The following is a 456,222-nucleotide window of genomic DNA, read 5'->3' as shown; positions in this document are numbered from 1 at the left end:
GACGCCGGCCGCCTTGAACGCCGCGGACAGGTACTTGCGGTCGGCGGTCTCCCAGCGCGCCGAGGACTTGCTGTCGGGCAGGATGACCCCGATGCGCGGCCGGTCGCCGGTGCCGGTCACGTGCTCGGTGCACGCGGCGAGGCCGCCGGCGGCCACAAAGCTCGCCGCCAGCAGGGACAGGATCCCTCTGCGCATTGGCACCGATCCTTTCGATCCGGGCGGGGGGTTTGTGTCGGGGAACGTATTGCGCAGCGTCCGTGCGCACAAGCCCGCCGCCGACGCACGAACGGTAGCGGCCCGTAACGATTCCGCAAAGCGCGGTCAGGACCGGTGCGGCCAGGCGCCCGGCGCCGTTGGCGATGCGCGATCCGGCGGCCCGGCCGAGGGCGGCGCGGCACGGCGGCGGGTCGCCGCCCGGCGGGCTGACGCAGCCCTGGTACAGGAGGGCGCCGCGCGGCCGCTCACCCGTCCCCGGCCGGCGCGTGCGCGGTCAGCGCCGCCGTCGTCGCGCCCGGGGTCGCCGGCTCGGCGAGGAGCGGCTGGGTGGTCGTGGCGGCACGATGCCCAGTATCCACCGCATGATCGCCAGATCCGGCACAAATCCGGCAAAAATGGCCGCGCGATGCCGGGCGTCTCCTGGCTGCCCGGCAGGCCCGGACGACCTGGTGCAGGTGTCCTATATGGACTTCGACCGGTCGTGCCCGGGCGCCGTGCCGCCGCCGGCCGGGGCGTCCTATCTGGACAGACAGGCGGGGCTGCCCGGGGATGATGCTGATGGGTGACCCGGTCGTGAAGGCCTTCGCCACCGAGGGCTTCACATGGGCCGGCCCGCGGCTCACCGACACGGATTACCGCGGCACTCCGGGAAAATCGCATAGTTCTCGGTTGCTGTACCGCCGAATGGAGGAACCCGGACCCCGGCATCGACCCCATACTGTGCCAATGCCACGTGTGGTTCTGTTCCGGGTGTTCATCGCGGGGCTGCTGGTGCTCATCGTCGGCGGCATCGCGACGACCGCGTACGCGCTGCGCAACGCCGACGGCAAGCCGCAGCCGCCCGCCGGGGCGAAGTCCACCGCGGCCGTCGCCGGCCCGCCGTCGTCCCCGGCCGCGGCGCCGCCGTTCGCCGGCTGGTCCGACCCGGCGCTGGTCGGCAAGCCGTACGGCACCAAGGTCGAGGGCCTGCTGACGTTCCGTGGCAACCCGACCCGCACGTACTACGGCCAGGGCCCGGTGCCGCGCACGACCCCGGTGCACAAGTGGCAGTTCCCGGCCGACGGCGGCCTGTGCTCGATGTCGACGGACAAGGGCAAGACGTCGGAGTGGTGCGGCAACGGCTGGACCGGCCAGCCCGCCGTCTTCGAGCGCGGGGGCCGCACCTGGGTCGTGTTCGGCGCGTACGACCGCAGCCTGCACTTCCTCGACGCGCCGACCGGGCAGCGCATCATGCCCGACTTCAAGACCGGCGACATCATCAAGGGCAGCGTCACGGTCGACCCCGACGGGTTCCCGCTGCTGTACTCCGGCTCCCGCGACAACTACTTCCGGGTCATCGCCCTGGACCGCGGCAACCCGACGGAGCTGTGGAAGCTCTCGGCCGACGCGGTGAAGCCGACGATGTGGAACGACGACTGGGACGGCTCGGCCCTCGTCATCGACGACTACCTGCTCGAGGGCGGGGAGAACAGCCAGTTCCACATCGTGAAGCTCAACCGCGGCTACGGCCCGGACGGCAAGGTGACGGTCAACCCGCAGCTGGTGTTCCACACGCCCAGCTGGGACGACCAGCTGCTCAAGGACTTCGGCAGCACCGCCATGTCGATCGAGAACTCGGTCGCCGTCTACAAGGACACGGTGTACTTCGCCAACTCCGCCGGCCTGGTCCAGGGCTGGGATCTGTCGGGCCTCAAGCAGGGCCGGGCGCCGACGCGGACGCTGCGGTTCTGGACCGGCGACGACACCGACGCGTCGATCGTCGTGGACCAGGAGGGCTTCCTGTACGTCGGGTCGGAGTTCGAGACCGGCAACGCCCGCTCGCGGGCGGTCGGCCAGATGCTGAAACTGGACCCGACGAAGCCGGACAACCCGGTCGTGTGGTCGGTGAAGGACCAGGGTTCGAAGCCCGCCGGGATCTGGGGTACGCCGGCGCTGTACAAGGACATCGCGGTCTACGACACGACGGGCGGCGACGTGCTCGGCATCGACCGCGCGACCGGCGAGGTCCGGTGGCGCTTCCACCTGCCCGGCGGCGAGACGTGGCAGTCCCCGGTGGTCGTCGACGACACGCTGTTCGTCGGCGACTGCGCCGGCACGATGCACGCGTACGACGTGGCGAACACCCACGCGGACCCTCGGCTGCTGTGGGAGGTCAAGATCGGCGGCTGCATCGAGTCGACCCCCGCGGTCTGGAGGGGCGGCCTGTACTTCGGCACGCGGGCCGGCGCCATCCACGCCCTCACGGTCTCCTAACCTAGCTTCCTAGGACGCCAGAGGCGCGGTGGCCGTCGTCAAGGCAGCTCACGCTCCCACGGCCCGGCAGCTGCAAGCGACCGGCCTTTGGTAGCGCGGGAGTCAGGCACGGCTCGCCTAGGGCGTTGTGCTCACCGCACTGGCCGAGGGCGTTGGTTGTCCGACCGGCGACGCGGCCGGCCACGACCAGGCGGGCGTGTCGCGGCATATGCGTTCGGCGACCCGGCGCTTGGCAGCCGAGCGCGAGCAGGACGGATCGCCAGCAGGCGAATTCGGCGGGCCAACACGGCTCGAGGCGGGGCCGGGCCCGGCACCCTCCATCGGCCGCGCGGCCCCCGAGCCCCGAGGCGGGCCGAGTCGCTGTCCGGCGGCGGCCGGCTCGTGCTCGAAGGTCCTGTCCTAGCATCCTAGGACGCCATAGAGGACGTGGCTTCGCCACGTCTGCAAAGAGCATTCAAGCCGCTGCGCGGCAGATTTTCGTTTTCCGGCCCGCGCTCGACGGCTACGTCGAGGTGGGAGCGGGGGATGGCTGGGCCTGGCAGGCGACGACGGCGTCGAGGTACCAGCCGGCGGTCCGGTCGGTGCGGAAGGTCAGCACGGCGACGGTCCGGGCCTGGCGGTCGAAGCCGATGTCGACGCGGTCGCCGGAGTCGAAGAGGCGGCGCTGCCCGGCGGTGAGGCCGGGCGCGCGGGCGTCGGCCCAGGCGGCGGCGAGCTGGTCCGGGGTGCGGGTCTCGCGGGTGGTGGGAGCGGCCGTGGCCTGGGCGCCGGCGATGCGGGTGCCGCCGTTGCAGTGCAGGTGGGCGGCGGGGTCGAAGCGGGCGGCGTCGCGGTCGCCGGCCCAGTTGACGTACAGGATGAGCGCCGCGGCGGCGATGGAGAGGCCGAGCAGGCGGATGATGGTGCGGCGCACCTACTCAGCGTGCTCTTTCCGCCACCAGTCGGCGCCGGTTTTGGGCAAGGTGTCGATGGGGTCGTAGTAGGGGTAGGTGCGGTCGAGCTGGGTGTCGTCGTCTTCGATGCTGGTGCGGTAGTTCTTGGTCCAGTAGCTGATGCCGCGTTCGCGGTCGTATTCGGTGACCATGTGGACCCAGCGTTTGCCGACGTAGGGGACGTCGCAGACGATGCGGGGGGTGGCGTAGCCGGGCAGGTAGCCCATGATGTCGTGCTGGAGTTGCTGGGCCTGCCAGACGGGGACGCGCCAGTGTTCGGCGTTGGGGATCATGTCGCACATGTAGAAGTAGTAGGGGAGGATGCCGGCCTCGCCCTGGAGTGCGAAGCAGAGGTCGAGGAGGGCTTCTGCGGTGGCGTTGACGCCGCGCATGAGGACGCCCTGGTTGCGTACGTCGCGGACGCCGACTTCGAGGGCGGTGTGGGCGGCCTTGGCGACGAGGGGGGTGAGGGATTGGGCGTGGTTGACGTGGGTGTGGATGGCGAGGTTGACGCCGCGGCGGGCGGCGGTGCGGGCGACGCGTTCGAGGCCTTCGACGACGGTGGGCTGCAGCCAGTGCTGGGGGAGGCCCATGAGGGCTTTGGTGGCGAGGCGGATGTCGCGGATGGTGTCGATGGCGAGCAGCTGCATGAGGAATGACTCGAGCTGGTGCCAGGGGAGGTTGGCGACGTCGCCGCCGGAGACGACGACGTCGCGGACGCCGGGGTGGGCGCGCAGGTAGGTGAGCATGGCTTCGTGGCGGTCGGCGGGTTTGCTGACGAGCTTGAGTTTGGTGACGGTGGGGGTGTTGTTGCCGACGAGGTCCATGCGGGTGCAGTGGCCGCAGTACTGGGGGCAGGTGGAGAGGAGCTCGGCGAGGACTTTGGTGGGGTAGCGGTGGGTGAGGCCTTCGGCGACCCACATGTCGTGTTCGTGGAGTGAGTCGCGGGTGGCGTAGGGGTGGGAGGGCCATTCGGTGAGGCGGTCGCCGGCGACGGGGAGCATGTAGCGGCGGATGGGGTCGGCGCGCAGGGTGTCGTCGGTGGGGGCGGCGCCGGGGACCATGGTGTTGATCATCTGTGGGGGGATGAGCATCGACATGGTGGCGTGGTGGGCCTGGTCGGCGGCGAGGTCGTCGTAGAAGGTGTCGGTGACGAGGTCGCCGAGGACGGCGCGGAGCTGGGCGATGTTCTTGACGCAGTGGGCGCGTTGCCATTGGGCGGATTCCCATTGGTCGCGGGTGACGTCGGCCCAGCCGGGGAAGCGTCGCCAGTCGGGTTCGGTGAGCGCGTGGCGCTCGTAGACGTATGGCTGCACGATGCGCTCCCTGAGTTTTTCCGTCTTATCGGCAGCGTAGCGGGAAATCTTCCGTTGTGCGATCCCTGAGGCGGAAGGTTTACTGTCTGTCGCCTGGTTGGGCGGGATTCGGCGGCCGGTGGGCGGACGGGCGGCGCAAGATCGCGCACATAGCGTGGCGGGGCACCCTGCCCGCACCCGTTGCGCAACCGAGGTCCGATGAAACGACGCTGGTCCGTCCGCGCCAAGATCACCGCGATGATGGCCGTTCCGCTGGTCATGCTCGTGGCGTTGTGGCTGTTCGCGGTGAGTATCACGCTGCCGTCCGCGCTCGACCTGCGCGGCGCGTCGACGATCGCCGACCGGGTCGGTGAGCCGGCCGAGGCGATGGTGACGGCGCTGCAGTCCGAGCGGCAGCTCACCGGCGCCTTTCTGGCCTCGGGGCGTACGAGCGGGCAGGGGGTGATGCTGGAGGCGCGGAAGAAGACCGACGAGGCGGTCGCGGCGTTCCAGCGGCTGTCGTCGAGCGGGCCGGCGAGGTCGGCGTCGTCGGATGAGCTGCTGCTGGCGCTGGACCAGGCGAACCGGGCCCTGGCCGGGGTGGCGGCGATCCGGTCGGCGGCCGATGCCGGCGGTGAGCCCGACGTTGCCCGTAACGGGTTCAACCAGATTGTGAACGTCACGTACGGGGTGTTCCAGGCGGCGTCGACGCACCGGGATGCGGCGGTGGAGCAGGAGGCCCGCGGGGTGTTCGTGCTGTCGCTGGCGCGTGAGCTGCTGGCGGAGGAGGACACGCTGGTCGGTGACTTCACCACGGAGGGCGACTACACGGTCGAGGACTATGCGCAGATCGCGACGCTGGTCGGGCAGTCGCGGCTGATCCTGGGCGCAGGAGCTGGCGGAGCGGCGGTTGCCGTCGGTGGTGGCGAAGCTGCGCCGGGGTGCGGCGGTGGACGTGGCGGCGGAGGCGCCGCCGTTGCGGCTGGGCGCGGACGAGATCGGGCAGGTGGCGGAGGCGTTCAACTCGGTGCAGCGCACGGCGGTCGCGTCGGCGGTCGAGGAGGCGTCGGTGCGGCAGGGGATGAACGAGGTGTTCCTGAACATTGCGCGGCGCAGCCAGACGCTGCTGCACCGGCAGCTGTCGCTGCTGGACGGCATGGAGCGGCGTACGAGTGAGCCGGACGACCTGGCGGACCTGTTCCGGGTCGATCATCTGGCGACGCGGATGCGCCGTCACGCGGAGGATCTGGTGATTCTTGCGGGTGCGACGCCGGGGCGGGGGTGGCGTAACCCGGTGCCGGTGATCGACGTGGTGCGGGGTGCGGTGTCGGAGGTTGAGGACTATGCGCGGGTGCAGGTGCTGCCGGTCGGTGAGGGTGCGGTGGTGGGCCGGGCGGTCGGTGACGTGATCCATCTGCTGGCCGAGCTCCTGGAGAACGCGACGGCGTATTCGCCGCCGCACACCCGGGTGCAGGTGACGGGGCAGTCGGTGCCGAACGGGTTCGTGGTGGAGGTTGAGGATCGCGGGCTGGGGATGGCGGCGGAGGCGATCGAGGCGGCGAATCGGCGGCTGGCGCAGCCGCCGGAGTTCGACCCGGCCAGCAGTGCGCAGCTGGGGCTGTTCGTGGTGGCGCAGCTGGCGGCGCGGCACCGGGTGCGGGTGATGCTGCGGCCGTCGCCGTATGGGGGTGTGACGGCGGTGGTGTTGCTGCCGATGGAGCTGGTGGTGGCGCAGTCGGCGGCGTTGCCGGTGGGGGCGGGGCAGGGCCTGCGTGGCACGCATGAGGTGGCGGTGGTGGCGAAGGAGCCGGCGGCGCGGCCGGCGTTGTCGGTGGTGCCGGAGCCCGGGCCGCCGCCGCAGCCTGAGCCGGTGGCGCGGGCGGTGCCGCGGCCGGGGCGGGAGCCGGCGGAGGTGGCGGATCCGGCGACGCAGGGTGGGTTGCCGAAGCGGGTGCGGCAGCAGAGCCTGGCGCCGCAGCTGCAGACGGATCAGACGGTGGTGATCGACCCAGAGGAGGTGGATCTGCCGGCGGCGACGCGGTCGCCGGAGCAGTTGCGGCGGATGATGTCGTCGTTCCAGGCGGGTACGGCGCGGGGCCGGCACGCGTCGCGGTCCGGTGAGGGTGCGGGTAGCGACACGGACGGGGTTTCGCGATGACGTCGGCGCAGGGGAACAACAGTGGCCTGAACTGGCTGCTCGACGACCTGGTGGATCGGGTGCCGTCGGTGCAGCGGTCGGTGGTGTTGTCGGTGGACGGGCTGATGATGGGCGCGTCGAAGGGGTTGTCGCAGGAGGATGCGGAGCATCTGTCGGCGGTCGCGGCCGGGTTTCAGAGCCTGGCGCGGGGTGCGGGGCGGCATTTCGGGGGCGGGCCGGTGCGGCAGACGATCATCGAGATGGAGTCGGCGTTTCTGTTCGTGACGGCGGCGGGCCGGGGTGCGTGCCTGGCGGTCCTGGCGGATGCGGATGCGGACATCGGGTTGATCGCCTATGAGATGGCGATGTTGGTGCAGCGGGTCGGGCAGAACCTGTCGACGTCGGCGCGTGGGCAGTGACGGATCCGCCGGGCCGGCATGCCGCGTCGCCGCACTGGGACGGGTTTGAGCCGGGCAGCTTCGAGTATGTGCCGGCGGGGTACGAGCCGGAGCCGCCGCCGCAGCCGGTGTATTCGTGGCCGGAGCCGCCGCGGGAGGACCTGCGGGCGCAGCCGTGGACGGACTATGCGTGGGTGGACCGTGACGCGGGTCCGGTGGTGCGGCCGTATGCGATGACGGGTGGCCGGGTGGTGCCGGCGTCGGACAGGTTCGACGTGGTGGCGATGGTGGTGGCGAACCGGGCGGCGGTGGCCGAGGCCGGGTACGGGCTGCAGCCGGAGCATCGGGCGATGCTGGCCTGTGCGCGGGAGCCGTTGGCGGTGGCGGAGCTGGCGTCGCGTCTGGATCTTGCGCTGGGTGTGGTGCGGGTGCTGCTGGGTGACCTGCTGGGGCAGGGGCTGATCGAGCTGTTCGAGCCGCCGGCGGCGGGCGGGTTGCCGAGTGAGGGCGTGTTGAGGGCGGTGATCAATGGACTCCGGGCGCTCTGAGCGGGCTGTGCCGACGGCGGTCAAGATTCTGGTCGCGGGTGGGTTCGGTGCGGGTAAGACGACCCTTGTGGGGGCGGTGAGTGAGATCCGGCCGTTGCAGACGGAGGAGTCGCTGACGGAGGCCGGGATCGGCACCGATGATCTGACGGGGGTGGAGCGGAAGTCGACGACGACGGTGGCGATGGATTTCGGGCGGATCACGATCGGGTCGGAGGTTGTGCTGTACCTGTTCGGGACGCCGGGGCAGGACCGGTTCTGGTTTCTGTGGGACGAGCTGGCGCTGGGTGCGCTGGGTGCGGTGGTGCTGGCGGATACGCGGCGGCTGGCGGACTGCTTCCCGTCGATCGACTACTTCGAGCGGCGGGGTACGCCGTTCGTGGTGGCGGTGAACTGTTTCGACGATGCGGTGTCGTATTCGGAGGCGGAGGTGCGGGAGGCGCTGGATCTGGATGGGCATGTGCCGTTGATGTTGTGTGATGCGCGGGACCGGGAGTCGTCGAAGGCGGTGCTGATCGGTCTGGTGGGGCATGTGCTGACGTTGTCGGGTGCGCGTACCCCCTAGCCAGCGCTTGAAAAATATCCTGTGATCGCGTTAGTGTGCCGGAAAATCTTCGGCACACTTGGAGTGGTGCGGGAAATGAGTTCGCCGATCGGGTTGCATCGTGTCGTTGAACCCGCCGGGGTGCTGCCCCAGGCGGCGCTTCGCCTCGACCCGTCCCCGGCGATCGCCGCGGACGAGGTCCGCATCCGGGTGCAGCGGCTCAACCTCGACGCGGCCAGCTACCGGCAGCTCGCCGACGCCCACCACGGCGACGGTGAGCGGATCCGCGCCGCCGTCATGGGCATCATCGAAAGCCGCGGGAAGATGCACAACCCGGTCACCGGGTCCGGCGGGATGCTCATCGGCGTCGTCGAGGAGGCCGGCCCGGACTCGCCGCTCGGCCTGCGGGCCGGGGACCGGGTCGCGACCCTCGTCTCCCTCACCCTCACGCCCCTCGCCGTCACCGACGGGCTCAAGGACTGGGACGGCCTCGGTGAGCAGGTGCCGTGCGACGGGCACGCCATCCTGTTCGCCCGGTCCATCGCCGCCGTGCTGCCCGGCGACGTCGACCCGCAGCTCGCCCTCGCCGTCCTCGACGTGTGCGGCGCCCCGGCGCTCGTGGCCCGCTGCCTGCGGGAACGGCCGGCGGCCCGGGTCGCGGTCCTCGGCGCCGCCGGGAAGTCCGGCAGCCTCGCCCTCGCCGCGGCGAAGGGCACGGTGCGGGTCGGGGTCGTGCGCGACGACACCGAACGGGCCCGCCTGGCGGGGACCGGGCTGGCCGAGCACGTCGTCGTCGCCGACGCCCGCGACGCCGTCGGCCTCGCCGCCGCCCTCGACGCCGTAGGCGGGCCCGCGGACCTGACCGTGGTGTGTGTCGACGTGCCCGGCTGCGAGCACGCCGCGATTCTGGCCACCGCGCCCGGCGGGACCGTCGTGTTCTTCTCCATGGCCACGTCGTTCCCGGCCGCGGCGCTCGGCGCCGAAGGGCTCGCCGCGGACGTGACGATGCTCATCGGCAACGGGTACGTGCCCGGCCACGCCGAGTACGCCCTCGGGCTGCTGCGATCCGACAGTGCCGTCCGGCGGCTGCTGCAGGCGCGCCTGGAACCGCGATTGGCAGACTGGGCGACATGAGAACCCTGTACCGCGGTGGCCGCGTCCACACCCCGGCCGATCCCTCCGCGACCGCGCTGCTCGCCGACGGTGACCGCATCGCCTGGCTCGGCCCCGACGCCGACGCCCCGGCCGGCGCGGACCGGGTCGTCGACCTCGACGGTGCCCTCGTCACCCCGGCGTTCGTCGACGCGCACGTGCACACCACCGCGACCGGGCTCACCCGCACCGGCCTCGACCTCGCCGGCACCCGCAGCGGCGGCGAGGTCCTGGCCGCCGTCGCCGCCCACGCCGCGACGCTGCCCGCCGACGCCGTCGTCATCGGCCACGGCTGGGACGAGTCCGGGTGGGCCGACCAGGCCACCCCGAGCGCCGCGCAGCTGGACCGGGCCGGCGGCGGCCGGCCCGTGTACCTGTCCCGGACCTGCGTGCACGCCGCGCTCGTGTCCACGGCCCTGCTGACGGAGCCGGCGCGGGCCGCGGCCGGCTACGACGACGGCGGCTGGCTGCGCCGCGACGCCCACCACGTCGTGCGGGAGGCCGCGTACGCGTCGATCACCGCGGCGCAGATCGGCGACGCGCAGCGGGCGGCGCTGCGCCACGCCGCCGCGCTCGGCATCGCCTGCGTCCACGAGTGCGGCGGCCCCGGCACGTCCGGGGAGGCCGACTTCACCACGGCCCTGTCCCACGGCCCCGGATACCCGCTCGTCATCGGGTTGTGGGGTGAGGCCGGCGCCGCGGCGAAGGCGAAGGAGCTCGGCGCGCACGGCGCCGCCGGGGACCTGTATGCCGACGGGGCCCTCGGCGCCCGCACCGCGCACCTGCGTGACGGCTACCGCGACGAACCCGGCTCCTGCGGCCACGGCTACCTCACCGCCGAGCAGGTCACCGAGCATCTCGTCGGCTGCGCCCGGCACCGGGTGCAGGGCGGCTTCCACGCCATCGGCGACGAGGCGATCGGCACCGTCCTTGCCGGGTTCGCCGGCGCCGCCGCGGTCGTCGGGGTCGAGGCGATCCGGGCCGGGCGGCACCGCATCGAACACGCCGAGCTGCTGGACAAGGCGGCGATCGCCCGGTTCGTCGAGTACGGCATCGTCGCGTCGGTCCAGCCGGCGTTCGACCGGCTGTGGGGCGGCGAGCACGGCATGTATGCGCAGCGTCTCGGGGTGGCCAGGTCGCTGGCGGCGAACCCGTTCGGGTCCCTGGCGGGGGTCGGGGTGACGCTCGCGTTCGGGTCGGACAGCCCGGTCACGCCGCTGGACCCGTGGGGGAGCTGCCGGGCGGCGATGCGCCACCACAACCCGGTGCAGTCGATCGGCGCCAAGGCGGCGTTCGCGGCGCACACCCGCGGCGGCTGGCGGGCCGCCGGCGTCGACGACGAAGGGGTCCTCAACCCCGGCGGGACGGCGACGTTCGCGGTGTGGGACACCACCGCCGACCTCGGTGCCGTCCTGCACGGCGACACCAGCCCCGCGGCCCGGATGACGGTGCTGCGCGGCGACACCATCCACACCACCTGACACGAAAGGGGGCGGCGGTGAGCGGGAAACTCGGCCTGGATGCCAGGACCGTGGCCCGGGCCCGGCGGCTGGCCGCCGCGGCCGGGAAACCGGTCGTCGACCTGGCGAAGACGCACACCACCGTCGCCGTGGAACGGGCCACGCTGCGCCTGGCCGGCATCACCGGCGCCGACCCGGACGGGATCCCGTGGGTCAACCGGCTCGTCGACGCCGTCGCCGCCGACATCGGCCTCGGCTACGGCGTCGCCGTCCCCGTCTACGAGGCGCTGCTGCGCGACGGGCACGCCGACCTGACCCTGCTGGCGCAGAAGGCCGCCGCGGGCAGCGTCCATTTCGACGTACCACATCCGGGACGTGACGGGCGGGCCCGGCGGGCGGCGACGGCGGCGGTGCGGCGCGGCCTGGCCCGCATCGACCAGCGGCGGCGGGAACGGGACCGGCTCATCGCCCGGCACGGCGACCCGGCGCAGCGGCCGTGGATCTACCTGATCGTCGCCACCGGCGACATCTACGAGGACATCCCGCAGGCGCAGGCCGCGGCCCGGGCCGGCGCCGACGTCATCGCCGTCATCCGCTCCACCGGCCAGTCGCTGCTGGACTACGTCCCCGAGGGCGCGACCCGGGAAGGGTTCGCGGGCACGTACGCGACGCAGGAGAACTTCCGGCTCATGCGGGCCGCGCTCGACGTCACGTCGAAGGAGGTCGGCCGGTACGTGCGGCTGACGAACTACGCGTCGGGGCTGTGCATGCCGGAGATCGCCGCCCTCGCCGGGCTCGAGCGGCTCGACATGATGCTCAACGACTCCATGTACGGGATCCTGTTCCGCGACATCAACCCGATCCGCACGTTCGTCGACCAGCGGTTCTCCCGGCAGATCCACGCCCGCGCCGGGATCATCATCAACACCGGTGAGGACAACTACCTCACCACCGCCGACGCCGTCGACGCCGCGCACACCGTCACCGTGTCGCAGCTGCTCAACGAGTACTTCGCCACCGAAGCGGGGCTGCAGACGTGGCAGCTGGGGCTCGGGCACGCGTTCGAGATCAACCCGGACCGGCCGGAGTCGTTCCGGCTCGAGCTCGCCCACGCCCTGCTGGCCCGGGAACTGTTCCCCGGGGCGCCGCTGAAATGGATGCCGCCGACGCGGCACATGACCGGCGACGTGTTCCGCGGCAACCTCCTCGACGGGTTCTTCAACCTCGCCGGGGCCCTCACCGGCCAGGGGATCCTGCTGGTCGGGATGATGACGGAGGCGGTCGTCACGCCGTGGCTGTCGGACCGGGACATCGCCCTGCAGAACGTGCAGTACGTGCTGCGGGCGGCGGGGAACCTCCACGAGGACTTCACGCCCGGCTCGTTCATCAAAGACCGGGCGGCGACGGTACTGCGGGAAGCGGTCGAGCTGCTCGAGCGCATCGTCGACGACGGGCTCCTCGAGGCGATCGCCGACGGCACGTTCGGGATCATGCGCCGCCCCGCCGACCGGGGCCGGGGCCTGGACGGGGTCTGGAAACGCGAGGAGCGCTACCACAACCCGGCCGAGGTGCTGCTGGAACAGGGGGCGCGGGCATGAGCGAGGTGGTGCGGCCGTACGGGGACACGACCGGCGACGGCATGGTCCAGGTGTCGTTCACGCTGCCGCTGCCGGCCGGGAAACGGGCCGAGGGGGCGGCGGTGCAACTGGCCGGGAAGATGGGCGTCGACCCCGCCATGGTCGTGCACGCCCGCCCGATCGGCGACGCCCACACGTTCTTCGTCGTCTACGGCCGCGTCAACCACCTCGTCGAACCGGCGAAGGTCGTCGTCGCCGAACGCGACTACCCGCTGCTGTCACCGAAGGACGTCAACGCCGCCGTCCGCGGCCGGCTGCGGCGCAAGCTCGTCGTCGTCGGCGCCTGCATCGGCACCGACGCCCACACCGTCGGCATCGACGCGATCCTGAACGTCAAAGGCATCGCCGGGGAGAAAGGCCTCGAGTACTACCGGGAGCTGCGGGTCGTGAACCTCGGCGCGCAGGTCGCGGTCGCCGACCTCGTCGCCGCCGCCACCGAGGAGAAAGCCGACGCGGTCCTCGTCTCCCAGGTCGTCACGCAGCGCGACGCGCACCTGCACAACACCCGCGCCATGTCCGCGGCGTTCCGGGAGGCGTTCCCGCCGGCCCGCCGGCCGCTGCTCGTCGTCGGCGGGCCCCGCTTCGACGAGCTGATGGCCGGCGAGCTCGGCGTCGACCGGATCTTCGGCCGCGGCACCACCCCCCGCGAGGTCGCCTCGTACCTCGCCCACGCCATCGCCGGAGGCCACCGATGATCGGCACGACCGTCGTGCACCGCCGCTACGTGCCCTACGCCCACGCCCACTACGGCGGGAACCTCGTCGACGGCGCCTACGCCCTGGCCCTGTTCGGTGACGCCGCGACCGAGCTGTGCATCCGCACCGACGGCGACGAGGGCCTCTTCGCCGGGTACGCCACCGTCGCGTTCCACGCCCCCGTCCGCGCCGGCGACGTCGTCGAGGTCACCGCGGTGCTGACCGGGCGCGGGAACCGGTCCCGGACCGTAGGGTTCACCTGCCACGTCACGTGCCGCGCCGACCCGGGCCGGGGCGCGTCCGCGGCGTCGGTGCTGGACCCGCCGCTGCTGGCGGTGTCGGCGACCGGGACCGTCGTGGTGCCGTGACCCGCGTCGCCTGCGTCGACGTCGGCTCCACCGACACGAAACTCGCCGTCGTCGACGTCGACACCGGCGACCTGGTCAGCACCGCCACCCACCCCACGACCCTCGCCACGGACGTCCTCGACGGCGTCGACGCGCTGCTCGGCGGGTGCGGGCCGGTGCAGGAGGTGTACTGCTGCTCCTCCGCCGGTGGCGGGCTGCGCCTGGCCGTCATCGGCTACGAGCAGCTCGTCTCCGCCGACGCCGCCCACCGCGTCGCCCTGTCCGCGGGGGCGCGGGTCGTGCACGTCGCCGCCGGGCCGCTCAGCGTCGCGCAGCTGGCGCAGGTGCGGGCCGCCCGGCCCGACGTGGTCCTGCTCGCCGGCGGCACCGACGGCGGCGACAGCGGCACCATCGTGCACAACGCCCGGCGGCTCGCCGCGGCCCGGTGGCGGGTCCCGGTCGTCGTGGCCGGCAACAACGAGACGACCGCCGGGATCGTGGAGCTGCTGCAGTCGCGGCGGCTGCCGGTCGTCGCCGCCGGCAACGTGCTGCCCCGCATCGGCGTCACCGAACCCGGCCCGGCCCGCGCCGCGATCCGGGACCTGTTCATCCGGCACGTCATCGGCGGGAAACGGCTCTCCCGCGGGCCCCGGTTCGCGCGGCTCGTCACCGCCGCCACCCCCGACGCCGTCCTCACCGGCGTCGGGGTCCTCGCCCGGCGCCTCGACGGTGACCTGCTCGTCGTCGACGTCGGCGGGGCCACCACCGACGTGTACAGCGCGCTGCAGCCCCGCGAGCGCGCACCCGACGCCGTCGCCGGGGTGTCGTGGCAGGCGCGGACCGTCGAAGGTGACCTCGGGGTGCGCTGGAACGTGCCCGGCATCACCGCCGCCGCCGGCCGGGAACGCGTCGGGGTCGGCGACGGGCCGCTCGGGCTGGCCGCGGCGGCGGCGACGGTCGCGGTGCGGCGGCACACCAGAGCGGGACGCGACCTGCGGCACGTCGTGTCGGTCGTGGCGTCCGGCGGCGTGTTCCGCCATGCTGAACCGGCCGCGGCGACCGCCGCCCTCCACCGGGTCCTGGGTGACCACGCCGGGGGGTGGGCGCTGCCGCGCAACCCCCGCGCCGGCGTCGACACCGCCTACGTCCTCGCCGCGGCCGGGCTCCTCGCCGGTGAGCACCCGGCGGCGGCCGCTCACCTGTGTGCACGGCTCGGGTGAGACCGGCGGGTGAACTCCCGGCGGAGGCCGCATGGCCGTCACGCAACGTCACCACCGTTTCGGCACGGACGGTGGGCGGGCCGATACGTGCGGGTGAACACCGGCCGACACGCGGACGCGACACGCCGCCGTGGCGAATTACATGCCACGCACCGGTTGACATCGACGGGGCGCGAACGCGTACCTTCTTTGGCGTCCTACTTCGGGAAGGATGACCGCGGTTCGCTACTCCCCACTGCCGGCTGGCCGGACGCCCGACGTCAACCGACGGGGCGCCCCAAGCTCAGGCGGCGGGGGTCGGCGGGGGCCGTGGACCGGGCATCCACCGGTGGCAGGCCAGGGGGGATCACGCGACCAGTAGACAACGACACGCCACGGCCAGCCAGGCTGTTGCGTGCCGGAACGAAGGCCGCGCACGAACGTCACTGCCGCACCGGCCGGACACGGGCCTGGGAGCGCGGGGCGCGACTTCGGTCGCGCCCCCATTTCAGTTGTGGCCCCCGACCAGGTCATAATTGGCGCCGCAACGTGAGGAACCGTCGGATCACCCCCGGGATGGCGCAGTGACGTTGGTCGAGGAACAGCCCACCACCGCAACCCCCGACGACCAGCCACCCGCCGCACCGCCCGGGCCGCCGCTGCCGGCCTGGGCCGCCATCCTCGCCGCCGCCGTCGCCGGCGGCGCCATGCTCGTCGCGTTCCCGCCGTACGGGCTGTGGTGGGCCGCGCCCGCCGCCGTCGCGCTGCTGGCGATCGCCACCCACCGGCGGCGGATACGCGCCGGGTTCGGGCTCGGCGTCCTCGCCGGGGCGCTGTTCTTCACGCCGCTGCTGTCATGGACGAACCTGCACACCGGCATGGTGCCGTGGCTGCTGCTGTCCGCGATGGAAGCCGTCTACCTCGGGCTGCTCGGCGCCGCCACCGCGTTCGTGTCGCCGCTGCTGGACCGCGGCCGCGGCATCTGGTGGCCCGGCGCCGTCGCCGCCCTGTGGACGGCGCAGGAGGCGCTGCGGGACCGCACACCGTTCGGCGGGTTCCCGTGGGGCCGCATCGCGTTCAGCCAGGACACGTCGCCGCTGCTGCGCCTCGCCGCCGCCGGCGGCGCGCCCCTGCTCACGTTCGCCGTCACGCTCATCGGCGGCCTCGCCGGGTACGCCGTGCTGCGCGGCGCCGGCGCCGGCAACGACACCCGCCGCGTCATCGCCCCCCTCGCCGCCGTCGCCGCCGCCGTCGCCGTGTTCGGCGCCGCCCAGGCCGTGCCGCTGACGAAGCCGTCGGGGAAGGCCGTGTACGTCGCCGTCGTGCAGGGCAACGTCCCCCGCCTCGGCCTGGACTTCAACGAACAGCGCCGCGCCGTCCTCGACAACCACGTCAACGCCACCCTCGCCCTCGCCGACCGGGTCAACGCCGGCACCGCCCGCCGCCCCGACCTCGTCGTATGGCCGGAGAACTCCAGCGACATCGACCCGCTGCGCAACCTCGACGCCGGCATCCTCATCGACCGCGCCGCCGACGCCATCGGCGCCCCCATCCTCGTCGGCGCCGTGCTGTACAGCCCGGAAACCGGCGTCGAGAACGCCGGCCTGGTGTTCAACCCCGGACGCGACACCGGCGACGCCGTACCGCAATATGTGAAACGGCATCCGGTGCCGTTCGCCGAACGGATCCCGCTGCGCGGCATCGCCCGGATCGTGTCCAAGGAGGTCGACCGGGTCTCGGACATGACGGCCGGCACCCGCCCCGGCATCCTGCCCGTCGGGCCGGCCACCGTCGGCGACGTCATCTGCTTCGAGGTCGCCTACGACGGGCTCGTCCGCGACACCGTCACCGGCGGCGGGCAGCTCATCGCCGTGCAGACCAACAACGCCACCTTCGACGAGTCCGAAGCCCGCCAGCAGCTGGCGATGGTGCGGCTGCGGGCCGTCGAACACGGCCGTGACGCGCTCATGGCCTCCACCGTCGGGATCTCCGCGTTCGCCGACGCCACCGGCGCCACCAGCGGCGAAACCGGGTTCAACACCCCCGCCGTCATCCTCGCCGAGCTGCACCTGTCCAACCGACGTACGCTTGCGACAAGGCTCGGCGCCGTCCCCGAGTACGTGATCGTGGCGCTGGCGCTGGCGGCGATCGGCGCCGTCGCGTGGCAGCGGCGCCGCCGCGACCTGCAGGAGGATGCGTGAGCGAATACCCCGGGGTCGGGCGGGTCCTCGTCATCATCCCCACCTACAACGAGGCCGACAACGTCCGCGTCATCGTCGAACGGGTCCGCCGCGCCACCCCCGGCGTCGACGTGCTCATCGCCGACGACAACAGCCCCGACGGCACCGGTACGATCGCCGACGAACTCGCCGCCGCCGACCCGCACGTGCACGTGCTGCACCGGGCCGGGAAACAGGGCCTCGGCGCCGCCTACATCGCCGGGTTCGGCTGGGGCGGCGAACGCGGCTACGACGCCGTCGTGGAAATGGACGCCGACGGCTCCCACGCCCCCGAGGAACTGCCGCGGCTGCTCGACGCCCTCGCCGACGCCGACGTCGTGCTCGGCTCCCGCTACGTCACCGGCGGCACGACCGTCAACTGGCCCGCGCACCGGCAGGCGATCTCCCGCATCGGCAACATGTACGTGCGGCTCGCCCTCGGCATGCCGCTGCGCGACGCGACCGGCGGCTACCGGGCGTACCGCACCCCGGTCCTGGGCAAGATGGACCTCGACACGATCGCGTCGCACGGCTACTGCTTCCAGGTCGACCTCGCCTGGCGCGCCCACAGCGACGGGTTCCGCGTCGTCGAGGTGCCGATCACGTTCACCGAACGCGAACGCGGCCAGTCGAAAATGAGCTCCGGCATCGTCCGCGAGGCATTGTGGAAGGTGACGGTGTGGGGCACCTCGGCCCGGTGGACCGCGCTGAAACGCGCCGTCGCGGGCAACGGCCCGGCGCGCACCTGAGCCGTTTGCGCCGCCCGCGTACGCTGGATCTTTCGCACTTTCCGGTGATATCCGGGTTGGAGGGTTGACCCCATGGCACGGCTCGGCTGGGCGACCGTCGGCGCGTTCCTGCTCATCATCGCCGAGATCACCGTGTTCATCGTCGTCGCCCACGCGATCGGCTGGTCCTGGGCGATCCTCGCCGGCCTCGCCCTCATGGCCGTCGGCGGCCTGCTCATCAAGCGCGAAGGCGTCCGCGCCTGGCGCCGCTTCCGCGCCGCCGTCACCGAGGGCCGCCCCGCCGGCGGCGAGGTGTCCGACGGCCTCACCGGCCTGCTCGGCGCCCTGCTGCTCATCGTCCCCGGCTTCATCACCGGCGCCGCCGGGCTGCTGCTGCTCCTGCCGCCCGTGCGGGCCCTGACCGGCCGGCAGGTCCGCCGCGTCGCCGAACGGCGCATCTCCCCGGCCGCCGCCGGCGACCTGTTCGGCCCCCGCGTCGTGCGCGCCGAACGGCCCCCGGCCACACCCGCCGCGACCACCTCCGCCGACCTCGGCGAGGTCGTCGAGGGCGAGATCATCGACCCCCACCCCCGGCAGCGGTGAAGGCCTCCCCGGTCACCGTCGCCGCCCTCGCCGCCGACCTCGCCGCCCGCGCCGCGGCCGCCGCCGGCCCCCACCCGGCCCGCGTCGCCGTCGACGGCGCCCCGACCGCCGGGACCGCCGACCTCGCCGCCGCCGTCACCGACGCGGTCGCCGGCCTCGGCACACCCGTGCTGCACATCCCCGCCGGCGGGTTCCTGCGCGCCGCGTCGCTGCGCCTCGAACGGGGCCGGACCAACCCCGACGCCTACTACGAGGACTGGCTCGACCTGCGCGCCCTCACCCGCGAAGTGCTCGGCCCGGCCGGGCCCGGCGGCACCGGGCGGGTCCTGCCGTCACTGTGGGACCCCGCCACCGACCGGGCCACCCGCGCCGCCTACGTCACCCTGCCCGCCCACGCCGTCGTTGTGGTCTCCGGCACGTTCCTGCTCGGCGCCGGCCTCGACTTCGACGTTGCCGTACACCTGATGCAAAGCGACGCCGCCCTCACCCGGCGCCTGCCCCCCGACCTCGCCTGGACCCTGCCCGCGTACGCCCGCTACCGCGACGAGGTCATGCCCGAATACCAGGCCGACGTCGTCGTCCGCGCCGACGACCCCCGCCACCCAGCCCTCGTCACAAGCCTCTGAACAGCGGTTTCGGCTGTACGCGGACGGGGCGGGCAAACACCGGCGCGCGGGCTAGGGTCGGAGTGGTGAAGACGTTCTGGCTGGACCGCGACCACGACCGCTACCACGCGCTCGTCCTCGCCGCCCAGCACGCCTTCGCCGACGCCCTCGGCGACATCGCCCCCGTCGAGTTCGCCTGCACCGCCTGGACCCTCGCCACCCCGCCCGCCCTCGACCCCGGCTACGTCCGCTGGCACCGCCGCGTCCTGAGCGCCGCCTGCACCCGCAACCCCTTCGACGGCGGCCTCACCGCCCGCGTCGAGCTCGTCTCGTCCCTGCCCGCCGAGCTCACCTCGACCCGCGCCTGGTGGCGCGACCGCGGCTGGCGCGGCTGGCCCGAGCTGTTCGGCCAGTTCGTCCAGCCCACCGACCGCGACGTCAGCCGCAACCCGCACCTGCGGGCCACCCTCCTCGTCGAGGCGCCCCTGCCGCTGGACGGCCTGCCCGCCGCCCCGGAACCGACCGCGTCACCCGAGGACGTCGCCGCGTCCGCGGAACGGGCCGTCACCGTCCTCGTCCGCGACCTGTCCGACCTGGTCGGCCCGCTGCTGCAGCAGCTGGACACGTCCCGCGCCGTCACCTGACCCCCCTCCGCGCCGATTCCCACTTGCCCCGGGCCGGGCGAATTGGGAAGGTTCTGCCGTGGAGGTACGCCCGCTCAGCCCCGACGAGTGGCAGCTCAAACGCGAGCTGCGGCTCGCGGCCCTCAAAGACAGCCCGGACGCGTTCGCCAGCACGTATGCGCGCGAGTCGCATCGCAGCGAAACCGACTGGCGGACCTGGCCGCCCGGCGGCGCGTTCTTCACCGCCTTCTCCGACGCCACTGCGCCTGGCTTGGGTGACGCCTCCGCGCCCGGCTTCGGTTTCGGCTCTGCGCCCGGGCTCGGTGCCGGCTCTGCGCCCGGGCTCGGTGCCGGCTCTGCGCCCGGGCTCGGTGCCGGCTCTGCGTCTGGGTTCGCTCCGGCGTCCGGTGAGCCGCTGGGGATCGCCGGGACGTGGGTCGCGGCCGCCGAGCCGCGCACCACGCACCTGATCAGCATGTGGGTCGCCCCCGTCGCCCGCGGCCGCGGCGTCGCCGCACTGCTCATCGACGCCGTCGTCGGCTGGGCCCGCGACCACGGCCACGACACCGTCGAACTCGAGGTCGCCCGCGGCAACACGCCCGCGATGAGCGCCTATCTGCGCTGCGGCTTCATCGCCACCGACCGTGAGCCGTTCACCACCGGCGGCACGGTCCTGGTCCGCCCCGTCAAGTAGCCACAATCGGACATTTCGCCTATAACGAGCCACGCGCTCCGGCGGTACCCCCTGGCCGCATGTCCTGCAGCATCTGGCTGAAAGGACGAGGCTTTTTGCGACATTTATGGCCTTTCGCTACATAGTGTAATCGCGTCATCACGACATGATGGGGGAGTCAAGATGCGCAACACACAACGAATCCTGGCGCTGGGCGCCATGACCCTGACCGCCGGCGCGGTCTTCGGCATGACGGCCACGGCCGCCTCCGCCGCCGCCACCACCCAGGACGGCAAGACCACCGTCGCCCAGAACAACCCGAAGCCCGACCCGAAGGGCAGCCCCAAGGGCGACCCGAAGGGCAACGGCAAGGGCGACCCGAAGTGGCACGGCGGCAACGACGGCAAGTGGGACGGCCGCGGCGGCAAGAACCACGACCGCAGCTGGATCGCCGGCTACTACAAGAACAAGAAGAGCTGCGAGATCCACAACTGGTGGGGCGAGCACACCGGCCAGTACGACTGGGGCGTCTGCGTCCCGGCCTTCAACCCGAAGAAGGGCTGGCTGCTGGTCGCCCACGACAACGGCCACCGCGGCCACCGCTAGCCGAGTCGCCAGCCGCCACCTTCGGCCGCGGACCACTGGTCAACAGGCGCCACTAGTCGACTGGCGCGGCTAGCCGGCAGCACGACTGGCTGACGGGCGCGACCAGCTGACGCCGGAGCCGGCCGGCCGGGACGGCTCGACGCGGCGCCACAGCTCGAAGCCAGCGGAACCCACAGCGGGCGGCGTCCCAGACCGGGACGCCGCCCGTCTCCGTCCGCTCTCCGGGTTGCGCCCGAGCCCGCTCGTCGCCGTCCGCCGCTCGGTCCGTCGCTCGCCGCCGCCGTCCGTCCGTCGCTCGCCGCCGCCGTCCGTCCGTCGCTCGCCGCCGCCGCCGTCCGTCGCTCGCCGCCGCCGTCCGTCGCTCGCCGTCGCTCACCGTCGCCGCTCCGCGAGGTCGAACCCGCGCCGGTCGCCGCCTCGTTCACGCAGCGTCACCCAATCGGGTATCGCCACCGCTGCGGAACGTGGCGATCACGAGCAGGATCGGGGTATGCATGTTGCAGTGACGAATCGTGAGGACGGCATCGCCCTCGTGTCCGTGCGCGGCGCCATCGACCTCTCCACGGCCCCCCGGCTCCGCGACGCGATGCACGCCCTCTTCGACACCGGCCAAACCCGAATCCTGGTCGACTTATCCGGCGTCGACTTCTGCGACTCCATCGGGTTAGGCACCTTCGCGTACGGCCACAACCACTGCGTCGCCGCCGGCGGCTTCCTCCGCCTGGTCGGCCCCGCCCCGTTCCTGGCCACCCTGCTGCGCACCGTCGGCCTCGCCGGCCCCGTCCCGGTCCACGACACCATCGAAGACGCCCTGCGCGTCGATCCTTCCACGGTGTGACCGGCCGCGTACGTACCGTCGACTCGAACGCTGATCGAGACCCACGTCGGCATCGACCACGCCCCGCCCATGGGGCACTCCGCATCGTGACCGGCAGTGGCCCCGGGGGATCGCACCGGCTTCCGCGTCCGCTGCTCGGCGATCTCGCGGGCGGCGCCCACGCCGGCCCGCCAAGTCCGCGGCGGCGACTGATCCGGCCCGCCAGGTCAACGGCGGCGCCGGCGCCGGCCGGTAGATCCACGGCGGCGACGGAGCCGGGGCATGTCGAGAATGCCGGGCCGGCTCCGTCCCGGAGGCAGCAACACCGCCACGGGCCACGATCGACCACGGCAACACGGAGGAACAGCCATGCAACCGGACGAAATCACCGAGATTCTGAACCGGCCGCTCAGCCGGGAACTACTGGCCCGCGATCTCACGCGGCTGGCCTACGTCGCCAAGGACGGCACACCCCGTACCATCCCGATCGCGTTCACCTGGAACGGCGCGCAGATCGTCATGTGCACGTCGAAGAATGCCCCGAAACTCCACGCCCTGCGCGTGAACCCGATGGTCGCCCTCACCATCGACACCGAGGTACACCCGCCCAAGATCCTGCTTATGCGCGGCCGCGCGGAACTGGATGTCGTCGACGGCATCCCGGAGGAGTTCCTCACGATGAACGGCACCTACCAGATGACGGCCGAGCAGCGGGTCGGGTGGGAGGCGGAGGTGCGTTCGCTGTACGACGGAATGGTCCGCATCGTGGTGACCCCGACATGGGCGAAACTGATCGACTTCGAGACGACGCTGCCGAGTGCGGTCGAGGAGCTGATCCAGCAGCGCGCCGAGCGTCAGCGCGCCTGAACGCCCCGCGGACCTCTCGAAAATCGGCCGGGAAAATTCGCGGCGAGCTGTCGAGATCCCCTTCGCGGCTGCGTCCCAGGGGTGAAGACGGCCAGAATGGGCCGCACCGCATCAAGGAGAAACACGATGGCCAAATACCTGCTGCTCAAGCACTACCGTGGCGCGCCGGCGGCGGTCAACGACGTACCGATGGAACAGTGGACGCCGGAGGAACTGACCGCCCACGTGCAGTACATGCAGGATTTCGCCGCGCGGCTCGAGGCCACCGGCGAGTTCGTCGAACATCAGGCGCTGTTGCCGGAGGGCGCGTTCGTCCGCTCCGACGGCCAGGGCCGGCCACCGGTCACCGACGGCCCGTTCGCGGAGACGAAGGACCTGATCGCCGGGTGGACGGTGATCGACGTCGACAGCTATGCGCGGGCGCTGGAGCTGGCGGGCGAGTTGTCCGCGGCGCCGGGCGCGGGCGGCAGGCCGATCCACGAGTGGCTCGAGGTGCGCCCGTTCATGACCGCGCCCCCGACCATCACCGAATGACCGCGATGGACGAGGCCCTGCTGCGGACCCTCACCCCCACGGTGATCGCCGTCCTCGTACGCCGCGGAGCAGACTTCGCGGCGGCCGAGGACGCCGTGCAGGAAGCCCTGATCGAAGCGGTACGGGTGTGGCCGCAGGACCCGCCGCGCGACCCCCAGGGCTGGCTGATCACCGTGGCGTGGCGCAAGTTCCTCGACGCCGCCCGCGCCGAAGCCTCCCGGCGGCAGCGTGAGGAGAACGTCCGCGCCGATCCCGCACCCGGGCCGGCCGCGTCGGTCGACGACACCCTGCAGCTGTACTTCCTGTGCGCGCACCCGTCCCTGACCCCGGCCTCGGCGGTCGCGCTCACCTTGCGCGCGGTCGGCGGCCTGACCACCCGCCAGATCGCGCAGGCCTATCTGGTACCCGAGGCGACGATGGCGCAGCGGATCAGCCGGGCCAAGCGGACCGTGTCAGGCATCCGGTTCAACCAGCCCGGTGACCTGGCCACGGTGCTGCGCGTGCTCTACCTGGTCTTCAACGAGGGGTACTCCGGCGAGGTCGACCTCGCCGCCGAGGCGATCCGGCTCACGCGCCAGCTGGCCGTCATGACCAAGCACGAGGAGGCGGCGGGCCTGCTGGCGCTGATGCTGCTGCACCACGCCCGCCGCCCGGCGCGTACCCGCCCCGACGGCAGCCTGGTGCCCCTCGCCGAGCAGGACCGCGGCCGGTGGGACACCCGCCTGATCGCCGAGGGCGTCGACGTACTGCAGGCGGCCCTCGCCCGCGACCGGCTGGGAGAGTTCCAGGCACAGGCCGCCATCGCCGCGCTGCACGCGGATTCCCGCACCGCCGAGGAGACCGACTGGGTCCAGATCGTCGAGTGGTACGACGAACTCGTACGCCTCACCGACAGCCCCGTGGCCCGGCTCAACCGGGCCGTCGCGGTCGGTGAGGCAGACGGCCCGCGGGCCGGTCTGGCGGCCCTGGCCGAACTCGATCCCGCACTGCCCCGCCATACCGCCGCCGCGGCATACCTGCACGAACGCGCCGGCGACCCGGTGACCGCCGCCCGGCTGTACGCCGACGCCGCCCGGACGGCGTCCAACCTCGCCGAACGCGACCATCTCACCCGTCAGGCCGCACGGCTCAACACACGGCTACGCGGGGTGAACGACCGCCCCAGCTTGCGGACCAGGCAGGGGTGACGGTTTGCAGCGGCCGGTTTCGTGCACGCCGCCGGCGTGTCCGGCCGCGGCTGGGCGGGTGAGCGACCGCGCGCGGGTCACGCGGGGTGACGGTCCGCAGCGGCGCCGGTTTCGTGCACGCCGCCGGCGTGTCCGGCCGCGGCTGGGCGGGTGAACGACCGCGCGCGGGTCACGCGGGGTGACGGTCCGCAGCGGCCCGGGTTCGTGCACGCCGCCGGCGAGTCCGGCCGCGTGTCGCCCGGTCGTGCCTGCCCAGGCTCGCGCGCAGCGCGGAAGCGGGCCGACGGCGCGCTACCTGCGATCGATGTCGTCGGCATAGGTCCCGGCGATGCGCTTGCGGCACAGTTTCATCGCACCCGATGTTCCGGGCTGCCGCAGCGGGGCATCGTCAGCGCCAGTGAGCCGGGCGGGTAAGCCGCGACGGCAGCTTCGTCGTCGCGTCGCCCGCGGCGGCGTCGAGCTGGGACTGAATCAGGAACAACGTCGTGCTCAGATCGGCACCGGCCAGGTTCGCGCCGCGCAGGTCCGCGCCGATGACGTCCGCGCCCCGCAGATCCGCGGACCGCAGATCGGCGCCGATCAGCAGCGCCCCACGCAGGTCGGCGCCGCGCAGATCGGCGCGGCGCAGCTTCGCACCGATGAGCTGCCGCCCGGGTGATGTTCCACGGGTGATACGAACCGCCGCACTGACTTCGCGCAGTAACGGCGCAATCCGCCCACGGTGACGTTCCGCCGCCACCGGCGTGAGCTCGTCGCCAGCATCGCGCAGTGCCCGCGTCGTCGACAGCGCGTCATCCAGCGCCTCATGGAAGGGCGTGGACTGGGGCAGGTCGCGGGCTTCGGTGAGGTACCACATCAGTTCATGCAGGATGCGGACCGCGGCGAACACCTCGAACATCCGCGGCGCGGACGCCGGATCGCGACGCCAGTCGCGGCCCGCGTAGACGGCCTGCGCGACATGCTGCCCGGCGCCGAAACAGTCATAGACGGTGCAGCCGGCGAACCCGCGCTGCCGCAGCCGGGTGTGGATGCCGCAGCCGAACGACTCGTCGAGGTTCGGGCAGGCGTGCCCGGCCGGCTTGTCGATCGCGAAGTCCGACGACCGCGCGAACGCGGGAGCCACGCAGCACAGCCCGAAACACTGTGAGCAGTCGGCACGTAGCTCCGGGTTCATGCTGCCTCCGTTCAGTGTGGCGGGCCCTGGGTCGATTCCGGCCGTAGCGGATCAACGACACCGCGTCGACGACAGCCTCGAACGTAGCCGTCGCCCGGGCGAGCTCGCGGCCCAGGGCCTCACCGGGCGCGGCAAAGACGGCCACGCTCGCGGCGCAAGCCGCGTTCGCCGCCGCCGCGGTTCAGGCGGCCCGGCTCGCCGCGCCTCAGCGGCCGGACTTGGGCAACCCGGTTTGGCGGCCCGGCTCATGCACCTCGGCTCGAGTGACTTGCCTGGAGCGGCTTGTCTTGGGCGCGTTGTGCGATCCGGACGGCGAAAAGCCCCGGCCGTGAAGGCCGGGGCTTTCGGCGACATCCGGGCTGTTACGCGGAACGACCGCGGCGCACGCGAACCTCTTCGAGGCGCTCGTTGAGAATGTCCTCGAGCTCGGCGATGGTGCGCCGCTCGAGCAGCATGTCCCAGTGGGTGCGCGGCGGCTTCGCCTTCTTCTGCTCGGGCTCGCTACCGTCGACCAGTCGCGCCACGCTGCCGTCGAACTTGCACTCCCAGGTCATCGGGACCTCGGCGTCGACAGCGAACGGAACCTCGAACTGATGCCCCTTGGCGCACAGGTATTCGCGGGTCTGACGCGGAGCCAGCTCGGTGTTGCGGTCGGACTCGTAGCTGACGGCTCCGAGACGGCTGCCGCGCAGCATGCGCTCGCCCATGGTTGGTCTTCCCCTTCGAATCGTGTTGCGCTTCGCTGTAACCAACGACGCCACGTGGTCTGACGATTCCCACCGCGGGCGGGCAGATTACACGACCTACCCGCGACGGCGGTAGGGTTGTCGCCGGGTCGGTACCCTGATTTTACGTTGGGTTTCAATGATCGACCAGTTGCATCATGGCGTGTCGCGGCTCACCCAAGGTAGTTTCGGCAGGTCACCCCGGAGGTTGACCGTTCTCACCCGCCGCCGGGTGAGCCCTACCCGCCGGCCGTCAACCGGGTGAGAGCGCCCGTGAGCTGCGTCACCTGATCGCGCAGATCGTCCGCCCAGTCGCGTGCCCGGTCCGCCTCGGCCCGCAGCCGGACCAGCTCCTCGCGTGCCGAGATCAGCGCCGCTTCCGCCGCCGCGGCGCGTGCACCCTCCGCGTCCAGCCGCCGCTGCAGCCGACTCTCCGTATCCGCTCCTTCACGCAGCGCCCGCTCGACCGCCGTGTGCGCAACGTCACGCTCCCGCAGCGCGCTGCCGGCGAGGTCGCGGGCGGCGTCGCGTTCGCGGTACGCCTCGGCCCGCAATGCCGCCTCCGTCGCCGCCTCCCGCCGGGCGGCGTCGCGCTCCGCGCCGATGGTGTCGAGCGATTCGCGGTACTGCGCTCGGGCCTCCTCCGCCGCGGCACGCACCGCGGCGACCGTCTCGTCCGCACTCGCCTGCGCCTGAGTGACCTTCCGATCACATTCAGCCCGCGTCTCCTCGACGGTCCGCTCGGCCGCCGCGCGCGCGTCGGTGAGTGCGCGTTCCATCGCGGAGCGTGTCTCTGCAACGGTCTCGGCCGCGGCGGCCTTCGCGTCCGCGATCGCCGCGTCCGCCCGCTTGTGCGCCTCGGCCACGGCCCGGTCGGCCTGTTCGCGGGCTTCGGTGACGGTCGCGGCGGCCGCCGCCTGCGCCTCGGCCACCCGCCGCTCGGCGAGCTGCTCCGCCGCGCTGATCCTGGCGGCGGCGTCCGCGGCCACCTGACGTGCATGGGCTTCGGATTCCGCAGCGGTACGCCGGGACCGCTCCTCCGCGGCATCCACCCGCTGCTGCGCCTCGGCGAGCCGGGCGATGCTCTCGCCGCGCACGTGCTCGGTCTCGTCGCGGGCCGCCTGCAGGTCCGCCTGCGCCTGGAACAAATCCCCGCGGGCCTGCATCGCCGTCGCATGCGACTCGTCCGCCTCGATGCGCTGCCGCGCCGCCTCGTGCTGCGCCAGCTGCATCGCCTCCCGCGCCTTGCGGGTCTCCTCACGGGCGTCGTCGCGTTCGGCGTGCGCGGCGACGACCGCCGCCGCAGCCTCCGCCCGCGCCTCGGCGACGCGCCGCTCGATCCCGGTCGTGGAGACCTCGGCGTGCAACGCCTCGACGAGATCGGTCAACGCCTGGTCGAGCCGCTCGGCGATCTCGAACGCCCGCGCCACCTGCCCCGGCAACCCCGGCGACGTGCGCTGCCGCATCCGCGCGTTGCGGGCGTTGCGCTGGCATTCGCCTTCGTTGTCGCGGCAGTACCGGAACGGCCGCCCGGCCGCGTTGCGCTGGGGGACGGGCCGCCCGCAGTACCCGCACGGCCGGTCGTCGCCGGCGTGGTCCTCGACGATCCACTCGCCGACCGGTGATCCATTGGCGTCGAGCCGCACGTCGATACGAGACTCAGTCACGGGGCACAGCGTAGGCGACCGCAACCTCGCCGGTCGCCACGCCGCGCCGAATTATCGAATTACTATTACCGGTAATTCGATAATTCCCGCCTCCGGCGCCCGGTTCGGCGTTCAACGGCCTTCGCGGGCGGTACACCATAATGACGGTTATGGTGTACGACGCCGCACAGCGTCGATCCCTGGCGCCGTACGGCGCCGCTCGATGGCGAGGGACGCGCCTCTCGCTCCCCGACTGAGGACCTGCTCGCTGCGGGCGCCCGGTGTCGCGCTGCGGGCCAAGGGCGAGACCGCGGACGCATCGGCGGCACCGGGTTCTGGCGCGCCACCTGTTGGCGATGATCGACCCGGTGGACGAGACGTACCGGCGTACCGTCATCCGCCAGCAGAACATCGTCGAATCCCGCCACGCCCTCGCCCGTAAGATCCTGCATGGAAACCGGGGCGAGATCTCCCAGGCGTACCGGGCCGGGCAGGAAGACGGGCTCGGCGCGCTCGGCCTGGTCCTGAACGCGATCGTGCTGTGGAACACCCGCTACATCGACCTGGCGGTCAACCTGCTCCGCGCCCAGGGCTACCCGGTACGCGACGAGGACGCCCGCCTGTCCCCGCTCGGCTATGCGCACATCAACATGCTGGGCCGCTACAGCTTCCCCAAGCCCGGCGACGGACCCCAAGTGCGCCCACCGCACGACCCCGGCAACCCGGAGACCTGATGCGCGTCGGCCCAGCCCACGTCACCCTGCGGGAATCTCGTCGATCCAGGTCGGGGTCAGTTGCCCGTCCGCGCCGGGCAGCATGAACCGGTTGCCGGTCGGGCAGGCGTCCACCTCGGCGCCGTCGATAGTGTCGATTAAAGCGTGGACACGCGGGAACGGCGCCTCACGAACCCGCGAGGCGATCTCGGACACCGCCATGATGGACAGCGCCCAGCCGGCCAGATTCGCCGCGCTCCTCGGGTTGAGCGCCGCGGCATGCGCCACCGGCTCCGACTCCATGATCAACGCTTCGTCGCCGACGACCTGGTAGACCACGTGCGCGCCGTCGCGCACGACCGGCACGCTGGTGCCCACCGACAGCTCGCCCGACATGGCTCCCCTCCGCGTTCGGGACGCAACTGAATGGACACATGAGACTCCCCCGGCCACTGACAAACCGGATATAGAAGAACAACGCCTGGGCCCTGCCGGAGTAAGTGGATCAGACTGACTGAAGTAAATACGGGTACCACGCGCTCGGCCGCCCCGTGGAACAGTGAATTGCGCGCGCAATTCGTTCACTCGCACGGGGAAGGGACTGTCTTGAACCGCAGGTCTTTGCTTTCTGCTGCAGCTCTCGGAGGTGCGACCGCCGCGCTTCCCGCGGCCGCGTTCGCCGCGCCGCCGAAGCCGGAGAACGGCGATGTCGCCACCGTCGCCGCGCTCGCCAAGGCGCACCTGGCCGACCGGGCCGGCCGCATCACTGCCGCCGGCGCCCTCGGCGGCATCCCGTCGACCACCGGGGCCGACTCCGCCCGCATGGCCGCGGCGGACCGGCTCGAGGGCGTCCGCAAGCAGCTCAACGCCCTGCACGGCGGCTACAGCCGGGCCACCACCACGGTGTCGGTCGCGGCGCTCACCCCGGCGCCAAGCCGGATCATCGCCCGGGTCGTGGAGGAGACCAGCCTGTACTACGCCCAGTACGCGACCGCCGACGCCGACCACACGACGTACTGGGCCGAGCACGAGGTCGAGCTGCAGCGCAGCGGCTCGCGGTGGGTGCTGGCAGGCGTGCGGTTCCTGCCGGTGAACGCCTTCTCCATCCCGGCCAACCAGTTCCTCGACGAGCTGCCGGACGAGCTGCGCGCGGTCGAGGGGGCGCGCGCCGCGAAGGCCGGGAAGGCCGTCCAGCCGGCCGGCAAGCCGTCCTCACCGAACACCGCCAAGCCGAGCGGCCCGGTCACGGCGAAGGGGGCCGCCACGAGCCTCGCCCTCGCCAGCTACGACTACACGGCCATGGTAAACTACGCCCGCGCCTGGGCGACCGGGCGTAACCCGGCCTACCCCAGCTACAGCGACGACTGCACCAACTTCGCCTCGCAGGTGATGCGCGCTGGCGGCTGGGCGACCGTCGGGTCCTGGCCGTTGAGCTCGCGCAGCAGCAACTCCAACTGGTGGTACGGCTCCTACGCCAGCACGTCGAGCTACACCTGGGGCGGCGCCGAGAACTGGTACTGGTTCGCAACCGGGTCCGGCCGCACGTACATCATCGACATGTGGAACATGGGCAACGGTGACGTGCTGCAGTACGACTACGACTTCGACGGCAACATCAGTCACACCCAGGTGTGCACCGGCCGCGATTCCACCGGTCCGCTCATGACCCAGCACGGGTCCGACTACCGCGACAAACGGCTCACCGAGATCATGGCGAGCTCTTCCAATTACAACGCCTGGAAGTATGCTCACCGGACATGAGGTGGAAGACGATTATCGGCTTGGCCGTAATCGGCGCACTCGCCATTGTGGGAGTGATCGTCTTCGTTCTGCAACGCGGACCTGACGGTGCCGCCAGCCCTGAGTCCGCCGTCTCCGACTACGTGGCGGCGCTCAAGGCGAATGATCGCGGACGGCTGGAGAACATCGCCGACCCCGACCACGACGCGAGCACCGAGATTCCGGCCCGGCTGCGGCAGTTGGGCGCTGGGCGTCTCGTGGTCACCGGCACGGCGATCGGGACGACCGAGTCCGACAGCCAGAGGCCGGTGGACATCACCGGCACTGTCGAGGGCTCCCCGTACAGCGACCGGCTCTGGCTCTATCGCCACGACGGCCGGTGGTTCATCGCACTGGGTCCGAACAGGAACGCCCACCCGAAGGGAACCTGACCTTGCCCAAGACCCTCCTGCGCCTCGGCCTGGCGGCCGCGGCGAGCATCATCGCTGCCGCACTCGGGCAGCCCGCCCAGGCCGCGCCCGTCACGCCGGCGAGCGACACGGCGGCGCCCGCGGCACCGGTGCTGAACGATCTCAATACCCCGGTCTCCGACCACCAGACCAGCGGCCGGGCCCTCCGGCTCTCCGCGACCCAGTACGCCGCCGACCGCCAGGCCGCCGGCAGCCCGCTCTCGGCGGCCGAGCAGGCCCGGCTGGCCGCCTCCCAGTGCTGGACCTGGACCCGCTCGCAGTGGAAGGACAACATCTACGGCGGCACCCTGTTCCGCATCAACGGCACCATCAACTGGTGCCAGGACGGGTCCTCGGTGTGGGGCGGCTCCTACAGCTGGTCGACCTACACGAACTTCGGCTGGTACTTCGACAGCTGGAGCAACTCGCCGACCGGCTACTACAACCCGGCGCACACACGGTACGACACCGTGGCCCAGGCGAAGTTCTGCATCACCTGGTGCGCGGGCTCCTCGTACCTCGGCCAGGACATGTGGGGCAACGCCAACGCGACCTACGGCTCAAGTAACCTGTAGCCCGCCTAACGTGTGCGGACCCGACCGGCCGGCCCGTCCGCGGGGCCGGTCGGCTCGGACCCGATCGCGCCGGACGCAGCTCCTCGACGGGGGAGCGGGCCGCTCACGTACCTCGACCTGCAGCCGGTCCCGCTCGCCCTCGTCGCCGCACCCACCCATCCACTCGCCGAGCGTGACCACCTCGTCACCGGCAACCTCGACGGCGAGCGGCTCCTCGTCAACGTGCCCGAATGCTCGTTCTGGCTCGCCGGCGACGGCGCCGGGCCCAAGCGCGTGCAGGCCGGCGGCGTACCGGTGATGCGGTCCTGGGCCGAACACGGCCTCGGCATCTCGCTGCTGCCCGAGTTCGCGGTCGCGGAGAGTGTCGACGCGGGCACACTGGCGCGGCTGAACCTGCCGGTGCCGGACCTGAGCCTGCGCCTCGTCTGGCGCGAGGACAACGAGGACCTCCCCGGCATGCGCGAGATCCTGTACGCCGCCGCCCGACCGTGAGCCCGGACAGACCAACGGTGACGGCGCCTCGACTGTATGGAGGCGCACCCGCGGCTGCCTGCGGGTGAGGACGTGGTCACCCACAGTTTCAGCAGGTCGTCGTGAACCCCTCGAGCAGGTTGTGGTCGTAGACGAAGATCGCGTACAGCGGGAAGTCGCGACGGGTCACCGGCGGGCCGTACTGGGCGAGGACGTCGGCCGCGGTGCCGTACATCGGGCGCTGCTTCTCCAGCAGCACGAACCGCGCATCGTGCTTGGACGCGTCGTACATGTCCTCGTGCGTCTGCCAGCACATGCCGACCAGTTTGCCGGGTCCGCTCAGCGTCGGCACGACGGTGACCTTGCGTGAGGTGCCGACGGTGATGTTGTTCGACACCCAGTACGAGCCGAGGCCGTACCGCAGGCCCTGCTGCTGCAGCCAGTCCGCCGCCTCCTGCCCCTCGACCGGCTCCGCCCGCGGCGGCGCGTACGCAACCAGGCTCACGAGCTGCACCGCGAGGACCGCGGCGAGCAGCACCTGCGCTCCCCGGACGAACCGCGGCGGGCCGCTCGGCGCCGAACGGCCGGTCCCGGATCCGGCTGGCTTCGGATCAGACTTCGGCTCAGCAGCGGAGGCCGCCGCTGATTGCGGCGCCGTCGCCGGATCCGGGACCCGGCTCGACGCCGAAGCAACGTTCTCACCGGGAGCAATCGCCGCTGGCGGGTCGGGCAGAGCACGATCCGCCCGTGCGTCGCCGGCGGACACGTCGTGGAGTTCTTGATCCGCTGCGGAGGGCGCCGAATCGGGCGGGAACAGCCAGCGCGTGGCCGTACGGCCGGCCAGGACGGCGGCCATCGGCAGCACCGGGGCGATCTCGCGCGTGGCGAGCAGGTCGATCGGCAGCGTCGAGACGATCTCCGCCGCCACGTCGCACACGACCGCGACCGCCAGGATGGCGTCGACCCGGTCAGCAGTACCGCATACGACCGCAACCGCGGTGAGTAGCAGTGCCACCGCGGCCAGGACCAGGCCCGGCGCGTGCACCACCTGCAGTGTCGCCTCCACCCAGCGTGACTGGACGGCGGGCCGGGACGTACCGAACAGGACTCCCGCCATCCGGCCCACGGTCCCGGCCCGGTCCGGCCACTGCGACACCGGCGACAACTCGATCGGCGGCCGCGGCGCGCGGAACCCGCCGAGCCCCTCAATCAGCCACAGCGTGACGTGGGACAGGACCACCGACGCCACGCCGGCGACCGCGAGCCGGGCATCGACGCCGCGGAAGTCGCGGGCGCGCAACGCCCGCCACGCCGCGACCACGATGAGCGGGACGGCACCCACGAACGTGATCATGGGGTCACCCATCGCGCCCCACGCGAGCACCGCGGCGACCACGTACGGCATCCACGCCCGGTCACCGGCCAGCGCGACGAGGAGCCAGGCGAGCAGCAGCGGTACCGCCGAACCGGTGTGGTTCGGCGAGGACAGCAGCGTCTGGTACCCCAGGCCCGGCGCCGGCACCAGCAGGATCGCCACCGCGACCGCCGCGCCGACCCAGCGGCGGCCGGGCGGGACCGAGTACGCGAGCCAGGCCGCAAGCGCGACGACCAGTAGCCACGTGAGTGCCGCGGTGACGTGGATCTGGTCAGTGGTGACGCCGATGACGAGCTGCACCAGTCCGTACTGGATCAGCTCCGTCGGGTAGAACGACACGTCCGACAGCGTCCAGCCGCGCAGCAGCGGGTTGCCGTGGAACAGGTCCCAGGCCTGCAGCGCGTTGCTGGCCCCGTCGCTGTTGACCGTCACCGCGCGGGCCATCCGCAGGTACGCCAGAAACAGACCCAGCGCGGCGAGTATGCAGGCGGACACGATGAGCAACCGTCGGCGGGGGGTCATGAAACGTCATTGTTCCGCACGCTCTGTGAGCCGCGGATCCGCCCGCCCTCGGCGACGAGCCACTCGCCGGTCTCCCCGTCGGTGCGCAGGCCGCGGCGATAGCAGAGATCAAGCCTGAGCTGCAACCGCTTCACGCGCGGCTCCGGAACAGGGCCGCCAAGTGGGCGGAGCACGCGCCGCACTCCAGGACGCGGCAGCCGAAGAACCCTGCCGGCATCAGCGTCGCGGGGCGCCGGTGGTCGGGCCGGCGCCGGGAACGCTCGGACACCGCAGCGTCATGCGGGGTGCACGACTCGTAGTAGCCGATCACGCTCGATACGGGAGTTGCCCGCCGGCAGGCGCCGAGGGTGCCTGGTGAGCCAATTTCAGCGCCGCCGGCGTCAGGCCCCGGTGCTCGAAGCGCAGGAACAGACGCCAGCACACCAGCAGTACCAATGCGAAGACCGGAAGCCAGAGCAGCCGTTCCGGCAGCCAGGACGCGTCCACCGGAGGGGTGTGCAGGCCCGGCAACGGTGCGGGCGACAGCAACGTCACGAGGATCAGGGCGGTCTGGTGCCACAGGAAGATCGTCATCGCGCTGAGGTTCACCGCGGCCACTACCAGCCACGGGCGGGGGCGTTGCATCACGCGGCGCAGCGCCGGCATCAGCAGCAACGCTGCGCCGCACTGGCCGATACCGAATGTCACGGCGGCGAGCGTCGGCGGGTTGAGGTTCGACACGCCCTCGCCGGGGACGCCGACCATCGACACCGGGTAGCCCGCGCCGAGGCAGAGGGCGGCCGTGGCGGCGAAACCGAGGGTGAACATGAGCCACGCCGTGGTCCGGGAGCGGAACGCGCCGCGGGTCCAGGACATGCCGAGGGAGAACGGGACCAGCCAGCCGGCGGCCAGGTTGACCCAGCCCAGCCAGGCGGGAGCGCCGAGCGCGAAGCGGGCCAGGTCGACGGCGGCGACCACCGCCAGCGGCCACACGGGATGCAGGCGACGCAGCAGCGGCGTCGCGGCGGTCAGGGCGGCGAACACCAGCAGGAACCACAGCGGGGACGCGACCAGCTTCAGCACCGTACGCGAGGCGAACGACGTGCCGGGCACGGCGAGTAGCAGCACGGTCCACACCGCCAGCAGCGCCGCGACCGGCCGGAACAGGCGCACCAGGCGAGCGCGCAGCCACGCACCGTAGCGGTCGATCGTCGAGCGGGCCGCGACCATGCCGCCGACGAAGAAGAACAGGGCCAGGGTCTGGAACAGCCACGACGCGGGCGCGAGCCACGGCACCGCCCGCAGCGGGCTGGCCACGCGGACCGTGCCGTCGCCCGGTACGACCACGGCCGTGACCAGCCAGTGGCCGAGGACCACGCCGAGGATCGCGATGGCGCGCAGGGCGTCGATGGCTCGATCACGTTCGGTCGTCATGGCGCGGACCGTACGGGCGCGGCCGGTGGTGTCACGTCACGCCACGGAGTGATCCACGCATAGCTCTCCGGTATTACTGAGGACCATGACGCGAATCCTGATTACCGGCGCGACCGGGTCCCTCGGCCGGCGGATCGTGGCGCGGGCGGTCGCGGACGGGCACACCGTGCTGGGAACCCACGTCAGGGCACTCGACGAAACGGCGGCGCCACTCGGCAATGCGCCGGTGCCGCCCGACGACGGCCACCCGGTGAATGCGGCGTCACCCGATGTGACGACGCTGCCCGGGGCGACAGCAGCATCGTCGCGCGACGAACCCTCGACCGCTCAGGACGCGCAGCGGCGCAGGCCGGACGAGCCGGCGACGACGGCGGGTGCGGCCTCGATGACCCAAGGTGGCGTCTCGATGGTGCGCATGGACATCCGTGATGTGGATGCGGTGCGTGCGGTGATCGGCACGTTCCGGCCCGAGATCGTCATCCACGCGGCCGCCGGGCGCGACCGCAACGACTGGCCGGCCACCGCCGACGGTGCCGCGAACGTCGCCGCAGCCAGCGCCGGCCGGGCGCGGCTCGTGCACGTGTCCAGCGACGCGATCTTCTCCGGCCGGGCCGGGCGCGAGTACACCGAGGACGACGACCCGGACCCGATCTACCCGTACGGCGCGGCGAAGGCGGCGGCCGAGACCGCCGTGCGCGCCATCGACCCCGGCGCGGCCGTCGTGCGGACGTCGCTCATCCTCGGCGACGGCAACGGCGCGCACGAGCGGCTCACCCACGACCTGGCCGCGGGGCGGGTCGACGGAGCGCTGTACACCGACGAGATCCGCAAGCCGATCCACGTCGACGACCTCGCGGCGGCGCTGCTCGAGCTCGGACTGGGGGAGTACCGCGGCGTGCTCAACGTCGCCGGCGCGGACGCCGTCAGCCGGTACGAGCTGGGCGTCCTCGTCGCGCGGCGCGACGGGCTCGACGTCGGCCGGTTACGCAGCGCGACCAGCGCGGGACGGCCCGGTGACCTCCGGCTCGACATCGGGCGGGCGGAGAAGATCCTGCACACGCGGTTGCGGGGCGCGCACGAATTCATGGCGGCGCCGTTAGGGTGATCACTCGTGAACGGTGTCCAGCTGCTGCTCATCATTGTCGGCGGCATCGCCGTCTCGGCGTTTGCGCACCGCAAGGGGATGCAGCCGGGGCTCGTGGTCGTCGTGCTCGCGGCGGGGGCGTCGTTCATTCCCGGGGTACCGCGGCTGGAACTGGACAGCGAGCTCATCCTCACCATCGTGGTGCCGCCGCTGCTGTACTCCGCGGCCCGCGCCGCGTCCGCGTCCGGGTTCTCGCAGAACCTCCGGCCGATCCTCACGCTCGGCGTGACGCTGGTCGTGCTCACCACCGGCGTGGCCGGGATCGTCGGCAGCTGGCTGATGCCGAGCATCGGCCTGCCGGCGGCGCTGCTGCTCGGCGCCGTCCTCGCGCCACCCGACACGACGACGACCGTTTCGCACGGTGACGAGATCGGGCTGACCCGGCGGGTCCAGGCGATCCTCACCGGAGAGAGTCTGGTCAATGACGCTACGGCGTTGACGCTGTTCGGGCTCGCGGCCGCGGCCGCCGGCGGCGAGGAGACGTTCCTCGACAACGCGTTCGCGCTGTTCGGGTACACCGTGGTCAGCGGGCTGGCGGTCGGCGGCGTGCTCTGCGCGATCGCCCTGTGGCTGCGGCCCCGGCTGCACAGCCCGGTGCTGGAGACGTCGCTGGCGCTGCTGCTGCCGTTCACCGCCTTCCTGCTGGCCGAGCAGATCCACGCCTCCGGCATCCTCGCCGTCGTCGTCGCCGCGATCACGTTCAGCGTCAACACCACCCTCGACCCGCAACACCAGTATCCGGGCGCCTACCGAACGCGACTGCAGGAGGACGCGATCTGGCCGGTCCTCGACTTCCTGCTCGAAACGTTCGTCTTCGCCTACATCGGGCTACAGCTGAAGTTCGTGATCGTGGACCTCAGCCACGCGGCGGCGAAGCCGGGGCTGGCGACAACCCTGATTGCCGCAGCGGTACTGCTGGTCACGGTCATCGCCTTCCGCCTCGGCGCCGTCTGGGCGCTCTTCGCCTGGTGGGGCCTGCGCCGCCGCGGAATCCAACGGCGCGTCGCCAACGACCCGCGCTTCCGCGCCCGCTACGAGCGGCGGATCGCCGCCCGGCTCAAGCGGCGCCGCCTCAACCAGGGCGCCGGCGAATGGCGCGGCCCCCTCGGCGAGCCCACGCAACGCGAGTCGCTGATCGTCGGCTGGACCGGCATGCGCGGCATCCTCACCCTGGCCGCCGCCGCGGCGATCCCGCACACCCTGCACAACGGCGAGGAGTTCCCCGGCCGGGACGCGATCCAGGCGATCGCCCTGTTCGTCACCCTCGGCACCCTGCTCATCCAGGGCACCACGATCCCCGCCCTGGTACGCCGGCTCAACATCGACACCGCCGCCGACCGGCGACGCGCCGACGCCCTGCTCGAGCGTGGCCGCGCGATCGCGGAGAGTGCGGTGACGCGCGACGGCCCGCCCACTCGGGCCGACTTCGACGCCATGCGTAACGCGGTCGTACACGGCGTGTTCAACGGCCAGCTCGACGACGACACCGCCCGCATCCTCGTCCACGACGTCGACCTCCGCGAGGCCGCCGAGACGCACCTGGAACGAAAAGAACACCAGACGTCGTGAAATGCCCGACAACGCTTGCGGCCCTGGATTGCCAGGACGCGGCACGGTCGCAGTCAGTGGGGCCGGAATAACCCAGAGGCATAAAGGTGGCGCCCGAAAGCGCCGGGCGTACTACGGTCCCGGGGCATGGACGTCCTGAGCATGCACGAAATCGCCGAGGCCGGGCACCGGATCCTCAATCCGTACACCGAGGAGAAGCTCATGCTCCTCGGTGAGCTCTGCCGCCTGCGGCCCGGACAGCGGATGCTCGACCTGGCCAGCGGCAAGGGGGAGATGCTCTGCCGCTGGGCCGACGCATTCGGCATCGAGGGCCACGGCGTCGACATCAGTACCGTGTTCGTGCCGCTCGCCGAGGCCCGCGCCGCGGAGCTCGGCGTCGCCGACCGTGTCACGTTCACGCTCGGTGAGGCCGCCGCTGCGGCGCCGAAGACGGGGGAGTACGACATCGTGTCGTGCATCGGCGCGACCTGGATCGGCGGCGGCCTCGCCGGCACCGCCGCACTCATGATCCCGGCGCTGCGCGGCAACGGCCTGATCCTCATCGGCGAGCCGTACTGGGCCGAGGACACGCCCGAGGAGGCGTACGCCGCGCTCGGCCTTCCGCGCGACGAGTTCACCACGCTCGACGGCACCCGGGAACGCCTCGAACAGGCGGGACTCCAGCTCGTCGAGATGGTGCTCGCCGACCGTGACGGCTGGGACCGCTACGTCGCCAGCCAATGGTGGACCGTCACGGAGTGGCTGCGCGACAACGCGGAGTCACCGGACGCGCCGGCGATGCGCGAGTACCTCGAAACGTGCCGGCGCACGCACCTGCAGTACCAGCGGAGGTATCTGGGTTGGGGGATCTTCGTGTGCCGGGTCGCTGGACGTTGACAAGAGCAGGCTAGGGGCGCGCCGCGGTCGCGTAGGACGCCAGGGCGAACCAGCCCGGCAGCGCCCGCCGCAGCGACTCCGGCCCGACGATCCGCAGCGCGCCGTCGCGCAGCCCCCGCTGCCACGACACGTCACCCCGCCAGATCTCCACCATCCGCCGCAACGTCCCCTGCACCGCCACCGTCACCGGGAACCCCGGATCGTCGTCGCACACGTCGGCCTGGCGCCCGGCGATCACCAGCCACCAGTACCGCGTCGCGGCACCGACGTCGGTGAACTCGAAGTGCACGACCGAGCGCCCGTCCGGCACGGCGTCGTGGTCGACGCGGCGGTGCATGTCCCACAGCAGCAGCTTGGGGTCGAGATCCGGATCGCCGAGCTCGCCGATCCAGCGGGCGCCCCACACCCCGATCGCCTCCAGGATCGGCCCGAGCTCGCGGCCCGCATCCGTCAGGACGTACAGGCCGCCGTCGACCCGCACCAGGCCCGCGACCGTGAGCTGATGCAGCCGCTTCGACAGCAACGCCGGCGACATCCGGGGCAGGCCCCGGCGCAGGTCGTTGAACCGCCGGCTGCCCATCAGCAGCTCGCGCAGCACCAGCATCGTCCAGCGCTCGTCGAGCAGCTCCATCGCCTTGGCGACGGGGCAGAACTGGTAATACGCTCCCATGCGACGCAGCGTAGGCCCGCGGGCACGCGCCGCCCTAGTACAGATCGTGTACTGGATAGCTCTCTTGCGCGCTACTTAGCGTCGAACGCATGACGACACCACTCAAGGACAAGCACCGCGCCGTCTGGGCGTCCGGTGACTACGCCGCCGTCGCGGCCGACATCATTCCCGAGCTCGGGGCGTTACTCGTCGAGGCCTGCGGGGTCACCGCCGGGCAGCGGGTCCTCGACGTCGCGGCCGGCACCGGCAACGCCGCCATCCCGGCCGCGCTCGCCGGCGCGCGGGTCACCGCCAGCGACCTCACGCCCCAGCTGCTGGAGACCGGGCAGAAGCTCGCCGAGGTGCGCGGCGCCGCGCTCGACTGGGTCGAGGCCGACGCCGAGAACCTGCCGTTCGACACCGGGCAGTACGACACCGTGCTCTCGTGCGTCGGCGTGATGTTCGCGCCGTTCCACCAGGCCGCCGCCGACGAGCTCGTCCGGGTCTGCCGGCCCGGCGGCACGATCGGCCTGCTGAGCTGGACGCCCGCCGGATTCGTCGGGCAGCTGTTCCAGACCATGAAGCCGTACAGCGCCCCGCCCCCGCCCGGCGCCCAGCCCCCGCCGCTGTGGGGCGACGAGGCACACGTCCGCTCCCTGCTCGGCGACCGCGTCACCAACGTGTCGGCGCGGACACAGACGGTAATGATCGACGCGTTCGCCGCGCCGTCGGCGTTCCGGGAGTACTTCAAGCACAACTACGGCCCCACCCTCGCCGTCTACCGTTCGCTGGCGAACGACCCCGACCGCACCGCCGCGCTCGACAGCGCCCTCGACGAGCTCGCGGCCCGATTCCGCGCCCCGGACGGCTCCATGGAATGGGAGTATCTGCTGCTGACCGCCACGCGCTCTGGTGTGTCGACCGGAGCCTAGTTACTCTTCAGTAGGTGAGCACTGAGGCTTTCGTTTTCGACGCCATCCGCACACCGCGCGGCCGGGGCAAGAGGAACGGTTCGCTGCATGGCGTAAAACCCATTTCGCTGGTCGTCGCGCTGATCGACGAGCTGCGCCGGCGCAACCCCGGACTCGATCCCGCGCGGATCGACGACGTGGTGCTCGGCGTCGTCTCGCCGATCGGCGACCAGGGTTCCGACATCGCGCGCATCGCCGCCATTGCCGCCGGGCTGGGGGAGACCGCCGCCGGGGTACAGCTGAATCGCTTCTGTGCATCCGGCCTGGAGGCGGTGAACATCGCCGCGCAGAAAGTCCGGGCCGGATGGGAAGATGTCATTCTGGCCGGCGGCGTCGAGTCCATGTCCCGGGTCGCCATGGGATCCGACGGCGGCGCATGGGCCATGGACCCGGAAACAAACCTCGCGACAAGTTTCGTGCCGCAGGGCGTGGGCGCCGACCTGATTGCGACGATGGACGGGTACACCCGCGAGGACGTCGACGCCTACGCCCTGGAATCGCAGACCCGCGCGGCGAAGGCGTGGGCCGGCGGCTACTTCTCCCGTTCGGTGGTGCCGGTTCGCGACCGCAACGGGCTCGTCGTGCTCGACCGCGACGAGCACATCCGGGCCTCGACGATGGAGGGCCTCGGCGCATTGCCCGCGTCGTTCGCCACGATCGGGGAATTGGCCGGCTTCGATGCGGTGGCGTTGCAGCGGTACCACTGGATCGAACGCATCGATCACGTGCACACGGCCGGCAACTCCTCCGGGATTGTCGACGGGGCGTCGCTGGTGCTCGTGGGCAGCGAGGCCGCCGGTGCGGAGTTCGGTTTGACGCCGCGGGCGCGGATCGTCTCGGCGGCCGTGAGCGGCGCCGACCCGCTCATCATGTTGACCGGTCCGGCGCCGGCCAGCCGCAAAGCCCTGGCCAAGGCGGGGCTGAGCGTGGATGACATTGCGCTGGTCGAGATGAATGAGGCGTTCGCGGCGGTGGTGCTGCATTTCGCCACAGACATGGGGTTCGACCTGGAGCAGGTCAACGTCAACGGCGGCGCGATCGCGATGGGACATCCGCTCGGCGCGACCGGCGGCATGCTGCTCGGCACGCTGGTCGACGAGCTGGAACGGCGCGGCGAACGGTACGGACTGGCCACCATGTGCGTCGGCGGCGGCATGGGCATCGCGACCATTGTGGAGCGGCTGTGAACATTATCCGGTATGAGCGCGGCGAGGACGGCGTCGTGCTGCTCACCATGGACGATCCGGCCCGTTCCGCCAACACCATGAATGCCGCGTTCACCGAGGCTTTCGAGGCCACGATCGAGCGGCTGTACGCCGAAAAGAACGACATCACCGGCGTCGTGCTTACCTCCGCGAAGAAGACATTCTTCGCCGGCGGCGACCTGGACCTGCTCGGCAGCATCGGCCCCGACCAGGCCGCCCAGGTCACGGCGTCCACCACCCACATCAAGGGCCTCCTGCGCCGCCTCGAAACCCTCGGCCGCCCGGTCGTCGCCGCCATCAACGGCTCCGCGCTCGGCGGCGGTCTCGAACTCGCCCTGGCCTGCCACCACCGCATCGTCGCCGACAACGCCCGCATCGAGATCGGCTTCCCCGAGGTCACGCTCGGCCTCCTGCCCGGCGCCGGCGGCGTCGTGCGCACCGTGCGCCTGCTCGGCATCACCGAGGCGCTCATGCAGGTCCTGCTGCGCGGCCAGCGCCACCGCCCGGCGAAGGCCCTCGAGGTCGGCCTGGTCCACGCCGTCGTCCCGGCCGGCGAGCTGCTGTCACGCGCCCGCGAGTGGATTGCCGGCAATGCCAATGCGGTCCAGCCGTGGGACGTCGCGGGATACAAAATCCCCGGTGGTACTCCGAGCAGCCCCGCCCTCGCCGCCAACCTGCCCGCATTCCCGGCGACCCTGCGCAAGGAGCTCAAGGGCGCACCGTACCCGGCCCCGCGCAACATCCTGTGCGCCGCCGTCGAGGGCGCCCAGGTCGACTTCGACACCGCGCTCGTCATCGAGGGCCGGTACTTCGTCGAGCTCGCCACCGGCCAGATCGCCAAGAACATGATCAAGGCGTTCTTCTTCGACCTGCAGGCCGCGAACTCCCGCGGCGCCGCGGACGCCACATTCACGAAGGTCGCCGTCCTCGGCGCCGGCATGATGGGCGCGGCGATCGCGTACGTGTGCGCGAAGGCCGGCCTCCAGGTCGTGCTCAAGGACGTCACGCTCGAGGCCGCGCAGCGCGGCAAGTCGTACGCCGAGACCCGCAAACGCGTCGACCAGGCCCTGCTCGACCGGATCACCCCGACCGCCGAGGTGTCCGACCTCGCCGGCGCCGACCTGGTCATCGAGGCCGTGTTCGAGGACCCGGGCCTGAAGCACAAGGTGTTCGCCGAGATCGAGGGCGTCGTCGCGCCGGACGCGCTGCTGTGCTCCAACACCTCGACGCTGCCGATCTCGCTGCTCGCCGAGGGCGTGCAACGCCGCGCCGACTTCGTCGGCCTGCACTTCTTCTCCCCGGTGGACAAGATGCCACTGGTCGAGGTGATCCGCGGCGCCGAAACGTCGGACACCACCCTGGACCGGGCATTGGCCGTGGTACGCCTACTGCGCAAAACCCCCATCGTGGTCAACGACAGCCGCGGCTTCTTCACCAGCCGCGTCATCGGCACGTTCACGTTGGAGGGCCTGCGCATGCTCGCCGAGGGCGTGCCCGCCCCGTCGATCGAGCAGGCCAGCCTTCAGGCCGGCTACCCCGCCCCGGTCCTGCAGCTCATGGACGAGCTCACGCTCACGCTGCCGCAGAAGATCCGCAACGCCACCGCGGCCGCGATCCGCGCCGCCGGCGGCACCTGGACGCCGAGCCCCGCCGACGAGCTCATCGACCGCATGGTCGACGAGTTCGGCCGCCCCGGCCGCTCGGGCGGCGCCGGCTTCTACAACTACGCCGACGGCAAACGCACCACGCTGTGGCCCGGCCTGCGCGAACACTTCCAGCGCGACACGGCCGGCGTCCCGTTCGCCGACATGCAGGAGCGGATGCTCTTCGCCGAGGCCCTGGAGTCGGTCAAGTGCCTGGACGAGGGCGTGCTGACCTCGGTCGCCGACGCGAACATCGGCTCCATCCTCGGCATCGGCTTCCCCGGCTGGACCGGGGGTGTCCTGCAGTACATCAACCAGTACGACGGAGGCCTGCCCGGCTTCATCGCCCGCGCCGAGGAGCTGGCCGAGCGCTACGGGGAGCGCTTCACGCCTCCTGAGCTGCTCCGTACGAAGGCGGCCAACGGCGAGACCTTCGTGTAACGCCGCGGTGCTTGCCGGCCTTGCGCCGGTTGCAGCGGCCCGTCCCCGGATTCGTGAGGTCCCGGGGCCGGGCCGCCGTGTAACGCCGCAGTGCTTGCCGGCCTTGCGCCGGTTGCAGCGGCCCGTCCCCGGATTCGTGAGGTCCCGGGGCCGGGCCGCCGTGTAACGCCGCAGTGCTTGCCGGCCTTGCGCCGGTTGCAGCGGCCCGTCCCCGGATTCGTGAGGTCCCGGGGCCGGGCCGCCGTGTAACGCCGCAGTGCTTGCCGGCCTTGCGCCGGTTGCAGCGGCCCGTCCCCGGATTCGTGAGGTCCCGGGGCCGGGCCGCTGTCGTCCGCGGTCACCGGCAGATCAGCCGCGGCCGCCATCCGGTCATGCGTCGGCGATCGCCAGGTTGCGAATGGCGATCGCCAATCCTCGTCCGTCGATCGGTTCCCCGGTGACGACGGCCTGCAGCATCGCCCCGTCGACGAGCGCACTGATGCTCCGGGCCGGCGCGTCCCCCACGACGGGCGCAAGCAGCGCATGTACCCCGTCGAGCCAGGCCCGCGCCAGGGGCCGAAGCGCCGGGCTTCGCGCCGCGGCCAGGTACAGCTCGTACTCCAGCAACGCCTTCGGCTGATCCGCGACGTACTCCGCCACCAGCCGGCTCAGCCGCGCGGCGAGCTCGTCGACGTTGCCGATTGCTGTTTCGGCCGTGCCGGTAGGGGGATGTACCGCCGCCCGCCAGGCCTCGAGCTCAGCGGCGACGGTTTCGCTGACCAGCGCCAGCCCGGCGGCGATGAGGTCATTGAGCGTCGGGAAGTAGTACGTCGTCGCGCCGAGCGGCACGCCGGCGCGGGCCGCGACCATGCGATGCGTGGCCCGGCCGACGCCGACCTCGGCGACCACTTCGACGACGGCCTGCGCGAGCGCCCGCTTGCGCCCTTCCGGATCCTGCCGCGCGCCCACTCCGCCCGCCCTCCGTCGCCTCCGTCGCCCGCCGGCCGTCAGTGTCGCCTTCGGGCGTGTCAGTTCAGCGCACCCCGCTTGCCGTAAGTCGCCCTGCTTTGGCGGCAGTTGCCTTCCGCGTGCAGTGAGTTCAGCGCGGCCCACGTGTTGGCAGTCCGATGCGCCCGCTCACTGACAGTTGCCTCCCGCTTGCCGTGAGTTCAGTGCGCCCCGCTTGCCGGCGGTCCGATGCGCCCGCTCACTGACAGTTGCACTCCGCCCGCCGTGAGTTCAGTGGGCCCCGCCGAGGTTGAGCACGACGACCCCGGCGATGACCAGCCCGACCCCGGTGACCTTGACCAGGCTGAGCGGCTCCCCGAGGAACACCGCACCGATGGCGACGATGGCGGCGGTCCCGAGCCCCGACCACATCGCGTACGCAACCCCGACCGGCACCTCCTTCACCGACTGTGCCATGAACACGAACGCCAGCGCGTACGCCACCAGCACCGCCGCCGTCGGCCAGAACCTCGTGAATCCGTCCGTCGCCTTGAGCAGGCTGGTCCCGACCACCTCGACGGCGATTGCCAACGCCAAAAACACGTACGCCACAGGCCCTCCCCGACTCGTGAACTTGTACGATCGTACAAGTTCACGAGTCGGGCCTCACAGCCCGCGAGGGTGACGATGGGGGTGATCAAGGCCCCGGCAATTACCGATTACCGAATTGCTGATAATCGGTAATCCATTAATCCGGTAATCCGCGGGCGGCTCGGCCGGTCCCGGTTCACGTCTGGGCGTTCGCCCCGGTGTCCGACGCTGAGGTACCTTTCGCGCCCGGCCGGGAGCGCTGCCGGGCCGGCTTGGCCGAACCGGGCTTTTGCGCCGGCGCCACCGGCCGAGTCTCCTGCGAGTCCGACCCTAGCGCCACGGTCTCCTGATCCGACGCCTCGGACTCGGCATCGTCCGCGGGGGCCGGTCCGGGCTGCAGTGCAGACCCCGGCGGCACCCCGACCGACGCCGGCTTCTCCGGCCGGTTCGTCTCGGCGCCCGCGGCGGCCTCGGCACCGGCCTCCGTCGCGTCCCGCCCGGTCGGCGCGGACTTCTGCGGCTGGTTCGTCTCGGCGCCCGCGGCGGCCTCGGCACCGGCCTCCGTCGCGTCCCGCCCGGTCGGCGCGGACTTCTGCGGCTGGTTCGTCTCGGCGCCTGCCTCGGCTTCCACCTTGCCCTGCGTCGCGTCCGGCTTCAGCGGCCGCATCGTCTCGGCGCCCGCGGCGGCCTCGGCACCGGCCTCCGTCGCGTCCGGCCCGGTCAACGCCGTGGAGCTCGAGCCGGGCCCCGACCCGGCGGGCCCGGCCGCCCCGGCCACGAGCAGCGCGCGCCGACGGCGTCGGGAGCGAACCACCGCCACCACCCCGACCGCGACCATCAGCACGCCCACCAGGCCGATGCCCATGACGATCCGGGTGATGTCGCGCAGCGACAGACTGTCCAGGAACGAGCGCTCGTTCGCCTTCGGTGCCTGCGCCTGGGGCGCCGCCGCGGCGGAGGGAGCTGCCGGTGGCTGATAGCGGGTGTACCGCAGAATCGGCGTCGCCTTCGGCTGATCCGAAACGGTCAGGAAGTCCTGGCCGTCCTCGGAGTAGGCGATCGCCTCGCCCTGCGGCTCGCTCGGCAGCGGCGTGATCCGCGGCGTGCCGGTCGTAATCGCAGCGATGACGTCACCGTCGGTGACGTCGAACTCGTACGCGTCCGACATCGTGCGCACGACCGCGCGGTTACCGTCCGGGCTCATCGCCGCACCGGTCACGACAGCCGTGCCGACGATGCCGTACGGGTTCGAGGTCCCGGTCGCCTGCGGCTTGAACGACCCGGCGCGGGTCAGCGCAGCCGGATTGGCGTTGTTGGCCGGCAGGGGTTCGTTGAGGGTGTACACCTCGCCGACCGGGTCCTTCGTGATGATGACCGGCCGCCCGTCGCCGTCGAGCAGCAGCGCCTCGGCGTCGCGGGCGCGGCCGTCCGGGTACGCCAGGCGGTGGATCACCGGCGTGTTCGCCCCCGGCGCGAGGCTCCACAGCGCGATCGACGAACGCCGGTTGCCCGAGCCGCCGGTCAGGGTCGTGTTGTCCCCGACGTCGGCGACCCACAGCGTGCCGTCCTTCGCGATCGCGAGGTCCTCCGGGTCGAAGGCGCTGCTCGGGTACGACACGCTGCGCGTCTGCTTGCACTGCTGGTCCAGGAAGAAGATCTTCTCGCGGGATCGCTCAACGTTGCTGTCGTTAATCACCACGTAGCCGTCGGCGGTGACGACCAGCCCGGACACCTCGGTCACCTGAGGGTCATTGATCGTGCACATTGCGATGCCGCTGACCGACGGCCCGAGGTTCGGGTTCGCGGACGCCGACGAACTGGGCCCTGGGCTCGGCGCCTTCGCCACCGCCGGCGACCCGAACGCCACCACGGCTGGTACCACCACCAACAACACGGACGCCCCGAATGCGCCCCCGACCCGCTGCAGCATGCGCGACAGTCTGGCAGACGTCGCTGAGAATTCGTTCGCTGGCCGCCCTGTTCCTAGATCGCCAACGCAACGCTCCGACGGCCCGGGTGCATGCGGGCGATGGCGCACCGACCGCTTCCCGGTTGCGGCGGCCGCATCGCCGTCCACCGCAACTACATCGCCGCTCAGCGCAGTGACATCGCTGACCGAGGCAACTGCATCGCCGCTCAACGCAGTGCCAGAGCTGAACGAGGCGACTGCATCGCCGTTCAAGGCAGTGACATCGCTGACCGAGGCAACTAACTGCATCGCCGTTCAACGCAGTGCCAGAGCTGAACGAGGCAACTGCATCGCCGTCCGAGACCGTTCGATCGACGTCGGCTCAGCGGCGCGCCGGCTCGGGCACCTCGGTCCGCCAGTCGATCGCGGTCACGAGGTCCGTCGGCTCGCGCGGCTCAGTCCCGCCGGTCGGTCACCGTCAGGAGGTCGGCCGACTCGGCGTTCGTGCCGGCCGTAGTGGCCGATTCACGGTGCGCACCGACTGGCCGGCCGGGCTCGGATGTGGTCGGGGCGGCTACCGGCGGTACCGCTGCGGTCGCGGAACGCAGCACGAACACCGCGCCGGCGATCGAGGCGGCCAGCAGGAGGGCGCCGATCGTGAACGCCAGGCGGTAGCCGTCGGTGAGAGCGGCCGCCTCGGCGGCGCCGGAGTGCAGGCGGGCGGTGGTGCGGGCGGAGGCCACTGTGGACAGTGCGGCCACACCGATCGCCATGCCGAGCTGCTGCGTCGTGTTGAACAGGCCCGACGCCAGGCCGGCGTCGTCGGGGCGGGCGCCGGACATGCCCAGGCCGGTGATCGCGGGCAGGACCAGGCCGCCGCCCGCGATGAGCACCATGACCGGGAGCAGGTCGGTTGCGTAGTGCGCGCCGACCGGCAGGCGGGTCACCCAGCCGAGCGCCACGGTCAGCAACGCCAGGCCGGCGACGAGTACGGCGCGTTCGCCGAAGCGGTGGATCAGCCGCGCGGACACGCCGAGTGACACCGCGGCGACCGCGAGTGCGGCGGGCAGCATGGCGAGGCCGGTCTGCAGTGCGGTGTAGTGCAGGACCCGCTGCATGTACAGGGCGATGAGGATCTGGAACGAGAACATCGCGCCGATCATCAGGATCTGCAGCGCGTTGGCGCCGGCGACCTGGCGCGAACGCAGGATCCGCAGCGGCATGAGCGGGGTTGTCGCGGTCGCCTGCCGGGCGACGAATCCGGCCAGGAGCGCCAGCGCGACGGCGGCGGTGATGAGGCGGTTACCGCTGGTCTGCACGACGGCGTAGATGCCGGTCATGAGCCCGGCGGTCACGAGGAGTGCGCCGAGCGCATCCGCTCCGGCGCGCAGGCCGAGGCCGCGGTCGGCCGGCAGGTACGGCACGGCGAGGGCGAGCGTGGCCACGCCGATCGGCACGTTGATCAGGAAGATCCAGTGCCAGCTCAGCGCGTCGGTGAGGACGCCGCCGAGGACCTGGCCGATGGAGGCGCCGGCGGCGCCGGTGAAGGAGAACACGCCGATCGCGCGGGCGCGGTCGCGCTGGTCCGGGAAGAGCGTGACGAGGATGCCGAGGCTGACGGCGCTGGCCATCGCGCTGCCCGCGCCCTGCAGGAAGCGCGCCGCGATCAGGGCGCCGGGGCTGGTCGACAGGCCGGCGAACACGGAGGCGCCGACGAACACCGCGGTCCCGGCCAGGAGCATGCGCTTGCGCCCGAGCAGGTCGCCGAGGCGGCCGGCGAGCAGCAGCAGGCTGCCGAACGCGATGAGATAGGCGTTGACGACCCAGGTGAGCCCCTCGGGCGTGAAGCCGAGGTCACGCTGCATCACGGGCATCGCGACGGTGACGATGCTGCCGTCGAGAATGACCATGAGCATGCCGGTAGCGAGCACAGCCAGGGCGAACCATCGGTTTTGCTTCATGGGTGTGACCGTAGCAGATCGTCTGCTACAGAACTATCTCTCACGGGATGGAGCATGGTGACGTTTCCCGAACCGACCGCGCCGGCGTCCGGCCGGCCCGAAGTCTTCCTGCGCTACCTGGACTTTTATCGCGAGACCGTGCTGGCCAAGGTCGCATCGCTGCCGCCCGGGGCGCGCGGCTCGAGCGCGCTGCCGTCGGGCTGGACGCCGCTGGAGCTGCTCAAGCATCTGCGGTACGTCGAGCTGCGCTGGCTCGTCTGGGGCTTCGAGGGAAAGGACGTCCCCGACCCGTGGGCCGACCGCCGCGGCGACCGCTGGTATGTGGCTCCCGGTGAGGACCTCGACACGCTGAGCGCCGATCTGCGCCGGCAGGGTGAGGTGACGAGGGCGATCGTGCTGGGTACTGCGCTCGACACGCTCGGTGCTCCCGGCCCGAGGTGGGAGGGTGCCGACCCGGCGTCGCTGGAGCGGATCCTGTTCCATCTGGTGCAGGAGTACGCGCGGCACGCGGGCCACATCGACATCGTCACCGAACTGGCCGGCGGCGCGCAGGGTGAGTAGCCGCCGGGGGCTCAGCGGGAGGCGCGCGGCGACTTCGGTGACGCAGCGGCGACGTCGGTGAGACGGCGACAACCAGCGAAGAACGCGAGGTGCGCCGCGGCGGACGTGGCGGAGACGGCGACAACCAGCGAAGAACGCGAGGTGCGCCGCGGCGGACGTGGCGGAGGCGGCGGCGCATAGCGAAGAACGCGAGGTGCGCCGCGGCGGACGTGGCGGAGGCGGCGGGCGAATAGCGAACAACGCGAGAGAGAGGTGCGCGCGGCGAACAGCGAATACGAGAGGTGCGGCGCGGAGGCCGGGCTACTGGCGGGCGCGGCGGACGCCCTGCGCCTCGACCGGGTTGGCCAAGTGGCCCTGGGTCAGCCTGGTCAGGGCGCGAATGAGGACGGCCCGCTCGTCGTCGGGCAGCGAGTCGAGCACCGCGGCGTGGACCGAGTCGGCGATCTCCTGGCTGCGCGCGGCCATCTCGGCGCCCTCCGGCGTGACGGCGATGATGCGGCAGCGCCGATCGGTGCTCGACGGGCGTCGCTGCGCGTAGCCGGCCTTCTCCAGCGCGTCGACGGTGACCACCATCGTCGTCTTGTCCATGCCGCCGATCTCGGCGAGCTGGATCTGCGTGCGCTCCTCGCCGAGTGCGTGCACGAGCACGCAGTGCATGCGTGGCGTCAGCCCGATCTCGGCCAGTGCGGCCGTCATCTGCGTGCGCAGCACGTGACTCGTGTGGTCCAGCAGGAACGACAGGTCCGGCGTGAGCGTTGCGGCCATGTCACCCAGCATAGATACCCGCCGTAGGTACCCCTTCCGGTCGACGCCCCGTCACCCTGCGACAACATAGGGTGCACATACGATCATTGTCGGGCGGGTCCGGACCTTTCGGCAGGAGGTCCGGACCCGCAGCCGCGCAAGAAGCGCAAAACCGGGACGGCAGCCCGAAAGGAGGGCAAACACCGGCCGGTCAGGGAGCCAGGAGCGATTCGCGCTTCAGGGCCGCCGCGGGCTATCGTTGAGCGTTCGGGCAACAAAAAAGACGCCTGAAGGCGTCCGACTGTTGTGAATGTTAGCCGACTGGAGACGGATTGTCAAACTCATCCGACACAGCCGACATCGTTGAGGAACAGGGGCACCTCGACACGCTGTACCGGCATCTTGACGCCCTGCGCGAGGAGGCTTCGGCGCAGCTGTCGAAGGCGCTGCTGCAGGGCGGCGGCACCCCCGCCGACCGGTCGCACCGCGATTCGACGACGGCGTTGTACAACGACCGGATCGCGCAGTACAGCGCCGTGGAGAACGGGCTCTGTTTCGGGCGCCTGGACTTCAAGCAAGACGGTGACAAGCCGGACGGTGAGACGCGGTACATCGGGCGTATCGGCATCTTCGACGAGGAGAACGACTACGAGCCGCTGCTCATCGACTGGCGCGCGCCCGCGAGCCGGCCGTTCTACCTCGCCACCGCGGCCGCGCCGGACGGGGTGAGGCGGCGGCGGCACATCCGGACCGAGCGGCGCTCGGTCACCGGGCTCGACGATGAGGTCCTGGACCTCAACGAGGCGCACGGCACGGGGCGGGGCGCGCACGACGGGGTCACCGGCGAGGCGGCGCTGCTGTCGGCGTTGACGGCTTCGCGTACCGGACGGATGCGCGACATCGTCGAGACCATCCAGGCCGAGCAGGACCACGTGATCCGGGCCGACCTCAACGGGGCGCTGGTCGTGCAGGGCGGGCCGGGGACCGGCAAGACGGCGGTGGCGCTGCACCGGGCCGCGTACCTGCTGTACACCCACCGGCAGATGCTGTCCTCGCGGGTCGTGCTCATCGTCGGGCCCAACGCGACCTTCCTGAAGTACATCGGCCAGGTCCTGCCCTCGCTGGCGGAGACCGGCGTGCTGCTGGGCACCATGGGGGACCTGTTCCCGGGGGTCGTGGCGCACCGGGAGGAGCCCGCCGACATCGCCGCGATCAAGGGGCGGGCGGAGATGGCCGAGGTGCTCGCGGCCGCCGTGCGGGACCGGCAGCGGGTGCCCGACGAGCCGATCCCGCTGCGGCTGGACCTGCTCGACGGCGCCGCGGTGATGCTCGAGCCCGAGGTGATCGAGGACGCGCGGGAGCGGGCGCGGCGGTCCGGGAAGCTGCACAACCTGGCCCGGCCGACGTTCGACACGGAAATCATCCACGCGCTGTCGCTGCTGGTGGCGGACACGATCGGCCTGGACCCGTACGCGGACGACCCCCTCGGCGGCGACGACGCGCCCGGCGAGGCGCAGCTGCTGGACGAGGCCGACCTGGCCGAGATCCGGCGGGAGCTGCGCGGCGAGGCGGAGGTCCTCGGCGCCCTGGACTGGCTGTGGCCGATCCTCACCCCGCAGCAGCTCGTGGCCGGGCTGTTCGCCTCCGACGCGCGCCTGGCGGCGGCCGGCGCCGACCCGCGGCTCAAGCGGCCGGTGCGGGAGGGCTGGACGCCGGCGGACGTGCCGCTGCTGGACGAGGCCGCCGAGCTGCTCGGCGAGGACGAGACCGTGCTGGAGATCATCGCGGAGCGGCGCCGGCGGCAGCAGATCGCCTACGCCGAGGGGGCGCTGGAGATCGCGTTCGGGTCGCGGTCGATCGACGTCGAGGACGAGGACGACCCGGAGCTGCTGTCGGTCACCGACCTGCTCGAGGCCGACCGGCTGGCCGAGCGGCACGACGAGGGTGAGGCCCTCAGCCCGGCCGAGCGGGCCGCCGCCGACCGCAAGTGGGCGTTCGGGCACGTCATCGTCGACGAGGCCCAGGAGCTCTCGGCGATGGCGTGGCGGCTGCTGATGCGCCGCTGCCCGAGCCGCTCGATGACCCTCGTCGGCGACGTCGCGCAGACCGGCGACCTGGCCGGCGCGTCGTCATGGTCGGACGTCCTCACCCCGTACGTCGGGGACCGCTGGCGGCTGCGCGAGCTCACCGTCAACTACCGCACGCCGGCCGAGATCATGTCGGTAGCGGCGGGCGTCCTGGCCGGGATCGACCCGGACATCCGGCCGCCGCGGTCGGTGCGCCAGGCGGGCGTCGAGCCGTGGGTGCGCGGCGTGGCGCCGGCCCGGCTGGCCGAGGCGCTGCGGGACGCGGTCGAGCGGGAGGCGGAGGCGGCCGGGGAGGGCCGCCTGGGCGTGCTGCTGCCGTCGGGTCTGTTCGAGGATCTGGTACCCCACGTGCAGAAGGCGGCCCCCGACGCCGCGCTCGGCGAGCAGCCGGACCTCACCGCGCGGGTCGTCGTGCTGACCGTCAAGCAGGCCAAGGGCCTGGAGTTCGACGGCGTCATCGTCGTGGACCCGGAGCGGATGGTGCAGGAGTCGCCGCGGGGCGCCAACGACCTGTACGTGGCGCTGACCCGCGCCACCCAGCGGCTCGGGATCCTGCACCCCGGTTCGCTGCCCGACTCCCTACATGCCGTCGTGGGAATATAAAGGGGTGGTGGCACCCTTTGACGTCCTGGCCGAGCCGACCCGCCGGCGCATCCTCGACGCGCTGCTGGACGGCCCGCAGCCCGTCGGGGCGCTGACCGACCGGCTCGGCCTGACCCAGCCCGGCACCTCGAAGCACCTGCGGGTGCTGCGGCGGGCCGGGCTGGTCCGCGTGCGCACCGAGGCGCAGCGCCGCTACTACGAGCTGAGCCCGGAGCCTTTGGCGGAGATCGATGCGTGGCTGGCACCGTATCGCCGCCTGTGGGCCCGTCACCTGGACCGTCTCGAGCAGGCGCTGGCGGAAGAGGAAAGCCGGGAGCGTGATGGGTCGGACTCCAGCACGCTCACCGAACCGACGTGAGCCTAGCAACCTCCTGGAGGTCGTCCGCCTGCAGGGCGCCGGCCAGCGCCAGCAGCTCGCCGGGCGCGTCCTCGCCCAGCACCCGGGCCGCGCCGCGCAGCATTGCGGCGACGTCTTCCGCCGGCAGCCGGGTCAGGTCCGCCAGCGGTTGCCGCAGCACAACATGCGCGAACTCGAGGCCGTGCAGCCGCTCGGCGCCGGTCAGCGCGGCGGCAGAATGAGCTCCGCGACGACGGCGCGGTGGTCGCTGCCGGGCGTGCGGCGGGTGCCGAACTCCCGCACGCCGACGCGCCGGTCGGCCAGGACGTGGTCGAGGGACACCGGCGGCGTCCAGAACGGCAGCGTCGCGGTCTTGTACGGCCACGTCGGCGACAGCCCCCGCCCGCGCACCGCCGCCGCGTCGCGGTAGCCCAGGCGCAGCAGCCGGCGCAGCGCCGCGTGGTCGAGGGTCGAGTTGAAGTCGCCGAGCAGCACCCGCGCCGGCCCGTGCGGGTCGGGCCCGCGCTGGTCGGCGAGGTTGCCCGCCCACACGCCGACGTGCCCGGGCCGCGGCGGATACGGGTGCGCGGACTCGACGACGACCGGCCGGGCGCCGGGCACGAGCACCGTCGCCGCGGTCTGCGCGAGGCGGACCGGCTCGAGGAACCGGATCGCCGGCCCGTCGATCGGGTGCCGGCTGAACAGCCCCGAACCGCCGCCGCCGGGCCCCGGGCTGACGACCCGGTGCGGCAGCAGCGCGTCGATCCCGGCCTCGTCGAGCGCCTCCAGGCCCTCCGCGGTCAGCTCCTGCACGGCGAGGACGTCGATGTCGTCGACCTTCACCTGCTCGGTGAACGCCGCGGTCGCCCCGGCGCCGAAGAGCAGGTTGGCGCTCATCACCCGCAGCCGCACCCCGCCGGCCGGGCGCCGGGCCGGGATGAGGCGCGGGGCGACGACGGCGGCGAGCAGCAGCCCGCAGGCCAGGCACACCAGGCCCGGCGCCACGCCGCCCGCCGAGACGATGATCCCGCCGGCGGCGAGCGCACCGATCGCGGCATACGGCGAATACGACACCAGCTGCACCAGCGGCGTGCCCCGCTCGGCGCCGAGGACCCGGACCGCGGTGAACGCCGCCGCGAGCGCCGCGACGGTCCAGAACAACGCCGTCACGGCGCCGCCTCGGGGTCGCGGGCCAGGCAGAACGGGTGGCCGGCGGGGTCGAGGAACACCGTCCAGCGCCCGTCGCCGGGCTGGGTGACCGCGCGGGTGGCGCCGAGGGCGAGCAGCCGGTCGCCCGCGGCGGCCGGGTCGGCGGCATACAGGTCGAGGTGGAACTGCTGGGGTGCGGCCGGGTCGGGCCACCGCGGCGGCCGGTAGTCGGCCACCCGCTGGAAGCACAGGTTGATCCCGCCGGGCTGGACGGGCGCGAGGGCCACCTGGTCCTCGCCGTCGTACTCCCGGCGCGCGCCGGTCACCGCCTGGTAGAAGTCCGCCAGTCCCCGTGGGTCGGCGCAGTCGAGGGTGACCGAGCCGACGCGTGCAACCACCGTCATGCGCCAGACGCTACCCAGGGGGTCTGACATTTCTCGGTCAGGACCCGGCGAGCTTGCGCTCCAGCGGCGCCCGGAACCGCGGGGTGACCCGCACGCCGTCGAGCCAGCCGTGCAGCTCGTCGGCGGCGCGGTCGACGGCGCGGCGGGTGGCGGCGGGGACGTCCTCCACAAGCTCGACGGCCACCTCACCCGTCGCCCGCTGCGCCCAGCCGCCGATGATGCGCCCGCCGGCCCAGACGGTGGGGCCGGCGTTTCCGGTGCGGTCGAAGAGGGCGGGGGCGTGCTTGCCGAGGTACCACATCCGGCTCTGAAATCCCATCACCGTGGGATCGAGGCTGGGCAGCAGGGCGACCCACGGCCCGGGGTCGGGCACCGGGTCGGTGTCGTCGGGGAGCACGAACCCGGTCTCGCCGCCGTCCAGGGTCACCTCCACCGCCTCCAGAGCGCGCAGGGCGGCGCGGGTCTGGGTCATCGTCCAGCCGGTCCACCACTTGAGGTCGGCGGCGGTGCCGGGGCCGAAGCGGGCCAGCCAGGCGCGGACGAGCTCGGTGCGGGCGTGCGCCGGGTCGAGGTCGGGCATCGGTTCGGCCAGCCACGTCTCGGCGCAGGACCAGGCGTACTGGCTGCTGATCCACGAGCCGAGCGGGCGGCCGCGCACGATGCGCCCGTCGGCGGCGAGCAGGAACAACAGGCGGCTGGTCACGTACTGGTTGCCCTGCGGGAACACCAGGACCGTGCGCAGGCGTGGTTCGTCCGCGGCGAGCTGGGCGGCGGTCGCGGTACCGCGGCGGCGTAACGCCTCGAACGTGGACTCCTCGACGTCGGCGAGCCAGGCCGCGTCGCCCGCACCGGCCTCGGCGAGGTGGCGCAGCAGCAGTCTGCGCTGCTCGGCGGCGACGGCCCGGGTGGCGCCGGCCTGGATGACGGGCGCGAACCCGGTCGGCACGACAAACATCGTGCGGCGCATGCCGAGCATCCGCAGCAGGCTCCGCCGCTCGTACAGCGCGTCCTCCACCGTCGCGATGAGGGGCTGGTGCAGGCGCGCGGCGACGGACAGGTGCACGGTCGCGGGGTCGGTGGCGTGCAGCGCGACGAGGTCGGCGGCGACGTCCTCGGGCGTCTTGCCGGGCGCCACGGGCCCGGCGAGGCCGTGCCGCCAGGCGAGCCGGGCCCGGCGCTGCTCGGTGTCGATGTGCAGGGTCACGTCGACAAGTATCGCGAGTGTACTGGGCGGTAACCTGTTGGGCATGACGCGATTCGTGCAGACCGGCCCGTCGCTGCGGGACCCGTACACGGCCGATCCGCAGCTGCGCGGCTGGCTCGACCGGCTGCTGGGCGAGGACGGGCACGCCGCCGCCAAACAGCGCCTGGCCGACCTGTCCGCCGAGGTCATCGGCCCGCTGCGGGCGGCGCACCACGACGCCGAGACGCACCCGCCGGCGCTGACCCGCTTCGACGCCTGGGGCCGGCGCATCGAGCGCGTCGAGACCTCCGCCGGCTGGCAGGCCCAGCGGGCCGCGGCCGCCCGCCACGCCGTCGTCGCCCTGCCGTACCTGCCCGACGCCCGGGCCGCGTGGGGGCCGGGCGCGCGGGTCGTACAGCACGCGCTGCTGCACCTGTGGGGCCCGGAGTCGGCGACGTTCTCCTGCCCGGTCGCGATGGCCGACGGCGCCGCCGCGCTGCTCACCCAGACCGGGGCGCAGCGGCAGTGGCTGGCCCGGCTCACCTCCACCGACCCGGCCGTCGCGGTCACCTCCGGGCAGTGGATGACCGAGTCGCAGGGCGGCTCCGACATCGCCCGCTCCACCACCACCGCCCGGCCCGACGGCGACGGCTGGCGCCTGACCGGCGACAAGTGGTTCTGCTCCGCGATCGACTCGGCGATGGCCGTCGCGCTGGCCCGGCCGGAGGGCGCCGGTCCCGGCAGCCGCAACCTGGTTCCTTATCTGGTACCCCGCTATGCCGCCGACGGCGTCTCGCCCGCCGACGGGGTGCAGGTGCTGCGCCTCAAGGACAAGCTGGGCACGCGCGCCGTCCCGACGGGGGAGGTCCGCCTCGACGGCGCCGAGGCGTTCCCGCTCGCCGACCCGGCCGCGCCCGGCCTGGCCACGATGATGACCCTGGTCGTCGTCACCCGCCTGCACAACGCCGCCGCGGCCGCCGGCGGGATGCGCCGCGGCCTCGAATACGCGCTCGGCTATGCGGCCGAGCGCACGGTCGCCGGCGGCATCCTGGCCGACAACCCGCTGCACCGCGCCACCCTCGGTGGCCTCGCCGTCGACGCGGCCGGCGCGTTCGCCCTCGCCATGCACGGGTTCGCGCTGCTGGGCCGGGCCGAGCACGGCGACGCCGCCGCGGCCGCCGAGCTGCGCCTCGCCGCGCCCCTGGCCAAGCTCGCGACCGGGCGGCTCGCGGTCGCCTCGGCCAGCGAGTACCTGGAGTGCTTCGGCGGCGCCGGCTACGTCGAGGACACCGGCATCCCGCGGCTGCTGCGCGACGCCCAGGTGCTGCCGATCTGGGAGGGCACCACCAACGTGCTCTCCGTCGACGTGCTGCGCGCCCTGTCCGGCGGCGACGGCGCGGCCCCGCTGCTGCACCGGCTCACCGCCGCCGCGGACGCCGCCACCCACCGGCTGCCGGGCGCCGCGGAGGCCCTCGCCGGCGCCACCGCCCGCCTCGCCGCCGACGCGGCGACCGCGGCCGCCGACCCGCGCAGCACCCGGGTCCTGGCCGGGGCGCGGGAGCTGGCGCTGCGGCTCGGGCACGCGCTGACCGCGGCGCTGCTGCTGGAGCACGCGGCGTGGGCGGCCGAGCGCGGCGACGAACGCCCGGCGCTGCTCGCCTCGCTGTGGATCCTGCGCCGCCTCGGCCAGGCCGACGTGTCCGCCGAGCTGCACGAGCACCTCGGTCAGCTGATGTAGCCTCTGGTACGCCGGGAACGCGCCGCGGCCAGCGTGTAGGCCGGGTCGCGGTCGAGGTTGTACCGGTCGCGGTCGTAGCGGCGGGTCGTCCTGGGGTCGGCGTGGCCCATCGCGTCCTGGACGTCTTCGAGGGGTACACCCTCGTCCCGGGCGGCGGTGGCGAACGCGTGGCGCAGCGAGTGCGGCGACAGCCGCTCCCAGGCCGGCACCCCCGCGTCGCGGGCCAGCCGGCGCACCAGCCGGAACACGGCGTGCCGGTCGACCCGCCCGCCGGTGGCGGTGGCGAACAGCGGCCCGGGCGCGTCGCCACGGGCCGGCAGGTACTCGTCCAGGGCCCGCCCCACCGCCGGCGTCAGCGCCCTCCGGCGGGCCTTGCCGCCCTTGCCGACGAACCGCACCGTGCGGTGGCCGCGCTCGGCGCCGAGGTCGTCGAGGTCGAGCCCGACGACCTCGCCGACGCGCAGCCCCAGGTCCGCCAGGAACGCGAGGATGGCCCGGTCCCGGGCGGCGGTCGGCCCGTCGAGGCGCGCCGCCGCCGCGAGCATCGCGTCGACCTCCCCGGCGGCCAGCCCGACGGTCGAGGACACGTCGCGCGCCACGCGGGGCCGGTCGGCGCCGCCGACCGGGTTGGCCTTCACGGCCTCGAGACGCAGCAGGAACGCGTACCAGCTCGACAGCGCCGAGAGCTTCCGCGCGACGCTGGCCGGCGCGAGGACCCGCCCGGTCCGGCCGTCCACAGTGGACTCAAGCTCGCGGGCGTACGCGTTGACGTGCAGGAACGACGCCCGCAGCGGCTCCAGGCCGCGCCCCTCACACCAGGCGAGGTACTGCTGCACGTCGCGGCGGTACGCGGCCCGCGTGTGCGCCGACAGCCGCCGGTTGGCCAGCCACCCGTCGGTGAAGTCGGCGAACTGCTCGGCCGTGACCGGCAGTCCGGCCGGCGGGATCGGCGCGGGCGTCGACATCTACGGGTTGACCGCCCACACCGTCGTACGCTTCACCGGCGTGTCCTCCAGGGTCTGCGGCACCGGCACCTGGTACTCGGCCAGCAGCGTCAGGTGCGCCGTCGGCAGGTACGCCCGCCCCGGGTCCCCGACCAGGACGGTCTTGCCCTGCTGGGCGGCCCGCTGCAGGTACGCCAGCATCCGCCGCGTCATCTCCCGGCTGTAGAACACGTCCCCGGCCAGCACGACCTCCGCGTCCGGGTCGGTCTCCAGGATGTCCTTGTTGAGCGCCGTCACGGGCACCCCGTTGGCCTCGGCGTTAATGCCGATCGCGGCGACGGCGAGGGCGTCGATCTCCACGGCGGTGGCCGCCGCGGCGCCGGCCCGCATCGCCGCGATCGCCACGAGGCCCGAACCGGCGGCCAGGTCGAGGACGTTGCGGCCGGCGACGATGGCCGGGCGGTCCAGGATGTGCCGCGCCAGAGCCTGCCCGCCGGCCCACGCGAACGCCCAGAAGGGCGGCGGCATCTGCCCGCCCTGATCGGACTCGGTCCGCTCCCACAGCTCGATGGCCTCGTCGGCGAGGTGCAGCCGGACCTCCGGCGTGAGCGGCACCGCGGCGAGCCGCGTGTTGGCCAGGACGAATTGGATGGTCATCGCGATGGACGCTACCAAGCCCGCTGTCACCCGTGCGTGCGACGCCCCGGCCGGGTCCTCTTCGGTACCGTCGCACCATGGCGGGCGATGCCGTTTTTGTCTGGATCTTCCTCGGCCTGGCCGTGGCCGTGCTGATCCTGATCGCCCTGTACGTCGACTCGTGGCGCCGCCGCAACGACGACGCCTGAGCGATCCGTCGCGGCGCCGGTCGGCTTGTTGCTCCGGAGCCGCTGCTCGGCGAGTTATCCACAGGCGCGGATTGCCTCTTCCGGTGGCTCCGGCGGCCGTGATGGGGTCGTTGTATGGCGCCTCCACCGAGCACCGAGACCATCGCCGCGGGCCTCGCGGCCCTTCGTGACGACGCGACCGCCTGGCTGTCCGCGGCCGCTGACCTCGCTCGGGCGGCTGCCGCCCCGCCGCCGCTGGACGCCGACGAGTTCGGGCTGGCCGGGGAGTGGTCCGGCCTGACCGCGGTCCACGCCGACCTGCGCCGCCAGGTCGCCGATCGCCTGGCCGAGGGCGCCCGCACCGGCACGGCGACGGCCGCCGCGCTGAACGAGGCCGCCGACGGGTACGAGCGCGACGAGCAGGCCGCGGTGCACGGCCTCCTGGGGATCTGGTGAGCGGCATGCCCGCGCTCTGCACTCGCCGGGCACGGCCGCGGCGCGGAGGGCGGTGAGGCGGCGTGGCTGAGCAGGAGTTCGGGCAGCTGCTGCGCGCGGTCGGGCGGCTGCTGGAGGACGTCGACGGCCACGCCCGGCGGGTCGTCGACGACTGCCGGCGCTGGCTGCGGCTGCTCGGCCCGGCCGGTGCCGCCCTCGACCGGCTCGCCGGCCAGGTGGAGCAGGCCGCCGGCGACGCCGCCAACCTGCTGGAGTCGCTGCTGCAGCGGCCCGGCGATCCGATCGCCCTGCACAAGGCCGCCGCGCGCTGGCGGGTCGGCGTCGCCGCCCCGGCCGGCGCCCGCGCGGCGACGTTCACCGCCGAGTTCGCCCGCGCCGACGACCACTGGCGCGGCCCGGCCGCCGACGCCTACCTCGCCACCCTGCCGCCGCAGCACCGCGCCCTCGCCGAGACCCACGAGATCGCCGCCGCGGCCGCGGACTCGCTGCAGGAGTCGGCGGCCGCATTGCTGGCGTTCTGGGCCGCGGCGGTGCCCGCGCTGACGTCGGTGTCGGCCGAGCTGGCCGCGGCCGCGGCCATGACCGCCGACCCGTTCACCGCGCCGGCCGGCGCCGCCCTCGCCCTCGCGGCGCTGGCGGAGGGCATCGCGGTCGTCAACGGCCTGACCCGGGCGCTGTCCGAGGTCCTCGACCGCGAGCGCCGCACGCAGGAGTCGCAGCTCGCCCGCCTGGCCGACGCCGCGGTGTTCCCGGGCGGTCGCTGGCCGGTCGCCGCCGCGGAGTCGCTGTCCGACGCGAGCCTCAGCGACGGCGACGGCACCGACTGGTCGCTGATCCGATGACCGTCCGCCTACGACGAGCAGGACGCGGGCCGGACTGGTTGCCGATCCGATGGACGTCCGCCGGCGACGGGCGGGATCCGCGTGGGGCCGGCCGCACCGCCCTCGGACCGATTGGTTGCTGATCCGATGACCGTCCGCCTGCACCTGTTCCGCCACGGCGAGCGGGACCCGCACGGACCCGGCCTCACCGCCCGCGGCCGGGACCAGGCCGAACGGCTGGGCCGACGGCTACGCGGCATCCCGTTCGGGGCGATCCATCACGGCGCGCTGCCCCGGGCGGCCGAGACCGCCGAGATCGTGGCCCGGCACCTGCCCGGCATTCCCCGCCACGCCTGCGAGCACGCCGCGGACCGCACCCCGTTCCCGTCGCCGGCCCTCCGCGCCGAGTACCCGGCCCGCTACCTGCCCTGGCTCGACACCGTCCCGGTGCAGGAGCGCGACCCGGACGCCGCGGCGCTGCGAGCGGCCGTCGAACACTTCGCGGCGCGGACGGGAGATGAGCTGGTCGTCACGCACAACTTCGTCATCGGCTGGTTCGTGCGGCATGTGCTCGACGCCCCGCATTGGCGCTGGATCGGGCTCAACCAGGCCAACTGCGGGCTGACGATCGTGGAGTGGGAGCCGGGGCGGCCGCCGGTGCTGGTCGCGTTCAACGACACCGGCCACTTGGAGCCGTGACCTGGGCGCATTCCATCCCAGCGGTGCGCGGCAGGGTTCGGGGCGGTCTGCGCGCTGCCTACCGTGCTTCCGCGGGGGACTCCAGGCGGTCGGGTGGGAGCGCCCGGTCCGGGGTGAGGGCGGTCCGCGAGTCGTAGCGGGTGAAGCCCGGCATCAGGGCCGTGCACGCGGCGACCGCGCCCACGCACAGCAGGCCGCCCGCGACGATCGCGGTCCGCAGGCCCGTGAAGCCGGCCATCACGCCGGAGCGCAGCTGCGCCGAGGTGGGGCCGATCGAGTACGACAGCAGCTCGATCCCGGCGAGGCGGCCCCGCAGGTGGTCGGGGACCGTCTGGTTCCAGATCGTGGAGCGGAACAGGCCGCTGACCATGTCCGCGGCGCCGGCCACGACCAGGAACGCGAGGGCGGTCCAGATGTCGCGGGCCAGGCCGAAACCGGTGATCGCGGCGCCCCACGCGGCGGCGGCGAGGAGCACCGCCAGGCCGTGGCGGTGCACGCGCGAGGCCCAGCCGCTGGTCAGCGACACCAGCATGGCGCCGGCCGGGAGGGCGGCGTAGAGCAGGCCGAGCGCCCACCGGGCGTGCAGCGCGTCGGCGACGAACGGGAACAGGGCCATGGGCATGGCCAGGAACATGGCGGTGAGGTCGACGAAGTACGTGCCGAGCAGCTCCGGGCGGGACCAGGCGAAGCGGGCGCCGCGGGCGATGCCGGCCAGGCTCGGGCGTTCCGCGTGCTCCGACGGCGGGACGGGGCGCAGGGCGAACAGCAGGGCGATGGACGCGACGAAGGTGAGGACGTCGATGGCGTACGCGACGGGAACGCCGGCCGCGACGACCAGCGCGCCGCCGACGGCGGGGCCCGCGATGGCGCCGATCTGGTAGCGCAGGCCCTGCAGGGCCGCGGCCGCGGTGAGCTCCTCGCGGGGGACCAGGCGGGGGATGAGCGCGTCGAGGGACGGGCGCTGCAGGCCGTCGAGGGCGGCGACGGCGGCGGCGACGAGGTACAGCGGCCAGACCGCCGGATGGGGCAGCAGCGCGTTGACGAGCAGCCCGCCGGTGCACACGGCCATGCCGGCCTCGCACCACAGGATCACCCGGCGGCGGTCGGCGGCGTCGGCGATCGCGCCGCCCCACAGGCCGCTGAGCACCATCGGGACGAGCTCGGCGACGCCGACGGCGCCGACCGCGACGTACGAGCCGGTGAGCTGCTTGACCTGGAACGGCACGGCGACGATCGTGATGAAGCTGCCGAACATGGTGATCACGCCGCTGGCCACGAGCAGCCGGAAGTCGCGGCGGCGCAGCGGCCGCCCGTCGACGCGCAGCTGCCGCAACCGGTCTGTCAGGCTCACGAACGCCGCAGCGTAGCGAGGCGCCCGCCGGTCGGCGACCGAATAACGCAGACGAGCGAACGCCGATAATTCAGACGAGGCGGAGCTGGCCGCCGGCCCGGGCGGCGGGGCCGAGGTCGCCGACGCGGTGGTGGCGGCGGCACAGCACCTGGTAGTGCACGTCGGCGGGCGGGGGCTCGCCGGCGCCGTCGGCGGCGGTGTCGCCGATGACGACCTGGTCGCCCTGCCGGGCGATGACGCCGTCGACGACGCGGGCGTTGAGCAGGCCGGGGCGCCCGCACCAGCACAGCACCTCGACCTGGACCTTGGTGACCTCGTCGGCGAGCTCGAAGAGCCGCTGCGCGGCCGGGAACAGGGCGGTGCGGAAGTCGGTGGCCAGGCCGAACGCGTAGACGTCGACGTCGGAGTTGTCGACGAGGTCGGCCAGCTGCTCGATCTGCTCGACGGTGTAGAAGCTGGCCTCGTCGCAGATGAGGTAGTCGACGCGGATGCCGCGGGCCCACCGGTCGCGGACCAGGGTGCGCAGGTCGAGGCCGGCGACGTCGACGGCGTCCTTGCCCAGGCCGATGCGGGTCGACAGCCGGCCGGGGCCGGCCCGGTCGATGGTGGTGAGGACCAGGCCGTGGCGGCCCTGGCGGGCGTGGTTGTAGTCCATCTGCAGCGCGAGGGTGGATTTGCCGCAGTCCATCGGGCCGTAGAAGAACTTCAGCCGGCCGCCGCGGCGCAGGCGGCTGTCGCCGGCCGCCACGCAGGCGTCGGGGTCGTCGTCGGTTGGCGTCACGGCGTGAGAGCCTACTTGCCCCCGGGGCCGTCGATGGCGCGCAGGCGCGCCGCCACCTGCTCGCGTTGTGTGGCGCCCATCGCTTCGTACAGCTCCAGCGCCGCCTGCAGCCGCTGCCGGGACAGCCGCGGGTCGTCGGTGCACAGGCCGAGGCCCTCGTAGGCGCGGGCCTGCTCGGCGCGGTAGCCGATGCGCAGCGCCCGCTCCAGCGCGCCGGCGTGGACCAGCTTGGCCTCGTCGAGCCGGCCGGTGGCGCGCAGCCCCTCGCCGAGGTTGTTGTCGATGAGGCAGCCGGTCGGCGGGTCCAGGTGTTCGGCCTCGCGCTGCGCCGCGCGCAGCAGCGCCAGGCCCTGCTCGGGGTCGCCGAGGGCGAGGGTGCTCAGCCCGAGCAGGCTGCGGGCCTCGCACACGGCGGCCGGGCCGACGTCCGAGGTCGGCGGGTGCTCGACGATCGAGCGCAGCAGCAGGGCGGCGACCCGGTGGTGGCCGAGCTGCTGGCGGGTGAACGCCAGTTGCAGGGCGCCGGCCGCGGCGAGCTGGCCGGGGCCGGCGGTGCGGCCGACGACCAGCAGCCGCTGCGCCACGCGCAGCGCCTCGTCGGTGCGCCCCACGGTGCGCAGCAGCGTCGCCAGGCACGTCCACTGGCTGCTGAACGGCGTCTCCACGGTCATCGACCGCTCGAGCATCGACAGCGCCTCGGCGGTGCGGCCGGTGGTCTGGTAGACGGCGGCGAGGTTGTTGGTGGCCATGTTGCGCCACGCCGGGTGCGCCATGCTGCTGTGCAGGTGCCGGATCGTGTCGTCGCCGCGCCCGGCCCGCACGTAGGCGGAGGCGAGGTAGTTGTGGGTCATGGCGATGAGGAACGCGTCGCCGAGCGCCTCGGCCGCGGCCAGGGCCCGCCGGTGCAGGTCGATGGACAGCTCGTTCATCGAGTTGCGGAACAGGAACGCCCACAGGGCCCGGGTGAGCAGGCAGGTGTACCGGTGCAGGCCGGAGCGCTCGGCCAGCCCGATGGCGCCGACGATGTTGCCGACCTCCGCCTCCAGCCAGCGCCGCCCGGCGACGTGGTCGGCGAAGCGCGGCACGGTCGGGCCGGGCGGGTCGTCGTCGACCGGGCCGCGGTGCCGGTTGTGCTCCCACGGGCGGGTCGCGGCCGCGGTCGCCTGCAGGTAGTAGCGGAGCATCCGCTCGGTCGCGGCGCCGCGTTCGGGGTCGGCGGCGGCGAGGCCGGCGGCGTACTCGCGCAGCAGGTCGTGCAGCCGGAACCGGCCGGCGACGGGCTCGATGAGCAGGTGGGCGTCGACGAGCCGGCCGAGCAGCTCGTCGGTGTCGCGCACGGGCGCGCCGGACAGGGCGGCGGCGACGCGGACGGTGAACTCGCCGGTCGGGTGCAGCCCGGCGAGGCGGAACAGGCGCCGGGCCGGCTCGTCCAGCTGGCGGTACGACAGGTCGAACGCCGCCTGCGTGGAGCGCCCGTCGACGGTGAGGTCCAGCGGGGCCGGGTTGGCCTGGCGGAGCCGTTCGGCGAGGTCGGCGACGGTCCACGAGGGCCGGTGGGCGAGCCGGGCGGCGGCGAGGCGCAGCGCGAGCGGCAGCCCGCCGCACAGCCGCACGACCTCGGCGGTGGCGCCGGGGTCGCGGGCGGCGCGGTCGCCGACGACGGTGGCGACGAGCCGGGCGGCGTCGCTGTCGTCGAGGACGTCGAGGGAGACGCTGGCGGCGCCGTCGAGGCCGCCGAGGCGCCGGCGGCTGGTGATGACGACGAGGCTGGCCGAGGAGCCGGGCAGCAGCGGGGTGATCTGGGCGACGTCGGCGGCGTTGTCGAGCACGACGAGCATGCGCCGCTGGGCGAGCTCGGTGCGCCAGCGGGCGATGCGCTCGTCGGGGTCGGCGGGGATGCGTTCGGCGTCGACGCCGAGGTGGCGCAGCAGTAGCCCGAGGGCGTCGTGCGGGGCGAGCGGGGGCCGTTCGCTGTGTGCGCGCAGGTCGACGAAGAGCCGCCCGTCGGGGTAGCGGTCGGCGACGAGGTGCGCGACGTGGACGGCGAGGCTGGTCTTGCCGACGCCGGCCATGCCGTCGACGGTGAGCACGACGGGGTGGCCGTCGCGGCCGGCGTGGGCGGCGGCGACGAGCCGGGCGACGACGTCGTCGCGGCCGGAGAAGTCGGCGACGTCGCGGGGCAGCGTCCACGGGGTCGGCACCGGCACGCGGGCCGGGTGCGGCAGCGCCGACAGCGGCGCCGGCCGGGGCGGGTGCTGCGCCGGGGACGGGGTCGTCGTGGGTTGCAGCAGCCCGCGGTACAACTCCTGCAGCGCGGCGGAGGGGGCCAGCCCCAGTTGTTCGTCGAGGGCCTCGGCGAGGCGCAGGTAGACGGCGATGGCGTCGGCGGTGCGCCCGACCCGGGCCAGGGCCGTCATGAGCTGGCCGTGGAGGCGTTCGCGCAGCGGGTGCTGCTCGGCGAGGCCGGTGAGCTGGCTGACGAGCTCGGCCTGCAGGCCCAGCTGCAGTTCGACGTCGATGCAGTCCTCGAGGGCGCTGTTGTGGCGTTCCTCGAGGGCGACGGCGGCGGCCTGGACGCCGGGGCTGTCGACGCCGGCCAGGGCGGGGCCGCGCCACAGCTCGAGGGCGTCGCGGAGGTGTTTGCGGGCGGCGTGCAGCTCCCCGGCGGCCAGGGATGCGCGGCCGTCGGCGACGAGCCGGGCGAAGACGAGGGTGTCGAGGTCGTCGTCGGCGACGGTGAGCCGGTAGCCGGCGGTGTCGGTGTGGATGGCGCCGGGCAGCTGCCGGCGCAGCCGGGACACGCACGTGTGCAGCTGGGCCCGGGCGGTGGCGGGGGCGGCGTCGCCCCAGACGGCGTCGACGAGCCGGGGCAGGGTGACGACCCGGCCGGGCTGCAGCAGCAGCATGACGAGCAGGATCCGGTCGCGGGCCGCGGAGATCTCCAGCCGGCGCCCGGCGACGTCGACCTCGAGCGGACCGAGCAGCCGGTATCGCACGAACCGAACCTTAACGCAGGGTGTTGTCCCGGCGACAGACGCCGTCAGAGCCGGGCCGGCGGGGTGTTGCCCGCCTGCTCGATCGCGCGGCGCATCGGGACGGCGGCGAGGGCGATGAACCCGGCGACGAAGAACACCAGCAGCGACACGATCGCGACCCGGTAGCTGCGGGTGGCGTCGTAGGCGAGGCCGAACAGCAGCGGCCCGAGCCAGCTGGTGCCCTTGTCGGAGATCTCGTAGATGCCGAAGTACTCGCCTTCCTTGCCCTTCGGGATCAGCTGCGAGAACAGCGACCGGGACAGGGCCTGGCTGCCGCCGAGGACGAGCCCGATGGCGCCGCCGAGCACGACGAACGGCACCGCCTGCTTCGCCGGCAGGAAGAACGCGACGAGGACGACGAGGGTCCACAGCACGAGGCTGACCAGGACGGTCTTCCAGGCGCCGATGGCGCGGGCGAGCCGGCCCAGCAGCAGCGCGCCGGCGAAGGCGAGGAACTGCACCATGAGGATCGTGGGCACCAGGACGCTGTCGGACAGCTGCAGCTCCTCGGTGCCGTACTGGCTGGCCAGGGAGATGACGGTCTGGATGCCGTCGTTGTAGATGAGGTAGGCGACGAGGAAGAACAGCGTCAGCGGGTACGCCTTGAGGCTTTTCAGCGTCGCCCACAGCTGCCGGAACCCGTCGAGGAGCACGTTGCGTTCCTCGACGTCGACGGCGGCCACGACGGGCCGGTTGCGCAGGCGCAGCAGCGGGATCGTGGTGAACCCGGCCCACCACACGCCGGCGGAGACGAGGCTGTAGCGGGCGACCTCGCCGGTGGTGAGCCCGAGCTTGCCCTTGAACAGCACCGCGGCGACGTTGAGCAGCAGCAGCAGGCCGCCGCCGAGGTACCCCCAGGCCCAGCCGAAGCTGGACACGCGGTCGCGGTCCTCTTCGTCGGCGATCTGGGGCAGGAAGGAGTTGTACACCACCACGGACGCGCCGAAGGAGATGTTCGCGAGCAGGAACAGCCCGGCGCCGAGCAGGTAGCGGTCGCCGGTGAGGAACAGCATCGCGATGGTGGCGCCGGCGCCGATGTAGGCGAACAGCGCCAGGAGCTCCTTCTTGCGCTCGGAGCGGTCGGCGATGGCGCCGACGACCGGCAGGACGAACACGGTCAGCAGCACCGACAGCGACACGGTGTAGGGGAACAGGGAGCCGGGGGCGATGGCGATGCCGAGCGGGTGGATGGTGGCGTTGTCGCAGGCGTCGCCGTCGCAGCCGGCGGCCTTCTCCGCGATGGAGGTCAGGTAGGGGCCGAGGAAGACGGTGATGACGGTGGTGGAGAACGCCGAGTTGGCCCAGTCGTAGAAGTACCAGCCGACCCGTTCACGACGAGTGCTGAGTTCCACTGTGGACCCTTCCTGGGCGGGTTACGGCCAGATGCCGCGTTGGACGTACACGTCGCGCAGCACCTCGATGTGATCGGTCATGATGCCATCAACGCCGAGGTCGAGGAAGTGGGAGATCTCCGCCGCGTCGTCGATCGTCCACAGATGCACCTGCAGCCCGGCCCGGTGGCAGTAGTCGACGAACTTCTTCGTGGCCAGCCTGATGCGGCCGTACCGCGGCGGGATCTGGACGGCCACGACGGTCTCGGCGGGGGTGTAGCGGTGCCCGACCTGGTAGGCCGCCCAGAGCCCGGCGACCTCGCGCATGCCCATGGAGGTGGCGACGGTGGGGCCGGCGAGGGCGCGCAGGCGCCGCAGCCGGGCGGAGGAGAACGAGGCGAGCAGGACGCGCTCGTGGGCCTTGAGCCGCTCGACGACCTCGACCGTCGGCCGTACGGCGTGTTCGGTCTTGGCGTCGATGTTGAACCTGATGCCGGGGTGGGCGTCGAGGACCTCGTCGAGGCGGGGCACCGCGGCGGCGCCGCCGACGCGTTCGGTGCGCAGGTCCGCCCACCGTAAGTCGATCATCCGACCCGGGCGCCCCAGGAGCCGCTTCAGCGTGTCATCGTGGAACACGACCGCGACCCCGTCGGCGGTGGCGTGCGTGTCGGTCTCGATGTACCTGTACCCGAGCTCGGCCGCACGGGCGAACGCCGCTGTCGTGTTCTCGTCACCGGCCGCCGCCCCGCCGCGGTGGGCGAAGCCCAGCGGTCCTGGCGCGTCGAGGTAGGGGACCTGCTCTCTCACGCGGCCAGTATGCAGGGGTCTAAGGTCAACTTCGCGCAACGGCGGGTTACGGCAGGCTTGACGGCCGACGCAGAGCGCGCAACGGCAAAGGTAGGGTGACGCACATGCGCGTGCTCGGCATCGACTTCGGCACGTCGAACACGGTCGCGATGGTCCGCACGGCTGACGCGCGGATGCGACCGCTGCTGTTCGACGGTTCCCCCTTGCTGCCCTCTGCCCTGTACTTCAACACCGACGGGAAGGTCCTCGTCGGCCGGGACGCCGAGCGTAACGCGCGGCTCGACCCGGCCCGGTTCGAACCGAACCCGAAGCGCCGCATCGACGACGGCGAGGTGTTCATCGGTGAGCATCCGATGCCCGTGCCGCGGCTGTTCGCGCACGTGCTGGCGCAGGTCAACCAGGAGGCGCGGCGGCAGCTGGGCGCGGCACCGGAGGAGGTGCGCCTGACGCACCCGGCCCGGTGGGGTGAGCGGCGCCGGTCGCTGCTGGTCGAGGCGACGCGGATCTCCGGGCTGGTGCCGAGCAACCAGACGCCGCGGCTGATCGCCGAGCCGGTCGGGGCCGCGTCGTACTTCACCGCCGTGCTCGGCTCGGCCGTGCCGGTCGGGCGCAGCCTGGCGATCTACGACCTGGGCGGCGGCACGTTCGACGCGACCGTGGTGCGCCGCACCCAGTCCGGGTTCGAGGTCCTCGCCGAGGACGGCCTGGCCGACGTCGGCGGCCTCGACTTCGACCACGCCATCATCGAGCACCTCGGCAAGACGTACTCCGAGAGCCACCCGGAGAAGTGGGCGTCGCTGGCCAACCCGACCGACGCCTCCGACCGGCGGCTGCGGCGGATGCTGTACGAGGACGTGCGCGGGGCGAAGGAGATGCTGTCGCGCACCGCGTCGACCGACATCCACATCCCGTCGATGGAGATCGACGCGCACCTGACCCGCGAGGAGCTGGAGACCCTCGTCCGGCCCTACCTGGAGCGGACGGTGGCGTGCCTGCGCCGGGCGATCGAGTCGGCGCGGCTGCAGCCCAAGGACATGGTCGGCATCTTCCTGGTCGGCGGCTCGTCGCGCATCCCGCTCGCGGCACACCTCATCCACACCGAGCTCGGGGTGGCGCCGACGACGCTGGAGCAGCCGGAGACGGTCGTGGTCGAGGGTGCGCTGTGCATCGGCGCCGCGGCCGCGCCGGTGCGCACGTCGGGCACGCCCCGGCAGGTGACCGCGCCGCCGCGGCCGGCGCCGCAGCCGCCCCGCCCGGTGCAGCCGGCGCCGGTGTCGGCGGCGCCGATGTCGGGCGTGCCGGTGTCCCCGGCCGTGCAGCAGCGCCCGCCGGTCGTCCAGCAGGTTCCGCGCCCGCCGGTGGCCCCGCCGCCGCAGCAGGTCGCGCCGCGCCCGGTCGTGCAGCAGCCGGTGGTGCCGCAGCAGCCGGTGTTCCGGCCCCAGCCGGCGCCGCAGCCGGCCCGGCCCGGCCCGTTCCCGCCCCAGGCGGCCCGGCAGGCGCCGGCGCAGCAGGGCGAGGCGGCCGAGCGCAACTGGATCGCCGTGATCGTGGTGGTCCTGGTGCTGGTGGCGGTCCTGTTCGTGATCCTGCTCTACACGGCCCTGAAGTAAGACCCTCCAAGAGCACAGACAGCGGCGGCGGTACTCCCGGGAGTACCGCCGCCGCAATGGTTTTGTGCTTCTGACTGGTTGCGTTTATGACTGGGGCAGCCAGAAGGTCGCCAGGCTGCTGGTGGCCGGGTCCTCGGAGCCCAGCAGCAGGCTCCACGGGTCGGCGCCGGGCGGCACGTCGACGCCGGCGTAGTCGGCCAGGCCGCCCGGTTCGGCCGGCCCGTGCTCGGCGGCGGCCGGGTCGAACGCGGCGGACAGGCTGTGGTCGCCGCCGCCGAGGACGTCGGCGTCGGTCCACGGGAACCCGTCGACCGGCTCCGGCGGGTCGCTCAGCTCGAGGTGCTCGGGGAACGGGACGTCGTGCCAGGCCGGGTCGTCCGCGCCGGCGTGGACGTCGGGGTCGGTGCCGAACGCGGCCTCGTGCCCCGGCTGCTCCTCGTCGTCGCGGCGCAGCGGGTCCTCGTGCGGCCCGTGCTCGTCGTGCGGCCCGTGCTCGTCGTGCGGCCCGTGCTCGTCGTGCGCTGCGGGGTCGTCGTGGTGCTCGCCGCCGCCGGACTCGTCGTAGCCGGGATCCGTGTCGTGGCCGTCGTGCAGGGCCTGGTCGTACTCGGCGGTGGCGTGCTCGGTGCCCAGCGGCTCCTCGAGGGAGTCGTGGTGCGCGTCGAGCCCGCCGCCGAGGTCGTGGTCCTCGGCGCCGCCGAAGTCGGCGTGCAGGTCGTGCCCGCCGTTGCCGAAGTCGCCGCCGTAGTCGGAGGAGAAGTCGGCGTGCAGGTCGTGGCCGCCGTCGCCGCCGAGGTCGGCGGTGTCGGCGTCGTCGCCGTCCGACCAGTCCCAGTGCCCGTCCATCGAACCTCGACCCCCTTACGCCTCGGCCGCCGCTTCGCCCGCGTCGCCAGGCGCGTTCGGGGTGAGCGCGCGGATGCGCACGAGCACCTCGTCGACCTGTTTGATGCGGGAGCGCAGGCCCTCTCGTTCGGTGTTCAGCACGGCCTTGCGCTTGGCGCGTTCGGCCTTGTCCTCGGCCAGTGACTTGTCGATGTTGGCGATGTGCGCGTCGAGCTGCTTGAGCCGCCGCTCGATCGCCTCGTCGAGGGCGAGGGTCAGCGCGTACTGCAGGTCGGTGAACCGGTGCATGATCTCGTCGGACAGGGCGGCGCGGGCCTCGCCCAGGACCTCCCGCAGCCAGGTGCGGGCCTGGACCTTGTCCGCCATGCTCTTCCGCTTGAAGATCATGTACGCGCCGGCGGCGAGGCCGAGGCCGATGCCGACGACCGGCAGGACGAGCCCGGCGCCGGCCAGGCCGACCGCGCCGAGCGCGCTGGCGCCGCCGAGCATGCCGGGCAGGCGGCCGGCCATCATCGCCATACCGGCCGAGGACATGACCACCATGGCGCCGTCGCCGGACTGCTCGCGCCGCGGCTTGGTGCCCAGGGCGTGGCGCAGCCGCGCGTTGAGCCCGCGCAGCACGTGCTGCAGCTCGTTGGGGCTGAACACCTGCGCCAGGACCCGCTCGCCGACCTTGCGGAAGCGGAACTCCAGGTCGTGGCTGAGCCGGACGCTGAGCGCATACAGCGCCTTGTCCAGCTCGGCGGGCAGCTCCTGCATGTCGCCGCGGCCGCCCTTGTCGATCTTCTCCATGAACTGTTCCTGCAGCTGCGTCACGTAGTTGCGCAGCCGCGTGGTGGCCTCGACCCGGGCCCGCTGCGTCTCCGTGGACAGGGCCAGGGACCACTGCCGGGACTCGGTGCGCTTGCGGGTGGCGACCTGGGCGCGTTCCTCCTTGGCCCGTTCGGCGTCGGCCGGGTCGGGGTCGGTGGCCTTCATCCGGTCGCCGAGCTCCTGGTCGACGCGGATGTACTCCGAACGCACCGAGCGCAGCACGTTGGCCTGCTGCAGCAGGTGGCCCTTGCCAGCCAGGTCGATGAGGGCGTGCTGCAGCTCGGCGATGCGCGACTCGCGGATGAGCTCGCCGGCGGACTCCTTCGGCATCTGCATCGCCAGCTCCGCCAGCCGGGCCGAGACCGGGAACCACGGCGCGGAGGCGAAGCGGGGCGCGTGGGTCTGCAGCTGGCCCTTGTTGTCGGCGAGGATGGTGCGCCAGCCGGGGTAGGCGTCGACCTTCGTCAGCGCGAACAGCACGAAGTTGACCTTCTTGCTGGCCTCGATGAGGAAGTTCATCTCCGGCTTGGAGAACGGCGAGGACGAGTCGACGACGAACAGCAGCGCGGTCGCCTTCTCCACGGCGTCCATGGCCACCTCGGCGTGCATCGAGTCCAGGCCGCCGGTGCCGGGGGTGTCGATGAGCGTGAGGTACTGCAGCAGCGGCGCCGAGTGGTGGATCTCGATCCGCCGCGGCGGGCGCATCCCGTCGGGCATGCGGCCCAGCACGGTGCCCCAGTCGCGCAGGTCGCCCAGCCCGATCGGGATCGGGTCCTCGCGGCCGGGCACGTAGGCGCGGGCGCCGTGCTGCGGGTTGTGCTGGAACTCCAGGTACGACGCGGTGGCCACGGCCGCGTCGACCGGCGACAGCCCGGGCACGCCCATGAGCATGTTCGTCAGGGAGCTCTTGCCGCGCTTGGTCTCGCCGACGACGACGATCCGGGGCCGCTGCACGTCGCGGCGGCGCTCCTGGTCGATGTCGGCGGCCGCGTCCGGGTCGATCTTGCGCAGGTAGGCGAGGCTGCCCTCGACGCCGGCCTTGAGCAGCTTGCCCAGCGCCGCGGTCGGGTCGGCCGGCTTCTTCGCCGCCTGCTGTCCGGCGGGCGGGTTGGAGGTCGAGGTCATCGTGGCTGCTCTCTGCGCGGCTGCTGCGTGGTGTGCTGGCCCGTGTGCGGGCCGGGGACGGTCGGGTGGGCGCCGGTGGTGCCGCCGGCGTTGCGGCCGGTGCTGAACACGGTGACGATCGGGGCCCGCAGGACCCGCCCGTCGCGGTCGACGTAGCCGGGGACCTCGACGCCGGAGATCTGCCCGGTCAGGGCCGGGTCGGTGGTCGGGGTGGTGCCCCCGGCCTCGTGGTGGGCCGGGTCGAACCGGACCCCGGTCGGTTCGAGGGTGGTGACGCCGGCCTCCTGCAGGGCGGCGCCGAGCCGGTCGCCGAGGGCCTTGCTGGTGACCCGGTCCCGCACGTAGATCGAGGCCTGCACGAGCGCGCGGCGGTCGGCGTCGGCCTGGCCGCTGCCGCGCCCGGCGGGGGGCGCCGACACGGGCGCGGCCGAGCCGGCGGGCCGGCGGGAGGCGAGCAGCAACAACAGCAGCAGGGCGGCGCCGACGAACAGGGTGCCGACGAACGCCACCAGGGCCGGCTCGACGCCGAAGGACTCCCGGGCGGTGCACGCCGGGGTCTTCACGGTCAGGGCCTCGTTCGTGCCGTGCTCGGCGGGCGGCCCGGTCTTCGTGCCGGCGTTCTTGCCCAGCTCGCTGGCCGCGTCGCTGCCGGTCGGCGTCGGCCCGCCGGCGGTGACCGTCCCGGCGGGACAGTCCGGGGCGCCGCTGATCAGGCCGGTCGCCGCGCCGGTGAGCACCGCGATGATCAGCGCGACGGCAACCGCGACGAGGCGCAGGCTGTTGGAGGACATCTTCGGCTCCTGGGGGTGGGGGCCTCGGCTATTTGCTGGGCTGGTGGTGGTCACGTTAGCGGGCATTGCCCTGCCCCCCGCCGCGGATGCGCTGGGACAGCAGGTAGAAACCACGGTGCGCGACGAGCGCAACCCGCGACTGCGAGGGCGACGCGCCGGCCACGGCGTAGGCGCGCCAGCGGGTGGCGGCGTCGAGCGCGGCCCGGACCATCTGGTCACGGTCGGAGCCGGCGAGGTTGAGGATCCAGCCCGGGTCGTTGGACAGCGCCAGCCGGGTCAGCTCGCCCTCCATCTGGTCGGGCAGGTCGACGGCGCCGGTGGTGACCAGCTGCGCCACCTCGAGCAGGCGCAGCCGGTGCGACTCGGGCTGCTGCAGAACCCGTTCGATGGCGTCGCGCAGCAGCTCCCGGTCGTGGGGCCGCTCGGCGTGGCTGGCGATCTTCTCCAGGCTCGACAGGGCCCAGCCGGCCTTGATCGCGTCGGTGCGCCACCGGAACGCGTGGTCGAGGGTCTGGCGCAGCCGCGGGAACCCGGACGCCTGGAACAGCATCCGCACGAGCTCGCCGGTGGCCAGGGTCGGCTTGGCGACCAGCTGGGCGATGGCGAAGCTGATGCCGTACAGGTCCAGCAGGCGCAGCAGCCGCTCCCGCGACTCGCGGGTGACGGGGCATTCGCGGGTGGTGAACAGGTCGACGGAGGCCAGCAGCACGGTCCGCTCGCCCTGCGGCAGCGCGGCGAGCTGGCGCAGCGCCTCGCAGTCGGCGGCGGTGAGCCGGCCCGCCTCGGTCGTCTCGGCGAGCAGCCCCACGACCGGCACCACGTCGGAGACGACCCGCCGCAGCACCTTCGACTGGTCGTTGGCCAGCGGCGCGACGATCGGCCAGGGGTCCTGCCCGCCGCCGGCGAGCTTGTCGACCTTGTTGAACAGGCCGAGGGAGTTGATCGGGTTGCTCGACAGCCGGGCCGAGATCGACCGGAACGCCTCCAGGGCCTGCACGTCGTCCTCGCGGACCGACTGCGTGAACACGTAGATGATCGCCTCGGCGCCGGACAGCGCCCCGGCGGAGTCGGAGTCGAGGTCGTCGTCGATCGGCGCCTCGGAGAACAGGAACCGGCGGGCCTGGTCGGACACGGACGTGTTGGCGCTGGACAGGCCGGGCGTGTCCACGACGGTCAGGTCGCGCAGGTGGTCGCTGGTGAGCGTGACGTCGACGTAGGCGACCTCGTGGCGGGCCACGCCGAGCCGCTGCGGGATCATGCCGGCCTCGTCGAGGGGGAGGCTGACCCGGGCGCCGTTGCGCTTGACGACGTCGACGCGGTCGGAGGTGCCGTAGCGGAACTGCGTGACGATGCGCGTGCACTCGCCGACCTCGGTCGGCGCGACCCGCCGCCCGATGAGGGCGTTGACCAGGGTCGACTTGCCGGACTTGAGCCGGCCGGCGATCGCGACCCGCAGCGGCTCGCCCAGCCGCCGCCGCACGTCGACCACCTGAGCCTGGGCGGCACCGCCGAGGCGGTTGCCGACCTCGCCGCACAGGTCGGCCACGCGGGAGCTCAGCGGTCCTGGAGCCACGGGGTCAGCTCCGCTTCGCCGGCGCGCACAGACTGATCACCGACTGCGCGAGGCCGGTGGGTTCAGCCACAATGCCGACGTACCCTCGGGTGTCCAAGGGGTGGACCTCGCTCATTATTCGCTCCTGGGTGCAATCAGTACCGTCATGTCACGCACGTACGGCACACACATTACGAATATCCTGCGCGCGCAGGATCCCATGTTCGTGCCAGGAATGGAGGCGACCCGTGCCTGAGGCACCGACTGATGAGCCCGCCGCAGCCTCGGCGGCCGGGTCGGCGGTGGTCGGCCGGGCGAGCGTTCCTGCCGGGGCGTGGCCGCCGCCCGAGCTGATCGCCGCGGCGGTGGACGCCCTGCACAACCCGGGTCTGGTGGTCATCGCCGGCGCTCCCGGGACGGGCCGTTCGAGCGTGCTCAAGCGCCTCGGCGAGTCGTTCCGCGGCGCGGTGTTCTCCGGCGGCGGCCTGGCGATGCTGCGCGGCGTGCCGGCACTGCCGTTGTCGCGGGCGGTCCGGGTGCGATTGCCGTCACACGAGGCGCCGCTGCTCGCCGAGGCGGTCCGCTCCCGCGTCCGTCACGGCCTGTTGCTCCTCGATGACCTGCAGTGGGCGGATCCGCTGACCATGGCCGCCCTCCCGGCCATCGCCGAACACTGTCGGATAGTTGTCAGCCTCCGCACGCCGCACCGCCTCCCGGGTGACGCCGAACGCGCGCTGCGCGCCGCCGCAACCGCCTGGCTGTCGGTACCCCCGATGCCCGCCGACGCCGCCACCGCCCTCGTGCGCCAGCTCGCCCCGTCGGCGTCCCCGGCCGTCGTCGCCGACCTCGTCCGCCGCGCCGGCGGCGTCCCCCTCGCCGTCGTCACCCTCGCCAAGCACGCCGCGCAGGGCGGGGCACCGGGCGACAGCCCGGACGCCGGCCTCGACAAGGGCCTCGCCTACGCCGTCGCCGGCGCCCTGGCCGACCTCACCCGCCCCGCCCGCACCGCGATGGCCGCCCTCGGCCTGCTCGGCCGGCCGGTCACCGCCACCGTCCTCGGCGAGGGCCTCACCGAGCTCGTCGAGACCGGCCTCGTCGAGCTCACCGACGGCGTCGCCGCCCCCGTCTCCCCGTACACCGCCGAGGTCGCCGCCGGCCTGCTCGACGCCGCCGAACGCGCCGCCCTGCACCGCCGCCTCGCCACCCTCGTCCCGCCCCGCGAAGCGGCCCGGCACCTCGCCGCGGCCGGCGCCGCCGCCGAGGCCTACCAGGTCGCCGTCACCGCGGCCGCGTCCGCCGAGTCCTCCGGCGACCGCGCCGAGCTGCTCCTGCTCGCCTGCGACCTGCCCGGCGTCGACGTCGAGACGTCCGTTCGCGTCGCCGCGGCCCGCGCCGCCCTGGCCGCCGGCCGCCCCGGCTCCACCCTGCGGGTCCTCGAGCCACGGTTCTTCCCCGGCGGCGTCGACCCGGCCGCCGCCGTCCTGCGCGGCGAGGCCCTGCTGCAGCAGGGCAGCCCCGTCGAGGCCGCCGCCGCGGTCGCGGCCGTCCCCGACGACGCGCCCGCCGAGACGCTCGGCGCCCGCGACCGCATCCGGCTGCTGTCCATGCTCACCACCGACGCCGGCGGCGCCCTCACCCGCGCCGAGGAGCTGCTCAAGGTCCACGGCGACGCGCCCGCCCACCCCGGCCTGCGCGCCGCGATCGCCGCCGTGCGGGCCGGCACCCGCCAGCCCGGCTGGGAGTACGGCCTCGCCTCCGCCGCCTCCGCGGCCGGCCAGGCCGGCGACGCCCTCGCCGCCCGCTGGTCGGCGTGGCTGCTCGTGGAGACCCTCACCGCCGACGCCCGCCTCGCCGAGGCCGCCCAGGCCGCCGCCGCGGCCGCCGCCGCCTGCGCCGGCGACCTCGCCTACAGCTGGCAGACCCGGTTCCTGGCCGCCCAGCTGTGGTGCGACGCCCTGCGCGGCGACGAGATCGACGAGGTCGTCCGCCGCGCCGGCGACCTCGCCGACCGCACCCTCCCGGCCCTCGCCCGCGGCTACGCCGTCGCCGCCGCCAGCCTCGCCGAGGCCGACGGCGGCCTGCTCGCCCCCGCCCGCGCCCGCCTGGAGGCGCTGCAGAACCGCCCCGCCTCCGCCGGCCCCGTCCTGGACTGGGTGTCCCGGGAGGCGGCGTGGCTCGACGGCCGCCCCGACCAGGCCACCGCCGCGGCGGACGCCGACACCGCCTCACCACTCGTCGACGGCCTGCGCCGCATCACCGCCCGCTGGGCCGCGTTCGACGCCGGCCTGGCCACCACCGACGCGTCCCTCGCCGACGGCTCCCTGCCACCCGTGCGGGCCACCCTCGAGGCGTGGAAGGCCCCCGACCGCTTCACCGCGGCCGCCGCCGCCTGGCACGAGCTCGCCCGCCGCGAGGAGGTCCGCTGCCTGCTCGCCGCCGGCGTCCTCGAGGACACCCCCGACCAGGCCGTCCCCCCGCTGCTGGAAGCCGAACGCCTCGCCGAGGAGGCCGGCCTCATCGTGCTGCTCGGCCGGGCCCGCCGCGCCCTGCGCCGCCACTCGATCCGCCGCGACACCCGCGGCCGCCGCGCCGGCGACGAGCTCACCGACCGCGAACGCGACGTGCTGCGCCTCGTCGCCAACGGCGAACCCACCCGCCGTATCGCCGGCCAGCTCGGCATCTCCCGCGAGACAGTGGAAACCCACATCCGCTCCGGCATGCGCAAGCTCGGCGCCCGCACCCGCACCGAGGCCGCCGCCCTGGCGATCGAGGAACTTGGATGAGCAAAGGTGTGCTCTTGCACGGGACGACCCCTTCATCGCATGGTGGGCGCATGTCCTCACCGATGGGCCGCTGATGGCGCACGACCCCGCACTCGCACCGCGGTACGTCGTGGCGACCGGCGCGGAGGCCACCGCCGTCCTGCGCCGCCTGGCCCGCGCCGGCTGGACCACCCGTGAGGGCTTCGCCCTGACCGACCAGGCCTGGGACGTCTCCGACGCCCGCCTCGCCCTGTTCGGCCGCGTCGCCGACGCCGACACCGCCGAGCTCGCCCTGCTCGCCGCGGCCCGCGGCGCCGGCATCGTCGCCATCAGCGACACCACCGTCGAGATCGGCCGCGCCCTGCTCGCCGACCTCGGCCGCATCGGCCCCGTCACCACCGACCCGGACGCCGAGCTCGGCACCGCCCCCGCCGAGGACGCCGGCGGCCCCGTCCTCGCCCCCGAGCAGCGCGCCCTGCTGGAGCGGCTCGCCGGCGGCGAGACCATCGCCGCGGCGGCCGCCGCCGAGTTCCTGTCGCTGCGCACCGCGAACCGCCGCATCGCCGAGGCCCGCGAGGTCCTCGGCGTCCGCACCACCCGCGAGGCGGTCCTGGCCTACCTGCGCATGCGCCGCGAGGGCGCCTGACCACTTCGGGTGGCCATTTCCGGGACCACCGCAGCGCCTCTTCGCGTGCGCTGACCCCGCACACGCCGCCCGGGCCCAAATGCCGCGGCTTTACCTCGGCACGCCGTCGAGCGTTGCGTGCGCCGGCGCGTCGCCGTGGACCAGCGCCTCGGTGGCCGCGTTTGGCGCGTAGCCGGCTGGGCTCAAGCGGCACTCGGTTCCGTTCCGGGCGGATGGTTCAGCTGGACGGCCGGTTCAGCTGGACGGGCGGTGGCGGCGCTGCACGCTCAACGGCCGTACCGGGTCGATGTAGCGGGGGAGCCGCGGCTCGTCGGCCCGCAACGGCCGCAGCTCGGCCGTGATCGCGTCGATGATCCGGTCGGTGGCCCGCTGCGCCGCCCCCGGCACCCCCGGTTCGATCCCGGACAGGTCCACCGCCGCCCCGAAATGCACCCGCACGACGGGCCGGCGTACCAGGGCCCGGCACAACGCCCGCACCGTCGGCCCGAACCCGCCCCACGCCGCCACCTCGTGCGCCCCCCACTGCGCCACCGCCACCACCGGCACCCCGGTCGCGAGCGCCACCCGCGCCATACCCGTCTTCCCGCGCTCCGGCCACATGCCGGGGTCCAGGGTGATGCGCCCCTCCGGGTACCCGAGCACGTGCGACCCCGCCGCCAGGGCCTCGGTCACGTCGTCGACGGCCGCGGCGACGTCGGCCTGCCGCCGGTTGATCCGGATGTGCCCCGCGGCGCGCATCACACCACCGACGACGGGCGCCCGGAACAGTCCGCCGGTCGCCATGAGCCGCGGCGCCAGCCGGATCACCCGGCACGCGGCCGTGATCGCGATCGGGTCGAACGGCCCGATGTGGTTGACCGCCAGGATGACCGGCCCGCCACGCAACTGCGCCGGCACGTCCCCGGTGACCCGCAGCCGCGCCACGGGGAAGACGACACCGCGCGCCACGGCGAGCAGCACCCGCCACGTCCGCGGCACCCGCCACCGCACAGCGCCACCACGAGCCGCATCCGCGCCCGCAGTGGCGGGGGAGAGGCCGACCTCATCGATGCCCCCGGCAGCAACAGCGGCAGCAGCAGCCTCGGCAGCGACCACAACGGCCGGCTCGTCCGCCAGGCGATCCGGCCCGGCGTCGGTGGACGCTTCCGCAACGCGCCCCGGCCCCGAACTGTCTTCGGCCGGCGAACGCTGCGGCGGCGGGCTCGGATGCCCTTCGACCACGGTGATGGATGCGTCGTCGGCGTGCTGCCCGCCGCCCGGCTCCCCGTCGCTCACGTACCGTTCCCGTCCTGGCCCTGCCGCGGCACCCGCCGGGCCGGCCACCCGGCCCGCCCGGATCGGCGCCGACTCACGACGGCCGGGACGTTCTCGACGCACACCGGACCGGCCGGCTCAGGCGAGCCGACCATGGGAACGGTAGCGTCACACTCCCGCGACGCAACCGTCCCGTCGGCTCGTCTTCACCAAACCGGCCCTACACCGCCATCCCGCCCACGCCCGGCAACCTAGGCGTGCGCCGCCCAAGCCGATGCCATGGGCGGCCCACCGTCGGCCGGGAAGCTGACCCGGTCGGCCATTCGTCGCGGACCCGCAGCGCCACCAGCCGGTCTTACGGAACCCGACCCGGTCGCCCGCACCTGCGCGGCGGGGTCCGGCCAGCCGTCGCCGGCGGAACCGCTACTCGGCCGAACGCAACTCCGCCGACCACGTGCGGCAAAGCCAACGCACGGCCGCACGCAACTTCGCCGGCCAAGCCCGGCAAAGCCGCCAAAGCCGCTCGCCCAAGCACGACCGGACTCGGCCAGCGGGAGCCGGCTCAGCCGGCGGAAGCCGCGAGGACCGGCGGAAGCCGCGAGGACCGGCGGAAGCCGCGAGGACCGGCGGAAGCCGCGAGGACCGGCGGAAGCCGCGAGGACCGGCGGAAGCCGCGAGGACCGGCGGAAGCCGCGAGGACCGGCGGAAGCCGCGAGGACCGGCGGAAGCCGCGAGGACCGGCGGAAGCCGCGAGGACCGGCGGAAGCCGCGAGGACCGGCGGGGCTGCTACTCGGCCTCGCGCAGTTCTGCCAAACGGGCCTCGATCTCCGCCAGCTCCGCCCGCAGCCGCTCCGCCTGCGTCTCCGCCTCCGCCCGGGCCGCGGCGACGATCTCCTCGACCGCCTCGTGCACGCCCGGCACGTCGAGCATCGCGACCATCTTCAATGCCTCGCCGGCCTTGATGACATACGGCTTCGCGAGGGCCTTCGCCCCCTGGTTCGCGGCCACCGTCCACTCACCGTCGGCGTAGGCCAGGGTCACTGTGAGACCAGCGGGGGCCTTCGGCTTCGGCGCGGCCTTCTTCGCCGGGGGCCGGCTCGACGACTTGGACTCGGTGTCGCCCTTGGCCGGCTCGCCCGCGGCGTCAGCCTCGGACGAAGCCGCGGCCGCGGCCGCAGCCGTCGCCGCAGGTGCCGGCGTCGCGGGGGCGGGGGAGGGAGGCGCGGCGGGGGAGTCGGACGCCGCCGGCGCGGCGTCGGCGGGCGAGGCGGTGACGGAAGGGGCTGGCACGGGACTCTCCTCACGAGGTGCGGGAACGGCGGGGGCGCGCTTGACCGGCGCGGTCTTCGGCGCGATCGCCAGGTCGGCGGGGGAGAAGGGCAGCTCGTCGCGGCCGAAGCGGACCACGACCCACTCGTCGGACAGCTCCGGGTCCGTCAACGCGACGACCTGGCCCAGCTGCCCGGCGATCTGTCCGGCCTGCTCCGTGAACACGACCTTCGGTTTCCGGCCGGCCGCGACGGTGTCCCGGATCTGCTCCAGATCCACCGTCGACAAGCCCTTGGCCGCGGTCCGCGCGGCAACCATCGCACCCTCCAACCCGCTGAATCGAACATGTGTCGGAACAGTCATACCAGCCACCTATGACATTTTCCGAGTCCGACACACCGTACGGCGGTCAGGGCAGCTCGTCGATCTCCGCCTGCGGGTCCAGGGTGCGCAGCATCTCCGCCCGGTCCGTCACAATTGCCCACCCGGGCCGCGCCTGCGCCCGCCGGACCACGTGCGCCGCCGCGACCAGCGCCGGGCCGCCCTCGCCGCCGAACAGCACACCGCTGTCCACGGCGTCGGCCGCGGTCAGGTCGTCGACGACCACCACCGGCAGCGCCAGCAGCACCTTCAGCACGTCGTAGTCCTTCGGCGACGTCTGCGCCCACGCCTCGGCCAGCGCCGCCGCCGGCACGGCCAGCACCACGCCCTGGTCGACGGCGTGCCACACGATCGCCGACGAGTACGGCTTGCCCGCCACGAACCCCAGGATCGCCGAGCTGTCCAGGATCCGGCCCCCGACCGCGGTCACGACACCGGCCCGCTGGCCGGCGCCACCCCCAGCACCTCACGCGCCCACGCGTGGTGCTCCGGGTCCAGCCGCACGCCCCGGGACGCGTACAGCTCGTTGAGCGTCAGCAGGGCCCGGTCCCGGGCCAGCCGGCCCCGCACCGCCTCGGCCACGTACGCCGACACCGATTCCGCCCCGCCCGCATCCACGAACCGCCGCACCGCCGCGGCGTCGTCGGCGGGCATGGTCACCGTGACCCGCTCCTTGCGCACCTCACGCATACGCACAGGGTAGCGGCCGCATACGCCGCTCACCTAGCGTCGTGTCACCCGGCCGGAGGACATTCGTCACGACCAGCGCCGTTCCGGCCCGGCTGTCCGAAGATCCGCAACCGAACTGTCCGTTGCCAACCAAAGCAACGTAGTTGATTCCGGCTGACCTGCGGTGCCTCAGATTGATCGGCAACGCAGGAGTTCGCTTTGCCAATCAATCTGAGGCAAGTCGCAGCGCAAGCAACGCAACCGGGCGCGGTCGCCGGTCCAGGTTCTCTGGTCACGCAGCGTATTGGCCCGTAGGGGTCGGGCCGCGCGTCGCATGCGGCATGAGCGTGCGCCGTGCTCGGTTGGTCCTGGCGTGACCAAGCGCGATATGAACGGCATGGAAGTCGTTTGAGCGGAGGCGATGATGGACGTGTTGCACTGGTCGGGTGGCCGGAACGTGCGGGACCTGGGTGGTCGGGCGTTGCGCGCCGGTGGCTGCACGGCGTTCGGGAAGGTGTTCCGTTCGGCGGCGCCAGAGCACCTGACCGATGCAGGGTGGGCTGCGGCGAAGGCGGCGGGCGTGCGCACGGTGGTGGACCTGCGCAACGCACCGGCTGAGACGCAGCGGCGAGCAGAGCATCCGATCATCAGCGCCGAGTCGCTGCAGGGCCTGGTCTTCGTGCCGGCGCCGACCGAAGACCCTGATGACACCGAGTTCCTCCGGGTCTGCGGGCCGTTCCTGGATCATCCGCGCTGCTGGGCCGACAATACCCGGCTTGCCCCCGACCGGATCTCCGCCGCGCTGCGCGCGGTCGCCCGGGCAGACGGGGCAGTGCTCGTGCACTGCGCGGGAGGCCGGGACCGCACCGGCATGATCTCCGCGATGCTGTTGCACATCGCCGGCGCGACGGACCACGCCATCATCGATGACTACGCGGCCGGGTGGCGTGGCGCAGCGGCGCATGCCGGGCACGCCTGGGTCTATGACCCCGGCCAGGGCAACTGGCGCGAGCACCAGCAGGAGCCGACAGCCGCGGAGGACGTGGAACGTCAGTTGACGGACAGGACGCCCGCTCTGCGCGAGTGGATCGCGACGTTCGACGCGACCGACCTGTTGGCTCCCGACGAGCTGCGCGCGATCAGAGCGCTGCTCACCCCTGCTGCTCCGTAGGCAGCGCACGGATGCCTCAACTCAAGTGGCAATGCCTCAGGAGTACCCCCGCGGATGTTCGATAATGCACATTATGTCAACTAGACCGGGTCGGCCTACATCGCCGGCCGGTAGAAGAAGGTGCGGCGGCGGGCGATCAGCCCGCCGCGGAACTCGAACCAGTCGGCGAAGATCTCGTTGAGCGGCACCCCGGCGTGGGACATGCCGGCGAAACGGCCCCAGCAGAACCCCTGCCCGCCGGCGGCGACGCACCGGTCGACGTGGTGGCGGCCGGCGGAGACGATGCAGCGGCGCCGGTAGAACGCGACGAACGCGTCGGCGCCCTCGATCGGCGGGCAGCCGGGCCGGTGGTAGACGACGTCGCCGGTCACCAGGCCGGCCAGGCCCGCCCAGTCCCGCCGGTCGATCACGGTCAGCAGGTCGGCCATCAGCCCCGGCTCGTCGCCCATGCTCCTATGACACGGCGCGCGGGGCGGCCGGTCAACGCCCAGCAGGTCGATGTTTACACCCGGAAACGGGACCGTAACCGGGCGCGGGCGCGGCAGACTGAGTGGACGGGTGGTGTGCGCCGGCCGTCGGCGTGCCGGCGCCCACCACCCTCCTCACGGCCTGGCCTGCGGGCGACGGACAGCTGCCGGCGTTCAGGCGGCCGTGTCGACGTGGCTGCGGTCGCCGGCGGCGGCCTGCTGCGTCTGCGCGGACTCCTCGGCGGGCTGGGCGGTGCGGGAGGCGGCGAACGCCATGATGAACGACCAGGGCGGCACGGCGCCGGTGGCGTTGGTGACGGCGCCGGTCGGTGACAGGTGGTAGCCGGTCGCGCCGGCGATGGCGGCGCGGTCGCCGGGGGTGAGCTTGCTCAGCACCTGCTGTGAGGCCGGTAGCCCGCCCTTCGGCGGGGGCTGGACGGCGTCGACCGCGGGGCTGTCGGCCTGTTTCGGCGGCGCCGCCGGCGGTTGCTGTGCCGGCGTGCTCGCCGACAGTTGTCGAATCTCCATGTACGGCCTCCCGAAGCGTCCGTGCTCCAAGCTGATCTTCGTCTACATGACAGCATTTGCGCAGGTGAACGGGCAGCCAGGTGGTTGGTGCGGACAATATCGGCCGTTCGGCGGACGCGGATCCCAGGCGTCGCAGCGGCCACCCTAGACTCGGCGGGTGGATGCGCCCGACATCGCCGGAACCCTGCGCGCGCTGCGTGAGCAGCGGCCGGATCTCGCCGCCGATTTCGCTGCGGCGGTACCGCGGGCCAGGGCCGCCGTCCTCACCCGTCTGTGGGGTGCGTTGTGGCGGGAGGGGATCGTCGATCCGGGCCGTCTCGGCGGTGCTCCCCCGCCGCTGTTCGGGCCGGTCGTGTCCCGGGTGGTGGCCGACGGTGCCGAGCACGACGACCCGGGCGGGCTCGCCGCCGCGCTCGGCCTGGGCGGGCCGCTGCGGGTGGAGCTCGACAACAGTGTCGCGAACCTGGCGCTGGCGTTGACCGCTCCCCCGTCGCCGGGGACGGGGCTGGCCGACGCGGAGCAGTCCATCGTGGACGGTCATCCGCTGCATCCGTGCTGCCGTACGCGGATCGGGATGTCGACGGCGGACGTGCTGGCGTACGCGCCGGAGCATCATCCGGTGGTGCCGCTGCGGGTGGTGGAGACCGACCCGCGGCGGTGGCGTACGGCGGGGGTGCCGGTGCCGCCGCGGTTCCCGGTGCATCCGTGGCAGCTGCCGCGGGCCCTGGCCTCGGGCCTGGTCGCGGACACGGGGGTGGAGGTGCCGGCGCGGCCGCTGATGTCGTTGCGGACCCTGGAGGTGCTCGGCGGGGAGTGGGCGGGCCGGCATGTGAAGACCGCGGTCGAGGTGCAGATGACCAGTGCGGTGCGGACGCTGTCGGAGCCGGCGATCGTGAACGGGCCGCCGGCGTCGCAGCTGGTGGCGGAGCTGTCCCGCGGTACACCCGGAATCCAGGTGCTGCGGGAACGTTCCGCCGGGACGGTGCTGTCCGCGGGTGGCGAGCCGCAGCGGGCGCTCGGCGCGGTCTGGCGCGACGCGCCGCCGGCGACGGCGGTGGTGCTGCCGGCGGCGCTGCTCCCCCACCGGCCGGACCTGCTCACCCCCGCGTTCTTCGCGGCGCTGGTGGAGGTGATGCTGCCGCCGCTGCTGGGGCTGCTGCGCGCCGGGGTGGCGCTGGAGGCGCACGGGCAGAACCTGCTGGTGGAGGTGGCCGGGGGCCGGCCGGTGGGGCTGTACTACCGGGACCTGGGCGGTATCCACGTCCACCCGGACCGGCTGCGGGCGGCGGGGCATGCGATGCCGGCGCTGATCGGGGCGCTGCCGACCCGCGACGACGACGCGCTGCGCACGAAGCTGCTCGCGTCGGCGTTCACGACCGTGCTGGGCAGTCTCGTCGCCGCCGTCGGCGACCCGGGGCTGTGGCGGCAGGTGGCGGCGGTCGTGCGGGACAGTGCCGGCGGGGCGGACCGGGCGGCGCTGTTCGGGGCGGCGTGGCCGGTGAAGGCGACGACGGCGATGCGGCTGGCCGCGGACCCGCTCACCGACCGGTGGTGTGCGGTACCGAATCCACTGCTCTTCTGATCTCGGCGATGACGGCCGGCCACAGCGGCCGCGGCGGGACCTCGTGTCCCATGCCGGGCAGCGGGACGAGGCGGGCGCCGGGGATGGCGGCGGCGAGGGCCCGGCCGTGTTCGAGGGGGAACAGCGGGTCTTCGGTGCCGTGCAGCACGACGGTGGGGGCGGTGATGTCGCCGGTGCGGCCGGTGAGGGGGCGGCCGTCGGCGACGGCGTAGTGGTTGGTGTGGGCGGCGGCGAGGTCGGTGGTGCGGTCGAAGACCCGCCGCGCGAGGTCGCGGACCTCGTCGGGTGCGGCGGTGACGGTACCGGCACAGGCGGCGATGTCGGCGGTGATGTGCTCGACGGCGGCGTCGCGGTCGTGCCAGTCCGGCGGCGGTGCGCTGAACCGGTCGCGGATGCGGTCGGTGGGCGGCGGGAGCCCGTCGGGTCCGCCGGCGGCGAAGGTGGTGTCGATGAGGGTGAGCGACGCGACCCGGCCGGGGTGTTCGATCGCGATCCGCTGTGCGATGGCGCCGCCCATGGACAGCCCGACGAGGTGCAGGGGGCCGTCGGCGAGGGTGAGGACGTCGTCGGCGAGGTCGGCGGCGGTGTAGCCGGGCCGGCCGGGCGGGCTGGACGGGGACTGCCCGGTGTCGCGGTGGTCGTAGCGGATCACGGTGGTGCGGGTGGCGGCGGCGAGGGCGGTGCAGAAGTCGGGGTGCCACCAGTCCATCGACGACGCGGCCCCGCCGATCAGCACGATCGGCGGGGCGCCGGGTGTTGCGGGCGTACCGTACGTTTCGCTGCACAGCATGCCCCGGTTGTACTACACCTTCCCGAAGATCGCCGTGAACAGCACTTCGTTGATGTCGAACGCGGTCTTCGACGTGTAGAGGGCGCCGCCGGAGGCGCGGGAGATGTCCTGCAGGGCGGCGAAGTCGGCGTCGTTGCCGTAGCCGACGGTGACGATCGGGACCTTCTTGTCGGTGCCGGCGTTCGCTTCGAGCTTGCCGCGCAGCTGCTCGAGGGTGAGCCCGCCGGTGGTGTCGTCGTTCTTGCCGTCGGTCATGAGCACGACGAGGTTGGTGGCGCCGGGCTTGTAGCTGTCGACGACGGCCTGCTGGGCGGCGGCGGCGGTGTCGTAGAGGCCGGTGTCGCCGATCGCGGTGAGCTTGTCGATCGCGGCGAGCATCTGGTCGCGGCGGGTCTTTCCCGACACCTGGTCGCCGACCCGGCCGACGGGTACGAGCTGCTTGTAGTCCTGGTTGCCGGCCTGTCTGGTGGAGAAGACCCACAGGCCGGCCTGGACGTCGGCGTCGAAGAGGGCGACGGCGGCGTGCGCGGCGTCCTTGGCCAGCTGCATGCGGGTCTTGCCGGTGCCGGGTACCTGCTCGTTCATGGAGCCGGACACGTCGAGGACCAGCAGTACGTTGGTGGGGCGGGTCAGCGCCGTCCAGGTGTCCATCGACTGTTTCACCGACTCGGGCAGCAGCACGGCCCGCGGGACGGTCTTGATCCGGGCGGAGAACGTGTTGCCGGCCAGGACTGGGCCGCCGACGCGGTTGGGGTCGCGGAACCCGGCGTCGAGGAACACCTTGCGGCCTTCGGGTCCGCGGATGTAGGCCAGGAACGCCTTGGCGACGTCCTGTTTGTCCTTCTTCGCCCACGGGGCCTCGAGGATGAGGTAGGGGTTGTCGGCGTCGGCGCTGCCGTTGGACGGGTACACGGCGACGAGCGGGGTGTGCGGGTTGGCCTTGTTGTAGGTCAGCACGTCCTGTTCGAGGGCGGGGAACGCGGACACGTACTGCAGTCCCTGGTCGGCGCCCTGCTTGTCGGCGTTGCCGAGGCCGGTGAGCAGCTGGGCGGTGGTGTCGGTGTACACGGCCCGTTCGGATTTGAGCTTGGCGAGGGTGGCCTGTTCGTCGGGGGTGACCTCGCCGTCGTCGTTGCCGTCGAGGATCGCCATGAGGGCGAGCAGGCCGGCGGTGGACTGCAGCGGGTCGCTCATCCCGAACTTGAACGTGCCCCATTCCGGTTTGTTGTACTTCGCCCAGCCCTGCGGGTCCGCCGCCACCTTGTTGATCATGTCTTGCCAGGAGATCTCGCCGTCGGGCCAGCCGAGGGCCTCGGCCATCGGCTTGGGCATGGCGAGCACGGACGGGGTGCGGGCGAGGCTGGGCTGCAGGTCGGGCATCATCCGCTCGGCGATCGCGGCGGTGGAGGCGCGGCGCACCCAGGCGGTGGAGTCCGGTACCCACACGTCCGGCGCGGTTCCGGTCTTGCTGTCCCATTCGCTGCCGAGGGCCTGGGCCATGACCGCGGTGTCGCGGGCGGAGACGGTGACGTGGGCGCACTGCCCCGCGACGGCCGGGTCGGTGCCGGACCACTTCGTCGCCAGCCCCTCCAGGAGGGTGGCGGTGGCCGGGGACGCGACGACGTTCGCGGTGATCGAGCCGCTGCAGGAGTTCGCGGTGAGGCGGTTCGCGGCGTAGGCGCCGCCGGCGCCGACGAGCACGACGGCGAGCCCGCCGATGATCCACGGGGTGAATCGGAAACGGCGCTGAGCTGGGCTGCGGCGGTGTGACCGCACATCTGCCCGGTCGGCCGGGTGGGCCATGGGTGTGCCTCCGGGGGTGGGAAGTCGGCACAGTTTAGGCCCTCGTCAAGTGGGGTCCACGCGGCCCCGGCATACCCTTTGACCCGTGACGATCCGACCCATCCGGATTCTTGGCGATCCGGTCCTGCGGACCCCGGCCGAGCCGGTGACCTCCTTCGATGCGCAGCTGCGCGGCCTGGTCCGCGACCTGCTCGACACGCTGACCGGGGAGCCGGGCCGGGCCGGGGTCGCCGCGCCGCAGATCGGTGTGCCGGCCCGGGTGTTCGTGTACGCCGCGGGCGGGGTCTCCGGGCATCTGGTCAACCCGCGCATCACCGCCCGCGCCGGCGTGCAGGACGGCGACGAGGGCTGCCTGTCGGTGCCCGGGCTGGCGTTCCCGACGCCGCGGGCGTGGGAGGTGAGCGCCGAGGGCTTCGACGAGCACGGCGAGCCGGTGACGGTCACCGGCACCGGGTTCCTCGCGCGGGCGTTGCAGCACGAGACCGACCATCTCGACGGCACCCTGTACTTCGACCATCTCACCGGCGAGGTGCGCCGCCAGGCGGTGCGGGCGATCCGCTCGACGTTCTCGCCCCGCTGACGGGTTCAGCCTCCCCCGCTCGGCGCGTTCAGCCGAGCACGGTGAACCGGGGGTGGTCGAGCTTGAGGAAGTCGTGGTGGGCGACCTCCCAGCCGTAGGCGCCGGTCCGCGCGAACAGCAGCACGTCGCCGGCGCGCAGCCGCTCGACGGGTTCGTCGCGGGCCAGCACGTCGCGGGGGTTGCACTGCTCCCCCGCGACCGTCACCGCCGCGTCCTCGACCCCGGGTCGTTCGTGCCCGTACGGCCAGTGCTCGACGGGCAGGACCGTGAACGGGTGGCTGTACCCCCAGGAGGCCGGCAGCCGGAAGTGGTGGGTGCCGCCGCGGATGACGGCGAACCATCGCCCGTGGCTGCGTTTGACGTCGGCGACCTCGGCCGCGTACCAGCCGGCCTCGGCGGCCACGAACCGGCCCGGCTCGACGATCAGCCGCCCGGGCGCGACCCTACGTTCGATCTTGAGAGCGGCGAGGTCGAACCGGGCGGCGCCGGTGACGTCCACGCCGAACCCGCCGCCGGCATTCACCCATGGCCGCGGTACCCCGAGTGCCTCCCCCGCCGCGTCCGCCCACGCGACGCAGTCGTCGATGTACGCCCCGTGCGCGGCGGCGTCGAGGTTGTTCGACACGGCGTGCAGGTGGAACCCTTCGACGGTGTGCCCGCGGCGGCGGGCGTCGGCGACGGCGCCGGCGAGGTCGTCCTCGGCGAGCCCGAACTGCGTCGGCTCCCCCGTCATCCGGTGCGTGCCCGGCAGCGCGGCGTGGGCCCGGTTGACCCGCAGGCAGATCCGCGCCGGCCCCGGGATCCGCGCCAGCTCGTGGCGGCTCTCGACGTTGATGACCGCCCCCGCCGCCACGGCCCGGCCCAGCGCGTCGTCGGACTTCGCCGGCCCGCTGAACAGCACCAGCTTGCCGGCCCGGGCCGCGTCCAGGTCGCCGCCGGAGGCGACCGCGAGCTCCCCGCCGGAGGCGACCTCGAGCCCGTCGCCGGCGTCGAGGGCGGCGGCGACGACCGCGGGGTGGCCGTTCGCCTTCATCGCGTACGCAATCCGGGTCCCCTCGGGCAGCGCCGCCCGCAGCGCGGCGATGCGTGCACGCACGACGCGCAGGTCGTAGACGTAGGCGGGCAGCGGCCCGTCCAGCGCCGCGGCGACGACACGTGGGCTCGGTGACACGGCACTTCCGTTCGAGGGTTCCGGCGACGCGCGTTAGGCTCACGGCGATGCGCCTCATCGACGCCCGCGACCCGATCGCGTTGTGGCAGTACGCGGAACGGTATCTCGGGGTCGGGACCCGCACGTACAGCCCCTACGCCGCGGACCTGGACATCGCCGACGAGTTCCACCCGCAGCGGGGCGCGGCGAGTTTCGAGCTCCCGACGTTCCGCGTCCCGGCCGGCGCCGGCCAGTACCGCCGCGCCGCGCCGCGCTCGCCGCTGCACGGGTTGTACTCTTCGCCGGACGGTTTCCTGCTGCCGGTGCACCCGAACACCCTGGACAGCCCGGACCTGTTCGGCGCCGCGCAGCTGCGCGACCTGGAGCCCGGACCGGCGCTGACGGTGGTCCCGTCCGCGAACGCCCGCACCGTGTTCGTCACCGCCGCCGACGGCACCCCGGTCGAGCCGCACTTCGTGAAGCTGCACTACCCGCGCCGCCTGTCCCGGTTCACCCGCCGCCTGCGCCGCCCGGTGATCGAGCTGCAGCTGTGGGTGTCCGACGAGCTGCTGCGCGTCGGCACGCCGATCCTGCCGGAGGTCGGCGGCGCCTGGTTCGACCCCGCCGGCGCCCTCGGCGAGGAGGCGTGGGGCTACCTGGTCCGCGCCGCCCGCCCGCTGTCGCCGGCCCCCGCGTGGACGGTGCCGCTGTTCGCCCTGTACGGCCACGACGTCCACGCCCCCGGCGACCCCCCGCTGCTGGTCCAGCTGGTCGAGTCGTCCGGCGAGGACCCCACCGACTACGTGGCACAGCGCATCGTGGCCCCGATGGTCGCCCTGTGGTCCTCGACGGCGAGGTCGACGGGCTGCCCGCTGGAGACCCACGGCCAGAACACCCTGTTCACGTTCGACGTGACCACGAACCGGACAAAAGTGATTTACCGGGACTGTGCGATCTACGTCGACAGCGCCGCCCGCGCCGCCGCGTCCCTGCCGGGCGGCCTCCCCCCGGCGAACGTCATCCCCCGCGACGTCCCGCTCGCCGCGGACGAGGTGTTCAGCCTGACGTACGACAGCTTCATGGGCCACCACGCCCTGTCGTACATCGCCGCGCTGGCCGCGGAGCGCTGGAACGTCCGCGAGGAGTCCCTGCACAAGGCCGCCCGGTCGGCGTTCACCACCCCGGACCTACTCCCACCGTCGGTCTTCTACTACGACAACGTCCTGCGCGACGACGGCGACTGGAAGCTCGTCGACACCGGCGAACCCCCGGTGTGGCGCTGACCCGTCGTCCTGGGCCGCCCGCTGGTGGCGCCGGTCGCGTCGGCGAACTGTGGCGCTGACCCCGCACCGTGTTCGTCACCGCGGCCGCCGGTGCCGCCTCCCCCGGATCGCGTGACGGGCGCAGTAGGGTCGTACCGGTGATCGTCGTGCACGGCCTGGTGACCGCGGACGGAAGGCTGGCCTGCTGGGCCGAGACCACCGACCACGCCGACACCCCTTCCACCCGCGACACCGCACCCACCCGTGACGTCCCGCCCGGCCCGGACGTCTCGTCCGGCTGGGACACCGCGGCCGCCGACGGCAGCTCGTCGGGCGCGGGCGCGGCCGGACGAGACACCGCGGCCGCCGACGGCGCCTCGTCCGGCGCGGACATCGCGCCCGGCGCGGGCGCGGTGGCGAGCCCGGGCCGCTCGGACCGCTCGGACGGCCCGGACGTGGGCGGCCACGTGGCCGGCGGGACGCCGTCGCCGCGGCACCCGTTCGCGGTGCTGCCGCCGCTGCCCGGCACGGTCGCCACGGCCGACCTGGTGCTCCCGTCGACCCCGGCCCGCCCGGCCGCCTCCCCCGAACTCGCCGAACACCTCCCGAAGCGCCCCGGTACCGCCGCCCGTCCGCAGCCCCGCCGCCAGTCCCGCTGGACGGTCCCGATCGTCATCCTCCCCCCGGCAATCGACCCGGAAACCCTGCTCTCCACCACCCCGGACGCCCGCCCGGGCTCGTCGATCGGCTACCTCGCCGACGTGACGATGTTCGCCACCTCCCTCGTCGACCGCGGCCGCGTCCTGCCGACCGTGACCACGCAGCCCCGTCCCCTCCGCGCCGCCCAACGCCCGGCGGCACCCACGCCCGCGGTGGCCGTGCCGGCGGCACGGTGGCGCCCGGCCCTGTGGGGCGCGGACGCCGCCACGTTCGACGCCCTGTGCCGCGCGATGCCCGGCGTGGCCGCGGCCGCCGGTTCGTGGTCGACGGCGGAGGCGACCACGGCCGCCGTGCACGCGGCGGTCGACGCCCTGGTACGGACCCGCCTGCGCCACCGCCCCGTGCTCCGGGAGGGTCAGGTCCGCCACGACACCGTCGTACGCTCCTGGCTCGCCGCCCTCACCACCTCCGACGCCCGCCTCCGCACCGCCCCGACCACCTCCACACCCGCCGCCATCGCCTGGCCCGAGCCACCCACCGACGGCCCGGCCACCGAGACCACCCGCCCGTCACGGGCCGGATCGTCGCCCGCAGCCCTCTCGGCCCCCGACGCCGCGGGACCCTGGGCCACCGAAACGCCCGACCTCGAGCCGCCCGGCAGCGCGAACGCCCCCGGCGCAGGCGACGAGTGCGCTGCCGCCGACCACCGCGCGCCCCGGCTCGAGCCCAAGGCGCAGCCGGCCGACCGCACGACTACTCACGGCGGAGGCGACGCCCCCGCTGCCGCCAGCGACCGCTCCGGGCTGCAGCCGCACGACAGCGATCGAGCGCGCGGCCCACATGGTGGGCCGGCCACCGCTGGCCACCGCACGATCCGCCCAGCCGCCGCCGCAATGCTCACCGGCGCGGCGTCCCCGACGACGCCCGACGCGACCGCGTTCCCCGGTGGCGCGGCGGCGAGCGACGGGTCGTTGCCGATCGCCGACGGGCCCGAGGTGGAGCGGCTGCGTGAGGTCGTCGAACGGTGGGCCGACAGCGGGCGGCCCGCGGCCGTGCGCACCTGCTTCCGCCTCACCTACATCGACGACCCCGACGACGACCAGGACGACGCCCCGGACGGCACCGGCACCGTCGCCGAGGCCGCCCAGGACGGCGCCGTCGCCCTCGCTGGTGCTTATGCCCGGACCGCTGCCGGTGCCCCCGACCGCGCCAACGGCGGAGAGGCCGACCGCGACGGGCGCGAGAGTGACGGCTGGGGCCAGAGTGACCGCTGGGGCGACGGCGACGAGCTGGAGGACGGCGGGCCGGACGGTGACGGCTACCGCGACGGAAGGGGCTACCGCGACCGGCCGGAAGGCGGCGGCCACCGTGACGGGCGTGGCGATGGCGACCGGCCGCAGGGTGGCGGCTACGGCGGCGCGGACAGCGATGGCGGGGGCTCGTGGCTTGTCGAGTTTCTGCTGCAGCCCGCCGACGAGCCGGGGCTGCTCGTCCCGGCCGCCGACGTGTGGCGCGATGGCAGCTCGCCGCTGTTTCGGTGGGTGGACTATCCGCAGGACGTGCTGCTGGCGGACCTGGGGCGGGCGAGCCGGCTGTGGCCGGATCTCGACGATGCGCTGCACGTGGCGCGGCCGGAGCTGGTGCGGCTGGACACGGCCGGCGCCTACCGGTTTCTGCAGCATGCGTCGCTGCTGCACGACGCCGGGTTCGGGGTGCTGCTGCCGGCGCAGTGGCAGCGGCGGCAGGAGCTCGGGCTGACGTTGACGGTGCGGGCGCGGCAGCCGGCGGCGCCGGTGCTGCGGGACACGACCACGAACCGCAACGCGATCTTCGCCTACCGGTGGGGGCTCGCGATCGGCGACGAGTTCCTGTCCAAGGCCGATTTGACGGCGCTGGCCCGGGCGAAGGTGCCGCTGGTGCGGCTGCGCGGGCGGTGGGTGCACCTGGACCGGGAACGGCTCGCGGCCGGGCTGGCGTTTCTGCGCCGGGGCGGCACCGGTGAGATCACCGCCGGTGAGGCGATCCGGCTGACCCGGCTCGTCCCGGACGGGGACCTGCCGTTGCCGGTCACCGGCGTCGACGGCTCCGGGTGGCTGGCCGACCTGCTCACCGGCCGGGCCGTGGAGCGCCTGGAGCTGCTGGACCCGCCCCGGTCCCTGACCGCGACGCTGCGGCCGTATCAGCGGCGGGGCCTGTCGTGGCTGGCGTTCCTGGACTCTCTCGGCGTCGGTGCGCTGCTCGCCGACGACATGGGGCTGGGCAAGACGGTGCAGCTGCTGGCGCTTGAGGCGCTGCTGCGGGAGCGGGGGAAGCGGCCGCCGACGCTGATCGTGTGCCCGCTGTCGGTGCTGGGCAACTGGCGCCGCGAGATCGAGCGGTTCACGCCCGGCCTGCGCGTCGTCGTCCACCACGGCAGCGCCCGGCCGGGCCGGGGAGGCACCGCGGACTTCGCCGGCGCTGACCTGGTGCTCACCACGTATCAGGTGGCGACCCGCGACGTCGACACGCTGGCCGGGGTCGGCTGGGACCGGGTGGTGCTCGACGAGGCGCAGCACGTGAAGAACGCGACCGGGGTCACCGCGCGGGCGGTGCGGCGGCTCCCGGCCCGGCACCGGGTCGCGCTGACCGGTACCCCGGTCGAGAACCGGCTCACCGAGCTGTGGTCGATCGCCGACTTCCTCAACCCGGGCCTGCTGGGCGAGGCGAGCATCTTCCGGGCCCGGTACTCTGTGCCGATCGAGCGGTGGGGCGACGCCGACGCGGCCCGCCGGCTGCGCCGGGTGACGCGGCCGTTCCTGCTGCGGCGGGTGAAGACCGACCGGGCGGTGATCGCGGACCTTCCGGAGAAGTTCGAACGCCGCCAGTGGTGCAACCTGACCCTGGAACAGGCGACGCTCTACAAGGCCGTCGTCAACGAGCTGTTCGTGAAGCTGCGTGAGGGCCGGGCCGGGCCGCAGCGCAAGGGCCTGGTGCTGTCGGCGATGACGAAGCTCAAGCAGGTGTGCAACCATCCGGCGCACCTGATGGGTGACGGCACCCCGCTGCCGGGCCGCTCCGGCAAGCTCGCCCGGCTCGAGGAGATCCTCGCCGCCGCCCGGGAGGCCGGCGACCGGGCGCTCGTCTTCACGCAGTTCGCCCGTTTCGGGCACCTGCTCGTCCCGCATCTGGCGGAGCGTCTGGCCACGCCGGTGGAGTTTCTGCACGGCGGTACACCCAAAGGCGCCCGCGACCGGATGGTCGAACGCTTCCAGTCCGGCGCCGGCCCGGGGGTGCTGCTGGTGTCGCTGAAGGCCGGGGGCACGGGCCTGAACCTGACCGCGGCGAACCACGTCGTGCACGTCGACCGGTGGTGGAACCCGGCCGCGGAGGCGCAGGCGACCGACCGCGCGTTCCGCATCGGGCAGCGTCGCGACGTGCAGGTCCACACGTTTGTGTGCATCGGCACGATCGAGGAGCGGGTCGAGCACATCATGGCCGGGAAACGGGGCCTGGCCGGGGTCGCGGTCGGCTCCGGCGAGGGCTGGCTGACCGGCCTGTCGACCGACGACCTGCTTGAGCTGATGTCGCTGTCGCCGGAGGCGGTCGAGGATGCCTGAACGCAGATGGTCGGACCAGTTCATCGTCATGCTGGAATCGTTGCGGATGGGTACGACATTTTCGCAGGGGCGCCGCTACGCCCGCGCCGGGCAGGTACGCTCCGTGACGATCTCCACCAGTATTGTGACGGCGTTGGTCGTGGACGACGACGGTGAGACGTACCGGGCTAGGATCGGCGTCAAGGCGTACACCGCCGCCGACTGGACCCGCATCGAACGTGCCCTGGCCGGCGAGGCGATCCACGCCGCGAAGCTGCTCGCCGGGCACCTGCCCGACGACCTCGACACGATCCTCGCCGGGTTCGGCCTGTCGCTGTTCCCGCAGAGCCTGTCCGACATCGTCCTGGACTGCACCTGCCCCGGCTGGCACAAGCCGTGCCGGCACCTCACCGCCGCCTGCTACGTCCTAGCGGAGGAGTTCGACGCCGACCCGTTCGCGATCCTCGCCTGGCGGGGCCGCGGCCGCGACGAGCTGCTGCACGCACTGCGCTCCCACCGCGTCTCCGCGCTGGGACACATCGCCCGCGACCAGCGCCCGGACCCGGCCGGAACCCCAAACCCCACAAGCGCCGGATCCGGTACCTTCTGGGCCGCCGGTCCACGCATCACCCCGCCCGACCCGTCGGTCCCCGGGTCCGTCCACCGCGGCGACGCGATCCTCGAGCAGCTCGACCCGCTCCCCCTCACCGTCGGCCGGTTCGACGTCACCGACCTGCTCCGTGGCGCCTATCACACGTTCACCGACAGCAACGGCGGGTTGCGGGGCGGCCGCGCCGGCCGCTAACGTCGATGGCAGCGGCATCACGAACGCCGTTGTCAGGGCCGAGAGGCGCTGCGACGGACCCGGCGCTTCCGCCACTTCCTTGTGGTCCAGCCGGATCCGCCACGCTCGGCCATCACTGACTTCCCTTGACCCAAGGGCGCCTCCTGTCACCGGGAGGTGACCTCAGGTATGTCCGACAACCGGTCCGACTCCACCGCACTGCGCCAGCACACCGCGGAAACGCACCCCTACCTGCAGCGACGCAACGGCATCGACTTCGCCGTCGCCGACCTGTCGCTCGCCGCGGCCGGCCGCACCCAGATCCGCCTCGCCGAACACGAGATGCCGGGCCTGATGGCGACCCGCCGCGAGTACGCCGCAGCCCAGCCGCTGCGCGGCGCCCGCATCGCCGGCAGCCTGCACATGACGGTGCAGACCGCGGTCCTCATCGAGACCCTCGTCGCGCTCGGCGCGCAGGTCCGCTGGGTGTCGTGCAACATCTTCTCCACCCAGGACGAGGCCGCCGCCGCGGTCGTCGTCGGCCCGCACGGCACCGCCGAGTCCCCGGCCGGCACCCCGGTGTTCGCCTGGAAGGGCGAGACGCTGCAGGAGTACTGGTGGTGCACCGACCAGCTGTTCCAGTTCCCCGGCGACAACGGCGAGATCCTCGGCCCGAACATGATCGTCGACGACGGCGGCGACGCCACCCTGCTCGTCCACAAGGGCGCCGAGTTCGAGACCACGGGCCGGGTGCCGCAGGCCGGCGAGGGCGACGACGCGGAGTACCGGATCATCCTGGAAACCCTCGCGGCGAGCCTGCAGCGGGATCCGCAGCGGTTCACCCGCATCGCCGCCGGCATCCGCGGCGTCACCGAGGAGACCACCAACGGCGTGAAGCGCCTCTACAAGCTCGCCGACGCCGGCGAGCTGCTGTTCCCGGCGATCAACGTCAACGATTCCGTGACGAAGTCGAAGTTCGACAACACGTACGGTATCCGGCACTCCCTCCTCGACGGCCTGAACCGGGCCACGGACGTCATGCTGGCCGGCAAGCTCGCCGTCGTCTGCGGCTACGGCGACGTCGGCAAGGGCGCCGCGGAGGCGCTGCGCGGCATGGGCGCCCGGGTCGTCGTCACCGAGATCGACCCGATCTGCGCGCTGCAGGCCGCGATGCACGGCCTGCCCGTCGTCCGCCTCGACGACGTCATCACCGACGGTGACGTCTTCATCACCACCACCGGGAACAAGGGGATCATCTCGGCCGAGCAGCTGGCACGGATGAAGCACAACGCGATCGTCGGCAACGTCGGCCACTTCGACAACGAGATCGACATGGCCGGCCTGGCCGCCATCCCCGGCATCACCAAGACCGAGGTCAAGCCGCAGGTCCACGAGTGGACGTTCGCCGACGGCCACGCGATCATCGTGCTGTCCGAGGGCCGCCTGCTCAACCTCGGCAACGCCACCGGCCACCCGAGCTTCGTCATGTCCAACTCGTTCACCAACCAGACGATCGCCCAGATCGAGCTGTACACGAAGCCCGACGCGTACGCCCGCCAGGTGTACCGACTGCCGAAACACCTCGACGAGAAGGTCGCCGCGCTGCACCTGGACGCGCTCGGCGTACGCCTGACCGAGCTCACGAAGGAACAGGCCGAGTACATCGGCGTCGACGTCGCCGGCCCCTACAAGCCGGAGCACTACCGCTACTGAGCGCAGCCACCGCGGCCGGCCCCGGGACGTCCCGGGGCCGGTTCCGCGCCTGGCGATGAATCCGGGGTCCGCCGCTCGTCACAGCACCGACGACTCCCCTGCGACGGAAGGTGCCCACCGATGGCGACCATCCTGTACTCGGCGACCATGTCCCTGGACGGCTTCATCGCCGGCCCCGGCGGCGACATGGGCTGGCTCACCCCGCACATCGCCCCCAACCAGCTCGTCGACGACCTGATCCCGCGGATCGGGGCGCTGATCGTCGGCAACCGCACGTACGGCGGCGACGACCCCCACAAGGGCACCGACCGCGCCGGCAAGCCGTTCGGCGGCGGCTGGGACGGCCCCCAGTTCGTCGTCACCCACCACCCTCGCCCGTCCGGCGACGGCATCACGTTCGTCCCGGACGTCCCCACGGCGCTGCGCGAGGCGACAGCCGCCGCCGGCGACGGCTACGTCAACGTCCTCGGCGCCGACATCGCCCGCCAGTGCCTGGAGGCCGGGGCGCTGGATGAGGTGCTCGCGCTGGTCGCGCCGGTGATGCTCGGCTCGGGCACGCCCCTGTTCGACCGGCCGTCAGGCCCGCCGGTGCGCATGGAACGCTTGCACGTGAGCCACACCGCGCTGGCGGTCAACATCTGGATGCGGATTATCAAATAACTGCAATCCGATAATCGTAATTCGATAATTCCGTGCCCCCGGCCACCGGTCGGCTGGCGGCCGCGCCTGCACACGTCCGCGCCGCCCGCTGCTCGCCGCCGCCGGTCGGGGCGCCCGTCGGCGGGTCTTCCGGCGCGGGCGATCGCGACGCGCTGGCGCTGCCCGCCGGACAGCTCGTGCGGGAACTGGTCGCCGGCGTCGCGCACCGCGGATGCCCAGATCGGCGGGCCTCTGGGCAGCGGGCGTCTTGGATGGTCCGGCGGCTGACGGTTCCCGGATTGTGCGCGGCGCCAATCTCGGCCGACCGACATGGACCTCAGGGCCGACGGCTTGCACGGCGCTGCCGGCCGCCGGGTAGCCGTCAGAGGCATGGCTGGCGTGGCTTCGGCGCGAGGCGTGACCAGATCCAGCCTGACTACTGTTGGTGATTGGACGTCCGACGCAGCGTAAACCGGTAGCTCGGCTCCGGCCGGGCGGCGTAGAAACTGCGGAGTGTTCAAGATCCTGCGCAAGCCGTACGCGGCCGGGTTGTCGGCCATGAACCTGCTCGTGCGGCTCGCGGGTGGAGCCGTCGCGCTCGCGCTCGTGCTGTTCACGCAGGAGACCCGCGGCTCGTTCGCGGCCGCGGGGCTCGTCGCCGGATGCTTCGCCGTCGGTACCGCCGGCGGCGCACCCGTCACCGGACGGCTCGTCGACCGGATCGGCGCCACCCGGGTCCTGCTCGGCACCGCCGGCGTCCACGCCGCGGCGCTGGGGACGATCGCCGCCCTGCCGCGCGCGCCGCTCGGCGTGGTCGCCGCCGTTGCCGTCCTCGCCGGACTGGCCCGGCCGCCGGTCGGGGCGTGGATGCGCGGGATCTGGGTGGCGATCCTCGAGGACGAGCGGGAGCGGCGGGCGTCGTACCGCTTCGAAAGCGCACTACTGGAAATCGGCTTCATCGCCGGGCCCCTGGTCGCCGGGCTTGTCGCGGCGCTCGGCCGGCCCGCCCTCGGCCTGGTCCTCACCGCCGCGGTCGCCGGCGCCGCCACGGTCGTCTTCGCACTCCTGCCGCCGGCTCGGACAGCCGCCCAAAGCGCTGGCCCAAACGCCAACCGGAGTGCCAGCCACAGCGCGGGCGCAGGTGCTGGCGGAAGCGTCGGCCGAAGCGCTGGCGGAAGCGCTGGCGGAAGCGCTGGCGGAAGCGCTGGCGGAAGCGCTGGCGGAAGCGCTGGCGGAAGCGTCGGCCGAAGCGCTGGCCGAATCGTCGGCCGGGCCGAGCGTGCAGGGGCCGGCACGGAGGGTCGAGCGCGGGTGGACGTGCTCGGGGCATTGCGAGCTCCGGCCATCCGGACACTCGTCGTGTCGCGGACCGCACTCGGGGTGACACTCGGGGCGCTGCAGGTTGCGGCTGCCGGGTACGCCGCCGCGCAGGGGCGGGCCGGGTTCGCCGGGGTGCTGCTCGGGGCGTGCGCGTTCGGGAGCCTGCTGGGCGCCGCAGTGCTGCGGCTGCGACCGCTCGTGCTCATCGGCGTGATGGGGGTGGCGCTGCTGCCGCTGTTGCTGCCGGTCGGGCTGTGGTGGCTGGCCGTGATGTTCGTGGTGGCGGGCACGCCCGTGGCGCCGTTGAACGCGGTCGCCTACGAGGTGACCGAGCGCGGGGCCCTCCCGGGGACGGTCACCGAGGCGCGGATGTGGACCAGCACGGCGACCATGGCCGGCAACGCCCTCGGTACCGCCGTCGCCGGCGTCGCGATCGAACACGGATCCGCCCGGGCCGCGGTCCTCGTCGGGATGCTTGGCGTCGCGGCCGCGTTCGTCGCCGACGCAGCCGGCAAGACCGACACGGCCGGCGACCACAATGCCGCCGGCAGCAACGTCGACACGGCCGGCAACGTCGACGCGGCCGGCAAGGCCGACACGGCCGGCGACCACAATGCCGCCGGCGGCAACGTCGACTCGACCGGCGACCAGAACGCCGCCGGCGGCCACAATGCCGCCGCTGACAAAGGTGCAGCCGACAACGCCGGCGACGCCGACCAGGACGTGGTCGTCGGCTCACGGGGGCCGGCGGTCAGCGGCGCTGCCACACCTCGGCGTCGGCCGTCCAACGCAGGGTGATGACGGCCTGCAGGACCAGGCCGCCGGACAGGGCCGGCGTCACGTACAGCTCGTCGGCGAGGGAGCGGATGATGTGCAGGCCCCGCCCGTGCTCGTCCAGGACCGCGTCGAGCAGCGGGTCGGCCGCCCCCATCGGGGTCCGGGCGGCAGGAACCGGCGACTCCGGCAGCGACCCGCCGGCCGTCGCCGCCTCCGCGGCCGACGGCACAGCACCGCCCGAGTCGCCGCCGCCAACTGCATCAGCAGCCCCAGCGGCCTCATCGGTCCCAGCGGTCCCACCAACCCCAGCAGCGCTATTACCCGCGGCGGGGTCACCAACCCAGGCGGCGCCACGAGAACCCGCGGCGTCGCCGACACCGGGGACGTCAACCATCCCGGCAGCGCCGCCGACGCCGGACGACACGCCTTCCGCGGGACGCGAATCGGACGACGGAAGCCGCGCCTCCGGCACGGGCGGCGAAGCCGCGGACAGCAGCGACGCCGCAGAAGACGCGACCGAGCGCCGCGCCGCCGGAGCGGGAGCCGGAGCCGGGCGGGCCGCCGACCCGGCGGGGACAAGACGCGACGCGTCGACGACCGGGCCGGCGTTGATCACGTGGATGACGCAACGCTCGCCGGAGACCTCGATCGTGATCTGGTAGTCGTCGATCTGCAGGGCGTGCTCGATGACGTTCGCACAGGCCTCCGTCAGGATCAGGCCGATGTCGTCGCGGCAGCCGCCGGCCACGCCCAGCGTGTGCAGGGCCTGGTCGAGCAGGCGGCGGACCAGCGGTACCGTCGCCGCGTCGCGCGGAAGGTGCAGCGCCAGGCGCAGCGCGATCGACAACGGGCCAACCCCAATCCGGAACATCCCTAACACACGGTCCCGCATCGGAACCTACCCGCAAACCGCCATCCTCATCCCAGGTGGGTGAGGGTCAGCGCCGAGCAAACGGGAAAGCCCACCAGCGTGCGCCGCACCGTGTGGATTCTCGCCTTCGCCGCCGGCTACGTCGACGGGCTCGCGCTGCTGTACCTCGGCGGCATCTTCGCCAGCGTCGTCACCGGCAACCTCGTCCTCATCGGCGTCGCGGCCGCCACCGACCCGCACCACCTCACCGGCGCCGCCGTCCGCGCGGCACTCGCCGTCGCCGTCTACACCGCCACGGTCATCCTCGCCCGCCGCATCCCACCCGCCCGCTGCCTCGTCGCCGAACTCGCCGCCCTGTGCACCCTCTGTGGCGGCTGGGTCATCGCCCGTCACGACCCGCACGGCGCCACCCAGCTGCCGCTGCTCGCCCTCGCCACCATCGCCACCGCGCTGCAGGCCGCAGCCCTGCGCGACACCGACACCCCCACCACGTACCTCACCGGCACCCTCACCCGCCTCGCCCAGGGCAAAGCCCGCCTCGCCACCGACGGGCCACCGCTCATCGCCATCCCCGCCGGAGCCGCCGGCGCCGCCGTCCTGCTCGACCACGTACCCTGGCTCGGGCCGCTGCCCGCCGTCGCCCTCACCGCCGCCGCCTGCGTCGTACACGCCGTACCCCCACGGCCACCCCGCCCACCGGCAACCGCCCCCCAGCCGGCAGCCGCCTACACCCCGTAGCATTACCCCAATGGGGATGGTGCACACCGTCGGGCTGGTCCTCCACCCACGCCGCGACTCCAAACCGGCCATCGACGCCATCATCGACTGGGCCAGAGCCCGCGAAGCCACCGTCCTCGGCCTGCCCGACGAGGTCGACCGCATCGACTGCACCGCCGTCGCCGTCAACGCCGACGAGCTCGTCGGCCGCGCCTCACTCGTCGTCAGCCTCGGCGGCGACGGCACCATGCTGCGCAGCATGCGCCTGCTGTCCGGCAAACCGACCCCCGTCCTCGGCGTCAACCTCGGCCGCCTCGGATTCCTCGCCGAAATCGGCGTCGACGAACTCCCCGAGGCCCTGTCCGCGATCGACGCCCACCGGTTCACCGTCGAACCCCGCATGGCCGTGCGCACCCAGCTGCCCGACGGCACCAACGTCACGGCGTTCAACGACATAGCCCTCGTCCGTACCCCGGGACACGGCCTCGCCGCCATCGCGATCTCGATGCAGGGCTACCCCTTCGTCCGGTACTCCGCCGACGCCCTCATCGTCGCCACCTCCACCGGCTCCACCGCCTACAGCTTCTCCGCCGGCGGCCCGATCGTCTCCCCCACCGTCGAAGGCATCCTCGTCGTCCCCGCCGCCGCCCACTCCGCGTTCAACCGCGCCCTCGTCCTGTCCCCCAACGAGGACCTCGACCTGGAGCTCCTGCCGGCCAGCGGCCGCCTCGTCGTCGAGGTCGACGGCGAGGTACTCGGCGAGCTCAACCCCGGCGACACCCTCACCGTCTCCGCCGCCCCCGCCGCCGCGAAGGTCGTCCGCCTCGGCTACACCACGTTCTACGAGCGCGCCCGCCGCAAGCTCCAGGTCAACGGCAGCCTCGAGGTCGAACTCCCGCTCAGCTGAAAACCCGGGCATAACCGAAAAATCCGATATATCCGCTCACGCAGTGGGCGGATATATCGGACGAACGCCGCGAAGCGCACCGTCCAGCGGCGCCGCGGATGAGCGCAGAGGCGGCCAGCAGACCACGAGCCACGCGGGCGGGTGCCGGTGGACACGCGCGGACAGCGTCGCAGCGCACCGCCGGCCCGCTTCCGCGCTCGGCGCTCCGCGCGTGCCAGGACAGGCACGACCGGGCGACAAGCGACCGGCGAGCAGCGGCCCGATCCAGGGTGCCGAGTCGAGCACGAGGGATTGGTGGCGAAGGACGGCTCGAAGACGCGAACTCGAGCCACCGCGCAAAGCCACGCCACCCCGCCAGCGACAAGGCCCCACGACAACCAGCACCGAACAGCGGCCGGCGCACAAACACGCCGGCCGCAGCACCACCAGACCGGCTAACTGTGGGAACGCTCCGGCAGACCAGGCACCCGCAGCAACGCCTCATCGGCGTAACACCACACCCAGTCCTCACCCGGCTCGAACGACTGCACCAGCGGATGACCCGCACCATGGAAATGCGCGGTCGCATGCTTCGCCGGCGACGAATCGCAGCAACCCACATGCCCACACGTCAGACACAACCGAAGATGCACCCAACGGCCACCGGCCGCCAGACAATCCTCACAACCATCCGCCGACGGCTCCACCGCCGCGATCTCATCAACATGCGCACACGCAATGCTCACAACACCACCGTACCCACAACCACATTCGGCGACCGCCCACCCGCGTGGTTGGATTAATACCATGGCCAAGCCAGCGATCTTGACCGTCGACGACGACCCCGCCGTCTCCCGCGCCGTCGCCCGCGACCTGCGCCGACAATACGGCGAGGACTACCGCATCGTCCGCGCGGACTCCGGCCACGAAGCCCTCGAAACCCTCAAAGAACTCAAACTCCGCGGCGAACAGGTCGCCGTCCTCCTCGCCGACTACCGCATGCCCGCCATGAACGGCCTGCAGTTCCTCGAAGCCGCCATGGACCTCTACCCCCGCGCCCGCCGCATCCTCCTCACCGCATACGCCGACACCGACGCCGCCATCCAGGCCATCAACATCGTCGACCTCGACCACTACCTCCTCAAACCCTGGCACCCACCAGAAGAGAAGCTCTACCCCGTCATCGACGCCATGCTCGACGCCTGGAAAGCCGCACCCGACCAACCCTCCGCCGACGTCAAAATCGTCGGCCACCGCTGGTCCGCACCATCGTTCAAAGTCCGCGACTTCCTCGCCCGCAACATGATCTCCTACCGCTGGTACACCACCGACGACGCCGAAGGCCAACGCCTCCTCACCGCCGCCGGCGTCAACCCCACCGAAGTACCCCTCGTCATCACCACCGAAGGCAAAGTCCTCGTCAACCCCACCGAAACCGAACTCGCCAACCACGTCGGCCTCACCACCACCCCCACCACCGACTTCTACGACCTCGTCGTCGTCGGCGGCGGACCCGCCGGCCTCGGCGCCGCCGTCTACGGCGCCAGCGAAGGACTCCGCACCGTCCTGCTCGAACAACGCGCCACCGGCGGCCAAGCCGGCCAATCCAGCCGCATCGAAAACTACCTAGGCTTCCCCGACGGCGTATCCGGCGCCCAACTCACCGACCGCGCCCGCCGCCAAGCCGTCAAATTCGGCGCCGAACTCCTCACCGCCTGCCGCGCCACCCGCCTCGACATCCAAGGCAACACCCGCGTCCTGCACTTCGAAGACGGCACCACCATCGCCGCACACGCCGTCATCCTCGCCACCGGCGTCTCCTACCGCCGCCTCACCGCACCCGGCCTCGCCGACCTCCACGGCCGCGGCGTCTACTACGGCAGCGCCGCCACCGAAGCCCCCAGCTGCACCGACCAGGACGTCTACATCGTCGGCGGCGCCAACTCCGCCGGCCAGGCCGCCATGTTCTTCTCCCGCTACGCCCGCAACGTCCACCTCGTCATCCGCGCCCCCAACCTCAACGCCTCCATGTCCCAATACCTCATCGACCAGATCGCCGCCGTCCCCACCATCACCATCCACCCCTGCACCGAAGTCGCCGCCGCCCACGGCGACGAACACCTCGAACACCTCGAACTACGCCCCGTCGACGGCGGACCCACCCGCACCGTCAACGCCTCCTGGCTGTTCATCTTCATCGGCGCCGAACCCCGCACCGACTGGCTCGACGGCACCGTCCAACGCGACCACCGCGGCTTCGTCCTCACCGGCCCCGACCTGCTCACCGGCGACGGCCCACCACCCGGCTGGCTCCTGCAACGCGACCCCTACCACCTCGAATCCTCCGTCCCCGGCGTCTTCGCCGCCGGCGACGTCCGCGCCGACTCCGTCAAACGCGTCGCCTCCGCCGTCGGCGAGGGCGCGATGGCCGTCTCACTAGTCCACCGCTACCTCGTGGAGCGCCAATGACCACCACCGAAACCGCCGGACGCCGCCTCAGCACAGACGAACTGCGCCAACTCTTCCTCTTCGAACAACTCGACGACACCCAGCTCGACTGGATCGCCACCCGCGGCTGGGCCGTCACCCGCCCCGCCGGCGACACCGTCTACACCGAAGGCGAACCCGCCACCTGCTTCGTCGTCCTGCTCTCCGGCACCATCTCCCTCAGCCGCAACATCCGCGGCGACGACGTCGAATTCTCCCGCACCGACCAGAAAGGCGTCTACGGCGGCGCCACCCAGGCCTACCTCGGCGACCAGGTCCCCCAGCTCTACAACAACACCATGCACGCCATCACCGACGCCGAGGTCTACGAACTACCCGCCGCCGAATTCGGCCCCACCATCCGCCAATGGTTCCCCATGGCCATGCACCTGCTCGAAGGCCTCTTCTTCGGCATGCGCAGCAGCAACAACGCCGTCGCCGAACGCGAACGCCTCCTCGCCCTCGGCTCCCTGTCCGCCGGCCTCACCCACGAACTCAACAACCCCGCCGCCGCCGCCGTACGCGCCACCGCCGTCCTCCGCGACAAGATCGCCGGCATGCGGCACAAGCTCGCGCTCATCGCCGACGGCCGCCTCAACGGCGAACAGCTCCACGGCCTCGTCGAGCTCCAGGAAGCCGCCGTCAAGAAGGCCGCCAACGCGCCCAAACGCACCGCCCTGGAAACCTCCGACGCCGAGGACGCCGTCGGCGACTGGCTCGACGACCACGACGTCAGCAGCGCCTGGGACCTCGCACCCACCCTCGTCGCCGGCGGCGTCGACACCGCCTGGCTGCAGGACATCGCCGACGGCATCGGCGACCTCGACCTCGAACCCGCCGTGCGCTGGCTGTCCTACACCATCGAAACCGAACTGCTCATGGGCGAGATCGACGACGCCGTCGCCCGCATCTCCGGCCTCGTCAGCGCCGCCAAGCAGTACTCCCAGCTCGACCGCGGCCCGTTCCAGATCGTCGACGTCCACGAGCTGCTCGACGCGACCCTCATCATGCTCAACGCCAAGATCCCGCAGGGCATCCGCGTCGTCACCCACTACGACCGCGACCTGCCGACCATCCCCGCCTACGCGGCCGAGCTCAACCAGGTGTGGACCAACCTCATCGACAACGCCGTCTCCGCCATGCAGGGCACCGGCACCCTCACCATCACCACGCGGCTCGACGACACCGACTGCCTGGCCGTCGACATCACCGACACCGGCACCGGCATCCCGCCCGAGGTCCGCCCCCGCATCTTCGAACCGTTCTTCACCACGAAGCCCGTCGGCGAAGGCACCGGCCTCGGCCTCGACATCAGCTACCGCATCGTCGTCAAGAAGCACCACGGCGACATCCGCGTGTCCTCCGAGCCCGGCAGCACCACCTTCACCGTCCTGCTCCCCCTTCACGAAGCCGTCTGAGCCGCTTTTGTAGGCGTAGTTCGGCGCGAAGCGCCGATCGTACTGGTGTTTGCGTGCCGTCAGGCACGCTGCCTAAGGCATCCTAGGATGCTAGGAAAACACTAGTCCGGCAGGAGCGGGACCGTCGGGCCCTGGCGGCGGCCGAGCATGGACGCGCGCGTGAGCGCCGCCGAGCCGAAGCGGTTGCGGACCTGGTCCATCGCCGAGTCCAGCTCCGCGCCGGACGTGACGTCGAACGGCAGCTCCAGCTGCCGCGAACCGTCGTCGTCGAGGTTCGCCACCGCGATGCCGACCAGGGTCAGGCCGCGGTTGGCGATGTCGGACACCGATGCGGCGTGCAGCCGGTGTACCGCATCCAGGAGCGTCTGCGTGTGCGACGTCGGCCGGGACAGGGTGTGCGAGCGGGTGGCCCGCGTGAAGTCGCCGAAGCGCAGCCGCAGCACCACGGTGCGGCCCGTGCGGCCGGCCGAGCGCATCCGGCGGGAGACGCGGTCGACGAGGTCGGCCAGGACCGCCTCGACGAACGGGCGCGGATGCGGGCCGCGGCCAAGGGCGCGCTGCGCGCCGATCGAGCGGCGCCGGCGGCCGACGACGACCTTGCGCGGGTCGCGGTTGTGGGCCAGCGCGTCGAGGTGGCGGCCCTGCCCCTCCCCGAGCATCGAGATCAGCGTGGCCTGGCCGAGGCGGGCGACCTGCCCGACGGTCGTGACCCGGTGCGCGTGCAGCTTCGCCGCGGTGACCGTCCCGACGCCCCACAGCCGCTCGACCGGCAGCCGGTGCAGGAACCGCAACTCCTCCTCCGGCGGCACGAGCAGCAGCCCGTCGGGCTTGGCGACGCCGCTGGCCACCTTCGCCAGGAACTTCGTGCGGGCCACGCCGACCGTGATGGCCAGGCCGACCTCGGCGCGGACCCGGGCCCGCAGCCGCTCGGCGATGCCGACCGGGGCGCCGGCGATGCGGTACAGCCCGCCCACGTCCAGGAACGCCTCGTCGATCGACAGGCCCTCCACGACCGGGGTCGTGTCGCGGAAGATCTCGAAGACGGCCTTCGACGCCGCCGAGTACGCCGACATCCGCGGCGGCACCACCACCGCCTCCGGGCACAGCGCCCGCGCCTGCCGGCCGCCCATCGCGGTGCGCACCCCGCGGCGCTTCGCCTCGTAGCTGCACGCCAGCACGACGCCCCCGCCCACGATGACCGGTCGGCCGCGCAGGCGGGGGTCGTCACGCTGCTCGACGGAGGCGTAGAACGCGTCGAGGTCAGCGTGCAGGATGTTGGCACCACCGCCCGGCACGAACATATGTTCGCATAGGGCGCGGTGAGCTGGGAATACTAGGCGCGCAACGAGCGGATCGTGTCGCGGTACCAGTGCGCCGAGCGCTTCGGGGTGCGCTCCTGCGTGTCGTAGTCGACCCGCACGATGCCGAAGCGCTTGTCGTAGCCGTACGCCCACTCGAAGTTGTCCATCAGCGACCACGCGAAGTAGCCGCGGATGTCGGCGCCCTGCTGGCGGGCCAGCGCGACGGCGCCGATGTGGGAGTCGAAGTACGCCACCCGGTTCTCGTCGTCGACGTAGCCCGTCTCGTCGGGCTCGTCGTCGAACGCCGAGCCGTTCTCGGTGACGTAGATCGGCAGGCGGTAGTCGTGGTACAGCCGCGTCAGCAGCTGCGTGAAGCCCTCGGGGACGATCTCCCAGCCCATCGCGGTGATCGGCCGGCCGGTCGGGATGACCCGGGTGACGGGCAGCCCGTCGCCGTCGGTGTCGTTGCCGTCCTCGTCGACGCCGGAGACCGTTTCGGAGAAGTAGTAGTTGACGCCGAGCACGTCCAGCGGGGTGCTGATGACCTCGAGGTCGCCGTCCTGCACGGGCAGCGTGATGCCGCGGCGGGCCAGGTCCTCGACGAGGTCCTGCGGGTAGCGGCCGTGCACGAGCGGGTCGAGGTAGATGCGGGTGCCCAGCGCGTCGGAGCGGCGGGCGGCGTCGCGGTCGGCGGCCGAGTCGGTCTGCGGGGTCGACACGCCCATGTTGAGGGTGATGCCGAACTCGTGCCGGGCCCGCCCTTCGGCGTCCTGGCTGGCCGCGCGCATCCGCTGGGTGGCCAGGCCGTGGCCGAGCAGCAGGTGGTGGACCGCGTGCATGCTGGCGGCGAAGTCGCGCCGGCCGGGGGCGTGGGCGCCGTAGGCGTAGCCGAGCATCGCCGAGCACCACGGCTCGTTGAGCGTCGTCCACGTCTTGATGCGGTCCTGCAGCGCGTCGAAGACCATCATGCTGTAGTCGGCGAAGCGGTAGGCGGTGTCGCGCGCCGGCCAGCCGCCGGCGTCCTCGAGCTCCTGGGGCAGGTCCCAGTGGTACAGCGTCACCCACGGCTCGATGCCGTTGGCGAGCAGCTCGTCGGTGAGGCGGTCGTAGAAGCCGATGCCCTCGGGGTTGACCGGGCCCCGGCCGCGCGGCTGCACGCGCGGCCAGGCCACGGAGAAGCGGTACAGGTCGACGCCGAGGTCCCGGATGAGCGCCACGTCCTGGGGCATGCGGTGGTAGTGGTCGCACGCGACCTCACCGGTGTCGCCCTTGTCGATGGCGTCGGGGACCTCGCAGAAGGTGTCCCAGATGGACCGGGTGCGCCCGCCCTCGTCGACCGCGCCCTCGATCTGGTAGGCCGAGGTCGCCACACCCCAGCGGAACGAGGGCGGGAGCGTGGCGATCGGGTTCGCAAGATCGAGGGGGGTCGCGGTCGTGTCCATGGTTCTCCTGGTGTGCGGTGATTGATGATGCGGCGGCGCGGGGCTATCCGGCGGTGACCGGATGCAGCCAGCACGCCACCGAACGGGCGGCGCCGACGTGGTCGTCGGGCTTGCCCAGGACCGGGATCTCCTTGTCGCACGGCTCGAAGCGCTTCGGGCAGCGCGGGTGGAACGCGCACCCGGACGGCATGCCGCGCAGGTCCGGCGGGGAGCCGGGGATGCCGGCCAGCTCTCGCCGGGCGCCGCGCAGCGCCGGGAACGAGCGCAGCAGGCCGACGCTGTACGGGTGCAGCGGGTCGCGGTAGATGTCGGCGGACGGGGCCTCCTCGACGATCCGCCCGCCGTACATGATCGCGATCCGGTCGCTGAACTCGACGAGCAGCGACAGGTCGTGGGTGATGAACAGCACCGAGAAGCCCAGCCGCTCGCGCAGCTCGACGAGCTGGCCGAGGATCTGGCGCTGCATGACGACGTCGAGCGCGGTCGTCGGCTCGTCCATGATGACCAGCTGCGGCTCCAGCGCCAGCGCCATGCCGATCATGACGCGCTGGCGCATGCCGCCGGAGAGCTGGTGCGGGTACGACTCGAGGCGGTCCTCGGCGATGCCGACCAGGCGCAGCATCTCCTTGGCCCGGTCGAGCCGGGCGGCCTTGGACAGGCCCGGCTCGTGCGCCTTGATCGCGTCCATCATCTGGATGTCGATCTTGTGTACCGGGTTGAGCGAGTTCATCGCGCCCTGGAACACGATCGACGTCTCCGCCCAGCGGAACTTGCGCAGTTCCGCGTGGGAGAGGCTGAGCACGTCGAACGGGTCGCCCGTCGGCGGGTGGTAGGTGACCTGGCCGCCGGCCACGACACCGGGCGGCGGCAGCAGCCGGGTGACGCCGTAGGCCAGGGTCGACTTGCCGCTGCCGCTCTCCCCGGCGAGGCCGACGACCTCGCCGCGGTGGATGGTGAGGTTCACGTCGCGCACCGCGTGGACCGCCTCGTCGCCGAGGCCGTAGTCGACGTTGAGGTTTTTGATCTCCAGCAGCGGCCTGGTGAGGACCTGGGTCATCGCTCGGCACCGTCTTTCATCTGGATGTTCCCGGTCGGCTCGACGGGCCGGATCACGGGGGTGAAGCCGACCTTCATCCGGACCCGCTCGCCGGTGCTGGTGCGCTTCGGGCCCTGCCCGGAGGTACGCAGCCGCGGGCTGACGAACTCGTCGATGCCGAAGTTCACCAGGCTCAGCGCGGTGCCGAGGATGGCGATGGCCAGGCCCGCGGGGACGAACCACCACCAGGCGCCCTGCGCGAGGGCCTGCTGGCCCTGCGCCCAGAACAGGATGGTGCCCCAGTTCCACGACGACACCGAGGAGATGCCGATGAACGCGAGCGTGATCTCCGACAGCACCGCGTAGATGACGGTGCCGATGAAGCCGGAGGCGATGATCGCGGTCAGGTTCGGCAGGATCTCGAAGAAGATGATCCGCCACGTCTTCTCGCCGGTGGCGCGGGCCGCGTCGACGTAGTCGCGGCGGCGCAGGGACAGTGTCTGCGCGCGCAGCACCCGTGACCCCCACGACCAGCTCGTCAACCCGATGACCAGGGCGACGGTGAGGTCGTTGACGTGCGGCAGCGACGTGCAGATGATGATGATCAGCAGCAGGCCGGGGATGACCAGGAACACGTTGGACAGCACGGAGAGGATCTCGTCGGCGATGCCGCCGAGGTAGCCGGCGGTGACACCGACGAGGACCGACAGGATCGTGGCGACGATCCCGGCGACCGCGCCGACGAACACGACGCTGCGGGTGCCGGCCAGCAGCTGGCTGAAGATGTCCTGGCCCAGGTGCGTGGTGCCGAACCAGTGCTTCGCCGACGGCGCCTGGATCACCTCCGAGGTGATCTTGTCCGGGTCGTATGGCGCGACCCACGGGCCGATGATCGCGAACAGCACGTAGATGGCGAGAATGACCAGCCCGGTGGCGGACTTGCCGTTGGCGATGAACCGGAACCGCTTGCGCTTGGCCTTCTTGCCCGCCGGCGCGGCGTCCGGCTGGGCCATCGCGCCCTGCCCGGGGATGACCTGCTCGATGCTCGAGGGGGTGGCGGTCATCGCTCAGCCTGCCTTTCGGGTGCGCGGGTCCAGCAGCGTGTAGGCCACGTCCGCGAGCAGGTTGGCGACCAGCACCGAGATGGTGATGACCAGGAAGATGCCCTGCATCAGCGGGTAGTCGTGGGCGCCGACGGCCTGGAAGAGCTGGTAGCCGACGCCGGGGTAGGAGAACACGATCTCCACCAGCAGGGTGCCGCCGACGATGAAGCCCAGCGAGAGCGCGAACGCGGAGATGTTGGGCAGCAGGGCGTTGCGGGCGGCGTAGCTGAAGGCGACGCGCCGCTCCGACAGGCCCTTGGCGTGGGCGACGGTGATGTAGTCCTCGGCCGACACCGTCACCATCATGTTGCGCATGCCGAGGATCCAGCCGCTCATCGACGACAGCAGGATCGTGCACGCCGGCAGCACGCTGTGGTTGATCGCCGAGCCGATGAAGGTGCCGTCCAGGTACGGCACCAGGCCCGGGGTGTAGCCGCCGGACGACGGGAAGAAGCTGCCCGGCCCGGTGAACACGGCGATGAAGACGAGGCCGAGCCAGAAGTACGGCACCGACGACAGGAACGTCGTGGCCGGCAGCAGGCCGTCGATCCAGGTGCCGCGCCGCCAGCCGGCGCCGATGCCCAGCGTCGTGCCGATCGCGAAGCTCAGCACGGTGGTGATGCCGACCAGGCCGATCGTCCACGGCAGGCTCGACTTGATGACCTCGCCGACCGTCGACGGGAAGAAGTTGAAGGACAGGCCGAGGTCGCCGTGCAGCAGCTGGTTCCAGTAGTCGAGGTACTGCTGCCAGAGGCTCTGTTCCTTGTCCATGCCGAACAGCACCCGCAGCGACTGGATCGCGTCGGAGGACACCGCGCCCTGGTTGCGGGCCAGGAACGAGCTGATCGGGTCGCCCGGGATCATCCGCGGGATGAAGAAGTTGATCGTGATCGCGGCCCAGGCCGTGAACAGGTAGAACGCGAGGCGTTGCAGAATGAACTTCATCGTGCCTCCTCCGGCAGGTGCAGCGCCGGCGGCGTGGGGATCGACGGGTCGGCGGCCGAGCCGACGCCTTCCTTGGCGACCGTCTCTGCGTCGTAGAGCCAGCAGGCCGCCCAGTGGCCGGGCTCGCCACCGACGTCCAGGCGCGGCGGGAGGTCGACGGTGCACCGCTTCATCGCGTGCGGGCAGCGGGGGTGGAACCGGCAGCCGGACGGGGGCCGGATCAGGCTCGGCGGCTCGCCGTTGCCCCGGTCCTTGGCCGACGCGTCGGCGATGCCGGCGATGCGGTCGGGGTCCGGCGCGGACTCGATGAGCAGCCGGGTGTAGGGGTGCGCGGGGTTCTGCGTGACCGACTCGCTGTCGCCGCCCTCGACCATGCGCCCGGCGTACATCACCATCGTCTCGTCGGCGAAGTACCGCGCCGAGGCGATGTCGTGCGTGATGTACAGGATGGCGAGGTTGAGCCGCTCCTTGAGGTCGCGCAGCAGGTTGAGGATGCCCAGGCGGATCGACACGTCGAGCATCGACACCGGCTCGTCGGCCAGCAGCGCCTCGGGGTCGGCGCCGAGGGCGCGGGCGATCGCCACGCGCTGGCGCTGCCCGCCGGACAGCTCGTGCGGGAACTTGTCGATGTAGCGCTCGGGCGGCGTCAGCGCCACCCGGGTCAGCAGCGCGGCGAGGGCGGCCTCGAGCTCCTCGGCCGACTTGCCGGCGTTGCCGTGGATCTTCAGCGCCCGGGTCAGGTGGTAGCGGACGGTGTGCACCGGGTTGAGCGAGCCGAACGGGTCCTGGAAGATGAGCTGGACGCGGCTGACGTACTCACGGAACCGGCGCCCGCCGTGAACCTTCGTCGTCTGACCGTGCAGGCGCAGGTCACCGCCGGTGCGGGGGTAGAGCTGCGCGAAGAGCCGGGCGACGGTCGACTTTCCGGAGCCGGACTCGCCCACCAGTGCGGTGACCCTGCCGCGGCGCAGGGTGAGGGAAACGTCGTCGACCGCGTGCACGACGGCTCGCTTGCCGGTGAAGATGTCGCTCAGCTTCCGCCGGACGGGGAAGTGCTTGGTCAGGCCCTCGGCCTCCAGCACCACCTCGCCGACCGGCGCCGCCGGGCTCTCGCTCAACGTCATTGCCGATGGTCCTGTCTCAAGGGTGTCGTGTCCTCATGGGGTACCGCTCCCCGGACGGCGGCGCAAGCGGCCGTCCGGGGAGCGGTGTCAGAACATTTCCGAGCCGGTCAGGAGCCGGACGGCTTGAGGTGCAGGATGACGTCCAGGGCGTTGGCCTGGGTCGGCTGGGCCGCGCCGTACGGGTTGGCGTCGTCCGGCCAGCCCGTCCAGTTCTTGGCGCTGTACGCGGCACCGATGTTGTCGGCACCGACCGGGATCATCGGGGCCTGCTCGACGAAGATCTTCTGCAGCGTGGCGAGCGCGGTCTTGCGGGCCGCGTCGTCCGTGGCGGCCGCGTAGGCGCGCAGCGCCGCGGTGGCCTCCTTGCTGTCGAAGCGGCCGAAGTTCGCGGCCGGGGAGGCGGTGCCGATCGGCTTGAGCTGGTCGCCGTCCATCACCGTGCGGTAGATGTCGTACGGGGTCGAGCCGCCGTCGGTCCAGCGGAACGCGGCGTCGAACTGGCCGGCCTCGACGTTCTTGAACCACGCGTCCTGGTTGGCCTTGTCGACCGTGGCCTGGATGCCGATCTGGGCCAGGTTGGCCTTCACGATCTCCAGCGAGGTCTGGTAGTCCGACCAACCGGCCGGGTCGGTGAGCGTCAGGGTGACCGCCTTGCCCGACGGGTCCTTGAGCGTGTTGCCGTCGAGCTTGTAGCCGGCGCCGGTGAGCAGGGCCTTCGCGCCCTCGACGTCGATCTTGTAGTCCTTGCCCTTGTACTCGTCGGAGACGTAGGCGTCACCGGCGGGCGAGGGCAGGCCCGTCACGCTCTTGACCAGCGGGTGGAAGTAGCCGGCCTCGGCGGTGTTGAAGATGTCGTCGCGGTTGATGACCATGCCCATCGCGACGCGCAGCTTCGGGTCGTTGAACGGGGCCTTGGTGGTGTTGATGTACAGGCCGTGGATGCCCAGGACCGGCGGCGCCCAGATCTTGTGGTTCGCGGCGTCCTTGTCGATGAAGACCGTCTTCACGTTGGGGATGAAGACGAAGCTCCACTCGCACTCGCCGTTGGCCAGGGCCGTGGTCTGCGCGTTGTTGTCGGCGTAGGACGTGTACCGCAGCTCCTTGACCTGCGGCAGCGTCTGCCAGTAGCCCTTGTCGCGGACCGTCAGGGTCGTGGTCTGCGGGGTGAAGGACTTCAGCGTGTACGGCCCGGAGCCGATCGGGTTCTTGTTGGCCTCGGTCTTGGGGTCGGCGACCTTCTCCCAGATGTGCTTGGGCACGATCGGGATCTGCGCGATGGCCTTCTGCTGGCTGACGAACTGCGGGGTCTTGAACGTGATGGTCACGTCCGAGCCGCTGACCGTCGCGTCGGCGATCGGCACGCCGCCGGAGTTGAGGGCCTCGTTGTCACGGACCAGCTTGTACGTGTACGCGACGTCGTCGGCGGTGACCTTCTCGCCGTCGGACCATGTGGCGTTGTCGCGGATGGAGACGACGACGGAGGTGTAGTCCTTGTTCCACTCCGCCTTGGTCGCCAGCCACGGCTTCATCGGGTCCGCCGGCTTGACCGGGTTCCACATCATGAGCGGCTCGTAGATCACCCAGCGGTAGCCGTCCTTGGCGCCCGCCGAGGTGGTGAGGAACGGGTTCTCGTTCTCGGTGAGCGGGCCGTTGGGCATGCCGACGGTCAGCACCGTCGTCTTGGCAGCACCATTGTCCTTGTTCTGGTTCGGCGAGTCGCCGCACGCAGCCAGGGTCGTCGACGTGGCCAGCAAACCGGCCATGCCGAGCAGAACGGAGCGTCTGGTCAACACGGGGGTGTCTCCTTTGGTACCTGCATCGAGAGGACGGTGCCTGCATCGATAGGTGGGGCGGACAGTTACACATCTCGGGTATGACGACGGGACCTTTGCGGCCGGTCCCGCCCAGTGGTGCGGCGTGACGAAACTTCAGGTGTTGCGCTCGGGCTGCGCCGGCACGGTCGAGCCGCGCACGACGAGCGTGGTGGACAGAATGTTCGGCTCCGCCGTGAGCGGCGTGCCGTCGAAATGGGCGATGAGCCGTCGGGCCGCCATCTCGCCCATCTGGCGCATGGGCTGGCGGACCGTGGTCAGCGGCGGCTCGGTGTGCGCCGACTGCAGGATGTCGTCGAAGCCCACCAGGGCCACGTCCTGCGGCACCGAGCGGCCCGCGATGCGCAGCGCCTGCAGGGCGCCGGCGGCGGACAGGTCGTTGTGCGCGAACACGGCGTCGAACTGCAGCCCGTCGTCCAGCGCCCGCTGGACGGAGACCGCGCCGCATTCGTAGGTGAAGTCCCCCTCGATGACGAGCCGGGGGTCGATCGGCGCGCCGGCCGCCGCGAACACGTCCGCGAAGCCGCCGAGCCGGTCCTGTGTGCAGCCGAACTTCTCGGAGCCGGTGATGACCAGGGGCCGCCGCCGGCCGATCTCCACGAGGTGCCGGGCGGCGAGCGAGCCGCCCGCCCGGTTGGTGGTCGCCACCGACGGCATCAGCGGCTTGTCGCCGCGATCGTCGATGAGCACCACCGGCAGCCCGCCGGCGTACAGATCGGCGAGATAGTCCAGCGTCCCCTCGGGCTCGATGGCCAGCAGGCCGTCGAACGCCTTGCCGGAGACCTGCGCGGAGAACTGCCGCATGGACTCGGCGCCGCGGTTGCACGTGAACAGCAGCAACCCGTATCCCTCCGACTCCACGACGTCCACCGCGCCCTGCACGACCTCACCCATCCATGGCCAGGTCAGCGACGGCACGAGCATCCCGATGACCCGGGTGTGCCCCCGGGCCAGGTTGACCGCCCGCGCGCTGGGCACGTAGCCCAGCTCGTCGATGACCGTGCGAACCCGTGCCGCGGTCGCCTCGTCGACCTCTCCTTTGCCGTTGAGCACCCGCGAGACGGTGGTCTTGCTGACCCCCGCTCGTGCCGCGACATCGGCGATGGTTATCGGCACGCCGCGATCCTTCCGGTGAGAGCGCTTTCTGGCAAGAGAGCGTGTTCTGGAACCGGTTCCGCAACCGGTTCCGGCACACTTAATCGGATCGCGGACAGTGGTGTCAATAACACGGATGTAACGAAACTTAACGACCCGGCAACCCTTGCCATCGCCCTGCGCCATGGTGTTTGCTCGGGATCACCGTCAATGCGCTTGCGGCCGCACCGGCGGCCCAAGCGTGACCATGGCGGTAGCGCTCCCATGGAGCGCTCTCACTGGTTTCAGGACAGCTTCAGTGAGCTGCTGGAACCGCCCACGAGCCCGGATCGCACCCGCAGCTCGGTGAACTTCAGCCCCGCCGGCACGTCGTAGACGAGCGTGCCCTGCACCGTCTCCCCCGGCCCGATGTCGTTGGCCAGCGGCCGGGTCTTGTCGTAGTACAGCAGCGACCACGCATCCGGGTCGTACTCCGTGCCGCCGGAGTCGCGCAGCTTCTGGTTGCCGATCCACAGCCGGCCCTTGCTGTCGCCGGTGTTCTCCACCTTCAGGTCGACCAGGCAGAACTGGCCGCCCTTCGGCTTCTGCATCAGCGGCCAGTCGCCGACCTCCTTCACCCCGCACGAGAACCTCACGACCGAGAAGCGCAGCTTCCCGTCGGTCACCGTCGGGCTCGGCTTCGGCGACGGCTTCGGCGGAGGCGACGACGCCGGCGCGGGCCGGTCGCCGGCCTGCGCGCCGCGGCCCGCGCTCTCGGCCAGCTTCAGCCCGCCCAGCAGGCAGGCCAGCAGCGCCGCCAAGGCCACGACGGTGGCGACGCCCCGCCCGACCCGGCGCGGGCGCCGCCGCGGCGGCGGTGGAGGCGGCGGCAACGGCGCCGGGTGCCGCCCGGCCGGGTCGACCCGTGTCCCCGGGACCGGGGCGGCGAAACGCTGCGTCGGCGGCGACACCGCCGCCGCACCCCTCGCGAACGATGCCGGCGCCCGGCCCACCGGACGCACCGTCGCGGCGACCTGCGCGGCCGCCGGATCGTCCTGGCCGACGAGGGCCAGCAGCACCTGACGGGCCGTGGGCCGGCGGTCCGGGTCCTCGTGCAGCGCCCGGCGCACGACCCCGGCCAGCGACGCGTCGAGGCCGTCGAGGCCGGTCGTGCCCTCCGGCACCGGCATGCGGCCCGTGCCCGCCCAGGCGACGAGCAGCCCCCACGCGTACACGTCGGTGGCCTGGCTCGGCGGCCACCCGCGCACCTGCTCCGGCGCCAGCCAGCCCGGCGTGCCGAAGTTCGGGCCGTGGCCCGCACCGCCCTGCCCGAGCAGCCGGGCCACCCCGAAGTCGACGACCTTCGGCCCGAACGGCGACAGCAGCACGTTACGGGGGCTCAGGTCGGCATGCACCAGCCCGACCGCGTGGATGGCCGTCAGCGCCGCCGCCACCCCGACCGCGACCGCCTCCACCTGACCGGCCAGCGGCCCGTTCGCGGTCGCGTAGTCGTGCAGCGACGGGCCCATCACGTACTCGGTGACCAGATGCGGCACCGGCCCGTCCAGGTCGACGTCCAGGACCCGCGCGGTGCAGAACCCGGCGACCCGCGACGCCGCGGCCGCCTCGGCGGCGAAGCGGTGCCGGAACATCGGGTCGCCGTGCAACGCCGGGTTGATGACCTTCAGCGCCACCCGGCGGCCGTCGGGCGCCTCCGCCAGATACACGGTGCCCATCCCGCCGACCCCGAGCACGCCGAGCAGCCGGTACGACCCGACCGCGGCCGGGTCGCCGGCGCGCAGCGGCGCGGGCGGGTCCCCCATGGATGCCATGGTGCCTCACCCGCGCACATGCGGCGAAATCACCCGCCGGCGACAACCCCCGCGTTGCGCGCGGCCAGCAGCGCCGCCCCGACGATCCCGGCGTTGTTCTGCAGCGCCGCCGGCACCACCTTCGTCGGCACGTCCACCAGATGCAGGTAGCGGTCCGCCTTCTTGCTGACCCCGCCACCGATGATGATCAGGTCCGGCCACAGCAGGGCGTGCAGATGCCGCAGGTACGTCTGCACCCGCTCCGCCCAGTCGGGCCAACTCAGGTCCTCGCTCTCGCGGATGCGGTCCGAGGCGTAGTCCTCCGCATCGCCGCCGTGCAGGTGCAGCCCGCTCATCTGCAGGTGCCCCAGCTCCGTGTTCGGCACCAGCCGCCCGTCGATGAACAGCGCCGAACCGATGCCGGTGCCGAACGTGACCATGACGACCAGGCCGTTCACGCCCTTGCCGGCGCCGTACTCCAGCTCCGCCACCCCGGCCGCGTCCGCGTCGTTGAGCACCGTCACCGGCCGCCCCAGCGCCTCGGCGAACAGCCGCTGCGCCGGCGCGTCCACCCACGACGCGTCAACGTTCGCGGCCGTCTTCGTCACCCCGTGCTGCACCACGGCCGGGAACGTGATGCCGACGCTCGCCGCCGGGTCGAACGACTTCGCCACCGCGGCCACCGTCCGCACCACACTGTCGACGTCGGCCGGCTGCGGCGTCTCGATACGCACCCGATCGGCCGTGAACTCGCCCGTGGCCAGGTCGACCGGCGCACCCTTGATCCCCGACCCACCGATGTCGATTCCCAGCACGACCACAGCAGCTCCTTCACGCCATGAGGCTCCACCTACTTGAAGCAACCCAATCATGGCGTGCAGGAGCGATGATCACCGGGGGAAGCGCTCAGCCCGGATACGCCCCGACCGCATCCCGGATCTCGGACCCGGCCGCCGCGTCCGCCGAACGGGCACAGTGCGCGCAGCAGTAGAACCGCCCCGACACCTCCGAGCCGTGCCCCACGATCCGCGTACCGCAGTGCTCACACACCGGCGCCAGCTTGTGGATCGCACACTCGAACGAGTCGAACGTGTGCGAACCGCCGCCGACGGTACGCACCTCGAACGCCATGTAGTAGTCGTTGCCGCAGGTCTCGCAGACCGCCATGTCAATCCCCCGTTGGTTGGCCTGCCCGAAGCCTCACCGCCCCGCCCGGCCGCCGCCACCGGATCAGCCCGAAATCCCCCGCCGGATCACCAGCAGCGCCACGTCGTCGTCGGTGTCCTCACCCAGCCCCGCCAGCAGCGCGTCGCACACCGCCTCGAGGTCCACCGCCCCCGCGTCCCGGGACATGCCCGCCACCAGCGCCGCCTGCAACCGCTCCAGACCCTGGTTGAAGGTGTACCCCCGCCGCTCGATCAGCCCGTCGGTCACCAGCACCAGCGACTCCCCCCGCCCCAGCACGAACTGCGTCTCCGCGTCGTGCGGCGTCGGCACCCCGAGCAGCGCCACCCGCCCCTCCACAAGGCGCACATCCGACCCGGCAACCAGCAGCGGCGGCGGATGGCCCGCGTTCGCCATCCGGATCGCACCGGTGGACAGCTCGATGCGCAGCAGGCACATCGTCACGATCTCCTCCGGCAGGAACCGCAGCATCATCCGGTTCAGCCGCTCCAGCGTCAGTCCCGGCGCGTGATCCTCCGCCAGATACGCCCGCAGCGCATGCCGCACCTCCGCCATGATCGTCGCCGCGCGCAGCGAATGCCCCGCCACGTCGCCGATCGCCGCCACGACATGCCCCTGCACCGCGACGATCTCGTAGAAGTCGCCGCCGACGTACGCGTGATCGCCCGCCGGCCGGTACCGCACCGCCACGTCATAACCCGGCACCGGCGGCAACGACGGCGGCAGCATGCTGCGCTGCAACGTCAGCGCCGTGCGCCGCTCCTCGTCGTAGCTGCGCAACGCCTCCACCGCCAGCGCCATCGCCTGCCCCAGCTGACGCAGCACGTCCGCGTCGTCGTCACCGAACCCCGCCGCCGGCACCACGATGTGCAACGGCTCCCGGCCCTGCTTCGCCCGCGCCACCACCCGGCACACCGGCGCGTCCCACCACGGCCCGCCGTCCTGCCCGAACAGCTCCGTCCCCGGCCGCCCGCCGAGCGGATCGACCTCGAACTCCACCCGGCTCGCCGGCCGCACCACCGGCAACGCCGCGACCGCATCGACCTGCACCGCCAGCGCACCGGTCTCCGGCGACGCCGCGGCCACCGCCGCCGGCCCGTCGAACACCCGCGCCGCCCCCGCCGCCCCCAGGCGCAGCAGCTGCGGCAGGCTCGTCGCCGCGTTGATCGCCGCCGTCGTCTCCACCAGGCGCGTCAGCCGCCCCGCCAGCCGCTCCGCGCGGTGCCTCGCCCGCGAGTACCGCAACAGCGCACCCACCGTCGCCAGCAGCTCGTCCGGGTCGATCGGCTCCGCCAGGTACGCATCGGCGCCCCGCGTCAGCCCCTGCGTGCGATCCACCGCATGCACCGCCGTCGCCGAGATGTGGATCACCGGCACCGCCGCCGTCCGCGGATCCTCCTTGATCCGCTCCGCCACCTCGAACCCGTCGATGTCCGGCAGCCGCACGTCCAGCACCACCAGCTCCGTCGGCGTCGCCGCATCGTGCAGCAACGCCAGCGCCTCCGCGCCCGTCGCCGCCTCGGTTACCCGATGCCCGTCCCGGCGCAGCCAACTCGTGATGACGTACCGCTTCGACGGGCTGTCGTCGACGACCAGGATGTCGGCGGCTCCGCTCACCGCGCGAGCCCGGCCACGAGATCGACGACCGCCTGCCGGGTCAACCCCTCCTTGCCCACCACCGCCCGCGCCCGCGCCAGCTCCTGCGGCCGCAACTGCGACACATCCGCGCCCGTCACCACGAACACCACCACGCCGTCCAGCGCCCGGTCCGCGGCCAGCCCCGCCAGCAGCTGCGTGCCGTCACCCCCCGGCATCCGCAGATCCAGGAAAATCACCGCCGGGCGCTGCCGCGCCGCGATCGCCAGCCCCGAGCGCACATCCGCGGCCTCGCTCACCTCGTCCGCGATCCCCGCCAGCAGCCGCCGCATCAGCTGCCGCGCCGCCGGGTCGTCATCGACGATCAGCGCCCGCTCCACATGCGGCAACGGCCCCGCCGGCTCCGCCGCCCCCTCCGGCCGCGGCGGGCGCAACGGCAGCTCCAGCGTGAACGTGCTGCCCTCCCCCGGCTCGCTGACCAGGCTCAGCGCCCCACCCAGCAACGCCGCCAACCGCCGCGCATACGGCAACCCCAGACCCGTCCCGCCCGCCTGCCGGGCACCACGCACCTGATGGAACTCCTCGAACACCCGGGCCTGCTCGGCGTACGGAATCCCGATGCCCGTGTCCGCGACCGCGATACGCAACCGCTCACCGTCCACCCAGCCACTCATGCCGACCGAACCGGCATCGGTGAACTTCAACGCATTCGTCAGCAGGTTCCGCAGGATCTGCGTCAGCAGCATCTCGTCGCTGACCAGGTCCGCCACCGGCGGCTCGGACACCTCCAGCTGCACGTCCGGCCGCGCCAGCGGCCGCAGCGTGCCCCGCAGCTGCCCGAACACCGCCGCCAGGTCGACCGGCCCCCACGCCGGCTCGATCCGCCCCGACTCCGCCTTCGCCAGATCCAGCAGGTCGTTCACCCGCGCCAGCAGATCCGCCGCCGAGCCCTGCACCAGCTCCAGCTGATGCGTCTGCTCACCGCTCAGCGGCTCCGAACGCGGATCCAGCAGCAGCCGCGTCAACCCGATGATCGCCGTCACCGGCGCCCGCAGCTCATGCGACACGTTCGCCAGGAACCGGCTCTTGGCCTCGTTGGCCTCCCGCAGCTGCGCCGAACGCTCATCCAGCTCCGCATACAGCGCCACCACACCCTGGTTGGTCTGCTCCAGCTCCTCCGACAGCTGGGTGTACAGCGCCATGACGCCCTTGTTCGTCTCCTCCAGCTCCGCATTGAGCTGCAGCAGCTCGTCCCGGTGCGCCTGCACCTGCTCCAGCGCCGCGACCAGCTGCCGGTTCTGCACACTGAGCTCGTCCAACGCCGTCGTCGGCACGCTCGCCGCCAACTCGTCGCGGACCCGATCGAGCCGCTCCGCGTCGGCCCGGCCGGCCAGGCGCCGCGTCAGCACGATCCGCTCGTCGTCCACCCGCACCTCATCCATCAGCCTCGCCGCCGCCGCGACACCGTCAGCGATCTCCATACCCAACCGCGTCGACGAGACAACAATGGCCAGGTGAGGGCGGGGCTCGACGGCCGCCGAGAACGTCACCACGGCGCCCGGCACCAGCCGCCCGATCTCGCTCAGCGCCGTCGCCACCCGCACCTGATCCTGGTACTCCATGCCCAGCGCGGCCGCCACCTCCCGACCCCGCTGGCGCAGCACGAACACGTCATGATCCTCGCTGAGAACCATCCGCAGCAGCGGCTCGGCGCTCACCCCGGCTCACCGCCGCCACGCGCAACCGCCACGCACGCATCGTCGCGACGCACCCCAGCGTCACGCAACAGGGTCGCCGCCACCAGCAGCGGGTCCCGCCGCGCGAGCCCCGGATGCTCACGCAGGCTCCACCGATCCGACACCCCGTCGGAGTGCAGCACCACGACCCCCTCGGCCGGCAGGTCGTACACGAACTCGCGCACGCCACGCGACTGGTGCCCGACGATCCCCGGCATGCTCACCATGCCCCGCCGCTCCCCATCGGGAAACGCGATCGTCCCGGCCACATTGCCCAGCCCCGCGAACACCACCGACCCGCCGCCCACCCGCGCCACCGACACCGCCGCCCCGCGCGTGTGCGACACCGACCGGTGCAGATGCTCGATCAACGCCCCCGGCGCCGACAACGACGAGGCCAGAAACGCGTCCACGACCGCCGCCGACGCCGCCGCCGCCAGCGGACCGTGCCCCAGCCCGTCGGCCACCAGCACCAGCAGCGACCCGTCCTCAACCACCGCCCGCGCCGCGAACCGGTCCCCGCACACCTTCTCCCCGGTGATCGGCCGCGACAGCCCCGCCACCGGCGGCAACCCGGCCGGCATCCGGTCATGCGGCCACAGCTGCGCCGCAAACACCGTGCCCCGGCCCGGCTCCGAATAGCCGCCCGCCCGATCCGACAGCCGCTGCACCGCGCCGAGACCGATGCCGAGGGTACCCGCCGTGGAATGCCCGTCCAGCGAGCTGAACGGCAGATCCACCATGCCGGGACCGCTGTCGACCGCGACGAGCTCGATACCGCCGACCTCACCGCGGCGCAGCAGCCGCACCGACAGCGCACCGGCGTCGGCGTGACGGTGCAGGTTCGACGCCAGCTCCGCCGCGACGATCGCCACCTCGCCGGCCCGCTGCTCGCTGAACCCGAGCCGGCGCGCGCCGTCGACCGCGACCCGCTTGGCGATCGCGGCGGCGCCGGCGTCGTCGACCGCGAGCCAGCCCAGCTCCTCGACCGTGGGGGGTGCGCCGACCGCGCTCACCGCGCCCACTTGGTTACCGACACGCGTGTACCGCCGCCGGGCTTCGTGTCGATCTCGAACTCGTCGACCAGCCGCCGCGACCCCGACAGGCCCAGACCCAGACCCGAGCCGGTGGTGTAGCCGTCCGTGAACGCCAGCCCCAGGTCCGCGATCCCCGGACCCTCGTCGACGAAGTCGGCCCGCACCCCGGCCCGCCGGCCGTTGTGGACGCCGGCCACCGTCGCATACCCGCCGCCGCCGTGGATCAGCGTGTTGCGGGCCAGCTCGCTGGCCGCGGTCACGAGTTTCGTCTGGTCGACCAGCGGGAGCTTCGCGGCCACGGCGGCGACGCGCACCGCCTGCCGGACCCGCACGACGTCCTTGTCGTCGGCGATCTCCAGCCGCTGCGCCGGGGTGTCGGCACCGAAGTCAGACAACGTCGTCCTCGGGCACGGACAGCAACCCGACGCCGTACACCTGCTTGGCCTCGGCCAGGATCTCCAGGGCCTTGTCGACGTTCAGCGCGGTGCGCACCCCGTTGAGCGACAGCCCCAGCTCCACCAGCGTGATCGCCACCGCCGGGCGCATCCCGACCACGACCGTCTCGGCGTCGAGGACCCGCGACACCGCCGCGATCGTCGACAGCATCCGCCCGATGAACGAGTCGACGATCTCCAGCGCCGAGATGTCGATGACCACGCCGTGCGCCCCGGTGGCCACGATCCGGTCGGACAGGTCCTCCTGCAGCTGCAGCGCCGTCTGGTCGTCGAGGTCGATCTGGATCGATACCAGCAGGATGTCGCCGATCTTGAGGACGGGCACCCGGTCCATCAGGCGCCCCGGCCGCGCTTGACGAACTCCACGCCGCCGGCCCGCAGCGCGTGCACGAGCGCGTCGGCGAGCGACGCCTTCGTCGCGATGTCACCGAACTCGATGCCCAGCGCCACCACGGTCTGCGCGATCTGCGGCCGGATGCCGGAGATGATGCACTCCGCACCCATCAGCCGCGCCGCCACCACGGTCTTGAGGATGTGCTGCGCCACCTGCGTGTCCACCGCCGGCACGCCGGTGATGTCGACGATCGCGTACCCCGACCCGGTGTCGACCAGCGTCTGCAGCAGCTTCTCCATCACCACCTGCGCCCGCGCCGAGTCCAGCGTCCCGACCAGCGGCACCGCCACGACGCCGTCCCACAGCTTCACCACCGGCGTGGACAGCTCCAGCAACTGCTCGGTCTGGTCGGCGATGATCGCCTCCCGGGCCTTCGCCCACGTCTCGAACGTGTACAGGCCCATCTCGTCCACGAGCAGCGACAGCACCAGGAAGTCGGCGGGGACCTGGTCGGCCGCCTCGGTCTCGGCCAGCCCGAGGACGACCTCCTTGATCGTGAACACGAGGTTGGCCGTCTCCGTGGGTGTGAAACCCTGCCGGGCCCACGACCGGGACAGCTCGCCGAGCGCGGCCCGCGACTCGCCGCCGTGCGACCCGGTGAGCTCGCCGTCCCCGTCACCGTCGAGCATGCCCAGCAGCGCGGAGTACACCTCGCGGATCTGGCGGTTCAGCTCAGCGTCGGTGAGCCGGCGCCGCAGCGTCCGCGCGGCGATCTGCAACCAGCGACTCAGGATGTCGTCCTCGTGGGAACGCAGCAACTCGCTGAGTCGCTGTTTGGCCTCGGCGTTCACCTTCACCCGCACATTCCCCCTACGAATTCGCACGATTCGCACTGGACGGTACCGCCCGCTCGCGGCCGTGGCGAACGCAGACACCTATTTGTCGTTATGCAACGGTCTCCTCTCTCCGGCGTGTGACCCGGGCGCCTTCGCGTCATGCGTCCTAGGAAGCTAGGCAGAAGCCTGGGACGGCGCGTTAAAGCGTTGCGAGCTTGTGCTCGCGCTGGGCAGACTCGATCGCCTCGCCGCGCGTGTCGCCCAGCCACACGACCGCGGAAGCGGGGGTGCCGACGCGGCTGAGCTGGCCGGTCTCGTCGGTCCAGGCGACCAGCGGCACCGGCTGCACGTGCTCGGTCTGCCACCCGATGACCCGGCCGGCCTGGATGTCCTCGTCCGCCTTCGTGGCCAGCCACAGCGGCGTGCTCTGCGCAATGATCGTCATGCCGGGGTGATGCCCCGGCAACGGAGGGTGCAATCATGGACGACCTCGAGGACCTGCTGGCCGAGGGCGCGCGCGTGCCGGTCGAGGGCTGGGACTTCTCCTGGTTCGACGGGCGCGCGACCGAGCAGCGGCCGCAGTGGGGCTACGCGCGACGCCTCGGCGAGCGGCTCACCACCGCGACCGGGGCGCTGGACGTGCAGACCGGCGGCGGTGAGGTGTTCCGCGAGGCCCTCGCCGCGGCGGCCGCGGCCGGCGGCGGGCCGGGACGGGTGGCGGCGACCGAGTCGTGGGCGCCGAACGCGGCGCTGGCCCGCGCGGCCCTCGCGCCGTTCCGCGGCGAGGTGGCCGAGGTCGCCGACGACGCGCCGCTGCCGTTCCCCGGCGGCACGTTCGACCTCGTGAGCAGCCGCCACCCGGTCGTCGTCGGCTGGGGCGAGATCGCGCGGGTGCTCAGGCCCGGCGGGACGTACTTCGCGCAGCACGTCGGCGTCGGCACCGCCGCCGAGGTGACCGACTTCATGATGGGGCCGCAGCCGGTCGGCGACGGGCGCAGCGTGCGCCGGGCCGTCGACGGCGCGCAAGAGGCAGGCCTCGAGGTCGTCGATGTGCGCGAGGCGCGCCTGCGGATGGAGTTCTTCGACGTCGCGGCGGTCGCGGTGTACCTGCGCAAGGTGATCTGGATCGTTCCCGGTTTCACTGTCCAGCGGTACCGCGACCGCCTGGCCGCCATGCACGAGCTCATCCGGCGGGATGGTTCGTTCGCCGCGACCACGGCCCGGTACCTGATCGAGTGCCGTAAGCCACACGGAGTGGACGGATGGTGAACGGCCGTTGGGGCGGCGGGGATAGTTTGAACCCGAAGAGCACACCCGCCGCTGCTGCAGGAGAAGTCTCATGAGCGACTCGTCCGTCAACGTCACCGTGACCGGCGCGGCCGGCCAGATCGGCTACGCGCTGCTGTTCCGCATCGCCTCCGGGCAGCTGCTCGGCGCGAACACGCGGGTCAAGCTGCGGCTGCTGGAGATCCCGCAGGCCGTGCGCGCCGCCGAGGGCACGGCCCTGGAGCTGCAGGACGGCGCGTTCCCGCTGCTGGCCGGCGTCGACGTGTTCGACGACCCGAAGACGGCGTTCTCGGGCGCCAACGTGGCGCTGCTCGTCGGCGCCCGCCCGCGGACCAAGGGCATGGAGCGCGGCGACCTGCTCGAGGCCAACGGTGGCATCTTCAAGCCGCAGGGCGAGGCGATCAACGCCGGCGCGGCCGACGACATCCGGGTCCTCGTCGTGGGCAACCCGGCCAACACCAACGCGCTCATCGCCCAGCGCAACGCGCCGGACGTGCCGGCCGAGCGGTTCACCGCGATGACCCGCCTCGACCACAACCGCGCCGTCGCGCAGCTCGCCGGCAAGCTCGGCGTCCCGGTCTCCGAGATCCACAAGATCACGATCTGGGGCAACCACTCGGCGACGCAGTACCCCGACATCCTGCACGCCGAGGTCGCCGGCAAGAACGCCGCCGAGGCCGTGGGCGACCAGGCGTGGATCGCCGACGAGTTCATCCCGCGGGTGGCCAAGCGCGGCGCCGAGATCATCGAGGTCCGCGGCGCGTCGTCGGCGGCCTCGGCCGCCTCCGCCGCGATCGACCACGTCTACGACTGGGTGAACGGCACCGCCGAGGGCGACTGGACGTCCGCCGCGATCGTGTCCGACGGCTCGTACGGCGTGCCGGCCGGCCTCATCTCCTCCTTCCCGGTCGCCTCGCGCGGCGGCCGCTGGGAGATCGTGCAGGGCCTCGACATCGACGAGTTCTCCCGGGCCCGCATCGACGCCTCGGTCGCCGAGCTCGACGAGGAGCGCCAGGCCGTCGAGCGCCTCGGCCTGATCTGAGGTCTCATCCGCGGCTGAGTTTCATCCGTGAGGGGCGGCGCCGGGCCGGGCGCCGCCCCTCACGCGTAATAGGCTTCGTCGGTGACGCCTCCCACCGCCGAGACCGACCGGGCCGCGCGCATCCGGCAGCTGCTCGCCGAGCAGTACCCCGACGTCCGCCTCGAGCTGGACTTCGCCTCGCCGCTGCAGCTGCTCGTGGCCGCGACCCTCGCCGCGCAGACCCTGGACGAGCGGGTCAACGCGGTCACGCCGGCGCTGTTCGAGCGGTACCCGACCGCCGCCGACCTCGCCGCCGCCGACCCCGCGGAGATGGAGCAGATCCTGGTCCCGGTCGGGTACTACCGCAAGAAGACGGCGAGCGTCATCAAGCTCGCCACCACGCTCGTCGAACGCCACGACGGCGAGGTGCCGGCCACCCTCGAGGAGCTCGTCGCGCTGCCGTCGGTCGGGCGCAAGACGGCGAACATGGTGCTGGGCAACGCGTTCGGCACGCCCGCCATCTCGGTCGACACGCACGTGTCCCGGGTCGCGCAGCGCCTGGGCTGGGTCGCCGGCAAGGACGTGCTGGCCGCGGAGACGGCGATCCAGCAGCTGTTCTCGCCGGAGGAGTGGGTGAGCATCAACCTGCTGCTCATCCTGCACGGCCGGCGGACCTGCGTCGCGAAGCGCCCGGCCTGCTCCAGCTGCCCGCTGGCGAAGGACTGCCCGTCGTACGAAACCCTGGTCAGCTGATCCGGCGGCGCTCCGCGTCGATGCCCTGCGCCGGCACGGCACCCTGCTCCTCGAACAGCGTCACGCCGTCGGCGTCCCACACGCCGGCGACCCGGCCGCGGTACGCGACGACGGCCGAGATCCAGCCGGCGGCGCGGCTGACCTGGGCCCGGCGCTGCTTCGGCAGGATGCGGGTGTCGGCCGTGCCGGGCCCGAGCACGAACTGGTCGAAGGGCGGCAGCAGGCGTACGTCGTCGAAGCGCTCGACGGCCTTGAGCGAGTCGAGGTCCTCCGCCCGCGCGTAGAGCCGCTCCCCCTCGACGTCGACCGTCGTCAGCACGCCGTCGTCCAGCAGCGCCTTGAACCAGCCCCGCAGCGCCGCCTTGTTCGACCGGCCGCGGATCAGCCACTGGTCGAACGTCTCCGGGGACGCCGGGCCGTACGCGCCGAGGTACGCCGGGATGATCGTGCCGGCCGCCTCCTGCGGCGCCGGCAGGCCCGGCCACCCCGGCAGATAGGTGTCCGGCCGGGTGAACGTGACACGGCTGTCGTCGCTGTTCGGCCCGTACGCGAGGATGCCCTGCCAGGCGAGGGGCTTCAGCACCGCGCCCCACCCGGACGACAGCGGCTCGGCCAGGGACTCGTCGCCGGCGTGCTCGACCACCGCGGCGGCCAGCTCCTCGCGGGTGAGCACCGCGCCGTCCAGCGCCTCGTACGCCGCCGCCGCGATCTTGTCCAGCTGCGCCACGGTCACGAACGTGCGCTGCCACGCCGCCTTCTCCCACGTGCGCGGCGCGGCCAGCAGCGCCAGCTGCGCCGGGGCCTGGCCGGCGTCGAGCAGGTGCAGCGTGCCGCGGGCCGCCCACGTCTTCACGAGCCGCTTGTCCTTGATCGCCGCCCGCACGCCGCCCGGGTCCGGCGTGCGCTGCCGGGCGGCGACGGCCTGCTCGGCGCACGAGGCGACCTGCGCCTGCACGCCCACGAGCGTCCGGGCCACCGTCACCGGATCGTCGGCCTCGGCGGGGCGGTGCAGCAGCTGCTGCCGGCACCGCCAGTGGAGCACGTCGTCCCAGGTCATCGCCAGCGTCACGCCGCCACGGTACAGCGGAAGGGACCCCCGCCCGGGGGCCCCTTCGATGATCGCCGTCCTCGATGTCGATCTGCTGCGCCGAACCCGCTGCCCCGGTCAGATGCCCGCGGGCACGTAGTCCGGGACCGCCGGGCCGTCGGCGCCGTCCGTGGCCGGGCGCAGCGCCAGCGCGAGCACGTCGGCGACGTCGGCCAGCGCGTGGACGGTCAGCTGAGCGCGGACCTCCTCGGGCAGGTCGTCCAGGTCGGGCTCGTTGCGCTTCGGGATGATGACCTCGGTGAGCCCCGCCCGGTGCGCCGCGAGCAGCTTCTGCTTCACCCCGCCGATCGGCAGGACCCGCCCGGCCAGCGTGACCTCGCCGGTCATCCCGAACTCCGGCCGGACCGGCCGCCCGGTGGCCAGCGACGCGAGCGCCGTCACCATCGTGATGCCCGCGCTCGGCCCGTCCTTGGGTACCGCGCCCGCCGGCACGTGCAGGTGGATGCGCCGCCCGGCGAGCTGGTTGGGGTCGATGCCGAGCCGTCGCCCGTTGGAGCGCAGGTACGACAGCGCGATGTGCGCCGACTCCTTCATGACGTCGCCGAGCTGCCCGGTGAGGGTCAGCCCCGGCTCGCCCTCCATGGACGTCGCCTCGATGAACAGCACGTCGCCGCCCGCGCCGGTCACCGCCAGCCCGGTCGCCACGCCCGGCACGGCCGTGCGCTCAGCCGACTCCGGCGTGAACCGGGCCCGCCCGAGGTACTTCGCGACCTCGTCCACGCCCACGTTCACCGGCGCCGGGTCGGTGGCCAGCGCGACCGCGACCTTGCGCAGGATCTTGGCGAGGGCCCGCTCGAGCTGCCGCACGCCCGCCTCCCGCGTGTGCTCCCCCGCGATCCGGGCGAGCGCCTCATCGTTGATCGTGAAGTCGGCCGTCTCCAGGCCGGCCCGTTCGAGCTGCCGCGGCAGCAGGTGGTCGCGGGCGATGGCGACCTTCTCCTGCTCGGTGTACCCGTCGAGGCTCACCAGCTCCATGCGGTCCAGCAGCGGCCCCGGGATGGTCTCCACCACGTTGGCCGTCGCCAGGAACAGCACGTCGGACAGGTCGAGGTCGACCTCGAGGTAGTGGTCGCGGAACGTGTGGTTCTGCGCCGGATCGAGGACCTCCAGCAGCGCGGCGGCCGGGTCGCCGGAGTATCCGGCGGCGAGCTTGTCGACCTCGTCGAGCAGCACGACGGGGTTCATCGAGCCGGCCTCACGCAGCGCGCGCACGATCCGGCCGGGCAGCGCCCCGACGTACGTGCGCCGGTGCCCCCGGATCTCCGCCTCGTCCCGCACGCCGCCGAGCGACACGCGGACGAACTTGCGCCCGAGCGCCCGCGCGACCGACTCGCCGAGGCTGGTCTTGCCGACCCCGGGCGGCCCGGCCAGCGCCAGCACGGCCCCGGAACCACGCCCGCCGACGACCTGCAGGTTCTTCTGCGCCCGCCGGTTGCGCACGGCGAGGTACTCGAGGATGCGGTCCTTCACGTCGTCCAGCCCCGCGTGGTCGGCGTCGAGCACCGCCCGCGCCGCGGCCAGGTCCGTGTTGTCCTCGGTCCGCTCGTTCCACGGCATCTCCAGCACCGTGTCGAGCCAGGTGCGGATCCACCCGGCCTCCGGCGACTGGTCGCTGGCCCGCTCGAGGCGCCCGACCTCGCGCAGCGCCGCCTCCTTCACCTTCTCCGGCAGCTCGGCGCTCTCCACCCGGGCCCGGTAGTCGGCCGACCCGTCGGGCTCGTCCTCCCCCAGCTCCTTGCGGATGGCCGCCAGCTGCTGGCGCAGCAGGAACTCGCGCTGGGTCTTCTCGAGCCCCTCGCGCACGTCATGGTTGATCTTCTCGTTGACCTGCTGCTCGGCCGCGTGCGCCCGGGCCCACTCGACGAGCAGCTCCAGCCGCGCCGTCACGTCGGCCGCCTCGAGCAGCTTGATCTTCTGCGCCAGCGTCAGCCACGGCGCGTACCCCGCGGAGTCCGCCAGCTCGGACGGGTCGGAGATCTTCTCGACGGTGTCGATGACCTGCCACGCGCCGCGTTCCTGCAGCACGCCGATCACCAGCGCCTTGTACTCACGGGCGAGCTCGCGCGCCTTGCCGGCCGGCGCGGGCTCGTCCAGCGGCGTGGCCTCGACCCACAGCGCCGCGCCCGGCCCGGGCACGCCGGCCCCGATGCGGGCCCGCTCGACGCCGCGGATCACGGCCGCCGGCTCGCCGCTGGGCAGCCGCCCAACCTTCTCGAGGACGGCGACGACCCCGAAGGAACCGTATGCGCCGTCGACCCGGGGAACCGCGAGGACCCGCTTGTCCCCCGCGGCCCGCGCGGCGTCGACCGCCGCCTGCGTGGACGCGTCCAGCGTCACGGGAATGACCATGCCGGGCAGCAGGACGTCGTCGTTGAGTGGAAGAACCGGGAGCGTTGCCATCAGGACACACCTGCCATCAGTAGGTTGAGCGTGTCAGGCTTAAGTTACAAATGGTTCCCCATGTTCCCTCCAGTGCCTCCTCTGTGACCCAGGCCACTCGACTCTCGCCACCACCACGCGGGACACCCCGCCGCGCGGCACGCAGCCACCGCCCGCGGGACACAGCCACCACGCGGGACACAGCCACCACGCGGAACACAGCCACCGCGCGGGACACCCCCACCGCGCGCGGGACACCTCCACCGGGCGGGACACAGCCACCACGCGGGACACAGCCACCGGGCGGGACACAGCCACCACGCGGGACACAGCCACCGCGCGGGACACCTCCACCGCGCGGGACACAGCCACCGCGCGGGACACCCCCACCGCGCGGCACGCAGCCACCGCCCGCGGGACACCCCCACCGCGCGGAACACAGCCGCCGCGCGGAACGCAACGGTCGCGCACAGCGCGGACCCGGGCCGGCGGTGCACTGGCGTGCCGGGCGAGGCCGTGGCCTGGGCGGCGAACTACGCCGTCATCTGCAGCGTCGGCACCGTCGGATCGGCGCCGACGCTGTGCGCGCCGCTGCCGCGGCTGGGGGGCGCATGGTCGGCCCAGCATCGTGTTCGCAACGACGTCAATCGCCGCGCCCACCGCCTTTGGCCGCCGGTTTATCGCCCGCCGCCTTGGCCGGCGATAAACCGACGACAACGCGGACACCACTGACCGGGACCCAAGGCCGGGCTCGGGCGCCACGGAGGCGGCCCCGACCACGACGATCGCCGACGCCACCACGGGCCTCCTGCCTGGAGGCGGCTTCGTGGAGGGGTTCAGGACGGCGAAGGTGGTGCTGCCGGGCTCGGACCGGGGACCGGACCGAGGGCCGGACGCCATCTCACCACAGGCCCCCTGCCTGGACCGAGGCCTGGGCCTGGGACTGGGACCGAACGCCATCTCGCCACAGGCACGCCGGCGACCGCAGCAGTCAGGGGCTCACCAGGGCCGGTAGCTCGTACGTGGGCAGCTCGAAGGCCGTCGCGGTCCTCGTCGCCAGGTACTTGAACAGGCGGCGGGCGGGCGGCACGTATCGGACGGTCCTGAAGAAGCGGTTGCGCTGGGCAATCTTCTTCTCCGTCGACGGCACCAGGAAGTCCGGGCTGCCGTCGGCCTGCTTCTGGCAGGTGGCCACGTAGGGCCGCATCAGGCGCTCATATCGCTCGAAGGCCGTGCGGTGATCCCCGCGGGCCGCGTCGAGCTCGCCGGCCAGCACGTGGGCGCCGACGACGGCCAGGCCGGTGCCGTTGCCGCCGGGGCCGCCCGCGTAGCCGGCGTCGCCGAGCAGCACCACCCGGCCGTGCGACCAGCGGTCCAGGCGGATCTGGGTCGTCGAGTCGAACCAGAAGTCATCCGCCCGCTCCATCGCCTCGAGCAGCTCCGGCGTGCGCCACCCCACGCGGGCGAAGCGCTCGGCGATGATCCGGCGCTGCTGGTCGACGTCGCGGTAGTCGAACCGCAGGCCGGGCTCCGCGAACGACATCGACACGATCTGGTCGCCGCCGTGCGGTGACATCACCGAGACGGCGCGGTTGGGTTCGTTGTACATGAACCCGGTGCGCTGCAGGCCCATCGTCCCCGGCATGGTGAAGATGCCGGCGTAGACGCCCAGCGGCTTCTTGTGCGCCGGGTCGTCGCCGAACACCAGGCGCCGCACGCCGGAGTGCACGCCGTCGGCACCCACCACCAGGTCGAACCGCTGCGGCGGGGCGGCCGCGAACGTCACGTCGACACCCCGCTCGTCCTGCGCGATCGCCGTGATCTGGTCGCCGAAGCAGTAGCGCACGCGGTCGCGGGTCGCCGCGTAGAGCACGTCGGCGAGGTCCCCCCGCAGGACCTCGAGGTCGCCGCTGAAGATGGCCGACGGCAGGGCCGAGACCTGCGTGCCCTCGCCGTCGACGATCGAGATGTCCCCCATGTGCGTGGCGCGCGCCTCGAGCCGGTCGCGCAGGCCCATGCGGGCCAGGGTCTCCATGTGCACGCGGCCCCGGAAGTCGACCGCATAGCCGCCGCCCCGCAGTGCGGGCGCCTTCTCCACGACGGTGACCTGGTGACCGTAACGCTGAAGCCACAACGCCAGGGAAGGACCGGCGACGCTGGCTCCCGAGATGAGGATGTCCATGGGAAGGACCATACACCCGTCCTACACGTTTGTATAGGACGTGCGTATAAAACGGCTGTATAGTAAGATCGTGAACCATGGGACATCGCGAGGACCTGCTCGAGGGCGCCGTCCGCTGCCTCTACGAGAAGGGCTACGCCCGGACCACGGCGCGCGACATCGTCGAGGCGTCGGGCACCAACCTGGGCTCGATCGGCTACCACTACGGCGGGATGGTCAACCTGCTCAACGCCGCCCTGGAGCGAGCCGTCGAGAACTGGGGCCTGGAGCTGGCCGAAGCGGTGCTGAACGCGGACGCCGCGGGCCTGACGGGCGCGGCGCGGTTCGAGGCCTACTGGCAGCGCATGATCGACACCACGATCGCCCACCGGCCGGTGCTCATGGCGACGTTCGACGCGTTCCTGCAGATGGACCACTCGCCGGACGTGCGCAACATGCTCGTCAACGGCATGCGCGACGCGCGCCGGCTGTGGGCCCAGGTGTTCCACGGCATCGACCCGGAGGCGGAGCCGGGCCGCGCGGACCAGATCGGGTCGCTCTACCAGGCGCTGGTCAGCGGCGTGCTGGTCCAGGTGCTGATCGACGCCGACGACGCGCCGACGCCACAGGATCTGACCGCGGCGCTGCGCGCGATCGCCGCGTCACTGTGACCGGCCACGGCGGATCCGACGGGCACGACCGCGCCGCCCCACGCGGCCGCGGCGGACCCGACGGGCACGACCGCGCCGCCCCACGCGGCCGCGGCGGACCCGACGAGCACGACCGCGCCGCCACGCCCGGCCGCGGCGGATCCGGCGAGCACGACTGCGCCCCCGCACGCGGTCGCGAGGACCCCGCGGCGAGACCCAGCGTTCCCGTGGGACCGGACAACCGCGCCGCGCACGTGGCGATGAGCCGGCACGGCGACCCTGCACAGGTCGGCGGAGGCGGCGCACGCGACCGGCCCGGACGTGGGGTGGGCCGGTCGGCGGGGCTGCTCGTGGCCGGGGTGCTGCTCATCGGGGCCGTCGGCCGGGCCCCGCTGACCTCCGTCGGACCGCTCGTCGCCGAGGTGCGGGCCGAGCTCGGGCTCTCGTCGGCCGCGACCGGGCTGCTCACCACGCTGCCGCTGCTCGCCTTCGGGCTGTTCTCCCTGCTCGCGCCGCGCATCGCCGGGCGGATCGGGCTTGAGCGCAGCCTCGGGCTCGCCCTCGCGGTGCTCGTCGCCGGCATCGTGGTGCGGTCGGTGCCGACGCAGCTGTGGACCGGCACCGTGGCCGTCGGCGCCGCCATCGCCTGCTTCAACGTACTGCTCCCGGGCGTCGTCAAGCGGGACTACCCGGATCGGGTCGCGCAGCTCACCGGCGGGTACAGCGCCACGCAGAGCGTCGTCGCGGCGATCGCCTCCGGCACCGCCGTGCCCCTGGCGGGGCTGCTCGGCGGGTGGCGGTTCGCGTTGAGCGCGTGGGTGCTGCTCGTGGTCGTCGCGGCCGCCGTCTGGGCGCCGCAGCTGCGTGGCGGGCCGGCTTCGGGGCGCCCATCCGTGGCGGGGGCGGCGCTGCCGTGGCGGCGGGCCCTCGCGTGGCAGGTCACGATGTTCATGGGGCTGCAGTCGCTGTGCTACTACGTGCTGATCGCCTGGCTGCCGACCCTCGAGCGCGACCACGGGATACCGGCCACGGTGGCGGGCTGGCACCTCTTCGCGTCCCTGACCGCGGGCGTCGTGGCCAACCTGACCGTTCCGGTCCTCGTGCGCCGGCTGCCCGACCAGCGGCTCGTCGGCCTGGCGTCCGCGGTGTGCATCGGCGGGGGCGTGGCCGGGCTGCAGTGGCTGCCGTGGACGGCGGCGTTTGCCCTGGCCTCGGTACTGCTGGCCGGCTTCGGCGCCGGCATGGCGATCGTGGTCGTGCTGTCGCTGTTCAGCCTGCGCACGGTGGACGAGAGCCAGACGGCGGCGTTGTCGGCGATGGCGCAGTCGGTCGGATACCTGCTCGCCGCGAGCGGGCCCGTCGTGATCGGGGCCCTGCGCGATGCGAGCGGCGGGTGGACGCTGCCGGCGATCGTGCTGTGCTCGCTCGCCGTTGCGATGGCCGTCTGTGCGGTGCTGGCCGGCCGCGATCGGACCATCCCCGCCGGCGAGCCGCCATAGCGCAGCACAAACCGCGCGTGCGGGGCGGGAACTGGCAGCGCTGGCCGGCCGCCATCGGAGCGCGGCACAAACCGCGAGGGCGGGGCGGGAAACCGGCAGCGCTGGCCGGCCGCCATCGGACCATGCCCGCCGGCGAGCCGCCATAGCGCGGGAGAGGCGCGGGCGGGGCACGAAAGCTGGCAGCGGCGGCGAGAGGTCCGTCGCGCGGCGAGGACAGGCTGCGCTGACGCGGACAGCGGCCGGGGTGGGGCAGGGCGAGGCTCGTGGTGTACCGGATCAGGCGACCTTGACCACGACGGCCGTGGCATTGTCGCGGCCGCCGGCCTCCAGGGACGCCGTGACCAGGGCCGAAGCCATCACGTCGGGGGGTGCGCCGGAGCTGAGGGTGCGCTCCATCGACTGGTACGGGACCTGTTCGGCGATGCCGTCGGTGCACAGGCAGTAGACGTCGCCGGGGAACATCGTCACGCTCAGGACGTCGGGCTCGGGAAGGCCGGGGTGGCCGATGAAGCGGTGCAGCTGGTAGCGGGCGGCGGCGGCCTGGGGGGAGTCGGCCGGATACCAGCCGTGGACGGCGCCGAGCCAGGCCGCGGTGTGGTCGACGGTGAGCAGTTCGAGGAGGCCGCCGCGCAGGCGGTACACGCGGGAGTCGCCGATCTGGGTCACCCACGCGCCGGTGGCGTCGGCCACCAGGGCGGTGAGGGTGCAGCCGGTGAGCTCGCGCAGCTCCTGGCCGGCGGCGCGGACGCGGCGCTGGGCGTCGGCGATCGCGGCGAACAGCGGGGTGGGCTCGAACGGGCCGCGGTGCTGCTGCACGGCGGAGGTGAAGACGTCGACGGCCATCCGGCCCGCGGTGCGGCTGCCCTCGCCCGCGCCCATGCCGTCCGCGACGACGGCGCACAGGCCCGGACGACGCTGCAGCTCGGCGGCGTGCAGCACGTCGAAGTTGGCCGGGTAGCGCCGGCCGACGTCCGTGGCGGCGCCGACGCTCAGCTGCCGTCCGGCGCCCTGGACCTCGATGGTCATCGTCATCGCAGCAAAGCGTAACCGGTGCGGAGACGTCCTTGCGGTCCCCCGTTCATCGTCCGTTCAGCGTTGATCAGTGACGTTCGTCGCTCCCTTGCAGCAGAGCAACAGTGCAGCACACGTACCGCGACGGGCGCGCGACGCGGCGTGAAAGCGCCACCGGAGGGGCGTCACGCCGTGCGGTACGCCCGGACCTCCCACGTCCCGTCGTCGCGGTGCAGCCAGCCGTCGATGTCGCCGCCGAGCTCGGCGAACATCACCACGCGGTCGTAGAGCCAGTCGGCGAAGTCGTCCTGCTCCTGTTCGGTGAGGCCGGTGCGTACCGCGGCGCCGAACGTGATCAGGCCCGTGCCCTCCAGCGGCGAGGCGCCCAGGACGCCGACGACGCGCTCGTCGTCGGGGGCGATGTCGTCGCGCTCCTCGACCTCGAGGTAGCCGCCGTCCGGCATCTCCACCAGGAACGCCACGGGCTCAGCGGGTCGCGGCGGCCAGGCCGTCGCGGACGCCGTCAGCGTCGCGGTCGGTCACGTACACCGGGGTGCCGGGCTCCTGGCGCCAGCTGTCGTCGAGCCCGCCGGCGTCGACCGGGTCGAAGCCGAGCTCGTCGACGAGCCCCATGACCAGGCGCTTGGCGGTGGCGTCGTCACCGGCGACGGGCAGCGCGATGCGGCGCTCGGCGCCCGGCGGGCGGCCCAGGCGGAGCAGATGGTCCGCCTGGATGTTGTTGAAGACCTTGACGAGCTGGGCGCCGGGCAGCCGGCCGGCGGTCCAGCGGGTGGAGGGCGTGCCGGCGTCGATCTCGGGGATCCGGCCGTCGCGGGACGGATAGTAGTTGTCGGCGTCGATGACGATGCGGCCCGCAAGGTCGGCGGCGGGCAGGTCGGGGACGGCCTTCAGCGGTACCGCCACAACCACCAGCTCGGCGTGGGCCGCCTCGGCCGCGGTGCCGGCGGCCGCCCCGGTCTCGGCGGCCAGGCCGGCGAGCGAGCCGGGGCCGCGGGAGTTGGCGACGGTGACGTCGTGGCCGAGCTCGCGAAGGCGGCGGGTGAGCGTGCCGCCGATGTTGCCGGACCCGATGATGCCGATCTTCATGCGTCTCCCCCAGTGCGCGGCGTGCGCCTCCAACGCTACCCGCGCCCGGTGTGACACGTGGCCGGTGGCCGTGTTGACGTACAGTCGCCGGATGGAACCCGCGGCGGGTGCGACGGCGACGCTCCCGGCCCCGCTCACGTCGCTGGTCGGCCGGGACGCCGAGGTGCGGGAGGCCGGGCGGCTGCTCGACAGCGGCGGGCGCCTCGTCTCGCTCGTCGGCCCCGCCGGCTGCGGCAAGACCCGCGTCGCGATCGCCGCCGGGGCCGCGGCGCCGGGGCCGGTGCGGTTCGTCGACCTGTCCACGATGGACGGGCAGGAGCCCGCCGGGTTTGTGCTCGACGCGTTCGGCGTCGCCCGCCGGCCCGACCTGGACGAGTTCGAGACGCTGCTCGAGGCGCTGTCCTCCGCCGCGCCCGACGGGGCACCGCTGCTGCTCGTGCTCGACAACTGCGAGCGCGCCGCCGCCGAGGTCGCCGGGCTGGCGGGGCGCCTGCTTGGGGTACACCCGAAGCTGCAGTTGCTTGTGACCAGCCGGCAGGCGCTCGGGGTGCCGGGCGAGGCGGTGCTCGCCGTCGACCCGCTCGACGGGGACACGGCGCTGCGGCTGTTCGAGACGCGCATGTTCGAACGCACCGGGCGGCCGCTGGCCGCCGGGCACCGCCCGGCCGCGGCGGCGATCTGCGCGGCGCTGGACGGCCTGCCGCTCGCCGTCGAGCTGGCCGCGGCGCGGGCGGCGCTGCTGTCGGTGCCGGAGGTACGCCGCCTGCTGGCCGACCGGTTCCGCGTCCTCGCCGACGCGAAGACGGAGGGCCCCGAGCACCATCGCACGCTGCGCGCCGCGCTGGACTGGAGCTACGAGCTGCTGTCGCCGGACAAGCAGGCGCTGCTGCGCCAGCTCGCCGTCTTCCACGGCGGGTGGGAGGCGCAGGCGGCGGCAATCCTGCCCGCGTACCGCCCGGAGCTCATCCCGGCCCTGGCGGATCGGTCGCTGCTGAGCTCGGACGGGTACCGCGGCCGGATGCTGCAGACGGTCGCCGCCTACGCCGCCGCGCGGCTGGCCGAGCACCCCCGCGAGGCCGGCGCCGCCCTCGACGCGCACGCGGCGTTCTACCTCGACCTGGCCGAGCGCGCCGCCGCCGGCATCCGCGGCCCCGAGCAGCGCACCTGGCTGCGCACGCTCACCCTGGAGCAGGACAACCTGCGCGCCGCCCTCGCCCGCCTCGCCGCGCGCCCGGGCCGCGGCGAGGACGCCGACCTGCGCATGGCCGCCGCCATGGCACCGTTCCAGCATTTCACCGGGGGGTACTTCCAGGGCCGCCACTGGCTGTCCGAAGCCCTCGAGCGCCGTCCCGACGCCCCCGCGCCCGCGCGTGTCGCCGCGTCCTCGGCCGCCGCGACCCTGGCGATGCTCGCCTGCGACTACCCGGCCGCGGCCGCGCTGGCCCACCAGGCCCTCCCCCTGGCCGCCGACCGCGGCCCGCTGCTCACGCTCCTCGGCAGCGTCGAGCGCGAACGGGCCCGCTACGCTCAGTCGCGGTCCCACCTCGAAGAGGCGCGGCAGTTGTACCGCAAAGCCGCCGACGCCTGGGGCGAGGGCCGCGTCACGCAGCTCGCCGGCGCGGCCGCCTGGCTGTCCGGCGACCTCGACGGCGCGGCCGCGCTGCTGGCGCAGAGCCTGACCGCGTTCCGTGACCTGGCCGATGCGGAGTCGGTGGCTTCGTCGCTGACCCACCTCGGCGCGGTGGCGCACTTTCGCGGTGACCAGCCGGCTGCGCGGCGTTACCTGGCGGATGCGCTCGATCGCTTCACCGAGCTCGAGTTCCCCGAGGGCGTGGCGTGGGCGCAGGATCTGCTGGGCCGAGTCGATCTCGCCGGCGGCGACCTGCCGTCGGCATCGTCCCGGCTTCGCGCGAGCCTCACGATCCATCGCCGGGTGGGCGACCGGTGGCGCAGCGCGAGCGTGCTCGAGGCCCTGGCCGAGTGCCGGCGGCGGGCGGGCGATCCGGCACATGCGGCCGCGCTGCTCGGGGCCGCCGATGTGGTACGGCGCGAGATCGCCGCTCCGACGCCCGCGTGCGAGCAGCCGGCTCGGGCCGCTACGGACGCCCGGGTGCGGGCGGCGTTGCCGGCGGCGGGGTTCGAGCGGGCGTACCGCTTCGGCGCCCGCACGCCGATCGAGACGCTCCTAAACCTGACCGGGGCGGCGGCGCTGACTCCGGCGACGACGGCCTGACCGGTTGCAGCCGGCCGCGCCGGCGGGCCGATTTCGACGCGATCACGTCTTGTGCTGGATCAGACTCATTGAGTGAGTACCGTCGGGGGGCCGGGCAGCGGCACCGACCCAGCCGGCCGTCGTAACGCTCCGTCGGCTCCTGCCACGCATGCCGCACCCGGCGATGGTGCGGCGGGCGTTCGCGGCGGCGCCCCGGCGGTTTCCGGCGGTGACCGTCGGGTGGGCGCCGCTCCCGAGGTGGCCGCATCGCCTGGGCCTGCCGGAGGGCCACTCGTCGACGGGCCCCGTCCCGGGGCGGTCTCCTCGACGGCGGCGCTGCAGCGGTTGCTGGGCAGCCTCGTCGCACGTTCTGACGCGGCGATGAACGCAGCTCTGGACCAGATTCTTGCGCGCCTGGCTACGTCGGGACCTGCCGTCCGGCGGGTCAGTCCTCCGGTCGTGGTGCCGTCACCCGTTGTCACGGCCGGTCCTGGCGGTGGCGAGCCACTGCCGGCTCCACCGTCCGATTCCCCTTCGTCACTTACAGTTATGGGAACGTCGCGGGCGTCGCCGGGTGTGTCGTCGCCGCCGCGGCCGGGGGCAGCGCCCGGCCCGACGCAGGGACCGTCTGCGCCCCCACCGTCGACTGCGCTGGCTCGGGGCCCGCTCGCACCGCCGAGCCGACTACCGATCGGCGCGCTCTCGCGACTCAGCGTGCCGTGGGAGGGCATCGGCTCGGACGACCCCGTTCCCCATGCACTCGGCGACGGGGAGAACCCGATCCGTCGCGACATCGCTGTCCACCCGCCCAGGGACCGAACGGGAACCGGCTCGATCGATCTCGTCACCAGGCCGGCACGAGGCTGGGAGGGCATCGCGGGCCTGGCCGAGCCGGGCGAGCGACAGGCCCTCGACGATCTGCAGGCGCTGCTGCCGAGCGATCCGGCCGCGCGCGGCGAGACGGTGCGTGAGGCCATCGCCTGGCTCTCGGCGAACCTCGGTGATCCGCGGCTCACGGCTTCACGGTGTGCGGACTTCGGGCCGACGATCGCGGGTCTCGGCGTGCCGCCGCAGCGCCTCGAGGCGCTCGCCATGCTGCTCGTGGACGCGTTGCGCGCCAACCCGCCGTCGCCGCCGCTGCGGGCCGACGAGGAGGCGGCGTTGCGCGACGCCGGGCGCCTCGTCGCGCGGTGGCTCGAGAGCGGCGCGGCCGGTGCGGCGCACGAGCCGACGCATTGGAGCGCCGTCGTCACGCAATGCCATCGCCGGCGGGTGGACTTGGCGGAGCTGACGCTGCGGACGTACCTGCCGTATCCGTGTCCGCCGGGTATGCGGGCCGTGGTCGAGGCGCCTCGCCTACCGGGCCGGTGGCGCGAGTGCTGGGTCGGCAGCCTCCCCGAGACCGACCGCACGGTACGGCTGCACGTCCCCCTGTACCGCGGCGACCCGATCGGCGCCGAGCTCGTCGAACGGACCGGGCCCGGCGACCGCCTCCGTCTGCGGGTTCCGGTCGGCGAGCCGGCGGATCTGTCAGGCGACGGGCCGCTGTTGTTCGTTGCGCACCGTGATGCGGTCGCACCCGTAGTCGCCGCGCTGACGGCCCTGCGCGCCTCCGCGCCGGAGCCGGCGCGGCGTGATGTGACGGTCTACTGGCCGACGCCGGTGGAGCGCGACGCGTACCGCCTGGCCGGCTTGGCGCCGCCCGGCACCCTCGTCATCCGGGACCGGTTCCCGGCCGACGGCGCCGACGCTGCGGCCGACGGCAGGGACTGGAGCGGTCACCGTGCGTTCGTCGCGGGGACGGCGGTCTCGACCGCCGACGACGCCGATCGCATTGCACGCGCGGGCGTCCCCGCCGCACGAACGGTCATCGCCGCGATCGGTTGACCCGCACAGCGGCCGGACACGACCCATCGGGCTCGACCGCCGACGACGCCGATCGCATTGCACGCGCGGGCGTCCCCGCCGCACGAACGGTCATCGCCGCGATCGGTTGACCCGCACAGCGGCCGGACACGACCCATCGGGCTCGACCGCCGACGACGCCGATCGCATTGCACGCGCGGGCGTCCCCGCCGCACGAACGGCCATCGCCGCGATCGGTTGACCCGCACAGCGGCCGGACACGACCCATCGGGCTCGACCGCCGACGACGCCGATCGCATTGCACGCGCGGGCCTCCCCGCCGCACGAACGGCCATCGCCGCGATCGATTGACCCACGCAGCGGCCGGACACGACCCATCGGGCCGGTTCAAACCCGTGTGATCAAGCGGCGACGGGGCGGACCGCACCGCCACCAAGACTGCTAATTGTGATCAGGAAAGTACTCATTGTCACTCTAACGGGTGAACCGTGCCGGCTGTCCGCGCTGTGACCGAGCGCGCCTTAGCGCATCAATGGTGCAGAACCCGATCTTTGCCGAGATTCCGGACGTAAAGCTGAGATTTGCTTAGTTTCAGACCATCTGCTCTACATCGTGGAGGTGAGATGGGATTCCGGAAGGGTGTCGCCGCGACGCTCGTCGCTGGTGCGGTAGCGGCGGGTGCGGCGGTTCACGCCGGGCCGGCCTTCGCGGCCGACTCCAGCGTGATCCGTGGGGTCATCGCCATCACCAACAGCGTGCGCGCGCGAGCCGGGTGCGGACCGGTCACGCCGAGCACGGGGCTGAACTACGCAGCGTGGGAGCACTCGCGGGACATGGCCGGCCGTGGCTACTTCTCGCACGGGTCACCCAGCGGTGGCTCTCCGGGGACCCGCGTGAGAGCTGCCGGATATCGCTGGTCCGCCTACGGCGAGAACATCGCCTGGGGCCAGCCTGACGCAGGAACCGTCATGAACGCGTGGATGAACAGCCCCGGCCACCGGGCCAACATTCTCAACTGCCGGTTCCGCAATGTCGGCGTGGCCGTGGCGTACGACTACCGCGGCGTGCCCTTCTGGACCCAGGACTTCGCCAGTCCCTGGTAGTTGCCGTTTCGCTCAACACGTCTTCCTGCAGGCACATCGACCCGGCTCCGTGGGCACAAAGCCATGGAGCCGGGTCGCTTTCGGGCGCGACCCGACAGATCCACACAGCGATCGACGCGGAAAATGCCGCAACATCACCCGGTCCGCGCCGGCCGGCGGCGGCTCGAACCAAAAGAAATGGCGCCCCTCCCGTCAGTTGACGTGTGTTGGAGCAGCCGGCGCGTAAGCCCGGGCCGCTCACCCCAGCAGCGCGGCGTGCAGCACCCGTCACGTGCGCACGCAACGCTTTGACGTCGCAGCGCAATTGAGAGGTGCACGCCATGGAAAACCCGCGGCGCGCTCACAGTGGACGCAGCGCGACGGCTGAAGTACCGAAGGCGATCCGGTCGACGCCGCCGCGCCGCCCGACTGCGAACTACCCGATGTCACGGCCACCACACACTTTGCCAGCAGCCGGTACAATCAAGGTGATCTAGCCGTACCGCCGTCGGACACCGTGCATTGCCGCCCGCCATTACCGCGCCGGCCGTCCGACCGGTCGCAGCAGCAGCGCGACCGCAGAAAACGTGTCATCAAGCGGCGAGAAATACCAATCAAAGACCGACATTCATCGATCTTGTACGGCAACCGGGGCTGATTCCGCACCATCAGCAAGTTCTGGCGCCGACGTTCGGGGCCCCGCAGAACCTGCGGACTTACAGCGGCCTCCCATCCAGAGTTCATCGTGCGTTGTCCTCCGGCGCTGGACAGAACGGCCCGCTGACCGCCTAATTGAATGCACCTCGCCCGGCACCCGCCGCCGGCCGGGCCCGCCGCTTCGCCATGCACCTGAACGATCACTTTTCCCAACCGCAACACCACCCTGGGTAGCACGCACCCTTGATCCGGGAGGCCGCCGTGAACGACACGACACCCGCCATCCTCCTTACCGAGGCCACCGCCTCCGCGTACGTCGCCGCCGCCGGGTTCCGGGTCGGGCCGGTGGGGCGGGTCGGGGTCGAGCTGGAGTACTGCGTGCGTGATCCTCGCCGGCCCATGCACCGCCCGGCGCCCGAGCTGCTGCTCGGGCTGCTGGCCCACCTGGGCAACCCGCTGCCGGGCGGCAGCGCCGTCACGATCGAGCCGGGCGGGCAGTTGGAGCTGTCCAGCGCCGTCGGCGCGTCGCTCACCGACTGCACGAGCGCCCTCGCGGGGGACCTGGCGCTCGTGCGGGGCGCGCTCGCCGAGCACGGGCTGTACCTGGACGGCACGGGCCTGGACAACGTCCGCCGGCCACGGTTGGTGACGGATCACCCGCGGTACGTGGCGCTGGCCGAGTACCACGACCGGTCGGGCGCGCGCGGACGCACCGTGATGACCAATTCCGCGTCGATCCAGGTCTGCCTTGACTCGGGTACCGACGAAAATGGCTCCGAAGGCGACGAATGGTCGCACTTCGCGCGGCGCTGGTGGCTCGCGGACGCCATCGGCCCGGTGCTGATGGCCGCGTTCGCGAACTCCCCGCACGTCACCCGGGCCGGCCGGCGGTGGGCCTCCTACCGCCAGGCGCTGCGCTTCGGCACCGACGCCAGCCGGACGCGGGCGCCGCGGCGCACCGCCGACCCCCGCACCGCTTGGGCCCGCTACGCGCTCGCGGCCAAGGTCGCGATGATCGCGCCGGGCGAGGACGAGCCGGTCGACGAGTTCGGCGACGGGCGCTGGCTGGTGCCGAGCGGCCTGACCATGCGTGACTGGCTGCGCGGGCACGGGCCACGGCCGGTGACGCTCACCGACCTCGAGCGCCACCTCGGCACGCTGGTACCACCGGTGCGACCCCGCGGTTACCTGGAGTTGCGGATGATGGACCAGCAGGCCGGCGACGACTGGATCGTGCCGGTCGCGGTGGTGACGTCGCTGCTGGACGACCCGGAGGGCGCCCAGGCCGCGGCCGACGCGACCGAGCACCTGCGCTCGCCGTTGCGGCGCCACCGCGACTGGGTCGGCGCCGCCCGTGACGGGCTGTCAGATCCCGCTCTCGCCGCGGCAGCACTTTCGTGCTTCACCACCGCCCAGTCGGTGCTCGCTCGCCGTGGCGCCCCGCTGCCGGTGCGTGATGCCGTCGCGCAGTTCCTCGACCGTTACGTCCTGCGGGGGCGCTGCCCGGCCGACGACGCGCCACAGCAGCGGGAGCGGCGGATGGGTGTGGTATCAACGGGATGACCAGACCCCGGCCCCGAGGAGTCACGTCCGTGCGCGACATTGCCGTGTTCAGTGGTAGCGCGCACCCCGAGCTCGCGGAGGAGATCTGCGCTCAGCTCGAGGTGCCGCTACAGCCCGTACGAGTGGACCGCTTCGCCAACGACTGCCTCGAGGTGCAACTGCAGGCGAACTGCCGCGAACGCGACGTGTTCCTGATCCAGCCGCTCGTCCCGCCGGTGCAGGAACACCTGGTCGAGCTGCTGCTCATGCTCGACGCGGCGCGCGGTGCGTCGGCGGCGCGGACGACCGTGGTCATGTCGCACTACGCGTACGCACGGTCGGATAAGAAGGACGAACCGCGCATCTCGATCGGTGGGCGCCTGGTCGCGGACCTGTTGACCGCGGCCGGCGCCAGCCGGGTGCTCACGCTGACGCTGCACTCGCCCCAGGTGCACGGGTTCTTCTCGGTGCCCGTCGATCACCTGCATGCGCTGCGTGAGCTGGCCGGCCACTTCCGCGGTCACGAACTGTCCAACAGCGTCGTCGTATCGCCGGACCTGGGCAACGCGAAACCGGCTTCGGCGTTTGCGCGCATGTTGTCGGTACCCGTGGCCGCCGGCGCCAAGCAACGGTTCTCCGACGACCGGGTCGTGATCGGTACCGTGATCGGCGACATCGAGGGCCGCGACGTGATCGTCCTGGACGACGAGATCGCGCGCGGCAGCACGGTGTTCGAGCTCATCGACCGGCTCCGGGAACGCGGCGTGGCCAGCATCCGGGTGGCGTGCACGCACGGTCTGTTCACCGGTGACGCTCTGCGCAGGCTGCAGGAGCAGGACGACGTGCTGGAGATCATCTGCACCAACAGCGTGCCGCTGCCGAAGGACAAGTGGGTGCCGAAGCTCCGCGTGCTGTCGATCGCGCCGGCGATGGCCGAGGCGATGCGGCGCATCCACAACGGCGAGTCGGTCAGCTCCCTGTTCCACTGAGCAAGGGCGTCACTCCGCTCGGTAACGGTGTCCGATCTGCGGCGGGTCGGTTGTTCGTGGCCGCTTGACATGGTCCGATGATGTTGACCTTGTCCGCCGGCCTCCGCGGTGCAGCACCCGACGGCCCCGATCCGACGTGAGTGAACGCGTGTTCGTGACCTGGCGTGAGTGATACAGCATCGGAGCGTGGCGCGGTTGCCGGCGCCGGGGCGACGGCCCCCGGCGCCGCACCGCGTCAGGAAGCGCTCACCGTTCGTGTCGACGTCCTCGGTCCGCTGCGGACCGAGATCGGCGGGACGGTCGTCGACGCCGGCGGGCCGCGGCAGCGGGCGGTCCTGGCCCGGCTGGTCGCGGCCGGCGGGCACGTCGTGCCGACCGACCGGTTCATCGACGATCTCTGGCAGGGCGAGCCGCCCCCGAAGGCCCTCGCCGCACTGCAGGTGTACGTCTCGAACCTGCGCCGCGCCCTCGAGCCGGGGCGGGTGCCCCGCACACCGGCCACGGTCGTCGTGTCGGTCGCGCCCGGGTACGCGCTGCGGCTGCCCGACGAGCAGGTCGACGCCTGGCGCTTCGAGGCGCTGCTGCGGCGCGGCAGCGAGGTCGCCGACGCCGACCCGCGGACCGCCGACACCCTGCTGCGGGCGGCACTGCAGACGTGGGCCGGGCCCGCGTACGCCGAGTTCGCCGACGAGCCGTGGGCCGCGCCCGAGGCCGCCCGCCTCGAGGAGCTGCGCCTCGTGTGCGTCGAGACGGCCGGCCGCGCGGCGCTGCGGCTCGGGCGCGCGGCGCTCGTGGTGCCGGAGCTCGACCGGCACGTGCAGGAGCACCCGCTGCGCGAGGAGGCGGTGCATCTGCTGGCGACCGCGCTGTACCGGGCAGGGCGGCAGGCCGACGCCCTCGCCGCGTTACGGCACGCGCGGCGGCGGCTGAGCGACGAACTCGGGGTCGATCCGGGGCCCGCGCTGCGGGCGCTCGAGGCCGACGTACTCGCACACGCCCCGCATCTGTCCACTGACGTACCGTTCGCCGATTCGGCTCCGGACGGCGGAACGAATTCGGTCACGGTGGGTGGCCCGCCCGCTACGTCTGGCGTGTTTCAAGCCCACGATCCCGATGCGCGTGGTTCCGCGGACGAAGTGCGCGGCGGAGCCGAACTTCGTGAACCCGGCGGGACGCGCGGCGGCGAGACGATCGGCGCGGCAGGCGGTGGCGGCGCGGCGGAGAACGGGGCGGCGTTCCCCGCCGTCGAGGCGGTCGGGCGAGACGCCGAGCTCGACGGGCTGAACGCCGTTGCCGGCGCCGTCGAACACGGCGGGCTGCGCATCGTCTGGATCGGCGGGGAGGCGGGCGCGGGCAAGACGACGCTGCTGCGGGCGTTCGCGGCGGCGATCACCCGGCGTGGGTGGCGGGTTGCCTGGGGCCGGTGTCCCGAGGTCGACGGGGCGCCGCCGGCCTGGGCCTGGACCGAGGTGCTGCGCGACCTCGCCGCCGGCGACGGTGGCGACGAACGGCTCCGGCCGCTGCTCGACGGACGCGGCGGCGAGCCGTACCTCGACGGCGGGGCCGGTGGCTCACACGTCGACAGGCGCAACGGCGGGCCGCAGCTCGACGGACTCGGCCGCGACCTCGGTGGCGAGCCCTACGTCGACGGACGCGGCGGCTGGCCGCTCGACGGACGCGGTCGCGAGCCGCAGGGCGACGGACGCGGCGGCGGCCGGCGGCTCGGCGGACGCGGTCGCGAGCCGCAGGGCGACGGACGGGATGGCGGGTCGGAGGTCGCCAGGCACAGCGGGGCGCCGCCGCTCGCCGGGCGGGGCGGTGGCGATCAGTTCCAGCTTGCCCAGGCCGTCGGTGAGCGGCTCGGGGCCGGCGGGCCGCTCCTCGTCGTGCTCGATGACGTACACCGTGCTGATGGCGAGACGCTGCAAGTCCTGCGGCATGTGGCGGTGGCACTGGCCGAACGGTCGGTGATGGTGGTGGCCACGTTCCGTGCCGGTGAGGCGCACCCGCAGCTCGGGTCGGCCCGCGCGGCGCTGGCCGGGCCGCGCTCGTCCGACGTCGCCCTCAGCGGGCTCGGGCCGGACGCCGCCGCCAAGGTCCTCGCCGGGCACCTCGGCGGGCCGCTCGACGCCGCAACGGCCGCGGTCGTGCACGAGCGCACCGGCGGCAACCCGCTGTTCCTCGCCGAGACCGCGCGGCTCATCTCCGCCGAAGGCGCCGGCAGCGCAGTACGGGCCATCCCCTCCGGCATCGGGCACGTCCTGCGGCGCCGGCTGGCGCGGCTGCCCGCGGCCGCTCAGACGGTACTGCGGCATGCGGCCATCCTCGGCCGTGACGTCGACATCGACGTGCTCACCGAGGCGTTCGCACAGGACGAGGACGCGGTGCTCGACGCGCTCGAGGCGGGCGTGCTGGCCGGTCTGCTCGAGGAGCCCGCGCCGGGGCGTGTGCGGTTCGGTCACGCGCTGCTGCGGGACGTGCTGTACGACGACATGCCGCAGCTTCGTCGCCGGCGGTTGCACGAACGCGTACTCGCCGTGCTGGAGCGCACCAGTCCCGGTGACGTGGCGGCGCTCGGTCACCACGCCCTGGCGGCGGTGACGCCGGCGACCGCCGATCGGGCTGCCGGGCACGCGGCCGCCGCGGCGCGGCAGGCGACGGCGCTGTTCGCGCACCGTGAGGCGGCGGTGCTGTACTCGGGCGCCCTGGACGCGCTGGCGCTGCAGCGGCCGCTGATCGGGCCGCCACGGCGGTCGGTGATGGGAGAGGCGGCGCTGCGTTCCGGGGCGCCGATGCCGCACGACGCAACCGCCACGGCCAGCGGGCAGGCACGGGGCGGACACGCAGAGTCGTGGGCGGTTGACGATCCGCGGCTGCGGGCGGCGACGGCGATGCAGTACCTGTCGAATGCGACCTCGCTGGCGCCGGTCGACGCGGCCACGCGGCTCGAGCTCCTGTGCGGCCTCGTGTCGGCGCGGGCCAACTCCGGCGACGCGGTCGGGGCAAGGGCGGCCCGCAACGAGGCGGCCGCGGTCGCCCACGCGCTGCCGGGGGCCGAGCCGATCGCGCGGGCCCTGGGCGCCTTCGACGCGCCGGTGGCCTGGACGATCCGCGTGACCCGGTACGCCGACGAGCAGCTGGTCCAGCTCATGGAGGAGACGCTCGCCCGGCCCGGCGTCCCGGCGGCGCTGCGCTGCCGGATCCTGGTCGCGCTCGTGTACGAGCTCGAGGGCACGGACCTACGGCGGTGCGACGAGGCGAGCGCGGAAGCGCTGCGGATCGCCGACGACGAGGGTGACCCCCTGCTGCTGTGCCAGGCGCTGAATGCGCGCTACTTCGCGGTACTGAACCCGGAGCGACGGCACGAGCTACCCAGCGTAGGCGAGCGGCTCCTTGAGGTGGCCGAGCGCGCCGGGTCACTCGGGTTTCAGGCGCAGGCACACCACGTGCTGTACCAGGTCGCGCTCGAGCGCAGCGACCTGCGGCTCGCGCAGGAGCATCTGGACCGCGCGCTCGAACGCTCCACGGCCGGCCAGCTCGGCGTGACGCTGCTGGTCATGGCGATGCTCGGCGCGATCGGGGCGCTGTTCGCCGGCGACTACGACGAGGCCGAGCGCCTGTACACCGACCTCGGCGAGCGCATCGAGGCGGCCGGGCAGCCGAACGCGAGCCTCGTCGGGCTCGGCGGCGTGTTCTTCGTGCGGCTGGCCCAGGGGCGCAGTCACACGATGCTGCCGGCCCTCGAGTCGGTACGCGCCTTCGCCCCCGACGACGTCGACGAGCTCATCGTGCGGGCCCTCGTCGACGGCGAGCGGATGGACGAGGCCCGGGCCCGGTGGCGGCCCGAGGCGCCGATCCGGGAGGACTACTACTGGCTCGGCTGGATGGGGGTGCGGGCCGGGAACGCCGCCGCGATCGGTGACGCCGCCGTCGCGGCCCGCTGCTACGAGGACCTGCTGCCGTGGGCGGGGCAGTTCGCCGGCCTGGCCAGCGGGTCGGTGACCGGCCCGCCCGTCGACGAGCTGCTGGGCCGCCTGGCGACGGCGCTCGGCCGGCCCGCCGACGAGCACTTCGCGGCGGCCCGCGAGCTGGCGGCCCGGACCGGCGCTACTCCCTGGATGTGAGTCGCGACCCCGTGCGAGCAGTCGAGGGCTGAGCGACCCGGCCGTCCAATCTCACGAAAGGTAACGGCGGGACGACCTTCCGCAATCTCGGTAATGGAGCGGCGACGGACGCCCTCGGCCGCTGGCCCCGGGGCGCCGCCCGCTGCCCTCGCGGACGGCGACTCCATGAACGCCTGCCGGAACCGCGACGCGACCGGCGAGCCGGCCCGCGAGGTCATGCGGTTCAGCCGAAGATCTGGCGCTCACGGCGGGCGAAACCAGGGCGGACCGCGGCGAGCATGAGCAGGAGCACGGGGCCGGCCACGCGGCGCAGCTCGACGAGCTCGTCCGCCGTGGCGTAGCGCTCGATCCGCGGCAGCTCGAAGCCGGGCTTGGATCCCTTGCGGACCGCGTTCTCGACTCGCTGCCATTGGTCGTGGTTGACGTACCGGCGAATGATCGGGAAGACCGTGCGCTCCTCGTCGTCGATGTGCTCGTCGAGCAGGTCACGCAGGGTGGCCAGGCTCTGCGACAGGCGGCCCGCGGCGTCGCGGTCGGCCGGGGCGGCGGCGAGCGCGGCGGCATCGGCGCGCACGCGGTCCAGCAGCGGGTCGAGCTGCTTGTGGTCGTCGGTCAGCTCGGCCAGGTCGACCTCGGCGCCGGCGGTCTCGCGCAGCACGGGCCACAGCACGTCATCCTCAGCCTGGTGATGGTGGTGGATGCCGGCGCAGAGGTTGGTGAGGTACTGCTGGATGGCCTTCGCGCGAGCGGGCGTACCCGGAAGGCTACCGTCCGCAATCGCGCGGGTGACGTCGGCGAAGCGGCGGGCGTCGCCGCGCATCGAGCGGTGGTTGATCGTGATGCCGAGCAGGTTCGGTTCGGTGTTCTTCATGGGGTACAGCAGACGCGACGACGATTGGCGTGCACTTAATGCCGGCTTGGCGGCCGCGCCACGCCGGGCCCGCAGCCGTGATCCTCACGGTGATATCGGGGAAAGCGCGGATTGGCTACCGTTGATGCGTGACGTCTCCGATGCTGTTCACGCAGGAGTTCTGGAACGACCCCCATCCCGTGTACGCGGCGTTACGGCAGGAGGCGCCGGTGCATCCGGTGACGCTGCCGAACGGCATGGAGATCTGGCTCATCACCCGATATACGGACTGTAAGGCCGCGCTTGCAGATCCACGGCTGTCGAAGCGCCAGGGGGCCGGCAACAACGCGCGCAACCTGTCACCGCAGGCCCGCAGCCCGCTGACGCACCACCTCCTGGCCGCGGACCCGCCCGACCACACGCGGCTGCGCCGGCTCGTGTCGAAGGTGTTCACGGCGCGGCGGGTCGAGGAGCTGCGGCCGCGGGTCGGGGAGCTCAGCGCGGCCCTGATCGAGCCGCTGCGGAGCAAGGACAGCGCGGACCTCGTCGAGGAGTACGCTGTTCACCTGCCGATCCAGGTCATCTGTGAGCTGCTCGGCGTGCCGATCGAGGACCAGGCGGACTTCCGGCACTGGACGTCGGTGATGGTGTCGGCGTCGGCCGGCGGGGCGGGGGTGCCCGAGGCGGCGGCCGCCTTCGTGGGGTACCTCCTGAAGCTCATCGAACGTAAGCGCGCGACCCCGGCGGGTGATCTGCTCAGCGCACTCATCGCGACCAGGGACGAGGGCGACCGGCTCAGCGAGGACGAGCTCACGTCGATGGCGTTCCTGCTGCTGCTCGCCGGGCACGAGACAACGGTGAATCTGATCGGCAACGGGATGTACACCCTGATGAGGCTGCCGGAGGAGCACCGGCGGCTGCGGAAGGATCCGTCGCTGATTCCGGCCGCGGTCGAGGAGTTCCTGCGGCTGGAGAGCCCGGTGGAGACGGCAACGTCACGGACCGCGATGGAGCCGGTCACGTACGGTGGCGTGACCATTCCGGCGGGGGCGATGGTCGCCGTGTCGCTGCTGTCGGCGGACCGGGACCCGGAGCGGTTCCCGGCGCCCGGCGAGTTCGATCTGAGCCGGCCGGAGAACCAGCACCTCGCGTTCGGGTTCGGCATCCACTACTGCCTCGGGGCGCCGCTGGCCCGGCTGGAGGCGCAGATCGCGTTCACGGACCTGCTCACGGCGTTCCCGGACATGCGGCTCGCGGTGCCGCCGTCCGAGGTTTCATGGCGGCCCGGCACGCTCATCCGCGGCACCGCCGCCCTCCCGGTGCTGCTCAGGTAGTCGGCGGGCAACGGCTCGCTGCCGACGATCGAGGCCGCCGTCGCGCTGGAGCCGCTAGCTTGTCGCACCTGCGGCACACGATCGATTACGCAGCGTGTGCTGGGGTACGCGTGCGGGCTTCAGGCGACTGCGGTCACGGACCGTAGTCGCCGCTCGGCGTTTCGGCGAACTGCTGGTGGCCGACGACCGAGAGCAGCGCGAGCTTCTCGGCCGCGTCGGTGCCGGGCGCCGGCGTCAGCACGATGAGCACCTGGCTGTGGTCCGGCGTCGTCAGGGTCTCGCAGTCGAGGTCCACCATGCCGACCTTCGGGTTGTACAGCCGCTTGCGGTCGGCGCGGCGGACCTTCACCTCGTGCTCGTCCCAGCGGCGGGCGAAGTCGGCGCTGACGGCCCGGAGGCGGGCGATGAGGCGCACCACGTCGGCGTCGCCGTGCCGGCGGGCGGCCGTCGCTCTCAGGTCGGCCACGATCACCCGCGAGTGATGCTCGATCTCGTCCGCCGGGCGGTGCGCCTCCCGGTCCGGTTCCGTGAACCAGCGGTACGCAAGGAATCGCGCATCGTCACGGAACTGGCGCTGGTCGCCGGCGAGCAGCGTCGACATGCGGTTCTGCGCCAGGGTCTCCCCCAGGTCCGACATGACGGTCGCCGGGGTGTCGCCGAGCAGGTCGAGCATGCGCAGCAGGCCAGCGCGGGCGTGGGCCTCGGCGCCGACCGACGGCGGCGGCTGGTGGCCGGCCAGGTGGAACAGGTGGTCCCGCTCGTCGTCGCCGAGGCGCAGCGCGCGGGCGAGCGCGGTCAGCATCTGAGCGGAGGGCTGGGCGCTGCGACCCTGCTCGAGGCGTACCACGTAGTCGGTCGACATCCCGGCCAGCATCGCGACCTCCTCGCGGCGCAGTCCCGCGGTGCGGCGGCGCCGGCCTTCGACGAGGCCGACGTCGGCGGGCTGGATGGCGAGGCGCCGGCGACGGAGGAAGTCGGCGAGGTCCTGACGCTGCATGCACCCATCGTCGCCGCCGCGGGGCGGTGACATCCAGGGAGCGGCGCTCCTACGAAGAGTGCTCCGCTGGAAAGGCACCGCGGGCGGCGGCAGGGTGGGCGGTGAAGGCACTCGACGTACAGGAGAAACCACAATGCGCAGCAGGAACCTCGGCGCCGCCGGTCCCGCCGTGTCGGCGCTCGGCCTCGGGGCGATGGCCATGTCCGGCTCGTACGGGCCCGCGGACCGCGACGAGAGCATCGCGACGATCCACGCCGCCCTGGACGCGGGCATCGACCTCATCGACACCGGCGACTTCTACGGGATGGGTCACAACGAGTTGCTGATCCGCGACGCGCTGCAGGCGGCGGGACGGGATCGGGTGCGGCTCAGCGTCAAGTTCGGAGCGTTGCGGGGCCCGGACACGGTGTGGGGCGGGATCGACAACCGGCCCGCGGCGGTGCGCAACTTCCTCGGGTACACGCTGACGAGGCTCGGCACCGACCACGTCGACATCTACCGGCCGGCCCGGCTCGACCCGGCGGTGCCGATCGAGGAGACGGTCGGCGCCCTTTCCGAATTGGTCAAGGCGGGATTCGTCCGGTACATCGGGCTGTCCGAGGTCGACGCCGAGACCATCCGGCGGGCGCACGCCGTGCACCCGATCGCGGACCTGCAGGTCGAGTACTCGCTGATCTCCCGCGAGCCGGAGAACGGGGTGCTTGCGACGCTGCGTGAGCTCGGGATCGGGATGACCGCGTACGAGGTGCTGTCGCGCGGGCTGCTCTCCGGGCACTGGTCGGCGCAGCACCGGTGGGAGGCCGGCGACTTCCGGGTCAACAGCCCACGGTTCTCGGCCGAACACGTTGCGCACAACGTGTCGCTGGCCGAGGCGCTGCGGCCGCTCGCCGAGGCGCGTGGGGCGACCGTCGCGCAGCTGGCGATCGCGTGGGTGCTGGCGCAGGGCGCTGATATCGTGCCGTTGGTCGGGGCGCGGACGCGTACCCGGCTGGTTGAGGCCCTTGGCTCCCTCGACCTCGAGCTCGGCGCCGATGACGTGGCCGAGATCGAGGGCGCGGTGCCCGTCGGGGCGGCCCGTGGTGAGCGTTACCCGGCGACGCTTCGCACCTCGCGCTGACGTCGGCTCGACGCCGATGACATGGCCGAGATCGAAGGCGCCGTGCCCGTCGGGGCGGCCCGTGGTGAGCGTTACCCGGCGACGCTTCGCACCTCGCGCTGACGTCGGCTCGACGCCGATGACATGGCCGAGATCGAAGGCGCCGTGCCCGTCGGGGCGGCCCGTGGTGAGCGTTACCCGGCGACGCTTCGCACCTCGCGCTGACGTCGGCTCGACGCCGATGACATGGCCGAGATCGAAGGCGCCGTGCCCGTCGGGGCGGCCCGTGGTGAGCGGTACCCGGCGCTTCGCACGTCGCGCTGACGTCGGCTCGGCTCCGGGGCCGGCGCGCGAAGCGCCGGCCTCCCGGGAATTATCGTCGGTGTATTGCAGATAATTCGTAATCCAGTAATTCGATAATTCGGCCCCGCGGGGCTCGCTAGTGATCATGGCGACGGCGCGGGCCGGCGGTCACCGGATGGCCGAGATGTACGACCGGGGACAGCTCGCGTACCGACCGTACATGCAGGTACGACGGTGCGGTGTCGCTGACGTGACGGTGGTTCGGCTGGTGACGGTGGTTCCGCATTCGTCGGGACGCGACCGATTTCGTCAGGACGCGACCGATGCGGCGGCACGGGCGGCCAGGCGTTCGGCGATCCACGGCGCGCCGAGGGCCTGCGGCGGATCGACGAGCGATGTCACGCGGATGAACGCGGCCGCGAGCTCTCCATCCTCGACCGCCGCCAGCTGCAGCCGGCGGATCATCTCGCCGGGGCCCGGCGCGGCGGCCGGTTGCGGGCCACCGGCGGCGGCCGGACCGGCGTCGAGTGCCGTGTCGGCGCCGACCGCGAGGGTCCATGGCGCCTCGTGGAGCTCGGCCTGGCGGGCGTGGAAGCGGACCGGGTCGTCGTCCTCGCGCAGCGTGACCGCGGACATCGCGGCCGTCGACATGCCCTGGCCGTACACCGGGTTGAACGCACAGGCGGCGTCGCCGATCACGATGATGCCGGATGGGAGTTCGGTACGTTCGTAGCGGCGGCGGACGTACGCCGGGAAGTGGAACGGGACCGCGTCGCCCAGCGGGGTGCCGGACCTGACGACGGTGGCGGTGTCCGGGACGGTCAGCGACTCGGCATAACCGGTAAAGCCCTCCAGATCGATCGGCGGGCGTTCGCCGTGGACGCCGGCCAGGGTCACCAGGACGCGGCCGCCCTCGAGGCGTTGCATCACCGAGCTGCGGCGCTGGCCGGGGTAGCGCGCGGTGATCACGACGCGGTCGTCGCCGAGCAGGTCGCCGGCGAAGACGCGGGAGGCGTAGCGCACGTCGATGGGCACCACGTCCTCGGGCGGGGGTGCGTAGCCGAGGTCCGCCAACCACTGCGGCATGCGGGAAGCACGGCCCGTGGCGTCGACGACGAGATCGGCGGGGATCACGCGCGAGCCGCCGCCGTTACGGCTGGTTATGCGGACGGTACGGTCCGCGGTCAGATCGACGATGTCGTGGCCGTCGGTGATGCGGACGTTGGGCAGTGCGCGGACCAGGGCGCGGATCGTGTGCTCGATCAGCGGGCGGCTCGCGGTGACCGCATCCAGGCCGATGGAGCTGCGGCGCAGCGGGAGGCCGTTCAGGTACCAGCGGGCGTTGCCCAGCACGTCGCCGGTCAACGCGCCGGCGGCCGTCAGGCGCGCGGTGAAACCGGGCAGGAGCGACTCGATGGCCTGCACGCCGCGGGGCAGGAGGGCGTGGACATGCTGGCCCTGCGGCGCGCCGCGGCGAGGGCGGGGGCCGCTGGGCAGGACGTCCCGTTCGACGATTTCGATCATCCGGTACCGCGGGGACAGCGCCGCGGCGGCCAGGAGCCCGGCGACGCTGCCGCCGAGGACGACTGCGTTCTGCTTCATGCACGTACGGTGAACGCTTCCCGGTCCGGCGTCTGCGTCCTTGTACGCGGTGGGCGCGGCACGAAGCGTCACAACCCCGACACCGCCGGACGGCAACAATCGGCGGGCCGTGACGGCGGTCCGAAGTTCGACGCTAGGCGTGACAGCGGCTTCAGAGCTCAACGCTGGGCCTGGACGGCGGGTCCAGCAACGCCAGCCGTGACGGCGGTCCGAAATTCGACGCTAGGCGTGGACGGCGGGTCCAAGGCTCGACGCTGGGCGTGATGGCGGGCCTGACGCCGAATGCCCCCGGGCGCGGAGTGCCAGGCCCGCCGGATGGTGGGGTGTGGCGGCCGGTCCAGTGGTGGGCGCTAGTCGGGCATGTGGCCCGAGACGCCGAGGATCAATGCGACCAGGCCGAGGACGCCGACGACCAGGCCGGCCAGCTTCGTGAAGCGGCCGGTCGGGTCGGAGACGGTGACGTTGAACCAGCCGCGCGGGTCCACGCGGACGCGGATCTTCTCGCCGACCTCGGGCTCGGCGTTGAGGAAGCGCAGGCGGCCGAGGTTTTCGCCGGTGGAGCGGTCGGCGACCTGGTACGCGGGGAGGCGCTCCTGCGAAACACCGCTCAGGCCGCGCACGACCTGCGTCACGACCGCGTCGGTGGGAATGCCCTCGCGCGACATGTAGACCGGCGGGACCAGCAGGGCGCCCAGCCAGGCGGCGAAGGTCAGGACCATCAGCATCACGATGCGGCTGCCGGCGCTGTGGTCGGGGGCGCCGATGCGGTACAGCAGGTAGCCGGGGACTGCGGCCAGCAGCGACAGGGCGGAGCCGATCGCCAGCCAGGTGAAGCGGGGGCCGCCGGCCAGGATGCCGGTGACGATGACGAATCCCGCCGTCACCGCGAGCGCGAGCAGTGTGCGCCAGATGCCCTTGAACAGCGCGCCCCACGGATAGTGCTTCACGAGTGGCCACCGTAGGCGATCTCGGTTCGATGCGCTGCCCCCGGGTGCCTTGATATTTCTGGTAATTCGATCAAGGCACGCATGGATATGGGAGCGTCGGGCGCACAGCGCGGACCGCCGGACGGACACGGGAGGGATGCGGCCACACGCCCGACGCGGCCATTCGACAGCGACGGGTGCGCGCGCATAGAGATCGCACGGGGCACGCCCATGCGATCTCTCAGCGGAAAAGAGCGCTACCGCCATCGCGGGCCGGCGAGCGACGCGGGATCGCGCCGGCGACGAGAAGGCGTCAGTGGGGGTTAGTCAGTGCCGGCTATTCGGCGTACCGCGGCCGAATAATCGGGGACGGACGACATCGCGGCGGCCAGGCGCAGGTAGGGCAGCGCGTCCTTCGGGCGGTTCTGGCGCTCCAAGGTGCGGCCCAGCAGGTGGCAGGCGTAGTGGTCGCTCGGGTCGCGGTCGACCAGCACGCGCAGGTGCTGCTCGGCGCGGTTGAGCTGGGCGGATGCGAAGTACGCGCGGGCCAGCCACAGGCGGACCTCGGCGTTGCCGGGCTCCTCGTCCAGGACCGTGGACAGGATCTTCGCGGCCTCGAGCGGGTCGCCGGCGTCGAAGTAGAGGACTCCCCTGCGGTACTCGGCGAGCATGTCGGTCATGGTCGACTGTAACGCCGCGGCACGGCGCGGATGTTCCCGGCGACGCTGCGTCAGTGGGACTTCAACCAATCGGTGAGGTCGTCGAGGACGCGATCCTGTTCGGGCTCGTTGTACACCTCGTGATGGAGGCCGTCGTACACGTGCAGGGTCAGGTCCTTGGAGCCGGCCCGATCGGCGATGAGGCGGCTGGACTCGGCGGCGACCAGGCCGTCCTCGGAGCCGTGCAGGACCAGCGTGGGCAGCGTCAGCTCGGGCAGGCGGCGCTGGAACTCGGCCATCTGCGTGAGCATCGCGCCGCCGAGGCCGGCGGGGACCTTGCCGTGGTAGACGAGCGGGTCGGCGTCGTACTTCGCGACGACCGCGGGGTCCTTCGAGATCAGGCTCGACGGCAGGGTCTGGACCGGCGTGCCGGGGGCGATGCGGCCGAGGACCTTCGCGACGGCGATCGCCGGCTTCGAGATGCCCTTGCCGGGCAGCACCGGCGTGCCCGACAGCACGAGGCCGCGCAGGGCGACCTGGTGATCGAGCGCGTACGCGAGGGCGATCATCGCGCCCATGCTGTGGCCGATCAGGAACGGCGTCTGGCCGGAGTGACGCGCGCGGACCTCGGTGAACAACAGATCGAGATCGTCCGTGTACTCCGAGATGCTGCGCGCCAGCAGGCGCTTGCCGCCCGAGCGTCCGTGCCCACGGTGATCGGGCGCGTACACGGCGAGGCCGAGCTCGCCCAGGCGCGCGATGACGTGGTCGTAGCGCCGGGCGTGCTCGCCCATGCCGTGGGAGAGCACGACGAAGCCGGATGCGCCCTGCTCGGGGAGCCAGGCGTCGTACACGATCCGGACGCCGCCACCGCCGGTGAGGGCGAGTTCATCGCGCTGCATGGCAGCATGGTGCGCCGCGCCCGCGCCGTCCGCAAGGAGGGACACGAGCGGTGGGCGACGGGCCGGCCACGCGGCGATCACCGAACGCGACGGCCGAACGCCGGACACGGCGGCCGGATGGGTCGCATCGGCCGCAATCAGGCGACAACAGAGCGTGATCGCGACGACGCGCCCAGCTGCTCGCAAACTGGCCGGATCGAGCGTGTTCGGGCGACGACAGACGGCAACGACGGCAGACCGCCGGCAACGCGACCGAGGCGTGACAGAAGCCGGCAACGCGACCGTTCAGCACCGTGGCCACGAACTGCGACACGACGCCGGCGCCGTGCACGATCGACGCGACGGCAGGCCGGCGACGCGACCTGGACCGGCCGGAAAGCGGCACGGCAGACGCCGGCAGGACGCGACGAGGACGTGGCGCAAAGCGGCAGTGCAGAACCGACAGGGGCGCGAGAGCGGCGAAAGCCACACCGGCCCGAGGCGGCCGACAGCGACCGCGACCGATGCGGCAAGATCAGCCCGTGCGTTCCGCCGCGCTGCGTTCCACGCAGAACTCGTTGCCCTCAGGGTCGGCGAGTACGGCCCAACCGGTACCGTCTGGACGTCTGAAATCACCGACGAGAGAGGCGCCCAGGGCAAGAATGCGATCGATCTCCGTGTCGCGGGTCGCGTCGAGCGGCTGCACGTCGAGGTGGACGCGGTTCTTCACGGCCTTGGGCTCGGGGACGCGGATGAACAGCAGGCCGGCGGAGCCGTCCGTGGCGAGGATGAGCGCCTCGTCATGAGTGGGCAGGTTCGGATCGTTGGGTTGCTCTTCGTAGCCGGTGACCGCGCTCCAGAAGAGGGACAAGCGGTACGGATCGGCGCAGTCGAACGTGATGTGCCTGATGCGGACAGTCATTGCGTCAAGGTATATGTGACAGCGGTGTTGCCGCCGAAGGGAGCCGAAGGTTGCTGACAGCTGGCCCGGCATGGACGGCCACGGCCGACAGCCCGCAGACGCCCGCCCCGCTGCTCGACGGCGCCGATGAGGTGCTCGTCCTCACCCACCAGTGTGATCTCGCCTTCGTCGAGGCCTGCCTGCGGCCGGCGCGGGCCGCGGGGGCCCGCGTCACGGTGCTCTACGACGCGACCGCCGACCGGCCGGAACCGGCAGTGACGGCCACGGGGGCGGTGCGTGACGTGCTGCCCGTGCCGGTGGTGTGCCGCTCCGGCGGCGCGTTCCGGGCACGCGTTGTCATCTCGGCGTCACCCACCGCCGCCGTCGTGTCGATCGGCTCCGGGGACGCCACGCCCGACGGCTGGCTGCGCAACACCGAGGCGTGGACGCACCTGCGCGCCGACGGGGCGAGCGTGCCGACGTTCATCACCGACCTCGCCGACTGGCTGCGGCGCCTGCCGGGGCAGCTGTGGATCGAGGCGGTCGGCGCCGAGCGGCTCGCCGCCGTCGCCGACCTGCTCACCGCGCGCCCGCACGCCGCCGAGCACGACGAGCCGATGCTGCTCACCAACGACGTGGTGCCGATCGTCGAGCAGCTGCCGTTCCCGTCGGGGGCGGACCGGCTCAGCATCGCCGCGCCCGAGTTCGACCCGGCCGGGCGCGCGCTCGGCGAGATCGCGCGCAGCGTCCGGGCGGCCCGCACGCGGCTGCTGCTGCCGGCCGGCGTGCGCTGCGACCCCGTCGGGCTGCTGGTCGCGCTGGACGACGCCGGCGAGTTCGACGTCCAGACGCCGGTTTCCCCGCGGTACCTGCACGCCGGCGCCATCGAATGGTGGACCGGCGGCGCGGGCGTCCTCGTCGGCGGCGGCCTCACCTGCACCCCGGAGGCGCTGCTGAGCACGAGCGCGGAGCCGGGCGGCAACTGCGAGCTGGGCCTGTTGCTGGAGGTGACGGAGTCACTACTTGATGCCGTCGAGGCGCGCGACATCGGGCTGGACGACGACGACCTCCGGCCGCTTCCACCGGCGGTGACGACGGCGGGACCGAGAGTGCTCGCGGTGCGCCGGCACGCGGACCGGATGGAGGCGGCCCTGGTCGCGGCCGGTGCGACGGCGCCCGACGGGCTCGTCGTGACCGTCGGCGAGGCGGCGGTGAAGCTGCCGTGGACCGGCGCCGAGGGGCGCCTCCACACGTACAGCGGAGAAGGCCCGAGCCTCGACGGGCGCAACGCGCAGGTGCGGGCCGCGGACGGCACCGCGCTGGGGAACGCGCCCGTCACGGACGTCGCCGGTGCGGTGACCCGGTTCAGCCACGCTTCCCCGCTCGAGACGCTGCCCCTGCCGGCGGTACTTCCCGACGCCGCCCTCGTCGAAGCGCTGTTCGCCGCCGTCGCCCAGCTGGCCGAAGGCCGCACGCCCCGCCACGGCGTGCCCGCCGCCGAGCGTCGCGCGAGCGAGGAGGAGCGGCTGCGCGCCGCGGTGGGGCCCGCCCTGCTCGACCTCGCGTTCGGCCGGGCGGCCATCCGCGCGGGCGACGACACGGACGACGACAGCGTGGCCGCCACGGTGGCCGGGCTCGACGCGCCGCAGCGGGACCGGCTGCGCCAGCTCGTGCTGCGCCTCGGCGGCGCGGCCGCGGGCTGGCCGCTGCCGGCGCGCCTGGCCGCGTTCCGCATCGTGCTCGTGCTCGCGGCCGGCGGGCTGTGGCCCGAGCCGCAGGACTGGACGCCGCTGGTCGCGGCCGGGCTGGACGCGCTCGTCGCGACGGACGACGAGGCGTTCGCCGGCGAGCAGGCGGCCCTGGCCACCGTGGGTCTCGCGGCGGTACACCATGGGCACCGCCTCGCCCCGCTGAGCGGCTTCGCGGATCTGCGCGCGGCGGTGCGGCTCGATCAGGCCCCGCCGGAGGACCTCGTGGCGCGGTACACCGAGGGCCTGGCCGGGCCGGTCCTCGGCGAGGCGTTCGGGGCCGAGGACGTCGCCGCCGACGCCGGGGACCTGCTCGTGCGCTCGGCGTTCGACGACGCGGTCGACGCCATCCCGGAGTCGATCGGCACGGTGCAGCGCACGGACGGCGGCGGGGTGCTCGTCGGCACCGGCAAAGACCCGCGGCGGACCACGCTGCTCGTGCTCGACCTGCTGCGGGACTTCCCCGACACGCACGTCACCGTCCGCGGTACCGCGGGAACCGAGACCCACGGCTGGTGGAACGGCCGGCGCCTGATCCTGCTCAGCCCGTTCGGCGGGCGGTGGCGCGGTTCGCTGTGGCCGGGCCTGATGACGGGCATCGCCACGTACGCGAAGGGCGCCTCTCCCCTGCCGGCGGCCGCCCGCACGTGGATCACCGAGGTCCCCGAGATGGGCGAAGGGTAGCGGAACCGGACTTAAGACCCGTCGGGGAATAAATCCGAAAAGTCGTGGCGCGCCAGCGCCCGACTTTTCGGGAAAGGGCCGGGCCCCGAGAGGCCCAGCCGTCAGAAGCCGCGGGCCAGGGCGCCGCCGACGGCGACGGCCGGGCCGCAAGAGGCCCGGCCGTCGGACAGCGTCAGAAGCCGCGGGCCAGCCGGTAGTAGGCCGCGTTCCAGCGGACCTCCTTCGCGAACTCCCGCGTCGTCGTCGACGAGTCGATGACCAGCAGCTCCGTCGACACCATCTCCGCCAGGTCCTGCAGCTCCTCCACCCCGACCGCCTGCGACAGCACGGTGTGGTGCGGGCCGCCCGCGGTCAGCCACGACTCGGCCGACGTCGACAGGTCGGGGGCCGGCTTCCAGACGGCCCGGGCCACCGGGAGCTTCGGCAGCGGCGCGGACGGCGCGACGACCTCGATCTCGTTCGCCACCAGGCGGAAGCGCTCGCCCAGGTCGGCCAGGCCGAGGACCACGGCCGGCCCCGGCGCGGCGTCGAAGACGAGCCGCACCGGGTCCTCCCGGCCGCCGATGCCGAGCGGGTGAATTTCGCACGACGGGGTGTCCGCCGCGATCGACGGGCACACCTCCAGCATGTGGGCGCCGAGGATGACCTCCTGGCCGGGCGTCAGGTCGTACGTGTAGTCCTCCATGAACGACGTCCCGCCCCCGGGAGCCATCGCCTTGAGCGTGCGCACGAGGACCGAGGTCTTCCAGTCGCCCTCGCCGCCGAAGCCGTAGCCGTCGGCCATCAGGCGCTGCACCGCGAGGCCGGGGAGCTGACGCAGGCCGCCCAGGTCCTCGAAGTTCGTGGTGAAGGCCTTGTACCCGCCGGCCTCCAGGAAGCCGCGCAGGCCCAGCTCGATGCGGGCGGCGTAGCGCAGCGAGTCGGCGCGCTCGCCCAGCAGGGCGGCCGAGACGCGGTACGTGTCGGCGTACTCCTTGACGAGCTTGTCGACGTCGGCGTCGAGCGCGGCGTCGACCGCGGCGACCAGGTCGTTGACGCCGAAGGTGTTGACCGACACGCCGAAGCGCAGCTGGGCCTCGACCTTGTCGCCCTCGGTCACGGCCACGTCGCGCATGTTGTCGCCGAAGCGGACCAGGCGCAGCGAGCGCATCGCCGCGTAGCCGGTGGCGGCGCGCGCCCAGGCGCCGATGCGCTGCAGGACCCGCGGGTCGCTCACGTGGCCGGCGACGGTCTTGCGGGCGACGCCGAGGCGGGACTGGATGTACCCGAACTCGCGGTCGCCGTGCGCGGCCTGGTTGAGGTTCATGAAGTCCATGTCGATGTCGGCCCAGGGCAGCGCGACGTTCGCCTGCGTGTGCAGGTGCAGCAGCGGGGTGCGCAGCGCGTCGAGGCCGGAGATCCACATCTTCGCCGGCGAGAACGTGTGCATCCACGCGATCACGCCGACCACGTTCGGGTCGTTGCCGGCCTCGAGGCACACCCGCAGGATGTCGGCCGCCGAGGTGAGCACGGGCTTCCACACGACGCGCGGGCCGACGTCCGGGGCCTCGTCCAGCGCGGCGGCGATCTCGCGCGACTGCGACGCCACCTGCTCCAGAGTCTCGGGCCCGTACAGACCCTGGCTGCCGGTCAGGAACCAAACCTCGTGCGTCATCGTGCGCCCTTCTGGCCGGGGTGATGCTGTCCATATACGTGCTGGTAGCGGTCGTGCAAGGAATCGACCGCCTGCGACGGCAGTCGTTCCACGGGGCCGAGCTGGCGGGCGAGGTGCATGGTGCGGGCCACGTCCTCACACATGACGGCCGCCTTGACGGCGGCCTTCGCGGTGGTGCCGATCGTGAACGGCCCGTGCTGGCGCATGAGCACCGCCGGCGAGCGGTGGCCGTTCAGGGTCTCGACGATGCCGCGGCCGATGGCGTCGGAGCCGATGAGCGCGAACGGTCCGACGGGGATGTCGCCGCCGAACTCGTCGGCCATCGCGGTGATCGAGCACGGGATCGGCTCGCCGCGGGCGGCCCAGGCCGTCGCGTATGGGCTGTGCGTGTGCACGACCCCGCCGATGTGCGGCATGTGCGCGTAGACGTAACCGTGGGCCTCGGTGTCCGACGACGGCGCATGGTGGCCGTCGACCAGGCGGCCGGCGAAGTCGGCGACGACCATCGCCTCCGGGCTCAGGTCCTCGTACGAGACCCCGGACGGCTTGATGACCAGCAGGTCCTCCCCCGGCACCCGCGCCGAGACGTTTCCCGCGGTCCAGGCGACCAGGCCCCACCGGATGAGCTCCCGGTGCAGATCGCAGACCTCCGCCCGAAGCTTGGCGATCACACTCACCGGGAGACCTCCTCGCGCAGCGCGCGCAACCGATGCAGCACGTCGTTCGCGCCGCGGCCGAAGTAGTCGTGCAGCGCCGAATATTCGGCGTACAGGCGGTCGTACACGTCGGCGGCCGCCGGGTCCGGGACGTAGACGTTCCGCTCGACCTTGCCCATGGCCTCGGCCGCCGCCCGGATGTCCGGGTAGGCGCCGGCGGCGACCGCGGCGTGCATGGCCGAGCCGAGGGCCGGGCCCTGCTCCGAGCCGATCACCGAGATCGGCCGGCGCAGGACGTCGGCGTACACCTGCATCAGGAAGCGGTTCCTGAGCAGCCCGCCCGCCGCGATGAACTCGACGACCGGAACGCCCGACGACTCCAGCGCGTCGACGATCGTGCGGGTGCCGAAGGCCGTCGCCTCGACGAGGGCGCGGTACACGTCCTCGGGGCGGGTGGCCAGGGTCTGGCCGACGATGACGCCCGACAGGCCGTGGTCGACGAGGACCGAGCGGTTGCCGTTGTGCCAGTCGAGGGCGACCAGGCCGTGCGCGCCCGGCTTCTGGGCGGCCGCGAGCTCGGTGAGCTCCTCGTGGGACCGGCCGCCGGAAAGCAGCGTCTCGACGTACCACCCGAAAATGTCGCCGACGCCGGACTGGCCGGCCTCGAAGCCCCACAGGCCCGGGATGATGCCGTCCTGCACCACGCCGCACATGCCGGGCACCTCGGCCTGCGACGCGCCGCTCATCACGTGGCAGGTCGAGGTGCCCATGATCGCGACGAGCTGGCCGGGCTCGACCGCCTTGGCCGCCGGGGCCGTCACGTGCGCGTCGACGTTGCCGACGGCGACCGCGATGCCCGCCGGCAGGCCGGTCCAGCTGGCCGCCTCCTCGGTCAGCGAGCCGGCCCGTCCGCCGAGCGGCGACAGCGGACCGTCCACCTTGGACACCCAGTCGCCGAACCCCTCGTCCAGAGCCGACAAGAAGTCCTTGGACGGGTAGGTGCCGTCCTGGAAGACGCCCTTGTACCCGGCCGTGCACGCGTTACGGGTCTCCACACCGGCCAGCTGCCAGACGATCCAGTCGGCCGCCTCGATGAACCGATCGGCGCGCGCGTAGACGTCCGGGGCCTCCTCGAGCACCTGCAACGCCTTCGCGAGCTGCCACTCCGAGGAGAGCTTCCCGCCGTACCGTTGCAGCCATGGCTCCTGGCGCTGCGCGGCGAGGGCGTTGATCCGGTCGGCCTGGCCCTGCGCCGCGTGGTGTTTCCACAGCTTGGGGTAGGCGTGCGGCACGTCCGGGAGCAGCTCGCACAGCGGCGTGCCGTCGGCCAGCACGGGCAGGAAGGTGCACGCGGTGAAGTCGGTGGCGATGCCGATCACCGAGCCGGGGTCGACGCCGGCCGCCGCGACCGCCGCCGGTACTGCATGCCGCAGTACGTCGACCCAGTCCTGCGGCATCTGCAGCGCCCAGTGCGGCGGCAGCACCTCGCCCGTGGCCGGCAGGGTGCGCTCGACGGCGCCGTGCCGGTACTCGTGGACGGCGGTGCCGAGTTCGGCGCCGTCGCCGACCCGCACCACCACCGCCCGGCCGGACAGGGTGCCGAAGTCGACACCGACTACGTATTGCGTCATGTGGTTCTCCGCGCGGTCTTTTTTCTGGTGACTGTGCGCTGCAGGACGATGAAGACGAACAGCAGTACGCCGATGAAAATCTTGGTCCACCAGGAGCTGAGGGTGCCTTGGAAGGTGATGATGGTTTGGATGAGGCCGAGGACGCCGACGCCGAGGACGGTGCCGAGGACGAAGCCGGAGCCGCCGGTGAGGACGGTGCCGCCGATGACGACGGCGGCGATGGCGTCGAGTTCCATGCCCAGGGCGTTGAGGCCGTAGCCGGACGGGGTGTAGAAGGTGAGCAGGACGCCGCCGAGGGCTGAGCAGATGCCGCTGATGGTGTAGACGGCGATTTTGGTGCGGCCGACGGGCAGGCCCATGAGCAGGGCTGACTGCTGGTTGCCGCCGAGGGCGTAGATGTTGCGGCCCAGCCTGGTGTACGCCAGCACGTAGGCGGCGGCGACGACGAGGGCGGCGGAGATGACGACGCTCCAGCCGATGTGGAAGCCGCCGAAGCGCAGTTTCGCGGAGGCGACGTCGTTCCACCACTGGTTGGTGATGGGGATCGAGTCGGTGCTGATGACGTAGCAGGTGCCGCGGGCCAGGAACATGCCGGCGAGGGTGGCGATGAACGGCTGGATGTCGAAGAAGTGGATGATGCAGCCCATGCCCAGGCCGATCACCGCGCCGACGGCCAGCACCACCACGAGTACCAGCCCCGGGTTGACGCCCTTCTCCAGCAGCGTGGCGGCGATCATCGTGGTCAGCGCCACGACCGCGCCGACCGACAGGTCGATACCCCCGGTCAGGATCACAAAGGTCATGCCGACCGCGACGACGAGCAGGAACGCGTTGTCGATGAAAATGTTCAACACGATCTGCGTGTCGTCGAACCCCGGGTAGCGCACGACGCCGACGCTGTACATGAGCAGCAGCAGGATGCCGGTGGCCATCGCGGGTTTGCGCAGCCAGTTGGCGGCGAGCGTCATGCGCGCACCTGCACCTTCTCATCGGCGGGCACCGCAGCCGTCACGGGCCGCTGCCGCTGGAACATGGCCCGGAACTTCGGCGACTGCGCCAGGCACAGCACGATCACCACGATCGCCTTGAACAGCAGCGTCACCTCCGGCGGGACACCGATGGTGTAGATCGTGATGTCCAAAGTCTTGATGATCACCGCGCCGAGGACCGTGCCGACGATCGAGAACCGGCCGCCCGACAGCGAGGTGCCGCCGAGCACGACGGCGAGGATCGCGTCGAGCTCGATGAGCAGACCGGCATTGTTCCCGTCGGCGCTGGACACGTTGGAGCTGATCATCAGCCCGGCGATGCCGGCGCAGACGGCCGCGAAGACGTACACGGCCAGGATCAGCCACCGCGACTTGATGCCGGCCAGCCGCGACGCCTCGGCGTTGCCGCCCACGGCCTCCAGCAGCATGCCCAGCGCCGAGCGGCGCACGAGCACCGCGGCGAGGGCCACCACCGCGCCGGCGATGAGCACGCACAGCGGCAGGCCGAGCCAGTAGCCGGCCCCGATCATCTTGTACGGCCCGGAGTTGACGGTGATGATCTGCCCGTCGGTGATGAGCTGGGCCAGGCCGCGCCCGGCGACCATGAGGATCAGGGTCGCGATGATCGGCTGGATGCCGATCGTGGCGACCAGGAACCCGTTCCACGCGCCGAGGACCAGCGACAGGCCGATGGCCAGGCCGACGGCGACGAGCACGCCGGTCACGCTGCCCTGATCGCCCAGGCCGCTGATGTGCAGGCAGGCCAGGGCGCCGGCGATGGCGACGACGGCGCCGACCGACAGGTCGATGCCGCCGGTGGCGATCACCAGGGTCATGCCGAGCGCCACCAGGGCCAGCGGGGCCGAGGCGCGCAGGATGTCCACAATGGACCCATAGAGGTGGCCGTCGCGCAGCTCGATGCTGAAGAAGGTGTGCGTGTGGATGACGTTGGTGATGAGCAGCGCGACGAGCACGCCGACGGGCCAGATGAAGCGCTTCACGCGGTACCGCCTCCCTCGGCGATGGCGGCCATGAGCCGGTCCGTGTCGACGTCGTCGGTGTTGGGCAGTTCGGCGACCATTCGGCGGTCGCGCAGTACCGCAATCTTGTGGCTCAGGCGGAGGACCTCTTCCAGTTCGGCGGAGATGAACAGCACCGCCATGCCGCCGTCGGAGAGTTCGGTGACCAGCCGCTGGATTTCGGCCTTGGCGCCGACGTCGATGCCGCGGGTGGGTTCGTCGAGGATGAGCAGCCGCGGCTCGGTGATGAGCCAGCGCGCCAGGAGCACCTTCTGCTGGTTGCCGCCGCTGAGGTTGCGCACCGGCAGCTCGGGGTTGGCCGGGCGGATGTCGAGGGCCTTGATGTACTTCTCGACGAGCTCGTCCTGGCGGCGGCGCGACAACGGCCGGGACCAGCCGCGGGCGGCCTGCAGGGCGAGCACAATGTTCTCCCGCACCGACAGCTCCTCGACGAGCCCCTCGGTGCGGCGGTTCTCCGAACAGAACGCGATGTCGTGCTGCATCGCGGTGCGCGGGCCGTGCATGGCGACCGGCCGGCCGTCGACGGTGAGCCGGCCGCTGTCGGCCTTGTCGGCGCCGAAGAAGAGCCGGGCCGCCTCGGTACGCCCACTGCCCAGCAGCCCCGCCATCCCGACGACCTCGCCCTTGTGGATGGTGAGGCTGAACGGGGCGATGGTGCCGCTGCGGCCGAGCTCCTCGGCCTGCACGACCGGTTCAGCGTTGTCGAGGCGCCGCTTGGGCTGGTCCTCGAGCCGCTCCAGCAGGGCCAGCTCCTTGCCGATCATGAGGCTGACCAGCTCCAGCTGCGGCAGGTCGGCGACGACGTGCTCACCGACGAGCCGGCCGTTACGCAGGATCGTCATCCGGTCGCAGATCTCATACACCTGGTCCAGGAAATGCGACACGAACAGGATCGCGATCCCCTGCTCCTTGAGCTGGCGCATGACCCGGAACAACTGGGCCACCTCACCCGCATCAAGGCTGGACGTCGGCTCGTCCAGGACCAGAACCTTCGCCTCGACATCGATCGCCCGGGCGATCGCCACCATCTGCTGCACCGCAATCGAATAGTCCGACAACGGCGCCGACACATCGAGGTCAAGCTCAAGACGGTGCAGCAGATCCGCCGCCCGCCGACGCATCTCGCGCCAGCGGATGTGCCCGAACGTACGCGGCTCCCGCCCGATGAACACATTCTCCGCGACCGAAAGGTTCGGGCAGAGGTTGACCTCCTGATAGACCGTGCTGATGCCGGCCTGGGTCGCCTGCAGCGGCCCGGAGAACCGCACCGGGGTCCCGTCGAGGACAATCTCGCCCGCGTCGTTGCTGTAGACACCCGTGAGCACCTTGATCAGAGTCGACTTCCCGGCGCCGTTCTCGCCCATGAGGGCGTGGACCTCACCTGGCAACAGGCGAAAGTCCACGTCCTGCAGGGCCATGACACCCGGGAACTGCTTGGTGATGCCGGTCATGGTCAGCATGGTTCAGATCTCTGTGTCAGGACTCGTCAGTACTTGCGGTCCGGAAGCGCGGCCTTCGCCTGCTCCGGCGTGAACTCGGTCTCCACCGTCAGAATCCGCGGCTCCACCGACTCCCCCGCCACGACCTTCTTCGCCAGATCCATCAGCTGAGGGCCGAGCAGCGGGCTGCACTCCACAATGTGGTTGATCTTCCCGGCAGCCAGCGCCGTCATGCCGTCCTTCACCGCATCCACCGAAATGATCTTGATGTCGGTGCCCGGCTTCTTCCCCGCCGCCTCGATCGCCTCGATCGCACCCAGCGCCATGTCATCGTTGTGCGCATACAACACATCGATCTTCGGGTTCGCCTTCAGGAAGGCCTCCATGACCTCCTTGCCCTTCGCCCGCGTGAAGTCACCCGTCTGCGACGCGATGATCTTCAAATTCGGGCTGCCCTTGATCGCATCAGCGAACCCCGCCTTACGGTCATTGGCCGGCGCCGAACCCGTCGTACCCTGCAACTCCACGATGTTCACCGGATCGGTCTTGCCCTGGTACTCCTTCACCAGCCAGTCCCCGGCCTTCTTCCCCTCCACCACAAAGTCCGACCCCAGGAACGTCTTGTACAGCGTGGTGTCCTTCGAGTCCACCGCACGGTCGGTCAGGATCACCGGGATCTTCGCGTCCTTGGCCTCCTTCAACACCGTGTCCCAGCCGGACTCCACGACCGGCGAGAACGCGATGACATCAACCTTCTGCGCGATATAACTCCGGATCGCCTTGATCTGGTTCTCCTGCTTCTGCTGCGCATCAGAGAACTTCAACTCGATACCCGCAGCAGCCGCAGCGTCCTGGATCGACTTCGTGTTCGCCGTCCGCCAGCCACTCTCAGCACCGACCTGCGCAAAACCCATGACAATCTTCTTGTCACCCTTGGGCGCGCTGCCGCTACCGGCGTCATCGCTCTTCTCCCCACCACACGCGCCGAGCGCGCCCGCGAGGAGTACGCCACCAAGGATGGCGGCGGACCATCGTTTCAGCACTGCATCTTTCCCTTCGCCCTAGCGTTAACGTTCACATCGACGAGCCGATGGCCACACGCCTGGGGTGTGTGGCGGTGACCTGGCCGCGCTTGTGGCCCGTTTGCATTGGCCATCGCGGTTGTATTTCGAGAGTGTTAGCGTTCTCATCCCGGGCGTCAAGTAGCGGCGGCCGAGATGTTGCCGGAAGGAGACACTCCGTGTCTGCAGTCATCGGACCGGACCGCGGTCGCCCCGGCCCGGTCGCGCACGCCGGCGGCGGGCCCGACCTGGACGCCGTCGAGCCACCGCTGCGCAAGGTCGGCATGCGCGACGTGGCCCGCCTCGCCGGCGTGTCACATCAGACGGTGTCCCGGGTCCTCAACGACCTGCCGAATGTGAGCGCGGCCACCCGCGAGCGCGTCCTGGACGCCGTGCGGGTGCTCAACTACCGCCGCAATCTGGCCGCCCGCACCCTGGTCACGGCCCGCTCGCGCACGATCGGCCTGATCGGCTTCGAGACCACGCTGGCCGGCCCGGCATCGATGATCTACGGCATCGAGAAGGCCGCACGCGAGGCCGGCTACTACGTCAGCATCGCCACGATCCGCTCGCTGGAGCGCCACGCCGTGCTGGACGCGGTCGAGCAGCTGTGCGCCCAGGCGGTCGAGGGCATCATCGCGATCGCCCCGAAAAACTCCGTCGCCGACGCCCTGACCCAGGTCCCGCCCGGCACCCCCGCCGTCGGCGTCGGCGGCGCGGACGACGGCTTCGTGCCGATGCTGCGCGTCGACAACGTCCGCGGCGCCTGCCTGGCGACCAGCCACCTGCTCGGCCTCGGCCACGAGACGGTCCACCACGTCCCGGGACCTGCCGACTGGCCCGAGGCCCGCGACCGCATCGACGGCTGGCGCCAGACCCTGCACGCCGCCGGCGCCCCGGTCCCCGCCATCGAGCCCGGCGACTGGAGCGCCCGCTCGGGCTACCTGCGCGGCCAGCGCCTGGCGTCGAACCCCCGCGTGACGGCCGTGTTCTGCGGCAACGACCACATCGCGCTCGGCGTGCTGCGCGCGTTCCACGAGGCCGGCCGCGCCGTCCCCACCCGCGTCAGCGTCGTCGGCTTCGACGACACGCCCGAGTCCGGGTACTTCCTGCCGCCGCTCACGACGATCCACCAGGACTTTGCGGAGCTGGGCCGCCGCAGCGTCGAACTGCTCGTGGCGCAGCTGGCCGGCACGCCCGCGCCGGACGTCGGCCCCGTGCATCTTTCACCGCACCTGGTCGTGCGCGCGTCCGCAAACTCCGCGCCGTAGCCCTTTCCGCCGTGGTCGCGCGTGGTCGTTGCGCTTCGCCGTGCGCGGTTGCGGGTCGGGCTTCACGCTACGGTGGCCCGCGTGACGCGGTACCTTCTCGTGCCCGGCCGTGGCATCCCGTTCCCCGGCCACTGGTCGCGGGCCTGGGTGCGCGACCACCCGGAGTTCCGTTGGGCGCCCGAGCCTCCCGGCCCGCCCTACGTCGCCGCCGACCGGGTCGCGGCCCTGCACGCGTCGATCAGCGCCACGGACGAGCCCGCGATCCTCGTCGCGCACAGCGCCGGATGCCTGACCGTCGCCGTCTGGGCCGCGCAGCACACCGGCCCCGTCCGCGCCGCCCTGCTGGTCACGCCGCCGTACCTCGACCCCGCCTGGGCCCCCGCCCCGGGCGAGACCGTCGACGTCTTCATCGACCAGGTGCCCCGCGGCGCGCTGCCGTTCCGCTCGATCGTGGTCGCGAGCCGCAACGACCCGATGACGACGTTCGAGCAGTTCGAGGCGTACGCGCGGGACTGGGGCCCGCAGCTGCACGACGCCGGCGCGGTCGGCCATCTGGACTCCAGGACCGGATTCGGCCCCTGGCCCGACGGCGAGCGCCTGGCCCGATCGCTGGCCTCGCCTGCACAGCCCTGACCGGAGCGCGCCAGCGACCGCACCACACCGCGGCGCGCCGAACACCGCGCCGAGCCGGGCCGTGGACGCGTGCGCCGGCGGGCGGGCGTGCGCGCGAGGCGACTTGCTGGCACCTTGCGAGCAGGCTGCGTCCGTGGCGGTCGAGTCACGGGCATCGGGCGGCGTCGAAGCGAAGCCAACCCCGTCGGCGGCCGCACCGTTCTCCCTCACGCTACCCCACGCCACCAAAACGGCGCCGGATCCGCTCACCCAGCGTGAAAAGGCGTCACGCGGAGCGAGGAGCCGCGGTGCTGCGGCGCAGGATCAGGGTCGGGGCCACGCGCGGGTCGGGCGACGGGCGGTCGGGGCCCTCGCGCAGGTCCGCCTCGATCAGGCGGAGCAGCGCGGCGATGCAGCGGCGGCCGACCTCGTCGAAGTCCTGGCGGATCGTGGTCAGGGGTGGCGACAGGAACTCGGCCTCCGGGATGTCGTCGAAGCCGACGATGCTCACGTCGTCGGGGACGCGGATGCCGCGCTCGTGGAAGGCGCGCATCATGCCCAGGGCCATCTGGTCGTTGCCGGCGAAGACCGCGGTGACGTCGTCGCGGGCGGCGAGCTCCAGGCCGGCGTCGTACCCCGAACGGGCGCTCCAGTCGCCGGTCATGATGGGCGGGGCGGGCAGGCCGGCCTCCTCCAGCGTGAGGCGCCAGCCCTCGATGCGGCCGTGGGTCTCGAGCCAGTCGCGGGGGCCCGAGAGGTGCCAGACCTTGCGGTGGCCCAGATCGAGCAGGTGCCGCACCGCCAGGCGGGCGCCGGTGACCTGGTCGACGGAGATGGCCGGGACCTCGCCGCCGGCGTCGGTCTCCACGGCGACCGCGGCCATGCCGAGCGGCATGTTGTGCAGGGCGGCGACGGCGGCGGTTTGCGGTGCGATGACGACGACGCCCGCGACGGACTGGTCGGCCAGGGCGGACAGCGCGGACACCATGCCGGCGTGGTCGACGCGCTCCAGGGTCACGATGCTGACGCCGTAGCCGGCGGCGCGGGCCGCGCGCTCGATGCCGAGCAGCGTGGAGGCGGGGCCGTAGAGGATGGTGTCGAAGGAGACGACGCCGACGACGCGCGAGCGGCGGCCGGCCAGGCCGCGGGCCATCGCGTTGGGGCGGTAGTTGAGCTGACGGACGGCCTCGAGCACGCGCTCGCGAGTCGCGGGGCTGACGCTCGGGTGGTCGTTGAGGACCCGGGACACCGTCTGGTGCGACACCCCGGCAAGCCGGGCCACGTCGTTCATGACGGCTGCCCGGTTGTGGCTGGTTGCGCGCATGTCCCTCCCCCCGCTGTTGATGTTAGCGCTGCCACGATAAGCCCGTACGCCTGGCATCACGTGGTGCCGGTCACGCAAAATGACCGTTCGGCTGACCTGATGCAGGAATCCCGACCCCACACTCAACGAAACACTACGGAATGCGACAGGGCCGCCGGGGGCGGGAAGCGGGCCGCTGGGAACGTTCCCAGCGATGGGTGTCCACAATGGAGCCCCGCGCCGGAGGTGTGGTGTCAGCCCGTCAGGCGCTCCAGTTCGCGCAGCACGGCCGCGGCGCCGTCCTCCTCGGCCAGGCGGGCGGCCAGGGCCTCGGCCCGGTGCCGGTACGCCGGCTCGCCCACCGCCTCCCGCAGCGCCGCCGCCAGCCGCCCGGCGCTGAGCCGGCGCCGCGGGATCGCGTCGGGCGCGACGCCCAGCAGTCGTAGGCGCTGCGCCCAGAACGGCTGGTCGACCAGGACCGGCACGGGCACCGCCGGCACTGCGGCGCGCAGCCCGGCCGCCGTCGTGCCGGCGCCGGCGTGATGTACCACCGCCGCCATCCGCGGGAAGAGCCACTCGTGCGGCACGTCGTCGACGCCGATGACGTCGTCGCCGGCGCCGGCGCTCAGGCCCGCCCAGCCGGCGCTCACCACGGCCCGCACGCCGGCCCGCCGCACCGCGGACACGAGCAGGGCCGACAGCGCGGCGCGGTGCCGGGCGGGCATGCTGCCGAACCCGATGTACACCGGCGGCGGGCCGGCGTCGAGGAAGTCCGCGAGCTCGGGCGCGGGCCGGAACTGCGGCTCGGGCGCCGGCCACCAGTAGCCGACGGGCCGGTGCCACGCCGGCCAGTCCGGCGGCGCGGGCAGCACCAGCGGGCTGTAGCCGTAGAGGATGGGCCAGCGCCGGGCCTGCTGGGCGGCCAGCCACGCCGACGGCGTCGTCGGCGGCAGTCCCAGCTGCGCGCGCAGCCCGGCGACGGCGTGGCGGAACGGCCGCTGCCCGACGTTGAGCAGCAGCGACGCCAGCCGGAAGTTGGCCGCGCGGCCGAGGGAGCGGGTGGCCAGCGTCGGCGGCGGGAACTCCCGCGTGGGCGAGAGCGGCTGCAGGTACACGCCGAGGCTGGCAATCCCGAGCCCCTCGGCGATGTGCACGCCGAACCAGCTGGTCGGGGTGACCAGCAGCACGTCGGCGCCGCGCGCGGCCTCCAGCATCGCCGTGGCCAGCGGCACCGCGTGCTCGGCGACGACCCGGTTGACGGCCATCGTCATCCGCACCAGCCCGCGGTCGGCGAAGCGCTTCTGCAGCTGCTCCTGGGCGTCCATCGGCAACAGGTGGAAGCCGAGCCCGTGCCGGCGCACGAGGGGCTCGAAGGCGGCGTGCGTGGCGATGGTGACCGGATGGCCGGCCTCCTGCAGCCGTACGCCGAGCCCGGTGTACGGCGCGACGTCGCCCCGGCTGCCGATCGCCATGATTGCCACTCGCGCCATGCGCCGATCATCCCTCCGCACACTGTGACCGCCCTGAGCGGTGCGGCGCGCGGGGGTCGACGGATGCCATACTCGGCTCATGCCGGACGCGGGGGCGCGATGGCCGGGCTATGCCGCGGCCGCGTGGGGTGTGCTGTTCGCCGTGCCGAGCCTGTTCTGGGCGCTCGGCAACGACTTCGGGGCCTCGACGACGGTGTCGCCGTCGCTGGTCGAGCTGGCGCAGGACGGGGTCGCCTGGTTCCTGGCGGTGCTGTGGGCCACGGTCGTGCTCAAGCTCGTCGCCGCCGCCATCGGCCTCGGGCTGACCCGCTCGTGGGGCCCGGCCGCCGGGCGGCTGCTGGTCTGCTGCGGCTGGGGCGCCGGCGTGCTGCTGGCCTGGCACGGCCTGCTGTTCATCGTCCAGGGCCTCCTGGTCGAGGCCGGCGCCGTCGCCATCGACCCGGCGCTGCGCGGCATCAGCCGGTGGTACCTCTACCTCTGGGGCCCCTGGTTCCTGCTGGGCGGCCTGGCCTTCGCCGCGGCGGCGCGGCGGTACGTGCGACGCTCCCCCGACGGCCGCGCCACCCGGATCGCGGGCCTGGTCGGCGCCGGGGGCGCGCTCGCGCTGTCCGCGGCCGCGCTCGTCTCCGGCCTCGGCTGACCCGTTACCGGGACGGTCCGTCAGGCGCCGCGGAAGTGCTCACGGGCCGCGTCGAGACCGTCGCCGGACCCGTTGTCGAAGACCCGGAAGAACTTCCACGTGTACCCGTACGGGTCGACGACCTCGGCGTACCGCTCGCCCCACGGGGCGTCGGCGGGCCCGGCGCCGACCACGCAGCCCGCCGCGGCGGCGCGCCGGGTCAGCTCGTCGACGTCGTCCGGTGCGTCCGCCGCGATGCCGATGACCACCCCGAGGCCACGCGGCCCGGCGACGGTGTGCCGCTCCCGCTCCGTGTCGGGGAACGGCAGCCCCTCGAGCGCGTCGACGAGCAGCTGCAGCGGGCCGCGGCGGGCGATCGCCATCACCGGGCGGCCGCCGGGGGCGGGCACGACGCCGACCGGGACGAAGCCGAAGCGCTCGTACAGCTCGAGGGCCGCGCCGACGTCATCGACCCGCAGCCCGATCCGCACCGGAGGTTCGCCGCCCACCCGGCGACGCTACCCCGGCGGTCCTCGCGTCGTCCGCCCACCGGGCCCGCAGCCGCTGCGCAACCGCGAACCCGGCACTGCCGAGCAGCAGCACACCCCCGCTGACGACCAGCAGCGCAGACCCGAGGTCGAACGGCACCAGCGCCACGGCGAGGAACCCGAGCGCGAACAGCAGCATCGCGGCCCGCCGCTCCAGCCAGGCCAGCGCGAGCAGCGCCAGCCCGATCACCCCGGTCGGATCGAGCACCCGGACCAGATACGGCACGAACGCCGCGCGGTCATCGGCCTGGCTCGGCCCGCCGAGCCCGCGGGCGGACGCCACGACGGTCACGGACAGCGCGGCGAACGCGACGCCGCCGAGCACGTACGGCAGCAGCCGAAACCCGCGACCTCGGCACGCCCGGGCGATCACCACGTACCCGAGCACCAGGCCGGCCCACCAACAGAACTGCACGGCCCGGCACGCAGGCCCGCAGCCGTCGACGACCGGCCGGTACACCGGAATCGCCCAGAGCGCCACCACCCCCAGCACCAGCAGCGGCAGCCAGGTCTCCCGATGCCCGGGCCGCCCCTGCCGCGTCTCCCCGCCGACGCCACCAGATCCTGAAGTCACGCCAATAGGTTTCCATAACAAACCTGTCTGCGCCAGTGCACGGCCGGTGTTCGAGGCGGGGCGCCCGACGCCCCTCAGGCCGATGCCAAGCGGGCCGCCACCAACCGGCGCAGCTCCGCAGCCACCTCCCGGTCCCGCATGGCCCGCTCGATCAACGCCACATCCGGGTCGCGCGAGCTCAGGTAGGCCAGCAGGGGCTCGTAGCGGTCCGGCCGATCGCGCACCAGTTCGGTCACCAGCCGCAGCTCCAGGCGCACCGCCGGGACCACATGGTGCGCCACCGGCAGCTCGACGAAGTGCTTCCAAGGCCCGGTGCCGGCGCACTCGAAGGTGTCGCCGGCGGCCGCATACTCGACCGTGCTCGCCTCCACCTTGAAGCCCTCGACCTCGAAGCTCGCGTAATACTGCGACGCCGCCGCAAGCCAGTTGGGCGGCACCAGGCAGCGGTGCGCGGACAGCGCGGTGGCGAAGCGGTCGACGTCCGGCCGCGTGGCCATCAGGATGTCGATGTCACCGGCCCGCAGCGGCACGCCCTGCGCCAGCGCCGCCGCGGTCCCCGCCAGGCGGTAGTCGCACCCGGCCGGCCCGGCGGTGCGCAGCAGATCGAGCACCAGCACCAGGATCCGGTGCAGGTCGGCCCGGTCGCGAAACGGCCTGGGTCCCCCGTTGTTCTCCTCCATGGCCGCATTCTGCACCGAAGGTACGACACTTTCCGGCGCCTGCGGAGCACCGCCATCGATGTAAGGTCGACCCGGGACAGACGACGGGGAGGGGTGCCGTGGGACTGCCGGAGTGGGTGCCGGACGGGGTCGACATCACCACGCCGAACGCGGCGCGGGTCTACGACTACACGCTCGGCGGGTTTCACAACTTCGAGGTGGATCGCGAGTTCGCCGAGGCGGCCCAGCGGGCGTGGCCCGGCATCTTCCAGCTCGCGCACGCCAACCGGGCCTATCTCGGCCGGGCCGTGCAGTGGCTGACCGACCAGGGCGTGCGGCAGTTCCTCGACATCGGCTCGGGCATCCCGACGCTGGGCAACGTGCACGAGGTGGCGCAGGCGACGGCGCCCGAGGCCCGGGTCATGTATGTCGACATCGACCCCGTCGCCGTCGCGCACAGCCGGCACATCCTGGCCGACAACCCGCGGGCCGGCGCGATCAGCGGCGACCTGCGCCGGCCCGACGAGATCCTGTCGCACCCCGAGGTGCTCGCGATGATCGACTTCTCGGAGCCGGTCGCGTTGCTGCTCATGGCCGTGCTGCACTTCGTGTCCGACGAGGACGCGCCCGGTGCGATGATCAAGCGGTTCGACGAGGCGACCGTCTCCGGCAGCCACGTCGCGCTCTCGCACGGGATTCCCGCCGAGGCCAAGTCCGAGCAGCAGGACCAGGTCCGCACGCTGTACCGGCGCACGCCCACCGCCGTGCACCTGCGCACCCCCGAGCAGGTGGCCGCGCTCATCGACGGATGGGACCTCGTTGCCCCGGGCCTGGTGCCGATCACCTCGTGGCACCCGGACCCCTACGAGGACGAGGCGCCGCAGCCGGCCGTCCTGGCCGCCGTCGCGCGCAAAGGGACGACACCGAGTCCGTGATAGCACGATAGGGCTGGATTTGCCGGAGGGCGGCCCGCAATAATCACTTGCTGGAGGCAAGCACTTCTCGTCTCCGGTTTAGTGCGTCATGTCCTGGAAAGGGTCGCCCACATGACGGAAACCGGCGCGGGCAGCGCGGACGAGCGGGTGGCGGCGTTCGCCGCGACCTGGGACCGCACACTGCCCGCCGGCACCAGCTTCGTGCGCGGCGGGCGGACCCGGCGCCGGCGGCTGCTCGAGGGTTTCACGCACCGTCTCGTCGCGGCGTTACGCGGCGCCGACTTCGACCGCGCGGACGGCTACCGGGTCGGGCACGACATGGTGTACGCCGCCCTCGCCGATCCCCGGGTCCTGCTGGCCAGCTCCCGGCTGCTGCGCGAGCAGCTGCTCGACGCGGTCGGGCTGCGCGACGCGCGGGCCGCGGGCCGGCTCACCGAACTGCTCGACGAGCTCGCGCACGGGTTCACCACGGCGATGCGGGCGCAGGTGTGGGCGGCCGCCGAGTCGCTCGGGCGCGGCGAGCGCGCGGCCTGGCGGGACCGGCAGCGCGACCTCGAGCGGCGGGTCAACCACGCGCTGATGCACGACCCGCTGACCGGGCTGCCCAACCGGGCCGGCCTGATCGCGCTGCTGCGCGACGGCGGGGCCGGGCGGCGGGCGGTGTGCCTGGTCAACCTGCGCCGGTTCGGCGCCGTCAACCAGCTGCTCGGGCACGAGGCCGGCGACCGGCTGCTGCGCGGCATCGCCGAGCGGCTCGGCGCGCTCGCCGCCGAGCGCGGGCACGACCTCGCCCACCTCGGCGGGGACACGTTCGTGCTCGTCGCGGCGGGCACGACCGGGGTCGACGACGCCGTCAAGATCGCCGATGCGGCCCTGCGCGCGGTGCCCGTCGCGTGGAAGGTCGACGGGCACGACGTGCCGGTCGCGGCGCGGGCCGGCGTGGTGGAGTGCGCGGCCGGGTCCGCCGGGCCGGACGAGCTGCTGCGCCAGGCGTCGATGGCCCTGGACTGGGCCCGTCACGACGGCACGGCCTGGGCCGTCTACGACGCCGGCCGCGCCACCGCGCACCTGCGCCGCCACGAGCGGGCCAACGCGCTGCCCGAGGCCCTGACCGCGGGGACGGTGACGGCGGCGTACCAGCCGATCGTCCGCCTCGAGGACCACGCCGTCGTGGGCATGCACGCGCTGCCGCGCTGGGTGCACCCGGCGACCGGTCCGGTGCCGGAGGCGGAGCTGCTGCGCCTGGCCGGCCAGAGCGGCCTGCTGCCCCGGCTCGGGCGGCGGCTGCTGGCCGGCGCGTGCGCCCGCGCCGCCCGCTGGCCCGACAACGCGCACGCGGGCCGCCTGCCGCGCCGGCTGCCCGGCGGGCCGCACGACGCCGGCCGGCACGACGGCCGGCCGCGCACCGAACGGCCGGCCCGCACGCCGGTCGGCGCGCCGTTCGTGAGCCTCGACGTGACCGTGGAACAGCTGCGCCACCCCGACTTCGCCGCTACGGTCGCCGGTGTACTGCGGGACACGGCGCTGCCGCCCGCCCGCCTGCACCTGGCCGTGCCCGAGCACGCCCTGCACGACCCGACCGACGCCGCCGCGTTCGCCCTCGACGGCCTCGACCGGGCCGGCGTGCGCATCGCGGTGGCGCAGGTCGGCATCGGCCACGCCAACCTGACCGCCACCCCGGTGCACAGCGTCCGGCTCGACCCGCAGCTCATCTCGGGCCTCGAACCGACCGAGCCGGGGCACCGCTCCAACCTGTCGATGACCCGCTGGCTCATCTCGATGTTCCACGACCTGGCCATCTCGGTGACCGCGACCGGCGTCGACCTGCGCGGGCAGATGACGGCGCTGCAGCTGCTCGAGTGCGACGCCGGCCTCGGCCGGGCGCTGGGCAAGCCGATGACCGCCGACGCCGCCGACGCGCTGTTCGGCCTGCCCCAGCTGCCGCCGGCGACCCGCAGCGACCAGTAGGGCCCGGTCGCCGCCGCTGCCGGGCACCGGGCGTTACGCGGCGGCGATCAGGTCCGCGCAGGCGCGCGGGTCGTCCGCGAAGGGAAGGTGGCCGCAGCCGGGCAGCCGGACGTGGCGGGCCGAGGGCAGCAGCGCCTGCGCGCGGCGGGCCTGGAACGCCGGCAGGATCAGGTCCCGCGTACCCCAGGCGATGGTGACCGGGATGTCCGGCAGCGGGCCGGCGAACCGGTGGTGGGCGAAGGCCGCGCGCGCCGCGGCGAACCCGGGCGCGGTGGCGAGGTGGCGGGCGTCGGCGACCCCGGCCCGCGGGTCGACGCGGCCCGGGTGGCCGAAGAACAGCCCGAACAGCGCAACGCGGCCGGCGGTCGTGCGGGACAGGGCCGGCAGCGCCGGGGCGAACCCGCGGGCGCAGATCTTCGCCGCGGTCACCGACGCCTGGCACCAGCGGCGCGAGACCGGGCCCCAGAAGCCGATCGGGGAGAACGCCGTCACCGAGCGGGCCGCGCCGCGCCGGCCGAGCTCCAGGGCCACCCCGCCGCCCATCGAGCTGCCCGCGACATGGAACGGCCCGTCGCCCGCGAGGCGCTGCACCTCGTCGGCGAGGTCGGGCACGCTCGCGCCGGCCAGGGTCGGGGCGAGCACGGCGAAGCGCTCCTCGAGCATCGGCAGGACCGGCGCCCATACCTGCCACCGGCTGCCGATGCCGTGCAGCAGCACCAGCGGCTCGCCCCGGCCGCCGCGGTGGGTGCAGAGCGCCACGGCCGAATCGTAGGTTGTTGACAGCCCGACAACAACCGGGCACCGTGCTGGCATGCCCGCGGCGGACGTCGACTACGACGTCATCATCATCGGCTCCGGCTTCGGCGGCAGCGTGTCCGCGCTGCGGCTGGCCGAGAAGGGGTACCGCGTCGGCGTCCTCGAGGCCGGCCGCCGCTTCGCCGACGAGGACTTCGCCCGCACCTCGTGGCGTGCCCGCCGCTCGGCTCGCCCTACGTGCGCCTGGAGGTGCCCCGTCATGACTGAGGTCGTCGCCGAGCGCGGCCGCCGCCTCGAGCCCGACGAGCGCCGCGAGCAGATCCTGTCGTGCGCCGTGAAGCTCTTCGGCCGCCGGCCCTACGCCGAAGTGTCCACAACGGACATCGCCGACGCCGCCGGCGTCGCCCGCGGGCTCATCAACCACTACTTCGGCACCAAGAAGGGCCTGTTCATCGAGGCCGTGCGGGTGCTCGTGACGATCCCGGCGGTCGCGGTCGAGCAGCTGCCGGAGGGCGACCTGGCCACCCGCGTCGACGCGAGCGTCACCTGGTTCCTCGACGTCGTGTCCCGGCACAGCACCTCGTGGCTGGCCGCGGTCGACGGCGGCGGCGTGGGCCGCGACCCGGACGTGCAGCGGGTGCTCGCCGAGGCCGACGACGTCGCCGCGGAGAGCATCCTCGTCGCCGTCGGGTTGGCGGATGCCGAGGAGCACCGCGAGCAGCTGCGGGCGATGATCCGCGCGTACTGCGGCCTGGCCAAGGCCACCGCCCGCGAGTGGCTCGAGCGGGGCGCCCTCGACCGGGCGCAGGTCCACGCGCTGCTGGCCACGACGCTCATCACCCTCGTGCGGGACGTGATCCCGGCCGCGATCGGGCGCCGGCCGTGACCCGCGTCGCCGTCGTCGGCGCCGGGTTCGGCGGCATCGCCGCGGCGCACCTGCTGCGGCGGGCCGGCTTCACCGACCTGACGATCTTCGAGCGGGCCGGCGACGTCGGCGGCGTGTGGCGGGACAACACCTATCCCGGGTGCGCCTGCGACATTCCCGCGCCGCTGTACTCCTACTCGTTCGCCCTCAACCCCGACTGGTCGCAGCGCTTCCCGCCGCGGGCGGAGATCCACGAGTACCTGCGCCGCTGCGTGCGCGACTTCGGCCTCGAGCCCCACCTGCGGCGCAACTCCGGCGTCGCCGAGGCGGCCTGGACCGGCCGCGCGTGGCGGCTGACCCTCGAGGACGGCCACGCCGAGGAGTTCGACGTGCTCGTCCCGGCCACCGGCCAGCTGTCGCGGCCGGTGATCCCGGCCATCCCGGGCGCCGAGGACTTCGCCGGGCGGGCCACGCACACCGCCGGCTGGGATCCGGCGATCGACGTGTCCGGCAGGCGCATCGGCGTGATCGGCACCGGCGCCAGCGCCGTCCAGTTCGTGCCCGCCGTCGCCGGCCGGGCCGCCCGCGTCACCGTGTTCCAGCGCAGCGCGCCCTGGACGCTGCCGAAGCCCAACCGGAGGTACGGCCGAATCCGCAGACGGCTCAACCACGCCTTCCCGTGGCTGATGCGCGCGGCCCGGGCCGGGACGTGGGCGCTGACCGTGGTGACCGGGCGGGCCGTCACCGGCCGCCCGCTGTCGCGCCGGCTCGTCCAGGCGATCTCGGCCGGGCAGCGGTTCGTCCAGGCGCGGCGGCTGCGGGGCCGGGTGACGCCGGACTACGCGATGGGGTGCAAGCGGGTGCTGTTCACCGGCGACTGGTACCGCACCCTGCGCTCCCCGCACGTCAACCTCGTCACCGACGACATCCTGCAGATCACCGGGGCCGGCGTGCACACCGCCGACGGCGCGGTGTACGACTGCGACCTGCTGGTGTACGCCACCGGCTTCGCCGCCACCGCGTTCCTGACGCCCATGCGCGTGACCGGCCGCGACGGCCTGGCCCTCGACGACGTGTGGGCGGGCGGGGCCTACGCGCACCTGGGTATCACGGTGCCGGGCTTCCCGAACATGTTCCTGATGTACGGGCCGAACACGAACACCGGCAACACCTCGGTGGTGTACTTCCTCGAGGCCCAGGCCCGCTACATCGTCCAGGCGGTGCGGGCGATCGCCGCGTCCGGGCCCCTTGAGGTGCGCGCCGACGTCGCGGCGGCGTTCGACGCGGAGATGCAGCGGCGGCTCGCCACCAGCGTCTGGACCGGCTGCTCGAGCTGGTACCGCACCGGCACCGGCCGGGTCGTCACGAACTGGCCGGGGATGGCTTCGGAGTATCGCGCCCGGACCGCGCGCCTTGACCGAACCGCATTCTGAAGTCGCCGGCCACCAGCGACAGGATCGGCCGGCGCCCGGCCAGGAAGGCCAGCGGGCCACCCGGTTCGATCGCCCAGCGGACCCGGGCCGGTCCGCAGCGGGCGGTGGCCCGCACCGGCGTGGTCTTCGCGGCGCCGGCCAGGGCCTGCACGACCCGGAACCCGATGGGCAGCCGGACGCCCGGCCGCCCGCGCAGGCCGACCCCGGCGATCCCGGCGGCGTCCGCGCGCTCGTCGGTCAGCTCGAACGTCGCCAGGTCCTTCGGGATGCCCCACAGCGCCCGGCCGCCGTCGCGGGATTCGACGCTGTCGACCCAGATGTGGGTGATCGTCACGCGCGGTCGCAGCCCGGCCCGCACCAGCACCGCGGCGAGGAGCTCGCGGTAGCTCAGGTCGCCGCCCGGCCGGTAGTCCACCCAGGCCGCCCCGATGACCGCGCGCCCGCCGATCCGCACCACCCGCACCGCGCCGGCCAGCTCCGCGGGCAGGGCCGGGACGGCGGCGGCGGGCAGCACGAACACCGAGACGTACATCCGGCCGCGCAGCGACCAGGGCTCCGCCGGATAGGCCATGCCCGGCACTGTACGCCTCTTGGCAGACTGCCAACAACGGTCGGCGTTCCCCGTCCACGCCGGCCGGATTTCTGCTAAGGCCGGGCGCGGGCGGGCCGATACAGCGCGCATGACGGCCGACCCCTATACGCCTTCGCGTCGCCTGCCGGAGCACGGCTCAGCGAATCCGTACGCCACCTACGTGGACCTCGAGGCGCCCCCGCCGGTCGCCCCGCCGCCGCCCGTGCCGGCCCATACCCCGCCCCCCGCCGCCTACCTCCCGCCGCCGGCGCACACCCGCCGCTCGCGCGGCGTCGGCAAGGTGCTGGCCGTCGTCGCCGTCCTGGTCGCCGCGGGCGGGGCCGGCGCCGGCTACGGCGTCAGCGCCGTCGCCAAGTCGAGGATCTGCGACCAGCTCGCCACCGTCACCGGCCCCGACTCGCCGCAGCCGCCGAACCTCGCCGACGTCGAACTGCCCGACACGTACGGGTACGCGATCGGCTACATGGGTCCCAAGATGCACCGGTCCGCCAACCGGCTGATCGTCCACCCCGCGCTGCGCAACGCCGTCGACAACCTCTACGACGACCTGATGCGGATGCTGGAGCTGAAGAAGTCCGGCGCGACCACCGCGAGCGACGAGGGCACGGTGCAGGAGGTCGTGCTCGTGGTGGGCAACATCGACGCCCACATGAAGGACGCCCAGCGGGCCTGCGGGCAGCCGGTCACCGGCATCCTCAAGAACTGACCCGGTAGCGGCGGCGCGCCCGGACGAACACGAACGCGGCGCCGCCGAGCAGGGCGACGCCGGCCCCGCCGAGCGCGAGGGCGGGACCCGTCCGCCCAGACGACGCCTTGGCCGCCGGGTCGCCGCTCGCCGCGACGGCGGGCGCGGCCGTGGCGGCGGCCGGCGACGGCTTGTGCAGCGCGGCCGCCTCCTCGGGCGTGACGAGCCGGCCGACGGCGCTGCCGGCCGGGCGCGCGAACCCCCAGTCGAGCAGCATCGTGCCCTGCTTCCAGGCGCGGGCGGGCACCACCTCGGCGCCCATGACGGTGACGACCAGCCGCCGGCCGTTGCGCTGGGCGGCGCCGACGTACGTGTGCCGGGCCTCGTCGGTGAAGCCGGTCTTGCCGCCGATCGCGCCCGCGTACTCGGTCAGCAGCTTGTTCTCGTTCTGGATCTGGAAGCCCTTCGGGTCCTTCGGCGGCTGGGCGGGCCACTGGAAGGTGGGCGCGGTGTCGTACTTCAGGAACTCCGGCCGGTCGAAGTCCTCACGGGCGATGAGCGCGAGGTCGTAGGCGCTGGTGAACTGCTCGGGCGCGTCGAGCCCGGAGGGGGTGACCGCGTGGGTGTCGTCGGCGCCCAGCCGGTGCGCCTCGGCGTTCATGGCGGCGACCGTCGCCGGCACCCCGCCGTCGCCGCCCGCGGTCCGCGCGAGGGCGTTGGCGGTGTCGTTGCCGGACTCGAGCAGCAGCCCGTACCAGAGCGTGGAGACCGGGTAGTGCCCGCCGGGGATCATCCCGACGGCGGAGCTGTCGGCCGGCAGGTCGAGGTCGGCGTCGGTGGCCTCGACGACCTGGTCGGGGCTGAGCTTGGGCAGGACGGTCGCGGCGAGCAGCAGCTTCTGCACGCTGGCCGGCCGCCGGCGCAGGTGCGGCGCGCACGCCCCGAGCACCTCGCCGGTGTCGAGGTCGGCGACCACCCACGACATCGCCGACAGCGTCGGCGGCGCGGGGGCCCCGTCGGGCACGGCGAGCCCCGCGGTCCCCATCCGTTCCCCGCCGACGACGGGCGCACCCGGATCGCGCTCGGGCGAGGCCGGCGTGGGCGGGATGGTGGGGATCGACGCATACGGGCACGGCACGGAGGCGGCCGGCGACGGCGCCTCGACCGGCACGGGAGCCAGCGCCAGGGCCGCGCTCAGCGCGGCGCTCAGCAGACGCCGGTCTCCCATGCCGGGCAGCCTACCGACCCGGGACCGATCAGGCCTCTCGGACGGCGATCCAGCCGAGCCGCTCCGCGTGCACGGTGAGGTCGTCGCGCCGCGGCAGCGCCTCGAGCAGTGCGTCGACCGCCTTGACGTCCTCCGGGGTGAGGTCGGCGTTCTCGCGGACCCGCTCGAACGAGGCCTGCGCGTAGCGGCGCGTCGCCTCCAGGGGCGGCTCGCTCAGGTCGGCGGTGAACCGCCGCTCGGCCCGGATCTCGAACCCGGCCGAGCGCAGCGCCGCGCCCCAGTCCCCGCCGAGGTGCGGCATGTCGACGGCCCGCCGCCGGGCGATGGCCGCGTGGATGCGCTCCTCCAGCTCGTCACCCGGCCCGAGAAACCGCGGAAAGCCTTCGATCTCCAGCAGCGCCAGCGCCCCGCCGGGCGCGAGGGCGTCGCGGATGCCGCGCAGCACGCGCACCGGGTCGGCCATGTGGTGCATGGAGTTGGTCGCCCACACCAGGTCCGGCGCCGGCAGCTCCCCCGGCCACCCGGCGTCGAGGTCGGCCAGCACGGTGCGCACCCGGTCGCTGTGCGCCTTGTGCTTGAGCCGGCGCAGCATCTCCTCGGAGCTGTCCACGGCCACGACGGTCGCCTGCGGGTACTGCGCCAGCAGCTCGAACGTCCCCGCCCCGGTCCCGGCTCCGATGTCGACGACGGTGCCCGGTGCGGGCACGTGCTCGCGCACCCAGGCGACGATCCCGGCGTGAAACTCGTGCAGCACAACGGCGTCGAGGTCGAGCATGTCGGCCAGGCCGTCGTGGTGGTGCTCGTGATGGTGGTGATCGTGAGGCATGCCCCAACGGTAGCCGCGCCTTGCCCTGATCGCATACTATCTTGCGTATGACGCAAGACGATGGCGAGCTGGACGCCCTGGTCCGCAAGCGCATCCGCGGCCTGCGGGCGGCCCTGGGCATGTCGCTGGACGACCTGGCCGCGGCCTGCTTCATGAGCCCGTCGACGCTGAGCCGCATCGAGACCGGCCACCGCCGCATCAGCCTGGACCAGCTGACCGCGATCGCCCGCGCCCTCGGCACCACGCTGGACTCCCTGGTGGAGTCCGCCGACGCCGACGTGGTGATCCGCCCGCGACACGAGCCCGAGCGCGGCGTGACGACGTGGACGCTGCGCCACGAGGCCGGCCCCGGCGGCACCACGGTGGCGAAGATGCGCATCGACCGCCCGGTCCCCGGCCCCGACCAGCTGCGCGCCCACCCCGGCTGGGAGTGGTTCACGGTCCTGTCCGGCACGATAGCGTTGCGCCTGGCCGAACGCCTGATCCTGGTGCAGTCCGGCGAGGCCGCGGAGTTCTCGACGATGGTCCCGCACGCCTTCGGCGCCCACGAGGGCCCGGCGGAGCTGCTCGGCATCTTCGACCACGACGGCCGCCGCACCCACCTGCGCCGTTTACCGTAGGCGACGCGATGTCACGGTGCGTGAGCGGAAACGGCGGGGATTTGGCTGGGTGGTGTAGCGTCGGGGAGAAAGCGGAAGCCGCCACGGCGAGCACGTCACGGCCGTTGACGATCCGCGATCCCGGCCCTCACGAGGGGCACCAGACCACGGCCAGCCGCCTCACTCACGCGCGCGCAACCCGAGGTCAGTCCAAGATCAAATCGCGTCCCACGGCACGGCCGCCTCGGCCCGCGCCAGGGCGTCCATGAGTTTCGTATCGACCTCGTAGGCCACGTCGTCGATGCGGCCCACCGCGGTGATGCCGATCGAGTTCGTGACGAACGCGGCCCGGAACGAGCCGAGGTCGCCCACCTCGACCCGCGCGGTCCGCGACGGCACCCCCGCCTCGGGCAGCCGCGCCGCCAACAACTGCATAGCGATGCCGGCCAGGTGCGCCGCCGTGGGCCAGGTGACCGTCTCCCGGTCGTAGAACCCGACGTTGTAGATCGACGCCTCCTCGACCGCGCCGGTGTGGTCGACCAGCAGCGCATCGTCGTAGCCGGCCGCCTGGGCCTGCGCGGCGTGGTAGCCCTGCCCGAACCCGCCGAGGTGCTTGATGTGCGCGGCCGGGCGCTCGTACCGCGCCGAGCGCAACGCCAGCGGACCCGCCGGCGGCGACGACGGCGGGCGGACGACGACCACGATCATGGGCCGGTCGAAGTGGTAGACCAGGACGCGCACCGCGGCGTCCGGGATGTCGCGGATCGCGTGGGCCACGCGGGCGCGGACCTCCGCCTCGTCCAGCTCGACCCGCCAGAGCTCGCGCGTGGCGGCGGACAGCCGGGCCAGGTGCAACGCCAGGCCGCGGACCCGCGACCCGCGGACCTGCATCGCCGTGAAGTGGCCGTAACCGGTCAGGAGCGGGAGGTAGAGGTCTTCGAGGTGCGGTTCGCGGCCGTCAACCTCGACCCGGATCGGCGCCGTCATCACGATCACCCACCATAGTGCGGGCGAAGGCGGCAGGGCCACGCCGCCGCCCAGCAGCGACGGCAGGCAGGCTGTTCGGCGGAGAGCCCGCCGCCTTGCGGCAACTCACCGGCCGAACGGGCTACGGTAGTGCGCGATGCGAGTCAATGACGCGTTCATGGCCCATTACAACCAACCCCGGCGCGCGCGGCTGCGGGGCCTCGCGCGCAATCCCGAGCTGCACGGCGAGCGGCTGCTGCGGGTCCTCGAACACCCCGAGAGGGTCCGCATCTCCGTGTTCTCCCGTCCACACTGGACGGAGGAGGCGTTCGCCACCCTCGCCGCCCATCCGGACCGCCAGGTGCGGGTCGACCTGGCCGAGGCCGGCAGCCTCCCGCCGCCGCTGCGGGCGCGGCTGGTCGACGACCCGGAGGCGTCGGTCCGCGCGGCGACGATCACCGGGCCGTCCTGGCGGCCGTACTGGGAGCGGCGGGAGCCGACGCTGCCGCACTGGGCGTACGAACGGCTGGCGGGCGATCCGAGCGAGCGCGTGCTCGAGACGCTGCGCTCGACGTACTCGGTGCCGGCGCAGTTCCGCGATCCGCCGGCGCCGCCGGCGGCCCAGGAGCTGGATCTCGAGGCGCTGGCGCGCTCGGAGGTCGCCGCCGAGCGGCTCGAGGCGGCGCGGGCGCCCGGGCTGCCGGCGGAGCTGGTTGCGCGGCTGGCCGCCGATCCCGTGCCGTCGATCCGGCTGGCGGTGTCGATGCGCCGCGAGCTGACCGAGCAACAGCGGGCCGCGATCGACTACGAGGTCCGCCCGGCCGACCGCATTCGTGCCGCGCGCTGGGCCGCGACCACCGACGATCCGGACGAGCTGCGCCGGTGCGTCGAGTCGGCGCACATCGGGCTGCGGCGCAGCGTGGCGTACAACCGGAACCTGAGCCCGGCGCAGATCGAGGTGCTCGCCGCCGATCCCGATTTTGCGGTACGCCTCCTGCTCTGCGAGAACCACCGCGAGGTGCCCGGCGACCTGGTGCTGGCCACGTACCTGGAGTCGCGGGTCATCACGGCGCCCGACATGCTGCGCCATCCGAGCTTCCCCCGCCGCGGCCTGGCCGCCCGGGCCGGCGACGAGAACCCGCGCATCCGGGCGCTGGTGCACCTCGACCCGGACGCCTCGCCGGCGCTGATCGACCGTCTCAGCCGCGACGAGCATCCGCAGGTGCGCGCCTGGAGCGCCGGCGACCCGCGCCTGACGGCCGCGCGGGTCCTGGAGCTGCTCGAGGACCCGGAGACGGCGAGCGGGGCGGCGTCCAACCCGAACCTGCCCGAGGCGGCCATGGACGCGATCATCGCGGAGGCCCACGACATCGTCGACGACTACGAGGGCACCCCGACGGTCATGCTCGGCCGGCCACCCGAGACCGACTGAACGGATGAGGACCGGCGCCGCCCCACAACACGGCGCCGGTCCGGATCATCAGCGCAGCGAGAAGGTCGACAGCCGGGCCGGGCCGCCGAAGACCAGGTAGACGTCGTGGCGGCCGCCCGTGCGCGGCAGCGCTGCCGTCACGTCGGCGTACGTGTAGGCGTCCGCCGTGGCCGGGACCGTCACCGTGGTCAGGAGGCGGCCGTTCACCGGGTCGTCCAGGCGGACCTGCACCGTCGCCGGGCCGGCCGGGCTCGCCAGCCGGGCCTTGAACGCCGCCGGGTTGCCGCGCAGGTCCGCGTCCGCGAAGCGCAGCCACTGGCCGGCCGCCGACGCCGACACCGCGGTGCCCGCGGCCTTCGACTCGTCGACCAGCGTGGTGCCCCGGTAGCCGTCGAAGTTCTCCGCGCGCACCGAGCGCAGGTCGCGGGGCGGGATCGTCTCGCCGCGCACCTGCACCTGGGCCGCGGCGCGGATGTCGGCGGACGACGCGCCGAGCAGGATGTCGTGCACGGCGTCCTCGACGACCCAGCGGCCGCGGGTGACGTCCCAGAAGCGCAGGTCCGACGCGGCGAGCGAGAACGTGACCCGCTTCGTCTCGCCCGGGGCCAGGTGGACCCGCTGGAAGCCGCGCAGCTGCTTGACCGGCTGCGGGACGCGGGACGTGCGCTGGTGGGTGTACAGCTGCACGACCTCGTCGCCGGCGCGGGCGCCGGTGTTCGTCACGTCGAGGGAGACCCGCACCGACCCGCGTTCGTCCATTGTGGACGCGGAGACGGAGACCCGGCCGTAACGGAAGGTGGTGTACGACAGGCCGTAGCCGAGCGGGTAGAGGGTGTCGCCGGTGTCGTACTGGTACGTGCGCTTCGAGCCGATGATGTCGTAGTCGGTGATCGGCGGCAGCCCGTCCGTGCCGCGGTACCACGTCTGGGTCAGCCGGCCCGACGGGTTCGCGTCGCCGTAGAGGACGTCGGCGAGGCCGTGGCCGGTCTCCTGGCCGCCGTGGCTCGTCCACAGCAGCGCCGGGGCGTTGGCCTGCTCCCAGTTCAGCGCCGTCGGGTAGCTGTTCTCGACGACCACGACCGTGTTCGGGTTGGCCGCCCGCACGGCGCGGACGATCGCCTCCTGGCCGGCGGCGAGGTCGAGGTCCGCGCGGTCGTGGTCCTCGCGGCCGTTGATGAACGGCATGCTGCCGACCACGACGACGGCGGCGCTCGCGCCCTTCGCCGCCGCGACCGCGCTGTCGACGCCGCTGGTCAGGGTCTCGCGGGCGAACTCGGTCGCCTCGGCGGCGGTGGCCGCGCCGAGGTTGAGGGTGCCGTCGGGCTGCACGACGACGTACGGCGTGCGGTACGACGGCGCCCAGTCGTACGCGGACTCGTAGCCGGCGTAGCGCAGCACCACGTTGCCGTCGGGGCGGGCCTCGAGGGCGAACTGCTGCTGGACGAACCAGCCGTTGGGCTGGGCCTGGTCGGCGGCGAAGCCGGACCAGTTGTAGCCGACGGTCCTGCCGTTGGCGACGTTGCGCAGGGTGACGATGCCGGAGCCCCAGTCGAAGACGTCGAACTGGGCGGCCGGGTCGGCGGCGGGCGCGGTCGCGGCGAGCAGCGCGCCCGCCGCGGTGACGTAGCGGCCGGTGCCGGCCTGCTTGAGGGCGATGCGGTCGACGCCCTCGCTGAACGAGACGCCGGACCGTTCGGCGATGCCCTGGCGCGGGGTCACCTTGTACGGCATGTTGCCGCCGTACCAGTCGCTGTACACGGTGTCGGCGAGCGGGCCGACGACGGCGACGGTGCCGCCGGGGCGCAGCGGCAGGACGCCGTCGTTCTTCAGCAGCACCGCCGACTCGGCCGCGGCCTGGCGGGCGAGGCGCTGGTCGGCGGCGAGATCGGCCTTGACGTTGCCGTAGGGGCCGCCGCCCGGGTCGAACTCGCCGAGGCGGAAGCGCAGCGACAGGTTCTGTTTCACCGCGTCGTCGATGTCGGCGACGCCGAGCAGGCCCCGGTCGAGCGCCGCGTGTACGGCGGCGGCGGTCGCGGCCGGGTCGGTGTTGTCCTGGGTGAAGCTGTTGAGGCCGGCCTTGATGGCGGCGGCGTCGGCCTCGGCCTGGGTGGCGTAGTACGCCTCGGACCCGGTGAGGTTGCCCGGTGCGAAGGCGTCGCTGGGGTTGAACAGCGGCTGGTTGCTCCACGCGCGGATCGCGTCGAGCTCGGGGCTGACGGTGTTGGGGCGGCCGTTGACGAGGTTGTACGACGGCATGACGCCGGTGGCGGCGCCGGCCTGCAGCGGGATGCGGAACGCGGTCTCGTCGTACTCGTGCAGCACCCTCGGCGGTACCGACGCGGACGTCGTGTCGCGGTGGACCTCGTTGTTGTACGCCAGGAAGTGCTTCAGCGTCGGCGCGGCCTTGAGGTAGGTCGGGTCCGGCCCGGCGATCCCGCCGGCGTAGGCGGTGACGAGCCGGCCGGTGAGCCACGGGTCCTCGCTGTAGCCCTCCTCGTTGCGGCCCCAGCGCGGGTCGCGCAGCGGGTTGACGACGGGCGCCCACAGGTTGAGCCCGAACACGTCGGGGTTGGCGGCGTGCTGGTCGCGGGCCTCGTCGCCGACGGCGGAGCCGATGCGGGTCAGCAGCGCCGGGTCCCAGGTGCTGGCCAGGCCGATCGCCTGCGGGTACTGCGTCGCCGTGGCGGTGACGACGTCGCCGTTGTGGTGGTAGTCGTTGGACCAGGCGATGCCGTGCAGCGCCTCGGTGCCGGCCTTGAACAGGCCGATGCCGAGGCGCGGGATCGCCGGCTGGTACTGGTGCAGCAGCGAGATCTTCTCGTCGAGGGTCAACCGGCTCACGAGGTCGTCGACCCGGACCCGCATCGGCAGCCGCGGGTTGCGGAAGTCCGGGGGTGGCGGGGCGGCGGAGACGGCGGAACCGGCGACGACAAGAGCGACGGTGGTGACGAGGATGCGCGCGTCCATGCGGTGCCTCCCGGTTCAGTGCAAGCGCACGATCACCTGCTCGGTGCCGGCGTCCGCCTCGATGAGGACGCCGGATGGGCCAACAACGGAGGAGTCCGCGGGAGCGAGCCGGCCGGCGTCGACGGCCGCCACCGTCGTGACGCCGGCCAGCTGCACCCGCCAGGGCGCCGCGCTCCCGCCGCGGCGCACCTCGACGACGGAACCGGCCCGGCGCACGGTGAACGTGGCGGCGGGCCGGCCCTGGGGGGTGGGGACCTCGACGACCGCGGCGAAGCCGTCCGCGGGTGCGTACAGGCGCAGGGTCACGCCGTCGGCGTAGTCGTAGTCGGGGCGGTCGTCGCGCGCCCCCAGTGCGATGACCGAGCCGGGCCGCACGAGCACCGGGAGGTCGCCGATGCCGTACCGGCGCCGCAACCAGCCCGGGCCGGTCAGCTCCTCCCCGCTGCGCAGGTCCGTCCAGGAGCCCGCCGGCAGGTAGAAGGTGGTGTCGCCGTCGGCGCTGAACACCGGGGCGACGAGGATGTTGTCGCCGAGCATGTACTGCCGGTCGAGGTGGGTGCAGGCCGGGTCGTCGGGGAACTCCAGCGCCATCGGGCGCATGACCGGCACGCCCTCGCGGTGGGCGGTGACCGCGGCGGCGTAGAGGTACGGCATGAGCCGCGCCTTGAGCCGGGTGAACTCGCCGAGCACGGCGACGGCGTCGTCGCCGAACAGCCACGGCACCCGGTAGGACTCGTTGCCGTGCAGCCGGCTGTGCGAGGACAGCAGCCCGAACGGGATCCACCGGGTGAACACCGCCGGGTCGGGGGTGCCCTCGAAGCCGCCGATGTCGTGGCTCCAGAACCCGAACCCGGACATCGCCAGGGACAGCCCGCCGCGCAGGCTCTCGGCCATCGACGGGAACGTCGACTCGCAGTCGCCGCCCCAGTGCACCGGGAACTGCTGGCCGCCGGCGGTCGCGGAGCGGGCGAAGAGCACCGCCTCGCCCTCGCCGCGGTGCTCGCGGAGGACCTCGAAGACGGCGTCGTTGTACAGGTGGGTGTAGTAGTTGTGCATCCGCAGCGGGTCGGAGCCGTCGGCCCACACCACGTCGACGGGGATGCGCTCGCCGAAGTCGGACTTGAACGCATCCACGCCGAGGTCCAGCAGCGCCCGCAGCTTGCCCTGGAACCAGGCGCGGGCGTCGGGGTCGGTGAAGTCGACGAGGCCCATCCCGGCCTGCCAGCGGTCCCACTGCCACACGTCGCCGTTGTCGTACCGCACCAGGTACCCGGCCGCGGCGGCCTCCGCGAACAGCTTCGAGCGCTGCGCGATGTACGGGTTGATCCACAGGCAGATGCGCAGCCCGCGGGCCTTGAGCCGGGCCAGCATGCCGGCCGGGTCCGGGAACGTCTGCGGGTCCCACTCGAAGTCGCACCAGTGGAACTCGCGCATCCAGAACGTGTCGAAGTGGAACACCGACAGCGGCAGGCCCCGCTGCGCCATGCCGTCCACGATGGACGTCACGGTCGCCTCGTCGTAGGAGGTGGTGAACGACGTGGACAGCCACAGCCCGAACGACCACGCGGGCGGCAGCGCGGGCCGGCCGGTCAGGGCGGTGTACTTGCGCAGCACGTCCTTCGGCGTCGGCCCGTACACCACGAGGTACGACAGGATCTGCCCCGGCACGCTGAACTGCACCCGCGACACCGTCTCCGAGCCGACCTCGAAGGAGACCGGGCCGGTGTCGTCGACGAAGACGCCGTAGCCGCCGCTGCTGACGTAGAAGGGCACGTTCTTGTACGCCTGCTCGCTGCTCGTGCCGCCGTCGGCGTTCCAGATGTCGACGACCTGGCCGTTCTTGACCAGCGGCCCGAAGCGCTCGCCGAGGCCGTAGACGCTCTCGCCGACCCCGAGCTCCAGCTGCTCGCGCAGGAAGTGCCCGTCGGGGGTGCGCAGCGCCGCCATCGCCTTGCGCGGGCTGCCGGTGAGCACGCGGCCGCCGGCGATGAAGTCCACCCGCCAGTCCTCGATCGCGAACCGGGCGGACAGCTCGCCGGAGGTGAACGTGACGTGGTCCTCGTCGCGGGTCACCTTGGGCGCGGCGGCCGGGTCGGCCTCGATGCGGAAGTGCGGGCCGCGGTCGACGCCGCCGGTGTAGCGGGCGATGCGCACGGCGATCACGTCCGGGGCCGGCGACGTGCACTGCACCGTGATGAGCGGGGTGTTGAGGGTGTCGCCGCGTTCGGCGACCCGCTTGCTCGGCGCGTACACGGTGAGCCGGTCGGCGCCGATCTCGACGTCGCGGACGTGCACGGGGTACAGCGGCTCCACGCCGGGGCGCAGCTGCCAGTACCCGTCGTTGAACTTCATGCGGGCTCCATCGTGTGGTGCTTACTTGACCGCACCCGCGGTGACGCCGCGGGTGAGGGTGCGCTGGAAGACGAGGAAGAACAGCACCGCGGGGGCGATGCCCAGCAGCGCCGACGCGCTGGTCGTGGTGGCGTCCATCATGCGTTCACCCTGCAGGACGCCGAGGGCGACGGGGACGGTCTGGTTGTCGTTGGAGATGAGGAAGATGAGCGGGATGAACAGCTCGTTCCACGTCCAGACGAAGAAGAACGTGAACAGCACGCCCAGCGTCGAGCGGCTGACCGGGGCAACGACGCGCAGCAGGGTGCGCAGCCGGCCGGCGCCGTCGATCGCGGCCGCGTCCAGCAGCTCCGGCGGGAACTCGGCGAGGACGCCGGAGAGCAGGAATGTGCCGAACGCGGACTGGATGGCGGTGAAGATGATGATGACCGCCAGCCGGGTGTCGTACAGGTCGAGCTGCTTGGCGATGTAGTACAGCGGGTAGATGAGCGCTTCCTGCGGTACCAGGTTGGCCAGCAGGAAGGCGCCGAGGAACCAGTTGCGGCCGCGGACCCGGCCGATGCCCAGCGCGTAGGCGTTGAACAGCGAGAAGAGCACGCCGAGGACGGCCACGCAGCCGGAGATCAGGGCGCTGTTGGCGAGCTTCTGGCCGAACGACACCCGCTGCCAGAACGCCGTGATCCCGTCGACCGTCAGGCGGTGGGGCCAGGCGAGCGGGCCGCCGGCGGCGTAGTCGGCGGGCGTCTTGACGGCGTTGAGCACGATCAGCGCGAACGGTGCGAGCACCAGCAGTACGACGACCAGCAGGGCGGCGAGGACGAACCAGCGTCTCATCGCGGCTGCACCCGGATGAAGACGTACGTCAGCGCCACGATGAGGACCGTCAGCACGCTGGACATCGCCGAGGCGTAGCCGACGTCGGCCCGCTCGAAGTAGTTCTGGTAGGCGAAGTAGGACGGCACGAGGGTCGCGTTGCCGGGCCCGCCGCGGGTCAGCACGAAGATCTGGGCGAAGACCTTCAGGGCGGCGATGGTCGTGGTGATGAGCACGACCGCGATCTCCGGGCGGATCTGGTGCACGGCGATGCGGGTGAAGCGCTGCCACCAGCCGGCCCCGTCGAGGGAGGCGGCCTCGTACAGCTCCGGGTCGACCCGGGCCAGCCCGGCCATGAACATCACGACCGGGTAGCCGATCTGCACCCACACCATGACGGCCATGACGGTGTAGAGGGCGTAGCGGTCGTCGCCGAGCCAGTTGCGGGCCAGCCCGCCGAGCCCGACCTTGGCCAGGACCGTGTTCAGCGCGCCGTAGCTCGGGTGCAGGATCCAGCCCCACACGATGCCGGTGACCGCCAGGGGCAGCACCTGCGGCAGGTAGAGGCCGGAGCGCAGCGCCCGGGCGGTGCGATCGCCCAGGCGCGGCGCCACGTAGTCGAACAGCACGGCGGCGAGGAACAGCCCCAGCAGGGTCGGCACCACCGCCATCGCGACGATCATCAGCACGATGTTGCGGAAGGACTTCCAGAAGTTCTCGTCGTGCATAAGCCGGTCGTAGTTGGCCAGGCCGGTCCAGCGCGGGGAACCCACGCCGGACCATTGCGTGAAGCTGGTGCCGACCGTCATGAGCAGCGGGACCGCCACGACGAGGACCACCAGGACGAGGCCGGGCAGCAGGAACGGCCAGTACCCTCTGCGGTTCATCATCCGCCGACGTTCGCCCGGTTGTCGTTGTACGGCTTGGCGATCTCGTCGAGGACGGCGTCGGGCTTGGCCGAGCCGTTGATGAGCTTCTGCACGCCGGCGACGAGGACGTCGTAGTAGCCGGGGGCCGGCCAGTCGGGGTAGAAGGCGATGCCGTCGTCCTTGGTGATGGCGTCGAAGTTGGCGATCAGCTCCTTGCTCTTCGCGTCGGTGATCTTCGAGGTGTCCGCGGCGACGGGGATGCCGCCGGAGTTGCCGAGCAGGTTCTGGATCTCGGGCTTCATGGTGATGTCGATGAAGTCGTACGCCAGGGACTTGTTCTTCGCCTTGGCCGGCACCACCCACAGGTTGCCGCTCGAGCCCGGGTGCAGCTTCGTGCCCGGGAACAGGAACGTGCCCCACTGGAAGTTGGCCTCCTTGACCATCCGGCCGTACCACCAGCTGCCGGAGATCATGATCGGGTACTTCTGCTGCTCCCAGGCCACGCCCATGTCCTCGGCCTTGATGCCGGCCGAGTTCTTGTCGATGTAGCCCTTCGACACCCAGTCGGCGAACGTGTTCGCCGCGTAGGTCAGCTCCGGGCCGTGGAAGTCGACCTTGTTCTTGTACAGCTGGTAGTCCTCGACCCACGCGCGGTCGGCCTTGCTCAGCGCGAGCAGGTAGAAGATCTGCTGGGCCGGGTACTCGGCGCCGCCGACGGACAGCGGCGTGACGCCGTTGCGCTTGAACGTGTCCATCGCCGCCTCGAGCTCGGCGACGCTGGCCGGGACCTGCACGTTGTACTTCGCGAACAGGTCCTTGTTGTAGTACGCCATCACGTACTCGGCGTAGTTGGGCACGCCGTACCACTTGCCGCTGCCCATGACGCCGCGCTGGTCGTAGCGGGCGGTCGTGGCCAGGCCGGGGGTGAGCGCCTTGGACCAGCCGCGCTTGTCGGCCTCGGCGGTCAGGTCGGTGAGCAGGCCCTGCTTGGACAGCAGCCCGGCGCTGGCGTTGCCCTTGTTGTACTCCATGACGTCCGGCGCGTCGTTGGAGTTGAGGATCATGTTGGCGCTCTGGCGGATCTGCTCGAAGCTCTTCTCCTCGAACGTCACCTTGACGCCCGGGTGCGAGGCCTCGAACTGCTTGATCGCCTCGTTCCAGGCGATGCCCATGGCGCTGGTCTCGCCCTCGTAGTGCCAGAGCTTGAGGGTCTTGCCGTCGCCGGTGTCCTGGTTGCCGTCGCCGCAGGCGGCGACGGCCGAGGCGAGGGTGAGTATGGCGGCCGCGGCGATGGCGACGCGGTGGATGCGCGTGAACACGTCTGCTCCTGGGGGTGGGGTGTTGGGAGCTTCCGAGGGGTTTGTTCAGATTCTTGTCGAAGCGCTTCGACCGCAGGTTACGGAAGCGCTTCGACAGCTGTCAACAGGCAATTTCGCCGCCCAGGTGAGGGCGGCGAGGCGCAGGAAACTTCCAGCCCGCCCGGGTGGGTCAGGCGGCGCCGAGGCGGGCGGCGACCGCGTCGCGCACGTCGGCCATCGACGGGGCCGGGCGCCCGGCCGCCGCGGCGATGCGGGCCAGCGACGTCATCGTGACGCCCGGCAGCCGGCAGGCGGTGAAGCGCTCGTACACGCCGAGGTCGGAGTCGACGTTGAGCGCGAAGCCGTGGCTGGTGACGCCGCCGCGGATGCGCATCCCGATCGACACGATCTTGTGGTGCTCCGGCGTCCACACGCCGACGAGGCTGTCCGCGCCCTTGGGGGTGTCCCGGCGTACCGCCGCGAAACCCAGATCGGCGAGAGCGTCGACCAGGGCGAGCTCGAGCCACCGCACGACGTCGCCGGGGCCGCGCTCGCGCAGGTTCATGACGAGGTAGCCGACGAGCTGCCCGGGCCCGTGGTAGGTGGCGTGGCCGCCGCGGTCGACCTCGACGACCTCGAGCGAGCCGTCCTGCGGCAGGTCGGCCGGCGGGGTGTGTCGGCCGTAGGTGACCACCGGCGGGTGCTCGAGCAGGAACAGCCGATCGGGCGCCGCCCCGGCCTGCCGCTCGCGCACCCAGCCGCGCATCGCCTCGGCCGCCTCGCCGTACCCGACCGTCCCGAGATCCACGCGCACCATGTCCGCCACGGGTCAATCCTCTTACCGTTCTCCGAGAAATCGCGGTTATGTTCGTCTCATGCGCCCAGCCGGCAAGCCCGCCCCGCCGTGGGCCGGGCCCGAGGTGACCGTGACCGTTGAGCCTCCACCGCAGGAGCCGGCGCCCGCTTCGTCCGCTTCGTCCGTCGCGCTGACCCGGCGGGACCTCGCCATCGGCGTCGGCGTCGTGGTGCTCGCCATCGTCGTCACCGCCGTGCTCGCGTTCCGGGCCGGCGGCGGCGCCGGCGCCCCGGCCGCCGGCGCGCGGCCCTCGGCCAAGGCCTCGCCCAGCGCCTCGGGGCCGCCGACGACCGCGCAGATCTACGCGGCCGTCGCGCCGTCCGTGGTGAGCATCGAGGCCGCCGAGGCCGGCGGCACCGCCAGCGGCACCGGCGTCGTGGTCGGCGCCGACGGCACCATCCTCACCGCGCTGCACGTGGTGAAGGGCTCGACCGCGGTCAAGGTGCGCTTCGCCGACGGCACCCAGTCCGCGGCCCAGGTGACCGGCACCGACCCGAAGACCGACACCGCGACGCTCGCCCCCGCGAGCCTGCCCGACGTGCTCGTCCCCGTCGTGCTGGGCAACCCCGGCCGGCTCGCCGTCGGCAACGACGTCGTGGCCATCGGCAACCAGCTCGGGCTGACCAGCAGCGCCACCGCCGGCGTCGTGTCCGGGCTCAACCGCAGCGCGGCCAACCCCGACGGCACCAAGCTCACCGGCCTCATCCAGTTCGACGCGGCGGTCAACCCGGGAAGCTCCGGCGGCCCGCTGGTCAACGGTCGCGGCGAGCTCGTCGGCATCGTCGTCGCGCTGGCCAACCCGACCCCGGCCGGCACCTTCGTCGGCGTCGGCTTCGCCGTGCCGATCACCGCCGCGGGCGGCGGCCTGCCCGGCGGACAGACCTGATTCGAACCGATCACGGCACCTATCCGGTAAGGAAGAGCATGGACGTACCGAACCCCGCCAACGCCGTCGAGCAGGTGCTCTACGAGGTCCGCAAGACGATCGTCGGGCAGGACGCGCTGCTGGAGCGGCTGATGGTGGCGCTGCTCTCGCGCGGGCACATCCTCGTCGAGGGCGTGCCGGGCCTGGCCAAGACCCTCGCCGTCAAGGCCCTCGCCGCGGCGATCGGCGGGCAGTTCCACCGGGTGCAGTTCACCCCGGACCTGGTGCCGGCCGACATCGTGGGCACGCGGGTGTACCACCAGCCCAGCGGCGAGTTCCAGGTGTCCCTCGGCCCGGTGTTCACCAACCTGCTGCTCGCCGACGAGATCAACCGGGCGCCGGCGAAGGTGCAGAGCGCCCTGCTGGAGACGATGCAGGAGCGGCAGGTGACCATCGGGCGGGAGACGCACCAGATCCCGCGCCCGTTCCTGGTCATGGCCACGCAGAACCCGATCGAGTCCGAGGGCGTCTACCCGCTGCCCGAGGCGCAGGTCGACCGGTTCATGATGAAGGTCCTCGTCGGCTACCCCAGCCCCACCGAGGAGTTCGTCGTCGTGGAGCGCTCGCTGCTGCCGGCGCCGGTCACCCAGGCCGTGGTCGACCCCGAGCGGCTGGTCGCCATGCAGGCGCAGGTCGACGACGTGTACGTCGACCCCTCTCTCATCGAGTACTCGGTGCGGCTCACCAACGCCACCCGCAACCCGGCCGACGTGGGGCTGGGCGACCTCACGCGGTACGTCACCTTCGGCGCCAGCCCCCGCGCCTCCATCAACCTCGTGCTCGCCGCCCGCGCCCTGGCGTTCATCCGCGGCCGCGACTACGTGGTGCCCGAGGACCTCGGCGAGCTCGCCGCGGACGTGCTGCGCCACCGGCTGGTGCTGTCCTACGAGGCGCTGTCCGACGACGTGAGCCCCGACATGATCGTGGCGCGGGTCCTCGCGGCCGTGTCGGTCCCGGCGCCCGCGCCGCAGCGCAGCGGAAGCCGCTGAGCCGGATGGCGACCGCCGCCGACCGCCTGTTACGCCGCCTGGAGTGGCAGGTCGTGCGCCGCCTCGACGGGCAGCTGCAGGGCTCGTACCGCACGCTGTTCCGCGGCGGCGGCATCGACTTCGCCGACCTGCGCGAGTACACCGCCGAGGACGACGTCCGGCACATCGACTGGAACGTGACGGCCCGCCTCGACGAGCCCTACGTGCGCCAGTACGCCGAGGACCGCGAGCTCACCGCCTGGCTGGTGCTGGACCTGTCCGCCTCGATGCGCTTCGGCGGCAAGGAATCGTCCATGACGGACCTCGCGGTGAGCCTGGCCCGGATGCTCACCCACGGCGGCAACCGCGTCGGCGCCGTCCTCTACGACGGTTCTGCCGGTTCCGGGCCCTACCGGTTCGTGCTGCCCCCGCGGGCCGGCCGGCTGCACGTGCTGCGGCTGGCCCACGAGATCGGCAAGGCGGCGGCCCGGCCGGCCCGGCCCGGCGCGACCGACGTCGACGGCATGCTCAAGCTCGCCGCGGCGACCGTCCGCCGGCGCAGCCTCATCTTCGTCGTGTCCGACTTCATCGGCGCCGGCGGCGTCGACTGGGAGTCCTCGCTGACCCGGCTCACGTTCCGGCACGAGGTCGTCGCGCTGCGCATCGTCGACCCCGTCGAGCTCGACCTGCCCGCCCTCGGGCTCGTCGTGGTCGAGGACGCCGAGACCGGCGAGCAGGTGCTCGTCGACACCGGCGACCCCCAGTTCCAGCAGCGGCTGCGGGCCGAGGTCGACGCGCGGGAGGCCGCCGTCGACACGGCGATGCGCCGCGCCGGGGTGGCCGCGCACTTCGTGGGCACCGACGAGGACCCGCTGCAGGCCCTCGTCACGATGGTGCGGGACGCCAAGCGCCGGCGGCGCCGGTGAGGTTCCAATACCCCCTCGTCGTCGCCGTCGCGGCCGTCGCCGCGCTGGTGCTGATCCTGCTGTACGTCAGCTCGGCCCGCCGGCGGTCCCGGCTGCTCGCCGGCGCGGGTCTGGCCACGACCCGCCCGCGCCGCGACGCGCTGCGCCGGCACCTGCCGCAGGCGCTGTTCCTCGTCGCCGCCACCCTGCTGCTGCTCGCCGTCGCCCGGCCCGAGGCGCCGCTGTCGCTGGCCCGCTCCAACGGCACCGTGGTCCTGGCCTTCGACGTCTCCAACAGCATGAAGGCCACCGACGTCGCCCCGAGCCGGCTCGCCGCCGCCCAGGCCGCGGCGAAGGACTTCGTCGACGCCCAGCCCGACGGCGTGAGCTTCGGCATCGTCGCGTTCGACGACGGCGCCCTGCTCACCCAGCAGCCGACCACCGACCACGCGGCGACGAACGCGGCCATCCAGCGGCTGCGGGTCAACGGCGGCACCTCGCTGAGCCAGGCCGTCCTCGCCTCGCTGACCGTCGTGGTCGGCAAGACGGTGACCCTGCCGCGCGAGGGCGAGCCGGCGCCGGACCTGGGGTACTTCGGCAACGCCACGATCGTGCTGCTCACCGACGGCGACGACAACACCGGCGGCGACAACGCCGTCACGGCGGCCGGCCTCGCGGCGAAGGCCGGCGTGCGCATCGAGACCGTCGGCGTCGGCACCGTCGACGGCGCCACCGTCGAGGTCGACGGCGTGCAGCGGGCCACCGCGCTCGACGAGGACCTGCTGACCCGGATCGCGCAGACCACGGCCGGCAACTACCACCGGGCGGACAGCGCCGACGCGCTGCACGACGTCTACCAGCACCTCGACCTGCGCCTGACCGTGCAGCGCAAGCCGTTGGAGCTGACCGGCGCGGCCGCCGCGCTCGCGGTGCTGCTGCTCACGGTCGGGGGCATACTGATGACCACCTGGTTCGGACGGATCCTCTGATGTCGCTGACCTGGCCCTGGGCCCTCTGCGCGCTGCTGGCCTTCCCGCTGCTGCTGGCCTACCGCTGGTGGAGCCGCCGCCGGCGCCGCAAGGTGGCCGTGCGCCTGCCCAGCGTCGCCCTCGTGCGCGCCGCCGTGCCCGGCCCGGCGTCGTGGCGGCGCCGGGTGCCGCTCGCGCTGCTGGCCGCCGGCCTCGTCGTGGCCACCACCGCCGCCGCCCGGCCGCAGGCCTCGGTCGTCGTGCCGGACAACACCGCGACGATCCTGCTGGCCATGGACGTGTCCGGGTCGATGTGCTCGACCGACGTCGACCCCAACCGGCTCACCGCCGCGCAGAAGGCGGCGAAGGCGTTCATCGCCGACCACTCCGGCGGGGCGAAGATCGGCCTGGTCACGTTCTCCGGCACCGCCGGCCTGCTCGTGCCGCCGACCACGGACAAGGACAAGCTCAACCAGGCCATCGACGGCCTGCGGACCTCCCGCGGCACGGCGATCGGCCTGGCCATCCTCGCCTCCATCGACGCGATCGCGCAGATCAACCCGGACGTGCCGCCGACCGGCGCCGAGGTCCCCGACAACGGCGGCACGGGCGGCGCGACCCCCGCCGGCGGCGACTACGAGCCCGACACGATCGTCGTGCTCACCGACGGCCGCAACACCGACGGCGTCGACCCGATCACCGCCGCCGAGCAGGCGGCGGCGCGGCGCCTGCGGGTGTACACCATCGGCTTCGGCACCGACCAGCCCTCCCCCATGGTCTGCAGCCGCGACCAGATCAGCGGCGACACCTTCCGCATCCCCGGCGGCAACTTCGGCTTCGGCGGGCGCGGCCGCTTCCAGGACATGGACGAGGAGACGCTGACCAAGGTCGCCGACCTGACCGGGGCCAAGTACTTCAAGGCCGACAACGCCAAGTCCCTCACCGACGTGCTGCGGGACCTGCCCAGCCAGATCACGCTGCAGAAGCAGAGGACGGAGCTGAGCTTCTACTTCACGCTCGTCGCCGCGCTGCTCGTGCTGGCCGCGGTCGGCCTGGCCCAGTGGTGGTCCCGCCCGCCGGTGCGTCAGCCGCCGGTGACCACGGACCAGCCGACGAAGACCAGCAGCAGGGCCGGCACCAGCAGCCCGTAGGCGGCCGGCCGGTCCAGCAGCGGCTTGCCCGGGTCGAGCGTGCGCTCGTTGCGCCCGCGCTCCGGCTCGGCCAGCCGCGCCACCTGCCCGCGGCGCGCCGCGTTGAGCACGAGCACGCCGGCCGCGGCGAACACGGAGAAGATCCCCCACCAGCCGCGCACGAGCGTCTGGGCGCTCATGTCGCGGTAGGCGGCCAGCCCGCAGTCCCGGCAGAACGGCCCGTCGACGCGGCTGAACCGCATGAGCACGACCATGCCCTGATGCCCGTGGAACCGGACGTTGGCGGCGGGCGCCCGGTGGCAGATGCGGCAGGAAATCTCGGACATGAGGCGCTTCTCCGGGTGATCATGGGCTCGGGGCGCGCAAATGCTAGCGGATCAGGCGGGTGCCGCGCTGTCCCGGTCCCGGCCCGGGCGACGTCGGCGCGGCCGCCCGACGCGGCGGCGGCGCTGGTCCCGGCGCCGCGCTACTCCCGGTCACGCCCGCGTCAGCGGTGCGCGATCCCGGTCAAGCGGGCGCCGCGCTGCTCTCGGCGCCGCACTCGTCCCGTCGGCGGTCGCGTCGGCAATGCGCTAGCTCGGTCAGGCGGCGCCGCGGTCGTCCCGTCGGCGCCGCGCTGGTCCCGGCCCCGGTCGCGTCGGCGGTGTGCAGGCTCGGTCAGGCGGGCGCCGCGCTGTCCCGGGCGACGAGCACCGGCGGCACGAGCGTGGCGGCCGGGACCGCGCGGCCGTCGAGCTTTGCCGCGACCAGCTCCACCGCCTGCCGGCCGATCTCCTCCGCCGGGATGGCGACCGAGGTCAGGCGGGGCTTGGCCCGCTCGGCGAGATCGTCGGGGCCGATGGCGACCACCGAGACGTCGCGCGGTACCTGGCGGCCGAGCGCGGCGAAGGCGTCGAGCAGCAGCGGTACCGCCGGCTCGTTGTGCACGACGACGCCGGTGAGGTCGGGGTGGCGGACCAGTAAACCCTCGACGGTGGCCAGCACCGCGTCCGGCGACGGCTCGCACGGCACCGTCGAGCCGGTCAGGCCGCGGCGGCGCAGCGCCTCGTCGAAGCCGGCGGCGGTGCGGCGGGCGAAGCCGAGCTCGCGCTCGTACACCTCGGGCGGCGAGCCGACGAGCGCGACGACCCGGTGGCCGAGGTCGGCGAGGTGGTCCACGCAGGCCGCGCCGGCCGCCGCGAAGTCCAGGTCGATGCAGGTCAGGCCGGAGCCGTCGGCCGGGAAGCCGATGAGCACCGACGGGCGGCCGAGAGTGCGCAGCCGGGGCAGGCGCGGGTCGTGCTCCTCGATGTCCATGACGATGAGGCCGTCGGCGAGGGAGCTGGCCGCCACCCGCTCGAGACCCTTCTCCCCCTCGTCCTGGGTCAGCAGCAGCACGTCGTGGTCGAAGCGGCGGGCCGCGGTGACGACGGAGATCACGAACTGCATGAGGATCGGCACGTACAGGCCGGTGTACAGCGGCATGATCAGCGCGATGACGTTGGAGCGGTTGCTGGCCAGGGCCCGGGCGCCCGCGTGCGGGTGGTAGCCGAGAACCTCGATCGCGGCGAGCACCCGCTGGCGGGTCTCCTCCGAGATGGTGCGCTTGCCGCTCAGGACATACGAGACGGTGCTTGGGGAGACTCCCGCCTGCTTCGCCACGTCACCGATCGTCGCCATGGCCGACACGGTAGCCGGTCAGGCCGGCGCCGTCCCGCACGGACGCGCACCAAGATCGCCGCGGGTGGCCCGGATTGGCGGAGTTTGGCCAGAGTACACCGGGTCTCGGACGGTCGGCCGGTTCGTGCCCGATTCGCGAACGTTGCATACGCAAACTGCTACAGAACGGCTCCTCTGTGTCGATGGCATGGCGAGAATCCGCATGCTTGAGGAGTAGTCGTGGGTGTCCTGTCCCGTTCGCGTGTGCCCCAGGCCGAGCAGCTGCCGATCCCGCAGGACGTCGAGAAGCTTGAGCAGCTCGTCACCGCGCTGTCCGCGGCCCGGGACGAGGCCGACACGTGGCGCATCACGGTCGACACGGTGACGCGCACCCACGACAACGACTACGGCGCCGTGTGGCTGCCGACCGGGCCCGGCGGGGCGCTCGAGGCCGGCTACGCCACCGGCCCCGCCGCCGCCAAGCTGCACGCGCGCAGCTCGCTGATCACCCGGGCCCAGCAGACCCGCACACCGATCTACGCCGCCGACCTGGCGAGCGAGCGCGACTGCCCGCGCTGTGCCGAGGCGGCCCGCGCCGGCCTGGTGTCGGCGATCGTCGTCCCGGTCGTGCACGACGGGCAGGTCGTGGCGGTGTTCGAGTACTACTCGCGGCACCGGCTGCACGTCGACGAGGCGCGCTCGCAGAAGTGGACGACGATTGCCCGCATCGCCGAGCTGGCCCGCAACCAGGCGGTCGCCGCCGCCGAGCTGCGGCAGGTCGCCGACGACCGGGCCGCGGTCACCGCCGTCGTCGCCGGGCTGGGCAAGGCCGCGGACAGCCAGACGGCGATCCGGGCCGCGCTGGACACCGTGCGCGCCGCGTTCGGCTGGGCGTACGGCTCGTACTGGGAGGTCGAGCAGCGCGACGGCGGACCGGTGCTGGTGTTCCGCCACGAGTCCGGCTCGGCCGGCCCGGAGTTTCGCGACGTGACGCTGTCGGCGACGTTCGCGGAGGGCGTCGGGCTGTCCGGCCGCGCGTGGAAGGCCCGCGACCTGGTCTTCGTCGCCGACCTGGCCGAGCTCACCGACTGCGTGCGGGCCCCGGCCGCCAGCCGCGCCGGCGTGCGCTCCGGGGTGTGCTTCCCCGTCATGTCGGGCGGCCGGGTCGTGGGCACGATGGACTTCTTCACCACCGACCGGATCACGCTGAGCGAGTCGCGGGCCTCGGCGCTGCGCAACGTACAGCAGCTCGTCTCGCAGCGGCTGGACATCGTGCGCTCCGGCGAGGCGGCCGAGCGCAACGGCCAGATGCTGCTCGACTCGATCTCCCGGCTGCGCGAGGCCAGCAACGACGCGACCGGCGTGGCCCAGGAGGCGGTCAGCCGGGCCAGCACCATGACCGGCGAGGTCGACGCCCTGGGCCGCGCCTCCGCCGCGATCGGCGACGTGATCAAGATCATCTCGTCGATCGCCGACCAGACGAACCTGCTGGCGCTCAACGCCACGATCGAGGCCGCCCGCGCCGGCGACGTCGGCAAGGGCTTCGCCGTGGTCGCCGGGGAGGTCAAGGACCTGGCCCGGGAGACCGCCGCGGCGACACAGAAGGTGGCCGAGCAGATTGCCGGTATTCAGGACAGCGCCCGCTCGGTGTCGTCGGGCATCCACACGACGAGCGACACCATCGGCCAGATGGACGCGGTGCAGTCACGCATCACCGCGATCCTGGAGGAGCAGGCCCACCTCGCCCGCCTGATCAACGCCCGCTGATCGGCCGCCGGGGTTTGCTCGATTACTGGATTACTGGATTATCGGCTCTGGTAATCCAGTAATCCGCTAGCTGCGCAAACACGTCCGCGGGCCGGATTACCGGCAAACCGGCGCCGCATGGCACCGCCCGCGGCCGCGTCCGGCCGGCTCACAGCCGCGGCGGCCGGCTCACAACGGCGGCGGTCGCCTCGCAGCCGCCGCAGTCGCCTCGCAGCCGTGCCGACTTTGGACCCCACGCGACGCATCGGCGTCGGCGCCGACGAGCTTAGTTGCGGTAGTAGTCGTGGTGGTGGCGGTCGTCGTCGGAGGAGAACGCACGGGCCAGCAGGGCCGCGATCGCCACGCCGACGACGGCGATGCCGACCTGGACGCCGATGACCAGCCAGTCGTACTCGTGGCCGCGCACGACCAGGTGCTTGTCGCTGTGCAGGTCCCACCTGTCGGCGGCCCACGTGCCCGCGACCGCCGCGCCCATCCCGATGAGGACCGTCAGGATGAGCCCGATCGGCTGCCGGCCGGGCAGGATGATCCGCGCCACGACGCCGATGATGGCGCCGAAGATGATCGCGGCCACGTAGTCCTGGATGTGCATCCGATGCCTCCGGAAACCTGAAGGGTGCCTCCCAGAAGCATTGTTCCGTGCCCGCGCAAGGCCGCAAGCGCCGCAAGACCGCAACCCGCGCGAGAACCCGGGACCGCAACCGGCGCCCGTGCGCAAGCCGCGGCCTGCGCGCGGCCGCAAGCCGCAAGCCGCGCAAGACCGCGAGCGGCGCAAGAACGCGGGATCGCCACCGGCGCCCGTGCGCAAGCCGCGGCCTGCGCACGGCGACAAGCCACACGCCGCGCACGGGCGCAAACCGCGCGTAGGCGCCAGACCCGCGATCTGCGCACGGCCTCAGACCGCGTACCGCGCACCGGCGCAAACCGCGCGAAGGTGCCAGACCCGCGATCTGCGCACGGCCGCAAGCGCGCGCCGCGGCAAGCCGCGCAACGTCGCAAGCCGCGCGTCGCCGGAGGCTCCGAAACCGTGCAGAGCGCGCGCGGACGTGGTTGGGTCAGGCGCCCACGTACGACGCCAGGTGCTCGCCGGTGAGGGTGGAACGGGCGGCGACCAGGTCGGCGGGGGTGCCATCGAAGACGATGGTCCCGCCGTCGTGGCCGGCGCCGGGGCCGAGGTCGATGATCCAGTCCGCGTGGGCCATCACCGACTGGTGGTGCTCGATCACGATGACCGACTTGCCGGCGTCGACGAGGCGGTCCAGGAGGGCCAGCAGCTGCTCGACGTCGGCCAGGTGCAGACCCGCGGTGGGCTCGTCGAGGACGTAGACGCCGCCCTTGTCGGCCATGTGCGTGGCCAGCTTCAGGCGCTGGCGCTCGCCGCCGGACAGGGTGGTCAGGGGCTGGCCGATGGTGAGGTAGCCGAGGCCGACGTCGGTGAGGCGCTGCAGGATGGCGTGCGCGGGCGGCAGCTTGGCCTCGCCGGCGCCGAAGAACGCCGTGGCCTCGCTCACCGGCATGGCCAGGACCTCGCTGATGTCGTACCCGCCGAGCTTGTACTGCAGTACCGACGCCTCGAAACGCTTGCCGTCGCACTCCTCGCACACCGAGGAGACGCCGGCCATCATCCCGAGGTCCATGTACACGACCCCGGCGCCGTTGCAGGTGGGGCAGGCGCCGTCGGAGTTGGCCGAGAACAGCGCCGGCTTGACGCCGTTGGCCTTGGCGAACGCCTTGCGGATCGGCTCGAGCAGGCCGGTGTAGGTGGCCGGGTTGCTGCGCCGCGAGCCGCGGATGGCGCCCTGGTCGACCGAGACCACGCCGGCCTCGGGCGGGATCGAGCCGTGCAGCAGGGAGGACTTGCCGGAGCCGGCGACGCCGGTGACGGCGACGAGCACGCCGAGCGGGATGTCGACGTCGACGTCGCGCAGGTTGTGGGTGCTCGCGCCGCGGATGGGCAGCTTCCCGGTGGGCGTGCGCACGGTGTCCTTGAGGGCGAACCGGTCGCCGAGGTGCCGGCCGGTCACGGTGTCGCTGGTCCGCAGCTGCTGCAGCGAGCCCTCGAAGCAGATCTGCCCGCCCCCGGTGCCGGCGCCCGGGCCGAGGTCGACGACGTGGTCGGCGATCGCGATCGTCTCCGGCTTGTGCTCGATGACCAGGACCGTGTTGCCCTTGTCGCGCAGCTGCCGCAGCAGGTCGTTCATGCGCGCGATGTCGTGCGGGTGCAGCCCGATGGTGGGCTCGTCGAACACGTACGTCACGTCGGTCAGCGACGAGCCCAGGTGCCGGACGAGCTTGACCCGCTGGGCCTCGCCGCCGGACAGGGTGCTCGCCGGGCGTTCCAGGGAGAGGTACCCGAGCCCGATCTCCACGAACGAGTCGAGGGCGTGGCGCAGCCCCTCGAGCAGCGGCGCGACCGACGGCTCGTCGAGGCCGCGGATCCACTCGGCGAGGTCGCTGATCTGCATCGCGCACGCGTCGGCGATGTTGAGGTCCTTGATCTTCGAGGAGCGGGCCGCCTCGGCCAGCCGCGTGCCGTCGCAGTCGGGGCAGGTCATGAACGTGACCGCCCGCTCGACGAACGCGCGCACGTGCGGCTGCAGGGCGTCGACGTCCTTGGACAGCATCGACTTCTGGATCTTCGGGATGAGCCCCTCGTACGTCAGGTTGATCCCGTCGACCTTGATCTTCGTCGGCTCCTTGTGCAGGAAGTCGTGCAGCTCCTGCTTCGTGAACTTCTTGATCGGCTTGTCCGGGTCGAAGAAGCCGCAGCCGCGGAAGATCCGGCCGTACCAGCCGTCCATGCTGTATCCGGGGACCGTGATCGCGCCCTCGCCGAGCGACTTGGTCTCGTCGTACAGCTGCGTGAGGTCCAGGTCGGTGACCGAGCCGCGGCCCTCGCAGCGCGGGCACATGCCGCCGAGGCGGGCGAACGTGCGCTTCTCGGTGGTCGTGTTGCCGCGCTCGACGGTGATCGCGCCGGCGCCGCGGACGCTCGGCACGTTGAACGAGAAGGCGTTCGGGCCGCCGATGTGCGGGTGGCCGAGCCGGCTGAAGAGGATCCGCAGCATCGCGTTGACGTCGGTGGCGGTGCCGACCGTGGAGCGCGGGTCGGTGCCGAGGCGCTGCTGGTCGACGACGATCGCGGTCGTCAGGCCCTCGAGCCGGTCGACCTCGGGCCGCGACAGCGTCGGCATGAAGCCCTGGACGAACGCGCTGTACGTCTCGTTGATCATCCGCTGCGACTCGGCGGCGATCGTGCCGAACACCAGCGAGCTCTTGCCCGAGCCGGAGACGCCGGTGAACACCGTGAGCCGGCGCTTCGGGATCTCGATGCTGACATCCTTGAGGTTGTTCTCGCGCGCGCCGTGCACGCGAATCATGTCGTGGGTGTCGGCGGGATGCGCCTGACTCATGGCGGGGGTCTCCTGGGGAAGTCGAATCGGGCAAAAGCGACGGCCGGGTCGGGACCCGGCCGTCATCCGCTCACGCGCTCGTGCCTACTGCGGGTCCTGAATCAGGCCGAGCACGTTGCCGTCGGGGTCGAGGACCGTGGCGACCAGGCGGCCGCCGCCCACGTCGCGCGGCTCGTCCTTGACGGTGCCGCCGGCCGCGGTGACATCGGCGATCTTCGCCGCGATGTCGGTCACGTGCCAGTGCGCCACCGGCGACGTCATGCCCATGGGGCCGCCGCCCGGCACGAGCCCGATCTGCTGGCCCGCGACCTCGTAGCCGACGTAGTACGGGCTGTCGGCCATCGGCTCCCGGCCGAGCAGGGCGGTGTACACCGCCTTGGCCTTCTCCAGGTCGGACACCGGGTGCAGCACGGTCTGAATGCCGAGAACCTCGCTCATGTTCACTCCAAGACTGTTCGTGTTCCGGTCGGGCGTGGCGGCCACGGCATTCACGCTAGCCGCGGGCGATGGCCCGTGCTTCTCGAATCCTGATCGGTCTTCTCACCCGGGTCGGCCGCCCGTGCAACGCGTACCGTACAAACGCAGCCAGGCAGACCGTCAGGGGGAAGAGTCATGCAGGAACGCAGCTTCGACGTCGTCGTGGTCGGGGCCGGTCCGGGCGGTGAGGTCGCGGCCGGCCGGCTCGCCGGCGGCGGGCTCGAGGTGGCCATCGTCGAGGACCGCAAGGTCGGCGGCGAATGCTCGTACTGGGCGTGCATCCCGTCGAAGGCGCTGCTGCGCCCCGGTGAGCTGCTCGCCGAGGCCCGCCGCGTCCCCGGGGCGGCGGAGGCGATCACCGGCCCGCTCGACGCCGCGGCCGTCCTGCGCCGCCGCGACGAGCTGATCAACGACCTCAACGACAGCGGCCAGCTCCCGTGGCTCGAGGAGCGCGGCGTCACCCTGTTCCGCGGTCGTGGCCGCCTCGACGGCGAGCGCCGGGTCGTGGTCGGCGACGAGGTCCTCGTGGCGCGCAAGGCGGTCATCCTGGCCGGCGGCAGCGCACCGGCCCTGCCTCCGATCGAGGGCCTGGCCGACGCCTCCCCCTGGACCAACCGCGAGGCGACCACCGCCAAGACGCTGCCCGGCCGCCTGGTCGTGCTCGGCGGCGGGGTCGTCGGGTCGGAGCTCAGCCAGGCGTACGCGTCGCTGGGCACCCGGGTGACCCTCATCGAGGGCGAGCGGCGCCTGCTGCCCCGCGAGGAGGAGTTCGCATGCGAGCAGGTCACCGCGTCGCTCACCGAGCTGGGCGTGGACATCCGCACCGCGCAGAAGGCCACCTCGGTCCGCCGCGAAGGCGACACCGTCGTGGTCACGCTCGGCGACGGCTCCACCGCCGTCGGCGACGAGCTGCTGGTGGCGACCGGCCGCGTGCCCGAGACGTCCGACCTGGGCCTGGCCACCGTCGGCATCCCCGAGAGCGGCTACATCAAGGTCGACGAGCACACACGGGTGCCGGGCAAGGACTGGCTGTACGTCGTGGGCGACCTCAACGGCCGGGCGCTGTTCACGCACATGGCGAAGTACCAGGCGGCGCTCGCCGCGGGCCACATCCTGGGCCGCCCGATGGCCGCCCAGCACCTCGCCGACGGCACCGGCGCCCCGCGGGTGATCTTCACCGACCCGCAGGTCGCCGCCGTCGGTCACACCACGGCGACGGCGGCCGCGGCCGGCATCTCGGTCCGCGTCGTCGACCTGCCGACGTCGGGCAACGCCGGCGGCTCCTACTACGGCAGCGGCGCCCGCGGCACCAGCCGCTTCCTCATCGACGAGGAGCGCCAGGTGCTCGTCGGCGCCACGATCACCGGCTCGGAGGTCGCCGACTTCCTGCACGCCGCGACGATCGCCGTCGTGGGCGAGGTGCCGCTGGGCCGCCTGCGCCACGCGGTCCCGTCGTTCCCGACGCGCAGTGAGATCTGGCTGTACCTCTTCAACGAACTCGGCCTGTGACGGCCCCGGTGAAAGCCTGGGTGAACCGGCGACCTTCCCCAGGGCGCGCCCACCCGTCGCACGGGATCGTTGCCGCGTGGATATGAAACTCGAGGTCATCGTGCTGCCCGTCGCCGATGCCGAGCGAGCCAAGGACTTCTACGGCGGGCTGGGCTTCCGCCTGGACGCCGACTTCGTGGCGCCCGACGGGCTGCGCGTGATCCAGTACACCCCGCCCGGCTCGGAGTGCTCGATCATCTTCGGCGAGCGGCTCACCACGGCGGCGCCGGGCTCGATGCAGGGGCTGCACCTCACGGTGTACGACATCGAGAAGGCCCGGGCGGACCTGCTCTCCCGCGGCGTGGACGTGAGCGAGCCGTTCCACGACGCGGGCGGCATCTTCCACCATGCGGGCACCGAGGCGCGGGTCGCCGGCCCGCACCCGGACCGCCTCGACTACGGCTCGTTCGCCTCCTTCACCGACCCCGACGGCAACGGCTGGGTGCTGCAGGAGATCAGGGTCAGGGCGCCGGGCCGGTGACCGAGCCCCTGGTCTTCACCTCCGCGGCGGATCTGGCGCGGGCGCTGCGGCGGGCCGCCGAGGCCCACGGCCGGCACGAGGAGGCCCTCGGGCACTACGACGAGGGCTGGCCGGAGTGGTACGCCGACTTCATGATGCGCGAGGAGCGCTCCGAATCCGTGACTCAGCCCCGGCCGCCCTGATCCGGCCGTCGGCGGCGGAGGGTGAGCCCAGGCGGTGCCCCCGGTGGGTACCGTATCGGCGTGGGAACCTGGGAGGTCCGGCACACCGACGGCGAGCCGGTCGCGGGCGGCGCCTTCGACGACCGCGTCGCCGCGCTCGCACACGCCCTGCGGCTGCGCGTCGACAACGGGCGCGAATACCGGGTCCACGGGCCCGACGAGCCGGCCTGCGCCACCAACCGCGAGCTGTACGTGCGGCTCGTCGACGCCGGCGCCGGCATCCGCGCCTCGGGCCGCGACCTGGCCGCGTTCCTGCGCGGCTGGCGGCTGGTCGGGGCGGCCCTGGCCGGCCGCGAGTGGCTCTCCCCCGACGAGGTCGCGGCGATGGTGATCGCCGCCGGCGAGGTCGACCCGGGGGTGGACGACCCGGCGTGGCGGACGGCCGAGTACGACTTCGTCGAGGAGCCGGCCACGTTCGCCGACTGGGAGGCGATCGTCCTGTCGCAGCTGGCCGACCTCGCCGACTTCGCCGCGCAGGGGCCACTGGACCCGTGGGCGTCGTTCGGCGTCGACACGCCCCGGGCCGCGGACTGCCGCCGCGCGACCGGCCGCAGGTGGTACAACTTCGATCCCCGCACCTATCTCGAGTGCGGCGTCGCCGGCACCCTCGGCGGGTGGGACGAGGAGGACGGCCTGCGCGTCCCCGTGCCCGGGCCGGCCGTGCTGCCGGCGCCGGAGCCGGAGCCCGGACACCGGGCGATCGGCGGCCTCGGCTGGGACGTGCTGGGCGAGCTGGCGCGGTGCGGCCAGGAGTACGAGTGAGCGTCCTCGTCGTCGGCGCCGTCAACCGCGACCTGGTCATCCGCGTGCCCCGCATCGCCGCGCCGGGCGAGACCGTCATCGCCGGCGGGTCCGGTGGCGGCGCCGGCGGCAAGGGCGGCAACCAGGCCGTCGCCGTCGCCCGCCTCGGCGGCCGGTGCGCGCTCGTCGCCCGCGTCGGCGCCGACTTCGACCCGGCGACGCTGCCCGGCGTCGACGCCGCCCGCGTGCGCCGCGACGCCACCGAGCCGACCGGGCTCGCCGTCGTCCTCGTCGACGACGCCGGCGAGAACGCCATCACCGTCGTGCCCGGCGCCAACGCCCGGCTCACGCCCGCCGACATCGGCCCGCTCGACGGCCCCGGCGTCGTCCTGGCCAGCCTCGAGGTACCCCTGGAGGCCGTCGCCGAGGCGGCCCGCCGGGCCCGGGCCGCCGGCCGCGTCTTCGTGCTCAACCCGGCCCCCGCGCGGGCGCTCCCGGCCGGCCTGCTCGCGCTCGTCGATGTCCTCGTCCCCAACCAGCACGAGCTCGCCGGCCTCGGCCCGCCCGCCGCCCTGCTCGACGCCGGCGTCGGCGCGGTCGTGGTCACGATGGGCGGCGCCGGCTGCCGCATCCACCGCCGCACCGGCACGCTCGACGTGCCCGGGTACCGCGTCGCGGCGCTCGACACCACCGGCGCCGGCGACGCCTTCTGCGGCGCCCTCGCCTGGGCCCTCGACGCCGGCCGGCCCCTCGACGACGCGGTCCGCCTCGCCGCCGCGGCCGGCGCCCTCGCCACCCGCGCGGTCGGGGCGCGGGCCGCGCTGCCGACCGCCGCCGAGATCGCCGCCCTGATGTCGCAATCCTGCGCAACGGCCCCGCCGGCGGGACATCCCGCCGAGCGCTCGGCGACGCTCGAGGCATGACGAACCAGGGGCGGCTCACCCCGCCCCGGTCACCCGTGCCAGCCGGCGCGCGGCAGCGCGCCCGGCGCGACCCCGCGCGGCCGGCCTTTCACGGGATCGGCACACGGCTACCCGATGCTCAGCGGCTCGTCGGTGACCGCCTCGATGTCGGCGGACGCCGTCATGAGCAGCCGGTGACCGAGGTCGGACAGCGCGCGGGCGGCGGCGAGCTCGTCGCCGATCTCCGGGATGTCCTCGTCGGCCGGGTTGAGCCGGGCGTCGCCGGTACCGGTGACGATCATGTCGTCCTCGGTGTTGAGGCGCGCCTCGGCGTGGGTCCGGCCGCCGTCCTCGCCGATGACAATGTCGACGTTCCAGTGTTTGGTAGGCATCACGATCCGCTCCCCCTTCTCGATGTCGCGCAAGGCCACCAGGGCGTCGCCCAGGTCGCGGCGGGACGCCTCGGCCAGGTCGCCGAGGTCGGCCAGGCCCGGCACCCCGGCGACGGACGGCCCGACCAACGCGAGGGCCCGCGCGGCGGAGCGGGCGAGCCGCCCCGCCTCGACGAGCTCGTCGGCGGCCAGCATCAGCCTGATCTCGCGGCCGAGGCCGGGCAGCGTCGCCCCGTCGGTGTCCGGCGCCAGCCGGCCGGCCACCCGCGCGGGCAGGCGCCCGCCGTCGCGCAGCCCGGCCAGCACGCCGTCCACGCGGCGCTGCCTGCCGTAGCGCTCCAGCAGGCCGATGAGCCCCAGGATGCGCACCACGAGGCGCGGCCGGCCCGGGAACCGGTCGAGCCAGTCGATCAGCCCCACGTCGCCGCCCTCGTACTGCATGATTCGGCCCAGCGCCCGGGCGATCCGGGTCGGCGGCGGCTCCGGCTGGGCGAGCAGCCGCGCGACCTGGCCGGCGAGCGCCGCCTGGCCGTCGTTGCCCAGGCGGCCGGCCAGCATCCGCTCGACGGCCCCGAGGTCGAGGTCGCCGGAGCGATGAGGTTCCGCCGGTGTCCTCACCGGCCAACCGCTACCCGCCGCGCGGGGTGGCAAACGCATCACTCGTTGGAATGACCGGCCCGGCGTATCGGCTGCACCCTCGCTCGCCGGCTGCTCTGCTGAGCGGCGATGGACATCTGGCCGATGATCCGGGCCGAGCGCGCCGCGCTCGCCGCCGAGCACCTGAGGCGCCGCATCGACGGCGTCGCCCTACGCGCCACCCACACCGCCTGGCGCCACGGCGACGGGCCGGAGGCGGCCGGGCCGATGGTCGCCCTGGTGCTCGCCATGACCGGACGGGCCGTCGCCCTCGACGACCTGACCGGCGAGGGCGTCGCCGTCCTGCGCGGCCGGGCGGGCTAGCCGGGCCGCCACCGCGACCACGTTGGTGCCCACCACGATCGCGATGCCAGCCCAGACGTGGGCGGCCGGGACCTGACCCAGGATCGCGGCGCCCGCGAGGGCCGCGAAGACCGGGTGGACGCTCTGCAGCAGGCCGAAGAAGCGCGTCGGGATGCGGCGCAGGGCGACGAGGTCGGCGGCGTACGGGACCACGGAGCACAGCACTCCGGCGCCGATCGCCCAGCCGACCGCGGCGAGCCCGAACCGGCCGTGCATCGCCATGATGACGGCGACCGGGACGTACATGGCGGCGGAGACGGCGGTGGCCGCGGCCGGCGCCTGCAGGCCGGGGAGGCGTTTGCCGACGAGCCGGTTCAGCAGGATGTACGCCGCCCAGCAGACCGCCGCCAGCAGCCCCATGCCCACGCCGAAGAAGTCGCTGCTCGGCCCCGGCAGCACCAGCACGTAGACCCCGGCCCCGGCGACCAGCGCCAGCCCGAGGTCGGCGCTGGTCCGCGAGCCGGCAAGCGCGACCGCGAGGGGGCCGAGAAACTCCAGCGTCACCGCGAGACCGAGCCCGATGCGGTCGACGGCGGTGTACAGGCTGAGGTTCATGGTCGCGAAGACCAGCCCGAGCAGCAGGGTCGGCCACCACTGGGCCCACGTGAAGCGGCGCAGGTTGGGCCGGGCCACCGGCAGCAGTACCGCGGCGGCGACGAACTGCCGCACGGCCACGACCCCGGCGGGCCCGATCGCCGGGAATGCGTGCGCGCCGAGCGCGGCGCCCGCCTGGTTGCCCGCGGCGGAGGCGGCCATCGTCGCCAGCGCGCCGCCCGTGGAAAGGTTCTGCCGGTTCACACGGCCCAGTGTGGGCGGGCCGGGCGGGCCGGAGAAATGCATGCGACGCGCCATTTATACGCTGTACGCATGGATGTCGAGCTGCGCCAGCTGCGCGCGTTCGTCGCCGTCGTCGACGCGGGCACGTTCACCGACGCCGCGACGGCGCTCGGCCTGTCGCAGGCGGCGGTGTCGCGCTCGGTCGCCGCGCTCGAGGCGGCCCTGGGCGTGCGGCTGCTGCACCGCACCACGCGGCAGGTGCGCCTGACGTCGGCCGGCGTGCAGGCGGTGGCCCGCGCGCGGGCGGCGCTCGACGAGGTGGCGCACCTGCGCCGGGCGGTGGAGCGCTCGCGCACCGAGCTGCGGGTCGGCTACGCGTGGGCGGCGATGGGCAAGCACACCCGCCGGCTGCAGCGGGCGTGGGCGGCCCGCCACCCCGGGCTGCCGCTCGTGTTCGCGTACTCCAACACGCCCGCCGCGGGCCTCGTCGACGGCAGCGCCGACGTCGCCGTGATCCGCCGCGCCCTGCCCGATCCGCGCTTCGACACGGCGCTCGTCGGCGTGGAGGCCCGCCACGCGGCGGTGTCGACCGACAACGCCCTGGCGCGGCGCCGGTCGGTGCGGTTGAGCGACCTCGTGCGGTACACGATGGCCATCGACGATCGCACCGGCACCACCACCATGGACCTGTGGCCGGCCGGCGCGGGCCCGGCGACGGTGCGCGCCACCCGCGGCGTGGACGAGTGGCTCACGCTCATCGCCGCCAACCAGGCCGTCGGCCTCACCTCGGAGGCGACGGCGAACCAGAACCCGCGGCCGGGTGTGGCGTACCGCCGCGTGCGTGACGCCCCGCCGATCCACGTCTGGCTGGCGTGGTGGCGCGACGACCCGCCCGCCGGCCTCGACGACCTCATCCGGCTGACGCGGGCGGCGTACGGTCCGGCGGCGCCGTTAGACTCGCCGCCATGAGTCTGCCGCACCGGCTGACGATCCTGGACGCCATGCAGCGCGAGGCCGAGGTCGGGGAGCAGACCCTCGCCCCGAACAGCTACCTCGTGCTGGTCGCGCCGGAGGATCATCCGCACCTGGCGCCGCTGGCCTCGGACCTGGCCCGCTCGCACGCCGGCTGGCTGGACGAGCAGGGCTGGCAGATCCGCGACGCGGTGGTCGTCGACATCGAGCCGGACGGCGACGTGCCGTCGGGCGAGGTGCGGGTGGTCGCCGACGTACGCCGCGCCCGCACCCTCCGCGGCGACGAGGCCGGCCGCGGCATCGGCCTGCTGGTGGCGGACGGCCGCCGCTACACGCTGCAGGCCGGCACGACGGTCATCGGCCGCGGCCGCGAGGCCGACCTGCGCATCCGCGACGAGGGCGTGTCCCGCCGCCACGCGTCGCTGCGCTACGACGGCCGCGCGCTGACGCTGTCCGACCTCGGCTCGACCAACGGCACGACGCTGAACGACCAGCCGGTGCTCGGCGGCCCGACCCCGGTCGCGCCGGGCGACACGATCGGCGTCGGCCCGGTTACACTCACGGTGGAGTCGTAGGGACGCTCAGCGATCGCCTTGAAGGTCAATTAGGCGGCGTGTTGTAGCGTGAAGAAATCGGCGTCGCTCACGGCGGTCTCTGTGCGCGATCGCGGTTGAGCAGCCTCGCTTCGCACGATGTGTGGAGCAGCCGGCACCAGAGCACCTCCGACGGTGATGCGCGCGCGTCACCGCGCGATCGTGGCACCGGTCCAGCGATGCGCGCGGCCGTCGCCCGGGGTTCCGGGGCTAGCCCGCGCCGCTCGTGCGCTATCGGCCGGGTTTGCTCAACGCACGACGTGCATTGCGCGGTGGCGTTTAGGCGCGGGGGTCGTTGCGCGGGCGTGGGTGCGCTTGGGCGTGGTGATCTGACGGGCCCGGGCGACGGCGAGCGTGCGCGTCCCGGGGCCCGCCAGCACGGGCCGCGTCACGGGCCGGGCAGGACCACCGTCCGGGCCGACGCCGAGCCGGCGGCCTGCGCGGCCCAGGCGGCCGGCGCGTCGTCCATCGGCACCGCGTCGAAGTCGACGCTCAGCCGGCCGGCGGCGGCGTGCGCCGCGATCGCCCGCAGGGTTTCGGCGCGTTCGGGCTTGCTCAGGGCGTTGTTCGTGTACCCGAGCAGCCGCAACGACCCGCTGCGCAGCGTCGCCGAGTCGATCGGTGCGGTCGGGCTCGCCGAGCCGCCGAGGTTCACCAGGCGGCCGCCCGGGCGCAGGGTGCGCAGCGCCGCGGCGGCCGGGACGCCGAACAGCGGGTCGAGGACGAGGTCGAGCGGGCCGTCCAGCGCGGCGCGCAGGCGGGCCGCGAGGGTGTCGACGTCGTCGTCGTCCAGCAGGGGTACCACGGCGTCGGCGCCGAGGCGCTCGGCGCGCTCGCGGGCCCGCGGCGAGCGGCAGGCGGCCACGACCCGGCCGGCGCCCAGCAGGCGGGCGATCTGGATCGCGGCCTGGCCGACGATGCCGCCGCCGCCGAGGACCAGGACCTGCTCACCGGGGCGCAGGTCGCCGCAGGTGGCCAGGGACTGCCAGGCGGCGACCGCGGACAGGCCCAGGGCGGCGACCAGGCGATGGTCGGCGCCGGAGGGCAGGGTGACGACGTCGGCGGCGGGGACCGTCGCGCGCTGGGCCAGGCTGCCGTCGCCGGGGCTCATCCCCGCGTCGGTGGCGAACCAGACCGGCGTGCCGTCGGCGAGGGTGCCGACGCCCTGGACGCCGGGGACGTACGGGACGGCGGGGGCGCCGAAGTACGAGGCGCCGGTGGCGCAGAGGACGTCGAGGGGGGTGATCGGCGCGGCGGTCACCGTGATCGACCGGGTGTCGGGGCCGGGCGGTGGCGGGTCGTCGTAGTCGGCGACCACCGGCGGGCGGCCGCACTGCAGGATGAGCGTGGCGCGCATGTCAGGTCGCGATGTCCGGGTACGGCAGCGAGAAGTGGCTCAGCAGCTCGCCGTAGCGCTTCTGGTACGCGAGCGGTTCGGGGTGGTCGCGTTCGAACATGGCGATGAACAGGGTCAGGGTCAGGAACGGGTGGGCGCCGAGGGCGAAGAGTGCGACGTGGTCGTGGGCGGTGAGGGCGCCGCGTTCTTCGTCGGTGAACGACAGCCAGGTGGTGGCTTCGCCGGTGTGGCAGTTCAAGAGCGTGGTGCCGAGCGTGGTTTCCCACCAGGCGACGGTGCCGGCGGGGTCGTTGCGGTAGCGCTCGACGAGGTCGGGGTCGCGGTCCACCGTGTACAGGAACTTGTTCAGCAGGTATTTGCTCATGCCGGTGCTCCGTTGGGGTACCAGGTGAAGTAGGCCTCCATGGTGTGGAACAGGTCGTAGGTGTCGACGTAGTCGGCTTTCCGGTCGGCGCCGGCGACGCCCATCATGAGCATGAAGTCCATGAAGCCGTGGGTGGCGTTGCCGGGTGCGTGCAGGCTGTCGAGGGTGACTTCGGCGAGGCATTGGTCGAGGTCGCCGGTCGCGATCCATTCCACGGCTTTGCGGTCGAATTCGGGGTCGGGGCCGTGCGGGCCGAACTGGCGGGGGCCGCCGAGTTCCAGCGACAGGTGGCCGGTGCCGATGACCGCGACGCGCAGGTCCGAGGGCCACGACTCGATCAGTTGCCGGATCGTCTGTCCCAGTTGGACGAACCGCTTGGGCTGGGGCAGGGGTGGGGCGAAGATGTTGGTGTAGATGGGCACGATCGGCAGGTCGGCGTCGGGGCGCAGGGTGATGATCGGGCAGGTGATGCTGTGGTCGATGCGCAGTTCGTTGCTGAAGGCCAGGTCGAAGCCGGCGTCGAGACCCTCCCGCAGGATGTACGCCGAGAGGTCCTCCTGCCCGCGCAGCAGCAGGCGCGGCAGGCCGAACTCGCGCTGTTCGTTGTACCAGTTGGCGTCGTACATCGGGGCTTTGCCGACGAGGAACTGTGGCATGTTGTCCAGCCACAGCTGGTGGAAGTGGTCGGAGCCGACCATGACGAGGACGTCGGGGCGGGCCTTGGTGAGCGTCTCGCGGAACCGCAGGATCTTGGCCACCCACTCGTCGGCGAACGGGGGGCGGTCCTCGCCGGTGGCGGTGCTGGCCTTGTAGTAGAAGGGATGGTGTGTCGAGGCGATCACCGCGACGATGCTGGCCACGGCTACTCCTTCCGGTACACGGCGTGACGGTCGACGGTGCGGTAGATCTCGAGCCCGAGGTTGGTGCGCTGTTCCTCGGCGAGGTGGCCGAGCAGCCCGGCGGCGCGGGCGAGCAGCGCGAAGCCGCGCAGCATCTGCACCGGCAGGCCCAGGTCGGCGAGGGCGGCGCCGCAGACGCCGGCGCCGTTGAGCGGCAGGGTGCGCCCGATGATCGCCGGGTGGACGCGGCCGATCGCCTCGAACAGCCGCAGATGCGGCCCGCGCAGCCCCTCCTCGTCGGCGATGCGGATCAGCACCGGGGTGCGGGGGTCCTGCACCTTGTGCACCGGATGCCCAAGGCCCGGAATGCGCTTCACGCCGGCAATTGCCGCACGAGCGAGCTCGTCCCAATCGGCGTCGCTGTCTGGAAATTTCGTGATATGTCCGAGTTGTGCGGCCAGGAAGCATCCCGCGTCTTCGGTTACGCCGAGAAAGCGTGAACCACCGCCGAGCAGACCGGCAGCCAGCGCGCCCTGCAGCGATTCAGGGGCTGAGGCGTAGGTGACGCGGGCGGCGATCGCCGTCGGTGTGAAGCCGTGGTCGGCCAGCGCGACCAGGACGGCCTCGAAGACGCGTGTCTCGCCAGGGGTCGGGCGGCGGCCGGCGACGAGCCAGAACGCCAGCTCGCCGAAGCCGACCTTGCCCATCAGGTCGTGGGCCAGGTCCTGACCGAGCAGCCGGATCTCGTCGGCCGACGACGTGCCGATACCCGTCGGGAAACTCAGCTCTTCAGCCACTGCCGGATCTCCTCGCCGTGCTCGTCAAGACCGGGCGGCGGCAGCTCGTACCGCGGCGCCGTCGCCGAAAACGTGATCGGGTTGCGCACGCCCGGCACCCCGCCCGATGACACCACCGGGTCGAGGCCGAGCGACGAGGCGAACGCGACCCCGCCGTCGATGGTGTTGATCGGCGCGCACGGCACCCCGGCCGCGGTCAGCTCCGCGAACCACTCGTCCTTGCCCTTGGCTGCGAGGGCCTCGACCAGCAGCGGGCGCAGCGCCTCGCGGTTGGCGGTGCGGTCCTGGTTGCGCCCGAAGCGCGGATCGTCCGGCAGGTCCGCCAGCCCCAGGACCGCGCACAGCTTGCGGAACTGCCCGTCGTTGCCCGCGATGACGATCAGCTCGCCGTCGGCGGTCGGCAGCGGCTCGTACGGGAACAGACTCGGATGCGCATTGCCCATACGGAACGGCACGGTACCCCCGGCGACGTACCCGCTGCTGTGATTGACCAGCCCCGACAGCGCCGAGGACAGCAGGTTCACCTCGATGTGCTGGCCACAGCCGGTGGCCGTGCGCTGGTGCAGCGCGGCCAGGATGCCGATGTTCGCGTGCATCCCGGCCATCACGTCGAAGACGGAGATCCCGGCCCGGTACGGCGTGCCGTCCGGGTCGCCGGTCAGGCTCATCAGGCCCGAGATCGCCTGCACCATCAGGTCGTAGCCGGGCAGCGACGCGCCGGCGCCCGAGCCGAAGCCGCTGATCGACGCGTAGACGACGCCCGCGTTGCCGGCCGACACCGTGTCGTAGTCGAGCCCGAAGCGGGCCAGGCCGCCCGGCTTGAAGTTCTCGATGAACACGTCAGCCCGCGCCGCCAGCTCGCGCGCGGCGGCCAGGTCCTCCGGGTCGCGCAGGTCCAGGGCGATGGAGCGCTTGTTGCGGTTGATACCGAGGTAGTACGTCGAGACGCCGTCACGCGTCGGCGGCATCCACGTGCGAGTGTCGTCGCCGCCGGGGCCCTCCACCTTGATCACGTCGGCGCCCAGGTCCGCCAGCAGCATCGTCGCGTAGGGGCCCGCGAGGATCCGCGAGAAGTCGGCCACCAGCAGCCCGTCGAGTGGACCCACGACACCTCCTGACCGTCCAGCGGACGAACGTCCGTTAGTCGTTGACACGGTACACCACCGGGCAGAGAATGCCAGGCACCTGACCAATCTGACCGCCTGGCGGACTGACGTCCGAGATTGGAGGCCGCGATGAGCGCCGTGCTCTTCCGCAATGGCCTGGTCCTCACCATGGACGACTCACACAACGTGATGCCCGGCGCCGACGTGCTGGTCGTCGACGACCGCATCGCCGAGATCGGCGTCGGCCTGACCGCCCCGCCGGGGGCCGTCGAGATCGACGCGACCGGCGGCATCGTCATGCCCGGCATGATCGATACTCACCGCCACATGTGGCAGACCGCCATGCGCGGCTACGGCGCCGACTGGACCCTCACGCAGTACTTCGTCTGGTACTACCTCGAGTCGGGCAAGCACTTCCGCCCCGAGGACATCCACGCCGGCAACGTGCTGGCCGCCTGGGAGGCCCTCGACGCCGGGGTCACCACCACCGTCGACTGGTCGCACGGCCTGCAGACCACGCAGCACGCCGACGCCGCCGTCGACGCCCTCGAGTCGGTGCCGGGCCGGTTCGTCCTCGCCTACGGCAACATCCAGCAGGGCCCGTGGGAGTGGTCGGCCGCCCCCGAGTTCCGCGACTTCGTCAACCGGCGCATCCGCGGCGGCGACATGCTCGGCTTCCAGATGGCCTTCGACGTCACCGGCGACCCAACGTTCCCGGAGAAGGCGGCGTTCGAGGTGGCGCGCGACCTCGGCGTGCCGGTCACCACGCACGCCGGCGTCTGGGGCGCCACCAACGACGACGGCATCCGGCTCATGCACGAGCACGGCTTCATGACCCCGCAGACGGTGTACGTCCACGCCGCCACGCTCACGCACGACTCCTACCACCGCATCGCCGCCACCGGCGGTTCCGTGTCGGTGTCGACGGAGAGCGAGCAGAGCGCCGGACAGGGGTACCCGCCCACCTGGCAGCTGCGCGACCACGGCATCCCCGTCTCCCTGTCGATGGACACCAGCGTCTGGTGGAGCGGCGACCTGTTCTCCGCCATGCGCACCACCCTCGGCGCCGACCGGTCCCGCGAGCACATGGCCGCGCACGAGCGCGCCGAGACCGTCACGCAGCTGCACCTGCGCGCCGAGCAGGTCGTGGACTGGGCGACCCGGGGCGGCAGCCGCGCCCTCGGCCTCGATGATCGCATCGGGAGCCTGGAGCCGGGCAAGAAGGCCGATGTCGTACTCCTGAAAAACGACAACTCGCCCGTGATGTTCCCGATCCTCAACCCGTACGGCCACGTCGCCTTCCAGGCCCAGCGCGCCGACGTGCACTCCGTCGTCGTCAACGGCCGCCTCGTCAAGCACGAGCACCGCCTGGTCGGCGCCGACCTGCCGAAGATCCGCGCCGACGTCGAGCGCACGGTGGAGTACCTCATCGCCACCATGGGCCCGGACGCGTGGGCCAAGGGCATGAACCCGGACATCCCGGAAACGAAGGTGATGGACAATCCGTACACCTACACCGAGTGGGACGCCGGATCCGCGCAGTGGAAACATGGAGCGTCCTGACCGGGGCATGAGAGGACACTGATGGCACGCGACGCGGGACCGGACTTCATCGAGGCTCTCGCCCGCGGTCTGGACGTGCTGCGCTGCTTCCGAGCGGGCCGGCCGGTGATGACGCTGAGCGAGATCGCCGCCGCCACCGGCCTGGCCCGCCCCACGGTCCGGCGCATCCTGCTCACGCTGGAGGAGCTGGGCTACGTGCGGGCCGCCGAGCGCGGCTTCGAGCTGACGCCGCGGGTGCTGGAGCTCGGCATGGCGTACGTCAGCGCCCTGAGCCTGTGGGACGTGGCCCGCCCCCACATGCGCCGCCTGGTCGAGCAGACCGGCGAGTCGACGTCGATGGCCCAGCTGGACGGCAGCGACATCGTCTACGTGGCCCGGGTGGCGGTGCCGAAGATCGTGACGCTGGCGGTCACGATCGGCACCCGCTTCCCGGCCCCCGCAACGTCGATGGGCAAGGTGCTGCTGGCCGCCCTCTCCCCCGACGACCTGACGAAGGTCCTGGCCGAGCCCGGCCGCTCGGGCATCACCCCGCGCTGGCAGCCGTCCCGCGACGAGCTCGACGCCGCGCTGCGCGAGGTCCGCGCGAAGGGCTGGGCCCTGGCCGACCAGGACCTGGCCCCGGGCATCCGCTCGATCGCCACGCCGGTCCGCGACGGCGACGGGCGGGTGGTGGCCGCCCTCAACGTCACCGTCCACGCCGCCGAGACCACGCTCGAGCACCTCATCGACCACCACCTCCCCCGGTTGCTGCGCGCCGCCGCCGACATCGGCCACGACTTCGCGCTGCTCGGCTCGGTCCCCCTGGAAGCGTGAGCGCCCCGCGCGTGGACCTGCTCGTCGTCGGCGGGAGCGGGCTGCTCGGGCGTGAGGTCGTGCGGCAGGCCCGGGCCGCGGGCCGCCGGGTGGCCGCGACCTTCCACCGCCGGCCCGCGCTCGCCGGCGGCGTGGCGTGGCACGGCCTCGACATCCGGCGGCGCGAGGACGTGACCGCGCTCCTGGCGCGGCTGCGGCCGGCCGTGGTCGTGAACGCCGCGTACCGGCAGGCGGACTGGGCGAGCACCGCCGACGGGGGCGCGCACGTCGCCGTGGCCGCCGTGGCCGTCCGGGCCCGGCTCGTGCACGTGTCCAGCGACGCGGTGTTCTCCGGCCGGGCCGTGCGCTACGACGAGGCGTGCCCGCCGGACCCCGTCACGCCGTACGGCGCGGCGAAGGCGGCCGCCGAGACCGCCGTCCGCGCGCTGGACCCCGGGGCCGTCATCGCGCGGACGTCGCTCATCGTCGGCGACGAAGGGGACTCGACGCACGAGGCGCGGGTGCGCGCGCTGGTCGCCGGGGAGGCGGACGGGGTCCTGTTCACCGACGACGTCCGCTGCCCGGTCCACGTCGCGGATCTGGCCGCGGCGCTGCTGGACCTGGCCGCCTCCGAGCACCGGGGCGTGCACCACGTGGCCGGCGCCGACGCCGTCAGCCGGCACGAGCTCGGCACGCTGATCGCCCGGCGCGACGGGCTCGACCCCGCGCGGCTGCCGGCCGCCCGGCGGGCCGGCACCGGCCTGCCGGGCGCGCTCGACGTCCGCCTCGACTGCGCGCTCACCCAGTCCCGGCTGACGACCCGGCTGCGGGGCGCCCGCGAATTTCTCTAGGCCCGTTGGTTGAGACGAATGCTTTGCATAGATGTCTTCTCATCGTGGCCGAGCCCCGCCTCCTGACCGATGCCGATGCCCTGAACGCCCTCGCGCACCCCCTGCGGCAGCGGATGCCGGCCCTCGCGGTGGCGGGCAGCCTCGCGCGTTCCCTGCGCGACCTGGGTGCTCAGCGCGTTCCCATGTGATGTCGTACGGCGGATACGGCCGCCACCACCCGATCCAGCTCGGTGCGCAGGGCCGCCAGCTCGGCCTCGGCGTCGCCGGGTAGCCCGGCGCGGGCGCGGGTCTCGAACTCGGCGCTGAGCCGGGCCAGGACCACGGCGCCGACGTTGCCGGCCGCGCCCGTGAGCGTGTGCGCGGCGCCCACGGCGGCGGGCGCGTCGCCGCCGGCGACGGCGCCGGCCAGCCGGCCCAGCGTGTCCGGGGCCTTGGTACGGAACGAGTCGAGCACCCGCCCGACCAGCTCCAGCTCCTGCGGTGAGGGATCGTCGTCGGTCAGCTCGCGCATCCGGGCCCGGATGTCGTCCTCGAGCCCGCCGGGTTCCGGCGCCACGGCAGACTCCGGCGCCGCGGCAGACTCCGGCGCCTCAGCGGGTTCCGGCACCGCGGCGGGCTCCGGCACCGCGGCGGGCTCCGGCGCGGCGGCGGCGCCGGGCACCGCGCGCAACGCGGCGGCCAGGTCGGCCGGGCGGACCGGCTTCGTGAGGTAGTCGTCCATGCCGGCCGCCTCGCACGCGGCGCGGTCCTCGATGAGGGCGCTCGCGGTCAGCGCGATCACGTGCGGCTGCCGCTCGGCGGGCACCTCCGCGCGGATGCGGCGGGTCGCGTCCAGGCCGTCGAGGACCGGCATCTGGACGTCCATGAGCACCACGTCGTAACGGGCCCGGCGCACCGCCTCGAGCGCCTCCGCGCCGTTGGCCGCCACGTCGGCGCGGTGGCCGAGCTTGGCCAGCATCATCGTGGCGACGGTCTGGTTCACCTGGTTGTCCTCGGCGACCAGGATGCGCAGGGGACGCTCATGCGGTACCGGCGCGGCATCATCAGCGGCGGGCACCGCAACCGGGCCGGGCGGGCCGGGCAGCACCCGCCCCAGGACCGCGTGCAGGGCGGCGGCGCGGGCGGGCTTGGTCAGCACCGCCGCGAAGCGCTGCGCCCGGTCGCGCTCGGCGTGCCCGTTGACGCTGCTGAGCAGCACGAGCGGGGTCTGCGCCGTCTGCGGTACCCCGCGAAGCCGCGCGGCCAGCTCCGCCCCGTCGATGTCGGGCATGTGCATGTCGAGCAGGCCCACGTCGAAGTGCTCGCCGGAGCCGGCCAGCGCGAGCGCCTCCTCGGCGGTGGCGGCCACGGCGCACGTCATGCCCCAGCCGGTGAGCTGCGCCTGCAGCACGCGGCGGTTCGCGGCGTTGTCGTCGACGACGAGCGCGGCGCGGCCGGTCAGGTCGGCCGCGCTCGGCGCCGCCGCGGGCGGTTCGCCGGAGACGCGCAGCACGGCGGTGGCGGTGAACGTGGAGCCGGCGCCGGGGCGGCTGGTCACGGTGATGTCACCGCCCATGGCCCGCGCGAGCCGCCGGCTGATGGCCAGGCCGAGTCCGGTGCCGCCGTACGTGCGGGTGGTCGACGTGTCGACCTGCGAGAACGAGCGGAACAGCCGGTCCATGCGCTCGGCCGGGATGCCGATGCCAGTGTCGGCGACCGCGAGGTACACCGGGATCCGCCCGCCCTCGGCCGGCCCGCTGCGCGCGGTGACGACGACCTCGCCGGACGCCGTGAACTTCACCGCGTTGGACAGCAGGTTCACCAGCACCTGCCGCAGCCGGGTCACGTCGCCGCACAGCGGCGGCCCGCCCGCGACGTCGGCCACGAGCTCGATCCCCTTCGCCGCCGCCGGCACCGCGACCAGGGCCAGGGCGCTCTCGACGCACTCGCGCAGGTCGAACACCGCGTCCTCGAGCTCGAGCTGCCCCGCCTCGATCTTGGAGAAGTCCAGGATGTCGTTGATGATCGCCAGCAGCGCCTCGCCGCTGTCGCGCACGGTCGTGGCCAGGTCGCGCTGGTCGTCGCTGAGGTCGGTGTCCAGCAGCAGCCCGGTCATGCCGATGACGGCGTTCATCGGGGTGCGGATCTCGTGGCTCATCGTGGCCAGGAACGCCGACTTCGCCTGCGTGGCGGCCATCGCCTCGTCGCGGGCGCGCAGCACGACCCGGGTCGCCTCGTCGACGGCGTCGGCCATCTCGGCCACCTCCGACGGCCCGCGCGCCTGGGGCCGCGACTCGCGCCCGGCCGGCTCGCCGGTCGCCACCCGCCGGGCCGCCGCGGTCACGGCGGCGATCGGCCGCGACACCGCCCGCGTCGCCCACCAGGCCCCGAGCGCGGACAGCAGCGCGGTGCCGAGCGTCACCGCGATCATCGCGCGCCGGGTGGCGGCGGCCGCCGCGGCGGTGCGGCGCTCGTCGTCGGCGAGCGTGGCCCGCTGCCGGTCGTGCATCTCGCTCAGGATGGACTCGATCTTGTCCATGTACCGCGCCCCGCGCCCGCCGTTCACCACCCGCTGGGCCGCTTCGAAGCCCTCGTCGCGCCGCAGCCGGATCGTCGTGGCGAGCTCGGCGAGCTTGTCGTCGACGGGCCCGCGCAGCCGGTAGGCGGCCCCGTTCTGGTCGGCGTCGCCGGCGGTGCGCTGCTGCAGGCGGGTCATCGTCCGGCCGATGCCCTCGACGGCCGCGGTGTAGGGCGCGAGGTACGCCGGGTCGCCCGTGATGACGTACCCGCGCTGCCCGCGCTCGGCGTCCTGGAGCTGGCCCCGCAGCAGGTTGATGTCGTCCATGACCGCGTGGTTGGCCTCGACCCGGGTTCGGTCGGCGAGCAGGACCCCGATCCGCTCGTGCGCGGCCGCCCCGACCAGCAGCAGCCCGCCGATGGCCAGCACGTACCCGGCGGCGAGCAGCCGCGCCACCGTCCATCCCCACGGCAGCCGCCGCGCGGGCCCGTCCACCGTGCCGGTTCCCTCCTGTCGAGGGCCCTATCGTCCGGTCCGGGCCCGACTTGAGTCAGAGGGGCGCCGCGGGCAGGCTCAGGCGCAGCAGCGCCCCGCCGGACGGGGAGGTCTCGACGGTCAGGGTGCCGTCGTGGGCGACGACGATGTCGCGGGCGATCGACAGGCCCAGGCCGGTGCCGCCGCCGGCGCGGGAGCGGTCGTCGCCGAGGCGGACGAACCGGTCGAAGACGCGCTGGCGCTCCGCCTCGGGGACGCCGGGCCCGTCGTCGGCGACGGCCAGCTCCGCCGTACCGTCGACGGCTCTGAGGCTCATCTCGACGTTGCCGCGGGCGTGCCGGGCGGCGTTGTCCAGCAGGTTGCGCAGGACGCGATGCAGGTGGTGGGCGTCGCCGGCGACGCGGACCGGGCTGACCCGCGCCGTCACGTGCAGGTCGGGGCGTTCGGCGGTCAGGCGGTCGCGTTCGGCGTACACCAGGTCGTCCAGGTCCACGTCCTCCCGCCGCAGCTGCAGGCCGCGCTCGTCGGCGCGGGCGAGCAGGAGCAGGTCGGCGATCAGGCGGGCCATGCGCTCGCTCTCCCGGTGCATGCGGGTGACCTGCGCGGTGGCCGGCCCGGGCAGGTCGGCCGCCTCGAGCAGGTCCAGGCCGGCGTGGATCGTCGCCAGCGGGCTGCGCAGCTCGTGCGAGGCGTCGGCGACGAAGCGGTGCTGGGCCGCGGTGGCCGCCTCGATGCGGTCCAGCATCGTGTTCATCGTGGTCGCCAGGGCGGCGATCTCGTCGGCCGTCGCCGGCACCGGCAGGCGGGTGTCCAGGCTGCGCCCGGTGATCGTCTCGGCCTGCCGGCGCATCGCGTCGACCGGGCGCAGGGTGCGCCCGACGAACAGGAACGTGGCGCCGCCGACGGTCAGGGTCAGCAGCGGCAGCCCGACGATGAGCGCGCCGACGGCCGCCGCGGTGCCGTCGTCGATCTCGTCGATCGACTGGGCCACGAGCACGGTCCGCGGCCCGTTCGCGGTGTCGACGCCGACCGCGGCGATGCGGAAGTACTCGTTGCGGGCCACCTCGAGCCGCCGCTGCTCGCGCTCCGTCTGCCCGGCGCCGGGCCGCAGCGCCGAGATCGGCCGGGCCCCGACGATGGCCGCCGAGGCCACCGTGACCTTGCCGCTGGGGTCGACGACCTGGACCACCGTGCGGTCGCGGGGCGTGGGCCGCATGACGGCGAGGAGGCTGGCGCGGTCGTTGTCGCCGAGCGCCCCGGCGACCTGGGCGGCCCGGTCGGTCAGGTCCTGGTCGACGTTGCGGGTGAGCAGGAACCGGGCCGCGACCACGAACGCGACCCCGGTCAGCATCGAGGCGACGGCCACGACCGCCGCGGCGGCCAGCGCCGAGCGCATCCGCACGCCGAGCCGCCGCCGTACCAGCGCCACAAGTCCCCTCATGCCGCTCGACGCTACCGCCGCGCCGAATACGGTCGCCGGGTGCCTTCGCCGACCCTCGGCCCGCAGGCCGCGGCTTCGACATGATCCGGCGTGATGGCGCCTGGCTGATGATCGCGACAAGTCGGGCACTCCGTGCCACGACTTGTCGGATTTATACCCCGACGGGGGTCAAACCGGTCAAACGGTCATGATGCCGCCGGTTCAGGAGGCAGTGGGGTCGCGGCGCTGCTCGCGGGGCAGCGGCGCGTTGGTCGGCACGGGCACGCCGATGCGCATCGCCAGGGCCGGGTTGCCGACGCCGCCGAGCAGCCCGCGCAGCGCATTGCGCACCGGGACGACCTCGATGACCTCGCTGATCGGCGAAGCCGCCAGCCCGTGGTCGGTCAGCCTCAGCCACACCTCGGACAGCGCCTCGCCGGCCGCCAGCCAGTCGCGGGGCTCGTCGCCGTCGGTGACGAAGATCGCGTACACGGTCCCCCGGTCGGTGCCGGGCCCCGGGTCCACGAGCGGCGCGGGGTCGATCCCGAAGTCCCGCGGCGCGATCGTACGACGCCCGGCCGCCACCACCGCGTGCGGCGCGATGCCGTCGCCGCCGGTGCGCGGGCGAGCGGTCCAGGTGTGGACGTCGTCGTGGAAGCGGGGGTCGGCCTGCTCGATCGCCCCGGCGTGCGCCACCGCCGCCGCGAACGCCGTCACCTGGTCCGGCCGGACGATGTGCAGGTGGACGCCGTGGCGCTCGGCCGCCGTACCCAACTCGTCCAGAACGGCGGCCGAGGGCCGCTCGTCCCCGAACGGCCGCCGGTCGGTGTGACGCCGGTGGATCGCGCGGGCCAGGCGCCCGTCGGCCACGCGCTCCTCGCCGGGGCGGATGCGGGCCACGAGGTCCGGGCGGCCGGGATCGGGCAGCCGCTCGACGTCGGCGTCGTACCCTTCGGCGTGCAGGGCGACGGCCGCGTGATGCAGCGCCGTACCGCAGCTGAGCAGCAGCAGCCGCCCGTCCGGGTCGAGCCCTTCGAGCCGGCGCGAGCGGTCGGCCCACAGCTCGCCGTACGAGCCGGCCAGCCGCCACCGCCACGGCTGCGTGTTCAGCACGGACGGCGCACGCAGCGCCGCGATCGAGGCCTCGGCGACCAGATCGATCTTGTCGCGCAGGTTGCGGGTCATGGCGGGCTCCTCTGCAGTACTTCCGAACGCCCTCCACCCTGGCCCAGCTCCGCCCCACCCGGCAGGGCCGTTGGTCACAACCCTTCCGGGACTCTGGGGCCGGGCAGCGTGACCACCTCCCCGACGTACCGCGCGACATCCGCCCGGTGGCTGATCAGCACCACGCTGCGCGAACCGGCCGCCGCCATGAGGTCGCGCAGCAGCTCCTCGGCCGTCTCCTCGTCGAGGTGCTCGGTCGGCTCGTCGAGCACCAGCACCGGAAAGTCCGCCAGCAGCGCCCGCGCCAGGGCCAGCCGCCGCCGCTGCCCGCCGGACACCGCGACGCCGTGCTCCCCCACGCACGTGCCGAGCCCGTCGGGCAGCCCGCGCACCCACTCCCCGATCCGCGCCGCGTCGAGGGCCGCCTCGATCTCCTCGGGCCGGGCATCCGGCCGCCCGATGCGCAGGTTCTCCTCGATCGTCGTGTCGAACAGGTACGCGTCGTCGCCCAGGTACCCCACCACCCGCCGCACGTCGTCCCCCGCAAGCTCGCGCAGGTCGACGCCGTCGAGCGTCACCCGCCCCCGCGTCGGGTCGAGCCACCGCACGAGCAGCGCCGCGACCGTGCTCTTGCCCGCACCGCTGGGCCCGACGATCGCGACCCGCGCCCCCGGCGGCACCGCGAACGAGACGTCCCGGACCACGTCCGGCCCGTCGCCCCACCCGGCCGAGACGCCCTCGACCCGCAGCTCCCCGGCCGCGGCGACCCGAGGCGCCGCCGGGTCCGGCGCCGGTTCGGCCCGGCCCGCGACCTCCGCCAGCCGCCGCAGCCCACCGCGGGCCGCGGCCAGGCTCTGCGCCGCCGCCGGTACGCCCCCGACCGTCTCGAACACCGCCAGCGGCGTCAGCACCACAACCGCCAGCAGCTCCCCCGGCATGCCACCGCCCCGCACCGCGACGGCCCCGGTGACCAGTCCCGCGAGGACGCTCAGCCCGGTGCACAGCGCGGTGACCGCCGCCGACACCCCGGCCGCCCCGCTGGACCGCCGGGTCGCCGCGAGCAGCTCGCGATCGACCCGGTCCAGCGCCTCGAGGGCGTCGCCCGCCGCCCCGTACGCGATCAGGTCCGGCATCCCCTGCACCAGGTCGACGACCCCGGCGGCGAGCGCCCCGCGCAACGCCGCGAGCCGGGCATCGGCCCGCCGCACAAGAGCGGACTGCAGCAGCGGTACCCCAACCCCGACCACCAGCAGCCCCACCGCCAGCGCAACCCCGGCGGCCGGCAGCAGCGCCCCGATGAGCAGGACGCTGGCCAGCCCCGTCACGGCGGCGACAGTGATCGGCAGCGCGACGCGCACCACGAGGTCGACCACCGCCTCGACGTCGTCGACCAGCCGCGCCGCGAGGTCCCCGCGCCGGAACCCGCCCAGCCCGGCCGGCGCCAGCCGCTCCAGCCGCCGGTACACCCGCACGCGCAGCTCCCCGAGCACTCGCAGCGCCGCGTCGTGCCCGGTGATGCGCTCGACGTACCGCAGCACGCCCCGCCCGATCCCGAACGCCCGCACGGCCACGATCGCGACCATGAGGTGCAGCACCGGCGGATGCATCGCGGCCCGCGAGATCAGCCACGCCGAGGTCGCCATGAGCCCCACGGCACATGCGGCCGCCGCAACCCCACCGAGCACGGACAGCACCAACCCGGCGGCCGCCGGCCGGACAATCCCCCACGCCTCCCGCACAAGCCCACGACCACGTTGCCCACCGCGCCGGTCGCTCGGCGCCTGACCGACATTTCGGATATGTCCGGACACGGAGTGTTCGGACATATCCGGCGCAGCCTCCACTGGATCTGTGGCCACGGCGCCCGAAGTCCGAGCCGCCGCAAACGACGACGCCACGGACGCCAGCGCGGCAGGCATGGCAGGAGCAGCCCCGGGCACCGCAGGCTCGGGGACTGCCTCGGCGGGCCATCCTGACATCCCCGACACCGCCGACACTGCTGAGGCCCCGGTCCCCTCCGACCCTGCCCCGGGCACCGCTTCCACCGCGGGCGGCAGGGGCACCTCGGACACGGCCACGGCATGCACATCGGGTGCGGGCCAGGCGGTCACCGCTTGCACGGCGCCCGGCGAGAGCGACTCGGACGCGAGCTCGGCCGACACGGACACCGCAGGCGCCCGCGCGGCCAACACTGGCGCGGACACGGGCGACGCGGGCACAGACGCAGGCGACGCGGGCACGGGCGACACGGGCACAGACGGCACGGGCACAGACGGCACGGGCGCAGGCAACGTGGGCGCAGGCAACGTGGGCGCGGGAGGGGCGGGGTGCGGTGGTCGGGGTGCGGTCGTGGAGGTCATGCCGGCACCGGGGCCCGGGTGAGGGCGATCTCGCGGTCCGCGATCGCGAGCAGTGACGGGCGGTGGGCGGCCATCACGACCGTGCGGCCGTGGGCGTGGGTGCGGATCGCGTGCAGGATGGACGATTCCGTGGCCGGGTCCAGGCCGGCCGTGGGCTCGTCGAGCAGGACCAGGTCGGCGTCGCGCAGGAAGAGGCGGGCGAGGGCGATGCGCTGCCGCTGGCCCGCCGACAGGCCGGCGCCGGCGTCGCCCAGGCGGGTTTGCAGGCCGTCGGGCAAGGCGTCGATGAATGGCAGGGCGCCGGCCGCCTGCGCTGCGCGGCGGATTGCGGGCTCGTCGGCGGACGGGGAGCCGAGGCGGATGTTGTCGGCGATCGTGCCGGCGCTCAGCCACGGGCGCTGCGGCAGCCAGGCCACGCGGCGGCGCCAGGCGTCCAGGTCCGCCGTGGACAGGTCGGCGCCGCCGGCCGTCACCGTGCCGGAGGACGGAGTGACGAAGCCCATGAGCACCGAGAGGATCGTGGACTTGCCGCAGCCGCTCGGGCCGGTCAGCGCGACCAGCTCGCCCGGCGCGATCGTGGCCGTGAACGGCGGCAGCGGCGGGCGCGACGGATACCGCACCACGACGGCGTCGAACCGCAGCGGTACCGCGGCCGGCGCGACCGTGGCCGTCAACGGCGGCAGCGGCGGACGCGGCGGGTGCTGCGCCACGATGGCGTCGACGTGTGGCGGGACCGCGGCCGTGGACGGCGGCAGCGACGAGTGCTGCACCACGACGGCGTCGACGGGCGGCGGGGGCGCGGCCGGCGGGACCGTGGCGCCGCGCGGTGGGGCGGGGAGGGCGAGGATCGCGAAGACGTCCGTCGCCGCCGCCAGGCCCTCGGCGCTCGCGTGGTAGTTGGCGCCGACCTGGCGCAGCGGCAGGTAGGCCTCGGGGGCCAGGATCAGCACCAGCAGCGCCGTGGTCAGCGGCAGCGCGCCGTCGACCAGGCGCAAGCCGATGCCCACGGCGACCAGCGCGACCGACAGCGTCGACAGCAGCTCCAGGACGAGCGAGGACAGCAGCGCGACGCGCAGGGTGCGCATCGTGACGCGGCGCTGGCGGGCGCTGATCTCGGCGATCGCCGACGCCTGGCGGCCGGCGCGGCCGAAGGCGCGCAGCGTTGGCAGGCCGGCCACGACGTCGAGGAAGTGGCGGGACAGGCGGGTCAGCAGGCGGAACTGGCGGCGGTTGGCGGCCTCGGTGTGCAGGCCGACGAGCGCCATGAACAGCGGGATGAGCGGCAGCGTCAGCGCGATCGTGGCCGCGGCCAGCGTGTCGGCCGGCGCGATGCGGAACAGGACGATGCACGGGATCAGCGCCGCCAGGACCAGCTGCGGCAGGTAGCGCGCGAAGTAGGCGTCCAGGGCGTCCAGGCCGCGGGTGGCGAGCGTGGCGACCTGGCCGCTCGGCGGGGCCGACGCCGGGCCGAGGCGGGTGACGTGAGCCAGGAGCCGGGCGCGCAGCTGGCGCTTGGCGGCGGCCGACGCGCGGGTGGCGCTGGCCTGCTGGGCCCACGCGACCGCGGCCCGCAGCGCGACGATGACGAGCAACCAGGCCAGCGCCGGCGTCAGGTCCGGCACGGAGGCGCCGTGCAGGTAGACGTCCGCGATCGCGTCGGCCAGCAGGGTCGCCTGGGCGACGATCAGGGCGGCCAGGGCCACGCCCAGGGCGACCGACAGCGCGAGGTAGGCGCGGGTCGCCCGGGCGTGACGCAGCAGCCGCGGGTCCAGGGGCCTCACGGGTGGCCCACCGGGATGTGCTCGACCCGCAGGCGCTTGCGGAAGACCCAGTAGGTCCAGCCCTGGTACATGAGCACGACCGGCGTGCAGAACGCCGCGACCCACGTCATGACGCGCAGCGTGTAGGGCGTCGAGGCGGCGTTGGTCACCGTGAGGCTCGCGCCGCCGGTCAGGGTGCTCGGCATGACGTCGGGGAAGAGCGTGACGAACAGCGCGGCGACGGCGAGGACGACCGTGGCGGCCGTGGCCAGGAACGCCCAGCCCTCGCGGCGGACCCGCGCGGCGACGGCGGCCCCGGCGAGGGCCGCCGCGGCGGCCGCGGAGAGGGTCCAGCCCCACGCGTCGTCGTGGGTGAGCTGGGTCCACAGCAGGAAGCCGCCGGCCACGACGATCGCGGGGACGCTGAGCCGGGCGGCCAGGCGGCCGGCGCGCTCGCGCATCTCGCCGTCGGTCTTCAGCGCCAGGAACACGGCGCCGTGCAGCAGGAACAGCGACAGCGTGGTCAGGCCGCCCAGCAGCGCGTAGGGGTTGAGCAGGTCGAGGAACGAGCCCGCATACTCGTGGTGGGCGTCCAGCCGCACCCCGCGCACGATGTTGCCGAAGGCCACGCCCCACAGCAGCGCGGGCACGAGGCTGCCGCCGATGATGGCGGCGTCCCACCGGCGCCTCCACTGTGGACTGTCGAGCTTGCCGCGATACTCGAACGCGAGGCCCCGCAGGATCAGCGCGACCAGGATGATGAGCAGCGGCAGGTAGAAGCCGGAGAAGAGCGTCGCATACCACTCGGGGAACGCGGCGAACGTGGCGCCGCCCGCGACGAGCAGCCACACCTCGTTGCCGTCCCAGACGGGGCCGATGGTGTTGATGAGCAGGCGCCGCTCGCGCTCGTCGCGGCCGAGCACGGGCAGCAGCATGCCGACGCCGAAGTCGAAGCCCTCCAGGAGGAAGTATCCGGCCCAGAGCACGGCGATGAGGACGAACCAGACGGTGGTGAGTGCCATGACTACTGCCTCCTCTCAGTACGCGAACTGCAGCGGGCGGTCGGCTTCATCTTCCTCAGGGGGTACGACAGTTTCGGGCGCGCCGAGCCGGGCGTAGCGCAGCATGAGGACGAGCTCGATGACCGCCAGCCCGCCGTACAGCAACGTCAGCACGATCACCGAGATCGCGGCCTGCGACGTGGCCACCGACGGCGAGACGCTCTGGGCGGTCTTGAACAGGCCGAAGACCGTCCACGGCTGGCGGCCGACCTCGGTGAAGATCCAGCCGAACGAGTTGGACAGCAGCGGCATCGCGATCGTGGACACCGCGGCGATCCACAGCCACCGCCGGCGCGGGAGCCGGCCCCGGCGCGTGCTCCACAGCGCCAGCGCCGCGACCGGCATGGCGAGGCCGCCGAAGCCGATCATCAGGCGGAACGACCAGTACGTGACCGGCACGTAGGGCACGTAGTCGCCGTCGCCGTACTGCTGGGAGTACCGCTGCTGCAGGTTGTTGATCCCTTCGACCTCGCCGTTCGGGTCGGCGGTCGCCATGAACGACAGCAGCGAGGGGATGCGCACGCTCGCGACCTCCGAACGGCCGTCCAGCGAGCCGATCGTGAAGACCGAGAAGGACGCCGGCCGGCTGGTGTCGTAGAGGGCCTCGGCCGCGGCCATCTTCATCGGCTGCTGCTCGGTCATCACGCGGGCCTGCAGGTCGCCGGTGACGAACACGCCGACGCCGGCGACGAGGATCACCCAGGCGCCGAGCTTGAGCCCGGGGCGGAAGACCTCGACCTGGTGGCCCCGGCGCAGGTGCCAGGCGCTGACGGCGAGCAGCAGCGCGCCGGCGGTGAGGAAGCAGGCGGTGATCGTGTGCGGGAACGTCACGAGCGCGGTGCTGTTGGTGAGCACGGCCCCGATGTCGGTGAGCTCGGCGCGGCCGCGCTCGGCGTTGACGGTGTACCCGACCGGGTGCTGCATCCACGAGTTGGCGGCCAGGATGAAGTACGCCGACAGCATCGTGCCGATCGATGCCAGCCAGATCGTGGCCAGGTGCACGCGCCGGGGCAGCCGCTCCCAGCCGAAGATCCACAGGCCGAGGAACGTCGACTCGAGGAAGAACGCGAGCAGCCCCTCGATGGCCAGCGGCGCGCCGAAGATGTCGCCGACGAAGCGCGAGTACGCGCTCCAGTTCATGCCGAACTGGAACTCCTGCACGATGCCGGTGACCACGCCCATCGCGAAGTTGATCAGAAACAGCTTGCCCCAGAACTTCGTCGCGCGCAGGTACTCGTCCCTGCCGGTGCGCACCCACGCGGTCTGCAGCCCGGCGACCAGCGCCGACAGGCCGATCGTGATCGGCACGAAGATGAAGTGGTAGACGGTGGTGATCGCGAACTGCCACCGGGCCAGGTCGAGCGTGTCCATGGCGCCGATTCTCGGCCCGCCGCGACGGGTGGATCAGGGCCGAAGGTCACGGGCCGGACGGGACCACCAGTCCCGTCCCGGCGTCGTAGCGGCGGTACGCCAGGTTCCCGCGCCCGCTGGCGGAGTCCGTGAAGAACAGGAACGGCAGCCACCCCTGCGCCATGTGCGCCGCCGCCTCCTCGGGCGTGAGCACCGGCGGGCGGCGCGGGTTGACGGTCGGCTCGGGGACGCCGCCGGGCGCGGGGTGCATGCTGCGCTGCCGGGTCAGCTGCAGCCCGCTCGGCCCGGCCCGGTGCAGCACCGCGTCCTCGCCCGTGTCGGCGTCGGTGAACAGGTACGCGTCGTAGTCCATGGCGGCCAGGCGCGCCGCGGCCTGGCAGACGCGCCCGCGGTACAGCCGCACGACCTTGACCCGCGTCAGGCCGGTCCGGCCCGGCACCGCGAGCGCGCGCCGCTCCGGGTCGGGCCACGGCCACGGCTCCCAGGCGGTGCGCAGCCGCCGGATCTGCCGGTCGAGGCGGGCGACGCCGGCCGCGAGCGCCTCCGCCGGGCCGCGGCCGGCGACCTGGATGCGCGCGGGCGCGCCGTGCACGCGCAGGTTGGCCTGCACCAGCAGCGGCCCGCCTTCGCAGGCGGCCCCGGTGAGCCGCAGCCGCAGGCCGCCGGGCAGGCCGTGGCGGGTCAGGACGGCGGAGAACAGTGCCTCCGCGGCCTCGCGTTCGTGGTCCCGCACGCCGCGGGCGGTGATGGCGATGGTCGGCACGCCGCCACCATCCGGCCCCGGCCGTACCCCGGACAGGGCCGAAAGTCCCGAAGTCGGGGCCCTCGGCCCTGGTGCGGCACCACAATGGCCGGGTAGGAAGGTAGACATGATCCGGGTGTTCCTGCTTGACGACCACGAGGTCGTCCGTTTCGGTCTGCGCGAGATGCTCGAGCGCGAGGGCGACATCGAGGTCGTCGGCGAGTCCGGCTCGGCGGTCGAGGCCGCGCACCGGATCCCGGCGCTGCGCCCGCACGTCGCCGTGCTCGACGGCCGGCTGCCCGACGGCAGCGGCATCGACGTGTGCCGCGAGGTGCGCTCCGTCGATCCGACCATCAACGCGCTGATCCTGACGTCGTACGACGACGACGAGGCCCTGTTCGCGGCGATCATGGCCGGCGCGTCGGGCTACGTCCTCAAGCAGATCCACGGCACCGACCTCGTCGACGCGGTGCGCCGGGTCGCGGCCGGGCAGTCGCTGCTCGACCCGGCGGTGACCGCGCGGGTGCTCGAGCGCATCCGCAACGGCCCGCAGCAGCCCGACGAGTTCAAGGACCTCACCGACCAGGAGCGCAAGATCCTGCTGCACGTGGCCGAGGGCCTCACCAACCGCGAGATCGCCGAGCGGATGTTCCTGGCCGAGAAGACGGTCAAGAACTACGTGTCGAGCCTGCTGGCCAAGCTCGGGCTGGAACGGCGGACGCAGGCGGCGGTCCTCGCGTCGAGGTTGCTACAAAAGAAGCCGTGACGTCCCCGCTGCCACTTCCGGAGCTGTCCCGCGTCGACCTCGACGCGCTGCTGCAAGAGCTGCTCGCCCGCGTGGGCGAGGTGATGACGAGCCGGGAGCGGCTGCGCGCGCTGCTCGACGCCGTCGTCGGGATCGGCTCGGACCTCGACCTGCACAGCACCCTCGAGCGCATCGTGCGGGCGGCCTGCCAGCTGGCCGACGCGCGCTACGGCGCGCTCGGCGTCATCGGCCACGACCGGATGCTCGTCGAGTTCATCAACCACGGCGTGTCCCCCGAGGAGCGCGCGGCGATCGGCGACCTGCCGCGCGGCCACGGCGTGCTGGGCCTGCTCATCGACGATCCGCGCCCGATCCGGCTGCCCGACATCACCGCGCACCCGCGCGCCTACGGCTTCCCGCCCAACCACCCGCCGATGCACAGCTTCCTCGGCGTGCCGGTCCGCATCCGCGACCAGGTGTTCGGCAACCTGTACCTGGCCGAGAAGCGCGGCGGCGAGCAGTTCACGCAGGACGACGAGGACCTGGTCGCGGCGCTGTCGGTGGCCGCCGGCGCGGCGATCGACAACGCCCGCCTCTACGCCCAGGCGGAGCGCCGGCAGCGCTGGCTGCTCGCCGCCGCGGAGATCACGTCGGTACTGCTGGGCGAGGTCCGCCGCACCGAGGCCCTCGAGCTCGTGGCGACCCGCGCCCGCGACGTCGCCGAGGCCGAACTGGCGATGGTCCTGCTGGCCGACGAGGCCGGCGAGCGGCTCACGGTCGAGGTCGCGGTCGGCGGCCCCCGCGCCGCGGCCGGCTGGTCGATCCCGGTCGCCGGCAGCGAGTTCGCCGACGTCCTGGCCGGCCTGCGGCTGGCCGTCATCACCGACCTCGGCGCCGCCGCCAACTGGCCGATCCTCCTGCCGACCGGCACGGCGCTGCTGGTGCCGCTCGCCGTCGGCGGCGTGGCGCTGGGCGCGCTCGTGGTGGCGTTCGGCAAGGACGGCAGGCCGATCACCGAGGGCATGGAGCTGGCGATGGTCGAGACGTTCGCCGGCCAGGCCGCCCTCGCGCTGGAGCGGGCCCGGGCCCAGGACGAGCGGGAGATGCTCGCCGTCGTCGGCGACCGCGAGCGCATCGCCCGCGACCTGCACGACGTGGTCATCCAGCGGCTGTTCGCGGCCGGCATGCAGCTGCAGGGCGCGGCGCACCGCAGCGGCCAGGACGACGTGCGCGAGCGGATCGGCCGGGTCACCGACGACCTCGACACCACGATCCGCGAGATCCGCGGGGCCATCTTCGAGCTGCGCGGCGCCGACCGGCACAGCCTGCGCAAGCAGCTGCGCGACCTGGTCGACGAGGCCGCGGCGGCGCTCGGCTTCCGGCCTACCCTGCGGGTGGACGGCCCGGTCGACACCGCGGTGCCCGAGGTGGCGCGGACGGCCCTTCTGGCGGTACTGCGGGAGTCGCTGAGCAACGTCGCCAGGCACGCCCGCGCCACCTCGGCCCGGGTCACGATCGCGGTCGGCGGCGGCCGCCTCGACCTGGCCGTCGAGGACGACGGGGCCGGCCCGGCCGCGGACGCCCCCGCGGACGGCGGCTCGACGGGGCACGGCGTGCCCAACATGCGCGCCCGCGCCGCCGACCTCGGCGGCGAGTGCACCGTCGGGCCGGCCGACGCGCACGGCACGCGGGTGACCTGGTCGGTGCCCGTCTGACGCGGCCGGACCCACGGGCCGATGCCGGGCGCGCGGTTCATGCCCGGCATCGTGCCATATGGGCGGTTCCGTACCGCCCGTTACGACGCGGTCGGCGTCGGCGCGGCCGTCGTCGGGGCCGGGGCGGGCGGGGTCGCCTTCGGCGGGCGCTGGACCGGGCCGGGTCCTCCCGGCCCGCGCCAGTCGCGCCGGTACTCGCCCGGGCCCGGGTGCTTGTCGTAGCGGGTGTCGTACCGGCCGTGTTCGCCGTGGTGGAACACCGCGCCGACGACGAGCGCGCCGCACGCGGTCACCGCGCCGCCGAGCAGGCAGCCCAGCAGCACGGCGACGATCAGCAGGCCCGGACCGCGACGGCCGCCCCAGTCCGCCGCCCGCCAGCCCCGGCGCGGCCCGTACGGCGGCGGCGGAGGTGGCGGCGGGGCCGCGGCCGGGGGCGGCGCCGGAGTCTCGGCCGCTTCAACCGGCGGGGTCTCGGGCGGAGTGGGCCGGGGTTCGGCTTCTTCGCTCATCATGGTCTCCAAGGGGTAAACGCGTGTTGCTGCAAGGTTCACGGTCCGCCGCCTCGATGAAGGAACGGGGCCGAGCATCCTAAGAATTGAATGAGAGACCGGCTCTTATCGAACTCTTAGTCTGCGATCATCACGCCTTTCACGGTCGTACCCCGTGATAGAGCTGTGGGCGTGCGGATACTCGTGGTCGACGACGACGCGGCGGTGCGGGACTCGCTGGCGCGGACGTTGCGGTTCGAGGGCTACCAGGTGGAGACGGCGAACGACGGGCGCCAGGCCCTCGACGCCGTGCGCGCCGGCGAGCCCGACACCGTCATCCTCGACGTGAGCATGCCCGTCCTCGACGGGCTGCAGGCCTGCCGGGAGCTGCGGGCCGAGGGCGTGCTCGTGCCGGTGCTCATGCTCACCGCCCGCGACAGCGTCGGCGACCGGGTCGCCGGCCTGGACGCCGGCGCCGACGACTATCTCGTCAAGCCGTTCGCGCTGCAGGAGCTCCTGGCCCGCGTCCGGGCCCTGCTGCGCCGGTCGATGATCACCGCGCCCGGCGCGCCGGCCGCCGCGAACGGCGGCCTGCGCTTCGCCGACCTGCGCCTCGACCCCCAGACCCGGGAGGTGTGGCGCGGCACCCGGCCGCTGCGGCTGACCCGCACCGAGTTCGCCATCCTTGAAGTGTTCCTGCGCCATCCCCGCCAGGTCCTCACCCGCGAGATGCTGTTCGAGCACGTGTGGGGGTACGACTTCGGGGAGACCTCCAACAGCATCCACGTGTACCTCGGCTACCTGCGCCGCAAGCTGGAGGCCGAGGGCGAGGGGCGCTTGCTGCACACCGTGCGCGGGGTCGGGTTCGCGCTGCGCGAGGAGCCCCTGTGATCGCGTGGTGGCACCGGCGCACGCTGCACGCCCGGCTCTCGCTGCTGGTGACCGGGGCGGTCGCGGTCGCCGTGCTGGCCGTCTCCGGGGTGGCGTTCGCGGCCGTGGCCGGGATCCAGCGCCGGCAGCTGCAGGCCCAGCTGACCGCCGACGCGCAGGCCATCGCGGCGCAGCCGGAGCAGTGGCGGGCCAGCACCGCGCAGCTGCCGGAGCCGCCGTACTTCGGCCCCGACCCGGACAGCGGCGGCCCGCCGGGCCCGGGCGGGTTCCACCACCGGCCCCGCGACCTCGGCACCCGCTGGCAAATCATCGGCGCCGACGGCAACGCGGTCAGCGACACCGCGTCGCTGCCCATCACCCAGTCGGTCCGCGACGTGCTCGCCGGGCGCCGCCGCTCCGCCCAGGAGCAGATCATGATCGCCGGCGACCGGTACCTCATGCTGACCATGCCGGCCAACGGCGGCGGCGTGGTCCAGGTCGCCCTCAACGAGGCCCCCGCCGCCCGGACCCTGGCCCAGCTCGGCGCCCTGCTCGCGGCCGGCAGCGCGATCGGGATCGCCGGCGCCGCGCTGCTGGGCCGGGCCGTGGCCCGCGCCGGGCTGCGGCCCGTGCAGCGGCTCACCGAGGCGGTCGAGGACGTCTCCGCCACGATGGATCTCACCCATCCGGTACCCGTACACGGCGCCGACGAGATCGCCCGCCTGGGCCGCTCGGTGAACACGATGCTCGGCGCCATCGACGCCTCCCGCCGCGCGCAGCGGACCCTCGTCGAGGACGCCGGCCACGAGCTGCGCACCCCGCTGACGAGCATCCGCACCAACGTCGAGCTGCTGCTCGCCGTCGAGCGGCGCCCGGAGCTCGCCCACCGCCTCCCGCCGGAGGAGCGGGCCAAGCTCCTGGCGGACCTCGAGGCGCAGGTCGGCGAGCTGGCCACCCTCACCACCGAGCTCGTCGAGCTGGCCCGCGCGGAGGCGACCCGCGGCGAGGCCGAACGCGTCGGGTTCGCCGACGTCGTCGCCGCCGCCATCGAGCGGGTGCGGATCCGGGCGCCGGGCCTCACCTTCGACGCGGCACTGGAACCGGTCACCGTCGACGGGCGCCCCGGGGAGCTGGAGCGGATGGTCGTGAACGTGCTCGACAACGCGGCGAAGTGGAGCCCGCCCGGCGGCACCGTCGCCGTCCGCCTGGACGCCGGCGGCGTGCTGACCGTCGCCGACACCGGGCCCGGCATCGACGAGGCCGACCGGCCGCACGTCTTCGACCGCTTCTACCGGGCCGCCGCCGCCCGCGGCCGCCCCGGCTCCGGGCTGGGCCTGGCGATCGTCGCGCAGACCGCCGCCCAGCACGGCGGCTCGGTCACCGCGGGGCCGAACAAACCGCACGGCACCGTCATCACCATCCGCCTCCCGGTCGCCGGCGGTGCGCGGTGAAGTCCCGCTGGTGGCGCTGGGCGCTGCTGGTCGTGGGCCTGGGCGTCGCCGCGGTGACGCTGCAGGGCCACCTGCCCTCCCCCGCGGACGCCTGGGCCGCGCTGCGCGGCGCGTCGCCGGCCTGGCTGCTGCTGGCCTGCGCGCTGTCGGCGCTGTCGATGGCCGCGTTCGCCGAGCAGCAGCGCCACCTGCTCTCGGCGTTCGGGGTGCGGATGACGGCCCCGGCGTCGCTGGCGCTGAGCTACGCCCGCTCGGCGATGGCCGCCTCCCTGCCGGCCGGCTCGGCGATCTCGGCCGGCTACGCGTTCCGCCAGTTCCGGGCCCGCGGCGCCGGCCCGGCCGCGGCGGGCGCGGTGATCCTGCTGTCGGGCGTGGCGTCGCTGGCCGGGCTGGCCCTGGTGTACATGGTGATCGAGGCCCGCTGGACCCTGTGGCTGCTCGCCGCCGTGGCCCTGCCGCTGGCCCGCATCTCGCGCCCGGCGGTGGACGTCGACGTGCCGCCGCGCTCCGGCGGCCGGCTCCGGCACGTGCTGCGCCTGGCCGCCGCGGTGCCGCCCCGCCGCTGGATCGGCGTGCTGGCCATCGCCGCGTTCAACTGGCTCACCGACCTCGCCTGCCTGCTCGCCGCGATGCAGGCGGTCGGCCTCGACGTGCCGTGGCAGAGCGCCGCGATCGGCTACCTGGTGGCCCAGCTGGTCCGCCAGATCCCGGCGACCCCCGGCGGCGTCGGGGTCATCGAGGCGGCCCTCGTCATCGCGCTCACGACGGCCGGCGCCACGGCCGCCCCGGCCGCCGCGGCGGTGCTCATCTACCGGGTGCTGTCCTGCTGGGGCGTCGTGCCGATCGGGCTGGCCTGCTGGACCGCGCTCAAGGCGCCCGCGCCGGCGCCGGCCTAGCCGCGCTGCTTCGGCTTGGCGACCGCCCAGCCGGACCGGGCCAGCAGGAAGAAGCCCAGGATGGCGACGGGCAGGCCGGTCAGCCACCACAGGGGCACCCCGCCCCAGCGCGCGACGTTCTCCACCCGCCCGACCCGGGACACGCTGTAGCCCTTGTCCCCGATGACGTACGCCTCGACGCTCTCCGGCACGGAGATCCCGGTCGGCAGCTCGACGTCGTGCCAGCCGATGACGACGGTGCCCTCGTGCTGTGCGCCGCCGAGCGCCCAGGTGGCGTGCTCGCAGACGATGTCGGCGTCCGCGCCCTTCGCGCCGCTGGTGTAGACGTGCGTGTCGTTCGCGCACTTGTCGGGCAGGCTCGCGGTCACCCTGGTCCCGTATGCGCCCGTGTAGTCGGCCGGGTCGATCCAGCGCACGGCCTGGCCGCCCAGCCCCGCCAGCCCGGCGGTCAGGGCCACGAACACCACCGGCAGCACCACGAAGCCCAGCAGCGCGACGCGGCGCCGCCGGCCGGGTGCCGGGTCGAAGAGGACGACGGCGATGCAGACCGCGACGACGGGGATGCCGAAGACCAGCAGCCCGATCCCGATGCCCGAGTGCCCGGGCCCGGCGCTGCCGCCGGTGCAGATGACCATGAAGAGCCCGACGATCAGGGCGATGACGACCGGCACGGCCAGCACGGTCGCGCACCCCGCCCCGATCGACTCCGCCGCGCCGGCCGTGGGCTTGGCGGCCCCGCCGTCGGCGCCGACCACCTCGCCTTCCAGCACCTCACCGCCGGTGCCCGCCGGGAATCGCTCCTCATCCATGGGTGACACCGTAGAGCACCCATCGCCGGGCCGTTGTCCGTCAGGCCCCGGTGCGTCAGGCCGCGGGGCGCGGGGCGGCGTCGCGAGCGGGGCGGCCGGTCAACACCTGCGGGCCGGAGGGCGTGACGGCGATGGTGTGCTCCGAATGGGCGGTGCGGGAGCCGTCGGCGGAGCGGATCGTCCAGCCGTCGTCGTCGTACTTGATCTTGTCGGTCGAGCGGCAGAACCAGGGCTCGATGGCGATGGTGAGGCCGGGGTCGAGCTTCAGGCCGCGGCGGGGGCGCCCGTTGTTGGACACGTGCGGGGCCTCGTGCATGGTGCGGCCGATGCCGTGGCCGCCGAACTCGCCGTTGACGCTGTAGCCGTAGGAGTGGGCGACCTCGCCGATCGCGGCGGAGATGTCGCCGAGGCGCCCGCCGGGCTGGGCGGCGGCGATGCCGGCGGCCAGTGCCACCTCGGTGGCCTCGATCAGCTTCAGGTCGGCCGGGTCGGGGGTGCCGACGATGACGGACAGCGCGGAGTCGGCGACCCAGCCGTCGATGCCGACGGCCATGTCGATGCTGAGCAGGTCGCCGTCGCGCAGGACATAGTCGTGCGGCAGGCCGTGCAGCACCGCGTCGTTGACCGACAGGCACAGCACGTTGCGGAACGGGCCGCGGCCGAACGAGGGGGCGTAGTCCCAGTAGCAGGAGTCGGCGCCGCGCTCCTTGATCCGGCGGCGGGCGTGGTGCTCGATGTCCATGAGGTTGACGCCGACCGCCGCGACCCCGCTCAGTTCGGCGAGCAGCTCGCCGACGAACTGGCCGGCCACCGCCATCCGGCCGATCTCCTCGGCGGACTTGAGCTCGATCACGACAGCCTCCCCCTCCGGGTGCAGTATTTCTATGCCGGTATTTTTATACCACGCCGGGTCGGGGGCCCTCGGCAAGATATACCCGGCCGGCCTGGTCGACCACCAGATGGCCCACCTCGACCCGCCCGGTTCCGCTAGCTGACGGCGAGTTCGTCCAGTGAGGTGATGACCTGGCCCGCGGGGCCGGACCGGGCGTCGCGGTCCAGGGTGACGGCCTGATAGCCGAGGGCCCTGGCCGCCGCCACCAGTTGCGGATCGTCGTCGACGAACAGGCACTCGTGCGGTTCGAGGCCGAGCAGGCGGCTGCCCTCGGCGTACATCCGCGGGTCCGGCTTGCGGCAGCCCAGCACCTCGGAGATCGCGAAGCCACGGAAGTAGTGCGCAATGTCCAGGCCGGCGAAGGTGGCCTCCAGGCCGGCCCAGTTGTCGGAGACGACCGACATGCGAATCCCCCGGCGGTGCAGGTCGGCGAGGACACGGCGCACGTCGGGGTACAGCTCGATGACCGGGCCCGCAGCGGGGGCCCGCAGCTGCCGCAGCAGGCGCTGCGACGGCTCGGCGATACCGAGGGCGGCCAGGATCGTCCGGTGGTAGTCGGTGCGGTCGGGCGTTGTGCTTGCGGCGTCCAGGAAGCGCTGACCCGACGCGATGGCGTCCGGGAACCGGTCCGGGCGCACCTGCGGGTGGTGGGCGGCGACAATGGCCTCGAAGTCGTACCGCGGGTTCCACCGGCCGCCGATCGGCCGCGTCAGGACGCCGCCGGCGTCGAACATCACGCCGCGGACGCTCATGCGGAGCCCGCCCGGGCGGACGGGCTCCTCGCGCACGGTCAACGGCGCCGGCTCTGGGACGGGTTGGGGTTTGGGTTCGTGGAGTTGCCCGGGCCCGGCGGCTGGCCGCTCTGCCCCGGGTTGGGGAAGTTGGGGTCGACCGGCAGGCTCGGCTGCGGCGACACGCCGTCGCCGACCTCCTTGTTGCCCGTGCCCTTCGGCGGCGGGAACTTGATCTTCGGCATGTTGACCTTGGTCAGGGCGGCGTCGAGGAAGTCGCGCCAGATCGGGCCGGGCAACTTGCCGCCGATGATGTTCTGGCCGTTCTTGAACTTGATCGCCTGTTCCTCGGCCTTGTTGCCGACCCACACCGCGGCCGCCAGGCCGGGGGACTTCTTGCCGGGGTCGTAGGGGACGAAGCCGCCCATCCAGGCGTGCGCGTTGCCCTTGGAGGTCGTGGCGCCGTACTGCCACGTGCCCGTCTTCCCGGCCAGTTCGTAGCCGTGCGGGGAGCGCAGCTGGTAGTGCTCGGGCACGCCCTTGAGGATGTCGGCCATGTCGTCGGCCATCTGGTCGGTGAAGCCCGGGATGCGCTGCGGCTTGATGACCTCCTGGTAGGTTTTCGTGCTGTCCTTCCACACCTCCTTGAGGAAGTGCGTCTTGACCGCCACGCCCTTGGCGGCGAACGTCGCCAGGCCGCCGGCGTGCTCCAGGACGGTGATCGGGTACTGCCCGAAGGCGACCTCCGTGTCGAAGTACTTCGGCGAGACGTCCTTGCCCGTCTGCTTCGTCAGGTCGATGCGCTGCGGCGCGTTCTGGCCCTGGACGGTCGCCCACATGTCGGTGATGCCGGCCGCGCGCGCCGTGTCGATCACCTTGGCCGCGCCGCCGAGCTCGTTGAACGTCATCGAGTAGAACGGCACGTTGAGCGACTGCACGGTGATCTCTTTGAGCGTGCACCAGTGCGGGTCGCCGGAGTCGCAGTCCGGGTTGACGCCCTCGGTCGCGTTCTTGACCTGGTTGTTGTTCTTCGCCGTCCGGTTGCCGATGTCGTGCGGCGCGCCGTCCCACATCGAGTCGGCCCGGTAGCCGGCCATGAGCGCGGTCGCCAGGGTGTACACCTTGAACGTCGAGCCCGGCGGGTGGCCGCCGCAGCAGCTGTCCTTGCCGGTGGTCAGGACCGGGTCGTTGTAGTAGCCGGCGTAGTCGTTGCCGTTGCCGTTGTCGCCGCCGTAGTACGCCTTCACGCCGCCCGTGCCCGGCTCGACCGCCACGAGGGCGGCCTGCAGGTTGGGCAGCTGGCCGTACATGTTGGAGTCCTTGCTCTGGCTGCTGCCCTCGCGCACGGCGATGGGCTGGATGTCCTTGTCGATCGTCGTGACGATCTTCAGGCCGCCGTTGAGGATCTTGTCGAAGTTCTTCTTGCCGTCGGAGTCCGTGCCCTCGTACAGCAGCCCGCCGGTCTTCGCGTCGGTGATCGCCGCGACCTCGCCCAGGACGTGGTGCATGATGAGGCCCTCGGGCTTGCTGAAGTTGGCCGCCTGCGAGGTGTTGGCGCGGGCCTCGGCCGGCGTGAGCACCTTGTCGGGGTACTTCATCTTGGTCGGCGCGTCGGCCTCCGAGCAGAAGTTCAGCTTGAGCATCTGCCCCTTGATGTAGTCGAACCGGTCGTGCGCCAGCTTCGCGTCGATGTTCGGGTCGAACGGGCTGCCCTTGCCGGCCGTGCCCTCCGGGTTCTTGATCAACCCGGCCAGCACCATGCCCTCGGCCATGCTCAGCTTCTCGGCCGGCTTGCCGAAGTACGCCTGCGCCGCCGCCTCGATCCCGTAGGCACCCCGGCCGAAATAGACGATGTTGAGGTACATCGCCATGATCTCGTCCTTGGAGTACTGCTGGTTCAGCTTCAACGCGATGACCGCCTCGCGCAGCTTCCGCGCGTAGGTGACGCCCTCCAGGTCCGCCCAGTGCCGCGCGTACTGCTGGCTGATCGTCGAGGCGCCCTGCCGGTCACCGCCGGTCACGTTGTTCCACGCCGCCCGGGCGACGCCCTTGTAGTCCACGCCGTCGTTCGTGTAGAAGCTGTTGTCCTCGGCCGCGACCACCGCGTGCTGCACATCCGGCGGGATCTTGTTCAGCGGCAGGACCGTGCGGTTCTCGCCGATGCGACCCATCGGCGTCACGCCGTCGGAGTAGTAGATCGTCGTCGACTGGTCCAGCGTGATGTCGTCGGGCAGCTCGACGTTGTCGAAGTAGTACGTGCCGGCGACGATGCCGATGCCGGCGATCATGATGAACGCGGCGATCGAGGCGATGATGATGTTGCGCCGGCGACGCTTCTTCGCCCGGGCGACCGACGACGGCCGGGCGGCCTTGTCCGGGTTGGGCCCGCCGTCGGCCGGCAGGTCCGGCGGGGCCCCGACCGAGGCCCGTCCGACGGTGGCGCGACCGACCGGGCCGGGCCGGTTCGGCACCGAGGCGGAACCGATGGGCACTGCGGCCGATCCCGTGGGCACGGCGGCCGACCCGGTGGGCACCGACGCGGATCCGACCGAGGCCCGGCCGGAGGCGCCGGGCCCGCCGACGGAGGCGCGACCCGACACGCTGGGTGGCGGCGGCACCGGGACTGACGCCCGGCCTGACGTCGGTCCGGCCTGGTCTCGGCGGCCGAAGGCGCCGAGGTCGTTCATGCCGTTGGCGTCGTTCTCCACGCTTCAGTGACCCCCATATGTCTATGCGGCGGCCTCAGGCTACGTGGTCGCGTCGAGCGGGGCGACCCCCGTCACTATTGGTGACGGTCGAATCAACGGATCGGCAGACCCGCGTAATTCTCGGCGAGGCCGGTCGCGCCGGCCGCGCTCGAGGTGACCCAGCGCAACTGCGACAGCTGCAGCTGGGCGTCGAACGGGTCGCCGGAGGCGTGCAGCATCGTCGTCATCCACCAGGAGAAGTGCGTGCAGCGCCAGACGCGGCGCAGGGCGTCGTCGGAGTACCGGTCGGCGAGGGTGGGATCGCCGCCGCGCAGCAGGGCGGTGAGCGCGTCGCCGAGGCGGGCCACGTCGGCGATGGCCAGGTTGAGGCCCTTGGCGCCGGTCGGGGGGACGATGTGGGCGGCGTCGCCGGCGAGGAACAGCCGGCCGTAGCGCATCGGGGTCTGCACGAAGCTGCGCATCGGCAGCACACTCTTGTCGGTGACCGGGCCGGGGGTCAGCGTCCAGCCGTCCCGGCCGTGGCCGAGCCGCTTGGCGAGCTCGTCCCAGATGCGCGCGTCGGGCCAGTCGGCGAGGTCGGTGCCGTTGGGGACCTGCAGGTACAGGCGGCTGACGGTCGGCGAGCGCATGGAGTGCAGCGCGAAGCCGTCGGGATGCCGGGCGTAGATGAGCTCGTCGGTCGACGGGGCGACGTCGGCGAGGATGCCGAGCCAGGAGTGCGGGTACACGCGCTCGAACGTCTGCCGGGCCGCCTCGGGCACGGCGGCGCGGCTGGGCCCGAACGACCCGTCGCAGCCCGCGATCACGGCCGCGTCGAGGCGGCGGGCGGCGCCGCCGGCGTCGGTGTAGGTGACGTACGGCCGGTCGGTGCCGACGTCGTGCAGCCGCGTGTCGGCGACGTCGTAGACGACCTCGGCGGCCCGCGCGGCGACGAGGTCCTTCTGCACCTCCGTCTGCCCGTACACCCACACGCTGCGCCCGGTGAGGTCCACGAAGTCGAGGTGGTGGCGCTCCCCCGGCCACTGCAGGTAGATCCCGCGGTGCTCGTGCCCCTCGGCCCGCAGCCGCTCGCCGAGCCCGGCGGCGGTGAGCAGCTCGACGCTGGAGTGCTCGAGGATGCCGGCCCGGATGCGCGAGGCCACGTACTCCTGCGACCGCGTCTCCAGCACCACCGACTCGATCCCGGCGCGCGCGAGCAGGTGGGACAGCAGCAGCCCGGCCGGGCCGGCGCCGACGATGGCGACCTCGGTTCGCATGCACCCAGCCGACCGGCTGCCGGCCGTGCGCGACAAGGGGCGCCTTCTGCTCAGTGGAAGATCGTCCGCCCGATGCCCTGGGCCGTGACCCGCAGCGCCGACACCAGGCGGGGCTGCTGGCGGCGCAGGTCGGGCACCACGAGGCCGAGCGCGGCGATCACCTCGCCGTCCGGGCCGCGCACCGGCGGCTCGCCGGCGAGCCGGTGCGCGGTCGCGAGCGGCAGCCCGGCCCGGCGCGCCAGGTCGCTCAGCGTCAGCCGCCGGTGCTCGCCGTCGAACGCGCCCAGCAGCGCCAGCGCCCGGGAGGTCACGCTCGCCCGACTGCTTTCCACCCAACGGAAGGTAACCGTCGCCTCCGGGCCCCGTCGCGCCTACCGTTCGGGACGTGACCAACTTGCCGTCGCAGGCCGACATCTCCGCCGAGATCGCCGCCGCCCGGGCCGAGCCCGGCGGGGCGCAGCCGCGGCTGGACTACGCGCCGTACCGCAGCAGCGTGCTCCGCCACCCGCGGCACCGCCCGCACCCGGTGGACCCGGAGGGCGTCGAGCTGTGGGCGCCGGTGTTCGGCCCGCAGGACGTCGCCGACGACGAGGCCGACCTCACCATCCAGCACCCCGGCGAGCCGATCGGCGAGCGGATCGTGGTGACGGGCCGGGTCCTCGACGGCGACGGCCGGCCGGTCGCCCACCAGCTCGTCGAGATCTGGCAGGCCAACGCCGCCGGGCGCTACCGGCACCAGCGCGACCGGCACCCGGCGCCGCTCGACCCGCACTTCACCGGCGCCGGCCGCTGCCTGACCGGCGCCGACGGCAGCTACCGGTTCACCACGATCAAGCCCGGCCCGTACCCGTGGCGCAACCACCACAACGCGTGGCGGCCCGCGCACATCCACTTCTCGCTGTTCGGCACGCAGTTGTCGCAGCGCCTGGTCACGCAGATGTACTTCCCGGGCGACCCCCTGTTCGCCCTGGACCCGATCTACCAGTCGATCACCGACCCCCTCGCCCGGCAGCGGCTGGTCGCCGCCTACGACCACGACCTGACCGCCCCCGAGCTCAGCCTCGGCTTCCGCTGGGACATCGTGCTGACCGGCGCCCGCCGGACCCCGTTCGAGGAGGGCGCGTGAACGCCACCCCGGGCCAGACGGTCGGCCCCTTCTTCCACCTCGGCCTGCCGTACACCGGCGGCAACGAGCTCGTCCCGGCCACCCATCGCGACGCGGTGCGCCTGCACGGGCGCGTCCTGGACGGCGCCGGCGACCCGGTGCCGGACGCCCTGATCGAGCTGTGGCAGGCCGCCCCCGACGGCCGGGTGCCCCGCGAGCCCGGCTCGCTGCGCCGCGACGGCTGGACGTTCACCGGCTGGGGCCGGGCCGGCACCGACCCGGCCGGCCGCTACTGGTTCTCCACGCTGCGGCCCGGCGCGCCGTTCTTCGCGCTCACCGTGTTCGCCCGCGGCCTCACCGACCGCCTGTTCACGCGGGCCTACCTGCCGGCCGCCCCGGACGTGCTGGCCGCCGACCCGCTGCTGGCGAGCCTGCCGCCGCAGCGCCGCCACACCCTCCTCGCGGTCCCCGACGAGCCCGGCCTGCGCTTCGACGTGCGCCTGCAGGGCGAGGACGAGACCGTCTTCCTGGAGCTGGCGCGGCGAGCCTCAAGCTTGCCGGATCTGCGCCGATGAGCGCGCTCGAGCTGGCCGCGACGCCCCTCGCCGGCGACCCCGGCCGACCGCTGCTGCTCGCCGGGCCCTCGCTCGGCACCTCGGCCGAGGCGCTGTGGACCGCCTGCGCCGAGCGGCTCGCCGACCGCTTCCACGTCGTGGGCTGGGACCTACCGGGCCACGGCCGCAGCGCCCCCACGGCGGTGCCGTTCGGGATCGCCGGGCTGGCCCGCGCGGTCATCGACCTGGCCGAGCGGATCCGCCCCGGGGAGCCGGTGTGGTACGCCGGGGACTCCATCGGCGGCGCGGTCGGCCTCCAGCTGCTGCTCGACGCCCCCGGCCGGGTCGGCGCCGCGGTGCTGCTGTGCACCGGCGCCCGCATCGGCGAGCCCGCCGCCTGGCACGAGCGCGCCGCCGCCGTGCGCGCCGGGGGCCTCGGCCCGCTGGCCGACGCCGCGCCCGCCCGCTGGTTCTCCCCCGGCTTCACCGGCCGCGACCCGGCGGCGGCCGCCGCGCTCGTCGCCGCCCTGCGCGCCGCCGACCCCGGCAGCTACGCTCTGGCGTGTGAGGCGCTCGCCGGCTTCGACGCGCGGCCCCGGCTGGCCGGGATCGCCGCGCCGGTCCTCGCCGTCGCCGGCGCCGACGACGCCGTGACCCCGCCCGAGGGCCTGTCGCTCATCGCCCGGGGCGTGCGCCGCGGCCGGCTGCACGTCCTGGACCGCGCCGCCCACCAGGCCCCGGCCGAGCGGCCCGGCGCCGTCGCCGCGCTCATCGCCGAGCACTTCGGGCGGGCCGCGCCGTGACCGCCCGGGTGTGCACCGCCGCCGAGGCCGTCTCGGCGGTCCGCGACGGCGACACCGTGCTCGTCGGCGGGTTCGGCCTCGCCGGCATGCCGGTCACGCTCATCGACGCGCTCATCGCGCACGGCGCGGGCGAGCTCACCGTCGTGTCCAACAACGCCGGCAACGGCGACACGGGCCTGGCCGCGCTGCTCGCCGCCGGCCGCGTGCGCAAGGTGATCTGCTCGTTCCCGCGGCAGTCCGACTCGTACGTCTTCGACGGGCTCTACCGCGCCGGCCGGATCGAGCTGGAGGTGGTACCGCAGGGCACTCTCGCCGAGCGCCTGCGCGCCGCCGGGGCCGGCATCGGGGCCTTCTACTGCCCGACCGGCGCCGGCACCCCGCTGGCCGAGGGCAAGGAAACCCGCCGCATCGACGGGCGTGACTACGTGCTCGAATACCCGATCCGTGGCGACGTCGCCCTGATCAAGGCGCACGCGGGCGATCGGATGGGCAACCTGGTGTACCGCAAGACCGCCCGCAACTTCGGCCCGGTCATGGCCACGGCCGCGGCCCTGACCGTCGCGGAGGTCGGCCGCGTCCTCGAGCCGGGCGGGCTCGACCCGGAGTCGGTCGTGACGCCGGGCATCTACGTGGACCGGCTCGTGGAGGTCGCCCGATGACGCTGACCCGCGACGAGATGGCCCGGATCGTGGCCCGCGACATCCCCGACGGCGCCTACGTCAACCTCGGCATCGGCCAGCCGACGACGGTGGCCGCGCACCTGGCACCGGAGCGCGGCATCGTGCTGCACACCGAGAACGGCATGCTCGGCATGGGCCCGCCGCCGGCGAGCGCCGCCGAGGAGGACCAGGACCTCATCAACGCCGGCAAGCAGCCGGTCACGGAGCTGCCCGGCGCCGCCTACTTCCACCACGCGGACTCGTTCGCCATGATGCGCGGCGGCCACCTCGACGTGTGCGTCCTCGGCGCCTTCCAGGTCTCCGCGGCCGGCGACCTGGCCAACTGGCACACCGGCGAGCCGGGCGCCGTCCCGGCCGTCGGCGGCGCGATGGATCTCGCGATCGGGGCGAAGCAGGTGTACGTCATGATGACCCTCTTCACGCGCGAGGGCGCCCCCAAGCTGGTCCCGGCGTGCACGTACCCGCTGACCGGCCTGGCCTGCGTCGCGCGCGTGTACACCGAGCACGCCGTCTTCCACATCACGCCCGGCGGCGTTCGGGTCGCCGAGACGTTCGGCACCTCACTCGACGAGCTGCGCGACCGCCTCGCCGTGCCGCTTGTCTAGAGGTACCGGACGCCGGTCAGTTCCTCGGCCGCCGCCCAGAGCCGCCGGCCGGCCGCCGGATCGGCCGCCTCCCGGCTGAGCCGCGCCTCGGCGACCGGCCCCCGCGTCTCCCCGAGCCGGGCCGGCCCGAAGAACTGCCCGCCCCGCACGCCGGGGTCGGTCGCCGCCCGCAGCTGCGGCAACGTGCCCTGCTCCAGCGACTGCGTGAACAGCAGGCCGAGCCACGCGATCACCCGCCCCGACCGGCCGCGGTCCTCCCACGCCCGCGGCGTCAGGTTGGTGCGGGTGATGCCCGGGTGGGCCAGCACGCTGACGACCGGCGACCCGGCGGCCCGCAGCCGGCGGTCCAGCTCCACGCCGAAGATCGTGGTGGCCAGCTTGGAGCGGCCGTAGGCGGCCGAGGCCCGGAAGTCGCGCTCGAACATGAGGTCGTCGAAGTCGAGATGCGCGCCACGGTGGGTGACCGAGCTGAGGCTGACCACCCGGGGCGCCGCGGCCGCGGCCAGCCGGTCCAGCAGCAGCCCGGTCAGCGCGAAGTGGCCGAGCATGTTGGTGGCCAGGTGCAGCTCGAAGCCGTCGGCGCAGACCCGTCGCCGGCCGAGCAGGACCGCGCCGGCGTTGTTGACGAGCAGGTCGATCGCGGGGAGGTCGGCGGCCAGCTTCGCGGCGAAGGCGCGTACCGAGTCCAGGGAGGCCAGGTCCAGCTCCCGCACCTCCACGTCCCCGCCGATCCGGCGGGCCGCCTCGGCGCCGGCCGCGGTGTTGCGCACGGCGAGCACCACGTGGGCGCCGTGGCGGGCCAGCTCGGTCGCGGTCACCAGGCCGAGGCCCGAGTTGGCGCCGGTCACCACGGCGGTACGGCCGCGCTGGTCCGGGATGTTCGCGGCGGTCCATCCGGTCATCTGCTGCTCCTGAGGGTCTCGGCTGCGCTTGGGCGCCGACGCTACGAGCGCCGCGAACCGGCTGGGTAGGTCCGCGGGGCCCACCCAGGCCGCGCCGGAACGCGGCACACTTGCGGCATGACCCATCCGTACGCCCGTGAGCTCGGCGACTTCCTGCGCGCCCGGCGCGGCCGGCTGCACCCGCGCGACGTCGGCCTGGAGCCGGGCGGCCGGCGCAAGGTCACCGGCCTGCGCCGCGACGAGCTGGCCCTGCTGGCCGGCCTGAGCACCGACTACTACCAGCGGATGGAGCAGGGCCGGGAGGTACACCCGTCGGACAACGTCCTGGACGCGCTCGCCGCCGCCCTCGCCCTGGACGCCGAGGAACGCCGCCACCTGTTCACCCTGGCCCACGCGGCCCGCCGCCCGATGCCGGCCCGGGTGGAGCGCGCCCCGGAGCGGGTCCCGGACAGCACCCGGCGGCTGCTGGCGGTGCTGGACACCCCCGCGGTCGTGCTCGGCCGCCACCTCGACGTGCTCGCCTGGAACCGGATGGCGGAGGTGCTGCTCGGCTCCCCGGCCGCGCACGCGCCCGACCGCCTCAACATGCTCCTGCTGATGTTCGACGACACGCTGACCCGCTCGCGGACCTGCCCGGACTGGGAGAGCCAGGCGCTGGACTACATCGGCATGATGCGCGCCGCCGTCGCCACCGACCCGACCCATCCGCGCGCCACCGCGATCGTCGGCGAGCTGAGCATCCGCAGCGCCGAGTTCCGCCGGCTGTGGGCCCGGCACGACGTGCGCGCGACGGTCAGCGGCACGAAGACGTTCCGCATCCCCGAGGTCGGCGACATCGACCTGGACTGGGACACGTACCCCCTGCCCGGCAACCCGGGCCCGGTCATGCTGGTCTTCACCGCCGAGCCCGGCTCCCCCGACGCGGACCGCCTGCAGCTGCTGGCGTCCCTGCACGCGACCGGCTGACGCGGGTCACGCCGGCGGCCCCACCAGCCGGCGGCTGGCCGGTGGACCGGTGCGCCGGCGCGGCGGGCCGCCGAGGCCGCCTACACGTGACCCGTTCCGCCGCCTCCGCGGCGGGCTGGTGGCCGCGATGGAGATCCGCGGGCCGGTGTAACGGTTCTGGGCCACAAATCGCTCCGGGCGGCGCCATTGCAGCCGTCGATCAATTGTTTAGGCTTGTTTCCTAATCGATGGTCGTGCGGCCGAGGGAGTCCTCCGATGCGCCGAATCCTTGCTGCGCTTGCCCTGTTCGCCGCCGTCCTCGTCGCGCCCGCCGGTCCGGCGGCCGCCGCGGTGACCCCGATGCAGATCTATGGCGCCTGGCACTGCAGTAACGACGCCTGCACCTGGGGCGCCACGCGGACGGTGGCCGACTTCGACTCCCAGAACCACTGGCTGGTGGACCGCGGCGACGGCCGGCCGTCCGTCAACGTCGTCGTGCTGAGCTTCGTGGAGCCCCTCAAGCTGCTGCACCTGAGCAACGACGCGACCACCGTCGCGGGCGTCCCGCGGGGCATGACGCCGGACATCGTCGGCTACTTCACCGGCCGCGGCGTCCGCGTGATGCTCTCGATCGGCGGCATCACCTACACCGACGCCTGGAACTCCGCCCTCGCCGAGAACGCCGCGCAGCTCGGCCGCAACGCCGCCGCCGTCGCGCAGCGGCTGGGCGTCGGCATCGAGATCGACTACGAGGAGAACACCAGCCCGAACCTCACCGGGCTGCAGGCGTTCATCGACGCGTACCGCGCGGCGCTGCCCTACGACGCGACCGGCGCCAACCCCGCGGCGCGGCTGACCATCGACGTGGCCGCCGGCGACCGCTACCTCATCGCCCTCAACCGCAAGGCCACCGCCGACTGGCTGCGCACCGACCGGCCGGTCCTGGACTACGCCAACGCGATGGTGCCGGCGCGGCAGCCGTCGGCCAGCGCGGCGACCGCGAGCTGGCAGGAGCACATCGACGGCAAGTCGTCGTACGCGCCGCCGGTGCCGCCGCTGGCCCCGGCCAAGTTCACCGCCGGGCTGTACGTCGCCAGCGGCAGCAAGGTCCTGCCGGAGTGCAACGCCTTCGCCTCGTCGCTGCAGCGCTCCACCGGCACGTTCGTGCAGTCCGCGGCGCCCAACGGCGCGGGCACCACGGCCGGGCTGCTCGGCTACATGTTCTGGGCGGCCGAACGGCCCTCCACGCGCGGCATCGGCACCGTCCCGCCGAACACCTGCGAGGGCGGCATGGGCGCCGGCGCCACCGCCTACCAGATCCCGATCCCGATGCCGGCGCTGCGGCAGAGCTGACGGAGACCGGCAACGGCGGATTCGCCGTTCATGACGGGGGTTCCGGCAGCTCTCGACGACCGGGATGGTGAGGGTGGCCGGCGGGGGCGGCGCGAGCTCCCGCCGGTCCATGACGGCTACGACGGCGTGGGGCGGGACAGCCACTCGGTCAGCAGGGCGCGCTCGGCCGGGGTGATCATCGGCAGGGCCGGGGCCACCGCGAGGAAGGCGTTCACCGTCGACAGTGGATCGGCGGCGGGCAGCGGCGGGGCGTCGGCCAGGATCGTGCGCTGCACCGAGTCCCACATCGCGTCCGGCAGGCCCGGGTCGCGCTCGGCCGGCGGCGAGGACAGCAGCGTCAGCACCGTGCCGATGCCGGCGGCGTGGATGACGGCCACCGCGCGCGGCTCCGGCACCCGCAGGCGGCCGGTCGCGGCCACCCGGTGCACCCGCGCGCGCAGCACCTGCAGGCCGGCGTCCGCGGCCGGCGAGCGGCCGCCCCGGGCCGGGTCGGTGAGCAGGCCGAACAGCGCCGCGTTGGCCAGGCCGAACGCGATGTGCGCCGCCCAGCCGGCGCGCAGGTCGGCGACCGGGTCGTCGACCGGCTCCGTGCCCGCCTTCTGCGTCACGTAGGTCGCTAGGACGTGCTCGGCCACCGCGTCGAGCAGGGCGTCCTTGTCCTCGAAGAAGCGGTAGATGGTCGGGGCCTGCATGCCGGCCGCCTGCGCGACCGCGCGCGTGGTCACCGCCGCCGCGCCCTGCTCGCGCAGCAGCCGCGCGGCCACCTCGACGATGCTCGACCGGGTCCGCTCGCGCCGCTCCTCCGCCACGCTTCCAACGATAACGCAGGGGTGCTACCGTTGTTGCTAACGACGTTAATAACAGCGGTACGAGGAGTGGTCATGATCATCGTTTCCGGCGGGACCGGGCAGCTCGGGCGGCAGGTCGTCGAGAAGCTGCTCGAGCTGGTGCCGGCCGAGCGGGTCGGGGTCAGCGTGCGCGACCCCGGCAAGGCGGGCGACCTCGCGGCGCGCGGGGTGCGGGTGCGGCGCGGGGACTTCGCGGAGCCCGAGACGCTGGCCGAGGCGTTCGACGGGGCCGAGCGCGTGCTCGTCGTCTCCGTCGACCAGATCGGCGAGGCCGCCGTCGCGCGGCACGCCGCCGCCATCGACGCGGCCGCCAAGGCGGGGGCGGGGCGCATCCTGTACACCAGTCATCAGGCGGCCAACCCGGCATCCGCGTTCGCGCCGATGCCCGACCACGCGGCGACCGAGCGGCACCTGCAGAGCACCGGCGTCCCGTACGTCGCGCTGCGCAACGGCTTCTACGCCAGCACCGTCCCGCACCTGATCGGCGGGGCGCTGCAGACCGGCGAGCTCCTCGCGCCGGCCGACGGGCCCGTGTCCTGGACGACGCACGCCGACCTCGCCGAGGCGGCGGCCCGCGTGCTGGCCGACGACGACGCCGCCGGGTTCGACGGGCCGACGCCGCCGCTGACCGCGGCCGAGGCGCTCGACCTGACCACCGTCGCGGCGCTGCTCAGCGTCCGCACCGGGCGGCCGATCCGGCGCGTGGTCGCCGGCGACGAGGAGTGGGTGGCCGCGACGATCGCGCACGGCGTGCCCGCCGAGCAGGCGAACATGCTGCTCGGGATGTTCGTCGCCGCCCGCAACGGCGAGTTCGCGGTCATCGACCCGGCCCTCGACCGGCTGCTCGGCCGCCGGCCCGCCACGGTGGGTACCGTCATGGAGGGCGTTGCGGGGTTGCTCTGACGTTGCGCTCAGGATGCCGTCCGGGCTGCCGATCAGCCCGGCGTGAGCCGAGCCCCAGTCTCCGTCGTCGTCGTCGCGAGCGGCACCGCCGACATCTTCCGCGACTGCCTGGATTCGCTGCGGGTCAGCCGCGATCAGCGTGACGAGGTCGCCTGCGTCGTGCCGGGCGACCGGCCGGACCTGCTCACCGTGGCCGAGCCCGAGCAGTGGCTCACGATCGTGCCGCACGACACGGGCCGGGCGGCCGACGCCTGGACCGCCGGGCTCGACGCGACCAGGCACCCGGTCGTCGTGCTGCTCGACGGCGACGTCCTGCTCACCCCGCACTGGCTCGACCCGATCGCCGAGGTGTTCGGCGACGCCGAGGTGGTCGCGGCCGGGCCGCGGTGCGACCGCACGTTCGGGCCGCAGGAGGCGCACCTGCCGTCCCACGCGCTGCGTACCCGCGACGCGCTCAAGGAGTTTGCGCGGCACTGGCGCCACCAGCACCGGGGGCGGGTCAGCGCCGTCGAGCGGCTCGGCGCGGTCTGCGTCGCCGTACGCCGGGAAGCCCTGGCAACCGCCGGCGGCCCCGACGCCGAGCTGCCGTTTGCGCGGCTCGCCGAGCGGGGCCGCATCGTCGTGGCGCACGAGTCGCTGGTGGCGCACCTGCGCTCCCCGCGCTGCACGGTGCACGCGCTCGCCGCCCGCCACGGCCCGTTCCTCTCCGCGGTCGTGCTCACGCGCGACGACGAGGCCACGATCGAGGGCTGTCTGCGGTCGGTACAGCCCTTCGCCGACGAAATCCTGGTGTACGACCTCGGATCGTCCGACCGCACCCGCGAACGCGCCGAGGCGCTGGGCGCCACCGTGGTCGCGGGGCGGTTCGACGGCGACTTCGGCGCCGCGCGCACCCGGGCGCTGACCGCGGCGACCGGCGAGTGGGCGCTCTGCATCGACCCGGACGAGACCGCCGCCGGCGACCCGATGGCGGTGCGCGGCCGGCTGCTGTTCACCAACACCGAGGCGATCCTGCTGCCGGTCCGCGCCGAGGAGCGGGCCGCCGCCGTACCCGCGTTCGCGCTGCGCCTCTTCAAGCGGCAGCGGGTGCGGTACACCGGCCGCCGCCACGAACTGGCCGTGGACCGCGTCAGCGGGGAGCCGGTCTCCACCTCGGCCGTCCTGGACCTGCTGGAGATGCTCCACCCGGGCGGCGCACCGGCCGGGAACCTGCGCAACGCCGGGCGGTCGGCCGCCGAGCTCGACGCCGTCGCCGCCACCCAGCTCGACCGCGCCCACGCGGCCATCGCCGCCGGCAACTACCCGGCCGCGGCGCGCCTGTGCCGCGAGATCATCGACGGCGACCTGCGCGGCGGGGTGTACGAGCTGGCGCTGAAATCACTCATGAACGCCCTCATCCCGATGGGGCAGCTCGACGAGGCCAACCGGGTGCTCGGCGAGCTGCGGCTGCGCTCGGCGACGCCCTTCGGCCCCGACGAGTGGGAGGCGCGGATCCGCTTCGCCGAGGGTGACTTCCCGGCGGCCATCGACGCGGTACACCGGCTGCCGGCGCGGCCGCTGCCCGGCGGGCCTCCGTCCGCGTACCGCGACCAGCTCGCCGAGATCGAGATCAAGAGCCTGTTCCTGCTGGAACGGCCGGCAGAGGCGGCCGCCAGGCTGCGCGAGTGCCTGCGCGCCGGGCTGCTGCCGCTGACCCTCGCCGAGACGGCCGAGGCGCTGTCCGCCGACGGATCCGGCCTGGCCGAGGTCGTCGAGCTGGTGCCGGCCGAGCGGCGGCGGGCGCTGTACCAGCTCATCGGCGCGGCCCCGGCCGACCTCGCCGACGAGATGCTCGAGGCCCTGTGGGCCATCCCCGACGAGGCGGCCGGCGTCCTCGGCGCGGCCGCGCAGATCGGCGGCCTGCTGCCGCTGCACCGCGCGCACGCATGGTCGGTGCGGCTGCGCAGCGCCAATCCTTTCGGGCGTGGCATGAACCGGCACTGCGCCCTGCTGCGCATCGCCGAGCACCCCGACCGCACGCCGCGCGACCGGGCGCTGGCCGCGGCGGTGGCGATGGAGCGCTTCGGCACGGTCGAGGCGCTGCCGCTGCTGTCCGAGGCCCTCGGCGCGATGCCCGACGAGCAGGAGGCGCAGGTGCTCGAGGAGCTGCGCGAGATCGCCCCCGGGGTGGTCGCCCTGACAACCACAACGCATGGAGGTGGGTCGTGATCGACCTGGTAACCGTGGTACCCACCCGGGACCGCCCGCAGACCGCGCACGAGCTGGTGGAGGCGTTCACCGCGACCTGCACCGCCGACACGCTGCTCGCGATCGTCGTCGACGACAGCGACCCGTCCGGGGCCCGCTACGCCGAGCCGCTCGGCCTCGAGGTCGTCAGCGCCGTCCACGCCCCCGCGGGCGCCTGGGACGCGTTCCGGGAGCGCACGTACGGCGTCTTCAGCACCCCCAGCCGCACCATGGTCGAGGCGCTGAACCTGGCCGCCACCGCGATGCTCGAGCACGTCAACCCGTTCGCGATCGGGTTCATGGGCGACGACCACCGGCCGCGCACCCCGGGCTGGGACCGCCGCTACGTCGACGAGCTGCGCGACCTGGGCTCCGGCATCGTGTACGGCGACGACCTGCTGCAGGGCCAGAAGCTGCCCACCCAGGCCGCGATGAGCGCCGACATCGTGCGGGAGCTGGGCTACATGGCCCCGCCGAAGCTGGTGCACCTGTACGTCGACAACTTCTGGCGCGACCTCGGCACCCGGGCCGGCTGCCTGCGGTACGTGCCGGACGCCGTCGTCGAGCACCTCCACCCCCTCGCGGGCAAGGGCAACGTCGACGAAGGGTACCGCCGCGTCAACGCCCCGGCCGTCTACAACGCCGACGAGGTGACCTACAAGGCGTACCAGGCGGAGCACTTCGCCGCCGACGTCGAGCGGGTCCGCGCGCTGCGGGAGGTGCGGGTATGAAGCGCGCGCTGGTCACGGGCTCGGCGGGCTTCGTCGGCCGGCACATGGTGCGCGAGCTGGAACACCGCGGCTACGAGGTCGACGGCTGGGACCTCGCCACCGGCCGCGACGCGCTGGAGCTGTTCCGCGACGACGACGCCCCGCGCTACGACCTGGTGGTGCACTGCGCCTACCACGTCGGCGGCCGCGCCGCGATCGACGGCGAGCCCCGGCTGCTGGCCAAGAACCTGGAGCTGGACGCCGGCATGTTCGACTGGGCGTACCGCACGGGCCAGCGCCGGGTCCTCTACTTCTCCTCCAGCGCCGCGTACCCCATCGGCCTGCAGGACGGCGGCCCGGACAGCCGGCTGCTCGCCGAGGACGACATCTCCTTCGGCGGCGTGACGCTCGGGCGCCCCGACTCCCGCTACGGCTGGGCCAAAATCACCGGGGAGCACCTGGCCCGCGCCGCCGCCGACGTCGGCGTGCCGGTCCACGTGTTCCGCCCCATGTCCGGCTACGGCGAGGACCAGGACGAGACGTACCCGTTCCGCGCCATCCTGGAGCGCGCCCGCCGCCGCGAGGACCCGTTCGTCGTGTGGGGCCCGGGCACGCAGGTGCGAGACTGGATCCACATCGACGACGTCATCGCCGGCATCTTCGCCGTCGTCGAGGCCGACGAGCGCCGCCCGGTCAACCTGTGCACCGGCCGCGGGCTGTCGATGCTGGAGCTGGCGGCGCTGGCGTGCGAGGCGTCCGGGTACCGCCCGACGTTCGAGCCCCGCCCGGACAAGCCGACCGGCGTGATGTACCGCGTGGGCGACCCGACGCGCCTGAACCTGTACCACCGCACGGCGGTCACCATCGAGGAGGGCGTCGAGCGCGCGGTCGCCACGCACGCCTACGCCTGACAACGCCCGGATGGCCTCGGGCCCGGCGCTGCTCACCGCGACCGTCGTCAGCGGCGCGGTGTGCGCACTGCTGTGGGCCGCGCTGCGCAGCGTCGCCGACCGCGTCGCGTGATTCAGTCCGCGGCCGCGGCCTAGGTGGGCCGGGGCGCGAAGAAGCGGACGATGTCGTCGGCCGCGGTCGGGGACAGCATCATTGCCTGGACTCGTGCGGACATTTCGGCGATCGGCCGGATCCTGGTGAACATCGCCTCCTCGTACGCCCGGATCGCCGAGCCGGGGTCGGCGGGGTCGGCGGCGAGTTGCGCGGCGAGCTCGGCGGCGTCGAGCATGGCCTGGTTGGCGCCCTCGCCCACCGGCGGCATGAGGTGCGCGGCGTCGCCGATGAGCGTGATGCCCGGCCGGTGGGCCCAGCGTGTGCCGGTGGGCATCGCCTCGATCCGGCGCGCGGACGGCGGGCCGTCGCCGGCTTCGATGAGTGCGGTGAGGCCGGGGTCCCAGCCGTCGAACATGTCCAGCAGCGCGCGCTTGCTGCGGTAGGTGTCCAGGCGGCGGTCGTCCGCGGGTAGGGAGATCCCGACCCGGATGCTGCCGTCGCCGAGGCGTTGCGCGGCCAGGATCCGGCGCACGCCGATGCACCAGAGGTTTCCGGGGCCGACCAGCTCGGCGACATCCGGGTGGCGCCGGTCGGCGTCGCCGATGCTGAGCTCGACCAAGGTGGCCACGCCGGACAGTGGCGCGTCGGTCAGCAGCGGCCGGACGACCGAGCGGGCGCGGTCCGCGCCGATGAGGACGTCGCAGTCGCCGCTGTGGCCGCCGTCGAACGTCAGCCCGAAGCCTCCGCCGGCTCGTGGCGTCGCCGCGACGAGCCGGTGCTGCCACACCACGGTGCCGGCGGGAAGCGAGTCGAGCAGCAGGTCACGCAGCGCGCTGCGGTCGATCTCGGGGCGTCCGGAGAATGAGCCGGGTTGTGGCCTGTGGTGCACGAGGGTGCGCCCGGCCGGGTCGAGGATGCGATGTTCCTCGCTCTCCGGCCGCGCCTCGGACCGGAACTCGCCGGCGAGGCCCGCATCGGCCAGGGCCCGCTGCCCGGACTCCGGATGCAGGTCGAGCGATCCGCCCTGTGATCGCGCGGATCGGCTCGCCTCGCGTTCGTACACCACCGCGGCGATGCCGTGCCGGTGCAGGATCCGGGCCAGCGTCAGGCCGCCGAGGCCACCACCGGCGATCGCAATTCGCATCATCATCTCCGTTACCGTACGCTGTATCGTATGGATACGCTGTACGGTAGCGCACCCCTGCCCGTCTGGGAACGGCCCGAGCCTCAGCCGCGGGCGGCGCCGGTGCCGCTGAGCCGCGCGAAGATCGCCGCCACGGCGATCCGGCTCGCCGACGCGGACGGCCTCGACGGGCTGTCGGTCCGCAAGCTCGCCAAGGAGCTCGGCGTCGGCCCGATGCGGCTCTACGACTACGTGACCAACCGGTCCGAACTGCTCGATCTGATGGTCGACGCCGTGTATGCCCGGATCGCCGAGGCCGGCGAGCACTCCGAGTGGCGCGCCACGGTGCTGGCCATCGTCCACCGGACCCGCGAGGCCGCTCTTGATCATGAGTGGTTCGCCGACCTGCTCGGCGCCAGGCCGCACCTGGGACCGCACGCGCTCGCCGTGGGCGAGTCGACCGCGGCGGCGCTCAGCCAGGCTCCCGGCGTGCGCGGCATCGACGATCTCCAGCGGGCCCTGGGCGCTCTCAACGCGTTCATCGTCGGAGCACTCCGCAGGGAGATCACCGAGCGGCGCACGGCCCGTGCAACCGGCACCGACGTGTCCGCCTGGCAGGCCGCCCTCGGCCCCTACCTGACACGCATGCTCGAGACGGGCCGCTACCCCACCATCGCCCGGCTCGTCATCGACGGCGCCCACCTCAACGCCGAGGAGACCTTCCACCACAACCTGGTCACCATCCTGGACGGCATCACCGGCCATCCCCGCGCGTGACCTCCGGCGTACCCCGGGCCGGGAAGTCGCGCAGCGTGCGGGCCTCGGTGGCGAGCAGGGGCAGGGGGGCGATGACGTAGAGGACGGCGAGCGCCCACATGGCCGGCCGGATCCCGAGCGCCGAGGCCAGCAGGCCGGCGGTCGCCGCACCGAACGGGACGGTACCGAACACGAAGATCCGCGATGCCGCGGTGACCCGGCCGAGCAGGTGCGCGGGAACGAAGCTGCCGCGGAACGTCATGGTCATCACGTTCGACATCGTGGCCCCGGCCAGCGCGATGCAGGAGCCCGCCGCGAACAGCGCCAGGCGCCAGCCGTGGCCGCCGAGCGGCAGCAACAGCACGAACGGGGCGGCCGCGACGTTCGCCACCAGATAGGTGCGGGCGCTGCCGAAGCGCCGGGATGCGCGCGCGGCGAGTGCGGCGCCGAGGATGGCGCCGAGGCTGCCCACGCCGATCACCAGGCCCGCGGTTCCCGGCGCGGTGCCTTCGGCACGCACCAGAAAGACAACCCGCAGTGCCGTGATGCCCAGCAGCGCGAAGTTGGTCACCGCCGCCACCACCAACATGGCCTGCAGCAGGCGTCCGCGCATGATGAAACCGATGCCCTCGGCGATCTGGCGCAGCATGCCCGGGCGATCGCCCGCGGACGGGTGCGGCTCCGGCTGGCAGCGCAGGCCGAGCAGGCAGGCCGCCGACACCAGGAAGGTGCAGGCGTCGATGAGGATCCCGCTGACCGCGCCGGCCGCCTGGGCCAGCAGCCCGCCGAGGCCGGGCCCGACGACCAGGGCGACCGATGCGCTGGTCTGGAGCCTGGCGTTGCCTTCCATGAGGTGCTCCGCGCCGACGAGACGGGGCAGGAACGCGTTGAACGCCACGTTGGCGAAGACACCGGCGACCCCGGCCAGCAGCGCGGCCGCCAGCAGCAATGTCATGGTCAGCGCGCCGGCCCAGGCCGCGACCGGGACGGCGACGAGCACCGCCGCGGAGGCGATGTCGGCGATCAGCAGCGTGCGCCGGCGCGGCCATCGGTCGACCCAGACACCGACCGGCAGCCCGATCAGCAGCCACGGCAGCCAGGTGGCGGCCGTGAGCAGGGCGACCATGGCCGGACCGGCATGCAGGGTCGAGACGGCCACCAGCGGGAGCGCCACCGTCGAGATCGCGGAGCCGACCGCGCTGGTGCTCTGCCCGACCCACAACAGGGCGAAGTTCCGCGTCCGCAGCAGCCCGCCCACAGGCCTGTGCCGTGATGCGGGTCTGCCGTCGATCATCCGGGCAGGATCACACGACAGGCCCGCAACGTCGATTGATTTGCGCTCCTCGGCGTGCATGATGTGGGCATGACCTATCCTCCTCCGCTGTACCACGGCAACGAGGGCGAGATCAGCGCAACCTACCGCCCGGACGGCACCGCTGCGGAGCTCGTCTATCCGAACGGCACCCGGGTGCACTACCTGTCGACCGGCGCGTCGACCGGCGGCCTGTTCGGCCTGTACCGCTGGGAGTGCGGCCCCGATGTGACCGGGCCGGACCCGCACTTCCACCGCTCGATCACGGAGTCCTTCTACATCCTGTCCGGCACCATGCGAATCTTTGACGGCGGGCGCTGGATCGACGCCGAGCCAGGGGACTACGTGCACGTCCCGGCGGGCGGTATCCACGGGTTCAAGAACGAGTCCGGAGCGCCGGTGTCGATGCTGCTGCACTTCTCGCCGGGCGCGCCCCGCGAGGGCTACTTCGAAGGGCTGGTCCGGGTCGCGCAGATGGGCGAGGAGGAACGCGCCGCGTTCTACCGCGAACACGACAACATCTGGCTGACCTGATCCCGGCCGCGGCCGTCACCGGGTGGCGATCGCCAGGGCAGTGGACGCAGCGGCCAGCGCGAACACGACGAGTCCGATCGCGGCCGCGATGCCGAGTGGACGCGGGCCCAGCAGCCCGAGCAGCAGCCCGGCCGCTCCGGCGCCGTCGGCACCTTCCGCAACGTGGAGCGAAACCGCGGGCCGCTGCCGGCGACGGCCCGCGCAGCGGCCCCCGAGATGGGCTCAGGTCAGCGTGTGCAGCCGGACGACGTCCAGGAAGGCCGGCCGATCAGCCGGTGGGGGCGGCGGATGGCGGCTCCGTGAAGTAGTCGCGCAGCATGGCGATCCGGCCGTCGCGGAGGCGGAAGATCTGCAGGAGTGACATCGTCGTGCGCCGCCCGTCGGGCTGGTCGAAGGCGACGTCGATCTCGGCCATGAACACGTCGGGATCCGTGGTGTCGTGCAGGACGTAGGCGGACCGTTCCAGGTTCATCGTGCCCTGGGAGGACGGCTGGGACTGCTGGTGGTACAGCGCGGTCCCGGTCCGGATCGCGTCGCGGCCCACGAGATGGTGCAGCGGATGACCGTCGGGAACCAGCGGCGAGTCGTACACGCCGTCGTCGGTGAACATCGCGGCGATCGCGTCCGGGTTGCGGGTGATCGCGCCGGCGTACATGTACCGCTCGAAGATTTCCTTATGCGAAAGAGCCACTCTCCAGCCTAGCTCCCGCCGGCCTCGAGGCGCAGGAGCGAAGCCGGCCCGCTGCAGCGGCCTGAGCGACCTCACGTTGTCGCCGGCGGCGCGGGCGTACAGCGGCCGGACGGGAACCGCCTCCAGGAGCAGTGTGAGCGCTCGTCCGGCGACACCTTGCCCGCAGAAGGATCTGCCGATCCAGTACGTGATCTCGGTGTCGCCTAAGAGCTGCGCTTGCGGGCGCGGTAGGCGGCGGCGTTCGTGCGGTTGCCGCAGCCGCTCTCGCAGAAGCGGCGCGAGCGGTTCTTCGACAGGTCGATCACGACGTCGTTGCAGTCGTCGGCGGCGCAGAAGCGCAGGCGGTCCAGCTCCTTCTGGCGGATCACGTCCAGCATGGCCATCGCGAACTCGACCTGCATGCGGATGTGCAGGTCCGCGTCCGGTGGGGTGGCGTGCATGTGGTAGTCCCAGCCGTCGTGCTTCACCAGCTGCGGCAGGGCGGCGGACTCGCGCAGCATGGCGTTCACCAGGTCGACCGCCTCGTCCTCCGAGGCGGACCAGACCGCGCGCAGGCGGGGGCGCAGCGAGCGGACGCCGGCCAGCTCCTCCTCGTCGTGGGTGCGCTTGCCCGTCCACGTCCACGGGGACAGGAACCGCTCCAGGGCGGGCACGTCGAGGAGGTGGTCGCCGTCGGAGCCCAGCGTGTTGACCAATGCGGCCGCCGCGACCAGGGACAGCTCGGTGTCATGAGCAAAAAGCATCTTGACTCCTTATCTCGCGGGGCAGTACCGTCGCCGTCATGAGCATAACGCGGTTTGGTGATGACGGGCGGCCCGGGGTCCTTGGGATCGGGCTGGCGCTGCTGTCCGCGTTGACGTTCGGGACCGCCGGGACGTTCGGGGGGTCGCTCATGGCCGCCGGGTGGACGCCGGGGGCCGTGGTCACGCTGCGGATCGGGATCGCCGCGCTCGTGCTCACCATTCCCGCGCTCGTCGCGCTGCGGCGCATGGAACGCAGGGCGCTGCGCCGAGGGATCGGCGAGGTTCTCGCGTTCGGGCTGGTCGCGATCGCGATCGCGCAGCTGACCTTCTTCAACGCCGTCAAGCGGCTCGACGTCGGCGTGGCGCTGCTGCTGGAGTACGGCGGCATCCTGCTCGTCGTCGGCTGGATGTGGCTGCGGCACAAGCAGCGGCCCCGGCGGCTCACGGTCATCGGCGGCGTCGCGGCCCTCGCCGGGCTGGCGCTCGTGCTCGACCCGGCGGGCGGCCGGCTCGACCTCGTCGGCGTGCTGTGGGCGTCGCTGGCCGGGGTGTGCCTCGCCGTGTACTTCACCATGGCCGGCCGCGCCGAAAGCGCCGTGCCGCCGCTGGTCCTCGCGTGGGCGGGCATGGCCGTGGGGGCCATCGCGCTCGGGGTCGCGGCGGCGGCCGGGGTGCTGCCGTTCCGCACGAGCGGCGCGCCGGTGACGCTGCTGGACATGCACGTGAGCTGGGTCGTGCCGGTCGGCGGGCTGGCGCTGGTCGCGGGCGCGTTCGCGTACGCCTCCGGGATCGCCGCCTCGCGCGTGCTCGGGGCGAAGGTGGCCTCGTTCGCGGGGCTGACCGAGGTGCTGTTCGCCGTCCTGATCGCGTGGGCGCTGCTGGGCCAGTCCCCCGGGCCGTGGCAGCTGACCGGCGGACTCGTGGTACTCCTGGGTATCGCGCTGGTCCGGGCCGACGAGCAGCAAGGCGACCGTCTCGCCGACCAGAGCGAAGCGCCGGCCCCTGCGGCCTCGGTCAGCGCCGAGAACGCGGTCAGCGCTGCGGCAGCATCGTGACGGGGAAGTCGACGTGGCGGAACGGGTTGGGCAGGCCGTGCGACGCGGCCAGCTCCGGGTCGTCGACCAGCGCGAAGGGCAGCACCAGGCTCTCCTTGACCCCGAACACGGCGTCGGAGTCCAGGTACGGCGAGCCCTCCACGAACACGTGCGTCGTCAGCGTGCGCCGGCCCGGGGCGGACACCTCGACGTGGATGTGAGCGGCGCGGTACGGGTGGCGGCCGGTCGCCGACAGCAGCCGGCCCACCGGGCCGTCGGTCGGGATCGGGTAGTAGCGCGGGACCACCGTGCGGAACCGGAATCGGCCCTCGTCGTCGGCGGTGAAGAGGCCGCGGAGGTTCTGGTGCGGTACGACACCGGGGCGCTGCACGTCGTAGAAGCCGTCGGCGTCGGCCTGCCACACGTCGACCCGGGCGCCGGGCACGGCGGCGCCGCCCGGGTCGCGGACCTGCCCGGTGACCAGGCAGGGCTCGCCGTTGCCGGTGAGGTCGATGCTGTCGCCGAGCGCGCGGGGCGGGGACGCGACGAGGTGGAACGGGCCCTCGACCGTTGACTCGGTGCCGTCGCCGCCGGCGCGGTAGTGCAGCGTCTCGACCAGCATCGACACGCCGAGGACGTCGGAGAGCAGGATGAACTCCTGGCGGACGTCGTCGCACTGCCGGCCGGTCTCGGTGAGGAACCGGATGCCGGCGGCCCACTCCTCGGGGGTCAGCTCGACGTCCTTGACGAACGCGTGCAGGTGCCGGACCAGCGACGTCATCACCCGCCGGACCCGCTCGTCGGGCGCGGCGGCGAAGCTCTCCGCGACGACGTCGGCCGACCGCTCCTCGTCGAACATCCGCCGAGTCTACGACCGCTCGCCGGCCTCGGCGGGGCCGCATCGGATGAGCCGGACGTCTAGGCTCCCGCGTTGTGCACACGTGGGAGCAGCGCGACGCCGATGACATCCTGGCCTGGGCCGAGCAGGTGACCTCGCTGCCGTGGGGCGAGCCGTTCCCGGTGGGGCTCGCCGCGCAGCGGTTCGGCTGGGCCGCCGACAAGGCGTTCGGGGCCAACCACTTCCTCAGGCGCGCGAGCGTCGCCGAGCCGTGGCAGGTGGTCCGGGCCACCGTCCCGGACGAGACCGTGACCGAGCTGTACCTGCACGTCGACCGCTGGACGCCCGAGCCGGGCCGGCGCAGCACGGAGGCCTCGCCGGCCTGGCTGCGCTCCGACTGCCTGCGCCGGGTCGCGGCGCTGCTCGCCGAGCGGTTCGGGCCGGCCGACGACGTCCTGGAGGACCGGCCGCTGGCCGAGGGGCGGTACTGGTACCGCGGCGACCACACCCTCGTCGTGCACGCCGACGGCACATCGGTGCGCCTGCTGTGCGCCGCCGGGAAGGTGGCGCATGCGCCGCGGGAGACAGCGCCGGTGCCGGCGAGCTGGGCCGAGCTCGGCGAGCGGATCTCGGCCGCGCTGCCGGGACTGCCGTCGAGCTTCTTCCTGCAGATCAACGACCGGGACGACGAACGGGTCGGCGCCTACTACCAGGCGTGGGCCGGCGGCTGGGAGCAGATGACCGAGACGTACGGCGGCGGCCGCATCCTCGGCATGTGGCAGTGGCCGCGCGACGACGCCGCCATCCGGCTCGCCCGCGTCACGGCCGGCCTCGAGGCGCTCGGCGCGGCCGGCGTCCCCGGGCCGCAGCGGCTGCACTACCGCGCGCGGGTCCAGCACCTGCCCGGCGTGACGCGCCTGGCCCGGCTCGGCCTGCCGTGGCGGCCCCCGCCCGAGTCGCTGTGGCTGGAGCACGGGACCGGCGCGCCGCTGCCGGTGCGCCCGTCCGGGCCGGACGGCGGCGTGGAGGTGCTGTTCGGCCAGCCCGCCTTCGACGTGGCGCCCGTCGCGTTCGAGGACTGGCCGGAGCCGGGGCCGCTGGAGGAGACCGACCCGGCGCAGCGCATCGTCGCGGTCGACCGGATCACCGCCGAGCGGGTGGCGCTCGCGCTCACCGGGCGGCCGCTGCCCTACTGACCGGCCGGGGCGGTGCTGCCGCGCACGACCAGGCGGGTCGGGACGAGGTCGGTGCCCGGGCCGGCCGGCTCGTCGCGGATCTGCGCGAGCAGCGCCTGCACGCACCGGCGGCCGACCTCGGCGAAGTCCTGGTGGACCGTGGTCAGCGGGGGCAGGTAGGAGCCGGCGTCGGGGATGTCGTCGAAGCCGACGACGCTGACGCCCGACGGGACCGGGCGGCCGCGCTCGTGCAGGGCGCGCAGGACGCCCAGGGCCATCTGGTCGTTGGCGGCGAACACCGCGGTGCAGTCAGGGCGCTCGGCCAGGCGCAGCCCGGCCCGGTACCCGGACTCCGCCGACCAGTCGCCGCGCTCGATCGGCGGGACCGGCCGGCCGGCCGCCTCGAGGACCGCGCGCCAGGCGCCCGCGCGGCGCTCGGCGGCGTAGGACTCGGCGGGGCCGGCGACGTGGAAGACCGTCCCGTGGCCGAGGTCGAGCAGGTGGCGGACCGCCTGGCGGGCGCCGTCGGCCTGGTCGGTGTCGACGACCGGGTAGCGGTCGCCCGCGTCGGAGTCCACGACGATGACGTGCACGCCGGGCGGCAGCGCGACGGTGCTGGCGTCGAGGAGGTGCACCTCGATGATGACCACGACGCCGTCGACGGCCAGCTCGCCCATGCGCGTGAAGGCGCCGAGGACGTTGTCCTGGGTGGGCACGCCGACCGGGATGAGCGTGATCGCGTAGCCCTCGGCCGCGGCGTGGGTCGCGATCGCCTCGACGGTGCGGCTGTTGCCGGTCGAGGACAGGCCGAACAGGATCACGCCGATGGTGTTGAACTGCCCGTAGCGCAGGGCCCGGGCGGCGCTGTTGGGGCGGTACCCCAGCTCGCGCATCGTGGCGAGGACCTCCCGGCGGGTGGACTCCACGACGCCGGGGTGGCCGTTGGAGACCCGCGAGACGGTCTGCGACGACACCCCGGCGAGCCGGGCCACGTCGGCCATCGACACGCGTTGCTTGCGCCGCTCCCCCGGCACGCCGGATTCAAGGCCGGCAGCGGCGTGCCCGACGTGGCGCAGATCGAGTACTACGCGCTGCCGCAGTTCGCGCTGGCCAAGTCGCTGACCGACCTCGGCGGGTTCGGCTCGGCCAGGCTCGACGGCACGTTCACGCCCGGCCCGTGGAACGCCGTGCACTCCGGCGGGGTCCTCTACGGGCTGCCGATGGACTCCGGCCCGATGGCGCTGTTCTACAACAAGGAGGTCTTCGACAAGCACGGCGTCGCCGCCCCGGCCACCTGGGACGACTACTACGCCGCCGCCCAGAAGCTGCACGCCGCGGATCCCAAGGTGTACATCACCAGCGACACCGGCGACGCGGGCTTCACCACCAGCATGATCTGGCAGGCCGGCGGGCGGCCGTACAAGGTGGACGGCACGAGCGTCGGCATCGACTTCGCCGACGCCGGGACGAAGAAGTTCACGGCCCTGTGGCAGAAGCTCATCGACGGCAAGCTGCTGTCGCCGGTGAACGGGTGGAGCGACGGCTGGTACAAGGGCCTCGGCGACGGCACGATCGCGTCGCTGGTCATCGGCGCCTGGATGCCGGCCAACCTCGAGTCCGGCGTCAAGGCGGCCGACGGCAAGTGGCGGGTCGCGCCGATGCCGCAGTGGGAGGCCGGCGGCAAGGTCACGTCGGAGAACGGCGGCAGCTCCCTCGCGCTGCCCGCGGCCGGGGGCAACAAGAACCTGGCGTGGGCCTTCACGAAGTACGCCACCGTCGACGCCGGGGCGCAGTCGCGGGCCGACAACGGCGCGTTCCCGGCGACCACCGCGCAGCTGAGCGCCCCGTCGTTCCGGGACAAGGAGTTCCCGTACTTCGGCGGCCAGAAGGTCAACCAGGTGCTCGCCGACGCCGCCGCCCAGGTCGCGGGCGGCTGGTCGTACCTGCCGTTCCAGGTGTACGCCAACAGCATCTTCGGCGACACCGCCGGCAAGGCCTACGTCTCCTCGACCCCGCTGCAGGACGCCTTGAAGTCCTGGCAGGACGCATCCGTGAAGTACGGCAAGGACCAGGGCTTCACCGTCAAGTAGGAGTAACCGAAGTGCATCGATGGCTGCGCTGGCCGACCGATCCGCACCGCCCGCGGCTCGGCTTCGGCGCCGACTACAACCCCGAGCAGTGGCCGCGCCACGTCTGGCGCGACGACGCCCGGGCGATGCGGACGGCCGGGGTCAACATCGTCTCGCTGGCGATCTTCTCGTGGGCCCGCATCCAGCCCGGCGCGGACACCTGGGACTTCGCCTGGCTCGACGAGGTGATGGACCTGCTGCACGCGCACGACATCGCGGTGGACCTGGCCACGGCGACGGCCTCGCCGCCGCCGTGGCTGACCGCCGCGCACCCGGAGATCCTCCCCGTGGACCGCGACGGGCGCACCGTCTGGCCCGGCGCCCGCCAGCACTGGCGGCCGACCTCGCCCGTCTTCCGCGAGCACGCCCTGATCCTCGTGCGGGCCATGGCCGAGCGGTATGGCGACCACCCGGCCCTGGCCGCCTGGCACATCAGCAACGAGCTCGGCTGCCACAACGTGTACGACTACTCCGACGACGCCGCGGCGGCGTTCCGCCGCTGGCTGCAGGACCGCTACGGCACCGTCGAGGAGCTCAACCGGGCGTGGGCCACGACGTTCTGGTCGCAGCGCTACGGCGACTGGGACCAGATCCTGCCGCCGCGGCGCACCGGGGCCAGCTCCTACCCGAACCCGACGCAGCAGCTGGACTTCAAGCGGTTCTCCTCCGACGCCCTGCGCGAACACCTGCGGGCCGAGCGAGCCGTGCTGCTGGAGCTCACCCCGGACGTCCCCGTCACCACGAACTTCATGGTGATGGGCGAGACCCGCGGCATGGACTACGCAAGCTGGGCGGCGGAGCTCGACTTCGTCGCCAACGACCACTACGTCGTGCCCGGCCCGCAGGGCCCCGACGAGCAGTCGTTCTCGGCGAACCTGGTCGGGAACCTGGCCGGGGGCCTTCCGTGGTACCTCATGGAGCACTCCACCAGCGCGGTCAACTGGCAGCCGGTGAACGTGGCGAAGGCACCGGGCGAGCTGGCCCGCGACTCGCTGACGCACGTGGCCCACGGCGCCGACGCGGTGTGCTTCTTCCAGTGGCGGCAGTCGGCGGGCGGCGCCGAGAAGTACCACTCGGCGATGCTCCCCCACGCCGGCGAGGACAGCGCCGTCTTCCGCGACGTGTGCTCGCTGGGCGCGACCCTGCGCGACCTCTCCGCCGTCGCCGGCACGCCGCGCACCCCGGCCCGGGCGGCGATCGTCTTCGACTGGGACTCGTGGTGGGCGTCGGAGCAGGACTCGCACCCGACCGACCGGCTGCGCTACCGCCAGGAGGCCCTCGACTGGTACACGGCGTTCCTGGAGCTGGGCATCCGCGCCGACGTCGTGCCGGCCGGCGGCGTGTGGGAGGGCTACGAGCTGCTCGTCGCGCCGATCCTGTACGTCGTGCCGGCCGGCCTGGCCGAGCGCCTGACGCAGTACGTGGCGGCCGGCGGCCACCTCGTCACCACCTACTTCTCCGGCATCGTCGACGAGCACGAGCACGTGTGGCTCGGCGGCTACCCGGGCGCGCTGCGCGAGCTGCTCGGCATCCGCATCGAGGAGTTCGCGCCGCTGCTCGACGACGAGCGGGCCGAGCTGGACAACGGCGCCACCGGCACGCTGTGGACCGACCGCATCGACGTCACCGACCCGGGCGCCGAGATCCTGGCCCGGTACAAGACGGGCGCCCAGGCCGGCCGGCCCGCCATCACCCGCCGGTCGCACGGCCCCGGCTCGGCCGCCTACGTCTCGACCCGCCTCGGCCCCGCCGCCCTGCAACCGGTCCTCGCCGAGCTCGCCGCGCGGGCCGGCGTGACCAGCGAGCTGCCGCCCGACCTGCGCGGCCGCGTGGAGCTGGCCGTGCGCGGCCCGCACCGCTTCCTCATCAACCGCACCGGCCGCACCGTGGACGTCTCGGCCGTGGCCGGCCCCGGCGCGCTGCTGGCGCCGCGCGGGGTGCTGGTCGCCTCTCAGGGAGGTACACCATGATCCAGGAACTGGCGGCCGCCCCACCGGACGAGATCGCCGAGCTGCGCCACCGCCTGTCCCGCGTCCTGGAGGCCGGCGACCTGCAGGTCCTGCAGCGCCTGCGCGGCCGATGATGCGCCAGCCGGGCGTCGACGTCGATGCGGCGCGACCGCCGCGACCCGGACCGGTGTCACAGTGCGAGCGCGGCACGCAGTACCGAGGCGCCCCGCGGCGTGTGCAGCACGTGCGCGGACAGCTTCGGGCCGTCCCGGCGGTCCGCGGCGACCATCAGTGCTCTGGCCCGGTCCTCGCCGGACCGGTCGGAGCAGACAGCGATCCGCGTCCCGTCGATCCCCTCGCCGGCCCCCTGTTCGGCGGCCCAGGCCGCGGCGGCGTAGTCCTCCTCCAACGCGACCGGTACGCGGGCCGTCGGTGCCAGCGAGTAGTCCACGAGGATCACGGCCGCCTGCACGTCCTGCGCAAGGCGGGACGCCCGCCGCTGCGTGCCCGGGTCGCCGAACGCCGCGTCGGCGCCGTGGACGTACAGCACCGCCGGCAGCGGCCCGCGGGCGCCGGGCGGCCGGAAGACCCGGAGCCAGGTGCGCCCCAGCGGGCCGCCGGGCACGGTGAGATCCCGCGTGCCGGGCAGTGTGTCCAGGTGGCGCTGCACGCTCCTGCGGCGCTGCGCCAAGACCCGGCACGTCCCGGTCGGTGGCTGCGGCGTGCCCGGGGCGCAGGCCCGGGCGGCGCCCTGCGGCTGCGGTGCGGCAGAGCCGGTCGTCATCTTCGTCATCTGTGCTCCTGATCCTTCGTCGGCCGGACAATCGTTCGCGCCGGGTGATCAGCGTTCGATCACGATGTCAAGTCTCGGGCCGCCGCCCCGGTCGGGCATGGGTCATGTGACGGTATTGGCCGCCTCCTCGACGATGCCGGACCGGTACGCACCGCGCAGCCGTGGCTCAGCCCTCCGGGTCCGGCCGTCCGTGCGGTGTCGTGGTCTCCAGTGCGCCGCGCAGCGCGGCGCGTGAGGTGATGCCCAGCTTCGGAAACAGCCGGTGCAGGTGGGCCCCGACCGTGCGGGGCGACAGGAACAGCCGTTCGCCGATCTGCTTGTTGGTCAGTCCGGTGGCGGCGAGGGCGGCGATGCGCCGTTCCTGCGGGGTGAGCGCGGCATCGGCGGCGTCACGCCGGCGCGCGGTGGCGACGCCGGCGGCCCGCAGCTCATTGCCGGCCCGGACCGCCCATGACCGGGCACCCAGGCGGTCCAGGCTCTCCAGCGCCTCCCGCAGGTGCCGGCGGGCCCGGGCGGTGTCCCGGTTCCGGCGCAGCCATTGGCCGTAGGCGAGCTGGATCCGCGCCCGCTCGAACGGCCACTGGTCCGCGTCGGGCAGCGACAGGGCCGACTCGAACAGCTCCCGCGCCTCGGCGTCGGGGGCCGAGAGCGCCGCGGCGCCCGTGGTGAGCAGCATCGTGCGCGGGGAGATGCGGGCGATACCGGCCCGCCGGGCGGCGGCGACATGCTCGCGCGCCAGATCGAGGCGCCCGACGCGGACGGCCGCCTCGACCACATCCAGCACCATCCAGCGGCCCGGAACGCCGGCCCCTGTGGCGCCTGACGGGCAGATCCGGGTCGCCTCGGCGAAGGCGTCCTCGTAGTCGCCCCGCCCCAGGGCGGCCGTGACCCGCGCCTGCCGGAGCAGCCCCTGGACCAGCCCGACCCCGCGGGGCGTCGCCCAGCCGCCGACCTCGTCGGTCATCGCGCGGGCGCGGTCCGTGTTGCCGCGGCATGCCTCGATGAGCGCCAGCCGGCACCGGGCGTGCCCCTGCAGCAGCTGGTAGCCGTCGGTCACGGCCAGCTCCAGCGCCTCCCGGGCCAGCCGCTCACCCTCGTCCCAGCGCCCGTGCCCGATGGAGTCGGCGCTGAGCATCAGCAGCCCGGCAATGACCACGGTGGCCACGCCGCCGTCGCGCTCCCGGTCGATGACGTACTGGCACAGGTGCCGGTACTCGCCCAGGGCATCGACCTGCAGCGCCGCCCAGGCCACCGGAATGAAACCCCACAGTGGCGCACCGGCCGTGAACGCCTCGAAGTCCTTGGCGATGCGCTGCCGCACGGGACGGTCCGTCCGGGCGGGATCGGCGTAGGCGTCGTAACACAACTGCAGCGGCGTCACGGCATCGGGATCGAACCGCGACAGCGCGGCGCCCAGCAGCCCCCACGACTCAGGACTGTCGCTGTAGATGCTGACGAACAGCAGCGAGTGGAGAATGCCGTACGAGTCCCGGCCCTGCCGCGCTGTCCCGTCGACCTCGTCGAGCGCCTGGGTCAGCAGGCGGCGAGCCGCATCGACGTCGCCCTCGCCGTTGGTGAGCAGGTGCGCCGCCGCGGCGAAGACGAGTCCGGTCGGGTTGTCCGGCGCCTGCCCGGCATCGACCAGCAGCTGCGGTACCTGATCGAGCTGGCCGGTCACGTTCGCCAGGAACGCGGCGTCGACGAGCCGGCGCGCGCGCAGGCTCGGCTCCGTGCTGAGCTCACCGGCGCGAACGAGTGCGCCGACCGCCCACGCGGCGCTGCTGCGCGGCCGGTTCGAGCCGCCGCGCCAGCCGGCCAGCGCCGCGTCGTCGAGCGCCCGCGCGAGCGTCTCATCCGGCCCCGTCGCCGTCGCGGCCAGGTGCCAGGCACGACGGTCCGGCTCGCCGGCGAGCGCCTCGGCCAGAGCGGCGTGCGCCGCGCGCCGCTCGTCCGCGGATGCCAGCTGGACGACCGCGGCGCGGACGAGGGGGTGGCGGAAGACCGGGCGGTCATCGGCCGCGTCCAGCCGGACGAGGCCGGCCCGCCGTGCCGCCGACAGGTTGTCGATCGGTCCGCAGCGCTGGGCGGCGGCCCGGATCACGGGCATGCCGGCTTCCGCGTCCAGCGCCGCCAGCAGCAGAAGCCGCCGCACCGGTGCGGTCAGGTCCGCCAGCCCGGCCCCGAACGTCGTCTCCAGCCGCGCGTTCAGCGGCAGGAACGCCGGCAGGCGGGAACGGCCCGATCGTTGCCGATCCGTCAGCCCGGACGGGAGCTCCACCAGGGCGAGAGGGTTGCCGGCCGCATCGGCGAGCAGCCGCCGCCGCACAATGCCGGGAAGCCCCGGATGCCGGTTGTCCAACAGCGTCGCCGCCTCGTCGGGAGCGAGCGGGCCGATCGTCCGCTCCGGCAGCCGTACCTCGTCGAACACGCTCGCCGCCCCGCAGCGGACGGAAGCCACGAGCCTCACCGGCGTGTCGGCGATGCGCCGGGCGAGGAACCCGAGGACGGCCGCGCTGCCGTCGTCGATGCACTGCAGGTCGTCGACCAGCACGAGCAGCGGCCGGTCGGCGGCGACCGCGTTGAGCAGCTCGAGCACGGCCGTCGCCGTCACCAGCGGCCCCGCGGGAGGTCCGGCCCGCTGGCCGAAGACGTCGGCGAGGGCGTCGCGCTGGCCGCCGGGTAGCCGTTGCGCGGTTTCCCGGACCGGGTACAGCATCTGGTGCAGCGCCGAGAACCTCATCCGGGCCTCGAACGGCGCGCAGCTCGCGCGCAACACGCGCGCGCCCGCGGCCGCGGCGCGGACCTCCGCCGCGTCCAGCAGGGCGGTCCGGCCCACTCCGGGCTCACCGCGCAGCAGCAGGCCTCCGCCGGCCCGACCGGCCAGCAGCGCATCGATCGCCTCCAGCTCCGCCGAGCGGCCGAGCAGATCAACCCCGTGCGGCGGAGCCGGAGACGGCCGGCCGGAAGGTCCTGCGACGGTCACCGTGCACCTCAGCGCCAGTGGGCGAACAACCGGTCAACGGTATCCCGGGATGAGGTCATTCGACCCATGCCCGGCGCCGCCACCGCAAGCAGCATTGAGCGCTACCAACCGATCCGCCGTGGACAACGCGAGGAGATGACCATGCGGCTGCTGACGATCGCGCCACCCGGAGCCGGAAAGGGCACCCAGGGCTCCCGCATCGCCGCCCATTTCGGCGTACCGCACATTGCCACCGGCACGCTGCTGCGAAGCCACGTCGCCCGCGGCACGGATCTCGGCCGCGCCGTCCGCGGGTATCTCGACCGCGGGCACCTGGTGCCGGACCCGATCGTGCTGGAGATGGCCCACCGGGCGCTGCAGACCTCGAAGACCGCCGGTGTCGGCTACGTCCTCGACGGCTACCCGCGGACACCGGCGCAGGCCTGGGCGATCTACCAGGTCGCGGTGGAGCTCAGGAGACCGCCGAGGTTGCATTGCACCTGCGGGCCGACGACGAGGAGGTGATCCGGCGGCTCCTGGCGCGAGCCGCCGTCGAGCACCGCGACGATGACACCGAACCGGTCATACAGCGGCGCCTGTCGCTGTACCACGACGTGACCAGCCCGGTGCTCGACTGGTACGCGCGGCGCGGCATCCTGCTCTCCGTCGACGGGATGCGCACCGCCGATGAGGTCACCGCCGACGTCATCGGCAGGCTCGAGGCGCTTGCGGCGGACCGGCCACGCGCCTCGTGGGCGAGCTAGCGGTAGATGGTGGCCTCGTGGGAGGTCTGGCGGATGCCGTCCGGGCCGTCGAAGGCGCGGCGGCCCCACCACGTCAGGGCGGCCGGGTTGAACTGCCTCGCCATGTCGAGGTTGGCCACGTCGCCCGTGTTGCCGCTCCACGACCAGGCCAGGTAGCCGATCGCGTCCTTCTGGGTCTCCGACATGATGGCGTCCTCGTCCACGTCGCCGTCCTGGTGGGTGTAGGAGAACTCCGTCACCGCGACGGGCAGCCGGGCCCACAGGTAGTGGTTCAGGTAGGCGTGGGCGTTCGTGGTGCGGCAGAAGGCGCCGTACATGTGGATCGAGAACATCGTGTTGTGCTGTGGGTCCGCCGCGAAGACCTCGGCGGCGTGGTCGCGCATCGTGAAGGAGAGGTCCTGGCCCCAGTCGGGGGCGTCGACCATCAGGGTGTGGCGCAGGCCGGCGCGGCGCAGGCGGCGGATCGAGTCCGTCGTGTCGGCCGGCCAGGTGCGGAAGTTGTCCAGGACGTACGGCTCGTTGGCGACGTCGAGGATGGCGTAGCGCTCCTGGCCCTTCAGGGCGCGGCGGATCGAGATCCAGTAGTCCACCGCCCGGGCCTGCGGGATCGCGGCCGGGCGGTAGCCCCAGCCGGTGGTGTCGGACACGACCAGGACGCAGATCAGGCGGTTGCGGCGGCACAGGCCGATCACGTGGGCGACGTCCGCGACGTCGTTGCGGCGGGCCGTCACGCCCGTCGACAGCTCCACGCGGACCGTGTTGGCGCCCAGCGCCTTCACGTCGCTGAGCACCTGCGCCGTCTTCTCCGGGTACGCGGCGTGGTTGACGCCGACGCCGCGCATCACGAACTCGTGGCCGGCGGCGTCATAGAGGCGGCCCTGCTCGACGTGGAATCCGGGGTGCAGGCGGTGACCCGCGACCAGCGGCGCCAGCAGCACCGCCATGAGCGACGTGGCCGCGACCGCGGTGCGCATGCTCATAGTCCTGAGCACTTCCCCGGCCGGGACGGGTCAACGACTACGGCATAGGATCATCCACGATGTCCTTCCGACTGCGCATCGCCGGTCTTGGCATCCTCGTCGCCGTGATCGGCAACGGGCTGGCCGACCTCGTCGCCTACCTGGCGCTGCGCTCCGCCGGCGGGCCGCTCGGGTGCGGGCCCGCCACCGACACCGGTGAGCGGTTCGGGGTGCTGGTCGCGCTCGTCGTGTCGTACGCGATCGCCCAGCTGGTCCTCGGCGGCGTGGCGGCCGGCCTGTCGGCGCTGGCCAAGCCGCGCGAACCCTACTGGGCGGCGCTCGGCGGGGGCTGGGCGATCCTGACGGTGCTGTCGATCCTGTCCGTGTGCTACCCGGGCTGCTGATCGGCCAGGCGGCGCTGCTCCCGGCGGACCTCGGCGAACGACTCGCGCTCACGGACCAGCCACGGCGGCGGGTCGGCGGCCAGCTCGGCGATCTGCGCCGTGGTCAGGGCCTCGGTGATGCCGCCGCGGGCCAGGCCGCTGTTGGACACCCGCAGGCGGGCGGCGACCACGTTGCGCGGGTGCGGGCCGTCGCGGCGCAGGTCGACCAGCCACTGCGGCGGGTTGCGCTGCAGCTCGTCGAGCTCGTCGCGGGACACCAGGCTTTCCTGGAACTCCCGCGGGGTGGCCGGCAGGTAGACGTCGAGCTTCTGCGCGGCCGTGGCGGGCTTCATCACCTGGGGCTTCTTCGACTTGCTCACCGGGTCAGCGTAGTGGGCGACCGGCGGCTAGGCTGGCGCGGGAGGTTCGGTGACCAACAACCAGGCGTTTCGCCTCATCGTCGTGCCGGGTGTCGTCATCGACCGGTGGGCGCGCACCTGGGCCGAGCGCCGGCCGGGCAACCGCCTCGAGCTGGTGCCGGCCGAGGCCGCCGACGCGGCCGGGCTCATGCCGGGCGAGGCCGATGCCGGGCTCGTGCGGCTGCCGGTGGACCGGGACGTGTTCCACGCCATCCCGCTCTACACCGAAGCCTCCGTCGTGATCATCCCCCGCGACCACGTGCTCAACGCCGCCGAGGAGGTCACCCTCGCCGAGGCCGGTGAGCTCGGCGACGCGTTCCTGCGGCCCCTCGACGACGTCCTCGAATGGGACGCGCCGCCGGCCGGCGGGCTGGAGCGGCCGGCGACGACCGCCGAGGCCGTCGAGTGGGTGGCGGCCGGGGTCGGGCTGCTCGTGGCGCCGCAGTCGCTGGCCCGCCTGCACCACCGGCGCGACCTGAAGTACCGCACCGTCACCGACGCCCCGCAGTCCTCCGTCGTCCTGGCCTGGCCCCGCGACGCGCACAGCGACCTCGTCGAGGAGATGATCGGCATCGTGCGCGGGCGCACCGTCAACAGCACCCGGGGCCGGCCGGGACGCTGACGTCCGCGACGCTCTGACCAGCCTCCTGACCGGCTCGCCCGAGGGCGGCTCACCCGCGGGTGGTGTGGGAGGCGACAGCCGCCGCGGCGACGATTGGAGCCTGGAGGGCCGCGGAAGGGGTGCCGCCGGAATGAGGTTCGACGTCCTGCCGCTGGACCCCGCGGACACGGCGGTCGGCGTCGCGCTCGGGCTGTTCGTTGCCGCGGTGGCGATTGCGGTCGTCGTCACGTACCTCATCCGCGTGTTCGTCCAGCCGATGCGGCGCACCGCCGCGATCGCCGAGCAGCTGACCTGCGGGCGGCTCGACCCGCGGCTGGTCCACACGGGCCTCGGCGAGATCAGCCGCCTCGGCCGGTCCGTGAACATCGTCGGCACATCGATCGGGCGCTGCCTCGGCGACCTGGCCCAGCTCCTCGAGGCGCAGACGGCCCTGCGGCGGGTGGCCACCCTCGTCGCCCGCGGCGCGCCGCAGGACGAGGTGATGGACGCGGTCACCGGCGAGCTCGGGCGGCTCATCTGCGCGGACGGGGCCGACATCGTGCGGTACGAGCCCGACGGGACCGGCACCATCGTCGCCACATGGGGCTGGCCGGGCGACCTGCTGCCGGTCGGCAGCCGGCTGTCGCTGGAGGGGCCGAGCGTTTCGGCGGCGGTACGCCGGACCGGCCGGGCCGCCCGCATGGACAGCTACGAGCACCCCGAGGACCCGGCCCCGCTCGCCACCTTCCTGCGCGACCACGGCATCCGCAGCGCCGTCGGCGCCCCGATCAACGTCGAGGGCCGGCTCTGGGGCGTCGTCACCGCGTCGATGGTCCGCGACGAGCCGCTGCCGAAGGACGCCGAGGCCCGCCTCGCCGACTGCACCGACCTCGTCGCGACCGCGATCGCCAACGCCCAGGCGCGCACCGAGCTCGTCGCCTCCCGCGCCCGGGTCGTGCTCGCCACCGACCAGGCGCGCCGGCGCATCGAGCGCGACCTGCACGACGGCGTCCAGCAGCGGCTGCTCTCGCTCGGCCTGCAGCTGCGCGCCGCCCAGGACGCCGTCCCCGAGCCGCTCGACGCGCTGCGGGACCGCCTGACCGGCGTCGCCACCGGGCTCGCCGGCAGCATCGAGGACCTGCGCGAGATCTGCCGCGGCATCCACCCGACGATCCTCACCGACCGCGGCCTGGCCTCGGCGCTCAAGGGCCTGGCGCGCCGCTCGGGGGTGGCGGTCGAGGTCGACGTGCACCTCGACGGCCGGCTGCCGGAGTCGGTGGAGGCGGCCGCCTACTACGTGGTCGCCGAGGCCCTGGCCAACGCCGCCAAGCACGCCCGCGCCAGCGTGGTGCATATTTCGGTACACCGGGAAGGCGACGCCCTGCGCATGTCCCTGCGCGACGACGGCGTCGGCGGCGCCGACCCCGCCCGCGGCTCGGGCCTGGCCGGCATCGTCGACCGCGTCGAGGCGCTCGGCGGCCATCTCACGCTGTCCAGTCCCCCGGGCGCCGGCACGACCCTCGACGTGCGACTGCCCGTCCTGGATTGACGGCGTGCCGCGCTGCCGGTCCGGCTGCTCGCGAAGGGCTTCGCGGTCCGGGCCGCCGCGCCGGCGGCGCAGCGGCCCGAACCGTCGCCCTACGGGGTGTAGATCTTCGGCAGTGCGGGCGTGCTCATGCCGTCGCCGAGGAGAAGCTCGGGTGCGGCGGCTGGTTGTACGCCGTGTTCTGCCAGGCCACGCCCTCGCGGTACTGCAGGTCGTGCATCAGCGGGTGTACACCCCGCCGCCCGCCGGCGCCGTGGCCGCCTCCGACGGCCAGACCGACACCGCGAGCACGACGCCGGGGACCGCCACCGCGGCGGCGATCCCGGCCGCTCTGATTCGCCTCCTGCTGATGTTGTTGTGCTCGCCCATCACGTTCCACGACACCGTGAAGTTGGTCGTGTCCTTGCGGGAGTCGATGTATCCCGACCGTGGTGCCGCCGGCGCCGCCCGTGGTCCCCTGCGCGAACCCGTCGGCGGTGTTCGACCAGGTGCGGCCGGTCCCCGTGGTGCCGCCACTCGTGGCGTTGAACGTCCACAGCTGGTTGGTCTTCGTACCGTCGCCGCAGCCGTACTGCTGCAGCTGCGTCCCCGACGTCGTCGTGGAACCGGGCACGTCGATGCACCGGCCGCTGTTGCCGTTGACGAGGTTGAACTGCCGTTGGCGCGGGCGGTGGCCGTCCACTGCTGGTCCGTCGCCGCCGCGTTGCAGCCGACCTGGACCAGCGGCGCGCTGTTGTCCGCCGACGCGCCGGCGACGTCGATGCACTTGCCGCTGGCGCCGGAGGCCATCGCGTACACGCCGTTGCCGACCGGCGTGGTGGCGGCCTCGGACGGCCAGACCGTCACCGCCAGCGCGGCGACGGGCACCGCGGCGGTGACGGCCGCCGCGGCGATGACTCTGGTTCTTCGAAGGGACATGCCCCCGTAGATGACGACCGGCGGGCGGGCATAACGAAAACTTCCGGCCTTCGTGAACAGCGTCTTGGTGACCAGCGTCGGCGCGGCCGCGGTCCTGAGCGCGTCGAGGGCCAGGATCGGCACCGGCAGCGCGGCGATGCCGGGCAGCAGCTTCTCCGGCGCGAGCAGGTCCGCGCTCAGCGCCCCGCACCGCGCGCAGCCGCGCACGTGCCGGGTGAGGCGCTTGCGCCACAGGGCGTCGGCGGCGCCGTCCCACGACGTGACCGCCTCGGCGAGCTCGGGGCAGCGCGGCGCCGGCACCAGCCCGCGGGCCGCGTCCAGTTGCGCCCGCATCCGCTGTACGCGTACCGCCGCATGGGTCGTCCTGAGCCCGAGCGCGGCGGCGAGCTCCGCGCGGGTGAGCTCCCCCGCGGCCTCCTGCCACCACAGCGCCAGCAGGTGCCGGTCGGCGTCGTCCAGCCAGCGCGTCGCCTCGGCGAGCTCGCGCCGCTGCCCGGTGAGCATGAGCCCGGTGATGCTGCGCTCGACGAAGTCCCCGCCCGGATCGGCGAGGTCCTCGGGCACCTCGCGGGCCGGCGGGTGCCGCTTCGTCGCGCCGCGCCGGTGCATCTGGATCTGCCGGTAGGCGATGGCGACGACCCAGGAGCGGAACCGCGCCGGCTCACGCAGGCCGGGCAGCCCGCGCACGACCTGGATCATCGTCTCCTGGACGAGGTCGTCGACGCCGGCGTGCCGGTTGAGGGCCCGGCCGACGACGTTGTACACCAGCGGAAGATGCCCCGAGATCAGCTCGTCGAGGGCCTGCTCGTCGCCGCGCTGCGCGGCCCCCACGAGCTCGGCCGTCGTGTCGCGATCGGGCGCGCTCTCACCCTGCGTCACCGTCGTTCCCCTCCGCAAGCCCCGGCAGTGCGCTGGCGGCCGCCCTGCCGGGCCCGCATGTTGGCACAGCTGAAGCGGGCGTGTAAAAGCGCTTCGACTTTTGTGTTATCGCTCCCGTCGCCGGTGCATCTACACAGTGGGCGCTTCATGCTCAACCACGGAGGGTGACGTCCGAGCGGCCGGGCCGGCTCGCGATCAGGCGTGCCAGCGGGTCGGCGCGTCGCCCTCGGGCGTGGCGTACTGCCGCAGGTGGGCCAGCGTCTCGGCGAGGGCCATGCGGCGCATCAGGTCGCGCAGCGCCGCCCACCCGCGCGACCACGTCAGCCGGGTGGCGATGTCCCAGGCGGTCGCCGGCCCGAGGGTCGCGATGACGGCGAGGATCTCGCGGCCGCGCTCGTCGTGGTGGCGCATGAGCTCGGCGGCGCGGGCGTCGATGCCCCGGAACCGGTACTCGTGCGCCGGCAACGCCTCGTCGGCCGCGAACTTGGCGGTCTGCTCGAGCGAGGCGAGGTAGGCGCCCAGCGGGTTGCCGTCGGTGGCCGCGTGCACGCCGATGTTGGGGCTGATGCGGGGCAGCAGGTGGTCGCCGGTGAGCAGGACGCCGGCGGTGGCCTCGTGCAGGCACAGGTGGCCGGGGGTGTGCCCGGGCGTCCAGACGGCCCGCAGCTCGTGGCGGCGCAGCGGCAGCAGGTCGCCGTCCTCGACGGCCCGGTCCGGCTCGGGCATGCCCATCAGGTCGCTGAGGCGCTCCGGGTCGATGGCCAGGGCGCCGGCGTCCTCGTCGGGCACGCCGTGGCGGCGCAGCCAGGCGCGGTCGGCCGCCGGGTCGCGGTCCTTCCACATCCGGGCGGGCAGCGCCCGGGCCTCCAGCGGGTGCATGCCGATCCAGGCGCCGCTGCGCTCCCGCAGCCAGCCGCTCAGCCCGTGGTGGTCGGGGTGGACGTGGGTGGCGACGATCCCGGTGACGTCGGCGAGCCGGGCGCCGGCGCGGTGCAGGCCGGCCTCCAGCGCCGCCCGGCCCTCGGCGCTGTCCCAGCCGGGGTCGACCACGACGACGCCGGGGTCGTCGACGAAGACATAGCTCAGGGTGTACCGCAACGGGCTGTCCGGGATCGGCACGGGAACCGACCACACGCCGGGCCGCACGTGCTCGACCGGGGGCAGGACGCGCCGCTGCCACGCGTCGCGCTGGGCGGCGCCGGTGGCGATCATGCGCCTCCGCCCGCGGGGGCGGCGACGGCGTGCAGCAGGAACTCCACCAGCCGCCGGGCGTGGCCGGCGGTGTCCGCGGCCAGCGCCGCCCGCTTGTGCGGCGGCGTGCTCAGCGCGCGCATCATCGCCCCGCCGACCAGGGTGTCCAGCAGCAGGCTCACGGAGGCGGTGGCGGGCAGCTCGCCGCGCTCGATGCCGCGGCGCACGATGGCGCGGGCGGCCATGATCTGGGCGGCCTGCATCGCCTCGTAGCGCTCGGCGACGCCGGGAATCGTGCCGGCCTCCAGGTTCAGGCGCAGGGCGGCGCGGCTGGCCGGCCCGGCGTACAGTTCGAGCATCTGCGTGGCGAGCTCGACCAGGTCGCCGTGCAGGGTGCCGGTGTCGACGTCGCTGATGCGCACCAGGCCGGTGCTCAGCGCGTCGGCCAGCAGCGCCTCCTTGGTGCTCCAGCGCAGGTACAGCGAGGCCTTGCCGACGCCGGCGCGGCGCGCGACGGTCTCCATCGCAAACCCGGCCCAGCCGCCGTCGCCGAACGCGTCGAGGGCGGCCCGGATGATCCGGCGGTCCACCTCGGGATCGCGGGGCCGGCCCGGCGCCGCGGCGGTCGCGCTCATCGCAGCCCCCTCCTTATTGCTGAACGTTCAGCGTCAGAATACACCCCTCATAAGTGAACGATGCGCGTTCAGTATCGGAGGCGGCCCGGGCGGCCCGGAATCGGGCCGTCCGTTCGGTGCGCCGCGGGCGCCGATCATTCGCACCTCCCGGCCGCGGCGGCCGAATGCGTCGCGAAACGCCGACCGTCCGTGACGCCGGTGCGATGCTGAGCGGCGACCCAGCGGGTGGGGAGGTACGCCGATGAACGGCAGCACCGAAGCGAGGGCAAGGTCCGACGCGCACTACGCCGTCGTCGTCGGCATCAACCGGTACCCGGGCCTGGGTGACCTGCACGGCCCGGTCGACGACGCGGGCCGGTTCCACGAGTGGCTCGTCGACCCGGACGGCGGCGGCCTGCCGGAGCGGAACGTGTGGCTCGTCCCGGCCTCGTCCGACGCCGAGGACCGCCTCACCACGGGCACCGCCCGGCCCGCGCTCGGCGACATCAACGACGCCCTGCGCGACGTCAACGCCGTCGTGCGGCGGCGGGCGGCGGTCGAGCCGACGCTGTGGGACCGCACGCGGCTGTACCTCTTCGTCGCCGGCCACGGGCTGCTGCCCGGCGACGGCGAGGGGGCCCTGCTCGCCGCGAACGCGAGCGGCGAGGAGCCCGGCTACAACCTGGACCTGCGGCTCTACAAGGAGTGGTACCGCCGCTGCGGGCTCTTCCGAGAGCTCGTCGTCTTCGCCGACTGCTGCCGCAACGACTTCCCGGGCGCGACGTCCTACGGGCCTCCGTTCCTGCAGTGCTCGACGGTCGAGCGCGACGTGCGCCTCGCGATCGGCTACGGCGCCGCGTTCGGCGGCCGCGCCTACGAGGGCGTGATCGACGGCGAGTCCCTCTCCCCGTCCGACCGGCGCGGGCTGTTCACCACCGCGCTGCTGCGGGCCCTGCGCCGCCACCGCCGCTGGGACGAGGTGCGCGCGCTGGTCAACCAGACGCTCGCCCAGCTCGCCGAGGAGCGCCGGCGCGACCAGCGCGCGGAGATGGCCGGCGACGACGACATCGTCTTCGGCCGGCCGGGCGCCCCGCCGCCGGACGACGTCTACCAGGTCACGATCGTCTTCCCGGCCGGCGCGCCGGAGGCCGTCGAGGTGTGCGACGGGAGGCTCGCGGTGATCGGCTCGTGGGACACGCGGCAGGGACCGTGGCGGCGGGGGCTGCCGCCCGGCCTGTACTACGTCCGCGGCCGCGACGGCGGGGCGGCCGTCGGCGCGCCGTTCGTGGTGGCGGGGGCGGATGTCGATGTCAAGCTCTGAGGTCTCCGGCCGGATCCGGCTCGCGGCGGCGCAGCCCGGGCTCGAGTTCGTGGTCCGCGACGGCCTGCTCGCCACGGTCGCCGCCGGCACGCAGCGCCTCGACGTGACGGTCGAGCCCGGGCTGTACCAGATCGAGCGCCGCGCCGGCGACGCCACCTCGACCGACGTGGTGCTGGTCCCGCCCGGCGGCGAGCACCGCGAGGACGGCGTGCGGCTGGCGCTGCCGTGCGTGGCACCGGTGTCGGCCGCGGACGGCGCCCGCCCCGAGTTCCGCGCCGCCGCCGAAGCGGCCAGCGCGGCCGTCGCGGACCTCGTCGCCGCCGTCGACGTCACCGGCGTCATGGCCATCGCCGCCGGCCCGCGGCCGCCGGCCGGCACGGGCGCGCTCGTGGTGGCGATGTGCCAGGATGCGCCGCTCGGCGAGCACCCGCACCACCGCGACGTCGAGCTGCTCGACTCGAGGGGCCGGCCGGTGCCGGCGTGGCGGATCGGGTGGCGCCTGGCCGAGCCCGGCATCGCCGCGTGGGGCTCGGTCCTGCCGCCCGGCGGCTATTCGCTGCGCGCGCGCCCGGCGGGGGCGGACGCCGCCACGAACCTGCCGGTGTACGTGGCGGGCGGCTGGCAGACCGTCGTGTTCTGCCTGCACGGCGACCGGCTCGACCGCAAGCGGATGTCGGTGAACATGACGCCGCTGGACGTGCCGTGGCGGGCCGGCGCGCCCTCGCACACGGCCGCGGAGGCGGCGCTGGCCGGGCTGCGCCGCGGCCGGCCGGTCTTCGGCGCCGACGTGACCTCGCACTGGCTCGCCGGTGCGGACCCGATCGACCCGATGGTCGGCATCCTCACCGCGCACGCGCTGCGCGTCGCGGGCGAGGCCGGCGGCGGCGCGTACGACGGCATCGTCGGGCGCCTGCGGGAGCTCCTGCCGGACCATCCGGACGTGACGGCGCTGGCCATGCTGCGCGACGGCCGGATCGACCCCGGTGAGCTGTCGGTCTCGTGGCCGCCGATGCTGCTGGCCTCCTACCGCGACCTGATCCTGCCGGCCGACCTGGTCAGCCCGTCCGCCATCATCGACGGCTCGGCGGCCGAGCGGATCGCCGGCCGCCTGGTCCCCCACGGTCCCTGGCTGGCCTGGTCGGAACCGCCCTCGACGCTGCACGAGCCCCTTTCGCTGGCCGTCGAGACGCTCGCCGGCCGGCTGCTGCCGGATCCGGTGGCGTCCGCGCGGGTGACGCGGTTCCTGGGGCAGGTCGCCGGGTTCGAGGGGACCACGGCCGCCGACGTGCGGACCCGCTGGAGCGCGACCGACATCGCGCGGGCCACCGAGCTGCCGACCCGCGCGGTCAGCGACGTCCTCAGCGGGCCGCCGTCCGGCGGGGCGATGCGCGGGTGGGGGTTGGACCACCCGCGCATCGCCCGGCTGCCGACCTCAGAGGAGGTCGAATGACTCCCACGAGCCGATCGCGGTGCGGTTGGCGATGAGCGACGCGGCGCCGGCGTTCTCGGCGCAGACGTACCTGCCGTTGACGGTCGCGCGCAGGGACACGCTGCCGTCGGGGTTGTGGATCAGGTCGAACGTCTCCCACGAGCCGACCGCGGTGGCGCTTGCGATGAGCGGGTTGGCGCCCGCGTTCGCGGCGCTGACGTACTTGTTGTTGGCGTGTGCGCGCAGCGAGACGCGGCCGCCGCCGAGGTCGGCCAGGTCGAACTGCTCCCACGGGCCGACCGCGGTGCGGTTGGCGATCAGCGCCGCGGCGCCGGCGTTCTCCGCGGTGACCAGCTTGCCGTTGGCGTGGGCGCGGAAGGTGACGACGCGGGTGGCGGGCGGCGTGGACGTACCGAAGAGGGAAAGATCGACGGCGTTGGCGATGGCCTGCAGGCCGGCCTCGTTCGGGTGCAGGTGGTCGCCGGTCTCCAGCGACGCCTGGAACCACGTCGGCCGGGCCGGGTCGTGGGTCGCGGTGTCCATGTCGACGACGCCGTCGCAGCCGCTGCCGGCGCCCCGCACGAACGCGTTGAACGCCTGCCGGCCGTTCTCGCCGGCCTGAGTCCAGTAGCCGGCGCCCTGGAAGGGCGTCAGGGTGGCGCACAGGAACTTCACCCCGGCCGCGTGGGCGCGGCTGATGAGCTGGCGGGTGGCCGCGATGAGCTGGTCGCCGGTGATCGACCCGGCGCTGTTGCCGAGGTCGTTGATCGGGTCGTCGGCGAAGACGACCCACTTCACGCCGGACTGCGACAGCACGTCGCGGTCGAAGCGGTTGGCCGCGCTCTGCCCGGCCCCGTCGGCGAGCAGGCGGTTGCCGCTGATGCCCTGGTTGAGCACGCCGATGGTGCGCCCGGCCTGGCTGAGGCGCACGGCGAGGTCGTTGGGCCAGCGCCGGTTGGCGTCGCCGCCGGACCCGACGCCGTCGGTGATGGACGCGCCGAGCGCCACCACGGCCCCCTCCGACGCCGTGTTCTGCACGTCGAGGTTGGTCAGGAAGAAGTAGTTGCCGCGGGTCTGCGGGCTGGACAGCGTCGCGTTGCCGGCGACGTTGCCGGCGGCGACGTAGTTGGTCTGGTTGCCGAAGTCGTGCACGGTGGCGTTGCCGGTGCTGGACGGCAGGTAGAAGCTGACGGCCACGTCCGACAGCGCGTCGACGGTGAACGCGACCTGGTCGCTGGTGACGCTGCCGCCGACCGGGATCGTCGTCTGCGCGGCACCGCCGAAGGTGACCGCGCGGTCCGAGCCCGCGTCGACGGAGGATCCGCTGGTACGCCGGGCGATGTGCACGTTGGCGACGGTGACCGCCTGGTTGCCGAAGGCGTTGGACAGCCGGATCCGGGCGGCCGTGCCGCCGATGCTGGTGCGCACGATCTGGCGGATCGTCTGCTGGTTGAAGGTGGTGCCGCTGGACTGGGGCGACACGCCCCAGGTGCCGGTCCAGGCGGGCGCGGCCGCGGCCTGCGCGGAGGTGGCCTTGGCGGTGTCCCCGAAGGCGGGCCGCCAGACCCCGGCGGCGACGATGGCGAGCGCCGCGACGAGCGCGGCGGTGGCGAGCTTCCGTGTGCCCATGGCTCCGTTTCCTGCATAACGGTACGGGCGGGAAGCACGATTCGCCGCAATCGTGATAGGCGAACCATAGCCCATGCTCAATGGGATGGCACGCGCGCGCCGCAAACCCCGGGCTCCCTCCCGCGGGAGCGGGTCACCGTGGCGGGTTGACGGCGGCGTCGAGAATCTGCTCCAGGTGCGCGAGGGGGTCCGGCAGGTCGTCGCGGAAGTAGTCCTCGTACCACACCCGGAAGGCCGCGACCGAGCACGCCACCAGCAGGCGGCGGCGCCACTGCAGAGGGGCGCCCCCGCCGCGCGTGGCCAGCTCGGCGGCCAGGTCGGCCTCCTGGTCGGGGCGCACGCCGGGGTAGGTGGCGCGCAGGTGGCTCGACTGCAGCGCCACCGTGCGCAGCCCGGTCAGCAGCTCGCGGTTGTCCACGACGAACCGGCCGACGGCCAGCAGCGCCCGGCGCATCACCTCGGCGTCCGGGGCGTCCGGCGGGGCGGCGGCGATCCGCTCGAAGGCGATCGCGGTCATCCGGCGCACGGGCTCGGCGACGACGTCGTCCTTGCTGGCGAAGTACCGGTGGAAGGTCCGGGGGGCGATGTCCGCCGCGGCGCAGATGTCGTGCACCGTCACGTGGTCGTAGCCGCGCTCGATGAACAGCCGCCACGCCGCCTCGACGGTGGCGGCGCGGTTCTGCTCCCGCTTGCGCTCCCTGAGGCTCTCGATCGCCCCGCTCCTTTCGTTCGTGTGACCGGGGTCTCAACTATCCCTGGGGCCACCTTCCGGCAACAATTCCGTGGCAGGCTCTGCCTCGTGGCACATTGTGCCACGAAACCCCGGAACCCCTGGAGCCTGATCATGACAAACACCGCCGAGGTGACGGCGGCGACCAAGAGCGCGGCGCCCGAACGCGGGGCGTGGACCGCCGGCCAGATCGTCGTCGTGCTGGTCATCGGCACCGCGGCGCTCATGGTGTCGCTGACCCAGTCGCTGCTCGTCCCGGTTCTGTCCAAGATCGCCGTCGACCTCAACGCCGGCGGGGACGGGATCGCCTGGGTGCTCACCTCGACCCTGCTCGTCGGGGCCGTCGCGGTGCCCGCGTTCGGGCGGCTCGGCGACCTGTTCGGCACCCGGCGCATGGTCCTGGTGACCCTGGCCGCGCTCATCGCCGGGTCCCTGATCTGCGCCCTCGCGACCAACCTCACCACCATGATCATCGGGCGGGCGGTCGTGGGGCTCTCGGTGGCCGCGGTACCGCTGAGCATCAGCCTCATCGGGGTCACGCTGCCCAAGGCGCACGCGCCGGCCGGCATCGCCCTCATCAGCGCCATGCTCGGCGTCGGCGGCGCCCTCGGCCTGCCGCTGGCCGGGCTCGTCGCCGAGTACGCCGACTACCACGTGCTGTTCTGGATCTGCGTCGCCGGCGGCGTCCTGGCCGTGCCCGGCATCGTCCTGCTGGTCCGCGAGCCGGCCCGCGTCGCCAAGGGCCGCATGGACCTCGTCGGCACCGCCCTGCTCGGCGCCGCGATGCTCGCCCTGCTGCTGCCCCTGGCCCAGGGCGACTCGTGGGGCTGGACCGACCCGCTCACGATCGGCCTGCTGATCGCCGCCGTGGTACTCCTCGTGCTCTTCGTCGCCGTCGAGCTGCGCCTGCGCTCGCCGCTCGTCGACGTGCGCGCGACCGCCCGGCCGTCCCTGCTGCTGACGAACGTCGCCTCGCTGTGCGTCGGATTCGCGCTGTTCGCCACGCTCATCGGCACCGCCTCCTACGTGCAGGCGCCCGCCGCCACCGGCTACGGCTTCGGCAAGTCGGTCCTCGCCGGCGGCCTGTGCATGCTGCCCGGCGGCATCGCGATGCTGCTGCTCTCGCCGCTGTCGGCGAAGCTGCGCCCGCGCACCGCGCTCGTCATCGGCTCGCTCATCATCGCCGCCGGGTTCGCCACCCGGATCGTGCTGACCGGCAGCCTGTGGCAGGTGGTCCTCGGCGCGACGATCGCCGGCGCGGGCACCGGCATCGCCTACGCCGCCATGCCCGGCCTCATCATCCACGCCGCGCCGCGCTCCGAGCTCGCCGCCGCGAACGGCCTCAACGCCCTGTTCCGCAGCGTCGGCAGCTCGCTGGCCAGCGCGATCGGCGGCGCGATCCTGGCGTCGCAGACCGTCATGCTGGCCGGGCACGCGCTGCCGTCCCTGGCCGGGTACCGCACCCTGTTCGCCATCTGCGCCGGCGCCGCCGTCCTGGCCGCGCTCCTGGCGCTGTTCATCCCGCGGCACGCCAGCGCCGCGGACGCCGCCCTGCCCGAGGAGTAGATCCGTTAGGGTCTCCGGGTGACGATCGAGGTACACGACTACGATCCGGCCTGGCCCGCGCTCGCGGCCGTCGCCATCGACGACGTCCGCGCCGCGATGCCGGGCCGGATCGGCGTCATCGAACACGTCGGCAGCACCGCGGTGCCCGGGCTCGCCGCGAAGCCGGTGATCGACCTGATGGCCGCGACCGAGGACCTCGGCGACTTCGCGGCCCACGAGGCGCCGGTGCTCGCGCTGGGGTACCAGCGGCTGGAGACCGGCATGCGCGAGCGCCTCTTCTACCGCCGCGACGGCTACCACCTGCACGTGGTGGGCGCGCAGTCCTGGCCGACGCGCAACGAGCGGCTGCTGCGCGACCACCTCCTCGCCGACCCGGCCGCCCGCGAGGAGTACGCCGGGCTCAAGCGGTCGCTGGCCGGGCTCGACGGCGACACGTACACCCGTAGCAAGACCGAGCTGATCCAGCGGCTGGTCGACGCCGCCCGCACGGCCCGCGGCCTGCCGCTCGTCGACGTCTGGGAGGACTAGCTCAGCCCGGCCGCTGCGAGCGCTCGCCCAGGACGGCGCTGAACAGCGCCTCGCGCAACGCCAGCTCGCGCGGGTCGTCCCACAGGTGGAAGCCGGAGCGGTTCATGGCGTAGGCGAAGCCGACGCCGGTCTCCGGGTCGGCGAAGCCGAAGGAGCCGCCGGCGCCCGGCGTGCCGAAGGCCTGGTCGCCGGCGGCGCCGAAGCGCAGGCTGGGGAACGGCTTCACGTACCCCAGCGAGAAGACGGTCGGCACCCGCAGTACCACATCCAGGAGCCCTTGGGATGGCGGCTCGGCGGGGCGGGTCAGCGCCCGCAGCGTCCCGGGGGTCAGCCCGAGCCCGGCGCCGCCGGTCGCCGCCTCGCCGTAGGCCCGGGCGATCGCGCGGGCCTCGCCGGTGCCGTTCGCGGCCGGCAGCTCCAGGCGGCGCACGTCCGCGCGGTTGTAGTTGCCGGTCTGGTTGAGCACCTTCGGGTTGGCGAACGAGCGCGCCGTGACGCTGCGCGGGTTGAGGAAGCCCAGCACGAACGCGCGCGGCATGGTGCCCATGTGCAGCAGCAGCTCGGCCGGCTTGAAGCCGTGGATCGTGGCGATCCGCTCCGGGTCCACGGTGCCGGGCAGGCCGATGTGGAACTCGAGGCCGAGCGGCGCGGCGATCGCCTCGGCGAAGAACCGGCCGAGCGAGCGGCGCTGCGGGTCGACGCGGCGCAGGAGTTCGCCTTCGTACCACCCGAGCGAGATCGCGTGGTAGCCGTGCCGCGTCCCGGGCGTCCAGGCGGGGCGCTGCTCGGCGAGGGCCGACGCGACGATGTCGAGGTCGGCGAGGTCGGTGATGCTCAGCGGGCGGTCGACGGCGGCCAGCCCGGCCTGGTGGGCCAGCAGCTGCCGCACGGTTACCGCCTCCTTGCCGGCCTGGGCGAACTCCGGCCAGTAGCGCGCGACCGGGACGTCGTGGTCGATCCAGCCGCGCGCGTGGGCGAGGGCCAGCGCCAGCCCGGAGACGCCCTTCGTGGTGGAGAAGACGGTGACCATGGTGTCCTCGCGCCAGGGGGCAGGATTTCGGCACCGAGGGTGCAATAACCCGAACGGTCAGCGGCGGCGCAGCGCCGGGTCCAGCAGCGCCGGCGGCTGGAAGACCTGGTCGAGGGCGCCCACGTCGGTGCCCGGCGGCACGATCTCGTCGATGCGGTCGAGGATGTCGGCGCCGAGCGTCACCTTGGTCCCGGCCAGGAGGTCGTCCAGCTGCTCCTCGCTGCGGGCCCCGAGCAGCGCGCTGGTCACGCCGGGGTGCGACACGGTGAACGCCATCGCGAGGTGCGTCATCGGGATGCCCGCCTCGTCGGCGACGCCGATGAGGCGCTCGACGACGTCGAGGCGGCGCTCGTCGTTGAGGTGCTTGAAGAAGCGGGCGCGGCTCAGGTCGTTCTCCCCGCCCTTGCGGACCCGGCCGGTGAGCAGCCCCTGGCCGAGCGGGCCCCAGACCATGACGCCCAGGCCGTAGCGCTGCGCGACCGGCAGCACCTCGCGCTCGATGCCGCGGTTGAGCATGGAGTACACCGGCTGCTCGGTCCGGAACCGCTCCAGGCCGCGCCGCTCGGCGACCCACTGGGCCTCGACGATGTCGGAGGCCGGCAGCCCGGAGGTGCCGATCGCCCGGACCTTGCCGCTGCGGACCAGGTCGGTCAGCGCCGACAGCGTCTCCTCGAGGTCGGTCGCCGGGTCGGGCCGGTGCAGCTGGTACACGTCAATCCGGTCGGTCTGCAGCCGGCGCAGCGAGTCCTCGACCGCGGTCATGATCCAGCGCCGGGAGGCGCCCTGCCGGTTGGGGTCCTCGCCCATCGGGCGGCCGAACTTGGTGGCGAGCACGACCTCGTCGCGGCGGCCCTTCAGGGCGCGGCCGACGACCTCCTCCGAGTCGCCGTAGGCGTCGGCGGTGTCGATGAAGTTGATGCCGGCGTCCAGCGCCTTGTGCAGCACGCGGGCGGAGTCGGCGGGGTCGGCGTTGCCGACGGAGGTGGCGAACATCAGCGTGCCCAGCGCGTAGGGGCTGACCTTGATCCCGGTCCGGCCCAGGGTGCGGTACTGCATGACGGGTCTCTCCTGCCGTATCGTGGAGCGAAACGGAACGCTATTCCGCAACTATACGGAAAGCCGTTCCGTTTTGCCAGGAGAGGAGTCCCGTGGCCCGCGCGGACGCGCAGCGCAACCTGAACGCCCTGCTCGAGGCGGCGAAGGCGGTGTTCGCCACGTCCGGGGTGGACGCGCCGGCGAAGGAGATCACCGACCGGGCCGGGGTCGGGGTGGGCACGCTCTACCGGCACTTCCCGCAGCGCTCGGACCTGGTCATCGCCGTGCTGGAGCGCGAGATCGACGCGTGCGCCGACGCGGGGCCGGCGCTGAGTGCCACCAACCCCCCATCGGTGGCGCTCGCCAAGTGGATCCGGCGGTACACGGAGTTCGTCCTGACCAAGGTCGGGCTCGCCTCCGCCCTGCACTCGGCGGAGGGGCTGCGCGCCTACTTCTACGAGCGCATGAGCCCGGTCGTCGAGGCGCTGCTGGCGGCCGCGGCCGGCGAGGTCCGCACCGACGTCCGCGCCCGCGACGTGCTGCACGCGGTGGCCCTGCTGTGCCACGAGGTGCCCGGCGAGGACCCCGGCTACGGCCGCCGGCTCGTCGACGTGTTCATCGACGGCCTGCTGGTGCGCTAGAAGACCTCGCCGAGGAACGCCGTCAGCTCGCGCCAGCTGCGGGCGTCGGCCGCCGGGTGGTACGCGCCGCCGGGCAGGGTGAAGCCGTGCTCGGCGCCGGAGTACGTGGTGACCTGCCAGTCCAGGTCGGGGCGGGTGCGCAGCTCGTCCTGGAACGCCGCGACCGCCGCGTCGGGCACCACCGGGTCGGCGCCGCCGGTGCAGATCAGCACGGAGCCGGTGATCGCGGCGACGTCGGCCGGCTCGTGGGCCACCAGGCGGGCGTGGAACGCGACCGTGCCGGCCAGCGGCGCCCCGGTGCGGGCGAACTCCAGCGCCGCCGAGCCGCCGAAGCAGTACCCGATGACGACGATCCGGCTCGCGTCGGCCTCCGGGTCGTTCGCCACGACGTCGTACGCGGCGCGGACCCGGGCGCGCATCAGCGCGAGGTCACCGTAGTACTTCCCGGCCTCGGCCGCCGCGCTCTGGTGGTCCTCGAAGCGCCGGCCGGTGCCGTAGAGGTCGGCGGCGAAGGCGTAGTAGCCGAGGCGCGCGAGCATCTGGGCGCGGGCCTTGGGGTACTCCCGCAGCCCCGTCCAGTCGTGGACGATGATCACGGCGGGCTTCGGCCCGGCGACCGCGGCGTCGTGCGCGCGGTAGCCCTCCATGGGCTGCCCGCCGTGGTCGTAGGCCACCGTCGCCTCGGCGATCCGCGCGCCCGGGCGCTCGGCGACGGCGTCGATGAGCCGCCGGTGCTCGGCGGAGAAGTCGGTCATGACCCCGACTCTACGAGGCCGACCAGCCCGTCCACCGGGCGACGTCGATCGCGATCATCAAGCCCCGGATCCGGTACTGCGGGTAGCGCGCCACCAGCCGCCCCAGCGCCCGGCGGCCCTCCTCACCCGCCGGGTCGACCTCGCGGGCGATGCCGTCGGCGCGGACCCACCACAGCGCGGACCAGTCCTCGTCGTAGTGGTCGGCGAGCACGGCGGCGCGCGGCTCGGCGGCCAGGTTGGCCAGCCGCTGCAGGGCGGTGTGCCGCTTCGGCTTGGCGTCCACGCCGTGGTACACCGTGTCGCCCTCGAGGGCGAACACGATGGGCACGGCGTGGGGAGAGCCGTCCGGGGCGACGGTGGCCAGCCGGGCCACGCGCGCCGCCCCGAACCGCCGCCGGCACTCGTCCGGCGTCACGCGCCTTCGCCGGCGAAGTCGGCGATGGCCCGCTCCCACTGCTCGAGGCCCCGCTCGACGACCGAGCGCTTGCCGGAGGGGATCCACCGGCTGGCGCGCTGGACGCCGGCCTCGTGGAGGCGCTGCAGTACCGCGGGATCGGCCGGCGCCGAGAGCACCTGCACGTCGATCGGGCGCTCGGCCCGGGACCGCAGCTCGCCGATGCGCTCGACGACGCCCTCGCCGTAGTTGGGGAACCAGGCGTCGCCGAACGCCAGCACGCGGTCCAGCACGCCCGGGCCCGTGCCGCCGACGAGGATCGGCGGGTGAGGGCGCTGCGCCGGCTTCGGGAAGGACCAGATCCGTTCGAAGTCGACGTACTTGCCGTGGTACGACGCCTCAACCTTGGCCCAGATCGCCTTCATCGCCTCGACCCGCTCGCGCAGCACGGCCATGCGCACCCGCGGGTCGGTGCCGTGGTTGCGCATCTCCTCGCGGTTCCACCCGGCGCCGACGCCGAACTCGAAGCGGCCGCCGGAGAGGTGGTCGAGCGAGGCGACCTCCTTCGCGGTGATGATGGGGTCGCGCTCGATGACGAGGCAGATCCCGCTGCCGATGCGCAGCCGGCTGGTGGCCGCCGCGGCCGCGGTCAGCGCGACGAAGAGGTCGTAGGTGTGCCAGTACTTCTGCGGCAGCTCCTGCCCGTCCTGGTACGGCGTGTCGCGGCTGGCCGGGATGTGGGTGTGCTCGGCGAAGAACACGGCGGACTGCCCGCGCTCCTCGGCCAGCCGCGCCAGGTCCCCAGGGGCCATGGCGTTGTGGGTGGGGAAATATCCGATTCCGAAGTCCATGGCTGCATCTCTACCCCACCGGCGACGCTTCGACCGGCACAGTGTGCTCGCGCAGCCACCGGCTCAGATCCGCGCCCGGCATCGGCTTGGCGTAGTGGTAGCCCTGGGCGATGTCGCAGCCGAGGTCCTGCAGGGCGGCGGCGTGCGCGGTACCCTCCACGCCCTCGGCGACCACCGTCATGCCGAGGTTGTGGCCGAGCTCGATCGCGCCGCGGACCAGGATCGCGTCGTCGGGGTCGGTGTCCATGTGCTGCACGAACGTGCGGTCGACCTTGAGCTCGTCGACCGGGAGCTGCTTGAGGTACGCCATCGAGGAGTAGCCCGTGCCGTAGTCGTCGATCGACAGGTGGATGCCGAGGTCGTGCAGCTCCGACAGGGTGGCCGTGGCCTGCGCCGGGTTGGCCATGACGGCCGACTCGGTGACCTCCAGGCGCAGCAGCGCGGGCGGCACCCCGAACTCGGCCAGCATCCCGGTCACCCGCCGGACCAGCTCGGCGTCGAGCAGGCAGCGCGGCGAGAGGTTGACGGCGACCGGGATCACCATGCCGGCGTCGTGCCACTCGCGGGCCTGGCGCAGGGCGAGGCGCAGCACGTACAGCGTGAGGCGGTTGATGAGCCCGGTGGTCTCGGCGACCGGGATGAACTCGGCCGGCGAGATCGGGCCGCGGACCGGGTGCTGCCAGCGCACGAGGGCCTCGACGCCGCTCAGCCCGCCGTCGTTGAGGCGCACCTTCGGCTGGTAGTGCAGGGTGAGCTGGTCGGTCGCGTCCAGCGCCCGGCGCAGGTCGCCGAGCAGCAGCAGGCGGCTGCTGTCGTCGGTGTGCATGCTCGCCCGGTAGACGGCGACGCCGTTCTTGGCCTCCTTGGCCGCGTACATCGCGATGTCGGCGGCGCGCAGCAGCGCCTCGGCGCTGTCGCCGTGCCCGGGCGCACCGGCCACGCCGATGCTCGCCTCGACGTCTACCGTCACGTCGCCGAGGGTGAAGCTGCGGTGCAGGTCGTGCTGCAGCCGCTCGGCCAGGCGGACGGCGGCCTCCGGCGACGAGCCGGGCAGCAGGACGGCGAACTCGTCGCCGGCCAGCCGGGCCACGGTGTCGTCGGCCCGCAGCGCCGCGGTGGTGCGCTCGGCGACCTGGCGCAGCAGCTCGTCGCCGTAGTGGTGCCCGAGGGTGTCGTTGACCTCCTTGAACCGGTCGAGGTCGAGCATGAGCACCGACAGGTCGGGCGGACCGCCGGCCCGGGCCGCCTCCAGCGCGGCGTCGGTGCGGCGGGTAAACAGCAGCCGGCTGGGCAGGCCCGTGAGCGCGTCGTGCTGCGCCTGGAACTCGCTGGCCGCCGCCTGCCGCACGAGCCGGCGCTGGTAGCCGGCGGCGAGCAGGGCGAACCCGGCGACGAGGGCCAGGCCGGTCGCGGTGCCGGCGACGGTCGTGGTGAACACCATCGACTCGACCCGGCGCAGGTCGCGCACCGCGCCGGCGGCCGTCGCGGCGCGGGCGTCGGTGACGTCGCGGACCATGGCCGTGAGCGCCTGGAAGGTCGGCTCCGTCTCGGTCTCCTCGATCACCTCGACCTCGTCGGGGCGGCCGTCGTCGACGGCGGCGAAGAGGCGGCGCATCGCGTCGAGGTACCGCTCGTGCAGCGCGTCGATCCGCGGCACTATGGCCCGGTCCTCGCGGGTGCCGACCCGCCGCACCTCGGCGAGGGCGGCCCGCAGGGTGGCGGCGGCCGCGGCGTGGGCGGCGCGCACGTCCTCGCCGGGCTCGAGGCGGTAGTGCTGCTCGCTGAGCTCCTCCGCGGCGACGGCGTCGTGGGCGCGCTCGTAGGCCGCGGCGAGGGCGGCCGAGCGGGTGACGTCGTCCGCGGCGCGGCGGGTGCGGACCACGCCGACGAGACTGAGCGCGGCCAGGGCGAGCACGATCACGGCCAGGCCGGCCGCGGCCGCCTGCCGTACGCGGTGCGGGCGCTGGGTCGCCACCATCCGGTCTCCTCACCGTGCGCGGTCGCGTCAACGGCTCATCGGCAGGATCCGGTCGGAGTTGACCCGTGCTCCAGGCTCATCGGAGGTTCTACGCATTTCGGCCTTCCAAACGTTTTGCAACCGAGGCCTCCGCCGCCTATGTCGCATATGTCGCCGGTGTCCGCCGGGCCGCTCGCGCTGCCGGATGAGCGACAGTCTCCGACCCGCGCGCGACGGTCTTTGCGCTGGTAGCGTGCACGAGCCTAGGTAAGGAGGTCGTCCATGGCCGACGACGGCATACGAGGCCGTTTCAAGGGGGTTCCGAACACGCCGCCCCCGCAGCCGATGCCCATGCATCCGGGACCGATGGACGGTCCCCCCGGTGGCCACGCCGCACCCAATGCGGCCAACGCCCAGCGCGACGCCCTCGTCGTGCTGACCATGGCCCAGCGCACCGCCGACGAGCACGTGGCGAACGCGCACCAGGAGGCCGACCGGATCATCAACGACGCCCGGGCGGCCGCCGACCACATCGTCCAGCAGGCCGAGGCCCACGCCGAGGACATGCGCGCGGACGCCGACGACGTGCTGGGCCAGGCCCGCGCCGACGCCAGCCGCATCGTGCAGGAGGCCCGCGCCCACGCCGACAAGACCGAGCAGGCCGCCGACGACCTGCTCGCCGACGCCCGCGCGCGGGCCGCCGAGATCGTGAAGATCGCCACTCAGCGCGCCGACGACATGAAGCACCAGGCCGAGATGCGCTACCAGGACGTGGTCGGCAGCCTGGCCGCCAAGCGCGAGGGCCTGCAGCAGCAGATCGAGTCGCTGGAGCGGTTCGACCGGGAGTACCGTTCGCGCCTGACGTCGTTCATGCAGACGCAGCTGCGCGCCCTGTGGGTCGACCAGCCCCAGGTCGACCCGGACATCGAGGGCACCGCCGAGCCCCACGACGACCCCCGGCCGGCCAGCGCGATCCCCACCCAGCGCAGCATCGAGGCCGGCACCCTGGACCCGGCCCACTAGGGCCGTGCCCGTGTTGTGACCACCGCTCCCGCCGGGCTGGAGCGGTGGTTGTCCTCCGCCGCAGCGGCGCCGTAGGACATCGACCGGGTTCGCTGTCACCGGGCATCGCGGCGGGGCGCGGTCCCGTATGGTCTGCCCCGTGCGTCGATCTTGGCTCCCCCTCGTCTTGTCCGCGGTCCTGCTGACCGCCGCGTGCACCGAGAGCAAACCGCAACCCGCGGCCGGCGGTAGCGCCGCGCCCGGCGTCTCCGCCGGCCCGGCCGGGCCCGACTACAGCGTGTGGGCGGCGGGCCGTTCCACGCCGGTCGCCGATCCGATGTACGCCAACTACGGCAACCCCGGCGTCGACGTCCTGCACTACGGGCTCGAGCTGGCGTGGCAGCCGGACAGCAAGACGCTGAACGGGGTGGCGACGCTGCAACTGCGCGCCGCGGCCGATCTCAGCGAGGTGAAGCTCGACTTCTCGAAGGCCTACGCGATCGACGGCGTGACGCTGAACGGGGCGGCCACCAGCGGTACCGTCGCCGGCACGAAGCTCACCGTGGCCGCAGCTGTGGCCAAGGACGCGTTCGCGACGCTCGTGGTGAAGTATCACGGGACGCCGGCGACGGTGCCGATGCCGTCGCACCGCGACGACGTCGAGCCGCTCGGGCTGACCGTCACCAAGGACGGCGGGCTGTGGACGATGCAGGAGCCGTACGGTGCGGGCACCTGGTATCCGGCGAACGACCAGCCGTCGGACAAGGCGCTGTACGACATCGCGGTGACCGTGCCGGAGGGCTGGTCGGCGATCGCGAACGGCACGCTGAAGAGCCAGGACGGCAACACGTTCAAGTACTCCGCGACGGAGCCGGTGGCGAGCTACCTGACGACCCTGGCCGTCGGCAAGTACCAGAAGGAGACGGCGACCGGGCCGCACGGGATCCCGCTCACCTACTGGTACCGGCAGGGCCCCGACGACAAGGCGCTGCCGTACCTGCGCAAGTCGCCGCAGTACCTGGAGTGGCTGGAGAAGCACTTCGGCCCGTATCCGTTCGACAGCGCGGGCGTGCTCATGGTGCCGTCGGTCTCGGGTATGGAGACGCAGCAGATGATCACCATGGGGCTGCCCGACTACGGCAGCGACGCCAACTTCAAGTCCGGCTTCGAAGCCGACCTGCTGCACGAGTACTCCCACCAGTGGTTCGGCGACGCGGTCACCCCGACGAACTGGAACGACCTCTGGCTCAACGAGGGCTGGGCCAGCTATGCGCAGCACCTGTACACCAACGAGCGCGACAAGGTCACGGCCAAGCAGTGGGAGGACTGGGCCCGCGGCGTCGACGCCCGGCTGCGCAAGAACCTCGGGCCGCCCGGCAAGCCCAGGGCGGACAGCTTCGCGGAGAGCAACGTCTACATGTGCCCGGCCCTCATGCTGCACCAGATCCACAAGCAGATCGGCGACGCCGCGTTCTTCTCGCTGGCGACCGACTGGGCACAGAAGAACCGCGGCACGACCCAGGACCGGGCGTCGTTCATCGCGTTCGTCAACCAGCACACCGGCAAGGACTTCACGTCCCTCATCAACACCTGGCTCGACTCGCCGACCACGCCGAAGTAGCCGGTCTCATCCGGTGGCCCTGGGCCCGTGTTCCACCCGGTTCCATGAAGGGCCGCTGTGGCAGGATGGCCGCGTGTCCAAGCCCGTCGATCGGTACGGCCCGCAGCGCGCCCGGCGCCTCGAGGGCGTGGCGGCCCGGCTGCGCGAGCTCGGCATCGACGCGGCCTTCGGCGAGCTGGTGCCGTACTACGACCTCTACGGCTCGGTGCCCGAGGGGCTCACCGGCCTCGTCGTGCCCGAGGTGGGCGGCCCGGGCCGGATGCAGGTGACCGTCGTGGGCGCGCGGCCGACGCTGCCGCCCGGCGAGGGCGGGTTCTCCGCCGACGGGCGCATGTGGGTGCGCGACGTCGACCTCGAGTACGACGACCTCGCCGGGCACCTCGTCTTCGAGGTGACCACGCTCGACGCCGCCGGCGCCGGGCCGATGTGGGCGCCGCGCCGCCACGTCGCCACCGAGGAGGGGGTCCTCGACGCGATCCGGCTCTGGCACGGGTACCGCGAAACCCTCCGCAGCACGCCCCCGCGCCCCGACCCGAGGCGCCGCGCGGTCCTCGCGCGGCAGGCGAAGGCCCGCCGCGCCGGCAAGGCCCGGGTCCGCATCGAGGCCGACGCCGAGCGGGTCCCCGCCGACCTCGACGCCGAGCTGCTCTGCTACCACTTCCCGCGCGACCGCAACGGCCGCTACGGCCGCACCGCCGTCGTCGCGCTCGAGGGCGACGGCACGGCGCTGAGCAGGCGCGGGCCGTGGCTGGCCGCGCGGGCCGACGGCGACGCGCTCGTCGTGCGCGTGGAAGGGCTCATCGGGGCGAACCAGGACCACCGCTGGGACCGGCTGCCGTGGCTGTGGCGCGCCGGCGAGCGCGACGCCCCGCCGGCGCGGCGCTGGCAGGCCCCGGACGCGGCCGCCGTCGCCCCGATCGCCGAGCTGCTCGACCGGCACGAGGTCCTCGACGCGCTGACCCTGTGCGGGGTCGAGGTCGACGCGCACATCGGCGCGCTGCTGGCCGGCTACCCGGTCGACTACTCGCACGCGCGCTACACCGAGACGTGGGTGCGCACGCTGTACGCCCAGCTGCCCGGCTGCGCGCCCTGGCGCCTGGCCGCCGCGTACCGGTCCTGGCAGGACGAGCGGCGATCGGCCCGCCGCCCGGCCGGCGAGCCGATCGCGCTCTTCGGGCTCAAGGGCCTCAACCAGCAGTCCCGGCCGATGGTCGGGCTCGACGCGCCCGCGGGCCCGCCGCGGCTGACGATGCTGTGGACGGCGAGCAACGCCCGCCTCCCCCGCGCCCTGTGGGACCGCCCGGCCGACCTGACCGCCGAGCTGCTGGACCGGTAACCACGAAATTCCGGGCCAGCCGGTCGTACCCCTCGTCACGACCGGCCGCGGCCCGTCACCCGACCGTAGACGGGCCGCGCAACCCGGCCGCGGGTTAGCATCGCCGGGTGAAGCGACCGACGATCGCCGACATCGCCCGCGAGGCCGGGGTGTCCAAGGGCGCGGTCTCGTATGCGCTGAACGGGCGCCCCGGCGTGTCCCCGGCGACGCGGGAGCGCATCCTGGCGGTCGCCGACCGGCTCAACTTCCACGCCGACAGCAACGCCCGCGCCCTCGCCGGGGCCAAGGCCCGGGTCGTCGGGCTGACGCTGCAGCGCTCGCCGAGCACGCTGGGCGTCGAGCCCTTCTTCATGGAGCTCATCAGCGGCCTCGAGCAGGAGCTGTCCCGCCAGTCGTACGCGTTGTTGCTGCAGATGGCCACCGGGCGCGACGAGGAGCTGGCGTACCACCGCCGCTGGTTCAGCGAGGGCCGCGTCGACGGGGTGCTCGTCTGCGACGTGCGCACCGGCGACCCGCGGGTGCCCGCCCTGGAGGAGCTCGGCGTGCCGGCCATCGTCATCGGGCCGCCGGACGCCAGCGGCGCGCTGCCCAGCGTGTGGTCCGACGACGCGCAGTCGATGGTGGAGGCGGTGGAGTACCTGGCGGCGCTGGGCCACCGGCGCATCGCCCGCGTCGGCGGCATCGCCGAGTTCGCCCACACCGCGATCCGCACCGCCGCGTTCGACGAGGTCGCCGCCCGCCTCGGCCTGACCGGCGCGGCGACGGTGCCGGCCGACTACACCGGCGAGTCCGGCGCGCGGGCCACCCGGCGGCTGCTCACCGGACCCGACCGCCCGACCGCGATCATCTACGACAACGACATCATGGCCGTGGCCGGCCTGACCGTCGCCAAGGAGCTCGGCATCGCCGTGCCCGCCGAGCTGTCGATCGTCGCCTGGGACGACTCCCCGGTCTGCCGCCTGCTGCACCCGCCGCTGACCGCGCTGAGCCGCGACATCGGCGAGTACGGGGTGCGCGCCGCCCGCCTGCTGCTCGCCGCGATCGCCGGGGAGCCGGTGGCCAGCACGCTCGGCGCGCCCGCCCACCTGAGCCCGCGCGGCAGTACCGCCCGCCTGCACTGAACCGGTTACGCTGTCCGGATGGCGGGGGCGCGGCGACCGACGATGAGCGACATCGCGCGGCGCGTCGGCGTGTCCCGGGTCGCCGTGTCGTACGCGCTCAACGGCCGCCCCGGCGTCTCCGACGACCTGCGCGAGCGCGTCCGCGAGGTCGCCGAGGAGCTCGGCTTCACCGCCCACCGCGCCGCGGTCGCGCTGCACGGCGCCGCCGCCGACGTCGCGGGCCTGGTCCTGCGCCGCACGCCGCCGCAGCTGCGCAGCGAGGTCTTCCGCCGCCAGTTCATCGCCGGCCTGCAGATGGAGTTGTACGCGCGCAGCTACGGCCTCGCGCTGCAGTTCGTCGAGGACCTCGCCGAGGAGATCGCCATCTACCGCCGCTGGCACGCCGAGCGCCGCGTCGACGGCGTCATCCTCGGCGACCTGCACACCGACGACCCGCGCCTGCCCGCCCTGCTGGACCTCGGCCTGCCCGCGGTCGTCGCCGGCGGCTCGGGCGAGCTGCCCGGCCTGGCCAACCTGTCGACCGACGAGCACGCCGGCGCCGGCAAGATCGCCGGCTACCTGGCCGCCCTGGGCCACCGCCGCATCGCCCGCGTGAGCGGCCCGCCGGCCCTGGCCCACACCGCCGCCCGCACCGCCGCCCTGGCCGCGGCGACGACCCAACTGGAGGTCGCGACGGTCCCGGCCGACTACACGGGCGAGGCCGCGGCCCAGGCGACGCGCCGCATCCTCAGCGCCCCGGCCCGCCCGACGGCCATCGTCTACGACAACGACCTCATGGCCCTGGCCGGCCTGGGCGTGGCGGCGGAGATGCACATCACCGTGCCGCACGACCTGTCGATCCTGGCCTGGGAGGACTCACCCCTGTGCCAGCTGGTCCACCCGGCCCTGACGGTCCTGCAGCGCAACATCACCGACTACGGCATGCGCACGGCCCGCCTGCTGTTCGAACTGCTGGACGGCCACCCGCCACGCAGCGTCCGCTACGGCAACGCCGTCCTGGTCGTCCGCGACAGCACCGCCCACGCTCCGTCGTAGCCGCTGCGCAGGTCATGGTTGCCTACGCGGGGGTCAGGCTCCGGGTGAGGGCGTCGTCGATCGTGGCGGCCGGGGACGGGCGGCCCAGCAGGTAGCCCTGGCCGCGGTCGCAGCCCAGGCTGCGCAGCAGTTCCGCGTGCTCGGGCGTCTCGACGCCCTCGGCGACCGTGGTCAGGCTCAGGCTGCGGGCCAGGTCGACGATCGCGCGGACCAGGGCCGTCTGGCCGGGCACGTCGTCGCAGCGGTGGGGCAGGAACGAGCGGTCGATCTTCAGGATGTCGATGGGCAGGTCGCGCAGGTACGCCAGCGACGAGTATCCCGTGCCGAAGTCGTCGATCGCCACCCGGACGCCGATCGCGCGCAGGGCCGTCAGGTGGGCGATCGTCTGCTCGGCCTGGGGGCCCGCGCCGACCAGGACGCCCTCGGTGATCTCCAGCGTCAGCGCGGGGCCGGGCAGGCCCGAGGACGCCAGGGCCCGATGGACGCGGGCGACGAAGTCCGGCTCGGCCAGCTGGCGCGGGGAGACGTTGACGCTCACGCCGGCGCCGGTGCGGGCGTGCCACGAGGCGGCGTCGCGGCAGGCGCGGGCCAGGACCCAGTCGCCCAGGGCGACGATCAGGCCGCTCGCCTCGGCCACCGGGATGAAGCGGTCCGGGCCGATCGGGGCGCCGCCGGGCGGGTACCAGCGCACGAGGGCCTCGACGCCGACGATGCGCTGGCCGTCGAGGGCGACGATGGGCTGGTAGTGCACGGCCAGCTCGTCGGCGGCCAGGGCCGCGCGCAGCAGCTCGGCGGTGCGGCTGCGCTGCAGCTGCTCGTCGCGCAGCTGCTCGTCGAAGGGCAGGACGCGGTCCTTGCCGGCGGCCTTGGCGGCGTACAGGGCGACGTCGGCGTCGCTGAGCACCGTCGTGGCGCCGGTCGCGGCGGTGAAGTGGCGGGCGCCGGCCGTGGCCGAGACGAACAGCTCGGCGCCGCCGACCTCGACCGGCCGGCGCAGGGCGACGAGCATGCGTTCGCCGCGCTCGAGCAGCTCGGCGGCGTCCGCGCGCGGGCACAGCAGCGCGAACTCGTCGCCGCCGAGGCGGGCCAGGGTGTCGCCCGGGTCGAGGAGGGCCTCCAGGCGGCGGGCGACCGCGACGAGCAGGGCGTCGCCGGTCGGGTGGCCGAAGCGGTCGTTGACGTCCTTGAAGCCGTCGAGGTCGAACAGGACCAGGCCGCCGCCGTCGCCCTCGGCGACGCCGCGGCGGCGCGGGTCCGCGCCCGGACGCAGCATGTCGGTGAGGCGGTCGTCGAGCAGGCGGCGGTTGGGCAGGCCGGTGAGCGCGTCGTGCAGCGCGTGGTGGCGCAGCAGGGCCTGCATCTGCGACTGCTGGTGCAGCGCGTCCTGCAGGTCGAGGGAGCGGCGCAGCTCGGCGCGGCCGGCGTGGCCGAGGCGGACGACGAGCAGCACCGCCGTCACCGCGGCGGGGGCCAGCGGGACGATGACGTCGAGCGAGTCGAAGCCGCCCCGGTGCACCTGCAGCAGCAGCGAGTAGACGGCCGCTGCGGGGCCGATGAGCACGACGATGGCGTACACCACCGTCATCCACATCGACGAGGACGGCCGCGCGGGGGCGGGCGGCGCGGCGGCCGACGGGTGCAGCACCGACGCGCCGACGAAGAAGTAGGTGATGGTCCAGCAGAAGACCGAGAAGCCGGGGCCGGCCCAGGAGCCGCCGAGGGCGTTGGACACGAAGTACGACACGTCGGCGGTGAGCAGGCTCGCCGTACCGGCGAGGAGGAGCAGGTGGGTGCCGCGCAGGGTGCCGGTCGCGACCACCATGCGCACGGCGGTGGCCAGGATGAGCAGGTCCAGCGGGGGGTACAGCGTGATGTTCAGGCTGACCGTGTGCCCCGGCTGGTCGCGGATGAAGGGGTCGTACAGCAGCACCCACGTGACCACGACGGCGGTGCACAGCGCGATGCCCGCCTCGGTGAACCCGGCGAGCTTGGAGCCGTACCGGTTCGTCGCCGGCAGGCTGAGCAGCCCGGCGGCGATGACGGGGTACATCGCGAAGTACATGGCCTCGACGGGCACCATCCCGGCGCCCGGGCCGCCGAGGGCGACGTCGACGGCCCAGCAGATGTTCGCCACCGTGGCGCAGCCCATCGCGCCCGCCAGCAGCATCCAGGTGCGCCGCCGGGTCGCCCGGCCGCGCCGCAGCGCGCGCACGACCATGACGATCGCGGAACCGGCGCCGGCGATGTACGACAGCTCCTGGCCGGCGGCCGGCAGCCGCGGGGCGAGCAGCGCCAGCGGCACGCCGGCGAGCAGGTACCACCACCAGGCGTGCGCCCGGGCCGGCCCTGCGCTCACCATCGTTGCGGACGCCCTCACGAAGTCCAGCGTCGCCGGGCGGGGGTGCAGCGCGGGTGCGGCGGCGGTTGGGGGCCGGTTTCAGGCGGATCGCGTGAGTTCCATGATCCAGTTCGGCTCCCAGGTCTCGCCCCCGTCGGCGGAGAACTCCTGCTCCCAGCGGGCCGAGTCGGTGGTGATCGCGGACCAGACGAAGTGCGCCCGGATCGGGCGGCCCTCGTGGGTGTCGTCGCCGTAGAAGTCGCCGCGGCCGTCGCTGAACGTGCCGACCACCGGCGGGTACAGCAGCCCGGTGCGGCTGGAGGCCCAGTAGATCGACCACTCCTTGCGCTCGACGTCGAACAGCCGCAGCGTGAGCCCGCTGCTGCCGAGCGTGGGGAACTCGATCTCGTCGATGTTGCCGCCCCCGTCGAGGATCTGCCGGCAGGTGGCGACGCCGGGGAAGGCGTACCAGTCGTCGCTGCCCGCGAACAGGGTGCGCAACCGGCGGTTGGCGACGTTCCACCGGCCGATCAGGAAGTCGAAGTCGTTCATGCCGCACACCCTGAGGCGGTACCCCTGACATCTATTGTCAGGGGGTGCGCGCGAGCCGGCTGGTCTCCCTGCTGCTGTTGCTGCAGAACCGCGGCCGGCTGAGCGCCGCCCGGCTCGCCGAGGAGCTCGGGGTGACGCCCCGCACCGTGTACCGCGACGTCGAGGCGCTCGCCGCGGCCGGCGTGCCGATCTACGCCGAGCCCGGCCCGACCGGCGGCTACCAGCTCATGGACGGCTACCGCACCCGGCTGACCGGCCTGACCGCGGACGAGGCCGAGTCGCTGTTCCTCACCGGCCTGCCGCAGCCCGCCGCCGAGCTCGGCCTGGGCGCGCAGGTCGCCGCGGCGGAGCTCAAGCTGATGGCGGCGCTGCCCACGCCGTACCGCGACGCCTCCCGCCGCATCCGCCAGCGCTTCCACCTCGATGCGCCCGGGTGGTACCGCGAGCCGGACGCCGTGCCGCACCTGCTGCCCATCGCCGAGGCGCTCTGGCAGGACCGGTGGATCGAGATCCGGTACCGCCGCTGGGCCCCCGAGCCGGGCGAGGTCACCCGCCGCCTGCGCCCGCTGGGCCTGGTCCTCAAGGCCGGCGTCTGGTACCTCATCGCCGCCCGCGACGCCGACCCGCGCACCTACCGCGTCTCGGCCGTCCTGGCGGTCGAGACGCTGCCGGAGCGTTTCGCCCGCCCCGACGCCTTCGACCTGGCGCAGTTCTGGCGGGCGCACGTGGAGCGGTACGAGAGCGCCGAGGAGGCCCGGGTCGCGACCGTGCGCCTCTCCCCCGCCGGCCTCGCCGCACTCCCGGAGGTCCTCGGCCCGCGGGCCACCCGCCTGGCCCGCTCGACGCTGGGCCCGCCGGACCCCGACGGCTGGCGCCAGGCGACGGTGCCGCTCGAGAGCGTCCCGCACGCGGCCGCCGGCCTGCTGCGCCTCGGCGCCGACGCGCAGGTCGTGTCCCCGCCGGAGCTGGTGGCGTACATGGGCGCCACAATCCGGCAAATGGTACGCCTCTACCCCGACCCTGAGCGCAACTTCTTGCAGTGACAGCGTCGGTTCTTGCGCCTAGGATGAGGCCCGTGGCGACGAGGCTCTCCGAGGTGGCGAAGTACGCCGGATACAGCGAGGCGACCGTCAGCCGCGTCCTGCGCGACGTCCCCGGCATCGGCGAGGACACCCGCAACGCGGTGCTGACCGCGCTCGACGTGCTCGGCTACCAGCGCCCGACCCGCCACCGCCGCGAGCTGGGCAGCCTCGTCGGCATGGTCCTGCCCGACCTGCACAACCCGATCTTCCCCGCCTACGCCGAGGCGATGGCCGGCGCCCTGGTGCGCCGCCAGCTCATCCCGGTCCTGTGCACCCGCACCGCGGACGGCGTGTCGGAGGCCCACTACATCGAGATGCTCCTGGCCCGCAAGGTCGCCGGCATCATCTTCGTCGGCGCCAGCTACGCCGACGCCGGCCCCGAGCAGACCAAGGCCCTGCGGGCCCGCAAGCTGCCGATCGTGCTGATCAACGAGGCCGACGTGAACCTCGGCGTGCCCCGCGTGGCGGTCGACGACGCGGTCGCGGTGGACCTCGCCCTGACCCACCTGCGCGAGCTCGGCCACCGCCGGATCGGCCTCATCGTCGGCCCGCGCGGCCACGTCCCGTCGGAGCGCAAGCTGGCCGAGTTCCGCCGCCTGGTCGACGGCCCCGACCGCCAGCGCCTGGTCGCCCACACGATGTTCTCGATCGCCGGCGGCCAGACCGCGATCGCCCCACTGCTGGCGGCCGGCGCGACGGCCGCGGTCTGCGCCAGCGACACCCTGGCCCTGGGCGCCATCCGCGGCGCCCGCAAGCAGGGCCTGCGCGTGCCGGAGCAGCTGTCGGTGGTCGGCTTCGACGACTCGGTGTACATGCCGATGATGGACCCGCCACTGACCACGGTCCGCCAGCCGATCGCCGCGATCGGCGTGGCCGCGGTGAACTCCCTGGTCGCACAGATCGAACGGCGGCCGGTTACGCTCGAGGAGGAGCTCTTCGAGCCGGAACTGATCGTCCGCGACTCGACGGCCGCCTGCCCCGCCTAGCGCTCGCGGAGCGCGGCTTGCGAAGACTTGCGCGCCCGGCCACGGTTCTTGCACAACCGTGGCCGGGCGCGCTGGGACGGGACTAGAGAGCGAGCCAGGCGCAGGCGTCGGGCGGCAGGAAGCCGCCGGTGACCGGAGCGCTCGCCAGCAGCACCGAGGTGTGGTCCGGGAGCCGGGACGGGGCCGTCGAGAGGTTCAGCACGCAGGCGAAGCCGTCGCCGCGGCGGAACGCCAGGACGCCGTCGTCCGTCGTGAGCCACGTGAGGTCCGGCGGCAGGGATACGAGCGCGGAACGGCGAAGGGCGAGTGCCGTGCGGTACAGCTGCAGCATTGAAGCGGGATCGGGCTCCTGGGCGGCCACCGACAGGGCCGACCACGACGCCGGCTGCGGCAGCCACGGCTCCGCGGACGCCGGCGAGGGCGAGAAGCCGAACGGCGCGGCGGACGAGGTCCACGGTAGCGGGACGCGGCAGCCGTCGCGGCCGCGGTCCGTGTGCTCCGAGCGCTCCCACGTCGGGTCCTGGATCCGCTCCAGCGGAATGTCCTCGACCTCCTCCAGGCCGAGCTCGTCGCCCTGGTAGACGTACACGCCGCCGGGCAGGGCGAGGGTGAGCAGGGCCGCGGCGCGGGCGCGGTGGCGGCCCAGCGACAGGTCCGTGGGGCTGCCGTGGCGGCGGTTGCCCAGGTCGAAGGTGGTGTCCTCGCGGCCGTACCGCGTGACGTGCCGGATCGTGTCGTGGTTGGACAGCACCCAGGTGGGCGGCGCGTCGACGAGGCGGTGCGTGTCGAGGGTGTCGTCGATGGTCTTGCGCAGCGCGTTGGGCTCCCAGGCGCAGCACAGGAACTCGAAGTTGAACGCGGAGTGCAGCTCGTCGGGGCGGAGATACCGGATGAACTGCGCCGTCGTCGGCAACCACACCTCCCCGACGAAGACGCGCGGGTCCGCGTAGGAGTCGGCGATGCGGCGCCAGGCGCGGTAGATCTCGTGGACGTCGTCGTGGTCCTGGTACGGCAGGTCCGCCGGGTCCGGGGAGGCGCCGACGTCCGGCAGGCCCGGCGTCTTCATGAGGCCGTGGGCGACGTCGATGCGGAAGCCGTCGACGCCGCGGTCGAACCAGAAGCGCAGCACGTCCTCGAACTCGGCCCGGACCTCGGGGTGCTCCCAGTTCAGGTCCGGCTGCTGGGGGGCGAACATGTGCAGGTACCACTCGCCGTCGGCGACGCGGGTCCACGCGGGGCCGCCGAAGTACGAGCGCCAGTCGTTCGGCGGCAGCGAGCCGCCGGGGCCGCGGCCGGGGCGGAACCAGAACCGCTGCCGGGCCGGGGAACCGGGAGGCGCGGCGAGCGCCTCCCGGAACCACGGGTGCCGGTCGGAGCAGTGGTTGGGCACGAGGTCGACGAGGACCCGCAGGCCGTAGCCGTGCGCCTCGGCGACGAACGCCTCGGCGTCGGCCAGGGTGCCGAACAGCGGGTCGATGTCGCGGTAGTCGGCCACGTCGTAGCCGCCGTCGGCCATCGGGGAGACGTTCCACGGCGTCAGCCAGAGCGCGTCCACGCCCAGGTCCCGCAGGTACGGCAGCCGCGCCCGGAGGCCGGCGAGGTCGCCGACGCCGTCCCCGTCGCCGTCGGCGAAGCTGCGGATGTAGATCTGGTAGATGGCGGCGGTGCGCCACCAGCCGTTCGCACGCATGGAACTGATCTCCAATGGTTAAAGGGTTACCAGCCGGAGTTGCCCGGGCCGCGGGTGATGGTGAAGCCGCCGGGGTTGTTGAGCCCGGCGGTGCCGGTCGCGGTGACGTAGTTGGCCGTCGCCGCACCGGTCACGTTGTTGACGTCGATGGCCCACGTGCCGGCCCCGGCGATGCTCACGTGGTCGAGCAGCAGGTTGCCGATGCGGTGGCCGTAGCTGAGCAGCACCGCCTGGTAGGTGCTGTCCACGATGGACAGATTCGAGACGTTCACCGGGGTGGTGATGTCGGACTGGTCGGCGTACACCCACAGCGCCCCGAGGTTCGTCTGCCAGTTCGGCTCGTAACCGCCGGTGCGGGTCAGCGTGTTGCGCGCGACCGTGGTCGGTCCGCTGAACGGGATGCCGAAGCGGCTGCTCACCGCGATGCCGGCGGCGCCGGTCACGGTGTCGGACAGCAGGCTGTCGGCGACCGTGTTGTTGTTGCCGCCGTAGATGCCGACCGCGTTGGCCAGCAGCGGCGAGGACACCGTGTCGAACGTGAACGAGCAGCCGGTGACGGCGGTGCCATCGGAGAACATGGCCAGGGCGTCGTCGCCGGTGTTGCGCACCGTCGACTGGTCGACCCGGGTGTTCTGGACGTTGGCGTGCAGGTTCACGCCGTCGGCGAACGTGTTCGCGATGCGGACCCCGGCGGCGTACAGCCCGTTGGTGCCCGAGTCGATCCACATGCCGACCTTGGTGTGCTCGATGCGCACGTCGTAGATGATCGAGCCGGTGCCGAAGTTGCCCTCGATGCCGGTGTCGAAGTTGGCGTCGTCGCGGTAGGTGACGTCGCCGGCGATGGTCAGGTCGGCGATGGTGACGCCCGAGCCGGTGGCGAACAGCCCGCCCTTGCCGTTGTTGCCCTTCACGGTGGTGTACCACTGGCCGGCGCCCCGCACCGCGACGCCCGCGAGGTTGATGCGGGAGGAGATGTTGAACGTGCCGGCCGCCAGCCACACCCCCTTGCCGGCCGAGCGGGCCGACGAGACGGCGGCGTTGATCGCGTTCGTGTCGTCGCCGCCCGAGCTCGTCACGGAGACGAAGTTCGCCGGCATGGTGTAGGCGGCCGCGACCTGCTCGGCGTCGACGACGTCGATGGTGTACGACGAGGCGGTGGAGGAGGCGTCCTTCTGCAGCTTCAGCACCGTCCCGGCCGGCCAGTTGCCGATCAGGGCCCGGGTCTCGTCGAAGAAGTGGTGTGCGGAGCCCTGGCCCGGCACGTTGGTGTACGGGTACGCGCCGTAGACCCACGAGTAGCGCGACGTCAGGCTGATGTCCTGGACGCGGGACCCGTTGGCGTAGAGGGCGATGGGCGCGGTGATCCCCGCCCCGTCGGCGCTGTCCGGAATCGAGTAACGGATCGTGAGCGCGTTGGCCGGCTTGGTGAGCGTGAACTGCACGTACTGCCCGGTCGAGGTGAGCTGGACGGCCTGGCGCCCGGTCGCCTCGCCGGCCATCGTCAGGTACGCGCGGCTGGCGGCGAGCCTGGCGCCGTTGGTGGCGAAGTCGCGGTATTCCGTGTAGGGCACGGTGGCGCCCCGCGCGGCGAGCGCCACTCCCCCGGTCACGGTGACGCCGCTGACGGACACGCCGCCCGTGTCGCCGGCGTCGGCCTGCCAGCCGACGAGGTTCAGCCCGGCCCGCAGCGCGACGGTCCGCGACGCGGTGAGGGTCCCCGATCCGGCGGCCAGGCTGACCTGGGCGCTCTTGATGCCGTTGACGTACTGGGAAAGGGTCCGCGCCGACCCCGTCGTGTTGGTGTAGCGGACGCCGACGGCGTAGTTCCCGGCGGCCGGCACGCTGACGCTGTAGATGGTCCGCCCACCGGAGCTGAAGCCGTTGTCGTAGAGCTGCCCGTCGACGGGCGGGGGCGTCCCGCCGGCGGTGAGGTTGTCGAGGTTGACGTTGCCGGAGTCGGTGCTGTCGAAGCGGTAGGCGACCGTGTTGCTGGAACCGGTGAGCGAGACGGCCTCGGTCTCCGTCGCCCAGGTGTCCCAGTTGGCGGTGGCGGGCAGCTGGATCTGGCGGAGCTTGGTGCCGTTGACATACAGGGACAGCGTCATGGTGGAGCCGGTGCCGTTGGCGTAGCGCAGGTCGAGCTGCGCCGCCGTCCCGACCGTGAACGTGGTCGCGGCGCTGCCCTTGTTCGCGTCGGTGTAGCCGGCGACGAACCCGGACCCGGTGTATCCACTGTGGTCGGTGGCGACGACGGCGCCGCCGGACAGCGCCGCCGACTCCGCCTCCAGGCCGCTGGAGGTGACCGAGGACGCCGTCAGGCTGTCGAGGTTGACGTTGCCGGAGTCGGTGCTGTCGAAGCGGTACGCGACCGTGTTGCCGGCGGCGGTCAGCGACACCGGCTCGGTCTCGGTCGCCCAGGTGTCCCAGTTGGCGGTGGCGGGCAGCTGGATCTGGCGGAGCTTGGTGCCGTTGACATACAGGGACAGCGTCATGGTGGAGCCGGTGCCGTTGGCGTAGCGCAGGTCCAGCCGCGACGCCACGCCGACCGTGAACGTGGTGGCGGCCGTGCCCTTGTGCGAGTCGGTGTATCCGGCGACGAATCCGGAGCCGGTATAGCCGGCGTGGTCGGTGGCGACGGCGGCGCCGCCCGACAGGGTGGCCGACTCGGCCTGCAGGATGGACGTGGCGGCGTCCGCGGGCAGGGTGACGAGGGCGGCGGCGGTGGCCAGCATCGCCGCGGCGGCGGCGATCAGGCGTCTGCGGTGCATGGGGTGTCCTCCGTTCAGAAGGTTCAGTGCGCGTAGACCTCGAGCTCGGACAGCTGCGCCGCCGGCCAGCCGGTGTTGCCGGTGAAGGTCAGCGTGAGGGTGCGCACCGTGGTCGCCGGGAACGCAATCGTGACGGCGTTGCCGGTGTCGGGGTTGAGCTCGTAGTCGGCGGCGGGGACGAGGGCGGCCCCGTCGGCGGCGACGGCGATGGTCTCGGCGCGGCCGCCCCAGTTGGCCGGCAGGCGCAGGACGATCCGGTCGACGGACCGGGCGGCGCCGAGGTCGAGCGTGACGGTCTGCGGGAAGGCGTTGTTGGCGCTCTCGAAGTACGTGCCGGGGTCGCCGTCGACGAGGTTGGCCGGGCCGAGCCACGACAGCGCCTGGGAGCTGGACGTGATCTGCTGGCCCAGCGCCAGGTTGCCGTCGGGGTCGAAGCCGACGCCGTGCAGCGCGACGACGTACGGGCCGGCGGGTGAGGTGCTGTCGATCGTCAGCTTGCCGTTGTAGACGCCGGCGCGGGCCGGGGCGAACGCGACCGGCACGGTGCAGGAGCCGCCGACCGGGATCGTGGCGCAGAAGCCGCCGACGGTGTACCCGTCCGTGGCCCGCACCGCGCGGATCGTGATCGGGTCGGGGCCGGGGTTGGCGATCGTCAGCTGCTGCGAACCGGTCGCGTGCAGGGCCTGCTGGCCGAAGTCGAGCGTGCCGGCGCTCAGCCGCAGCGCGCCGGCCGGCGGGAAGCCGCACCGGGTGGACGACCAGCCGGCATCGCCGGGGCCGCGCACGACGTTGAAGCCGCTCGCGCAGTCGTAGCGGCCCGCGGCGCCGACCCCCGTGGCGACGACCGCGGTGAACTTCGCCGAGCCGGGCGCCTGCAGCTGTACCGCGAACGTGCCGGCCTTCACGATGGCGACCCGCTCGAGGGTGACGTTGCTGATCGCCTTGCCGTAGAACTGCACGGCCGAGAACGGGCTGTCCACGATGGACACGTCGTGCACGTCGATCGCGCCGGTCATCGGGGCGTCGGCGGCGTAGAACCACAGCGCGCCGATCTCCTCGGGCGCGTTGGGCACGAGGTTGCCGTCGCGCAGCAGCACGTTGCGGGCGATGGTGGTGGTGCCGGACAGCGGTACCGCGCCGAACCGGTTGCCGACGTGGATCCCGCCGCCCTGGGTGACCGCGTCGCTGGCCACGCTGTCGGTGACCGCGTTGTCGCGGCCGCCGTAGACGGCGAACCCGTTGGCCAGCAGCGGCACGGCGACGGTGTCGTGGACGAAGGCGTTGTCGTGGTCGGCGTTGGCGTCGGACCACATGGCCATGCCGTCGTCGCCGGTGTTGCGCACGAACGTGTCGCGGATCGTGGTGTGGCTGACGCCGTTGTGCAGGTTGATGCCGTCGGCCATGGTGTCCTGGACGCGGGCGTGGCTGACCGTGAGCCCATCCACCGGCCCGTCGAACCACATGCCGACTTTCGTGTGCTCGATCCACACGTTGTCGACGGTGGAGCCGCCGCCGAGCGAGCCGCCGAGGCCGCTGTCGGAGGTCGAGTCGTCGCGGACGGTGGTGTCGCCGGCGATGGCGAAGTCGGCCAGGTGCACGTCGCTGCTCGGCGTGGGCGCGAACCGGCCGAAGACGCCGACGCCGGAGCCGCGCAGCACGGTGTACCACGGGCCGGCGCCCTTGACCGTGACCTTGTCCACGACGAGCTGCCGATGCACCTGGTACGTCCCGGCCGGCAGCCACACGCCGCGGCCCTGGGCGGCGCCGGCGTCGATCGCCGCCTGGATGGCCGGGCCGGAGTCGGCGGCGCCGGTCGGGTCGGCGCCGAAGCCGGCCGCGCTCAGGTAGCCCGCCGGCATCTCGCGGGCGGGGCCGGCCTGCTCGAAGTCGGCGAGGTCGACGACGACGGGCGCGGTGGCGGTGAACCGGACCCGGGTGCCGGCCGGCAGGGTGCGGCCGAGCAGGGCGTGGACGTCGTTGAAGTAGTGGTGCTCGCCGCCGTCCGCGGGGTCGTTGGTGTACGGGTAGTTGCCGTAGACGTGCGAGTAGCGCGCGGTCAGCGTCAGGTCGGTGAGCGAGCGGCCGCCCGCGGACACGTGCAGCGGCGCGTCGGGGCTGCCGTCGGCGACGGAGTAGCGCACGTTGACGGCGTCGGCGCGCTCGGCGAGGGTGAACTCGACGTACTGGCCGGCCTTGAGGGCGACCGCCCGCCGGCCCGAGGCTTCGGCCTCGATGCGGGTGAAGGCGTTGCCGGGGCCGATGCGGGCGCCGTTGGTGGCGGCCGACTCGGCCTCGTAGGTGGTGAATGGCACGTCGGCGCCGGGCGGCGCGGGGCGCGCGTCGGCGGTGCTCGGCACGAGGACGGCGGCACCGACTGCGGCCACCGTGAAAAGGGCACGCGGCATCGCGGAATGAGCCATGAGAAGAGTCCCAACTAGCCTTTGAGGCTGCCAGTGGTGAGGCCGGACATGATGTTCTTCTGGAAGATGAGGAAGAACACGACGGTGGGCACGGCGGCGATGACGGCGCCGGCGATCACCACGTTCTGGGTGAGGCCCTGCGAGAAGGCGTAGATGCCCACGTTGACGGTGCGGTTGTCGGCCGAGGGCTCCACCAGCAGCGGCCACAGGAAGTCCTTCCAGATGGCCGTCAGCGAGAAGATGGACACGACGCCGAGGATCGGCCGGGAGATCGGCAGCACCACGGACCACAGCGTGCGCATCGGGCCGGCGCCGTCGATCGCCGCCGCCGACATGAGGTCCTGCGGAATCGAGTCGAAGAACCGCTTGAGCAGGAAGATGTTGAAGGCGTTGGTGACCGCGGGCAGCCAGATCGCCCACGGCGAGTCGAGCATGTTCCAGTGCACCAGCGGCAGGTCGATGACGGTGACGTACTGCGGGATCACCAGCACCGTCGATGGGATCATCAGCGTGGCGAGCATCAGGCCGAGCAGCGCGTTGCCGAACGCCGGGCGCAGCTTCGAGAACGCGTACGCGGCGGCGACGTCGAAGACCAGCTGGAAGGCGAGGGCCCCGAAGGCGTACCACATCGTGTTGAGCAGCAGCCGGCCCAGGCTGAGCGCCGTCCAGGCCTCCCCGTAGTTGCCCGGCTGCGGGTGCTGCGGGTACAGCGTGGGCGGGACCTGGGCGACCTCGGGGCCGGACTTCAGCGCGCCGGTGATCATCCAGTACAGCGGCCCGGTGAACACGACGGTGAACAGCACGACGACGAGCACGACGATCGTCCAGTAGGCGCGGCGGGCGGCCGGGCGGCGCAGCCGGGCCGGCGAGATCAGGGTGCGGGCGGCGGTGTCGATGGCGGTGTCTCTGGGCATGGGCTGGGCCCCCTAGTCCTGCTTCGGGCTCAGCCGCGCGTAGGCGACCGAGAAGCCGGCGAGGACGACCATCAGCATGACGCCGAGCGCGGCGGCGCCGTTGAGGTCGTTCTGCTTGAACGCGTGCTGGTACATCAGGTAGACCACCGACGTCGCCGAGTCCTCCACGCCGGCCCCGCCGGCCAGGATCAGCGGCTCGATGAACACCTGCATCGTCGCGACGACCTGCAGCAGGAACATCAGCGACAGGATGAGCCGGGTCTGCGGCACCGTGACGTGCCACAGCCGGCGCAGGATGCCGGCCCCGTCGAGCTCGGCGGCCTCGTAGAGCTCGCCGGGGATGTTCTGCAGCGCGGCGAGGTACACCAGGATCGAGCTGCCGACGTTCATCCACGTCGAGGCGATGACCAGCGACGGCTGGGTCATGCTCGTCGACTGCACCCACTGCGACGTCGGCAGGTGCGCCGCGTGCAGCAGGTAGTTGAAGATGCCGGCCTGGCCCGGGTCGTAGGCGTAGCGGAACAGCAGCAGCGCCGAGGCGGGCGGGAGCATGACCGGCAGGTACACCACCGCCCGCAGGTACCCGCGGGCGTGGCGCAGCTCGTTGAGCAGGACGGCGATGAGGAACGGCAGGGCGTACCCGATGAGCAGCGCCAGCAGCGTGAACGTCAGCGTGTTGCGCCACGCGGCGGCGAAGCTCGGGTCGTGCCACAGCCGCACGTAGTTGTGCCAGCCGACCCAGGTGGTCTCGCCGCGCCGGGTGCGCTGGAAGCTCATGACGATCTCGCGCACCATGGGGTACCACGAGAAGACCGCGAAGCACACCACCGCGCCGATCAGGAAGCCGTGCCCGGTCAGGTTGTGCACCAGGCGGCGCTGCCGCAGGCTTTGGGTCTTCGGGAGGGCGCGGGCCGGCCGCACCGCGCTGTCGAGCCGGACCGCGCCGTCCACTCAGGACTCCTGGGAGAGGATCGTGTTGACCTTCTGCTCGGCCGTGCCCAGCAGCGCGTTGATGTCGGCGCCCGGCTGGGTCAGCACGGCGGACATCGCGGCGTCGAGCACGGCGTAGATCGCCTGCGCCCGCGGCGGCTCGGCCTTGATGGTGACCGGGCTGGCGGCGTAGGGCGCGTAGTCGGCCAGGTTGAGGTTGCTGCTGGCCTTCTTGAGCTGGTCGTCCTGCTGCTGCACGTCGCTGCCGGGCTTCCAGATCAGCGGCTCCGGAAGGCCGACCGGCACGCCCATGTCCTTCTGGGCCGAGTAGTTGAACTGGCCCTGGCCCGGCGTGAACTCCTCGAACGCGAGCCACTGCAGGCCGGCCTTGATCTGCGCGGGGCTCAGGCCCTTCTTGAAGAAGTAGCCGCTGCCGCCGCCGAGGGTCGCCTTGGCCGGGCCGTTGTCGCCGGGCATCGGGCCGATCGCCCAGTCCTCGTACTTGCCCTTGAACTGGGTGACGATGGCCTTGATGGTGTCGGGGGCGCCGACGTACATGCCGACCTTGCCGGCGCCGGCGTTGGTGAGCAGGTCCGCCCACTGCAGCAGCTGCTTGTCGCCGACGCTGTTGTCGGTGAAGCGCATGTCGTGCAGGTTCTGCAGTACCGCCTTGCCCATGTCGTTGTTGAACGCGGCCTTCTTGCCGTCGTCGCTCACGACCGAGCCGCCGCGGGAGTACAGGGCGGCGGAGAAGTGCCAGCCGCCGGTGTTGCCCGCGCTGTACTCCTGGTAGCCGGCGATGCCGTTGCCCAGCGCGCTGATCTTCTTGGCCGCCGCGGCGACCTCCTGCCACGTGGCCGGGGGCTTGCTCGGGTCGAGGCCGGCCTGCTTGAACAGGTTCTTGTTGACGACGAGGCCGAGGCCGTAGCCGGCGTAGCCGATGCCGTAGGTCTTGCCGTTCTCGACGAACGGGTCCTTGATGGCCGGCAGCACCTTGTCCCAGTTGGGGATCGTCTCCGGGGTGATGTACTTCGTGATGTCCTCGGCGGCGCCGGCGTCGAGCACCTGGTCGAGGTCGGTCATGTACCCGTAGAAGATGTCGGCCTGGGTGCCGCCCTGCAGGCGGGCGGTGAAGTCCGGCGGGTTGTCGCACTGGCTGCCGACGGACACGGTCTTGATGGTGACGCCCGGGTGCGCCTTCTGGAACGCGGCGACGTCGGCGTTCCACAGCTCCAGCGACTTGCCGTTGTTGTCGGTCTTCTGCGGCGGGCAGTCAACCGTGATCGTCGCGCTGCCGTCGCCGGACGCGGCGTCGTCCTTGCTGTCACCGCAGGCGGCGAGGCCGGCGGCGAGCCCGACCGCCAGCGCGACGCGCAGCAGTTTTATCGACATCGATCAATCCCTTCGGGTAGACCGGTTTCGGGAGGGGTGTGTTTGGTTTTCGCATTGATTGCGTGTCGCAGACAGTACGACCGCCCGCGCCAGAAGTCCAGAGTTTGTTGCAAAAACTCGACGGCTTTCGGGAAGCCGTTTACCGGCACGACTGGCCGCTTACGGGGCGTTTTGGCTGGCCGTCCGCCGCGGCCGGCCGCCGGGCCGTACGATTTCGCCGTCAATTCCGGGAATGGGTTGCTGCAATTTCTGCTACCAAGATCGCAAGCATTTGCAGACGAAAAAGGCCCCGGCCGGAGCCGGGGCCATTCTTCTCGCGGTACTTGTTACAGCTGCGTGCCGGGGCCCGGCTTCGGGCCGGGGTACGGCTGGTTGGAACCGGGCTGCGAGCCGGGGTAGGCCTGCGTGCCGGAGCCGGGCTGCGTGCCGGAGCCGGGCTGCGTGCCGGAGCCGGGCTGCGTGCCGGAACCCGGCTGGGTGCCGGTGCTCGGCCGTTCGTAACCCGACGGGGTGCCGGTGCCGGTGCCCGGCTCGGTGCCGGGACCCGGCACGTCACCGCGCCACCCGCCCGTAGCCTCGCCGCGCTGCTCGACGAACTCCTTGAAGCGCTTCGTGTCGGCCTTCACCTGCATGGTGTCGAGGCCGATCGCGCTGCCGGCCTTCTCGGTCAGGTTCTGCGGCTGCCAGTCCAGCTGCACCGTCACTCGCGTGTCGGTGTCGCCGAGGCGGTGGAAGGTGACGACGCCCGCGTGCGGGGTGTCACCGTCGGTGCTCTTCCACGCGATGCGCTCGTCCGGGTGCTGCTCGGTGATCTCGGCGTCGAACTCGCGCCGGACGCCGCCGATCTTCGTCACCCAATGCGTGTGCCGGGCGTCGATCTGCCGGATCGACTCGACCCCGCTCATGAACTGCGGGAACGACTCGAACTGGGTCCACTGGTCGTAGGCGGTGTGCACCGGGACGTGCACGTCGACGGACTCGGTGACCGTACTCATATGGCAAACCTCCTTGCGGTGTCTCTATTCGGGTGCCCCCGAGAACGCGCCGGAAACGTGCCCGCGGTCACGAGTTGCGGCCATCGGGCGACGTGCGGCACAGCGCGGAGGGCGGTCATCGGCTCGCGGCGGCGCTCCGGACGGAGATCACCCAGGCGGTCGGTCCGCCCAATGCCTCAAGGTGGGGGCGGCGCCGCCGATGAGACGATCGGGCCCACGCTGAACAGGACGTTGATGGACGAAGCGAACGCCGGCACCGGCGAACACCTCACGCCGGAGCAGCTGCACGGCCTCATCTGGCAGGTGTGGACGGCCTACCTCGGGGTGGGGCCGCAGATCGGGGCGGCGCCCGACCGGGACCCCAACCACGCGGAGATCACCGCGAGCGTCTGCATCGCCGGGGCGTGGCTCGGCCACGTCGTGCTGCGCAGCGGGCTGGGCGCGGCCGCCGGGATCGCCGCGGCCATGCTCGACCTGGACCCCGACGGCGTGAAGCCCGACGACATCCAGGACGCCACCGGCGAGCTGACGAACATCATGGCGGGCAACGTGAAGAGCCTGCTGCCGCAGCCCAGCCACCTCGCGCTGCCGCAGGTCGTGGTGGGCCGCGCGTCGATCCTGTGGCCGGGCACGCGCCTGCTGGGCCGGGCCGAGGTCGCCTGGAACGACCACACCGTGACGATCGAGGTCCTGCACGGCGACACGCCGCGCCTGTAGCGCCGCTGTTTTCCGTTCCGGCATGCGGTGCGGTACTCCTGACGGGTGACCTTGCCGGACGAACGCGAACTGCGGGCCTCGACCGTCCCGACCGGCCAGCGACGGACGCTGTCGGTCAGCGTCCGGGACGGTTCGCCGCCGCCCCGGCTGATGTTCATCGAGAAGTACACCGGCGACGGCACCGGCTGGCTGGGCCGGTTCACCTCGTTCCGGGCCGAGGCGCTGCTCGACGGCGATCCCGAGCCGCTCATCGCGGCCATCGCGGAGCTGGCCGGCGCCGGCAAGCTGGACCGGCCGCCGATGGGCGCCCGCGAGCGCGTCGCCGACCTCCTCGAGGCGGCCGGGCTCGTGGTGCGGCGCGAGAGCACCGTCCCGTGGCTGCATCTGGGCCGGCGCGGCACACTGGGCGTCGCGCCCGACGGCCGCCGGGCGGGCATCACCTTCACCCAGAGCGCCGCCGGCGAGGCCCGGTTCCAGGTCGTCGCCGCCTACGACGACCTCGACGCCGTCGCCGCCCACCTCGCGCTGTCGTCCACTGTGGACGTCGCGCCGGCCGACCGCCTCGGCCGCTTCTTCGCGCTGTTCGAGGCGTTCGCGGACGGCGAGGTCAACGCCGAGCGCGTCCAGCGGATGCTGCGCGACGCCGGCGTCGAGTCCGAGCGGCGCGACGAGCGCCGCTACCGCCTCCTGCACGTCGACCGCGAGCACACGGACTGCATCTTCACGCTGACGCTGCTCGTCTCGGCCATCGAGGACAAGATCACGTTCACCGAGTTCTACGACTACCTGCCCCGCTCGGGCGACGCCGGCCGCGAGTACGGCTACGGCGCGACCACCCCGCACGCCTCCCTCCCCCAGCTCACCGCCCACTTCGCGGCCCGCCTCGGCCGCGAGCCCGCCGCCGGCCCCGACGGCCTGGCCGCGTGCTTCCGCGAGCTCGTCGACCGCGGCGTGCTCGGCGAGCACCAGGCCATCGAGAGCAACCGCAACCTCGTCGCCGGCTGGTTCACCGACGCCGGCGTACCCTGGCGCCCCGACGACTGGGTGTGGTTCAACAGCGACTAGGTTACGGTGCGTGGCTGGACGATCCCGCGTCGTTCGCCGAGCGATCCGGGCCCTGGTAGCGGTGTGTCACACGGAGGCGGGGCCGTGGCGCCGCAACGGTTCTGGCACACTGCCCGAATGCAACGACCGGCGATGCGCCTGACCGTCGGGCCGCACCCACCCACCGTCTACTGGCGCCGCCGCGCGTTCGTCGCGGCCGGCCTGCTCGTGCTGGTCCTGCTCGGGTGGTTCGCGATCCGCGGCGGCGGCAGCGACAAGCCGGCCGCCGTGACCAGCGCCCCCGCGGCCGGCACCGGCCAACCGGCCGCCCCCGGCCCGTCGGGCACCCAGGCCGCACCGCGGCCCACGGACCTCGCCTCCCCGTCGTTCGTCCCCGCCAGCCCGGAGCCGACCACGGCCGCCGCGCCTCCGCGCAGCCCCGCCCCGGCCAACGTCGCCCCCTGCACCGACGACCAGATCACCGTGACGGTCACCACAACCCCGTCACCGGGCGTGCTGGGCGGCACGTTCACGTTCAACATCGCGATCGCGTCGAAGGCGGCCGACTGGTGCTCGCGGGACCTGGGCGCCGGGGCCCAGGAGATCCGGATCATGCACGACGGCGCCCTGCTGTTCTCCTCGGACGTCTGCAACACCTCCCACGCCACCGACGTGCGCGCCTTCGCCGCCGGCGACGCGGTCCGGTACACCTTCACCTGGAGCAGCTACCGCGCCAACCCGCACGCGTGCGACACGACCGCGGCACCGGCGCCCGTCGGCAGGTACCAGGTCATCGCGCGGATCGGCACCAAGGAGAGCGCCCCGACGGAGTTCACCATCAACCGCTGACCCCCCGCCGCACGCCCACGGCGAGCGCGGCCAGCGCCAGCCCGCAGGCGACGATCAGCCCGAACCCGCCGGCGGCCCCGCCCGCCTGCACGGCGGCGCCGCCGAGCGGGCCGGCGAGGGCGATCCCGCCCGCACTGAGCGCGGACATGAGGGCGAAGGCCTCGGTGAGCCGCCCCGGCGCGGCCCGCCGCTCGACGAGCGTGCCGGTGACGACGATGATCGGCCCCACCCCGAGCCCGACGACGAACAGCGCCGCGAACCCGCCGCCCGTCTGCCCGAAGGCCACGAGCCCGGCGCCCCCGGCGGCCACGAGCAGCCCGGCGCCGAGGAACCGCCACCAGGCCGGCCGGCGCCGGCGGAGCAGCCCGTATGCGGCGGCGGCGAGCAGGCTGCCGAGGCTCAACGTCAGGTAGTACAGCCCGGCGAGCCCGGCCGCCCCGCGCTCCCGGGCCAGGGCGGCCACGGCGAGCTGGGCGGTGCCGAACAGCAGCCCGAGCACGAGGTTGGCCAGCCCGACCCCGCCCAGCCCGCTCCCGGCCCGCCACCGCGCCCGCCGCGCCGGCCGGTCCTGCACCGGCCGGTCCTGCACCGGCCGGTCCTGCGCGGGCCGGTCCTGCGCGGGCCGGTCCTGCGCGGGCCGAGGCTGCGCCGGCGGCATCGTCCGCCGCTGCCGGGCCAGCGCCACGGACGCCGCGACCGCGAGCGCGCAGGCGAGCGCCGCCGACGCCGGCGCCCCCGCCAGCGACACCGCGCCGGAGACGGCGAGCGGGCCGGCGATGAACGCGACGTCGTTGGCGACCGACTCCAGGGCCATCGCCGTCTCGAAGCGCGGGTCGCCGCGCAGCAGGTGGCTCCAGCGGGCCGCGGCGAGCGCCCCGAGCTGGGGCACGCTCGCCCCCGCGGCGGCGGCGCACGCGGCGGCAACGCCGGCCGGGGCCGCCGCGAGGAGGGCCAGCGCCAGCAGCGCCGCCGCGGTCAGGTGGACGGCCGCGACGGCGGGCAGGGTGCGATGCTGGCCGAGACGGTCGGCGAGGCGTCCGGTGACGGGCCCGCCCACCGCCTCGGCGGCCGCGAACGCGCCGCCGACGATGCCCGCGCGCACGTAGTCGCCGTAGACGGCGGCCGCCGTGAGGATGAGACTCAGCCCGTACATGGCGATGCCGAGCCGGCCGAGCGCCGTCGTCGCGAAGAATCCGGCCGCGCCCGAGGTGCGCAGCAGCCGAACGTAGGACATCCGAGCGCCTTCCCGCCCGCAGGTGCGGCGGGAGCCTGATCTCAGCCTACGCCGCCCGGCGTGCTGGTGCCGACCAGGATGCCGCGGGCCAGGGTGTGCGGGACCATCGCGACGTGCAGCATGGCCAGGCTCGCGTCCGGGGCCAGGGGCAGCGTCTGGACCGACAGCGCGGTCACGCACACGAACAGGCGGTGGGTGCCGGTGCCCGGCGGGGGCTTCACGCCCGTGTACTCGCGCCGGCCCAGGTCGTTGGCCAGCGTGACGCCGGGCGCGGCGGCGGCGTGCTCGAGCCCGCCGGCCGACGCCGGGACGTCGTTGACCGCCCAGTATCACGGCGGCCGGCCGCCGGGCGCTCAACGAGGAGCGGCACAACCGCGCCTCGATCATCGCCCGCGCGCTGGACGCCGACCTCGACGACGAGGAGCGCGAGATCGTGCGCCGCCTCCCCGCTATCCTGCGCAAGCTGCGGACCTAGGCGCTGCCCTGCCGATCACGCCGGCCTGCGCCGGGCCCAGATCTCGCCTGCGCGCACCCGCGAAAGCCGGGTTACAACACCGGTAGCCGTCGCCGGGGCGGTGGCGCCTCTCGGTCGGTGCCGTGTGGCTCCAGGCAATGCCCCTCACCCGTTGCGGACCGGAATCACCCACGCACCTAACCCCGGCAGAGACAGTCGCATTCCGCGGCTGGTCCCGCGTGATGTGTCGCCGCACCGGTGCCGGGTAGCCGGGGTGCATGCGCAGATTCCTAGTCCGACCGCTCCCGGCCGCCATCGGTCTGGCCGCTGTAGGAGCCGGCGCGATCGCCGGCGTCGCCATGGTCGCCAGGCGGCGCCGGGCCGCCGAACCCGACCGTTGGCATACGGTCACCATCAACTGCTCGCCCGGGCAACTCGATCCGCTGCCGCCGCCGCTGAACGAGCTTGATTTCCCGGTGGAGGTCCGCATACAGCCGGCGCCGGGAGACCGGGGCACGGAGCTGGCGGCCCGGGTCGCGCCCGGCGCCGATCGCAAGCGCGTGCGGCGGCTGCGAGCGGCGCTGCGCGAGGCGCGGTCACTTGCCGAGGTCGGTGAGGTGCTGCTGCCGGACGCGCCGGCGACCACGAAGCCGACGCTCAGATCCGCTCCGCTGGCGTACGCGACGAAGCACGGACGTGAGGAGGGCCGGCTGTGAGGGCATTGGTGTGGCAGGGCGTGAACAAGGTAGGCATGGAGACGGTCCCGGATCCGCGGATTCGCAACAGCGGCGACATCATCGTGAAGGTCGCACGGACGGTGACGTGCGGCTCGGACCTGCACCTGCTGGGCGGGTACATCCCGTTCATGCGCCGCGGTGACGTCCTCGGCCATGAGTTCCTCGGCGAGGTCGTCGAGGTCGGGCCGGGCGTGCGCAGGCACAGCGTCGGCGACCGGGTCGTCGTGTCGTCGTTCATCGCGTGCGGGCAGTGCTGGCACTGCCGCCGCGAGGAGTACTCGCTGTGCGACAACGGCAACACGAACCCGGACATCACCGAATTTCTGTGGGGCGCGGCACCGGGCGGCTGCTTCGGGTACTCCCACGCGATGGGCGGCAACGCCGGCAGCCACGCCGAGTACATCCGGGTGCCGTTCGCCGACGTCGGGGCGTTTTCCGTACCCGATTCGGTCAGTGACGAGCGGGCCCTGTTCGCGTCCGACTCAGCCGCGACCGGCTGGATGGGCGCGGATCTCGGCGGCGTACGCCCGGGCGACGTGGTCGCGGTGTGGGGGGCCGGTGCCGTCGGGCAGATGGCCGCCCGGGCCGCGATGCTGCTGGGCGCGGAGCGGGTCGTATGCATCGACCGGTTCGACTACCGCCTCGACATGGTCCGCCGGCACATCGGCGCCGAGACGATCGACTACACCGCCGCCGATGTCGGGGCCGAACTGCTCGAGCGCACCGGCGGCCGCGGCCCGGACGTGTGCATCGAGGCGGTCGGCATGGAGGCTCACGCAGTCGGCCCGCAGAACGTGTACGACAAGACGAAGCAGCAGCTGCGACTCGAAACCGACCGCCCGGCCGCGGTGCGTTCGGCGATCTACAACTGCCGCAAGGGCGGCAGCGTCTTCGTGCTCGGCGTGTTCGCCGGATTCGTGGACAAGTTCCCGCTCGGTGCGCTGATGAACAAGGGCCTGACGGTGCGGGGAGCGCAGATGCATGGTCAGCGGTACATCCCCATGCTCCTGGATCGCATGGCGAAGGACGAGCTCAAGACCGAGCACCTGGCGACCCACACCATGCCGCTGGAACAGGGCCAGACCGGCTACGACATCTTCAAGAAGAAGGAGGACGGCTGCGTCCGGACCGTCTTCGTACCGTGAGCGGTCAGGCGGGACGGCGCGTGCACGGCGCCCCCGGTGCCGTGCACGCGCAGCCTCCGGTTGAACCGCACACCCGGCAGAACCTTTGCTACCGGCCGGCCGCCGGGATCGAGACCGGCACGGCCGGGCCCTGGCCGCCGCTGTCCGGCGCCGCGGGCAGGCCCCCGGCCGCGGAGGCGACCGGGGCCGCCGCGGCGGGGGGCACGGCGCGCCAGACCCGGATCGACCGGTCGTCGCTGCCCGTCGCGAGCAGGGTGCCGTCCATGTTGTACGCCAGGCTCTCCACCTTCTTCGTGTGCCTGTCCAGCGTCGCGGTCACGGCGCCGGTCGACGGGTCGTAGATGCGGGCCCCATTGCCGGTGGCGGCCGCGATGTGGTGGGCGTCCGGGCTGTACCGGACGACCTCGAACGTCGTCGTGGGCTCGAGCGTGGCCCGCGCGAGCGCGCCGGTGGCGACGTTCCAGAACTCGATGCCGCCGGTGTTGCCGTAGCCGGCCGCGGCCAGGGTCCGGCCGTCCGGGGCGTACGCGACGGCGTTGACCCCGGTCCAACCGGTCTCCAGCGTCCGCTGCGTCCTGCCGGACGCGACGTCCCACAGCCGGATCGTGCCGTCGGCCGACGCGGTGGCGACGGTGCGGCCGTCGGGGGCGAACGCCGCGTCGTAGACGGCCTCGGTATGGCCCTGCAGCGTGGCCTTGAGCTTCCCCGTCGGTACGTCCCAGAGCCGGGCGGTGTTGTCGAACGACCCGGTGACGAGGGTCTTGCCGTCGGGGCTGAACGCGACCGTGCGGACCCACTGGTCATGGCCGGTGAGCGTCGCGGTGTTCTCGCCGCGGACGCTCCACAGCCGGGCGGTGTGGTCGGAGTTGCCGCCGGTGGCGATGACCGTGGCGTCGGGGCTGACGGCGACGCAGTAGCCGCCGTGGCCGGACGTGAACGGCCCTTCGCTCGTGCCGGCGGGCATGTTCCACACCCGCATCGTGCCGTCGTTGGAGCTGCTGACCAGGTGCGCGCGGTCGTGCAGGAACGCCAGGCCGGTGACGTCGCCGGTGTGCCCGGTCAAGGTGAACACCAATGGCGAAGTCTCGGCCTTCGCCGCGCCGCCGCCGTAGCCGCTGTTGCTGCCGTAGCCGCTGCTGCTGGCGGCGGAGCCGCGGTCGCGGTTGCTCCAGAGCACGGCGGTGACGGTCACCGCGCCGGCGGCCACGACGCCGGCGAGCACGCCGGCGAGCAGCAGCCGGGAGCGGCGCCGCGGGGCGGCTGGGACGGCCGGCGGAAGCGGGGCGGGCTCGGCGGCGGCCTCGGTGACCGCGGCGACGGGCCCGGGCGGGGCGGACACGACGATCGGGGCGACGGGCGCGGGCGGGGCGGACACGACGATCGGGGCGGGCGCGACCTCGGCGGTGACCGACGGGCTCGCGAGGAGGCTGCCCTCGGCCACGACCAGCTCGGGGCGCTCGACCACCATCGGCGCCACCCCGAGGCGGCGGTGCAGCAGCGTCGCGGCCAGGGGCATGCGCGAGGCGCCGCCGACCATGAAGACGCCGGCCAGGTCGCCCGGGCCGAGGCCGGACTCGCGCAGCGCGGTCTGCGTGGCGCGCATGGTGCGCTCCAGGATCGGCAGCGCCAGCTGCTCGAGCTGCACCCGGGTGAGCAGCGCGTCGTCGTCGAAGATCGGCACGTGCAGCAGCGTCGAGGCGCTGCGCGAGAGCATCTCCTTGCCGATGCGCACGTCCTCGCGGAACGCGTGCGCGGCCCGGCGGTCGGCCGGGGTCTCCGGGCGGGTCAGGCGCTGCCAGGCGGCGGCGTCGCGCTGGGCGTACACCGCGCCGAGGTGCCCGGCGACCGCCGCGTCGATGTCGAGGCCGCCGGCGTCGGGCAGGCCGTGCTCGGCGAGCACCTCGAACCCGTCGCCGCCGGCCCGGACCACCGACGCGTCGAACGTGCCGGCGCCCAGGTCGTAGACGAGCAGCCGGGCGCCCTGCGGGGCCGCGCCGGCCAGGCCCGCGAACGAGCAGGCCGCGGCGACCGGCTCGGCCAGCAGGCGCGGGCGGGGCAGGCCGGCCTGGACCGCGGCGCCGGCGAGGACGGCCTGGCGGCGCGCGCCCCAGCCGGCCGGGCAGGTGAGGACCGCGCCGGGCACCTTGCCGCCGGCGGCGCGCTCGGCCTCGTCGGCGACCCGGCGCAGTACCGCCGAAAAGACGTCCGCGACCGCGAACTCCCGGCCGCCGAGCAGCAGCGTGCCGTCGTCGACGCTGCGCTTGGGGTGCGGCTCGTAGCCGCCGGGGTACGCGCGGGCCGCGTGCACCGCGTCGCGCCCGACGAGCAGGGTGCCGGCCTCGTCGGCGCACACCGCCGAGGGCAGCAGCTCCGTGCCGTCGAAGACGAGCGGGCGCGGCCGCCCGTCGGGGCCGGACAGGACCGCGACCGTGGTCGACGTGCCGAAGTCGACGCCGAGTTGGAGGGTGCTCATCGGGTCTGCATCACCGCGAGCGCCAGCACCGCCGCGACGGCGAGGAACACGACGAAGAAGATGAGCGTGAAGATGCCGTTGAGGACCTTCCGGGCGGGCGAGGGCCGGTAGCCGGACCGCCGGCGCCGTTCGGCGAGCCGCCGGGAGTCCTCCGCCATCTGCATGAAGCGCCGGCCGGCGTCGAAGTTCGGGTTGCTCACGGTCGTCTCCCCATCATGGTGACCGATTCCGGACTACAGCGAGTCGACGATCCCGCGACGGACGGGAGTACGGCATCGTGGTACCCACCGAGAGAATTTCCCTCAGCGGACGTGGACGGGATGCTGATCGAGCGGGAGCGGGACCTGGCGGCGCTCGAGGCGCGGCTGGAACGGGCGGCCGGCGGGCAGGGCGGGACCGTGGTCGTGGAGGGCGCGCCGGGCATCGGCAAGACCGCGCTGCTCGCCGAGGTACGCGCCCGCGCGGCCGGCCGGGGCCTGCGGGTGCTCGCGGCGGCCGGCGGTGAGGTGGAGCAGGATTTGCCCTTCGGGGTGGTGCGCCAGCTGTTCGAGCCGGCGCTGCGCGCGGCGGGCGAGGCCGGGCGGGCGGACCTGATGGCCGGCGCGGCGAGCCTGGCCGCGCCGGTGTTCGGCCCGGCGCCCGGCATCGCGGGCGAGGTCGAGCAGGGCGGGGTGGTGCACGGGCTGTACTGGCTGTGCTGCAACCTCGCCGAGCGCCCCCTGCTGCTCGTCGTCGACGACGCGCACTGGGCCGACGCGGCGTCCCTGCGGTTCGTGTCCCACCTGGCCCGCCGCCTCGGCGACGTCGGGGCGCTGCTGGTGCTGGCCACCCGGCCCCGCCCCGGCGGCGATGACGCGCTGAGCCGGGCGCTGTCCGGGGTACCGCCGCAGACGCTCTTCCCGGAGCCCCTCAGCGAGGCCGGGGTCGGCCGGGTGGTCCGCCACGAGCTCGGCGCCGAGGCCGACGACGAGTTCTGCCGGGCGTGCGCGCGGGCCACCGGCGGCAACCCGTTCCTGCTGACCGAGGCCCTGGCCAGCCTGCGCGAGGACAAGGTCCGCCCGGTCGCCGCGCAGGCCGCGCGGGTGGCCCGGGTGCGGCCGGACACCGTCAGCCGCGCGGTGCTGGCCCGCCTGGCCCGGCTCGGGCCGCCGGCCGCCGCGGTCGCCCGGGCGGTCGCGGTCCTCGGCGCGGCGGCGGCCCCCCGCCGGGTCGCGGCGCTGGCCGGGCTGCCGGTCGCGCGGGTGGCGGAGCTGGCCGCGGCGCTCGTCGCCGAGGCGATCCTGGCGCCCGGCCGGCCGCTGCGGTTCGCGCACCCGCTCGTGCGCACCGCCGTGTACGCCGACGACGCCGGCCTGCGCCGCGCCGCCGACCACAAGCGGGCCGCGCTCATGCTGCGCGACGACGGCGCCGGCCCCGAGGAGCTGGCCGGGCACCTGCTGCTGTCCGAGCCCGACGACGACCCGTGGGTGGTCGGCGCGCTGCGCGAGGCCGCGGCCGGCGCGGTGGCCCGCAACGCGCCCGAGCCGGCGGTGGCGTTCCTGCGCCGGGCCCTGGAGGAGCCGCCGGCCGCTGCGCTGCGGGCCCCGCTGCACGCCGAGCTGGGCCGGGCGCTGGGCATGGCGAACCGCCCCGACGAGGCCGGCGCGGCGCTGCACCGGGCGATCGAGCTGACCGAGTCCGCGCCGCAGCGCACCACCCTGGCGATGGACCTCGGCTGGCTGATGCTGCAGACCGGGCGCAGCCGGGCGGCGATCGAGGCCATGGAGTACGCCCGCGGCCTGTTCGTGACCCACGACGGCGCCCGGCCGCTGGAGCTCGAGGCCCAGTTCGCGATGCTCGACATCATCACGATCCGGCCGCCCGCCGTGTGGCTCGCCCGGCTCGACCCGCTCCTGCCGTCCCTCGGCGGCACCACCGACATCGAGCGGATGCTGCTGTCGATCGCCGCGTTCGGCTCGGCCACGACCGGCGACCGCCCGGCCGCCGACGTCGCCGCCCTCGCGCGCCGCTCGTGCGCGGGCCCGCTGCCGGCCCGCGACAAGTGGATCCTCGTCAACATGGCCTCCGCGGCGCTCGGCGTGGCCGACGACCTGACCGCGGCGCTGGAGCTGCTCGACCGGGGCATCGACGCGGCGGTACGCCTGGGCAACGCCGCCGAGTTCCGCTACCTGGCCGTGCTGCGCTCCCACAGCGCCCTCTACGCCGGCCACCTCGTCGACGCCGAGGGCGACGGCCGGGCGGCGATCGAGCTGCAGGAGGACACCCGCCCGCAGGACCTGCCCCTCGCCGCGGCCGTCCTCATCGACGCCCTGGTGGCCCGCGGCGACCTCGCCGAGGCCGAGCGGATCGTGCGCGACGGCGACCTGGCCGGCGAGCAGCCGATGAACACCCTCATCGCCCACTTCCTGCTCCTGGCCCGCGGCCGCCTGCGCCTGGCCCAGGGCCGCCCCGCCGAGGCCGTCGACGACCTCGAGGCCTGCGGGCGGCTGCTCGGCGACGGCGGGTACGCGAACCCGAACTTCGCCCACTGGCGCACCGCGGCGGCGCAGGCCCGCTTCGCACTGGGGCATCTCGCCGAGGCCGCCGGCCTGGCCGCCGAGGACCTCGCGCTGTCGCGCCGCTTCGGCGCCCCGACCGCGATCGCCCGCGCGCTGCGCGTCGCCGCCCGGGTCGACCCCGGCCGCGACGCCCTCGCCCGGCTCGAGGAGGCGGTCGCGCTGACCGAGGGCCGCGACGCCCTGCTCGAGCGCGCCCTGGCGCTGGTCGACTACGGCGCGGCCCTGCGCCGCACGGGCCGGCGGGCCGACGCCGTGGCCCCCCTGCGCCAGGGCCTGGACCTGGCCGCCCGCTGCGCCGCCGCCCCGCTGGCGGCCCGGGCCGGGGAGGAGCTGGCCGCGGCCGGCGCCCGCCCCCGCCGCGCCCGGCTCACCGGCCGGGAGGCGTTGACGGCCGGCGAGCTGCGCGTCGCCCGGCTGGCCGCGTCGGGCGCCACGAACCGCGAGATCGCCCAGGCGCTCTTCCTGAGCGTGCGCACCGTCGAGATCCACCTGACGAACACGTACCGCAAGCTGGCGATCGGCAGCCGCCAGCAGCTGGCCGACGCGCTGTCCGCCTGACGTTTGCCCCGGCCGTCGCGGGAAACAGGTTTGCGTGATGGGCGACATCAAGGTTGGTACGGCGTCGTGGACCGACCGGACGCTGCTGGAGTCGGGCTGGTACCCGCCGTCGGTCACGACTCCCGAGCAGCGGCTGGGCTACTACGCGCGGCAGTTTCCCCTGGTCGAGGTCGACTCGACCTACTACGCCCCGCCGAACGAGCAGACCACCCGCCTGTGGGCGGCCCGGACCCCGCCCGGCTTCACGTTCAACATCAAGGCGTTCAGCCTGCTGACCGGCCATCCCACGAAGGTGAGCGCGTCCCCCGCGACCTGCGCCCTGACACGGACAAGGCGAACGTGTACCCGCGTGACCTGGCACCCTGCGTCATCGACGAGGTCTGGGCGCGTTTCCTGGCCGCCCTCGAGCCGCTCACCGGCAAGATCGGGTCGCTGCTGTTCCAGTTCCCGCCGTGGTTCACGATCCGCCGCTCCAACAAGCAGACCCTGCTCGAGGCCGCGGCGCGCTGCAAGCCCCTGCGCGCCGCCGTCGAGTTCCGCCACGCATCCTGGTTCGACGGCGACAACGAGCGCGAGACGCTCGACTTCCTGCGCGCGCACGACCTGCCGTACGTGGTGGTCGACATGCCGCAGGGCCACCGCTCGTCGGTCCCCCCGGTCGTCGCGGCCACGTCGGACCTGGCGGTCGTGCGGTTCCACGGCCACAGCGAGCACTGGACGAGCAAGGACATCCACGAGAAGTTCGGCTACCTGTACTCGGACGCGGAGCTGTCGGCCTGGGCCCCGCGCCTGCGCACGCTGGCCGCGGACGCCGCCGAGACCCACGTGCTGATGAACAACTGCTACAGCGACTTCGCCCAGCGCAACGCCGGCGAGCTGGTGGACCTTCTGCACAGTTGAACGCGAACCCGATCCTCGGCACCGAGTACGACTACGTGAACGGCTCGGTGCTCGTGCGGATCACCGGTAAGGTGAAGCCGTCGGTCGCCAAGACCTTCGAGTCGGCGGTGGCCGCGCTGACGCCCCGGTCGGTGTCGCCCTGAGCGTCAGTCGCAGGGCTCCCACATGTTGGTGATCTCGCTGACGTTGCCGGAGCCGTTCTCCTGGGAGCCCATCCAGAAGGTGTTCGGGGCCTTGGGAGTCTGCAGGAGGTACACCTGGAAAGGATCCTGCCACTCCCCCTTGGCACCCGGAATCTTCGTGAGCGCCTGCCGCACCGGCGTGGACGTGGTCACGCCGTAGGGCAGGGTGACGTTGGCGGGCAGCGTGCCGGAGCGCACGGTCCAGCCGACCAGCGTCGCCTTGGAGCTGCCCGGGTCGGCCACGACGACGTCCAGCGCTCCCCACACGAAGTGCCGCCGCGGTACGGCCGGCAGTCCGCTCAGCGAGCACCCCTCCTTGGCGTCCTCGGTGCGGGCGGGCGCGCCGAGTGCGTCGCGCAGCCTCCGTTCGACCTCCTGGCCTGAGCCTCCCGTGGCGACGCCGGCGACGGAGGCGTCGGCGAGCACCACGCTCGACAGGACGGTCACCTTGATCCGGTAGCTGCGCCAGTAGATGAGGTTGTCCAGGGCCGCCTGCACGCCGTTGATCACCAGGCGGAGGCCGTCGACGAGCCACAGACCGATCTTGATCAGGAAGGTGCCGACGGCGCCCTTGAAGCCGTACGCGATCTCCCAGGCCTTCTCGAGGCAGCCGATCGCGTACTTCGTGGCGTCGCGGAACAGGACGCCGGCGGAGTGGCCGTCCGTCACCTCGTTGCGGATCAGGCCGTCGAACGACGAGAAGCAGTCCTTCGCGTCGAAGGCCAGCTTCAGGGCCTTCGCCGACGTCGACAGGTCGGGCTTCGGGCCCCACGGCAGCCTGCCCAACGTCATGGTGAGGGTGTCCAGGCCGTACATCAGGGCATCCATGAGGTACGCCGGGCTGCTCGGGCGGGTCTCGGCCTGGCCCGAGCTGCCGGGCGGGACCGTGAACTGCACCGTGTGGCCGCCCGGCACGATCACGGCCTTCGTGCCGGACGGCGTCGTCGTGAGCAGGCTCGACACGTAGTTGACCGCCTGGTCGACGACCGGGTCGGCGTCGCCGAGGCGGCGGAGCGCCCAACCGGCCGGGTAGTCGATCTCGACGCTGTACTGGCGGTTGTCGGCGACCTGCAGTACCGCCGCGCCCTGGTCGTCGACGCCGGCGCACCACTTGACGAGGTTGCCGCTGTCAGACGCGACGGTGATGCCGTGCGCGGTGGCCTGGTCCTGGTGCGGGCAGGCCGGCTGCTGCGCCTTCTCGGTGGCGCCGAAGAAGCCCTTGAGCAGGTCGCCGGCGCCGTCCAGGAGCTTGCTGGCGTCGACGCGGAACGCGGCCCAGACCGACAGGTGCGGGCTGCTCCCGGCGACGGCGTGGGCGCCGGGGTCGTACTGCGCCTCGGCCGGCTGCCACGCGTTGGACGCCGGGTCGAAGTACGCGAGCACGGCGATGTCCGGGCCCTGGTCGCCGCTCGGGACGGCGGCCGGCAGGGACACGGTGACCGGCGCGGTGAGCGTGGCGCCGTCGAGGTGGAAGTCGAAGACCTGGCCGTCGAACGCCAGGCCGTCGGGGGCGGGCGGCGGGCTGCTCACCACGCTGCCGGTCAGGCGGCCGTTCCCGCTGACCGCGGCGGCCGGCACGTCGACGCGGGCGCCGCCGGGCAGGACGAGCGCCGCCGCCTTGCCCGGCGCGACGTCGACCGTGGCGGTGACGGGGGCGGGCTTGTGCGACGAGCACCCGGTCACGGCCAGGGGCGCGAGCAGCAGCAGGACGAGCGGCCGAGCCAGCATCGCCCGACCGTAACGGCTGCGGACCCGGACTCCGCCCGGCCGATCAGACAGCGTCCGATCCGCCGGGCGGAGCACTCACGTTCAGGCAGCCCCGACGTACTCGGCGAGGTGGCGGCCGGTCAGCGTCGAGCGCGCCTCGACCAGGGCCGCGGGGGTGCCCTCGAAGACGATCTGGCCGCCGTCGTGGCCGGCGCCCGGGCCGAGGTCGATGATCCAGTCCGCGTACGCCATGACGGCCAGATGATGCTCGATCACGATCACCGACTTGCCCGCGTCGACGAGGCGGTCGAGCAGGCCCAGCAGCTGCTCCACGTCGGCCAGGTGCAGGCCCGTGGTCGGCTCGTCCAGGACGTAGACGCCGCCCTTCTCGGCCATGTGGATGGCGAGCTTCAGGCGCTGCCGCTCGCCCCCGGACAGGGTGGTCAGGGGCTGGCCGAGGCTGATGTACCCCAGGCCGACGTCGGCCAGGCGGTCCAGGATCGTGTGCGCGGCCGGCACCTTGGACGGGCCGGCGCCGAAGAACTCCCGCGCCTGCGTGACCGGCATCGCCAGGACCTCGCTGATGTCGCGGCCGCCGAGCTTGTACTCCAGCACCGACGCCTGAAACCGCTTGCCCTCGCACTCCTCGCACACGGTGGCGACGCCGGCCATCATGGCGAGGTCGGTGTAGATGACGCCGTTGCCGTTGCAGTTGGGGCAGGCGCCGGCCGAGTTGGCGCTGAACAGCGCCGGCTTGACCTTGTTGGCCTTCGCGAACGCGGCGCGGATCGGGTCGAGCAGTCCGGTGTACGTCGCCGGGTTGCTGCGCCGCGACCCGCGGATCGCGCCCTGGTCCACGGAGACGACCCCGGCGCCCTTCGGGATCGAGCCGTGGATGAGCGAGCTCTTGCCGGAGCCGGCGACGCCGGTCACCACGGTGAGGACGCCGAGCGGCACGTCGACGCTCACGTCGCGCAGGTTGTGCCGGGTGGCGCCGCGGATCTCCAGCTTGCCCGACGGCCGGCGGACCTCCGGCTTGAGCGCGGCCCGGTAGTCGAGGTGGCGGCCGGTCAGCGTGCCGCTGCGGCGCAGCCCGTCGACGGTGCCCTCGAAGCAGACCGTGCCGCCCGCGCCGCCGGCGCCCGGGCCGAGGTCGACGACGTGGTCGGCGATCGCGATCGTCTCCGGCTTGTGCTCCACGACCAGGACCGTGTTGCCCTTGTCGCGCAGCCGCAGCAGCAGCGAGTTCATCCGCTGGATATCGTGCGGGTGCAGCCCGACGGTCGGCTCGTCGAACACGTACGTGACGTCGGTGAGCGACGAGCCGAGGTGCCGGATCATCTTGGTGCGCTGCGCCTCGCCGCCGGACAGCGTGCCGGAGGGCCGGTCCAGCGAGAGGTACCCCAGCCCGATCTCCACGAACGAGTCCAGCGTGCGCTGCAGCGTGCCGAGCAGCGGCGCCACCGAGTGGTCCTCGACGCCGCGCACCCACTCGGCGAGGTCGCTGATCTGCATCGCGCACGCGTCGGCGATGTTCACCCCGCCGATGCGCGAGCCCAGCGCCGCCTGGTTGAGGCGCGTCCCGCCGCACTCGGGGCAGGCGGTGAACGTGACCGCCCGCTCGACGAACGCCCGGATGTGCGGCTGCATCGCCTCCTTGTCCTTCTGCAGGAACGCCTTCTGCACGCGGGGCACGAGCCCCTCGTACGTCATGTTGATGGTCTCGACCTTGACCTTGGTCGGCTCCTTGTACAGGAAGTCGTGCAGCTCCCGCTCGTCGTAGTCGCGGATCGGCTTGTCCGCGTCCACGAAGCCGGAGGCCGCGAAGATGCGCACGAGCCAGCCGTCCGTGGTGTACCCCGGGATGGTGATCGCGCCCTCGTTGAGCGACTTGTCCCGGTCGAAGAGCTCGTCGAGGTCGATGTCGCTGATGGTGCCCATCCCCTCGCAGCGCGGGCAGGCGCCGGCCGGGGTGTTGAAGCTGTAGTGGAACGCGGGCCCGGCGCTGGGCTCCCCCAGCCGGCTGAAGACGATGCGCAGCATGGCGTTGGCGTCGGTCGCCGTGCCCACGGTGGAGCGGGAGTTCGCCCCCATCCGCTCCTGGTCGACGATGATCGCCGTGGTCAGCCCCTCGAGCAGGTCGACGTCGGGCCGCCCCAGACTGGGCATGAACCCCTGCACGAAGGCGCTGTACGTCTCGTTGATGAGCCGCTGCGACTCGGCGGCGATCGTGCCGAACACCAGCGAGCTCTTGCCCGACCCGGACACACCGGTGAACACGCTCAGCCGGCGCTTGGGGATCTCGACGCTCACGTTCTTGAGGTTATTCTCGCGGGCTCCGTGGACCTGGATGAGGTCGTGGCTGTCGGCGACATGCATCGGGCCACCGTAACCGAACATCCGGGCCGAGCGGGTCATCCGGCGCACCTCAGCCTCGCCCCTCGGCGCGGTCGCGGCGCGCGTCCATCATCTCCTCGAGCAGCCGCCTCGACTCGGCCCACCGGCCCTGCCGGACGAGCAGCTGACCGAGGGCGCGCACCGCCTGCGCGTGCCCGTCGGCGGCGGCGAGGCGCAGCCACCGCTCGGCCTCCGCGGCCCGCATCCCCCGGCCGAGCAGCTCGCCGAGCCGTGCCATCGCCTCGACGTGCCCGGCCCGCGCCGCCCGGCGCAACCAGGCGCTCGCCTCCGGCAACCGGCCCTCCTCCTGCAGCAGCCGGCCGAGCCGCCAGGCCGCGTCCGTGTCGCCCTGCTCCGCGGCTTGCCGGAGCTGCCGCTCGGCCTGCGCCGGGGCGTCGGTCGCCTCGGCCCCGTCTGCGTTCTCCTCCAGCAGTCCCCACAGCCAGGCCGCGGCGGCGGTGCGCCGTCCCTCAATCGACGGCTCGAGCAGCTCCCGGCGGTCGCGGAGGCGAACCAGCCGCCCGTCGATCTCCTGCACCGCGGTACCGGCGATCGACGACCCGGCCTTCGCCCGGTGGCGCAGCAGGCGCTCCGCCCTCGCGCTGGGATGCCGGCGATGGATCGCCGCCAGCGTCGCGTCGGCGATGTCGAGCCGCGGCTGCAGGACACCACGATGCTGGCCCGTGCGCGGCTCCACAACACCGATCAGCTCCTCCACCGCGGCGATCGCCTCGGCCCAGCGCCGGAGGGCCACGCGGGCGACGGCGAGGTTCGACAGCGCGGCGGCGAGGCCCGCGGCCACCGCATCGGGCTCGTCCGCCGCCGCCGGCCGCAACAGCGACACGGCATCCTCGAAGGCGCCCACGGCCTCATCCCAGCGTTTCGACTCCGCGAGCACCGCGCCGACGTTGCTCAGCGAGCGCCCGTGATCGGCGCCGAACGCTTCCGGCATCCCGTCGGCGAGGCGCGCGTAGAGCCGTTCGCTCTCCCTCGCCATCGCCAGCGCTTCGTCGAGCCGGCGCACCGCGACGAGCGGCCCGCAGGCGTTCAGCAGGGCCCGGGCAAGGAACGGGTGGTACGCCGCCGGCCACCCCAGGGCGAGGCGCCGGTAAATCCCGATCGCGTCGGCGCCGGTGGCGACGGCCTCCTGCGGCGCACCGGACTCGTGCTGGCGCAGCGCAAGGTTCTCCAGCGCCGCGGCGAAGGTCCCCTCGAACGCGGGGTTGACGGCGGCGGCCCGGCCGACCATGTCGGTCGCCCGCACGACCGCGTCCAGGGCCTTCGCGTACTGCCCGACGCCGGCGCGATGAATCGCGAGGTTGTTCAGCGCCTCGGCGTAGCGCTGCGTGAAGGACTCCGGATCCGTGCCGGCGAGCCGTTCGTACAGCGCCACGGCCTCCTCGGTCGCCGCCAGCGCCGCCACGTGCTGTCCCATCTCCGATCGATGGATTCCGAGGTTGTACAGCGTTGCCGCCAGCTGGTGCTCGAACAACTCGGGTCGATGCCGGGCAAGCTCCCGGTAGGTCGCCGCCGCGAGGGCGGCGGCCTTGATGCCTTCCTCGCGGCGGCCGACGAGGTGCAGCAGGCCGGCATGCTGCGCGACCGCCTCCGCCATGACCGGCAGGGTGATCGCCGTGTCCGCGGTGAATCGGCCGAGGATGCCGAGCACTTCCTGCATGACCGCCAACGCGTCGCCGGCCCGGCCGACCGCTTGGAGTCGCTGCGCATATACGCTCAGCACCGCCGCGACCCGCGCGGTGGCGCCCGGGTCGCGATCGTCGCGAGGCAGGCCTCGGATGAGCTCGGCCCCGCGTTCGACCGCGGCCAGCGCGGCGTCCAGATCACCGGCGTTGGCCAGCCGCAGGCCCAGGTTGAGGTGCACACCGACGCGTTCATGCGGGTCCTCGCTCCTCGCGAGGCGGTGCTCGGCCACGCGAGCGCTGACGGCGGCGAACCCGACGTCCAGGTCGAGCCGTGGGCCGTCCGGAAACGCCGCCTCGACGGCCTCCAGCGCCTCCAGGTCGACGCCGGGCCGGGCCGCGAGCGCGCTGAGCAGCGCCGAGGATGTCGCGAGGGCGAGATCGGGCCGGGCCCGCAGCAGCGGGTACAGCTGGGTCGTGGCCAGATGCGGCCAGCGGCCCGCCGCCTCCACCAGGAGCGTGACGAGCCGGCCCCCCGCAACGGAGGGGCCTTCGAGGGCGGGCAGCGCCGCGAGCTGGTCGACGGCCGTCGCGGCCCACGGGTCGGCCGGGTAGCCCGCGTCGTGTCCGGGCGACATGAGCGCGACGAAGTCCTCTGCGACCCGGTCGGGCCGCAGTGGCTCGAGCTGCGCCGCCGCGTCGGCCGGCGGATAGCACGAGCGGTGGTCGCGCAGTGCCGCGCCGGCCTCGACGGCGGTAATGCCCCGTTCGGCGATCCCCGCGATGCTCACCGCATCGTCGTGTGAGGCCGGTCCGACCAGGACGGCGAGGTACACCAGCCGCGCCATGATGTGAGCCGGCGTCCGGTGGCCATGGGCGCGGGTCTCGAAGAGGCTCTGCCAGTGCTCCTGCTCCCGGCCGAGCAGATACGCCGACAGTCCCGCCCGGTCGCGCGGCACGGCGGTGTGCCGACGCGCCGCGTCGACGGTCACCAGGGCGGCCATGTGCAGCGTGAGCACGCTGTCGTACCCGTCCGCGTCAAGGTCGGGCGCCACCGGCTCGCCGGCCGGTTGTGCCGGCAGCAGCCGCGCGAACTCGTCGCGGGCGCGCCGGAACACGGCCGCCCGGTCGGCCGGGCTGCGCGCCAGCGGCGGCAGCGGGAGATGCATCACGTCGTCGATGTCGACCTTGGATGCCTGGTGGCGCAGCTGATGCCACCAGCCGGCGGGCCGCGAGAGCAGCAGGATGCGCACGGCACCCCCGGCCGCGACGCGGTGCTGGGCCAGCAGCGTCATCAGGTCATGCAGAGGCCATCGCTCGGCGTAGTCGACGACGAGCAGCACGCCGCCGCCGGACACGACGATCTGATCCGCCGCGGCGCCGGCGGCGGGCTCGCTGCGGTGCCGCACCTCCGCGGCCGCCCAGCCGGCGTCGGCGGACTCGGCGGCGAACTGGATGGCCAGGCGGGTCTTGCCCTGGCCGCCGGGGCCGGTCAGCAACAGGACCGACACCGGCGGTCCCGGCGCGTCGCGCCAGGTGCGGAGACGGTCGAGCTCGGCCTCGCGGCCGGTGAAGGGCACGACCTGGTGGGCGGCGGACAGCAGCCGGCTCGGCGCGGCCGCGATCAGCTCGTCGGCCAGCGGGCGACGGGCCGCGAACGGGCGCATCCGATACGGGGTCGCGTCGCCGTACTGGTAGACGTACTGATTGCCGTGCTGCACCGCATAGACCACGCCGTGGTCCGTTGCATTGATGAACTGGCTGTAGGTCATCCCGAACCATCATGACGCCGGTTTCGAAATTTTCATGAGGTGACGCGTAACAACGCCTGCACGGTTTTTACGTTTCGCTTTACCGCTGTTCAAGGGCCGTTTCGTCCGCTTTTCGGGGCCTAGAGTCGCCGCCGTGGATCTCGGGTCTCTGTCGCGGCGGCCGCGGGTGGTCGCTGCCGTCATCGCCGGTGTTGTGGCGGCGCTGGCCGCCGTCGCGCTGGTGCGCGGCACGGCGGCCGAGGAGCCGCAGGGCGGTCGGGCGGCGCTCCAGGCGGCCGCGGCCGAGGAGCCGGCCGCCGGCGCGGCGCCGTCCGGGAGCGCGTCCGCGTCGCCGTCGGCGAAGACGGCGGGGGCGTGCGGGCGGCCGGTCGGGCAGGTCCGCCTCGAGCATTTCACGACCGGGGCGTCGGACTCGACCGTGCGGACCGGCGCGAGCGCCGCCCATCCGCACCTGGTGACCTACGGCGCGGGGCGGATGCTGCTGGCCTGGGAGTCCGGGTCGTCGATGGCGGCGCAGGTGTACGACTCCGGGACCGGCAAGGCCGTCGGCGCCAGGTTCACGATCGGCGTCAAGGACCACAACTACCAGGCGTTCAAGGCGTACGCCGACGGCAGCGCCGCCTACCCGGCCGCCGGGGCCGGCGGCACGTCGATCCGGATCGCCAGGGTGCTCCCCCAGGGCTAGTTAGCGCTAACAGTCATCTTGCTAAATATCGGGCGAGACGGCAAAGTGAGCGCTCACAAAGGGAGGACCACCGCCATGCCTCAACCCCAGTTCAGCCGCCGCCGGCTGCTGCAGACCTCCGGTGCCGTCGCCGTGGCCGCCGCCGCGGCGCCGCTGGCCGGCGCGCCGGCCGCCGGTGCCGTCGTGGCACCCGCCCGCGCAGACACCGGCGTCTCCGCGTACGCGTTCGACCTCGGGCAGGTGAAACTGACCGCCGGGCGGCTCATGGACAACCAGAACCGGACGCTGTCGTACCTGAAGTTCCTCGACGTCGACCGCATGCTGTACAACTTCCGGGCCAACCACCGGCTCTCGACCGGCGGCGCGGCGGCGACGGGCGGGTGGGACGCCCCGACGTTCCCGTTCCGCACCCACATGCAGGGGCACCTGCTCACTGCCTGGGCCCAGGCCTACGCCGTGCTCGGCGACACCACCTGCCGGGACAAGGCCAACGCGATGGTCGCCGGGCTCGCCGCCTGCCAGGCGAACAACGCCGCCGCCGGGTTCAGCGCCGGGTACCTGTCCGGCTTCCCCGAGTCCGACTTCACCAGCCTCGAGGCGGGAACCCTCGGCAACGGCAACGTTCCGTGGTACTGCATCCACAAGACCCTCGCGGGGCTGCTCGACGTGTGGCGGTACATCGGCAGCACCCAGGCCCGCGACGTGCTCCTCGCGCTCGCCGGCTGGGCCGACTGGCGCACCGGCCGGCTCACCGCCGCGCAGATGCAGAGCGTGCTGGGCACCGAGTTCGGCGGCATGAACGCCGTGCTGACCGACGTGTACCAGCAGACCGGCGACGCCCGCTGGCTCACCGCGGCGCAGCGCTTCGACCACGCCGCCGTCTTCAACCCGCTCGCCGCCAACACCGACCAGCTGGGCGGGCTGCACGCCAACACCCAGGTGCCGAAGTGGGTCGGCGCCGCGCGGGAGTTCAAGGCCACGGGCACCACCCGCTACCGCGACATCGCCGTCAACGCCTGGAACATCACCGTCGGCGCGCACACGTACGCCATCGGCGGCAACAGCCAGGCCGAGCACTTCCGCGCGCCGAACGCCATCGCGGCGTACCTCACCAACGACACCTGCGAACACTGCAACAGCTACAACATGCTCAAGCTCACCCGCGAGCTCTGGCTGATGTACCCGGACAACACGGCCTACTTCGACTTCTACGAACGCGCCCTGTACAACCACCTCGTCGGCGCGCAGAACCCGGCCGACGCGCACGGGCACATCACCTACTTCACCCCGCTCAACCCCGGCGGCCGCCGCGGTGTCGGCCCGGCCTGGGGCGGCGGCACGTGGAGCACGGACTACAACTCGTTCTGGTGCTGCCAGGGCACCGGCGTGGAGGTGAACACGAAGCTCGCCGACTCCATCTACTTCTACAACGGCACCACCCTGACCATGAACCTGTTCACGCCGTCGGTGCTCACCTGGACCCAGCGGGGCATCACCGTCACGCAGGCCACCACGTATCCGGTCAGCGACACCACCACCCTCACGGTCACCGGCACCGCCGGCTCATGGACCATGCGCATCCGCATCCCGGCGTGGACCACCGGCGCCACCGTCAGCGTCAACGGCGTCGCCCAGTCGATCGCCACCACCCCGGGCACGTATGCGAGCCTGACCCGCTCGTGGGCCTCGGGCGACACGGTCACCGTCAAGCTGCCCATGGCCGTGGCGGTCCGCGCCGCCAACGACAACGCCGCCGTCGCCGCCCTCATGTACGGGCCGGTCGTGCTGGCCGGCAACTACGGCAACACCGCCCTGACCGCGCCGCCCTCCCTGGCGACGTCGACGGTCACCCGCACCAGCACCACGTCGCTGGCCTTCACCGCCACCGCCGACGGCGCGACCGTCAACCTGGGCCCGTTCCACGACGCCCAGGGCTTCAACTACGCCGTGTACTGGAACACCGGCGGCACCGGCTTCCGCCTGGCGAACGCGGCCAGCGGCCTGGTGCTGGGCGTGCAGAACATGTCGGCGGCGGACGGCGGCCTCGCCCTGCAGTGGACCGACAACGGCACGGCCGACCACAACTGGGAGCCGGTCGTCGACGGTACGGCGATCCGCCTGCGCAACCTCAACTCCGGCAAGGTGCTGGGCGTGCAGGGCATGTCCACCGCCGACAACGCGGTCGTGCTGCAGTGGGCGGACAACGGCACCGCCGACCACCGCTGGACGGTCCTCGACAACGGCGACGGCACCCACAAGCTGCGCAACGTCAACAGCGGCAAGGTCCTCGGCATCGCCGGCAACGCCACCGCCAACGGCGCGCAGGCCGTGCAGGCGCCGGACGACGGCAGCGCGGACAACCTGTGGCGGTTCGTCCCCAACGGCCCGCACCGCATCCAGAACCTCGGCAGCGGCCTGCTGCTCGGCGTGACGAACATGTCCACCGCCGACGGCGCCCTCGTCATCCAGTGGGCCGACAACGGCACCGCCGACCACCTGTGGACCGCCGTCGTCGACTCGGGCGGCTACCTGCGGCTGCGCAACGCCAACAGCGGCAAGGTCCTCGGCGTCGAGGGCAACGGCACGGCCAACGGCGCCCGCGCGGTGCAGCTGCCGGACACCGGCTCCGACGACCGGCGGTGGCGGCTGCGGTACGGCGGCAACGGCTACTTCCGCATCCAGTCCGCGGGCGGCGGCCGGGTCCTCGGCGTGAGCGGCGCCTCGACGGCCCAGGGCGCGCAGGTCCTCATCTGGGACGACAACGGCACCAACGACCACCTCTGGCGCTTCGTCTAGGCGTCGACGGCGACGAACTCGGCGCCGGCCGCCTCGGCGAGCGACGGGCCGAACAGGGCGCCCGGGGTGTACGCCCCGGGCCGCCCCTCGCCGCGGGCCAGCCGGGCCGCGACCTCGGCGGCGGCCGCCACGGTGAAGTCCATGCCGTCGCCGGCCCGCAGCCAGCCGGTCCGCACGCGGCCGCCCGCCCACTCGACCCGGGCGCGGGCCCACGAGTGCGGCCGCGCCGGCTCGTTCGCCTTCACCTCGACGGCGGCGAGGCGCCGCACCGCGAACCGCCGCAGCGCCGGGACCGACAGCAGCGCGGCGGCGGCCGGCAGCACCGCCCGGATCGCGCGCCCGGTCGGCACGTGCACGTTCGCGGCCACCACGAACGGCGCCCCGCTGACCCGCCGGGCCGCCTCGAGCTCGCCCGACGGCCCGCCCGCGGTCGCCGCGGTCGTGCCCTCCGGCAGCGTGAACCGCTCCACGTCGCCGGCGAGCCGGACGCGCACGAGCCGGCCGTGCTCGTACCGCCGGCCGCCCCCGGCGAGGGCCCCGACCAGGGAGGCGGCGAGCGCCTCGCCGAGGACGCCGGGCTCGTTGCGCACGGAGGCGAGGGCGTCGACCCGCACCCGCAGCGGCGCGGGCTCCCCCGCGCACAGCCGCAGCACGACGCTCTCGGTCGCGAGCACCCCGAAGCCGGCGCCCGGCACGACGGTGCGCCCCTCGGGGTGCAGGTCGAGCAGGCCCGCGATCGAGGGCAGCTCGTTGGACAGATCCAGGTAGTGCGTCCCCGGCGGGCAGGCGCCGGCGACGACGGGCCCGGTCTCGGTGAACGGCCCGATCGTGTTGACCACCACGCCCGGCGCCGCGGCCGCCAGCGCCGCGCCGGCGGCGCCGACGTCGGCCGCCACGACGATGCCCGGGTCGCCCCCGACGGTCGCGGCCGCCTGCCGCAGCCTGGTCGCGTCGCGTCCGACGAGTACCACGGGCACGCCCGCCGACGTCAGCCGCGCGGCGATCGCGCGCCCGGTCCGGCCCGTACCGCCCAAAACCCATGCCGATCGAATCACCCGCTCATCGTCGGCCGGGGCGGCACCCGGCGTCCAAGACCTGGTTCGCACGGCCCGATGCGGTTCGGGCATCGGCCGCGCTACCGTGCGGGGGTGGACCTGGACCTGCGGCTGGTGCGCTACTTCGCCGCCGTCGCCGAGCATCGCCACTTCGGCCGGGCCGCCGCCGCGCTGCACGTCGCCCAGCCGTCGCTGAGCCGCCAGATCCGGTCCCTCGAGGAGCTGATCGGCGCGCCCCTGTTCGACCGCACGCCGCGCGGCGTCGAGCTCACCGACGCCGGCCGGGCGTTCCTGGCGCCGGCCCGGGCGCTGCTGCGGTCGGCCGCCGACGCCGTCGCGCAGGCCCGGGAGAGCGCCGAGCCGAGCCGGATCACCATCGGGTACATCCCGGGCACGATCATCACCGGCGCCGTGCGCGAGCTGCGCCGCCGCCACCCGTCGGCCGACATCCGCACCCGGCACCTGGCCTGGCACGAGCCCCGCGAGGCCCTCCTGGAGCACCGCGTCGACGCCGCCCTGCTGCGGCTGCCGGCGCGCACGGAGGGGCTGAGCGTGACGGCGCTGTACGAGGAGCCCCGGGTCGTGGTGCTGCCCGCCGGTCACCGGCTGGCCGGCAAGGAGTCGCTGACCCTGGACGACATCGCCGACGAGCCCATGCCGCGCCTGCCGGCCGGCGACCCGGCGTGGACGGCGTTCTGGCGGGCCGAGCCCCGCCCCGGCGGCCGGCCGGTCCCCGACGGCCCGGAGATGGCCGCGGTCGAGGACAAGTTCGAGCTCGTCGCGGCCGGCGAGGCCGTCGCGATCCTGCCGCCCGGGTTCGCGGCCATCCGCCGGGACCTCACGGAGGTGCCGCTGCACGGCGTCGAACCGTGCACGATCGCGCTGGCCACGCGCCCCGCCGGCGGCGGCCGCCTGCTCGCCGACTTCCGGGCGATCGCGCGCCGCTTCGCCCGTTACCCGGATTGACATCGTGCCTGGTGGTGACCACCCTGGGCGAGCATGAACTACCGACGGTGGCTGCGCGCCCTCGCGGTCGGCGCCGCCACCCTGGCCTGGCTCGGCCCGCCCGCGCCGGCCGGGATCGCCGCGCCCCGGCTCGCCCCCGGCGACGCGGGCGACGTGCTGTTCGTCGGCAACAGCCTGCTCGGTACCGTCAACCAGGGCAGCCACGAGGACACGCCGAAGCTGGTCCGCCACCTGGCCGAGGCCGCCGGGCGCACGATCAACGTGACCGAGGTCATCCACTCCGGCTACACGCTGCGCCAGACCTGGGACGACGGCCTGGTCGCGGCCGCGCTCGCGGGCGGCCGGCAGTACGACTGCATCGTGCTGCAGGAGTACAGCACCCTGGTCGCCACCGACCCGTCGGCCGCGCGCGCCACGCTGCTGCACACCTACGCCCCGGCGCTGGCCCGCGCGCTGCGGCCGGGCGGCCGGGTGGTGCTGTTCAAGAACTGGGCCCTCGCCGACCCGAGGCCGTTCCCGACCCGGGCCGCCGCGAAGGCGGCGATCGACGCGAACTACGCCGCATTGTCGGCGGCGCTCACCGTGCCCCACGTGCTCGCCCCGATCGGCGACGAGTTCGAGACGATCATCGCCGACCGGGGGCTGTCGTGGCTCATCGCGCCGGACGGCAAGCATCCGAACGACACGGCCATCTATCTCGACGCGGTCACGCTGTACGGCATCCTGTTCCGCGAGTCGCCCCGCGACCTCGCCGACCTCTACCTGGACCCGGCGGTGGCGGCCGAGCTGCGCTCGGTGGCGGCCGCTACCCGGTGAAGCGCGGCGTCGGCCGGCCCCGCGGCCCGTCCGGGTCGACCAGCAGCACCTGGCCGGACAGCGGCGCCGCCGCGAGTTCGGCCTCGCCGAGCCCCATCCGGGCGCTCGTGACGGCCAGCAGCGTCAGGTCGGGGCCGACGAACGCGCAGCGCGTCGGGCGCGGCACGGGCAGGTGGAGCACCCGGTCGACGGTGCCGTCGGGGGCGTAGCGGACGATCCGCCCGCCGGCCCACTTGCAGTTCCACACGTAGCCGTCGGCGTCGACGGTGACGCCGTCGGGGTACCAGCCGGTGCCGGTGTCGTCGACGAAGACGCGGCCCGGGCCGACCGCGCCGGTCACCGGGTCGAAGTCGTGGGCGCGGACGACCTGCCGGGTCGAGTCGACGTGGTACAGCGTGCGGCCGTCGGGGCTCCACGCCGGGCCGTTGGAGCAGATGACCCCGGCGAACGCCCGGGTGAGCGCGCCGCCCGGGCGCAGGCAGTAGAACGCGCCCGTCGGGTCGGTCTCGGCGAGGTCCATGGTGCCGAACCAGAACCGGCCGGCCGGGTCGACCGCCCCGTCGTTGCAGCGGTTGCCGGGCCGGTCGGCCTCGACCGGGGCGAGGATCTCGAACGCGCCGGCGTCCGGGTCGACGTAGGCGACGGCGTGCCGGAACGCCGCCACGAGCCCGCCGGCCTCGCGCAGGGCGACGGAGCCGACCAGGTCGCCGAGCTCGAGGGTGCGGGTGGGGCCGCCGGCCCAGTCGAGGGTGTACACCCGCCCGGCGGTGATGTCGACCCAGTGCAGCCGGCCGAGCCGGTCGTCCCAGACGGCGCTCTCGCCCAGGTGGCAGGGCACGGCGCTGAGCACCGTCCACGGCGTGTCAGTCATCGGCGCGCTCCCGGCCGTAGGTGAACAGGATGGCCAGGATGACCAGGCCGTAGATGATGTCGCGGCCGTACTCCGGCACCCGCTGCGCCTGCAGCAGCGTCACGATCGCGACGAGGGTGACGCTGCCGGCGACCACGCCGGCGTAGTGGCCGCGGCCGCCGAGGATCGACACGCCGCCGACGACGACCGCGGCGATCGACTCGAACAGGTAGGGGTCGCCGAGGCCGAGCGACGGCTGGCCGCCGTAGCCGGCCAGCGCGATGCCGGCGAGCGCGGCGAAGACGCCGGAGAGGGTGTACAGCGCGACGGTGACGGCCCGCACCGGCACCCCGGCGAGGAAGGCGGCGCGCGGGTTGTTGCCGACGGCGTACACCCGCCGGCCGAACGTCGTCAGGCTCAGCAGCACGGTCACGGCCAGCGCGACGCCGATCCACACCAGCAGCTGGGTCGGCACGCCGAGCACCCGGCCCACGACGAGGCGGCGCAGCGGCTCGGGCGCGTAGGACGCGCACGACGCGCAGGTCAGGCCCTTCGACAGGCCGAGCGACAGGCCCTGCAGCACGCCGTTCATGCCGAGCGTCATGACGACCGCGGGCACGCCGAGCCAGGCGACGCCGAGGCCGTTGGCGAGCCCGACGGCGGCCCCGGTGGCCAGTGCGGCCAGCAGCGCGAGCGGCAGCCGGGAGGACTGCCCGAGGCTGGTCGTGGTGAGCACGATCGCGGCGCCGTTGAGCACCCACGGCATGGACAGGTCGATGCCGCCGACGAGGACGACGAGCATCTGCCCGGCGGCGACGAGCCCGATGAAGCTCGCCACCACGAGCATTGCCCGCAGGCTGGTCCACCCGGCGAAGCCCGGGTGCAGCACCGTGCCCGCCACCAGGATGAGCGCGGCGGCGCCGAAGGCGTAGACGAGCCGCTGCACGCTCGGCGTCAAAGCGGTCATGAGGCCGCCTCCCGGCGCCGGCGCGCGAGCAGGGCGCCGGCGCTGCCCAGCAGCACGGCCACGACCAGGAACAGGCCCTGGAACAGCGACTGGTACAGCGGGTCGATCCCGGCGAAGAACAGCACGTCGATGACGAGGGTGAGCGCGAACGCCCCGGCGACGGCGCCGAGCGCGCTGCCCCGCCCGCCGCTGAACGCGATCCCGCCCACGACGACGGCGGCGATCGACGTCAGGATGTAGGGCGCGCCCGCGTTCGGGTCGCCGGACGTCGTCGTGGACACGTAGAAGATCGCGGCGAGGGCGGCGCAGAGGCCGGAGAGGGCGTAGACGGCGACCTTGACCCGGGCCGCCGGCACGCCGACCGCGCGGGCGCTCGCCTCGTCGGAGCCGATGGCGTACACCCGCATGCCGAAACGCGTCCGGCGCAGCCCGAGCCAGCCGGCGACGGCCAGGGCGAGCCAGATCAGGGCGGTCGGGGCGTCCGGGTCGGTGAGCGCGGTGCGCACCGCCGGGTCGACCGAGCCGCCGGGCACGGGCAGCACGCGCAGCGCCAGTCCACTGTAGACGCTCAGGGTGGCGAGCGTGGTGAGGATCGGCGCGATGCGGCCCTTGGCGACGACGAGGCCGTTGACGGTACCGCAGAGCACGCCCACGGCCAGCACGAGCAGCAGCCAGGCGGGCGAGCCGCCGGTCGCGGCGGTGATGGCGACGCCCAGGCTGACGGTGCCGCCGACGGACAGGTCGATGCCGCCGGTGAGCACGACGAGGCTCTGGCCGATGGCGACGAACACGAGCGGCAGGGAGGTGTTGAGCAGCGACAGGTAGTCGAACGCGGTCGGCAGGTGGCCGAGGCTGGTGGTGTACACGGTCAGGTACGCGGCGAAGGTCGCGCCGAGCACCAGCAGTCCCAGGCGCAGGTCACGCATGGTGTACCACATCCTCCTTCATGGCGGCGGCGACGATGCGTTCCGCGTCGCCGACCGGGCCCGGCAGCTCGGCGGTGATCCGGCCCTCCCGCAGGACCAGGACGCGGTGGCAGAGGTGGGCGATCTCCTCGGTCTCGCTGGAGTACAGCAGCACCGCCTTGCCCGCCGCCGCGAGCCGGGCCACGAGGGCGTAGAAGTCGTGTTTGGTGGCGGCGTCGACGCCGCGGGTGACGTCGAACAGCAGCAGGACGTCGGCCTCGGTGAGCAGCCACCGGCCCATGAGGACCTTCTGCTGGTTGCCGCCCGACAGCGTGCCGACCGGCTGGGTCGCCGGCCGGGCGGTGCGGATCGACAGCTGGGCGACCATGCCGGCGACCGCCTCGCGTTCGGCGCGGCGGCGGACGAACCCGGCCGTCGAGACCCGGCCGAGGGTGGCGAGGGTCAGGTTGTCGCGGACCGACATCGGCAGCAGCAGCCCTTCGGCCTTGCGGTCCTCCGGGACGTACGCGATGCCGATCCCGGCCCGGATCGCGTCGGCCGGGCGGCGGATGCGCACCGGCCGGCCCGCGACGAAGACCTCGCCGGCCCGGGACCGCCGCGCGCCGAACAGCGCGAGGAACAGGTCCCGCTGCCCCTGGCCGGCGAGACCGCCCACGCCGAGGATCTCGCCCCGGCGCAGCTCGAAGCCGACGTCGCGCAGGGCCCCGCCGGTGAGGCCCGCAACGCGCAGCGCGGGGGCCGCGTCCGGCGCCGGCCGGTGCGCGGCGACGTCGGGGTAGCCGCCGGCGAGGGTGCGGCCGCTCATGAGCCGCACCGCTTCGGCCTCGGACAGCCGGTCGCGGGTGTCGACCCGGGTGCCGTTGCGAAACACGGTCACCCGGTCGGCGAGGTCCTCGATCTCGCGCCACCGGTGCGAGGTGAACACGACGCAGCCGCCCGCGTCGCGCAGCCGCCGCATGTGCCCGGCCAGCCACGCCACCTGCTGCTCGGCGAGGGCCGCGGTCGGCTCGTCGAGGATGAGCACCCGCGGCTCGGTGGCCAGGACCCGGGCCAGCTCGACGACCTGCCGCTGGGCGACGGTCAGATCCGCGGTGGTGGCCGCCGGGTCGATGTGCTCGACGCCGAGCCGTTCCAGCAGCGATTTCGCCGTCGGTACCAGGGATCGCCGCCGCACCAGGCCGAGGCGCCCGCGCGGCGGGTGCTGCAGCAGCAGGTTCTCGGCGACGGAGAGGTCGGGCAGCAGCGACAGCTCCTGGAACGCCGTCGCCAGGCCGAGCGCCTGGCGGGCGGCGGGCCCGGCGAGCCGGCCGACCGGCTCGCCGAGGATCTCCACGGTGCCGCGCTCGGCGCGCACGAGCCCGCACATGACCTTGATCATCGTGCTCTTGCCGGCGCCGTTCTCCCCGGCCAGGGCGTGGATCTCGCCGGGACGCGCCGCGAAGGACGCGTCCCGCAGCGCCTGGACCCCGCCGAAGGCGCGGTCGACCCCGTCGGCCCGGATGGCGTGCCCGTCCGGCGCGTCGTGGACGTCGCCGGGCGGGCGCTGCGGCCGCATCGACGTCGGAGTCCCCTCCATCTCAGCCCAGCTTCACGTTGAGGGTCGCGCCCGGGCAGGGCGTGCCGTCGGTGGCCGCCTCCTGGCACAGCACCAGCAGCGCATTCGGGCCGGAGTCGGTGAAGTCGGCGAAGAAGCTGTCCGGCAGGTCCGGGAACACGGTCTCGCCGGGCTTGATGCCGTCCGAGGTGGCCACCGGGAACGGGATGGTGATGCTCTGCTTCGGGTGCTCGCCCTTGATGACGGCCCGGGCCAGCTCGAGGGAGATGACCGACAGGAACGGCGGCTGGCCGATCGACATGCCGTTGACCTTCGGCTGGGAGATGCCGGCCATGTACTTGCGGAAGCCGTTCTCAGCCTCGCCGCCGACGACCGGCACGGGCTTGCCGGCCTCGGCGAAGGCCTTGATGACCCCGTCGGTGCCGCCGGAGACCCACACCCCGTCGACCTTCGGCAGGCTCGGCAGCTGCGCCGCCGTCTGTCGCTGGGCGGTCGCGGAGTCCCACTGGCCGCTGTACGTCGCGACGATCTTGATGCCGGGGTTGGCCGCGAAGACCTTCTTCGCCCCGGCGTTGCGGTCGTTGTCGGCGCCGGTGCCGGCCACGCCGGTCACCATGACCACGTTGCCCTGGCCCTTGAGCTGGTCGACGATGAACTGGGCGAGCTGCTCGCCGAACTTCACCTGGTCGGTGTTGACGGTCAGCCCGCACTTCTCGTCGACGGTGTTGTCGAACGACACGACGACGATCCCGCGGTCGCAGGCCTGCTTCACCACGCCGTTGAGGCCGCTCGTCGACGCGGCGTTGATGACGATGCCGTCGACGCCCTGCGCGATGAGGTTCGAGATCTGCCGGGTCTGCACCGCCACGTCGTTGCCGGCGTTGAACACCGTGCAGTCGACCTGGTCCTTGTACGGCGGCATGGCGCACGCCGCCTTGAACACGTTCTCCATCTCGACCCGCCACCCGTTGCCGATGAACGAGTTGGACAAGGCGATCTTGAGCTTGCCCTTCGCGGCGCCGGCGTCCTTGGCCGCCGGGCCGGAGCTGCAACCGGCCGCGACCAGCACGGCCACCGCGCCGGCCGCGAGCAGCCGGATATAGCGGGGTAGCATCATTCGCGCTCCACCTTCGGGTGTGTGGCGGTCCCGAGTTGCCGCTCGGGGCCTTCTGCTGCATTGGGATGTGCGGCGGTGCGGCCAGGGCCTCGCGGCTCTGGCCGTGCGATGTGCGCGTGTGTTTCCGGCGTTGCTGAGTCAGGCGGACGTGCCCGCGCCGAGCGGGAAGTTCGCCGAGTCGCGCAGGACGGCCGCGGCGGCGCCGACCACCACGACCACCTCCCCGTCGAGCCGGCCGGCGACCACTGGCGGGATCGCCTCGCCGGCGTGGATGGCCCGCCGCGCCATGGACTCGCGCAGCGGGTCGATGAGGATGGAGCCGGCCGGTGCCAGGTTGCCGCCCAGCACGATCAGCTCCGGATCCAGCAGGTTGTACATGTTGGCCATCGCGACGCCGATGTGCCGCCCGGCGTCGGCGAGGACCCGCCGGCACCCGGCGTCGCCCTCGTGGGCGAGCCGGATGACCTCGGCGATCGAGGGGTTGCCGGGGTGGGACTGCCACAGGTGAGACGTGATCGCGTCGGCGTTGGCCAGGGTGTTGAGGCACCCCCGGCCGCCGCACTCGCACACGAGGCCGTCCTCGTTGATGGTGGTGTGCCCGATCTCGCCGGCGGTGCCGTTGGCGCCGACGTAGAGCTCGCCGTCGAGGATGAACCCGGCGCCGATGCCGTTGGCGGTGTAGACGTAGGCGTAGTCCCGCAGCCCGCGGGCCACGCCCAGGGTGTGCTCGGCCAGCGCCGCCAGGTTGGCGTCGTTGCCGACGAGGACCGGCAGGCCGAGGATCTCGGTCGCCAGGGCGTGCGGGTTGACGCGCACCCACGGCTTGAGGGTCGTGGCCCGCCCGTTGAGCCCGGTGCGCCGCTGGATCGGCCCCGGCATGGCGATGCCGACCCCGAGCACGTGCTCGCGCCGGAACGCGGTGCGCTCCAGCAGCCGGTCGACGAGCTCCCCGGCCCGCCGCAGCGTCTGCGCCGGATCGGTGCGGTCGTCGACGACCTCGGCGTCGTGCACGAGCAGCTCCTGCGCGACGTTGCAGACCGCGGCCCGGACCGTGCCGTTGGCGATCTCGATGCCGACCGTCGCGCCGAGCCCGCCGTGCAGCCCCACGAGCGTGGGCGGCCGCCCGGTGACGGGCCGCCCGTTGCGGGCCGCGTCGGCGACCTCGACGACGGTGCCGGCGTCGAGCAGCTCGGCCACGACGCTGGCCACGGTGGAGCGGGACAGCCCGATCTCCGCGAGATCGGCCCGCGACATCGCACCGCGCCGCCGCAGCGCGTGCACCACGCGACTGCGGTTGGCGTTGCGCTGCGCGGAGCCCGCATCCATGTTCCGGAGTATTGACGTTCTCGCTGATCCAGTCAATACACTGCCCAGCAGAGCGTTTCCTGCGGCCTATTTTTGCCTGAACCAGTCAAAACGGAGGCGTTGATGGACACCGCCGACACCGCCATGCGCCACTGGATCGCCGGCGCCGCCACCGGCGACTGGTGCGCGCTCGTCGCGCTGCTCGCCCCGGCCGTCGAGTTCCACGTCCCGGTCTCCGGCTTCGCCGGCATCCAGCACGGCGTCGAGCCCGCCGAGCGCTTCTTCGCCGGCTTGACGGCACGGCTACGGGCGGAGCTGACCGTCATTGCCCGCCTGGACGGCGACGGCCGCACGGCGTTCGAGGTGAACGTGGCCGGGCTACTCTCGGGCCGCCCGTTCGAGCAGCGCCTGTGCCTGGTGTTCGTGATCGCGGACGGGAAGGTGCGCGAGTTCCGCGAGTACCTGGCCTTCCCGTCCGCAGCCCTATGACAGCAGCTACGACAGGGTCCAGGTGACCGTGTCCGTGACCGTCGAGCCGTTGATGACGGCGGTCGCCGTCACCGTGTTGGTGCCCGAGCGCAGCGTCACGCCGGTCCACGTGAAGATGTGGTCGGCGCTCGACTTCGCGCCCAGCGACGCGCCGTTGAGCGTCAGCGTGACGCTGGAGGCGTTGGAGTAGATCTTCACGTCGGTGGCCGCCGTCGTGCGCTGGGTCCAGCGGCGGCTCGTGATGTAGACCGTCGGGGCGGCCGACCAGTTGGCCTTGTACCAGTAGAACGCGTCCTTCTTCACCGCGCGGTCGCGGGTCACCAGGCCCTTGTCGTTGATGCCGGGCTGGGCGCCCTCGTTGCGGCCGTCGGAGGCGAAGTCGAACATGTTCCACACGAACTTGCCCCACACGTAGGGGCGGGCCTGCAGCTGCTTCCAGGACTGCTCGTGCAGCAGCGCCTGGTACTCCTCCGGGTGCCACTGGCCGCCGGCGCTGGGCTGGGCCGGGTTGAGCTCGTGCTGGGTGGTGTTCGCGCCGGCGCCGTACTCGCTGACGGCGATCGGGCGGCCGGGCAGCGCGGCGTGCAGCGAGTCGAGGTTGGGGCCGAGGCCGGAGGTGCTGCCGGTGTACCAGCCGTAGTACTTGTTGTAGCCGGTCGTCTCGGCGTGGGTCGGCACGGCGCCGGTGTCGCTGACGCAGCAGCTGGCGTACGTCGAGAGCCGGTCCGGGTCCTCGGTGTTGACGATGCCGGCGAGGTCGGCCAGCAGCGCGTTGGTGGCCGCGTTGTCCTGGCGCTGCTCGTTGCCGATGCTCCAGAACACGATCGAGGGGTGGTTGTAGTTCTGCCGGATCAGCTCGCGCAGCTGCTGCTCGGCGTTGGCGGTGAACGCCGAGGACGCCGTGGTGTCGTTGACGAGCGGGATCTCGGCCCAGACCACCAGGCCGGCGGCGTCGGCCAGGTTGTAGTCCTTCTGGTCGTGCTGGTAGTGGGCCATCCGCACGGCGGTGGCGCCGATCTCCTTGATGAGGTCGAAGTCCTGGGTGTGCTGGGCGTCGTTGACCGCCCAGCCGACGCCGGCGCGGTCCTGGTGCAGGTTGACCCCGTGCAGGTCGAGGTGGTGGCCGTTGAGGCTGAAGCCGGTGTTGGCGTCGATCGAGAACGAGCGCAGCCCGAGCGGCTCGGTGACCACGTCGGTGACCCGGCCGGTGGCGGTGTCGCGCAGCTCGACGTTGGCGTTGTACTGGTACGGGTCGGCGAGGCCGTCCCAGCGGTGCGGGTCGGCGATCGTGACGGTCTGCACGACGTCCTTGCCGGCGTGCGCGGCCACGCTGCCGGCGGCCAGGGTCTGGTCGGCGACGACGTTCCCGGCGGCGTCGGTGATGACGGTGCGCACGGAGACGTTGAGCGCGGCGCCGTTGTTGTTGAACAGCTTCGTGGTCACGTCGACGGTGGCCGCGGCGGCGGTGACGCTGCGCTGGCGCAGGTACACGCCCGGGCCGGCGTAGTCGAGCATCCGGATCTGCACCGGGTCGACGGCCCAGAAGCTCACGTTGCGGTAGATGCCGCCGTCGAAGGAGTAGTCGGCGGACTGCGGCGCGATGTTGTCGTTGTCGGCGTTGTTGACCTTCACCGCGATGACGTTGTCCTGGCCCACGCGGAAGGCGGCGGTCGCGTTGAAGCGGAACCGGGCGTAGCCGCCGGCGTGCTGGCCGAGGTACGTGCCGTTGACCCACACGTCGGCGACCTGGTTGGCCCCGGCGAACTGCAGGTAGAGCTGCTTGCCCGCGTAGGTGGCCGGCACGGTGTAGTGGCGGCGGTACCAGCCGGTGCCGCGGTAGTAGTTGCCGCCGCCGTCGGCGCCGTCGGCGGCGTTCCAGGTGTGCGGGGTGCTCACGCTCGACCAGGCGGCGTCGTTGAACCCGGGCTGCTCGGCGCCGGCGGCGTCGCCCTTGTTGAACTTCCAGCCGGTGTTGAGGTCGACGCGGTTGCGCAGGGTGGGCGGCGAGTAGGTGGCGGCGAAGGCGGATCGGGCCGGCACGAGCAGCGCGGCGACGAGGACCATGAGTGCGATGGCGGATCGCATGGCCTGTCCTTCCTAGGAGTCCGGTTCTTCCTTGACGCGGGCGACGAGCTGGGTGGGGTTGACGATGCGCAGGGCCAGCACGAGCAGCACCAGCATGGTGGCGGTGTAGACGACGGCCATGGCGTCGATCGACTGCTGGGCGCGGATGCCGGGCGAGGCCATCTCGGCGTACAGCTTGACGACCAATGTGGACGATTCCTCGTCGGCGGTCAGGAACGTCAGCTCGAACATGCCGATCGTGCGCACCAGCACCAGGATCGAGGCGGCCAGGATGCCCGGCACCAGCAGCGGGGCCAGGATCCGCAGGAACACCTGGCCGGTGCGGGCGCCGCACATGCGCGCGGCGCGCTCGATGGCCGGGTCGATCTGCTCGATGAACGGGGTCATCGTGAGGATGACGAACGGCACCGACGGCACCAGGTTGGCCAGGATGACCCCGGAGAGGTGGCCCGCGAGGTCGTACTTGTAGAGCACCGTCGCGAGCGGAATGCCGTACGTCATGGGTGGCATCAGGATCGGCAGCAGGAACAGCAGGTACAGCACCCGCTGCCCCGGGAATCGGCGCCGGGCCAGGACGTAGGCGGCCGGGACGCCGATGACGAGCGAGACCGCCACGACCGCCAGGGACACCTCCAGGGTCACCAGCAGCACGTGCAGCAGGTCGAACTCGTCCCAGGCCTGGGCGTACCACTGCGTCGTGAAGGCCTGCGGCAGCCAGGTGTCGAACCAGCTCGTGCCGAAGGAGCTGACCAGGACCGAGCCGACGACGCCGGCGAGGTTGAGCATGAAGAAGACGACGGCGCCCCACACGAGCCAGGCCGCGGGGCGCGCGACGATGCGCCGGTTCATCCCTTGCCTCCCGTCGGGCCGGTGTACAGCAGCGAGCGCCCGCCCAGCACGGCCCCGATGACGACGAGCTCGACCAGGCCCATGACGATGGCGATCGCCGAGCCCTGGGCGTAGTCGTAGTGCTGGTAGCGGGCCTGCCAGGCGGCGTAGGCGATGACCCGGGTCTCCCCCGCCGGGTCGCCGACGAGCACCGCCGACGGGAACACGCTGTAGGCGAGCACGAACGTCAGGCAGAACGTGGTCGCCAGGCCCGGCGCCAGCAGCGGCAGGGTGATGCGCCGGAACCGCGACCACCAGCCGGCGCCGAGGGTCGCCGCGGCCCGCTCGAGGCTCGGGTCGATGCCGGACAGGTAGGACAGCACGAGCAGGAACGCGAACGGGAAGCCGGTGATGACCAGCGACAGGAACACGCCCCACGAGTTGTGGATGAGCCGGATCGGCTCGTCGATGATCCCGGCGTCCAGCAGCGTGCGGTTGAGCCAGCCGGTCGGGCCGAGGTAGTTGAGCAGGCCCTGCGCGGTGAGCACGGTGCCGAGCGTGATGGGCACGACGAGCAGCGTGGTGACGGCCCGCTTGCCGCGGAACCGGCCGCGCATGCGGTAGGCGATCGGCACCGACGCGAGGACGTTGAACAGCGCGGCCGGCAGGGCGATGCGCAGGGTCGTCCAGATCGTGGCGCGCTCGTAGGCGTCGGCGAAGAAGCTGCGGTACGCCTCGAACGGGCCGCCCTTCTCCGGCTGGAACGACAGCCCGACGCCGTAGGCGAACGGGTAGATGAACAGCAGCACGACGAACGCGGCGGCCGGGGCCAGCAGCCACAGCTGCCGGTCGACGCCGCGCTCGGCGAGCCGGTGGCGCAGCGCTACGTCGGCCATGCGTCGTCCTTCGCCGGATACACGAGCAGGTTGGGCGCCGCGGCGGTCACGGTGATGGGGTCCTGGGGGGCCAGTCGCGTTGTGGTGCGCAGATGCAGCACGAGGCCGTCGCCGGTTCGCGCCTCGACGGCCATGTCCCGGCCCTGGTACTCGGCAACGTCCACGACGCACCGGATCCCCTCGTCCGACGGGACCAGGTGCTCGGGCCGGACGGCCGCGATGACATCGTCCCCGGGCCGGACATCGCCGACCGCGGTGCCGGTGAGCCGCACCCCCTCGACGTTCATCACCACGCTGTCGCCGGCGACCTTCTCGGCCTTCAGGTGCAGCAGGTTGCGGAAGCCCATGAAGTCGGCCACGTGCGGGTTGGCCGGCCGGGTGTGCAGCTCCTCGGGCGTGCCCACCTGCTGCACGCGCCCGGAGCGCAGCACCACCAGGCGGTCGGCGAGCGAGAGCGCCTCCTCCTGGTCGTGGGTGACGTAGACGGTGGTGAGGCCGAGGCTCTGGTGCAGCCGGCGGATCTCGGTGCGCATCTCCAGCCGCAGCTTGGCGTCCAGGTTGGACAGTGGCTCGTCCATGAGGACCAGCGACGGGGAGATGACCACGGCGCGGGCGATCGCGACCCGCTGCTGCTGGCCGCCGGAGAGCTGGCCGGGCAGCTTGCCCGCGTGCTCGGTCAGGCGGACCAGCTCGATGGCCTCATCGGTGCGGCGGCGCACCTCGGCCCGCGGCAGGCGGCGCATCTGCAGCCCGAAGGCGACGTTGCCGCGCACGCTCAGGTGCGGGAAGAGCGCGTAGTTCTGGAAGACCATGCCGAAGCCGCGCCGCTCGGGCGGCAGCGTGTCGAGGCGCCGCTCGTCCTGCCAGATGCTGCCGGCCGACAGCGGCAGCAGCCCGGCCAGGCAGTTCAGCGCGGTGGACTTGCCGCAGCCGGACGGGCCGAGCAGCGCGATGAACTCGCCGCGGCGGATGTCCAGCGTGAGCCCCGCCAGCGCGGCGTGCCCGGCGAAGCGCCGGGTCACGCCGTCGAGGCGGAGCGTTTCGAAGGGGGGCTGGGTCACTTCTTCACCTTCGCGCCGCCGATCTCGCGGTCCCAGCGGTCGAACGCGGCGACGAGGGCCTTGGCGTCCAGCGGTACCTCGAGCGGATTGTTGGCGATGAGCGCGTCGTACTCGGGCCGGCCGAAGTCGGCGATCGCCTTCTGGCTCTCGGCGGGCGCCATCGACAGCGGCACGTCCTTGATCGCCGGGCCGGGGTAGAAGTACCCCTTGTCGTACGCCTTCGCCTGCTGCTCCTTGGTCAGCATCGACTGCAGCAGCAACAGGATCGCCGACTGCTTGTCGGCCGACACGCCCTTGGGCACGACCACGTAGTGGGCGTCGGTGACCCAGTGGAAGCCGCTGAGCGAGCCGATCGCGGCCTCCTTCGGCACCTGGCCGAGCACGCGCGGGTTGATGTCCCAGCCGGTCGTCGAAGCGATGATCTTCGCCGAGCCGTTGGCGACGCTCTTCATCGTCTCGCTGGTCGCCGAGGGGTACAGCGTGACGTACTTGTTGAGCTCGGCGAGGTACGCCCACGTCTTCTCCCAGCCGTTGACCGGGTCCTTGGGGTCCTTGTCGCCGAGCAGGTACGGCAGGCCCATGAGGAACGTGCGGCCGGGGCCGGAGTTGGCCGGGCGGGCGTACTGCACGGCGCCGGGGTTGGCCTTGGCGTAGTCGAGCAGTTCCTGCGCGGTCTTGGGCGGGTTGGGCACCTTCGACGGCAGGTACTCGATGAGCGGCCCGGACGGGTAGTAGGTGACGGTGACGCCGTACTCCCCCGCGAGCTTCTGCATCGCCGCCGCGCCCGGCAGGTAGTCGTTCATGGCGGTGAGCCGGCTGGTGAACGGCTGGAACGACATCCACAGGTTCTGGTCGATGCCGGCGGCGAGGCCGTCGACGCCGGTGAGCACCACGTCGATGTCGACCCGGCCGGCGTCCTGCTGGGCCTTGACCTTGCCGGCGAGCTCGGGCGCGGTCGCCTTGGAGTAGGTGACCTTCGAGATGACGCCCGGGTTCTTCTGGACGTACTGGTCGATCATGCCCTGGGTCAGCTGGAGGTTGCCGGCCACGTCGAGGATGTTCAGCGAGACCGGGCCGGAGGGCTTGTCGGGCACGGTGCCGCCGGTCGGCCCGGACTCCCCGGCCGGCTTGTCGGGCGCGCCGCAGGCGGCGACCAGGGTGAGCGAGACGAGCAATGCGGCCGCGCCGAGGCGGCGGCGGGACACGAACATTGGCGGAATCCCTTCGCTAGGAGGAAGGTGCCGGGCCGGTGGAGTTGCGGACCATGAGCTGCGACTCGAGCTCCCGCCGGGGAAGCGTCCCCTCCGGGTCCGCGAGCAGTTGCAGGAGCAGGTCCACGCCGGCCCGGCCGGTCTGCTCCTTGGGCTGGGCGAGCGTGGTGAGCGAGGGGTTGACCATCTCGGACAGGACGATGTCGTCGAAGCCCATGACGCTGATCCGCTCGGGCACGGCGACGCCGCGCGCCGCGAACCGGCTCAGCATGCCGACCGCGACCAGGTCGTTGTAGCCGAGCACCGCGGTGACGCCGGAGGCGAGCACCTGGTCGGCCGCGGCGACGCCGCCGGCGAACTGCGGCGCGACGTTGCCGGTCTCGACCAGCTCGACGCCGGCCGCGGCGCAGCACTGCCGCAGCGCGCGCAGCCGCTCGCGGTTGGACCACGACAGCTTCGGGCCGGGCACGTAGGCGATACGGCGGTGGCCGAGCGCGGTCAGGTGGGCGACCGCCTGCCGGATGCCGTCGGCGCTGTTGACGGTGACCGACGGCATGCGCCCGACGCGCCGGTTGAGCATGACCATCGGCGTCTCGCCGGTCAGCGAGCGCAGCTCCTCCTCGCTCATGCGGGGCGAGCACAGGATGATCCCGTCGACCTGCTTGCTGAGGTTGCGCACGACGTCGGCCTCGGCGGTCGGGTCCTCGTCGGTGTCGGCGAGGAAGACCGCGTAGTCGAACTCGCGGGCCCGGGTCTGCACGCCCTTGACCACGCCGGGGAAGAACGGGTTGGTGAGGTCGGGGACGATGAGACCCAGGTTGCCGGTGCGGCCGGTGATGAGGCCGCGGGCGGCCCGGTTGGGCTTGTACCCGAGCGCGTCGACCGCCTGCTGCACGCGCCGGCGGGTCTCGGCGTGCACCAGCTCGGGCGTGGCCAGCGTGCGGCTCACCGTCGCCGGCGAGACCCCGGCGGCGCGCGCCACATCCTTGATCGTCACTGGCACGTGCGGTCTCCCATCGATCACCGTCGAGTCTGCAAACCTTTTCACAAACTTGTCAAGGCTCAAGTCGACATCGATCGATCTTGGGTGCTGGAACCGAACTGAAACCGTTGTCAACCGTCCGGCTCTCCTGGCCGCCCCGAACCGGCCGACAGTTCTGTGTCAACGCTGCCCGCGGCTCGGAAGGGAGGGGCGGATGTCCTTCAAGAGGTTCGACACGCCGACCCTGGCCTCGGCCGGGGTGGCGCTGTTCGCCGTGCTGGTCTTCGTCGTGAACCTGCCGGGGCAGCACGGCCCGCTGCTGCTGCTGTGGCTCGCCGCGCCGCTGTCGGTCGTCGCGCCGGTGGTGGCGGTGGCCCGCATCAGCCGCACGCCGGGCTTCGCCGCGCCGACCCGGCGCTTCTGGCGGCACCTGGTCCTGACCCTGGCCTTCGTCGGCCTCGGCGCCCTGCTCAACACGTACGACGGCACCGCGCACGGCCCCAGCCCGGACATGTCGGCGGGGACGAGCGCGGCGTACGGCGGCGCGGTCCTGACGCTGCTGTGGGCCCTGTGGCGGCTGCCGCTGGGCGTGCAGGGCCCCGGCGACCGGCTGCGCATCGGCCTGGACGCGGGCACGGTGCTGCTCGCCGCCGCGGTGTTCATGTGGCACTACCAGACCCGGCCGCTGCTCGAGGTCGCCGACTACCGGCCCGGCCCCGTGCTCGCCGTCGGCGCCACGCTGGTGCTCGAGCTCGTCGCGGTGTTCGCCATCGCCAAGGTCGCGCTGTCCGGCGACGCCTTCGTCGCCCGCGGCTCCCTGCACCTCTTCGCCGGCGGCATGATCGCCGGCGCGGTGAGCGGCGTCCTGCAGCGCTTCATCGTGGACAAGCCGCACCTGAGCCTGCCGCAGGTCATCATCCCGCTCGTCATGGTGTGCGTGCCCGCCGCCGCGCACCGCCAGCGCCAGGCCCTCGACGCGCCGGAGCGGCGGCGGGCGGCCGGTGGGCGGCCGTTCAGCATCCTGCCGTACCTCGCCGTGGCCGCCGTCGACGTCCTGCTGCTCTTCGTGATCGCCGTCGGCGACGCCGACGCCCAGGTCGCCGCGATCGCCGCCGTGATGCTGACCGGCCTGGTCGTGTGGCGGCAGATCACCGCGTTCCAGGAGAACAGCCGCCTGGTCGCCCGCCTCGACCACCACGCCACCCACGACGCGCTCACCGGGCTGCCCAACCGGGTGCTGTTCAACGAGCGCCTCGCCGCCGCGCTCGCGGGCCTGGTGCCGCGGGATGCGGTGGGCACGGGCACGAAGACCGACCGCCCGGTCAGCGTCGCCCTCATCGACCTCAACGACTTCAAGCTCGTCAACGACACCCTCGGCCACGGCGCCGGCGACGCGCTGCTGGTCGCCGTCGCCCGGCGCCTGGTCGCCGCGGTCCGCCCGGCCGACCTGGTCGCCCGCCTCGGCGGCGACGAGTTCGTCGTCGTGCTCGACGGCGCCGGCCCGGCCGAGGCCGACCGCGCCGCCCAGCGCATGATCACCGCGCTCGCCGAGCCGGTCGTCGCCGACGGCCACGAGCTGCTCGTGCGGGCCAGCATCGGCCTCGCCGACGGCCGCCCCGGCGACGACGCCGGCGAACTGCTGCGCCGGGCCGACATCGCGATGTACGCCGCCAAGCACGAGGGCGGCGGCGGCTGCCAGCGCTACGCCCCCGGGATGGCCGGCGCCGTCGCCGGTTCGGCCGGCCTCGGCGCCGAGCTACGCCAGGCGATCACCAACGGGGAGCTGTTCCTGCAGTACCAGCCGATCGTGGCCCTCGGCGACGGCCGCCTGACCGGCGTCGAGGCCCTCGCCCGCTGGACCAGCCCGGCCCGCGGCGCGGTGCCGCCGGCGCAGTTCATCCCGATCGCCGAGCGCACCGGCCTCATCGTGCCGCTCGGCGCGTGGGTGCTGCGCGAGGCGTGCCGGCAGATGGCGGCCTGGTCCGCCGGGCACGGCCCGCTGGCGCCGGCCGTCATCCACGTCAACGTCGCCGCCCGCCAGCTCGCCGAGGAGTCCTTCGTCGACCTGGTGCGCTCGGCGCTGGCCGACGCCGGCCTCGAGCCGCACCGCCTCACGCTGGAGATCACCGAGCGCACCGCGGTCGCGCTCGGCGACGCGGTCGCCCACCTCGAGCAGCTGCGCCTGCTCGGCGTGCGCGTCGCCCTGGACGACTTCGGCACCGACCAGTCGTCGCTGGCCCTGCTGCGCGACCTGCCGGTCGACGAGCTCAAGCTCGACCGCTCCTTCGTCGACGCCGACACCACCGGCCGCCGCGGCGCCATGCCGGGCGCCGTGCTGGCCCTGGCCCGGGCCGTCGGCCTCGAGATCGTGGCCGAGGGCGTCGAGGACGGGGCGCAGGCGGACCGCCTGGCCGCGCTGGGGTACCGCAGCGCCCAGGGCTACCACTTCGCCCGCCCGATGGCGGCCGAGGGCATCGACCGGCTCATGACGGCCGTGCCCGCGTGAGACCTTGACGGCGGTCGCTATAGTGAGTTCATGCCGCACCGTTAGGTTCGCGTCTCGCGCCTCTACCTGGTGACCCGCGCCGATCTCCCGCCGGGCGCCCAGGCCTGTCAGGCGGCCCACGCCGCCCTCGACTACGCCTTCGCGCACCCCGGCCCAGCCGCGGGCTGGCACACCTCCTCCAACACGCTCGTGCTGCTCGCCGCCCGCGACGAGCTCGCCCTGCGGCTGCTGTGCGACGACGCGGCAGAGGCGGGCCACCGCCTGGTCCGCGTCCACGAGCCCGACCTCGGCGGCGCCCTCACGGCCGCCGCGCTGGAACCCGCCGCGCACCGGCTGGTCCGCCGCCTGCCCCTTCTCGGTGCGAGAGAGCGCGCGGCCGCGCGCGGGTGAACCATCATGAGTACCTCGGAGACCGTCCGCGCCGAGCTCGACGCCGCCATCGCGGACGCCGACCTCGAGCGGGCGACCCGCCGGCTGCAGCACAAGGTGCTGCGCCAGGCGGCCGCCCTGGACACACTCCACCGCCGCGTCGTGACGCAGCGGTTCGTGCTGCGCACGCTCGACGAGCTGGGCCGCTCGCTCAGCCCCGACGAGTACGCCGCGGCCCGCGCCCGCGTCGGCGACGACGCCCTGCCGGACCGCATTGACCCACCCCGGTAAGTTGGCTTCGATGGGTGCCCGGCCAGGCGCCGCCGACCACCCGCACGCCCCGGAGGCCCTACGGTTGGGCGGCCGCCTCTACAGCGGCGCGCAGCGGGTTCGACTCCCGCTCGGGGCGCTGTCAGCGTTACAGCTCATCCTGCAGTCGCAGACGCAGGACCCGACTCGCGCCGGAGGCACCCGGCCCCGCGAATACCTACCGTTGGTACCTGACACGGCCGAAAGAACGGGGAGGCATTCGATGACGACGAACGAGAACGCGTGGAGCGGGACCGTCGCGAAGAAGTCGCGCGCGCTGCTCGACGGGTCCAACCTGTACCGGCGCCTCGAGGTCCGCCTCGACGACGGCACGCACCTGGACGTCAAGGTGGACCGGGACCTGTGGAACCAGCTCGAGGTGGGCGACCGCCTCGAGCAGCAGGACGGCGAGAAGCCCCGCCGGGCCTGACCCCGAGCCCGCCCGCCACGGGGGGCCGCGCCTGGGCTAGGCGTCGTGGCGGGCGATCACATCCCAGACGTTGTTGAGCTCGATGCCGAGCACGCACGTCATCACGAGGTCGACGAGCGCGCGGTGGCTCACGTTGCCCAGGCGCGTCAAGGCCCGGGCCGCGCCCGAGCGCGGGTAGGCGACCAGCGCCAGCGCGAGCGCGCCGGGCGGGACCGGGGCGAGCTCGTAGGTCTCGGCCAGCGCCGCCGCCAGGCGCAGGCTGCGCCACAGCTCGGCGGTCAGCGGCACGCCGTCGGCGCCGGGCTCGCCGGTGTCGCCGGCCGGGTCGTCCGGCTCGAGGGCCACGCGGGTCTGGGCCAGGTCGCCGGTGTGCAGGAACAGCCGGCCCCATTCCGCCTCGGCGTCGACCGACGCCAGCGCGTTGAACAGGCGGCCGGTGGTCAGCGGGGCGGCGCCGCCGTAGGCGCGGGCGTGCCGGATCGCGCGGGCGGTGGTGTCGGTGGCCGGCAGCGCGCCGAGGGCGTCGATGGCCGCCGCGGCCCGCTCGCCGGCCGACGCGGACGCGTCCGTGGCCGGTGAGCCGGCGGCCGGATCGGACGCGTCAGGCGGCGGCTCGTCGGAGACGGGGCCGGTGGCGCGGTCGATGATGTCGGCCGCGTCGTGCGGCAGCTCCGCCTCGAACGCGAGCCGGGTCGCGTCCTCCAGCGTCATGCCGCCGCCCAGCGCCTCGCGGTGCAGCCGGGCGAAGAGGTCCATCGCCCACGCCGGCATCTCGCCGCCGCGCTCCCGGCGCAGCCACGCCGCCTGCTGCTCCAGCGGGTGCGCGTCCGCCGCCGGGGCACCGATGTAGACGTTGAACGGGGCGCGCTCGCCGGCGAAGTCACACTCGAGCATGATGCGTCTCACGCGTCGCTCCCGGCCGCAGTGGGCGATGTGCGCTCCACTGTACGCGGGCCGTTCGGGTGATTCGGCCGCCGTACGAATCGGGATGTCGCCGTCACGGTGTGCATCGGTAGCCTTGCCTCGTAGGAGTTCCGGCGGTTCCGCAGACCGAAATGGGCGGCATGACAGCGACGGTCCTCTTTGTACACGGCACCGGTGTCCGCACCGAGAGCTACCTGGCCCAGCTGGAGCGGGTCCGCGCCAACGTGGTGCGCCGCCGGCCCGACGTCGCGGTGCTGGACTGCGAGTGGGGCGACAAGCTGGGCGCCGCGATGCACGCCGAGGGCGCCTCCGTGCCGGCCTGGCCGGACGCGCGGCGGCTCAGCGACGAGCGGGCCGCCGAGCGCGACTGGCGCGAGTCGCAGTGGGCGCTGCTGAACGCCGACCCGCTGCACGAGCTGCGCCTCATCGCCTCGGGCGGCCCGGCCGGCGACGAGCAGGCGTTCGTGCTGCGCGCCGAGGCGCCCGGCGACCGGCTGACGGCCCGCGCGCGGGCGCTGCCGGAGGACCCGGCGCTACGGGCGGAGCTCGCCGACGTCGGCCTCGCCGTCGCGTTCGCGGCCGCGGTGCCCGACGTCCTCGATGCCGAGCCCACGCGGCAGGCCCTGGCCGCCGGCCGGCCGCGGGTCGTGGCCGGCGCGCTCGGCCGGGCGATCCTCGCCGAAGCGATCCGGCGGGCCGCCGAGCGGCCCGAGGGCCCGGTTCCGGTGATCGAGGCCCGCCGCGAACGGCTGCTGCTCCTGCTGCTCGAGGCGCTCGGCCACGCCGACCTCGGGTTCGGCTCCAACCTGGCGCGCACGGCCGCGGTGCTGGCCTGGCGCTGGGCCGGCGCCGGCTTCGTGCAGCGCCGCCGCGGCGCGATCACCGACGCGACGTCGCCGATGGCCGGGGACATCCTGCTGTACCTCAGCCGGGGCCAGCGGATCCGGGACTTCATCCGGGCCCGTTGCCGCGACGTCTCGCCCCCGGTCGTGCTGGTCGCGCACAGCCTCGGCGGCATCGCCTGCGTGGACCTGCTGGCCAGCGAGCCGGTGCCGGAGGTCGCGGCGCTGGTGACCGTCGGCTCGCAGGCGCCCTACCTCTACGAGCTCAACGCGCTGCCGTCGCTGACCTTCGGCGAACCGCTGCCGGACCAGGTCCCGCCGTGGACCAACTTCTACGACCCGCGCGACCTGCTCGCCTACGTCGGCGCCGGCATTTTCCCCGGCCGGGTCCGCGACGTCGCGGTACCCAGCGGCAACCCGTTCCCGTTCGCGCACAGCGACTACTTCGGCAACCCCACGTTCTACGACCGCCTCTGCGAGATCATCCCGTGACCGGCGGCGGGCGCGGCGCCCCGTTCGCCGACCCGCGGCGCACGCACGCCCTCGTCGTCGGCGTCGGCCGCTACGCCTCGCCGCATTTCGAGGACCGCCCGGCGCTGGCGCACACGGCCGACCGCTTCGCCGGCTGGCTCGGCGGCCGCGGCGTCCCGGCCGACAACATCGTCATGCTCGGCGGCGGCGCCGGGGACCGGGAGGCGACCAGCGCCAACGTGGGCCGGGCGATCGCCGAGGACATCCCGGACCGCTCGGGCGACCTGCTGTGGATCTTCTGGGCCGGGCACGGCGTGCTCGACGCCGAGCGGCGCCGCCGCCTGGTGCTCGCCGACGCCACCACCCGCAACGCGCAGACCGTCGACCTGGGCGAGCTGATCGCCCTCTACGGCTCGACGTTCCTGGCCGGTTTCGCCCGCCAGATCGTCGTCGTCGACGCGTGCCAGCTGCCGCTGCCGCCCGGCGTCGCGGCGCGCTGGCCGCGGCCGATCAGCCTGCCGCCGGCGTGGGACCTCGCCACCGGGCGCACGCAGCGGGTGTGGCTGGCCGCGAGCGCCGGGGAGGCGGCCGGCTACTCCGGCACCTACGAGCGGGCCTGGTTCAGCGACACGGTGCTCGACGACCTGGAGCGGCAGGACGAGCTGTACTGGGACCCCGACTACGACGACGTCCGCGACGCGCTGGCGGCCAAGCTGCGCCGGTACGTGCCGGACGGCGACTGGGAGCAGCACCCCGTCGCCCTCAGGTTCGCCGACGAGTCCGGCGCCGCCCGCGACGAGGTGCTGCGGCCCGAGCGGCGGGCCGAGCCGGGCGCGGCGCGCGAGGTGTTCTCCGCCGCCGATCCGGTCCTCGAGGCGTACCTGCGGTGGTTCGTCGCCACCCACGAGACCACCGGGGCCCAGATCGCCGGCGCGGAGCTCGGCGCGCCGCTGCGGGACGCGCCGTGGGGCGGCGACCTCGTCGACGACGGCTCCAACGAGCACGCCCGGCGCGGCGAGCTCGGCGACGCCGCGACCGGCCCGATGTCCGGCGAGGCCGAGGCGTGGGAGCTCACCGAGCAGTCCCTGCCGTCGTACCTCGGGGCGTCGGCCGACGCCGACCGGCTCGACCTGAGCGGGCTGACCGTCCACTCCGCCGCCGACCTGCTGCGCTCCACGTGGCGGTGCGTCGTGCTCGGCGACCCGGGCAGCGGCAAGACGACCCTGCTGCGCCGGCTCGCGCTGGCGCAGGCGGCCGCGTCCCGCTTCGACGACCCGCTGTGGCGGCTGCCGGTGCTGTGCACGGCCGCGGACCTCGTCACCCGGCTCGGGCCCGACCGGCCCGGCGCCGGGCGGCACGCACTGGCGATGGCCGCCGCCGAGGCCGGCTGGTCCGGCGTCGCGCCGGCCGACCCGAGCAGCCGCGACCGGTTGTCCGCCGCCGACCTGCACCGCCTGGTCGCCCGCGCCGCCGACGCCGACCGCCTCCTGCTCATGATCGACGGCCTCGACGAGGTGCCGACCCGCGAGCAGCGCACCGACCTGCTGGCCCGGCTCAACCGGATGGTCGACGGCGAGGGCGGCCGGCACCGGCTGCCGGCGGAGCTGCCCGGCAACCAGCTGGCGCTGTCCAGCCGCCTGGTCGGGTACCACCGCAACGACCTGACCGGCCACATCCACCAGCTGATCCTGCGGCCCATGCCGGAGGCGGCGGCGCTGGCGACGTGCGACTTCTGGCTGGGGCACTACTGCGCCGCGACCGGGCTCGGCCCGCGCCGGGCGGCGGAGCTGGGTGCCGAGGTCCGCGCGGCCGTCTCCGGCGCCGGCGGCATCGGGCAGCTGGCGAGCAACCCGTACCTGCTGCTGTCGCTGATCTCGGCGGTCGCCTCCGGCGGCTTCGCGCACCGGCGCCTGCGCGGCGGCTCGCTGTTGCGCAGCGACCTCTACCTGTTCATGGTCGACGACGCGCTCGAGCGGGCGGTCCGCAAACGGCCCGGCGTGCGGCCCGACATGCTCGTCGCGCTGCAGACCGCCGTCGCGTACGAGATCCACCGCGTGTCCCGGCGGCGGGTCATCCGCGCCGCCGACCTGGAGGCGTGCGCGCGCTCGGCGGCGGCGATGCTGCCGCCCGAGGTGGCCTGCGCGCCGGACGAGGGGCCGGAGTACGTCGCGGCGATGGGCCTCATCTCGGAGCGGGCGCCGCACGTGTTCGGGTTCCTGCACCTGACGCTGCAGGAGTACCTCGCCGGGCGCTGGCTGGTCGCCGACGGCGCGGCCGCGGCCGGGCGGATCGCCGGGCATCTGCGCGACCCCCGCTGGGCCGAGCCGATCCGGCTGGGGCTCGGGCACCTGAGCCGCGCCGACCCGGCCGGGCTCGAGGCGCTGCTGCCGGCGCTGCTGGCCGGGCCCGACGGCGAGTACGCGGCGCGCCTGCTCGCGGCCGGCCTCGGCGAGCTGGCCCGGGTCACCGCGGGGCCGGTGGAGCTGGCCGTGACCGCGTCGCTGGCCGCCGACGCGCGGCGCCTGCAGTCGGGCCGGCAGCGGCCGGGCGCCGCGGCCACCGTCGCGCCGCTGCTCGCCTCGGCGGTGACGCTGCCGACCGGCGAGCGCCCCGCGCAGGTCGCGGCGGCCGCGCTCGCCGCCGCCCTGACGTCGGGCTCGCCGTGGGAGATGGCCGCCGCGGCCGGCACCGTCGAGACGCTGCGCCTGTCGGACCGGCGGGTCACCGAGGCGCTGTTCGCCGCGCAGTACCGCGACTCGACGGAGCTGGGCTGGTCGACGCTGCGCGCGCTGCGGGCCGTCGTGGCCGCGGACCCGGGCGACCCGGCCGCGGGGACGGCGGGCGCGGCGACGCCCGGCGACGAGGAGCGGGCCGACCCGGGCCGGGTGTGGGCCGATCTGCTGGAGCGCGACCGGGTGCTGCTGCGGCGGGTCACCGCCACGGCGCCGCCCGCGGCCGAGGCGGCGCCCCGGCTGCCGCTGCCGCCGGCGCTCACGCCGTTCCGCAACCAGCTCAAGCCCTGGCTGGTGGCCCGGCTCGAGGCCGCGCCGCCCGCGCTGGTGCGCCTGGTCATCGGCCTCTATGACGTGGTGAGCTTCCGGGACACGCAGCGGCTGGTCACCGAGCGCAGCCGCCTGACGGCCGAGGCGGCGATGGACGACCTGCCCCCGCCGACCCGGCACGCCGCCGCGGTCCGGCTGGACACGGTGATCGTGCCGGCCCTGGACCAGAGCGACGCCGACCCGCTGCTGGCCCCCGAGCGCATCATCGTGGACTCGCCGCTGACCGCCCGCGTGATGCGCTGGATCGTCGACGAGACCGAGCCCGCCGGCATCGCCGCGGAGCTGGAGGCCCTCGCCCGCGACGCCGGCCAGGACGACGACACCCGCGGCGACGCGCTGGCCGCCTGGATCGCGCTCGGCGTCGGCGGCGCCGCCCGCCCGGTCGCCCTGGCCCAGGTGGCCGGGCCCGGCGTGCGGCGGCGGCTCGCGTGGCGGACGGACCGCACGGCCTTCCTGCTGCGCGACGCGGCGGCCCGGGTCCGGCTCGGGCCGTTCGTGAGCGCGTTCGAGGCCGCGGTGCGCGACGAGGAGACCGACCGCCAGGTCGTGCGGGCGTTCGGCCGCCGCGGCGAGGAGTTCCGCCGGGCCGCCCGCGACGCCCTGCGGCGGGTCACCGACGACGCCTACCTCGGCAGCGGCACCGGTCACCTGACGGTGAGCCTGCAGGAGTACCTCGTCGACGCCACCCGGCGCACGGACTCCCTGCGCCGGTACGAGCTCGCCGCCAGCCTCGACATCCACGGGTTCGCGATCACCCGGGACGGCCCGCTCGCGCTCGCGTACGCCGTCGCCACGGCCCACCAGGCGGCGGACCCGGACGGGCGCAGCACGGGCTGGCGCCTCGACCCGAACGCGCCCCGGGCCGCGCGGCCCGTGCCGGAGATGCTGACGTCGCTGGACGGCATCGCGGCCGAGTTCACGTTTCTGCGCTGCTGGGTGCTGGACCGCACGGCCGGCCTGCTGGCCGCCGACGGGTTCGCGGTGGAGGCCGCGTGCGTGGCGCTGGCCGCCCTGCCGCACGACGCCGAGTCGGTCACCCGCACGCTGGGCCGGCTGGCCGCGGCGATGGCGCAGGAGGACCCGGCGTTCGACCCGGCCACGCTGTCCGTCGGCCACCCGGGCCTGGTCGCCCGGCTGGCCGCCCGGGTGCCGCGCATCGCCGACCCGTACGCGCGGGCCCGCGCCGAGCTGCACCTGGCGCGCCTGGAGGGCCGCGCGCTCGACCCGGACGCCGTCCTTCGCCTCGCCCGGGACGTCGATGAGGCCGACGACCGGCTGCGCCTGCTCGAGCTGGCCGTGACGCTGGCCGTCGCCGACTGGTCGGCGCCGCTGCTGGCCGCCGCCGACGCGTACGCCGCCGCGATCGCGGATCCCCGGGAGCGCGACCTGGCCGCGGCGCGCGTCGCCGGCCACCGCGACGGCGGGCCGGTCCCGGCGGCCGGCCCGCGCGGGGCGGCCCACGCGGACCTGCTGGCCTTCGAGCCGCTGTTCGCCGGCGCGTCCCGCGAACTGCTGTTCAACTGGGCCACGCTCACCTGCGGGCACCTGGTCGCCGAGGCGCGCTCGGCGCTGCAGGCCGAGGACGCCGGCGCGCTGTGGGGCCGCCTCGCCGAGCCGGCGGGCGCCGAGGCCGCCGCCGGCGCGCTGCGCCGCCTCGGCCGGGAGCAGCGCCTGGTGCTGGACGCGGGCGCGTCCGCCGCCGTCGACGCGCTGCTGCGCCGCGACCGGCCCGACCTCGCCGCCGAGATGCTGGCCGTCGGCACGGCGCCGCCGGCGGCCGCGGCCCGCCGGTGGCGGCGCAACCCCGACCGGCGCGTCGCCGACCTGGCCGCCCTGCTGGTGGTCGAGGGCGGCCGGCTCGACGCCGCCGCGGCCGAGGCGCTGCCGCGGCTGCTCGCCGACCGCGACGAGCTCGTGCGGCTGCGCACGAGCGCCGCGCTCATCGACAGCGGCACGCCGCGGTTCACCGACACCGGCCTCGGCGCCGAGACGCTCGCCGCGCTGGTCCGCGTCGCCGACCGCTGCCGGCGCACCGCCCCGGCCGTGGCGACCGACCTGCGGTGGGCGCTGCACGACATCGTCCACGACTCGATCCTGGTGCTGGGCCGCGTCCTCGCCGACCTCGGCGACGCCGACCTGCAGCGCTCGTTCCTGCGCAGCATCGTGCGCGTCACCCCGGTCACCCTGGCCCATCTGGCCGGGCTGCTGCCGTCGCTGAGCGAAGCCAACCAGCTGGCGCTGCTGTACACCCTGCAGGGCACGGCCGTGCGTCCACTCCGCGCCGGGGTCGACCGGGCCGCGGTCGAGCGGGTCGCCGTCGCCGTCCGGGACGCGCGCGAGAACGTCAGCGACCGGGTGCTCGAGGAGCTGCTGTACCTCATCGGCGCCGCCGGCGCGCCGGAGGCGGCCAACCTGCGGCCGCTCGCCGCCGCGGTCGCCGCCGCCGCGGACGGCCGGCCGACGCCGGGCGCGGTCGGCGCCTGCCACGGGCTCGGCTTCCTGCTGGCGCGCTCCTTCGCCGGCGTGGACGCGCCGGCCGCGGCAGCGGCCCGCGAGGACCTGCGCCGGCTCGCCCGCGGCCCGGCGACCGACGAGGCCGAGGCGGCGGTCTCCGCGCTGAGCCGGCTCGACGAGCGGGCGTGGCTGCGGGAGGCGGTCGCCGCCGGCGACGTCGACCCGCTGACGATGTTCTGGGGCCTGGTCGGCGGGCTGGACGCGTTCCGGTGGAGCGACGACGAGCGGCGCCAGGTCGCCGACCTGTGCCGCTTCGTGCTCGCGCCGCCCGCCGGGTCGCCGGCCGACGCCGCCGCGCTGACCCGCTCGCTCGTCCGCGCGCTGGTCGCCGGCGCAAGCGAGCTGCTGGCCGTGCCCATCGAGGAACGCCGCCGCGCCTCGGCGGCGACCGCCATGGCCCGCGACAGCGGCAACATGCTCACCGTCCTGGCCGAGCTGGCGCGGCTGCGCCCGGCCCCGGTCCGCCGGCTCATCGACTCCGCCTTCCCGGCACTGCGCGGGCAGCTCGTGGCCGAGTTCGCCGACGGCGACTGGATGGCCCGGCAGGCCGTCGCCCGGCTCCTGGTCGTCCTGGGCCGGGCCGACGGCGCCGCCGTGGCGGCGATCCTGGACACCGCCGTCGGCACGACGATCGTGCGCCAGGGTTTGTTCGCCGACCTGGCCTGGTTCAACAAGCTGCGGCCCGACGGGCTGGCCGCCCTCCTCGCCGCGGTCGACGACCCCCTCATCCAGCGCTGCTACCTCGCGTTCCAGGTGCTCGCCTACCTGGTCGAGCGCGAGGCGCTGAGCGCCGCCGACCACGCCCGCGCGCTGGTCGCGGTGCAGCGGGTGCTCGCCCGGCCCGACCTCGAGCAGCCGATGTACCTGGAGGAGAGCGGCGAGGTCCGGCCGACCGGCACGTACGCGGACGCCTGCCGGCAGCGGCTCGGCGTCCTGGGCGGGCTGCGCCCACCACCCGGCGCCGAGCCGTCGGCCCGGTGCGTGCTCGTCGAGGCGCCCGACGCAGCGGGCCGGCCGATGCGGCTGCACCTGCCGCTGCACGGGCGGCGCGCCTTCGACCAGCTCGACTTCCAGCTCGCCTACTACGGCCAGGTCGAGCGGCGCGAGCCGGACCGTCCGCTCATCGATGCGCTGATCCGGGCCCAGAACGCCGCCTGGGAGGCGGGCCTGACGCTGCCGCAGCTGCTCGCGCACGCCGCGGCCGGCTAGCGCCTGTTGCATCTCTGAGGCGGGGCTGCGGCCGGCCCAGATTCGGCTGGCGGCGTCCCGCCTCAGTGATGAACCAGGCGCTAGTGACTAGCTAGGAGTACTCCTGCAGGAGGGCCCGCACGCGCGCGGCGTAGGCGGACTTGTCGCAGGCGGCGGCCCGCCCGCGCGGGCGCGGCGGGAGGTCGTAGTGCGGGCGGTTGTCGTCGATGGCCTCGTCGGGCAGCGCCTTCCAGAGGATGGTGGCGTAGTCGATGCGCTGGAACGCCCGCAGCGTCTCGTCGCGGCTGAAGTTCTCGAACATCGAGCCCTTCTGCCTGGCCAGCGAGGCGCGCGCGTAGAGCGCGACCTCCAGGAACGCCTCGGCGCCGGCCGCGTCGCCGGCGCGCTCGCGCTGCACGCCGGTGTGGTACAGCACCATCGCGGCGATCTGGAAGTCCAGGTACTTGCGGGCGATGTCGTCGATCGAGTCGCGCCACTCCTGCAGGGACATCGGCAACTCCGTCCGCCGTGCGGGTCCTGCGCACAGTCTGCCGCCGTCGCGGGCCGGCCGCCAGCACCGCGGCGGGCGGTCACCGTCGTGGACGTCGACGGTGCGCCGGGGATAGCCGAGGCACGGTCAACGTCCGCCGCCCGCTGCCAGGCCCACTGGGTGGCCGAACGGCGGTGACCCTCCAGCGCCGCAAGGCCGCGACACTGTCGCCGTGACACTGTCAGCAGCCAACGCCGCCTGGGCTTCCCCCCGGGATGTGGACACCGGGTTATGCCGCAATCTGTTGCAGGGTAGCGGATGTGAGGGTTCGTTCGTAGTCGGCGGGGCTGTGGTAGCCGAGGGCTGAGTGGCGTCGGCGGTGGTTGTAGAAGGCGATCCAGCGGAACACGTCGCGGCGGGCGTCGGCTTCGCATGCCCAGGTGCGGCGATCGACGTCGAGTTCGCGTTTCAGGGTGGCGAAGAACGCCTCGGCGAGGGCGTTGTCATACGAGGTGCCGGTCCGGCCGGTCGAGCGGCGCACCCCGTGGCGGTCGCAGACCGCGGCGAAGGCGGTGCTGCCGTACTGCGATCCCTTGTCCGTGTGGAAGATGACCCCGTCGACCTGGCCGCCGCGGGCGGCGACCGCGGCCTCGAGGGCGTCGATGACGAGACTGGTACGCATGTGGGTGTTGATCGACCAGCCGATGAGCCGGCGGGTGGCGATGTCGATAACCGTGGCCAGGAACAGCCAACCGGCCCCGACGCGCAGGTAGGTGATGTCGCCGCACCAGCGTTGATCCGGGGCGGTGGCGGTGAAGTCCCGGCGCAGCAGATCCGTGACCGGCGCGGCGGCCGGGTCCGGGATCGTCGTGCGCCGGCGGCGCCGTAGATGCTTCCCGGCGATGCCACGCTGGCGCATGACCCGCTCGACCCGCTTGCGGTTGACCCGCACGCCCTGAGCGTGCAGCTCGGCGGTGACCCGCGGCGATCCGTAGGTGCCACTGGACTCGGTGTGCACGGCGGCGATCTGGTCTGCGAGCTCGTCCTCGGCCTCGGCCCGGGCGCGACGGTCCGGTTCGGCGGCGATCCAGCGGTAGAACCCGGACCGGGACACCGCCAGCAGCCGGCACAGCCGCTTCACGCCGTAGACGGCACGGTGGGTGGAGATGAACTGGAAGCGGCTGGTCACCGATCCATCTCCTTGGCGAAATAGGCGGCTGCCTTGCGCAGGATCTCCTTCTCGACCCGCAGCTCAGCGACCTCGGCGCGGAGCCGGGCGATCTCGGCGTCCTTGTCCGCCACCGACAATCCGACACCCGCCGCCGCACCCTCCGGCCGCGCTGGCTGGTCCTGCCGCCGGACCCAGTTCCGCAACGTCTCGTGGCTCATGCCCAGTTCACGAGCGACCTCGTTGATCGGCCGGCCCGACGAGCGAACCAACTCGACCGCATCACGCCGGAACTCTTCCGTGTACTTCGATGGACGCCCCAACAGGGACACCCCTTCCTCTGGACCAACGTCCAGTCTCAGGGTGTCCACACCTCAGGGGGAAGCCCAGCCACACTGCCGACCCGACACTGTCAGCATCGGACGCCGCCGCACTGCCGACGCGACACTGTCAGCACCCAACGCCGCGAGACTGCCGACCCGACACTGTCAGCATCGGACGCCGCGACACTGCCGACCCGACACTGTCAGCACCCAACGCCGCCTCCGCCTGGGCTTCCCGGGGGGAAGCCCAGGCGCACTGTCACGATGACAGTGTCACGGCGGGCGGCGCCATGTTTGCGTCCGAGCTGGGCCGGGCAGCTTCTGGCCATGACGACAATCACCGCCGACGACATCCGCGCGCTCGCGCAGTGCAACGACGCCGATCCGGCGCTGGCCGCCGACGTTGACGGCGGCGTGCGCCTGGTACCGGAGGCCGCCGCCGCGGACGGGCACATCGTGTACACCCGCGCCGACCTGGTCCGCGACTACGGCGAGGAGATCACCGACGTGCAGGCCGAGGTGCTCGCGGCAGGGCTCACCGCGCAGGAGGCCTAGGCCTCCAGGGTCTTCAGGACCCCGGTGATCTCCACGCCCCGCCGCACCATGCCGGCCGGGTTCACGACCCGCACCGCGACGCCGCCGGCCCGCCCGATGGCGAGGAGATCACCGACGCGCAGGCCGAGGTGCCCGCGGCCGGCCTCACCGCGCAGGAGACCTAGGCCTCCAGGGTCTTCAGGACCCCGGTGATCTCCACGCCCCGCCGCACCATGCCGGCCGGGTTCACGACCCGCACCGCGACGCCGCCGGCCCGCCCGATGGCGAGGAGATCACCGACGCGCAGGCCGAGGTGCCCGCGGCCGGCCTCACCGCGCAGGAGACCTAGGCCTCCAGGGTCTTCAGGACCCCGGTGATCTCCACGCCCCGCCGCACCATGCCGGCCGGGTTCACGACCCGCACCGCGACGCCGCCGGCCCGCCCGATGGCGAGGAGATCACCGACGCGCAGGCCGAGGTGCCCGCGGCCGGGCTCACCGCGCAGGAGGCCTAGGCCTCCGGGGTCTTCAGGACCCCGGTGATCTCCACGACCCGCCGCACCATGCCGGCCGGGTTGACGACCCGCACCGCGACGCCGCCGGCCCGCCCGATGGCGAGGAGATCACCGACGTGCAGGCCGAGGTGCTCGCGGCAGAGCTCACCGCGCAGGAGGCCTAGGCCTCCGGGGTCTTCAGGACCCCGGTGATCTCCACGACCCGCCGCACCATGCCGGCCGGGTTCACGACCCGCACCGCGACGCCGCCGGCCCGCCCGATGGCGAGGAGATCACCGACGCGCAGGCCGAGGTGCCCGCGGCCGGCCTCACTGCGCAGGAGACCTAGGCCTCCAGGGTCTTCAGGACCCCGGTGATCTCCAGGACCCGCCGCACCATGCCGGCCGGGTTGACGACCCGCACCGCGACGCCGCCGGCCCGGCCGGTGCGGTAGGCGGCCAGCAGCGTCGCGATGCCGGTTGAGTCGAGCATGGTCAGCTCGGCGAGGTCGACGACGATCTCGGCGACGCCGGGCTCGGCCAGCGCGCGGTCCAGCGCCTCCTCGAGGACGGGCTGGGTGCCGAGGTCCACCAGGCCGCGCAGGCCGATGTGGACCTGGACCTGGTCGAGGGCGTCACGCTGGACGCTCCGGTCCACGACCAACTCGCTGCGCATGGCGCCCTCCATCCACCGCGATGTCCGAGGCGCCGACAATATACCGAAGGTTACTTGCCCGGAAGCAACTGTCCCCGGCCGATCGCGTCGAGCTCGGCGAGGGCGTCCGGCGGCAGCTGCAGGGCGGCGCCGGCGGCGTTCTCGCGCAGGTGCTCCACCGACGAGGTGCCGGCGATGATCAGCATGTTGGGCGAGCGGTGCAGCAGCCAGGCGAGGGCGAGCGACAGCGGCGTGCTGGCCAGGCGCCGGGCCGCGTCCTGCAGCTCGTCGGACTGCAGCGGGGAGAAGCCGCCGAGCGGGAAGTACGGCACGTAGGCGATCCCCTGCCGTGCGGTGAGGTCGACGAGGTCGTCGTCGCCGCGGCGGGCGATGTTGTACATGTTCTGCACGCACACCACCGGGGCGATCGCCTGCGCCTCGGCGAGCTGCTCGGCGTTGACGGTGCTGAGGCCGAGGTGGCGGATGAGGCCCTCGCGCTGCAGGTCGGCCAGGGCCCCGAACGGCTCGGCGATCGAGCCCGGCTCGGGTGAGTCGAAGCCGCCGACGCGCAGGTTGACCACGTCGAGGGCGTCGAGGCCGAGGTTGCGCAGGTTCTCGTGCACCTGCGTGCGCAGCTCCTGCGGGCTTCGTGCGTGCGGCCAGCCGCCCTGCTCGTCGCGGCGGGCGCCGACCTTGGTCACGATGTGCAGCTCGTCCGGGTACGGCGCCAGGGCCTCCCGGATGATCTCGTTGGTGACGTGGGGGCCGTAGAAGTCGGCGGTGTCGATGTGGGTGATGCCCATCGCCACGGCCTCGCGCAGCACGGCGACGGCGGCGGCGCGGTCCTTCGGCGGGCCGAAGACGCCGGGGCCGGCCAGCTGCATGGCGCCGTACCCGAAGCGGGTGAGCTCGAGGCCGGCGGTGCGGTAGACGCCCCCGGGCAGGTCATTCTTCGTCATGCCACCACCATGCCCCGGGCGGCCGGGCGCAGGCAGAGCCGTGGCCATCCTGGGGGTGGCAGGGCCAGGATGCCCCGCCGGGCGGGCCGTAGGGTGGAGCGGTGACCAGGTCGAACGCGCTGGGCGAGTACCTGCGGGCGCGCCGGGAGCTGGTGGACCCGGCCGACGCGGGGCTGCGCGTGGTCGGGGTGCGCCGCACGCCCGGGCTGCGCCGAGAGGAGGTCGCCACGCTCGCCGGGATCAGTGCCGACTACTACCTGCGCCTCGAGCAGGGCCGCGACCGCAACCCGTCGCCGCCGGTGCTCGAGGCCCTGGCGCGGGTGTTCGGGCTGGACGCGGAGGCGACGCAGTACCTCATGGGGCTGTCCGCGGCCCGCCCCCGCGCGCCGCGGCGGCCGCGCCGGGAGGTGGTGCCGGCCGGCACGCGCCAGCTGCTGGACGTGCTGGGGTTGCCGGCGTTCGTGGAGAGCCGCATGTTCGAGGTCCTGGCGGCCAACCGCCTGGCCACGGCGCTGTCGCCGCGGATCCTCCCGGGCACCAACCGGCTGCGAGACCTGCTGCTCGACCCGGACGAGCGCGACCTGTACCCGGACTGGGACCAGGCCATCGGCGGGATGATCGCCGCCTTCCGCACCTCGATCGGTGACGACGTCGACGACCCCCGCGTCGAGCGGCTCGTCGGCGAGCTCTCCCTGGCCAGTGAGGAGTTCCGCCGGCTGTGGGCCCGCCACGACGTGCGGCCCCTCGCGGGCGCGCCGACCAGGATGCGCCACCCGGAGGTCGGCCTGCTGGAGCTTCGCCGCGAGAAGCTGGCCATCGGCGACTCCGGCGGCCAGCTGCTGGTGATCTACCACGCCGAGCCGGGCTCGGACAGCGCCCGCGGGCTGGCGCTGCTCGGCTCGCTGGCCGCGACCGGCCCGGACGTCACAGCCACGGCTCGGCGTGCCGGCGGGTGATCGGCAGCCGGTGGAACGGGATGGGCCGGTCCGCCGACCATAGCGCGGCCGGGGCGGTGGTCAGCGACGCGAACTGCAGCAGGGTCGCCTCGTAGCGGGCCCGGAACATGACGAAGTCCCGCCAGCAGCGGTCCTGGTCGCGGCACAGCGGCGCGCCGGCCCGCCGCAGCCGGTCGAAGGCGCGGTCGAACTCCGACCGGCCGACCGCCACCGGGTCGCCCATGGCCGCGCCCGGATGCGCGGGCATGCGGAAGTAGTCGCCGACCCGGCGCAGGGCGAGCGTGCCGGCCCGCAGGCACAGGTCGGCGTGCGACGGGCGCACCTCACCCAGCGCGAACGACGAGCACACCAGGGCCGCCGCGTCGAGGACCGTGCCGGCGGCGGTCACCCAGTGCCGCTGCGGTGACGGGGACCGGAAGAACACCAGGATGGGATTCGAGGAGTGCGTCTCCTCGATTTCGTTGAACCAGCGGGTCCACTCGTGCCAGTACCCGTCGAGCAGCCCGATCCCGTCGGCCTCCAGCAGCCGCTCGAGCAGTCGCACGGCCGACGGCGGGGTGCCGGCCTCGGACTCCAGGGAGGTCACCAGGATCTCGCGGCGGGAGTAGGTCGCGTACAGCGCCGGCAGGTAGCTGATGACCAGCGCGAGCAGCAGCAGTCCGAGGGTGGCCTCGACGAGTTGCAGGCAGCCGGTGACGACCCCGACCGACTCGCGGAAGCCGAGGGTGAGCAGCGAGGAGCCGCTGTCCAGCAGTGCGTTCTGCCACGGCCGGACGCCGAGCGCCCAGTACAGCCCGGTGAACCCGAACAGGGTCAGCGCGAGCCATATGCCCGGTAGGGCCAGCATCGTCACCGGCCCGAACAGTACGAGGATCCGGTCGCGCTCGCCGTAGTTGCGGGCCCAGCGCAGCCGCAGGTCGAAGACGGCCCGCACGGCCGCCATCACCCACCGTGTGATGAGCACGGACGTTCCGCGCGGCACGACGACGGTGTGCGCCGCCGACAGCGCGGTGAGGACGATGACCGCCACGGACACCGCGCCGAGGATCGAATCGAGGGCGTCTTCGATCATGGCAACCGCTTCACACGGTACCCCCGGCTCAGACGCGGGCGGCGACCGTCCAGGCCGACGCGGCCACCTCGATCGGCTCGGGGAGCAGCTGCGCGCAGCGGTCCCGCAGCGCCGCGACGCGCTCGGGGCCGAGCGTCCGGACGTAGTCGCCGGCCGGCCCGACACCCAGCGTGAACGGCTCCCACCAGGTCTCGAAGTCGCCGACGGCGACCCGGACGGTGAGCGTCGTGGACTCGATGTGCCGCAGGCCGGCCGCCGTGAAGAGCTCGGCCAGGTGGCCCTCCCGCGCGCCGGCCAGCCCGGACTCGTCGGGGGCGGCCGGGTCGAGCTCGAGGGCCGCCCGCCAGAACGCGGAGAGCGGGCCGGTGCCGCCGGCGTGGTCCCACACGCAGGCGGCCACCACGCCGCCGGGCCGGGTCACGCGGGCCATTTCGCGCAGCCCGGCGACCGGGTCGGCCATGAAGTGCACGACGAGCTGGGCCAGCGCCGTGTCGAACGTGTCGTCGGGGAACGGCAGCCGCTCGGCCGGCGCGAGGCGGATGTCGACGCCGGGGAGCCGCTCGCGGGCGGCGGCGACGAACGCCTCGGACGGGTCGACCGCGGACACGGCGGCCGCGCCGGCGCGGGCGACCAGCTCGGCGGTCAGCGCGCCGCCGCCGCAGCCGACGTCGAGCACGCGCGGCCCCTCGGCGAGGTCGGCGAAGCGCCTCGCCAGGGGTTCGGAGTATCGGCCCATGAAGCGCCCGTAGGCGTCGGCGCTGACCTCGAAGCTCATGCGCCGATCCTAGGCCGGCCGGGCCGGGAAGTTTCATGTGCCACCTGGACGTTCGCGGTCCGGCACGCCGGTTTCGGGTGCCCGGCCGGCGGCCGCACCTACCCTCGCCGCATGCGCCTGCGCCGCTCGATCATGACCGCACTGGTCCTCGCCGCCGCGGGGGTCGCGGCGGTACCGCCCGCCGCCCACGCCGGCGCGCCGCGCCACCCGGCCCGGCCCACCAACGGCTTCTCGCCGCGCGGCCTGTGGAACACGCGGCTGCCCCGTAACGTGCCGCTCGCGCCGAACTCGGCCGCGATCGTCGAGAACATCCGCCTGGACAAGGTGAACAACTACGGGTCGTGGGCGGTCAACACCGACGAGTACTCCACGCCGATCTACACCGTTGACCGGCACACGCCGACGCAGCGCTGGACGTTCTCGGACTGCCTCGGCAAGCCCGAGCTCGGCCCGGTCATCGCCGGCAGCCTGGCCGCCGTGCCGACCCCGGCGAACCTGACGCCGTCGAAGGGCACCGACGGCGCGGTCACGATCTACCGGCCCGACACCGACGAGTACTGGGACTTCTGGCGCGCCGAGCAGGCGCCGGACGGCCACTGGTCGGCGTGCTGGGGAGGCCGGATCGAGCACTACTCGCGCAACCCGGGCATCTTCACCAACCCGCTCGGCGCCACCGCGACCGGGCTGCCGATGGGCGCGTTCGTGATCCGCATCGACGAGCTGCGCCGCGGTTACATCGACCACGCGGTCAACATCGCCACCGTGCGCACCCGGGCGAACTGCCACTCGTGGCCGGCGACCCGCGACGACGGCAACACCGAGGGCGCCGACATCCCGTGCGAGGGGCAGCGGTTCCGGCTCGACCCGGCGTTCGACATCAGCACGGTGCGCAGCCCGGTGGCGCGGATCATCGCGCGGGCCATGCAGGAGTACGGCCTGATCATGACCGACAAGGCGGGCGCCCTGGTGACCCAGGCCGAGGATCCGCGGCCCTACATGCTCGCCACCGGGCGGCCCGACCCGTACCCGGCGCTCATGGATCCCGACGACGTCGTGCCGGACGGCGTGGAGAGGTATGTGATTCTGGGCGACATCCCGGTCGAGCGCCTGCAGGCCCTGCACGGTCGACTTTTGCTTGAGTTAGCGAAAGTTTTGCCAGATTCATCGATACATCTGGACACATTGATAATAACCCCATAGTGTTGCCCGCACAGCTCTGAGAGCGCTCTCTCGAAGATCCGTTCGGCGACGGGTCGTCAACGCACTCGGCTGCGGCGCGGCGGCGCGCGCCCTGCCTGGCAAATGTGGTCAGGAAGGGAAAGCAAGTGACCCGACATCACCCCACCCGGCGATGGCGGCCAATGGCGGCCGCCCTCACCCTCCTCGCGCCGGGGCTCGGCGTGCTCGCCACCCCGGCGACGCCGGCCGCGGCGGCCATCAACCCGGCCGACTTCCAGCAGGTCACGCTGGCCAAGGGCGTCGCCGAGACCGGCGAGCCGATGACCCTGTCGGTGCTGCCGGACCGCTCGGTGCTGCACACCGCCCGGGACGGCACACTGCGGCGCACGGACGCGGCCGGCAACACGTCCGTCATCGCGAAGATCCCGGTGTACACCCACGACGAAGAGGGCCTGCAGGGCGTCGCCGCGGACCCGAACTTCGCCACCAACCGCTACATCTACCTGTACTACGCCCCGCCGCTGAGCACCCCCGCGGGCGACGCGCCGGCCAACGGCACGGCCGCGCAGTTCGCCCCGTTCAACGGCGTCAACCGGCTGTCGCGGTTCACGCTCGGCACCAACTTCACGCTCAGCGGCGAAGCCACGATCCTCGAGGTCGCCACGAACCGCGGGATGTGCTGCCACGTGGGCGGCGACATCGACTTCGACGCGGCCGGCAACCTCTACCTGTCCACGGGCGACGACTCCAACCCGTTCGAGTCGTCCGGGTACTCCCCGCTGGACGAGCGCACCGACCGCAACCCCGTCTACGACGCCCAGCGCTCCGCCGGCAACACGAACGACCTGCGCGGCAAGGTGCTGCGGATCAAGCCGAACGCGACCGGCGGCGGATACACCATCCCGGCCGGCAACCTCTTCGCGCCGGGGACCGCCAACACCCGGCCCGAGATCTACGCCATGGGCTTCCGCAACCCGTTCCGGATGACCGTGGACAAGGCGACCGGCGTCGTCTACCTCGGCGACTACGGGCCGGACGCGGGCACGACCGACGCGAACCGCGGGCCGTCGGGTCAGGTGGAGTTCGACCGGATCACCGGGCCGGGCAACTACGGGTGGCCGTACTGCACCGGCACGAACACCACGACCGAGACGTACAACGAGTGGAACTTCGCGACCAACAGCACCGGCCCGAAGTACAACTGCGCCGGCGGCCCGACGAACAACTCGTTCCGCAACACCGGCCTGACCACCCTGCCCCCGGCGAAGCCGGCCTGGATCCGCTACGCCGGCGACGCCGGCTCCCCGCCGGAGTTCGGCGGCGGCTCCGAGTCGCCGATGGCCGGGCCCGTCTACCGGTACAACGCGAGCAACCCGTCGACGACGAAGTTCCCGGCGTCGCTGGACGGGCAGTTCTTCGCCGGTGAGTTCGGCCGCGGCTGGATCAAGCCGATCGTCGTCAACGCCGACGGCTCCCGCGGCGCGATCGACAGCTTCCCGTGGAACGGCAAGCAGGTCATGGACATGCAGTTCGGCCCCGACGGGTCGCTGTACGTCCTGGACTACGGCACCGGCTACTTCAACGGCGACGCGAACTCGGCGCTGTACCGCTACGACTACGTCGGCTCGGGCGGCAACCGCGCGCCGACGGCCGTGGCCGGCGCCAACAAGACGTCGGGCGCGGCGCCCCTGGCGGTGACGTTCTCGTCGGCCGGGTCGTCCGACCCGGAGGGCGGCGCGCTGACCTACTCGTGGGCGTTCGGCGACGGTGGTACCTCCACCGCCGCGAACCCGGCCCACACGTACACGGCCAACGGCAACTACGTCGCCACCCTCACGGTGCGCGACCCGCAGGGCGCCACCGGCACGGCCAGCGTGCCGATCAGCGTCGGCAACACCGCACCGACGGTCGTCGTCAACAGCCCGGCCTCCGGGCAGCTGGCCCAGTTCGGCGAGTCGGTGCCGTGGAGCGTCACGGTCACCGATCCCGAGGACGGCACCATCGACTGCAGCAAGGTCACGATGAACTACGTGCTCGGCCACGACCAGCACGCGCACCAGATCACGTCGCAGACCGGGTGCTCGGGCACGATCACGATCCCGGTCGACGGCGAGCACGACGACGCGTCGAACATCTTCCCGATCTTCGACGCGCAGTACACCGACAAGGGCGGCCTGACCACGCACGCGCAGAACATCCTGGCGCCCAAGCACCGGCAGGCCGAGTTCTACAAGACCTCGTCGGGCGTCACCAAGTACAGCAAGACCACGGCCGAGGGCGGCGTGGACGTCGGCGACATCAACAACGGCGACTGGATCGAGTTCGACCCGTACAAGCTGAACAACGCCACCTCGTTCACCGCCCGGGTCTCCTCCGCCGGTACCGGAGGGACGCTGCAGCTGCGCACCGGATCCCCGACCGGCACGATCATCGGCTCGGCGGCCGTCACCCCGACCGGCTCGTGGGAGACGTTCACGACCGTCAGCGGCACGATCAGCGGCGCGCCCGCGGGCACCACGTCGCTGTACGTGACGTTCGCCGGGACCGGCACGGCGGCGCTGTTCGACCTGGACAGCTTCACGTTCGTCACCGGCACCACCACCCCGCCGCAGACCGACCTGGCGCTGAACCGGCCGGCGACGGCGTCGAGCACCGAGTCCGCGGCGTACCCGGCCTCGGCCGCGGTCGACGGCTCGGCCACGACCCGGTGGTCCAGCGCGTTCTCCGACCCGCAGTGGATCCAGGTCGACCTGGGCGCCACGCACACGGTCAACCGGGTCCGGCTGCTGTGGGAGGCGGCGTACGGGTCGGCGTACCAGATCCAGACCTCGGCCGACGGCACCACCTGGAGCACCGCCCGCTCCGTCACCGGTGGCAACGGCGGCGAGGACGACAACACCGGCCTCAACGTGCAGGCCCGCTACGTGCGCATCTACGGCACGACCCGGGCCACCCAGTGGGGCTATTCACTCTTCAGCCTGGAGGTGTACGGCACATGATGAAGACGCTTCGCAGATTGGCCTTCGGCCTCGCCGTCGTCGTGGCCGGGCTCGGCCTGACCGCGGTGCCCGCCCACGCCGCGCCGGACTTCTCGGTGCTGGTGTTCAGCAAGACCGCCGGCTTCCGCCACGACTCCATCCCCACCGGCATCACCGCCATCCAGCAGCTCGGCGCGGCGAACAACTTCAGCGTCGAGGCGACCGAGGACGCCAACCAGTTCACCGCGGCCAACCTGGCCCGGTTCAAGGCCGTCATCTGGCTGTCGACGACCGGCGACGTGCTCAACGCGACCCAGCAGACCGCGTTCGAGAACTACGTCCGGGCCGGCGGCGGCTACGTCGGTGTGCACGCGGCCGCGGACACCGAGTACGACTGGGCCTGGTACGGCGGCCTCGTCGGCGCCTACTTCCTCAGCCACCCGGCGATCCAGACCGCGACGGTCCGCGTCGCCGACCCCAGCCACCCGGCCACCCAGGGCCTGCCGGCCGCCTGGTCGCGCAGCGACGAGTGGTACAACTACCGCACCAACCCCCGCGGCTCGGTGCACGTCCTGACGACGCTGGACGAGTCGACGTACAGCGGCGGCACCATGGGCGCCGACCACCCCAACACCTGGTGCCGGGCCTACGACGGCGGCCGCTCGTTCTACACCGGCATGGGCCACACCCAGGCCAGCTACTCCGAGACCGGGTTCCGCAACCTGCTGCTCGGCGGCATCCGCTACGCCGCCCAGGGCATCGGCGACTGCTCCGTCGGCACCACCCCGCCGCCGCCGTCCGACCTGGCCCTGAACCACCCGGCGACGGCGTCGAGCACCGAGAACGCCTCGTACCCGGCGTCCAACGCGGTCGACGCATCCACCACGACCCGCTGGTCGAGCCAGTTCTCCGACCCGCAGTGGATCCAGGTCGACCTCGGCGGCACCCACACCGTCAACCGGGTCCGCCTGGTGTGGGAGGCGGCGTACGGCCGCGACTACCAGATCCAGACCTCGCCCAACGGCACGACCTGGACGACGGTGCGCACGGTGACCGGCGGCAACGGCGGCGAGGACGACAACACCGGCCTCAACGCCTCCACCCGCTACGTGCGCATCTACGGCACGGCCCGCGGCACCCAGTGGGGCTACTCCCTGTTCACCTTCCAGGTGTACGGGACCTGACGGCGGGTAGCCGCCGGGCATGCCGACCTTTTTCGGGCAGCCGCAGGTCCTCGCCAACCTCTTCGGGGTTGAGCTCTGGGAGCGGTTCTCGTTCTACGGCATGCAGGGCATCCTGCTGATCTACCTGTACTACGAAGGCTCCCGCGGTGGCCTCGGCATCGACGAGGCCACCGCGACGAGCATCGTCGGGGCGTACGGCGGGTTCGTCTACCTGTCCACCATCGGCGGCGCGTGGCTGGCCGACCGGGTCGCCGGCGCCGAGCGGGTCCTGTTCGGCAGCGCCGTGCTGGTGATGGCCGGTCACGTCTTCCTCGCCGCCGTACCGGGCCTGCCCGGCGTCGGTCTCGGCCTGGTCTGCGTCGCGCTCGGCAGCGGCGGGGTGAAGGCCAACGCCACCTCGCTCGTCGGGTCCCTCTACGCCGCCGGCGACCCGCGCCGCGACGCCGGCTTCTCGCTGTTCTACCTCGGCGTCAACGTCGGCGCGCTGGCCGGGCCGCTGCTGACCGGCCTCGCGCAGACCGGGCTCGGGTTCCACTACGGCTTCGGGCTGGCGGCGGCCGGCATGGCGATCGGGCTCACGCAGTACACCCTGGGACGCAAACGGCTCCCGGACTCCGCCAACGACGTCCCGCACCCCCTGCCCCCGGCCCGGATCCCGCTCGTGGCCGGGCTCGTCGCGGCCGCGGTGGCGCTGGTGGCGGTGCTCGCCGCGACCGGGGTGCTCGCCGCCCGGCGGCTCGCGACGATCGTCGTGGTGCTCAGCGCCGTCGCCGCCGTGACGTACTTTGTCGTCATCCTCGCCGGCCGGTCCCTCGAGCGCACCGAGCGGGACCGGGTGCTCGCGTTCATCCCGCTGTTCATCGCGAGCGCCGGGTTCTGGTCGCTGTACCAGCAGCAGTTCACGGTCCTGACCGTCTACGCCGATCAGCGCCTCGACCGTGACCTCTTCGGCTGGACGATGCCCGTGTCGTGGGTACAGTCGATCAACCCGGTCTTCATCATCGTGCTCTCCGGCGTCTTCGCCGCGCTGTGGACCCGCCTCGGCGAGCGCCAGCCGTCGACCCCGGTCAAGTTCGCCGCCGGCACGGTCATCATGGGCGTCGCGTTCCTGCTGTTCCTGCCGATGGCCGGCACCGGCCCGGGCGGCGCGCCGCTGCTCGGCCTCATCGGCGTGATCTTCGTGCTGAGCGTCGCCGAGCTGCTGCTGTCGCCGGTCGGGCTGTCGCTGTCGACGAAGCTCGCCCCGGCCGCGTTCCACACCCAGATGGTGGCGCTGTTCTTCCTGTCCGTGGCGCTGGGCACGGCCGCCGCCGGGGCCCTCGCGACCAACTACTCCCCCGCGCGCGAGGTGCCGTACTTCGCCGTCCTCGGCGGCGCCGCCATCGTCCTCGGCGCCGTCATCGCCGCGCTGACGCCGTGGATCCGCGCCCGTATGCACGGGGTTCGCTGAGGGACACTGAGGCGTGACGACTGCGGAGGCGATGCGCAGGGAGGCGGCCGGGCTGTTGCGGGCCGCGCCCGAGCGCGTGCAGGTACCGTTCGACGACGAGCAGCGGCGGCGGTGGATCGAGTACCGGCCCACGCCGTACCGGCCCGGGGTCGGGCTGGGCGAGCTCGGCGACGACGGGCGCAAGGCCGCGCACCGGCTGCTGGCCACCGGGCTCGCCCCGCACGCGTTCGCGCAGGCGATGGCGATCGTGGCGCTCGAGGAGGTGCTGGACCGGGCCGAAGGCTACCGGCGCGGGCGGCACAGCGCCGACTACTGGGTCGCCGTGTTCGGCACACCGGCGCCCGGCACGCGCTGGGGGTGGCGCTTCGAGGGCCACCACCTGTCGGTGACGATGACGCTCGACGGCGACGCGGTGCACCCGACGCCGGTGTTCCTCGGCGCCAACCCGCTCGTCACCGCCTACCGGGGCCGGCCGGTGCTGGCGCCGCTCGCCCCGGAGGCGGACCTCGGCTGGGCGGTGCTGGATGCGGTACCGCGCAACATGCTCCCGCGCGTGGTGCGGACCGCGACGGCCCCGCCCGACATCCTCAGCGGGCCCCGGGCCGACGTCTCGCCCCCGCCGCCCGGGTTCGCGGCCGGGGAGCTGCCCGACGCGGCGCGCGGCCGCCTCGACGAGCTCGTCGCCGTCTACCTCGACCGGGCTGCCCGCCGACATCGCCCCCCGGGTGGACCGCGACCGGCTGGAGTTCACCTGGCACGGCCCCGCCGAGCGCGGCGGGCGCCACTACTACCGGGTGCAGGGCCCCGATCTGCTCATCGAGTACGACAACACGGCCGAGGACGGCAACCACGCCCACACCGTGCTGCGCCGCCCCGCGTCCGACTTCGGCGGCGACGTGCTGCGCGCGCACCGGGCGGCCCGCCCGCACTGACGTCACCGGAACCGCAGCTGCACCTGGCGGATCTCGCCGACCAGGACCGCCAGCGGCCCGCGGGCGTCACTGTCCGGTGGCAGCCGCCGCTCGAGCCGCTCCGCGTCGGTGCGCAGCCCGGCGATCGAGGCGCGGAACACGCCGGACTCGACGTACGTCATCCGCGCCTCGTTGTGGATGCGGCACGTGGCGTCGAAGCGTGAGCGCAGCGCGGCCACCTCGGCCCGCCAGAACGCGGCGGTGACCCGCTGCTGCAGCTCCTCGATCGCCCGCGCCTCGGCCGCGCACTCGGCGCGCTCGTCCGGGTCCTCGGCGGCCCGGTGCAGCCAGCCGCGGGCCGCGGTCAGGTGGTTGTGCATCTTGCGCAGCTGGGCGGAGCCGTCGTCGAGGGCGTCGCCGACCCGCCGGCGCAGCGCGGTCGCCCGCAGCCGGGCCAGGCGCGACCCGCGGTCGTCGACCCGGGAGGCGGCGTCGCAGGCGTGCAGCGCATCGGTGTAGCGCCGCTGCCCCAGCGCCCGCTCGGCGGCGTCGAGCTCCCGGCGGGTGAGCCACCGCACCACCCGCTCGTGCTCGGCGAGCGTCAGGTGCGGGTCGCCGCCGAGGTGTTTGCGGGTGTACGCCCGGACGCTGCGACACAGCGCATCGTTCCCGGCGCCGTCGAGGGCCTCGATCGCGTCGTCGTAGGCGTGCCGGCGCAGCAGCACGCGGGCCAGCTCCAGGTGCGCCAGCCGCAGCCGCGGCGCGAGCAGCCCGCCGTCGTGCCGGCCGGCGGCGTCGAGCAGCTCGCGGCACGTCTTCGGCCGGTCCAGCGCGAGCATGCAGATCGCCTTGGCCAGGTAGGTTTCGGCGTCGTCGCCCCGCACCGACAGGGCCTCGTCCAGCCGCGCGACGGCGGCGTGGTAGTCCGGCGGCCGGCGCCGCATGGCCGCGTACGCCTGCCGGACCAGCGTCTCCGGTTCGCTCTGCACGTGCATGTTGGGCGCCTCCGCCCGCGGTCAACCCCCGTGATCCATTGATGGCCGTCCGGATTCTAACGGGAATATGAACAACGCGTTACGCCATTCGTCACGCCGGATGGTGCCGCGAACTGCCGCCGGTTGCTGCCGGTTGCTGCCGGATTCTGCCGGTGCCGCCGGCGCCGGCGCCCTGACCAGGGGCGGGCGGCTGGATGCGGCCTCAAGTCGACGTTCAGCGATGGAGCACACCGTCCCCCGTACCGTGCGCTGCAGAGGCGGCACCGGTCGAACGGGGGAACGGTGGACTACGTCGCAATCGGCTGCTCTGTGCTGGTCAGCGTGGTGTTCGCGGCCGCCGTGGGGGGCAAGGCGCGCAGCGGCGCGGCGCTGCGCGCGTTCGCCGACACGCTCGTCACCGGCCGGCTGGTGGCCCGCCGCCGGCGGATCCCGGTGGCGGTGGCGCTGACCGCGGCGGAGGCCGGCATCGCGGTGCTCGCCGCCGTGCCGGGCACCGCGCCGTACGGGCTGGCCGCGGCGGCCGTCCTCGCCACCGGGTTCGCGGCCGGCATCCAGGTGACCCTGGCGCGCGGCGCACCCATACCGTGCGTGTGCTTCGGCACCGGATCGGACCGGCCGATGGGCCGGGGATACCAGGTCCGCAACCTCCTGCTCGCCGGGGTCGCCGTCCTCGGCGCCCTCGCCGCCGGCCGCCCCGGCCCGCACGACCTGCGCACGGACGGCGTGGTCGTGGCGGTCGCCGCGGGTGCGCTGCTGGCCGCCCTGGTGGTACGCGGCGACGACGTCGCGTACCTGTTCCGCACCGCCCTGCGCGACCCCTGACCGTTCCCTTCCGGGACCGGAAGACCACTACGACGGGAGCCTCAATCATGGTGTATCTGACCGCCGCCCTGGTGCTTGTCGGCGCCGTGTCGGCCGTGAACCTCGTGTTGGTGATGGGCATCCTCCAGCGCCTGCGGCAGACGGCCGCCGCGCCGCGGCCCCGCGGCCAGCAGTCGCCGCCGACGCTGTTGCCGGCCGGGAAGATGCCCGCACCGTTCGACGCGGTCACCGATGAGGGCGAACCGGTCAGCCGGGAGTCGGTCCTGGGCGGCCTGGTCGGCTTCTTCACGCCGCAGTGCGGGGCCTGCCGCGAGCGGATGCCCGACTTCCTCGCCTACGCGGTGCGCGGCGGGTTCGACCGCAGCCAGGTGCTCGCCGTCCTCATCGGCGAGCCGGACGAGGTGACCGAGATGCGTGCCGAGCTGGCGCCGGTCGCCCGCATCGTCCGGGAGCCGCACGGGGGCGCCGCGGTGCACAAGGCGTTCGAGGTGTACGGGCTGCCGGCCTACTGCCTGCTCGACCGCGACGGCGCGGTGGTCGCGTCCGGGTCCGAAATGATCGACTTTCCGGCGCTGGAGGGCAGCGGGACCGGGAGGGGCCGGTGACGTCGGCGCGCCGCGGCCCGGCCGGGCCGGCGCCGCTGGGCGTCCGCGTGGCGCTGGGCCACGCGCGGGCCGCGTTCGCGCTCGCCTGGCGGGCCGCGCCGGGGTGCGTGCTGACGCTGGTGGCGCTGACCGCCGCCGGTGCGGCGGCGCCGGTGGCCACCGCCTGGCTGACCAAGGTCGTCCTGGACCGGCTGGCCGCGACGGGGTCGGCCTGGCCGGCGCTGCTGCCCTTCGCCGCCGGGCTCGCGGTGGCCGGCCTGGTGACCGGGGTGCTGCCGCACGCGGCCCGCTACGCCTCGGCGGAACTGGAACGGCGCGCCGGCGTCGACGCGCTGGCCCGCCTGTACGCCGCGGTCAACGCCCTGCCCGGACTCGCCCGGCTGGAGAGCTCCCGCTTCCAGGACCGGCTGCTGCTGGCCGAGCGGGCCTGCAAGGGCGGCCCCGGCATGCTGGTGACCAACGCGCTGGTCATGGTGCAGGCGCTGCTCACCGCGGCCGGCCTGCTCGCGGCGCTGGCCGCGCTCACCCCGCTCATCGCCGCGGTGGTGCTCGCCTCCGCGGTGCCGGTGGTGTGGGTGCAGCTGTCGCTCAGCGCCGAGCAGGCGGCGCTGATGTGGCGGGTCGGCCACGGCCAGCGGCGGGAGTTCTTCTACGCCCGGCTGCTCAGCACGCCGAACGTGGCCATGGAGGTACGGCTGTTCGGCCTCGGCGACTTCTTCGGCGCGCGCATGCTGGCCGAGCTGTCCGCGGTCAACGCCGCCAACCGCGCGCTGGGCCGGCGGCAGCTGCGCCGCCAGGGCGCCCTGGCCCTGCTGGGCGCGGCGGTCAGCGCGGGCGGCCTCGGGTGGATGCTCGTCCGGGCGGCGGGCGGCGGCAGCACGGTCGGCGACGTGTCGATGTTCGTCGCCGCCGTGGCCGGGGTGCAGGGCAGCCTGTCCGGCGCGGTGCAGAGCGCGACCGGGATGCACCAGGCGCTGTCGCTGTTCGACCATCTCCGGGCGGTGCTCGCCACCCGGTCCGGCCCGGCGCTGCCGGCGTCTCCCCCGCCGGTGCCGCCGCTGCGGCACGGCATCGAGCTGCGCGACGTCTGGTTCCGCTACGACGCCGACCAGCCGTGGGTGCTGCGCGGGGTGAGCGTGTTCATCCCCTGTGGACAGACGCTCGCCCTGGTCGGGCTCAACGGCGCCGGCAAGTCCACGCTGGTGAAGCTGCTGTGCCGGTTCTACGACCCGGACCGGGGATCGATCCGGTGGGACGGCACCGACCTGCGCGAGCTGGACCCGGCCGGGCTGCGCGAGCGCATCGGCGCGGTGTTCCAGAACTTCGCCGAGTACGACCTCAGCGCCGCGGAGAACGTCGCGGTCGGCGATCTCGGCTCGCTCGACGACCGCGCGCGCATCGAGGCGGCCGCCCGCCGCGCCGGCGTCCACGACGTGCTCGACCGCCTGCCGCTGGGCTACGACACGCTGCTCACCCGGATCTTCATGCGCGGCGCCCCGGGCGACGACCCGCAGGACGGGGTGCTGTTGTCGGGCGGCCAGTGGCAACGCGTGGCCCTGGCCCGGGCGCTGCTGCGGGACACCCGCGACCTCATGATCCTGGACGAGCCGAGCGCCGGGCTCGACGCCCGCGCCGAGCACGAGGTGCACACCACCCTGCGGGCGCGGCGCACCGGGCGTACCACGCTGCTCATCTCGCACCGGCTGAGCACGGTCCGCGACGCCGACCGCATCGTGGTCCTGGCCGACGGCGCGGTGATCGAGGACGGCCGCCACGCGGACCTGGTGGCGCGGCGGGGCCGGTACGCCGAACTGTTCGAGCTCCAGGCCCGCGGGTATGCCGAGCAGCCGGCCCCCGCCGGGGCGCCGTCATGACGGCCGCCGCCCTCGGCGCGCTGGGCGGGGTCGCCGGCCTGCTGGCCGTGACCGTACTGCTGCGCCGCCGGCTGCTGTTCGTCACGGTCGCCGGCCTGAGCATGCAGCCCACCCTGGACCACGGCGACCGGGTCCTCGTCCGGCGGGTGCCGCTCGACGCCGTTCGCGCCGGCCAGCTGGTCGTGCTCGCCGAGCCGGTCGACGGCGATCCCGGCGGCGGCACGGGCGCGTTGATGGTCAAGCGCGCCGTCGCCGTACCCGGGGATCCGGCGCCCCGCGCGACGTTCGCCGCGCTGGCCGCGACGGCCGACCCGGTCGTGCCGGCCGGTCGCCTCGTCGTGAAGGGCGACAACGCCCGGCTCAGCCGCGACTCGCGGCACCTGGGCTACCTGCCGGGCACCGCCCTGGTGGGCGTGGTCGTCCGGCGATGGCCACTCAGATCTCCCGCGGCGCCCGTCGCCGCGGGGCAGCCGCCGGCAGGGCGCCGGCGGATCGCGTCGGAAGGAGGCACGGGATGATCAAGGCCATGGAGCGGATGGGTGAGCGCATGCTCAGCCGGCTGCTGCCGAACGCCACCGCGCAGGCGTTCTGCCGGCCGTGGTGGGAGTGCGTGTACTGCGGGAGCGGCTGCTACAAAGAGGTGTACCACGCCGCCGACTGCTCGACGCAGTACTACGCCTGCTGCGACCACTCCAGCCACTGCTGACCGGCTGAGCGGGGTGGCCGGAGGCATCGGCCACCCCGCGACCGGTGGCGGCGGCGGTGTGCTACACCATGTGGGCGTGCAGACGACCACCATCGTGATCGACCCCGCGTTCCGCATCGGCGAGGCCGACCGCCGCCTCTTCGGCTCGTTCGTGGAACACCTGGGCCGCTGCGTCTACGGCGGCGTGTTCGAGCCCGGCCACCCGGCCGCCGACGCCACCGGCCTGCGCGGCGACGTCCTGGCCCTGACCCGCGAGCTGGGCGTGACGGTGGTGCGCTACCCGGGCGGCAACTTCGTGTCGGGCTACCGCTGGGAGGACGGCGTCGGCCCGGTCGCCGAGCGCCCCCGCCGCCTGGACCTGGCGTGGAAGACCATCGAGACGAACGCGTTCGGCCTGGACGAATTCATGACGTGGGCCAGGCTGGCCGGCGTGGAGCCGATGATGGCCGTCAACCTCGGCACCCGGGGCGTGCAGGAGGCGTGCGACCTGCTCGAGTACGCCAACCACCCCGGCGGCACCGCGCTGTCGGACCGCCGGGGCGGCGACCCGTACGGCATCCGCCTGTGGTGCCTGGGCAACGAGATGGACGGCCCCTGGCAGATCGGCCACAAGACCGCCGCCGAGTACGGGCGCCTGGCGGCGGAGACGGCCCGCGCGATGAAGCTGATCGACCCCTCGGTGAGCCTCGTGGCGTGCGGCAGCTCCGGCCGCGGCATGCCGACCTTCGCGGCGTGGGAGGCCACGGTCCTGGAACACACCTACGAGCACGTCGACTACATCTCGGCCCACGCCTACTACGACCCGACCGACGGCGACCGCCCGAGCCTGCTCGCCTCGGCGGTCGACATGGACCTGTTCATCACCGACGTCGCCGCAACCGCCGACCACGTGGCGGCCCGCCTGCGCATCCCGCGCCGCCTGAAGATCGCCTTCGACGAGTGGAACGTGTGGTACATGTCCAGGCCCGCCGACCCCGACCGCCCCGGCTGGACGACGGCCCCGCCGCTGCTGGAGGACGACTACACGGCCACGGACGCCGTCGTCGTCGGCGACCTGCTCATCACGCTGCTGCGCCACGCCGACCGCGTCGGCGTCGCCTGCCAGGCCCAGCTGGCCAACGTGATCGCCCCGATCCGCACCGCACCCGGCGGCGGCCCGGCCTGGCGCCAGACCATCTTCCACCCGTTCGCCCTGACCGCGGCGCACGCCCGCGGCACGGTCCTGCGCGTCGAGCCCACGGGCCCGTCCCACGACACCCGCCGCTACGGCGAGGTCCCGTCGCTGTCCGCGGTCGCCGTCCACGACGAGGAACGGGGAGAACTGACCCTCTTCGCGGTGAACCGCTCCGACACCGACCTGCCCGTCGACGTCGACCTGCGCGGTCTGCCCGCGATGCGCGCCGTCGAGCACCTGACCATCGCCGCCGGCGACGCCGTCAACACCGCCGACTCCCCCGAGGCGGTGACGCCCACGAGCCGCCCGGCCCCACCGACGGACGCCGGCCGCTGCACACTGCACCTGCCCGGCCCGTCCTGGAACGTCATCCGCTGGAGCATGGAGAAGATGTGAGCCGGGCCGTGACCGTAGTGAGGTTCGGAGCGTCGGCCGAGCCCCGGCCGTTGCGCTGGTTCGTCCTCATCTGTGCGCCGTTCGTCCTGATCCCGTACGTCTTCGGCATCCAGCTGGCCGTCGGCGACCTCGAACGCGGGCCGAGCGCGCAGTCCTGGTGGCTGATGGGGACCGGGGCCGGGTTCGCGCTGCTCGGGACGGCTCTGGTGGCGGTGGAGGCGCACCACCGGCGCGGCCGTTACGCCGGCCCGGACGGCGTGGTCATGCTCGGGCGGACGATGCCCTGGTCCGACATCAGCCGGATCAGCCTGCACGCGGGCGCCGGCGGGCGTGAACTGGTGGCGGTGTGGCGGTCGGGCGCGACGGCGCCGGTATGGCTCGGCGCCGCCAACCACGCGAACGTGCCCCGCGACGAGGCGTTGGCGCTGATCGAGCAGTGGTCCGGGCGACGGATCGACGACTGATGTCCGCTCCACGTCGGCCTGGTAGCGCGCCGGCCTACGCTCCTGAGCCGGCGGCGCGGGCCAGTTCACCGCCGGACAGGCGCTGCTGCTCCTGCGCCACGATCATCCGCGCCAGCTGTACCTCGGAGATGTCCACGGCGCCGGGTGCGGCCTGGGCGATGGTGCTGTGCCGCACGTACGCGTCGAACAGCTGCGCCTTCGAGCCGAGCAGCTCGATCATCCGCTCGTCGACCGAGTCGGCGATGAGCAGGCGGTGCACCTGGACCGTGCGGACCTGGCCCATCCGGTGGGCGCGGGCGATCGCCTGGGCCTCGATCGACGGCTTGACCTGCGGCTCGCACAGGATGACGACCGACGCGGCCTGGATGTTCACGCCGACGCCGGCGGCCTCGATCTGGCAGACCAGGACGGCGGGCTTCGACGCGGCGGTGAACTCGTCCACGACGCGCTGGCGGTCGGCGACCGGCGTGGAGCCGGTGATCGGGCCGCGGGCCGCGGCGCCGAGCGCGTCGCAGACCGTGCCGAGCACGTCGCGGAAGTACGAGAAGACCACGACCTTGCGCCCGTTGGCCATCGCCTCCCGGGACAGCTCCAGCAGGCGGGTCAGCTTCGCCGAGTCGCGCGGGCGGGCCACGGCGAAGGCGGCCCGGCGCATGGCCATGAAGTTGCCCTCCTGCACCGCGGCCCGGTAGGCGGCCCCGTCCTCGGCGCCGAACTCCTCCCACTCGTCGACCTGGACCAGCTCCGGCAGCTCGGTGAGCACGTCGGGCTGGTTGCGGCGCAGGTACACCGGCGCCGCCGCCCGCCGGAACGCCTCGACGCTGATCGCGGCGTGCTCGGGGCCCATGCCGGCGGCGATCTCCGGGCGCAGGTGCTCGATGAGGTTGCGGAACTCGTCGATGCGGTTCTCCATCGGCGTACCGGTGAGGAACAGCACCCGCTCGGCCTGCGCGGCGACCCGGTTGACGGCCTGGGACCGCAGCGCGGCGGGGTTCTTCACGTAGTGGGCCTCGTCGACGACGAGCAGCGCGGGCGTGGGCGGGGGCAGCTTGAGCGCGCCGAGCGAGCCGAACGTGACCACGCCGGCGCCGCCCTGGGCCCGCCACCGGGCGGCCGCTCGCGCCCGGCCGCTGCCGTGCAGGCTGACGACCGGGATCGTCGAGTGCCGGGCGATCTCGCGGGCCCAGTTGATCAGGACGCTGGCCGGGCAGACGACGAGGAAGTGGGTGGCGCCGCGGGCGGCCAGGTGGGCCATCGCCGCGATGGCCTGGACGGTCTTGCCCAGCCCCATCTCGTCGCCGAGCACGACCCGCCGCTGGACCAAGGCGAACCGGGCCCCGAACGACTGGTAGCCGCGCAGGCGCAGGCTGTCGTTGAGCCGCGACGTGTCCAGCTGCTGCGCGCCGACCCGCTCGACGATGTCGGCGGGCAGGAAGCCCTCGCTCGCCGCGACGTCCCCGCCGAGGCCGACGACCTGGCTGAGCAGCCCGTAGTAGTCGGCCGAGCGCAGCTCGAAGTCGCGCCAGATCCGCTTGTCGCCCGGCATGCGGACCGCGCGGGCCTCCCGGGCGGCGCGCACCAGGCCGCTCACCTCGGCCTCGTCGACCAGGACCCGCACCCGTGCCGCGGCGTCGTCGGCGGCGGCCCGGTCGGCCGCCCGCATGAACAGCCGCCGCAGCCGGCCCGCGCCGGTCGCGGCGACCGGCCGCTGCTCGGCCAGCTGCGGGGCGAGCTGCTTGGCGGGCTCCTCGTGCGCCCCGGCGGCGTGCCACACCGCGCCGAAGGTGGCCAGCGCGCGGACCAGCCGGGTCATGTCCGCGTCCTTGGGATCGAACTCGATGCGGAACTGCAGCGAGTCCCGCGCCGCCCGCTTGAGCTGCTCCGCGGCGTGGATGGTCTTGCGGGCCGTACCCTCGCCGATCCCCGGCACCCGGACCAGCCGCTGCGGGCCGGCCCGCAGCACGTCGGCCACCGAGCAGATGCCGTGCGCGGGCAGCTCGTCCAGCCGGGCCCGGCCGTCCACGGTGTCCTTGACCGTCTCGATCGACATCTTCTCGAGCGCGGTCCATACCTGCGGCTCGCTGGCCACCGCGTACGCCTCGACGACCTCCGCCCGGGCCGAGCCGACGATGTCGACGATCGCCTCGGCGGCGGCCTGCGCCTCGGCCGCCCGCGCCAGCAGTGCACGCGTCTCCCGCCCGGTCGGCGCCGTCGTTGTCATGCCCATGAACGTACCGACTGCCCCGCCCCGGCGCCCGTCGATAGTGGTCGACATCGACCGCCATCTCCGGCACAATCGTGGGCTGATGGAGCAACGGGGCGATTTACTCCGTCGGTATCGGCTGCGCGCGGGGATCGACCAGCAGGAGCTGGCCCGCCGGGCCGGCCTGAGCGTGCGCGCGCTGCGCGACATCGAGCACAACCGGGTCCGCCGGCCGCGCGCCGACTCGGTCGAGCGGCTCGCCGGCGCGCTGGGCCTCTCCGACGCCGAGCGGCACGCCCTGCGGTGCGCGCCGGCCGGCGAGGGTCCGTCCGCGCCGCCGCCGGTGCACGTCGGGGTGCTCGGCACCATGTCGGTGCGCCGCGGCGACGCGACGGTGGACGCCGGATCCCCGATGCTGCGGGGGCTGCTGGGCCTGCTGGCCATCCATCCGCGGCAGGCGGTCCCCCGCGACGAGATCGTCGACGTGCTGTGGGACAGTCCGCCGCGGACGTGCCACAACCTGATTCAGGTGTACATCGGGCAGCTGCGCCGGCTGCTGGAGCCCGGCCGCCGGCGGCGCGGCCCCGCGGGCACCGTCCGGCTGGCGCCGGGCGGTTACCTGCTCGACCTGGACGCCGCCGGGCTCGACGTGGCGCACTTCGAGGAGCTGCTGTCGCGGGCGCGCCGGGCCGGCGACCCCGGCGACGCGCAGGAGCACTTCGGCCGGGCGCTGGACTGCTGGCGCGGCCCGGTGCTCGCCGGCGCGGATCTGCGGCTGCGCCAGCACCGCACCGCCGTCGCGCTGAGCCGCCGGCGGGTGGATGCCGCGGTGGCGTACGCCGACCTCGCGCTCGCCGCCGGCGGCGACCCGGTCGCGGTGCAGCGGCTGCTGGCGATCGTGCCCGACGAGCCGCTGCACGAGGGCCTGCACGCCCGGCTGGCGCTGCTGCTGGCCGGCGGCGGCGAGCAGGCCGAGGCGCTGCGCGTGCTGGCCGGCGTCCGGGGCCGCCTGGCCGAGGACCTCGGCGTGGAACCCGGCGACGAGCTGCGCGCGGCCCACCTGCAGGTGCTGCGCCAGCAGCCGGGACCCGCCGTCGACGCGGGCCCGGACGCGGCGGCGGCCCGCGCCGCGCCCGCCAGCGCGAACGCGGGCGCGACCGTGCCCGGCCAACTCCTCGCGGACGTGCCCACCTTCACCGGCCGCGCGGCCGCACTGCGCCGCCTCGACGGCCTCCTCGGCGCCGACGGCGAGCCGCTGGGCGCGGCCGTGGTGGCGATCGCCGGCACCGCCGGGGTCGGCAAGACCGCGCTGGCGATGCACTGGGCGCACCGGGTCAAGGACCGGTTCCCCGACGGGCAGCTGTACGTCAACCTGCGCGGCTACGCCCAGGGCGCCCCGCTGCGGCCGATTGAGGCGCTCGCCCGGTTCCTGCACGCGCTCGGCACGCCCCCGGACGGGGTTCCGCTGGAGGTCGAGGAGGCCGCCGGGGTGTACCGCACCCTGCTGGCCGGCCGCCGGATCCTCGTCGTGCTCGACAACGCCCGCGACGCCGAGCAGGTGCGCCCGCTGCTGCCCGGCGGCGTGGGCTGTCTCGCCGTGGTGACCAGCCGTGACCAGCTCGCCGGCCTGGTCGCCCGGGAGGGCGCCCGGCCGCTCGTCCTCGACGTCCTGGCCGGGGACGAGGCGCGCGAGCTGCTCGGCCGGATCCTCGGCGCCGAACGGACGCGCGCCGAGCCGGCCGCCGCCGACGAGCTCGTCGGCCTCTGCGGCGCGCTGCCGCTCGCGCTGCGCATCGCCGCGGCCGACCTGCTGTGCCACCCGCACCAGAGCATCGCCGCGTACGTGGCGCGGCTGCGCGGCGGCGACCGGCTGACCGCGCTGCGCATCGAGGGCGACCTCGAGACCGCCGTGTCCGCCGCGCTCGACCTGTCCTACGCCGCCCTGCCGCCCGCCGCCCGGCGGATGTTCCGGCTGCTCGGGCTGGTGCCCGGCCCGGACTTCACGGCCGGGGCGGTCGCCGCGCTGGCCGGCGGCGACGCGACCGGCGTCGCCGAGGTGCTGCCGCAGCTGACCCGGGCCCACCTGGTGGAGGAGTCGGGCCCCGGCCGGTTCGCCTTCCACGACCTGCTGCGCCTCTACGCTCAGGCGCGCGGCGCCGCCGAGGACGCCGAGGCCGACCGCGACGCCGCCGCCCGGCGCCTGTTCGACCACTACCTGTTCGGCCTCGACGCCGCCGCCCGCCTGCTGTACCCCGAGAAGCTCCGCCTGCCGCTGCGGCGCGAACCCCCGCCCGGCCCGGCGCCGCAGTTCGCCGACCACGCGCAGGCTCTCGCCTGGGTCGACGCGGAGGAGCCGAACCTCGTCGCCGCCGTGCAGCACACCGCCCGGCACGGCCCGCGCCCGACCGCCTGGCTGCTCGCCGACGCCCTGCGCGGCTACTTCCACCTGCGCATGAACACGATCGACTGGCTCGGCGCCGCCCACACGAGCCTCGCGTGCGCGCGCGCCGCCGACGACCTCGCGGCCCAGGCGGTCAGCCACCTCAGCATCGCCGACGCCCACTGGCGGCGCAGCCGCCACGACCTCGCGATCGAGCACTTCACGCAGGCCCTCGCCGCGGCCCGGCGCACCGACTGGGCCCAGTGCCAGGCGAGCATCCTCGGCAACCTCGGCGCGGTGCACTGGCAGTCCGGCAACCTCAAGGTGGCCGGCGACCGCATCGCCGAGGCCCTCGACCTCAACCGGCGCATCGGCTGGCTCGCCGGCCTGGCCGTCAGCCTCGGCAACCTCGGGCTGGTCCGCATGCAGTCCGGGCAGCTGGAGCTGGCCGCCGGGCACTTCGCGGAGGCCCTCGGCCTCAGCCGCCGGATGGGCTCGCGCAGCAGCGAGGCCAACGTCCTGGGCAACCTCGGCGAGGCGTGCCAGCTGCTGGGCCGCCTCGACGAGGCGGTCGAGCACCTCACCCTGGCCCTGGCGCTGCATCGCGAGCTCGGCGGGCGCGGCAACGAGGCCGACATCCTGCGGACCCTGGCCGCCACGCACCGTGACGCCGGCCGGCTCGAGCGGGCCCGGGAGCTGGCGCAGGCCGCGCTGGACCGCGCCCGCGACACCGACATGCTGCGCCTGGAGATCGACGCGCTGAACGCGCTGGGCGCGGTGCTCGACGCGATGGGCCGGCACGCCGCGTCCGCCGACCGCCACGACCGGGCGCTGGCGATGGCCCGCGAGACCGGCGAGCGGCTGCCGGAGGCGGAGGCGCTCATCGGCGTCGCCGCGGCCCGCCGCCACCTCGGCGAGCTCGACCGGGCGCTGGCCGACACCATGCAGGCGGTGGCGCTCACCCAGCGGGCCGGGTTCCACCAGCACGAGGGGGCCGCGCTGACCGGCCTGGCCGCGATCCACCTGGCCCGCGGTGAGCCGTGGCGGGCCATCCACGCCGGGGAGCGGGCCGGCGCGGTGCACGAGAAGACGGGGTACCGCATCGGCCTGGCCCGGACCGAGGCGCTGCTGGGCGAGGCGTGGGCGGCCGCCGGGCGCCCCGACCTCGGCGCCGGTCACCGGGAGGCGGCGCGGGCGCTGTTCGCCGCCATCGGCACCGTGGACGCCCGGGCCCACGCGGCCGGCGAACCGGCCACGCGTCAGGGCACGGGGCGCAGGGCGTCGAGCCAGGCGTGACCCGGGTGCACCCGGGCCAGGAGCACCGCCAGCGTCGCGCGCTGCCGCGCCGTCAGCCGCGGCAGCGCGCCCTCGAAGTCGGCCTCGTCCTTCGGCCGGGCGTGCTTGGCCTTGAACAGCAGCACGAACTCGGGAGCCAGGTACGGGATGCCGTCCGCCGTGCGCCGGATGATCTCGGCGTACGGCCGCCGGATCGCCTCGTCGCGCCGGCAGATCCACGTGCCGCCGTCGTGCGGCTCACGGAACACGTCGAGCAGGTAGCGGCCGGTGGCCGGGTCGCGCAGCCAGGTCTGATGGGTGGCGCGCAGCACGTCCGGGCCCGCCGACTCCCAGATCCGCGATTCGCCGACGGCGTCGAACGCAAACCCGGCGAAGCGCTCACGCACCTGCGGGAACCGCCCGGCCGGCACGCCGATCTCGAGGTCGCCGTGCTCGCGCGTCTGCTCGCCGCGGAACAGGTCCAGCGCCCAGCCGGCGGCGACGAACCACGGCACGTCGATGCCGGCCAGGCGCCGGGCGACCTCGGGCGGCGTCCAGCACCCCGCCCACCGCGCCTCGATCGCCGGCAGGTCGCCGGGCGCCACGCTGATGCCCCCGCCGGGCGATTCGTCGCTCACCCGGGGCAGCCGGGGAACGCGGGGTCCGGCGGCTCCACCCGCCACTCCAGGCGCGCGAAGTCGTCCGGCGGCAGCTGGGCACGGGCGTGCGCGCGCAGCTTGTCGACCACGTCCGGCTCGGCGGCCACGACGCGCAGCCGGGCGTAGGGGCGGATCTGGTCCAGCTCGGCCCGCAGCTGGGTGAGCTGGGCGTCGAGCTTGGCGCGGGCGCGAGCGGCCCAGGCGACCGCCGTGTCGGACTTGTCGTCGTCGTCGGCGTAGACCAGCCGGCCGTCCGGGGCCACCCGGGCGCCCCACAGCAGCCAGGCGCTGCCCGGGGGCTTGGCCTCGAGCAGGATGTGCGCGCCGCCCTCGCGGCGGTAGCCGTCGAAGTCGCGGTTGCCCAGGTGGTAGCGGATGTCGAAGCGGACGCCGGTGACCTGTTCCTGGTACGCCGGCCCGCCCGTCTGCGGCGCGCGCCCGGCCGTGCGCCAGTGGCCGGGGCCGCCGTCGTCGCCGGCCGGGCGGGCGCACGCCGGCGGCGGGTCGCTCGGGGACGCCGCCGCGGCGGGCGGTTCACCGGCGACGGCCGCGGCGAGGCGGTGCACGTCGGCGCTCGTCAGGGCGCGGCTGCTGGTGCTGGCCCGGGCCCCGATCTCGTACGTGCCGCCGCCGGACGTGTGGTGGATCGTGTACGACGTGGTGCAGGTCGCCGTCGTGCGCCCGTTGGCCGGCATCGTGACCGTCGCGGTGCAGGTGTGCAGGGGCTTGTCGTCGAGGGTCAGCTCGATCGTGACCTCGACGTTGACCTGGGGCACCGGGTGGATGTACGGCGAGCGGAGGTTGACGTTGTTGCTGACGGTGACCGTCGCCACCACGCACGACGTCGGGGCGCACGCGCTGACCTTGATGTCGCCGTCGATGGCCGGGCGGACCTGCGAGTCGAGGGCGCGGTCGAGCTCGGCGACGCGCTGGGCGGCGGTGCGGCGGAAGTCGGCCAGGGACGCGCCGTCCAGCGGCTCCCAGTCGAGCGCGGGGGCGGCGCCGGTCGGCGACGGCGACCCGGGCGCCGGCGCGGGCTCGACGCGGACGATCCGGGGCCGCGGCGCGTTCGTGCTGATCCACACCGTGGCGCCGGCGGTGCGCACCTGGCGGGCCTCGACGCCGTCGATCGTGTCCGGGTCGCCGAGCCGGGGCAGGTCGGCCGGGTCGGGCGCGGCCTCGTCCTCGGCGGTGCGGGGCAGCAGGTCGGCGGCGAGGACCGGCGGGATGAGGGTGCGCGGATCGAAGCCGGCGGCGTCGAAGTCGACGCGGACCCAGCCGGTGCCGTAGGCGCCGACCGGGCCGGGTGCGCGCACGGCGGCCCAGAAGGCGGCGTCGCCGCGGGCGTAGGTGCCGTCGGCGCCGAGGTCGAGCAGGTCGCCGTGGCCGCCGCCGGCGTAGTCCACGGTGGACAGTGTGGTGCCGTCGCGGGTGACGCGCCCGTCGACGCGGGCCTCGCGGCCGCCGGTGGTGGTGACGGCGCCGTGGTAGTGCTGGCCGGGCGCCGCGCTCAGCGCGCCGGTGGCGGCGAGGAGCAGGTCATAGGCCTGGCGGCGGGCCGGGTCGTCGCCGGCCGTGACGGCGACCGGCCGCTCGCTGGCCGGGACGGCGGCGACGAGGTAGGCGGTGAGCCCGACGGCGATCGCGGCCAGCCCGGCCACCAGGGCGGGGAACGCGAGCACCTGGCGGCGGGGCCGGGCAGGCGGACCCGCCGGCGCGGGCCTGGGCTTCGGCGCCCAGGCCACCGGCTGCGAGGGCAGCCACTGCGGCGGTGGCGACGCGGGAGACGCCGGCAGCGACGCGGGTGGCGGTTGCCCGGGATCGTGCGGTGACGACATGCCGACCCTCCCCGTGTCTCGGCACGGGTTGATGTTATCGGATGTCGTCACCACCCCCGGGGTCCGATCACAGACAGCAATGCCCGTACGACGCCCCCGCCGCCGGCCGGCTATCCGGCGAGCTCGCGCTCCAGGGCCTTGTTCACCCCGCCGTGCCAGCCGCCGGCGAGCGGCCGCCGATCGCGGCGGACGCGGCCCGCACCTGCGCGACGTCGGTCACGTCGAGCGTCACCGGGGTCACCCGGCCGTCGGGGTGCTCGAACGGGCGGCGCGTCCCGGCGTACACCCGCCGCGCACCCTGATGAGGGCCTCCTGCACGAGGGCCCGCCCGATGCCGCGGTTGACCCCGGTCACGAGCAGCGTCCGGTCTTCGATGGTCGTCCCCGTCTCCTTCGCTGTGCGATTGGGGGATGCAGACCGGGCGCGCCGCCGGAACTGGCCGGGGTGTGCCGGGCATCACTTGTCGAAGTTCACGCCGGGCCACTCCAGCGACCGGCACGCCTCGCGGGCCTCGTTCCACTGCGGCCGGCCGGTCAGCGGGGCGGCGCCGGTCGGCAGGACGAAGTTGCCCTCGCCGTCCGGGTCGGGCACGTCCGGGATGCCGTGGCCGCGGATGCACTCGGCCCATGTGCGCCGCTGGGCGATCTGGTCGGCGCTGAGCGGCCGGCGCGGGTCGGTGCCCTTCGCGCCGCGGAACTTGTCCAGGCACTCGGGCGGCGGCGTGAGGTCCGAGGCGGGCGGCGGGATCACCCAGCGGCCCTCGGCCTGCACCGGGTCGGGAAAGTCCGCGAACCCGTGGTCGCGCATGCACTGCGCGGCCTCGACGAGCATGCCGTGATCCGCGCCGCCGCTCGGCGCCGCGGCCGGTGCGCCGCCGCCACACCCGGCCAGAGCCAGGGCCAGTGTGGCGGCGGCCCCCAGAAGCACCAGTCGCTGCATGCCGCCCACGGTGCCGCAGGGCGCCCGGCGGGCAATACCCCCGCGGGTGGGTGGCCGGTACCCCTCAATTGAGCCAGGCGTCGAGCTCCGCGACGTACTCGGCGACGAACCGCGGCTCCCACCGCAGGAAGTACACGGCCATCGAGAGCGCGTGGATGGCGTTGCCGAGCCGGACGCGGCCCGCCCAGCCCTCCGGGAGCGGGAACACCTCGTCGTAGGCGGCCAGGAACGCCTCCCGGCCCTCCGGGAAGACGTGCTCGTCGAGCTTGCCGAAGTCGAGGAAGCGGTCGGCGTACCGGCCGTGCTCGAAGTCGAGCAGGCAGGCGATGCGCCCGCCGCGCAGGATGAGGTTCTGCCGCCACAGGTCGCCGTGGGTCAGCGCCGGCGCCTCACCGGCGGGGGCGGTGGCCTCGACGGCGCGGTGCAGCGCGTCGCCCAGGCCGGCCCGGCCGGCGGCGGTGAACTCGGCGGGGGCCTTGGCCAGCCGGGAGTCGACGATCGCGTGCAGGTGGGCACGGGCGTCCGGGTAGCGCTCGACGCCCAGCACGTCGCCGAACCACGGCCCGGTGCAGGCGTGCACCCGCGCGACGAGCCGCCCGAGGTCCTCGGCGAAGGCCAGGCGCGCCGCGGCGTCCATGGCGGGCCACGCCGCGTCGGCGGGCTCCCCCTCCTGGTACTCCTGCACGAGCAGCGGCGCCCCGAGGGCCGCGCTGTGCGGCACGAACGCGCGGAAGCGCACGACCGGCACCCCGCCCTCGGCGGCGCGGCGGGTGGTGGCGATGAGCTTGCGCAGGTGCTCGGGGTCCTTGTCCCGCACCGGCGTCTTGACCAGCAGCCGCCCCTCGTCGGTGTCGGCGACCCACTGCCGGCTGGTGTGCCCGGCGTCGAGCGCCCGCACGCCGTCGACGCGCAGCCCCGGGCAGGCCTCGGCGAGGGCGGCGATGATCTCGTTCGTCACCGGACACTCATACCAGACCGCGGAAGGTGGTGCGGTACACCCGCGGCGTGACCCCGCAGGCCCGCTTGAACTGGGCGCGGAAGTTGGTCGGCGAGGCGAACCCGGTCAGGTGCGCGATCCGGTCCACGCCGTGGTCGGTGGTCTCCAGCAGCTCCTGCGCGCGGCGGATCCGGGCGCCGGCCAGCCACTGCATCGGCGTCTCGCCCGTCTCGGTGCGGAAGCGCCGGTTGAGGGTGCGCACGCTGAGCCCGGCCCGCGCGGCGACGTTGGCGAGGGTCAGGTCGCGCTCGGCGTGCTCCTGCATCCACTGCAGCACCGGGCCGAGCCCGCCGCCGGGCGGCGCTGCGGGCCGGGCGATGAACTGCGCCTGCCCGCCCTCGCGGTGCAGCGGCGAGACCGCGAGCCGGGACGCCTCGGCGGCGGCCGCGGCGCCGTGGTCGCGGCGCACGAGGTGCAGGCACATGTCGACGCCGGCGGTGGCCCCGGCCGAGGTAACGAACTGTCCAGTGTCGACGTACAGCACCCCGGGGTCGAGCCGCACGGCGGGGAACGCGGCCCGGAACGCGCTCGCCGCCGTCCAGTGCGTCGTGGCCCGGTGGCCGTCGAGCAGGCCGGTCGCGGCGAGCGTGAAGGCGCCGACGCAGATCGAGGCCAGGCGCGCCCCGGCGGCCGCGGCGGCCCGCAGCGCGTCCAGCGCCGCCGCCGGGACCGGGCTCAGCGGGTCGTGGCGGCCGGGCACGACGACGGTGTCCGCGCCCGCGAGGGCGTCCAGGCCCCGGTCGATGGCCAGGCGCAGCGGGCCGGCGTCGAGGACGGGCTCGGTGCCGCAGACCTCCACGGTGTACCCCGGCCGGCCCTTGTATTGCCCGCGCCCGAGCACCTCGAGGGGTGTGGCCAGGTCGAACGCGATGGTCCCGGGCAGTGCCAGGACGACGACACGATGCACGAAGCGCAGCGTAGCGCGGCCGGATCCCGCCGGTTTCTGTCCATCTCCGGCGTGGTCTCGCCGCTCGTGCCCGCCGAGGATCGTGTCCATGCTGTTCGCGCAGATCGTGTTGTTCGACGGGTTCGACCCGCTCGACGTCGTCGCGCCGTTTGAGGTCCTGGCCGCGGCCGGGGAGGCGGCCGGCGGCGGCCTCACCGTGGAGCTCGTCGCCGCCGAGGGCCCCCGCACCGTGGCCGGCGGCACCCTCGGACTCACGCTGCGGGCCACGGGCCGCCTCGACCCCGGCCGGCCCGGCTACGTCGTCGTGCCGGGCGCCAGCGGCCCGGTCGACGGCGACCCGGACGAGGTCGAGACGATCCCGGTGCTGCTGGCCCGCTTCGCGAGCTCGCCGGCGGCGCCGCTGCTGCGCGCCGCGATGGACAACCCGCGCGTGACGGTCGCGGCGGTCTGCGGCGGCTCGCTCGCCCTGGCGATGGCCGGCCTGATCGAGGGCCGCCACGCGGTGACCCATCACCTCGGCCTGGAGGTGCTCGAGGCGACGGGCGTGCGCGCGGTCGCGGCCCGGGTCGTCGACGACGGCGACCTCGTCACCGCCGGCGGCGTCACGTCGGGCCTGGACCTGGCCCTGCATCTGGCGGAGCGCTCGTTCGGCCCGCGGGTCGCGCACGCCGTGGAGACCCTGTTCGAGTACGAGCGCCGCGGCATCGTGTGGCGCGCCGCATGAAGGAGACCTCGTTGCATCCCATCGTCGGCACGTGGGACGTCCGCGTGAAGACCCCGATCGGCACCGTCGCCGCCGTGTACACCTTCGCCGCCGAGCCCGGCGGCGGCCTGTCCGGCACCGCGACCGCGGGCGCCGAGACCGTGCCGCTGACCGGCATCGCCGTCGCCGGCGCCACCGTCACGTGGCGGCAGGCGGTGACCCGCCCGATGCGGCTCAACCTCGACTTCGAGGTCGTCGCCGACGGCGATGCGCTGACCGGCCACTCGCGGGCGGGCCGCCTGCCGCGCTCGTCCGTCACCGGCGTCCGTCAGGCGCCCCGCACGGCGCTGTAGAAGCGGCCCGCGACGTCGACGTACTCGTCCATGTCCTCGACCACGTTCGCCACGGTGAGGAACACGTGGTCGACGCCGGCCTCGGCCAGCTGCGCGATGTCGTCCGCGATCTGCTCGATGCTGCCGGTGTACGGCCGCCGGTCCTCGCCCGGCCGCAGCGTGCTCAGCCCGACCTGGAACGTGCACCCGACCTCGGCGGGGTCCCGCCCGGCCGCGGCGGTCAGCTCCCGCAGCCGGCCCAGCGTCTCGCCCACCGCGGCCGGCGGCAGCCCGGTCGGCAGCCACCCGTCGCCCCGCCGCGCGATGCGCCGCAGCGCCACGTCGGTGTTCCCGCCGAGGTACAGGGGAATGCGCCGCGCCGGCTTCGGCCCGAACTCCGCCGGCCGGACCTCGTACCGTTCGTTGCCGAACGACACGGGGTCGGGCGCCCACATCGCCGCGGCCACGTCGAGGAACTCGTCCAGGGCCGCGCCGCGCTCCGCGAACGGCCGCGGCGCCACGGCCGCGAACTCGTCGATGCTCCACCCGCTGCCCAGCCCCGCCACGAGCCGGCCGCCGCTGACGGCGTCGATGCTGGCCAGGGTCCGCGCCAGCCGCGCCGGCACGTGCAGCGGCGCGACGAGCACGCAGGTGCCCAGTTCCACGCGCTCGGTGACCGCCGCGGCCATGGACAGGGCGACGAGGGGGTCGAGCACGCCGCCGTACCGCGGCGGCCACGGCACCCCCGGCATGCGGTACAGCCCGCGCTCGCCGCTCTGGTCGACCGGCAGCAGCAGCCGCTCGAAGACCCAGACGCTGTCGTACCCGATATCCTCGGCCGCCCGCGCGGCGCGCGTCACCGCGGTGGCGGGGTCGAAGTTCTTCAGCTGTGGCAGGCCGATTCCGACCTTCAACGACATGACGATATGGGTACCATGCGGCCCATGCCACGGCCAGTCGTGTTCGACCTCTACAACACGCTTGTCGACGGCGCCGACGACGAGCGTGACCGGGTTGTTGCCGATATGGCCGTACTCGTGGGCGTCGCCCCGGCCGAGCTCGTTTCGCTGTACCACAGCACCTGGCGCGAACGCCTGGTGCGCTGGAACGTCGAGGAGACACTGCGCATCCTCGCCGGCCGCCTCGGCGCGGTGCCGCCGGAGGCCGCGGTCGCGCGGGCGGCGCAGCTGCGGCGCGGCCTCGCCCGCCGCCTGCTCGACACCGTCTCCGGCGAAACCCTGTCGGTGCTGGACGCCCTGCGCGCCGCCGGCCACCGCCTCGCCCTGATCAGCAACGCCACCTCGGAAACGGCCGAGGCGTGGCCGTCCAGCCGCCTGGCCGCCCGCTTCGACGCCGCGGTGTTCTCGTGCGAGACCGGCCTGGCGAAGCCCGACCCGGCCATCTACCACGTCGCGGCCGCCCGCCTCGGCGTGCCCGCGACCGAGTGCGTGTTCGTCGGCGACGGCTCCGACGACGAGCTGACGGGCGCGGCCGCGGCCGGCATGAGCGTGCTGCGCACGACGCAGTTTCGCGACAGCGCTCCACAGTGGACCGGACCGGTCGTCGCGGCCCTGTCCGACCTCGACGCCTAGGAGACCGCTGAACAATCCGGTTTCTGGACCGGGGTCTGGTCAGAGGTGACGGGGAAGGTGTCTCAATAGGCCGTCTGGCGGCGTGTGAGTCACAGCGTGTGGCTGGACAGCGAGCTTGCCTTCCCCGTCAGGTTCAGCGTAGGGGCTGTTGGGCGGGGCGGGGAGTGTCTGGTCTCGGGGGGTTCAGGTCAGGGTCCAGCCGGTGGTCTGTCGGGTGAGGCCGAGGTTGAGCAGGCGGCGGAGGTTGAGGGCGGCGATGCGGGTGCGCAGCCACCAGGTGTTGGCGGTGGTGCCGTGGTAGCGCAGTTTGCGGCAGCGGCCTTTCGGGCCGATGAGCCAGGCGATGGAGCGTTCGACCATGGGCCGGTGGCGGCGGTAGGTGGTGCGCAGGTGGGGGTTGGTGGCCCAGTCGCGGCGGGCGGCGCGCAGCAGCGCGTCGTGTGGGTGCAGGGTGATCGACCGGCCGTCTTTGGCGGTGGTGCACTGCGCGCGTAGCGGGCAGCCGCGGCAGCCGGCACCGAATGTGGCGGTGCGGTTGACGCTCAGCCGCCGGGTGAGCCCGCCCGGGCAGGTGACGGTGCCGTTGGTCTCGTCGATGGTGAAGTCGTCGAGGGTGAACCCGCCGGGCACGGCCGGGCGCAGCGGGCCGGGTTTGATGATCGCGGTGTGCCCGGCCTCGCCGAGGGCGGCGCGGGCTTCGCCGGTGCCGTAGGCGGTGTCACCGAGCACCTCGAACGCTCGGGGGTTGTCGGTGGTGGCTGCGTCGATGTCCTGCTGGAGCAGGGCCAGCCCGACGACGGCCTCGTGGTTGGTCTCACCGGCGGCTTCGGTGAGGGTGGCGCCGGTGAACAGGCCGGTGTCCGGCTCGATGATGACGTGGCCTTTGAACCCGTCCTGGCGGTGGTGGACGGTTTTGTGCACGTGCCGGGCCTGCGGGTCGACGGTGGAGATCACCCGCTCCGGCGCGACCCGGCGGGCGATACGCCACCGCCCGTCGGTGCCGTCGGAGCCCTCGGCCGGTTCGACGTCCTGCCCGGCGACCAGGGCAAGCAGGGCCAGGGCCTGCCCGGCCGGCTCGGTCAGCTTCGCGCCGGCGAACGCGTCCACGACCGTGGTCGCGTCGCCCACCAGCGCTGAGACCAGGGCGTCGCGGGCGGTCTTGTCGTCCCAGGCGATACGGGGCTTACCCGGATCGTCCCAGTCATGAGCGTGACACTGCGCGGCGATGACCCCGGCGGCGCCGGGCACCTCCCGCCGCACCCGGCGCATCGCCGCGATCAACTGCGTAATCGTGTCCTGGGTGGCCACCGCATCGTCGAACACCACCGAATCCAGGGCCCGGCGGGTCTTGCCCGTGAGGACCCCGGTCGCCGCGACCACCGCCCGGACCGCCTCGAAAATCCGGTCCGGGCGGTCCGAGGCCCGCAGCCGCTGCCGCCACACCGTCAACGTCGTCGGATGAAACCCTGCATGGTCGATCGGCAGCCCGCACGCCACCTTCCACCGCAGATCACAGCGCACTGCCTGGACCGCCTCCGGGTCGGACAGATCCTGCAACATCTGCAACACCAGCACCGAGGCGATCACCGCACCCGGCAGCGACGGCCGGCCCCGCCCGGACGGGAACAAGTCCGCGAACATCCCGTCCGGGAACAGCACCTCACGCTGCTCGGCCAGCAACGCGTACACACTGCCCGCCGGGACCAGATGTCCCACCAGCGCCGCGGTGTCCAGCAACTCCCGCCCGGGACCAGAACGACCCTGCACCCACCAATTATCGACCAAACCCGATCAAATTGGGGTAACAGCATGCCGGATTATTCAGCGGTCTCCTAGCGGGCCACGGCGAAGTGGTCGTGCAGGTTGCGCATCGACAGCAGCGACGAGCGGACCTCCTGCAGCAGCTCGGTCGTGCTCAGCGGCCGCCCCCACGCCTGCATGGCGAGCTCGTCGAACCCGACCGTCTCGATGCCGCAGCCGTAGCGGTCGCCGAGCAGCCGGACGGCGTCGCAGTGCTGGTGCCGCACGTACGGGTCGTTCGTCACCAGCAGGACCCGGTCGGTCGGCGCCGGCGCGCCGATGTGCTCGGCCCACCCGATGAGCGTGTCGGCGGTGTTGGCCCGCAGCGGCGGGCGCGTCGACGCGGCGGCGAGCACGTGCACCTCGGCCGCGCCCGGCCCCGCCCACCGCCGGTGCCACCAGTCCTCGCCGCGGCGCAGCGCCACCGGCTCGGGGGTGAGCTCGAAGAAGCGGCGCAGGCTCTCGGCCATCATGTCGGCCTCGGTCTCGATCGGCCCGAGCCCCAGGCGCAGCCCCTCGCGGTGCTCGCGGTCGTCGCGCCACCGCAGGCTCCCGAGCCCGGCCAGGGTCCGCGCGCTGAGCCCGCCGGCAAAGAGCCGGGCGGTGTAGTCGCTGCGCCCCAGGGAGACCCGGATCCCGCCGCCCAGGACGACGACGTGGTCATAGGTGTCGTACCGCGGGTGCGCCCGCCCGCCGAGCCCCAGCGCCCGGATCCGCTCGCGCACCCACGGGTCGAGCTCCGGCCCGAAGTCGATCCGCTCGGTGTCGAACCGTTCCTTCACGCCGGCCCGGAAGTCCCACACCTTCGAGAACTCGGCCAGCCGCTCCAGCACGGTCTCCATCGGCCCGTCCGGCACCTCGCCGCCGAAGTGCCCGACCAGGTCGACCATCGCCGGGGACGTCACCCAGCCCTCGATCGAGGCGGCGATCGCGGCCGCGTCGGGCCCGCCCGGATCGCACGGCGGCAGCGCGAACGGCTCACTCACCCGGGCAGCCTACACTGGCGATTTCACGGATCCGCCGGCCCCCGCCGCCTGCACATACTGACGCCCATCTCTATGCATGGGAGGCAGTTGTGCAGCGACTTGCCCGGATCGGCCTGCGGGCCGCACTGATCCTCGCGCTCATGGGCGGCGGCGTGGCCGTCGCCACCACCCCCGCGATCGCCGACGAGATCGGCCAGGCCCCGACCGCGTCGAACATCACCGGCGACGGCAGCTTCGCGGTCACGTCGGCCGGCATCGCAAGCACGGTCACCGGCTTCGGCGGCGGCCGCGTGTACTACCCGACGGCCACGGGCCGCTACCCGGTCGTCGCCGTCTCCCCCGGCTTCACCGCCACCTGGTCGAGCCTGGCCTGGATCGGCCCGCGCCTGGCATCGTGGGGCTTCGTGGTCGTCGGCATCGAGACCAACTCGGTCTACGACCAGCCGGCGAGCCGCGGCAACCAGCTCCTGGCCGCACTGAACTGGGCCGTCAACACCGCCCCGACCGCCGTGCGCTCCCGCGCCGACGGCAGCCGCCGCGGCGTGGCCGGCCACTCGATGGGCGGCGGCGGCACGCTGGAGGCCCTGGCCGCGGACACCACCGGCCTGGTGAAGGCCGGCGTGCCCCTGGCACCGTGGGACTCGGACAAGACGTGGAACAACGTGAGCGAGCCGGTCCTGATCGTCGGCGGCCAGTCCGACACCGTCGCCCCCGTGGCGAGCCACTCGATCCCGTTCTACAACACCCTGGCGGGCCCGAAGACGTACGTCGAGCTGACCGGCCAGAGCCACTTCTTCCCGCAGACCACCAACGCGACCGCCTCGCGCGCGATGGTCTCGTGGTTCAAGCGGTGGCTGAACCAGGACGCCCGCTTCACGCCGTACACCTGCGGCTTCACCGGCACCGCGGTCTCGGACTTCCGCAGCAACGCCTGCTGAGGCGGCCTGGTTCGAGGGCGGCGCTCCTGGGAGCGTCGCCCTGTTGCTACGCTGGGTAGCGCGCTCGAAGGTCAATTAGGTGGCGTGTTGTAGCGTGGAGGAGCAGGAACCGGATAGCGCGCGACCCGCCTACTCCCTCTGCATTTCCAGTATTTCTAGGCCATGCCGGTCTTCTTTTCTAGGCCATGTCGGTTGCCAGCAGCGACCAGATCTCGGTGTCGTGCCGGACGCCCGCGTACGGGTACGACTCCCGCATCACACCATCAAGCCGCATCCCAAGCCGCCGCGCAACGCTGGCACTGGCCACGTTGTCGGGCCGGCAGTGCCACTCGACCCGGTGCAGCCCACGCGTGCGCAGCGCCCAGTCGATGAGCACCCTCGCCGCCCCGGTGATCAGCCCGCGCCCCTGCCCGGCCGGCTCCAGCCAGCACCCGAGCTCACACACCCCGGAGGCCGCATCGAAGGAGACGAACATCGTGCCGCCCACGAGCGTGCCGTCGAGCCAGATCCCGTACAGCCGTCCGGCGTCACGGGCGGCGAGGTCGGCGTAGCGCTGCAGGGTCGCCCGCGCCGACGCCAGGTCCGTGCTGATCGACGCCCACGGAATCCACGGGTCGACGGTGGCCCGGGCCCGGTCCATGTGCGCGAGAAACTCTTCGGCCTGCCACGGCTCGAGCGGCCGCAGCTGCGCGCCGTCGCTGAGCGGAACGCTGAACATGATCCTCACCGTACCGGCCCGGTTCCCCGCCCCTGGGCTCACCTTCGGTCGGGCGCGCCCGGCCGCGCGGACGTCGCCGCCTGGCGCCAGCGATTGCCGGCGCGGGCGCACCGCCGACGCCCCGTGCCGGCACCCCACGCTCGCGCCGCGCGATCGCGGCCGGCGCATTGCTTTGAAGGCACGCGTTCGCCGGCTTCGGCCTGGAGTGCGCCGCCAGCCGCCGCGAGGCGCGGTTGCCACACGCGGGTGGTGCAGGTGCCGCCCGCGTGCCAGGTGCCGGCCGCGTGCGGTCGTGCCGGTCGGCCGCGTGAAGGCGAACCGCCGGCCGCATGTCGTGCGACGCGGGACGAGTGCTGTTGACGGCCTCGCCGAGTGCTCCCGCGGCGGGTTCGGTCGCCCGCCGCCCGTTCCGTCGCCGCCGCCCGCCGCCCGCCGCCCGTTCCGTCGCCCGTTCCGCCGCCGCCCGTTCCGCCGCCGCCGCCCGCCGCGCGTTCCGTCGGCCGCCGCGTGCGGTCGCGTGGCGGGTGGAGGCGGTTCCTCGTGCCGCGCGTCGCGGGGCGCGCACGCTGCGCTGGCGATCGCGCCGCCTGCCGCGGACCGCGTCGGTGGACGTTGCAGAGCCGCGCGGACGTCGGCGTTGCGGCTGCGTGCTCTTGGTGGCCCTACGGCCACACGAGCAGGACCTGACAGGGGGCGTGGTCGACGACGAAGCGGGTTTGGCGGCCCAGGCTGCGGGGGCCGGGATGGTGGCGTTCGCCGTCGCGGGCCACGATCAGGACGTCCGCGCGCAGGTCGAGGCAGGCGGCGACGACCTCGCGCTCCGACGGGCCGCGGCGGACGGCGGAGGTGGCGGGGCGGGGCAGGCGCGCGGCGGCTGCGGCCAGGAGGTCCTGCTCCGCGGTGGCGGCCATGGCGTCGATTGCCGGGCCGTGGTCGCGGTGGCCGCGGCCGAGCAGGCCCGTCCAGGCGCCGCCGACCTCGGCGATCAGGGCCGGGTCGACGACGTGCAGCAGCGTGATCTCGGCGTCGGGTGGGGCGAAACGGGCGGCGGCGTCGGCGGCGGCTGCCCATGTGCCCTCGGCGATCCAGACGAGCACGTTCATGGGCCAGAGCCTCGCAGATCACCCAAATCGCCGCTACCGGAGCGGCCCCGCAAGCATCCGCCAATTATCGCGGCGCAATTCGGATATTTCATGATTTGCCGCTCAAATCTTGGCGAAACGTCGGCTCATACGCACCTGGGCCACGCGGGCGGCGAAGGCCGGGCGGACGGCAGACGAGGCGGACGGAGGCGAGTGTCGCGAAGACCCGAGCAATCGAAGACCGCACTGCCGCCGTGGCCGGCCAAAAGTCACCGCAGCGCAACGAACGCCACCGCGCAGCCGCAGCACGCCCGGGCGGCTAAGAGGGCGGCCGACAGCGCGGGCCCGAAGCGGCGAGTCAACGCAGCCGGACGAACGCGCGGCCGCTACACGCCCGACAGGCGGAGGCCGGCCCACAGAGCGGCCACCGCCGCCACCAAAGCCGCCGGCACAGTCAACGCACCAAGACGAAGAAACTGGCGAGCCGACGGGGCCGCGTCGCGGGCGTGCAGGATCTGGCGCCACAGCAGCGTGGCCAACGAGCCCACGTACGTCAGGTTCGGGCCCACGTCGACCCCGATGAGCACGGCCAGCAGCAGACCCGGCGAATGCTGAACCGCGGGCAGCAGTACCAGCGTCGCCGGAAGGTTGTTGAGCACGTTCGCCAGCAGGGCGGCCAGAGCGGCGACCGCCAGCAGGCCCAGGAACGTCGGCGCGGCGGGCACCAGCGCGTCCACCAGGCGGCCCAGGCCGTGCTCGCGAACCGCCAGCACCACAATGCCGAGGCCCAGCACGAAGGCGCAGAATGCCGGGTTTGCGGCCTTGACCAGCGAAAGGAATGTAAGGCGGCGAACCAGCGGGACCGCTAGGGCGACGGCGCCGGCCACCGCGGCGAACGCGGGGTGCACGCCGAGCGGCTGGCCGAGGGCGAAACCGGCCAGCGTGGCGGCGAGGACAATGAGCGCGTAGCGGGGGGCCGGCGTCGCAGAGGACGGGGCAGGGTCCACGCCGGCGCCCAGGTCCGCGGCGAAGAAGCGGCGCAGCACCAGGTACTCGACCCCGATCACCACCAGCCAGGGCGCCGCCATGAGGCCGGCGAACGCGGCGAAGCCCAGGCCCGAAGCCGCGAACGCCAGCAGGTTCGTCAGGTTCGACACCGGCAACAGCAGGGATGCCGAATTGGCGAGGTGCGTGCACGCGTACACGTGCGGCGTCGGGCGGGCCCGGATGCGCAGCGCGGCGGCGAAGACGACCGGGGTGAGCAGCACCACCGTCGCGTCGAGGCTGAGCACGGCGGTGACCAGTGAGGCGGCCGCGAACACGGCGGCGAGCAGGCGGCGCGGGCGGCCGCGGCTGCGGCGGGCGGCCACGTCGCCGATGTACGCGAACACGCCGTGCACCTCGGCGAGGTACGACAGCAGCAGCACGGCGGCCAGGAACCCCACGGTCGGGCCGAGCGCCCGCGCCTCCCCCACGGCGTCGCGCCACGGCACCAGGCCGGCACCGACGGCGACCCCGGCAGCGGGCACCGCCGCGACGGCCTCGGGCAGGCCGAACGGGCGGGCCACGGCGAACCCGAGGACCACGACGAGCAGGAGCACCGCAACGAGGAGCACCGCGGCAGCCTACGGCCCGGTCAGTCGGCCCGCACCATGGCCAGCGTCACGAGCAGGCCGGGGTGGTCGGTGACGGGGCTGAGGTCGAGCGCGTCGCTGGTGGTGACGAGAAAATCACCCGTGGCGAACACGTGCTGCACGGCGCCGTCGTTGCGGTCGGCGTAGCCGGACGGGCGGCAGCCGGCGACCGAGGGCAGGTTGAGGTCGCCGGCCAGGACGGTGGGCTCGTAGCCGGACCGGGCGCGCAGGCCGGCGACGGCGGTGCCGAAGAGGTACACGCACTGGGCCAGGGCGACCGAGGGCTTCGTGTTGGCCAGGTGGGTGGTGCAGGCCAGGTAGGCGCCGGGCGCGTGCACGCACACCCAGGCGCGCTCCTCCGGGTCGGTCACGTCCTGGGCCGGGTACAGCCCGCCGTCGACCGAGTACCGCGGCGAACGGAGGTGGGCGAGCAGGCCGATGCCGTACACGCGGCCGTTGCGGCACAGGAACGGGCGGCCGCTGCGCCGGTCGTACGCCGGCCGGAACGCCCGCACCACGGTGTCGCCCGGGTACAGCTCGTGCAGCACGGCGCCGAGGGTGGACACGTCGTCGTCGCAGATCTCGTTGAGGGTGACCACGTCGGGGCGGCGGTCGCGCATGAGGGTCGCCGCGGCGGGCACGGCGCGCCCGGAGAAGCAGCCGGCGTAGCCGCTGTCGCAGAGGTTGAGCTGCAGCACGCGCAGGGGCGGGAGCGCCGGCCGGCCCGGCGCCGGCGAGCTGACCAGGAGCACCATGGCGAGGCACGCCGCGAAGGTCGCCGACCGCCGGAACATCCCGCCACTGTAATCATACGTCCCGCAGCGACCGCGCAAATCGGCCCGAATCACGATTTTCGACCCGGGCGGCGGCCCTACCGTAGGCAGGTCCCCTTGTCTGCCCACACCGAGGAGCACCGTGCCCGACGCCAGGACGCAGGAGATCGCCGCCGAGCAGAAGATCGTCGACCGGGTGTACGAGCGGCTCGAGGACATGCGGGCCGAGGCCTCGGCGCTGGCCGACGAGGGGCACCGGCGCGCGAGTGGCAGCACGGTCACCGGGCTGGTCGAGCGCGACGCGATGGTGCTGAAGGCGGCGGCGCGGCTGCAGACGCTCGACGCCGAGGCCGAGGGGATCGTGTTCGGCCGGCTCGACTTCGATGACGACGAGACGTACCACATCGGCCGCCTCGGCGTCCGGGACGGCATCGAACCGCTCCTGGTCGACTGGCGGGCCCCGGCCGCCGCCCCGTTCTACCGCGCGACGGCCGGCGAGCCGCTCGGCGTGATCCGCCGCCGGGTCATCATCTGCCGCGGGCCCGAGGTGATCGACCTCGACGACGACGTGCTGACCCCGGAGCGGGCCGGCGACCTGCGCGTGCTCGGCGAGGGGGCGCTGCTGGCGGCGCTGCGCCGCTCCCGCGGCCCGCACATGCGCGACATCGTGACCACCATCCAGCAGGAGCAGGACCGGGCGATCCGGGCGCCGGCCCGCGGGGTCACGCTCATCACGGGCGGGCCGGGGACCGGCAAGACGCAGGTCGCGCTGCACCGGGCGGCCTACCTGCTGTACACCGACCGCGGCCGCTTCACCGACGGCCGCATCCTCGTCGTGGGCCCGTCGACGACGTTCACCGCATACATCGGCCGGGTCCTGCCCTCGCTCGGCGAGGACAGCGTCCACCTGCGGGCCGTCGGTGAGCTGTTCGACGGCGTGACCGCGGTCCGCCGCGACCCCGCCGCCGTCGCCGCGGTCAAGGGCGGCGAGCGCATGCTCGGGGTCCTGACGGAGCTCATGTGGCAGGCACCGCCGTCCGCGCCGCAGCGGCTCCGGGTGGTGTACGCCGGGCAGGTCCTCACCCTCGCCGCCGACGACCTCGCCGAGGCCCGCCGGCGGGCGCGCGAGCGCTGCGAGGCCGACGGCCGCCGCCCCAACGCGGGCCGCAAGGACGCCGCCGCGGCGCTGCTGGACGCGCTGTGGGCGCGGGCCGACGGCCGGCACCTGCAGCGCGGGTTGTTCGACGAGGAGGTCGCCGACCGCGGCGAGTTCGTCCGGTTCCTGCACGCGTGGTGGCCGGCGCTCACCCCGCAGACGGTCCTGCCGTGGCTCGCCGACCCCGCGCGGGCCGCCGGGCTGGACGCCGCCGAGGCCGAGGCGCTCGCCGCCACGTACCGCGACCGCGCCGACTGGTCGATCGACGACGTGCCGCTGCTGGACGAGCTCACCGGCATGCTCGGCGCGCCGCCGAAGCGGCCGCGGGCCCCCGAGCCGGAGTGGAAGCTGCGCGAGCTCGGCGCCGAGGCCAGGCCGCCGTCGACGTTCGTGCTCGCCTGCGGGCTGCGTGAGGGCTGGGAGCTGTACGCGCCGGGCCTCCTGACGCCGATGGCCCTCGCGGGGCAGGGCATCGACAACGACCAGGTCGGCGCCGCCCAGCGCTGGGCCGAGGCCGTCATCCTCCGCGAAGGCCACCGCGTCGTCGGCTGGACCGACGGCTTCGACCCGCACGGCGACGAGGGCTACGTGCCGCTGCTCGCCGAACCGCTGCCGGAGGAGGAGGTCGACGACACGCCGGTCCCGGAGCCGTACCTGCACGTCATCCTCGACGAGGCCCAGGACCTCTCGCCGATGGAGTGCCGCATGATCGCCCGGCGGGCCGAGTTCGCGTCGATGACCGTCGTCGGCGACCTCGGCCAGGCCACGCACCCGCTCGCCGTGCCGGACTGGTCCGCGCTGGTCGAGCGCCTCGGCAAGCGCGAGGTCCGAGCCCTGGACCTGCCGACCGGTTATCGCGTACCGCAGGAGATCGCCGACTTCGCCGCCCGGGCCCTCGCCCCGGGCATCACGCCGACGCGCTCCTACCGGCCCGGCGGCACCCTGTCGGTGCGTCAGGTCGACGACCTGCCGTCCGCGGTACAGCAGGCGCTCGCCGACGCCCCGCAGGGCGCGACGGTCGCCGTCATCTGCGCCGACGCGTTCGTGCCGGCGCTGCCCGGCGTGCCGGTGATGCCGGCGAGCCTGGTCAAGGGCCTCGAGTACGACCACGTGATCGTCGTCGAGCCGGCCGACATCGTCGATGCCGAGCCGCGCGGGCTGAGCCGCCTGTACGTGGTGCTCACGCGGGCGGTGGCGGGCCTGGTGGTACTGCACCGGCGCGAACTGCCGGCCGAACTGCGATGAGCAGCACCAGCCCGGCGGCGCAGAGCGCGGTCCCCATGGCGTACGCCGAGCGGTACCCGATCTGCGCCGCCACCCCGAACAGCGGCCCGGCGAGCACCGCCCCGATCGGGAACGTGTTGGTGAACAGGGTCGTGGCCCGGCCCGGCTCGCCGGGGATCATGTCCTGCATGTAGGTGATGCCGACGCCCGACACGGCGGAGATGAAGAAGGCGTTCACGACCTGCGCCGCGGCCAGCACCCAGATCCCGGGGGTGACCAGCGCGATCGCGTAGTAGGCGACGCCGCAGGCGCCGCCGACGAGGATGAGCGTGCGCACCCGGAACCGGGTCGTCAGCGCCCCGAGCCCGAGCATCAGCGGGATCTCCAGCGCCGCGCACAGCCCGAGGATGAGCCCGGCGTTCGACGCGCTGCGGTGCAGGTCCTCGCCGATGAACAGCGGCAGGGCCTGCACCCCGAGCGTCAGCGGCACCTGCAGCAGCACGAACGCGCCCGCGGTGAGCAGCAGTGTCCGGCGCCCCGCGGCCGGCGCCGGCGCGACCGGCCCGCCGTCCGGGGTCGGCTGTGTCCGGACGTCCTCCAGCCGCAGGAACGCGACCAGGGCGGCCAGCGCGTACATCCCGGCCGCCAGCCCGTACACCAGCCGGAACCCGCCGAGGTCGAGCATGAGCGCCCCGATCGGCGGCCCGGCCACCCACGCGAGGGAGAACACGGTGCGCATCGCGCTGATGCCGACGGCCGCGTGGGCCGGGCTGTCGCGCTCGAGGATCTGCCGCGCGTACGCGAAGGTCTGCGGGAACAGCGCCCCGGCGGCCGCGGTGGCGGTGACGGTCAGCGCGAGCAGCACCCAGTAGTCGCGGACGAAGGCGGTGAGCCCGGTCCCGACGACCCCGGCGACGGCCGCCCCGACGAGAATCCACCGCCGGATCGGCCACCGGTCCGACACCCGCCCGACGAGCGTGGTGGCCACGACCCCGGCGAGCGGCGCCGCGGCCAGGAACACGGTCACCCGGACGGGACCGGCGTTGACCGCCGTGCTCAGGAACAGCGACAGGAACGGGAACACCAGCGCCGTGGACAGCCCGACGGCCAGAAACATGAGCCCAAGCGGCACCAGGGCCCACCCGACGGCCCGCCCTTGCACCTTGGCGTCCGCGGTCAGCGTCATGCCGCAACTGTACCGATAAAGCCCCGTCGCCGCGATGCGGTTTACGGCACTGTCGGCGGCTCGGGGGCCGCCGCCTGTGGCAGGTGCGCCGACGGATCGGGGCAGATCATGTAAGGCCCGTGCGGGAAGTACCCGAACGGCGCCGGGGGCGGCGTGACCCGCGGCACGAAGTACCGGTGCGCGGGCGGCAGCGCGAGCAGCAGCACGACGGCCCCGGAGAGCGCGACGACGAGCAGCAGCCCGCCGATCCCCGACGCCATGGCAACGGCGGCGAACGTGTCCGTCCGGCTGTAGAGCGCGTCGAGGAACCCCTGGTCCCCGTCGGGCCCGTCGACGAAGCCGTTGTCGTCGAACGCGAACGCGATCAGCGCGAGCGGGAACCCGCCGCCGCAGACCTGCGAGAGCCCCATCAGCACGAGCCCGCCGCCGGCGACGAACACGAGAATGCGCGCGACGTTGGACCCCCGCCACAGCGGCCGCAGCGTCGCGGCGTACCAGACGGCGAGGATGAGCGCCGGGATCCCCACCAGCAGCGCCGACGCGACGTTTCCGGTCCGCTCGCTGCTGACGGTGTCGGCCTCATCCGGGTACCGCGCCGCAACCTCGGTGATGACGTCGTTGTAGTGCACCGCGTACGCGGCGACGAGCCCGGCCAGCCCGAGCAGCAGCACAATGGCTGCGAGCTGCAGCCAGAGGGCGACCCGCACCTGCACGGGACGGTCCGGACGCACAGCTTCGACGGTCATGGCCCCAGAGGGTACGGGACAATCACGCATCCGGGGGGTCGCAGTTTCGCGGGAACCTTCCGGCCGGGTGGCGGGTCGTTGTGGTGTGAGGCTCATGCGGTACCGAGGAATCGTCCTCGTCATGGCGACCACCCTGGTGGCGGCCTGCACCGGGACCACCGACCACGCCGGCGCGCCCTCGGCTCAGCCCCGGGCGGCCCGCAGCGGGTGCGGTTCGCCCATCGACGGCGGGCCGCTGCCGGAGTGGGCCCGCGACGGCTTCTCTGGCGACACGAGCATGCCGCACGTCATGGGCGACGGCGCCGCGATCGTCGCGGCGCTCTTCGGCGATCCGTTGACGGCCAACCGCACCGACGGGAAGGCCAACAAGATCCTGTGGGTGGCGAAGGACGGGTCCGCCGGGCCGGGCGACCTCGTGATCGACGCCACGCTCGACGGGCCGGGCGAGACGGCCCGGCGCACCGTCCCGGGCGGGCCCGGGCCGTCGATCGTCGACCTGCCGCGGGCCGGGTGCTGGCGGCTGCGCCTCACCTGGCCCGGGCATGCCGACACGATGGATCTCACGTACGGCTGACGCCGCCGGCGCCGTGCTGGGGCGGGTCAGCCCTCGATCGCCGCCGAGGCCTGGCGCAGGCGCTGCACCGTCCGCTGGGCGCCGAGCGCGGCCATCGTGTCGTCCAGCGGCGGGGAGACCGGCTTGCCGACGAGCGCGAGCCGGGCCGTCATGAACGAGCGGCGCCGGTTCAGGCCGAGCTCGGCGACGACGCGGTCGAGCGTGGCCGTGATCTGCGCCTGCTCGAACGGGTCGAGCTGCTCCAGGTTCTTCGCGAACGCCTCGAGGGCCGTGCGCGCGTCGGCGGCGGGCAGGCCGTGCTTGGCCAGGTCGGCCGGCTGGATCTCGACCGTCTCGGCGGCGAGCCAGTCCAGCTGCTCGGCCAGCTCGGAGAGCTTCTTCGTCCGCTCGCGCAGGGGCACGACCAGGCCACGGATGTCCTCGCCGGTGAGGCCGCCCGGCAGGAACGGCTCGGCCGCCCGCAGGAACGCGTCGTCGTCGAGGGCCCGCAGGTAGTGGCCGTTGAGCCAGTTCAGCTTGTCGATGTCGAAGACCGGGCCGACCGGGTTGACGCGGGCGAAGTCGAAGCTCTCCACGACCTCGTCGAAGGTGAAGATCTCCTTGCCGTCGGGCATGGAGTAGCCCATCAGGGCCAGGAAGTTGACCAGCGCCTCGGGCAGGTAGCCCTCCTCCTGGAACCACTTGAGGCGGGCCGCCGGGTTCTTCCGCTTGCTGATCTTCGAGCGGTCGGCGTTGCGCAGCAGCGGCATGTGCGCATACTGCGGCTCCGCCCAGCCCAGCCAGCGGTACAGCAGCAGGTGCTTCGCGGTGGAGCTGATCCACTCCTCGCCGCGGATGACGTGCGTGACGCCCATCGCGTTGTCGTCCACGACGACCGCCAGGTGGTACGTCGGGAAGCCGTCCGCCTTCAGGATGACCTGGTCGTCGGGCTGCGGCGGGGTGATTTCCCCGCGGATGAGGTCGCTGAAGGTGATCCGCGCGTCGTCGGGCACGAGCATGCGCAGCACCGGTACCTCGGTGAAGCCGGGCAGCTCGGCGCGCTCCTCGCGGGTCTTGCCGTAGCACAGCCGGTCGTACCCGGTGGGGATCTTCAGCTTCTGCTGCCGCTCGCGCATCTGGGTGAGCCGCTCCGACGAGCACCAGCACTCGTAGGCGTGCCCCTCGGCGAGAAGCCGCTCGGCGACCTCGCGGTAGATCGGCAGCCGCTCGGACTGCCGGTAGGGCGCGGCGGGCCCGCCGACGTCCGGCCCCTGGTCCCAGCTGAACCCGAGCCACCGCAGCGTGTCGAAGACCTGCTGCTCGCTACCCTCGACGTAGCGCGTGCGGTCGGTGTCCTCCACCCGCAGAATGAACTCGCCGCCGTTCCTGCGCGCGAACGCGAGGTTGAACAGGGCGGCATACGCGGTGCCGACGTGCGGATCGCCGGTGGGCGACGGCGCGATGCGGGTGCGTACGGGTGCCTCGGTTCCAGGAGTGCTCACCACCGTGACGATACGACACGCGCCGTGACCGCCGGGCGCCGGGTTGCCGCGCGCCGCGCAGTTATCCACAGGCTCGAACCGGCTCTTGCCGCCCCTGCCACGACGCGAAAGGCTGAGTCCCGCGTCGCACAATTCGCACTTCACGGGGGTGGAGATCATGGGTGTGACCGCACCTCGCCGTCGCCTGGTTCAGGTTCTCACGACGGCGGCAGCGGTGGCGGTGCCGGCACTGGCCCTCGCCGGGTTACGGCGCCGGCACGGCCGCGGCATACGCGTCGTGTTCGGCGCCGTGGCGCGCGTCGACCTCTATCGCGGCGCGGCGGGCGGACACGTTGACCGCGCCGCGCCGGCTCCGCCTCGGCGCCCGGTCATGGCGGCGGTCGCGCCCGAGCCGCGTTCGGCCATCCGGGGCTCGCCGCCGGACTGACCACAGACCACCGCGAGAGCCGCCGGGCCCGGAGCGACCCCGCAGACACCGGGCCCGGCAGCCCTACGCCGGCTTTGACCGAGGTCGGCGCACGGCCACGCCGCGACGAAAGGAGGAGGTGACCCGGGCCAATGTCCGGCGTGGCCAGGGCCGCCCATCCGGGGCTGGCTGCTTCCGCTTGCCGGCCTTGCGCAGAGCGTCAAGGAACTCGACCGGCGATGGTGCGGATGCATCGGCCGATCCCAGGTGGAAAGGGTTCATAGGAGCCGCGCGGCGCGCGACTCCAGATAGCGCTGCTCGGGACGGCTGAGCGTGAGCCGAGCCGCCAGCCGGTATTGCTCCTGTGCCCCGTCCCGGTCGTCGGCCAGCTCCAGCAGATGGGCCCGGACCGCCGCGGTCCGGTGGTGCCGGGACAGCACCGGGTCGTCGGCGATCTGGTCCAGGGCGGCGAGCCCGGCCTCCGGGCCGTCGACCATGGCGCGTGCCACGATCCGGTTCAGCGTGACCATCGGGCTCGGGGCGAGTGCGTGCAGCATCCCGTACAGGGCGAGGATCTGCGGCCAGTCGGTGTCCTCGGCGCGGGCTGCCTCGTCGTGCACCGCCGCGATCGCGGCCTGCAGCTGGTACGGGCCGATCGGGGCCCGCGCCAGCGTGTGGGTGATGATCGCGACGCCTTCGGCGATCGCGGCCGCGTCCCAGCGGCGCCGGTCCTGCTCGGCGAGCGGGACCAGGGTGCCGTCCGGGCCGGTCCGCGAGGGCCGGCGCGCGTCAGTGAGCAGCATCAACGCTAGCAGGCCGGCCACCTCGCCGTCGTCCGGCAGGCGCCGGTGCAGCTGCCGGGTCAGCCGGATCGCCTCCCGGGTCAGCTCCACCCGGTTCAACGCGTCGCCGGAGCTGGCCGTGTAGCCCTCGTTGAAGATCAGATAGAGCACCTGGCGGACCGCGGTGAGACGCTCGCCCAGCTCGCCCAGCGCGCCCGGCGCGGGCATCTCGAACCGGGTGCCGGTGTCGCGGATGCGCTGCTTGGCGCGGGTGATCCGCTGGCCGACGGTGGCCTCCGGGAGCAGCAGCGCCCGGGCGATCTCCGCGGTGGTGAGGCCGCCGACCGCGCGCAGGGTGAGCGTGACCTGCGCCGGCACGCTCAGCGCGGGATGGCAGCACAGCAGCAGCAACGCCAGCTCGTCGTCGCCGCGGACCTGCGGCGCGGGCTCCTGGCGGACCGCTTCCTCGCGGCGCCGGCGGGCCGTCTCGTTGCGCAGCAGCTCCACCCGCCGGCGGCTCGCCACGGTGATCAGCCAGTTCGACGGGTGCTCCGGGACGCCGGTCTCCGGCCACTGCCGGGCGGCCGCGATCAGCGCCTCCTGCACCGCGTCCTCGCAGGCCTCGAAGTCGCCGTAGCGGCGCACCACGGCGGCCAGGACCTGCGGCGCGCACTCGCGCAGCAGGTCCGGCAGCCCGGTCACAGCTCCCATGTGCTCATATCGAGGATCGGGCGCACCTCGACCCGGGTGTACGCGGCGTCCGGCGCCTTCGCGGCCCAGGCGACCGCCTCGTCGCGATCCGCGACGTCGATCAGGTAGAAGCCGGCCAGGTGCTCCTTGACCTCGGCGTACGGGCCGTCGGAGGTGATCGTCCGGCCGTCGCGCACCGAGACCTGGGTGGCCAGGGCCGGGTCGCCCAGCCCCTCGCTGACCACCAGCACGCCGGCCTCGCGCATCTCCTCGGTCAGCCGCAGGTGGCCGAGGCCGAAGTCGGTGCGCTGCTGATCGGTCAGCGTCTCCCAGACGGCCAGCGACTGCGGGTTCGACTGGATCAGGATCACGTACTTCATGGCTGCTCTCCTTCGCTCTTGCCCGGGATGTCGAAACCGGCCGGCTCGGCTTCGACATCCCGGGCAAGAGAGAAAGGTAGGACCTGTCATGGACGAGATCCGGGAAGCCATCGAGGGCAAGGCCGCGCTGCTGCAGCAGGGTGACGCCAAGGCCATCATGTCGTACTACGCGCCCAGCTTCGTCGAGTACACCCTCGCCCCGCCGCTGCGCCAGGCGGGCGACGGCCGGGACCCGGGCCCGCTGGAGGCCTGGATGGCCACCTTCGAGGCGCCGCCGCGGCGCGAGGTCACCCGGTTGGAGATCACCACGGACGGCGACGTGGCGTTCGCGACCAGCCTCGACTGCCTGACCGCCGTGCCTCGCGGCTCGACCGAGAGCTTCAGCCTGTGGTTCCGGGTGACGCTGGGGCTGCGCCGCATCGACGGGCGCTGGCTGGTGACGCACGAGCACGAGTCGGTGCCGTTCGAGATGGACGGCTCGTTCCGCGCCTCGGTCGGGCTGACCCCCACCGACTGAGCTGAGGTGCTCAGGGGCGCTGGGCCCGCCGCCGATGTCCCTCGGCGGCGGGCCTCAGCCTTCAGAGCTCGTAGTCGAACCAGACGCGGTGGGTGCCGTCCTCGTCGACGGTCAGGCCGCCCGCGCCGCGGATGCCGGCCAGGTCGCCGGTGCCGCTGGACGGCACGATGAGGAAGTACTCGCCGGTGCGGTCGGCGCCGGACGTGGTGGCCGAGTGCACGAAGTTGAACGCGCCGGCGCGGCCGTCGACGGTGCCCTCGAAGGACTCCATCGCAAGGTAGGTCCCGGCGCCGGAGGCCGGGTCGTACGCGGCCGTGAACAGGGTGGCCGAGCGGCCGGCGATCTCGCCGTCGTACACCTTCTCCATGAGCGACAGACCCACCGGCAGCGCCGTGGTGATCGCCGGGTCGGGTACGACCTCCGTCGGCACGAAGCTTTTCACGCTGAAGGTCCCGTTAGCTCGCATGAGCCGCAGCCTACGCGTCGAGCCAGGCGGCGATGCCCTCCAGCGCGCGGGTGATGTCGTCGTCGTCGCTGTACGGCGCCAGGCCCAGCCGCAGCCCGTGCTCGTCGTCGACGGCGAGGCGGCGGAAGGGCTCGTAGGCGTAGAAGGACCCGGCCGGCGCCAGGACGTCGCGGCCGGCGAGGAACTGGAACGCGTCCCACGCCTTGCGGCCGGGGAACGTCAGCAGCAGCGTGGGCGTGCGGGACGCGGCCCGGGAGTGGAGCGTCACGGCGTCGCCGAGGGCGGCCAGGCCGTCCTCGAGGCGCTGCAGCAGCCGCGACTCGTGCTCCTCGATCGCCGCGTACGAGGCGGCGAGGCGGGCCCGGCGGTCGCCGCCACCGGGGGCGATCCCCGCCAGGAAGTCGACCGCCGCCGTCGCGCCGGCCATCACCTCGTACGGCAGGGTGCCGAGCTCGAAGCGCTCCGGCACCTCGTCGGTGGCGGGCAGGAGCTTGTCGAAGTCGAGGGAGTCGAGCAGCGCCGGGGCCGCGGCCAGCACCCCGCAGTGGGGTCCCAGCAGCTTGTACGGCGAGCAGACGAACAGGTCGGCACCGAGCTCGGCCACGTCGACGAACACGTGGGCGGCGTAGTGCACGCCGTCGACGTACACGAGGGCACCGGCCGCATGGGCGGCATCGGCGATCGCGCGCACCGGCGGGCGCGTGCCGATGAGGTTGGAGGCGCCGGTGACGGCCACGAGCCGGGTGCGCGGGGTGATCGCGGCGGCGACGCTGTCCGCGGGGACCTCGGACGTGGCCGGGTCGAAGTCGATCCAGCGCACGGTCGCACCGGCGGCCGCGGCGGCCTGGACCCACGGGCGCACGTTGCAGTCGTGGTCGAGGCGGCTCACCACGACCTCGTCGCCGGGCCGCCAGGTCTTGGCGATCGTGCGCGACAGGTCGTAGGTGAGCTGGGTGGCGCTGCGGCCGTAGACGATGCCGCCGGGCGGCGCGCCGAGGAAGTCGGCGTACGCGAGGCGGAACTGCTCGACGGCCCGCTCGGCCCGCAGCTGCGAGTCGGCGGTCAGCCCCCGGTTGGACAGCGGGCCGGTGAGCGTGTCGGCGACCGCCGCGCCGACCTCGCGCGGGGTCTGGGTGCCGCCGGGCCCGTCGAAGTACGCGGTCGGGCCCTGCAGGGCCGGGAAGTGCTGACGAAGCTCGACGACGTCGTACGGCATGGCGAAATCCTAACGGCGGTTCAGGGCGTGCGCGACGCTCAACCGGCGGGCGCGCACAGCCAGCTCGACCAGCGAGGCCAGGATGATCAGCGCGCTCCAGCTCTTCATCGCCTCGTCGGTCGGGGCGGCGGTGAAGATCGGGCCGGAGCCGATGCCCCAGGTCAGCACCGCGCAGACGGCGAGGCTGCGCCGCCTCGTCGGCCAGCAGGGCCCGCAGCTCGAGCGCCACGTCGGGGCGCTGCGCGCGGGGCAGGAGGCCGACCACGTCGGCGTGCTCTCCTCGATCGGCAGCCCCCGCTCGACGAGGGACTGCCGCAGGTCGTAGCCGTAGCGCGGCTCGCGCAGCACACCGGGCGTTGTACGGTGGCCGGCATGGCGGGGCCGACGCTGCCCGAGGAGCTGCTGCTGGCCGGGCACCCGGCGGACCGGCCGTTCGGCGGGCACGGCGGGGTGCTGGCCATCCGCGTGGCCGGCGCGGCGCTCGGCGAGCTCGTGCTGACCGACCGCCTCGAATCAGCCGAGCCGACCGGCCACCCGCTGCTCGACGCGATGCGCGCCGACCGCTCCGGCAGCGACGCCGAGTGGGTGCACCGGTGGGCGGCGCGCGCCTACGCCCACACCCGCGACGCGCTGGTGGCGCAGGGGGCGCTGCGGCCCGAGCGGCGCCGGCGGCTGTGGCTGCGCACCGACGTGACCCGGCTCCCCGAGGGCGACCCGGGCCGGGCCGCCCTGATCGAGCGGCTGCGCGAGCCGGAGGGCCGCCGCGACCGCCTGCTCGCCGCCCTCCTGCACGCCCTGCGCGGCACCGGCGCGCCGGACGACTGGATCATCGAAACGGTCCGGCGGGCGACGCGGATCAGCGTGGACTAGGGCTTGGCCCAGGAGCGGCCGTTCTGCCAGTACTCGTGGATCTCGTCCAGCGTGCGGCCGCGGGTCTCCGGGGCGCGGCGGAACAGGTAGAACCACGACCCGGCCGACACGGCCAGGAGCGCGGCGAACGTCCGGGCGCCGCCGAGCGTGCTCAGCGCGCCGAGGAAGAACTGCGCGAGGACGAAGTTCGCGGCGAGGTTGGGCAGCAGCAGAGCGGTGGCACCCGCGCCGCGGAGGCGGTCGGTGTACCCCTCGGAGGCGTAGATCCACAGCAGTGAGCCCAGGCCGGCGTTGAAGCCGACGGTGAACGCCAGCAGGCCGGCCAGTCCGAGCGCCGTCCCGCCCCGCTCGGCGGCGAACGCGGCGACCAGCAGGGCGTGGCCGGCCGCCATCACCGCCGTACCGCCGAGCAGCGTCGCGCGGCGGCCCAGCCGGTCGACCGCCGAGGCCGAGGCCAGGGCGGCCAGCAGCCCGCAGACCTGCACGATGGCGGGCAGGATGAGCAGGGCGAACGAGCCGCGGAAGCCCATGCCCTCGAAGATGCGCGGCGCGAAGTTGCCGACCGCGCTCACGCCGGTCAGCTGCACGAGCGCGCCGAGGATGACGACGAAGGTGGTCACCGGGCGGTACCGCGGACCGAACAGCTCGGCGAGCACCCCGGGCCCCGGTTCGCGCCGGGCGCCGGCGACGGTGTCGGGCGCCCTGAGCAGCAGTGCGGCGCAGACGGCGGCGGCCGGGGCGGTGACGGCGAGCATGACGCGCCACAGGCCGGCCGGTGACAGCGCGTAGGCGACCACGAACGCGCCGACGACCCCGCCGACGGTGGCCACCTGGTACAGCACGGCGAGGCGCCCGCGCACCGCCGGCGGCGCGGCCTCGGCGACGTAGACGGGCACGACGACGGTCATGACGCCGACCGCGACGCCGATGAGCAGCCGGGTGCCGTCGATCCACCAGAGGTTTGCGACCAGGGGCGAGACGGCGCCGAGCCCGGCGATCACCAGCGACATGGCCAGCAGCGTGGCCCGTCGCCCGGCACGGGTGACGACGCGGTTGGCGACGAGGACGCCGAAGAGCATGCCCAGCACCGGTACCGCGAACAGGGTCCCCTGCTCGCCGACGCTCAGGCCGAGCTGGGGGCTGAGGAACAGCTGCGCGCCGGCCATGGCGGCGCCGAAGTACCCGTAGTTGAGGCCGGTGGCGACGGCGATGGCGGCGGTGCGGCCCGCCGAGGGCGGGCTCGACATGATCGGAACGGTACCCGAACGATCGCCGCCGTCTTCGGTCAGAGCTCTCGCACGGCCAGGGCCCGGCGCAGGTCGGGGAGCCGATCTCGGGCCGGTCCCGCAGCGCCGCGTCGACGACTTCGGCCAGGGGCCGCGGCACGTCGGGGTTGCGCCGCTGGATCGGCACCCGCCTGGGTCTGCAGCACCACCTGCCAGGCTCCCCGCCGACGTCGGCTCCACAGTGGACGCGCCGCGGTACCACCTTCGCGCGATCCTGCCTGGTGGCCACGACGCGCAGCACCGTGTCGCCCAGCCGGATCTCGTCGCCCCCTGCTCGGGCGTCTGCCCCGAATCGCGCCGCCCGGTCGCAATCCTGCCGGTTTTTGTGGCTCTCCTGACGTGTCCGTGGGTTGGTTGATGATCATCTTCTGGGTAGTGCGGGGCGGTGACCGCCGAGGGTGAGCATGGCCAGTGCGATGAGGGCTTCGGCGGAGTGGAACCCGAACGCGGTGCGGGTGATGAGCCGGATTTTGGTGTTCATCGACTCGATCAGGGCGTTGGACAAGCGGTGCTGGATCGAGGCGAGGATCGCCGGGCGGTTGCGCACGATCTTGCGGGCCAGTTCGACGAACTGGGGCAGGCGGCAGCGGCGGGCCCAGCTCAGCCAGCGGTCCAGGGCCTCGACGGCCTCGACCGGGCTGCGCCGGGCGATGACGAACACGGTCCGGAGGCCTTCTTTCAACGCCCAGGCCCGGTGCAGCGCAGGGTCGGTCTTCGCGATCCAGGCCAGCTGTTCACGCTGCCGGGCGGTCAGGTCGGCCGGGTTCTTCCACAACGCCCACCGAGCGTGTTTGAGGGTCTTGACCGGGCCGGTCGGACGGTGGTTGCGGTGATTGGCGCGGGTCGTGCCACGCGCCGCGCCGCGGGCAGCGTTCCAGGACGCCCGCCGCTGCTCGTCCAGAGCGGCGGTGGCCCAGGCGACCACATGGAACGGGTCAGCCGCCCGGACCGCATCCGGGCAGTACTCGGCCAGCACCGGAGTGATCCATCCCGCAGCGTCGGAGGAGACGTGGGTGAGCCGAGCGCACCGGGCCGGTCCCAGGTGCTGGAAGAACGCGGTCAGGGCCGCCTTGTCCGCCCCTTTGCCGGCCCACACCAGCCGGCCGGTGTCGTGGTCGACCACGACCAGCAGGTATTTGTGGCCTTTGCGATAGGAGACCTCATCAACGCCGATACGACGCAGCCCGTCGAGCAGATCGACACGGCCGGCCGTGTCGGCCCATACCCGGGCGATGATCGCGCCCACACTGCGCCACGCGATGCGCATCAGCGTGGTCACCGCCGCCTTCGAACACACCGTGGCCAGCCACGCCACCGTCTCGTCGAAGCCGCAGGTGTGACCGGCGCCGTGCCGCGCCCACGGCACCGCCGCAACCACGACACCATGGACCGGGCAGCGCACCCGCGGCGCGTCGGCCTCCACGAACGCCAGGACCGCCCCCAGATCCAGAGCCCGCCACCGCCGACGTCCCACACCCTGGTCATAGCCCGGACACCGCCGTCGGCAGACCCCGCACCGCCGTCGCTGCCCCCGCCCCGGCCGCACCGACGCGACGATCACACCCTCCTGCTCGTCGAACTCGACACGCTCAACGACCGTGTCCTCGACGCCCAGCAACCGAGCCCATACCCTGGCACCACGCACGCCGTTCTCCCGCCACCAAGATTCTGACCTTCGACAAGCCAGAACCTAGGCAGGGCAACGGCGTGCACCCATTCAGCCACGCCGACCCACCCACAGGTCGGTCAGGAGAGCCGTTTTTGTCGTACCCCGGGGCTAATGTGCGAGGTGTTGGAACACGAGGGGAGCTTGGTCATGATCGGGAAGCTCGATTCGATTGTGCTCGACGCCGCCGACTTCCGCGGCCTCGCCGCCTTCTACGGCGAGCTCGCCGGCTGGACCGAGCTGCCGGAGGACGCCGACGACGACTGGGTCGCGCTGCGCACGCCGGACGGCTGGACGGTCGCGTTCCAGCACGCCCCCGACCACACCCCGCCGACGTGGCCCGGCCAGGAGCACCCGCAGCAGGCCCACCTGGACCTGCGCGTGCCGGACCTGGACGAGTGGACGAAGCGCGCCGAGTCCCTGGGCGCCACGGTCCTGGCCCGCAACGAGCACTGGCACACCCTGTCCGACCCGTCCGGCCACCCGTTCGACCTGTGCCTCAAGCCCGACAACCCCGGCATCTCCCTGATGGCCGTGATGCTGGACTGCCCCGACGCCGCCGCCCTGGCCGCCTTCTACGCCCAACTGCTCGGCAAGCCCGTCACCTACGAGGCCGACGGCATGGCGATGATCGGCGAGGACGGCGCCCAGCCCCTCATGTTCCAGCAGGTGGCCGACTACAACGCCCCGCGCTGGCCCGACCCGGCGTATCCGCAGCAGTTCCACCTCGACGTCCTGGTCGACGACCTGGACGCGGGCGAGTCGGCGGTGGTCGCGCTGGGCGCCACGCGGGTCCCGAGCTCGGGCACGACGTTCCGCGTCTTCACCGATCCGGCGGACAAGCCCTTCTGCCTCTGCCTCAACCCAACGGCCTGAGCCTTTCCCACTCCAGCCAAGCCACCGCGACCGCCGCGGTCGGTACGCGGTCGCGGGTGCCGGTGACGGCGTGGTGACGCGCTCGGCTCGTCGCGGTCGTCGCGGATGGTGCGAGGTCCCGGGGTGCCGGTGACGGCGTGGTGGCGCGCAGGGCCGTCGCGGGCGGCCAGCAACGCTCGGCCCGCCGCAGCCGTCGCGGGCGCCGCAGCCGTCGCGGGCGCCGCGGGCGGCCAGCAACGCTCGGCCCGCCGCGGTCGTCGCCGTCGCCGCGGCCGCCGCGGCCGCCGCGGGCGGCCGGGAACGTTCGGCCTGTCGCGGCCGCCGCCGCGAGGATGGTGCGAGGTTCCAGGCGCCGGTGACAGCGTGGTGACGCGCTCGGCCGTCGCGGGCGGGCGGTAACCCCAGCCCGTCACGGTCGGCCCTTCACACGCGGCCCGTCACCCCGGCCCGTCGCGGTCGGCCGCGTCGCGGTCGGCCCGTCACGCCCGACCGATCGCGGTGGGCCCGGCGCGGTCGCCTGGTCACACCCGGTCGGTCACGCCTCCCGTCACGGTAGACCCATCGCGGTTCGGCCCGTCACGCCAGCCCGTCGCGGTCGGCCCGCGACGGTCGGGGACCCACCGGATGGCGATCGCCTGCCGCGCGGTGATGGCGTGGGACGGCGGCCGGCGAAGAGGTCAGGGCGCGGGGCGGGCGTACGGGAGGCTGATGCCGTTCGCGGCCAGCGTCTCCTCGTAGAAGTCGAGCATGGAGCGGATTTCGGCCAACGTGTAGTCGAGGTCCTCGACGGTCGTGCCGGCGGTGCGGAGGTGGGCCGTGGCCAGGAGGAGGGCGTGGTACGTGGCGGCGAAGGTGTCGCCCTGGACGTGCAGGCCGGGGAAAGCCCGGCCCGAAAGCTGCGTCACCGCGATGTTGCCGCTCCTGGCCAGCACGCGGGCGTGTTCCTCGGGCATGACGACGATTGTGGCATCGAGGATACTCGCGGACGTGACCATGGTGACGGCGTTCGATCGGCATGAGCGGGAGCACTGGGCGGGGCGGGCCGCGGACTACGAGCGGAGCTTCGCCGGGCTTTGTGGCTATCCGATCGAGAAGCTGCTGGACGCCGCTGGGGTCGGGGCGGGCATGCGGGTGCTCGACGTGGGGACCGGGACCGGCAACGTTGCGGCGGGGGCGCGGCGGCGGGGGGCGCTCGTCGTGGGGGTGGACGCCGAGCCGAGCATGGTCGAGGCGGCGCGGCGGAAGGTGCCGGGCGCCGACGTGCGGCTCGGGGTGCTGCCGGAGCTGCCGTTCGGGGACGGGGAGTTCGACGTGGCCGTAAGCAACTTCGTGGTCAATCATGTCGGGGATCCGCGGGCGGCGGTGCGGGAGATGCGGCGGGTCGTCGCGGGCGGTGGGCGGGTCGCGGTGTCGGTCTGGCCGCAGCCGCGGCCGGCGTTGCAGCGACTGTGGGACGACGTGTTCGCCGCGGCGGGGGGCGAGGCCAAGGTCGCGATGCCGATGGTGGAGCAGGACCGGAACTTCGCGCGCACGGGGGAAGGGGTCGCGGCACTGCTGAACAGCGCCGGGCTCGAGGATGTCGAGTGCGTGGAGCTGCGGTGGGAGCACCGGGTCGATCCGGAGGACTGGTGGGCCGGGCCGGCCGGCGGGCTCGGGGCGCTCGGGATGCTCATGCAGGGGCAGCCGGACGACGTCCGCGCGCGGATCCGCGCCGAGTACGAGCGGGCGGTCGCAAGACATCTCGACGGGGACGGGCGGCTGGCGATGGCTACGGCGGCGTTGATCGGGGCGGGGCGTCGCCCATGAGGCGGTCGTCCAGGTGGGTGTGGGTGACCTGCGGATGCGGCTCGCGCTTCGGGATGAGCACCAGCCACGTGGTCAGGACGAACGGGGCCGTCAGCGTGGGGACGCCGGCCGGGAGCAGGACCGTGTCGAGCGCGGCCTGGACGACCACCGCGAACGCCGCGGCCAGCAGTGCGTAGACCGCCGTGCGGAGCCTGGTGGCGTAGAACGTCACGCCGATGGCGATGGCGGTCAGGACGGCGCTGAAGCCGAACAGGCCCTCGTCGATCGACGTTGCGTCGGCGCCGAGCCAGATGGCGGCCAGCGTGGCCACCACCGAGCCGGCCAGGGCGAACGCGGCCGCCCACAGCGAGGACACCGCCAGGCCGAGCACGATCAGCAGGCCGCTGATCCAGTTGTCCAGCAGCATCACCTGGGCCACGCCGCGCAGGACGGCGCGGGTGGTGGACCACGGTGTGAAGTCGAAGGCGGCGCGGGCGGCGGTGATCGGGTGGGGCAGCGTTGCGGGGCCGAGGGCGATGGGGCCGATTCGGTGGAACTGGTACGCGGCCATGAGCAGCAGCATCGAGGTGACCACGAACGGGGAGGTCAGCGGGGGTACGTCCCACTCCTTCAGGACCTTGCCCAGGGCCAGGGCGGTCACCGTCGTGGCCGCGGAGCCGAAGATCAGGTAGATCCACAGGTGGGAGCCGTGGCCCAGGAACGTCGGCAGCGCCAGGCCGGTCAGGAGGGCGTTGAAGCCGTAGAGGCCGTCGTGGATCGGGGCGCGCAGGGCGACGGCGGTGGCGGTACCGATGACGAGGCCCAGGACGCCGCCGGCCACGACGGTCGGATCGTGGGCGGCGACGGCCGCCCAGGCGATGGCGATCAGGAACAGCAGGCCGGTCAGCGGGCTGTTCTGCAGGAACACCTGGCCGGCGCCGCGCAGCAGGGCGTCGCCGAACGACGTCAGCGTGCGCACGGCTACCGCCAGGCGAAGGGGGGCGGGGCCGGGCGGTCGATCACGGCGCGGCGGGTGGCGTCCCAGCAGGCGCGGATCAGGGCGCGGGCCGGTGCGGTCTCGTGGGAGAGCACCTTGTACGCCAGGCCGGCCTCGTTGGGCAGGCGGGTCGCGCCCGCCGACCAGCCCGACGGGTCCGTGCCCTGCGGGAGCCCGGCCAGCACCCGCTCGGCCACCGGCGGGGGCGTCAGCACCAGCGCCGTGGCGAAGACCGGGTAGCCGCCGAGGCGGGCGGGGGCGGACGGGTCGCGGCGGGCGGGTTCGATGCGGTACCGCTCGGCGAACACCTCCGTGCCGTCGGGGCGGGCGACGCGCGAGGACAGCGACAGCAGCTCGTAGCCGAAGCGCTCGCCGGGGTGGTGGTAGCGGCGGCCGGGGAGCACGATCTCCGTGACCAGGGCGGTGGCCGAGGACGGCAGCACGACGTCGGTGTGGGTGGCGAAGCGGCTGGTGCGGTACGGGATGATCGGCTCCGGCAGGTACTCCAGATAGGCGCCGTCGGCCAGGACGAAGCGGTTCGCCTGGGTGGCGTGGTTGGCGTCCATCTGCTGCACGCGGGTCGCCGACTGGGTGGTGACGTAGGCGTGGGCGTGCTCGTCCAGGCGGGCGTCGATCTCGTAGCGGTCGCCCTGGACGACGCCGCCGGCCGTGTCGACCACGACGATGCAGGCGCAGCCGGGGGCGGCCTCGTCGTAGTGGAGGGCCTGCTGCACGACGAGCGGGGCCTGGCGGTACAGCTCGACGAGCTCCGTGCGCCCGCCGCGGCGGGCCAGGCGCAGCCGCAGGACGCCGTGCTTGCCGACGCTGCCGGCGGGCCGTTGCGCCGGCTCGTCGTCGTAACCGTGCAGCACCGCCGTCACGCGCGGGCGACCAGGTCGAACAGGGCGCCGTCGGTGATCCGGGTGACGAGCTCGTCGATGCCGTGGCCGGTCTTGCAGTTGGTGAACACGACCGGGCGGCCGGCGCGCTGGGCCTCGGCGTCGGAGGCCATGACGCCGAGGTCGGCGTCGACGTACGGGGCCAGGTCGACCTTGTTGATGACCAGGATGTCGGAGCGGGCGATGCCGGGGCCGTTCTTGCGCGGGATCTTGTCGCCGGCGGCGACGTCGATGACGTACACGAAGAAGTCCACCAGCGCGGGGCTGAACGTCAGGGTCAGGTTGTCGCCGCCGCTCTCGATGAGCACGACGTCGGTGTCCGGGAAGCGGGCCTCCATGTCCTCGACGGCGGCGAGGTTCATCGACGGGTCCTCGCGCACCGCCGTGTGCGGGCAGGCGCCGGTCTCCACGCCGATGATGCGCTCCTCGTGCAGCACACCGCGCAGCGCCCGGCGCACGTGCTGGGCGTCCTCGGTGGTGACCACGTCGTTGGTGACGACGAGCACGTGCAGGCCGAGGGCGGCCAGGCGGGGCACGACCGCCTCGATGACCGCGGTCTTGCCGCTGCCGACCGGCCCGCCGACGCCGATCCGGCTGATCTTCTTCACCACAGGCTCCTCGCTAGGACATGAAGAGGCGTACGTGGGCGCGGGTGTGCGCGGCCGACAGGACGCCGAGCTGCGGAGTGAATGCCGACATGTCCGACAGGTCCGTGTCGGCGGCGGATGCGTAGTCGGCCGCGACGCCGTCGGCGAGCGCGCCGAGGATGCGCTGGGTCTGGCGGTGGTCGATCCGCATCAGGCGCAGCGCCGCGCCGGTGATCATGACGGCGAGGCCGTGCTGGTGTACCGCGAACGCCGCCTCCTCGCCCACCCCGAGCGCCGCGCAGACGACGCCCAGGCCGGCCGGGTAGGTGCCGGGGGTCTGCCCCGCGTCGACGGCCGAACGCCAGCGGGCCACCGCCGGCGAGTCCGTGATGGACGTGGCGACCTCGGCCAGCTTGTGGCCCATCCGCACGCACTGGGTGCGCAGCTCCTCGTCGGTCTTGCGCGCGAGCAGGGCCGCGTCGGCCCGCCGGGCGCCGTCCTCGTCGCCGGCCGCGGCGGCGCGGTGGGCGGCCAGCAGCGCCACCCCGTCGGCGCTGGCCGCCTCGCCGGTGACCGCGGCGACGAACGCGGCGAGGGACTCCGGGTCGGCGACGGCGCCCTCCTCGACGGCCGCCTCGAGGGCGTTGGAGAACGCGAACGCCCCGACCGGCAGCGCCGAGTCGCCGAGGTGGACCGCCCGGACGAGCTGCGCGACGTCGCTCACAGCGGCACCGGGTGCTCGTGGGTCACGGCCGCGCCCCCGAACAGGCGGCGGGTCTCGTGCGGGGCGAGGTACGGGATGACCTCCTCGGCGGCGGCGAAGCGGTGGCTGAGTCCGGTGAACGCGTGCGTGCGCATCACCGAGTCCATCACCCGCCGGTCGAGGGTGACCGGCACGAGGACCCGGTCGCCCTGGATCACCGCCGGCCAGTGCTGGTTGCCCAGCGCGTGGCCGAGCTCGACCGCGCAGCGCAGCGCCGCGCCGGGATCCGCCGGGTCGATCTCAGGCAGGTCGACGATCATCACCTCGCCCAGGTCGAGGCGCGCCACGATGAGCTTGGCGCCGCCGGCGTCCGACCACAGCACGTCGCCGTCGGCCAGCCGGGTGCCACGATCCAGGGACAGTTCCACCGGTACGCCGGCCTCGGTGCTCTTGCGGAGCCGGTTCTTCTGCGCCTCCCACTGGTCGAGCCGCAGCACGTCGACGGAGGCGGCGCGGCTCCAGGGCTCGTCGGCGACGTTGCCGCGAACGGTTTCGATCAACACGCGGGGCGCTCCCGTCAGCTGAAGAAGTACACGCGGCCCAGGGCGACCGACTCGGCCGGCGGCACGGTCGCGGGTTCGCCGTCGACGCGGACCGCGAACGTCTCCGGGTCGATGTCGATGGCCGGGGTGGCGTCGTTGCGCACGAGGTCACGCTTGGTGAGGGTGCGGGTGCCGTACACCGGCTCGACCGGCCGGCGCAGCTCCAGCCGGTCGGCGAGGCCCGACTCGTAGCCGGCCCGCGAGACGAAGGTCAGGCAGGTCTCGGTGCGGGCGGCGCCGAACGCGCCGAACATCGGGCGGTACAGCACCGGCTGCGGCGTCGGCAGCGACGCGCCCGGGTCGCCCATGATCGACCAGCTGATCGCGCCGCCCTTGATGACCATCTTGGGCTTGGCGCCGAAGAACGCGGGCTCCCACAGCACGAGGTCGGCGACCTTGCCGGGCTCGATCGAGCCGAGCAGGTGCGACACGCCCTGCGTGATGGCCGGGTTGATGGTGACCTTGGCGACGTAGCGCAGCACCCGCGCGTTGTCGTGCCCGCCGGCGTCCTCGGGCAGCGGGCCGCGGGCGGCCTTCATGGCGCTGGCCGTCTGCATGGTCCGCAGCCACGTCTCGCCGACCCGGCCCATCGCCTGCGAGTCGCTGGTGATCATCGAGATGACGCCGAGGTCGTGCAGGACGTTCTCGGCGGCGATGGTCTCGGCCCGCACCCGGCTTTCGGCGAACGAGACGTCGGAGGGGATCTTCGGGCTGAGGTTGTGGCAGACCATGATCATGTCGTAGAGCTCGGCCTGGGAGTTGATGCCGTACGGCAGCGTCGGGTTGGTCGAGCTGGGCAGCACGTTGAGCTCGCCGGCGACCTTCATGACGTCGGGCGCGTGGCCGCCGCCGGCGCCCTCGGTGTGGAACGTGTGGATGGTCCGGCCCTCGAACGCCGCGATGGTGTCCTCGACGAACCCGGACTCGTTCAGCGTGTCGGTGTGGATGCTCACCTGCACGTCGAACTCGTCGGCGGCGGCGAGGGCGGCGCGGATCGCGGCCGGCGTGGAGCCCCAGTCCTCGTGGACCTTGAAGCCGGCGGCGCCGGCGCGCAGCTGCTCGTCGAGCGGGGCGCGGCCGGAGCAGTTGCCCTTGGCGAGGAAGCCGTAGTTGACCGGCAGCTCCTCCACGGCCCGCAGCATCATCTCGAGGTTCCACACGCCGGAGGTGATGGTCGTGCCGTTGGTACCGTCGGTGGGCCCGGCGCCGCCGCCGAAGAACGTGGTGACGCCGTTGCTCAGGGCGGCGTACGCCTGCTGCGGCGAGATGTAGTGCACGTGCGAGTCGATGCCGGCCGCGGTGAGGATGAGGTGCTCGCCGGAGATGGCGTCCGTGGCGGTGCCGACGACCAGGTCGGGGCTGACGCCGTCCATGGTGGCCGGGTTGCCGGCCTTGCCCAGGCCGACGATGCGGCCGTCCTTGACGCCGACGTCGGCCTTGACCACGCCGGCGACGGCGTCGAGCACGGTCACGTTGGTGATGACGAGGTCCAGCACGCCGCCGGCGGAGGTGAGCTGGTTGTCGCTGCCCATGCCGTCGCGCAGGGACTTACCGCCGCCGTAGACCGCCTCGTCGCCGAGGACGCGCAGGTCGCGCTCGATCTCGATGTACAGGTTGGTGTCGGCGAGGTGGATCTGGTCGCCGGTGGTGGGGCCGAACAGGTCGGCGTACTGGTGCCTAGAGATCCGCATCGGAGGCCCCGTGGAAGCCGCGGTGGACCGCGCGCCGTTCGGCCTCGACGCGCCGGGGCTGGTATCCGGGACGCGGTCCCGCGCCCACCCATCCGTCGACGAGCGCGTTGAAGCCGTACACCTGCTGCCGTCCGCCGAAGGCGACCAGCTCGACGGTGCGCTTGTCGCCGGGCTCGAACCGGACGGCGGTCGAGGCCGGGATGTTCAGCCGCATCCCGAACGCGGACCGCCGCTCGAACTCCAGGAACCGGTTGACCTCGAAGAAGTGGAAGTGGGAGCCGACCTGGATGGGCCGGTCGCCGGTGTTGGTCACCTCGATGCTGACGGTCGCGCGGCCGGCGTTGAGTTCGACCGGCTCGTCGCGCAGCACATAGCCGCCGATCGGGCGTACCGCCTTCGGCACCGGCTCGCCGTGGGCGGCGGGACCGGGCCTGGTTTCGGGAGTCATCAAGCAACCGCCTTCACTGGATCGGGCCGTGCACGGTCACCAGCCGGCTGCCGTCGGTGAAGACGGCCTCGACCTGGATGAACGGCAGCATGTCGGCGACGCCGTCCATGACGTCGTCGCGGGTGAGCGCGGTGCGGGCGGCCGCCATCACCTCCTCGACGTTCTTGCCCTCGCGGGCGCCCTCGAGCGCGGCGGCGGCGATGACCGCGACCGCCTCGGGGTGGTTGAGCTTCAGGCCCCGCTCGCGCCGGGCGGTCGCCACCTGAGCGAGCGAGAGGATGAGGAGCTTGTCCAGCTCCCGGGGAGTCAGATGCACAGTGCCCCCTAGACAACCGCCGGCGGCCTCCACGATCGACTCGAACGCTAGGCGGCGCGGGAGGGAGGCCCGGTCACTCGCCGGGGATGGAAGGCGCCGGGGCGGGTACCTGCGCCCGATGAAGACGATTGGTGGCGCAGCCTCGGCGATCGTCCTCGGGCTGCTGGGAACCTCGCTCACCGGCGCCGCGCCGGCGGCCTACGGGCCGGGCGGGTGCACCGGGAAGCCGACGGTCGTGCTGGTGCACGGCGCGTGGGCGGGCACGTCGAGCTGGAGCGGGGAGGTGTCGCGCCTGCAGGGCAAGGGCTACACGGCGCGCGCGGTCGCCAACCCGCTGCGCGGGCTCACGGCCGACGCGGCCAGCGTGTCGGCCTTCCTCAAGACCGTGCACGGCCCGGTGGTGCTCGTCGGGCACTCGTACGGCGGCTCCGTCATCACCAACGCGGCGGCCGGCAACGCCGGCGTGAAGGCGCTCGTGTACGTCGACGCCGCCGCGCCCGCCGTCGGCGAGACGACCGGCGGCCTGAGCGGCGCCGGCTCGGCGCTCGGCGGCGACCCGGCCACGCTGTACGACAAGGTGGGCACCGACCTGTACCTGAAGGAGCCGGTGTTCACCCACTCGTTCGGCCCCGACCTCGCCCCCGGCCAGGCCGACGTGCTGTGGGCGAGCCAGCGCTCGGCGGCGATGGCGGCGTTCACCACGCCGTCGAAGGCGGCCGCGTGGCAGCACATCCCGTCGTGGTACGTCATCGGCGGCGCGGACAAGATCATCACCCCGGCGTCGCAGGAGGCGATGGCGCACCGCGCGAACGCGACGATCCGCACGGTGCCCGGCGGGTCGCACCTGACCCTGATCAGTCACCCGGACGCGGTGACCGACCAGATCCTGGCGGCCGCCGCGGGCGCCTGCCGGTGACGGACGGGAATCTTTCACGGCCCGGGCGCACGTCAACCGGCATGCCCGGGACACATGATTGACAGCGGCGGATGCGCGGTCCGAGCATCGCGCGGTGGAAGCCGAGACGAGTTACATCATCGTCACGTTCCGGGGCGAAGGCTCCGGCGTTGAGGCGCTGACCTGGGGCCAGCGCGACGTGTGGGACCTGATGCGCCGCACCGGCCGCACCATGAACATCGGCGGCACGGTGCGGGCCGCCGGTGGCGAGACGGTCGAGCGGACCGCGGCGCTGCTGCGCTTCATCATGGAGCGCCACCAGGCGCTGCGCACGCGGCTGCGAGCGGTCGAGGGCGGCCCGCCGCTGCAGGTCGTCCACGCGCACGGCGAGACACGGCTCGAGGTCGTCGACGTCCCGCCGGGGGCCGACCCGGACGCGGTCGCCGAGGAGGTCCGGGTGCGGTACCAGACCACGTTCTTCGACCCGTTCGGCGAGTGGCCGGTGCGCATGGCGGCGGTCCGCGCGGGCGGGGTGATGACGCACGCGGTCGTCATGTACTACCACGTCGTCGTCGACGGTTTCGGCATCGACGCCGTCGTGCGCGATCTCGTGCACATGGGCCGCCCGGCGCACCCGGTCGAGGGCGTGCAGCCGCTGGAGCTGGCGCGGCAGCAGCGGGAGCCGGCGGCGGTGCGGCAGAGCGAGAAGTCGCTGCGGTACTGGGAACGCCAGCTTCGGCGGCTCCCGGAGCGCCCGGCCGCGCCCCGCCCGGCCCCCGCCGACCCGGCGCAGCCGCGCTTCTGGGAGGTCGTCTGCGTCTCGCCGGCGATGGCCCTGGCCGTGCGCGCGATCGCCGCCCGCACCGGCGTGGCCTCCGGCCCGATCCTGCTCGCCGCCTACGCCGTGGCCCTGGCCCGGCTCACCGACGCCGACGCGGCCGCCGTGCAGGTCGTGGTCAGCAACCGCTTCCGCCCGGGCTTCGCCGAGGCGGTCGGCAGCCTGCGGCAGTTCGGCTTCTGCGTCATCGACGTCACCGACGGGACCTTCGACGAGGTCGTCGCGCGGGCGTGGAGCGCGGCCATCGGGGCGTACAAGCACGGCTACTACGACACCGCCGCGCACCAGGAGCTCGTCGCCCGCGTCGGCCGCGACCTCGCCGACGACGTCGACCTGAGCTGCTACCTCAACGACCGCCGCCGCGACACCCGCGACGAGAGCGCCGGCCCCGCCCCCTCGCCCGCCGAGATCGTCGCCGCCCGCCCGCGCTCGACGGTCCGGTGGGGCGTGAAGGAGCCCACCTACGACGGCACGTTCTACGTGCACATCGAGGATGTGCCGGACGCCGTCGGGTACGCCCTGTGGGGCGACACGCACCGCTACCCGCCCGCCGCCATCGAGCGCTGCGCGCGCGACATGGAGACGATCGTCGTGGAGGCCGCGCTCGACGCCGTTGCCGTCCGATAGGGGCCGGCCGGCTATCCGCCGGGCGGCGGCGGCCAGGCCAGCGCCCGCAGCCCGTCCTCGCCGCCGTTGACGACGTCGCGGTCGTGGCTGTGCCGCTGGCCGGAGTCCCCCGGCAGGTACTGCCACAGCGCGAACGTGCTCCACCCGGCCGGCAGCTTCGGGTTCTTCTTCGTGTAGTTCGCGATGTCGAGCGGATATGACCCGAAGGAGGCGTCACCGCCGGTGCACGGATCCCACCAGTACGTGTTCGTGTAGATCATCGGCTTGCGCCCGACGGCGGCCTCGATCCGCCCGATGAACGCGTGAATCCAGTCGCGCAGCTGCGCCGGGGTGAGCCCGTAGCAGTCGCCGGCTTTGATCCCGTCGTAGGGCCACTCGAGGTCGACGAACGGCACCAGCGTCCGCGCGTCGCGGGTGAACCGGGCGTGGCGCAGGAAGTGGTCGGCCTGCCCGAGCGGGTCGCCCTTGTCGGGCCGCGCGTACACGTACGCCCCGACGTACCGCCCGGCCTTGCGCGCCGCTTCGTAGTCGGCGGCGAAGTGCGGGTTGACGTACGACGTGCCCTCGGTCGCCTTGACGTAGACGAACCGGCTGCCGGCGGCGACCTCGGTCGGCCAGTGCACCGTGTTGCGCCCGTGGTCGTGGCTGGAGATGTCGATCCCCCCGACCGGGAACCCGGCCGGCCGCCCGGCCAGGATCGCCGCCACGGCCTCGAGCGAGGGCGCCTCCGCGGGCGGTGGCGGCTTCCCCGGCGGCGCCGAGCCCACCCCCCACACGGACCCGAACAGCACGAGCAGCACAAACGCCAGCCCACGCCGCTGCCGGCGCGTCAGGTCGATCCTGCGCAGGCGCTCCCACACCTCGACCAGCCGCTCCAGCACTCCCCCAGTGTGCCCCGCCGCTCGCGGTTGTGCCGGGTCGGCGGTTCCGGTTCCGGTTCATCATGGTGTACGCCTGGATGGTGGACATCGACGTGACGAAGACGGCCGCGGCGGTCATGCCGTACGTGGCGGCGGCGGTAGCCTCCTACGGCGCGAGCACCCTGGACAAGGTCCGCGACGAGGCCGCGGAGCGCGCCGCCGACGCGACGGTGACGCTGGGCCACCGCCTGCTGCACATGCTGCTGCGCCGCGGCCAGTCCCGCCCGGCGCTCGAGGGCGCGGTCGTCGACGTCGCGGCGGGCGAGCCCGAGGGCCCCGACGCGCTGCGCCTGCAGATCCGCAAGGCCCTGACGGCCGACCCGGTCCTGGCCGGCGAGATCGCCGCCCTGCTCCCGGCGCCGTCGATCCGCATCGAGGCCTCCGGCAACCGCTCGATCGCCATCGGCACGAACTACGGCATCGCGAGCACCGGCAACGACTCGACGTTCTTCCACCGCTGACCGGCCCGCCGCGGGTTCATGCCCGGTCGGCCGGAATCGGTGTGTCACGCAATGTTCCGGCGTCGTCGCGGTACGGGTCGGTGATCTCGCGCAGCGCCGTGAGGGCCTGGCGCAGCTGCGAGGTGCGGCGCTCGCCCAGGTGGGCGGCCCACTCGCGCTCGACCTCGGCGACGATCTCCGCGGCGACCGGGATCGCCGCGGCGCCGCGCGGGGCGACCCTGACCAGACGGGCGCGGGCGTCGGTCGGGTCGGGGGCGCGCTCGACGTAGCCGGCGCGCTCGAGCTGGTCCACGAGGAACCCGGCCGACTGCTTGGTGATCTGGGCCGCCTCGGCGAGGTCGGTCAGCCGGCTGCCACCGTCGGCGATGCGCTGGAACACCCGGGCCTGCGCCGGGGTGATGTCATCGAAGCCCGCCGCGGCGAGGCCGGCGAAGACGCGGGACTCCATGGCGCGGTAGGGGATGTACAGCAGCAGCCCCAGGTTCATGCCGGCCTCCTTGACTATCGTCAGAGCCTCTGACTAATCTCGTCAGAGAACCTTACGAGTTTAGGACGGGCCATGGACGCGGAGGAAAGCTGGCGCGCGATCGCCGCACAGCGGCTCGCGCTCGCCGATCTGCTCGAAGGGCTGCGCGACGAGGAGTGGGAACGGGCCTCGCTGTGCCAGGGGTGGCGGGTGCGCGACGTGGCCGCGCACGTGGCGATGGCGCCGCAGGTGGCGGGGGTCGGCGCGCTGCTGGCCGATGCCGTGCGGGCCCGCGGGAGCTTCCACCGGCTCAACCACGACGCCGCGGTCCGCCACGCCGAGGGCCGGCCCGCGGCGCGGCTCGTCGACGAGTTGCGCACCCACGCGCACTCCCGGCGGCTCCCGGCGGTGACGAACTACCGCAACATCCTGTTCGACACCGTCGTGCACGGGCTCGACGTTGCCGTACCGCTGCATCGCCCCTGGCCCGTGCCGGCGGCGGTGGCGACCGCGGCCGCGGACCGGGTGTGGTCCATGGGCTGGCCGTTCTGGGCGCGGCGGCGGCTGCGCGGGGTGCGCCTGGTCGCCACCGACGCCGACTGGTCCGCGGGCACCGGCGCGGAGGCCCGCGGCCCGATCGCCGCGCTCCTGCTGCTACTGACCGGCCGCACCGCCGCGGCCGCGCCGCGCCTCAGCGGGCCGGGAGCCCCACCGGGCCCGCCCGCCGGCCCGGCGTGACCTCATCGGGGCGCGGGCGGCAGCACGGTCGCGAGCCGCGCGACCACCGGCACGAGCACCCCGATGCCGAAGGGCAGCGGCGTCTTCAGGTCGCGGCCGGTGATCCGCAGCTCGGGCCGGACGACGAGGCCGTCGCGGGCGCAGACGATCTCGAGGCCGCCGACGACGACGCACTCGACGCCGGGCACGCCGGACGGGGGCACCAGGCACCCATCCCGGCTGCCGAAGTCGTCGCACATCGCCTGCGCCCCCGCGTCGCTCGAGCCCGGCGTCACGATGTACACCTCCACCTCGCCGCTCCAGCCGCCGGCCTCGAACGGCCGCCGGTAGGAGAAGCCGGCCGGGTCCTCACCGTCGTGCGCCGAGTAGGCGCGGCTCCCCTCCCCCCTCCAGCGCAGCGCCGGCACCGCCGCCGGCACCTCGCGGTCCAGCCAGGCCGTGAAGTCGCGGTACTGCGTCAGCACCACCGGCGACGCGTGCTGCGACGCCGGCCCGGCGGGCAGCCCCGGCCGCAGCGCCCCGGCCGCCAGGACCGCGGCGACGCCGATCGCCGCCCCGCAGGTCACGAGCCAGCGCCGGCGCCGGCGCGACCGGTCCTGCGCGGCCATGATGCGCTCGACGTCGACGGTGCTCAGCGGCGGCGGGCCGATGAGCTCGTCGAACAGCTCGCGGGTCATCGGGTCTCCCCCATCGCCTCGGCGAGGCTGCGCACCGCTTCGAGCGCGCGCGCCGACTGGCTCTTGACCGTGCCCGCCGAGATCCCGAGGACCTCGGCGGTCTCCTCGACCGAGTAGTCGAGGTAGAAGCGCAGCACGACGACGGCCCGCTGCCGCTTGCCGAGCGAGGCGAGCAGCCGCCCGAGGCGGTCGCGCTCGGTGAGGCCGTCGTACTGCTCCCAATGCTGGTCGGGCAACCGCTCCTGGGCCTGCTCGCGCACCCACGGCCGCCGGCGCTCGTCGAGCCAGACCCGCGTGAGCATCCGCTGCGCGTAGCCGTCGCGGTTGTCGACGGCGGAGGCGCGTCCCCAGTGCTGGTAGAGCTTGCCGACCATGATCGACACGATGTCGTCGGCCGCGTGCCAGTCCTGGCACAGCAGGTAGGCGGTGCGCCGCCAACGGTCCATCCGCACGCTCACGTACGCACGGAAGTCATCCGCGTCGTCCTGGCGCATGCGGAGCTCCTTTCTTCCCCCGTACAACGGACGGACCTCACGCGAGGGTTGCATGGCCGGGCGCAGTGATATGCACGAGGCGATATCTGTCGACGTCTGTGGATGTAGCGTTACCGTGCGGTGAAGGGTTCCTCACGGTAGGAGGTTTTCGATGCTCAAGCGCAGGATCCTCGCGGCGCTGCTCGCCCCCGGCGCCCTGCGGAGGTGCTCATCGCCGGCTGAGGAAAACCCTTTGCCCGCGCGGGATCGGGCCGCCTAACGTCAATGGCGGCTCCCCGCTGCGAGGCCGTCGGGTACTTCACTTCCAGAGAAAACCCCCGCCGGCCAACTGTTCCCGGGGAGCCTTCCAATCACCGCGGGAGGGCCTCGCCATGGCCAAGTTCAACGTCCTGAAGCGCGCCGCCGCGCGGACCCACGAGGGGGGCGCGGGATACGAGCGCGGCGTCAAGGGCGAGCTGTTCATGCTCGCCGTGGCCAACATGGTCGGCGAGGACACGTTCTACGAGAAGGCCGGCGAGCGCGACGCGCGGTTCGCGGATCTCGTGCACCGCGTCGCCGTCGAGGACGTCGAGTGGCTGACCCGGTTCGTGCGCTGGCTGCGCACCGAGGCCAACATGCGCTCCGCGCCGCTGGTCGCCGCCGCCGAGGGCGTGCACGCGCGGCTGGCCGCCGGGATCGCCGGCGGCAACCGGGCGCTGATCGCCGCGTCGATGGACCGGGCCGACGAGCCGGGCGAGCTGCTGGCGTACTGGATGGGCCGGCACGGCCGCAACCTGCCGATGCCGGTCAAGCGCGGCGTGGCCGACGCGGCGATGCGCCTCTACGCGGAGTATCCGCTGCTCAAGTACGACACCGGCGCCCACGGCGTGCGCTTCGCCGACGTCATCGAGCTCACCCACCCGGCGGGCCGGCGCGGCGGGGCGTGGAAGGACGACCTGTTTCGCCACGCGATCGAGCGGCGGCACGGGCGCGCCGAGGCGGCGTCGCAGCGACTGGCGATGGTCCGCGCCAACGCCGAGCTGCGTGCGCTGGCCGCCGGCGAGCCGGAGGCGCTGCTGGACCCGCAGGCGCTGAAGGCGGCCGGCATGACCTGGGAGGACGTGCTGTCCATGGCCGGCTCGGCGCTGCCGAAGGCCCGGCTGTGGGAGGCGCTCATCCCGGCGATGGGCCTGATGGCGCTGGCCCGCAACCTGCGCAACTTCGACGAGGCCGGGGTGTCGGACGAGGCCGCGGCGACCGTCACGGCGCGCTTCGGCGACCCGGCGCAGGTGGCGCGGTCGCGGATGTTCCCGTTCCGGTGGCTCTCGGCGTACGAGCAGGCGCCGTCGCTGCGGTGGGGGCACGCGCTGGACCGGGCGCTGCAGGCGTCGCTGGCCAACCTCCCGTCACTGCCGGGCCGGACGCTGGTCCTGGTCGACACGTCCGCGTCGATGACGCACCGGCCGATCTCGAAGCGCTCCACCGTGACGCCGCTGAAGGCCGCGGCGGTCTTCGGCGTGGCGCTGGCGGCCAAGGGCGAGCGGGTGGACCTGGTCGGGTTCGCCGACGGGACCAGGCCGTTCCGCCACCGGGTGGCGGCGGGCGCGTCGGTGATCCGCGAGGTCGACACGTTCGTGCGCCGCTGCGGCGAGGACGGGCACGGCACCGCGATCGCCGCCTCGCTGCGCGCGACGTACGACCGCCACGACCGGGTCGTCCTCGTCTCCGACATGCAGACGATGGACGACGGCACCACCTCGGCGGTGCCGGCGCACGTCCCGCTCTACGGCTTCAACCTCGGCGGCTACCGGGTGACCACGGTGCCGCAGCGGACCCCGAACCGGGCCGAGTTCGGCGGCCTGACCGACGCCACGTTCCGGATGCTGCCGCTGATCGAGGCCGGCCGCGACGAGGCCTGGCCGTTCTAGCGACCTAGGACCGGTACAGCGAGGCCACCGCGGCGATGTCCGCGTCCTCGAGGCCGGCCCCGGCGGCCTGCTGGTAGAGGGCGCGGACGGTCCGCGCCACCGGCAGATCGGAGCCGGTGGCGCGGGCGACGTCGATGGCCAGGCCGGCGTCCTTCGCGCCGAGGGTCGTCGACCACCAGCCGTCGTGGGCGCCGGTGAGCAGGTCCTCGAAGCGGTTCTGCAGGCCGGGCCCGACGAGCGGGCTG

The 456,222-nt window shown here is 73.5% G+C and carries 401 protein-coding genes and 10 pseudogenes (2 of these 411 only partly in view); 187 read left to right on the top strand and 224 right to left on the bottom strand.

The window, feature by feature from the left end:
- Positions 1-195: the start of a sugar ABC transporter substrate-binding protein gene (locus tag ACQEVU_RS25740; RefSeq protein WP_433327752.1), read on the bottom strand. The gene continues 885 nt to the left of window position 1, outside the view; 195 of the gene's 1,080 nt are visible here — the first part of the coding sequence; the start codon lies at positions 193-195; the stop codon falls past the left edge of the window.
- 747 nt (positions 196-942) lie between these two features.
- Between ACQEVU_RS25740 and ACQEVU_RS25735 the strand changes: the two genes are divergently transcribed.
- The gene (locus ACQEVU_RS25735; protein ID WP_433327750.1) at positions 943-2,469 is read left to right on the top strand and encodes a PQQ-binding-like beta-propeller repeat protein; all 1,527 of its coding nucleotides are present in this window, start codon (positions 943-945) and stop codon (positions 2,467-2,469) included.
- Between the two features lie 502 nt (positions 2,470-2,971).
- On the opposite strand, the gene ACQEVU_RS25730 is transcribed toward ACQEVU_RS25735, so the two are convergent.
- Together ACQEVU_RS25730 and ACQEVU_RS25725 are read right to left on the bottom strand one after the other, a co-directional pair.
- Complete coding sequence (locus tag ACQEVU_RS25730) at positions 2,972-3,382, bottom strand: hypothetical protein (RefSeq protein WP_433327748.1); 411 nt, start codon at positions 3,380-3,382, stop codon at positions 2,972-2,974.
- Positions 3,383-4,717, bottom strand: a complete 1,335-nt coding sequence (locus tag ACQEVU_RS25725) for a KamA family radical SAM protein (protein WP_433327746.1) — start codon at positions 4,715-4,717, stop codon at positions 3,383-3,385. It abuts the gene before it with no gap.
- Between the two features lie 198 nt (positions 4,718-4,915).
- On the opposite strand from ACQEVU_RS25725, the gene ACQEVU_RS25720 reads away from it, so the two are divergent.
- The 22 genes from ACQEVU_RS25720 to ACQEVU_RS25615 all read left to right on the top strand — a co-directional run bounded on the left by ACQEVU_RS25720 (position 4,916) and on the right by ACQEVU_RS25615 (position 24,272).
- Positions 4,916-5,872 carry a nitrate- and nitrite sensing domain-containing protein gene (locus ACQEVU_RS25720; RefSeq protein WP_433327744.1) on the top strand — a complete coding sequence of 319 codons (957 nt, stop codon included), beginning with the start codon at positions 4,916-4,918 and terminating at the stop codon, positions 5,870-5,872.
- The gene (locus tag ACQEVU_RS25715; protein ID WP_433335076.1) at positions 5,778-6,854 is read left to right on the top strand and encodes a sensor histidine kinase; all 1,077 of its coding nucleotides are present in this window, start codon (positions 5,778-5,780) and stop codon (positions 6,852-6,854) included. Before ACQEVU_RS25720 ends, ACQEVU_RS25715 begins: the two co-directional genes overlap by 95 nt.
- Positions 6,851-7,252, top strand: coding sequence for a roadblock/LC7 domain-containing protein (locus ACQEVU_RS25710; RefSeq protein WP_433327742.1), 402 nt, complete (start codon positions 6,851-6,853; stop codon positions 7,250-7,252). The genes ACQEVU_RS25715 and ACQEVU_RS25710 overlap by 4 nt, the downstream gene beginning before the upstream one ends.
- A gap of 140 nt (positions 7,253-7,392) precedes the next feature.
- A complete protein-coding gene (locus ACQEVU_RS25705; protein WP_433335074.1) occupies positions 7,393-7,779 on the top strand; it encodes a DUF742 domain-containing protein in 387 nt (128 codons plus the stop codon).
- A complete protein-coding gene (locus tag ACQEVU_RS25700) occupies positions 7,760-8,341 on the top strand; it encodes a GTP-binding protein (RefSeq protein WP_433327740.1) in 582 nt (193 codons plus the stop codon). Before ACQEVU_RS25705 ends, ACQEVU_RS25700 begins: the two co-directional genes overlap by 20 nt.
- Positions 8,342-8,416: 75 nt before the next feature.
- A complete protein-coding gene (locus ACQEVU_RS25695) occupies positions 8,417-9,454 on the top strand; it encodes an L-erythro-3,5-diaminohexanoate dehydrogenase (RefSeq protein ID WP_433327738.1) in 1,038 nt (345 codons plus the stop codon).
- Complete coding sequence (locus ACQEVU_RS25690) at positions 9,451-10,953, top strand: amidohydrolase (RefSeq protein ID WP_433327736.1); 1,503 nt, start codon at positions 9,451-9,453, stop codon at positions 10,951-10,953. The genes ACQEVU_RS25695 and ACQEVU_RS25690 overlap by 4 nt, the downstream gene beginning before the upstream one ends.
- 17 nt (positions 10,954-10,970) lie before the next feature.
- Positions 10,971-12,530 carry a lysine 5,6-aminomutase subunit alpha TIM-barrel domain-containing protein gene (locus ACQEVU_RS25685; protein ID WP_433327734.1) on the top strand — a complete coding sequence of 520 codons (1,560 nt, stop codon included), beginning with the start codon at positions 10,971-10,973 and terminating at the stop codon, positions 12,528-12,530.
- Positions 12,527-13,264: an OAM dimerization domain-containing protein gene (locus ACQEVU_RS25680; RefSeq protein WP_433327732.1), complete on the top strand. Its 738-nt coding sequence runs from the start codon at positions 12,527-12,529 to the stop codon at positions 13,262-13,264. Before ACQEVU_RS25685 ends, ACQEVU_RS25680 begins: the two co-directional genes overlap by 4 nt.
- Positions 13,261-13,632 (top strand): hotdog domain-containing protein, encoded by a 372-nt coding sequence (locus ACQEVU_RS25675; RefSeq protein WP_433327730.1) that lies wholly within the window; start codon positions 13,261-13,263, stop codon positions 13,630-13,632. Before ACQEVU_RS25680 ends, ACQEVU_RS25675 begins: the two co-directional genes overlap by 4 nt.
- Positions 13,629-14,831, top strand: coding sequence for a glutamate mutase L (locus tag ACQEVU_RS25670; RefSeq protein ID WP_433327728.1), 1,203 nt, complete (start codon positions 13,629-13,631; stop codon positions 14,829-14,831). Before ACQEVU_RS25675 ends, ACQEVU_RS25670 begins: the two co-directional genes overlap by 4 nt.
- A 638-nt stretch (positions 14,832-15,469) precedes the next feature.
- Positions 15,470-17,011 carry an apolipoprotein N-acyltransferase gene (lnt, locus tag ACQEVU_RS25665; protein WP_433335072.1) on the top strand — a complete coding sequence of 514 codons (1,542 nt, stop codon included), beginning with the start codon at positions 15,470-15,472 and terminating at the stop codon, positions 17,009-17,011.
- The gene (locus tag ACQEVU_RS25660; protein ID WP_433327726.1) at positions 17,008-17,778 is read left to right on the top strand and encodes a polyprenol monophosphomannose synthase; all 771 of its coding nucleotides are present in this window, start codon (positions 17,008-17,010) and stop codon (positions 17,776-17,778) included. The genes lnt and ACQEVU_RS25660 overlap by 4 nt, the downstream gene beginning before the upstream one ends.
- Positions 17,779-17,850: 72 nt before the next feature.
- The gene (locus tag ACQEVU_RS25655) at positions 17,851-18,360 is read left to right on the top strand and encodes an FxsA family protein (RefSeq protein WP_433327724.1); all 510 of its coding nucleotides are present in this window, start codon (positions 17,851-17,853) and stop codon (positions 18,358-18,360) included.
- Positions 18,357-18,986: a uridine kinase gene (locus tag ACQEVU_RS25650; RefSeq protein WP_433327722.1), complete on the top strand. Its 630-nt coding sequence runs from the start codon at positions 18,357-18,359 to the stop codon at positions 18,984-18,986. The genes ACQEVU_RS25655 and ACQEVU_RS25650 overlap by 4 nt, the downstream gene beginning before the upstream one ends.
- A 65-nt stretch (positions 18,987-19,051) precedes the next feature.
- Positions 19,052-19,609: a hypothetical protein gene (locus ACQEVU_RS25645; protein ID WP_433327720.1), complete on the top strand. Its 558-nt coding sequence runs from the start codon at positions 19,052-19,054 to the stop codon at positions 19,607-19,609.
- A gap of 58 nt (positions 19,610-19,667) precedes the next feature.
- The gene (locus ACQEVU_RS25640; RefSeq protein WP_433327718.1) at positions 19,668-20,282 is read left to right on the top strand and encodes a GNAT family N-acetyltransferase; all 615 of its coding nucleotides are present in this window, start codon (positions 19,668-19,670) and stop codon (positions 20,280-20,282) included.
- Between the two features lie 162 nt (positions 20,283-20,444).
- A complete protein-coding gene (locus tag ACQEVU_RS25635; protein WP_433327716.1) occupies positions 20,445-20,867 on the top strand; it encodes a hypothetical protein in 423 nt (140 codons plus the stop codon).
- A gap of 502 nt (positions 20,868-21,369) precedes the next feature.
- Positions 21,370-21,705: an STAS domain-containing protein gene (locus tag ACQEVU_RS25630; RefSeq protein ID WP_433327714.1), complete on the top strand. Its 336-nt coding sequence runs from the start codon at positions 21,370-21,372 to the stop codon at positions 21,703-21,705.
- A 261-nt stretch (positions 21,706-21,966) separates the two neighbouring features.
- Entirely contained in the window at positions 21,967-22,551 is a 585-nt protein-coding gene (locus ACQEVU_RS25625; protein WP_433327712.1) for a pyridoxamine 5'-phosphate oxidase family protein, read from the top strand.
- Positions 22,552-22,677: 126 nt separating this feature from the next.
- Positions 22,678-23,085, top strand: a complete 408-nt coding sequence (locus ACQEVU_RS25620) for a YciI family protein (protein ID WP_433335070.1) — start codon at positions 22,678-22,680, stop codon at positions 23,083-23,085.
- Between the two features lie 5 nt (positions 23,086-23,090).
- Complete coding sequence (locus tag ACQEVU_RS25615) at positions 23,091-24,272, top strand: RNA polymerase sigma factor (RefSeq protein WP_433335068.1); 1,182 nt, start codon at positions 23,091-23,093, stop codon at positions 24,270-24,272.
- A gap of 388 nt (positions 24,273-24,660) precedes the next feature.
- On the opposite strand, the gene ACQEVU_RS25610 is transcribed toward ACQEVU_RS25615, so the two are convergent.
- The 3 genes from ACQEVU_RS25610 to ACQEVU_RS25600 form a co-directional block, all read right to left on the bottom strand.
- Positions 24,661-25,446: a pentapeptide repeat-containing protein gene (locus ACQEVU_RS25610; RefSeq protein WP_433327710.1), complete on the bottom strand. Its 786-nt coding sequence runs from the start codon at positions 25,444-25,446 to the stop codon at positions 24,661-24,663.
- A gap of 362 nt (positions 25,447-25,808) precedes the next feature.
- Positions 25,809-26,153 (bottom strand): RNA polymerase-binding protein RbpA, encoded by a 345-nt coding sequence (locus ACQEVU_RS25605; protein WP_433327708.1) that lies wholly within the window; start codon positions 26,151-26,153, stop codon positions 25,809-25,811.
- Positions 26,154-26,410: 257 nt separating this feature from the next.
- The gene (locus ACQEVU_RS25600) at positions 26,411-27,838 is read right to left on the bottom strand and encodes a hypothetical protein (protein WP_433327706.1); all 1,428 of its coding nucleotides are present in this window, start codon (positions 27,836-27,838) and stop codon (positions 26,411-26,413) included.
- 323 nt (positions 27,839-28,161) lie between these two features.
- On the opposite strand from ACQEVU_RS25600, the pseudogene ACQEVU_RS25595 reads away from it, so the two are divergent.
- Positions 28,162-28,551 (top strand): annotated as a pseudogene (locus ACQEVU_RS25595) (Tn3 family transposase); the annotation flags it as partial.
- A gap of 21 nt (positions 28,552-28,572) precedes the next feature.
- Here the strand turns inward: ACQEVU_RS25595 and ACQEVU_RS25590 are convergent.
- Positions 28,573-28,926, bottom strand: a complete 354-nt coding sequence (locus ACQEVU_RS25590) for a hypothetical protein (RefSeq protein ID WP_433327704.1) — start codon at positions 28,924-28,926, stop codon at positions 28,573-28,575.
- Between the two features lie 225 nt (positions 28,927-29,151).
- Between ACQEVU_RS25590 and ACQEVU_RS25585 the strand changes: the two genes are divergently transcribed.
- The 4 genes from ACQEVU_RS25585 to ACQEVU_RS25570 are packed head-to-tail and all read left to right on the top strand — an operon-like array spanning position 29,152 to position 31,786.
- The gene (locus ACQEVU_RS25585; protein ID WP_433327702.1) at positions 29,152-30,291 is read left to right on the top strand and encodes an amidase domain-containing protein; all 1,140 of its coding nucleotides are present in this window, start codon (positions 29,152-29,154) and stop codon (positions 30,289-30,291) included.
- The gene (locus ACQEVU_RS25580) at positions 30,288-30,701 is read left to right on the top strand and encodes a hypothetical protein (protein ID WP_433327700.1); all 414 of its coding nucleotides are present in this window, start codon (positions 30,288-30,290) and stop codon (positions 30,699-30,701) included. Before ACQEVU_RS25585 ends, ACQEVU_RS25580 begins: the two co-directional genes overlap by 4 nt.
- A gap of 2 nt (positions 30,702-30,703) precedes the next feature.
- Positions 30,704-31,294 carry a hypothetical protein gene (locus ACQEVU_RS25575; protein WP_433327698.1) on the top strand — a complete coding sequence of 197 codons (591 nt, stop codon included), beginning with the start codon at positions 30,704-30,706 and terminating at the stop codon, positions 31,292-31,294.
- 12 nt (positions 31,295-31,306) lie between these two features.
- Entirely contained in the window at positions 31,307-31,786 is a 480-nt protein-coding gene (locus tag ACQEVU_RS25570; RefSeq protein WP_433327696.1) for a substrate-binding domain-containing protein, read from the top strand.
- Positions 31,787-31,874: 88 nt separating this feature from the next.
- Here ACQEVU_RS25570 and ACQEVU_RS25565 read toward each other — a convergent pair whose 3' ends face one another.
- The 3 genes from ACQEVU_RS25565 to ACQEVU_RS25555 all read right to left on the bottom strand — a co-directional run bounded on the left by ACQEVU_RS25565 (position 31,875) and on the right by ACQEVU_RS25555 (position 35,075).
- The gene (locus ACQEVU_RS25565; RefSeq protein ID WP_433327694.1) at positions 31,875-33,662 is read right to left on the bottom strand and encodes a hypothetical protein; all 1,788 of its coding nucleotides are present in this window, start codon (positions 33,660-33,662) and stop codon (positions 31,875-31,877) included.
- Positions 33,659-33,796, bottom strand: coding sequence for a hypothetical protein (locus ACQEVU_RS25560; protein ID WP_433327692.1), 138 nt, complete (start codon positions 33,794-33,796; stop codon positions 33,659-33,661). The genes ACQEVU_RS25565 and ACQEVU_RS25560 overlap by 4 nt, the downstream gene beginning before the upstream one ends.
- A 172-nt stretch (positions 33,797-33,968) precedes the next feature.
- The gene (locus ACQEVU_RS25555) at positions 33,969-35,075 is read right to left on the bottom strand and encodes an acyltransferase family protein (protein ID WP_433327690.1); all 1,107 of its coding nucleotides are present in this window, start codon (positions 35,073-35,075) and stop codon (positions 33,969-33,971) included.
- Positions 35,076-35,160: 85 nt separating this feature from the next.
- Between ACQEVU_RS25555 and ACQEVU_RS25550 the strand changes: the two genes are divergently transcribed.
- The 3 genes from ACQEVU_RS25550 to ACQEVU_RS25540 all read left to right on the top strand — a co-directional run bounded on the left by ACQEVU_RS25550 (position 35,161) and on the right by ACQEVU_RS25540 (position 38,664).
- Entirely contained in the window at positions 35,161-36,180 is a 1,020-nt protein-coding gene (locus ACQEVU_RS25550) for a sugar nucleotide-binding protein (protein ID WP_433327688.1), read from the top strand.
- A 6-nt stretch (positions 36,181-36,186) separates the two neighbouring features.
- Positions 36,187-37,788 carry a cation:proton antiporter gene (locus ACQEVU_RS25545; RefSeq protein WP_433327686.1) on the top strand — a complete coding sequence of 534 codons (1,602 nt, stop codon included), beginning with the start codon at positions 36,187-36,189 and terminating at the stop codon, positions 37,786-37,788.
- A 126-nt stretch (positions 37,789-37,914) separates the two neighbouring features.
- The gene (locus ACQEVU_RS25540; RefSeq protein ID WP_433327684.1) at positions 37,915-38,664 is read left to right on the top strand and encodes an SAM-dependent methyltransferase; all 750 of its coding nucleotides are present in this window, start codon (positions 37,915-37,917) and stop codon (positions 38,662-38,664) included.
- Between the two features lie 10 nt (positions 38,665-38,674).
- Here the strand turns inward: ACQEVU_RS25540 and ACQEVU_RS25535 are convergent, their stop codons facing one another.
- A complete protein-coding gene (locus tag ACQEVU_RS25535; protein ID WP_433327682.1) occupies positions 38,675-39,334 on the bottom strand; it encodes a winged helix-turn-helix transcriptional regulator in 660 nt (219 codons plus the stop codon).
- An 89-nt stretch (positions 39,335-39,423) separates the two neighbouring features.
- Between ACQEVU_RS25535 and ACQEVU_RS25530 the strand changes: the two genes are divergently transcribed.
- The 3 genes from ACQEVU_RS25530 to ACQEVU_RS25520 are packed head-to-tail and all read left to right on the top strand — an operon-like array spanning position 39,424 to position 43,573.
- Positions 39,424-40,245 carry a class I SAM-dependent methyltransferase gene (locus ACQEVU_RS25530; RefSeq protein WP_433327680.1) on the top strand — a complete coding sequence of 274 codons (822 nt, stop codon included), beginning with the start codon at positions 39,424-39,426 and terminating at the stop codon, positions 40,243-40,245.
- Between the two features lie 14 nt (positions 40,246-40,259).
- The gene (locus ACQEVU_RS25525; protein ID WP_433327678.1) at positions 40,260-41,471 is read left to right on the top strand and encodes an acetyl-CoA C-acetyltransferase; all 1,212 of its coding nucleotides are present in this window, start codon (positions 40,260-40,262) and stop codon (positions 41,469-41,471) included.
- A complete protein-coding gene (locus ACQEVU_RS25520) occupies positions 41,468-43,573 on the top strand; it encodes a 3-hydroxyacyl-CoA dehydrogenase NAD-binding domain-containing protein (RefSeq protein WP_433327677.1) in 2,106 nt (701 codons plus the stop codon). The genes ACQEVU_RS25525 and ACQEVU_RS25520 overlap by 4 nt, the downstream gene beginning before the upstream one ends.
- 369 nt (positions 43,574-43,942) lie before the next feature.
- Here ACQEVU_RS25520 and ACQEVU_RS25515 read toward each other — a convergent pair whose 3' ends face one another.
- The 4 genes and pseudogenes from ACQEVU_RS25515 to ACQEVU_RS25500 form a co-directional block, all read right to left on the bottom strand.
- Entirely contained in the window at positions 43,943-44,521 is a 579-nt protein-coding gene (locus ACQEVU_RS25515) for a TetR/AcrR family transcriptional regulator (protein ID WP_433327676.1), read from the bottom strand.
- A 270-nt stretch (positions 44,522-44,791) separates the two neighbouring features.
- Positions 44,792-45,115, bottom strand: a pseudogene (locus ACQEVU_RS25510) (DMT family transporter); the annotation flags it as partial.
- Between the two features lie 172 nt (positions 45,116-45,287).
- Positions 45,288-47,021 (bottom strand): hypothetical protein, encoded by a 1,734-nt coding sequence (locus tag ACQEVU_RS25505; RefSeq protein ID WP_433327675.1) that lies wholly within the window; start codon positions 47,019-47,021, stop codon positions 45,288-45,290.
- Positions 47,022-47,455: 434 nt separating this feature from the next.
- Complete coding sequence (locus ACQEVU_RS25500; RefSeq protein ID WP_433327674.1) at positions 47,456-48,961, bottom strand: MFS transporter; 1,506 nt, start codon at positions 48,959-48,961, stop codon at positions 47,456-47,458.
- A 54-nt stretch (positions 48,962-49,015) separates the two neighbouring features.
- Between ACQEVU_RS25500 and ACQEVU_RS25495 the strand changes: the two genes are divergently transcribed.
- A complete protein-coding gene (locus ACQEVU_RS25495; RefSeq protein ID WP_433327673.1) occupies positions 49,016-49,522 on the top strand; it encodes a DUF664 domain-containing protein in 507 nt (168 codons plus the stop codon).
- 300 nt (positions 49,523-49,822) lie between these two features.
- Here the strand turns inward: ACQEVU_RS25495 and ACQEVU_RS25490 are convergent, their stop codons facing one another.
- Entirely contained in the window at positions 49,823-50,287 is a 465-nt protein-coding gene (locus tag ACQEVU_RS25490) for a MarR family winged helix-turn-helix transcriptional regulator (RefSeq protein ID WP_433327672.1), read from the bottom strand.
- Positions 50,288-50,598: 311 nt separating this feature from the next.
- Between ACQEVU_RS25490 and ACQEVU_RS25485 the strand changes: the two genes are divergently transcribed.
- A complete protein-coding gene (locus ACQEVU_RS25485; protein ID WP_433327671.1) occupies positions 50,599-52,956 on the top strand; it encodes a HelD family protein in 2,358 nt (785 codons plus the stop codon).
- 7 nt (positions 52,957-52,963) lie between these two features.
- A complete protein-coding gene (locus ACQEVU_RS25480) occupies positions 52,964-53,314 on the top strand; it encodes an ArsR/SmtB family transcription factor (protein ID WP_433327670.1) in 351 nt (116 codons plus the stop codon).
- Here the strand turns inward: ACQEVU_RS25480 and ACQEVU_RS25475 are convergent.
- The 4 genes from ACQEVU_RS25475 to ACQEVU_RS25460 are packed head-to-tail and all read right to left on the bottom strand — an operon-like array spanning position 53,298 to position 56,050.
- Complete coding sequence (locus ACQEVU_RS25475) at positions 53,298-53,474, bottom strand: hypothetical protein (RefSeq protein WP_433327669.1); 177 nt, start codon at positions 53,472-53,474, stop codon at positions 53,298-53,300. The genes ACQEVU_RS25480 and ACQEVU_RS25475 overlap by 17 nt on opposite strands.
- Positions 53,475-53,515: 41 nt before the next feature.
- Positions 53,516-54,463, bottom strand: coding sequence for an endonuclease/exonuclease/phosphatase family protein (locus tag ACQEVU_RS25470; RefSeq protein ID WP_433327668.1), 948 nt, complete (start codon positions 54,461-54,463; stop codon positions 53,516-53,518).
- Entirely contained in the window at positions 54,460-54,846 is a 387-nt protein-coding gene (locus ACQEVU_RS25465) for a VOC family protein (RefSeq protein WP_433327667.1), read from the bottom strand. Before ACQEVU_RS25465 ends, ACQEVU_RS25470 begins: the two co-directional genes overlap by 4 nt.
- Positions 54,847-54,883: 37 nt before the next feature.
- Positions 54,884-56,050 (bottom strand): winged helix DNA-binding domain-containing protein, encoded by a 1,167-nt coding sequence (locus tag ACQEVU_RS25460; RefSeq protein WP_433327666.1) that lies wholly within the window; start codon positions 56,048-56,050, stop codon positions 54,884-54,886.
- 43 nt (positions 56,051-56,093) lie between these two features.
- Here ACQEVU_RS25460 and ACQEVU_RS25455 point away from each other — a divergent pair, with 43 nt between their 5' ends.
- Positions 56,094-57,767 carry an acyl-CoA dehydrogenase family protein gene (locus ACQEVU_RS25455; protein WP_433327665.1) on the top strand — a complete coding sequence of 558 codons (1,674 nt, stop codon included), beginning with the start codon at positions 56,094-56,096 and terminating at the stop codon, positions 57,765-57,767.
- On the opposite strand, the gene ACQEVU_RS25450 is transcribed toward ACQEVU_RS25455, so the two are convergent.
- Both ACQEVU_RS25450 and ACQEVU_RS25445 read right to left on the bottom strand, forming a co-directional pair.
- Complete coding sequence (locus ACQEVU_RS25450) at positions 57,755-58,732, bottom strand: tyrosine-type recombinase/integrase (protein WP_433327664.1); 978 nt, start codon at positions 58,730-58,732, stop codon at positions 57,755-57,757. The two genes, ACQEVU_RS25455 and ACQEVU_RS25450, sit on opposite strands and share 13 nt — an antisense overlap.
- Positions 58,733-59,368, bottom strand: a complete 636-nt coding sequence (locus tag ACQEVU_RS25445; protein WP_433327663.1) for a class I SAM-dependent methyltransferase — start codon at positions 59,366-59,368, stop codon at positions 58,733-58,735. It abuts the gene before it with no gap.
- Between the two features lie 302 nt (positions 59,369-59,670).
- Between ACQEVU_RS25445 and ACQEVU_RS25440 the strand changes: the two genes are divergently transcribed.
- The 3 genes from ACQEVU_RS25440 (at position 59,671) to ACQEVU_RS25430 (ending at position 61,511) form a co-directional block, all read left to right on the top strand.
- Positions 59,671-59,991 (top strand): hypothetical protein, encoded by a 321-nt coding sequence (locus ACQEVU_RS25440; RefSeq protein WP_433327662.1) that lies wholly within the window; start codon positions 59,671-59,673, stop codon positions 59,989-59,991.
- Positions 59,992-60,053: 62 nt separating this feature from the next.
- Positions 60,054-60,833 (top strand): hypothetical protein, encoded by a 780-nt coding sequence (locus tag ACQEVU_RS25435; RefSeq protein WP_433327661.1) that lies wholly within the window; start codon positions 60,054-60,056, stop codon positions 60,831-60,833.
- 126 nt (positions 60,834-60,959) lie between these two features.
- The gene (locus tag ACQEVU_RS25430; protein ID WP_433327660.1) at positions 60,960-61,511 is read left to right on the top strand and encodes a histidine phosphatase family protein; all 552 of its coding nucleotides are present in this window, start codon (positions 60,960-60,962) and stop codon (positions 61,509-61,511) included.
- A 58-nt stretch (positions 61,512-61,569) separates the two neighbouring features.
- Here ACQEVU_RS25430 and ACQEVU_RS25425 read toward each other — a convergent pair whose 3' ends face one another.
- The 5 genes from ACQEVU_RS25425 to ACQEVU_RS25405 all read right to left on the bottom strand — a co-directional run bounded on the left by ACQEVU_RS25425 (position 61,570) and on the right by ACQEVU_RS25405 (position 68,816).
- A complete protein-coding gene (locus tag ACQEVU_RS25425) occupies positions 61,570-62,862 on the bottom strand; it encodes an MFS transporter (protein ID WP_433327659.1) in 1,293 nt (430 codons plus the stop codon).
- A gap of 70 nt (positions 62,863-62,932) precedes the next feature.
- On the bottom strand, positions 62,933-63,643 hold the full coding sequence (locus ACQEVU_RS25420) for a thymidine kinase (RefSeq protein WP_433327658.1): 711 nt from the start codon (positions 63,641-63,643) through the stop codon (positions 62,933-62,935).
- Between the two features lie 11 nt (positions 63,644-63,654).
- A complete protein-coding gene (locus ACQEVU_RS25415) occupies positions 63,655-66,639 on the bottom strand; it encodes an AfsR/SARP family transcriptional regulator (protein WP_433327657.1) in 2,985 nt (994 codons plus the stop codon).
- A gap of 44 nt (positions 66,640-66,683) precedes the next feature.
- Positions 66,684-68,030 (bottom strand): MFS transporter, encoded by a 1,347-nt coding sequence (locus tag ACQEVU_RS25410; protein WP_433327655.1) that lies wholly within the window; start codon positions 68,028-68,030, stop codon positions 66,684-66,686.
- Positions 68,031-68,051: 21 nt separating this feature from the next.
- Positions 68,052-68,816 (bottom strand): glycerophosphodiester phosphodiesterase family protein, encoded by a 765-nt coding sequence (locus ACQEVU_RS25405; RefSeq protein WP_433327654.1) that lies wholly within the window; start codon positions 68,814-68,816, stop codon positions 68,052-68,054.
- 104 nt (positions 68,817-68,920) lie between these two features.
- Between ACQEVU_RS25405 and ACQEVU_RS25400 the strand changes: the two genes are divergently transcribed.
- Complete coding sequence (locus ACQEVU_RS25400) at positions 68,921-70,426, top strand: Hsp70 family protein (RefSeq protein ID WP_433327653.1); 1,506 nt, start codon at positions 68,921-68,923, stop codon at positions 70,424-70,426.
- An 84-nt stretch (positions 70,427-70,510) separates the two neighbouring features.
- On the opposite strand, the gene ACQEVU_RS25395 is transcribed toward ACQEVU_RS25400, so the two are convergent.
- From ACQEVU_RS25395 to ACQEVU_RS25380, 4 genes are read right to left on the bottom strand one after another with little or no spacing between them, the layout of a single operon-like run.
- A complete protein-coding gene (locus ACQEVU_RS25395; RefSeq protein WP_433327652.1) occupies positions 70,511-71,272 on the bottom strand; it encodes a hypothetical protein in 762 nt (253 codons plus the stop codon).
- A gap of 15 nt (positions 71,273-71,287) precedes the next feature.
- Entirely contained in the window at positions 71,288-73,210 is a 1,923-nt protein-coding gene (locus tag ACQEVU_RS25390; RefSeq protein ID WP_433327650.1) for a dynamin family protein, read from the bottom strand.
- Complete coding sequence (locus tag ACQEVU_RS25385) at positions 73,207-74,001, bottom strand: nucleotide exchange factor GrpE (RefSeq protein WP_433327648.1); 795 nt, start codon at positions 73,999-74,001, stop codon at positions 73,207-73,209. Before ACQEVU_RS25385 ends, ACQEVU_RS25390 begins: the two co-directional genes overlap by 4 nt.
- A gap of 55 nt (positions 74,002-74,056) precedes the next feature.
- Entirely contained in the window at positions 74,057-75,574 is a 1,518-nt protein-coding gene (locus ACQEVU_RS25380) for a dynamin family protein (protein WP_433327646.1), read from the bottom strand.
- A gap of 227 nt (positions 75,575-75,801) precedes the next feature.
- Between ACQEVU_RS25380 and ACQEVU_RS25375 the strand changes: the two genes are divergently transcribed.
- Positions 75,802-78,336, top strand: coding sequence for a LuxR C-terminal-related transcriptional regulator (locus ACQEVU_RS25375; protein ID WP_433327644.1), 2,535 nt, complete (start codon positions 75,802-75,804; stop codon positions 78,334-78,336).
- 73 nt (positions 78,337-78,409) lie between these two features.
- Positions 78,410-78,961, top strand: a complete 552-nt coding sequence (locus tag ACQEVU_RS25370) for a LuxR family transcriptional regulator (protein WP_433327642.1) — start codon at positions 78,410-78,412, stop codon at positions 78,959-78,961.
- Positions 78,962-79,195: 234 nt separating this feature from the next.
- Here ACQEVU_RS25370 and ACQEVU_RS25365 read toward each other — a convergent pair whose 3' ends face one another.
- From ACQEVU_RS25365 to ACQEVU_RS25350, 4 genes are all read right to left on the bottom strand, one after another.
- Positions 79,196-79,951 (bottom strand): lysophospholipid acyltransferase family protein, encoded by a 756-nt coding sequence (locus ACQEVU_RS25365; protein WP_433327640.1) that lies wholly within the window; start codon positions 79,949-79,951, stop codon positions 79,196-79,198.
- Positions 79,952-81,002: 1,051 nt separating this feature from the next.
- Positions 81,003-81,803, bottom strand: coding sequence for a hypothetical protein (locus ACQEVU_RS25360; protein WP_433327638.1), 801 nt, complete (start codon positions 81,801-81,803; stop codon positions 81,003-81,005).
- Positions 81,804-81,894: 91 nt separating this feature from the next.
- Positions 81,895-82,296 (bottom strand): hypothetical protein, encoded by a 402-nt coding sequence (locus tag ACQEVU_RS25355; protein WP_433327636.1) that lies wholly within the window; start codon positions 82,294-82,296, stop codon positions 81,895-81,897.
- Positions 82,293-82,556: a ribbon-helix-helix domain-containing protein gene (locus ACQEVU_RS25350; RefSeq protein WP_433327634.1), complete on the bottom strand. Its 264-nt coding sequence runs from the start codon at positions 82,554-82,556 to the stop codon at positions 82,293-82,295. The genes ACQEVU_RS25355 and ACQEVU_RS25350 overlap by 4 nt, the downstream gene beginning before the upstream one ends.
- A gap of 400 nt (positions 82,557-82,956) precedes the next feature.
- Between ACQEVU_RS25350 and ACQEVU_RS25345 the strand changes: the two genes are divergently transcribed.
- Entirely contained in the window at positions 82,957-83,706 is a 750-nt protein-coding gene (locus ACQEVU_RS25345; RefSeq protein WP_433327633.1) for a tyrosine-protein phosphatase, read from the top strand.
- A gap of 95 nt (positions 83,707-83,801) precedes the next feature.
- Here ACQEVU_RS25345 and ACQEVU_RS25340 read toward each other — a convergent pair whose 3' ends face one another.
- Both ACQEVU_RS25340 and ACQEVU_RS25335 read right to left on the bottom strand, forming a co-directional pair.
- The gene (locus ACQEVU_RS25340) at positions 83,802-84,155 is read right to left on the bottom strand and encodes a nuclear transport factor 2 family protein (protein ID WP_433327631.1); all 354 of its coding nucleotides are present in this window, start codon (positions 84,153-84,155) and stop codon (positions 83,802-83,804) included.
- Between the two features lie 192 nt (positions 84,156-84,347).
- Entirely contained in the window at positions 84,348-84,701 is a 354-nt protein-coding gene (locus ACQEVU_RS25335; protein WP_433327629.1) for a hypothetical protein, read from the bottom strand.
- 157 nt (positions 84,702-84,858) lie between these two features.
- On the opposite strand from ACQEVU_RS25335, the gene ACQEVU_RS25330 reads away from it, so the two are divergent.
- Positions 84,859-86,283 carry an IucA/IucC family protein gene (locus ACQEVU_RS25330; RefSeq protein ID WP_433327627.1) on the top strand — a complete coding sequence of 475 codons (1,425 nt, stop codon included), beginning with the start codon at positions 84,859-84,861 and terminating at the stop codon, positions 86,281-86,283.
- Here the strand turns inward: ACQEVU_RS25330 and ACQEVU_RS25325 are convergent.
- Positions 86,240-87,073 carry an alpha/beta fold hydrolase gene (locus ACQEVU_RS25325; protein WP_433327625.1) on the bottom strand — a complete coding sequence of 278 codons (834 nt, stop codon included), beginning with the start codon at positions 87,071-87,073 and terminating at the stop codon, positions 86,240-86,242. The two genes, ACQEVU_RS25330 and ACQEVU_RS25325, sit on opposite strands and share 44 nt — an antisense overlap.
- 12 nt (positions 87,074-87,085) lie before the next feature.
- Entirely contained in the window at positions 87,086-88,876 is a 1,791-nt protein-coding gene (locus ACQEVU_RS25320; RefSeq protein WP_433327623.1) for a substrate-binding and VWA domain-containing protein, read from the bottom strand.
- 85 nt (positions 88,877-88,961) lie between these two features.
- Here ACQEVU_RS25320 and def point away from each other — a divergent pair, with 85 nt between their 5' ends.
- Complete coding sequence (def, locus tag ACQEVU_RS25315; protein WP_433327621.1) at positions 88,962-89,456, top strand: peptide deformylase; 495 nt, start codon at positions 88,962-88,964, stop codon at positions 89,454-89,456.
- A gap of 28 nt (positions 89,457-89,484) precedes the next feature.
- Here def and ACQEVU_RS25310 read toward each other — a convergent pair whose 3' ends face one another.
- The gene (locus ACQEVU_RS25310; RefSeq protein ID WP_433327619.1) at positions 89,485-90,627 is read right to left on the bottom strand and encodes a type III PLP-dependent enzyme; all 1,143 of its coding nucleotides are present in this window, start codon (positions 90,625-90,627) and stop codon (positions 89,485-89,487) included.
- Positions 90,628-90,674: 47 nt separating this feature from the next.
- On the opposite strand from ACQEVU_RS25310, the gene ACQEVU_RS25305 reads away from it, so the two are divergent.
- The 6 genes from ACQEVU_RS25305 (at position 90,675) to ACQEVU_RS25280 (ending at position 101,357) form a co-directional block, all read left to right on the top strand.
- Positions 90,675-91,889 (top strand): hypothetical protein, encoded by a 1,215-nt coding sequence (locus tag ACQEVU_RS25305; RefSeq protein WP_433327617.1) that lies wholly within the window; start codon positions 90,675-90,677, stop codon positions 91,887-91,889.
- A gap of 137 nt (positions 91,890-92,026) precedes the next feature.
- A complete protein-coding gene (locus ACQEVU_RS25300; protein ID WP_433327615.1) occupies positions 92,027-96,124 on the top strand; it encodes an SNF2-related protein in 4,098 nt (1,365 codons plus the stop codon).
- The gene (locus ACQEVU_RS25295; protein ID WP_433327613.1) at positions 96,117-96,908 is read left to right on the top strand and encodes a hypothetical protein; all 792 of its coding nucleotides are present in this window, start codon (positions 96,117-96,119) and stop codon (positions 96,906-96,908) included. The genes ACQEVU_RS25300 and ACQEVU_RS25295 overlap by 8 nt, the downstream gene beginning before the upstream one ends.
- A 168-nt stretch (positions 96,909-97,076) precedes the next feature.
- Positions 97,077-98,600, top strand: a complete 1,524-nt coding sequence (gene ahcY / locus ACQEVU_RS25290) for an adenosylhomocysteinase (RefSeq protein WP_433327611.1) — start codon at positions 97,077-97,079, stop codon at positions 98,598-98,600.
- Between the two features lie 120 nt (positions 98,601-98,720).
- On the top strand, positions 98,721-99,260 hold the full coding sequence (locus ACQEVU_RS25285) for a dihydrofolate reductase family protein (protein WP_433327609.1): 540 nt from the start codon (positions 98,721-98,723) through the stop codon (positions 99,258-99,260).
- Positions 99,261-99,752: 492 nt separating this feature from the next.
- A complete protein-coding gene (locus tag ACQEVU_RS25280; RefSeq protein WP_433327607.1) occupies positions 99,753-101,357 on the top strand; it encodes an MFS transporter in 1,605 nt (534 codons plus the stop codon).
- On the opposite strand, the gene ACQEVU_RS25275 is transcribed toward ACQEVU_RS25280, so the two are convergent.
- Positions 101,311-102,183 carry an ATP-binding protein gene (locus ACQEVU_RS25275; protein WP_433327605.1) on the bottom strand — a complete coding sequence of 291 codons (873 nt, stop codon included), beginning with the start codon at positions 102,181-102,183 and terminating at the stop codon, positions 101,311-101,313. The two genes, ACQEVU_RS25280 and ACQEVU_RS25275, sit on opposite strands and share 47 nt — an antisense overlap.
- A gap of 123 nt (positions 102,184-102,306) precedes the next feature.
- Between ACQEVU_RS25275 and ACQEVU_RS25270 the strand changes: the two genes are divergently transcribed.
- Entirely contained in the window at positions 102,307-102,945 is a 639-nt protein-coding gene (locus tag ACQEVU_RS25270) for a YoaK family protein (protein ID WP_433327603.1), read from the top strand.
- 10 nt (positions 102,946-102,955) lie between these two features.
- The gene (locus tag ACQEVU_RS25265) at positions 102,956-103,831 is read left to right on the top strand and encodes an NAD(+)/NADH kinase (RefSeq protein ID WP_433327601.1); all 876 of its coding nucleotides are present in this window, start codon (positions 102,956-102,958) and stop codon (positions 103,829-103,831) included.
- Positions 103,832-104,265: 434 nt separating this feature from the next.
- On the opposite strand, the gene ACQEVU_RS25260 is transcribed toward ACQEVU_RS25265, so the two are convergent.
- On the bottom strand, positions 104,266-104,619 hold the full coding sequence (locus ACQEVU_RS25260; protein WP_433335066.1) for a ubiquitin carboxyl-terminal hydrolase 14: 354 nt from the start codon (positions 104,617-104,619) through the stop codon (positions 104,266-104,268).
- Here ACQEVU_RS25260 and ACQEVU_RS25255 point away from each other — a divergent pair.
- Together ACQEVU_RS25255 and ACQEVU_RS25250 are read left to right on the top strand one after the other, a co-directional pair.
- Positions 104,618-106,279 (top strand): FAD-dependent oxidoreductase, encoded by a 1,662-nt coding sequence (locus tag ACQEVU_RS25255; RefSeq protein WP_433327599.1) that lies wholly within the window; start codon positions 104,618-104,620, stop codon positions 106,277-106,279. The two genes, ACQEVU_RS25260 and ACQEVU_RS25255, sit on opposite strands and share 2 nt — an antisense overlap.
- A complete protein-coding gene (locus ACQEVU_RS25250; RefSeq protein WP_433327597.1) occupies positions 106,276-107,715 on the top strand; it encodes an ATP-binding protein in 1,440 nt (479 codons plus the stop codon). Before ACQEVU_RS25255 ends, ACQEVU_RS25250 begins: the two co-directional genes overlap by 4 nt.
- Before the next feature lie 101 nt (positions 107,716-107,816).
- On the opposite strand, the gene dinB is transcribed toward ACQEVU_RS25250, so the two are convergent.
- The 18 genes from dinB to ACQEVU_RS25160 form a co-directional block, all read right to left on the bottom strand.
- Complete coding sequence (gene dinB, locus ACQEVU_RS25245) at positions 107,817-109,016, bottom strand: DNA polymerase IV (RefSeq protein WP_433327595.1); 1,200 nt, start codon at positions 109,014-109,016, stop codon at positions 107,817-107,819.
- Between the two features lie 32 nt (positions 109,017-109,048).
- Entirely contained in the window at positions 109,049-110,458 is a 1,410-nt protein-coding gene (locus ACQEVU_RS25240; RefSeq protein WP_433327593.1) for a GH1 family beta-glucosidase, read from the bottom strand.
- A 43-nt stretch (positions 110,459-110,501) separates the two neighbouring features.
- Positions 110,502-111,515 (bottom strand): ABC transporter ATP-binding protein, encoded by a 1,014-nt coding sequence (locus tag ACQEVU_RS25235; protein ID WP_433327591.1) that lies wholly within the window; start codon positions 111,513-111,515, stop codon positions 110,502-110,504.
- Positions 111,512-112,558 carry an ABC transporter permease gene (locus ACQEVU_RS25230; protein ID WP_433327589.1) on the bottom strand — a complete coding sequence of 349 codons (1,047 nt, stop codon included), beginning with the start codon at positions 112,556-112,558 and terminating at the stop codon, positions 111,512-111,514. Before ACQEVU_RS25230 ends, ACQEVU_RS25235 begins: the two co-directional genes overlap by 4 nt.
- 3 nt (positions 112,559-112,561) lie before the next feature.
- Positions 112,562-113,542 carry an ABC transporter permease gene (locus ACQEVU_RS25225; RefSeq protein WP_433327587.1) on the bottom strand — a complete coding sequence of 327 codons (981 nt, stop codon included), beginning with the start codon at positions 113,540-113,542 and terminating at the stop codon, positions 112,562-112,564.
- Positions 113,539-114,666: an ABC transporter ATP-binding protein gene (locus ACQEVU_RS25220; RefSeq protein ID WP_433327585.1), complete on the bottom strand. Its 1,128-nt coding sequence runs from the start codon at positions 114,664-114,666 to the stop codon at positions 113,539-113,541. Before ACQEVU_RS25220 ends, ACQEVU_RS25225 begins: the two co-directional genes overlap by 4 nt.
- A gap of 107 nt (positions 114,667-114,773) precedes the next feature.
- Entirely contained in the window at positions 114,774-116,429 is a 1,656-nt protein-coding gene (locus ACQEVU_RS25215; RefSeq protein WP_433335064.1) for an ABC transporter substrate-binding protein, read from the bottom strand.
- Between the two features lie 165 nt (positions 116,430-116,594).
- The gene (locus ACQEVU_RS25210; protein WP_433327583.1) at positions 116,595-117,614 is read right to left on the bottom strand and encodes a LacI family DNA-binding transcriptional regulator; all 1,020 of its coding nucleotides are present in this window, start codon (positions 117,612-117,614) and stop codon (positions 116,595-116,597) included.
- Between the two features lie 263 nt (positions 117,615-117,877).
- On the bottom strand, positions 117,878-119,395 hold the full coding sequence (locus ACQEVU_RS25205) for a protein kinase domain-containing protein (RefSeq protein ID WP_433327581.1): 1,518 nt from the start codon (positions 119,393-119,395) through the stop codon (positions 117,878-117,880).
- Between the two features lie 38 nt (positions 119,396-119,433).
- On the bottom strand, positions 119,434-120,204 hold the full coding sequence (gene ppgK / locus ACQEVU_RS25200; protein WP_433327579.1) for a polyphosphate--glucose phosphotransferase: 771 nt from the start codon (positions 120,202-120,204) through the stop codon (positions 119,434-119,436).
- An 85-nt stretch (positions 120,205-120,289) separates the two neighbouring features.
- On the bottom strand, positions 120,290-120,550 hold the full coding sequence (locus ACQEVU_RS25195; protein WP_433327577.1) for a Prokaryotic metallothionein: 261 nt from the start codon (positions 120,548-120,550) through the stop codon (positions 120,290-120,292).
- A gap of 63 nt (positions 120,551-120,613) precedes the next feature.
- Positions 120,614-122,185: a SpoIIE family protein phosphatase gene (locus tag ACQEVU_RS25190; protein WP_433327575.1), complete on the bottom strand. Its 1,572-nt coding sequence runs from the start codon at positions 122,183-122,185 to the stop codon at positions 120,614-120,616.
- Positions 122,182-123,882, bottom strand: a complete 1,701-nt coding sequence (locus ACQEVU_RS25185) for an ATP-binding protein (RefSeq protein ID WP_433327573.1) — start codon at positions 123,880-123,882, stop codon at positions 122,182-122,184. The genes ACQEVU_RS25190 and ACQEVU_RS25185 overlap by 4 nt, the downstream gene beginning before the upstream one ends.
- Positions 123,879-124,916 (bottom strand): ATP-binding protein, encoded by a 1,038-nt coding sequence (locus ACQEVU_RS25180; protein WP_433327571.1) that lies wholly within the window; start codon positions 124,914-124,916, stop codon positions 123,879-123,881. Before ACQEVU_RS25180 ends, ACQEVU_RS25185 begins: the two co-directional genes overlap by 4 nt.
- A complete protein-coding gene (locus ACQEVU_RS25175) occupies positions 124,913-125,332 on the bottom strand; it encodes an ATP-binding protein (RefSeq protein ID WP_433327569.1) in 420 nt (139 codons plus the stop codon). The genes ACQEVU_RS25180 and ACQEVU_RS25175 overlap by 4 nt, the downstream gene beginning before the upstream one ends.
- Entirely contained in the window at positions 125,325-125,726 is a 402-nt protein-coding gene (locus tag ACQEVU_RS25170) for an STAS domain-containing protein (protein ID WP_433327567.1), read from the bottom strand. Before ACQEVU_RS25170 ends, ACQEVU_RS25175 begins: the two co-directional genes overlap by 8 nt.
- Positions 125,726-126,583, bottom strand: a complete 858-nt coding sequence (locus ACQEVU_RS25165; protein ID WP_433335062.1) for an STAS domain-containing protein — start codon at positions 126,581-126,583, stop codon at positions 125,726-125,728. Before ACQEVU_RS25165 ends, ACQEVU_RS25170 begins: the two co-directional genes overlap by 1 nt.
- A 178-nt stretch (positions 126,584-126,761) precedes the next feature.
- Positions 126,762-127,007 (bottom strand): hypothetical protein, encoded by a 246-nt coding sequence (locus ACQEVU_RS25160; RefSeq protein ID WP_433327565.1) that lies wholly within the window; start codon positions 127,005-127,007, stop codon positions 126,762-126,764.
- A 35-nt stretch (positions 127,008-127,042) separates the two neighbouring features.
- Here ACQEVU_RS25160 and ACQEVU_RS25155 point away from each other — a divergent pair, with 35 nt between their 5' ends.
- The 3 genes from ACQEVU_RS25155 (at position 127,043) to nth (ending at position 129,623) form a co-directional block, all read left to right on the top strand.
- Positions 127,043-127,831, top strand: a complete 789-nt coding sequence (locus ACQEVU_RS25155; protein WP_433327563.1) for a methyltransferase domain-containing protein — start codon at positions 127,043-127,045, stop codon at positions 127,829-127,831.
- A gap of 70 nt (positions 127,832-127,901) precedes the next feature.
- Positions 127,902-128,891 carry a malate dehydrogenase gene (locus ACQEVU_RS25150; protein ID WP_433327561.1) on the top strand — a complete coding sequence of 330 codons (990 nt, stop codon included), beginning with the start codon at positions 127,902-127,904 and terminating at the stop codon, positions 128,889-128,891.
- Between the two features lie 81 nt (positions 128,892-128,972).
- On the top strand, positions 128,973-129,623 hold the full coding sequence (gene nth / locus ACQEVU_RS25145) for an endonuclease III (RefSeq protein WP_433327559.1): 651 nt from the start codon (positions 128,973-128,975) through the stop codon (positions 129,621-129,623).
- Here nth and ACQEVU_RS25140 read toward each other — a convergent pair.
- From ACQEVU_RS25140 to ACQEVU_RS25130, 3 genes are all read right to left on the bottom strand, one after another.
- Positions 129,616-130,692 carry a DNA glycosylase AlkZ-like family protein gene (locus tag ACQEVU_RS25140; protein ID WP_433327557.1) on the bottom strand — a complete coding sequence of 359 codons (1,077 nt, stop codon included), beginning with the start codon at positions 130,690-130,692 and terminating at the stop codon, positions 129,616-129,618. The genes nth and ACQEVU_RS25140 overlap by 8 nt on opposite strands.
- A gap of 96 nt (positions 130,693-130,788) precedes the next feature.
- Complete coding sequence (gene lon / locus ACQEVU_RS25135; protein ID WP_433327555.1) at positions 130,789-133,131, bottom strand: endopeptidase La; 2,343 nt, start codon at positions 133,129-133,131, stop codon at positions 130,789-130,791.
- 970 nt (positions 133,132-134,101) lie between these two features.
- The gene (locus ACQEVU_RS25130) at positions 134,102-135,292 is read right to left on the bottom strand and encodes an FAD-dependent monooxygenase (protein WP_433327553.1); all 1,191 of its coding nucleotides are present in this window, start codon (positions 135,290-135,292) and stop codon (positions 134,102-134,104) included.
- A 77-nt stretch (positions 135,293-135,369) separates the two neighbouring features.
- On the opposite strand from ACQEVU_RS25130, the gene ACQEVU_RS25125 reads away from it, so the two are divergent.
- Both ACQEVU_RS25125 and ACQEVU_RS25120 read left to right on the top strand, forming a co-directional pair.
- On the top strand, positions 135,370-135,942 hold the full coding sequence (locus ACQEVU_RS25125) for a TetR/AcrR family transcriptional regulator (protein WP_433327551.1): 573 nt from the start codon (positions 135,370-135,372) through the stop codon (positions 135,940-135,942).
- Positions 135,943-136,247: 305 nt separating this feature from the next.
- The gene (locus tag ACQEVU_RS25120) at positions 136,248-137,420 is read left to right on the top strand and encodes an MFS transporter (protein ID WP_433327549.1); all 1,173 of its coding nucleotides are present in this window, start codon (positions 136,248-136,250) and stop codon (positions 137,418-137,420) included.
- 276 nt (positions 137,421-137,696) lie between these two features.
- On the opposite strand, the gene ACQEVU_RS25115 is transcribed toward ACQEVU_RS25120, so the two are convergent.
- From ACQEVU_RS25115 to ACQEVU_RS25105, 3 genes are all read right to left on the bottom strand, one after another.
- Complete coding sequence (locus ACQEVU_RS25115) at positions 137,697-138,452, bottom strand: PP2C family protein-serine/threonine phosphatase (protein WP_433327547.1); 756 nt, start codon at positions 138,450-138,452, stop codon at positions 137,697-137,699.
- A 164-nt stretch (positions 138,453-138,616) separates the two neighbouring features.
- Positions 138,617-138,913, bottom strand: coding sequence for a hypothetical protein (locus ACQEVU_RS25110; protein ID WP_433327545.1), 297 nt, complete (start codon positions 138,911-138,913; stop codon positions 138,617-138,619).
- A 4-nt stretch (positions 138,914-138,917) separates the two neighbouring features.
- A complete protein-coding gene (locus ACQEVU_RS25105) occupies positions 138,918-139,538 on the bottom strand; it encodes an NADPH-dependent F420 reductase (protein ID WP_433327543.1) in 621 nt (206 codons plus the stop codon).
- A gap of 91 nt (positions 139,539-139,629) precedes the next feature.
- On the opposite strand from ACQEVU_RS25105, the gene ACQEVU_RS25100 reads away from it, so the two are divergent.
- From ACQEVU_RS25100 to ACQEVU_RS25075, 6 genes are all read left to right on the top strand, one after another.
- A complete protein-coding gene (locus ACQEVU_RS25100; RefSeq protein ID WP_433327541.1) occupies positions 139,630-141,771 on the top strand; it encodes an ATP-binding protein in 2,142 nt (713 codons plus the stop codon).
- A 693-nt stretch (positions 141,772-142,464) separates the two neighbouring features.
- A complete protein-coding gene (locus ACQEVU_RS25095) occupies positions 142,465-143,637 on the top strand; it encodes a hypothetical protein (protein ID WP_433327539.1) in 1,173 nt (390 codons plus the stop codon).
- A 602-nt stretch (positions 143,638-144,239) separates the two neighbouring features.
- Positions 144,240-144,719, top strand: coding sequence for a CAP domain-containing protein (locus ACQEVU_RS25090; RefSeq protein ID WP_433327537.1), 480 nt, complete (start codon positions 144,240-144,242; stop codon positions 144,717-144,719).
- Positions 144,720-145,616: 897 nt separating this feature from the next.
- Positions 145,617-146,918, top strand: coding sequence for a glutamate-cysteine ligase family protein (locus ACQEVU_RS25085; protein WP_433327535.1), 1,302 nt, complete (start codon positions 145,617-145,619; stop codon positions 146,916-146,918).
- A gap of 29 nt (positions 146,919-146,947) precedes the next feature.
- Positions 146,948-147,886: a ribose-phosphate diphosphokinase gene (locus tag ACQEVU_RS25080; RefSeq protein ID WP_433327533.1), complete on the top strand. Its 939-nt coding sequence runs from the start codon at positions 146,948-146,950 to the stop codon at positions 147,884-147,886.
- Positions 147,887-148,050: 164 nt separating this feature from the next.
- Entirely contained in the window at positions 148,051-152,010 is a 3,960-nt protein-coding gene (locus ACQEVU_RS25075) for a BTAD domain-containing putative transcriptional regulator (RefSeq protein ID WP_433327531.1), read from the top strand.
- A 223-nt stretch (positions 152,011-152,233) separates the two neighbouring features.
- On the opposite strand, the gene ACQEVU_RS25070 is transcribed toward ACQEVU_RS25075, so the two are convergent.
- Entirely contained in the window at positions 152,234-152,881 is a 648-nt protein-coding gene (locus ACQEVU_RS25070; RefSeq protein ID WP_433327529.1) for a hemerythrin domain-containing protein, read from the bottom strand.
- 128 nt (positions 152,882-153,009) lie between these two features.
- Here ACQEVU_RS25070 and ACQEVU_RS25065 point away from each other — a divergent pair, with 128 nt between their 5' ends.
- The gene (locus ACQEVU_RS25065) at positions 153,010-154,194 is read left to right on the top strand and encodes a cytochrome P450 family protein (RefSeq protein ID WP_433327527.1); all 1,185 of its coding nucleotides are present in this window, start codon (positions 153,010-153,012) and stop codon (positions 154,192-154,194) included.
- A 133-nt stretch (positions 154,195-154,327) separates the two neighbouring features.
- Here ACQEVU_RS25065 and ACQEVU_RS25060 read toward each other — a convergent pair whose 3' ends face one another.
- A complete protein-coding gene (locus tag ACQEVU_RS25060) occupies positions 154,328-155,191 on the bottom strand; it encodes a helix-turn-helix transcriptional regulator (protein WP_433327525.1) in 864 nt (287 codons plus the stop codon).
- A gap of 133 nt (positions 155,192-155,324) precedes the next feature.
- Between ACQEVU_RS25060 and ACQEVU_RS25055 the strand changes: the two genes are divergently transcribed.
- Positions 155,325-156,308 carry an aldo/keto reductase gene (locus ACQEVU_RS25055; RefSeq protein WP_433327523.1) on the top strand — a complete coding sequence of 328 codons (984 nt, stop codon included), beginning with the start codon at positions 155,325-155,327 and terminating at the stop codon, positions 156,306-156,308.
- 591 nt (positions 156,309-156,899) lie between these two features.
- On the opposite strand, the gene ACQEVU_RS25050 is transcribed toward ACQEVU_RS25055, so the two are convergent.
- From ACQEVU_RS25050 to ACQEVU_RS25030, 5 genes are all read right to left on the bottom strand, one after another.
- Positions 156,900-158,192 carry an NAD(P)/FAD-dependent oxidoreductase gene (locus ACQEVU_RS25050; RefSeq protein WP_433327521.1) on the bottom strand — a complete coding sequence of 431 codons (1,293 nt, stop codon included), beginning with the start codon at positions 158,190-158,192 and terminating at the stop codon, positions 156,900-156,902.
- Between the two features lie 350 nt (positions 158,193-158,542).
- Positions 158,543-159,139 carry a hypothetical protein gene (locus ACQEVU_RS25045; protein ID WP_433327519.1) on the bottom strand — a complete coding sequence of 199 codons (597 nt, stop codon included), beginning with the start codon at positions 159,137-159,139 and terminating at the stop codon, positions 158,543-158,545.
- Positions 159,140-159,441: 302 nt separating this feature from the next.
- Entirely contained in the window at positions 159,442-159,798 is a 357-nt protein-coding gene (locus tag ACQEVU_RS25040) for a tetratricopeptide repeat protein (RefSeq protein ID WP_433327517.1), read from the bottom strand.
- 50 nt (positions 159,799-159,848) lie between these two features.
- Positions 159,849-160,679 (bottom strand): alpha/beta hydrolase, encoded by an 831-nt coding sequence (locus ACQEVU_RS25035; RefSeq protein ID WP_433327515.1) that lies wholly within the window; start codon positions 160,677-160,679, stop codon positions 159,849-159,851.
- Between the two features lie 514 nt (positions 160,680-161,193).
- Positions 161,194-161,580 (bottom strand): VOC family protein, encoded by a 387-nt coding sequence (locus tag ACQEVU_RS25030; RefSeq protein ID WP_433327513.1) that lies wholly within the window; start codon positions 161,578-161,580, stop codon positions 161,194-161,196.
- A gap of 50 nt (positions 161,581-161,630) precedes the next feature.
- On the opposite strand from ACQEVU_RS25030, the gene ACQEVU_RS25025 reads away from it, so the two are divergent.
- Positions 161,631-163,991 (top strand): hypothetical protein, encoded by a 2,361-nt coding sequence (locus tag ACQEVU_RS25025; RefSeq protein WP_433327511.1) that lies wholly within the window; start codon positions 161,631-161,633, stop codon positions 163,989-163,991.
- Positions 163,992-164,163: 172 nt separating this feature from the next.
- Here ACQEVU_RS25025 and araA read toward each other — a convergent pair whose 3' ends face one another.
- Genes araA through ACQEVU_RS24990 form a run of 7 tightly spaced genes read right to left on the bottom strand, consistent with a single transcriptional unit; the run spans position 164,164 to position 172,443 of the window.
- On the bottom strand, positions 164,164-165,645 hold the full coding sequence (araA, locus tag ACQEVU_RS25020; protein WP_433327509.1) for an L-arabinose isomerase: 1,482 nt from the start codon (positions 165,643-165,645) through the stop codon (positions 164,164-164,166).
- On the bottom strand, positions 165,642-166,322 hold the full coding sequence (locus ACQEVU_RS25015) for an L-ribulose-5-phosphate 4-epimerase (protein WP_433327507.1): 681 nt from the start codon (positions 166,320-166,322) through the stop codon (positions 165,642-165,644). The genes araA and ACQEVU_RS25015 overlap by 4 nt, the downstream gene beginning before the upstream one ends.
- Entirely contained in the window at positions 166,319-167,932 is a 1,614-nt protein-coding gene (locus ACQEVU_RS25010; protein WP_433327505.1) for a ribulokinase, read from the bottom strand. The genes ACQEVU_RS25015 and ACQEVU_RS25010 overlap by 4 nt, the downstream gene beginning before the upstream one ends.
- The gene (gene yjfF, locus ACQEVU_RS25005) at positions 167,929-168,900 is read right to left on the bottom strand and encodes a galactofuranose ABC transporter, permease protein YjfF (RefSeq protein ID WP_433327503.1); all 972 of its coding nucleotides are present in this window, start codon (positions 168,898-168,900) and stop codon (positions 167,929-167,931) included. Before yjfF ends, ACQEVU_RS25010 begins: the two co-directional genes overlap by 4 nt.
- On the bottom strand, positions 168,897-169,922 hold the full coding sequence (locus tag ACQEVU_RS25000) for an ABC transporter permease (RefSeq protein WP_433327501.1): 1,026 nt from the start codon (positions 169,920-169,922) through the stop codon (positions 168,897-168,899). The genes yjfF and ACQEVU_RS25000 overlap by 4 nt, the downstream gene beginning before the upstream one ends.
- Positions 169,919-171,421 (bottom strand): sugar ABC transporter ATP-binding protein, encoded by a 1,503-nt coding sequence (locus tag ACQEVU_RS24995; RefSeq protein WP_433327499.1) that lies wholly within the window; start codon positions 171,419-171,421, stop codon positions 169,919-169,921. Before ACQEVU_RS24995 ends, ACQEVU_RS25000 begins: the two co-directional genes overlap by 4 nt.
- Positions 171,422-171,447: 26 nt before the next feature.
- A complete protein-coding gene (locus ACQEVU_RS24990; RefSeq protein WP_433327497.1) occupies positions 171,448-172,443 on the bottom strand; it encodes an ABC transporter substrate-binding protein in 996 nt (331 codons plus the stop codon).
- A 302-nt stretch (positions 172,444-172,745) separates the two neighbouring features.
- On the opposite strand from ACQEVU_RS24990, the gene ACQEVU_RS24985 reads away from it, so the two are divergent.
- Both ACQEVU_RS24985 and ACQEVU_RS24980 read left to right on the top strand, forming a co-directional pair.
- Complete coding sequence (locus ACQEVU_RS24985) at positions 172,746-173,732, top strand: LacI family DNA-binding transcriptional regulator (protein WP_433335060.1); 987 nt, start codon at positions 172,746-172,748, stop codon at positions 173,730-173,732.
- A gap of 81 nt (positions 173,733-173,813) precedes the next feature.
- Complete coding sequence (locus tag ACQEVU_RS24980; RefSeq protein ID WP_433327495.1) at positions 173,814-174,365, top strand: RBBP9/YdeN family alpha/beta hydrolase; 552 nt, start codon at positions 173,814-173,816, stop codon at positions 174,363-174,365.
- Between the two features lie 265 nt (positions 174,366-174,630).
- Here ACQEVU_RS24980 and ACQEVU_RS24975 read toward each other — a convergent pair whose 3' ends face one another.
- Positions 174,631-175,668, bottom strand: a complete 1,038-nt coding sequence (locus tag ACQEVU_RS24975) for a LacI family DNA-binding transcriptional regulator (RefSeq protein WP_433327493.1) — start codon at positions 175,666-175,668, stop codon at positions 174,631-174,633.
- Between the two features lie 233 nt (positions 175,669-175,901).
- Positions 175,902-177,137 carry a glycosyltransferase gene (locus tag ACQEVU_RS24970; RefSeq protein ID WP_433327491.1) on the bottom strand — a complete coding sequence of 412 codons (1,236 nt, stop codon included), beginning with the start codon at positions 177,135-177,137 and terminating at the stop codon, positions 175,902-175,904.
- 79 nt (positions 177,138-177,216) lie between these two features.
- Between ACQEVU_RS24970 and ACQEVU_RS24965 the strand changes: the two genes are divergently transcribed.
- On the top strand, positions 177,217-177,777 hold the full coding sequence (locus ACQEVU_RS24965; RefSeq protein WP_433327489.1) for a DUF3995 domain-containing protein: 561 nt from the start codon (positions 177,217-177,219) through the stop codon (positions 177,775-177,777).
- Between the two features lie 20 nt (positions 177,778-177,797).
- On the opposite strand, the gene ACQEVU_RS24960 is transcribed toward ACQEVU_RS24965, so the two are convergent.
- The 3 genes from ACQEVU_RS24960 to ACQEVU_RS24950 all read right to left on the bottom strand — a co-directional run bounded on the left by ACQEVU_RS24960 (position 177,798) and on the right by ACQEVU_RS24950 (position 179,558).
- Entirely contained in the window at positions 177,798-178,265 is a 468-nt protein-coding gene (locus ACQEVU_RS24960; RefSeq protein WP_433327487.1) for a VOC family protein, read from the bottom strand.
- Complete coding sequence (locus ACQEVU_RS24955; protein ID WP_433327485.1) at positions 178,222-178,878, bottom strand: hypothetical protein; 657 nt, start codon at positions 178,876-178,878, stop codon at positions 178,222-178,224. Before ACQEVU_RS24955 ends, ACQEVU_RS24960 begins: the two co-directional genes overlap by 44 nt.
- A gap of 74 nt (positions 178,879-178,952) precedes the next feature.
- The gene (locus ACQEVU_RS24950; RefSeq protein ID WP_433327483.1) at positions 178,953-179,558 is read right to left on the bottom strand and encodes a hypothetical protein; all 606 of its coding nucleotides are present in this window, start codon (positions 179,556-179,558) and stop codon (positions 178,953-178,955) included.
- A gap of 98 nt (positions 179,559-179,656) precedes the next feature.
- Here ACQEVU_RS24950 and ACQEVU_RS24945 point away from each other — a divergent pair, with 98 nt between their 5' ends.
- Together ACQEVU_RS24945 and ACQEVU_RS24940 are read left to right on the top strand one after the other, a co-directional pair.
- Positions 179,657-180,472 (top strand): SAM-dependent methyltransferase, encoded by an 816-nt coding sequence (locus tag ACQEVU_RS24945; RefSeq protein WP_433327481.1) that lies wholly within the window; start codon positions 179,657-179,659, stop codon positions 180,470-180,472.
- Between the two features lie 111 nt (positions 180,473-180,583).
- Entirely contained in the window at positions 180,584-182,440 is a 1,857-nt protein-coding gene (locus ACQEVU_RS24940) for an EAL domain-containing protein (protein ID WP_433327479.1), read from the top strand.
- 33 nt (positions 182,441-182,473) lie between these two features.
- On the opposite strand, the gene ACQEVU_RS24935 is transcribed toward ACQEVU_RS24940, so the two are convergent.
- Positions 182,474-183,199, bottom strand: a complete 726-nt coding sequence (locus ACQEVU_RS24935; protein ID WP_433327477.1) for an alpha/beta fold hydrolase — start codon at positions 183,197-183,199, stop codon at positions 182,474-182,476.
- 52 nt (positions 183,200-183,251) lie between these two features.
- On the opposite strand from ACQEVU_RS24935, the pseudogene ACQEVU_RS24930 reads away from it, so the two are divergent.
- The 3 genes and pseudogenes from ACQEVU_RS24930 to ACQEVU_RS24920 form a co-directional block, all read left to right on the top strand.
- Positions 183,252-183,425 (top strand): annotated as a pseudogene (locus ACQEVU_RS24930) (FAD-dependent oxidoreductase); the annotation flags it as partial.
- 30 nt (positions 183,426-183,455) lie between these two features.
- Positions 183,456-184,082, top strand: coding sequence for a TetR/AcrR family transcriptional regulator (locus ACQEVU_RS24925; protein WP_433335058.1), 627 nt, complete (start codon positions 183,456-183,458; stop codon positions 184,080-184,082).
- Positions 184,079-185,494: a flavin-containing monooxygenase gene (locus tag ACQEVU_RS24920; protein WP_433327475.1), complete on the top strand. Its 1,416-nt coding sequence runs from the start codon at positions 184,079-184,081 to the stop codon at positions 185,492-185,494. The genes ACQEVU_RS24925 and ACQEVU_RS24920 overlap by 4 nt, the downstream gene beginning before the upstream one ends.
- On the opposite strand, the gene ACQEVU_RS24915 is transcribed toward ACQEVU_RS24920, so the two are convergent.
- Positions 185,424-186,065 (bottom strand): acetoacetate decarboxylase family protein, encoded by a 642-nt coding sequence (locus ACQEVU_RS24915; RefSeq protein WP_433327473.1) that lies wholly within the window; start codon positions 186,063-186,065, stop codon positions 185,424-185,426. The two genes, ACQEVU_RS24920 and ACQEVU_RS24915, sit on opposite strands and share 71 nt — an antisense overlap.
- Before the next feature lie 109 nt (positions 186,066-186,174).
- Here ACQEVU_RS24915 and ACQEVU_RS24910 point away from each other — a divergent pair, with 109 nt between their 5' ends.
- Positions 186,175-186,792 (top strand): hypothetical protein, encoded by a 618-nt coding sequence (locus ACQEVU_RS24910; RefSeq protein WP_433327471.1) that lies wholly within the window; start codon positions 186,175-186,177, stop codon positions 186,790-186,792.
- On the opposite strand, the gene ACQEVU_RS24905 is transcribed toward ACQEVU_RS24910, so the two are convergent.
- Both ACQEVU_RS24905 and ACQEVU_RS24900 read right to left on the bottom strand, forming a co-directional pair.
- The gene (locus ACQEVU_RS24905) at positions 186,782-187,999 is read right to left on the bottom strand and encodes a D-alanyl-D-alanine carboxypeptidase family protein (protein WP_433327469.1); all 1,218 of its coding nucleotides are present in this window, start codon (positions 187,997-187,999) and stop codon (positions 186,782-186,784) included. The genes ACQEVU_RS24910 and ACQEVU_RS24905 overlap by 11 nt on opposite strands.
- A gap of 28 nt (positions 188,000-188,027) precedes the next feature.
- On the bottom strand, positions 188,028-188,825 hold the full coding sequence (locus ACQEVU_RS24900; protein ID WP_433327467.1) for a class I SAM-dependent methyltransferase: 798 nt from the start codon (positions 188,823-188,825) through the stop codon (positions 188,028-188,030).
- A 47-nt stretch (positions 188,826-188,872) separates the two neighbouring features.
- Here ACQEVU_RS24900 and ACQEVU_RS24895 point away from each other — a divergent pair, with 47 nt between their 5' ends.
- The gene (locus ACQEVU_RS24895; protein WP_433327465.1) at positions 188,873-189,445 is read left to right on the top strand and encodes a helix-turn-helix domain-containing protein; all 573 of its coding nucleotides are present in this window, start codon (positions 188,873-188,875) and stop codon (positions 189,443-189,445) included.
- A 195-nt stretch (positions 189,446-189,640) separates the two neighbouring features.
- Here the strand turns inward: ACQEVU_RS24895 and ACQEVU_RS24890 are convergent, their stop codons facing one another.
- Positions 189,641-190,411 (bottom strand): aminotransferase class IV, encoded by a 771-nt coding sequence (locus ACQEVU_RS24890; RefSeq protein WP_433327463.1) that lies wholly within the window; start codon positions 190,409-190,411, stop codon positions 189,641-189,643.
- Between the two features lie 136 nt (positions 190,412-190,547).
- On the opposite strand from ACQEVU_RS24890, the gene ACQEVU_RS24885 reads away from it, so the two are divergent.
- Positions 190,548-191,822 carry a hypothetical protein gene (locus tag ACQEVU_RS24885; protein WP_433327461.1) on the top strand — a complete coding sequence of 425 codons (1,275 nt, stop codon included), beginning with the start codon at positions 190,548-190,550 and terminating at the stop codon, positions 191,820-191,822.
- A gap of 48 nt (positions 191,823-191,870) precedes the next feature.
- On the opposite strand, the gene ACQEVU_RS24880 is transcribed toward ACQEVU_RS24885, so the two are convergent.
- The 6 genes from ACQEVU_RS24880 to lipB all read right to left on the bottom strand — a co-directional run bounded on the left by ACQEVU_RS24880 (position 191,871) and on the right by lipB (position 200,938).
- Positions 191,871-194,789 carry a glycoside hydrolase family 3 C-terminal domain-containing protein gene (locus tag ACQEVU_RS24880; RefSeq protein WP_433327459.1) on the bottom strand — a complete coding sequence of 973 codons (2,919 nt, stop codon included), beginning with the start codon at positions 194,787-194,789 and terminating at the stop codon, positions 191,871-191,873.
- Positions 194,790-194,804: 15 nt separating this feature from the next.
- The gene (gene yicI / locus ACQEVU_RS24875; protein ID WP_433327457.1) at positions 194,805-197,141 is read right to left on the bottom strand and encodes an alpha-xylosidase; all 2,337 of its coding nucleotides are present in this window, start codon (positions 197,139-197,141) and stop codon (positions 194,805-194,807) included.
- A gap of 21 nt (positions 197,142-197,162) precedes the next feature.
- Complete coding sequence (locus tag ACQEVU_RS24870; protein ID WP_433327455.1) at positions 197,163-197,975, bottom strand: carbohydrate ABC transporter permease; 813 nt, start codon at positions 197,973-197,975, stop codon at positions 197,163-197,165.
- The gene (locus ACQEVU_RS24865) at positions 197,972-198,844 is read right to left on the bottom strand and encodes a carbohydrate ABC transporter permease (RefSeq protein WP_433327453.1); all 873 of its coding nucleotides are present in this window, start codon (positions 198,842-198,844) and stop codon (positions 197,972-197,974) included. Before ACQEVU_RS24865 ends, ACQEVU_RS24870 begins: the two co-directional genes overlap by 4 nt.
- Entirely contained in the window at positions 198,841-200,142 is a 1,302-nt protein-coding gene (locus ACQEVU_RS24860; protein WP_433327451.1) for an extracellular solute-binding protein, read from the bottom strand. Before ACQEVU_RS24860 ends, ACQEVU_RS24865 begins: the two co-directional genes overlap by 4 nt.
- Positions 200,143-200,311: 169 nt before the next feature.
- Positions 200,312-200,938, bottom strand: a complete 627-nt coding sequence (gene lipB / locus ACQEVU_RS24855) for a lipoyl(octanoyl) transferase LipB (RefSeq protein WP_433335056.1) — start codon at positions 200,936-200,938, stop codon at positions 200,312-200,314.
- A gap of 58 nt (positions 200,939-200,996) precedes the next feature.
- On the opposite strand from lipB, the gene ACQEVU_RS24850 reads away from it, so the two are divergent.
- The 5 genes from ACQEVU_RS24850 to ACQEVU_RS24830 are packed head-to-tail and all read left to right on the top strand — an operon-like array spanning position 200,997 to position 205,894.
- Positions 200,997-201,863 carry a S1C family serine protease gene (locus ACQEVU_RS24850; RefSeq protein ID WP_433327449.1) on the top strand — a complete coding sequence of 289 codons (867 nt, stop codon included), beginning with the start codon at positions 200,997-200,999 and terminating at the stop codon, positions 201,861-201,863.
- A gap of 38 nt (positions 201,864-201,901) precedes the next feature.
- Complete coding sequence (locus ACQEVU_RS24845; protein WP_433327447.1) at positions 201,902-202,891, top strand: AAA family ATPase; 990 nt, start codon at positions 201,902-201,904, stop codon at positions 202,889-202,891.
- 5 nt (positions 202,892-202,896) lie between these two features.
- Positions 202,897-203,796, top strand: a complete 900-nt coding sequence (locus tag ACQEVU_RS24840) for a DUF58 domain-containing protein (protein ID WP_433327445.1) — start codon at positions 202,897-202,899, stop codon at positions 203,794-203,796.
- Positions 203,793-204,764 (top strand): VWA domain-containing protein, encoded by a 972-nt coding sequence (locus ACQEVU_RS24835; protein WP_433327443.1) that lies wholly within the window; start codon positions 203,793-203,795, stop codon positions 204,762-204,764. Before ACQEVU_RS24840 ends, ACQEVU_RS24835 begins: the two co-directional genes overlap by 4 nt.
- A complete protein-coding gene (locus tag ACQEVU_RS24830; protein WP_433327441.1) occupies positions 204,764-205,894 on the top strand; it encodes a VWA domain-containing protein in 1,131 nt (376 codons plus the stop codon). The genes ACQEVU_RS24835 and ACQEVU_RS24830 overlap by 1 nt, the downstream gene beginning before the upstream one ends.
- Here ACQEVU_RS24830 and ACQEVU_RS24825 read toward each other — a convergent pair.
- The gene (locus ACQEVU_RS24825; protein ID WP_433327439.1) at positions 205,828-206,220 is read right to left on the bottom strand and encodes a hypothetical protein; all 393 of its coding nucleotides are present in this window, start codon (positions 206,218-206,220) and stop codon (positions 205,828-205,830) included. The two genes, ACQEVU_RS24830 and ACQEVU_RS24825, sit on opposite strands and share 67 nt — an antisense overlap.
- A gap of 331 nt (positions 206,221-206,551) precedes the next feature.
- Positions 206,552-207,553, bottom strand: coding sequence for a LacI family DNA-binding transcriptional regulator (locus tag ACQEVU_RS24820; RefSeq protein ID WP_433327437.1), 1,002 nt, complete (start codon positions 207,551-207,553; stop codon positions 206,552-206,554).
- Between the two features lie 219 nt (positions 207,554-207,772).
- Here ACQEVU_RS24820 and ACQEVU_RS24815 point away from each other — a divergent pair, with 219 nt between their 5' ends.
- Positions 207,773-209,299 (top strand): methyl-accepting chemotaxis protein, encoded by a 1,527-nt coding sequence (locus tag ACQEVU_RS24815; protein WP_433327435.1) that lies wholly within the window; start codon positions 207,773-207,775, stop codon positions 209,297-209,299.
- A gap of 265 nt (positions 209,300-209,564) precedes the next feature.
- On the opposite strand, the gene ACQEVU_RS24810 is transcribed toward ACQEVU_RS24815, so the two are convergent.
- From ACQEVU_RS24810 to ACQEVU_RS24800, 3 genes are all read right to left on the bottom strand, one after another.
- The gene (locus tag ACQEVU_RS24810; RefSeq protein ID WP_433327433.1) at positions 209,565-209,891 is read right to left on the bottom strand and encodes a GlsB/YeaQ/YmgE family stress response membrane protein; all 327 of its coding nucleotides are present in this window, start codon (positions 209,889-209,891) and stop codon (positions 209,565-209,567) included.
- Between the two features lie 463 nt (positions 209,892-210,354).
- Entirely contained in the window at positions 210,355-212,712 is a 2,358-nt protein-coding gene (locus tag ACQEVU_RS24805) for an ATP-binding cassette domain-containing protein (protein WP_433327431.1), read from the bottom strand.
- 84 nt (positions 212,713-212,796) lie between these two features.
- Positions 212,797-213,150: a VOC family protein gene (locus ACQEVU_RS24800; RefSeq protein ID WP_433327429.1), complete on the bottom strand. Its 354-nt coding sequence runs from the start codon at positions 213,148-213,150 to the stop codon at positions 212,797-212,799.
- Positions 213,151-213,324: 174 nt separating this feature from the next.
- Here ACQEVU_RS24800 and ACQEVU_RS24795 point away from each other — a divergent pair, with 174 nt between their 5' ends.
- The 5 genes from ACQEVU_RS24795 (at position 213,325) to ACQEVU_RS24775 (ending at position 217,103) form a co-directional block, all read left to right on the top strand.
- The gene (locus tag ACQEVU_RS24795) at positions 213,325-214,698 is read left to right on the top strand and encodes a dihydrolipoyl dehydrogenase family protein (RefSeq protein ID WP_433327427.1); all 1,374 of its coding nucleotides are present in this window, start codon (positions 213,325-213,327) and stop codon (positions 214,696-214,698) included.
- Positions 214,699-214,780: 82 nt separating this feature from the next.
- Entirely contained in the window at positions 214,781-215,218 is a 438-nt protein-coding gene (locus tag ACQEVU_RS24790; protein WP_433335054.1) for a VOC family protein, read from the top strand.
- Positions 215,215-215,400, top strand: a complete 186-nt coding sequence (locus ACQEVU_RS24785) for a hypothetical protein (protein ID WP_433327425.1) — start codon at positions 215,215-215,217, stop codon at positions 215,398-215,400. Before ACQEVU_RS24790 ends, ACQEVU_RS24785 begins: the two co-directional genes overlap by 4 nt.
- Positions 215,401-215,460: 60 nt before the next feature.
- Positions 215,461-216,201: a hypothetical protein gene (locus tag ACQEVU_RS24780; protein WP_433327423.1), complete on the top strand. Its 741-nt coding sequence runs from the start codon at positions 215,461-215,463 to the stop codon at positions 216,199-216,201.
- Positions 216,198-217,103 (top strand): PfkB family carbohydrate kinase, encoded by a 906-nt coding sequence (locus ACQEVU_RS24775; protein WP_433327421.1) that lies wholly within the window; start codon positions 216,198-216,200, stop codon positions 217,101-217,103. Before ACQEVU_RS24780 ends, ACQEVU_RS24775 begins: the two co-directional genes overlap by 4 nt.
- A gap of 107 nt (positions 217,104-217,210) precedes the next feature.
- On the opposite strand, the gene ACQEVU_RS24770 is transcribed toward ACQEVU_RS24775, so the two are convergent.
- Complete coding sequence (locus ACQEVU_RS24770; RefSeq protein WP_433327419.1) at positions 217,211-218,092, bottom strand: DUF1876 domain-containing protein; 882 nt, start codon at positions 218,090-218,092, stop codon at positions 217,211-217,213.
- A 189-nt stretch (positions 218,093-218,281) separates the two neighbouring features.
- Positions 218,282-219,271 (bottom strand): EamA family transporter, encoded by a 990-nt coding sequence (locus ACQEVU_RS24765; RefSeq protein WP_433327417.1) that lies wholly within the window; start codon positions 219,269-219,271, stop codon positions 218,282-218,284.
- Positions 219,272-219,340: 69 nt separating this feature from the next.
- Here ACQEVU_RS24765 and ACQEVU_RS24760 point away from each other — a divergent pair, with 69 nt between their 5' ends.
- Both ACQEVU_RS24760 and ACQEVU_RS24755 read left to right on the top strand, forming a co-directional pair.
- On the top strand, positions 219,341-220,219 hold the full coding sequence (locus tag ACQEVU_RS24760; RefSeq protein WP_433327415.1) for a LysR family transcriptional regulator: 879 nt from the start codon (positions 219,341-219,343) through the stop codon (positions 220,217-220,219).
- Positions 220,216-220,797, top strand: a complete 582-nt coding sequence (locus tag ACQEVU_RS24755) for an FhaA domain-containing protein (protein ID WP_433327413.1) — start codon at positions 220,216-220,218, stop codon at positions 220,795-220,797. The genes ACQEVU_RS24760 and ACQEVU_RS24755 overlap by 4 nt, the downstream gene beginning before the upstream one ends.
- A gap of 406 nt (positions 220,798-221,203) precedes the next feature.
- Here ACQEVU_RS24755 and ACQEVU_RS24750 read toward each other — a convergent pair whose 3' ends face one another.
- The 5 genes from ACQEVU_RS24750 to ACQEVU_RS24730 are packed head-to-tail and all read right to left on the bottom strand — an operon-like array spanning position 221,204 to position 225,278.
- Positions 221,204-222,172 carry a zinc-binding dehydrogenase gene (locus ACQEVU_RS24750; RefSeq protein ID WP_433327411.1) on the bottom strand — a complete coding sequence of 323 codons (969 nt, stop codon included), beginning with the start codon at positions 222,170-222,172 and terminating at the stop codon, positions 221,204-221,206.
- A 1-nt stretch (position 222,173) separates the two neighbouring features.
- Positions 222,174-222,536 (bottom strand): hypothetical protein, encoded by a 363-nt coding sequence (locus ACQEVU_RS24745; RefSeq protein WP_433327409.1) that lies wholly within the window; start codon positions 222,534-222,536, stop codon positions 222,174-222,176.
- Positions 222,533-223,396: an extradiol ring-cleavage dioxygenase gene (locus tag ACQEVU_RS24740; RefSeq protein ID WP_433327407.1), complete on the bottom strand. Its 864-nt coding sequence runs from the start codon at positions 223,394-223,396 to the stop codon at positions 222,533-222,535. The genes ACQEVU_RS24745 and ACQEVU_RS24740 overlap by 4 nt, the downstream gene beginning before the upstream one ends.
- 2 nt (positions 223,397-223,398) lie before the next feature.
- Complete coding sequence (locus ACQEVU_RS24735; protein ID WP_433327405.1) at positions 223,399-224,172, bottom strand: citryl-CoA lyase; 774 nt, start codon at positions 224,170-224,172, stop codon at positions 223,399-223,401.
- Positions 224,157-225,278 (bottom strand): CaiB/BaiF CoA transferase family protein, encoded by a 1,122-nt coding sequence (locus ACQEVU_RS24730; RefSeq protein WP_433327403.1) that lies wholly within the window; start codon positions 225,276-225,278, stop codon positions 224,157-224,159. The genes ACQEVU_RS24735 and ACQEVU_RS24730 overlap by 16 nt, the downstream gene beginning before the upstream one ends.
- A gap of 129 nt (positions 225,279-225,407) precedes the next feature.
- On the opposite strand from ACQEVU_RS24730, the gene ACQEVU_RS24725 reads away from it, so the two are divergent.
- From ACQEVU_RS24725 to ACQEVU_RS24715, 3 genes are read left to right on the top strand one after another with little or no spacing between them, the layout of a single operon-like run.
- Positions 225,408-226,841 carry an amidohydrolase family protein gene (locus tag ACQEVU_RS24725; protein WP_433327401.1) on the top strand — a complete coding sequence of 478 codons (1,434 nt, stop codon included), beginning with the start codon at positions 225,408-225,410 and terminating at the stop codon, positions 226,839-226,841.
- A 21-nt stretch (positions 226,842-226,862) separates the two neighbouring features.
- On the top strand, positions 226,863-227,654 hold the full coding sequence (locus ACQEVU_RS24720; RefSeq protein WP_433327399.1) for an IclR family transcriptional regulator domain-containing protein: 792 nt from the start codon (positions 226,863-226,865) through the stop codon (positions 227,652-227,654).
- Positions 227,655-227,665: 11 nt separating this feature from the next.
- Positions 227,666-228,484, top strand: a complete 819-nt coding sequence (locus ACQEVU_RS24715; RefSeq protein WP_433335052.1) for a sugar nucleotide-binding protein — start codon at positions 227,666-227,668, stop codon at positions 228,482-228,484.
- A 169-nt stretch (positions 228,485-228,653) separates the two neighbouring features.
- Here ACQEVU_RS24715 and ACQEVU_RS24710 read toward each other — a convergent pair whose 3' ends face one another.
- The 8 genes from ACQEVU_RS24710 to ACQEVU_RS24675 all read right to left on the bottom strand — a co-directional run bounded on the left by ACQEVU_RS24710 (position 228,654) and on the right by ACQEVU_RS24675 (position 241,375).
- Complete coding sequence (locus ACQEVU_RS24710) at positions 228,654-231,476, bottom strand: response regulator (protein WP_433327397.1); 2,823 nt, start codon at positions 231,474-231,476, stop codon at positions 228,654-228,656.
- Between the two features lie 55 nt (positions 231,477-231,531).
- Positions 231,532-232,917 (bottom strand): sensor histidine kinase, encoded by a 1,386-nt coding sequence (locus tag ACQEVU_RS24705; protein WP_433327395.1) that lies wholly within the window; start codon positions 232,915-232,917, stop codon positions 231,532-231,534.
- A 201-nt stretch (positions 232,918-233,118) separates the two neighbouring features.
- On the bottom strand, positions 233,119-234,081 hold the full coding sequence (locus ACQEVU_RS24700) for an Acg family FMN-binding oxidoreductase (protein WP_433327393.1): 963 nt from the start codon (positions 234,079-234,081) through the stop codon (positions 233,119-233,121).
- A gap of 74 nt (positions 234,082-234,155) precedes the next feature.
- Positions 234,156-235,799, bottom strand: coding sequence for a thiol reductant ABC exporter subunit CydC (gene cydC / locus ACQEVU_RS24695; RefSeq protein WP_433327391.1), 1,644 nt, complete (start codon positions 235,797-235,799; stop codon positions 234,156-234,158).
- 617 nt (positions 235,800-236,416) lie between these two features.
- A complete protein-coding gene (gene cydD / locus ACQEVU_RS24690) occupies positions 236,417-238,201 on the bottom strand; it encodes a thiol reductant ABC exporter subunit CydD (protein ID WP_433327389.1) in 1,785 nt (594 codons plus the stop codon).
- A complete protein-coding gene (cydB, locus tag ACQEVU_RS24685; RefSeq protein WP_433327387.1) occupies positions 238,198-239,202 on the bottom strand; it encodes a cytochrome d ubiquinol oxidase subunit II in 1,005 nt (334 codons plus the stop codon). The genes cydD and cydB overlap by 4 nt, the downstream gene beginning before the upstream one ends.
- 15 nt (positions 239,203-239,217) lie before the next feature.
- A complete protein-coding gene (locus ACQEVU_RS24680) occupies positions 239,218-240,612 on the bottom strand; it encodes a cytochrome ubiquinol oxidase subunit I (protein WP_433327385.1) in 1,395 nt (464 codons plus the stop codon).
- 46 nt (positions 240,613-240,658) lie between these two features.
- A complete protein-coding gene (locus tag ACQEVU_RS24675; protein WP_433327383.1) occupies positions 240,659-241,375 on the bottom strand; it encodes a hypothetical protein in 717 nt (238 codons plus the stop codon).
- Between the two features lie 106 nt (positions 241,376-241,481).
- On the opposite strand from ACQEVU_RS24675, the gene ACQEVU_RS24670 reads away from it, so the two are divergent.
- The gene (locus tag ACQEVU_RS24670) at positions 241,482-242,120 is read left to right on the top strand and encodes a response regulator transcription factor (RefSeq protein WP_433327381.1); all 639 of its coding nucleotides are present in this window, start codon (positions 241,482-241,484) and stop codon (positions 242,118-242,120) included.
- 83 nt (positions 242,121-242,203) lie between these two features.
- Positions 242,204-243,814 carry a GAF domain-containing protein gene (locus ACQEVU_RS24665; RefSeq protein WP_433335050.1) on the top strand — a complete coding sequence of 537 codons (1,611 nt, stop codon included), beginning with the start codon at positions 242,204-242,206 and terminating at the stop codon, positions 243,812-243,814.
- 80 nt (positions 243,815-243,894) lie between these two features.
- On the opposite strand, the gene ACQEVU_RS24660 is transcribed toward ACQEVU_RS24665, so the two are convergent.
- Positions 243,895-244,323 carry a hypothetical protein gene (locus ACQEVU_RS24660; protein ID WP_433327379.1) on the bottom strand — a complete coding sequence of 143 codons (429 nt, stop codon included), beginning with the start codon at positions 244,321-244,323 and terminating at the stop codon, positions 243,895-243,897.
- A 171-nt stretch (positions 244,324-244,494) separates the two neighbouring features.
- Here ACQEVU_RS24660 and ACQEVU_RS24655 point away from each other — a divergent pair, with 171 nt between their 5' ends.
- From ACQEVU_RS24655 to ACQEVU_RS24645, 3 genes are read left to right on the top strand one after another with little or no spacing between them, the layout of a single operon-like run.
- Positions 244,495-245,193, top strand: a complete 699-nt coding sequence (locus ACQEVU_RS24655) for a response regulator transcription factor (protein WP_433327377.1) — start codon at positions 244,495-244,497, stop codon at positions 245,191-245,193.
- A complete protein-coding gene (locus ACQEVU_RS24650) occupies positions 245,190-246,623 on the top strand; it encodes an ATP-binding protein (protein WP_433327375.1) in 1,434 nt (477 codons plus the stop codon). The genes ACQEVU_RS24655 and ACQEVU_RS24650 overlap by 4 nt, the downstream gene beginning before the upstream one ends.
- Positions 246,620-247,519 (top strand): flippase-like domain-containing protein, encoded by a 900-nt coding sequence (locus tag ACQEVU_RS24645; RefSeq protein WP_433327373.1) that lies wholly within the window; start codon positions 246,620-246,622, stop codon positions 247,517-247,519. The genes ACQEVU_RS24650 and ACQEVU_RS24645 overlap by 4 nt, the downstream gene beginning before the upstream one ends.
- Here ACQEVU_RS24645 and ACQEVU_RS24640 read toward each other — a convergent pair.
- The 6 genes from ACQEVU_RS24640 to ACQEVU_RS24615 all read right to left on the bottom strand — a co-directional run bounded on the left by ACQEVU_RS24640 (position 247,516) and on the right by ACQEVU_RS24615 (position 254,247).
- On the bottom strand, positions 247,516-248,328 hold the full coding sequence (locus ACQEVU_RS24640) for a hypothetical protein (RefSeq protein WP_433327371.1): 813 nt from the start codon (positions 248,326-248,328) through the stop codon (positions 247,516-247,518). The two genes, ACQEVU_RS24645 and ACQEVU_RS24640, sit on opposite strands and share 4 nt — an antisense overlap.
- 55 nt (positions 248,329-248,383) lie before the next feature.
- Entirely contained in the window at positions 248,384-249,181 is a 798-nt protein-coding gene (map, locus tag ACQEVU_RS24635; RefSeq protein WP_433327369.1) for a type I methionyl aminopeptidase, read from the bottom strand.
- 134 nt (positions 249,182-249,315) lie between these two features.
- On the bottom strand, positions 249,316-249,954 hold the full coding sequence (locus ACQEVU_RS24630) for an HAD family hydrolase (RefSeq protein ID WP_433335048.1): 639 nt from the start codon (positions 249,952-249,954) through the stop codon (positions 249,316-249,318).
- A gap of 56 nt (positions 249,955-250,010) precedes the next feature.
- On the bottom strand, positions 250,011-252,443 hold the full coding sequence (locus ACQEVU_RS24625; protein ID WP_433327367.1) for a transglycosylase domain-containing protein: 2,433 nt from the start codon (positions 252,441-252,443) through the stop codon (positions 250,011-250,013).
- A gap of 308 nt (positions 252,444-252,751) precedes the next feature.
- Positions 252,752-253,915 carry a 4-hydroxybenzoate 3-monooxygenase gene (locus tag ACQEVU_RS24620; protein WP_433327365.1) on the bottom strand — a complete coding sequence of 388 codons (1,164 nt, stop codon included), beginning with the start codon at positions 253,913-253,915 and terminating at the stop codon, positions 252,752-252,754.
- Positions 253,916-253,965: 50 nt separating this feature from the next.
- A complete protein-coding gene (locus ACQEVU_RS24615) occupies positions 253,966-254,247 on the bottom strand; it encodes a helix-turn-helix domain-containing protein (RefSeq protein ID WP_433327363.1) in 282 nt (93 codons plus the stop codon).
- 53 nt (positions 254,248-254,300) lie between these two features.
- On the opposite strand from ACQEVU_RS24615, the gene pcaH reads away from it, so the two are divergent.
- From pcaH to ACQEVU_RS24590, 5 genes are read left to right on the top strand one after another with little or no spacing between them, the layout of a single operon-like run.
- Positions 254,301-255,041 (top strand): protocatechuate 3,4-dioxygenase subunit beta, encoded by a 741-nt coding sequence (pcaH, locus tag ACQEVU_RS24610; protein ID WP_433327361.1) that lies wholly within the window; start codon positions 254,301-254,303, stop codon positions 255,039-255,041.
- Positions 255,038-255,595: a protocatechuate 3,4-dioxygenase subunit alpha gene (pcaG, locus tag ACQEVU_RS24605; protein ID WP_433327359.1), complete on the top strand. Its 558-nt coding sequence runs from the start codon at positions 255,038-255,040 to the stop codon at positions 255,593-255,595. The genes pcaH and pcaG overlap by 4 nt, the downstream gene beginning before the upstream one ends.
- Positions 255,592-256,377: an alpha/beta fold hydrolase gene (locus tag ACQEVU_RS24600; RefSeq protein WP_433327357.1), complete on the top strand. Its 786-nt coding sequence runs from the start codon at positions 255,592-255,594 to the stop codon at positions 256,375-256,377. Before pcaG ends, ACQEVU_RS24600 begins: the two co-directional genes overlap by 4 nt.
- Positions 256,374-257,036, top strand: a complete 663-nt coding sequence (locus tag ACQEVU_RS24595) for a 3-oxoacid CoA-transferase subunit A (RefSeq protein ID WP_433327355.1) — start codon at positions 256,374-256,376, stop codon at positions 257,034-257,036. Before ACQEVU_RS24600 ends, ACQEVU_RS24595 begins: the two co-directional genes overlap by 4 nt.
- Positions 257,033-257,662, top strand: coding sequence for a 3-oxoacid CoA-transferase subunit B (locus ACQEVU_RS24590; RefSeq protein WP_433327353.1), 630 nt, complete (start codon positions 257,033-257,035; stop codon positions 257,660-257,662). Before ACQEVU_RS24595 ends, ACQEVU_RS24590 begins: the two co-directional genes overlap by 4 nt.
- Here ACQEVU_RS24590 and ACQEVU_RS24585 read toward each other — a convergent pair.
- On the bottom strand, positions 257,659-258,564 hold the full coding sequence (locus ACQEVU_RS24585) for an oxidoreductase (protein WP_433327351.1): 906 nt from the start codon (positions 258,562-258,564) through the stop codon (positions 257,659-257,661). The two genes, ACQEVU_RS24590 and ACQEVU_RS24585, sit on opposite strands and share 4 nt — an antisense overlap.
- A 117-nt stretch (positions 258,565-258,681) precedes the next feature.
- Between ACQEVU_RS24585 and ACQEVU_RS24580 the strand changes: the two genes are divergently transcribed.
- The gene (locus ACQEVU_RS24580) at positions 258,682-259,530 is read left to right on the top strand and encodes a helix-turn-helix transcriptional regulator (protein ID WP_433327349.1); all 849 of its coding nucleotides are present in this window, start codon (positions 258,682-258,684) and stop codon (positions 259,528-259,530) included.
- Positions 259,531-259,785: 255 nt separating this feature from the next.
- Positions 259,786-260,862: a hypothetical protein gene (locus ACQEVU_RS24575; RefSeq protein ID WP_433327347.1), complete on the top strand. Its 1,077-nt coding sequence runs from the start codon at positions 259,786-259,788 to the stop codon at positions 260,860-260,862.
- Between the two features lie 116 nt (positions 260,863-260,978).
- Here ACQEVU_RS24575 and ACQEVU_RS24570 read toward each other — a convergent pair whose 3' ends face one another.
- Positions 260,979-261,671: a TetR/AcrR family transcriptional regulator gene (locus ACQEVU_RS24570; RefSeq protein ID WP_433327345.1), complete on the bottom strand. Its 693-nt coding sequence runs from the start codon at positions 261,669-261,671 to the stop codon at positions 260,979-260,981.
- Between the two features lie 72 nt (positions 261,672-261,743).
- Between ACQEVU_RS24570 and ACQEVU_RS24565 the strand changes: the two genes are divergently transcribed.
- From ACQEVU_RS24565 to ACQEVU_RS24550, 4 genes are read left to right on the top strand one after another with little or no spacing between them, the layout of a single operon-like run.
- Positions 261,744-262,613 carry an NAD(P)H-binding protein gene (locus ACQEVU_RS24565; protein WP_433327343.1) on the top strand — a complete coding sequence of 290 codons (870 nt, stop codon included), beginning with the start codon at positions 261,744-261,746 and terminating at the stop codon, positions 262,611-262,613.
- A 42-nt stretch (positions 262,614-262,655) separates the two neighbouring features.
- Positions 262,656-264,821, top strand: coding sequence for a glycosyltransferase (locus ACQEVU_RS24560; protein ID WP_433327341.1), 2,166 nt, complete (start codon positions 262,656-262,658; stop codon positions 264,819-264,821).
- Positions 264,818-265,570 (top strand): glycosyltransferase family 2 protein, encoded by a 753-nt coding sequence (locus tag ACQEVU_RS24555; protein ID WP_433327339.1) that lies wholly within the window; start codon positions 264,818-264,820, stop codon positions 265,568-265,570. The genes ACQEVU_RS24560 and ACQEVU_RS24555 overlap by 4 nt, the downstream gene beginning before the upstream one ends.
- On the top strand, positions 265,567-266,460 hold the full coding sequence (locus tag ACQEVU_RS24550; protein WP_433327337.1) for an NAD-dependent epimerase/dehydratase family protein: 894 nt from the start codon (positions 265,567-265,569) through the stop codon (positions 266,458-266,460). The genes ACQEVU_RS24555 and ACQEVU_RS24550 overlap by 4 nt, the downstream gene beginning before the upstream one ends.
- Positions 266,461-266,591: 131 nt before the next feature.
- On the opposite strand, the gene ACQEVU_RS24545 is transcribed toward ACQEVU_RS24550, so the two are convergent.
- Positions 266,592-267,704, bottom strand: coding sequence for an FAD-dependent oxidoreductase (locus tag ACQEVU_RS24545; protein WP_433327335.1), 1,113 nt, complete (start codon positions 267,702-267,704; stop codon positions 266,592-266,594).
- 24 nt (positions 267,705-267,728) lie between these two features.
- Between ACQEVU_RS24545 and ACQEVU_RS24540 the strand changes: the two genes are divergently transcribed.
- Positions 267,729-268,454 carry a TetR/AcrR family transcriptional regulator gene (locus ACQEVU_RS24540; RefSeq protein ID WP_433327333.1) on the top strand — a complete coding sequence of 242 codons (726 nt, stop codon included), beginning with the start codon at positions 267,729-267,731 and terminating at the stop codon, positions 268,452-268,454.
- Here ACQEVU_RS24540 and ACQEVU_RS24535 read toward each other — a convergent pair.
- Positions 268,432-269,727: an MFS transporter gene (locus ACQEVU_RS24535; RefSeq protein WP_433327331.1), complete on the bottom strand. Its 1,296-nt coding sequence runs from the start codon at positions 269,725-269,727 to the stop codon at positions 268,432-268,434. The genes ACQEVU_RS24540 and ACQEVU_RS24535 overlap by 23 nt on opposite strands.
- A gap of 69 nt (positions 269,728-269,796) precedes the next feature.
- On the opposite strand from ACQEVU_RS24535, the gene ACQEVU_RS24530 reads away from it, so the two are divergent.
- Positions 269,797-270,279: a cupin domain-containing protein gene (locus ACQEVU_RS24530; RefSeq protein WP_433327329.1), complete on the top strand. Its 483-nt coding sequence runs from the start codon at positions 269,797-269,799 to the stop codon at positions 270,277-270,279.
- A gap of 268 nt (positions 270,280-270,547) precedes the next feature.
- On the opposite strand, the gene ACQEVU_RS24525 is transcribed toward ACQEVU_RS24530, so the two are convergent.
- The 3 genes and pseudogenes from ACQEVU_RS24525 to ACQEVU_RS24515 all read right to left on the bottom strand — a co-directional run bounded on the left by ACQEVU_RS24525 (position 270,548) and on the right by ACQEVU_RS24515 (position 271,713).
- Positions 270,548-270,970: a nuclear transport factor 2 family protein gene (locus ACQEVU_RS24525; RefSeq protein WP_433335046.1), complete on the bottom strand. Its 423-nt coding sequence runs from the start codon at positions 270,968-270,970 to the stop codon at positions 270,548-270,550.
- Between the two features lie 99 nt (positions 270,971-271,069).
- Positions 271,070-271,150: pseudogene (locus tag ACQEVU_RS24520) on the bottom strand (GNAT family N-acetyltransferase); the annotation flags it as partial.
- A gap of 23 nt (positions 271,151-271,173) precedes the next feature.
- Positions 271,174-271,713, bottom strand: a complete 540-nt coding sequence (locus ACQEVU_RS24515; protein WP_433327327.1) for a CGNR zinc finger domain-containing protein — start codon at positions 271,711-271,713, stop codon at positions 271,174-271,176.
- Positions 271,714-271,751: 38 nt separating this feature from the next.
- On the opposite strand from ACQEVU_RS24515, the gene ACQEVU_RS24510 reads away from it, so the two are divergent.
- The gene (locus ACQEVU_RS24510; protein ID WP_433327325.1) at positions 271,752-272,768 is read left to right on the top strand and encodes an EamA family transporter; all 1,017 of its coding nucleotides are present in this window, start codon (positions 271,752-271,754) and stop codon (positions 272,766-272,768) included.
- On the opposite strand, the gene ACQEVU_RS24505 is transcribed toward ACQEVU_RS24510, so the two are convergent.
- Positions 272,746-273,606 carry a dioxygenase gene (locus tag ACQEVU_RS24505; RefSeq protein WP_433327323.1) on the bottom strand — a complete coding sequence of 287 codons (861 nt, stop codon included), beginning with the start codon at positions 273,604-273,606 and terminating at the stop codon, positions 272,746-272,748. The genes ACQEVU_RS24510 and ACQEVU_RS24505 overlap by 23 nt on opposite strands.
- A 74-nt stretch (positions 273,607-273,680) precedes the next feature.
- On the opposite strand from ACQEVU_RS24505, the gene ACQEVU_RS24500 reads away from it, so the two are divergent.
- On the top strand, positions 273,681-274,781 hold the full coding sequence (locus tag ACQEVU_RS24500; RefSeq protein WP_433327321.1) for a hypothetical protein: 1,101 nt from the start codon (positions 273,681-273,683) through the stop codon (positions 274,779-274,781).
- Here ACQEVU_RS24500 and ACQEVU_RS24495 read toward each other — a convergent pair.
- Positions 274,775-275,761, bottom strand: coding sequence for a LacI family DNA-binding transcriptional regulator (locus tag ACQEVU_RS24495; protein ID WP_433327319.1), 987 nt, complete (start codon positions 275,759-275,761; stop codon positions 274,775-274,777). The genes ACQEVU_RS24500 and ACQEVU_RS24495 overlap by 7 nt on opposite strands.
- Positions 275,762-275,770: 9 nt before the next feature.
- Between ACQEVU_RS24495 and ACQEVU_RS24490 the strand changes: the two genes are divergently transcribed.
- Complete coding sequence (locus ACQEVU_RS24490) at positions 275,771-276,850, top strand: extracellular solute-binding protein (RefSeq protein ID WP_433327317.1); 1,080 nt, start codon at positions 275,771-275,773, stop codon at positions 276,848-276,850.
- 11 nt (positions 276,851-276,861) lie between these two features.
- Positions 276,862-278,859 carry a beta-galactosidase gene (locus ACQEVU_RS24485; protein WP_433327315.1) on the top strand — a complete coding sequence of 666 codons (1,998 nt, stop codon included), beginning with the start codon at positions 276,862-276,864 and terminating at the stop codon, positions 278,857-278,859.
- A gap of 169 nt (positions 278,860-279,028) precedes the next feature.
- Here the strand turns inward: ACQEVU_RS24485 and ACQEVU_RS24480 are convergent, their stop codons facing one another.
- Both ACQEVU_RS24480 and ACQEVU_RS24475 read right to left on the bottom strand, forming a co-directional pair.
- The gene (locus tag ACQEVU_RS24480) at positions 279,029-279,631 is read right to left on the bottom strand and encodes an alpha/beta hydrolase fold domain-containing protein (RefSeq protein WP_433327313.1); all 603 of its coding nucleotides are present in this window, start codon (positions 279,629-279,631) and stop codon (positions 279,029-279,031) included.
- 166 nt (positions 279,632-279,797) lie between these two features.
- Positions 279,798-282,614, bottom strand: coding sequence for an AAA family ATPase (locus ACQEVU_RS24475; protein WP_433327311.1), 2,817 nt, complete (start codon positions 282,612-282,614; stop codon positions 279,798-279,800).
- A 141-nt stretch (positions 282,615-282,755) separates the two neighbouring features.
- On the opposite strand from ACQEVU_RS24475, the gene ACQEVU_RS24470 reads away from it, so the two are divergent.
- Both ACQEVU_RS24470 and ACQEVU_RS24465 read left to right on the top strand, forming a co-directional pair.
- The gene (locus ACQEVU_RS24470; protein WP_433327309.1) at positions 282,756-283,118 is read left to right on the top strand and encodes an adenylate kinase family protein; all 363 of its coding nucleotides are present in this window, start codon (positions 282,756-282,758) and stop codon (positions 283,116-283,118) included.
- Entirely contained in the window at positions 283,088-283,357 is a 270-nt protein-coding gene (locus tag ACQEVU_RS24465; protein ID WP_433327307.1) for an adenylate kinase family protein, read from the top strand. Before ACQEVU_RS24470 ends, ACQEVU_RS24465 begins: the two co-directional genes overlap by 31 nt.
- On the opposite strand, the gene ACQEVU_RS24460 is transcribed toward ACQEVU_RS24465, so the two are convergent.
- The gene (locus tag ACQEVU_RS24460; protein WP_433327305.1) at positions 283,354-284,337 is read right to left on the bottom strand and encodes a cellulase family glycosylhydrolase; all 984 of its coding nucleotides are present in this window, start codon (positions 284,335-284,337) and stop codon (positions 283,354-283,356) included. The genes ACQEVU_RS24465 and ACQEVU_RS24460 overlap by 4 nt on opposite strands.
- 59 nt (positions 284,338-284,396) lie before the next feature.
- Here ACQEVU_RS24460 and ACQEVU_RS24455 point away from each other — a divergent pair, with 59 nt between their 5' ends.
- Positions 284,397-284,720, top strand: a complete 324-nt coding sequence (locus ACQEVU_RS24455; RefSeq protein ID WP_433327303.1) for a hypothetical protein — start codon at positions 284,397-284,399, stop codon at positions 284,718-284,720.
- On the opposite strand, the gene ACQEVU_RS24450 is transcribed toward ACQEVU_RS24455, so the two are convergent.
- Positions 284,705-285,079 (bottom strand): DUF5997 family protein, encoded by a 375-nt coding sequence (locus tag ACQEVU_RS24450; protein ID WP_433327301.1) that lies wholly within the window; start codon positions 285,077-285,079, stop codon positions 284,705-284,707. The genes ACQEVU_RS24455 and ACQEVU_RS24450 overlap by 16 nt on opposite strands.
- A gap of 49 nt (positions 285,080-285,128) precedes the next feature.
- Here ACQEVU_RS24450 and ACQEVU_RS24445 point away from each other — a divergent pair, with 49 nt between their 5' ends.
- Positions 285,129-285,740 carry a LysR substrate-binding domain-containing protein gene (locus tag ACQEVU_RS24445; RefSeq protein ID WP_433327299.1) on the top strand — a complete coding sequence of 204 codons (612 nt, stop codon included), beginning with the start codon at positions 285,129-285,131 and terminating at the stop codon, positions 285,738-285,740.
- Between the two features lie 130 nt (positions 285,741-285,870).
- Positions 285,871-287,268, top strand: a complete 1,398-nt coding sequence (locus ACQEVU_RS24440; protein ID WP_433327297.1) for a histidine kinase — start codon at positions 285,871-285,873, stop codon at positions 287,266-287,268.
- 124 nt (positions 287,269-287,392) lie between these two features.
- On the opposite strand, the gene ACQEVU_RS24435 is transcribed toward ACQEVU_RS24440, so the two are convergent.
- The 5 genes and pseudogenes from ACQEVU_RS24435 to ACQEVU_RS24415 form a co-directional block, all read right to left on the bottom strand.
- Positions 287,393-287,485 (bottom strand): hypothetical protein, encoded by a 93-nt coding sequence (locus tag ACQEVU_RS24435; protein WP_433335044.1) that lies wholly within the window; start codon positions 287,483-287,485, stop codon positions 287,393-287,395.
- A gap of 345 nt (positions 287,486-287,830) precedes the next feature.
- Positions 287,831-287,878 (bottom strand): annotated as a pseudogene (locus ACQEVU_RS24430) (hypothetical protein); the annotation flags it as partial.
- A gap of 53 nt (positions 287,879-287,931) precedes the next feature.
- Positions 287,932-289,014, bottom strand: a pseudogene (locus ACQEVU_RS24425) (sigma-70 family RNA polymerase sigma factor); the annotation flags it as partial.
- Positions 289,015-289,257: 243 nt separating this feature from the next.
- Positions 289,258-290,274: an MBL fold metallo-hydrolase gene (locus ACQEVU_RS24420; protein ID WP_433327295.1), complete on the bottom strand. Its 1,017-nt coding sequence runs from the start codon at positions 290,272-290,274 to the stop codon at positions 289,258-289,260.
- Positions 290,271-290,888 (bottom strand): TetR/AcrR family transcriptional regulator, encoded by a 618-nt coding sequence (locus ACQEVU_RS24415; protein ID WP_433327293.1) that lies wholly within the window; start codon positions 290,886-290,888, stop codon positions 290,271-290,273. The genes ACQEVU_RS24420 and ACQEVU_RS24415 overlap by 4 nt, the downstream gene beginning before the upstream one ends.
- 241 nt (positions 290,889-291,129) lie before the next feature.
- On the opposite strand from ACQEVU_RS24415, the gene ACQEVU_RS24410 reads away from it, so the two are divergent.
- The gene (locus ACQEVU_RS24410; protein ID WP_433327291.1) at positions 291,130-292,188 is read left to right on the top strand and encodes a caspase family protein; all 1,059 of its coding nucleotides are present in this window, start codon (positions 291,130-291,132) and stop codon (positions 292,186-292,188) included.
- On the top strand, positions 292,175-293,638 hold the full coding sequence (locus ACQEVU_RS24405; protein WP_433327289.1) for a hypothetical protein: 1,464 nt from the start codon (positions 292,175-292,177) through the stop codon (positions 293,636-293,638). Before ACQEVU_RS24410 ends, ACQEVU_RS24405 begins: the two co-directional genes overlap by 14 nt.
- On the opposite strand, the gene ACQEVU_RS24400 is transcribed toward ACQEVU_RS24405, so the two are convergent.
- A complete protein-coding gene (locus tag ACQEVU_RS24400) occupies positions 293,621-295,246 on the bottom strand; it encodes a GDSL-type esterase/lipase family protein (RefSeq protein WP_433327287.1) in 1,626 nt (541 codons plus the stop codon). The genes ACQEVU_RS24405 and ACQEVU_RS24400 overlap by 18 nt on opposite strands.
- Before the next feature lie 133 nt (positions 295,247-295,379).
- Positions 295,380-295,958 carry a TetR/AcrR family transcriptional regulator gene (locus tag ACQEVU_RS24395; RefSeq protein ID WP_433335042.1) on the bottom strand — a complete coding sequence of 193 codons (579 nt, stop codon included), beginning with the start codon at positions 295,956-295,958 and terminating at the stop codon, positions 295,380-295,382.
- A gap of 132 nt (positions 295,959-296,090) precedes the next feature.
- Here ACQEVU_RS24395 and ACQEVU_RS24390 point away from each other — a divergent pair, with 132 nt between their 5' ends.
- Positions 296,091-297,542 carry an MFS transporter gene (locus ACQEVU_RS24390; RefSeq protein ID WP_433327285.1) on the top strand — a complete coding sequence of 484 codons (1,452 nt, stop codon included), beginning with the start codon at positions 296,091-296,093 and terminating at the stop codon, positions 297,540-297,542.
- Between the two features lie 18 nt (positions 297,543-297,560).
- A complete protein-coding gene (locus ACQEVU_RS24385) occupies positions 297,561-298,070 on the top strand; it encodes a GrpB family protein (protein WP_433327283.1) in 510 nt (169 codons plus the stop codon).
- 1 nt (position 298,071) lies between these two features.
- On the opposite strand, the gene ACQEVU_RS24380 is transcribed toward ACQEVU_RS24385, so the two are convergent.
- A complete protein-coding gene (locus ACQEVU_RS24380; RefSeq protein WP_433327281.1) occupies positions 298,072-299,145 on the bottom strand; it encodes a serine hydrolase domain-containing protein in 1,074 nt (357 codons plus the stop codon).
- Between the two features lie 12 nt (positions 299,146-299,157).
- The gene (locus tag ACQEVU_RS24375; RefSeq protein WP_433327279.1) at positions 299,158-300,156 is read right to left on the bottom strand and encodes an aldo/keto reductase; all 999 of its coding nucleotides are present in this window, start codon (positions 300,154-300,156) and stop codon (positions 299,158-299,160) included.
- A 92-nt stretch (positions 300,157-300,248) separates the two neighbouring features.
- On the opposite strand from ACQEVU_RS24375, the gene ACQEVU_RS24370 reads away from it, so the two are divergent.
- Positions 300,249-300,776 (top strand): TetR/AcrR family transcriptional regulator, encoded by a 528-nt coding sequence (locus tag ACQEVU_RS24370; protein WP_433327277.1) that lies wholly within the window; start codon positions 300,249-300,251, stop codon positions 300,774-300,776.
- Here ACQEVU_RS24370 and ACQEVU_RS24365 read toward each other — a convergent pair.
- The 4 genes from ACQEVU_RS24365 to ACQEVU_RS24350 are packed head-to-tail and all read right to left on the bottom strand — an operon-like array spanning position 300,773 to position 304,754.
- Positions 300,773-301,531, bottom strand: coding sequence for a dienelactone hydrolase family protein (locus tag ACQEVU_RS24365; RefSeq protein WP_433327275.1), 759 nt, complete (start codon positions 301,529-301,531; stop codon positions 300,773-300,775). The two genes, ACQEVU_RS24370 and ACQEVU_RS24365, sit on opposite strands and share 4 nt — an antisense overlap.
- Positions 301,532-301,541: 10 nt before the next feature.
- Positions 301,542-301,946 carry a TIGR03668 family PPOX class F420-dependent oxidoreductase gene (locus tag ACQEVU_RS24360; RefSeq protein WP_433327273.1) on the bottom strand — a complete coding sequence of 135 codons (405 nt, stop codon included), beginning with the start codon at positions 301,944-301,946 and terminating at the stop codon, positions 301,542-301,544.
- A complete protein-coding gene (locus ACQEVU_RS24355; protein ID WP_433327271.1) occupies positions 301,943-302,776 on the bottom strand; it encodes an LLM class F420-dependent oxidoreductase in 834 nt (277 codons plus the stop codon). The genes ACQEVU_RS24360 and ACQEVU_RS24355 overlap by 4 nt, the downstream gene beginning before the upstream one ends.
- Positions 302,777-302,786: 10 nt before the next feature.
- The gene (locus ACQEVU_RS24350; protein WP_433327269.1) at positions 302,787-304,754 is read right to left on the bottom strand and encodes a putative bifunctional diguanylate cyclase/phosphodiesterase; all 1,968 of its coding nucleotides are present in this window, start codon (positions 304,752-304,754) and stop codon (positions 302,787-302,789) included.
- Positions 304,755-305,099: 345 nt separating this feature from the next.
- Between ACQEVU_RS24350 and ACQEVU_RS24345 the strand changes: the two genes are divergently transcribed.
- From ACQEVU_RS24345 to ACQEVU_RS24325, 5 genes are all read left to right on the top strand, one after another.
- Entirely contained in the window at positions 305,100-305,756 is a 657-nt protein-coding gene (locus tag ACQEVU_RS24345; protein ID WP_433327267.1) for a DivIVA domain-containing protein, read from the top strand.
- A gap of 139 nt (positions 305,757-305,895) precedes the next feature.
- Positions 305,896-307,356, top strand: a complete 1,461-nt coding sequence (locus ACQEVU_RS24340) for a M1 family metallopeptidase (RefSeq protein WP_433327265.1) — start codon at positions 305,896-305,898, stop codon at positions 307,354-307,356.
- A 73-nt stretch (positions 307,357-307,429) separates the two neighbouring features.
- Positions 307,430-308,692 (top strand): hypothetical protein, encoded by a 1,263-nt coding sequence (locus ACQEVU_RS24335; RefSeq protein ID WP_433327263.1) that lies wholly within the window; start codon positions 307,430-307,432, stop codon positions 308,690-308,692.
- Between the two features lie 107 nt (positions 308,693-308,799).
- On the top strand, positions 308,800-309,813 hold the full coding sequence (locus ACQEVU_RS24330; RefSeq protein WP_433327261.1) for a LacI family DNA-binding transcriptional regulator: 1,014 nt from the start codon (positions 308,800-308,802) through the stop codon (positions 309,811-309,813).
- 42 nt (positions 309,814-309,855) lie between these two features.
- Positions 309,856-310,848, top strand: coding sequence for a LacI family DNA-binding transcriptional regulator (locus tag ACQEVU_RS24325; RefSeq protein WP_433327259.1), 993 nt, complete (start codon positions 309,856-309,858; stop codon positions 310,846-310,848).
- Positions 310,849-310,870: 22 nt separating this feature from the next.
- Here the strand turns inward: ACQEVU_RS24325 and ACQEVU_RS24320 are convergent, their stop codons facing one another.
- Positions 310,871-313,225 (bottom strand): putative bifunctional diguanylate cyclase/phosphodiesterase, encoded by a 2,355-nt coding sequence (locus ACQEVU_RS24320; protein ID WP_433327257.1) that lies wholly within the window; start codon positions 313,223-313,225, stop codon positions 310,871-310,873.
- Positions 313,226-313,285: 60 nt separating this feature from the next.
- A complete protein-coding gene (locus tag ACQEVU_RS24315; protein WP_433327255.1) occupies positions 313,286-313,738 on the bottom strand; it encodes a hypothetical protein in 453 nt (150 codons plus the stop codon).
- Positions 313,739-313,782: 44 nt separating this feature from the next.
- On the opposite strand from ACQEVU_RS24315, the gene ACQEVU_RS24310 reads away from it, so the two are divergent.
- Together ACQEVU_RS24310 and ACQEVU_RS24305 are read left to right on the top strand one after the other, a co-directional pair.
- Positions 313,783-314,781: a helix-turn-helix transcriptional regulator gene (locus ACQEVU_RS24310; RefSeq protein WP_433327253.1), complete on the top strand. Its 999-nt coding sequence runs from the start codon at positions 313,783-313,785 to the stop codon at positions 314,779-314,781.
- A 23-nt stretch (positions 314,782-314,804) separates the two neighbouring features.
- Positions 314,805-315,806 (top strand): LacI family DNA-binding transcriptional regulator, encoded by a 1,002-nt coding sequence (locus tag ACQEVU_RS24305; RefSeq protein WP_433327251.1) that lies wholly within the window; start codon positions 314,805-314,807, stop codon positions 315,804-315,806.
- Between the two features lie 82 nt (positions 315,807-315,888).
- On the opposite strand, the gene ACQEVU_RS24300 is transcribed toward ACQEVU_RS24305, so the two are convergent.
- From ACQEVU_RS24300 to ACQEVU_RS24270, 7 genes and pseudogenes are all read right to left on the bottom strand, one after another.
- Positions 315,889-317,496 (bottom strand): glycoside hydrolase family 13 protein, encoded by a 1,608-nt coding sequence (locus tag ACQEVU_RS24300; protein WP_433327249.1) that lies wholly within the window; start codon positions 317,494-317,496, stop codon positions 315,889-315,891.
- Positions 317,497-317,522: 26 nt separating this feature from the next.
- Complete coding sequence (locus ACQEVU_RS24295; protein WP_433327247.1) at positions 317,523-320,264, bottom strand: carbohydrate-binding protein; 2,742 nt, start codon at positions 320,262-320,264, stop codon at positions 317,523-317,525.
- A 23-nt stretch (positions 320,265-320,287) separates the two neighbouring features.
- Positions 320,288-322,648 carry a choice-of-anchor D domain-containing protein gene (locus tag ACQEVU_RS24290; RefSeq protein ID WP_433327245.1) on the bottom strand — a complete coding sequence of 787 codons (2,361 nt, stop codon included), beginning with the start codon at positions 322,646-322,648 and terminating at the stop codon, positions 320,288-320,290.
- Between the two features lie 50 nt (positions 322,649-322,698).
- On the bottom strand, positions 322,699-323,598 hold the full coding sequence (locus ACQEVU_RS24285) for a carbohydrate ABC transporter permease (protein ID WP_433327243.1): 900 nt from the start codon (positions 323,596-323,598) through the stop codon (positions 322,699-322,701).
- Between the two features lie 12 nt (positions 323,599-323,610).
- Positions 323,611-324,549: a carbohydrate ABC transporter permease gene (locus ACQEVU_RS24280; RefSeq protein WP_433327241.1), complete on the bottom strand. Its 939-nt coding sequence runs from the start codon at positions 324,547-324,549 to the stop codon at positions 323,611-323,613.
- Positions 324,550-325,920, bottom strand: a complete 1,371-nt coding sequence (locus ACQEVU_RS24275; RefSeq protein WP_433327239.1) for an ABC transporter substrate-binding protein — start codon at positions 325,918-325,920, stop codon at positions 324,550-324,552. It abuts the gene before it with no gap.
- Positions 325,921-326,459: 539 nt separating this feature from the next.
- A pseudogene (locus ACQEVU_RS24270) lies at positions 326,460-326,915 on the bottom strand (SRPBCC family protein); the annotation flags it as partial.
- 234 nt (positions 326,916-327,149) lie between these two features.
- On the opposite strand from ACQEVU_RS24270, the gene ACQEVU_RS24265 reads away from it, so the two are divergent.
- The 3 genes from ACQEVU_RS24265 to ACQEVU_RS24255 all read left to right on the top strand — a co-directional run bounded on the left by ACQEVU_RS24265 (position 327,150) and on the right by ACQEVU_RS24255 (position 329,525).
- Positions 327,150-327,632, top strand: coding sequence for a chemotaxis protein CheX (locus tag ACQEVU_RS24265; RefSeq protein ID WP_433327237.1), 483 nt, complete (start codon positions 327,150-327,152; stop codon positions 327,630-327,632).
- 45 nt (positions 327,633-327,677) lie between these two features.
- Entirely contained in the window at positions 327,678-328,697 is a 1,020-nt protein-coding gene (locus ACQEVU_RS24260) for a hypothetical protein (RefSeq protein ID WP_433327235.1), read from the top strand.
- A 117-nt stretch (positions 328,698-328,814) separates the two neighbouring features.
- The gene (locus ACQEVU_RS24255) at positions 328,815-329,525 is read left to right on the top strand and encodes a hypothetical protein (RefSeq protein ID WP_433327233.1); all 711 of its coding nucleotides are present in this window, start codon (positions 328,815-328,817) and stop codon (positions 329,523-329,525) included.
- Here ACQEVU_RS24255 and ACQEVU_RS24250 read toward each other — a convergent pair.
- Together ACQEVU_RS24250 and ACQEVU_RS24245 are read right to left on the bottom strand one after the other, a co-directional pair.
- Complete coding sequence (locus ACQEVU_RS24250; protein WP_433327231.1) at positions 329,515-330,759, bottom strand: MFS transporter; 1,245 nt, start codon at positions 330,757-330,759, stop codon at positions 329,515-329,517. The two genes, ACQEVU_RS24255 and ACQEVU_RS24250, sit on opposite strands and share 11 nt — an antisense overlap.
- Positions 330,760-330,800: 41 nt before the next feature.
- Positions 330,801-331,073: pseudogene (locus ACQEVU_RS24245) on the bottom strand (hypothetical protein); the annotation flags it as partial.
- A 418-nt stretch (positions 331,074-331,491) separates the two neighbouring features.
- Here ACQEVU_RS24245 and ACQEVU_RS24240 point away from each other — a divergent pair.
- On the top strand, positions 331,492-331,929 hold the full coding sequence (locus ACQEVU_RS24240) for a hypothetical protein (protein ID WP_433327229.1): 438 nt from the start codon (positions 331,492-331,494) through the stop codon (positions 331,927-331,929).
- Positions 331,926-333,095 carry a zinc-dependent alcohol dehydrogenase gene (locus ACQEVU_RS24235; protein WP_433327228.1) on the top strand — a complete coding sequence of 390 codons (1,170 nt, stop codon included), beginning with the start codon at positions 331,926-331,928 and terminating at the stop codon, positions 333,093-333,095. Before ACQEVU_RS24240 ends, ACQEVU_RS24235 begins: the two co-directional genes overlap by 4 nt.
- Positions 333,096-333,183: 88 nt before the next feature.
- Here ACQEVU_RS24235 and ACQEVU_RS24230 read toward each other — a convergent pair whose 3' ends face one another.
- Both ACQEVU_RS24230 and ACQEVU_RS24225 read right to left on the bottom strand, forming a co-directional pair.
- A complete protein-coding gene (locus ACQEVU_RS24230) occupies positions 333,184-335,568 on the bottom strand; it encodes an Hsp70 family protein (protein WP_433327226.1) in 2,385 nt (794 codons plus the stop codon).
- Positions 335,565-335,768: a hypothetical protein gene (locus ACQEVU_RS24225; protein ID WP_433327224.1), complete on the bottom strand. Its 204-nt coding sequence runs from the start codon at positions 335,766-335,768 to the stop codon at positions 335,565-335,567. The genes ACQEVU_RS24230 and ACQEVU_RS24225 overlap by 4 nt, the downstream gene beginning before the upstream one ends.
- A 120-nt stretch (positions 335,769-335,888) precedes the next feature.
- Between ACQEVU_RS24225 and ACQEVU_RS24220 the strand changes: the two genes are divergently transcribed.
- From ACQEVU_RS24220 to ACQEVU_RS24210, 3 genes and pseudogenes are all read left to right on the top strand, one after another.
- Positions 335,889-338,684: an ATP-binding protein gene (locus tag ACQEVU_RS24220; RefSeq protein WP_433335040.1), complete on the top strand. Its 2,796-nt coding sequence runs from the start codon at positions 335,889-335,891 to the stop codon at positions 338,682-338,684.
- 37 nt (positions 338,685-338,721) lie between these two features.
- Positions 338,722-339,584 (top strand): annotated as a pseudogene (locus tag ACQEVU_RS24215) (DUF72 domain-containing protein).
- Positions 339,581-339,727 (top strand): hypothetical protein, encoded by a 147-nt coding sequence (locus tag ACQEVU_RS24210; protein WP_433327222.1) that lies wholly within the window; start codon positions 339,581-339,583, stop codon positions 339,725-339,727. Before ACQEVU_RS24215 ends, ACQEVU_RS24210 begins: the two are co-directional and overlap by 4 nt.
- A 3-nt stretch (positions 339,728-339,730) precedes the next feature.
- Here ACQEVU_RS24210 and ACQEVU_RS24205 read toward each other — a convergent pair whose 3' ends face one another.
- The 3 genes from ACQEVU_RS24205 to ACQEVU_RS24195 all read right to left on the bottom strand — a co-directional run bounded on the left by ACQEVU_RS24205 (position 339,731) and on the right by ACQEVU_RS24195 (position 347,282).
- Positions 339,731-341,494, bottom strand: coding sequence for a hypothetical protein (locus tag ACQEVU_RS24205; protein WP_433327220.1), 1,764 nt, complete (start codon positions 341,492-341,494; stop codon positions 339,731-339,733).
- Positions 341,495-341,575: 81 nt separating this feature from the next.
- Positions 341,576-343,852: an ATP-binding cassette domain-containing protein gene (locus ACQEVU_RS24200; RefSeq protein WP_433327218.1), complete on the bottom strand. Its 2,277-nt coding sequence runs from the start codon at positions 343,850-343,852 to the stop codon at positions 341,576-341,578.
- Positions 343,853-343,901: 49 nt separating this feature from the next.
- On the bottom strand, positions 343,902-347,282 hold the full coding sequence (locus ACQEVU_RS24195) for a hypothetical protein (RefSeq protein ID WP_433327216.1): 3,381 nt from the start codon (positions 347,280-347,282) through the stop codon (positions 343,902-343,904).
- A gap of 133 nt (positions 347,283-347,415) precedes the next feature.
- Between ACQEVU_RS24195 and ACQEVU_RS24190 the strand changes: the two genes are divergently transcribed.
- Both ACQEVU_RS24190 and ACQEVU_RS24185 read left to right on the top strand, forming a co-directional pair.
- Positions 347,416-347,967, top strand: a complete 552-nt coding sequence (locus ACQEVU_RS24190) for a hypothetical protein (protein ID WP_433327214.1) — start codon at positions 347,416-347,418, stop codon at positions 347,965-347,967.
- 75 nt (positions 347,968-348,042) lie between these two features.
- On the top strand, positions 348,043-350,763 hold the full coding sequence (locus tag ACQEVU_RS24185; RefSeq protein ID WP_433327212.1) for a beta-L-arabinofuranosidase domain-containing protein: 2,721 nt from the start codon (positions 348,043-348,045) through the stop codon (positions 350,761-350,763).
- Here ACQEVU_RS24185 and ACQEVU_RS24180 read toward each other — a convergent pair.
- On the bottom strand, positions 350,760-351,818 hold the full coding sequence (locus tag ACQEVU_RS24180) for a saccharopine dehydrogenase NADP-binding domain-containing protein (RefSeq protein WP_433327210.1): 1,059 nt from the start codon (positions 351,816-351,818) through the stop codon (positions 350,760-350,762). The genes ACQEVU_RS24185 and ACQEVU_RS24180 overlap by 4 nt on opposite strands.
- Before the next feature lie 93 nt (positions 351,819-351,911).
- Here ACQEVU_RS24180 and ACQEVU_RS24175 point away from each other — a divergent pair, with 93 nt between their 5' ends.
- The gene (locus ACQEVU_RS24175) at positions 351,912-352,784 is read left to right on the top strand and encodes a LysR substrate-binding domain-containing protein (RefSeq protein ID WP_433327208.1); all 873 of its coding nucleotides are present in this window, start codon (positions 351,912-351,914) and stop codon (positions 352,782-352,784) included.
- Positions 352,785-352,817: 33 nt separating this feature from the next.
- Positions 352,818-353,600 (top strand): hypothetical protein, encoded by a 783-nt coding sequence (locus ACQEVU_RS24170; protein ID WP_433327206.1) that lies wholly within the window; start codon positions 352,818-352,820, stop codon positions 353,598-353,600.
- Here ACQEVU_RS24170 and ACQEVU_RS24165 read toward each other — a convergent pair.
- The 6 genes from ACQEVU_RS24165 to ACQEVU_RS24140 all read right to left on the bottom strand — a co-directional run bounded on the left by ACQEVU_RS24165 (position 353,590) and on the right by ACQEVU_RS24140 (position 360,341).
- Positions 353,590-354,471, bottom strand: coding sequence for an SMP-30/gluconolactonase/LRE family protein (locus ACQEVU_RS24165; protein WP_433327204.1), 882 nt, complete (start codon positions 354,469-354,471; stop codon positions 353,590-353,592). The genes ACQEVU_RS24170 and ACQEVU_RS24165 overlap by 11 nt on opposite strands.
- Positions 354,464-355,417, bottom strand: a complete 954-nt coding sequence (locus ACQEVU_RS24160) for an ABC transporter permease (RefSeq protein ID WP_433327202.1) — start codon at positions 355,415-355,417, stop codon at positions 354,464-354,466. The genes ACQEVU_RS24165 and ACQEVU_RS24160 overlap by 8 nt, the downstream gene beginning before the upstream one ends.
- A complete protein-coding gene (locus tag ACQEVU_RS24155; protein WP_433327200.1) occupies positions 355,414-356,343 on the bottom strand; it encodes an ABC transporter permease in 930 nt (309 codons plus the stop codon). Before ACQEVU_RS24155 ends, ACQEVU_RS24160 begins: the two co-directional genes overlap by 4 nt.
- Complete coding sequence (locus ACQEVU_RS24150) at positions 356,336-357,919, bottom strand: sugar ABC transporter ATP-binding protein (RefSeq protein ID WP_433327198.1); 1,584 nt, start codon at positions 357,917-357,919, stop codon at positions 356,336-356,338. Before ACQEVU_RS24150 ends, ACQEVU_RS24155 begins: the two co-directional genes overlap by 8 nt.
- A gap of 1 nt (position 357,920) precedes the next feature.
- On the bottom strand, positions 357,921-359,015 hold the full coding sequence (locus tag ACQEVU_RS24145; RefSeq protein WP_433327196.1) for a sugar ABC transporter substrate-binding protein: 1,095 nt from the start codon (positions 359,013-359,015) through the stop codon (positions 357,921-357,923).
- 138 nt (positions 359,016-359,153) lie between these two features.
- The gene (locus ACQEVU_RS24140) at positions 359,154-360,341 is read right to left on the bottom strand and encodes an ROK family transcriptional regulator (RefSeq protein ID WP_433327194.1); all 1,188 of its coding nucleotides are present in this window, start codon (positions 360,339-360,341) and stop codon (positions 359,154-359,156) included.
- A 102-nt stretch (positions 360,342-360,443) separates the two neighbouring features.
- On the opposite strand from ACQEVU_RS24140, the gene ACQEVU_RS24135 reads away from it, so the two are divergent.
- Positions 360,444-360,809, top strand: a complete 366-nt coding sequence (locus tag ACQEVU_RS24135; RefSeq protein WP_433327192.1) for a nuclear transport factor 2 family protein — start codon at positions 360,444-360,446, stop codon at positions 360,807-360,809.
- Between the two features lie 6 nt (positions 360,810-360,815).
- Here ACQEVU_RS24135 and ACQEVU_RS24130 read toward each other — a convergent pair whose 3' ends face one another.
- Genes ACQEVU_RS24130 through ACQEVU_RS24105 form a run of 6 tightly spaced genes read right to left on the bottom strand, consistent with a single transcriptional unit; the run spans position 360,816 to position 367,893 of the window.
- The gene (locus ACQEVU_RS24130) at positions 360,816-362,894 is read right to left on the bottom strand and encodes a glycoside hydrolase family 2 TIM barrel-domain containing protein (protein ID WP_433327190.1); all 2,079 of its coding nucleotides are present in this window, start codon (positions 362,892-362,894) and stop codon (positions 360,816-360,818) included.
- Between the two features lie 12 nt (positions 362,895-362,906).
- A complete protein-coding gene (locus tag ACQEVU_RS24125; protein WP_433327188.1) occupies positions 362,907-363,743 on the bottom strand; it encodes an ABC transporter permease in 837 nt (278 codons plus the stop codon).
- Positions 363,740-364,618 carry an ABC transporter permease gene (locus ACQEVU_RS24120; RefSeq protein ID WP_433327186.1) on the bottom strand — a complete coding sequence of 293 codons (879 nt, stop codon included), beginning with the start codon at positions 364,616-364,618 and terminating at the stop codon, positions 363,740-363,742. Before ACQEVU_RS24120 ends, ACQEVU_RS24125 begins: the two co-directional genes overlap by 4 nt.
- Positions 364,606-365,679, bottom strand: a complete 1,074-nt coding sequence (locus tag ACQEVU_RS24115) for an ABC transporter ATP-binding protein (RefSeq protein ID WP_433327184.1) — start codon at positions 365,677-365,679, stop codon at positions 364,606-364,608. Before ACQEVU_RS24115 ends, ACQEVU_RS24120 begins: the two co-directional genes overlap by 13 nt.
- Positions 365,676-366,890, bottom strand: a complete 1,215-nt coding sequence (locus ACQEVU_RS24110) for an extracellular solute-binding protein (protein ID WP_433327182.1) — start codon at positions 366,888-366,890, stop codon at positions 365,676-365,678. Before ACQEVU_RS24110 ends, ACQEVU_RS24115 begins: the two co-directional genes overlap by 4 nt.
- 16 nt (positions 366,891-366,906) lie before the next feature.
- Positions 366,907-367,893: a LacI family DNA-binding transcriptional regulator gene (locus tag ACQEVU_RS24105; protein ID WP_433327180.1), complete on the bottom strand. Its 987-nt coding sequence runs from the start codon at positions 367,891-367,893 to the stop codon at positions 366,907-366,909.
- Between the two features lie 193 nt (positions 367,894-368,086).
- Between ACQEVU_RS24105 and ACQEVU_RS24100 the strand changes: the two genes are divergently transcribed.
- The 4 genes from ACQEVU_RS24100 (at position 368,087) to ACQEVU_RS24085 (ending at position 371,486) form a co-directional block, all read left to right on the top strand.
- Complete coding sequence (locus tag ACQEVU_RS24100; protein ID WP_433327178.1) at positions 368,087-370,378, top strand: putative bifunctional diguanylate cyclase/phosphodiesterase; 2,292 nt, start codon at positions 368,087-368,089, stop codon at positions 370,376-370,378.
- A 69-nt stretch (positions 370,379-370,447) separates the two neighbouring features.
- Positions 370,448-370,768 carry a hypothetical protein gene (locus ACQEVU_RS24095; RefSeq protein ID WP_433327176.1) on the top strand — a complete coding sequence of 107 codons (321 nt, stop codon included), beginning with the start codon at positions 370,448-370,450 and terminating at the stop codon, positions 370,766-370,768.
- A gap of 6 nt (positions 370,769-370,774) precedes the next feature.
- Positions 370,775-371,038 carry a hypothetical protein gene (locus ACQEVU_RS24090; RefSeq protein WP_433327174.1) on the top strand — a complete coding sequence of 88 codons (264 nt, stop codon included), beginning with the start codon at positions 370,775-370,777 and terminating at the stop codon, positions 371,036-371,038.
- Between the two features lie 241 nt (positions 371,039-371,279).
- A complete protein-coding gene (locus ACQEVU_RS24085) occupies positions 371,280-371,486 on the top strand; it encodes a DUF7489 domain-containing protein (protein ID WP_433327172.1) in 207 nt (68 codons plus the stop codon).
- Between the two features lie 36 nt (positions 371,487-371,522).
- Here ACQEVU_RS24085 and ACQEVU_RS24080 read toward each other — a convergent pair whose 3' ends face one another.
- The gene (locus tag ACQEVU_RS24080) at positions 371,523-372,392 is read right to left on the bottom strand and encodes a DUF2610 domain-containing protein (RefSeq protein ID WP_433327170.1); all 870 of its coding nucleotides are present in this window, start codon (positions 372,390-372,392) and stop codon (positions 371,523-371,525) included.
- A 158-nt stretch (positions 372,393-372,550) separates the two neighbouring features.
- Between ACQEVU_RS24080 and ACQEVU_RS24075 the strand changes: the two genes are divergently transcribed.
- Both ACQEVU_RS24075 and ACQEVU_RS24070 read left to right on the top strand, forming a co-directional pair.
- Complete coding sequence (locus ACQEVU_RS24075) at positions 372,551-373,744, top strand: hypothetical protein (protein ID WP_433327168.1); 1,194 nt, start codon at positions 372,551-372,553, stop codon at positions 373,742-373,744.
- Positions 373,741-380,508 (top strand): hypothetical protein, encoded by a 6,768-nt coding sequence (locus tag ACQEVU_RS24070; RefSeq protein WP_433327166.1) that lies wholly within the window; start codon positions 373,741-373,743, stop codon positions 380,506-380,508. Before ACQEVU_RS24075 ends, ACQEVU_RS24070 begins: the two co-directional genes overlap by 4 nt.
- 91 nt (positions 380,509-380,599) lie before the next feature.
- Here the strand turns inward: ACQEVU_RS24070 and ACQEVU_RS24065 are convergent, their stop codons facing one another.
- Both ACQEVU_RS24065 and ACQEVU_RS24060 read right to left on the bottom strand, forming a co-directional pair.
- Positions 380,600-380,998, bottom strand: coding sequence for a hypothetical protein (locus ACQEVU_RS24065; RefSeq protein WP_433327164.1), 399 nt, complete (start codon positions 380,996-380,998; stop codon positions 380,600-380,602).
- 268 nt (positions 380,999-381,266) lie between these two features.
- Positions 381,267-382,468, bottom strand: a protein-coding gene (locus ACQEVU_RS24060) for an IS3 family transposase (RefSeq protein WP_433327162.1) whose coding sequence is annotated in 2 segments (ribosomal slippage) — positions 381,267-382,181 and positions 382,184-382,468 — 1,200 coding nt in all. Because the reading frame shifts where the segments join, the coding sequence is not laid out codon by codon here.
- 327 nt (positions 382,469-382,795) lie between these two features.
- On the opposite strand from ACQEVU_RS24060, the gene ACQEVU_RS24055 reads away from it, so the two are divergent.
- On the top strand, positions 382,796-383,023 hold the full coding sequence (locus tag ACQEVU_RS24055) for a hypothetical protein (RefSeq protein WP_433327160.1): 228 nt from the start codon (positions 382,796-382,798) through the stop codon (positions 383,021-383,023).
- Between the two features lie 816 nt (positions 383,024-383,839).
- Here ACQEVU_RS24055 and ACQEVU_RS24050 read toward each other — a convergent pair.
- Positions 383,840-384,169, bottom strand: coding sequence for an STAS domain-containing protein (locus ACQEVU_RS24050; RefSeq protein WP_433327158.1), 330 nt, complete (start codon positions 384,167-384,169; stop codon positions 383,840-383,842).
- A gap of 50 nt (positions 384,170-384,219) precedes the next feature.
- On the bottom strand, positions 384,220-385,107 hold the full coding sequence (locus tag ACQEVU_RS24045; RefSeq protein ID WP_433327156.1) for an aldo/keto reductase family oxidoreductase: 888 nt from the start codon (positions 385,105-385,107) through the stop codon (positions 384,220-384,222).
- Between the two features lie 101 nt (positions 385,108-385,208).
- Here ACQEVU_RS24045 and ACQEVU_RS24040 point away from each other — a divergent pair, with 101 nt between their 5' ends.
- A complete protein-coding gene (locus ACQEVU_RS24040; RefSeq protein WP_433327154.1) occupies positions 385,209-386,063 on the top strand; it encodes a helix-turn-helix domain-containing protein in 855 nt (284 codons plus the stop codon).
- Here the strand turns inward: ACQEVU_RS24040 and ACQEVU_RS24035 are convergent.
- On the bottom strand, positions 386,032-387,135 hold the full coding sequence (locus tag ACQEVU_RS24035) for a hypothetical protein (RefSeq protein ID WP_433327152.1): 1,104 nt from the start codon (positions 387,133-387,135) through the stop codon (positions 386,032-386,034). The genes ACQEVU_RS24040 and ACQEVU_RS24035 overlap by 32 nt on opposite strands.
- Positions 387,136-387,163: 28 nt before the next feature.
- On the bottom strand, positions 387,164-387,910 hold the full coding sequence (locus ACQEVU_RS24030) for a class I SAM-dependent methyltransferase (RefSeq protein WP_433327150.1): 747 nt from the start codon (positions 387,908-387,910) through the stop codon (positions 387,164-387,166).
- A gap of 111 nt (positions 387,911-388,021) precedes the next feature.
- Here ACQEVU_RS24030 and ACQEVU_RS24025 point away from each other — a divergent pair, with 111 nt between their 5' ends.
- The 5 genes and pseudogenes from ACQEVU_RS24025 to ACQEVU_RS24005 all read left to right on the top strand — a co-directional run bounded on the left by ACQEVU_RS24025 (position 388,022) and on the right by ACQEVU_RS24005 (position 395,633).
- Positions 388,022-389,110, top strand: a complete 1,089-nt coding sequence (locus ACQEVU_RS24025; protein ID WP_433327148.1) for a hypothetical protein — start codon at positions 388,022-388,024, stop codon at positions 389,108-389,110.
- A gap of 161 nt (positions 389,111-389,271) precedes the next feature.
- Complete coding sequence (locus ACQEVU_RS24020) at positions 389,272-392,088, top strand: PQQ-dependent sugar dehydrogenase (protein WP_433327146.1); 2,817 nt, start codon at positions 389,272-389,274, stop codon at positions 392,086-392,088.
- Complete coding sequence (locus tag ACQEVU_RS24015; protein WP_433335038.1) at positions 392,088-393,251, top strand: ThuA domain-containing protein; 1,164 nt, start codon at positions 392,088-392,090, stop codon at positions 393,249-393,251. Before ACQEVU_RS24020 ends, ACQEVU_RS24015 begins: the two co-directional genes overlap by 1 nt.
- Positions 393,252-393,270: 19 nt before the next feature.
- Positions 393,271-394,701: a peptide MFS transporter gene (locus tag ACQEVU_RS24010; protein ID WP_433327144.1), complete on the top strand. Its 1,431-nt coding sequence runs from the start codon at positions 393,271-393,273 to the stop codon at positions 394,699-394,701.
- Between the two features lie 31 nt (positions 394,702-394,732).
- A pseudogene (locus ACQEVU_RS24005) lies at positions 394,733-395,633 on the top strand (DUF3500 domain-containing protein).
- A 2-nt stretch (positions 395,634-395,635) separates the two neighbouring features.
- On the opposite strand, the gene ACQEVU_RS24000 reads toward ACQEVU_RS24005, so the two are convergent.
- Positions 395,636-396,607: a hypothetical protein gene (locus ACQEVU_RS24000; RefSeq protein ID WP_433327142.1), complete on the bottom strand. Its 972-nt coding sequence runs from the start codon at positions 396,605-396,607 to the stop codon at positions 395,636-395,638.
- 282 nt (positions 396,608-396,889) lie between these two features.
- Here ACQEVU_RS24000 and ACQEVU_RS23995 point away from each other — a divergent pair, with 282 nt between their 5' ends.
- The 7 genes from ACQEVU_RS23995 to ACQEVU_RS23965 all read left to right on the top strand — a co-directional run bounded on the left by ACQEVU_RS23995 (position 396,890) and on the right by ACQEVU_RS23965 (position 402,648).
- Positions 396,890-397,429, top strand: a complete 540-nt coding sequence (locus ACQEVU_RS23995) for a MauE/DoxX family redox-associated membrane protein (protein ID WP_433327140.1) — start codon at positions 396,890-396,892, stop codon at positions 397,427-397,429.
- Between the two features lie 47 nt (positions 397,430-397,476).
- Positions 397,477-398,034: a TlpA disulfide reductase family protein gene (locus ACQEVU_RS23990; RefSeq protein WP_433327138.1), complete on the top strand. Its 558-nt coding sequence runs from the start codon at positions 397,477-397,479 to the stop codon at positions 398,032-398,034.
- Entirely contained in the window at positions 398,031-399,908 is a 1,878-nt protein-coding gene (locus ACQEVU_RS23985; protein WP_433327136.1) for an ABC transporter ATP-binding protein, read from the top strand. Before ACQEVU_RS23990 ends, ACQEVU_RS23985 begins: the two co-directional genes overlap by 4 nt.
- Entirely contained in the window at positions 399,905-400,426 is a 522-nt protein-coding gene (locus ACQEVU_RS23980; protein ID WP_433327134.1) for a S26 family signal peptidase, read from the top strand. The genes ACQEVU_RS23985 and ACQEVU_RS23980 overlap by 4 nt, the downstream gene beginning before the upstream one ends.
- Positions 400,423-400,614 carry a hypothetical protein gene (locus ACQEVU_RS23975; RefSeq protein ID WP_433327132.1) on the top strand — a complete coding sequence of 64 codons (192 nt, stop codon included), beginning with the start codon at positions 400,423-400,425 and terminating at the stop codon, positions 400,612-400,614. The genes ACQEVU_RS23980 and ACQEVU_RS23975 overlap by 4 nt, the downstream gene beginning before the upstream one ends.
- Positions 400,615-400,690: 76 nt before the next feature.
- Entirely contained in the window at positions 400,691-402,184 is a 1,494-nt protein-coding gene (locus tag ACQEVU_RS23970) for an alpha-N-arabinofuranosidase (protein ID WP_433327130.1), read from the top strand.
- Between the two features lie 8 nt (positions 402,185-402,192).
- Positions 402,193-402,648, top strand: a complete 456-nt coding sequence (locus ACQEVU_RS23965; protein ID WP_433327128.1) for a hypothetical protein — start codon at positions 402,193-402,195, stop codon at positions 402,646-402,648.
- 34 nt (positions 402,649-402,682) lie between these two features.
- On the opposite strand, the gene ACQEVU_RS23960 is transcribed toward ACQEVU_RS23965, so the two are convergent.
- On the bottom strand, positions 402,683-404,869 hold the full coding sequence (locus ACQEVU_RS23960) for a DEAD/DEAH box helicase (protein WP_433327126.1): 2,187 nt from the start codon (positions 404,867-404,869) through the stop codon (positions 402,683-402,685).
- Between the two features lie 85 nt (positions 404,870-404,954).
- On the opposite strand from ACQEVU_RS23960, the gene ACQEVU_RS23955 reads away from it, so the two are divergent.
- Positions 404,955-408,527, top strand: coding sequence for a tetratricopeptide repeat protein (locus ACQEVU_RS23955; protein WP_433327124.1), 3,573 nt, complete (start codon positions 404,955-404,957; stop codon positions 408,525-408,527).
- Here the strand turns inward: ACQEVU_RS23955 and ACQEVU_RS23950 are convergent.
- The 6 genes from ACQEVU_RS23950 to ACQEVU_RS23925 all read right to left on the bottom strand — a co-directional run bounded on the left by ACQEVU_RS23950 (position 408,491) and on the right by ACQEVU_RS23925 (position 413,846).
- On the bottom strand, positions 408,491-409,144 hold the full coding sequence (locus ACQEVU_RS23950; RefSeq protein WP_433327122.1) for a nucleotidyltransferase domain-containing protein: 654 nt from the start codon (positions 409,142-409,144) through the stop codon (positions 408,491-408,493). The genes ACQEVU_RS23955 and ACQEVU_RS23950 overlap by 37 nt on opposite strands.
- Positions 409,141-410,847 (bottom strand): hypothetical protein, encoded by a 1,707-nt coding sequence (locus tag ACQEVU_RS23945; protein WP_433327120.1) that lies wholly within the window; start codon positions 410,845-410,847, stop codon positions 409,141-409,143. Before ACQEVU_RS23945 ends, ACQEVU_RS23950 begins: the two co-directional genes overlap by 4 nt.
- A 298-nt stretch (positions 410,848-411,145) precedes the next feature.
- Entirely contained in the window at positions 411,146-411,289 is a 144-nt protein-coding gene (locus ACQEVU_RS23940) for a hypothetical protein (protein ID WP_433327118.1), read from the bottom strand.
- 170 nt (positions 411,290-411,459) lie between these two features.
- The gene (locus ACQEVU_RS23935) at positions 411,460-411,942 is read right to left on the bottom strand and encodes a hypothetical protein (RefSeq protein WP_433327116.1); all 483 of its coding nucleotides are present in this window, start codon (positions 411,940-411,942) and stop codon (positions 411,460-411,462) included.
- A gap of 64 nt (positions 411,943-412,006) precedes the next feature.
- On the bottom strand, positions 412,007-412,900 hold the full coding sequence (locus tag ACQEVU_RS23930) for a phosphotransferase family protein (protein WP_433327114.1): 894 nt from the start codon (positions 412,898-412,900) through the stop codon (positions 412,007-412,009).
- A gap of 7 nt (positions 412,901-412,907) precedes the next feature.
- Positions 412,908-413,846, bottom strand: a complete 939-nt coding sequence (locus tag ACQEVU_RS23925; RefSeq protein ID WP_433327112.1) for a GlxA family transcriptional regulator — start codon at positions 413,844-413,846, stop codon at positions 412,908-412,910.
- 88 nt (positions 413,847-413,934) lie between these two features.
- On the opposite strand from ACQEVU_RS23925, the gene ACQEVU_RS23920 reads away from it, so the two are divergent.
- Positions 413,935-414,570 carry a DJ-1/PfpI family protein gene (locus ACQEVU_RS23920; RefSeq protein WP_433327110.1) on the top strand — a complete coding sequence of 212 codons (636 nt, stop codon included), beginning with the start codon at positions 413,935-413,937 and terminating at the stop codon, positions 414,568-414,570.
- Positions 414,571-414,581: 11 nt separating this feature from the next.
- Positions 414,582-414,902: a hypothetical protein gene (locus tag ACQEVU_RS23915; RefSeq protein ID WP_433327108.1), complete on the top strand. Its 321-nt coding sequence runs from the start codon at positions 414,582-414,584 to the stop codon at positions 414,900-414,902.
- Here the strand turns inward: ACQEVU_RS23915 and ACQEVU_RS23910 are convergent.
- Positions 414,878-415,795, bottom strand: coding sequence for an LLM class F420-dependent oxidoreductase (locus ACQEVU_RS23910; RefSeq protein ID WP_433327106.1), 918 nt, complete (start codon positions 415,793-415,795; stop codon positions 414,878-414,880). The genes ACQEVU_RS23915 and ACQEVU_RS23910 overlap by 25 nt on opposite strands.
- Before the next feature lie 30 nt (positions 415,796-415,825).
- Here ACQEVU_RS23910 and ACQEVU_RS23905 point away from each other — a divergent pair, with 30 nt between their 5' ends.
- Positions 415,826-416,473, top strand: a complete 648-nt coding sequence (locus ACQEVU_RS23905; RefSeq protein ID WP_433327104.1) for an HAD family hydrolase — start codon at positions 415,826-415,828, stop codon at positions 416,471-416,473.
- A gap of 183 nt (positions 416,474-416,656) precedes the next feature.
- On the opposite strand, the gene ACQEVU_RS23900 is transcribed toward ACQEVU_RS23905, so the two are convergent.
- Both ACQEVU_RS23900 and ACQEVU_RS23895 read right to left on the bottom strand, forming a co-directional pair.
- Positions 416,657-418,240: an IS1182 family transposase gene (locus tag ACQEVU_RS23900; protein WP_433327102.1), complete on the bottom strand. Its 1,584-nt coding sequence runs from the start codon at positions 418,238-418,240 to the stop codon at positions 416,657-416,659.
- Between the two features lie 65 nt (positions 418,241-418,305).
- On the bottom strand, positions 418,306-419,259 hold the full coding sequence (locus ACQEVU_RS23895) for a hypothetical protein (protein WP_433327100.1): 954 nt from the start codon (positions 419,257-419,259) through the stop codon (positions 418,306-418,308).
- Positions 419,260-419,348: 89 nt separating this feature from the next.
- Here ACQEVU_RS23895 and ACQEVU_RS23890 point away from each other — a divergent pair, with 89 nt between their 5' ends.
- A complete protein-coding gene (locus ACQEVU_RS23890) occupies positions 419,349-420,197 on the top strand; it encodes an alpha/beta hydrolase family protein (protein ID WP_433327098.1) in 849 nt (282 codons plus the stop codon).
- A 178-nt stretch (positions 420,198-420,375) separates the two neighbouring features.
- On the opposite strand, the gene ACQEVU_RS23885 is transcribed toward ACQEVU_RS23890, so the two are convergent.
- The 4 genes from ACQEVU_RS23885 to ACQEVU_RS23870 form a co-directional block, all read right to left on the bottom strand.
- On the bottom strand, positions 420,376-420,915 hold the full coding sequence (locus tag ACQEVU_RS23885) for a GNAT family N-acetyltransferase (protein WP_433327096.1): 540 nt from the start codon (positions 420,913-420,915) through the stop codon (positions 420,376-420,378).
- Between the two features lie 662 nt (positions 420,916-421,577).
- Complete coding sequence (locus ACQEVU_RS23880; RefSeq protein ID WP_433327094.1) at positions 421,578-422,018, bottom strand: universal stress protein; 441 nt, start codon at positions 422,016-422,018, stop codon at positions 421,578-421,580.
- A 365-nt stretch (positions 422,019-422,383) separates the two neighbouring features.
- Positions 422,384-423,613, bottom strand: coding sequence for an SLC13 family permease (locus ACQEVU_RS23875; RefSeq protein WP_433327092.1), 1,230 nt, complete (start codon positions 423,611-423,613; stop codon positions 422,384-422,386).
- A 20-nt stretch (positions 423,614-423,633) separates the two neighbouring features.
- Positions 423,634-424,425, bottom strand: a complete 792-nt coding sequence (locus ACQEVU_RS23870; protein WP_433327090.1) for an endonuclease/exonuclease/phosphatase family protein — start codon at positions 424,423-424,425, stop codon at positions 423,634-423,636.
- Between the two features lie 121 nt (positions 424,426-424,546).
- Here ACQEVU_RS23870 and ACQEVU_RS23865 point away from each other — a divergent pair, with 121 nt between their 5' ends.
- Complete coding sequence (locus ACQEVU_RS23865) at positions 424,547-426,805, top strand: HelD family protein (protein ID WP_433327088.1); 2,259 nt, start codon at positions 424,547-424,549, stop codon at positions 426,803-426,805.
- Here ACQEVU_RS23865 and ACQEVU_RS23860 read toward each other — a convergent pair.
- Both ACQEVU_RS23860 and ACQEVU_RS23855 read right to left on the bottom strand, forming a co-directional pair.
- Positions 426,741-427,970 carry a sugar efflux transporter gene (locus ACQEVU_RS23860; protein ID WP_433327087.1) on the bottom strand — a complete coding sequence of 410 codons (1,230 nt, stop codon included), beginning with the start codon at positions 427,968-427,970 and terminating at the stop codon, positions 426,741-426,743. The two genes, ACQEVU_RS23865 and ACQEVU_RS23860, sit on opposite strands and share 65 nt — an antisense overlap.
- 41 nt (positions 427,971-428,011) lie before the next feature.
- Positions 428,012-428,716: a hypothetical protein gene (locus tag ACQEVU_RS23855; protein ID WP_433327085.1), complete on the bottom strand. Its 705-nt coding sequence runs from the start codon at positions 428,714-428,716 to the stop codon at positions 428,012-428,014.
- 121 nt (positions 428,717-428,837) lie between these two features.
- Here ACQEVU_RS23855 and ACQEVU_RS23850 point away from each other — a divergent pair, with 121 nt between their 5' ends.
- Positions 428,838-429,290, top strand: a complete 453-nt coding sequence (locus ACQEVU_RS23850; RefSeq protein ID WP_433327083.1) for a hypothetical protein — start codon at positions 428,838-428,840, stop codon at positions 429,288-429,290.
- A gap of 26 nt (positions 429,291-429,316) precedes the next feature.
- On the opposite strand, the gene gltX is transcribed toward ACQEVU_RS23850, so the two are convergent.
- Complete coding sequence (gltX, locus tag ACQEVU_RS23845; RefSeq protein ID WP_433327081.1) at positions 429,317-430,771, bottom strand: glutamate--tRNA ligase; 1,455 nt, start codon at positions 430,769-430,771, stop codon at positions 429,317-429,319.
- Between the two features lie 157 nt (positions 430,772-430,928).
- On the opposite strand from gltX, the gene ACQEVU_RS23840 reads away from it, so the two are divergent.
- Positions 430,929-431,198, top strand: coding sequence for a hypothetical protein (locus tag ACQEVU_RS23840; protein ID WP_433327079.1), 270 nt, complete (start codon positions 430,929-430,931; stop codon positions 431,196-431,198).
- A gap of 257 nt (positions 431,199-431,455) precedes the next feature.
- Here ACQEVU_RS23840 and ACQEVU_RS23835 read toward each other — a convergent pair whose 3' ends face one another.
- Both ACQEVU_RS23835 and ACQEVU_RS23830 read right to left on the bottom strand, forming a co-directional pair.
- Entirely contained in the window at positions 431,456-432,670 is a 1,215-nt protein-coding gene (locus ACQEVU_RS23835) for an RNA polymerase sigma factor (RefSeq protein WP_433327077.1), read from the bottom strand.
- On the bottom strand, positions 432,658-433,029 hold the full coding sequence (locus ACQEVU_RS23830) for a YciI family protein (protein WP_433327075.1): 372 nt from the start codon (positions 433,027-433,029) through the stop codon (positions 432,658-432,660). Before ACQEVU_RS23830 ends, ACQEVU_RS23835 begins: the two co-directional genes overlap by 13 nt.
- 88 nt (positions 433,030-433,117) lie before the next feature.
- On the opposite strand from ACQEVU_RS23830, the gene ACQEVU_RS23825 reads away from it, so the two are divergent.
- Positions 433,118-433,546, top strand: a complete 429-nt coding sequence (locus ACQEVU_RS23825) for a YybH family protein (protein ID WP_433327073.1) — start codon at positions 433,118-433,120, stop codon at positions 433,544-433,546.
- Positions 433,547-433,607: 61 nt separating this feature from the next.
- Here the strand turns inward: ACQEVU_RS23825 and ACQEVU_RS23820 are convergent, their stop codons facing one another.
- The 3 genes from ACQEVU_RS23820 to ACQEVU_RS23810 are packed head-to-tail and all read right to left on the bottom strand — an operon-like array spanning position 433,608 to position 435,576.
- Positions 433,608-434,012, bottom strand: coding sequence for a DUF3224 domain-containing protein (locus ACQEVU_RS23820; protein WP_433327071.1), 405 nt, complete (start codon positions 434,010-434,012; stop codon positions 433,608-433,610).
- A gap of 10 nt (positions 434,013-434,022) precedes the next feature.
- A complete protein-coding gene (locus ACQEVU_RS23815; protein ID WP_433327069.1) occupies positions 434,023-435,228 on the bottom strand; it encodes a cysteine desulfurase-like protein in 1,206 nt (401 codons plus the stop codon).
- Between the two features lie 9 nt (positions 435,229-435,237).
- Entirely contained in the window at positions 435,238-435,576 is a 339-nt protein-coding gene (locus ACQEVU_RS23810; protein WP_433327067.1) for a hypothetical protein, read from the bottom strand.
- Positions 435,577-435,600: 24 nt separating this feature from the next.
- On the opposite strand from ACQEVU_RS23810, the gene ACQEVU_RS23805 reads away from it, so the two are divergent.
- Positions 435,601-436,098 carry a GPP34 family phosphoprotein gene (locus tag ACQEVU_RS23805; protein WP_433327065.1) on the top strand — a complete coding sequence of 166 codons (498 nt, stop codon included), beginning with the start codon at positions 435,601-435,603 and terminating at the stop codon, positions 436,096-436,098.
- Here ACQEVU_RS23805 and ACQEVU_RS23800 read toward each other — a convergent pair.
- Positions 436,095-437,345, bottom strand: coding sequence for an MFS transporter (locus ACQEVU_RS23800; RefSeq protein ID WP_433327063.1), 1,251 nt, complete (start codon positions 437,343-437,345; stop codon positions 436,095-436,097). The genes ACQEVU_RS23805 and ACQEVU_RS23800 overlap by 4 nt on opposite strands.
- 400 nt (positions 437,346-437,745) lie before the next feature.
- On the bottom strand, positions 437,746-439,029 hold the full coding sequence (locus tag ACQEVU_RS23795) for an ISL3 family transposase (protein WP_433327061.1): 1,284 nt from the start codon (positions 439,027-439,029) through the stop codon (positions 437,746-437,748).
- Positions 439,030-439,200: 171 nt separating this feature from the next.
- Here ACQEVU_RS23795 and ACQEVU_RS23790 point away from each other — a divergent pair, with 171 nt between their 5' ends.
- Positions 439,201-439,926, top strand: coding sequence for a VOC family protein (locus ACQEVU_RS23790; RefSeq protein ID WP_433327059.1), 726 nt, complete (start codon positions 439,201-439,203; stop codon positions 439,924-439,926).
- A 677-nt stretch (positions 439,927-440,603) separates the two neighbouring features.
- On the opposite strand, the gene ACQEVU_RS23785 is transcribed toward ACQEVU_RS23790, so the two are convergent.
- The gene (locus ACQEVU_RS23785) at positions 440,604-440,879 is read right to left on the bottom strand and encodes a DUF6959 family protein (RefSeq protein ID WP_433327057.1); all 276 of its coding nucleotides are present in this window, start codon (positions 440,877-440,879) and stop codon (positions 440,604-440,606) included.
- Positions 440,880-440,919: 40 nt separating this feature from the next.
- On the opposite strand from ACQEVU_RS23785, the gene ACQEVU_RS23780 reads away from it, so the two are divergent.
- On the top strand, positions 440,920-441,732 hold the full coding sequence (locus ACQEVU_RS23780) for a class I SAM-dependent methyltransferase (RefSeq protein WP_433335036.1): 813 nt from the start codon (positions 440,920-440,922) through the stop codon (positions 441,730-441,732).
- On the opposite strand, the gene ACQEVU_RS23775 is transcribed toward ACQEVU_RS23780, so the two are convergent.
- Genes ACQEVU_RS23775 through ACQEVU_RS23740 form a run of 8 tightly spaced genes read right to left on the bottom strand, consistent with a single transcriptional unit; the run spans position 441,695 to position 447,954 of the window.
- Entirely contained in the window at positions 441,695-442,690 is a 996-nt protein-coding gene (locus tag ACQEVU_RS23775) for an urea transporter (protein ID WP_433327055.1), read from the bottom strand. The genes ACQEVU_RS23780 and ACQEVU_RS23775 overlap by 38 nt on opposite strands.
- 2 nt (positions 442,691-442,692) lie before the next feature.
- Complete coding sequence (locus ACQEVU_RS23770; RefSeq protein WP_433327053.1) at positions 442,693-443,589, bottom strand: urease accessory protein UreD; 897 nt, start codon at positions 443,587-443,589, stop codon at positions 442,693-442,695.
- Positions 443,586-444,215: an urease accessory protein UreG gene (gene ureG, locus ACQEVU_RS23765; protein WP_433327051.1), complete on the bottom strand. Its 630-nt coding sequence runs from the start codon at positions 444,213-444,215 to the stop codon at positions 443,586-443,588. The genes ACQEVU_RS23770 and ureG overlap by 4 nt, the downstream gene beginning before the upstream one ends.
- 13 nt (positions 444,216-444,228) lie before the next feature.
- Positions 444,229-444,918 (bottom strand): urease accessory protein UreF, encoded by a 690-nt coding sequence (locus tag ACQEVU_RS23760; RefSeq protein WP_433327049.1) that lies wholly within the window; start codon positions 444,916-444,918, stop codon positions 444,229-444,231.
- A complete protein-coding gene (gene ureE / locus ACQEVU_RS23755) occupies positions 444,915-445,460 on the bottom strand; it encodes an urease accessory protein UreE (RefSeq protein ID WP_433327047.1) in 546 nt (181 codons plus the stop codon). Before ureE ends, ACQEVU_RS23760 begins: the two co-directional genes overlap by 4 nt.
- Before the next feature lie 14 nt (positions 445,461-445,474).
- Positions 445,475-447,190 carry an urease subunit alpha gene (locus ACQEVU_RS23750; RefSeq protein WP_433327045.1) on the bottom strand — a complete coding sequence of 572 codons (1,716 nt, stop codon included), beginning with the start codon at positions 447,188-447,190 and terminating at the stop codon, positions 445,475-445,477.
- On the bottom strand, positions 447,177-447,638 hold the full coding sequence (gene ureB, locus ACQEVU_RS23745) for an urease subunit beta (protein WP_433327043.1): 462 nt from the start codon (positions 447,636-447,638) through the stop codon (positions 447,177-447,179). Before ureB ends, ACQEVU_RS23750 begins: the two co-directional genes overlap by 14 nt.
- A gap of 13 nt (positions 447,639-447,651) precedes the next feature.
- Complete coding sequence (locus ACQEVU_RS23740; protein ID WP_433327041.1) at positions 447,652-447,954, bottom strand: urease subunit gamma; 303 nt, start codon at positions 447,952-447,954, stop codon at positions 447,652-447,654.
- A 118-nt stretch (positions 447,955-448,072) separates the two neighbouring features.
- On the opposite strand from ACQEVU_RS23740, the gene ACQEVU_RS23735 reads away from it, so the two are divergent.
- Together ACQEVU_RS23735 and ACQEVU_RS23730 are read left to right on the top strand one after the other, a co-directional pair.
- Positions 448,073-448,870 carry an alpha/beta hydrolase gene (locus tag ACQEVU_RS23735; RefSeq protein ID WP_433327039.1) on the top strand — a complete coding sequence of 266 codons (798 nt, stop codon included), beginning with the start codon at positions 448,073-448,075 and terminating at the stop codon, positions 448,868-448,870.
- A 94-nt stretch (positions 448,871-448,964) separates the two neighbouring features.
- A complete protein-coding gene (locus ACQEVU_RS23730; RefSeq protein WP_433327037.1) occupies positions 448,965-450,314 on the top strand; it encodes a condensation domain-containing protein in 1,350 nt (449 codons plus the stop codon).
- An 11-nt stretch (positions 450,315-450,325) separates the two neighbouring features.
- Here ACQEVU_RS23730 and ACQEVU_RS23725 read toward each other — a convergent pair whose 3' ends face one another.
- A complete protein-coding gene (locus ACQEVU_RS23725; RefSeq protein WP_433327035.1) occupies positions 450,326-451,195 on the bottom strand; it encodes a GH25 family lysozyme in 870 nt (289 codons plus the stop codon).
- A gap of 29 nt (positions 451,196-451,224) precedes the next feature.
- On the opposite strand from ACQEVU_RS23725, the gene ACQEVU_RS23720 reads away from it, so the two are divergent.
- Positions 451,225-451,695, top strand: coding sequence for a hypothetical protein (locus ACQEVU_RS23720; protein ID WP_433327033.1), 471 nt, complete (start codon positions 451,225-451,227; stop codon positions 451,693-451,695).
- A gap of 16 nt (positions 451,696-451,711) precedes the next feature.
- Here the strand turns inward: ACQEVU_RS23720 and ACQEVU_RS23715 are convergent, their stop codons facing one another.
- Positions 451,712-452,182, bottom strand: a complete 471-nt coding sequence (locus ACQEVU_RS23715; protein ID WP_433327031.1) for a MarR family winged helix-turn-helix transcriptional regulator — start codon at positions 452,180-452,182, stop codon at positions 451,712-451,714.
- A gap of 72 nt (positions 452,183-452,254) precedes the next feature.
- Between ACQEVU_RS23715 and ACQEVU_RS23710 the strand changes: the two genes are divergently transcribed.
- Positions 452,255-452,899, top strand: a complete 645-nt coding sequence (locus ACQEVU_RS23710) for a maleylpyruvate isomerase family mycothiol-dependent enzyme (protein WP_433327029.1) — start codon at positions 452,255-452,257, stop codon at positions 452,897-452,899.
- Positions 452,900-452,901: 2 nt separating this feature from the next.
- On the opposite strand, the gene ACQEVU_RS23705 is transcribed toward ACQEVU_RS23710, so the two are convergent.
- Entirely contained in the window at positions 452,902-453,576 is a 675-nt protein-coding gene (locus tag ACQEVU_RS23705) for a hypothetical protein (RefSeq protein WP_433327027.1), read from the bottom strand.
- Entirely contained in the window at positions 453,573-454,070 is a 498-nt protein-coding gene (locus tag ACQEVU_RS23700; RefSeq protein WP_433327025.1) for a SigE family RNA polymerase sigma factor, read from the bottom strand. Before ACQEVU_RS23700 ends, ACQEVU_RS23705 begins: the two co-directional genes overlap by 4 nt.
- A 371-nt stretch (positions 454,071-454,441) precedes the next feature.
- Here ACQEVU_RS23700 and ACQEVU_RS23695 point away from each other — a divergent pair, with 371 nt between their 5' ends.
- Positions 454,442-455,977, top strand: coding sequence for a TROVE domain-containing protein (locus ACQEVU_RS23695; RefSeq protein WP_433327023.1), 1,536 nt, complete (start codon positions 454,442-454,444; stop codon positions 455,975-455,977).
- 4 nt (positions 455,978-455,981) lie between these two features.
- Here ACQEVU_RS23695 and ACQEVU_RS23690 read toward each other — a convergent pair whose 3' ends face one another.
- Positions 455,982-456,222, bottom strand: partial view of an NAD(P)-dependent oxidoreductase gene (locus ACQEVU_RS23690; RefSeq protein WP_433327021.1) — the 3' portion only. 605 nt of this gene lie beyond the right edge of the window; 241 of the gene's 846 nt are visible here — the last part of the coding sequence; its start codon lies off the right edge, out of view; the stop codon is at positions 455,982-455,984.

Origin of the sequence: Dactylosporangium sp. CA-139066 (genome assembly GCF_050936175.1) — a bacterium.
Taxonomy (GTDB): Bacteria; Actinomycetota; Actinomycetes; order Mycobacteriales; family Micromonosporaceae; genus Dactylosporangium.
This window is presented reverse-complemented; position numbering and strand designations above follow the sequence as displayed.

Excerpts from the sequence above, each read along its gene's own strand:
- ACQEVU_RS24810 (WP_433327433.1), bottom strand. The coding sequence starts at position 209,891 with ATGCACATCCAGGACTACGTGGCCGCGATCATCTTCGGCGCCATCATC.
- ACQEVU_RS24545 (WP_433327335.1), bottom strand. The coding sequence starts at position 267,704 with ATGATGATGCGAATTGCGATCGCCGGTGGTGGCCTCGGCGGCCTGACG.
- ACQEVU_RS24915 (WP_433327473.1), bottom strand. The coding sequence starts at position 186,065 with ATGGCCTATCCGGCGGAGCCCTGGTCGCTGCGCGGCCGGATGTACGTC.
- ACQEVU_RS25225 (WP_433327587.1), bottom strand. The coding sequence starts at position 113,542 with ATGAAGTTCATTCTGCAACGCCTCGCGTTCTACCTGTTCACGGCCTGG.
- ACQEVU_RS24660 (WP_433327379.1), bottom strand. The coding sequence starts at position 244,323 with ATGAGCGAAGAAGCCGAACCCCGGCCCACTCCGCCCGAGACCCCGCCG.
- ACQEVU_RS25250 (WP_433327597.1), top strand. The coding sequence starts at position 106,276 with ATGACCACCACCGAAACCGCCGGACGCCGCCTCAGCACAGACGAACTG.
- ACQEVU_RS24790 (WP_433335054.1), top strand. The coding sequence starts at position 214,781 with ATGAAACTCGAGGTCATCGTGCTGCCCGTCGCCGATGCCGAGCGAGCC.
- ACQEVU_RS25490 (WP_433327672.1), bottom strand. The coding sequence starts at position 50,287 with ATGGCCGCAACGCTCACGCCGGACCTGTCGTTCCTGCTGGACCACACG.
- ACQEVU_RS25715 (WP_433335076.1), top strand. The coding sequence starts at position 5,778 with ATGAACGAGGTGTTCCTGAACATTGCGCGGCGCAGCCAGACGCTGCTG.
- ACQEVU_RS24515 (WP_433327327.1), bottom strand. The coding sequence starts at position 271,713 with ATGCTTTTTGCTCATGACACCGAGCTGTCCCTGGTCGCGGCGGCCGCA.
- ACQEVU_RS24755 (WP_433327413.1), top strand. The coding sequence starts at position 220,216 with ATGAGTCTGCCGCACCGGCTGACGATCCTGGACGCCATGCAGCGCGAG.
- ACQEVU_RS23750 (WP_433327045.1), bottom strand. The coding sequence starts at position 447,190 with ATGCGGATCTCTAGGCACCAGTACGCCGACCTGTTCGGCCCCACCACC.
- ACQEVU_RS23855 (WP_433327085.1), bottom strand. The coding sequence starts at position 428,716 with ATGACCGTCGAAGCTGTGCGTCCGGACCGTCCCGTGCAGGTGCGGGTC.
- yicI (WP_433327457.1), bottom strand. The coding sequence starts at position 197,141 with ATGAAGTTCAACGACGGGTACTGGCAGCTGCGCCCCGGCGTGGAGCCG.
- ACQEVU_RS23955 (WP_433327124.1), top strand. The coding sequence starts at position 404,955 with ATGGAGCAACGGGGCGATTTACTCCGTCGGTATCGGCTGCGCGCGGGG.
- ACQEVU_RS25010 (WP_433327505.1), bottom strand. The coding sequence starts at position 167,932 with ATGACGCAATACGTAGTCGGTGTCGACTTCGGCACCCTGTCCGGCCGG.
- ACQEVU_RS24870 (WP_433327455.1), bottom strand. The coding sequence starts at position 197,975 with ATGAGACGCTGGTTCGTCCTCGCCGCCCTGCTGGTCGTCGTACTGCTG.
- ACQEVU_RS25235 (WP_433327591.1), bottom strand. The coding sequence starts at position 111,515 with ATGACCCAGGTCCTCACCAGGCCGCTGCTGGAGATCAAAAACCTCAAC.
- ACQEVU_RS24925 (WP_433335058.1), top strand. The coding sequence starts at position 183,456 with ATGACTGAGGTCGTCGCCGAGCGCGGCCGCCGCCTCGAGCCCGACGAG.
- ACQEVU_RS23805 (WP_433327065.1), top strand. The coding sequence starts at position 435,601 with ATGGCGGGGCCGACGCTGCCCGAGGAGCTGCTGCTGGCCGGGCACCCG.
- ACQEVU_RS24620 (WP_433327365.1), bottom strand. The coding sequence starts at position 253,915 with ATGCGAACCGAGGTCGCCATCGTCGGCGCCGGCCCGGCCGGGCTGCTG.
- ACQEVU_RS24950 (WP_433327483.1), bottom strand. The coding sequence starts at position 179,558 with ATGGAGGAGAACAACGGGGGACCCAGGCCGTTTCGCGACCGGGCCGAC.
- ACQEVU_RS23935 (WP_433327116.1), bottom strand. The coding sequence starts at position 411,942 with ATGCAGCGACTGGTGCTTCTGGGGGCCGCCGCCACACTGGCCCTGGCT.
- ACQEVU_RS24350 (WP_433327269.1), bottom strand. The coding sequence starts at position 304,754 with ATGGTGGCGACCCAGCGCCCGCACCGCGTACGGCAGGCGGCCGCGGCC.
- ACQEVU_RS24405 (WP_433327289.1), top strand. The coding sequence starts at position 292,175 with ATGTCAAGCTCTGAGGTCTCCGGCCGGATCCGGCTCGCGGCGGCGCAG.
- ACQEVU_RS25340 (WP_433327631.1), bottom strand. The coding sequence starts at position 84,155 with ATGGGCGACGAGCCGGGGCTGATGGCCGACCTGCTGACCGTGATCGAC.
- ACQEVU_RS24325 (WP_433327259.1), top strand. The coding sequence starts at position 309,856 with ATGAGCGACATCGCGCGGCGCGTCGGCGTGTCCCGGGTCGCCGTGTCG.
- ACQEVU_RS23705 (WP_433327027.1), bottom strand. The coding sequence starts at position 453,576 with ATGACCCGCGAGCTGTTCGACGAGCTCATCGGCCCGCCGCCGCTGAGC.
- ACQEVU_RS24970 (WP_433327491.1), bottom strand. The coding sequence starts at position 177,137 with ATGGCGCGAGTGGCAATCATGGCGATCGGCAGCCGGGGCGACGTCGCG.
- ACQEVU_RS24375 (WP_433327279.1), bottom strand. The coding sequence starts at position 300,156 with ATGCAGTACCGCACCCTGGGCCGGACCGGGATCAAGGTCAGCCCCTAC.
- ACQEVU_RS23820 (WP_433327071.1), bottom strand. The coding sequence starts at position 434,012 with ATGCGAGCTAACGGGACCTTCAGCGTGAAAAGCTTCGTGCCGACGGAG.
- ACQEVU_RS25260 (WP_433335066.1), bottom strand. The coding sequence starts at position 104,619 with ATGGTATTAATCCAACCACGCGGGTGGGCGGTCGCCGAATGTGGTTGT.
- ACQEVU_RS25590 (WP_433327704.1), bottom strand. The coding sequence starts at position 28,926 with ATGTCGGGCGAGCTGTCGGTGGGCACCAGCGTGCCGGTCGTGCGCGAC.
- ACQEVU_RS25700 (WP_433327740.1), top strand. The coding sequence starts at position 7,760 with ATGGACTCCGGGCGCTCTGAGCGGGCTGTGCCGACGGCGGTCAAGATT.
- ACQEVU_RS25635 (WP_433327716.1), top strand. The coding sequence starts at position 20,445 with ATGCGCAACACACAACGAATCCTGGCGCTGGGCGCCATGACCCTGACC.
- cydB (WP_433327387.1), bottom strand. The coding sequence starts at position 239,202 with ATGGCACTCACCACCGTCTGGTTCGTCCTCATCGCCGTGCTCTGGGCC.
- ACQEVU_RS25530 (WP_433327680.1), top strand. The coding sequence starts at position 39,424 with ATGACGACACCACTCAAGGACAAGCACCGCGCCGTCTGGGCGTCCGGT.
- ACQEVU_RS24910 (WP_433327471.1), top strand. The coding sequence starts at position 186,175 with ATGACGGCCGACCCCTATACGCCTTCGCGTCGCCTGCCGGAGCACGGC.
- ACQEVU_RS25620 (WP_433335070.1), top strand. The coding sequence starts at position 22,678 with ATGGCCAAATACCTGCTGCTCAAGCACTACCGTGGCGCGCCGGCGGCG.
- ACQEVU_RS25370 (WP_433327642.1), top strand. The coding sequence starts at position 78,410 with ATGGCGCACGACCCCGCACTCGCACCGCGGTACGTCGTGGCGACCGGC.
- ACQEVU_RS23885 (WP_433327096.1), bottom strand. The coding sequence starts at position 420,915 with ATGTTCAGCGTTCCGCTCAGCGACGGCGCGCAGCTGCGGCCGCTCGAG.
- ACQEVU_RS25350 (WP_433327634.1), bottom strand. The coding sequence starts at position 82,556 with ATGCGTGAGGTGCGCAAGGAGCGGGTCACGGTGACCATGCCCGCCGAC.
- ACQEVU_RS24535 (WP_433327331.1), bottom strand. The coding sequence starts at position 269,727 with ATGATCGACGGCAGACCCGCATCACGGCACAGGCCTGTGGGCGGGCTG.
- ACQEVU_RS23905 (WP_433327104.1), top strand. The coding sequence starts at position 415,826 with ATGCCACGGCCAGTCGTGTTCGACCTCTACAACACGCTTGTCGACGGC.
- ACQEVU_RS24890 (WP_433327463.1), bottom strand. The coding sequence starts at position 190,411 with ATGACGGCGCCGATCCGGGTCGAGGTTGACGGCCGCGAACCGCACCTC.
- ACQEVU_RS25625 (WP_433327712.1), top strand. The coding sequence starts at position 21,967 with ATGTCGAGAATGCCGGGCCGGCTCCGTCCCGGAGGCAGCAACACCGCC.
- ACQEVU_RS25230 (WP_433327589.1), bottom strand. The coding sequence starts at position 112,558 with ATGACCGCCACCCCCTCGAGCATCGAGCAGGTCATCCCCGGGCAGGGC.
- ACQEVU_RS25465 (WP_433327667.1), bottom strand. The coding sequence starts at position 54,846 with ATGACGGTGGTTGCACGCGTCGGCTCGGTCACCCTCGACTGCGCCGAC.
- ACQEVU_RS23695 (WP_433327023.1), top strand. The coding sequence starts at position 454,442 with ATGGCCAAGTTCAACGTCCTGAAGCGCGCCGCCGCGCGGACCCACGAG.
- ACQEVU_RS25325 (WP_433327625.1), bottom strand. The coding sequence starts at position 87,073 with ATGCTGTGCAGCGAAACGTACGGTACGCCCGCAACACCCGGCGCCCCG.
- ACQEVU_RS25710 (WP_433327742.1), top strand. The coding sequence starts at position 6,851 with ATGACGTCGGCGCAGGGGAACAACAGTGGCCTGAACTGGCTGCTCGAC.
- lon (WP_433327555.1), bottom strand. The coding sequence starts at position 133,131 with ATGGCAACGCTCCCGGTTCTTCCACTCAACGACGACGTCCTGCTGCCC.
- ACQEVU_RS25390 (WP_433327650.1), bottom strand. The coding sequence starts at position 73,210 with ATGACCTCGACCTCCAACCCGCCCGCCGGACAGCAGGCGGCGAAGAAG.
- ACQEVU_RS24100 (WP_433327178.1), top strand. The coding sequence starts at position 368,087 with ATGTCCTTCAAGAGGTTCGACACGCCGACCCTGGCCTCGGCCGGGGTG.
- ACQEVU_RS24170 (WP_433327206.1), top strand. The coding sequence starts at position 352,818 with ATGAACTACCGACGGTGGCTGCGCGCCCTCGCGGTCGGCGCCGCCACC.
- ACQEVU_RS25430 (WP_433327660.1), top strand. The coding sequence starts at position 60,960 with ATGACCGTCCGCCTGCACCTGTTCCGCCACGGCGAGCGGGACCCGCAC.
- ACQEVU_RS24750 (WP_433327411.1), bottom strand. The coding sequence starts at position 222,172 with ATGCGCGCCACGCTCATCCTGCAGTGCGGCCGCCCGCCGGTGGTCGCC.
- ACQEVU_RS24400 (WP_433327287.1), bottom strand. The coding sequence starts at position 295,246 with ATGGGCACACGGAAGCTCGCCACCGCCGCGCTCGTCGCGGCGCTCGCC.
- ACQEVU_RS23710 (WP_433327029.1), top strand. The coding sequence starts at position 452,255 with ATGGACGCGGAGGAAAGCTGGCGCGCGATCGCCGCACAGCGGCTCGCG.
- ureB (WP_433327043.1), bottom strand. The coding sequence starts at position 447,638 with ATGACTCCCGAAACCAGGCCCGGTCCCGCCGCCCACGGCGAGCCGGTG.
- ACQEVU_RS24205 (WP_433327220.1), bottom strand. The coding sequence starts at position 341,494 with ATGCTGGCTCGGCCGCTCGTCCTGCTGCTGCTCGCGCCCCTGGCCGTG.
- ACQEVU_RS25655 (WP_433327724.1), top strand. The coding sequence starts at position 17,851 with ATGGCACGGCTCGGCTGGGCGACCGTCGGCGCGTTCCTGCTCATCATC.
- ACQEVU_RS24760 (WP_433327415.1), top strand. The coding sequence starts at position 219,341 with ATGGATGTCGAGCTGCGCCAGCTGCGCGCGTTCGTCGCCGTCGTCGAC.
- ACQEVU_RS23980 (WP_433327134.1), top strand. The coding sequence starts at position 399,905 with ATGACGGCCGCCGCCCTCGGCGCGCTGGGCGGGGTCGCCGGCCTGCTG.
- ACQEVU_RS25360 (WP_433327638.1), bottom strand. The coding sequence starts at position 81,803 with ATGGTTGCCGCGCGGACCGCGGCCAAGGGCTTGTCGACGGTGGATCTG.
- ACQEVU_RS24155 (WP_433327200.1), bottom strand. The coding sequence starts at position 356,343 with ATGCGTGACCTGCGCCTGGGACTGCTGGTGCTCGGCGCGACCTTCGCC.
- ACQEVU_RS23815 (WP_433327069.1), bottom strand. The coding sequence starts at position 435,228 with ATGCCGTACGACGTCGTCGAGCTTCGTCAGCACTTCCCGGCCCTGCAG.
- ACQEVU_RS25265 (WP_433327601.1), top strand. The coding sequence starts at position 102,956 with ATGGGGATGGTGCACACCGTCGGGCTGGTCCTCCACCCACGCCGCGAC.
- ahcY (WP_433327611.1), top strand. The coding sequence starts at position 97,077 with ATGTCCGACAACCGGTCCGACTCCACCGCACTGCGCCAGCACACCGCG.
- ACQEVU_RS25215 (WP_433335064.1), bottom strand. The coding sequence starts at position 116,429 with ATGGCCGGTTTGCTGGCCACGTCGACGACCCTGGCTGCGTGCGGCGAC.
- ACQEVU_RS24905 (WP_433327469.1), bottom strand. The coding sequence starts at position 187,999 with ATGGGAGACCGGCGTCTGCTGAGCGCCGCGCTGAGCGCGGCCCTGGCG.
- ACQEVU_RS23920 (WP_433327110.1), top strand. The coding sequence starts at position 413,935 with ATGCTGTTCGCGCAGATCGTGTTGTTCGACGGGTTCGACCCGCTCGAC.
- ACQEVU_RS24365 (WP_433327275.1), bottom strand. The coding sequence starts at position 301,531 with ATGACCGACTTCTCCGCCGAGCACCGGCGGCTCATCGACGCCGTCGCC.
- ACQEVU_RS24510 (WP_433327325.1), top strand. The coding sequence starts at position 271,752 with ATGAGCATAACGCGGTTTGGTGATGACGGGCGGCCCGGGGTCCTTGGG.
- ACQEVU_RS24000 (WP_433327142.1), bottom strand. The coding sequence starts at position 396,607 with ATGCACGTGCAGAGCGAACCGGAGACGCTGGTCCGGCAGGCGTACGCG.
- ACQEVU_RS23830 (WP_433327075.1), bottom strand. The coding sequence starts at position 433,029 with ATGAAGTACGTGATCCTGATCCAGTCGAACCCGCAGTCGCTGGCCGTC.
- ACQEVU_RS24580 (WP_433327349.1), top strand. The coding sequence starts at position 258,682 with ATGACCCATCCGTACGCCCGTGAGCTCGGCGACTTCCTGCGCGCCCGG.
- ACQEVU_RS25615 (WP_433335068.1), top strand. The coding sequence starts at position 23,091 with ATGGACGAGGCCCTGCTGCGGACCCTCACCCCCACGGTGATCGCCGTC.
- ACQEVU_RS25680 (WP_433327732.1), top strand. The coding sequence starts at position 12,527 with ATGAGCGAGGTGGTGCGGCCGTACGGGGACACGACCGGCGACGGCATG.
- ACQEVU_RS24845 (WP_433327447.1), top strand. The coding sequence starts at position 201,902 with ATGGACGTACCGAACCCCGCCAACGCCGTCGAGCAGGTGCTCTACGAG.
- ACQEVU_RS25495 (WP_433327673.1), top strand. The coding sequence starts at position 49,016 with ATGGTGACGTTTCCCGAACCGACCGCGCCGGCGTCCGGCCGGCCCGAA.
- ACQEVU_RS24665 (WP_433335050.1), top strand. The coding sequence starts at position 242,204 with ATGACGAGCCGGGAGCGGCTGCGCGCGCTGCTCGACGCCGTCGTCGGG.
- ACQEVU_RS25295 (WP_433327613.1), top strand. The coding sequence starts at position 96,117 with ATGCCTGAACGCAGATGGTCGGACCAGTTCATCGTCATGCTGGAATCG.
- ACQEVU_RS24250 (WP_433327231.1), bottom strand. The coding sequence starts at position 330,759 with ATGTCCTACGTTCGGCTGCTGCGCACCTCGGGCGCGGCCGGATTCTTC.
- ACQEVU_RS23880 (WP_433327094.1), bottom strand. The coding sequence starts at position 422,018 with ATGAACGTGCTCGTCTGGATCGCCGAGGGCACATGGGCAGCCGCCGCC.
- ACQEVU_RS25170 (WP_433327567.1), bottom strand. The coding sequence starts at position 125,726 with ATGGACCGGGTGCCCGTCCTCAAGATCGGCGACATCCTGCTGGTATCG.
- ACQEVU_RS23780 (WP_433335036.1), top strand. The coding sequence starts at position 440,920 with ATGGTGACGGCGTTCGATCGGCATGAGCGGGAGCACTGGGCGGGGCGG.
- ACQEVU_RS24185 (WP_433327212.1), top strand. The coding sequence starts at position 348,043 with ATGCCTCAACCCCAGTTCAGCCGCCGCCGGCTGCTGCAGACCTCCGGT.
- ACQEVU_RS25565 (WP_433327694.1), bottom strand. The coding sequence starts at position 33,662 with ATGACCCCCCGCCGACGGTTGCTCATCGTGTCCGCCTGCATACTCGCC.
- ACQEVU_RS24530 (WP_433327329.1), top strand. The coding sequence starts at position 269,797 with ATGACCTATCCTCCTCCGCTGTACCACGGCAACGAGGGCGAGATCAGC.
- ACQEVU_RS24985 (WP_433335060.1), top strand. The coding sequence starts at position 172,746 with ATGCGCGACGTGGCCCGCCTCGCCGGCGTGTCACATCAGACGGTGTCC.
- ACQEVU_RS24825 (WP_433327439.1), bottom strand. The coding sequence starts at position 206,220 with ATGTCCGAGATTTCCTGCCGCATCTGCCACCGGGCGCCCGCCGCCAAC.
- ACQEVU_RS24230 (WP_433327226.1), bottom strand. The coding sequence starts at position 335,568 with ATGAGCACCCTCCAACTCGGCGTCGACTTCGGCACGTCGACCACGGTC.
- ACQEVU_RS24850 (WP_433327449.1), top strand. The coding sequence starts at position 200,997 with ATGCGCCCAGCCGGCAAGCCCGCCCCGCCGTGGGCCGGGCCCGAGGTG.
- ACQEVU_RS24840 (WP_433327445.1), top strand. The coding sequence starts at position 202,897 with ATGGCGACCGCCGCCGACCGCCTGTTACGCCGCCTGGAGTGGCAGGTC.
- ACQEVU_RS25695 (WP_433327738.1), top strand. The coding sequence starts at position 8,417 with ATGAGTTCGCCGATCGGGTTGCATCGTGTCGTTGAACCCGCCGGGGTG.
- ACQEVU_RS25335 (WP_433327629.1), bottom strand. The coding sequence starts at position 84,701 with ATGGAGATTCGACAACTGTCGGCGAGCACGCCGGCACAGCAACCGCCG.
- ACQEVU_RS24285 (WP_433327243.1), bottom strand. The coding sequence starts at position 323,598 with ATGCCCAGAGACACCGCCATCGACACCGCCGCCCGCACCCTGATCTCG.
- ACQEVU_RS23715 (WP_433327031.1), bottom strand. The coding sequence starts at position 452,182 with ATGAACCTGGGGCTGCTGCTGTACATCCCCTACCGCGCCATGGAGTCC.
- ACQEVU_RS25130 (WP_433327553.1), bottom strand. The coding sequence starts at position 135,292 with ATGGACATCCTCATCTCGGGAGCCAGCGTCGCCGGTCCTTCCCTGGCG.
- ACQEVU_RS24670 (WP_433327381.1), top strand. The coding sequence starts at position 241,482 with ATGATCCGGGTGTTCCTGCTTGACGACCACGAGGTCGTCCGTTTCGGT.
- araA (WP_433327509.1), bottom strand. The coding sequence starts at position 165,645 with ATGACGCACGAGGTTTGGTTCCTGACCGGCAGCCAGGGTCTGTACGGG.
- ACQEVU_RS24435 (WP_433335044.1), bottom strand. The coding sequence starts at position 287,485 with ATGCACGACCTGCAGTACCGCGAGGGCGTGGCCTGGCAGAACACGGCG.
- ACQEVU_RS25580 (WP_433327700.1), top strand. The coding sequence starts at position 30,288 with ATGAGGTGGAAGACGATTATCGGCTTGGCCGTAATCGGCGCACTCGCC.
- ACQEVU_RS23850 (WP_433327083.1), top strand. The coding sequence starts at position 428,838 with ATGGCGACCACCCTGGTGGCGGCCTGCACCGGGACCACCGACCACGCC.
- ACQEVU_RS24125 (WP_433327188.1), bottom strand. The coding sequence starts at position 363,743 with ATGAACCGGCGCATCGTCGCGCGCCCCGCGGCCTGGCTCGTGTGGGGC.
- ACQEVU_RS25035 (WP_433327515.1), bottom strand. The coding sequence starts at position 160,679 with ATGCAGCGCGATGAACTCGCCCTCACCGGCGGTGGCGGCGTCCGGATC.
- ACQEVU_RS23735 (WP_433327039.1), top strand. The coding sequence starts at position 448,073 with ATGAAGACGATTGGTGGCGCAGCCTCGGCGATCGTCCTCGGGCTGCTG.
- ACQEVU_RS24600 (WP_433327357.1), top strand. The coding sequence starts at position 255,592 with ATGAGCGCGCTCGAGCTGGCCGCGACGCCCCTCGCCGGCGACCCCGGC.
- ACQEVU_RS25125 (WP_433327551.1), top strand. The coding sequence starts at position 135,370 with ATGGGACATCGCGAGGACCTGCTCGAGGGCGCCGTCCGCTGCCTCTAC.
- ACQEVU_RS23800 (WP_433327063.1), bottom strand. The coding sequence starts at position 437,345 with ATGTCGAGCCCGCCCTCGGCGGGCCGCACCGCCGCCATCGCCGTCGCC.
- ACQEVU_RS24045 (WP_433327156.1), bottom strand. The coding sequence starts at position 385,107 with ATGACGAAGAATGACCTGCCCGGGGGCGTCTACCGCACCGCCGGCCTC.
- ACQEVU_RS23785 (WP_433327057.1), bottom strand. The coding sequence starts at position 440,879 with ATGCCCGAGGAACACGCCCGCGTGCTGGCCAGGAGCGGCAACATCGCG.
- ACQEVU_RS24965 (WP_433327489.1), top strand. The coding sequence starts at position 177,217 with ATGCCGGACGCGGGGGCGCGATGGCCGGGCTATGCCGCGGCCGCGTGG.
- ACQEVU_RS25550 (WP_433327688.1), top strand. The coding sequence starts at position 35,161 with ATGACGCGAATCCTGATTACCGGCGCGACCGGGTCCCTCGGCCGGCGG.
- ACQEVU_RS24085 (WP_433327172.1), top strand. The coding sequence starts at position 371,280 with ATGACGACGAACGAGAACGCGTGGAGCGGGACCGTCGCGAAGAAGTCG.
- ACQEVU_RS23960 (WP_433327126.1), bottom strand. The coding sequence starts at position 404,869 with ATGACAACGACGGCGCCGACCGGGCGGGAGACGCGTGCACTGCTGGCG.
- ACQEVU_RS24480 (WP_433327313.1), bottom strand. The coding sequence starts at position 279,631 with ATGACGAAGATGACGACCGGCTCTGCCGCACCGCAGCCGCAGGGCGCC.
- ACQEVU_RS24420 (WP_433327295.1), bottom strand. The coding sequence starts at position 290,274 with ATGATCGCCACCGGCGCCGCCCAGCGCGACGCGTGGCAGCGGCGCGTC.
- ACQEVU_RS25445 (WP_433327663.1), bottom strand. The coding sequence starts at position 59,368 with ATGACCATCCAATTCGTCCTGGCCAACACGCGGCTCGCCGCGGTGCCG.
- ACQEVU_RS25240 (WP_433327593.1), bottom strand. The coding sequence starts at position 110,458 with ATGGACACGACCGCGACCCCCCTCGATCTTGCGAACCCGATCGCCACG.
- ACQEVU_RS25070 (WP_433327529.1), bottom strand. The coding sequence starts at position 152,881 with ATGAAGAACACCGAACCGAACCTGCTCGGCATCACGATCAACCACCGC.
- ACQEVU_RS24145 (WP_433327196.1), bottom strand. The coding sequence starts at position 359,015 with ATGATGCTACCCCGCTATATCCGGCTGCTCGCGGCCGGCGCGGTGGCC.
- ACQEVU_RS24880 (WP_433327459.1), bottom strand. The coding sequence starts at position 194,789 with ATGGACGCGCGCATCCTCGTCACCACCGTCGCTCTTGTCGTCGCCGGT.
- ACQEVU_RS24745 (WP_433327409.1), bottom strand. The coding sequence starts at position 222,536 with ATGAGCAAATACCTGCTGAACAAGTTCCTGTACACGGTGGACCGCGAC.
- ACQEVU_RS24455 (WP_433327303.1), top strand. The coding sequence starts at position 284,397 with ATGTCCTTCCGACTGCGCATCGCCGGTCTTGGCATCCTCGTCGCCGTG.
- ACQEVU_RS24565 (WP_433327343.1), top strand. The coding sequence starts at position 261,744 with ATGATCATCGTTTCCGGCGGGACCGGGCAGCTCGGGCGGCAGGTCGTC.
- ACQEVU_RS23975 (WP_433327132.1), top strand. The coding sequence starts at position 400,423 with ATGATCAAGGCCATGGAGCGGATGGGTGAGCGCATGCTCAGCCGGCTG.
- ACQEVU_RS24590 (WP_433327353.1), top strand. The coding sequence starts at position 257,033 with ATGACGCTGACCCGCGACGAGATGGCCCGGATCGTGGCCCGCGACATC.
- ACQEVU_RS25440 (WP_433327662.1), top strand. The coding sequence starts at position 59,671 with ATGGCGCCTCCACCGAGCACCGAGACCATCGCCGCGGGCCTCGCGGCC.
- ACQEVU_RS24460 (WP_433327305.1), bottom strand. The coding sequence starts at position 284,337 with ATGAGCATGCGCACCGCGGTCGCGGCCACGTCGCTCATGGCGGTGCTG.
- ACQEVU_RS23840 (WP_433327079.1), top strand. The coding sequence starts at position 430,929 with ATGGGTGTGACCGCACCTCGCCGTCGCCTGGTTCAGGTTCTCACGACG.
- ACQEVU_RS24265 (WP_433327237.1), top strand. The coding sequence starts at position 327,150 with ATGGACGAAGCGAACGCCGGCACCGGCGAACACCTCACGCCGGAGCAG.
- ACQEVU_RS24900 (WP_433327467.1), bottom strand. The coding sequence starts at position 188,825 with ATGCCTCACGATCACCACCATCACGAGCACCACCACGACGGCCTGGCC.
- ACQEVU_RS24705 (WP_433327395.1), bottom strand. The coding sequence starts at position 232,917 with ATGAGGGGACTTGTGGCGCTGGTACGGCGGCGGCTCGGCGTGCGGATG.
- ACQEVU_RS24165 (WP_433327204.1), bottom strand. The coding sequence starts at position 354,471 with ATGACTGACACGCCGTGGACGGTGCTCAGCGCCGTGCCCTGCCACCTG.
- ACQEVU_RS25060 (WP_433327525.1), bottom strand. The coding sequence starts at position 155,191 with ATGCAGCGTCAGGACCTCGCCGACTTCCTCCGTCGCCGGCGCCTCGCC.
- ACQEVU_RS24110 (WP_433327182.1), bottom strand. The coding sequence starts at position 366,890 with ATGTTCGTGTCCCGCCGCCGCCTCGGCGCGGCCGCATTGCTCGTCTCG.
- ACQEVU_RS24355 (WP_433327271.1), bottom strand. The coding sequence starts at position 302,776 with ATGGACTTCGGAATCGGATATTTCCCCACCCACAACGCCATGGCCCCT.
- ACQEVU_RS24030 (WP_433327150.1), bottom strand. The coding sequence starts at position 387,910 with ATGAGCTTCGAGGTCAGCGCCGACGCCTACGGGCGCTTCATGGGCCGA.
- ACQEVU_RS24495 (WP_433327319.1), bottom strand. The coding sequence starts at position 275,761 with ATGGCCGACGTGGCCCGGCTCGCCGGGGTGTCGTCGCAGACCGTCTCG.
- ACQEVU_RS24220 (WP_433335040.1), top strand. The coding sequence starts at position 335,889 with ATGCTGATCGAGCGGGAGCGGGACCTGGCGGCGCTCGAGGCGCGGCTG.
- ACQEVU_RS24975 (WP_433327493.1), bottom strand. The coding sequence starts at position 175,668 with ATGCGCGCAACCAGCCACAACCGGGCAGCCGTCATGAACGACGTGGCC.
- ACQEVU_RS24720 (WP_433327399.1), top strand. The coding sequence starts at position 226,863 with ATGGCACGCGACGCGGGACCGGACTTCATCGAGGCTCTCGCCCGCGGT.
- ACQEVU_RS24035 (WP_433327152.1), bottom strand. The coding sequence starts at position 387,135 with ATGATCGAAGACGCCCTCGATTCGATCCTCGGCGCGGTGTCCGTGGCG.
- ACQEVU_RS23990 (WP_433327138.1), top strand. The coding sequence starts at position 397,477 with ATGGTGTATCTGACCGCCGCCCTGGTGCTTGTCGGCGCCGTGTCGGCC.
- ACQEVU_RS24540 (WP_433327333.1), top strand. The coding sequence starts at position 267,729 with ATGGATACGCTGTACGGTAGCGCACCCCTGCCCGTCTGGGAACGGCCC.
- ACQEVU_RS25345 (WP_433327633.1), top strand. The coding sequence starts at position 82,957 with ATGATGGACGTGTTGCACTGGTCGGGTGGCCGGAACGTGCGGGACCTG.
- ACQEVU_RS25030 (WP_433327513.1), bottom strand. The coding sequence starts at position 161,580 with ATGACTGTCCGCATCAGGCACATCACGTTCGACTGCGCCGATCCGTAC.
- ACQEVU_RS24135 (WP_433327192.1), top strand. The coding sequence starts at position 360,444 with ATGGACACCGCCGACACCGCCATGCGCCACTGGATCGCCGGCGCCGCC.
- ACQEVU_RS24090 (WP_433327174.1), top strand. The coding sequence starts at position 370,775 with ATGAGTACCTCGGAGACCGTCCGCGCCGAGCTCGACGCCGCCATCGCG.
- ACQEVU_RS25195 (WP_433327577.1), bottom strand. The coding sequence starts at position 120,550 with ATGGCGGTCTGCGAGACCTGCGGCAACGACTACTACATGGCGTTCGAG.
- ACQEVU_RS23825 (WP_433327073.1), top strand. The coding sequence starts at position 433,118 with ATGGACGAGATCCGGGAAGCCATCGAGGGCAAGGCCGCGCTGCTGCAG.
- ACQEVU_RS25155 (WP_433327563.1), top strand. The coding sequence starts at position 127,043 with ATGGACGACCTCGAGGACCTGCTGGCCGAGGGCGCGCGCGTGCCGGTC.
- ACQEVU_RS25555 (WP_433327690.1), bottom strand. The coding sequence starts at position 35,075 with ATGACGACCGAACGTGATCGAGCCATCGACGCCCTGCGCGCCATCGCG.
- ACQEVU_RS24055 (WP_433327160.1), top strand. The coding sequence starts at position 382,796 with ATGACGACAATCACCGCCGACGACATCCGCGCGCTCGCGCAGTGCAAC.
- ACQEVU_RS25090 (WP_433327537.1), top strand. The coding sequence starts at position 144,240 with ATGGGATTCCGGAAGGGTGTCGCCGCGACGCTCGTCGCTGGTGCGGTA.
- ACQEVU_RS24120 (WP_433327186.1), bottom strand. The coding sequence starts at position 364,618 with ATGGCCGACGTAGCGCTGCGCCACCGGCTCGCCGAGCGCGGCGTCGAC.
- ACQEVU_RS25040 (WP_433327517.1), bottom strand. The coding sequence starts at position 159,798 with ATGACCGACATGCTCGCCGAGTACCGCAGGGGAGTCCTCTACTTCGAC.
- ACQEVU_RS24305 (WP_433327251.1), top strand. The coding sequence starts at position 314,805 with ATGAGGCCCGTGGCGACGAGGCTCTCCGAGGTGGCGAAGTACGCCGGA.
- ACQEVU_RS25450 (WP_433327664.1), bottom strand. The coding sequence starts at position 58,732 with ATGTCGACGCCCGCGCCGATCCCGCCGGCCGGACTGCCGGTCACGGCC.
- ACQEVU_RS25050 (WP_433327521.1), bottom strand. The coding sequence starts at position 158,192 with ATGAAGCAGAACGCAGTCGTCCTCGGCGGCAGCGTCGCCGGGCTCCTG.
- ACQEVU_RS25690 (WP_433327736.1), top strand. The coding sequence starts at position 9,451 with ATGAGAACCCTGTACCGCGGTGGCCGCGTCCACACCCCGGCCGATCCC.
- lipB (WP_433335056.1), bottom strand. The coding sequence starts at position 200,938 with ATGGTGCGCGTGGATCTCGGGACGGTCGGGTACGGCGAGGCGGCCGAG.
- ACQEVU_RS25220 (WP_433327585.1), bottom strand. The coding sequence starts at position 114,666 with ATGACGTTGAGCGAGAGCCCGGCGGCGCCGGTCGGCGAGGTGGTGCTG.
- ACQEVU_RS25055 (WP_433327523.1), top strand. The coding sequence starts at position 155,325 with ATGCGCAGCAGGAACCTCGGCGCCGCCGGTCCCGCCGTGTCGGCGCTC.
- ACQEVU_RS24940 (WP_433327479.1), top strand. The coding sequence starts at position 180,584 with ATGACGGAAACCGGCGCGGGCAGCGCGGACGAGCGGGTGGCGGCGTTC.
- ACQEVU_RS24065 (WP_433327164.1), bottom strand. The coding sequence starts at position 380,998 with ATGTCCCTGCAGGAGTGGCGCGACTCGATCGACGACATCGCCCGCAAG.
- ACQEVU_RS24440 (WP_433327297.1), top strand. The coding sequence starts at position 285,871 with ATGAGGTTCGACGTCCTGCCGCTGGACCCCGCGGACACGGCGGTCGGC.
- ACQEVU_RS24680 (WP_433327385.1), bottom strand. The coding sequence starts at position 240,612 with ATGGACACGCTCGACCTGGCCCGGTGGCAGTTCGCGATCACCACCGTC.
- ACQEVU_RS25540 (WP_433327684.1), top strand. The coding sequence starts at position 37,915 with ATGGACGTCCTGAGCATGCACGAAATCGCCGAGGCCGGGCACCGGATC.
- ACQEVU_RS24865 (WP_433327453.1), bottom strand. The coding sequence starts at position 198,844 with ATGATGAACCGCAGAGGGTACTGGCCGTTCCTGCTGCCCGGCCTCGTC.
- ACQEVU_RS25500 (WP_433327674.1), bottom strand. The coding sequence starts at position 48,961 with ATGAAGCAAAACCGATGGTTCGCCCTGGCTGTGCTCGCTACCGGCATG.
- ACQEVU_RS25100 (WP_433327541.1), top strand. The coding sequence starts at position 139,630 with ATGGAACCCGCGGCGGGTGCGACGGCGACGCTCCCGGCCCCGCTCACG.
- ACQEVU_RS24020 (WP_433327146.1), top strand. The coding sequence starts at position 389,272 with ATGGCGGCCGCCCTCACCCTCCTCGCGCCGGGGCTCGGCGTGCTCGCC.
- ACQEVU_RS25455 (WP_433327665.1), top strand. The coding sequence starts at position 56,094 with ATGACGCGATTCGTGCAGACCGGCCCGTCGCTGCGGGACCCGTACACG.
- ACQEVU_RS24415 (WP_433327293.1), bottom strand. The coding sequence starts at position 290,888 with ATGAGCGCGACCGCCGCGGCGCCGGGCCGGCCCCGCGATCCCGAGGTG.
- ACQEVU_RS24275 (WP_433327239.1), bottom strand. The coding sequence starts at position 325,920 with ATGTCGATAAAACTGCTGCGCGTCGCGCTGGCGGTCGGGCTCGCCGCC.
- ACQEVU_RS25305 (WP_433327617.1), top strand. The coding sequence starts at position 90,675 with ATGCGCCTCATCGACGCCCGCGACCCGATCGCGTTGTGGCAGTACGCG.
- ACQEVU_RS25150 (WP_433327561.1), top strand. The coding sequence starts at position 127,902 with ATGAGCGACTCGTCCGTCAACGTCACCGTGACCGGCGCGGCCGGCCAG.
- yjfF (WP_433327503.1), bottom strand. The coding sequence starts at position 168,900 with ATGACGCTCGCCGCCAACTGGCTGCGCAAACCCGCGATGGCCACCGGC.
- dinB (WP_433327595.1), bottom strand. The coding sequence starts at position 109,016 with ATGTTCGTGCCGGGCGGTGGTGCCAACATCCTGCACGCTGACCTCGAC.
- ACQEVU_RS24390 (WP_433327285.1), top strand. The coding sequence starts at position 296,091 with ATGACAAACACCGCCGAGGTGACGGCGGCGACCAAGAGCGCGGCGCCC.
- ACQEVU_RS24255 (WP_433327233.1), top strand. The coding sequence starts at position 328,815 with ATGCAACGACCGGCGATGCGCCTGACCGTCGGGCCGCACCCACCCACC.
- ACQEVU_RS25160 (WP_433327565.1), bottom strand. The coding sequence starts at position 127,007 with ATGACGATCATTGCGCAGAGCACGCCGCTGTGGCTGGCCACGAAGGCG.
- ACQEVU_RS24800 (WP_433327429.1), bottom strand. The coding sequence starts at position 213,150 with ATGAGCGAGGTTCTCGGCATTCAGACCGTGCTGCACCCGGTGTCCGAC.
- ACQEVU_RS24805 (WP_433327431.1), bottom strand. The coding sequence starts at position 212,712 with ATGAGTCAGGCGCATCCCGCCGACACCCACGACATGATTCGCGTGCAC.
- ACQEVU_RS24795 (WP_433327427.1), top strand. The coding sequence starts at position 213,325 with ATGCAGGAACGCAGCTTCGACGTCGTCGTGGTCGGGGCCGGTCCGGGC.
- ACQEVU_RS24820 (WP_433327437.1), bottom strand. The coding sequence starts at position 207,553 with ATGGCGACGATCGGTGACGTGGCGAAGCAGGCGGGAGTCTCCCCAAGC.
- ACQEVU_RS25385 (WP_433327648.1), bottom strand. The coding sequence starts at position 74,001 with ATGTCCTCCAACAGCCTGCGCCTCGTCGCGGTTGCCGTCGCGCTGATC.
- ACQEVU_RS24470 (WP_433327309.1), top strand. The coding sequence starts at position 282,756 with ATGCGGCTGCTGACGATCGCGCCACCCGGAGCCGGAAAGGGCACCCAG.
- ACQEVU_RS24410 (WP_433327291.1), top strand. The coding sequence starts at position 291,130 with ATGAACGGCAGCACCGAAGCGAGGGCAAGGTCCGACGCGCACTACGCC.
- ACQEVU_RS24200 (WP_433327218.1), bottom strand. The coding sequence starts at position 343,852 with ATGCATGTCGCCGACAGCCACGACCTCATCCAGGTCCACGGAGCCCGC.
- ACQEVU_RS24505 (WP_433327323.1), bottom strand. The coding sequence starts at position 273,606 with ATGTTCGACGAGGAGCGGTCGGCCGACGTCGTCGCGGAGAGCTTCGCC.
- ACQEVU_RS24885 (WP_433327461.1), top strand. The coding sequence starts at position 190,548 with ATGCGAGTCAATGACGCGTTCATGGCCCATTACAACCAACCCCGGCGC.
- ACQEVU_RS25105 (WP_433327543.1), bottom strand. The coding sequence starts at position 139,538 with ATGAAGATCGGCATCATCGGGTCCGGCAACATCGGCGGCACGCTCACC.
- ACQEVU_RS24640 (WP_433327371.1), bottom strand. The coding sequence starts at position 248,328 with ATGGATGAGGAGCGATTCCCGGCGGGCACCGGCGGTGAGGTGCTGGAA.
- ACQEVU_RS24550 (WP_433327337.1), top strand. The coding sequence starts at position 265,567 with ATGAAGCGCGCGCTGGTCACGGGCTCGGCGGGCTTCGTCGGCCGGCAC.
- ACQEVU_RS24315 (WP_433327255.1), bottom strand. The coding sequence starts at position 313,738 with ATGAACGACTTCGACTTCCTGATCGGCCGGTGGAACGTCGCCAACCGC.
- ACQEVU_RS25115 (WP_433327547.1), bottom strand. The coding sequence starts at position 138,452 with ATGACGATGACCATCGAGGTCCAGGGCGCCGGACGGCAGCTGAGCGTC.
- ACQEVU_RS24345 (WP_433327267.1), top strand. The coding sequence starts at position 305,100 with ATGGACGGTCCCCCCGGTGGCCACGCCGCACCCAATGCGGCCAACGCC.
- ACQEVU_RS24015 (WP_433335038.1), top strand. The coding sequence starts at position 392,088 with ATGAAGACGCTTCGCAGATTGGCCTTCGGCCTCGCCGTCGTCGTGGCC.
- ACQEVU_RS25610 (WP_433327710.1), bottom strand. The coding sequence starts at position 25,446 with ATGAACCCGGAGCTACGTGCCGACTGCTCACAGTGTTTCGGGCTGTGC.
- ACQEVU_RS24150 (WP_433327198.1), bottom strand. The coding sequence starts at position 357,919 with ATGGAGGGGACTCCGACGTCGATGCGGCCGCAGCGCCCGCCCGGCGAC.
- ACQEVU_RS25720 (WP_433327744.1), top strand. The coding sequence starts at position 4,916 with ATGAAACGACGCTGGTCCGTCCGCGCCAAGATCACCGCGATGATGGCC.
- ACQEVU_RS24130 (WP_433327190.1), bottom strand. The coding sequence starts at position 362,894 with ATGCGATCCGCCATCGCACTCATGGTCCTCGTCGCCGCGCTGCTCGTG.
- ACQEVU_RS24300 (WP_433327249.1), bottom strand. The coding sequence starts at position 317,496 with ATGCGTGCGAACGGCTGGTGGCGCACCGCCGCCATCTACCAGATCTAC.
- ACQEVU_RS24895 (WP_433327465.1), top strand. The coding sequence starts at position 188,873 with ATGACGCAAGACGATGGCGAGCTGGACGCCCTGGTCCGCAAGCGCATC.
- ACQEVU_RS24240 (WP_433327229.1), top strand. The coding sequence starts at position 331,492 with ATGCGCAGATTCCTAGTCCGACCGCTCCCGGCCGCCATCGGTCTGGCC.
- ACQEVU_RS24140 (WP_433327194.1), bottom strand. The coding sequence starts at position 360,341 with ATGGATGCGGGCTCCGCGCAGCGCAACGCCAACCGCAGTCGCGTGGTG.
- ACQEVU_RS24075 (WP_433327168.1), top strand. The coding sequence starts at position 372,551 with ATGACAGCGACGGTCCTCTTTGTACACGGCACCGGTGTCCGCACCGAG.
- ACQEVU_RS23870 (WP_433327090.1), bottom strand. The coding sequence starts at position 424,425 with ATGTTCCGGCGGTCGGCGACCTTCGCGGCGTGCCTCGCCATGGTGCTC.
- ACQEVU_RS24195 (WP_433327216.1), bottom strand. The coding sequence starts at position 347,282 with ATGACCTACAGCCAGTTCATCAATGCAACGGACCACGGCGTGGTCTAT.
- ACQEVU_RS25255 (WP_433327599.1), top strand. The coding sequence starts at position 104,618 with ATGGCCAAGCCAGCGATCTTGACCGTCGACGACGACCCCGCCGTCTCC.
- ACQEVU_RS23790 (WP_433327059.1), top strand. The coding sequence starts at position 439,201 with ATGATCGGGAAGCTCGATTCGATTGTGCTCGACGCCGCCGACTTCCGC.
- ACQEVU_RS24585 (WP_433327351.1), bottom strand. The coding sequence starts at position 258,564 with ATGACCGGATGGACCGCCGCGAACATCCCGGACCAGCGCGGCCGTACC.
- ACQEVU_RS25285 (WP_433327609.1), top strand. The coding sequence starts at position 98,721 with ATGGCGACCATCCTGTACTCGGCGACCATGTCCCTGGACGGCTTCATC.
- ACQEVU_RS25535 (WP_433327682.1), bottom strand. The coding sequence starts at position 39,334 with ATGGGAGCGTATTACCAGTTCTGCCCCGTCGCCAAGGCGATGGAGCTG.
- ACQEVU_RS24630 (WP_433335048.1), bottom strand. The coding sequence starts at position 249,954 with ATGTTCGACGCCGGCGGCGTCCTGACGCGGCCGATCGGCGGCCGGTGG.
- ACQEVU_RS23835 (WP_433327077.1), bottom strand. The coding sequence starts at position 432,670 with ATGGGAGCTGTGACCGGGCTGCCGGACCTGCTGCGCGAGTGCGCGCCG.
- ACQEVU_RS24995 (WP_433327499.1), bottom strand. The coding sequence starts at position 171,421 with ATGCTGACCATGACCGGCATCACCAAGCAGTTCCCGGGTGTCATGGCC.
- ACQEVU_RS25320 (WP_433327623.1), bottom strand. The coding sequence starts at position 88,876 with ATGGCCCACCCGGCCGACCGGGCAGATGTGCGGTCACACCGCCGCAGC.
- ACQEVU_RS25400 (WP_433327653.1), top strand. The coding sequence starts at position 68,921 with ATGCGCGTGCTCGGCATCGACTTCGGCACGTCGAACACGGTCGCGATG.
- ACQEVU_RS24295 (WP_433327247.1), bottom strand. The coding sequence starts at position 320,264 with ATGCACCGCAGACGCCTGATCGCCGCCGCCGCGGCGATGCTGGCCACC.
- ACQEVU_RS25505 (WP_433327675.1), bottom strand. The coding sequence starts at position 47,021 with ATGCTGCAGCGGGTCGGGGGCGCATTCGGGGCGTCCGTGTTGTTGGTG.
- ACQEVU_RS23860 (WP_433327087.1), bottom strand. The coding sequence starts at position 427,970 with ATGACGCTGACCGCGGACGCCAAGGTGCAAGGGCGGGCCGTCGGGTGG.
- ACQEVU_RS24725 (WP_433327401.1), top strand. The coding sequence starts at position 225,408 with ATGAGCGCCGTGCTCTTCCGCAATGGCCTGGTCCTCACCATGGACGAC.
- ACQEVU_RS24700 (WP_433327393.1), bottom strand. The coding sequence starts at position 234,081 with ATGACCCGCAACCTGCGCGACAAGATCGATCTGGTCGCCGAGGCCTCG.
- ACQEVU_RS24160 (WP_433327202.1), bottom strand. The coding sequence starts at position 355,417 with ATGACCGCTTTGACGCCGAGCGTGCAGCGGCTCGTCTACGCCTTCGGC.
- ACQEVU_RS24575 (WP_433327347.1), top strand. The coding sequence starts at position 259,786 with ATGCGCCGAATCCTTGCTGCGCTTGCCCTGTTCGCCGCCGTCCTCGTC.
- ACQEVU_RS24025 (WP_433327148.1), top strand. The coding sequence starts at position 388,022 with ATGCGCCTGCGCCGCTCGATCATGACCGCACTGGTCCTCGCCGCCGCG.
- ACQEVU_RS25205 (WP_433327581.1), bottom strand. The coding sequence starts at position 119,395 with ATGGGGGACCCGCCCGCGCCGCTGCGCGCCGGCGACCCGGCCGCGGTC.
- ACQEVU_RS24050 (WP_433327158.1), bottom strand. The coding sequence starts at position 384,169 with ATGCGCAGCGAGTTGGTCGTGGACCGGAGCGTCCAGCGTGACGCCCTC.
- ACQEVU_RS25675 (WP_433327730.1), top strand. The coding sequence starts at position 13,261 with ATGATCGGCACGACCGTCGTGCACCGCCGCTACGTGCCCTACGCCCAC.
- ACQEVU_RS23700 (WP_433327025.1), bottom strand. The coding sequence starts at position 454,070 with ATGCGCCAGGACGACGCGGATGACTTCCGTGCGTACGTGAGCGTGCGG.
- ACQEVU_RS24010 (WP_433327144.1), top strand. The coding sequence starts at position 393,271 with ATGCCGACCTTTTTCGGGCAGCCGCAGGTCCTCGCCAACCTCTTCGGG.
- ACQEVU_RS25735 (WP_433327750.1), top strand. The coding sequence starts at position 943 with ATGCCACGTGTGGTTCTGTTCCGGGTGTTCATCGCGGGGCTGCTGGTG.
- ACQEVU_RS25605 (WP_433327708.1), bottom strand. The coding sequence starts at position 26,153 with ATGGGCGAGCGCATGCTGCGCGGCAGCCGTCTCGGAGCCGTCAGCTAC.
- ACQEVU_RS25395 (WP_433327652.1), bottom strand. The coding sequence starts at position 71,272 with ATGGACGGGCACTGGGACTGGTCGGACGGCGACGACGCCGACACCGCC.
- ACQEVU_RS24830 (WP_433327441.1), top strand. The coding sequence starts at position 204,764 with ATGTCGCTGACCTGGCCCTGGGCCCTCTGCGCGCTGCTGGCCTTCCCG.